General features: G+C 56.1%; 456 protein-coding genes, 4 tRNA genes, 5 pseudogenes, 4 riboswitches and 1 other annotated feature (2 of these 470 only partly in view). Of the genes and pseudogenes, 232 read left to right on the forward strand and 233 right to left on the reverse strand.

Translation table 11 applies throughout. The features are described 5' to 3' along the window. The 4 genes in view from ACZ5FM_RS06850 to ACZ5FM_RS06865 are tightly spaced (at most 5 nt apart) and all read right to left on the reverse strand, a layout consistent with a single transcriptional unit that may run on beyond the window. A protein-coding gene (locus ACZ5FM_RS06850; protein ID WP_464040109.1) for a hypothetical protein crosses the window boundary here: on the reverse strand, positions 1-231 show its 5' portion. 123 nt of this gene lie to the left of the window's left edge; only the first 231 of its 354 coding nucleotides appear in the window; its start codon is at positions 229-231; its stop codon lies off the left edge, out of view. Then, a complete protein-coding gene (locus ACZ5FM_RS06855) occupies positions 231-1,916 on the reverse strand; it encodes a portal protein (protein ID WP_464040110.1) in 1,686 nt (561 codons plus the stop codon). The genes ACZ5FM_RS06850 and ACZ5FM_RS06855 overlap by 1 nt, the downstream gene beginning before the upstream one ends. A 3-nt stretch (positions 1,917-1,919) precedes the next feature. Then, positions 1,920-2,156, reverse strand: coding sequence for a hypothetical protein (locus ACZ5FM_RS06860; protein WP_464040111.1), 237 nt, complete (start codon positions 2,154-2,156; stop codon positions 1,920-1,922). A 5-nt stretch (positions 2,157-2,161) separates the two neighbouring features. Next, the gene (locus ACZ5FM_RS06865; RefSeq protein ID WP_464040112.1) at positions 2,162-2,581 is read right to left on the reverse strand and encodes a hypothetical protein; all 420 of its coding nucleotides are present in this window, start codon (positions 2,579-2,581) and stop codon (positions 2,162-2,164) included. A 360-nt stretch (positions 2,582-2,941) separates the two neighbouring features. Here ACZ5FM_RS06865 and ACZ5FM_RS06870 point away from each other — a divergent pair, with 360 nt between their 5' ends. The 6 genes from ACZ5FM_RS06870 to arsH all read left to right on the forward strand — a co-directional run bounded on the left by ACZ5FM_RS06870 (position 2,942) and on the right by arsH (position 9,533). Beyond that, positions 2,942-4,105, forward strand: coding sequence for a hypothetical protein (locus tag ACZ5FM_RS06870; protein ID WP_464040113.1), 1,164 nt, complete (start codon positions 2,942-2,944; stop codon positions 4,103-4,105). A 71-nt stretch (positions 4,106-4,176) separates the two neighbouring features. After that, positions 4,177-6,141 (forward strand): DKNYY domain-containing protein, encoded by a 1,965-nt coding sequence (locus ACZ5FM_RS06875; RefSeq protein ID WP_464040114.1) that lies wholly within the window; start codon positions 4,177-4,179, stop codon positions 6,139-6,141. 661 nt (positions 6,142-6,802) lie between these two features. Next, positions 6,803-7,156, forward strand: coding sequence for an ArsR/SmtB family transcription factor (locus tag ACZ5FM_RS06880; RefSeq protein ID WP_464040115.1), 354 nt, complete (start codon positions 6,803-6,805; stop codon positions 7,154-7,156). A gap of 189 nt (positions 7,157-7,345) precedes the next feature. Beyond that, positions 7,346-8,392, forward strand: a complete 1,047-nt coding sequence (gene arsB, locus ACZ5FM_RS06885; RefSeq protein ID WP_464040116.1) for an ACR3 family arsenite efflux transporter — start codon at positions 7,346-7,348, stop codon at positions 8,390-8,392. Positions 8,393-8,407: 15 nt separating this feature from the next. After that, complete coding sequence (gene arsC, locus ACZ5FM_RS06890) at positions 8,408-8,830, forward strand: arsenate reductase (glutaredoxin) (RefSeq protein ID WP_464040117.1); 423 nt, start codon at positions 8,408-8,410, stop codon at positions 8,828-8,830. After that, positions 8,805-9,533 carry an arsenical resistance protein ArsH gene (arsH, locus tag ACZ5FM_RS06895; protein ID WP_464040434.1) on the forward strand — a complete coding sequence of 243 codons (729 nt, stop codon included), beginning with the start codon at positions 8,805-8,807 and terminating at the stop codon, positions 9,531-9,533. Before arsC ends, arsH begins: the two co-directional genes overlap by 26 nt. Before the next feature lie 80 nt (positions 9,534-9,613). Here arsH and arsK read toward each other — a convergent pair whose 3' ends face one another. From arsK to ACZ5FM_RS06920, 5 genes are all read right to left on the reverse strand, one after another. Further along, positions 9,614-10,813 (reverse strand): arsenite efflux MFS transporter ArsK, encoded by a 1,200-nt coding sequence (gene arsK / locus ACZ5FM_RS06900; protein ID WP_464040118.1) that lies wholly within the window; start codon positions 10,811-10,813, stop codon positions 9,614-9,616. Positions 10,814-10,833: 20 nt separating this feature from the next. Beyond that, entirely contained in the window at positions 10,834-11,175 is a 342-nt protein-coding gene (locus tag ACZ5FM_RS06905) for an ArsR/SmtB family transcription factor (protein ID WP_259146461.1), read from the reverse strand. Between the two features lie 149 nt (positions 11,176-11,324). Further along, positions 11,325-12,812 (reverse strand): SulP family inorganic anion transporter, encoded by a 1,488-nt coding sequence (locus ACZ5FM_RS06910; protein WP_464040119.1) that lies wholly within the window; start codon positions 12,810-12,812, stop codon positions 11,325-11,327. Positions 12,813-12,889: 77 nt separating this feature from the next. Continuing rightward, positions 12,890-12,945, reverse strand: a sequence feature (sul1 is cis-regulatory element that is thought to sense ions involved in sulfur or methionine metabolism; They are found in Alphaproteobacteria). A 61-nt stretch (positions 12,946-13,006) separates the two neighbouring features. After that, positions 13,007-13,564 (reverse strand): DUF2569 family protein, encoded by a 558-nt coding sequence (locus tag ACZ5FM_RS06915; protein WP_464040120.1) that lies wholly within the window; start codon positions 13,562-13,564, stop codon positions 13,007-13,009. Between the two features lie 119 nt (positions 13,565-13,683). Further along, positions 13,684-14,550, reverse strand: coding sequence for a LysR substrate-binding domain-containing protein (locus ACZ5FM_RS06920; protein WP_464040121.1), 867 nt, complete (start codon positions 14,548-14,550; stop codon positions 13,684-13,686). A 104-nt stretch (positions 14,551-14,654) separates the two neighbouring features. Between ACZ5FM_RS06920 and ACZ5FM_RS06925 the strand changes: the two genes are divergently transcribed. The 8 genes from ACZ5FM_RS06925 (at position 14,655) to ACZ5FM_RS06960 (ending at position 22,742) form a co-directional block, all read left to right on the forward strand. Further along, complete coding sequence (locus tag ACZ5FM_RS06925; RefSeq protein ID WP_464040122.1) at positions 14,655-15,668, forward strand: YeiH family protein; 1,014 nt, start codon at positions 14,655-14,657, stop codon at positions 15,666-15,668. A 221-nt stretch (positions 15,669-15,889) separates the two neighbouring features. Continuing rightward, positions 15,890-17,290, forward strand: coding sequence for an MATE family efflux transporter (locus tag ACZ5FM_RS06930; protein WP_464040123.1), 1,401 nt, complete (start codon positions 15,890-15,892; stop codon positions 17,288-17,290). Positions 17,291-17,625: 335 nt separating this feature from the next. After that, a complete protein-coding gene (locus tag ACZ5FM_RS06935) occupies positions 17,626-19,473 on the forward strand; it encodes a PAS domain-containing sensor histidine kinase (protein WP_464040124.1) in 1,848 nt (615 codons plus the stop codon). Between the two features lie 33 nt (positions 19,474-19,506). Next, positions 19,507-19,995, forward strand: a complete 489-nt coding sequence (locus tag ACZ5FM_RS06940; RefSeq protein ID WP_250982523.1) for a pyridoxamine 5'-phosphate oxidase family protein — start codon at positions 19,507-19,509, stop codon at positions 19,993-19,995. Positions 19,996-20,035: 40 nt separating this feature from the next. Then, positions 20,036-20,569 carry a peroxiredoxin gene (locus ACZ5FM_RS06945; RefSeq protein ID WP_259146452.1) on the forward strand — a complete coding sequence of 178 codons (534 nt, stop codon included), beginning with the start codon at positions 20,036-20,038 and terminating at the stop codon, positions 20,567-20,569. A gap of 90 nt (positions 20,570-20,659) precedes the next feature. Beyond that, positions 20,660-20,929, forward strand: a complete 270-nt coding sequence (locus ACZ5FM_RS06950) for a hypothetical protein (protein WP_464040125.1) — start codon at positions 20,660-20,662, stop codon at positions 20,927-20,929. Between the two features lie 212 nt (positions 20,930-21,141). Then, the gene (locus ACZ5FM_RS06955) at positions 21,142-21,831 is read left to right on the forward strand and encodes a B3/B4 domain-containing protein (protein WP_464040126.1); all 690 of its coding nucleotides are present in this window, start codon (positions 21,142-21,144) and stop codon (positions 21,829-21,831) included. A gap of 167 nt (positions 21,832-21,998) precedes the next feature. Continuing rightward, positions 21,999-22,742, forward strand: coding sequence for a glutamine amidotransferase (locus tag ACZ5FM_RS06960; RefSeq protein WP_464040127.1), 744 nt, complete (start codon positions 21,999-22,001; stop codon positions 22,740-22,742). A 47-nt stretch (positions 22,743-22,789) separates the two neighbouring features. On the opposite strand, the gene ACZ5FM_RS06965 is transcribed toward ACZ5FM_RS06960, so the two are convergent. Continuing rightward, a complete protein-coding gene (locus tag ACZ5FM_RS06965) occupies positions 22,790-23,119 on the reverse strand; it encodes a winged helix-turn-helix transcriptional regulator (protein WP_259146448.1) in 330 nt (109 codons plus the stop codon). Between the two features lie 151 nt (positions 23,120-23,270). On the opposite strand from ACZ5FM_RS06965, the gene ACZ5FM_RS06970 reads away from it, so the two are divergent. Then, the gene (locus tag ACZ5FM_RS06970) at positions 23,271-23,906 is read left to right on the forward strand and encodes a glutathione S-transferase N-terminal domain-containing protein (protein WP_464040128.1); all 636 of its coding nucleotides are present in this window, start codon (positions 23,271-23,273) and stop codon (positions 23,904-23,906) included. Positions 23,907-23,942: 36 nt separating this feature from the next. On the opposite strand, the gene ACZ5FM_RS06975 is transcribed toward ACZ5FM_RS06970, so the two are convergent. After that, entirely contained in the window at positions 23,943-24,875 is a 933-nt protein-coding gene (locus ACZ5FM_RS06975; protein WP_464040435.1) for a LysR family transcriptional regulator, read from the reverse strand. 148 nt (positions 24,876-25,023) lie between these two features. On the opposite strand from ACZ5FM_RS06975, the gene ACZ5FM_RS06980 reads away from it, so the two are divergent. Together ACZ5FM_RS06980 and ACZ5FM_RS06985 are read left to right on the forward strand one after the other, a co-directional pair. Continuing rightward, on the forward strand, positions 25,024-25,803 hold the full coding sequence (locus ACZ5FM_RS06980; protein ID WP_464040129.1) for an SDR family oxidoreductase: 780 nt from the start codon (positions 25,024-25,026) through the stop codon (positions 25,801-25,803). A gap of 66 nt (positions 25,804-25,869) precedes the next feature. Beyond that, positions 25,870-26,199: a nuclear transport factor 2 family protein gene (locus tag ACZ5FM_RS06985; protein WP_192491335.1), complete on the forward strand. Its 330-nt coding sequence runs from the start codon at positions 25,870-25,872 to the stop codon at positions 26,197-26,199. Between the two features lie 28 nt (positions 26,200-26,227). Here the strand turns inward: ACZ5FM_RS06985 and ACZ5FM_RS06990 are convergent, their stop codons facing one another. Next, positions 26,228-26,653 (reverse strand): hypothetical protein, encoded by a 426-nt coding sequence (locus tag ACZ5FM_RS06990; protein WP_464040130.1) that lies wholly within the window; start codon positions 26,651-26,653, stop codon positions 26,228-26,230. Further along, positions 26,650-26,904, reverse strand: a complete 255-nt coding sequence (locus ACZ5FM_RS06995; protein WP_464040131.1) for a type II toxin-antitoxin system Phd/YefM family antitoxin — start codon at positions 26,902-26,904, stop codon at positions 26,650-26,652. The genes ACZ5FM_RS06990 and ACZ5FM_RS06995 overlap by 4 nt, the downstream gene beginning before the upstream one ends. Positions 26,905-27,039: 135 nt before the next feature. Between ACZ5FM_RS06995 and ACZ5FM_RS07000 the strand changes: the two genes are divergently transcribed. The 8 genes from ACZ5FM_RS07000 (at position 27,040) to ACZ5FM_RS07035 (ending at position 35,253) form a co-directional block, all read left to right on the forward strand. After that, the gene (locus ACZ5FM_RS07000; RefSeq protein ID WP_464040132.1) at positions 27,040-27,606 is read left to right on the forward strand and encodes an ankyrin repeat domain-containing protein; all 567 of its coding nucleotides are present in this window, start codon (positions 27,040-27,042) and stop codon (positions 27,604-27,606) included. 38 nt (positions 27,607-27,644) lie between these two features. Continuing rightward, a complete protein-coding gene (locus tag ACZ5FM_RS07005; protein ID WP_464040133.1) occupies positions 27,645-28,193 on the forward strand; it encodes an NUDIX domain-containing protein in 549 nt (182 codons plus the stop codon). A gap of 110 nt (positions 28,194-28,303) precedes the next feature. Further along, positions 28,304-28,510 carry a DUF4287 domain-containing protein gene (locus tag ACZ5FM_RS07010; protein ID WP_312944217.1) on the forward strand — a complete coding sequence of 69 codons (207 nt, stop codon included), beginning with the start codon at positions 28,304-28,306 and terminating at the stop codon, positions 28,508-28,510. Between the two features lie 263 nt (positions 28,511-28,773). Further along, positions 28,774-29,811, forward strand: coding sequence for a toprim domain-containing protein (locus tag ACZ5FM_RS07015; RefSeq protein ID WP_464040134.1), 1,038 nt, complete (start codon positions 28,774-28,776; stop codon positions 29,809-29,811). Then, on the forward strand, positions 29,798-33,046 hold the full coding sequence (locus ACZ5FM_RS07020) for an RNA-directed DNA polymerase (protein ID WP_464040135.1): 3,249 nt from the start codon (positions 29,798-29,800) through the stop codon (positions 33,044-33,046). Before ACZ5FM_RS07015 ends, ACZ5FM_RS07020 begins: the two co-directional genes overlap by 14 nt. After that, positions 33,036-33,935, forward strand: coding sequence for a carbon-nitrogen hydrolase family protein (locus tag ACZ5FM_RS07025; RefSeq protein WP_250982507.1), 900 nt, complete (start codon positions 33,036-33,038; stop codon positions 33,933-33,935). The genes ACZ5FM_RS07020 and ACZ5FM_RS07025 overlap by 11 nt, the downstream gene beginning before the upstream one ends. An 81-nt stretch (positions 33,936-34,016) precedes the next feature. Further along, on the forward strand, positions 34,017-34,451 hold the full coding sequence (locus tag ACZ5FM_RS07030) for a MarR family winged helix-turn-helix transcriptional regulator (protein ID WP_464040136.1): 435 nt from the start codon (positions 34,017-34,019) through the stop codon (positions 34,449-34,451). A 55-nt stretch (positions 34,452-34,506) separates the two neighbouring features. Continuing rightward, the gene (locus tag ACZ5FM_RS07035; protein ID WP_464040137.1) at positions 34,507-35,253 is read left to right on the forward strand and encodes an SDR family oxidoreductase; all 747 of its coding nucleotides are present in this window, start codon (positions 34,507-34,509) and stop codon (positions 35,251-35,253) included. Here the strand turns inward: ACZ5FM_RS07035 and ACZ5FM_RS07040 are convergent. Further along, positions 35,234-36,289: a GNAT family N-acetyltransferase gene (locus tag ACZ5FM_RS07040; protein ID WP_464040138.1), complete on the reverse strand. Its 1,056-nt coding sequence runs from the start codon at positions 36,287-36,289 to the stop codon at positions 35,234-35,236. The genes ACZ5FM_RS07035 and ACZ5FM_RS07040 overlap by 20 nt on opposite strands. 55 nt (positions 36,290-36,344) lie before the next feature. On the opposite strand from ACZ5FM_RS07040, the gene ACZ5FM_RS07045 reads away from it, so the two are divergent. Together ACZ5FM_RS07045 and ACZ5FM_RS07050 are read left to right on the forward strand one after the other, a co-directional pair. Then, positions 36,345-37,505, forward strand: a complete 1,161-nt coding sequence (locus ACZ5FM_RS07045) for a M20 aminoacylase family protein (RefSeq protein WP_464040139.1) — start codon at positions 36,345-36,347, stop codon at positions 37,503-37,505. Positions 37,506-37,814: 309 nt separating this feature from the next. After that, a complete protein-coding gene (locus ACZ5FM_RS07050) occupies positions 37,815-38,951 on the forward strand; it encodes a GGDEF domain-containing protein (protein ID WP_464040140.1) in 1,137 nt (378 codons plus the stop codon). A 125-nt stretch (positions 38,952-39,076) separates the two neighbouring features. On the opposite strand, the gene ACZ5FM_RS07055 is transcribed toward ACZ5FM_RS07050, so the two are convergent. Together ACZ5FM_RS07055 and aspT are read right to left on the reverse strand one after the other, a co-directional pair. Next, positions 39,077-40,672 (reverse strand): bifunctional aspartate transaminase/aspartate 4-decarboxylase, encoded by a 1,596-nt coding sequence (locus ACZ5FM_RS07055; RefSeq protein ID WP_464040141.1) that lies wholly within the window; start codon positions 40,670-40,672, stop codon positions 39,077-39,079. 17 nt (positions 40,673-40,689) lie between these two features. Next, positions 40,690-42,375 carry an aspartate-alanine antiporter gene (gene aspT, locus ACZ5FM_RS07060; protein ID WP_464040142.1) on the reverse strand — a complete coding sequence of 562 codons (1,686 nt, stop codon included), beginning with the start codon at positions 42,373-42,375 and terminating at the stop codon, positions 40,690-40,692. Positions 42,376-42,692: 317 nt separating this feature from the next. On the opposite strand from aspT, the gene ACZ5FM_RS07065 reads away from it, so the two are divergent. Further along, positions 42,693-45,404 (forward strand): autotransporter family protein, encoded by a 2,712-nt coding sequence (locus ACZ5FM_RS07065; protein ID WP_464040143.1) that lies wholly within the window; start codon positions 42,693-42,695, stop codon positions 45,402-45,404. A 49-nt stretch (positions 45,405-45,453) separates the two neighbouring features. Here ACZ5FM_RS07065 and ACZ5FM_RS07070 read toward each other — a convergent pair whose 3' ends face one another. Further along, complete coding sequence (locus ACZ5FM_RS07070) at positions 45,454-46,146, reverse strand: alpha/beta fold hydrolase (RefSeq protein ID WP_464040144.1); 693 nt, start codon at positions 46,144-46,146, stop codon at positions 45,454-45,456. Between the two features lie 216 nt (positions 46,147-46,362). Here ACZ5FM_RS07070 and ACZ5FM_RS07075 point away from each other — a divergent pair, with 216 nt between their 5' ends. Continuing rightward, positions 46,363-47,094 carry a class I SAM-dependent methyltransferase gene (locus ACZ5FM_RS07075; RefSeq protein ID WP_464040145.1) on the forward strand — a complete coding sequence of 244 codons (732 nt, stop codon included), beginning with the start codon at positions 46,363-46,365 and terminating at the stop codon, positions 47,092-47,094. Positions 47,095-47,113: 19 nt separating this feature from the next. Here ACZ5FM_RS07075 and ACZ5FM_RS07080 read toward each other — a convergent pair whose 3' ends face one another. Continuing rightward, positions 47,114-48,025 (reverse strand): NAD(P)/FAD-dependent oxidoreductase, encoded by a 912-nt coding sequence (locus ACZ5FM_RS07080; RefSeq protein ID WP_464040146.1) that lies wholly within the window; start codon positions 48,023-48,025, stop codon positions 47,114-47,116. Between the two features lie 214 nt (positions 48,026-48,239). On the opposite strand from ACZ5FM_RS07080, the gene ACZ5FM_RS07085 reads away from it, so the two are divergent. The 4 genes from ACZ5FM_RS07085 (at position 48,240) to ACZ5FM_RS07100 (ending at position 50,587) form a co-directional block, all read left to right on the forward strand. Next, positions 48,240-48,710 carry an NUDIX hydrolase gene (locus tag ACZ5FM_RS07085; protein ID WP_464040147.1) on the forward strand — a complete coding sequence of 157 codons (471 nt, stop codon included), beginning with the start codon at positions 48,240-48,242 and terminating at the stop codon, positions 48,708-48,710. Positions 48,711-48,748: 38 nt separating this feature from the next. Beyond that, positions 48,749-49,300, forward strand: a complete 552-nt coding sequence (locus ACZ5FM_RS07090; RefSeq protein WP_464040148.1) for a GNAT family N-acetyltransferase — start codon at positions 48,749-48,751, stop codon at positions 49,298-49,300. A 23-nt stretch (positions 49,301-49,323) separates the two neighbouring features. Beyond that, positions 49,324-50,079 (forward strand): alpha/beta hydrolase family protein, encoded by a 756-nt coding sequence (locus tag ACZ5FM_RS07095; protein WP_464040149.1) that lies wholly within the window; start codon positions 49,324-49,326, stop codon positions 50,077-50,079. A 145-nt stretch (positions 50,080-50,224) separates the two neighbouring features. Further along, complete coding sequence (locus tag ACZ5FM_RS07100; RefSeq protein ID WP_250982492.1) at positions 50,225-50,587, forward strand: hypothetical protein; 363 nt, start codon at positions 50,225-50,227, stop codon at positions 50,585-50,587. A 42-nt stretch (positions 50,588-50,629) separates the two neighbouring features. Here the strand turns inward: ACZ5FM_RS07100 and ACZ5FM_RS07105 are convergent, their stop codons facing one another. Further along, positions 50,630-50,959, reverse strand: coding sequence for a helix-turn-helix domain-containing protein (locus ACZ5FM_RS07105; RefSeq protein ID WP_275641142.1), 330 nt, complete (start codon positions 50,957-50,959; stop codon positions 50,630-50,632). Next, on the reverse strand, positions 50,949-51,308 hold the full coding sequence (locus ACZ5FM_RS07110; RefSeq protein WP_464040150.1) for a type II toxin-antitoxin system RelE/ParE family toxin: 360 nt from the start codon (positions 51,306-51,308) through the stop codon (positions 50,949-50,951). The genes ACZ5FM_RS07105 and ACZ5FM_RS07110 overlap by 11 nt, the downstream gene beginning before the upstream one ends. Positions 51,309-51,763: 455 nt before the next feature. On the opposite strand from ACZ5FM_RS07110, the gene ACZ5FM_RS07115 reads away from it, so the two are divergent. Next, positions 51,764-53,023, forward strand: coding sequence for a diguanylate cyclase domain-containing protein (locus ACZ5FM_RS07115; protein ID WP_285200479.1), 1,260 nt, complete (start codon positions 51,764-51,766; stop codon positions 53,021-53,023). A gap of 4 nt (positions 53,024-53,027) precedes the next feature. Here the strand turns inward: ACZ5FM_RS07115 and ACZ5FM_RS07120 are convergent, their stop codons facing one another. Further along, on the reverse strand, positions 53,028-53,372 hold the full coding sequence (locus ACZ5FM_RS07120) for a hypothetical protein (RefSeq protein WP_464040151.1): 345 nt from the start codon (positions 53,370-53,372) through the stop codon (positions 53,028-53,030). A 461-nt stretch (positions 53,373-53,833) separates the two neighbouring features. On the opposite strand from ACZ5FM_RS07120, the gene ACZ5FM_RS07125 reads away from it, so the two are divergent. After that, positions 53,834-54,217, forward strand: a complete 384-nt coding sequence (locus ACZ5FM_RS07125) for a VOC family protein (RefSeq protein ID WP_464040436.1) — start codon at positions 53,834-53,836, stop codon at positions 54,215-54,217. A 153-nt stretch (positions 54,218-54,370) separates the two neighbouring features. Here the strand turns inward: ACZ5FM_RS07125 and ACZ5FM_RS07130 are convergent, their stop codons facing one another. The 6 genes and pseudogenes from ACZ5FM_RS07130 to ACZ5FM_RS07155 all read right to left on the reverse strand — a co-directional run bounded on the left by ACZ5FM_RS07130 (position 54,371) and on the right by ACZ5FM_RS07155 (position 60,889). Then, positions 54,371-54,748 (reverse strand): response regulator, encoded by a 378-nt coding sequence (locus ACZ5FM_RS07130; RefSeq protein WP_250982490.1) that lies wholly within the window; start codon positions 54,746-54,748, stop codon positions 54,371-54,373. Further along, on the reverse strand, positions 54,748-56,754 hold the full coding sequence (locus ACZ5FM_RS07135; RefSeq protein WP_464040152.1) for a GAF domain-containing protein: 2,007 nt from the start codon (positions 56,752-56,754) through the stop codon (positions 54,748-54,750). The genes ACZ5FM_RS07130 and ACZ5FM_RS07135 overlap by 1 nt, the downstream gene beginning before the upstream one ends. 243 nt (positions 56,755-56,997) lie before the next feature. Continuing rightward, a pseudogene (locus tag ACZ5FM_RS07140) lies at positions 56,998-58,338 on the reverse strand (NAD(P)/FAD-dependent oxidoreductase). 134 nt (positions 58,339-58,472) lie between these two features. Further along, positions 58,473-59,054: a hypothetical protein gene (locus tag ACZ5FM_RS07145; RefSeq protein WP_464040153.1), complete on the reverse strand. Its 582-nt coding sequence runs from the start codon at positions 59,052-59,054 to the stop codon at positions 58,473-58,475. Between the two features lie 9 nt (positions 59,055-59,063). Further along, the gene (locus ACZ5FM_RS07150) at positions 59,064-59,435 is read right to left on the reverse strand and encodes a hypothetical protein (protein ID WP_464040154.1); all 372 of its coding nucleotides are present in this window, start codon (positions 59,433-59,435) and stop codon (positions 59,064-59,066) included. 2 nt (positions 59,436-59,437) lie between these two features. Beyond that, positions 59,438-60,889 carry a hypothetical protein gene (locus ACZ5FM_RS07155; RefSeq protein ID WP_464040155.1) on the reverse strand — a complete coding sequence of 484 codons (1,452 nt, stop codon included), beginning with the start codon at positions 60,887-60,889 and terminating at the stop codon, positions 59,438-59,440. Between the two features lie 230 nt (positions 60,890-61,119). On the opposite strand from ACZ5FM_RS07155, the gene ACZ5FM_RS07160 reads away from it, so the two are divergent. The 4 genes from ACZ5FM_RS07160 to ACZ5FM_RS07175 all read left to right on the forward strand — a co-directional run bounded on the left by ACZ5FM_RS07160 (position 61,120) and on the right by ACZ5FM_RS07175 (position 64,000). Then, positions 61,120-61,377, forward strand: a complete 258-nt coding sequence (locus tag ACZ5FM_RS07160) for a LysE family transporter (RefSeq protein ID WP_464040156.1) — start codon at positions 61,120-61,122, stop codon at positions 61,375-61,377. Positions 61,378-61,512: 135 nt separating this feature from the next. Next, entirely contained in the window at positions 61,513-61,668 is a 156-nt protein-coding gene (locus tag ACZ5FM_RS07165; protein ID WP_259146419.1) for a hypothetical protein, read from the forward strand. A 207-nt stretch (positions 61,669-61,875) separates the two neighbouring features. Then, positions 61,876-62,325, forward strand: a complete 450-nt coding sequence (locus ACZ5FM_RS07170) for an Rrf2 family transcriptional regulator (RefSeq protein ID WP_464040157.1) — start codon at positions 61,876-61,878, stop codon at positions 62,323-62,325. 208 nt (positions 62,326-62,533) lie between these two features. Beyond that, entirely contained in the window at positions 62,534-64,000 is a 1,467-nt protein-coding gene (locus tag ACZ5FM_RS07175; RefSeq protein ID WP_464040158.1) for a hypothetical protein, read from the forward strand. 12 nt (positions 64,001-64,012) lie between these two features. Here the strand turns inward: ACZ5FM_RS07175 and ACZ5FM_RS07180 are convergent, their stop codons facing one another. After that, positions 64,013-64,915 carry a LysR family transcriptional regulator gene (locus tag ACZ5FM_RS07180; protein ID WP_464040159.1) on the reverse strand — a complete coding sequence of 301 codons (903 nt, stop codon included), beginning with the start codon at positions 64,913-64,915 and terminating at the stop codon, positions 64,013-64,015. A 125-nt stretch (positions 64,916-65,040) separates the two neighbouring features. On the opposite strand from ACZ5FM_RS07180, the gene ACZ5FM_RS07185 reads away from it, so the two are divergent. From ACZ5FM_RS07185 to ACZ5FM_RS07195, 3 genes are all read left to right on the forward strand, one after another. Beyond that, a complete protein-coding gene (locus tag ACZ5FM_RS07185) occupies positions 65,041-66,252 on the forward strand; it encodes an MFS transporter (RefSeq protein ID WP_464040160.1) in 1,212 nt (403 codons plus the stop codon). Between the two features lie 8 nt (positions 66,253-66,260). Then, complete coding sequence (locus tag ACZ5FM_RS07190; protein WP_464040161.1) at positions 66,261-67,271, forward strand: alpha/beta fold hydrolase; 1,011 nt, start codon at positions 66,261-66,263, stop codon at positions 67,269-67,271. A 158-nt stretch (positions 67,272-67,429) separates the two neighbouring features. After that, positions 67,430-68,083 carry an oxidoreductase gene (locus tag ACZ5FM_RS07195; protein WP_464040162.1) on the forward strand — a complete coding sequence of 218 codons (654 nt, stop codon included), beginning with the start codon at positions 67,430-67,432 and terminating at the stop codon, positions 68,081-68,083. A 445-nt stretch (positions 68,084-68,528) separates the two neighbouring features. On the opposite strand, the gene ACZ5FM_RS07200 is transcribed toward ACZ5FM_RS07195, so the two are convergent. Continuing rightward, positions 68,529-69,299, reverse strand: coding sequence for a nucleotidyltransferase domain-containing protein (locus tag ACZ5FM_RS07200; protein WP_464040163.1), 771 nt, complete (start codon positions 69,297-69,299; stop codon positions 68,529-68,531). Beyond that, positions 69,299-69,718, reverse strand: a complete 420-nt coding sequence (locus tag ACZ5FM_RS07205; RefSeq protein ID WP_464040164.1) for an RrF2 family transcriptional regulator — start codon at positions 69,716-69,718, stop codon at positions 69,299-69,301. The genes ACZ5FM_RS07200 and ACZ5FM_RS07205 overlap by 1 nt, the downstream gene beginning before the upstream one ends. A gap of 194 nt (positions 69,719-69,912) precedes the next feature. On the opposite strand from ACZ5FM_RS07205, the gene ACZ5FM_RS07210 reads away from it, so the two are divergent. Continuing rightward, a complete protein-coding gene (locus ACZ5FM_RS07210; RefSeq protein ID WP_464040165.1) occupies positions 69,913-70,890 on the forward strand; it encodes an alpha/beta fold hydrolase in 978 nt (325 codons plus the stop codon). 33 nt (positions 70,891-70,923) lie between these two features. Here ACZ5FM_RS07210 and ACZ5FM_RS07215 read toward each other — a convergent pair whose 3' ends face one another. Further along, a complete protein-coding gene (locus ACZ5FM_RS07215) occupies positions 70,924-71,853 on the reverse strand; it encodes a DMT family transporter (RefSeq protein ID WP_464040166.1) in 930 nt (309 codons plus the stop codon). A 25-nt stretch (positions 71,854-71,878) separates the two neighbouring features. Here ACZ5FM_RS07215 and ACZ5FM_RS07220 point away from each other — a divergent pair, with 25 nt between their 5' ends. The 10 genes from ACZ5FM_RS07220 to ACZ5FM_RS07265 all read left to right on the forward strand — a co-directional run bounded on the left by ACZ5FM_RS07220 (position 71,879) and on the right by ACZ5FM_RS07265 (position 80,987). Then, positions 71,879-72,436: a helix-turn-helix domain-containing protein gene (locus ACZ5FM_RS07220; RefSeq protein ID WP_246788275.1), complete on the forward strand. Its 558-nt coding sequence runs from the start codon at positions 71,879-71,881 to the stop codon at positions 72,434-72,436. 52 nt (positions 72,437-72,488) lie between these two features. Continuing rightward, complete coding sequence (locus ACZ5FM_RS07225; RefSeq protein WP_464040167.1) at positions 72,489-73,118, forward strand: GNAT family N-acetyltransferase; 630 nt, start codon at positions 72,489-72,491, stop codon at positions 73,116-73,118. A 189-nt stretch (positions 73,119-73,307) separates the two neighbouring features. After that, positions 73,308-73,499, forward strand: a riboswitch (cobalamin riboswitch). A 94-nt stretch (positions 73,500-73,593) separates the two neighbouring features. Continuing rightward, entirely contained in the window at positions 73,594-74,418 is an 825-nt protein-coding gene (locus ACZ5FM_RS07230) for a (2Fe-2S) ferredoxin domain-containing protein (RefSeq protein ID WP_464040168.1), read from the forward strand. A 14-nt stretch (positions 74,419-74,432) separates the two neighbouring features. Beyond that, positions 74,433-75,929: an ABC transporter substrate-binding protein gene (locus tag ACZ5FM_RS07235; RefSeq protein WP_464040169.1), complete on the forward strand. Its 1,497-nt coding sequence runs from the start codon at positions 74,433-74,435 to the stop codon at positions 75,927-75,929. A 2-nt stretch (positions 75,930-75,931) separates the two neighbouring features. Continuing rightward, complete coding sequence (locus ACZ5FM_RS07240; RefSeq protein WP_275641159.1) at positions 75,932-76,849, forward strand: ABC transporter permease; 918 nt, start codon at positions 75,932-75,934, stop codon at positions 76,847-76,849. Continuing rightward, positions 76,846-77,634, forward strand: a complete 789-nt coding sequence (locus tag ACZ5FM_RS07245; protein ID WP_464040170.1) for an ABC transporter permease — start codon at positions 76,846-76,848, stop codon at positions 77,632-77,634. The genes ACZ5FM_RS07240 and ACZ5FM_RS07245 overlap by 4 nt, the downstream gene beginning before the upstream one ends. A gap of 115 nt (positions 77,635-77,749) precedes the next feature. After that, entirely contained in the window at positions 77,750-78,235 is a 486-nt protein-coding gene (locus tag ACZ5FM_RS07250) for a cytochrome b (protein ID WP_464040171.1), read from the forward strand. A gap of 201 nt (positions 78,236-78,436) precedes the next feature. After that, positions 78,437-79,018, forward strand: coding sequence for a TetR/AcrR family transcriptional regulator (locus ACZ5FM_RS07255; protein WP_464040172.1), 582 nt, complete (start codon positions 78,437-78,439; stop codon positions 79,016-79,018). A 72-nt stretch (positions 79,019-79,090) separates the two neighbouring features. Continuing rightward, the gene (locus ACZ5FM_RS07260) at positions 79,091-79,822 is read left to right on the forward strand and encodes an SDR family NAD(P)-dependent oxidoreductase (RefSeq protein ID WP_464040173.1); all 732 of its coding nucleotides are present in this window, start codon (positions 79,091-79,093) and stop codon (positions 79,820-79,822) included. 184 nt (positions 79,823-80,006) lie between these two features. Further along, positions 80,007-80,987, forward strand: coding sequence for a bifunctional helix-turn-helix transcriptional regulator/GNAT family N-acetyltransferase (locus ACZ5FM_RS07265; protein ID WP_464040174.1), 981 nt, complete (start codon positions 80,007-80,009; stop codon positions 80,985-80,987). Positions 80,988-81,072: 85 nt separating this feature from the next. On the opposite strand, the gene ACZ5FM_RS07270 is transcribed toward ACZ5FM_RS07265, so the two are convergent. The 8 genes from ACZ5FM_RS07270 to ACZ5FM_RS07305 form a co-directional block, all read right to left on the reverse strand. Beyond that, positions 81,073-81,312, reverse strand: coding sequence for a tautomerase family protein (locus ACZ5FM_RS07270; protein WP_250982471.1), 240 nt, complete (start codon positions 81,310-81,312; stop codon positions 81,073-81,075). Positions 81,313-81,463: 151 nt separating this feature from the next. Beyond that, positions 81,464-81,925 carry a (R)-mandelonitrile lyase gene (locus ACZ5FM_RS07275; protein ID WP_464040175.1) on the reverse strand — a complete coding sequence of 154 codons (462 nt, stop codon included), beginning with the start codon at positions 81,923-81,925 and terminating at the stop codon, positions 81,464-81,466. A gap of 83 nt (positions 81,926-82,008) precedes the next feature. Continuing rightward, complete coding sequence (locus ACZ5FM_RS07280) at positions 82,009-82,794, reverse strand: carboxymuconolactone decarboxylase family protein (RefSeq protein WP_464040176.1); 786 nt, start codon at positions 82,792-82,794, stop codon at positions 82,009-82,011. A 113-nt stretch (positions 82,795-82,907) separates the two neighbouring features. Further along, on the reverse strand, positions 82,908-83,555 hold the full coding sequence (locus tag ACZ5FM_RS07285) for an HAD family hydrolase (RefSeq protein WP_250982468.1): 648 nt from the start codon (positions 83,553-83,555) through the stop codon (positions 82,908-82,910). 112 nt (positions 83,556-83,667) lie between these two features. Beyond that, complete coding sequence (locus tag ACZ5FM_RS07290; protein WP_464040177.1) at positions 83,668-84,426, reverse strand: SDR family oxidoreductase; 759 nt, start codon at positions 84,424-84,426, stop codon at positions 83,668-83,670. 389 nt (positions 84,427-84,815) lie between these two features. Further along, positions 84,816-85,901 (reverse strand): alpha/beta hydrolase, encoded by a 1,086-nt coding sequence (locus ACZ5FM_RS07295; RefSeq protein WP_464040178.1) that lies wholly within the window; start codon positions 85,899-85,901, stop codon positions 84,816-84,818. Between the two features lie 43 nt (positions 85,902-85,944). Further along, positions 85,945-86,424 carry a cyclophilin-like fold protein gene (locus ACZ5FM_RS07300; protein ID WP_464040179.1) on the reverse strand — a complete coding sequence of 160 codons (480 nt, stop codon included), beginning with the start codon at positions 86,422-86,424 and terminating at the stop codon, positions 85,945-85,947. After that, positions 86,421-87,608 carry an MFS transporter gene (locus tag ACZ5FM_RS07305; RefSeq protein ID WP_259146395.1) on the reverse strand — a complete coding sequence of 396 codons (1,188 nt, stop codon included), beginning with the start codon at positions 87,606-87,608 and terminating at the stop codon, positions 86,421-86,423. The genes ACZ5FM_RS07300 and ACZ5FM_RS07305 overlap by 4 nt, the downstream gene beginning before the upstream one ends. 125 nt (positions 87,609-87,733) lie before the next feature. On the opposite strand from ACZ5FM_RS07305, the gene ACZ5FM_RS07310 reads away from it, so the two are divergent. Next, entirely contained in the window at positions 87,734-88,627 is an 894-nt protein-coding gene (locus tag ACZ5FM_RS07310) for a LysR family transcriptional regulator (RefSeq protein WP_464040180.1), read from the forward strand. A 1,203-nt stretch (positions 88,628-89,830) separates the two neighbouring features. Here the strand turns inward: ACZ5FM_RS07310 and ACZ5FM_RS07315 are convergent. From ACZ5FM_RS07315 to pdxR, 3 genes are all read right to left on the reverse strand, one after another. Further along, positions 89,831-90,724, reverse strand: coding sequence for a dihydrodipicolinate synthase family protein (locus ACZ5FM_RS07315; protein ID WP_464040181.1), 894 nt, complete (start codon positions 90,722-90,724; stop codon positions 89,831-89,833). 12 nt (positions 90,725-90,736) lie between these two features. Next, entirely contained in the window at positions 90,737-91,369 is a 633-nt protein-coding gene (locus ACZ5FM_RS07320; RefSeq protein WP_464040182.1) for a LysE family translocator, read from the reverse strand. Positions 91,370-91,492: 123 nt separating this feature from the next. Then, positions 91,493-92,935, reverse strand: coding sequence for a MocR-like pyridoxine biosynthesis transcription factor PdxR (gene pdxR / locus ACZ5FM_RS07325; RefSeq protein ID WP_464040183.1), 1,443 nt, complete (start codon positions 92,933-92,935; stop codon positions 91,493-91,495). Positions 92,936-93,460: 525 nt separating this feature from the next. On the opposite strand from pdxR, the gene ACZ5FM_RS07330 reads away from it, so the two are divergent. Next, complete coding sequence (locus ACZ5FM_RS07330) at positions 93,461-93,823, forward strand: endonuclease domain-containing protein (RefSeq protein ID WP_192491394.1); 363 nt, start codon at positions 93,461-93,463, stop codon at positions 93,821-93,823. 203 nt (positions 93,824-94,026) lie between these two features. On the opposite strand, the gene ACZ5FM_RS07335 is transcribed toward ACZ5FM_RS07330, so the two are convergent. From ACZ5FM_RS07335 to ACZ5FM_RS07350, 4 genes are all read right to left on the reverse strand, one after another. Next, a complete protein-coding gene (locus ACZ5FM_RS07335; RefSeq protein ID WP_464040184.1) occupies positions 94,027-94,212 on the reverse strand; it encodes a hypothetical protein in 186 nt (61 codons plus the stop codon). Positions 94,213-94,247: 35 nt separating this feature from the next. Beyond that, a complete protein-coding gene (locus ACZ5FM_RS07340) occupies positions 94,248-95,018 on the reverse strand; it encodes a hypothetical protein (protein ID WP_464040185.1) in 771 nt (256 codons plus the stop codon). Positions 95,019-95,323: 305 nt separating this feature from the next. Beyond that, positions 95,324-95,863, reverse strand: a complete 540-nt coding sequence (locus ACZ5FM_RS07345; protein ID WP_464040186.1) for a DUF4269 domain-containing protein — start codon at positions 95,861-95,863, stop codon at positions 95,324-95,326. A gap of 101 nt (positions 95,864-95,964) precedes the next feature. Continuing rightward, the gene (locus ACZ5FM_RS07350; protein WP_464040187.1) at positions 95,965-97,137 is read right to left on the reverse strand and encodes an MFS transporter; all 1,173 of its coding nucleotides are present in this window, start codon (positions 97,135-97,137) and stop codon (positions 95,965-95,967) included. Positions 97,138-97,287: 150 nt separating this feature from the next. Between ACZ5FM_RS07350 and ACZ5FM_RS07355 the strand changes: the two genes are divergently transcribed. After that, positions 97,288-98,208 carry a LysR family transcriptional regulator gene (locus tag ACZ5FM_RS07355; RefSeq protein ID WP_464040188.1) on the forward strand — a complete coding sequence of 307 codons (921 nt, stop codon included), beginning with the start codon at positions 97,288-97,290 and terminating at the stop codon, positions 98,206-98,208. Positions 98,209-98,263: 55 nt separating this feature from the next. Here the strand turns inward: ACZ5FM_RS07355 and ACZ5FM_RS07360 are convergent, their stop codons facing one another. Further along, a complete protein-coding gene (locus ACZ5FM_RS07360; RefSeq protein ID WP_464040437.1) occupies positions 98,264-99,379 on the reverse strand; it encodes a metallophosphoesterase in 1,116 nt (371 codons plus the stop codon). 160 nt (positions 99,380-99,539) lie between these two features. Then, complete coding sequence (locus ACZ5FM_RS07365; protein WP_464040189.1) at positions 99,540-99,932, reverse strand: glyoxalase superfamily protein; 393 nt, start codon at positions 99,930-99,932, stop codon at positions 99,540-99,542. Positions 99,933-100,236: 304 nt separating this feature from the next. Here ACZ5FM_RS07365 and ACZ5FM_RS07370 point away from each other — a divergent pair, with 304 nt between their 5' ends. Continuing rightward, on the forward strand, positions 100,237-100,620 hold the full coding sequence (locus ACZ5FM_RS07370) for a VOC family protein (RefSeq protein WP_259146379.1): 384 nt from the start codon (positions 100,237-100,239) through the stop codon (positions 100,618-100,620). Positions 100,621-100,825: 205 nt separating this feature from the next. On the opposite strand, the gene ACZ5FM_RS07375 is transcribed toward ACZ5FM_RS07370, so the two are convergent. Both ACZ5FM_RS07375 and ACZ5FM_RS07380 read right to left on the reverse strand, forming a co-directional pair. Then, a complete protein-coding gene (locus tag ACZ5FM_RS07375) occupies positions 100,826-101,203 on the reverse strand; it encodes a hypothetical protein (RefSeq protein WP_464040190.1) in 378 nt (125 codons plus the stop codon). Positions 101,204-101,281: 78 nt separating this feature from the next. Beyond that, positions 101,282-101,473 (reverse strand): hypothetical protein, encoded by a 192-nt coding sequence (locus ACZ5FM_RS07380; protein ID WP_464040191.1) that lies wholly within the window; start codon positions 101,471-101,473, stop codon positions 101,282-101,284. Between the two features lie 237 nt (positions 101,474-101,710). Here ACZ5FM_RS07380 and ACZ5FM_RS07385 point away from each other — a divergent pair, with 237 nt between their 5' ends. From ACZ5FM_RS07385 to ACZ5FM_RS07400, 4 genes are all read left to right on the forward strand, one after another. After that, complete coding sequence (locus ACZ5FM_RS07385) at positions 101,711-102,100, forward strand: hypothetical protein (protein ID WP_464040192.1); 390 nt, start codon at positions 101,711-101,713, stop codon at positions 102,098-102,100. A 275-nt stretch (positions 102,101-102,375) separates the two neighbouring features. Then, positions 102,376-103,041, forward strand: a complete 666-nt coding sequence (locus tag ACZ5FM_RS07390) for an outer membrane protein (protein WP_250982448.1) — start codon at positions 102,376-102,378, stop codon at positions 103,039-103,041. Positions 103,042-103,222: 181 nt separating this feature from the next. After that, on the forward strand, positions 103,223-103,600 hold the full coding sequence (locus ACZ5FM_RS07395; protein WP_464040193.1) for a hypothetical protein: 378 nt from the start codon (positions 103,223-103,225) through the stop codon (positions 103,598-103,600). 497 nt (positions 103,601-104,097) lie between these two features. Beyond that, positions 104,098-104,289 (forward strand): hypothetical protein, encoded by a 192-nt coding sequence (locus tag ACZ5FM_RS07400; protein ID WP_464040194.1) that lies wholly within the window; start codon positions 104,098-104,100, stop codon positions 104,287-104,289. A 77-nt stretch (positions 104,290-104,366) separates the two neighbouring features. On the opposite strand, the gene ACZ5FM_RS07405 is transcribed toward ACZ5FM_RS07400, so the two are convergent. After that, positions 104,367-104,747, reverse strand: a complete 381-nt coding sequence (locus tag ACZ5FM_RS07405; protein WP_250982443.1) for a PAS domain-containing protein — start codon at positions 104,745-104,747, stop codon at positions 104,367-104,369. 559 nt (positions 104,748-105,306) lie between these two features. Here ACZ5FM_RS07405 and ACZ5FM_RS07410 point away from each other — a divergent pair. Continuing rightward, complete coding sequence (locus tag ACZ5FM_RS07410) at positions 105,307-105,648, forward strand: hypothetical protein (protein WP_312944371.1); 342 nt, start codon at positions 105,307-105,309, stop codon at positions 105,646-105,648. A 41-nt stretch (positions 105,649-105,689) separates the two neighbouring features. Here the strand turns inward: ACZ5FM_RS07410 and ACZ5FM_RS07415 are convergent, their stop codons facing one another. From ACZ5FM_RS07415 to ACZ5FM_RS07430, 4 genes are all read right to left on the reverse strand, one after another. Next, the gene (locus tag ACZ5FM_RS07415) at positions 105,690-106,091 is read right to left on the reverse strand and encodes a hypothetical protein (protein WP_275641183.1); all 402 of its coding nucleotides are present in this window, start codon (positions 106,089-106,091) and stop codon (positions 105,690-105,692) included. Between the two features lie 286 nt (positions 106,092-106,377). Beyond that, positions 106,378-106,653 carry a hypothetical protein gene (locus tag ACZ5FM_RS07420; protein ID WP_464040195.1) on the reverse strand — a complete coding sequence of 92 codons (276 nt, stop codon included), beginning with the start codon at positions 106,651-106,653 and terminating at the stop codon, positions 106,378-106,380. Positions 106,654-106,694: 41 nt separating this feature from the next. Next, positions 106,695-107,282 carry a sugar O-acetyltransferase gene (locus tag ACZ5FM_RS07425; RefSeq protein ID WP_464040196.1) on the reverse strand — a complete coding sequence of 196 codons (588 nt, stop codon included), beginning with the start codon at positions 107,280-107,282 and terminating at the stop codon, positions 106,695-106,697. A 9-nt stretch (positions 107,283-107,291) separates the two neighbouring features. Next, complete coding sequence (locus ACZ5FM_RS07430; RefSeq protein ID WP_464040197.1) at positions 107,292-108,494, reverse strand: MFS transporter; 1,203 nt, start codon at positions 108,492-108,494, stop codon at positions 107,292-107,294. Between the two features lie 75 nt (positions 108,495-108,569). Here ACZ5FM_RS07430 and ACZ5FM_RS07435 point away from each other — a divergent pair, with 75 nt between their 5' ends. The 4 genes from ACZ5FM_RS07435 (at position 108,570) to ACZ5FM_RS07450 (ending at position 112,641) form a co-directional block, all read left to right on the forward strand. Continuing rightward, positions 108,570-109,136, forward strand: a complete 567-nt coding sequence (locus ACZ5FM_RS07435; RefSeq protein ID WP_464040198.1) for a TetR/AcrR family transcriptional regulator — start codon at positions 108,570-108,572, stop codon at positions 109,134-109,136. A 219-nt stretch (positions 109,137-109,355) separates the two neighbouring features. Then, positions 109,356-110,249, forward strand: coding sequence for a GGDEF domain-containing protein (locus tag ACZ5FM_RS07440; protein WP_259146360.1), 894 nt, complete (start codon positions 109,356-109,358; stop codon positions 110,247-110,249). Between the two features lie 812 nt (positions 110,250-111,061). Then, positions 111,062-111,604 (forward strand): isochorismatase family protein, encoded by a 543-nt coding sequence (locus tag ACZ5FM_RS07445; RefSeq protein ID WP_464040199.1) that lies wholly within the window; start codon positions 111,062-111,064, stop codon positions 111,602-111,604. Positions 111,605-111,852: 248 nt separating this feature from the next. Then, a complete protein-coding gene (locus ACZ5FM_RS07450) occupies positions 111,853-112,641 on the forward strand; it encodes a GIY-YIG nuclease family protein (protein WP_259146357.1) in 789 nt (262 codons plus the stop codon). A 191-nt stretch (positions 112,642-112,832) separates the two neighbouring features. Here ACZ5FM_RS07450 and ACZ5FM_RS07455 read toward each other — a convergent pair whose 3' ends face one another. The 4 genes from ACZ5FM_RS07455 to ACZ5FM_RS07470 all read right to left on the reverse strand — a co-directional run bounded on the left by ACZ5FM_RS07455 (position 112,833) and on the right by ACZ5FM_RS07470 (position 116,415). Further along, the gene (locus ACZ5FM_RS07455; RefSeq protein WP_464040200.1) at positions 112,833-113,210 is read right to left on the reverse strand and encodes a hypothetical protein; all 378 of its coding nucleotides are present in this window, start codon (positions 113,208-113,210) and stop codon (positions 112,833-112,835) included. 197 nt (positions 113,211-113,407) lie between these two features. Next, positions 113,408-114,817 (reverse strand): terminase, encoded by a 1,410-nt coding sequence (locus ACZ5FM_RS07460; RefSeq protein ID WP_464040201.1) that lies wholly within the window; start codon positions 114,815-114,817, stop codon positions 113,408-113,410. Between the two features lie 320 nt (positions 114,818-115,137). Next, positions 115,138-115,707: a terminase small subunit gene (locus ACZ5FM_RS07465; protein WP_464040202.1), complete on the reverse strand. Its 570-nt coding sequence runs from the start codon at positions 115,705-115,707 to the stop codon at positions 115,138-115,140. 342 nt (positions 115,708-116,049) lie between these two features. Beyond that, positions 116,050-116,415, reverse strand: a complete 366-nt coding sequence (locus ACZ5FM_RS07470; protein ID WP_464040203.1) for a hypothetical protein — start codon at positions 116,413-116,415, stop codon at positions 116,050-116,052. A 412-nt stretch (positions 116,416-116,827) separates the two neighbouring features. Here ACZ5FM_RS07470 and ACZ5FM_RS07475 point away from each other — a divergent pair, with 412 nt between their 5' ends. Further along, on the forward strand, positions 116,828-117,406 hold the full coding sequence (locus ACZ5FM_RS07475; protein ID WP_464040204.1) for a GNAT family N-acetyltransferase: 579 nt from the start codon (positions 116,828-116,830) through the stop codon (positions 117,404-117,406). A gap of 45 nt (positions 117,407-117,451) precedes the next feature. Here the strand turns inward: ACZ5FM_RS07475 and ACZ5FM_RS07480 are convergent, their stop codons facing one another. After that, complete coding sequence (locus ACZ5FM_RS07480) at positions 117,452-118,198, reverse strand: F0F1 ATP synthase subunit A (protein ID WP_464040205.1); 747 nt, start codon at positions 118,196-118,198, stop codon at positions 117,452-117,454. A 291-nt stretch (positions 118,199-118,489) separates the two neighbouring features. Next, entirely contained in the window at positions 118,490-119,656 is a 1,167-nt protein-coding gene (locus ACZ5FM_RS07485) for a calcium:cation antiporter (protein WP_464040206.1), read from the reverse strand. Positions 119,657-120,535: 879 nt separating this feature from the next. On the opposite strand from ACZ5FM_RS07485, the gene ACZ5FM_RS07490 reads away from it, so the two are divergent. Next, on the forward strand, positions 120,536-121,243 hold the full coding sequence (locus tag ACZ5FM_RS07490; RefSeq protein WP_464040207.1) for a hypothetical protein: 708 nt from the start codon (positions 120,536-120,538) through the stop codon (positions 121,241-121,243). A 68-nt stretch (positions 121,244-121,311) separates the two neighbouring features. Here ACZ5FM_RS07490 and ACZ5FM_RS07495 read toward each other — a convergent pair whose 3' ends face one another. Next, positions 121,312-122,145, reverse strand: coding sequence for an undecaprenyl-diphosphate phosphatase (locus ACZ5FM_RS07495; protein ID WP_464040208.1), 834 nt, complete (start codon positions 122,143-122,145; stop codon positions 121,312-121,314). A gap of 945 nt (positions 122,146-123,090) precedes the next feature. Between ACZ5FM_RS07495 and ACZ5FM_RS07500 the strand changes: the two genes are divergently transcribed. Beyond that, positions 123,091-123,372 (forward strand): hypothetical protein, encoded by a 282-nt coding sequence (locus ACZ5FM_RS07500; RefSeq protein ID WP_464040209.1) that lies wholly within the window; start codon positions 123,091-123,093, stop codon positions 123,370-123,372. Between the two features lie 528 nt (positions 123,373-123,900). On the opposite strand, the gene ACZ5FM_RS07505 is transcribed toward ACZ5FM_RS07500, so the two are convergent. The 3 genes from ACZ5FM_RS07505 to ACZ5FM_RS07515 all read right to left on the reverse strand — a co-directional run bounded on the left by ACZ5FM_RS07505 (position 123,901) and on the right by ACZ5FM_RS07515 (position 126,897). Further along, positions 123,901-124,041 carry a hypothetical protein gene (locus tag ACZ5FM_RS07505; protein WP_192491646.1) on the reverse strand — a complete coding sequence of 47 codons (141 nt, stop codon included), beginning with the start codon at positions 124,039-124,041 and terminating at the stop codon, positions 123,901-123,903. A 185-nt stretch (positions 124,042-124,226) separates the two neighbouring features. After that, on the reverse strand, positions 124,227-125,690 hold the full coding sequence (locus ACZ5FM_RS07510; RefSeq protein WP_464040210.1) for a M20/M25/M40 family metallo-hydrolase: 1,464 nt from the start codon (positions 125,688-125,690) through the stop codon (positions 124,227-124,229). After that, positions 125,683-126,897 (reverse strand): trans-sulfuration enzyme family protein, encoded by a 1,215-nt coding sequence (locus ACZ5FM_RS07515; RefSeq protein WP_464040211.1) that lies wholly within the window; start codon positions 126,895-126,897, stop codon positions 125,683-125,685. The genes ACZ5FM_RS07510 and ACZ5FM_RS07515 overlap by 8 nt, the downstream gene beginning before the upstream one ends. Before the next feature lie 110 nt (positions 126,898-127,007). Here ACZ5FM_RS07515 and ACZ5FM_RS07520 point away from each other — a divergent pair, with 110 nt between their 5' ends. After that, a complete protein-coding gene (locus ACZ5FM_RS07520; RefSeq protein ID WP_464040212.1) occupies positions 127,008-127,883 on the forward strand; it encodes a LysR substrate-binding domain-containing protein in 876 nt (291 codons plus the stop codon). A 31-nt stretch (positions 127,884-127,914) separates the two neighbouring features. Here the strand turns inward: ACZ5FM_RS07520 and ACZ5FM_RS07525 are convergent, their stop codons facing one another. The 3 genes from ACZ5FM_RS07525 to ACZ5FM_RS07535 are packed head-to-tail and all read right to left on the reverse strand — an operon-like array spanning position 127,915 to position 130,507. Beyond that, a complete protein-coding gene (locus tag ACZ5FM_RS07525) occupies positions 127,915-128,691 on the reverse strand; it encodes an amino acid ABC transporter ATP-binding protein (protein WP_250985945.1) in 777 nt (258 codons plus the stop codon). Between the two features lie 3 nt (positions 128,692-128,694). Next, the gene (locus ACZ5FM_RS07530; RefSeq protein WP_464040213.1) at positions 128,695-129,606 is read right to left on the reverse strand and encodes an amino acid ABC transporter permease; all 912 of its coding nucleotides are present in this window, start codon (positions 129,604-129,606) and stop codon (positions 128,695-128,697) included. Positions 129,607-129,610: 4 nt separating this feature from the next. Continuing rightward, complete coding sequence (locus ACZ5FM_RS07535; RefSeq protein WP_250985947.1) at positions 129,611-130,507, reverse strand: ABC transporter substrate-binding protein; 897 nt, start codon at positions 130,505-130,507, stop codon at positions 129,611-129,613. An 823-nt stretch (positions 130,508-131,330) separates the two neighbouring features. Between ACZ5FM_RS07535 and ACZ5FM_RS07540 the strand changes: the two genes are divergently transcribed. The 4 genes from ACZ5FM_RS07540 (at position 131,331) to ACZ5FM_RS07555 (ending at position 132,887) form a co-directional block, all read left to right on the forward strand. Next, complete coding sequence (locus tag ACZ5FM_RS07540; RefSeq protein WP_464040214.1) at positions 131,331-131,480, forward strand: hypothetical protein; 150 nt, start codon at positions 131,331-131,333, stop codon at positions 131,478-131,480. Beyond that, positions 131,453-131,773, forward strand: coding sequence for a hypothetical protein (locus ACZ5FM_RS07545; protein WP_259146333.1), 321 nt, complete (start codon positions 131,453-131,455; stop codon positions 131,771-131,773). The genes ACZ5FM_RS07540 and ACZ5FM_RS07545 overlap by 28 nt, the downstream gene beginning before the upstream one ends. A gap of 317 nt (positions 131,774-132,090) precedes the next feature. Then, positions 132,091-132,450, forward strand: coding sequence for a hypothetical protein (locus ACZ5FM_RS07550; protein WP_464040215.1), 360 nt, complete (start codon positions 132,091-132,093; stop codon positions 132,448-132,450). A gap of 2 nt (positions 132,451-132,452) precedes the next feature. Next, positions 132,453-132,887, forward strand: a complete 435-nt coding sequence (locus ACZ5FM_RS07555; protein WP_464040216.1) for a hypothetical protein — start codon at positions 132,453-132,455, stop codon at positions 132,885-132,887. A gap of 99 nt (positions 132,888-132,986) precedes the next feature. Here the strand turns inward: ACZ5FM_RS07555 and ACZ5FM_RS07560 are convergent, their stop codons facing one another. Beyond that, positions 132,987-133,469 carry a hypothetical protein gene (locus ACZ5FM_RS07560; protein ID WP_464040217.1) on the reverse strand — a complete coding sequence of 161 codons (483 nt, stop codon included), beginning with the start codon at positions 133,467-133,469 and terminating at the stop codon, positions 132,987-132,989. A gap of 309 nt (positions 133,470-133,778) precedes the next feature. Between ACZ5FM_RS07560 and ACZ5FM_RS07565 the strand changes: the two genes are divergently transcribed. The 3 genes from ACZ5FM_RS07565 (at position 133,779) to ACZ5FM_RS07575 (ending at position 136,055) form a co-directional block, all read left to right on the forward strand. Then, the gene (locus ACZ5FM_RS07565) at positions 133,779-134,120 is read left to right on the forward strand and encodes a hypothetical protein (protein ID WP_464040218.1); all 342 of its coding nucleotides are present in this window, start codon (positions 133,779-133,781) and stop codon (positions 134,118-134,120) included. Positions 134,121-134,124: 4 nt separating this feature from the next. After that, positions 134,125-134,493: a hypothetical protein gene (locus ACZ5FM_RS07570; RefSeq protein ID WP_464040219.1), complete on the forward strand. Its 369-nt coding sequence runs from the start codon at positions 134,125-134,127 to the stop codon at positions 134,491-134,493. A gap of 455 nt (positions 134,494-134,948) precedes the next feature. Next, positions 134,949-136,055: a metallophosphoesterase gene (locus tag ACZ5FM_RS07575; protein ID WP_464040220.1), complete on the forward strand. Its 1,107-nt coding sequence runs from the start codon at positions 134,949-134,951 to the stop codon at positions 136,053-136,055. Positions 136,056-136,491: 436 nt separating this feature from the next. Here ACZ5FM_RS07575 and ACZ5FM_RS07580 read toward each other — a convergent pair whose 3' ends face one another. Together ACZ5FM_RS07580 and ACZ5FM_RS07585 are read right to left on the reverse strand one after the other, a co-directional pair. Continuing rightward, the gene (locus ACZ5FM_RS07580; protein WP_464040221.1) at positions 136,492-137,424 is read right to left on the reverse strand and encodes a cation diffusion facilitator family transporter; all 933 of its coding nucleotides are present in this window, start codon (positions 137,422-137,424) and stop codon (positions 136,492-136,494) included. A gap of 5 nt (positions 137,425-137,429) precedes the next feature. Beyond that, entirely contained in the window at positions 137,430-138,155 is a 726-nt protein-coding gene (locus tag ACZ5FM_RS07585) for a TetR/AcrR family transcriptional regulator (RefSeq protein WP_464040222.1), read from the reverse strand. Positions 138,156-138,307: 152 nt separating this feature from the next. Here ACZ5FM_RS07585 and ACZ5FM_RS07590 point away from each other — a divergent pair, with 152 nt between their 5' ends. Continuing rightward, complete coding sequence (locus tag ACZ5FM_RS07590) at positions 138,308-138,946, forward strand: hypothetical protein (RefSeq protein WP_464040223.1); 639 nt, start codon at positions 138,308-138,310, stop codon at positions 138,944-138,946. A 450-nt stretch (positions 138,947-139,396) separates the two neighbouring features. Here ACZ5FM_RS07590 and ACZ5FM_RS07595 read toward each other — a convergent pair whose 3' ends face one another. Together ACZ5FM_RS07595 and ACZ5FM_RS07600 are read right to left on the reverse strand one after the other, a co-directional pair. After that, the gene (locus ACZ5FM_RS07595) at positions 139,397-139,888 is read right to left on the reverse strand and encodes a hypothetical protein (protein WP_464040224.1); all 492 of its coding nucleotides are present in this window, start codon (positions 139,886-139,888) and stop codon (positions 139,397-139,399) included. Next, on the reverse strand, positions 139,885-140,811 hold the full coding sequence (locus tag ACZ5FM_RS07600; protein ID WP_464040225.1) for a trypsin-like serine peptidase: 927 nt from the start codon (positions 140,809-140,811) through the stop codon (positions 139,885-139,887). Before ACZ5FM_RS07600 ends, ACZ5FM_RS07595 begins: the two co-directional genes overlap by 4 nt. Positions 140,812-141,713: 902 nt before the next feature. Here ACZ5FM_RS07600 and ACZ5FM_RS07605 point away from each other — a divergent pair. After that, on the forward strand, positions 141,714-143,741 hold the full coding sequence (locus tag ACZ5FM_RS07605) for an autotransporter domain-containing protein (RefSeq protein ID WP_464040226.1): 2,028 nt from the start codon (positions 141,714-141,716) through the stop codon (positions 143,739-143,741). Here ACZ5FM_RS07605 and ACZ5FM_RS07610 read toward each other — a convergent pair. Continuing rightward, a complete protein-coding gene (locus tag ACZ5FM_RS07610) occupies positions 143,680-144,969 on the reverse strand; it encodes an MFS transporter (protein ID WP_464040227.1) in 1,290 nt (429 codons plus the stop codon). The genes ACZ5FM_RS07605 and ACZ5FM_RS07610 overlap by 62 nt on opposite strands. 210 nt (positions 144,970-145,179) lie before the next feature. On the opposite strand from ACZ5FM_RS07610, the gene ACZ5FM_RS07615 reads away from it, so the two are divergent. Continuing rightward, a complete protein-coding gene (locus tag ACZ5FM_RS07615; protein WP_464040228.1) occupies positions 145,180-146,184 on the forward strand; it encodes a ketopantoate reductase family protein in 1,005 nt (334 codons plus the stop codon). Between the two features lie 66 nt (positions 146,185-146,250). Here ACZ5FM_RS07615 and ACZ5FM_RS07620 read toward each other — a convergent pair whose 3' ends face one another. Next, positions 146,251-146,616 carry a winged helix-turn-helix transcriptional regulator gene (locus ACZ5FM_RS07620; protein ID WP_464040229.1) on the reverse strand — a complete coding sequence of 122 codons (366 nt, stop codon included), beginning with the start codon at positions 146,614-146,616 and terminating at the stop codon, positions 146,251-146,253. A 100-nt stretch (positions 146,617-146,716) separates the two neighbouring features. On the opposite strand from ACZ5FM_RS07620, the gene ACZ5FM_RS07625 reads away from it, so the two are divergent. Further along, a complete protein-coding gene (locus ACZ5FM_RS07625; RefSeq protein ID WP_464040230.1) occupies positions 146,717-147,700 on the forward strand; it encodes a zinc-dependent alcohol dehydrogenase family protein in 984 nt (327 codons plus the stop codon). 50 nt (positions 147,701-147,750) lie between these two features. Here the strand turns inward: ACZ5FM_RS07625 and ACZ5FM_RS07630 are convergent, their stop codons facing one another. Further along, on the reverse strand, positions 147,751-148,383 hold the full coding sequence (locus ACZ5FM_RS07630; protein WP_464040231.1) for a glutathione S-transferase family protein: 633 nt from the start codon (positions 148,381-148,383) through the stop codon (positions 147,751-147,753). A gap of 201 nt (positions 148,384-148,584) precedes the next feature. Here ACZ5FM_RS07630 and ACZ5FM_RS07635 point away from each other — a divergent pair, with 201 nt between their 5' ends. The 3 genes from ACZ5FM_RS07635 to ACZ5FM_RS07645 all read left to right on the forward strand — a co-directional run bounded on the left by ACZ5FM_RS07635 (position 148,585) and on the right by ACZ5FM_RS07645 (position 150,505). Beyond that, the gene (locus ACZ5FM_RS07635; protein ID WP_250985370.1) at positions 148,585-149,163 is read left to right on the forward strand and encodes a hypothetical protein; all 579 of its coding nucleotides are present in this window, start codon (positions 148,585-148,587) and stop codon (positions 149,161-149,163) included. Positions 149,164-149,302: 139 nt separating this feature from the next. Then, positions 149,303-149,701 carry a hypothetical protein gene (locus ACZ5FM_RS07640; protein ID WP_192491175.1) on the forward strand — a complete coding sequence of 133 codons (399 nt, stop codon included), beginning with the start codon at positions 149,303-149,305 and terminating at the stop codon, positions 149,699-149,701. Positions 149,702-149,809: 108 nt separating this feature from the next. Further along, positions 149,810-150,505 (forward strand): SDR family NAD(P)-dependent oxidoreductase, encoded by a 696-nt coding sequence (locus ACZ5FM_RS07645; RefSeq protein ID WP_464040232.1) that lies wholly within the window; start codon positions 149,810-149,812, stop codon positions 150,503-150,505. A gap of 8 nt (positions 150,506-150,513) precedes the next feature. Here ACZ5FM_RS07645 and ACZ5FM_RS07650 read toward each other — a convergent pair whose 3' ends face one another. The 3 genes from ACZ5FM_RS07650 to ACZ5FM_RS07660 form a co-directional block, all read right to left on the reverse strand. Then, on the reverse strand, positions 150,514-150,852 hold the full coding sequence (locus ACZ5FM_RS07650) for a hypothetical protein (RefSeq protein WP_464040233.1): 339 nt from the start codon (positions 150,850-150,852) through the stop codon (positions 150,514-150,516). Between the two features lie 110 nt (positions 150,853-150,962). Further along, positions 150,963-151,511 (reverse strand): hypothetical protein, encoded by a 549-nt coding sequence (locus ACZ5FM_RS07655; protein WP_464040234.1) that lies wholly within the window; start codon positions 151,509-151,511, stop codon positions 150,963-150,965. A gap of 127 nt (positions 151,512-151,638) precedes the next feature. Continuing rightward, on the reverse strand, positions 151,639-152,130 hold the full coding sequence (locus tag ACZ5FM_RS07660; RefSeq protein WP_464040235.1) for an N-acetyltransferase family protein: 492 nt from the start codon (positions 152,128-152,130) through the stop codon (positions 151,639-151,641). Positions 152,131-152,291: 161 nt separating this feature from the next. On the opposite strand from ACZ5FM_RS07660, the gene ACZ5FM_RS07665 reads away from it, so the two are divergent. The 4 genes from ACZ5FM_RS07665 (at position 152,292) to ACZ5FM_RS07680 (ending at position 155,723) form a co-directional block, all read left to right on the forward strand. Next, positions 152,292-152,552, forward strand: coding sequence for a hypothetical protein (locus tag ACZ5FM_RS07665; protein WP_464040236.1), 261 nt, complete (start codon positions 152,292-152,294; stop codon positions 152,550-152,552). Further along, complete coding sequence (locus ACZ5FM_RS07670) at positions 152,531-153,034, forward strand: bestrophin-like domain (protein ID WP_464040438.1); 504 nt, start codon at positions 152,531-152,533, stop codon at positions 153,032-153,034. Before ACZ5FM_RS07665 ends, ACZ5FM_RS07670 begins: the two co-directional genes overlap by 22 nt. A gap of 177 nt (positions 153,035-153,211) precedes the next feature. Beyond that, entirely contained in the window at positions 153,212-154,018 is an 807-nt protein-coding gene (locus ACZ5FM_RS07675) for a hypothetical protein (RefSeq protein WP_464040237.1), read from the forward strand. A gap of 352 nt (positions 154,019-154,370) precedes the next feature. Continuing rightward, complete coding sequence (locus ACZ5FM_RS07680) at positions 154,371-155,723, forward strand: enoyl ACP reductase FabMG family protein (RefSeq protein WP_464040238.1); 1,353 nt, start codon at positions 154,371-154,373, stop codon at positions 155,721-155,723. A 390-nt stretch (positions 155,724-156,113) separates the two neighbouring features. Here ACZ5FM_RS07680 and ACZ5FM_RS07685 read toward each other — a convergent pair whose 3' ends face one another. Then, positions 156,114-156,314, reverse strand: coding sequence for a hypothetical protein (locus tag ACZ5FM_RS07685; protein WP_464040439.1), 201 nt, complete (start codon positions 156,312-156,314; stop codon positions 156,114-156,116). A gap of 146 nt (positions 156,315-156,460) precedes the next feature. Here ACZ5FM_RS07685 and ACZ5FM_RS07690 point away from each other — a divergent pair, with 146 nt between their 5' ends. Then, positions 156,461-156,892: a hypothetical protein gene (locus ACZ5FM_RS07690; protein ID WP_464040239.1), complete on the forward strand. Its 432-nt coding sequence runs from the start codon at positions 156,461-156,463 to the stop codon at positions 156,890-156,892. 134 nt (positions 156,893-157,026) lie between these two features. Here the strand turns inward: ACZ5FM_RS07690 and ACZ5FM_RS07695 are convergent, their stop codons facing one another. Next, positions 157,027-158,439 (reverse strand): argonaute/piwi family protein, encoded by a 1,413-nt coding sequence (locus ACZ5FM_RS07695; RefSeq protein WP_464040240.1) that lies wholly within the window; start codon positions 158,437-158,439, stop codon positions 157,027-157,029. Beyond that, positions 158,420-159,859 (reverse strand): SMEK domain-containing protein, encoded by a 1,440-nt coding sequence (locus ACZ5FM_RS07700; protein ID WP_464040241.1) that lies wholly within the window; start codon positions 159,857-159,859, stop codon positions 158,420-158,422. Before ACZ5FM_RS07700 ends, ACZ5FM_RS07695 begins: the two co-directional genes overlap by 20 nt. Positions 159,860-160,043: 184 nt before the next feature. On the opposite strand from ACZ5FM_RS07700, the gene ACZ5FM_RS07705 reads away from it, so the two are divergent. Beyond that, on the forward strand, positions 160,044-160,694 hold the full coding sequence (locus ACZ5FM_RS07705) for a hypothetical protein (protein WP_464040242.1): 651 nt from the start codon (positions 160,044-160,046) through the stop codon (positions 160,692-160,694). Positions 160,695-161,016: 322 nt separating this feature from the next. Here the strand turns inward: ACZ5FM_RS07705 and ACZ5FM_RS07710 are convergent, their stop codons facing one another. Next, positions 161,017-161,421, reverse strand: a complete 405-nt coding sequence (locus ACZ5FM_RS07710) for a hypothetical protein (protein WP_259146294.1) — start codon at positions 161,419-161,421, stop codon at positions 161,017-161,019. A gap of 250 nt (positions 161,422-161,671) precedes the next feature. Continuing rightward, complete coding sequence (locus tag ACZ5FM_RS07715) at positions 161,672-162,997, reverse strand: CoA transferase (protein ID WP_464040243.1); 1,326 nt, start codon at positions 162,995-162,997, stop codon at positions 161,672-161,674. Between the two features lie 89 nt (positions 162,998-163,086). Between ACZ5FM_RS07715 and ACZ5FM_RS07720 the strand changes: the two genes are divergently transcribed. Then, positions 163,087-164,244, forward strand: coding sequence for a citrate synthase family protein (locus ACZ5FM_RS07720; RefSeq protein WP_464040244.1), 1,158 nt, complete (start codon positions 163,087-163,089; stop codon positions 164,242-164,244). 30 nt (positions 164,245-164,274) lie between these two features. Here ACZ5FM_RS07720 and ACZ5FM_RS07725 read toward each other — a convergent pair whose 3' ends face one another. Continuing rightward, entirely contained in the window at positions 164,275-164,667 is a 393-nt protein-coding gene (locus ACZ5FM_RS07725) for a YkvA family protein (RefSeq protein ID WP_464040245.1), read from the reverse strand. A gap of 144 nt (positions 164,668-164,811) precedes the next feature. Between ACZ5FM_RS07725 and ACZ5FM_RS07730 the strand changes: the two genes are divergently transcribed. After that, positions 164,812-165,309, forward strand: a complete 498-nt coding sequence (locus tag ACZ5FM_RS07730) for a GNAT family N-acetyltransferase (protein WP_464040246.1) — start codon at positions 164,812-164,814, stop codon at positions 165,307-165,309. 63 nt (positions 165,310-165,372) lie between these two features. Here ACZ5FM_RS07730 and ACZ5FM_RS07735 read toward each other — a convergent pair whose 3' ends face one another. Next, a complete protein-coding gene (locus ACZ5FM_RS07735) occupies positions 165,373-165,921 on the reverse strand; it encodes a TetR/AcrR family transcriptional regulator (protein WP_464040247.1) in 549 nt (182 codons plus the stop codon). A 111-nt stretch (positions 165,922-166,032) separates the two neighbouring features. Here ACZ5FM_RS07735 and ACZ5FM_RS07740 point away from each other — a divergent pair, with 111 nt between their 5' ends. The 3 genes from ACZ5FM_RS07740 (at position 166,033) to ACZ5FM_RS07750 (ending at position 170,061) form a co-directional block, all read left to right on the forward strand. After that, complete coding sequence (locus ACZ5FM_RS07740; protein ID WP_464040248.1) at positions 166,033-166,821, forward strand: SDR family NAD(P)-dependent oxidoreductase; 789 nt, start codon at positions 166,033-166,035, stop codon at positions 166,819-166,821. Positions 166,822-167,129: 308 nt separating this feature from the next. Further along, positions 167,130-167,762 carry a pyridoxamine 5'-phosphate oxidase family protein gene (locus tag ACZ5FM_RS07745; RefSeq protein WP_464040249.1) on the forward strand — a complete coding sequence of 211 codons (633 nt, stop codon included), beginning with the start codon at positions 167,130-167,132 and terminating at the stop codon, positions 167,760-167,762. A 235-nt stretch (positions 167,763-167,997) separates the two neighbouring features. Further along, on the forward strand, positions 167,998-170,061 hold the full coding sequence (locus ACZ5FM_RS07750) for an autotransporter domain-containing protein (RefSeq protein ID WP_464040250.1): 2,064 nt from the start codon (positions 167,998-168,000) through the stop codon (positions 170,059-170,061). Between the two features lie 51 nt (positions 170,062-170,112). On the opposite strand, the pseudogene ACZ5FM_RS07755 reads toward ACZ5FM_RS07750, so the two are convergent. Then, a pseudogene (locus ACZ5FM_RS07755) lies at positions 170,113-170,855 on the reverse strand (SDR family NAD(P)-dependent oxidoreductase). 86 nt (positions 170,856-170,941) lie between these two features. Between ACZ5FM_RS07755 and ACZ5FM_RS07760 the strand changes: the two are divergent. Continuing rightward, positions 170,942-171,514 (forward strand): TetR/AcrR family transcriptional regulator, encoded by a 573-nt coding sequence (locus ACZ5FM_RS07760; RefSeq protein WP_464040251.1) that lies wholly within the window; start codon positions 170,942-170,944, stop codon positions 171,512-171,514. 37 nt (positions 171,515-171,551) lie between these two features. Here ACZ5FM_RS07760 and ACZ5FM_RS07765 read toward each other — a convergent pair whose 3' ends face one another. Continuing rightward, positions 171,552-172,187 (reverse strand): hypothetical protein, encoded by a 636-nt coding sequence (locus ACZ5FM_RS07765; RefSeq protein ID WP_464040252.1) that lies wholly within the window; start codon positions 172,185-172,187, stop codon positions 171,552-171,554. Positions 172,188-172,248: 61 nt separating this feature from the next. Here ACZ5FM_RS07765 and ACZ5FM_RS07770 point away from each other — a divergent pair, with 61 nt between their 5' ends. The 4 genes from ACZ5FM_RS07770 to dusA all read left to right on the forward strand — a co-directional run bounded on the left by ACZ5FM_RS07770 (position 172,249) and on the right by dusA (position 176,050). After that, positions 172,249-173,172: an agmatinase gene (locus ACZ5FM_RS07770; protein WP_464040253.1), complete on the forward strand. Its 924-nt coding sequence runs from the start codon at positions 172,249-172,251 to the stop codon at positions 173,170-173,172. A gap of 892 nt (positions 173,173-174,064) precedes the next feature. After that, entirely contained in the window at positions 174,065-174,340 is a 276-nt protein-coding gene (locus ACZ5FM_RS07775) for a BON domain-containing protein (RefSeq protein WP_192491157.1), read from the forward strand. Between the two features lie 182 nt (positions 174,341-174,522). Then, positions 174,523-174,690, forward strand: a complete 168-nt coding sequence (locus ACZ5FM_RS07780; RefSeq protein ID WP_192491156.1) for a hypothetical protein — start codon at positions 174,523-174,525, stop codon at positions 174,688-174,690. Positions 174,691-175,039: 349 nt separating this feature from the next. Continuing rightward, the gene (gene dusA / locus ACZ5FM_RS07785; protein WP_464040254.1) at positions 175,040-176,050 is read left to right on the forward strand and encodes a tRNA dihydrouridine(20/20a) synthase DusA; all 1,011 of its coding nucleotides are present in this window, start codon (positions 175,040-175,042) and stop codon (positions 176,048-176,050) included. 566 nt (positions 176,051-176,616) lie between these two features. On the opposite strand, the gene ACZ5FM_RS07790 is transcribed toward dusA, so the two are convergent. Together ACZ5FM_RS07790 and uvrA are read right to left on the reverse strand one after the other, a co-directional pair. Next, complete coding sequence (locus ACZ5FM_RS07790) at positions 176,617-177,420, reverse strand: DUF72 domain-containing protein (RefSeq protein ID WP_464040255.1); 804 nt, start codon at positions 177,418-177,420, stop codon at positions 176,617-176,619. Positions 177,421-177,431: 11 nt separating this feature from the next. Next, positions 177,432-180,353, reverse strand: coding sequence for an excinuclease ABC subunit UvrA (uvrA, locus tag ACZ5FM_RS07795; protein WP_464040256.1), 2,922 nt, complete (start codon positions 180,351-180,353; stop codon positions 177,432-177,434). A gap of 305 nt (positions 180,354-180,658) precedes the next feature. On the opposite strand from uvrA, the gene ACZ5FM_RS07800 reads away from it, so the two are divergent. Further along, the gene (locus ACZ5FM_RS07800) at positions 180,659-181,204 is read left to right on the forward strand and encodes a single-stranded DNA-binding protein (protein WP_464040257.1); all 546 of its coding nucleotides are present in this window, start codon (positions 180,659-180,661) and stop codon (positions 181,202-181,204) included. 99 nt (positions 181,205-181,303) lie between these two features. Here the strand turns inward: ACZ5FM_RS07800 and ACZ5FM_RS07805 are convergent. Further along, positions 181,304-181,655: pseudogene (locus ACZ5FM_RS07805) on the reverse strand (chloride channel protein); the annotation flags it as partial. A gap of 82 nt (positions 181,656-181,737) precedes the next feature. After that, a riboswitch (Fluoride riboswitch) is annotated at positions 181,738-181,814 on the reverse strand. A gap of 284 nt (positions 181,815-182,098) precedes the next feature. On the opposite strand from ACZ5FM_RS07805, the gene ACZ5FM_RS07810 reads away from it, so the two are divergent. Continuing rightward, positions 182,099-182,668: an SLATT domain-containing protein gene (locus ACZ5FM_RS07810; RefSeq protein ID WP_464040258.1), complete on the forward strand. Its 570-nt coding sequence runs from the start codon at positions 182,099-182,101 to the stop codon at positions 182,666-182,668. Continuing rightward, positions 182,665-183,987: a reverse transcriptase domain-containing protein gene (locus ACZ5FM_RS07815; protein ID WP_464040259.1), complete on the forward strand. Its 1,323-nt coding sequence runs from the start codon at positions 182,665-182,667 to the stop codon at positions 183,985-183,987. The genes ACZ5FM_RS07810 and ACZ5FM_RS07815 overlap by 4 nt, the downstream gene beginning before the upstream one ends. A gap of 156 nt (positions 183,988-184,143) precedes the next feature. Here the strand turns inward: ACZ5FM_RS07815 and ACZ5FM_RS07820 are convergent, their stop codons facing one another. Beyond that, positions 184,144-184,623: an OsmC family protein gene (locus tag ACZ5FM_RS07820; protein ID WP_464040260.1), complete on the reverse strand. Its 480-nt coding sequence runs from the start codon at positions 184,621-184,623 to the stop codon at positions 184,144-184,146. 150 nt (positions 184,624-184,773) lie between these two features. Continuing rightward, a complete protein-coding gene (locus tag ACZ5FM_RS07825) occupies positions 184,774-185,562 on the reverse strand; it encodes a DUF429 domain-containing protein (RefSeq protein WP_464040261.1) in 789 nt (262 codons plus the stop codon). 189 nt (positions 185,563-185,751) lie between these two features. On the opposite strand from ACZ5FM_RS07825, the gene ACZ5FM_RS07830 reads away from it, so the two are divergent. Further along, positions 185,752-186,915, forward strand: coding sequence for an SH3 domain-containing protein (locus ACZ5FM_RS07830; RefSeq protein WP_464040262.1), 1,164 nt, complete (start codon positions 185,752-185,754; stop codon positions 186,913-186,915). A gap of 37 nt (positions 186,916-186,952) precedes the next feature. Here the strand turns inward: ACZ5FM_RS07830 and ACZ5FM_RS07835 are convergent, their stop codons facing one another. The 3 genes from ACZ5FM_RS07835 to ACZ5FM_RS07845 form a co-directional block, all read right to left on the reverse strand. Then, a complete protein-coding gene (locus ACZ5FM_RS07835; RefSeq protein ID WP_464040263.1) occupies positions 186,953-188,563 on the reverse strand; it encodes a DUF6892 domain-containing protein in 1,611 nt (536 codons plus the stop codon). Positions 188,564-188,763: 200 nt separating this feature from the next. Continuing rightward, positions 188,764-189,135 (reverse strand): DUF1330 domain-containing protein, encoded by a 372-nt coding sequence (locus tag ACZ5FM_RS07840; RefSeq protein WP_464040264.1) that lies wholly within the window; start codon positions 189,133-189,135, stop codon positions 188,764-188,766. Between the two features lie 45 nt (positions 189,136-189,180). Beyond that, positions 189,181-189,900, reverse strand: a complete 720-nt coding sequence (locus ACZ5FM_RS07845) for a helix-turn-helix transcriptional regulator (protein ID WP_464040265.1) — start codon at positions 189,898-189,900, stop codon at positions 189,181-189,183. A 164-nt stretch (positions 189,901-190,064) separates the two neighbouring features. On the opposite strand from ACZ5FM_RS07845, the gene ACZ5FM_RS07850 reads away from it, so the two are divergent. Next, positions 190,065-190,703: a GntR family transcriptional regulator gene (locus tag ACZ5FM_RS07850; protein ID WP_464040266.1), complete on the forward strand. Its 639-nt coding sequence runs from the start codon at positions 190,065-190,067 to the stop codon at positions 190,701-190,703. Positions 190,704-190,887: 184 nt separating this feature from the next. Here ACZ5FM_RS07850 and ACZ5FM_RS07855 read toward each other — a convergent pair whose 3' ends face one another. Continuing rightward, positions 190,888-191,274, reverse strand: coding sequence for a limonene-1,2-epoxide hydrolase family protein (locus ACZ5FM_RS07855; RefSeq protein ID WP_250985405.1), 387 nt, complete (start codon positions 191,272-191,274; stop codon positions 190,888-190,890). A 132-nt stretch (positions 191,275-191,406) separates the two neighbouring features. Between ACZ5FM_RS07855 and ACZ5FM_RS07860 the strand changes: the two genes are divergently transcribed. Further along, positions 191,407-192,297, forward strand: coding sequence for an AraC family transcriptional regulator (locus ACZ5FM_RS07860; protein ID WP_464040267.1), 891 nt, complete (start codon positions 191,407-191,409; stop codon positions 192,295-192,297). Positions 192,298-192,360: 63 nt separating this feature from the next. Here ACZ5FM_RS07860 and ACZ5FM_RS07865 read toward each other — a convergent pair whose 3' ends face one another. Then, positions 192,361-192,993 carry a MarC family protein gene (locus ACZ5FM_RS07865; RefSeq protein WP_464040268.1) on the reverse strand — a complete coding sequence of 211 codons (633 nt, stop codon included), beginning with the start codon at positions 192,991-192,993 and terminating at the stop codon, positions 192,361-192,363. 217 nt (positions 192,994-193,210) lie between these two features. On the opposite strand from ACZ5FM_RS07865, the gene gyrA reads away from it, so the two are divergent. The 4 genes from gyrA to ACZ5FM_RS07885 all read left to right on the forward strand — a co-directional run bounded on the left by gyrA (position 193,211) and on the right by ACZ5FM_RS07885 (position 198,875). Continuing rightward, positions 193,211-196,024, forward strand: coding sequence for a DNA gyrase subunit A (gyrA, locus tag ACZ5FM_RS07870; RefSeq protein ID WP_259146262.1), 2,814 nt, complete (start codon positions 193,211-193,213; stop codon positions 196,022-196,024). A 213-nt stretch (positions 196,025-196,237) separates the two neighbouring features. Beyond that, positions 196,238-196,963, forward strand: coding sequence for a hypothetical protein (locus ACZ5FM_RS07875; RefSeq protein ID WP_464040269.1), 726 nt, complete (start codon positions 196,238-196,240; stop codon positions 196,961-196,963). A 194-nt stretch (positions 196,964-197,157) separates the two neighbouring features. Then, positions 197,158-198,534 carry a D-alanyl-D-alanine carboxypeptidase gene (locus tag ACZ5FM_RS07880; RefSeq protein ID WP_409515531.1) on the forward strand — a complete coding sequence of 459 codons (1,377 nt, stop codon included), beginning with the start codon at positions 197,158-197,160 and terminating at the stop codon, positions 198,532-198,534. Positions 198,535-198,611: 77 nt separating this feature from the next. Beyond that, a complete protein-coding gene (locus ACZ5FM_RS07885; RefSeq protein ID WP_192491073.1) occupies positions 198,612-198,875 on the forward strand; it encodes a hypothetical protein in 264 nt (87 codons plus the stop codon). Positions 198,876-198,981: 106 nt separating this feature from the next. Here ACZ5FM_RS07885 and ACZ5FM_RS07890 read toward each other — a convergent pair whose 3' ends face one another. Further along, positions 198,982-199,191: a KTSC domain-containing protein gene (locus ACZ5FM_RS07890; protein WP_192491072.1), complete on the reverse strand. Its 210-nt coding sequence runs from the start codon at positions 199,189-199,191 to the stop codon at positions 198,982-198,984. A 275-nt stretch (positions 199,192-199,466) separates the two neighbouring features. Between ACZ5FM_RS07890 and ACZ5FM_RS07895 the strand changes: the two genes are divergently transcribed. Both ACZ5FM_RS07895 and ACZ5FM_RS07900 read left to right on the forward strand, forming a co-directional pair. Further along, positions 199,467-199,937 (forward strand): YciE/YciF ferroxidase family protein, encoded by a 471-nt coding sequence (locus ACZ5FM_RS07895; RefSeq protein WP_464040270.1) that lies wholly within the window; start codon positions 199,467-199,469, stop codon positions 199,935-199,937. Beyond that, the gene (locus ACZ5FM_RS07900) at positions 199,912-200,283 is read left to right on the forward strand and encodes a hypothetical protein (RefSeq protein ID WP_464040271.1); all 372 of its coding nucleotides are present in this window, start codon (positions 199,912-199,914) and stop codon (positions 200,281-200,283) included. Before ACZ5FM_RS07895 ends, ACZ5FM_RS07900 begins: the two co-directional genes overlap by 26 nt. Positions 200,284-200,320: 37 nt before the next feature. Here ACZ5FM_RS07900 and ACZ5FM_RS07905 read toward each other — a convergent pair whose 3' ends face one another. The 3 genes from ACZ5FM_RS07905 to ACZ5FM_RS07915 form a co-directional block, all read right to left on the reverse strand. Next, positions 200,321-202,096, reverse strand: coding sequence for a COG3904 family protein (locus tag ACZ5FM_RS07905; protein WP_464040272.1), 1,776 nt, complete (start codon positions 202,094-202,096; stop codon positions 200,321-200,323). A gap of 77 nt (positions 202,097-202,173) precedes the next feature. Next, entirely contained in the window at positions 202,174-204,024 is a 1,851-nt protein-coding gene (locus ACZ5FM_RS07910; RefSeq protein ID WP_464040273.1) for a COG3904 family protein, read from the reverse strand. 118 nt (positions 204,025-204,142) lie between these two features. Next, complete coding sequence (locus ACZ5FM_RS07915) at positions 204,143-205,075, reverse strand: hypothetical protein (RefSeq protein ID WP_464040274.1); 933 nt, start codon at positions 205,073-205,075, stop codon at positions 204,143-204,145. Positions 205,076-205,432: 357 nt separating this feature from the next. Between ACZ5FM_RS07915 and ACZ5FM_RS07920 the strand changes: the two genes are divergently transcribed. Continuing rightward, positions 205,433-205,609 carry a hypothetical protein gene (locus ACZ5FM_RS07920; protein WP_464040275.1) on the forward strand — a complete coding sequence of 59 codons (177 nt, stop codon included), beginning with the start codon at positions 205,433-205,435 and terminating at the stop codon, positions 205,607-205,609. Between the two features lie 470 nt (positions 205,610-206,079). On the opposite strand, the gene ACZ5FM_RS07925 is transcribed toward ACZ5FM_RS07920, so the two are convergent. Next, complete coding sequence (locus tag ACZ5FM_RS07925; protein ID WP_464040276.1) at positions 206,080-206,277, reverse strand: hypothetical protein; 198 nt, start codon at positions 206,275-206,277, stop codon at positions 206,080-206,082. A gap of 373 nt (positions 206,278-206,650) precedes the next feature. Between ACZ5FM_RS07925 and ACZ5FM_RS07930 the strand changes: the two genes are divergently transcribed. The 13 genes from ACZ5FM_RS07930 to ACZ5FM_RS07990 all read left to right on the forward strand — a co-directional run bounded on the left by ACZ5FM_RS07930 (position 206,651) and on the right by ACZ5FM_RS07990 (position 219,300). Then, the gene (locus ACZ5FM_RS07930; RefSeq protein WP_250985414.1) at positions 206,651-207,478 is read left to right on the forward strand and encodes a DUF3100 domain-containing protein; all 828 of its coding nucleotides are present in this window, start codon (positions 206,651-206,653) and stop codon (positions 207,476-207,478) included. Further along, positions 207,475-207,987: a hypothetical protein gene (locus ACZ5FM_RS07935; protein WP_192491066.1), complete on the forward strand. Its 513-nt coding sequence runs from the start codon at positions 207,475-207,477 to the stop codon at positions 207,985-207,987. The genes ACZ5FM_RS07930 and ACZ5FM_RS07935 overlap by 4 nt, the downstream gene beginning before the upstream one ends. Positions 207,988-208,052: 65 nt before the next feature. After that, positions 208,053-209,210, forward strand: a complete 1,158-nt coding sequence (locus tag ACZ5FM_RS07940; RefSeq protein WP_464040440.1) for a M20 aminoacylase family protein — start codon at positions 208,053-208,055, stop codon at positions 209,208-209,210. Between the two features lie 86 nt (positions 209,211-209,296). After that, a complete protein-coding gene (locus ACZ5FM_RS07945) occupies positions 209,297-210,208 on the forward strand; it encodes a LysR family transcriptional regulator (RefSeq protein ID WP_192491065.1) in 912 nt (303 codons plus the stop codon). Positions 210,209-210,298: 90 nt separating this feature from the next. Next, a complete protein-coding gene (locus ACZ5FM_RS07950; RefSeq protein ID WP_464040277.1) occupies positions 210,299-211,249 on the forward strand; it encodes an NAD(P)-dependent oxidoreductase in 951 nt (316 codons plus the stop codon). A gap of 12 nt (positions 211,250-211,261) precedes the next feature. Then, positions 211,262-212,803: an aldehyde dehydrogenase family protein gene (locus ACZ5FM_RS07955; protein ID WP_464040278.1), complete on the forward strand. Its 1,542-nt coding sequence runs from the start codon at positions 211,262-211,264 to the stop codon at positions 212,801-212,803. 125 nt (positions 212,804-212,928) lie between these two features. Beyond that, the gene (locus ACZ5FM_RS07960; protein WP_464040279.1) at positions 212,929-213,360 is read left to right on the forward strand and encodes a VOC family protein; all 432 of its coding nucleotides are present in this window, start codon (positions 212,929-212,931) and stop codon (positions 213,358-213,360) included. Positions 213,361-213,626: 266 nt separating this feature from the next. Beyond that, positions 213,627-214,742 (forward strand): hypothetical protein, encoded by a 1,116-nt coding sequence (locus ACZ5FM_RS07965; protein WP_250985419.1) that lies wholly within the window; start codon positions 213,627-213,629, stop codon positions 214,740-214,742. A gap of 207 nt (positions 214,743-214,949) precedes the next feature. Then, positions 214,950-215,264, forward strand: a complete 315-nt coding sequence (locus ACZ5FM_RS07970) for a hypothetical protein (protein WP_250985420.1) — start codon at positions 214,950-214,952, stop codon at positions 215,262-215,264. 90 nt (positions 215,265-215,354) lie between these two features. After that, positions 215,355-215,582, forward strand: coding sequence for a hypothetical protein (locus tag ACZ5FM_RS07975; RefSeq protein ID WP_192491059.1), 228 nt, complete (start codon positions 215,355-215,357; stop codon positions 215,580-215,582). 253 nt (positions 215,583-215,835) lie between these two features. Beyond that, the gene (locus tag ACZ5FM_RS07980; protein ID WP_464040441.1) at positions 215,836-216,552 is read left to right on the forward strand and encodes a response regulator transcription factor; all 717 of its coding nucleotides are present in this window, start codon (positions 215,836-215,838) and stop codon (positions 216,550-216,552) included. Beyond that, positions 216,549-218,117 carry a histidine kinase dimerization/phospho-acceptor domain-containing protein gene (locus ACZ5FM_RS07985; RefSeq protein WP_464040280.1) on the forward strand — a complete coding sequence of 523 codons (1,569 nt, stop codon included), beginning with the start codon at positions 216,549-216,551 and terminating at the stop codon, positions 218,115-218,117. The genes ACZ5FM_RS07980 and ACZ5FM_RS07985 overlap by 4 nt, the downstream gene beginning before the upstream one ends. Before the next feature lie 115 nt (positions 218,118-218,232). Continuing rightward, positions 218,233-219,300, forward strand: coding sequence for a hypothetical protein (locus ACZ5FM_RS07990; protein WP_464040281.1), 1,068 nt, complete (start codon positions 218,233-218,235; stop codon positions 219,298-219,300). 40 nt (positions 219,301-219,340) lie between these two features. On the opposite strand, the gene ACZ5FM_RS07995 is transcribed toward ACZ5FM_RS07990, so the two are convergent. Then, a complete protein-coding gene (locus ACZ5FM_RS07995) occupies positions 219,341-220,153 on the reverse strand; it encodes a hypothetical protein (RefSeq protein ID WP_464040282.1) in 813 nt (270 codons plus the stop codon). An 88-nt stretch (positions 220,154-220,241) separates the two neighbouring features. Further along, complete coding sequence (locus ACZ5FM_RS08000; RefSeq protein WP_464040283.1) at positions 220,242-221,051, reverse strand: AraC family transcriptional regulator; 810 nt, start codon at positions 221,049-221,051, stop codon at positions 220,242-220,244. A gap of 67 nt (positions 221,052-221,118) precedes the next feature. Here ACZ5FM_RS08000 and ACZ5FM_RS08005 point away from each other — a divergent pair, with 67 nt between their 5' ends. Next, a complete protein-coding gene (locus ACZ5FM_RS08005) occupies positions 221,119-222,042 on the forward strand; it encodes an NADP-dependent oxidoreductase (protein ID WP_464040284.1) in 924 nt (307 codons plus the stop codon). Positions 222,043-222,088: 46 nt separating this feature from the next. Here ACZ5FM_RS08005 and ACZ5FM_RS08010 read toward each other — a convergent pair whose 3' ends face one another. Together ACZ5FM_RS08010 and ACZ5FM_RS08015 are read right to left on the reverse strand one after the other, a co-directional pair. Next, a complete protein-coding gene (locus ACZ5FM_RS08010) occupies positions 222,089-222,853 on the reverse strand; it encodes a LysR substrate-binding domain-containing protein (RefSeq protein ID WP_464040442.1) in 765 nt (254 codons plus the stop codon). After that, entirely contained in the window at positions 222,741-222,971 is a 231-nt protein-coding gene (locus ACZ5FM_RS08015) for a helix-turn-helix domain-containing protein (protein WP_464040285.1), read from the reverse strand. The genes ACZ5FM_RS08010 and ACZ5FM_RS08015 overlap by 113 nt, the downstream gene beginning before the upstream one ends. A 165-nt stretch (positions 222,972-223,136) precedes the next feature. On the opposite strand from ACZ5FM_RS08015, the gene ACZ5FM_RS08020 reads away from it, so the two are divergent. The 4 genes from ACZ5FM_RS08020 (at position 223,137) to ACZ5FM_RS08035 (ending at position 226,081) form a co-directional block, all read left to right on the forward strand. Next, positions 223,137-224,333 carry an MFS transporter gene (locus ACZ5FM_RS08020; RefSeq protein WP_464040286.1) on the forward strand — a complete coding sequence of 399 codons (1,197 nt, stop codon included), beginning with the start codon at positions 223,137-223,139 and terminating at the stop codon, positions 224,331-224,333. Positions 224,334-224,548: 215 nt separating this feature from the next. Further along, positions 224,549-224,923, forward strand: coding sequence for a VOC family protein (locus ACZ5FM_RS08025; protein ID WP_464040287.1), 375 nt, complete (start codon positions 224,549-224,551; stop codon positions 224,921-224,923). Between the two features lie 15 nt (positions 224,924-224,938). Beyond that, positions 224,939-225,559 carry a hypothetical protein gene (locus tag ACZ5FM_RS08030; RefSeq protein WP_464040288.1) on the forward strand — a complete coding sequence of 207 codons (621 nt, stop codon included), beginning with the start codon at positions 224,939-224,941 and terminating at the stop codon, positions 225,557-225,559. 261 nt (positions 225,560-225,820) lie between these two features. Then, a complete protein-coding gene (locus ACZ5FM_RS08035) occupies positions 225,821-226,081 on the forward strand; it encodes a DUF982 domain-containing protein (protein ID WP_192491047.1) in 261 nt (86 codons plus the stop codon). Between the two features lie 138 nt (positions 226,082-226,219). On the opposite strand, the gene ACZ5FM_RS08040 is transcribed toward ACZ5FM_RS08035, so the two are convergent. The 4 genes from ACZ5FM_RS08040 to dsbD form a co-directional block, all read right to left on the reverse strand. Then, positions 226,220-226,855 carry a DsbA family protein gene (locus tag ACZ5FM_RS08040; RefSeq protein WP_464040289.1) on the reverse strand — a complete coding sequence of 212 codons (636 nt, stop codon included), beginning with the start codon at positions 226,853-226,855 and terminating at the stop codon, positions 226,220-226,222. Positions 226,856-226,988: 133 nt separating this feature from the next. After that, on the reverse strand, positions 226,989-227,774 hold the full coding sequence (gene dsbG / locus ACZ5FM_RS08045) for a thiol:disulfide interchange protein DsbG (protein WP_464040290.1): 786 nt from the start codon (positions 227,772-227,774) through the stop codon (positions 226,989-226,991). A gap of 49 nt (positions 227,775-227,823) precedes the next feature. Then, positions 227,824-228,435 (reverse strand): DsbA family protein, encoded by a 612-nt coding sequence (locus tag ACZ5FM_RS08050; RefSeq protein WP_464040291.1) that lies wholly within the window; start codon positions 228,433-228,435, stop codon positions 227,824-227,826. A 51-nt stretch (positions 228,436-228,486) separates the two neighbouring features. Then, positions 228,487-230,364 carry a protein-disulfide reductase DsbD gene (gene dsbD, locus ACZ5FM_RS08055; RefSeq protein WP_464040292.1) on the reverse strand — a complete coding sequence of 626 codons (1,878 nt, stop codon included), beginning with the start codon at positions 230,362-230,364 and terminating at the stop codon, positions 228,487-228,489. A 129-nt stretch (positions 230,365-230,493) separates the two neighbouring features. Between dsbD and ACZ5FM_RS08060 the strand changes: the two genes are divergently transcribed. From ACZ5FM_RS08060 to ACZ5FM_RS08070, 3 genes are all read left to right on the forward strand, one after another. Further along, positions 230,494-231,153, forward strand: coding sequence for a response regulator (locus tag ACZ5FM_RS08060; protein WP_464040293.1), 660 nt, complete (start codon positions 230,494-230,496; stop codon positions 231,151-231,153). Then, complete coding sequence (locus ACZ5FM_RS08065; RefSeq protein ID WP_464040294.1) at positions 231,153-232,523, forward strand: ATP-binding protein; 1,371 nt, start codon at positions 231,153-231,155, stop codon at positions 232,521-232,523. Before ACZ5FM_RS08060 ends, ACZ5FM_RS08065 begins: the two co-directional genes overlap by 1 nt. A 102-nt stretch (positions 232,524-232,625) precedes the next feature. Continuing rightward, positions 232,626-233,327 (forward strand): L,D-transpeptidase, encoded by a 702-nt coding sequence (locus ACZ5FM_RS08070; RefSeq protein ID WP_464040295.1) that lies wholly within the window; start codon positions 232,626-232,628, stop codon positions 233,325-233,327. Positions 233,328-233,462: 135 nt separating this feature from the next. Here ACZ5FM_RS08070 and ACZ5FM_RS08075 read toward each other — a convergent pair whose 3' ends face one another. Both ACZ5FM_RS08075 and ACZ5FM_RS08080 read right to left on the reverse strand, forming a co-directional pair. Continuing rightward, entirely contained in the window at positions 233,463-236,588 is a 3,126-nt protein-coding gene (locus tag ACZ5FM_RS08075) for an efflux RND transporter permease subunit (protein ID WP_464040296.1), read from the reverse strand. 4 nt (positions 236,589-236,592) lie between these two features. Next, positions 236,593-237,708 (reverse strand): efflux RND transporter periplasmic adaptor subunit, encoded by a 1,116-nt coding sequence (locus tag ACZ5FM_RS08080; protein WP_464040297.1) that lies wholly within the window; start codon positions 237,706-237,708, stop codon positions 236,593-236,595. Between the two features lie 544 nt (positions 237,709-238,252). On the opposite strand from ACZ5FM_RS08080, the gene ACZ5FM_RS08085 reads away from it, so the two are divergent. Both ACZ5FM_RS08085 and ACZ5FM_RS08090 read left to right on the forward strand, forming a co-directional pair. After that, the gene (locus ACZ5FM_RS08085) at positions 238,253-238,897 is read left to right on the forward strand and encodes a dual specificity protein phosphatase family protein (RefSeq protein WP_464040298.1); all 645 of its coding nucleotides are present in this window, start codon (positions 238,253-238,255) and stop codon (positions 238,895-238,897) included. A 128-nt stretch (positions 238,898-239,025) separates the two neighbouring features. Further along, positions 239,026-239,520, forward strand: a pseudogene (locus tag ACZ5FM_RS08090) (LysE family translocator); the annotation flags it as partial. 76 nt (positions 239,521-239,596) lie between these two features. Here ACZ5FM_RS08090 and ACZ5FM_RS08095 read toward each other — a convergent pair. Further along, complete coding sequence (locus ACZ5FM_RS08095) at positions 239,597-240,238, reverse strand: hypothetical protein (protein ID WP_259146220.1); 642 nt, start codon at positions 240,236-240,238, stop codon at positions 239,597-239,599. A gap of 103 nt (positions 240,239-240,341) precedes the next feature. Further along, entirely contained in the window at positions 240,342-240,623 is a 282-nt protein-coding gene (locus tag ACZ5FM_RS08100) for a hypothetical protein (protein WP_312944576.1), read from the reverse strand. Between the two features lie 225 nt (positions 240,624-240,848). Between ACZ5FM_RS08100 and ACZ5FM_RS08105 the strand changes: the two genes are divergently transcribed. The 3 genes from ACZ5FM_RS08105 to ACZ5FM_RS08115 all read left to right on the forward strand — a co-directional run bounded on the left by ACZ5FM_RS08105 (position 240,849) and on the right by ACZ5FM_RS08115 (position 242,301). After that, positions 240,849-241,217: a hypothetical protein gene (locus ACZ5FM_RS08105; RefSeq protein WP_464040299.1), complete on the forward strand. Its 369-nt coding sequence runs from the start codon at positions 240,849-240,851 to the stop codon at positions 241,215-241,217. An 80-nt stretch (positions 241,218-241,297) separates the two neighbouring features. Continuing rightward, positions 241,298-241,795 (forward strand): HD domain-containing protein, encoded by a 498-nt coding sequence (locus ACZ5FM_RS08110; RefSeq protein WP_259146217.1) that lies wholly within the window; start codon positions 241,298-241,300, stop codon positions 241,793-241,795. Then, the gene (locus ACZ5FM_RS08115) at positions 241,792-242,301 is read left to right on the forward strand and encodes a toprim domain-containing protein (protein WP_312944582.1); all 510 of its coding nucleotides are present in this window, start codon (positions 241,792-241,794) and stop codon (positions 242,299-242,301) included. Before ACZ5FM_RS08110 ends, ACZ5FM_RS08115 begins: the two co-directional genes overlap by 4 nt. Positions 242,302-242,496: 195 nt before the next feature. Here ACZ5FM_RS08115 and ACZ5FM_RS08120 read toward each other — a convergent pair. From ACZ5FM_RS08120 to ACZ5FM_RS08140, 5 genes are all read right to left on the reverse strand, one after another. After that, a tRNA-Arg gene (locus ACZ5FM_RS08120) sits at positions 242,497-242,573 on the reverse strand. A gap of 27 nt (positions 242,574-242,600) precedes the next feature. Beyond that, complete coding sequence (locus ACZ5FM_RS08125; RefSeq protein ID WP_192491035.1) at positions 242,601-242,906, reverse strand: ETC complex I subunit; 306 nt, start codon at positions 242,904-242,906, stop codon at positions 242,601-242,603. 88 nt (positions 242,907-242,994) lie between these two features. Next, positions 242,995-243,071, reverse strand: a tRNA-Pro gene (locus ACZ5FM_RS08130). Positions 243,072-243,218: 147 nt separating this feature from the next. Beyond that, complete coding sequence (locus ACZ5FM_RS08135; RefSeq protein ID WP_464040300.1) at positions 243,219-243,710, reverse strand: DUF192 domain-containing protein; 492 nt, start codon at positions 243,708-243,710, stop codon at positions 243,219-243,221. 1 nt (position 243,711) lies between these two features. Then, on the reverse strand, positions 243,712-244,290 hold the full coding sequence (locus tag ACZ5FM_RS08140; protein ID WP_192491034.1) for a cold-shock protein: 579 nt from the start codon (positions 244,288-244,290) through the stop codon (positions 243,712-243,714). A gap of 191 nt (positions 244,291-244,481) precedes the next feature. On the opposite strand from ACZ5FM_RS08140, the gene gloA reads away from it, so the two are divergent. After that, entirely contained in the window at positions 244,482-244,922 is a 441-nt protein-coding gene (gene gloA, locus ACZ5FM_RS08145) for a lactoylglutathione lyase (RefSeq protein ID WP_192491033.1), read from the forward strand. Positions 244,923-245,163: 241 nt separating this feature from the next. Beyond that, complete coding sequence (locus ACZ5FM_RS08150; protein WP_464040301.1) at positions 245,164-246,465, forward strand: YcbK family protein; 1,302 nt, start codon at positions 245,164-245,166, stop codon at positions 246,463-246,465. A gap of 441 nt (positions 246,466-246,906) precedes the next feature. On the opposite strand, the gene ACZ5FM_RS08155 is transcribed toward ACZ5FM_RS08150, so the two are convergent. The 4 genes from ACZ5FM_RS08155 to ACZ5FM_RS08170 all read right to left on the reverse strand — a co-directional run bounded on the left by ACZ5FM_RS08155 (position 246,907) and on the right by ACZ5FM_RS08170 (position 249,047). After that, complete coding sequence (locus ACZ5FM_RS08155) at positions 246,907-247,146, reverse strand: hypothetical protein (protein WP_464040302.1); 240 nt, start codon at positions 247,144-247,146, stop codon at positions 246,907-246,909. Next, positions 247,124-247,552 carry a hypothetical protein gene (locus ACZ5FM_RS08160; protein WP_464040303.1) on the reverse strand — a complete coding sequence of 143 codons (429 nt, stop codon included), beginning with the start codon at positions 247,550-247,552 and terminating at the stop codon, positions 247,124-247,126. Before ACZ5FM_RS08160 ends, ACZ5FM_RS08155 begins: the two co-directional genes overlap by 23 nt. Positions 247,553-247,891: 339 nt before the next feature. Continuing rightward, a complete protein-coding gene (locus ACZ5FM_RS08165; protein WP_464040304.1) occupies positions 247,892-248,290 on the reverse strand; it encodes a DUF6180 family protein in 399 nt (132 codons plus the stop codon). Positions 248,291-248,438: 148 nt separating this feature from the next. After that, positions 248,439-249,047, reverse strand: coding sequence for a TetR/AcrR family transcriptional regulator (locus tag ACZ5FM_RS08170; RefSeq protein ID WP_464040305.1), 609 nt, complete (start codon positions 249,045-249,047; stop codon positions 248,439-248,441). 86 nt (positions 249,048-249,133) lie between these two features. Between ACZ5FM_RS08170 and ACZ5FM_RS08175 the strand changes: the two genes are divergently transcribed. Beyond that, a complete protein-coding gene (locus ACZ5FM_RS08175) occupies positions 249,134-249,760 on the forward strand; it encodes an NAD(P)H-dependent oxidoreductase (protein WP_464040306.1) in 627 nt (208 codons plus the stop codon). Positions 249,761-249,818: 58 nt separating this feature from the next. Here ACZ5FM_RS08175 and ACZ5FM_RS08180 read toward each other — a convergent pair whose 3' ends face one another. Continuing rightward, positions 249,819-250,190, reverse strand: a complete 372-nt coding sequence (locus ACZ5FM_RS08180) for a VOC family protein (protein ID WP_464040307.1) — start codon at positions 250,188-250,190, stop codon at positions 249,819-249,821. A 73-nt stretch (positions 250,191-250,263) separates the two neighbouring features. On the opposite strand from ACZ5FM_RS08180, the gene ACZ5FM_RS08185 reads away from it, so the two are divergent. Next, entirely contained in the window at positions 250,264-250,710 is a 447-nt protein-coding gene (locus tag ACZ5FM_RS08185; protein ID WP_259146210.1) for a MarR family winged helix-turn-helix transcriptional regulator, read from the forward strand. 271 nt (positions 250,711-250,981) lie between these two features. Here ACZ5FM_RS08185 and ACZ5FM_RS08190 read toward each other — a convergent pair whose 3' ends face one another. Continuing rightward, positions 250,982-251,434, reverse strand: a complete 453-nt coding sequence (locus ACZ5FM_RS08190; RefSeq protein ID WP_275641303.1) for an Lrp/AsnC family transcriptional regulator — start codon at positions 251,432-251,434, stop codon at positions 250,982-250,984. Between the two features lie 103 nt (positions 251,435-251,537). Between ACZ5FM_RS08190 and ACZ5FM_RS08195 the strand changes: the two genes are divergently transcribed. Together ACZ5FM_RS08195 and ACZ5FM_RS08200 are read left to right on the forward strand one after the other, a co-directional pair. Then, positions 251,538-252,161, forward strand: a complete 624-nt coding sequence (locus tag ACZ5FM_RS08195; RefSeq protein WP_312944603.1) for a LysE family translocator — start codon at positions 251,538-251,540, stop codon at positions 252,159-252,161. Positions 252,162-252,999: 838 nt separating this feature from the next. Further along, positions 253,000-253,099, forward strand: a riboswitch (yybP-ykoY riboswitch). A 75-nt stretch (positions 253,100-253,174) separates the two neighbouring features. Then, the gene (locus tag ACZ5FM_RS08200) at positions 253,175-253,741 is read left to right on the forward strand and encodes a manganese efflux pump MntP (protein WP_464040308.1); all 567 of its coding nucleotides are present in this window, start codon (positions 253,175-253,177) and stop codon (positions 253,739-253,741) included. Positions 253,742-253,780: 39 nt separating this feature from the next. On the opposite strand, the gene ACZ5FM_RS08205 is transcribed toward ACZ5FM_RS08200, so the two are convergent. Continuing rightward, entirely contained in the window at positions 253,781-254,179 is a 399-nt protein-coding gene (locus ACZ5FM_RS08205; RefSeq protein ID WP_464040309.1) for a hypothetical protein, read from the reverse strand. A gap of 169 nt (positions 254,180-254,348) precedes the next feature. On the opposite strand from ACZ5FM_RS08205, the gene ACZ5FM_RS08210 reads away from it, so the two are divergent. Further along, on the forward strand, positions 254,349-254,807 hold the full coding sequence (locus ACZ5FM_RS08210) for a DUF6678 family protein (protein WP_312944611.1): 459 nt from the start codon (positions 254,349-254,351) through the stop codon (positions 254,805-254,807). Positions 254,808-255,045: 238 nt separating this feature from the next. Then, positions 255,046-256,287 carry a glycosyltransferase family 4 protein gene (locus ACZ5FM_RS08215; protein ID WP_464040310.1) on the forward strand — a complete coding sequence of 414 codons (1,242 nt, stop codon included), beginning with the start codon at positions 255,046-255,048 and terminating at the stop codon, positions 256,285-256,287. 222 nt (positions 256,288-256,509) lie between these two features. Here the strand turns inward: ACZ5FM_RS08215 and ACZ5FM_RS08220 are convergent, their stop codons facing one another. Continuing rightward, positions 256,510-257,007 carry an SMI1/KNR4 family protein gene (locus ACZ5FM_RS08220; RefSeq protein WP_464040311.1) on the reverse strand — a complete coding sequence of 166 codons (498 nt, stop codon included), beginning with the start codon at positions 257,005-257,007 and terminating at the stop codon, positions 256,510-256,512. Between the two features lie 592 nt (positions 257,008-257,599). On the opposite strand from ACZ5FM_RS08220, the gene ACZ5FM_RS08225 reads away from it, so the two are divergent. Continuing rightward, positions 257,600-257,905, forward strand: coding sequence for a hypothetical protein (locus ACZ5FM_RS08225; RefSeq protein ID WP_464040312.1), 306 nt, complete (start codon positions 257,600-257,602; stop codon positions 257,903-257,905). A 294-nt stretch (positions 257,906-258,199) separates the two neighbouring features. After that, on the forward strand, positions 258,200-259,573 hold the full coding sequence (locus tag ACZ5FM_RS08230; protein WP_312951373.1) for an ISNCY family transposase: 1,374 nt from the start codon (positions 258,200-258,202) through the stop codon (positions 259,571-259,573). 283 nt (positions 259,574-259,856) lie between these two features. Here ACZ5FM_RS08230 and ACZ5FM_RS08235 read toward each other — a convergent pair. The 4 genes and pseudogenes from ACZ5FM_RS08235 to ACZ5FM_RS08250 form a co-directional block, all read right to left on the reverse strand. Continuing rightward, positions 259,857-260,198, reverse strand: a pseudogene (locus tag ACZ5FM_RS08235) (ribonuclease E inhibitor RraB). Positions 260,199-260,251: 53 nt separating this feature from the next. Continuing rightward, the gene (locus tag ACZ5FM_RS08240) at positions 260,252-260,536 is read right to left on the reverse strand and encodes a hypothetical protein (protein WP_464040313.1); all 285 of its coding nucleotides are present in this window, start codon (positions 260,534-260,536) and stop codon (positions 260,252-260,254) included. A 312-nt stretch (positions 260,537-260,848) separates the two neighbouring features. Further along, positions 260,849-261,349, reverse strand: coding sequence for a hypothetical protein (locus tag ACZ5FM_RS08245; RefSeq protein WP_250985460.1), 501 nt, complete (start codon positions 261,347-261,349; stop codon positions 260,849-260,851). A gap of 32 nt (positions 261,350-261,381) precedes the next feature. Next, positions 261,382-261,756: a hypothetical protein gene (locus ACZ5FM_RS08250; protein ID WP_464040314.1), complete on the reverse strand. Its 375-nt coding sequence runs from the start codon at positions 261,754-261,756 to the stop codon at positions 261,382-261,384. A gap of 455 nt (positions 261,757-262,211) precedes the next feature. Between ACZ5FM_RS08250 and ACZ5FM_RS08255 the strand changes: the two genes are divergently transcribed. The 3 genes from ACZ5FM_RS08255 to ACZ5FM_RS08265 all read left to right on the forward strand — a co-directional run bounded on the left by ACZ5FM_RS08255 (position 262,212) and on the right by ACZ5FM_RS08265 (position 263,622). Next, the gene (locus ACZ5FM_RS08255) at positions 262,212-262,622 is read left to right on the forward strand and encodes a hypothetical protein (RefSeq protein ID WP_464040315.1); all 411 of its coding nucleotides are present in this window, start codon (positions 262,212-262,214) and stop codon (positions 262,620-262,622) included. Positions 262,623-262,645: 23 nt separating this feature from the next. Next, positions 262,646-263,008: a hypothetical protein gene (locus tag ACZ5FM_RS08260; protein WP_275641315.1), complete on the forward strand. Its 363-nt coding sequence runs from the start codon at positions 262,646-262,648 to the stop codon at positions 263,006-263,008. A gap of 113 nt (positions 263,009-263,121) precedes the next feature. Continuing rightward, positions 263,122-263,622 (forward strand): hypothetical protein, encoded by a 501-nt coding sequence (locus tag ACZ5FM_RS08265; protein ID WP_464040316.1) that lies wholly within the window; start codon positions 263,122-263,124, stop codon positions 263,620-263,622. A gap of 72 nt (positions 263,623-263,694) precedes the next feature. Here the strand turns inward: ACZ5FM_RS08265 and ACZ5FM_RS08270 are convergent, their stop codons facing one another. Continuing rightward, positions 263,695-264,390 carry an RES family NAD+ phosphorylase gene (locus tag ACZ5FM_RS08270; protein WP_464040317.1) on the reverse strand — a complete coding sequence of 232 codons (696 nt, stop codon included), beginning with the start codon at positions 264,388-264,390 and terminating at the stop codon, positions 263,695-263,697. After that, the gene (locus tag ACZ5FM_RS08275; protein WP_464040318.1) at positions 264,384-264,797 is read right to left on the reverse strand and encodes an antitoxin Xre-like helix-turn-helix domain-containing protein; all 414 of its coding nucleotides are present in this window, start codon (positions 264,795-264,797) and stop codon (positions 264,384-264,386) included. The genes ACZ5FM_RS08270 and ACZ5FM_RS08275 overlap by 7 nt, the downstream gene beginning before the upstream one ends. 222 nt (positions 264,798-265,019) lie before the next feature. On the opposite strand from ACZ5FM_RS08275, the gene ACZ5FM_RS08280 reads away from it, so the two are divergent. After that, positions 265,020-266,117: an acyltransferase family protein gene (locus ACZ5FM_RS08280; RefSeq protein WP_464040319.1), complete on the forward strand. Its 1,098-nt coding sequence runs from the start codon at positions 265,020-265,022 to the stop codon at positions 266,115-266,117. Beyond that, positions 266,114-266,425, forward strand: a complete 312-nt coding sequence (locus tag ACZ5FM_RS08285) for a hypothetical protein (RefSeq protein ID WP_275641320.1) — start codon at positions 266,114-266,116, stop codon at positions 266,423-266,425. The genes ACZ5FM_RS08280 and ACZ5FM_RS08285 overlap by 4 nt, the downstream gene beginning before the upstream one ends. Before the next feature lie 27 nt (positions 266,426-266,452). Here ACZ5FM_RS08285 and ACZ5FM_RS08290 read toward each other — a convergent pair whose 3' ends face one another. The 3 genes from ACZ5FM_RS08290 to ACZ5FM_RS08300 all read right to left on the reverse strand — a co-directional run bounded on the left by ACZ5FM_RS08290 (position 266,453) and on the right by ACZ5FM_RS08300 (position 269,465). Continuing rightward, a complete protein-coding gene (locus tag ACZ5FM_RS08290; protein ID WP_464040320.1) occupies positions 266,453-267,379 on the reverse strand; it encodes an alpha/beta hydrolase in 927 nt (308 codons plus the stop codon). Between the two features lie 230 nt (positions 267,380-267,609). Continuing rightward, complete coding sequence (locus ACZ5FM_RS08295) at positions 267,610-268,776, reverse strand: ATP-binding protein (RefSeq protein WP_464040321.1); 1,167 nt, start codon at positions 268,774-268,776, stop codon at positions 267,610-267,612. Next, positions 268,773-269,465 (reverse strand): response regulator, encoded by a 693-nt coding sequence (locus tag ACZ5FM_RS08300; protein ID WP_464040322.1) that lies wholly within the window; start codon positions 269,463-269,465, stop codon positions 268,773-268,775. Before ACZ5FM_RS08300 ends, ACZ5FM_RS08295 begins: the two co-directional genes overlap by 4 nt. A gap of 303 nt (positions 269,466-269,768) precedes the next feature. On the opposite strand from ACZ5FM_RS08300, the gene ACZ5FM_RS08305 reads away from it, so the two are divergent. Together ACZ5FM_RS08305 and ACZ5FM_RS08310 are read left to right on the forward strand one after the other, a co-directional pair. After that, positions 269,769-270,545, forward strand: a complete 777-nt coding sequence (locus ACZ5FM_RS08305) for a phosphatase PAP2 family protein (RefSeq protein WP_464040323.1) — start codon at positions 269,769-269,771, stop codon at positions 270,543-270,545. A 50-nt stretch (positions 270,546-270,595) separates the two neighbouring features. Next, positions 270,596-270,835: a hypothetical protein gene (locus tag ACZ5FM_RS08310; protein WP_464040324.1), complete on the forward strand. Its 240-nt coding sequence runs from the start codon at positions 270,596-270,598 to the stop codon at positions 270,833-270,835. A gap of 12 nt (positions 270,836-270,847) precedes the next feature. Here ACZ5FM_RS08310 and ACZ5FM_RS08315 read toward each other — a convergent pair whose 3' ends face one another. Further along, the gene (locus ACZ5FM_RS08315; protein ID WP_464040325.1) at positions 270,848-271,570 is read right to left on the reverse strand and encodes a class I SAM-dependent methyltransferase; all 723 of its coding nucleotides are present in this window, start codon (positions 271,568-271,570) and stop codon (positions 270,848-270,850) included. Positions 271,571-271,646: 76 nt separating this feature from the next. On the opposite strand from ACZ5FM_RS08315, the gene ACZ5FM_RS08320 reads away from it, so the two are divergent. Beyond that, on the forward strand, positions 271,647-272,462 hold the full coding sequence (locus ACZ5FM_RS08320) for a helix-turn-helix transcriptional regulator (protein WP_464040326.1): 816 nt from the start codon (positions 271,647-271,649) through the stop codon (positions 272,460-272,462). Here the strand turns inward: ACZ5FM_RS08320 and ACZ5FM_RS08325 are convergent. From ACZ5FM_RS08325 to ACZ5FM_RS08375, 11 genes are all read right to left on the reverse strand, one after another. Next, positions 272,459-272,977, reverse strand: coding sequence for a GNAT family N-acetyltransferase (locus ACZ5FM_RS08325; protein WP_464040327.1), 519 nt, complete (start codon positions 272,975-272,977; stop codon positions 272,459-272,461). The genes ACZ5FM_RS08320 and ACZ5FM_RS08325 overlap by 4 nt on opposite strands. 109 nt (positions 272,978-273,086) lie before the next feature. Then, entirely contained in the window at positions 273,087-273,410 is a 324-nt protein-coding gene (locus ACZ5FM_RS08330; protein ID WP_464040443.1) for a low molecular weight protein tyrosine phosphatase family protein, read from the reverse strand. A gap of 98 nt (positions 273,411-273,508) precedes the next feature. Continuing rightward, positions 273,509-273,946, reverse strand: a complete 438-nt coding sequence (locus tag ACZ5FM_RS08335; protein ID WP_464040328.1) for a YqaA family protein — start codon at positions 273,944-273,946, stop codon at positions 273,509-273,511. Positions 273,947-274,069: 123 nt separating this feature from the next. After that, positions 274,070-275,851: a chloride channel protein gene (locus tag ACZ5FM_RS08340; RefSeq protein WP_464040329.1), complete on the reverse strand. Its 1,782-nt coding sequence runs from the start codon at positions 275,849-275,851 to the stop codon at positions 274,070-274,072. Between the two features lie 21 nt (positions 275,852-275,872). Beyond that, on the reverse strand, positions 275,873-276,697 hold the full coding sequence (locus ACZ5FM_RS08345) for an MBL fold metallo-hydrolase (protein WP_464040330.1): 825 nt from the start codon (positions 276,695-276,697) through the stop codon (positions 275,873-275,875). After that, a complete protein-coding gene (locus tag ACZ5FM_RS08350) occupies positions 276,694-277,479 on the reverse strand; it encodes a TatD family hydrolase (protein WP_464040331.1) in 786 nt (261 codons plus the stop codon). The genes ACZ5FM_RS08345 and ACZ5FM_RS08350 overlap by 4 nt, the downstream gene beginning before the upstream one ends. A 10-nt stretch (positions 277,480-277,489) precedes the next feature. Further along, on the reverse strand, positions 277,490-279,040 hold the full coding sequence (gene metG, locus ACZ5FM_RS08355) for a methionine--tRNA ligase (protein ID WP_464040332.1): 1,551 nt from the start codon (positions 279,038-279,040) through the stop codon (positions 277,490-277,492). Between the two features lie 130 nt (positions 279,041-279,170). Beyond that, positions 279,171-280,193 carry a DNA polymerase III subunit delta' gene (locus ACZ5FM_RS08360; protein ID WP_464040333.1) on the reverse strand — a complete coding sequence of 341 codons (1,023 nt, stop codon included), beginning with the start codon at positions 280,191-280,193 and terminating at the stop codon, positions 279,171-279,173. Further along, entirely contained in the window at positions 280,190-280,861 is a 672-nt protein-coding gene (gene tmk / locus ACZ5FM_RS08365; protein WP_371815388.1) for a dTMP kinase, read from the reverse strand. The genes ACZ5FM_RS08360 and tmk overlap by 4 nt, the downstream gene beginning before the upstream one ends. Before the next feature lie 91 nt (positions 280,862-280,952). Then, complete coding sequence (locus ACZ5FM_RS08370) at positions 280,953-282,125, reverse strand: D-alanyl-D-alanine carboxypeptidase family protein (RefSeq protein WP_464040334.1); 1,173 nt, start codon at positions 282,123-282,125, stop codon at positions 280,953-280,955. Positions 282,126-282,223: 98 nt separating this feature from the next. Then, positions 282,224-283,069: a septal ring lytic transglycosylase RlpA family protein gene (locus tag ACZ5FM_RS08375; protein WP_441296635.1), complete on the reverse strand. Its 846-nt coding sequence runs from the start codon at positions 283,067-283,069 to the stop codon at positions 282,224-282,226. Here ACZ5FM_RS08375 and ACZ5FM_RS08380 point away from each other — a divergent pair. After that, positions 283,068-283,358, forward strand: coding sequence for a hypothetical protein (locus tag ACZ5FM_RS08380; RefSeq protein WP_464040335.1), 291 nt, complete (start codon positions 283,068-283,070; stop codon positions 283,356-283,358). The two genes, ACZ5FM_RS08375 and ACZ5FM_RS08380, sit on opposite strands and share 2 nt — an antisense overlap. A 124-nt stretch (positions 283,359-283,482) precedes the next feature. Here the strand turns inward: ACZ5FM_RS08380 and tgt are convergent, their stop codons facing one another. From tgt to ACZ5FM_RS08410, 6 genes are all read right to left on the reverse strand, one after another. Next, the gene (gene tgt, locus ACZ5FM_RS08385) at positions 283,483-284,613 is read right to left on the reverse strand and encodes a tRNA guanosine(34) transglycosylase Tgt (RefSeq protein ID WP_192490999.1); all 1,131 of its coding nucleotides are present in this window, start codon (positions 284,611-284,613) and stop codon (positions 283,483-283,485) included. After that, on the reverse strand, positions 284,613-285,719 hold the full coding sequence (queA, locus tag ACZ5FM_RS08390) for a tRNA preQ1(34) S-adenosylmethionine ribosyltransferase-isomerase QueA (protein WP_464040336.1): 1,107 nt from the start codon (positions 285,717-285,719) through the stop codon (positions 284,613-284,615). Before queA ends, tgt begins: the two co-directional genes overlap by 1 nt. 75 nt (positions 285,720-285,794) lie before the next feature. Next, positions 285,795-286,304 carry a peptidylprolyl isomerase gene (locus ACZ5FM_RS08395; protein ID WP_192490997.1) on the reverse strand — a complete coding sequence of 170 codons (510 nt, stop codon included), beginning with the start codon at positions 286,302-286,304 and terminating at the stop codon, positions 285,795-285,797. 35 nt (positions 286,305-286,339) lie between these two features. Next, positions 286,340-286,909 (reverse strand): peptidylprolyl isomerase, encoded by a 570-nt coding sequence (locus ACZ5FM_RS08400; RefSeq protein WP_250985486.1) that lies wholly within the window; start codon positions 286,907-286,909, stop codon positions 286,340-286,342. A gap of 33 nt (positions 286,910-286,942) precedes the next feature. Continuing rightward, complete coding sequence (gene coaD, locus ACZ5FM_RS08405; RefSeq protein WP_464040337.1) at positions 286,943-287,443, reverse strand: pantetheine-phosphate adenylyltransferase; 501 nt, start codon at positions 287,441-287,443, stop codon at positions 286,943-286,945. Positions 287,444-287,699: 256 nt separating this feature from the next. Further along, positions 287,700-288,095, reverse strand: a complete 396-nt coding sequence (locus tag ACZ5FM_RS08410; RefSeq protein ID WP_464040338.1) for a hypothetical protein — start codon at positions 288,093-288,095, stop codon at positions 287,700-287,702. A 425-nt stretch (positions 288,096-288,520) separates the two neighbouring features. Here ACZ5FM_RS08410 and ACZ5FM_RS08415 point away from each other — a divergent pair, with 425 nt between their 5' ends. The 9 genes from ACZ5FM_RS08415 (at position 288,521) to ACZ5FM_RS08455 (ending at position 296,032) form a co-directional block, all read left to right on the forward strand. Next, a complete protein-coding gene (locus ACZ5FM_RS08415; protein WP_192490993.1) occupies positions 288,521-288,700 on the forward strand; it encodes a hypothetical protein in 180 nt (59 codons plus the stop codon). A gap of 43 nt (positions 288,701-288,743) precedes the next feature. After that, positions 288,744-288,878 carry a hypothetical protein gene (locus ACZ5FM_RS08420; protein ID WP_256435727.1) on the forward strand — a complete coding sequence of 45 codons (135 nt, stop codon included), beginning with the start codon at positions 288,744-288,746 and terminating at the stop codon, positions 288,876-288,878. 318 nt (positions 288,879-289,196) lie between these two features. Beyond that, positions 289,197-291,089, forward strand: coding sequence for a SurA N-terminal domain-containing protein (locus ACZ5FM_RS08425; RefSeq protein ID WP_250985489.1), 1,893 nt, complete (start codon positions 289,197-289,199; stop codon positions 291,087-291,089). Between the two features lie 21 nt (positions 291,090-291,110). Then, the gene (gene trpD, locus ACZ5FM_RS08430; RefSeq protein WP_464040339.1) at positions 291,111-292,124 is read left to right on the forward strand and encodes an anthranilate phosphoribosyltransferase; all 1,014 of its coding nucleotides are present in this window, start codon (positions 291,111-291,113) and stop codon (positions 292,122-292,124) included. A gap of 29 nt (positions 292,125-292,153) precedes the next feature. Further along, on the forward strand, positions 292,154-292,969 hold the full coding sequence (gene trpC, locus ACZ5FM_RS08435; RefSeq protein WP_464040340.1) for an indole-3-glycerol phosphate synthase TrpC: 816 nt from the start codon (positions 292,154-292,156) through the stop codon (positions 292,967-292,969). A gap of 12 nt (positions 292,970-292,981) precedes the next feature. After that, positions 292,982-293,473 (forward strand): cyclic pyranopterin monophosphate synthase MoaC, encoded by a 492-nt coding sequence (gene moaC, locus ACZ5FM_RS08440; RefSeq protein WP_259146150.1) that lies wholly within the window; start codon positions 292,982-292,984, stop codon positions 293,471-293,473. Between the two features lie 2 nt (positions 293,474-293,475). Further along, entirely contained in the window at positions 293,476-294,690 is a 1,215-nt protein-coding gene (locus tag ACZ5FM_RS08445; protein ID WP_464040341.1) for a molybdopterin molybdotransferase MoeA, read from the forward strand. Positions 294,691-294,745: 55 nt separating this feature from the next. Beyond that, on the forward strand, positions 294,746-295,435 hold the full coding sequence (locus tag ACZ5FM_RS08450) for a fumarylacetoacetate hydrolase family protein (protein ID WP_275641342.1): 690 nt from the start codon (positions 294,746-294,748) through the stop codon (positions 295,433-295,435). Between the two features lie 69 nt (positions 295,436-295,504). Continuing rightward, positions 295,505-296,032: a gamma carbonic anhydrase family protein gene (locus ACZ5FM_RS08455; RefSeq protein ID WP_464040342.1), complete on the forward strand. Its 528-nt coding sequence runs from the start codon at positions 295,505-295,507 to the stop codon at positions 296,030-296,032. A 23-nt stretch (positions 296,033-296,055) separates the two neighbouring features. Here ACZ5FM_RS08455 and ACZ5FM_RS08460 read toward each other — a convergent pair whose 3' ends face one another. From ACZ5FM_RS08460 to ACZ5FM_RS08475, 4 genes are read right to left on the reverse strand one after another with little or no spacing between them, the layout of a single operon-like run. Next, on the reverse strand, positions 296,056-296,562 hold the full coding sequence (locus ACZ5FM_RS08460; protein ID WP_464040343.1) for an N-acetyltransferase family protein: 507 nt from the start codon (positions 296,560-296,562) through the stop codon (positions 296,056-296,058). Positions 296,563-296,581: 19 nt separating this feature from the next. Continuing rightward, complete coding sequence (zur, locus tag ACZ5FM_RS08465; protein ID WP_192490985.1) at positions 296,582-296,986, reverse strand: zinc uptake transcriptional repressor Zur; 405 nt, start codon at positions 296,984-296,986, stop codon at positions 296,582-296,584. Continuing rightward, entirely contained in the window at positions 296,983-297,810 is an 828-nt protein-coding gene (znuB, locus tag ACZ5FM_RS08470) for a zinc ABC transporter permease subunit ZnuB (protein WP_192490984.1), read from the reverse strand. Before znuB ends, zur begins: the two co-directional genes overlap by 4 nt. Then, positions 297,803-298,783, reverse strand: coding sequence for an ATP-binding cassette domain-containing protein (locus ACZ5FM_RS08475; protein WP_464040344.1), 981 nt, complete (start codon positions 298,781-298,783; stop codon positions 297,803-297,805). Before ACZ5FM_RS08475 ends, znuB begins: the two co-directional genes overlap by 8 nt. 101 nt (positions 298,784-298,884) lie before the next feature. On the opposite strand from ACZ5FM_RS08475, the gene znuA reads away from it, so the two are divergent. Both znuA and ACZ5FM_RS08485 read left to right on the forward strand, forming a co-directional pair. Next, entirely contained in the window at positions 298,885-299,868 is a 984-nt protein-coding gene (gene znuA / locus ACZ5FM_RS08480) for a zinc ABC transporter substrate-binding protein ZnuA (RefSeq protein ID WP_464040345.1), read from the forward strand. A gap of 531 nt (positions 299,869-300,399) precedes the next feature. After that, positions 300,400-301,437 carry a GlxA family transcriptional regulator gene (locus tag ACZ5FM_RS08485; protein ID WP_275641413.1) on the forward strand — a complete coding sequence of 346 codons (1,038 nt, stop codon included), beginning with the start codon at positions 300,400-300,402 and terminating at the stop codon, positions 301,435-301,437. A 92-nt stretch (positions 301,438-301,529) separates the two neighbouring features. Here ACZ5FM_RS08485 and ACZ5FM_RS08490 read toward each other — a convergent pair whose 3' ends face one another. Then, positions 301,530-303,005: an NAD(P)H-hydrate dehydratase gene (locus ACZ5FM_RS08490; RefSeq protein ID WP_464040346.1), complete on the reverse strand. Its 1,476-nt coding sequence runs from the start codon at positions 303,003-303,005 to the stop codon at positions 301,530-301,532. 347 nt (positions 303,006-303,352) lie between these two features. Between ACZ5FM_RS08490 and ACZ5FM_RS08495 the strand changes: the two genes are divergently transcribed. The 4 genes from ACZ5FM_RS08495 (at position 303,353) to hspQ (ending at position 306,654) form a co-directional block, all read left to right on the forward strand. Then, positions 303,353-303,691: a P-II family nitrogen regulator gene (locus ACZ5FM_RS08495; RefSeq protein WP_007753933.1), complete on the forward strand. Its 339-nt coding sequence runs from the start codon at positions 303,353-303,355 to the stop codon at positions 303,689-303,691. A gap of 74 nt (positions 303,692-303,765) precedes the next feature. Beyond that, positions 303,766-305,175, forward strand: a complete 1,410-nt coding sequence (glnA, locus tag ACZ5FM_RS08500) for a type I glutamate--ammonia ligase (RefSeq protein ID WP_192490979.1) — start codon at positions 303,766-303,768, stop codon at positions 305,173-305,175. Positions 305,176-305,336: 161 nt separating this feature from the next. After that, positions 305,337-306,275: a DMT family transporter gene (locus ACZ5FM_RS08505; protein ID WP_464040347.1), complete on the forward strand. Its 939-nt coding sequence runs from the start codon at positions 305,337-305,339 to the stop codon at positions 306,273-306,275. A 49-nt stretch (positions 306,276-306,324) separates the two neighbouring features. Then, a complete protein-coding gene (gene hspQ / locus ACZ5FM_RS08510) occupies positions 306,325-306,654 on the forward strand; it encodes a heat shock protein HspQ (protein ID WP_192490977.1) in 330 nt (109 codons plus the stop codon). Positions 306,655-307,095: 441 nt separating this feature from the next. On the opposite strand, the gene ACZ5FM_RS08515 is transcribed toward hspQ, so the two are convergent. After that, on the reverse strand, positions 307,096-307,743 hold the full coding sequence (locus ACZ5FM_RS08515) for an invasion associated locus B family protein (protein WP_192490976.1): 648 nt from the start codon (positions 307,741-307,743) through the stop codon (positions 307,096-307,098). Between the two features lie 276 nt (positions 307,744-308,019). Between ACZ5FM_RS08515 and ACZ5FM_RS08520 the strand changes: the two genes are divergently transcribed. The 4 genes from ACZ5FM_RS08520 (at position 308,020) to ACZ5FM_RS08535 (ending at position 312,841) form a co-directional block, all read left to right on the forward strand. Further along, positions 308,020-309,849, forward strand: a complete 1,830-nt coding sequence (locus ACZ5FM_RS08520) for an extracellular solute-binding protein (RefSeq protein WP_464040348.1) — start codon at positions 308,020-308,022, stop codon at positions 309,847-309,849. A gap of 149 nt (positions 309,850-309,998) precedes the next feature. After that, positions 309,999-310,670: a DsbA family oxidoreductase gene (locus ACZ5FM_RS08525; RefSeq protein WP_250985501.1), complete on the forward strand. Its 672-nt coding sequence runs from the start codon at positions 309,999-310,001 to the stop codon at positions 310,668-310,670. A 56-nt stretch (positions 310,671-310,726) separates the two neighbouring features. Continuing rightward, positions 310,727-311,671 (forward strand): DMT family transporter, encoded by a 945-nt coding sequence (locus ACZ5FM_RS08530; protein ID WP_464040349.1) that lies wholly within the window; start codon positions 310,727-310,729, stop codon positions 311,669-311,671. 168 nt (positions 311,672-311,839) lie between these two features. After that, positions 311,840-312,841, forward strand: coding sequence for a hypothetical protein (locus ACZ5FM_RS08535; RefSeq protein ID WP_464040350.1), 1,002 nt, complete (start codon positions 311,840-311,842; stop codon positions 312,839-312,841). A 4-nt stretch (positions 312,842-312,845) separates the two neighbouring features. Here the strand turns inward: ACZ5FM_RS08535 and mfd are convergent, their stop codons facing one another. Together mfd and ACZ5FM_RS08545 are read right to left on the reverse strand one after the other, a co-directional pair. After that, positions 312,846-316,343: a transcription-repair coupling factor gene (mfd, locus tag ACZ5FM_RS08540; RefSeq protein WP_192490971.1), complete on the reverse strand. Its 3,498-nt coding sequence runs from the start codon at positions 316,341-316,343 to the stop codon at positions 312,846-312,848. A gap of 145 nt (positions 316,344-316,488) precedes the next feature. Next, on the reverse strand, positions 316,489-316,785 hold the full coding sequence (locus ACZ5FM_RS08545; RefSeq protein ID WP_192490970.1) for a succinate dehydrogenase assembly factor 2: 297 nt from the start codon (positions 316,783-316,785) through the stop codon (positions 316,489-316,491). A gap of 319 nt (positions 316,786-317,104) precedes the next feature. On the opposite strand from ACZ5FM_RS08545, the gene recG reads away from it, so the two are divergent. Then, positions 317,105-319,210, forward strand: coding sequence for an ATP-dependent DNA helicase RecG (gene recG / locus ACZ5FM_RS08550; RefSeq protein ID WP_464040444.1), 2,106 nt, complete (start codon positions 317,105-317,107; stop codon positions 319,208-319,210). A 15-nt stretch (positions 319,211-319,225) separates the two neighbouring features. Continuing rightward, positions 319,226-319,513 (forward strand): hypothetical protein, encoded by a 288-nt coding sequence (locus ACZ5FM_RS08555; RefSeq protein WP_275641419.1) that lies wholly within the window; start codon positions 319,226-319,228, stop codon positions 319,511-319,513. Between the two features lie 674 nt (positions 319,514-320,187). Here the strand turns inward: ACZ5FM_RS08555 and ACZ5FM_RS08560 are convergent. The 10 genes from ACZ5FM_RS08560 to pcsA all read right to left on the reverse strand — a co-directional run bounded on the left by ACZ5FM_RS08560 (position 320,188) and on the right by pcsA (position 331,530). Next, positions 320,188-320,841: a DUF502 domain-containing protein gene (locus ACZ5FM_RS08560; protein WP_250985899.1), complete on the reverse strand. Its 654-nt coding sequence runs from the start codon at positions 320,839-320,841 to the stop codon at positions 320,188-320,190. Between the two features lie 37 nt (positions 320,842-320,878). After that, on the reverse strand, positions 320,879-321,385 hold the full coding sequence (locus ACZ5FM_RS08565; RefSeq protein ID WP_464040351.1) for a GNAT family N-acetyltransferase: 507 nt from the start codon (positions 321,383-321,385) through the stop codon (positions 320,879-320,881). Continuing rightward, complete coding sequence (gene glmS / locus ACZ5FM_RS08570; protein ID WP_275641422.1) at positions 321,382-323,208, reverse strand: glutamine--fructose-6-phosphate transaminase (isomerizing); 1,827 nt, start codon at positions 323,206-323,208, stop codon at positions 321,382-321,384. The genes ACZ5FM_RS08565 and glmS overlap by 4 nt, the downstream gene beginning before the upstream one ends. 102 nt (positions 323,209-323,310) lie before the next feature. Beyond that, positions 323,311-324,672 carry a bifunctional UDP-N-acetylglucosamine diphosphorylase/glucosamine-1-phosphate N-acetyltransferase GlmU gene (gene glmU, locus ACZ5FM_RS08575; RefSeq protein WP_464040352.1) on the reverse strand — a complete coding sequence of 454 codons (1,362 nt, stop codon included), beginning with the start codon at positions 324,670-324,672 and terminating at the stop codon, positions 323,311-323,313. A 165-nt stretch (positions 324,673-324,837) separates the two neighbouring features. Then, the gene (locus ACZ5FM_RS08580; protein WP_464040445.1) at positions 324,838-325,560 is read right to left on the reverse strand and encodes a FadR/GntR family transcriptional regulator; all 723 of its coding nucleotides are present in this window, start codon (positions 325,558-325,560) and stop codon (positions 324,838-324,840) included. Positions 325,561-325,885: 325 nt separating this feature from the next. Then, positions 325,886-326,959: a BMP family ABC transporter substrate-binding protein gene (locus tag ACZ5FM_RS08585; RefSeq protein ID WP_464040353.1), complete on the reverse strand. Its 1,074-nt coding sequence runs from the start codon at positions 326,957-326,959 to the stop codon at positions 325,886-325,888. A 106-nt stretch (positions 326,960-327,065) separates the two neighbouring features. Further along, the gene (locus ACZ5FM_RS08590; RefSeq protein ID WP_250985895.1) at positions 327,066-327,986 is read right to left on the reverse strand and encodes an ABC transporter permease; all 921 of its coding nucleotides are present in this window, start codon (positions 327,984-327,986) and stop codon (positions 327,066-327,068) included. Next, positions 327,986-329,074, reverse strand: coding sequence for an ABC transporter permease (locus ACZ5FM_RS08595; protein WP_275641424.1), 1,089 nt, complete (start codon positions 329,072-329,074; stop codon positions 327,986-327,988). Before ACZ5FM_RS08595 ends, ACZ5FM_RS08590 begins: the two co-directional genes overlap by 1 nt. Continuing rightward, positions 329,064-330,638: an ABC transporter ATP-binding protein gene (locus tag ACZ5FM_RS08600; RefSeq protein ID WP_464040354.1), complete on the reverse strand. Its 1,575-nt coding sequence runs from the start codon at positions 330,636-330,638 to the stop codon at positions 329,064-329,066. Before ACZ5FM_RS08600 ends, ACZ5FM_RS08595 begins: the two co-directional genes overlap by 11 nt. Before the next feature lie 166 nt (positions 330,639-330,804). Next, on the reverse strand, positions 330,805-331,530 hold the full coding sequence (pcsA, locus tag ACZ5FM_RS08605) for a phosphatidylcholine synthase (protein WP_250985892.1): 726 nt from the start codon (positions 331,528-331,530) through the stop codon (positions 330,805-330,807). A gap of 204 nt (positions 331,531-331,734) precedes the next feature. Here pcsA and ACZ5FM_RS08610 point away from each other — a divergent pair, with 204 nt between their 5' ends. Next, on the forward strand, positions 331,735-332,937 hold the full coding sequence (locus ACZ5FM_RS08610; RefSeq protein ID WP_464040355.1) for a UbiH/UbiF family hydroxylase: 1,203 nt from the start codon (positions 331,735-331,737) through the stop codon (positions 332,935-332,937). 228 nt (positions 332,938-333,165) lie between these two features. Here the strand turns inward: ACZ5FM_RS08610 and ACZ5FM_RS08615 are convergent, their stop codons facing one another. Next, complete coding sequence (locus ACZ5FM_RS08615) at positions 333,166-334,110, reverse strand: AEC family transporter (protein WP_464040356.1); 945 nt, start codon at positions 334,108-334,110, stop codon at positions 333,166-333,168. 44 nt (positions 334,111-334,154) lie between these two features. Further along, a complete protein-coding gene (locus ACZ5FM_RS08620) occupies positions 334,155-334,901 on the reverse strand; it encodes a cytochrome c biogenesis CcdA family protein (RefSeq protein ID WP_192490955.1) in 747 nt (248 codons plus the stop codon). 178 nt (positions 334,902-335,079) lie between these two features. Here ACZ5FM_RS08620 and ACZ5FM_RS08625 point away from each other — a divergent pair. The 3 genes from ACZ5FM_RS08625 to ACZ5FM_RS08635 all read left to right on the forward strand — a co-directional run bounded on the left by ACZ5FM_RS08625 (position 335,080) and on the right by ACZ5FM_RS08635 (position 336,334). Then, a tRNA-Lys gene (locus ACZ5FM_RS08625) sits at positions 335,080-335,155 on the forward strand. Between the two features lie 498 nt (positions 335,156-335,653). Beyond that, positions 335,654-335,959 (forward strand): hypothetical protein, encoded by a 306-nt coding sequence (locus ACZ5FM_RS08630; protein ID WP_464040357.1) that lies wholly within the window; start codon positions 335,654-335,656, stop codon positions 335,957-335,959. 39 nt (positions 335,960-335,998) lie between these two features. Beyond that, a complete protein-coding gene (locus tag ACZ5FM_RS08635; RefSeq protein ID WP_464040358.1) occupies positions 335,999-336,334 on the forward strand; it encodes a hypothetical protein in 336 nt (111 codons plus the stop codon). A gap of 55 nt (positions 336,335-336,389) precedes the next feature. On the opposite strand, the gene ACZ5FM_RS08640 is transcribed toward ACZ5FM_RS08635, so the two are convergent. The 4 genes from ACZ5FM_RS08640 to ACZ5FM_RS08655 all read right to left on the reverse strand — a co-directional run bounded on the left by ACZ5FM_RS08640 (position 336,390) and on the right by ACZ5FM_RS08655 (position 339,297). Next, on the reverse strand, positions 336,390-336,668 hold the full coding sequence (locus tag ACZ5FM_RS08640; protein ID WP_464040359.1) for a hypothetical protein: 279 nt from the start codon (positions 336,666-336,668) through the stop codon (positions 336,390-336,392). Between the two features lie 94 nt (positions 336,669-336,762). Next, positions 336,763-336,888, reverse strand: a complete 126-nt coding sequence (locus tag ACZ5FM_RS08645; RefSeq protein WP_464040360.1) for a DUF2474 family protein — start codon at positions 336,886-336,888, stop codon at positions 336,763-336,765. After that, positions 336,888-337,892, reverse strand: a complete 1,005-nt coding sequence (gene cydB / locus ACZ5FM_RS08650) for a cytochrome d ubiquinol oxidase subunit II (RefSeq protein ID WP_464040361.1) — start codon at positions 337,890-337,892, stop codon at positions 336,888-336,890. Before cydB ends, ACZ5FM_RS08645 begins: the two co-directional genes overlap by 1 nt. Next, positions 337,882-339,297, reverse strand: a complete 1,416-nt coding sequence (locus ACZ5FM_RS08655) for a cytochrome ubiquinol oxidase subunit I (RefSeq protein WP_464040362.1) — start codon at positions 339,295-339,297, stop codon at positions 337,882-337,884. Before ACZ5FM_RS08655 ends, cydB begins: the two co-directional genes overlap by 11 nt. Before the next feature lie 447 nt (positions 339,298-339,744). Between ACZ5FM_RS08655 and ACZ5FM_RS08660 the strand changes: the two genes are divergently transcribed. Together ACZ5FM_RS08660 and ACZ5FM_RS08665 are read left to right on the forward strand one after the other, a co-directional pair. After that, positions 339,745-342,432 carry a TonB-dependent receptor gene (locus tag ACZ5FM_RS08660; protein WP_464040363.1) on the forward strand — a complete coding sequence of 896 codons (2,688 nt, stop codon included), beginning with the start codon at positions 339,745-339,747 and terminating at the stop codon, positions 342,430-342,432. After that, the gene (locus tag ACZ5FM_RS08665; protein ID WP_464040364.1) at positions 342,432-343,637 is read left to right on the forward strand and encodes a cytochrome-c peroxidase; all 1,206 of its coding nucleotides are present in this window, start codon (positions 342,432-342,434) and stop codon (positions 343,635-343,637) included. The genes ACZ5FM_RS08660 and ACZ5FM_RS08665 overlap by 1 nt, the downstream gene beginning before the upstream one ends. Before the next feature lie 42 nt (positions 343,638-343,679). Here ACZ5FM_RS08665 and ACZ5FM_RS08670 read toward each other — a convergent pair whose 3' ends face one another. The 5 genes from ACZ5FM_RS08670 to ACZ5FM_RS08690 all read right to left on the reverse strand — a co-directional run bounded on the left by ACZ5FM_RS08670 (position 343,680) and on the right by ACZ5FM_RS08690 (position 348,661). Next, positions 343,680-344,483, reverse strand: a complete 804-nt coding sequence (locus ACZ5FM_RS08670) for an ABC transporter permease (RefSeq protein WP_464040365.1) — start codon at positions 344,481-344,483, stop codon at positions 343,680-343,682. Then, a complete protein-coding gene (locus ACZ5FM_RS08675) occupies positions 344,480-345,418 on the reverse strand; it encodes an ABC transporter ATP-binding protein (protein WP_464040366.1) in 939 nt (312 codons plus the stop codon). Before ACZ5FM_RS08675 ends, ACZ5FM_RS08670 begins: the two co-directional genes overlap by 4 nt. After that, on the reverse strand, positions 345,415-346,539 hold the full coding sequence (locus tag ACZ5FM_RS08680) for an ABC transporter permease (protein ID WP_464040446.1): 1,125 nt from the start codon (positions 346,537-346,539) through the stop codon (positions 345,415-345,417). Before ACZ5FM_RS08680 ends, ACZ5FM_RS08675 begins: the two co-directional genes overlap by 4 nt. A gap of 91 nt (positions 346,540-346,630) precedes the next feature. Then, a complete protein-coding gene (gene osmF, locus ACZ5FM_RS08685) occupies positions 346,631-347,539 on the reverse strand; it encodes a glycine betaine ABC transporter substrate-binding protein OsmF (protein WP_409515560.1) in 909 nt (302 codons plus the stop codon). Positions 347,540-347,731: 192 nt separating this feature from the next. Beyond that, the gene (locus ACZ5FM_RS08690) at positions 347,732-348,661 is read right to left on the reverse strand and encodes a LysR family transcriptional regulator (RefSeq protein ID WP_464040367.1); all 930 of its coding nucleotides are present in this window, start codon (positions 348,659-348,661) and stop codon (positions 347,732-347,734) included. A gap of 150 nt (positions 348,662-348,811) precedes the next feature. Here ACZ5FM_RS08690 and ACZ5FM_RS08695 point away from each other — a divergent pair, with 150 nt between their 5' ends. After that, complete coding sequence (locus ACZ5FM_RS08695; protein ID WP_464040368.1) at positions 348,812-349,363, forward strand: hypothetical protein; 552 nt, start codon at positions 348,812-348,814, stop codon at positions 349,361-349,363. A gap of 8 nt (positions 349,364-349,371) precedes the next feature. Beyond that, positions 349,372-350,361: an NAD(P)H-quinone oxidoreductase gene (locus ACZ5FM_RS08700; RefSeq protein ID WP_464040369.1), complete on the forward strand. Its 990-nt coding sequence runs from the start codon at positions 349,372-349,374 to the stop codon at positions 350,359-350,361. 66 nt (positions 350,362-350,427) lie between these two features. Here ACZ5FM_RS08700 and ACZ5FM_RS08705 read toward each other — a convergent pair whose 3' ends face one another. After that, a complete protein-coding gene (locus ACZ5FM_RS08705; protein WP_464040370.1) occupies positions 350,428-352,245 on the reverse strand; it encodes a PAS domain S-box protein in 1,818 nt (605 codons plus the stop codon). A gap of 209 nt (positions 352,246-352,454) precedes the next feature. Continuing rightward, positions 352,455-352,667, reverse strand: a complete 213-nt coding sequence (locus ACZ5FM_RS08710; RefSeq protein ID WP_192490944.1) for a hypothetical protein — start codon at positions 352,665-352,667, stop codon at positions 352,455-352,457. Positions 352,668-353,064: 397 nt separating this feature from the next. Here ACZ5FM_RS08710 and ACZ5FM_RS08715 point away from each other — a divergent pair, with 397 nt between their 5' ends. After that, positions 353,065-354,009 carry a sensor domain-containing diguanylate cyclase gene (locus ACZ5FM_RS08715; RefSeq protein ID WP_464040371.1) on the forward strand — a complete coding sequence of 315 codons (945 nt, stop codon included), beginning with the start codon at positions 353,065-353,067 and terminating at the stop codon, positions 354,007-354,009. On the opposite strand, the gene ACZ5FM_RS08720 is transcribed toward ACZ5FM_RS08715, so the two are convergent. Continuing rightward, a complete protein-coding gene (locus ACZ5FM_RS08720) occupies positions 353,988-354,266 on the reverse strand; it encodes a hypothetical protein (protein WP_464040372.1) in 279 nt (92 codons plus the stop codon). The two genes, ACZ5FM_RS08715 and ACZ5FM_RS08720, sit on opposite strands and share 22 nt — an antisense overlap. 303 nt (positions 354,267-354,569) lie before the next feature. On the opposite strand from ACZ5FM_RS08720, the gene ACZ5FM_RS08725 reads away from it, so the two are divergent. The 4 genes from ACZ5FM_RS08725 (at position 354,570) to ACZ5FM_RS08740 (ending at position 358,542) form a co-directional block, all read left to right on the forward strand. Next, positions 354,570-355,874, forward strand: a complete 1,305-nt coding sequence (locus ACZ5FM_RS08725) for an efflux RND transporter periplasmic adaptor subunit (RefSeq protein WP_464040373.1) — start codon at positions 354,570-354,572, stop codon at positions 355,872-355,874. Positions 355,875-355,890: 16 nt separating this feature from the next. Then, positions 355,891-356,610 (forward strand): ABC transporter ATP-binding protein, encoded by a 720-nt coding sequence (locus tag ACZ5FM_RS08730; protein WP_464040374.1) that lies wholly within the window; start codon positions 355,891-355,893, stop codon positions 356,608-356,610. Further along, positions 356,600-357,805, forward strand: a complete 1,206-nt coding sequence (locus ACZ5FM_RS08735) for an ABC transporter permease (protein WP_464040375.1) — start codon at positions 356,600-356,602, stop codon at positions 357,803-357,805. Before ACZ5FM_RS08730 ends, ACZ5FM_RS08735 begins: the two co-directional genes overlap by 11 nt. Before the next feature lie 119 nt (positions 357,806-357,924). After that, entirely contained in the window at positions 357,925-358,542 is a 618-nt protein-coding gene (locus tag ACZ5FM_RS08740; RefSeq protein ID WP_275641446.1) for a GntR family transcriptional regulator, read from the forward strand. A 560-nt stretch (positions 358,543-359,102) separates the two neighbouring features. Here ACZ5FM_RS08740 and sufA read toward each other — a convergent pair. From sufA to ACZ5FM_RS08775, 7 genes are all read right to left on the reverse strand, one after another. After that, a complete protein-coding gene (gene sufA / locus ACZ5FM_RS08745; RefSeq protein ID WP_192488902.1) occupies positions 359,103-359,489 on the reverse strand; it encodes a Fe-S cluster assembly scaffold SufA in 387 nt (128 codons plus the stop codon). Positions 359,490-359,744: 255 nt separating this feature from the next. Next, positions 359,745-360,125: an SUF system Fe-S cluster assembly protein gene (locus ACZ5FM_RS08750; protein ID WP_192488817.1), complete on the reverse strand. Its 381-nt coding sequence runs from the start codon at positions 360,123-360,125 to the stop codon at positions 359,745-359,747. Between the two features lie 11 nt (positions 360,126-360,136). Next, positions 360,137-361,387 (reverse strand): cysteine desulfurase, encoded by a 1,251-nt coding sequence (locus tag ACZ5FM_RS08755; RefSeq protein WP_250985869.1) that lies wholly within the window; start codon positions 361,385-361,387, stop codon positions 360,137-360,139. Further along, positions 361,380-362,654: a Fe-S cluster assembly protein SufD gene (gene sufD / locus ACZ5FM_RS08760; protein ID WP_464040376.1), complete on the reverse strand. Its 1,275-nt coding sequence runs from the start codon at positions 362,652-362,654 to the stop codon at positions 361,380-361,382. Before sufD ends, ACZ5FM_RS08755 begins: the two co-directional genes overlap by 8 nt. A 23-nt stretch (positions 362,655-362,677) precedes the next feature. Then, positions 362,678-363,433, reverse strand: coding sequence for a Fe-S cluster assembly ATPase SufC (gene sufC / locus ACZ5FM_RS08765; RefSeq protein WP_464040377.1), 756 nt, complete (start codon positions 363,431-363,433; stop codon positions 362,678-362,680). Positions 363,434-363,505: 72 nt separating this feature from the next. Further along, complete coding sequence (sufB, locus tag ACZ5FM_RS08770) at positions 363,506-364,975, reverse strand: Fe-S cluster assembly protein SufB (RefSeq protein WP_250985867.1); 1,470 nt, start codon at positions 364,973-364,975, stop codon at positions 363,506-363,508. Positions 364,976-365,119: 144 nt separating this feature from the next. Then, positions 365,120-366,289, reverse strand: coding sequence for a cysteine desulfurase family protein (locus ACZ5FM_RS08775; protein WP_464040378.1), 1,170 nt, complete (start codon positions 366,287-366,289; stop codon positions 365,120-365,122). Between the two features lie 212 nt (positions 366,290-366,501). On the opposite strand from ACZ5FM_RS08775, the gene ACZ5FM_RS08780 reads away from it, so the two are divergent. Then, the gene (locus tag ACZ5FM_RS08780) at positions 366,502-367,179 is read left to right on the forward strand and encodes an alpha/beta hydrolase (protein WP_192488811.1); all 678 of its coding nucleotides are present in this window, start codon (positions 366,502-366,504) and stop codon (positions 367,177-367,179) included. Between the two features lie 222 nt (positions 367,180-367,401). Here the strand turns inward: ACZ5FM_RS08780 and ACZ5FM_RS08785 are convergent, their stop codons facing one another. From ACZ5FM_RS08785 to ACZ5FM_RS08795, 3 genes are all read right to left on the reverse strand, one after another. Then, a complete protein-coding gene (locus tag ACZ5FM_RS08785) occupies positions 367,402-367,590 on the reverse strand; it encodes a hypothetical protein (RefSeq protein WP_464040379.1) in 189 nt (62 codons plus the stop codon). Between the two features lie 65 nt (positions 367,591-367,655). Continuing rightward, positions 367,656-369,257, reverse strand: coding sequence for an EAL domain-containing protein (locus tag ACZ5FM_RS08790; protein ID WP_464040380.1), 1,602 nt, complete (start codon positions 369,255-369,257; stop codon positions 367,656-367,658). Positions 369,258-369,394: 137 nt separating this feature from the next. Continuing rightward, positions 369,395-370,021, reverse strand: a complete 627-nt coding sequence (locus ACZ5FM_RS08795) for a TetR/AcrR family transcriptional regulator (RefSeq protein WP_464040381.1) — start codon at positions 370,019-370,021, stop codon at positions 369,395-369,397. A gap of 70 nt (positions 370,022-370,091) precedes the next feature. On the opposite strand from ACZ5FM_RS08795, the gene ACZ5FM_RS08800 reads away from it, so the two are divergent. Further along, on the forward strand, positions 370,092-370,847 hold the full coding sequence (locus tag ACZ5FM_RS08800; protein WP_464040382.1) for an SDR family oxidoreductase: 756 nt from the start codon (positions 370,092-370,094) through the stop codon (positions 370,845-370,847). Positions 370,848-371,027: 180 nt separating this feature from the next. Here ACZ5FM_RS08800 and ACZ5FM_RS08805 read toward each other — a convergent pair whose 3' ends face one another. Continuing rightward, positions 371,028-371,249, reverse strand: coding sequence for a hypothetical protein (locus tag ACZ5FM_RS08805; protein ID WP_259146092.1), 222 nt, complete (start codon positions 371,247-371,249; stop codon positions 371,028-371,030). Positions 371,250-371,435: 186 nt separating this feature from the next. Between ACZ5FM_RS08805 and ACZ5FM_RS08810 the strand changes: the two genes are divergently transcribed. Continuing rightward, entirely contained in the window at positions 371,436-373,823 is a 2,388-nt protein-coding gene (locus tag ACZ5FM_RS08810) for a penicillin-binding protein 1A (protein ID WP_464040447.1), read from the forward strand. Positions 373,824-373,908: 85 nt separating this feature from the next. Here the strand turns inward: ACZ5FM_RS08810 and ACZ5FM_RS08815 are convergent, their stop codons facing one another. Beyond that, complete coding sequence (locus tag ACZ5FM_RS08815; RefSeq protein WP_464040383.1) at positions 373,909-374,994, reverse strand: MerR family transcriptional regulator; 1,086 nt, start codon at positions 374,992-374,994, stop codon at positions 373,909-373,911. A 116-nt stretch (positions 374,995-375,110) separates the two neighbouring features. Further along, positions 375,111-376,529, reverse strand: a complete 1,419-nt coding sequence (locus tag ACZ5FM_RS08820; protein WP_464040384.1) for an aminotransferase-like domain-containing protein — start codon at positions 376,527-376,529, stop codon at positions 375,111-375,113. A gap of 85 nt (positions 376,530-376,614) precedes the next feature. On the opposite strand from ACZ5FM_RS08820, the gene ACZ5FM_RS08825 reads away from it, so the two are divergent. Next, a complete protein-coding gene (locus ACZ5FM_RS08825) occupies positions 376,615-377,478 on the forward strand; it encodes a DMT family transporter (RefSeq protein WP_250985859.1) in 864 nt (287 codons plus the stop codon). Between the two features lie 57 nt (positions 377,479-377,535). Here the strand turns inward: ACZ5FM_RS08825 and ACZ5FM_RS08830 are convergent, their stop codons facing one another. After that, positions 377,536-378,438, reverse strand: coding sequence for a LysR family transcriptional regulator (locus ACZ5FM_RS08830; protein WP_275641457.1), 903 nt, complete (start codon positions 378,436-378,438; stop codon positions 377,536-377,538). A gap of 107 nt (positions 378,439-378,545) precedes the next feature. Between ACZ5FM_RS08830 and ACZ5FM_RS08835 the strand changes: the two genes are divergently transcribed. Then, complete coding sequence (locus tag ACZ5FM_RS08835) at positions 378,546-379,298, forward strand: SDR family NAD(P)-dependent oxidoreductase (protein WP_259146086.1); 753 nt, start codon at positions 378,546-378,548, stop codon at positions 379,296-379,298. 60 nt (positions 379,299-379,358) lie between these two features. Here the strand turns inward: ACZ5FM_RS08835 and ACZ5FM_RS08840 are convergent, their stop codons facing one another. Continuing rightward, positions 379,359-379,841 (reverse strand): hypothetical protein, encoded by a 483-nt coding sequence (locus tag ACZ5FM_RS08840; RefSeq protein WP_464040385.1) that lies wholly within the window; start codon positions 379,839-379,841, stop codon positions 379,359-379,361. A 35-nt stretch (positions 379,842-379,876) separates the two neighbouring features. Continuing rightward, positions 379,877-380,998 carry an anhydro-N-acetylmuramic acid kinase gene (locus ACZ5FM_RS08845; protein ID WP_464040386.1) on the reverse strand — a complete coding sequence of 374 codons (1,122 nt, stop codon included), beginning with the start codon at positions 380,996-380,998 and terminating at the stop codon, positions 379,877-379,879. 141 nt (positions 380,999-381,139) lie between these two features. Between ACZ5FM_RS08845 and tyrS the strand changes: the two genes are divergently transcribed. Further along, a complete protein-coding gene (gene tyrS / locus ACZ5FM_RS08850) occupies positions 381,140-382,393 on the forward strand; it encodes a tyrosine--tRNA ligase (protein ID WP_250985854.1) in 1,254 nt (417 codons plus the stop codon). 370 nt (positions 382,394-382,763) lie between these two features. On the opposite strand, the gene ACZ5FM_RS08855 is transcribed toward tyrS, so the two are convergent. Then, the gene (locus ACZ5FM_RS08855) at positions 382,764-386,159 is read right to left on the reverse strand and encodes a YhdP family protein (RefSeq protein ID WP_464040387.1); all 3,396 of its coding nucleotides are present in this window, start codon (positions 386,157-386,159) and stop codon (positions 382,764-382,766) included. A gap of 116 nt (positions 386,160-386,275) precedes the next feature. Here ACZ5FM_RS08855 and bcp point away from each other — a divergent pair, with 116 nt between their 5' ends. The 4 genes from bcp (at position 386,276) to ACZ5FM_RS08875 (ending at position 390,380) form a co-directional block, all read left to right on the forward strand. Next, positions 386,276-386,749: a thioredoxin-dependent thiol peroxidase gene (gene bcp, locus ACZ5FM_RS08860; RefSeq protein WP_250981647.1), complete on the forward strand. Its 474-nt coding sequence runs from the start codon at positions 386,276-386,278 to the stop codon at positions 386,747-386,749. A gap of 121 nt (positions 386,750-386,870) precedes the next feature. Next, positions 386,871-388,139, forward strand: a complete 1,269-nt coding sequence (locus tag ACZ5FM_RS08865) for a peptidoglycan DD-metalloendopeptidase family protein (RefSeq protein ID WP_464040388.1) — start codon at positions 386,871-386,873, stop codon at positions 388,137-388,139. A 271-nt stretch (positions 388,140-388,410) separates the two neighbouring features. Further along, entirely contained in the window at positions 388,411-389,910 is a 1,500-nt protein-coding gene (locus ACZ5FM_RS08870) for a DEAD/DEAH box helicase (RefSeq protein WP_250981649.1), read from the forward strand. 59 nt (positions 389,911-389,969) lie between these two features. After that, positions 389,970-390,380, forward strand: coding sequence for an NUDIX hydrolase (locus tag ACZ5FM_RS08875; RefSeq protein ID WP_464040389.1), 411 nt, complete (start codon positions 389,970-389,972; stop codon positions 390,378-390,380). A gap of 960 nt (positions 390,381-391,340) precedes the next feature. Here ACZ5FM_RS08875 and ACZ5FM_RS08880 read toward each other — a convergent pair. From ACZ5FM_RS08880 to ACZ5FM_RS08895, 4 genes are all read right to left on the reverse strand, one after another. After that, positions 391,341-392,978, reverse strand: coding sequence for a CTP synthase (locus ACZ5FM_RS08880; protein ID WP_464040390.1), 1,638 nt, complete (start codon positions 392,976-392,978; stop codon positions 391,341-391,343). Positions 392,979-393,122: 144 nt separating this feature from the next. After that, a complete protein-coding gene (gene secG / locus ACZ5FM_RS08885) occupies positions 393,123-393,554 on the reverse strand; it encodes a preprotein translocase subunit SecG (protein WP_192488795.1) in 432 nt (143 codons plus the stop codon). A gap of 103 nt (positions 393,555-393,657) precedes the next feature. Then, positions 393,658-394,428: a triose-phosphate isomerase gene (gene tpiA / locus ACZ5FM_RS08890; protein WP_192488794.1), complete on the reverse strand. Its 771-nt coding sequence runs from the start codon at positions 394,426-394,428 to the stop codon at positions 393,658-393,660. A gap of 237 nt (positions 394,429-394,665) precedes the next feature. Further along, entirely contained in the window at positions 394,666-395,547 is an 882-nt protein-coding gene (locus ACZ5FM_RS08895; RefSeq protein WP_464040391.1) for an alpha/beta hydrolase, read from the reverse strand. Positions 395,548-395,722: 175 nt separating this feature from the next. Here ACZ5FM_RS08895 and parE point away from each other — a divergent pair, with 175 nt between their 5' ends. Next, positions 395,723-397,804, forward strand: coding sequence for a DNA topoisomerase IV subunit B (gene parE, locus ACZ5FM_RS08900; RefSeq protein ID WP_259146077.1), 2,082 nt, complete (start codon positions 395,723-395,725; stop codon positions 397,802-397,804). Between the two features lie 379 nt (positions 397,805-398,183). Here the strand turns inward: parE and ACZ5FM_RS08905 are convergent, their stop codons facing one another. Further along, positions 398,184-399,908: an ABC transporter ATP-binding protein gene (locus ACZ5FM_RS08905; RefSeq protein ID WP_464040392.1), complete on the reverse strand. Its 1,725-nt coding sequence runs from the start codon at positions 399,906-399,908 to the stop codon at positions 398,184-398,186. A gap of 232 nt (positions 399,909-400,140) precedes the next feature. Between ACZ5FM_RS08905 and ACZ5FM_RS08910 the strand changes: the two genes are divergently transcribed. Beyond that, a complete protein-coding gene (locus tag ACZ5FM_RS08910) occupies positions 400,141-401,346 on the forward strand; it encodes an AI-2E family transporter (RefSeq protein WP_250981658.1) in 1,206 nt (401 codons plus the stop codon). Between the two features lie 48 nt (positions 401,347-401,394). On the opposite strand, the gene ACZ5FM_RS08915 is transcribed toward ACZ5FM_RS08910, so the two are convergent. After that, positions 401,395-401,850: a GNAT family N-acetyltransferase gene (locus ACZ5FM_RS08915; RefSeq protein WP_464040393.1), complete on the reverse strand. Its 456-nt coding sequence runs from the start codon at positions 401,848-401,850 to the stop codon at positions 401,395-401,397. Between the two features lie 119 nt (positions 401,851-401,969). On the opposite strand from ACZ5FM_RS08915, the gene ACZ5FM_RS08920 reads away from it, so the two are divergent. After that, on the forward strand, positions 401,970-402,407 hold the full coding sequence (locus tag ACZ5FM_RS08920; RefSeq protein ID WP_464040394.1) for a hypothetical protein: 438 nt from the start codon (positions 401,970-401,972) through the stop codon (positions 402,405-402,407). Positions 402,408-402,430: 23 nt separating this feature from the next. Here the strand turns inward: ACZ5FM_RS08920 and ACZ5FM_RS08925 are convergent, their stop codons facing one another. The 3 genes from ACZ5FM_RS08925 to ACZ5FM_RS08935 all read right to left on the reverse strand — a co-directional run bounded on the left by ACZ5FM_RS08925 (position 402,431) and on the right by ACZ5FM_RS08935 (position 405,022). Further along, on the reverse strand, positions 402,431-403,570 hold the full coding sequence (locus ACZ5FM_RS08925) for a DUF2336 domain-containing protein (RefSeq protein ID WP_464040395.1): 1,140 nt from the start codon (positions 403,568-403,570) through the stop codon (positions 402,431-402,433). A 272-nt stretch (positions 403,571-403,842) separates the two neighbouring features. After that, positions 403,843-404,442: a flavin reductase family protein gene (locus ACZ5FM_RS08930; protein WP_464040396.1), complete on the reverse strand. Its 600-nt coding sequence runs from the start codon at positions 404,440-404,442 to the stop codon at positions 403,843-403,845. 4 nt (positions 404,443-404,446) lie between these two features. Further along, a complete protein-coding gene (locus ACZ5FM_RS08935; RefSeq protein WP_464040397.1) occupies positions 404,447-405,022 on the reverse strand; it encodes a nitroreductase family protein in 576 nt (191 codons plus the stop codon). Between the two features lie 108 nt (positions 405,023-405,130). Here ACZ5FM_RS08935 and ACZ5FM_RS08940 point away from each other — a divergent pair, with 108 nt between their 5' ends. Next, the gene (locus ACZ5FM_RS08940) at positions 405,131-406,108 is read left to right on the forward strand and encodes a hypothetical protein (protein WP_192488786.1); all 978 of its coding nucleotides are present in this window, start codon (positions 405,131-405,133) and stop codon (positions 406,106-406,108) included. Positions 406,109-406,215: 107 nt separating this feature from the next. Here the strand turns inward: ACZ5FM_RS08940 and thrS are convergent, their stop codons facing one another. The 3 genes from thrS to ACZ5FM_RS08955 all read right to left on the reverse strand — a co-directional run bounded on the left by thrS (position 406,216) and on the right by ACZ5FM_RS08955 (position 409,181). Continuing rightward, positions 406,216-408,231, reverse strand: coding sequence for a threonine--tRNA ligase (gene thrS, locus ACZ5FM_RS08945; RefSeq protein ID WP_259146069.1), 2,016 nt, complete (start codon positions 408,229-408,231; stop codon positions 406,216-406,218). A gap of 122 nt (positions 408,232-408,353) precedes the next feature. Then, complete coding sequence (yidD, locus tag ACZ5FM_RS08950; RefSeq protein ID WP_250981665.1) at positions 408,354-408,716, reverse strand: membrane protein insertion efficiency factor YidD; 363 nt, start codon at positions 408,714-408,716, stop codon at positions 408,354-408,356. Between the two features lie 3 nt (positions 408,717-408,719). Next, positions 408,720-409,181, reverse strand: coding sequence for an iron-sulfur cluster assembly scaffold protein (locus tag ACZ5FM_RS08955; RefSeq protein ID WP_259146068.1), 462 nt, complete (start codon positions 409,179-409,181; stop codon positions 408,720-408,722). Positions 409,182-409,458: 277 nt separating this feature from the next. Between ACZ5FM_RS08955 and folE the strand changes: the two genes are divergently transcribed. The 3 genes from folE (at position 409,459) to ACZ5FM_RS08970 (ending at position 411,644) form a co-directional block, all read left to right on the forward strand. After that, positions 409,459-410,085 (forward strand): GTP cyclohydrolase I FolE, encoded by a 627-nt coding sequence (gene folE, locus ACZ5FM_RS08960; protein WP_259146067.1) that lies wholly within the window; start codon positions 409,459-409,461, stop codon positions 410,083-410,085. Positions 410,086-410,124: 39 nt separating this feature from the next. Continuing rightward, positions 410,125-410,580 (forward strand): phosphoribosyl-AMP cyclohydrolase, encoded by a 456-nt coding sequence (gene hisI, locus ACZ5FM_RS08965; RefSeq protein WP_250981668.1) that lies wholly within the window; start codon positions 410,125-410,127, stop codon positions 410,578-410,580. Positions 410,581-410,693: 113 nt separating this feature from the next. Beyond that, positions 410,694-411,644 carry a patatin-like phospholipase family protein gene (locus tag ACZ5FM_RS08970; RefSeq protein ID WP_250981669.1) on the forward strand — a complete coding sequence of 317 codons (951 nt, stop codon included), beginning with the start codon at positions 410,694-410,696 and terminating at the stop codon, positions 411,642-411,644. 143 nt (positions 411,645-411,787) lie between these two features. Here the strand turns inward: ACZ5FM_RS08970 and ACZ5FM_RS08975 are convergent, their stop codons facing one another. Together ACZ5FM_RS08975 and ACZ5FM_RS08980 are read right to left on the reverse strand one after the other, a co-directional pair. After that, positions 411,788-412,222, reverse strand: coding sequence for a CBS domain-containing protein (locus tag ACZ5FM_RS08975; protein ID WP_250981670.1), 435 nt, complete (start codon positions 412,220-412,222; stop codon positions 411,788-411,790). A 133-nt stretch (positions 412,223-412,355) separates the two neighbouring features. Next, positions 412,356-413,105 (reverse strand): rhomboid family intramembrane serine protease, encoded by a 750-nt coding sequence (locus ACZ5FM_RS08980; protein ID WP_464040398.1) that lies wholly within the window; start codon positions 413,103-413,105, stop codon positions 412,356-412,358. Positions 413,106-413,441: 336 nt separating this feature from the next. Here ACZ5FM_RS08980 and ACZ5FM_RS08985 point away from each other — a divergent pair, with 336 nt between their 5' ends. The 3 genes from ACZ5FM_RS08985 to ACZ5FM_RS08995 all read left to right on the forward strand — a co-directional run bounded on the left by ACZ5FM_RS08985 (position 413,442) and on the right by ACZ5FM_RS08995 (position 415,900). After that, positions 413,442-413,996 carry a PAS domain-containing protein gene (locus ACZ5FM_RS08985; RefSeq protein ID WP_464040399.1) on the forward strand — a complete coding sequence of 185 codons (555 nt, stop codon included), beginning with the start codon at positions 413,442-413,444 and terminating at the stop codon, positions 413,994-413,996. 113 nt (positions 413,997-414,109) lie between these two features. Further along, a complete protein-coding gene (locus ACZ5FM_RS08990) occupies positions 414,110-414,721 on the forward strand; it encodes a PilZ domain-containing protein (protein WP_192488776.1) in 612 nt (203 codons plus the stop codon). 573 nt (positions 414,722-415,294) lie between these two features. Next, the gene (locus ACZ5FM_RS08995; protein WP_464040400.1) at positions 415,295-415,900 is read left to right on the forward strand and encodes a transglutaminase-like cysteine peptidase; all 606 of its coding nucleotides are present in this window, start codon (positions 415,295-415,297) and stop codon (positions 415,898-415,900) included. 233 nt (positions 415,901-416,133) lie between these two features. On the opposite strand, the gene ACZ5FM_RS09000 is transcribed toward ACZ5FM_RS08995, so the two are convergent. Both ACZ5FM_RS09000 and ACZ5FM_RS09005 read right to left on the reverse strand, forming a co-directional pair. After that, a complete protein-coding gene (locus ACZ5FM_RS09000; protein ID WP_192488774.1) occupies positions 416,134-416,571 on the reverse strand; it encodes a DUF1489 family protein in 438 nt (145 codons plus the stop codon). Between the two features lie 122 nt (positions 416,572-416,693). After that, on the reverse strand, positions 416,694-418,097 hold the full coding sequence (locus tag ACZ5FM_RS09005) for an L-serine ammonia-lyase (RefSeq protein WP_259146063.1): 1,404 nt from the start codon (positions 418,095-418,097) through the stop codon (positions 416,694-416,696). 698 nt (positions 418,098-418,795) lie between these two features. Here ACZ5FM_RS09005 and ACZ5FM_RS09010 point away from each other — a divergent pair. Further along, the gene (locus tag ACZ5FM_RS09010) at positions 418,796-419,146 is read left to right on the forward strand and encodes a hypothetical protein (RefSeq protein ID WP_464040401.1); all 351 of its coding nucleotides are present in this window, start codon (positions 418,796-418,798) and stop codon (positions 419,144-419,146) included. Positions 419,147-419,155: 9 nt separating this feature from the next. Here ACZ5FM_RS09010 and ACZ5FM_RS09015 read toward each other — a convergent pair whose 3' ends face one another. Further along, positions 419,156-419,839, reverse strand: a complete 684-nt coding sequence (locus ACZ5FM_RS09015) for a phosphodiester glycosidase family protein (protein ID WP_259146062.1) — start codon at positions 419,837-419,839, stop codon at positions 419,156-419,158. 291 nt (positions 419,840-420,130) lie between these two features. Between ACZ5FM_RS09015 and ACZ5FM_RS09020 the strand changes: the two genes are divergently transcribed. Then, positions 420,131-420,844, forward strand: a complete 714-nt coding sequence (locus ACZ5FM_RS09020) for a ParA family protein (protein ID WP_192488770.1) — start codon at positions 420,131-420,133, stop codon at positions 420,842-420,844. A 96-nt stretch (positions 420,845-420,940) separates the two neighbouring features. On the opposite strand, the gene ACZ5FM_RS09025 is transcribed toward ACZ5FM_RS09020, so the two are convergent. Then, entirely contained in the window at positions 420,941-421,102 is a 162-nt protein-coding gene (locus ACZ5FM_RS09025; RefSeq protein ID WP_192488769.1) for an entericidin domain-containing protein, read from the reverse strand. A 171-nt stretch (positions 421,103-421,273) separates the two neighbouring features. Here ACZ5FM_RS09025 and ACZ5FM_RS09030 point away from each other — a divergent pair, with 171 nt between their 5' ends. Continuing rightward, on the forward strand, positions 421,274-422,086 hold the full coding sequence (locus ACZ5FM_RS09030) for a formyl transferase (protein ID WP_464040402.1): 813 nt from the start codon (positions 421,274-421,276) through the stop codon (positions 422,084-422,086). 84 nt (positions 422,087-422,170) lie between these two features. After that, the gene (locus ACZ5FM_RS09035) at positions 422,171-423,046 is read left to right on the forward strand and encodes a methylenetetrahydrofolate reductase (RefSeq protein WP_464040403.1); all 876 of its coding nucleotides are present in this window, start codon (positions 422,171-422,173) and stop codon (positions 423,044-423,046) included. Between the two features lie 39 nt (positions 423,047-423,085). Here the strand turns inward: ACZ5FM_RS09035 and ACZ5FM_RS09040 are convergent, their stop codons facing one another. Next, positions 423,086-423,982 (reverse strand): LysR family transcriptional regulator, encoded by an 897-nt coding sequence (locus ACZ5FM_RS09040; protein WP_192488767.1) that lies wholly within the window; start codon positions 423,980-423,982, stop codon positions 423,086-423,088. A gap of 192 nt (positions 423,983-424,174) precedes the next feature. On the opposite strand from ACZ5FM_RS09040, the gene ACZ5FM_RS09045 reads away from it, so the two are divergent. Further along, positions 424,175-424,582 (forward strand): c-type cytochrome, encoded by a 408-nt coding sequence (locus ACZ5FM_RS09045; RefSeq protein ID WP_464040404.1) that lies wholly within the window; start codon positions 424,175-424,177, stop codon positions 424,580-424,582. Between the two features lie 11 nt (positions 424,583-424,593). Here the strand turns inward: ACZ5FM_RS09045 and recX are convergent, their stop codons facing one another. From recX to ACZ5FM_RS09060, 3 genes are all read right to left on the reverse strand, one after another. Next, positions 424,594-425,163: a recombination regulator RecX gene (gene recX / locus ACZ5FM_RS09050; RefSeq protein ID WP_464040405.1), complete on the reverse strand. Its 570-nt coding sequence runs from the start codon at positions 425,161-425,163 to the stop codon at positions 424,594-424,596. 154 nt (positions 425,164-425,317) lie between these two features. Further along, complete coding sequence (locus ACZ5FM_RS09055) at positions 425,318-426,742, reverse strand: KAP family P-loop NTPase fold protein (RefSeq protein ID WP_464040406.1); 1,425 nt, start codon at positions 426,740-426,742, stop codon at positions 425,318-425,320. Positions 426,743-426,985: 243 nt separating this feature from the next. Beyond that, positions 426,986-427,070 (reverse strand) — tRNA-Leu (locus ACZ5FM_RS09060). Positions 427,071-427,261: 191 nt separating this feature from the next. Between ACZ5FM_RS09060 and lipB the strand changes: the two genes are divergently transcribed. From lipB to fghA, 10 genes are all read left to right on the forward strand, one after another. Beyond that, positions 427,262-427,984 (forward strand): lipoyl(octanoyl) transferase LipB, encoded by a 723-nt coding sequence (gene lipB, locus ACZ5FM_RS09065; protein WP_259146056.1) that lies wholly within the window; start codon positions 427,262-427,264, stop codon positions 427,982-427,984. 77 nt (positions 427,985-428,061) lie between these two features. Further along, the gene (locus ACZ5FM_RS09070; protein ID WP_192488763.1) at positions 428,062-429,126 is read left to right on the forward strand and encodes an NAD(P)-dependent alcohol dehydrogenase; all 1,065 of its coding nucleotides are present in this window, start codon (positions 428,062-428,064) and stop codon (positions 429,124-429,126) included. Positions 429,127-429,214: 88 nt separating this feature from the next. Beyond that, positions 429,215-430,126, forward strand: coding sequence for a DMT family transporter (locus ACZ5FM_RS09075; protein WP_275641484.1), 912 nt, complete (start codon positions 429,215-429,217; stop codon positions 430,124-430,126). Between the two features lie 60 nt (positions 430,127-430,186). Beyond that, positions 430,187-430,426: a hypothetical protein gene (locus ACZ5FM_RS09080; protein ID WP_464038500.1), complete on the forward strand. Its 240-nt coding sequence runs from the start codon at positions 430,187-430,189 to the stop codon at positions 430,424-430,426. A gap of 88 nt (positions 430,427-430,514) precedes the next feature. Next, positions 430,515-431,222: a hypothetical protein gene (locus tag ACZ5FM_RS09085; protein WP_464038501.1), complete on the forward strand. Its 708-nt coding sequence runs from the start codon at positions 430,515-430,517 to the stop codon at positions 431,220-431,222. A gap of 162 nt (positions 431,223-431,384) precedes the next feature. After that, positions 431,385-432,512: an S-(hydroxymethyl)glutathione dehydrogenase/class III alcohol dehydrogenase gene (locus ACZ5FM_RS09090; protein ID WP_250981682.1), complete on the forward strand. Its 1,128-nt coding sequence runs from the start codon at positions 431,385-431,387 to the stop codon at positions 432,510-432,512. Continuing rightward, entirely contained in the window at positions 432,512-432,970 is a 459-nt protein-coding gene (locus ACZ5FM_RS09095; protein ID WP_464040448.1) for a GNAT family N-acetyltransferase, read from the forward strand. Before ACZ5FM_RS09090 ends, ACZ5FM_RS09095 begins: the two co-directional genes overlap by 1 nt. Beyond that, complete coding sequence (locus tag ACZ5FM_RS09100) at positions 432,967-433,407, forward strand: YaiI/YqxD family protein (RefSeq protein ID WP_250981683.1); 441 nt, start codon at positions 432,967-432,969, stop codon at positions 433,405-433,407. The genes ACZ5FM_RS09095 and ACZ5FM_RS09100 overlap by 4 nt, the downstream gene beginning before the upstream one ends. A 21-nt stretch (positions 433,408-433,428) precedes the next feature. Further along, on the forward strand, positions 433,429-434,091 hold the full coding sequence (locus tag ACZ5FM_RS09105; protein WP_464038502.1) for a DUF1345 domain-containing protein: 663 nt from the start codon (positions 433,429-433,431) through the stop codon (positions 434,089-434,091). 24 nt (positions 434,092-434,115) lie between these two features. After that, positions 434,116-434,949 (forward strand): S-formylglutathione hydrolase, encoded by an 834-nt coding sequence (gene fghA / locus ACZ5FM_RS09110; RefSeq protein ID WP_464038503.1) that lies wholly within the window; start codon positions 434,116-434,118, stop codon positions 434,947-434,949. Between the two features lie 299 nt (positions 434,950-435,248). Here fghA and ACZ5FM_RS09115 read toward each other — a convergent pair whose 3' ends face one another. The 5 genes from ACZ5FM_RS09115 to crcB form a co-directional block, all read right to left on the reverse strand. Then, positions 435,249-435,839 (reverse strand): hypothetical protein, encoded by a 591-nt coding sequence (locus ACZ5FM_RS09115; RefSeq protein ID WP_464038504.1) that lies wholly within the window; start codon positions 435,837-435,839, stop codon positions 435,249-435,251. 63 nt (positions 435,840-435,902) lie between these two features. Then, entirely contained in the window at positions 435,903-436,697 is a 795-nt protein-coding gene (locus tag ACZ5FM_RS09120; protein WP_259146047.1) for an ATP12 family chaperone protein, read from the reverse strand. 12 nt (positions 436,698-436,709) lie between these two features. Next, entirely contained in the window at positions 436,710-437,369 is a 660-nt protein-coding gene (locus ACZ5FM_RS09125) for an HAD-IA family hydrolase (protein WP_250981687.1), read from the reverse strand. After that, on the reverse strand, positions 437,366-438,358 hold the full coding sequence (locus tag ACZ5FM_RS09130) for an RluA family pseudouridine synthase (RefSeq protein ID WP_192488755.1): 993 nt from the start codon (positions 438,356-438,358) through the stop codon (positions 437,366-437,368). The genes ACZ5FM_RS09125 and ACZ5FM_RS09130 overlap by 4 nt, the downstream gene beginning before the upstream one ends. Before the next feature lie 70 nt (positions 438,359-438,428). Further along, the gene (gene crcB / locus ACZ5FM_RS09135) at positions 438,429-438,806 is read right to left on the reverse strand and encodes a fluoride efflux transporter CrcB (protein ID WP_464038505.1); all 378 of its coding nucleotides are present in this window, start codon (positions 438,804-438,806) and stop codon (positions 438,429-438,431) included. Between the two features lie 152 nt (positions 438,807-438,958). Between crcB and ACZ5FM_RS09140 the strand changes: the two genes are divergently transcribed. Continuing rightward, positions 438,959-439,249, forward strand: coding sequence for a hypothetical protein (locus ACZ5FM_RS09140; protein WP_192488753.1), 291 nt, complete (start codon positions 438,959-438,961; stop codon positions 439,247-439,249). Between the two features lie 109 nt (positions 439,250-439,358). Here ACZ5FM_RS09140 and ACZ5FM_RS09145 read toward each other — a convergent pair whose 3' ends face one another. Both ACZ5FM_RS09145 and ACZ5FM_RS09150 read right to left on the reverse strand, forming a co-directional pair. Then, positions 439,359-440,360 carry a copper chaperone PCu(A)C domain-containing protein gene (locus tag ACZ5FM_RS09145; RefSeq protein WP_464038506.1) on the reverse strand — a complete coding sequence of 334 codons (1,002 nt, stop codon included), beginning with the start codon at positions 440,358-440,360 and terminating at the stop codon, positions 439,359-439,361. Between the two features lie 84 nt (positions 440,361-440,444). After that, positions 440,445-440,834, reverse strand: coding sequence for a hypothetical protein (locus ACZ5FM_RS09150; RefSeq protein WP_464038507.1), 390 nt, complete (start codon positions 440,832-440,834; stop codon positions 440,445-440,447). A gap of 175 nt (positions 440,835-441,009) precedes the next feature. Here ACZ5FM_RS09150 and ACZ5FM_RS09155 point away from each other — a divergent pair, with 175 nt between their 5' ends. The 4 genes from ACZ5FM_RS09155 to gcvP form a co-directional block, all read left to right on the forward strand. Next, positions 441,010-441,201, forward strand: coding sequence for a DUF3008 family protein (locus ACZ5FM_RS09155; protein ID WP_192488890.1), 192 nt, complete (start codon positions 441,010-441,012; stop codon positions 441,199-441,201). A gap of 121 nt (positions 441,202-441,322) precedes the next feature. Continuing rightward, a riboswitch (glycine riboswitch) is annotated at positions 441,323-441,410 on the forward strand. Between the two features lie 153 nt (positions 441,411-441,563). Beyond that, entirely contained in the window at positions 441,564-442,703 is a 1,140-nt protein-coding gene (gene gcvT / locus ACZ5FM_RS09160; protein ID WP_464038508.1) for a glycine cleavage system aminomethyltransferase GcvT, read from the forward strand. A 28-nt stretch (positions 442,704-442,731) separates the two neighbouring features. Then, a complete protein-coding gene (gene gcvH / locus ACZ5FM_RS09165; protein WP_464038509.1) occupies positions 442,732-443,094 on the forward strand; it encodes a glycine cleavage system protein GcvH in 363 nt (120 codons plus the stop codon). Beyond that, a protein-coding gene (gene gcvP / locus ACZ5FM_RS09170) for an aminomethyl-transferring glycine dehydrogenase (protein WP_464038510.1) crosses the window boundary here: on the forward strand, positions 443,094-445,580 show its 5' portion. It continues 378 nt past the right edge of the window; only the first 2,487 of its 2,865 coding nucleotides appear in the window; it begins with the start codon at positions 443,094-443,096; its stop codon lies beyond the right edge, outside the window. Before gcvH ends, gcvP begins: the two co-directional genes overlap by 1 nt.

Below are 445,580 nucleotides of genomic sequence, written 5' to 3' on the forward strand. Positions count from 1 at the left end.
GCTATCGAGCTTGGCGATCAGCGTTCGCCCGGCCCCCTGTCTGCCGAGGATGTAGTTCGTTGCGTTGGTCAGTTCCCCGGAATAGGCATCGCGGTAAACAGCGCATTGTTCCAGCATCCAGAACAGCACACGCTTGCCGGCATCGAGGGCAAAGACGTCACGAAACGCCGTCGTGATTTCATCACGCTCCGGGGTATGGTGGTGAGATGGTTGTTCGTTAAAATGGTCCATTAGCCTAGTCCAAGCTGGCGCAGCAGCGCGTTGCCATTGGGGTTTTCATTGGCGCTGGCCAAAAGTTCTGCGGCCTGTGCACCCTGGTTCAGCGCCGGTGCCATGGTCGCGGCCATTTCGGCGCTTTGCTGCGCCTGCGCCTGTTGCGCGCGCTGTTCACGCAGCGCCGCCACCTTGTCATCGGCAAGGATCATCGACGGCGGCGCACCGATTGCCTCGATGTAAAGATCAATGGCCTCGTCGGCATCCAGCTTGTCCAGCGCTTCCGGCCGTGCCCCGGCCAGCTGGCCAATAAAGGCCACGCCGCGCTCAATCGGTCCGGTCGAAACCGCCTGCTGCGCCTGCGCCAGGGTGGAGATATATTCCACCTTCAGCTCCAGCCCCTGCAACTCTTCCGGTGGCGGCGGCAGTTCGTCGCGTGCCACCAGAATGTCATAGGTGCGGTCAATGGTTGGGCCCAGCTGGTCGCCAAACACGTTTTCCAGCACCGGTCCCAGCTGCAGCAGCTGTTCTTCCTTGCGCTGCGTCAGTTCAAACTGGTTGCGCGGCTGCACGCCTTCCATGTTGGTAATGGCAAAAAACAGATCGGCAAAAAACGTCCGGTCAATGCGGATCTGCGTTTCCCGGATGTCTTCGCGCAGTTCGGAAAGGCTCAGGTTCACTTCCATCGCCGGGCGAAAACCCTTGCCAGCGGGGTCGTCAACATAGTTCACAGCACCCGGCAGCAGCGAGTTGGGGCTGTTCTGCATGGAGGTTGGCGCGTTCATCGGCGGGCGCACCTTTTTGTCGATGCCTTCCAGCTTGCGCATCTGCTCCAGCTGCAACATCTTGATGTCGGCCAGTGCCTTTTGCCCCGGTGAAAGGGAATAATGGTCGTCGTCGGAAAGCTCCCAGGCCGGCGCAATGATCGGGTTGCTGTCAAAGCCGCTTTCTTCCAAAAGCTCGGTGCCGATTTCATCCACCCAGTAATTGGAAAGGAACGGCTTGTTGCGCTTGTCACGCATCGTCTCGTCACGGTCGTAACGCGGCTCAATGGCGTGGTAGACGTCAAAACATTCGGAATATTTGGCCGTGTCATACAGGCCGCGAATGCGCTGCGGCACCTGCTCGTAACCGAAGCGCTCGACAATGCGCTGCACGTTCCAGCGAAACACCCGGTACAGCGTCGTCGCGCGGCCCTTGTGGTTGCGCGCCAGCCAGAACCGGCCATGCACCAGCTGCTGCACGCGAATAGCCGTTTCCTCGTCTTCCACCAGAATGGCAACCGACTGGCCAAACTGGCCAAGGTCGCCATACCCCACATGGAAGGCGCGGTAGAGGTTGGAGGCGGCAAACACCTCGCGCATCTTGTCCTGCACGGCGGCCAGATAGGCCTTCACCGCATCTACTTTTTTGAGGCCCGGATCAAAGGTCGTCAGCCGGAACCACGGCCGGGCAGGCGAGGTCAGGCCGGAATGCATGCCGGACTTCAGCGTGTCGCAGGCATGTGTGCCGGTGCTGTCAATAATCTTGGCGCGGGTGCGCGGCCCCTCGCGGTCGCCACCAAGGCGCAACCGGGTCGGCTCAATGTAATCGGCCAGCGACCGCCACTCCGCTTCCCAAGGCTGGCGAAGCTGCTTCAGCTCTTCCAGGCGGCGACGGTGGTAGGCAATCTGGCTTTCGTCGGTTCGGCGGGTGTCTGCCATGTCTCAGGCTCCAAGCAATGTCTTTTTGCCATCCATGCCGGAAAGCGTCGGTGACAGCGTGTTGGCAAAGGTGCCAACGCCTGTACCGGAGGTCAGAATGGTGCTGGCAGAACCACGAATGCGGTCGGAGGTGCGCCGCGCTGCAGAACTCTGTCCCACGGCGTAATCCGGCGTCTTCTGCTGCGCGTATTCCGGCGGCGCCTGAACAGCCGGGGTTTTCGGGGTCTTGAACATGCACATGAGCGTTATCCAATGTTGAGAAGAATAAGGATGAACACGGCAACCGGCACGCCGGTATTGATGCCGCAAAGGGCCGCATGCAGGGCGCCATGCGCCCGCTGCCCGGATGAAAATTTTGGGAGATTTGCTGGTGATTTTGCCGCCAGATTGTCAGCCACCGCAGCACCGGCAACGGGCAGGGTGGAAAACATGGCAAGCCACAGGAAGAAATTATCGGGGCTGAACAGCCACAAAAGTAGGCAGACGCAAAACAGCATCACGCAGAACAACCGGCCATTGGCGGCGGCACTCTGCTGGCGGGCAATACTCACCGCCAGCACGTCACGCACCGCAACCGGGCTTTTGAATTTTATATCAATGTTGCTGCTGTTGCCTGTCTGGCCGTTTTCAGTCTGACCATTTTCACTGACCTGCCCGTAATCCATAAATCCCGCTCCACCGGCCACTTCGGCCATCAGGTGGAGTGTTAGCGGTCAATGGTTGTGAGGTTGGAATGGGGGCGTTAATCTGGACTTCAGGAGTTGTCACTTATCGATCGTTTACAGCGATTGGTGGAGAGCATGCGATGGAGATTGTATTCGAGCGAAGCAGCGTGTGTATGGGCGATGATGTGTACGCATCCGATGACGGCCGCAGGATTTCGGTTGCCGCGCGTGGTAACGTCAGGGCTGGCCGCGACCTTTCCGTGTTCCGCCGCCGATTGATAAGGAGTAATTGGTGAGTCATCGGGAAGTTATCGACATCGTAAGAAATGGAGGCGGTAGCCCGCAGGAACAAGGAAGCAGATGAACAGAATAAAGCTGAGGCAGCCCCTTGCCAGGACGATCTTCGAGATTTTGATTCTAGCCATGATGGCGGCAGGAACCGCCATCGTTAAAGCTGACGATACATCGTCCAAGGACAGCGCGTTGGTGCCTAAAGAGTTCGATTTTTCATCGCCAGCACTGAATTTTAAAACCACGGTCCCGCACGATTCGAGGGTGGCGACCGTGCCAATGGAGCCAACTGAGCCGAACACCATCGGCAAGGCGAAGGTCATTGGAAAAGTCGCGTCTGGGAAAGGCGATTTGGAAGTCGAGACGACCATCGTTGGCTACAGCCTCCAGGCTCCCGCCACAGCATTACGTGTCTGCTCTTTCGACGTGGAGGCACTCGGGTATACGATACGCATTTTCAGAACCGAACCAGATCTGACTGAAGCGAAGCTTCTGGCCAAGAAGGCTGAGAATGGGAAGCCGCACAGCGCTGCCCTCGGCTATTGCTTCGCCCGCGCGCAGCAGGCACTGGGCATCTACTTCATCGTCGATGTGACTGGCGCAGAAGGCGAAGAAGCAGCAGATGATCTGGTGCGTCGAGCTGACGAATACGCAGCTTCGTTCATTGACAACCTTTCTTGGGAAAATGGTCAGCAATCAAGCTTCGGAGAGGACCTGCAGACGGCCCCGCTTCGTATTGGTGACAAGCAAATCCGGCTGTTCATCCCGAAAGGGTGGAACATTCCCATCAACGACTTCCGCGGCCCGCTACCTGCGGAACTGCATATGGTCAGGCGCAGGAATGGGAAAGATGTCGGGGCGGTCTGGCTCTTCGTCCAGAACATGAAGGAGAAACCCGATCTCGAAACGTCCGGAGCCGCGATCGTGAAGGATTATTTCGTCAAGCAGACCCCGGATGGGCGGGCACCGGTGCTGCTAGCGAGCGGAGAAGATAGCGCATTGGCAGAACAGGGGATCGCCTCGCGCACCTTCCGGTTTTCGGTTGAGAACAGAGAAGGCAAGGACGTCGGCGACATTGAAGCAACCGTCGTCTGGCACAACGGCCGGCTTTCCGTACTCACGCTGTGGTCGGCCTGGACATCTGAAGCCAATCGCAACGCCTTTTTCTCCCGCCTGCCGGGCCTCACGGTCTACGACATCGTGCGGCAGGAGGTACTGTTACCGCAGCCGTAGACATCGGGGCCCGACCTCCTCGCGACAGTCTCGAAGTTTATACGCTGCCATTTTTGAAGGAGCATTGCACATTGACTGCTCAATCCGAACATCCGGCCGGCCCCGATAAGCTTTTTCCACTCGCATATGCACATTGGTATGCGGCGAGCCTGTTTCTCGACGCCGGGCATCCGGCTACCGAAGTGCTTGGACGTCTTGGTATCGACGCCGAAGGCTGGAGGGCGTGTCACGAGCGTTATGCCCAGCTCCATTTCGCGAGCACAAGCTGGGTCGCTTCGGCGTATCGGCGGGACGGGCTCCAACCTCCCGAGCAGGATCGGGGTCTTTTCGAGCACCTGACGGCAAACAGCCCGAATCGTCAGCCCGTGGCCGAGCCTTTCAGCATGGGGGACGAACTGGCAAGGCTCCGGCTCAGAGTAGAAGCCAACCCGCACATCGGTCCCTTCGCGGATGCCACGTGGATCGCACGTTACCTGGGCGAGCGGCGCATGCCGACCATCCGCTACGTCCATGACGGCGTGCATGTCCGCGTCGACGGCGCGCCGATCTGTGATCGCAAGGGTATTCCGCTCTCTGACATCGATCCTCTCAGTTTCCGCCAACTGGGCGAGCGCTGGTTTCGTGACGACAAGCGGATCTACGGACAGGGAGAGACGCAGACCACACTGTTCTGGTTCGTGGCGCGCGACGCTGATCCCGACAGTTTTAGAGTGCTCAACGAACGCTACGCCGCAGACAAGGCCGCCGGTTATTACATCACCAATCTGCGACTGCCGACCGTAGATCCCGGCACGTTCGAGATCGTCGGTTATGATTTCGGGCGCGGGCCGACGTCCCGATTGCATATCGAGAGAAGTGACTACGCCAGAGATAGCCGCAACGTCTATGCTTTTGGCATGACGATCGAAGGTGCCGATCCGTCGACCTTCCAGGCTATTGGCGACGAGGGGCTATATTTCGCCGACAAGGATCGAGTCTACTTCAAAAACAAGCCAATCCCGGAGGCCGATCGGGCGAGCTTCACCTGCGCCCCGGAAGCCGGCCAATACCTAGCTTATGACAAGGATCGACCCTATTGGGCAGGAAAGGCGCAATCCGTCTCGGCCGCATTCGAGCAGTGGCGAATTTACTTTGACGCCCGTCCGGAGCTGGACGGGACGTGGTGGCACAGGGAGAAGGCGCGGCAGGATGCCGGGCAAACCGAGACGTTGGAGCCGCGGCCACTCGGCGGCGCGTTCTTCAGCGACGGCCAGCGGGTGCTGATCAGGCCGCGTCGGCCGGACGACGGCGAATGGGTTTCGCTCGACCATTTCGACCATACCAGCTTCCGGCCCATCGTCGATGTATTCGGTGGGGACCGGCACGGGCTTCGCTATTTTCTGCCGGGACTGGAGGCCTACGGGCAGGAGCCGGTGAAAGACAGCGATCCTGCTAGCTTCGTGACGATCGCCAGAGGCTGGTTCAAAGACAGCCGGCAAGCCTATTATCTCGACAGCGCAGCCCCGATGCCGGCGCTCGCGGTCGTCAAGGCCGACCTGAAGAGCTTCGAAGTGCTGGGTGGTGCCTATGCTCGGGACGCGAAGGGTCTTATCGTCGAAGGGAAACGGAAGCGAGACATCGCCGATCCCGGCTCCGTGACGGCGCTCGGCCATGCCTTCGCCCGCATGGGCCAAGTCCTGCTCTATCGCGGCAAGCCCGTCGTGCGGCCCGGCAAAGTGGACGGCGGTACAGCGCGCGGCGTGCACGACGAGGTACTGATCGACGCCAGCGGTCACATGCTGATCGGTAGTCGCTACCGCAAGCCCGTCCCCGGCCTCGATCCCACGGCATTCCGGTTCCTTAACAGGTGCTTCGCGATCGACAACGACCACGTGTATGCATTGACAGACGACGCTCTTCTCGTCTGCCATGAGGCTGATCGGGCCTCCATCTCGACCGATGGCGGCGATGCCGTCCAGGATAAACAGGCCCGGTTTCACGTGTCGGGCTCGTCCGTATACCGAACGCCTCTTGCGTTAGAGGATAGAAGCACTTGAACTTTGTAGCCGATCCTATGACGGACACTCACTCAGAGCGGCGCCATCGGGTTGTCTTGCATCCGTTCAAATCCGGCGCTGGCGACAGCTTGGGCCCAACCTTGATCTCGCAGAAATCTAAGTTCGGAATTATGTGATCGCATTTTAGGACCGAAGTTGTCTGTAAAGGCGATCCACCCACACTTTTACGCTTACATTAGTTCGGCCAAAGCCGACATCGACCATCCACGGAAGGTTGTTATTAGAGCATGTATTCATCGTGGCGCCAGTGTGTACATGACCGAGGGCCAATCAATTTGCGCAGGGACCAATCACCCAGCACGCTACGGTTGGGTCAGCTCAATCGCAGCCGACTACCCTCAAGAGCAGGAAGATGCTTGAGTTCATTAGTAAGAACGTTTTTTCGGATTTGGGAATAAGTAAGTTAACTCAATCATCTAAGCGGTTGTCGGCTCTCTTTGTAGACTTACGCCACCACGCACAAAAAAACCGGGACGACTTGCACCCGGTTTCATCTCTCAAAATGTGAAATGCCTTAGTGCAACGAGGCACTTGCCGCTTGGCGTTCTGCCTTGTTGTGCAGGGCGTAGCGGTCAATCATGTCGGCGCACCCAACAAATCACCCTTGACTCCACCCGAACATATCCAATAATCTGGATATATGGATAACACATTGGCAATTACGGCGCTTGGCGCCTTGGCCCAGCCCACCAGGCTGGACACATTTCGTCTTCTTGTCCGGCATGAGCCGGAAGGCGTTCCGGCCGGTGAGCTGGCGCGTCTTCTGGAGGTGCCGCAAAACACCATGTCCGCCCATCTGGCCACCCTGTCGCGGGCCGGGCTAGTGCGGGGCGAGCGGCACAGCCGCTCGATCATTTACCGGGCAGATCTGCAAGGTTTGAAAGAGTTGACCCTGTTTCTCCTGAAAGATTGTTGTGGCGGTTCTGCCGAGCTTTGCGCACCGCTGATTGCCGAGCTGACACCCTGTTGCGTGCCAGAGGCAAAACCATGCTGAGCAGGGGTTATACGGTTCGGGTTGCTGCGTTCGAACAATCTCACCGAAAATCACCTCACGCGTTTTGACGACGAGGACCCAACAAAAATCACCGCGCGCCGTCACCGCGGCGCTCATGGCCGTGTGTTCATTTTCACCGGGTCACGCTCTTTGCTGTGGCCCACATAACAACTCCGGAAACTCCGCCTGATGTCGACTTTTGAACGTTATCTCACCATCTGGGTTTTTCTCTGCATCATCGTTGGTGTCGCGCTTGGCCATCTGTTGCCCGGCGTGTTCCACTTCGTTGGCGCGCTGGAAGTCGCCAAGGTCAATTTGCCCGTCGCCATTCTGATATGGCTGATGATTATCCCGATGCTGATCAAGATCGACTTCCGCTCCTTGGCGCAGGTCGGCATCTATTGGCGCGGCATCGGCGTCACGCTGTTTATCAACTGGGCGGTTAAACCATTTTCCATGGCACTGTTGGCATGGCTGTTTATCGGCTGGCTGTTCCGGCCGTATCTGCCGGGTCATCAGATCGATTCCTATATTGCCGGGCTTATCATCCTTGCAGCCGCCCCCTGTACCGCGATGGTCTTTGTGTGGAGCAACCTCACACGCGGTGAACCGCTGTTCACGCTGTCTCAGGTCGCCGTTAATGACGCGATCATGATTGTGGCTTTCGCGCCCATTGTCGGCTTGCTGCTGGGCCTGTCGGCCATCACCGTGCCGTGGGACACGCTCATTCTGTCTGTTGGTCTTTACATTATTGTGCCTGTTATCATCGCGCAGGTTCTGCGTGCCCGCTTGACGCGGGATGGAACGACCAAGGCGCTGGATGCGACACTTGCTAGGCTGCAGCCGCTGTCGCTCATTGCCCTGCTGGTTACACTTGTCCTGCTGTTTGGTTTTCAGGGGCAGCAGATCATCGCGCAGCCCATGATCATCGCGCTGCTGGCCGTTCCCATTCTCATTCAGGTCTATTTCAATTCGGCGCTGGCATATCTTTTGAACCGTCTGGTGGGCGAGCGCCATTGCGTTGCCGGCCCATCGGCGCTGATCGGTGCCAGCAACTTCTTTGAGCTTGCGGTTGCCGCGGCCATCAGCCTGTTCGGGTTTCACTCCGGCGCGGCACTGGCAACCGTGGTCGGCGTGCTCATCGAGGTTCCGGTCATGCTGACCGTCGTCTGGGCCGTAAACCGCAGCAAACACTGGTACGAGGCTTCGCCCGCCGTCAGCAGAAACAACGCTTGAAAAAAGGACATAATCATGGACGCCAAAATTTATCACAACCCAGCCTGCGGCACGTCCCGCAACGTGCTGGCCTTGATCCGCGCTGCCGGCATTGAACCAGAGGTGATTGATTATCTCAGCAACCCGCCATCGCGCCAGCAGCTTGAAAAGCTCATCGCCGACGCTGGCCTGACCGTCCGTCAGTCGTTGAGAGAGAAGGGCACGCCTTACGCCGAATTGGGGCTGGATAATCCAGATGTGACCGACAGTGATTTGCTGGATGCCATGCTGCAGCATCCCATCCTCATCAACCGCCCCTTTGTCGTCACGCACTTGGGCACACGGCTCGCCCGACCGTCCGAACTGGTGCTGGACATCCTGCCGGACAGTTTCACCGGCGCCTTTTTTAAGGAGGACGGCGAACAGGTTCTCGATCAGGAAGGAAAGCGCCTTGTCTGATCTTTTCCCCGCTCTGCAGGCGCCGCATCTTCATCAGCCAGATCTTGATGCCCTGCGTCCGGCCTTTTCCACGCATAAGCCGCGCATTCTCATCCTTTACGGCTCGCTGCGCGAGGTGTCCTACAGCCGCCTTTTGGCGAAAGAGGCTGGCCGCCTGCTGGCGGAACTGGGCTGCGAGGTCAAAATCTTTGATCCCGCCGGCCTGCCATTGCCGGATGAAGCGCCGGTCAGCCACCCCAAGGTGCAGGAATTGCGGGATTTGACGCAGTGGTCCGAAGGCCAGGTTTGGGTCAGCCCGGAGCGGCACGGCGCCATGACCGGCATCATGAAGGCGCAGATAGACTGGATACCTTTGTCGCTTGGCTCCATTCGCCCCACACAGGGCAAAACCCTTGCCGTCATGGAAGTGTCCGGCGGTAGCCAGTCGTTTAATGCGGTCAACCAGATGCGCATTCTCGGCCGCTGGATGCGCATGATCACCATTCCCAACCAGTCATCGGTCGCCAAAGCCTATCAGGAATTTGACGCCGATGGCCGCATGAAACCATCGTCCTATTATGACCGGGTGGTGGATGTCTGCGAAGAACTGGTCAAGTTCACGCTTCTCACGCGGGATGCCTCGTCCTACCTGACTGACCGTTACAGCGAGCGCAAGGAACAGGCGCTGGAGCTGGAAAAGCGCGTGTCGCTGAAGTCAATATAGGCAAACAGTGTCAGCCGGCACCTGATCTGTTCAGATGCCGGCGCGCGGGGTGCGCGCCCAACCGTCGCTCCAGCCGCCTGTCAGATGGTGCTTTTGTCGCGCACAGATGCGGCAACTGCCATGAAGGCGATGATGCCAAGCACGCCAATCATTGATATCACAAACAGGGAGAGGGTGGTTCCAATTCGGTCCATGGCGGCGGCAAATAAAAATGGTGCCGCTGCTCCTGTTGCCAGCCGCGCACCGGCCATCTTGCCGGTTATTGCGCCGTAACCGGCAGATCCGAACAGATAAAGCGGCAAGCTGCCTTGCGCGATGCTGTTGATGCCGGAACCAAGCCCAACACAGATTGCAAAGGCTACAGCGCCGGGCAACCAGTCGCCAGACAGGCCAAGCACAATCACACCCAGCACGATAAAGCTGGCAGAGGTTATGGCGAGGGCCGGTGGTGATAAACGTTGTCCAAACACCATGTTGATCAGGCGGCTCAGCACCTGTGCGGGCCCAAACAGCGCGCCTATTGCCACCGCGGCGCCACCCAGGCCGATTGCGCCAAGCATCGGCACCATATGGGCAAGAATGGACGCAACGGTAAAACCGGTCAGCGAAAAGGCGAATGAAACCAGCACAATGCCACGCCTGCGGGCCTCCGGCGCAAGCGCGCCGGGCACTGCGGCTCCGTTTCCTATTCTGTTCTGCTGGTCGTCCTTCTTTCCGCTTCGTTTTATCCAGTAATGTAACGGCATACACACGGTGAGGTTCAGAACGGCAAAAACCACATAGATTTGCCGCCAGGATAGATAGGCCGTCAGCATGGCGGCAATCGGCCAGAATATGGTGGAGGCAAAGCCGGCAACAAGGGTCAGGTAGGTGATGCTGCGCGAGGCTGTGCGGGGCTGGCTTTCCACAAGCGTTGCAAAGGCGGCCTGGTATTGAACCATGCCTGAAAACACCTCCATCAGCACGATCGTCAGCGCAAAAATTGCAACGGACGGCGACCATGCGCAGGCTGCAAGGGTCAGCGCTGCAAGGGTAGAGCCCAGCGTCATCACGCTTGCCGCACCAATTTGGTCCATATGCCTGCCAATGAACGGGGCAGACAGGCCGCCAATGAACAGGGCAATGGAGAAGATCGCAAACACCTGTTCCAGGCTTATGCCCAAATCACTCGCCATTGCCGGCGCCAGAATGCTGAAGGAGTAGTAAAGGGTGCCATAACCGACGATCTGCGTGACACCAAGGGCAGAAACAACACCTGCCGGAACCTTGTTTGCGGCCAATGACCTGTTCCTTCGCCGGTTTATAAGTCGTTGGAATTAGAGACTGGGGCCTGCTCGAACGACCCGGCAATATCCGGATTTCCCGCGCAGCAATCCTCCAGAAGAAACCGCGCTAGCCCGCCCAGCGCATCAAAACGGGCGGTGTAGATAATGGAACGGGCCTCGCGTTGTTGCGCAATCAGCCCGGCGCGATCCAGCTCTTTGAGATGAAAGGACAGGTTGGAGGGCGATACGTCCAGCTGCTGGGAAATTGCTCCGGCTGCCATGCCCTCAGGCCCAGCCACCACCAGCATTCGCACAATCTTCAGCCGTGTTTCCTGAGACAAAGCCCCGAATGCGGCCAGCGCCTGCATTTCTTCCATTTTTCAATAATCCTTGAACTATTGAAATGAGGTTTAGCGAAGATGATGGTCTTCGGCAAGTGGCCGACGGCTTGGGCTCAAGCAATTTCAGGAAACAAAAAACCGGGGCGAAATCCGCCCCGGTTTCATCTCTCAAACCGCCACTTGGTTTAGTGCAGCGAAGCGCTGGCCGCTTCGCGCTCCGCCTTGTCGTGCAGGGCGTAGCGGTCAATCATGTCGGCGCTGGCGCGGTTAAAGCCGATAACTTCGACATCCGTGCCGTTGCGACGGAATTTGATCACCACCTTGTCCAGTGCGCCAACCGCGGTAATGTCCCACAGATGCGCCTGGCTCACATCGATTTTCACCTTGTCGGCCGGTGTCGCAAAGTCGAATGCGGATATGAAACTCTCCGCCGAGGCAAAGAAAATCTGCCCTTCAACCGTATAGGTTACGGTGCCATTTGCGTCTTTCGGTGACGCCTTGACGCTGAACAGTTTGGCGACCTTTCCGGCAAAGAAAATGCCGGACAACATCACGCCCACAATCACGCCCTTGGCCAGATCATGGGTCATGAGAACCGTGGCCACTGTCGCCAGCATCACGATGGAGGAGGAAAGCGGGTTTTTCCGCAGGTCCAGCACCGAGCGCCATTTGAAGGTGCCGATCGAAACCATGATCATAACCGCCACCAGTGCGGCCATCGGAATAATCCGCACCAGGTCATTCAGCGCCACGATCAGAAACAGCAGAAACGCACCGGCCACAAAAGTGGAAAGGCGGCCACGCCCGCCGGAAGACACGTTGATGACCGACTGGCCAATCATCGCGCAGCCCCCCATGCCGCCAATAAAGGCGGACGCTATGTTGCTGGCACCCTGGCCAAGGCATTCCTGGCTTTTGTTGCTCGGCGTGTCGGTCATGTCATCAACAATCTGCGCCGTCAGCAGGCTTTCCAGCAGGCCAACCGCCGCAAGCGTTATGGAGTATGGGAAAATGACCTGCAGCGTTTCCAGCGTAAACGGCACATCCGGTATCATGAAGTGAGGTAGGCTGTCGGGCAGCGCGCCAAGGTCACCCACCGTGCGCACATCCATGCCGGTAAACCACACGATGAGGGTAATGATGACGATGGAAACCAGCGGCGAGGGCACCGCCTTGGTGACGTAAGGAAACAGGTATATGATGGCCAGTCCCCCGGCAATCATCACATAGGTGGCAACAGGCACGCCAATCAGCTCCGGCAACTGCGCCATGAAGATCAGCACGGCCAGCGAATTGACAAAACCCGTGATCACGGAGCGGGAAACAAAGCGCATTACCCGGCCAATTTTGGCAAGCCCGGCAATGATCTGGATGATGCCCATCAGGATGGTGGCGGCAAACAGATATTGCAGGCCGTGTTCTTTCACCAGCGTCACCATAACCACGGCGGTTGCGGCGGTGGCGGCAGAAATCATGCCCGGGCGGCCGCCGGTAATGGCGCTCACACAGGCAATGGCAAACGAGGCATAAAGGCCAACGCGTGGGTCAACGCCGGCAATAACGGAAAAGCCGATAGCCTCTGGAATAAGCGCAAGCGCCACAACAATGCCGGAGAGAATATCGCCACGAATGTTCGAGAACCATTCCCGACGGTAGGCTGAAAAATTGATCATGATTTTGGTTTTCACAGTAAGGGGCAACGGGCCAAACCGAAGTCGGGTCCATAAACAATGATGAAGTTGCGTTGCTGTGTTGTCTGGCGGATCGGCGGCCAGAAGAGCCACCCGGAATTTCACCGGGTCCTTGTGGATGCGTTTTATTAGCGTGGATCACGGGCGGATGCAACAAAGCGTGTGCAGACCGGCCGTCAGTTCACCATGGTGTTTTTCACACGCACTGAGGCGCGTGTGTACCAGACCCAAAGACCGCCAAAGAAGACCTGCGGAAACAGCTCGCGGAGTTCGCCTACGGTCAACAGATCGGAAAAACCACCGCCCAGCAGGCTACCGGCAATGGCGAGGCCGAGGATGAACAGCACTGGCGTTAACAGCCATTGATAGAAAAACAGATCAACGAAGAACCGCTTTTTGTTGAGGCCCGCCCAAAGAACGGTCAACCCAAGCGCCAGCTGTACAATGTTCATGGCAACGTCGGTAAAAGTGACAAAGCTTATGTTGGGAACGTCCCACAGTCCGTCATAACCTTTGAAATTTAGATGCGCCGAAAGTACGATGTTCAAAATGCCCAACGTCTGCAGCACCAGCAAGACCACCAACCAGCCGCCAATACCCTCAAGCTCCGAGTTGCCTTTGGTGGGGGCCGTATTGTCCGTGGCTCGCGCGCTACGCGATTTTCTGACAATCACCGCTATGCCGCCAATGATGGCCAGCAGAATGATCCAGTGCCAGATAGAAAAAGCGCCCATGATTCCCCCGAAATTATCAGCGCAACCATCTATTGCAACCGTGAATAAAACACAAACATGGGGATGTGTTTGGCGCGGGTTCGTGCGTTATCGGACAGATCATTGGTTCAATTCTTGGCTCAGGCATGTACGTGGCAATAGGCCTCAAACTCCCGTGCCACGGCCGTTCTGTGCCTTTCCTTGTGGCGCAGCAGCGTAAAACGGCGCGGCGGCAGGTCAAAATCCAGCACCTGCAGCTGGCCGTTTTCCAGGAAAGGCGACACGATCATCTGCGACAGCGCGGTCACGCAGCCGCCTTGCAAAACGGCGGTTAATAGCGCCTCGTTGGAGGGCAGCACGAAACGAATGTCCAGCGCGTGCGGGTCGATGGCCTGCTCTTTCAATGCCTGTTCCAGCACGGACCGTGTGCCGGAACCCTGTTCGCGCATGATCCATTTCAGTGATGTCAGCGCATCATCTGGTTGGACAGCACCGGCTTTGGACACCACCACCAGCTTGTCGCTGGTGATCGTGGCGGTGGAAAGCAGCGGCTCATCCAGCGCACCTTCAATAAAGCCCAGTTCCGCATCGCCATTGATAACAGCTGCCGCAACCGTTGCCGTATTGCCAATCGTCATGTTCAGCTGAATGCCGGGATAGCTGGCGGAAAAACCAAGCAGCCGCGAAGGCAGCCAGTAATTGGCAATGGTCTGGCTGGCCTGAACATCCAGGCTGCCGGTATTCAGCTTGCCAAGCTCTGCCAGCACCGCCTCGGTTTCTTTCACCCGCGCCAGCGTTTCCTTGGCTTCTTTCAGCAACACTCTGCCTTCGCGGGTCAACTGGATGCCGCGGCCGACCCGATCAAATAATTTGACGGCATAAAACGTCTCCAACGCCTTGATGGAAGCACTGACGGCAGAGGGCGTCAGCCGCAGCGCATTGGCGGCTTGCGTCAGGTGTTGCCGTTCTGCGGTGGCGACAAAAATTATCAGCTGTTCAAAGGTCATGAGCAATCGTTCGTTTTTATCGAATGAAATGTCAAATATTATTCGATATACGCAAACGAAGTGGAAGAATATTCTCTCAGGTGTAAGTGATTTGGGAGTTTATTTTGTCAGTTCGGTCTGCATTGGAAATCGGTCCCGGTCTTGTTCTCGCTGTTGGCATAACATTTGCCGCGCAGGGGCTGGTTGCGGTTGAAAAGGCCGTGCTGGGTCATGAGCTGGTGGATGCCCTGGTCATTGCCATCATTCTTGGCACGCTGCTGCACACCTGTTTCGGCCTTGCGCCGTTCCTCAAGGCCGGGGTCGATTTCTCCGCCAAGTTCGTATTGGAAATTGCCATCGTGCTGCTGGGTGCGTCGGTCAGCCTTGCCACCATTGCCGATGCCGGCAGCCTGATGATCGGCGTGGTGGCCTGCACGGTCATCCTGTCGCTGATTGCCAGTTACAGCCTCTGTCGTTTGCTGGGCCTGCCGGACCATCTGGCAACGCTGGTTGCCTGCGGCACCTCCATCTGCGGCAATTCGGCCATTGTCGCCGCAGCCCCAGTCATCGGTGCAAAGTCGGATGATGTCGCAGCCTCCATTGCCTTTACCGCCGCGCTTGGTGTGGTGGTCGTGCTGCTTTTGCCGTCGCTGTTTCCGGTTTTTCCTGTCAGTGAATGGCAATATGGCGTTTTTACCGGCATGACGGTTTATGCCGTGCCGCAGGTGCTGGCCGCCACCGCACCGGTCGGTGCCGCCAGTGTGCAGATCGGTACGCTGGTCAAGCTGATGCGCGTGTTGATGCTGGGGCCGGTCGTGCTGCTGTTGCGCCTGTTCAAGGGCGGTGCCGCCATGCAGGGCGAACGGCTGTCACTTGCCCGTCTGGTGCCGTGGTTCATAACAGGCTTTTTCCTCACCATGTGCCTGCGCAGCCTTGCCATCATTCCTGATACTGCTGTGGATGTCGCCAAGGGTAGCTCGGCCATTCTCACCACAGTGTCGATGGCGGCGCTTGGCCTGTCGGTCAACATGCGCACGGTCTTTGCCTCCGGTGGCAGGGTGCTGGTGGCAGGCATCCTGTCGCTCGCCGCTTTGGGTGCACTGGGTGTCGCAGGCCTGATGATGTTTCATCCGCAATAAGCGCATCTGAACAAGGGCAGGGACGTTCTGCCGCCCAGGCGGAATTGACAAAGTCAGGGGAAAATGGTTTTCCGGTGGTCAAGGTTTCGCGCACCTGCCGCCTGCAGACGTAACGTCCCGGTGAAGCCCGATTTCAAACCCCTTCTCACCCTCGATGCATTTCGTTGGTGGCAACGCAGGCTCCCATCACATCTCGAAATGCCTCATCTGAGGAGTGAGTGATGTCGCAAAGACCATCACCGGATAATCATTTCCTGACCGAGCCCTTGGGCAAGGTCTTCGCCACAACAGCCATTTCCATGGCTGTGGTCATGACCATGAACGGCCTGCTCGGCATCATCGATGCCGCTTTTCTCGGCCATTTTGTCGGGCCAGAAGCCATTACCGCCATTGGCATATCCTTTCCCGTGCTCATGCTGGCCATTGCCCTGTCGACACTGGTCAGCAGCGGCATGTCCAGCATGTTTGCCCGCCAGCTGGGGCGTGGCGCCAGGGCAGACGCCGCGGCCACCTTTGCAAGCGCCCACGGTCTTGCGCTGGTTCTGGGTCTGGCACTTGCGCTGATGTTTCTGCTGGGTGGTCCGGCATTTGCCCGCCACATGGCCGGTGCAGATCCTGTCGTGGCAGACATGGTGTGGCAATTCCTCATGATATCGCTGGCTGGCAGCCCGGTGCAATTCGTGCTGGCCCTGCATGCCGATGCCTGGCGCAATGAAGGGCGGGCCGGCAGCATGGCATTGCTGTCGCTGGGTGTCACCGCGCTCAACATTCTGCTCAACTACGTGCTTATCGTGTTGTGCGGATTGGGCGTGGCGGGTTCTGCCGGCAGCACGGTTTTGGCGCAAATCATTGGCCTTGCCCTGTTGCTGGAAGGGCGCAGGCGCAGCCCCACCTTGCTGCCGCTTTCCAGCCTGTGGCAGCGCCGCTGGTTTGGCAACTGGCGGCAATTTGTGGCGCTTGGCGCACCGGTCAGTCTCAGCTTCATTGGCATGGCCTTTACCGCAACCTGTGTGCTGGCCGTCTTGTCGCAGCAAAGCGCGATACAACAAAGCGAGATACAACAGGGCCAGGCGCAATTGCACATCATTGCCGCCTATGGTGTCATCACCCGCATTCTCGGTTTTGCCTTCCTGCCCATGATGGCGCTTGGCCTGTCCATGCAAAGCATCGCCGGTAACAATGCCGGTGCCGGGTTTTATCATCGTGCCGGACGTGTGGCAGCCATTGCCGCCGCCACGGCCCTTGTTTACGGCGCGGTGGTGGAACTTGTGCTGCTGTCCCAATCCCATGTCGTGGCGTCAATCTTCATGACGGACATGCAGGTTATCGCTGAAGTCAGCCGCATAGTGCTGCCAATGATGGCGCTTTACCTGCTGTCGGGGCCGGTCTTTATGTTCGGGCTTTATTGTCAGGCCATTGGCCAACCCGCCCGGGCTGGCCTGCTCACCCTGACCAAATCCTTCATCCTGTTGCCGGGCCTCATCATTGCATTGGCCTTGTTGAACACGGCAAATTCCATCTGGTTTGCCTATCCGGCAGCAGAGGCCATCGTCACGGCAATTGCCATCTGGCTGCTTGTAAAAACATACCCTAAAGGCGCACGGCTTGGCGCTGTCAGCTAGCGGGGCGGCTGGATTTAACCTCCGGCGGCGGTTCGCTGCCGCCGGAACCTGAGCCAACCACTGCGGCCAATTGTCAACCGCCACCACCTGCCATTGCGGGCGGGAAAAATAGCTTATTTTGCAACGTCTTAAATCTGCATAATGAGTCGTTGAACAGTGGTTGCACAGTGCCTGACCAGTGTCGAAGCGGCTGATATCGGGTATGGTTTTCTGTCGGTACGCAGGATTACAAGGTGCAGGGGTGATCAAGGTCTGCGGTGACAGCACGCATTCCTCCTGCTAACAAACTTTATACAATCGGCCACACATGAGCGGCCACGGAGCGCCACTGCTAGATGAATACATCAGACGCGGAAAATAACGGGCAGGACGATGTCTTCGCATTCATGGGGGCAGGCGGGCTGGCAGGTCAACTCATCCGTTCCAATGATTGGCGGACAACATCGGTCGGAGATGTGTCCATATGGCCCGCGGCCTTGAAGGCGGCTTTGTCTATCTGCCTCGGCTCCAGCGCGCCTTGTGCGGTGTTATGGGGCGCAGACAACATACTCTTTTACAACGACGCATATGTGCCGGTGCTGGCCGAGCGCCATCCCGCCGCCATGGGAAAACCTGCTGCCGATGTGTGGCCGGAATTGTTTCCTGCCGTGGGCGAAAGGCTCAAGCGTGTCATGGCAGGTGAAGGACTGAGCGAACGCCGGCAGCCAATGACCTTCAGCCGGGCAGGCAAAAGCGTTGAAACCTTCTGGGACTACGCCTACACGCCGATCAGAACCGAAACCGGCAGCATCGGCGGTATCTTCATCAATGTCTCTGACGTCACGGATGTTGTGCTGAATGAACGTCGCCTAACGCAACGGGCGCAGCAACAGCAGACGATGTTCCAGAAAATGCCGGGTTTTGTCGCCGTTCTGCGCGGTGAAAACCACATCTATGAATATGCCAATGATGCCTATCGCGACATTACCGGTGGACGGCACCTCATCGGCCTTCCGGCAAAGGAGGCACTGCCTGAACTGGAAGGACAGGGCGTTTTTGAGGTCTTGGACCGAGTTTATGCAGAGGGCAATGCATTTTCCGCCACCGGAATGAAGGTCAGGCTTGCAGGCGAGACAAAGGATCGATTTATCGATTTCGTCTTCCAGGCGCTGCATGACGAAACCGGCCATGTCACCGGCATTTTTGTTGGTGGCCACGATGTGACCGCCCATCTTGAAGCCCAGCGCGCTTTGTCCGTTCGTGAAAGTGAACTGCAAACACTCACCGATGCGCTTCCGGTTCTGATCTCCTATGTCGACAAGAATGAGCGCTACCAGTTCGTCAACAAGTTCTATGAAACCTGGTTTCCAAGAACGCGGGAATCGCTCATCGGCAAGACCCTACTGGAAGTGGTCGGGCCAGATGCCTACGCCAAGGTCAAACACTGGATTGATGCAGCACTGGCTGGAGAGCGACTGCATTTTGAACAGCGCATGCCATATTCCACGACCTCGCACCGCGACATCAGCGTTGAGTATATTCCGCGTGTCAGCGGCAGTGGCAAGGTTGAAGGCTTTTACACGCTGGTGCAGGACATTTCGGAAACCAAGGCGGTGGAAGCGCGGCAACGGGAACTCACCAACGAACTTTCCCATCGCATCAAGAATTCTCTGGCCATGGTGCAGGCCATTGTCAGCCAGTCCCTACGCAATGCCGATGACACCAGCCTGGCACAGGAGGTCATCTCCGCACGGCTTTCTGCCATGTCCCGCGCGCAGGATATCCTGACCAATACCAACTGGGCATCGGCAGATATCCGCGAGGTGCTGGATATGGCGCTGAAACCCTATCTCGGCGGCGGTGACCGCTTTTCCTTTGTTGGCCCGTCCATCCGCCTTTCGGCACAGCAGGGGCTGGGATTATCGCTGGCCATTCATGAACTTGCCACCAATGCCACAAAATATGGCTCGCTGTCGGTCATTGAAGGAACCATAGAAATTCAGTGGTCGGTCAGCGAGGATGGCGATTTCGTCTTTGACTGGGTGGAAGTGGGCGGTCCCACCGTCGTTGCACCGAAGAAAAAGGGCTTTGGCTCGCGGCTGATAGAACGCAGCGTCGCCCCGTATTTTGAAGGTGCCTGCACCTTGTCCTACCTGCCGTCAGGTGTACGATTTAATCTGGTCGGCAAGATTCTTCACGAATGATCTTGGCTGACGGCCGATGTCGGAGAAACTGTCATGAACGAACCGCAGAGCGGCCACCGGTTAAACGATGCGGTGAAAACGGACATTGAAAACTCCGTTCTCTGCTGGCTTGCCACTGTCGACGCCGATGGCACGCCCAATGTAAGCCCCAAGGAAATCTTCGGCTCTTATGGGGACGACCATATTGTGGTGGCAGATATTGCCTCCACCAACACGGTGCGCAATCTCCACGCCCATGCAACCGCCTGCGTCAGCTTTGTTGATGTGTTTCGCCAGCGCGGTTTCAAGATTGTCGGCACAGCCAGAATAATTGCGCCTGATGACCCGGATTTTGCTGATCTCGGCGCAGACTTGCTGCGCATGGCGGGCGATGATTTTCCCATCCGTCATGTCATCGCCATCAAGATCAGCCGCATTTCCCGCATCTGGGCACCCAGCTACAAACTGTTTCCGCAACGCAGCGACCAGCAGCGCATGCAAAGCGCCTATGATACGTATGGTGTCGCGCCCATCCAGAAATAAGCACTGTCTTCTGGCAGGCCTAAAAGGAAGGATTACGGTAATGACAACACCAGCCCCACAGGATGATGGCGCAGCGTCCCATCTTAAGGGCATGGCCGTGCCTGAACTCACGCTGCCAGCCACCGATGGTACAAGCGTTTCCCTCAACCAACCCGGCTTGACGGTCATCTATGCCTATCCGCGCACCAGTCCGCCGGATGGCGCAGCGCTTGATGGCTGGGACACCATACCTGGCGCCCGGGGCTGCACACCGCAATCCTGCGCCTTCCGGGATCATTTTGCGGAGCTGAAACAACTCGGCGCATCAAGGGTGTTTGGCCTTTCAACCCAAACAACGGACTACCAGAAAGAGGCCGCCGAAAGGCTGCATTTGCCATTTCCCTTGTTGTCGGATAGCGGCCTGTCTCTGGCGGATGCCTTGCGCCTGCCAACCTTCGATGCGGCTGGCCTGACACTTTTCAAACGTCTGACCATGATCATCGAAAATGGCCGCATCGCCCATGTGTTTTACCCGGTCTTTCCACCGGAGAAAAACGCGCAAGACGTCATCGACTGGCTGCGCAGCCGTACGTAAGATACATCCCATGCCACCAAAGCCTGTCACCATCTCCTTGAAGGAGATCCTTCAAAATGAGCAGTTTTCCACTCCTGCCGTCCGAAGGTCATGAGAACAACGCTTGTTCTCGGCGATGAATATGACCAGCAATTGCGCGCCGTGCTCGTGCAGGTGCTGTTGCAGTTGGGTGCCGTGCTGGAAAACCGCAACTGGGTTGTCGCCGGGTCGCAGGAGGTTGAAACCTTTCTCTGGCAGCTGGCCGGTCAGGACATCACCGTTGAGGCAGAGACCTATATGGGGCTGTCCATATCGGGGGATGAAAACACCATCAACGATATCGCGCAGCGTGTTAGCCAGGCCGTGCAGGCTGCCAACTGACTATCCGGCGTTACGATGGCCATAGGGCGACGGCCGGTACAAACGATCAGCCAGGCTGATTGTCGCTGCCAAACTGGACCGGTATTTTTCTTGCCAACTGGCTCTCATATTCAGTCCAGTGCTGGTTCATAAGAACGGAGGCGCGGGCGTCGCATCTACGATTTCTCTCCTGCGGACCACGCCTGATCAGACCATGCTGGAGATGAATGTGAATGTTTGAACTGCCTGTTATCGATAGCCGCATTAGCACCATTGCCCCTGGTTTCAGGGCGGTCAGCATTCTGGTTGATGCCGTGTCCGCAGGGCGTGGCGCGCTTGATCCGGAAATCTTGCAGAGCGCTTGCGCTTCTGTGGTGGCGGGCGGCCCGGACTGGGCAGAGCCGCACCTAGCCAGTTGGGCGGATGCCTATCAGCGTTTTGGTGCAAAACCCAACCGCACACCGTGTTCGGCGCAGGCACTGCGCAAACGGGGGCTGAAAGATGGCGGCATGCCGTCCATCAATCCTGTCGTGGATCTCTATAATGCTGTTAGCCTGCGTTATGCCATTCCGGTGGGTGGCGAAAATGCGCAGGCCTATGTCGGTCATCCCTTTCTGACATTGGCGGATGGCACGGAGGTCTTTGATACTGTCATGAATGGCGAGGCCACAACCGAACATCCTGAACCGGGTGAGGTGATCTGGCGTGATGAGGTTGGTGTGACCTGCCGCCGCTGGAACTGGCGTCAGGGCGTGCGCACGCGGCTGGACAATACGCATGGGTGCATGTGGTTCGTGCTGGAAAGCCTCGATACCATGCCGCAACAGGCGCTGGATGATGCCGCGTCCATGCTGGTGGATGGCCTCAAGGTGCTGATGCCAGGCTGCAAGATTTCCCGTACACAAATCGGCATTGGCGCTTGAGCCACCATTCCTGCTTCATCTGCGATGCTCCGTTGCACGCAAAGCCACATCCAGAATTATTCATTTTTCAGGATGAGAGTGTCACGCTAAAGTCCGGCCATAACACCTGATATCTGGCCTTTTCGGCCAATCAGACTTCAACTCTTGCCATCAGGGAAATTCAAGCCTTGGCCTCTTATCCCTTGCTTCTCATTCAGGTCGGCACACCACCGGATGATATCAGAAAGCTGCTGGGCGATCTGCCGCAATGGTTTCAGCGTGCCGTTGGCCTTGACACGGAAACCCTTGCGGTCATCAGGGTGTTTGAGGGTGAAAGCCTGCCAGCGCCCGATAGCGTAAAAGGCGCCATCATCACCGGCTCCTGGGACATGGTAACGGACCGTCTGCCATGGAGCGAGGCAACGGCCGAGTGGATACGGCAGGCCATGGCCATCGACCTGCCGCTGTTTGGCGTCTGTTACGGCCATCAACTCATTGCCCATGCGCTGGGCGGCGAGGTGGATTATCACCCTGAGGGCCGCGAAATCGGCACGCAGGCCGTTCGCCTGTTGCCGGGAGCCGAACAGGATCCGCTGGTCAGCACCATGCCCGCGCAATTTCCCGCCCATCTCACCCATATGCAGACGGTCATCCGCCTGCCGGAGGGCGCGCAAGCGCTGGCCGCTTCCAGCCACGATCCGCATCAGATCGTGCGTTATGGCCGCAACGCCATTTCCACGCAGTTCCACCCGGAATTTACGCCGGAAATTTCTGCGGCCATCATTCGCGTGCGGGCAGATGTGCTGCGTACCGAGGGGCGTGATCCCGATGATCTGCTGGCTGGCGTTGAGCATGCGGGCGAGCCGCTGGCGCTGCTGCGTCGGTTCGTTGCCCATGCGCTGAACCACCAGCCAACCACTGAGACAGCCTGATCAGCGCATTCCAGCTGGCGTGAGTGCGATCTGCTTCACGACGGATTTCAGACCTCGTCGACGTTGCGCGCTTTCAGCCACAGGCCGAACTCCTTGACAACGCTGACCACGTTTTCCAGACGTTTGCCATCTTCGGTCAGGGCATATTCCACCTTTACCGGCACGGTGGGATACACCGTTCGCTGAACCATCGCGGCCTCTTCAAGCGTGCGCAAATCAAGGGTCAGCATGCGCTGCGAAATGCCCGGTATCAGTCTGCGCAATTCATTGAAGCGCTTCGGGCCATCCACGAGGTAGGAGACGATCAACAGGCGCCAACGCCCGCCAAGCAGATGCATCGCTTCTTCAACGGAACAGCCGGATACCGTGTCTTTCATGGGGCATTACCTCTTTGCCACACCAGGTATAATTTATGTACCTAGATGACAAACTTTTGCGTTCTTACGTTTATATACCACCTGAATTACATAGAGTCCGCACCGTCTGCAAGCGCAAGGATGGTGTTGAATTCTATGGAGAATACCAGCAATGAAACTTTATTATATGCCCGCAGCCTGCTCGCTTTCGCCCCACATTGTCGCAAACGAACTGGGTCTTGAGGTCGAGTTCATAAAGGTGGATCACAATGATCACACCACGCAGCAGGGTAAAAACTTTCACAAGGTCAACCCGCACGGTTACATTCCGGCCCTTGAACTGGCAGATGGCACTATTTTGCGGGAAGGCCCTGTTATCGTTCAGTACTTGGCAGACTTGAAGCCGCAGGCAGGTTTGGTGCCGCTAAATGGCAGTTTTGAACGCTACAGGTTGCAGGAAATGCTCAGCTTCCTGTCAACGGAAGTCCACAAGGGTTTCATCCCGCTGCTTTATGCGCAGCAGGCCGGTGACTACATCAACACCGCGCGGCCAAAGCTGGAAAAACGGTTTTCATGGCTCAACGACCATCTCGCAGAGCGACCATTCCTCATGGGGCAAAACTTCTCGGTCGCCGATGCTTACCTGTTTGCCCTGACCGGCTGGGGGCAGGCGCCCTGGCTGAAGTCCTATTACAATGCGCCAATCCATTTTGATGGTCTTCAGCACCTTCAAGGCTGGTACCTGCGCGTCAAGGCGCGCCACGCGGTTGTAAAGTCTCTCTTGGAAGAAGGTCTGGACCTGAACTGACCACGGTCCCGCCCGGCGTCCGGCAGAAAACAGCCGTTATTCTGACGGCGCGGTGCTTCGCGTCGCTTTCTGCGCCGCAGCGGCATGGACGCGGGCCAGCGCCAGAAAGGCCTTGAGGCCCGCTGACAGGTTTCGCCGGCCAGGGTAATAGAGGCAAAGGCCCGGAAAGGGCGGTGTCCAGTCGTCAAGCAACCGCGTCAACCGGCCAGCCTCGATATCTGCCAGCACGCTTTGCTCCAAAAAAAAGCCAATGGCGGTATGTTCCAGCACGGCGGTGCGTGACAGGCTGGTCTCATCGAGAATGATCGGCCCGCGCACATCGAGTTGCACGATCTCGCCATCTTTTTCCAGCCGCCACCGAAACAGCGATCCATCGGGCAACCGCACCCGAATGCAGGGGTGGTTGAGCAGGTCGGGCGGCACCAGCGGCACCCCGTGTTTGTCCAGGTATTGCGGTGTCGCCACAACGGCATAGCGTTGCGGGCGCCCAAGCGGCACGGCGATCATGTCGGTGGGAATAAGGCCGGCAACGCGCACGCCAAGATCGAACCCGTCGGCAACAATATCAACCAGTCTCCCTTCGGTGACAATGTCGACCACCATGTCGGGGTAACGGCGCATAAACTCCAGCACCAACGGGGAAATGATCTCGCGTGCTGCAAAGGGTGCGGCATTGATGCGTATGGTGCCGGAGGGCGTATCGCGCTCCGATCGCACCGCCTCCAGCCCGCTTTCAATGCCTTGCAGGGCGGGGCCAATCTGCTCAACGAACAATTTGCCTGCACTGGTTAAAGACAGGCTGCGGGTGGTGCGGTTAAACAGCCGCACGCCAAGGTTCGCCTCCAGCTTGTTGATCGCAAGGCTAAGCGCCGTCGTCGACATGTTCAGGTCAATGGCCGCCGCACGGAATGTGCCGCGTCGCGTTATCGCCATCACCGCATTGAGATCCGCAAGGCTGGTTTTTTCCATCATACCCAAAGTCAATTGTCCCGATATTCGCAATTCCTCATCCCGGTTTGTCCCACTTATCGGCATAAATGTCGAGTGTTACGTTAACTCCATCGGAAACACGCCGGGCAATTTGACCGCGTCGGTGCCGCTTACAGGAGATGAGAGCATGACCGAATTTCTAACCTTGCGCGGCAAACGCGCACTGATAACCGCTGGCACCAAAGGTGCCGGAAAAGCCACGGTTGATCTGTTTCGCCAATTGGGCGCACAGGTTCTCACCGCCGCACGCACCAAGTCGGATGACCTGCCGGAAGAGCTTTTTCTGGCCGCCGACCTGACGACGGCGGAAGGTGCGACCGCACTGGCGCAGGCCGTGCAGCAGCGTCTGGGTGGCGTCGATATCATCGTGCATATGCTCGGCGGGTCATCCGCACCTGGCGGCGGCTTTGCTGCCCTGGGTGATGATGAGTGGAGCCGCGAACTTGACCTCAACCTGTTTCCTGCCGTGCGCCTTGACCGGGCGCTGGTGCCATCCATGGTCGCTCAGGGCCACGGGGTGGTCGTGCATGTCTCATCCATTCAAAGGGTGCTGCCACTGCCGGAATCCACCACGGCTTACGCCGCTGCAAAAGCAGCACTTTCCACCTATAGCAAGGCGCTGTCGAAAGAAGTGTCGCCCAAGGGCGTGCGGGTGGTGCGCGTGTCGCCGGGCTGGATTGAAACCGAGGCATCGGTGCGTTTTGCGCATCGTATCGCAGAGCAGATCGGCGGAGATTACGAGGCCGGCAAACAGATGATCATGGATGGGTTGGGTGGCATACCGCTGGGGCGTCCGGCAAAACCGACAGAAGTCGCAGATCTCATAGCCTTTCTCGCCTCGGACCGCGCCGCATCCATCACAGGCACTGAACACATTATCGACGGCGGCACCGTGCCCACCGTCTAGTGGTCGCCACCAGGAACACACTTTACCAAACCGCAACACATCACGAATGCTTGAAAGGAGAACACCATGTCAATTCAGCTACCAAAGGCAATCGCCACCTATTTCGCAGCAGATAGAGAGGGTAATGCCGCGGATATTGCCAATTGTTTCCTCGATACCGCCTTTGTCCGGGACGAGGGCCACACCTATCTCGGCCGCGACGAAATCCGTCGATGGAAGGAGGAGGCGTCAACGAAATACCAATACACCGCCACGCCATTCAACGTCACAACGGATGGCGCCCGCACCGTGGTCACCAGCCACCTCAGCGGCAATTTTCCAGGCAGCCCTGTCGATCTGCGTTACGCCTTTGTGCTAAGTGGCGACCTGATCGAGCAACTGGAGATCACGCTGTAGTCGGTTCGTTGCAGCGTGTTGCAACAGATTATCGCTTTGTCAGACCAAGACGGTGCTGCGCTACCGCATCGGCGAGCCGTTTACGGATTTCGAGAAAAAACGCCTCGGGGACCATTCCGTAGTCCACTCGTGACGGATCTTCAGGACGCGGGCGTAATTCCGGACCGGGCCATTCGAATTCATTGACCTCTGAAACTCGCACCCAGTTCCTGTCGTTGTCCAAGCCGATCTCAGCACAAATTTCGGGTGGGATTTCGAGTGAATAGTCTTCTTGTCCAGGCTCGGGATATGAGTGCGAGATAGGCACAACCAATGTTTTGTTGGTGGCCTTTGTGTAAAGCACAATAGCACAAGGCCTCTCTTTATTGCTGGTAGAGAGGCCTTTTTGATGGTCAATGTCCCACAGATAATCGAAGCGGATCACCAAACCCGGTACAGGATCGGGATAATTCACTCTGATACTTTGCCGTATTCTGCGTTCATGATTGCGCCCAGCATATCGTCATCCATGTCTCTTGCATGAATGACACGGCGCTCCTTGCTTTTCAGGCGCTCATAATTTTCGAGCTCCTTCATGCTGATATAGGCGCCAATTGGACGACCGTGAGACGTAACCTCAACGCCGCCGGAAACCATCGCTTCGTCGCTATATTTGCCAAACTCTTTTGCGAAGGTTGTCGCGGCAACCCGAATTGCGTAAGCCATGGCCAAACTCCTTGTGTTCTCTATAAAATACGGAATTTCCGTAATTTGTCAAAGGTTGCAACAACCTCATGCCCGTGGCAGGTAATTGAAGCTCGGTGATAAACCCGGGCGCAATGCCTGCCGCATGGAGCAGATATGAAACGTTTACTCATCAGCCTGCTGACCATGGCAAGCATTCCCTTCGGTGTCGCCACCGCCAGTCCCGCGACACCCCAAGTGGACACGGTCCGGGCTTTCCACGATGCGGTTCACGAAGGCAATGTTGCCGAGGTGCGCGCCATGCTGAAAACCAATCCGGCATTGGCCACCTCTGAGGACGAATACAAGTTTCAGCCCATCCACCTGATGGACATGTATTTCGAGCCGGACATTCTCGATCTGCTGCTAACGGCCGGTGCCGATATCAACGCGGGAAATGATGAGGGCGTCACCATTTTGCATATCATAACCGATCCCGATGCCGTCAGTGCGCTGGTGGAAAAGGGCGCAGATGTTGAGGCGCGCGATGCCAATGGCTGGACACCGCTGATCATGCAGGCCAACAATCAGCAAAACGGGCCGGATGTGGTTGCAGCCCTGCTGGAAAACGGCGCAAACCCCAATGCTGAGGGTAATGGCGGCGAAACCGCCTTGTCCTTTGCGCTTGAAACCGGGGACGAGGATTTCATAAAGGTGTTGAAGGCTGGCGGCGCGACCAAATAGCGTCGCGGATTTTCAGCCAAGGGAGAGGGGCATTTACAGTGGTTTGGAATATCAGGTCGTCACGCATCACCTACAAGAACCGCTGGATGGAGGTCCGCGAGGATGAGTTCACCCGTGAGGACGGATCACCGGGCCTTTACGGTGTCGTCAGCAAGCCGGATTACGCACTGATTGTGCCGCTGGACAATGACCACATCTATCTGGTCGAGCAATACCGTTATCCGGTGTCGGGCCGTTATTGGGAGCTGCCACAGGGCAGCAGCGAGGCGGAACCGGATAAGGACCCGGCAGAGCTGGCAAAGGCCGAACTGGCGGAAGAAACCGGCCTGACGGCACAGAGCCTGCAGCATGTCGGCCATCTGTTTCAGGCCTATGGTTATTCCAGTCAGGGTTTCAACATCTTCCTTGCGACGGGTCTTACCCAAGGTAAACAAGATCTTGACCCGGAAGAACAGGGGCTGGTCTGCAAGGCCTTTTCATTGGCTGAGGTCAGGCAGATGATTGAGGCTGGCAAAATCAAGGATAATGCAACACTTGCCGCCCTCGGCCTGTTGCAGATGAAGGGCCTGTTGTCTTTCGCTCCTTGAATACACCACGCGCTGATTGGCGCTGCTGCCTGGCGTCTACGGGCGGTGACAATACCGCCTTTCATGCTATCAATGTGTCATAACAACCGCTTGGCGCTTGGGAGGCATCCATGGCAACCAGTCCTGTAAAAGGTCCCGCATCCTACTTTCCATCCATCGAGGCCAAATACGGCCGGCCGATTGCCGAGTGGAAAGAGCTGATCCGCAGCCAGGGGGCCAAGAAACATATGGAACTGGTCAACTGGCTGAAACAGGAACATGGCATGGGCCACGGCCACGCCAATGCGCTGGTGGCAGATACGCTGCGCGAACAGTGATTGCCGGCCGCTCAAGATCGGCCTCACGTCCCCTGTTTTGTTTGTTCGCGGGAACATTGCAAAGTGCGCATTTTTGGAAGCTTTAAGTCGGATTGGCTGCCATAGCACAATAGCTTGGTTAGTGAGCCCGTACGCGACTTGATTCCGCTGTTGCAGAGCGTGTCATAAAGCTACATTTAACACTTATGGTTGATTCGATATGTCTAATCCGTGCCAGTGGAATGCCGTTAGGTGTCGACAGGGAAATATAAGCTCAGAGAATCATGCACGTTAAAGAAGCAACAGCACGTCTAAATGAGATTCGTGTGCAAGTGGTAGCGCAATGGCTTGGAATCTCGAACCTTCCTGAATTCGGATCTGCTCGGTGTCCGTTCCCGGACCATCCTGATAAAAAACCTTTCTTTGCAATCCAACGAGGCGGTTTGCGATGGAAGTGTTACGCTTGTAATCGCCATGGCGGAACAATAGATTTTGTCGCTACATATCTAAACACTGATTTTAAACAGGCTCGAAAGTGGCTTGATGATCGAGTGGGGAATCCTCGCGTAGCTGCTCCATCTAATAGGATTGTTCAGCAGGTTGTTGCAAAAAGCCCTGCGACGAACACTTTGGACGACCTCGAACTTTATAATGCGTTACTTGAAAAATGCCCTTTGAGGAATTCGGGGCGCAGTTATCTCGAGTCTCGGGGATTTACCAATGAGACAATTTCTCATTTTCGAGTAGGCCAAATACCAGATGATAATCTTCTCTCGAATTTGCTTGAAGAGTTTGGTTTTGAGCGACTAGAAGCTGCTGGCCTTCTCACCAAAAAATCTACTCAACTAAACAGCCGGCTAACCATTCGTCCAGGTTATTTGATGTTTCCGATAATCAAGGGCGAGGATGTGGTTTCTGTACAGGGAAGACAAGTCGGCCCATCTGACGGGACTTCTAAGTACATCTACCTGACGGGCAGAAAGCCAAAAACGTACAATCTAGATGTTCTTGAAACTGATGCCCGCGACATTTGTATATGCGAAGGAATTCCCGACACAATGTCTGCCCACCAACTTGGCTTTAAGGCGATTGGTTTGCTTGGGATATCCAACAATTTGAGCTCGAACGAAATCGCCAAATTAAAAGGGCGACGCGTTAAGCTTCTGTTGGACTGGGATGAGAAAGGCGAGTCTAAAGCACGGAGTCTACGTTCTGAATTAGCATCGCACGGAATAGTTTGTGAGCGGAAATCAAGGCCTCATCCGCAAGTAAAAGATTTAAATGAATTCTTGATGCTACGGAGCAGCAATGACGCTTCTTGATGATTTATGCTCTCTGGATAACTTAAACTACGCATGGCGCAAAGCAAAGGTACTCTTCAATCGGGCAGATGGGTATGTCGATAATGGCGAGATAACAGCTTTTGAGCTCAACCTTGCCAATGAACTTTTGAACATCCAACATGGATTTCGCGCCCTATCGTATGCTCTGAGTCCGTTGCGTCCTCTTCCTAGGCCCAAAAAGCTGGAAAATGGAAAAGCTCTAGATCGCCAATATTTTCATGTTCCTGTACGAGATCAGGTCGCTTGGATTGCGATGACAAATATCCTCGGCCCCCGGCTTGATCCTTTGATGCCTGCCTGGAGTTATGGCAATCGCATTTATCGTACAGCTTGGTTTGGGACCGTAGAAGGTCGCCAGTCGAAGAAATTGGAAATTGGTCCTTATCGCCATGCGAGCGGCCATCTTTACCGCAGGTTCCAGCACAGTTGGCCGTTGTTCCGTCGCCATATAGTTAGGACTGCGCGTCTCATGGCTGGTATTCGCTCTGAAGGGCCGACGATAACGGAGGAAGATCAGGCTGAAGAGAAAGCCTTCTTTGTTGGCCAAGCTGATAACCTTGCATATTTTAAACCTAATTTTTGGCGAAAACCGAAAAGTCCCCGCAGGCAAGAATTACATCACGCCTCAATAGATCTGGAGAAGTTTTTTCCCAGTATTAGCCGAACTGCAATCGTTGCAGCGTTGACCTCGATTTTACCAGAAACTGACAGACATAATTTCCATATACTTCTGTCGAAAATGTTGGATTTCACTGTTAGCATTGAAGATATTCCACCCGATATCATTGCTCGCGTTGAGCCGCTGTTTTCTGATTTTTGTGGCGACAACGGTATCCCAACAGGTTTGTTCGTCGCTGGCTTTTTAGCAAACGCAGTGTTTTTGCCAATCGATCAGGAGGTTGAAAAACGCCTCGGTAAAAAACGGCGGATTGCACATTTCCGTTACGTCGATGACCACACGATAATTGCGTATGACTTCGATGACTTGTGTGACTGGATCCGCGAATATTGTGATCTGATACGTACGTCAGGGATTGGTGTTGACGTAAACAAAGAAAAGTTCGATCCAAAATCTCTTGGGGCGTATCTCAGTTTTTTGGAAAACAACACACCCGAGCAGCAACGTGAAATGCAAGATCTGCGTACAGAAGCGCTCAACGATACTCGTATAGACGGCACCAATCCTACGAAGTTGTTAACGAAAACTCTTGGTCAGGTTTCTGCCGTTGCTGCCGGCAACGTCCACATTATGGATGACGATGATCTCAAAGACAGATTGAAGCTTCTGGAATGGTTGCTGCTCGCGGACATTCCGGACAGAGAGATCCGACCGGATACGCGAGCCGCATTTGCCGCTGGGCAGATTGCAACGCTTGTTCCGTTAATTGCGCAAAGCGGTGATGGTATTGTTGATAAGGCTCGAGAAATAGCGGAGCTTGAACGAGAGTTACGTTCGCTGCGCAAGTTGGGGGTCCCTGACAATAAGCTCAAGATGACGACTGCTAAAATGAAGGCTGCGCAAAAAGAGCTCAAGAAAAAAGAAACCGACCAAGAGAAGCATGAAAAGGCACAATACAGCCATTGCTTTGATCTCCTGATGCGCGCCTTTAAGGAATTCCCCGGCAAGCCACGGCTGTTTTACAGGCTGTGTCATTACTGCTTGTTGACGGGGCATCCAGGTTTAAACGACATAGCTAGTTGGATTGTCGAACAGCGCCGAGAGCATGTCGTGTGGGCAGATTACTACGCGGGACTTGGCTTGCAAATTTTGGCGACAAATTTGTTCCGGGCTTCATCGATACTCGAAAATCCCAATGCACTTCGCTCTGATCAAGACGCAGCCAGAGCGCACATAGAAGATATCACCAGATTAGACGAGAAGGCGTTCGTTGTTCCTGGCGAGCGAGCTGCTTGGTTTCATAAAGTAGGAGAACGTGAGCTCTATGTGTCACTGATCTCAGTTGCGGCTCAATACGCCAAATCGGATGAAAGTACCCTTGTAAAAAAGCTTAACGACACTGCTACGCGATTGAATAGCCGATCTAATTGGGAAATCTCCACAGCGTCTTGGCGAGATAGGACGGAATGGTCCGCTGGCGTTTGGGCCGAATGGGCAGAAAAACAACTAAGTGTTGATGGAAAACCATCTGCTGCAAGAAGCGAGATGTTTGTATCACATCTGGTTGCTCATGAACCTTACGACGTGCTGGCCATGAGGCGTTATCCAGAATTGTTGCCGCATGACTGGTGGCAGGGATATCTGTCGATGCCTAGCGGCTCTATCCCATTTGATGACGCTGGCTGGTGGCGCGATGTCCTTTCAGGAAGAAGCAATTGGCGCGAGGATGCGAAAACTTCGCATCATGAAGCTATCAGGTCAGCCGCAAACTCTTTGAGTATCGCAGTCGATGAAGACCCTTCGAGGCAGGTGAATTCGTCCACTTTGCTGGATTGGTTGCAACATGTTAGCGGACTCTCAAAGTTTGATCCAAGAAGAAGCGAGTGGACCGCACTTCAAATCCTGAAAGGTGTTTTGGAGACAAGTAACGGAGACCTGTTCGCTAGTTCAGATTATCTCGACCGTCTTCATCCAGCAAATGTATTGATACCCAAAAGTTGGTTTGAAAATTTTCCTGTTACACCGAGTTGGGAAAGCTGGCGGGAGGTTGCTCGTGCGCAGAAAGCGAAAATTCGTGATCAAGAATCAAGTGTTGCCGACTATAGGTTCGCGCCATCGACTGCAGATACTAAAACCGATAGTTGGTTGGGGCAGCGTGTTGGTTTAGGGCGAATTTTATTAGGCCTCCTACAACTCGACTTCAACGGGCCTCGGATTTGGAACATACGCGGCAATGAACACGCTTATCCGTTAGCAAGGCGTTCTGCATATGAGAGGCTTTCGATATCTTCTCAGACATTGCTCATACTGGAGGGGTGTTTGTCAGCGCGTAGCAAAGAAAATTTTCAATTAACTGCGCAACCTGGACTGTTCGGTACGGATCATCCGCTTAAATTGTTCGATATTGATTTTGATGCACCACAACTGGACGGCCCCGATGCCGTTGTTGAAAGCATTATCAGGGCACAAACTGCACTTGTACTTAATCAAATTGCAGTTTCTGGAAATCAGCCACGACAGCTTATACCGTTTAGAATCGAAGATTTTGCTGTTGGAGAATTTAGTACTCATCAAGGAGACGGCGATGCTGAATGACAATCTCATTGTTGGTGTAATTCAGACATCTCTCGATGCAGACGTTGCTTGGGATAAAAATGAATCCTGGAAAAATGCCGTAAAAATTTCGAAGAACGAGGAAGCAAGGGCAAAGAAAGAGATACGTCACTATTTCTCGGCATTGCGGGGATTGGATAAAAAACCTGACGTAGTTCTTCTGCCGGAATTGGCAGTTCCAGCAGGGTATGAATCTAAGCTGGAGAAGATCGCCGAGGATTTGCAGTGTATCGTTATCGCAGGCCTTGATTACAATATAACCACAACAACACCGCCTACAGTGTCCAATGAAGCGATCGTCATTGTTCCTCGTATATTGAGAGGCACAAAAATTGCTGCCCAAACTGCGAAACGCCGTGTGGGTAAAACGTACGCGGCTCCTGGGGAGAGAAGTAAACTCAACAAAATTGCACAGCCAGTTGAGTTCCAACCTCTACCAACTGTTTGGTTGTTCGAGAGCGCTACCCTTGGTAATTTTGGAGTAGCAGTTTGCTACGATTTCCTTGATCTCGACAGAACCGTTTTATACAGAAAAAAAATCCAAACACTTTTTATACTTGCGTATAATCAAGACATTAACACATTCGATCATGTAGCTGAGTCAATCGCTAGAACGGTATTTTGCAATGTCGTCGTATGCAACTGTGGGCACTTCGGTGGCTCGATGGCGGTTGCGCCATTCAGAGAACCATTTAGAAGGACTGTATATCGTCACTCCGGAAACAAGTTGGCAAATGTACAAGTAGTAGAGCTGCCTCTTAAGGATCTCGCCGACCACCACAACAACCAAGGACCCGATGGGTTGTTCAAAAGTCTGCCTCCCGGTTTCGACGCTCTCGAACATTTGAACGAAAGAACTCAAGCTATATGAGCTTGAGTGTTTTTCTAGCGGATGGCGGCTGAAAACCTGCCACCACCTTACCTCCATCCCCTGAAAATGCTTTAAAGCCCCATGACCAAACCCACGCCTGGACAGACAGAACAACTCACCCACGCTCTTGAGCGGTTTACGCGTCGTTTCAAGGTGGCCGAGGCAACGGCTGCCATGGACAATGCGTTAAGCGCGCTTGATGTGCAGACCCTGCTGTTCGTGTCGGATCATAAAGGCTGCGGCCTGGGCGATGTTGCCCGTTACCTGCAGGTACCGCTGACCACCATGTCATCGGCCGTTGACAGGCTGGTGCGCAAGGACATGGTTTTGCGCGAGCGGCCGCAGGAAAACCGCCGCGCCGTCGCATTGTCCCTGACCGAGGAGGGCGAGGGCGCAGTTGCCGGTTATATCGCCGGTTACGGTGCCACCTGTCACGCCATGCTGGAGGCGCTGGACCCGACCGAACGGGACGAATTTGTGCGGCTGACGCAGAAAATATCAAAATCCGAATATTGAATAATACGAAATTCGTAGTATTTATCTGATCGATGAAACGATCAGGGATTTTACGATGAGCGATTTAAACCGCATCGCGCTGATAACCGGTGCCAACAAAGGCATTGGCCTTGCCATTGCCCGCCAGCTGGGCGCGCAGGGGCATTCCGTCTGGCTGGGCTGCCGCGATCTTGCGCGCGGAGAAGCTGCCGCCGATCAGCTGCGTGCTGAAGGCATCAAGGCGCAGGCCGTGCAGCTGGATGTGACAGATGATGTTAGTGTCGCCAGTGCCGTTGCCACGCTGTCCCACCACACGGACCGGCTGGATGTGCTGGTCAACAATGCCGGTGTGATGTTCGCTCCGCCGCCATCTTTGGCTGAAGAAAGTCTCGATGAGGTCAGGCAGATGTTCGACACCAACGTGTTTGGTGTGCTGCGGGTCACGCAGGCGTTTCTGCGTCTGTTGCGCAAATCCAACGCCGCGCGTGTGGTGATGATGAGCAGTGGTCTGGCCTCGATCAATGACGCCATGGACATGCGCAGCGAAACCTGGACAGTCGGTTTTGGCGGTTATTGCAGTTCCAAAACCGCGCTCAACATGCTGACCGTCAAACTGGCGAAAGAGCTGGATCGTGATGGCATCAAGGTCAATGCGGTTGATCCCGGCCTGACCTCGACAGACATGACCGGAAACGGCCCCGGCCATTCGGTTGATGTCGGCGCACGCCCCGCTGTCGCGCTGGCCACAATCCATGCCTATGGCCCAACCGGCGGCTTTTTTGCCTGCGGGCCATCAGGTGAGCTCATCCAAAAAAGCTGGTAGTCGGCTCGGGACAAGGGGAGGCGTCGACACTGCCGCCTTCCTCTAAAACTTTAGCTGGGTCAAACGTCAGCAGGTCGTAAGACGCTACATCCTCGAAGCCCAGTTTTTTGTAGATCGGGTATCCGCTGCTGCTGGCCTGCAGTGTTGCCACATCAAGGCCAAGTTCACGTCCTGCCATGCAGGCCGCATGGGTCAAAGCCGTGCCGATGCCACGGCAACGATGGCTCTTCTTCGTCGAGACAAGGTAGATGCCCGCAATCCCTTCATGCACGAAAAGCTCCGATGTTCCAACGATTTCCCCGTCAGAGAATGCGGCAAAGCGCGTCAACTGGCCCGGCGCGTCAGAGCGGTATTGCTCCACCCGCAGCATGGTGGCGATATCTTCTTTTCGAGCACCCACAGACTCGCTGTAACTTTGAACCCAGGGGAAAAGAGCAGCACCTTCCTGCAACCGCACGATCGTCCAGTGGGGTGAGGGTATTGGCATGGGGGCGAGTTTTTGTAGCTGAATTGCCATCACCGGCAATGTTGCGCTCAGTTTTGCACCGGCATTGATTACGTCTTCAGCGGCGGTTGGGTAGCTGTCCGGACCAACCCACCACACAGATGGCAGGTCGCTGAGTTGCGAGACGACCTCACGGATCTCTTCAGCGCTCGCCGCGCTCATGTGGATGACGCCGTTAAGCTGATGGTGCGGCACACCGGTGCGGTAAACGGCAATAGGTCCATCAGAGTGTGGAGCCTGCGAATAATTCAGCCAGTATTGCCGACAATTGGCCAGCATCGCTGCCACGTCATATTGGTTTTGATGTGTTTTTAAAGCATGTGTCATCTTAAAGCCCATCGCTGCGTGATGAGGCATCTGGCACCATCGTCGTTGCGGGGCGGTATCAAAACGCCGTCGTCGGGTTTCAAATGCAACCTCGCAGCACTTGCCCGCATTTGTCGGCGACGCGTGCTCGGGCGGGAGATACCAAACCGCCGCGACACCACCGTTTCCGCAAACCCCGTCAAGACAGGTTGTGTCCTCGGTCAAAATTCTTATCCTCGTGCCCAAGCCCCCAAGTTCGTGACCATGTCGAGGGTATCCGATGCAGGCAACAGATGCTGACTACGCCGATGTCGTGGAGTGGCGACGAGACCTTCACGCCCATCCGGAATTGCAGTTTGACGTTCACCGCACGGCGGCTTTTGTGGCACAAAAGCTCACCGAATTCGGCTGTGATGAGGTCGTCACGGGCATTGGCAAAACTGGCGTGGTTGGCGTCATCAAGGGGCAAAAACAGGTCAGTGGCCGGGTCATTGGCCTGCGGGCCGATATGGATGCCCTGCCGATAGAGGAAGAAACCGGCGCGCCATGGGCCTCCAAAACCAAAGGTGTCATGCATGCCTGCGGGCATGATGGCCACACCGCTATGTTGCTGGGCGCGGCGCGTGAACTGGCACGCAGCCGCGCTTTAGATGGTACCGCCGTGGTCATTTTCCAACCAGCGGAAGAGGGCGGTGGTGGTGGCAGGGCCATGGTGGAGGATGGCCTGATGGACCGCTTCGCCATTGATGAAATCTATGCCATGCACACCGAACCCGGCTTGCCCATTGGCCAGTTCATGACGGCAAGCGGACCCTTGGCCGCTTCCGCCGACGGGTTTCGCATTCGCATTGATGGCAAGGGCGCGCATGGCGCATCACCCCATGTCAGTGTGGATCCGCTGGTGGTTGGCGCCAACATTTTGCTGGCGTTGCAAACCATCGTGTCGCGCAATGTGCATCCGCGCCAGTGCGCGGTGGTCACGGTGGGCTGGATGGCCGGCGGTAAGGCGGGCAATGTCATTCCGCAAACCGCTGAAATGGGCGGCACGACAAGAACCTTTGACCCCGCCACCCGCGACCTCATGGAAAAGCGTATAACCGACATCGCCACCCATGTGGCAACTGCCTATGGCGCAACGGCAACCGTCACCTACAAACACATGTTTCCGCCGGTGGTAAACCATGGCAAAAAAACCGCTTTTGCCGTTGATGTCGCCAGGTCACTGGTCGGTGAAGCCAATGTCAATGGCACCATGGAGCCATTGATGGGCTCGGAAGATTTCGCCTTCATGCTGGAGGCTCGCCCCGGCAACATCATGCTGATTGGCAATGGCGACGGCCCGTCAGTCCATGAAGCGGGCTATGATTTCAACGATGCCGCCATTCCCTTTGGCATCGCTTACTTCAAGGCGCTGGTGGAGCGCGGACTGCCGCTGGTGTGAGCCCAATGCTCCAAAAGCGTACCGGATAGGCCGAGCGGCTCCGCCTGTCTGGACCAACCCACCACACAGATGGCAGGTCGCTGAGTTGCGAGACGACCTCACGGATAGCGCCAGCGCTCCCCGCGCTCATGTGGATGACGCCGTTGAGCTGATGGTGCGGCATGGCGGCAGGCTGCTAAGGGGCTGACTGCGAAATTGCCAGCATTCTTCCCGTTCGCACGAGTTTACTTGATATTTACAGGAACCGTGTTATCACAACTTTCACGAGTGGATACCCGTGCAGACCATTGGGCACCAGGGGCGGTCAGTATGAGCTATCAAGACGTCATAGGCCTGCTGAATACGAGCATGTCTGCACTATTTTGCGCATCTATGCTCGTGCTGTGGCGCCAACACCGACACCTTACCTATATTCGGATCTTCGTTCTTTCATACGGGATAAGAGCTCTCTGTTTCGGTATATTTTATTTTGCTTTTGCGCTGGAGGATCCGGTGCTGAGGCTGATGGCCAACGTGTTTTTGATGTTATCAATGATATTGTTGTCTATTGGACTGTCCAACCGAAGCGGGCAACGCCCTCACTATCTCATCCTGTTGTGTATCGCCGCAATTGCGTTGGGCGCGCTCTATTACCATCAGTTTGTAGAGCAAAGCCTGCTATTACGGGTTATTTACCTAAATAGCGGTCTCGCTGCGGTCGGTCTTGTGATGCTGCTTGATCTTGCGAAGATCCCGGATCGCACGCCGGTCGAGCACGTGCTGATTGGCTTGATAAGCATTTCGTGTGTCGGCTTCCTTCTTCGTCCATTGTTTTTGCTCGCTTCAGCGAGCGCGGAGGGCGGATTCGAAGGAGCGTATTGGCTGGTTGTCTCGATCTCGGATGCTCTGATCTCCGCGATGACAGCGGTAGGGATTTTCGCGGTGATCGCGAGTGACGTGATGGAAAGAATCAAGTCCGATGCACAGATCGATGCCTTGTCGGCATTATTGAATCGTCGCGGATTTGAAGAGCGAGCCATCAAGGCATTGAGGCGGCAGACCACTGATGCTCGCGTCACGATGATCATGAGCGACCTCGATCACTTCAAATCGATCAATGACCGCTTCGGACATAGCAGCGGTGACAGGGTCATTCGAGCGTTCTCCGACGTTCTCAAGGATAAGGCTCCTCGTGATGCGATCATCGCCCGCTTGGGCGGAGAAGAATTTGCTATAATGCTCGCGCCGGGACAGACCGCCGCTGCACCTATTTTTGCTGAGGCCGCCCGGCTCGCTTTCAAGGAATTGGCGCCCAGTATCCTTTCTAACGAATTGAGCCCAACGGCGAGCTTTGGCATCGCGGTTGCAAACAAAGGGGACAATCTGCCGACGTTAATGGATCGTGCAGATCGCGCGCTTTACCTGGCAAAAAACGAAGGGCGCGATTGTATCCGGCAAGTGGGCTAAAGCGGTTCCTAAACCTCTTCGATACCTCGCAGGAGTTCGCGCGGACTGCCGCTGGTGTCATGCCAATGCTCCAGAAGCGTGCAGGGCAGGCTGAGCAGCCCAGCCTGTCCGGTCAACTCCTGGCCTTAAACCTTCCCATGTTTTTTCACATATGCGTCGTGATATTCATCGGCCATCTTGCGCAATGACCGGCCAATTGCCGCATATTCAAACTCGTTGAGGTTGGCCAGCGAGGCGCGGCCGGATGGGTGTTGGGTGCCAAAACCTCGGCCGGGCAGAAGAACGATGCCGGTTTCATCGGCAATGCGGAACAGCAGTTCGTTGGCGGAAAACTCCTGTTTTACCCAGGCGGCAAACTCCTTGCCGTAAAGTTTGAGCGCAACCTTTTCCAGGTCGAGCAGCGTGTAATAATCAACCGCGTTTTCATCATTTGGCATCTCAATGCCCAGCTCCGCATAAAGTGCGGCCTGCCTGCGGCGTATCACACGTTTCAGCGTCGCCTTGTAACTTTCATGTTCATCCATAAGCGCAAACAGCGAAAACAGCACCATCTGCACCTGCTGCGGTGTGGAAAGCCCGGCGGTATGGTTCAGGGCCACGGTGCGGCTGTCTGCCACCAGACGATCGATGAATTTCAGCGCCGAGACATCGGTGATGATGGATGAGTAGCGTTTGTCGAGCGCGGATTTCACACCGTCGGGCAGGGCGGCAATTGCATCGTCCAGCACATTGTCATGGTGCATGGCAATGGTGCCAAGTCTCCAGCCAGTGGCACCAAAATATTTGGAGTAGGAATAGACCAGCACGGTGTTGTTGGGGCACAGCGCAAACAGCGATTGGAAGTTGTCGGCAAAGGTGCCGTAAACATCATCGGTCAGGATCATCAGATCAGGCCGGTCATGTCTGACAATGTCGGCAATCCGTTGCAGGCTGCGCGCATCCAGCTTTACCGATGGCGGGTTACTAGGATTGGAGCAGAAGAAAATCTTGATATCAGGGTCTTTCAGCTTGTCCAGCTCGGCATCGGAATATTGCCAGCCCGCATCCGGGTCGGCATTGATCGCCACTTCCTCAAGCCCGTAGGTCTCCAGTTCGGGAATTTCGATATAGGGCGTGAATACAGGCATGCCGATGGCCACCTTGTCGCCCTTCGTCAAAAGGTGGTTTTTCTTCAGCGTGTCAAAAACATAGGTCATGGCCGCCGTGCCGCCCTCGGTGGCAAACACGTCCACATCCTTGGCCGAGATAAGGCCTGCCGCCATTTCTTTCATCAGATATTGGCAGACGATCGTCTCACTGATGCGCAACATGCGCGGTGGCACCGGGTAATTGCAGCCCAGAATGCCCTCGACCATTTCATGCAGAAAATCAGAGGCTGAAAGCCCTAGCTGGTCGCGCACGTAGCTGATGGCGCGGCGCAGAAAATCCACGCCTTCCTGGTCGCGGTTGTCGGCAATGTAACGTTCAAACCGCGCCTCAATGCCCTCAATGCGCGGCAGGCCGCCCACACCCTGCTGCATGTAGGAGAATGACAGCTCGGATTCGGTTGCCGCAAACAGTCCCAACCGGAAAAACGCGCGGCGCGGCAGCGTGGCAAGAAAGTTCGGGTTGCCCCGTCCGGCATTCAGCATAACCATGCCGGCCTTGCCGGATGCCAGCTTGATAAGCTCGTCTTTCAGTTCAAACGGGCTGAGTTTGGTAAACTGCTTGTAATCGGTCATGACGTCTCTCCGAGGAATTATACGAACGCGACGATCAGCGGCCCCAGCAATGTCAGGAAAACATTGGCCAGGGCATAGGTAATGGCGAAGGGCGTGGTGGGAACAGAGTTTCCGGCCTTGTCGAGAATTTCACCAAAGGCGGGGTTTGCACTGCGCGAGCCGGACAGCGCACCGGCAAACATGGCAACATTGTCATAGCGCAGCACATATCGGCCAACCAGCATGGTAATGATCAGCGGCAGTATGGTCACAATCACCCCTGCCACAAAAATCGACAGGCCGCTTTGCAGGATTGTGCTGACGGCCTGCTGGCCGGATTGCAGGCCAACCACCGCCACGAAACCGGCAAGGCCAAGGTCACGCAGCAGCGTGGAGGCCGAGGTCGGCAGGTTGCCAAGCGTCATGTGCCGGCTTCGGTACCAGCCAAACACCAGGCCGGAAAGCAGCGCGCCACCGCCAGAGCCAAGTGTCAGCGGAATGGAGCCGATGCGCACCACGGCAAGGCCAATCAGCAGGCCAAGCGCCACACCAAGCCCGTGAAACACAAAGTCGGTCTTGTCGCTGGGTATGATTTCCGGGCCAACCCGTGTGGCCAGCCGTTGCAGATCTTCCTGCACACCGTGCACGGTCACAATGTCACCGGCCTTGATCACCGTGTCATTGGCAAGTTGCTGTTTGCTGCCGCCGCGTGTCACGGCCAGCACGTAAATGCCATGGCGCAACTCGCCGCTGGCGCTCAATATCTGCGCCACGGTGTGGTCGACAAATTCCTTGCCCTGCACAACGATGTCGCGGGTGGTCACCACCAGTTCCATGCCTTCGCCGCTGGCAACCTCGCTGCCCAGCCGGCCTTCAAGCCCAACAACGCCAGTGCGCCGCCCGACAATCAGCACCAGATCACCAGATTGAAGTGTGGTCGCGGCATCGATACCAATTATCTTGCCATCGCGCTTTATGCGCTCGATGGTCACGGTACCGCCGGCGCCAAGCGCTTCCGCTTCGGTCACCGTTTTGCCGGCTGCCGCCTCTATCTGGTACACGCGGCCAACAAGGTCGGGCAGGGCAGGCGCTTCGCCAACGTCGTAAACCCGCGCACCCCGCAGCATTTCCGCTTCGGCTTTCATGGCATCGTCGCGAATGCCGCGTTTCATGAACCAGGGCAGAAAGTTGACGCAGACAATGATCGCGCCGAACGAGCCAAAAATATAGGTCACCGCGTAACCAATGGCGACATTGGCTTGCAGGCGCTGCGACTCATCTGCAGCAAGGCCAAGTTTTTCAATAGCTGAACCAGCCGTGCCAATGACGGCAGATTGGGTAAGCCCACCCGCCGCAATGCCGGCCGCCAAACCCTTGTCCAGCCCCATGACTTTTGCCAGCACAACCACGGTCACCAGACCGCTGATTGCCAGCACTGCCGCCATGATGATTTCACGGATGGAGTGTCGCCCAAGCGAACGAAAGAACTGCGGTCCGCTTTCAAAACCAACCGCGTAAATGAACAGCGCAAACAGCACGGCCTTGATGCCATTGTCTATCTGCACGCCAAATTGGCTAATCAGCACCGCGGCCAGTAAAGAGCCGGCAACACCACCAAGCTGGAATTTTCCAAACTGGAATTTCCCCACCCAATATCCAAGGGCGAGAGACAGGAACAAGGCAATTTCAGGAGAATGGCGGAAGATATCTGCGATGAAGGACATGTGCTTTCCTTCTTGTGGCATGAGGTGGAGTAATGCTCGACAAACGCAATCAGGTCATAACTAGGCAAAGAATTTCAGTTTTGTCTAGGTGCGGCGTTCAAAAATTTCCCGACAAGGTTGCTGTAATCACCTTTCAAGACGGTGGAATGACATCAGGAGATCAGCGACATGCCGCTGCCGGTTCAAACTTGAATGCGCTTGATCGCGGTTGCGTGTCCTTCACTATTTTACTGCTTTGGCGCGAATATTAGGGGAGTGTTAAGCATGTTTCTTCATTGTTTGATAAATGTCATTTCCCTCGTGCCCCCTGGGTCACCATGCAAAAGCGCCACGCCTTCCGCACTCTTCGACCGTCCTGTCACCGTCTGCTTTTGTCCACTGCGCCGCTCGTTCTGGCCTTTGCGGCCAGTCCGGTCTCTGCGCAGGATGTCTATTGGAATGGCGGTGCTGGCAATAATGACTGGTTCGATGCCGGCAATTGGGATTTAGGTGCTGTGCCTGACACATCAACGGATGTGTATCTGCCTGTGGGCAATGTCAGCCTGTCGGGGGCTGCGCTCGCCAATAATGTCACCGTGGAAGCGGGAGCGACATTAACGGTCACGGGCGCCGGGGTGCTGGACAGTAACGGCCGCATCACCCTGAATGACGGTAGCCTGATCATCGAGAACGGCGGTCAGGTGTCGGATACGTCACCCATCATTGGCAGCTCTGATGCCGGTGCAGTGACTGTATCTGGTGCCACCTCCAGCTGGACCAGTTCAGGGCAATTCACTGTCGGCAGTTACGCCACTGGCACATTGAGAATTGAAGATGGTGCAACCGTATCAAGCCAGCAGGGCTATGTTGGCGCCGGTCCCGTTGGTGTCGGAAGTGTAACCGTCACAGGTGCCGGGTCCAGCTGGTCCATCGGCGACTATAATCTCAACCTGGGCAATTACGGTCTGGGTGACATGACCATTGAAGATGGCGCAAGCGTTTACGTGCGCGATGGTGTCTGGCTTGGCATTTCCTCGGCGACCGCGGTTGGCACCATGGATATCAACGGCACGGCGGGCGCGCGCGGCGTACTGGAAACCAATTTTATTCGTGGCGGCCTGGGAACAGCCAATGTCACAGTCGATGGCGGCATCATCAGGGCCATCGAAAACAAGACTGAGTTTTTTGTCGATTTTGACGCTCAGCAGGTGCTGCTGGGCAGCAATGGCGGTTTCTTTGATACCAATGGTTATAATATCGGCATTGATCCGGAAATAACCGGGGCTGGTACATTGATCAAACAGGGCGTAGGCACCCTGACACTCAGAGGCACGAACACCTATAGCGGCGACACCACCATTACTGGTGGCACGCTGAAGCTGGGTGCTGGCGGCACCACTGGCAGCATCGTGGGCGACGTTGCCAATGATGGCATTCTGGCTTTTGACCGTTCTGACGTGGTGACGTTCGGCGGCACCATCACCGGCTCCGGCGGTGTGCGGCAAGTCGGCTCCGGCCAGACCATTCTCACCGCCAACAATTCAGCCTTGCTTGGAACATCAGGCGTTTACGCCGGCATATTGTCGGTCAACAACACGCTGGGCGGCAGCATGGAAGTTCGCGGCGGGCGTTTACAGGGCATAGGGCAGGTGGGCACCACCACCAACTTTGCCGGCGGCACCATTGCGCCGGGCAACTCCATCGGCACCCTCACGATCGCGGGGGACTATATCGGCAGTGGCGGCACGCTGGAAATTGAAACCGTGCTGGGCGACGATGCCTCCGCCACCGACCAGTTGATTGTAACCGGCAACACGTCTGGCACCACCAATGTGCGGGTCATCAATTTTGGTGGCACCGGCGACCAGACGGTGGAAGGCATCAAGGTCATCGATGTCGGCGGCGTGTCCGCCGGTGATTTCTCACTGCTCGGCAGTTATGTCTTTGAGGGTGATCAGGCCGTGGTCGCGGGCGCTTATGCTTACCGGCTGTATCAGGGTGGCGCCAGCACCCCGCTAGATGGTGATTGGTATCTGCGCTCAGCCCTGTTGTCGTCAGGCACGCCGCTTTATCAGGCTGGCGCACCGGTTTACGAAGCCTATTCATCGGTGCTGCAACGGTTTAATACGCTGGACACGCTGCAACAGCGTGTGGGCAGCCGCGTCTGGGGCAGCCGTGATACAAATGCCGGGCAGGGTTCTGATGCTGGTGATTACGGCATCTGGGGCCGCATTGTCGGCCAGCATGACCGCCTGTCACCGCATTCCTCCACCACATCAACCGATTATACGGTTGATACCTGGCAATTGCAGGCCGGTACCGACATGGAACTCATGTCCTCAAGCGGTGGCAATCTGGTTGGCGGCTTGTCCCTGCGTTACGGCACCATTGATGGTGACATCACGTCGCCCTATGGCAACGGCGCCATCAGCAGCAGTGGCTACGGCCTTGGCAGCACGCTGACCTGGTACGGCAATGGCGGTTTTTACGTCGATGGTCAGGTCAACCTCACCTGGTTTGACAGTGACCTCAATTCCACCACTGCAGCCACCCGGCTTGCCTCAGGCAATAATGGTTTCGGCTACGCGCTGGGCGTTGAGGCAGGCCAGCAGATTGCCATCAGCCCCGGCTGGAGCCTGACCCCGCAGGCCCAGCTCAGCTTTTCCGGCCTGAGCTACCGCGACTTTACCGACGCCTTTGGCGCGAAGGTGTCTCTGGGCAGGGACAATGACCTGAAACTACGCCTTGGCCTGTCAACGGATTATGAAAACAGCTGGATGGGTGAGGCCGGCACCCGCAACCGCCTGCAGGTCTATGGCATTGCCAATCTCTATTATGACCTGTCGCCCGACGCCAGAACAGACGTGGCCGGCGTTGCATTGCGCAATTCGCAGGAACGTCTGTGGGGCGGCCTTGGCCTTGGCGGCACCTATGCCTGGGACAATGAAAAATATGCCGTTCACGGGCAGGCGGGCATCAACACCAGTCTGGCCGATCTCTCCGGCAATACCAGCCTCAGCGGCACGCTTGGGTTCACCGCGAGATTCTAGGAGCTAGACGTCAGGTCATCTACGGCAGCGCAAACCGGTTGCGCTGTCTTTACGCCTCGATGCCATCCAGCCACTGCCGCATCACTGTTACAAGTTCATCCGGCGCTTCCAGCGGTATCATGTGGCCGGTCTTTTCTATCACCTGAAAGCTGGAGCCGGTGATGCCGTCATGCAGTTCTTCCACCTCGGCACGGCTGCGCAGCTTGTCCTGCTCACCTGCTAAAATCAGGCAGGGACGGTTGATATCGGCCAGAAAATGGCGCTCATCCACCCGCTCCAACAGCGATTGCCGGCGAAACACATCGCTGCCCAGCCGCTCGCCCATGGCCTGAATGCGGGTGATCAGGTCTTGCCGTCCGGCATTGTCTGGGTGCAGGGAAGAGGCGACGGCCGCCGTGCTCAGGCCCTTGAAGGAAACACTGTCCGGCTTGTTTGCCACAGCTTCCTTCCGCTGGCGTTGCACCTCCGTGTCACCACGCGCAGACGTGGCAATCAGCACCAGCGCTTTAACCCGCTCAGGTGCTTGCCGCACAATTTCGCGGGCCACATAACCGCCCATCGAAAACCCGACGAGATGGAATGTCTCCGGCGCCTCAGCCAGCACGCGGCTGGCCATATCCTTGATCGTGCCGTCCTGAAAAAGATCGGCATGCACAAATGGCCCGAATTCATCAAGACCCGGCGTCACATCGCGCCACAGGTCTGCATCCAGCATGAAACCGGGAATCAGAAGCATCGACATATCTTGTCCATCGTCATTTTATGGTTGCTCCAGAGTTGGCGCAACGCAGATCAGTTAGCGCAACGCAGATGAGTTGGCTACTGATGCCCCGTAATAGGCGCAAATATTGCGATTGTCATCGATATGACTATCCTTGAGCGCTTCGAAGTTCAGCAAACACCGCCACTCCGCACGTGACAAGGGATAGGTGGCAATACAGACAGGATGAGGTTTCGCGTGGCGCAGAATATTTATGACAATCCGGCCTTTTTTGCCGGTTACAGCCAGCTTCCGCGTCAGGTGCATGGGCTGGATGGCGCGCCGGAATGGCCGGCCATCCGTGCCATGCTGCCGCCACTTGCCGGCAAACATGTGGTGGATCTCGGCTGCGGTTTTGGCTGGGCATCTCGCTGGATGGCCGGACAGGGTGCCGCCAGTGTTCTGGGGCTTGATCTCTCGGAAAACATGATCAACCGCGCCAGACAGGACACGTCCGAAAGCGCGATCACCTACGACATAACCGACCTTGAAACGCTGGAATTGCCGAAGGCGCAGTTCGATCTTGCCTATAGCGCACTGGCCTTTCATTACGTCAGGGATTTTGCCCGGCTTGTCCGCATGGTGCACGCAGCCCTTAAACCCGGTGGCGACTTCGTGTTCACGATAGAACATCCCATCTTTATGGCGGCCGCCCATCCACACTGGATTGAAGATGAGGACGGCCGCAAAACCTGGCCGGTTAATGGTTACTCGGTGGAGGGAGAGCGCCGCACAGACTGGTTCGCCAAGGGCGTGGTCAAATATCACCGCACCGTCGCCACCACGCTCAACAGCCTGATCACCGCAGGTTTCACCATCCGTGAGATCAAGGAATTTTACCCGACGGCTGAACAGATCGCGGAGGTTCCAGCCCTTGCGGAAGAGCTGGAACGGCCAATGATGCTGCTGGTATCAGCGTACCGCGCCTGAACGGGTGGCGGTGCGGCACTCAAACCGTGCCAAACATCAGCGAGCGATGCACACCGGCACCTGCCAGATTGCCATCACCCACTGCCAGCGCCACCGACGCCATGGGCCGTGCGGCATCACCGCAGGCAAACACGCCGGGCAGGGAGGTTTCTTTCATCACGTCGGTCTTGATGGTCGCACCCAGCGGACCTTGCTCCATCTCAAGCCCCAGATCATGGGCGATGGGGCTCGCCAGCTCAAACGGCGCCATGGCAAACAGACCGGCGAAGGAAAGCACCCGGCCATCGGCTAGGTTTATGTCGACATGGCCGGTAATGGCGGAAATCGGGCAGCGTTCCAGCGTTGTTCCACGCGCTGTCAGCGCCGCCAGCTGTTCGGCATTAGGGGTAAAGGCATCGTTCAGCAGCAGCGTTGTTGGCCCCCAATCCGGCAGCATCAGCGCGTGGTGCATGGACAGTTCGGACCCTGCAATGACGCCAATCGGCCCCTGGTTCAACTCATAACCGTGGCAATAGGGGCAGTGAAACACCGCTTTGCCCCAGCGCTCGGCAAGACCCTCTATGGCTGGCAGCAAATCCTTGACGCCGGTGGCCAGCAACAGGCGGCGAGACTGGTGGCGTGCACCCTTGGCCAACACTTCAAAACCCGCATCCGTGCTGCTTGTCTCCAATTTCTGCGCGCTGTCGGCACGGGCCGAAAGCCAGGTGATTGTCGGGTAGTTCAAAACCTGCTCGCGTGCCTTGGCGGCAATCACAGCCGGGTCGACGCCATCCTGCGTGATGAAACCATGTGAGTGGGCGGCAAAACGGTTGCGCCGGAGGCCTTCATCAATAATCAGCACCTTGCGCCGCGCGCGGCCCAACTGAATGGCGGCGGAAAGGCCGGCATAGCTGCCGCCAATGATGATAACGTCGTACATTGTGTCAGTCATGGAATACCTCATCAATCTTTCGTCGCAACATAAGTATCGTGATATTGAGAAGTCAATAGTCATGATACATTTGATGTGACGAATTGATGATGGGAAGTTGTCGTTGCAGCGGGTGGGGTCTGAAATTCCCGTCAGGGCTGTATTTATTGGCTTCCTAATATCATCGGGATTGTGCAAATAGACTTGAGGGACGCGAACCGGGAGCGATGTAATCATGGCAGAAATACCCATCCGCAGTTTTGGCGTGGCCGTTGTTGTGCTGCGTGAAGTCGGCGCGGAAACACAAGTGTTGCTACTGCGCCGTAACCACACCCTGGTTGGGGAGTGGTGCCAGATTGCCGGCGGCATCGAAGACGGTGAAAAGGCCTGGCAAACGGCACTGCGCGAGGTGAAGGAAGAAACCGGGCTTTCCTGCACACGGCTTTATTCCGCCGATATCTGCGAACAGTTTTATGAGGCGGACCGCGACGCCATCACGCTGGCACCGGTGTTCGTCGGCTATGTGGATGCGACGGCTGAAGTCGTGCTGAACGAAGAACACAGCGCGTTCTGCTGGACCACGTTTTCAAGCGCCGTCGATATGGTGCCCTTTGCCGGCCAGCGCCACGTGTTGCGCCATGTCGAAGCCGAATTTATGCAGCGCCAGCCCGTCAAACTCCTTCTGCTGTTTGAAATGTCGCATTGAGTGCTCTGACAGGCTCAACGAAACAAAAACATGAGGGTATGATGCCAGCAACATATCGCGTGCCAGAGACTTTCAACACCGAACGTTTCATTGTTCGCAAAGCGCTCGTATCGGACGCCGTGTCCGTGCATCAGGGCTGGGCGACCGACCGGGAGGTAACACGGTATCTGGCATGGAAACCGCATTCCAGCATGGAGCAAACGATAACCTTTTTGGAAGGTGCGGAGCGTGCGTGGCAGGTGGGCACAAGTTTCCCGTTGCTGATTGCCCGGCACACTGCACCAGATGAGATTATTGGAACGGTGGAACCGCGCAGCCATCAGGCGCGGGTGTCCTATGGCTGGATTACCAGGCGTGACCATTGGGGGCAGGGCGTTGCCAGCGAGGTTGTTCGCTGGCTGGTTGATCATGCGCTGGCACACCCGGCAATTTTCCGCACCGAGGCGATGTGCGATGTCGAAAACATTGCTTCGTCGCGGGTCATGGAAAAGGCTGGCATGACCCGTGAAGCGGTGTTGCGCCGTTACATTCTTCATCCCAATGTCTCGCCTGAGCCAAGAGACGCATTTCTGTATTGCAAAGTTCGATAGACGCGATTTGAGGAGATCATGGCGTGACGGCGGTAACGCAACACTTCATTGAAAGGCACGATGGCGCGCGTGTTGAGCTGTTCCTGTCTTCGCCGCCTGCCAAAACAAATGGTGCCATCCTCTTTGTGCATGGCAATCAGGGCGGGCTGTTGCTGGGCGGCAAGGAATTCGCCGATAACGGCTCGCTTATCCGTTTCTCCTCGCGTCTTGGCATTACGGCCGCTGCGGTCTCGCAGCCGGGGTTTGGCGCATCTGACGGGCCAGCGGATTTCTGCGGCCCAGCCACCCAGCACGCGATCATCGCGGCACTGGCGTTTCTGGAGCAGCAACCAATGGTCGATCCTGACCGCATCGTGCTTTATGGCAACAGCCGTGGTGCCGTCGCATCGGCCATGGTCGCCACGAAAATTCAAACCTTGAGGGCGCTTATCCTGTCGAGTGGCGTTTACGACCTGCGAGACGCCTATGAACGCAGCTCAAGAGGCTTGCAGCAGACCATCAAGACTGAGAGTGGCGCCACTGACCGCGCCTTTTCGGACCGCTCGGCGCTGCATCACGCGCAGCGGATCACGGCCGAGACCTTGCTGCTGCATGGTGTCGATGATGACCGTGCCCCCGTCGATCAAGCGGAACGATTTTCAGCGACCCTTGCAGAGGCCGGTGTGCCGGTCAGCCTGCATAGATTGGATGCGGGACATCGCTTGGCTGGCGAGCTAGTCATGCCGATCCTCAAGGGTTTCCTGACACGGATATTCAGGCCGGCTGTGACACTTCATTAACGCCTGGTCGCACATCTTTCGGGCCAAAATACCCATGCAACGAGGACGGCACTCTGGTTGCAAACAAGTGTTGTCTTGTGCTTCACGCTTGCGGGCGTTATCGTTGCGCTGCCAATGTTAAGTGAATGGAATCAAGAGAAAAAACGTGAATCGTATTTCAGTGTTATTGATAACCGGCCTCAGCCTGACCCTCACAAGTTGCGGTTTCACCCGTGCATCAGAGCGTGGCCATGCCCGTGAAGTCAGCAAGATCAATGCGGTTGGCGTCAGCCTCGATACTGCACGCGAAATGGCTGTCAAAAAGGGATTTCTGTGTGATCAGAGCGTTGACAGGGGCCGTACCGTGGTGAGTGATGGCGTGACCAGAAAAACCGACATTCTGTCCTGCCACAAAAAATCTCTCGAGCTTATCTGCCCGCAGCGCAGATATGTGATTTTTAACGCTTATCCAGCAACCGGCAAGGTCTACCGTGTCGGCAACCGCATAACCGAGCATTCCTGCTTTTAAGCAGCGTCTCCATGTGGTGATATTGGTTTGGGCCCCGCGTGATTATGCGTATTGCTTCACATAAATCTCGGGATCAAAATCAACCCGCTTTGCATTGCCATCCGGTGTTTTGAGGATAAGTTCAACACCACCGCCAATCGAATGCATGTAACGCACGATAGAGGAAATCAGCACATCGTCAGCACTCTCGATTTTCGAGATCGTGTTCTGTGTCATGGCGGCGCGTACGGCAACATCCTGCTGGGTTGCATTCATGGCTTTGCGCACTTCCGCCAGAGCCTTGCCCAGACGCCGTGTTTCGCGTTTTTCATCAAGACGTGCACGAACATCTTGCGGCAGTTCGGCGCGCAGTGTTTTCCAGTCAGTGCTCATCTTTTTTCTCCTTCAGCCACGAATTGAAACGCTGGTCTGCTTTGCCGATCAACTGTTTGTAAAACAGTTCCTGGCTCTTGCCTTGTTTAGCCGCCCCGCACAGAATAATGGCAGCCTGATCAGGATCGAAGGCAAAGGCAAAACGCCAGACCTGCTTGCCAAATCTTACGCGGATCTCTTTCATAATGGCATGACCGGACCCGGAAAGCGTATCCACCTCAGGACGACCAAGAAACGGGCCATCATCTTCAAGGTGGTCCAAAACCTCGCCAACCAGTTCTTTAAGTCCCATTTCTAAGGCCTTCCATTCTGGAACGAACTCACGATGGAACTTCACGTCATAGGACATTATCGACCTCAGAAATATATCTTCAAAGATATAAAGTCAAGATTTCGCAAAACATAACTCAACGCTATACGATCAGGTTGTCAGGATTGAATACGCTGAGCGCTGTTCGCGCGCATTCAGAATGTGCCTGGAAATATTGTGTCCTTGAATTGGTGTTTGGAAACAAGACGTTTGACACTTCAATTGCAACCGCCCGCACATCGTCTTCGCCGCTTTCCCTGCAAAACCAGCTTGCCAGTTATTCTTCTCCTTGTTCATTTGCAGATATCATTTCTAACAATGGTTGCAAGTGGTCGCTGAATTCATGCGCTGTCTGCGCGTCAAAACGCCCCAAACCAATGGCCCGTAAACCATTTGCACAATCTCCTTGGTGTCAGACGAAACCTTTCGCTGCTGAGGGGATTAAGCGTACAGATGATAGTGTGTTGAATGCACGCTTGTTTGCGGAGGAAAATATGGCGGAGCAAGCCTACACAACGGATGATCCTGCCACCCGTCTGGAGCTGTTCGATTTTGCGTTCGATCACGCACCGATAGGCATTGCGCTTGTCGATCTTGAGGGACGGATCCTGCGAGGCAACGCCGCATTTGCAAGGCTGGTCGGTCTGCCTATAACAAAAGTCATTGGCACCCACTTCAAGGACTTCACCCACCCGGATGATATCGACGCAGACATGCACCAGTTCCAGCAGGTTTTGCAGGGTCGTCGGGATGGTTACACCATCGAAAAACGCTATGTGCAGCCTCTCGGTGACGTGGTTGATGTGATGATCCATGTTGCCGCCATGCGCGATGCCGAAGGCCGTGTGGTGCGCTTCATTTCACAGATCGAGGATATTACCCGCCATAAGGAACATGAGCGGCAATTGGCCGAACGCGCCGCACAGCTGGAACTGGCCATGGAAGCGGTGAGGGGTGGGTTCTGGCATATGGACATCCCTAGCGGCAAGTTTGAAACCTCGGATCGCCTAGCACAGTTCATCGGCGGGCAGACCGCCGCCCGGCTTGATCTTGAGCGCTACGTCAGCCGTGTGAATGTCAATGACGGCGCGCAGGCAGATCTCACGCCGTTGATCTCAGGCGAACTGGACCAGAATGTTGCTGAATACCGGCTGGATACCATTCAGGGAGAACGCTGGATGCGCTGCGACCGGCGCTTGCTGCGCGATGGTGATGGCCGGCCGCTGAAGATTGTCGGCATGGCCATTGATTTTACCGATGAGCGCCGCCGCATTGAACAACTGGAGGAAACCGCCAGCACGGATGCCCTGACTGGCCTGTTGAACCGTCGCGGCCTGGTTGGTGAATTTACCGCCCTGCAATCTGCCGATGGTTTTGTGGTGCTGGCGCTGGATTTGGATGGTTTCAAGCAGGTCAATGACGTTCATGGCCACGGCGTTGGAGATGTGGTGTTGTGCGAAACCGCGCGGCGCATCAAGGGCGCGGTGCGCAGCCATGATCTCGTTGCCAGAACCGGCGGCGACGAATTCGTGGTCGTGGTGGCCGGAAGCCGTGCTGCTGGCATGGCGGCTGCAGAACGTATCCTTGAAAGAATGCGAGAACCGGTGCTGATTTCGGGTGGTTCTACCCATGTGCGCGCCAGTATTGGTGGCATTTGGAGCGCGGCCAAACGGGATATAACGGCCCTGATCAACGAGGCGGATGCGCTGCTTTATGATGCCAAGGCATCCGGCAAGGATGCGATGCAGTTTTAAAGCCTCAAACGGCGGGGTCGGTTTTGTCCTTTTTCGCCCAACCGTAATGCGCGACAACGTTCTGCTGGTTGCGGATCAGGTGTCCGGCCAGGTCTGCTTCGCCACCGGTCATCGTCTCGGCGTCGGCACCGCATAGGTGCAAGAACATGCGCTGGTGAACAACGGCTGCAAAATAGTCGTAAGGCGGCGGGGTTTCGTGCGTCTCTACGCTCTTCCACTCCGCAGCAACTTGGCTGCTTGCTGCATCCAGCGCCTCCAGCACCGTCTGCATCATCTGTGCACTGGCACGTTCGATAATGTCGTTGAGTCTGCGCTCCTCAGGCGTCAGCACGGGACAGGAATTGCTCATGTTGGGCTCTCTCATCAAACATAACTTTTGCGGTCATGGCATCTGCCATGTGGTCATCAAATCAATATTTAAACGGAAAAACAGGCAAAAAATTGCGCCTGCGACAATATTATAGGACCGCCCTCAGGCGGGATTTCGGTAATTCTCGACGCCGGGGCCGGATAAGTGTCGCCGCAGGAACCCCAGCATAGTGGCCGCGCAGCGGGGCGGCGGGACCGACTACGCCCGGATCATGGCGTCCCGCATAGATTAAACCACTTCATCTGCGAAACCCCATCATGGGAGGCCCAATCGCCGATCCCGCAGAGAAGCGCGGGCCGCGAATGTCGAACGCTATAGGTACCTTAACGCCGACTTTGTCGAGCACAGATTTCGGCTGCTTTGCGCCTATTGCGGTCATTGATATGAACGAAAAAATCCGTAAACTTTCCGCTGCTTCAAGGCTCGGAGAGGAAAGTGGAATGAATCTCAACCAAGTCACTGTGACTATGCCGGACCTTGATGAGGGTTGGACATTCTATTGCGCTCTTGGCCTAGTGCCAGTGGTGGATGCACGGCCGGACTATGTACGCTTTGTCTGCCCCGACGGAAACAGCACATTCTCTTTACACAAGGGCGGCGATGTAAGCGCCGGAACCACCGTCTACTTCGAATGCGACGATTTAGATGAAAAATATCATAGCCTAACCGCTGCAGGAATCGCGTTCTCGACGCCTCCGCAGGACCAGAGTTGGCTTTGGCGAGAAGCTGAACTTTTTGATCCTGGTGGAAATCGTATCCTACTGTACCTAGCTGGAAGTAACCGTATTAATCCACCGTGGCGGATCCAATGCGATCAGATTTAGAAGACATCAGACCTCGCTTTGGGCCAACTGTGGACGATACTCGACTCCCGACAGTTAGAAGATAGACGAAGAAGACTTCAGCCCACCAATTAGAGAAGGGCCGCTATGGCAGGAAAGTCCCGTGGGGGTGCTGCGCACAGGTGGCGGTGTTTGTTACGCCGCCATTGCGTGCAATTGCGCTGTCACGCGGTCAACGTCGTAGGGTTTTGAAAAGAACACGCTGCGTGCAGGAAGATCGTCATCGGCAACCTTGCGATGGCCGGAAACGATGATGATCTCCACCGGTGGCCAGCGATCGCGCACCATGGCCGCAAGCTTCATGCCATCCATGCTGCCCGGCATGTCGATATCCGTAAACACAATCCGGATGTCTTCGCGCGCGTTGAGTATCTCGATGGCCTCATCGGCATTGCGTGCCTCGACCGCTTCAAAACCTGCTTCTTCAACAAGGTCGACAGCAGCCATCAGCAGTAGCGGTTCATCCTCAACAACAAGGACGACATTTTTCTTGGGCGGATTGAATGTACCCATTAGTGTTCGGCCTGTTGGAGTTGGTGTAGCGTTGCTTCCATCCGGAGAATGAGTCCAGATGACTCATAACGAACGTCTACCTTGCCTGTTCCACCAAGGCCCATTTTAATCAGCTTCGATCCAAACCCCGCCTTGTCTACGTCGTGAACCGGTGGGCCGCCAATCTCCTGCCAGTCAAGGTGAAACGTTGTGTTCTCGCCTTCACCCGTCAGATACCAGCGCAGCACAACCTTGCCTGTCGTGTTCGACAACGCGCCATATTTGATGGCATTTGTCGTCAACTCATGCAGCAGCAGGGAAAGCGATAGCGTGCCCTTGGGGCCAAAGGTCAGGTCTTCGCCCTGCAGCACCACGCGGTCGCGCACGGACAGCCGGTCGAAGGTCCGTTCCATCACCTGCACGATTGCGGCGCTGCTCCAGTTGCGCTCAAACAAAACATCGTGGGCGGTACTCAGCGCGTGAACGCGGCGCTCAAAGGCTTCCACATATTGCCGTTCCTTGACCGGCCGCAGGGTCTGCGTGGCAATGGCCAGAACCATGGACAGCGTGTTTTTCAACCGGTGGCCCATTTCCCGGTGCAGCAACTGTTGCTCAGACTCTGCCCGCACACGCGCAATCGCCGCCTGTATGCGGTCGCCAAAGCTGCGCACAAAGGCAATTTCTTCATTCGACCACTGGTAGGGCATGTCATGGTGAACGAACACCACGAGGCTGAAATTGCCCTGGTCGATAACCGGCACATTGACCAGCACGCGAATGCCCAGATCAAGCAGTGCTTGCGCATTTGCAGCGGTGCGTGGGTCCTGCGTCACATCAGGAATGACGACAGGATTGCCCATTTTCAGATCGTTGATAAAGCTGCCATAAGCACGGAAATGGTGCAGGCCGGTCACGGGCGTAATGCCAGGTGCGGTCCATTGCGGCTGCATCAACACGGTCTCATTGACAGGGTCTACAATACCAAAACCGGCGCGGGTCGCATCGAGGGCTTTGGCCATCAGGTCTGCGGCGGCGGATGCCATGGACTCGATGTCGCTCAGCTGTGTCAGCCGGTCGCCCAGGTCCAGCAGCGCCTGTATGCGCGCTGCCGCACGCCGGGTCACTGTGACATCCTTCACCGCACCGATCATTTTCACCGGCAGGCCGTTTTCGCCGCGAATGAAGTTTGCAGTCCGAGAAATCCACCGCAAACCGGCTGGCGTATTGATGCGGTATTCCACATCAAGTGCTGCCGAGCCATCGGCGCGGTTGGCCTGTGTCGATTGCGTGCCCTTATCGTCAGAAAAAACCATCGTCTCAAAAACGGACGTTGGATATGACCGCGCCGGCGGCAGATGAAAGATCCGGTAAAACTCCGGCGATGCGCGCAATTCGTTGCGCGTCAGGTCAATCTCGAAAGTGCCAACACCACCAGCCTCCTGCGCGGCAAGCGTTTCTTTCGCCGCGTTGCGCAAACTGGCCGTAATGCCTTTCTGGCGGCGAAACAGGTCATCCTTGCGCTGGGATAATCGACGCGCTTCAAAAAGCGCAATGACCTGCGAGGCAAGCGCCTGCAGGCCGTCGGCCTGTTCCTCGTCCAGTCCTTCAGGCCGTATGACCGTATCGATCACGCACAGGCTGCCGATGATAATGCCGTCTGGGGTAATCAGCGGGGCGCCCGCATAAAATCGGATGAACGGTTCGTCCGTTACCAGCGGGTTGTCCTTGGTGCGCGGATCGGCCGTCAGGTCGGGTATTTCAAGCAAGTCGCGGCTCAGCAGCGCATATTGGCAGACAGACCCTGCCATTGGCGTCTCGCAGGGTTCAAAGCCGACACGGGCCTTGAACCATTGCCTGTTTTCTTCCACCAGGCTGATCAGCGCAACCGGGGTGCGGCAAATGACGCGGGCAATCTGCACAATGCCGTCAAACTCCGGTTCTGGCGGCGTATCCATGATATCATAGGCTTCAAGCGCCTCAATTCTCTCATGCAGATCAGTCTGGTCATCATAGTTAGTCTGTCGCAAGGCACTCTCGCAGTCACGTGGGTTAACCTATCTGTGCAGTTCCAGGACGGTTATTATCGCTATCCTTTGAGAGTGAACGCTGCCCATCGGGTTGATGAACGAGCAGTGGCAATTAAAGTTCCTTCGCCCCGCATAAAATTTTCGTAAAAACAATCCCATATGCCGACGTCCGGACAAGCTGGCGGGCAGGGAACTCATGCATCGTGTGCACTGCGCTAACAGTTGCTGATCAGGTCTGTAATCTTACAGTGCCGGCCCGGGGCGAATGGTATTTCCCGGTGCAAACCGCGACAGGCGGAAGCGGTGCAGGTTATGGCCGGTTTCATTGCCTTGAATAAGGTCTGCCATCACCCGGCCAATGCCCGGGCCAATGCCAAAACCATGGCCGCTCATGCCCGTTGCCACAAACAGGCCGTTGATCGCAGCAACCCGGTCAACCACCGGCACGACATCCGGCATCGCATCAATCATGCCCGCCCATGTGGTTTTCAGCCTGACGGGTTTGGCCTGCGCAAACAGCGTGTTGAAACCACGCTTTATCGCCTGTAGTTCACGCTTGCCGGGGGCAGGGTTCAGCACCCGCATCCGCTCAAACGGGCTTACCTCATCGGCCGCCCAGTCGCGCGGTGTACCCCAGGCATCGGGATATCCAGAGGGGGCCATCGGCGCATATCGCGTGCCAAACGGATGTGCCTTGAGTGCCGGCATATATTTGGTTGCATGGCGAAAAGCGTCCGGCCCAACATACAGCAAGTTGCTGCCGCCGGGCGCCAGCGTGTAACCGCCATCCTGTCGGCGGCGAAAGGCAATGTCATCCTCTGCAACCGCACCGGCATGCAGTTCCGGCATCGGTTCGGTGGCCGCAACCGTTGCCCGCACGCTTAGCTGCGGAATGGACACGCCGTGCTTGTGCAAAAACAGCGATGACCATGCGCCACCGGCCACCAGCACATTGGATGTCTCTATCTTTCCGTGCTCGGTCCACACCGATTGCACCGCACCAGCAGCCGTGTCCAAAGCGCGCACCGCGCAGTTTTCGATAATACGAACACCTCGGCGCACCGCCAGCCGCGCCAGCGCCGGCACCGCCAGCCATGGTTCTGCCCGCATGTCGGATGGCGTCACCATTGCACCGGCAAAATTGCGCGCCATGCCCGGTATCATCCGCCGCACGGCTTCACCGTCAATCAGTCGGGTGTCGAGAGCGTGGGCGGCGGCAATTTTCATGAAATCTTCAAAACCGGCCATGTCCTTAGGTGTGCGTGCCAGCTAGGTCACGCCGGTCTGCTGCAAGCCAATGTCTTCACCGCATTCCTGCGCCAACTCTTGCCACAGGCGGCAGGCCTCCATGACGATTGGTAACTCGTCTGCATCGCGGCCCTGCTTGCGGATCCAGCCCCAGTTGCGGGATGATTGTTCGGCCGCAATGCGCCCCTTTTCCAGCAACGTCACCTCAATGTTGTTGCGGGCCAGATAAAGCGCGGTCGATACGCCAATCACCCCGCCACCCACAATCACCACCTCGGATTTCTGGGGTAGAGGGCCGGAATGCTGAACCGCGTCAGCCTCGGAGAACGGGAACATCGCGCTTTTCCTGGATCAGAGTAATCACCAATCCTTAGCGGTGTGTATTTAGGTGTTCAAGGTGGGGTATGGCGCGTCGGCTTCTGGCAACCAATTGAGTCCTTTGCCTCGGTCATGTTTTGACGCGAGGGCACCTAGTCTTGATAGATACTAGCAAGAATACTAGCGTTTGCGTTTGTGCAAAGTAATTTCAATGAGGCTATAAAAGATCCAACGCTCTTTTCTACACCGTCTACTGCGTCAGCAAGCTTATTGGGCTCAACTTCATTCAGCAATGTATCGAACGATGTCGTAACACCATCGTAATAGTCACTGGAAAAACAGTTCAATTGATCTGTTGTATCGATTGCGTTGATCTGCCTTGCCGCTTGTTTGAGCGTTCTTATCTTAGTCCGAGCCGCGCGCCATTTTTCCTCAACAATTTTCTTATCGAAACTATCTAACTGAACTTGCTCGCCAATCAGAGCAGTCAGTGAATTCAGATCTCGAATAAGTTGTTGGCTGTCACTAAGAAAGGAAGATCTGAATTCTTCTAATTCAACTTGAATAGCAACATGCCTTTTTTGGAAGGTAGCCATTGCTTCGTTTGCTTGATCGGCCTTCTTTGAGGCGTCACGAGCCTGATCTAATGCCTTCTCTGCAGCACTTGCTTGCTGGGCTGCAAACACAGTAGTTGCTAACGCAACAACAAGCATCAGTCCTTCGGTCAGAGTCAATCTAAGATCTCAATGCTTTGTCGCGGTAAAAGAAGCGAGGCTTTTTTCCGAGTCGATGAAATCGTGTATCGCTTCATCAATGTCTTCGAGAACCTCTTTTGACGCGCTTACATCGTACAATTCAAAAAACTTAGATCGGATTTCATCGAAATCTGCGAGATCTCCGGAGAATTTTTTGAATGTTGCTGAAAACAAACCGAGAACAAATGATGGAGTTAGCTCTCGAAGGTCTCTTGGAACTAGAAAATTAATTCTTTCTCCACGATCTTCAATATCGTTCAGCTTGAGAATTGCTCTCGCGTAAGCGCCGTCAGCTCGACCCGAAAGCACCGAGTTGGCACGACCTTTTTTCAATATGTCCGCTAGACTGAGCTGTATCATACCTAATTCACCGTCGGCAACTTTGGATCGATCAAAAATCGTGTAGCAATTATAGTTCCAGGAAACTTTGACGGCAACTTGAAGACGTATTCACTATCTGGTGGCGACTGCCTACTATTTTCCCGATTGAAATACAATCCCAAAACCCCATCAGAGTTCCGACCATGCTTTGAATATAGCCCGGAAATCTTAACGCAACAATCGCCTGAAATAATGACCGTTTTAGGAGGGCTTTCAGTGGCTTTTTCATTTAAATGGAATACTGCATCAATAATTCTTCTGAAGCCAATACCACCGCTATTTGTATCTTCAATCTGATGGCGAGTGATACCAGGCTGCAGAGCTAAAACCGTCCGCAATAATGAATGATCCAAGCCGCGAGGTCTCAACAAGGATACTCCGTGGCTCGCAATATATACCTGTTGAGCGTTGACGGTTTGCGGATGATTTGAATTCTCGAGCCCTTCCGCGATACTCTGCCCAGTGTTTACAAATGCCAAATGACAAACAAAGTCGAATTGTCGATCTTTTGATGTGCTTGGCCTTTTAGCGAGAAAACCAGCGCACGCCCATGATCCAATCATGCCTTCACTTTGCTGTCCGTGGCGTTCGCAATTCTCCAATATCTCGCAAACCATTGTCTTCAAAAAATCCCGCCCGGTGTCAGAAAAACAAAAATAGCTTTCTTCGGTTGCCGTGGCGACCTCGAGCCATTCATTCAACTTGCTCGATAAATCGTGAGCGACTTTTTCTCGGGTATTGTTTCCCACCGATTCGATGTCGTCTTTTGCGCGCTCACTAGCCTCGCGCAAAGGAAACGCCCAGACATCAGCATGGTCACCATCATTTCGAAGTCCCATTTGTAAAAACTCGGGCAGTTGGACAGCGCGCAGTACTTTATCGACCGTAGCCGTTACACGTCCTCCTTTGAATACTTCGATCATGTCTCGCCGCATTAATCCCAGCACAACCATTGGGGCAATATCTAAGCAATAGGGCATACGGAAGTTCAACTCTGAATTCTCATACTCACATTCAGCGATGGCGATCTTTTTTAGCATGGCTAAAGTAGAAATGGGGTCGTCAATAAACGAGAATGAATTAACGTTTATTCGACCGAATTTTCGCCCTCTCGTTCGCCATTGCGCTGCTCTAGAGGGGAAAAGTGCATCAGCAATCAAATTCGATTTCGGAGATTTATGAGAACTGACGCGTGAGGCCTGAAATGTGCCGTCAGTTAACCGCTTGTGCTTGCGTTTCAATCCACGAGCGAGGTCATTTGAGAAAACCGCACGTTGTCTATTGCCTCCGCCGCTCACCTGTTTTTTTACACGCGACCTGATGCCTTGCATTGCCTTCCTGAGCTCTTCTTCAGTCAGTTGCGCTATAGTTTGGCTGGAAACGTTGCGGGCTGAGCGAGGCTGTTCAATGAAGTCATTTTTGCTGTCTGGCACGTGTACACCGAGAATTGTGAGCCTTTTGCCTTGAAACAGAACGAGAGGCACTTTGTGAACTTGATTGTAGACACGCTACTATACTTCAGGTTGACGCAAAATACGTTGTGTGATGCGCGTTACGCGCGTATAATGATTGTCCACACGTTAGTTTCAGTTTGTGGCTCTCTCCGCCAGATAATTATTGATTACGGCTAAAGTTTACGTTGCGCAGCGCTGATAGACGTTGATTGAATTCAAGGGTGGTCTCGGGTATTGCCCTGGCGCTTGGCATTTCGGCAGGGTCGCTGATATGGGCCACGATGACCGCACTTGGCCTGATTGCGCTAATCTCCACCTATGCCTCTATGCTGACCGCCATCAAGATAATCGGCGGGCTTTATCTTCTCTTGCTCGCCTTCAGGGCGTTTCGCTCTGCTGTGTCACGCCATGATGTGCAAGACTTGGCCGCTGTGCCATGGGGTGTTCAAGGAGGGGGTGAATTGTGAGAGCGAGTTGGCTGTGAATATTCAATGAGCCTCCAAACCTTGCCTTGGGCCGGGTCATTTCTCAAAGCGATCAAGGGGTGATTTGCGTTCAACGCAGAATTGTCTACCCTGTCATGGTGCAAATTGGAGGTGACGATGAGACAGTTTTTACCTGGTCTGGTTGGCGGTTTGTTTGCTGGCGCAATTGTTTGGATCGCTCAGAACATGGGCGCGACGTTTCTGGTTGCCGCCATTCTGGCAGCCATCGGAGGATTTCTTGGCACCGTTGCTGGGCAGAAGTTGCAGCGTTAAGTGCCACGGTCATCTACCAAGGTTAGTGCTTGATTTGGCGTCGCCGATTGGTGACAGCCGGCTTTGCTTCACCTGCGAGTGACAGTCTCGAAACCTGTCGCTCAAAAAGGGTGGACGGTTCCGACCCTTCACGACACATTTGCGGTAACGAAACGGCGCAGCCTGTGGTATGGCAAGATTCACAGGGCAGAAGATGAGGCAAACCAGATGAGACAGGACAGCCGGTTGTCGCGCATGTTGCATGTGTTGATCCACATGGGCAGGCACAAGGGCGTCATGACATCGGACATGATTGCCACCATGCTGGATGCCAATCCTGTTGTCATTCGCCGCACCATGGCAGGCCTGCGTGAGCAGGGGTATGTGCACTCGGAACGTGGCCATGGCGGCGGCTGGACATTGGCGCGGCCGCTGGAAGAACTGACGCTGCTGGATATTTACCGCGCTGTGGGTGAACCGTCGATTTTTGCGGTCGGCCCGGCCTATGACATGCCCGGCTGCCCCATTGAAAAGGCCGTTAACGCCACGCTGGAAGATGTGTTTTCCGATGCGGAAAAACGCCTGATGGACCGTTTTGCCGGCGTCACTCTGGCTGACATTGCCAAGACATTTGTTGCCCCCGAAGGCGCGCACCAGGTCCAGTCCTGCAGCGCGTGATCTGTTGAGCCTGATCAGGGCGCGGTAAGCAAGTTTTAGCCAAAAAATAAAGATCGCCACTGGAACGAATTTTTGCGATGTATGGTTGTGCCTGTCCGTGCGTCACATCTTGATGTGAAGTTCGGTAAAGCGCAGCTGGCTGGGAAATCATTAATTTCCGGGAACCGGCCTTTGATTGTCGACTGTTGTCAGAGAGTGATGCCCGCAGATGTTACGCAATATCTTTTCCCGACTGCTCAATAAAACCGAGCCAGAGGCATCGGAAGGCCCGTCGGCCCATGACTTTGACAGCTGGAACCGCATTGGCCGCGCCAAGGCGCTGAATGTCTGCGCCGCGCTGGAGGCCATCATCGATCTCGATGAAAGTCCCGACGAAGATCTGGTGGAAGACGAGCGCGATGAAGAATTTGCCGATGCGGTGCTGGATGAGGTGGTGGCACTGAATGCCGCCGGCCATTGGCAGCGGGCGCGGGAGCGTTTTGACCCCGCCCACACACCTTTCACCTCGCATATGGGCGATGTCGGCCTGCATGCTGTCGTCATCCTGGGGCCGGACGCCTTTCTGGTGCGGCTGGATGATCAGGTCCTGCACATTGATGGCGGCGAGATCACCGAAGTGGACGGTGCCACCATGGTGGCCATTTCGCGCAACCGGCGCTGGATTGTTTTGGCCACCGGGCAGGGTCTTGCCATTTCCGAGGGTTTCGACCCCGCCACACAAGAGATCACCCCGTGGCCTGAAGATATCGAGGTCGATGCCACAACGGTGCGTTGCCTTGAAATTTCAGATGATGGCAAAAGCGTTGTTCTGGCCAGTGATGAATTCGGCATCTGGCTGCTGCGCGGCAGCGACTGGACCCTGCTGGCGCCACGCCCCGGCCATGTCGATGAAGACGACGAAGACGAAGACGAAGATGATGATGCCGCCGACGACGACGCCGAAGAAACTGCCGATGATGCCGAAGACGGCGTGCGCAATGTCGGCTCAGATGATTGCCCGGTTTACATAGGCAGCTACAAGGACATCAAGGCCAAGTTCGGCGGCCCGCTCGGCATTGATGCCAGCCACGTCGCAATCTCACCGGATGGGCACTACGTTGCCTATGGCTGGCAGGATGCGTATGGCGGCCATTATGTCGAGCGCATCACCGAGACCACCATTGAACCGCATGGCCGCATCGAGGCTGAGAGCGATTACCCCTATAATCTGCGTTTTACCGATGACTCCAAAAGCCTGCTGTCAAACTCCCGTTACGGCTCCAGCGGCGTTACCGTCTGCCGCGATCTGGCGTCACTGAAGGGTGATCATGACGAGGGCGAAGAAGAACCGCAGACAACGGATGATTATCTGCGCGCCTATGGCATGACGCAGCTGCCCGGCGAAGTCTATGGTCTGGGTGAGCCGGTGGCGTGGATTGGTGGCGCAGGCTGGTCGCATGCCGCACCACTTAGCGGTGGCAAGCCGGTGTTCACCCAGTTCCTCGGTTCGGCCTTGCGCGGCTTTGATTTTGATCCGGTCAGCGGCCGTGTCGCCGTCGCCAGCGCATCGGGTGTGCTGCATGTGCTGGACCCATTTTCCGAGGCGCAGCCCGGCCGCGAACGCGGGTACCATCCGCGCCGCGAAGTGTTCCGCTGGATTTTCTGGGAAACGCTGGAAACCCCAATCCGCTGGTAACTTCGGAACGGTTCAGATCCAAGGCGCGCCATTGGCCCAATCGGCGCGCAACATCTCCACAAAGCGCCGCACCTTGGGCGATACGTGGCGGCGCGTCGGGTACACGGCGCAGATCGGCGTTTCCGCGCGCACATGGTCCGGCAGCAGCTCTATCAGCCGACCTTGCCTGATGTCGTCACCGACAAGAAATTCACCCAGCTGCGCCACGCCAAGCCCGGCCAGAACAGCATCGCGTATCGCTTCGGTATTGCTCAGGCGTAGCGCACCTTGAACGCTGATGTCGCGGGCCACGCCACCCATCTGGTAGCGCCATGGCACCAGCCCGTTGGCATAGGTAAACACGATCTTGTCGTGCTGGGCCAAGTCATCCAGCGTGCGCGGCAAACCACGTCGTTCCAGATACTCCGGCGTGGCACACGTCACCAGCCGGTGAGGGGCCAAAACCTTGCGGATAAGGCCGCTATCGCTTGGTCCGCCAATGCGAATGGCCACATCGATACCGTCTGACACAAGGTCGCAATAATCATCAGAAAATGAGACATCGGCCTCCAGTTGCGGCCAATCCTGCAAAAAACGCTGCAACACTGGCAGCACGTGCAGCCGGCCAAACGCGGTCGGCAGGTCAACGCGCAAACGTCCCTTCGGGGTCTGGTTGCGCTCGGCCAGCGTTGCCTCGGCATCGTCTACTTCGCATAAAATCCGCAGCGCATGCTCGTAAAACAGCTTGCCTTCATCGGTCAGGCTGGTGCTGCGTGTCGTGCGCTGTATCAGCCGTGTGGCAAGGTTTTCCTCCAGCCGCGTTATGCTTTTGCCAACCGCAGACCGTGTCATGCCCAGCCGATCGGCCGCACGGGTAAAGCTGCCACTGTCGGCCACCCGCACAAACGCCAGCACATCACCAAAATGATCAAGCATTGTATCCGTTTTGTCCCATGTCTTGCCCTGTGTGGCCACTTTATCGGTTTTTGGGAACCAGTAAACAGCGTGTCTTCAACGGCGCGCCATCTTGGCCGCGTAAAGCGCAAAGGACAGGCAGGCTCATGCAACCGCATATTTCAGCAACAGATCAGACAAAAGGCGGCGGCTGGCCCGCCGTGTTGACAGTGGGGCTGGCCACATTCTCCGTCGTCACCACGGAGATGCTGCCCGTGGGTCTAATGACCTCGATATCAACGGCGTTGGAAACCTCTGTCGGTACAGCCGGCCTGATAATTTCATTGCCCGCGCTGCTGGCGGCGTTGTTTGCGCCCTTTGTTCTGCTGGTGGCTGGCAGTGTGGACCGGCGGCATATTCTGGCCGGGTTGCTGGCACTGCTGGTCGCCGCCAATGTTGCCTCGGCCCTTGCGCCCTCCATGGGCTGGCTGTTGGCGGCACGGATCATTGTCGGCTTTTGCATGGGCGGCATCTGGGCAATTGCCGGTGGTCTGGCGCTGCGGCTGGTCGCAAACCATGCGGTTGGCACTGCCACTGCCATCATCTTTGGCGGGGTGGCCGCCGCCTCGGTGCTGGGCGTGCCCATGGGTGCGGTTATTGGTGATTTCGCCGGCTGGCGCGCCGCCTTTGCCGCCATGGCGGTGTTCAGCGCCGTTGTGCTGGTGCTTAACCTCTGGGCCTTGCCAGCGCTGCCCATTCGCCAGTCCGTCAGCCTTGGCCAGTTCAAAACCCAGCTGTCGCGCCCGGTTGTGGTGTTTGGCCTCACCATCACGCTGCTTCTGGTGACAGGGCATTTCATGGCCTACACCTTTGTCAGCCCCGTCTTGCAGATCGTCTCGGGCGTGAAGCTGGAATGGATCGGCGCGCTGCTGTTTTTATATGGGGCCGCTGGCATTGCCGGAAACTTTCTGGCCGGCATGGCCGCTATCAGCCACATCAGGCTCACGCTTCTGGCCATCTCGGCCGGACTGGTTGTCGCCATGTCAGGTTTCGTCTGGCTCGGCGCAACGCCGGCCAGCGGCGCCACCTTGCTGCTGCTCTGGGGCGTGGCCTATGGCGGCGTGTCCGTCACCCTGCAAACATGGATGATGAAGGCGGCACCATCAGCCATTGAAATTGCCTCGGCGCTGTTTGTCTCGGTGTTCAACATTGGCATTGCCGCCGGCGCCTTTATGGGCGGGCAGGTGGTCGATAAGGCCGACCTTGTTACCAATCTGGCGCTGGCAGCCATCTTGCCCGCGCTGGCGCTGCTGGCCACCCTTGTTTTTTCCACCCTTGTTTTTCCGACCCTCGTTTCTCAACGCAAAACCCATCTGTGAGCACTGACATGTCCCATGAGATCTTTGAACTGGGTGACATCACCCTGCAGTCGCGCCGTACCATCCGGCAGGCAAAACTGGCCTATAAAACCTTCGGCACGTTGAATGCCGCCAAGGACAACGCCATCATCTACCCGACATCCTTTGCCGCCAGCCATGATGACACGGCCTGGCTGGTTGGGTCGGGCAGGGCGCTGGACCCTGCGAAATATTTCATCATCGTGCCTGACATGTTCGGCAATGGCTTCTCCAGCTCACCCAGCAACACACCGTCACCAACAGGTGATGCCAGGTTTCCTCACGTCACCATCCATGACAATGTGCAGCAGCAGCACCGGCTGGTGTCGGAACATTTCGGCATCACCAAACTGCACATGGCCATTGGCTGGTCGTTGGGTGGTGCGCAGGCTTTTGAGTGGGCGGCGGCCTTTCCGGATATGGTCGAACGGCTGTTCACCTTCCAGAGTGCGGCGCGCACCTCGCGCCACTTCCATCTGTTTTTTGACAGTGTGCGTTCGGCGATCGAGCTGGATGCAGATTTTCATGGTGGCTTTTATGGTAAGCCACCGCATCGCGGCCTGCGGGTTGCCGCCCGCATCTATGCGGCATGGGGTTTTTCGCAAGGCTTTTTCCGGCATAAGCTGGATGAGACGGCGCTGGGTTACGCGTCGCTGGAAGACTTTCTGGTCGATTTCTGTGAAGGCTGGTTCCTGAAACGGGATGCCAACAACCTGCTTGCCCATATCTGGACTGGCCAGCATGCCGATATCAGCGCCAATGTCAGATATGGCGGCGATCTCGACAAGGCGCTGGCGGCCATCACGGCAGACACCATCATCATGCCGTGCTCCAGCGATCTTTATTTCCCGCCGGATGATGCCGCTTATGAGGCGGAAAGGATTGCCAGGGCCGAACTGCGCATTCTCAATTCAGCTTGGGGCCATGTGGCCGGCGAAGGCTTGAATGATGCCGACACCGCCTTCATCGAACAGGCAATCCGGGATCTGCTCGCTCGTTAAGGTGGACATGCCGCAAGGTAACATCCGCTAACGGCAGGTTGCCCGCACTTGCCGGATTACGCGCTGCAACCTACCTTCCACTCCATGCGTTTGGTGGTCTGCCTGTAAAACAAGCGGACCAAGACAAGCGGGCCTAAGATTGGCGAGGAGAAAACGGCATGGCAGAAACATCAGGCGATGGCCTAACGGTGCTCATTGTTGGTGCCACCGGGCTGGTCGGTAGCCATGTGCTGCAACTGGCGCTGGAAGACCCCGCCGTGGCCAAGGTCATTGCACCGACCCGCCGCCCTCTGCCGCCCCATGAAAAACTCCTGTCACCGCAGGTCGACTTCAACCAGCTGCCAACCGAGGCCGACTGGTGGCGGGCGGATGCGGTTATTTGCACGCTTGGCACCACCATCAAGGCGGCCGGTTCGCAACTGGCCTTCCGCAGGGTGGACCATGATTACCCGCTGGATGTGGCGCGCCTCGCCAAGGCTTACGGCACCTCCACCTATGTGCTGACCTCGGCCATTGGTGCAGACGCCAAATCGCGGTTCTTTTACAACCGCGTCAAGGGCCAGCTGGAAAAGGAACTGGAAGCGCAGCGCTTTACATCGCTCACCATCGTGCGCCCCGGCATTATCGGCGGCAAACGGCCTGAGTTTCGACTTGGTGAACGGGTGTTCCTGCATGCCATGCGGCTCATTGGCCCGCTTCTGCCGCGCCACTGGCGCGTCAGCCCGGCTGATAACATCGCCCGCGCACTTCTGACCGCCGCCATTTCTCAAAAACCCGGCGTGCATATCATCCCGGCCAGCGAACTGGCGTGAGGCTTGTATGTTTATGTAGGCACCTCATGCGTTGTGCTTGCTGTGGGCATCCAGTGCCGCGCGTCTGCGCGGCGAAAGGCTTCTTTTCATCCCAAAGACTTGGGCTGGCCTGGATCTCTGTGACAAGCACAGAGATGAGGGGGAGTATGTTGGTTGCACTGAACGACATAGGATAGCGTTCATGGGTTGGGATCGTGCCCTTACCTCTACCCTTGTGGGAGAGGAAGAAAAATCATCATCTTAGCTTGCTAAGTGATAGATTTTTCAGGTGAGGGGTCATGTTCTGCCGCATCTCGATCCGCCCACTCGACGTCATCCTCGCCCTTGTGGCGAGGATCCAAGCCGGTGCCAAATATGCAACCTGTTCAGATTGTCGGGACAAGCCCGAAAATGACGATGTTCGGGGTGAGGGCGGAAACGACCTGTGAAACATCGCTTCAGCGTTTTAGCCCAAATTCCTGTTCTGCGCGGCCATCCAGTCGACAAATGACTGCAACCGCACGGTAAAGGCTGCAGGTTCATCCTGTGGTGTCAAAGCCTGCGTCAGAAAATAATCGATATCGTCACGCCTGAACGGAAAACGGTCGCGCAAGCGGTTGGCATGGGCATCCAGCGTATCCGGCCAGTCGATATCCTCATGATGCCGCAAGACATTGGTGGAGCGGATCAGTTTGCGTGATGCCTCACGCATCAGTCGGTCAGCCGTACTGTGTGAGATGTTTCCGCTCAGTGATGTACGGTAGTGTCCGAGAACTCTCTCGAAGTCTCCATTCACCGCCAGCGCCAATTGCCGCGACGGGCGAAACAACCCGATACCAAGCGCCAGATCTTCCCCTAGGAGACAGCGGCAGTGGTGTCGCAGCCAATATTTCCAGGCTAGGCCGGCCTCTGGCGGCAAGACCTCACTTAGCAGGCCGATGTCGAAGTCGATCTTGCTCACCACCGGATAGGCGGTCTCTGCCTCACGGCGTATCTGTTCAAGGTCTGTCGCCTCATCGGAGGTGGGTGCGGCGTGCAGGATGATGGAGAGATCAAGATCAGAGCGCCCGGCAACGGCTTGGCCCGTGGCAACACTGCCATAGACATAGACGCTGTGAACGCAAGGAACGTTTGTCGGCGCAAGTTGCTGGCAAATATGGTCGAGCAGCGGGCGAAATGCCTCCTGAAAGGGTGGCGTGACAATGGTCTGGATAAACCCGTTCTGATCCACACCCATCACGTCACATCCAGCGCCGCGCTGCCAATCTGCGCAAGGGTGGTTGCGGCATAGGCCTCCACCAGCCGTGCCTCGGCGGCCGCATGCGCCGCCTCGATCACTCGGTTGGAGGCGCGCTCCACCGGGCAGGACGGGTGGTCTTCAGAGGTTGGTGCGGTCAAAATGCTGCCGGCGGTCAGCGCACGTTGCACGTCCAGCACGGTAATCTCGTCCAGCGGTCTGGTCAGTTTCCAGCCGCCGCCACGGCCACCTTCAGACTCCACAATGCCATGTTCGCGCAGCGCCCCCAGCGTGCGGCGCACCACCACCGGGTTGGTGTTCAGCATCTGGCCAATCCGCTCGGAGGTTTCCCGGCCACCCAGCAACCCCATGTGAACCAGCACGTGCAACATTCTGGCAAGCCGACCGTCGGTTCTCATGAATGGCCTTTTCTGAAACAATAAAAGTTACGGTATATTGACATCCGACCTAACGTGTAACATTTATTGTTACGCGATGAAAGGATGTGTGCATGTGCCGTCGCCACTTTCTGCTGAAGGCGATAGCGCTGTTCACCACCGTTTCCGCACCCCATGCCCAGCCGCTTTTGCGGCAAGCCGCCGAGGAGTAGCCGATGATCGAAAAAACCATAAACACCCGCACCATCAACATCAGCGTGCTTGAAGCAGGCGAAGGCCCGCTGGTTATTTTGTGCCATGGTTTTCCCGAGACAAAACGTGCCTGGCGGCATCAGGTTACGGCACTGGCGCAGGCCGGTTACCGCGTCGTGGCACCAGATCTGCGCGGTTATGGCAAAACCGATGCGCCAGCGCGTGACGACCAATATAGCGTGGTGCATGCGGTAGGTGATCTGGTGGCACTGCTGGATGCGCTGGGCGAACAGCAGGCTGTAATGGTCGGCCATGATTGGGGTGCAACCATCGCCTGGCAGGCCGCACTGATGCGGCCGGACCGTTTTCGCGCCGTGGCGGCACTCAGCGTTCCCTTCATGGGCCAACCGCCCGTGCCGCCATCACAGATTTTTCCGCAAAATGATCAGGCGCAGTTTTACACCCTGTATTTTCAGGAGCCGCAAGGCGCGGAGGTCGAGTTTAACCGTGACGTGGCGCTGACCCTGCGCAAGCTTCTGTTTGCCGCAAGCGGTGAGGCGGGGCCGCGCAAGGCAGGGGATGCGACACCCAACCCCTTTGGTATGGTGGACCGTAAAACCGGACTTCTGCCCAGCCTGCCAGACCCGAAGACTCTGCCGTCCTGGCTGCCGCAGGACGAGTTTGATCAGCTGGTTCACGCGTTTGAGAAAAGCGGCTTTACCGGTGGCCTCAATTATTACCGCAATCTCGACCGCAACTGGGAACTACAACAGGCAAACATCGGCCAGATGGTCAGCGTGCCGGCGATGTTCATGATTGGCGAACGGGATACCGGCCTCAGCATTCCCGGCATGGATCAGATCATTTCCGCCATGCCCTCTCAGGTGCCGGGTCTGCGCGGCAGCCATGTGCTTGGTGGTGCCGGTCACTGGCTGCAACAGGAAAGGCCCGAAGAGGTATCGGGCCTGTTATTGGACTTTCTCAACACACTGGAAAACTGAGGTTTTTCACGCTCCCGACGTCATCCACCTTGCTTATGGCGTCTGCCTGACGCCATCATCGTCAGGCAGCGGCCTGTCGTCCTGTTGTTTTTCAGCGGCCTTCAATTCGCTGACGATAACACCGGCGACGATAAACAATGCGCCCAGCAGCGCCAGCGGCGGCAGCCGGTCGCCAGCCATGCGGCCAATAATGCCGCCCCACACCGGTTCCCCGGCATAGATGATGGCGGCGCGAGAGGCCGACACGGTTTTCTGCGCCCAGTTCATGGTGAACTGGATCAGCGCGCTGGCCACCGCCAGTCCGAGGGCCGCCGTCAGCCATACCCATGAAAAGTCGGGAATGCCTTCGCCAAACAGCGGCATGGCAAGGAAGGAAAGGGCGCTTGCCACAAAACACTGCACCACGGAAATACGGCCGCTATCCACCACCATCGCAAAACGGCTCATCAGCAGTATCTCGACGGCAATGGCAAAGGCACTCAGCAAGGTGGCAATTTCACCAGCCCCAAGCCCGACATGCAGCGCATCCGGCCCGGCAATCATCACCAACCCGGCAAAGGCCAGCGCCACGCCAACAAGCGTGGTGGTTTTCGGCGGCCGTTTCAACACCAGCCATTGCAGCAGCGGCACCAGCGGCACGTAAAGCGCCGTCAAAAAGGCCGATGTGCTGCTGTTGACCGTCTGCAAACCAAAGGTCTGCAGGGAAAACACGATGAATATCGACGTGCCGATAACCGCACCGCCACGCAGTTCAGTCAGGGTCAGATGCCGCATGCGCTTGCGGAAAATGACCAGACAAATGGCAGCAGCCCCGAGAAACCGCAGTCCGACAAAAAACAACGGCCCGGTATGGCTCATGGCAGTGTGAATGATCAGGAAGGTCGCGCCCCAGACCACGGTAATGGCAATCAGCGCCAGTTCCTGGCGGGAAAAAACCAGCTTGTATTTCGAAAGTGTGTGCATAATAATACGCAATATGAGCAATATAATGCACAGTCAAGATGACCCATCCGATGTTCTCGCCCATGTGGCCGCCAATCTTCGCCGTTACCGTGCTGATGCGGGCATGAGCCAGGAAGCCTTGGCCCAGGCCTCCGGCCTCAGCCGTCGCATGATCAGCAATCTCGAAAGTGGCGATACCAATATCAGCCTCAGCAAGCTGGCCTCGCTGTCGCGTGCGCTGGGTGTCGGTTTTGCGGCCATGGTGGCAAATCCCGCCGCCAGCACCACCAAGGTCGAGGAAATTGCCTGGCGCGGCGCAACGCGCAAAAGTTTTGCCGTGCTGTTGGGCACGGCGCCAGCCCGCAGCCTTGCCGAATTGTGGTCGTGGTCGATCGATGTTGGCGATACCTATCAGGCAGAGCCGGACCCGGTTGGCTGGTATGAAATGATATCCGTGTCGGCCGGTCGCCTGCGCATCAACAAACAGGATGGTTCCGTGGTGGTCAAAGCCGGGGACTTCACCATTTTCGACAGCGCCCAGCCATATTCCTATGAAAATATCGGCGATGAGGTGCTGCATTTTACCCGCGTGGTGGTTTGCTAAACGCAAGCCCAAACACCCCAATTCCTGCCTTCCGCATATATCGAGCATGATCATGAGCACCACAAAGACCTTCACGCCATCAGGTTATTCGCACGTCCAGCCGGGACATGTTGCCAGTGTCGTCACCTGTCTGGAAATGACCGAAAATCCGCAAGCGGCAGAACCGTCCTTTGTCGGTGACATCCGCCTGGACCGTATGGAAAAGCCAGATCTGGAGGCGTATCGCACGCTTTACCGAAAGATCGGTGCAGAATGGCTGTGGTTTTCGCGCCTCATCATCAGCGATGAAAAACTGGCCTCGATCATTGGCCATGAGGATGTGGAGCTCTACGTGCTGCGCGATGGCCAGCAGGATATCGGCCTGATGGAACTTGATTTCCGTGAGCCGAATGAATGTGAGCTGGTGTTTCTGGGCCTGACCGAGGAAGTAACCGGCAAGGGGCTTGGCCGCGCGCTGATGAATGCGACGCTGAAACGTGCCTGGCAGAGAGACATCAAACGCCTGCACCTGCACACCTGCACGCTGGACCATCCCTCGGCACTCGGCTTTTACCTGCGCTCCGGTTTCCGGCCCTATGCTTTTCAGGTGGAAACGCAGGCCGATCCGCGCCTGACTGGCCACCTGCCACTGACGGCCGCACCGCATGTACCGCTGATCCAGCCGCAACAGAAAGAAGCCTAACACCAGTCACCCAACCTTGCCCTTGTCACACGCTTGCCAGGGGCAGGGGCTTGCTGTGCATTCACCACCCAATGCCCTTGCCATTATAATCGATCACGTTATGTAATAACGTAACTTATGTTATCTGTCGGTCCATCCACTGCCCGTACCAAAGCGCGGCTTGGTAACATTGACAGTGATATCTGAACGTGTAGCTTGTCTGGGTCATGGTTCTTCCACCTCTGGGTGGAAGCTAAGAGGGAATTCGGTGCAAAACCGAAGCTGTCCCGCAACTGTAAGCGGTTAGCCGTTTGTCCAACATGTCACTGGCAGAAATGCCGGGAAGACGGACAACGGCATTGACCCGCAAGCCAGGAGACCTGCCTGACGAGATACGATTCCGTGGTCGGGGTGTGCCACAGGAATGAGTGTGTGCGCGGCCTTCCTGCCAGACATGCCTTCATTTTTGCTGCCTCCTGTATTTGAGATTTTGGCAGTGAATGAAGACGTAAAACACCTGAAAACCCCACCCATGCGCCCGTCACGGCGCGCCATTCTTCTCATTGCAAAGTCTGCCTTTGCCGCATCTCCACATCTGGAAATGCAGCGCCTTGCCGAAAAACTGGCTGACCATATTGCGCTGTCACGCCCCGGAGACATCGTGCAATTTGCCTTTACGGAGCAGGGCACGCCCTCGCTGCGCGACGGGCTGTTTTCCCTGCTGGAACAGCAGCTTGACCATATCACCATTCTGCCGCTGGTTCTGCCGGTCGAGCCGAGTTTCCGCAACTGGTTGGTCAAGTCGCTGAAGCGCTGGCGTGCGTCAGCCACCCAGCCATGGCCGGAAATTTCCATCACCGGCGATATTGCCTCTGCGGGCCTGATGCTGCCGCTGATGAGCGAGCTTCTGGAACAGGCGCAGGCGCTGGAAACCACGTCCGGCAAGGCGGTCGCGCAGGAAGGGTCGCTGGTGCCAGCACAGAAATACCGCGTTCTCGTCTGTTCCGGCGGTGCCTGTAACAGCGCAGGCGCCGAGACAATCTGGAACCACCTTCGCAACCAGCAGGAACGTTTGAAACTGCGCGTCACCGGTGCTGGCACCATGACGGCCAAATCCAGCTGCCTTGGCCCGTGCAATCTGGCGCCGGTGCTGCAGGTGTTTCCCGATGGCACCTATTACGGCGGCGTTACCGAACAGGCGGTCGATGACATCATTGCAGGCCATCTGCTCGGCAGCCCTGAACTTGGCAACCATGTGGTCGAAACCCACGCCTACCATCCCACAGGCCGCAAGCAGCGGCTGCGTATTCCCCAAAACTGATCCGAGGAGATAAAATGTCACCCAAATTCCTGTCGCGTCTTGGCGCGACCTGGCTTGCCACCGCCGTCATGTCCACGGCGGCTGCCGGTTTTGCCGCAGAGCCGCTACGCGTTGGCGCAACCTACATCACCTCGGGCACCGATCCGGCCAAGGGTTCCAACGGTTGGGCCCTGACCAGCCACGGCGTTGGCGAAAACCTGTTTACCGTTGACCGTGATGGCAAGCTGGTGCCGGAACTGGCTGACAAGGCAGAGCGCAATGATGAGCTGACCTGGACAATCACCCTGCAGCCGGGCCGCGCCTTTTCAGACGGTTCGCCCGTCACCGCCAAGGCTCTGGCCGCCGGATTTGACAATACATTCGCCAACAACAAGGCGGCGCTTGCCACCGGTGGCAAGCTGAGTTTTGCCGCGGTCGATGACCTGACACTCAAGGTCACGACGGAAAAGCCGGTTCCCTACATTCAGGCACTGTTTGCCGAATGGCCACTGGTCGCCTACACACCGGCACCCAATGGCGAGGCGCTGTTTACCGGCCCTTACAGCATTGCCGATTTCAAGACAGATGCATCGATCACCCTTGCACCCAACGCCCATTTTGTCGGTGCAGACAACCGTTCTCCGGTTGAGTTCCGCAAGTTTGGTGACGCGCAAAGCATGACACTGGCGCTGGAATCCGGCGAACTTGATCTGGCCTTCGGCCTGCCGTCAGAAGTCGTCAGCCGCCTGAAAACCAACCCGGACCTCACCATCAAGTCTTTCCCGGTCGGGTATCAATATCTGGCATTCCTCAACACCACCCGTCCGCTGCTGGCAGATGTCAAACTGCGCCAGGCGCTTGATCTGGCCTTTGATCGCACGGAACTGGCAGCCGCCATCAATGGCGGTGAACCGGCAACCGCCGCTTACGCCGCCTATTTTCCCTTTGCCGGAAAAAATCCCCGCGTGACAGATCTGGTTAAGGCAGCGGCGCTGCTGGAGGAGGCGGGCTGGACCAAGGGTTCCAACGGCACCCGTGAAAAGGACGGCAAGCCGCTGCGCCTGCTGGCCATTACCTATCCGCAGCGTCCTGACCTCGTAACCATGCTGCCGGTCGTTAAGGCGCAGCTGGCAAGGGTCGGCGTGGAGCTTGATACGCAGGTGGTCGAAAGCATCCAGCAGGTTGCTTCGGCAGGCGATTTCGATATTGCGCTCTGGGCACAACACACTGCACCAAGCGGTGACCCGGCCTTCTTCCTCAACTCGATGCTGCGCACCGGCGCCTCGCTCAATTACGCCAAATATGCCTCGCCGGAATTTGACGCCATTCTCGACCGCTTCGCGTCGGAAGGTGAGCCGGATGCCCGCGTCAGCATTGCACTGGATGCGCAGGACAAGCTGTTCGAGGACGTTCCGGCCTCGTTCCTTGTCTCGCCGGTCTGGTATGTCGGTGTGTCCAAGCGGCTGGAAAACTATCAGCCCTGGGGTTCGGACTACCACGTCCTGCGCGCCGATATTGGCGAAGCGAAATAGACATGAACCTGATCTGGCCCTGCATCAGATCAGCCATCGGGCTGGCGGCGATTTCCTTCGCCGCCTTCGCGATTATTTCGACAATGCCGTCTGACCCCGTGGCCATTGCCGTGCATGTCTGGAACCTGCCGGCAACAGAGGCAACATTCGCTGCCTTGCGGGCGGAATGGGGGCTGGATCAGCCAATTCCGCTGCGTTACCTGCACTGGCTGCAAGGGTTCGTAGTCGGCGACTGGGGCCGGTCCTTCCGCACCGGCGAGGCGGTGTTTGCTGAGTTTGCCGCGCGCCTGCCGGTCTCGCTGTTCATGGGCCTGTCGGGACTTTTTCTCGCCATGCTGCTGGCCGTGCCGCTTGGCTTTTTTGCTGCGCTCAAACCCGGCGGCATCGTCGACAGGTTCAGCCGCAGCCTGTCTGTGTTCGTGCAGGCCGTTCCGGCCTTCTGGGCGGGGTTGGTGCTGTTATGGGTGCTGGGCGTGCAGTTGAAGTGGATCAGACCCTTCGCCAATGACACGGCATCGATCGTCCTGCCAATTGTGTTGATTGCGCTGCATTCGGTAGCCGTACTGGCGCGGGTCTACCGCCATGATCTCAGGCAAACCGCAACCCTGCCATTTTACGTCACCGCTTTGGCCAAGGGTCTGTCACCCCGCCAGGCGCTGTGGCGCCACGGCCACCACAGCGCGCTTTACGCGCTGCTGTCGGCCGCTCGCTCCGAGGCCGGTTGGGTCATTGGCTCCACCGCAACCATGGAAATCCTGTTCGGCCTGCCGGGCATCAGCCAGTTTCTCGTGCAAAGCATTGCCGCCCGTGACCAGATGGTGTTGCAGGCCTATGTCGTGGTCATTGCGCTGTGGATGCTGCTGATGAATGCGACCGCACGCCTTGCCATGGAATATCTCGATCCGCGAGCCCGCCTATGATCCGTTATCTGTTGCTGGCGCTGATCGCTTTGTTTTTCGTCACCGGCGGCCTCTGGCAACCGCATGATCCGGATGCCGTCAATATTCTGGCCCGCCATGCCGGTGCCAGCAGCCAGCATATTCTCGGCACCGACCATCTGGGGCGGGATCTGTTTTCGCGCATTCTGGCCGGTGGCTGGAGAACCGGCTGCGTCATCTTTGCCGTGGCCTCCATCGGTTTTGTTGTCGGCAGCATAATTGGCACCACCGCCGCCATTCTGGGCGGCTGGCGTGAAAGCATCCTGCTGCGCGCCTGCGAATTTTTCATCATGGTACCCACGCTCATCGTGGCGCTGACGGCCGCCGCGCTGTTTGGCCTGTCACCGCTCAGTGCCGGCGTGGCATTGGGGCTGGCAGGCATTGGCCCGCATTCGCTGCTGGCCCATTCGCTCAGCAAACGGGTGCTGGGCCAGCCCTTCATTCTGGCGGCACGAAGCCTGGGCGTGTCACCGGCCAGAATGATAACCCGCCACCTGCTGCCCAACACCTTGCCGCTGATGTTGACCTATGTCGGCAATCAGGCCGGCCTTGCCATCGTTGCCTATGCGGCGCTGGCCTTTATCGGCCTTGGCGCAGACCCATCAAAACCCGACTGGGGCTCCATGCTGTTTGAATATCGCGTCTTCATCTTCGACCATCCGATGTTGATGATCTGGCCGGGCATTGCCATTGCCATCACGGTCTCGGTGTTGAACTGGACCTTCGATAATTCCGAAATGGATCAGAAACGCCGCCGCCATATCTGATGCCAGCACAGGTTTTCGCGTGTAATTTTTTCCACAATGCAACTCGTTCAGTTTCGTGTCAGCCATCTGGGGCATCGCTGTTGTCACAAACAGGTCAGCCTCAGGGAACACGCCCATGCGCAGTTACTCAACCGTCCAGAAACTTCTCCACTGGAGTGTTGCAGCCCTCGTTGCCTTTAACCTGCTGTTGCCGGATGGCATGAATGCCTGGCACCGTTTGGTCAAACACGGACAGGTGCCACAGCCGTCAGATATATCAGCGGCCAATATCCATGCACTGGTTGGCATTGCCATTCTGTTTCTGGTTGCGGTGCGGCTTGCCATCCGCATCACATCAGGCGTGCCGCCACAGCCACGTGGCCAACCGCCCATCATTCACCGGCTGGCAGGGCTGGTGCATGGTCTGCTCTACGCGCTGTTATTTGCCATGCCGATTTCAGGCATGATGGCCTATTACATGGGCATTGATGTCGCCGGCACGCTGCATGCCGAGGTGCTGAAAACAGCGCTCTGGCTGCTGCTTGGTGCCCATGTCGCAGGCGCTCTTGCCCAGCATTTCTATTTCAAATCTGACGTCTTGCGCCGCATGACTGTGTCTTGAGTGCATCGGCGCAGGGTTGCGCTGCCGTGCTGCCCCCACTTAGGCACGGCAGCGCAACCTGAATCTCGTGAGCACCTGAAGACGTTTCAGCCCACCAGCCCATTCGGCCGGATCAGTGTCGCGCCATCATTGCCCGTGACAGAATTCAGTGTCCCAAAAATAATTATTGACTGATGTGTCAATAATGCTTAGTTTGATCCTATGGCAAGACCAAGAGAATTCGACCGCGACGCGGCGCTGGATAAGGCATTAAGGGTGTTCTGGGCAAAGGGATTTGCCGCGACATCGACCGATGATCTGCGCGAAGCCATGGGCATCGGTCGCCAAAGTCTTTATGGCGCGTTTGGTGACAAACGCACACTTTATCTGGAGGCGCTGGATACCTATCAGCGCCGCACCAATTCCGGCCATGTCAGACGGTTGACCCAGCCTGCGTCACCCATTGAAGGCATCGAAGCCTTACTGGCCGGCTTGGTCGCCGATGATGATGGCGAACGGGCGCTGGGCTGCATGGGCGTTGGCTCGGTGGGCGAATTCGGCGTGACGGATGAGGCGCTGAACGCCCGTCGGCAAAAGGTCGGCTCATTGCTGCACCAACGCATTAGAGAACGCGTGGAAGAGGGGCAGAAACTGGGCGAACTGGATCAAAGTCTCGATGTCGACCAAACGGCGACCTTCATCCAGATGACGATGACGGGTATGCAGTTGGCAGCGCGCGCTGGTTCATCTCTTGATGATCTCAAGGGCATGGCACGTTTTGCTGTTGCCCGTCTGAAAGCCTGAAAAAACCTCTCTAAGACGAGAGGTTTTATTGTGCATAATTATGGACTGATCAGTCAATAAAGGAGACACTGAATGACGATCAATGAACGTAAAACGGCTCTGGTCTTTGGTGGTGCGCGCGGCATTGGCCGCGCTGCTGTCGAACGGCTGGTAGCAGATGGTTTTGATACCGCCTTTACCTACGTCTCACGGCCAGACAGCGCCAATGAACTGGTGGCCCATGTTGAAGCGCTGGGCGGTCGCGCCTTCGCCATTCAGGCAGACAGTGCGGACCCGGCGGCCATACAGTCGGCGGTTGCCAAAACGGTTGACCTGTTAGGAAGTATAGACACGGTGGTGGTCAATGCCGGCATTTTGCGTCTCAATCCAGTGGAAGCCGTCAGCCTGGATGAGCTCAACATGATGCTCGACATCAATATTCGCGGCGTCTTCCTGTCCATTCAGGCCGCCGTGCCACATTTGAAGGATGGCGGCCGGGTCATCACCATCGGCTCCAATGTCGCCATCAGCACTGGTTTTCCCGGCAGCAGTGTCTACCAGCTGACCAAAGCTGCGGTCGCAGCCATGGTCAAGGGCCTGGCGCTTGATCTTGCGCCGCGCCGTATCACTGTCAACAATGTCCAGCCCGGCCCAACCGACACTGACATGAATGCCGGTATCATCGACATGCTGTCGGCCAGAAGCCCGCTGAAACGTGTGGCTGATCCCGCAGAAATTGCTGGCGTTGTGTCTTATCTCGCCGGTTCCGGTTCGTCCTACATGACCGGCGCAAGTTTGACTATTGATGGTGGACTTACCCTGTAGGCCTGCCGCCAACCCCGATCACCGCACGGTCCCGGCCATTTGCCGAACCGTGCGGCAAACCGCCGATCACCTAACGCCTGACTGAGGCTATCTTCGTCTTTCCGATTTTTCATGATCATCATTGACCAACGCCATCGAAATCCGCATATGGTTGCATGATGCAACTATATTGAAAGTTCGTGCCATGGCCGTTGAACCCGCAAGTCAGCTGATTGATCACATCCGCGCCACCTCGCGCCATCTGGTGCGGGAGCTCGGTTTCATGGGCGGTGATTTTGCCGGCACCGACCTGCCACCCTCGGCCGTGCATGCGTTGATTGAAATTGAAAAGGGCGGCATGACGGCGCGTGATCTGGCGCTGATCCTGCGTCTGGAAAAATCAAGTGTCAGCCGCATGTTGCGCAAGCTGGTGGAAGCGGGCGATGTGCGCGAAGCGGCCGGTGAAGAAGACACCCGCACCAAACGCCTGTCGCTGACACCAGCAGGACAACAGCGCGTCGCATCCATTCACGCCTTTGCCCGTGCGCAGGTCTCGTCGGCGCTTGGCCGTCTGCATCAGGGGCAGCATGAGACGGTGCTGGAAGGCATGCGGCTTTACGCCGAGGCGCTGTTGCCACCAGATCAGAAGCCGCCAGACCAAACACCGGAAGACCACAAGCCACAATCAAGCCCGGTCGAGATTGTCACCGGCTATAGACCCGGCATCATCGCTCGCATCACGGAGATGCACGCGCTCTATTATGCCCGCACCAGCGATTTCGGCCAGGCCTTTGAAAGCCGGGTCGCGGGCGGGCTGGCAGAGTTCTGCAGCCGTCTGGAAAACCCGCAAAACCGGATATGGGCCGCGATGCGTGACGGCCAGGTGCGGGGCTCGGTCGCGATCGACGGTGAAGATCTCGGGCAGGGCATTGCCCATCTGCGATGGTTCATCACCGATGATACGCTGCGCGGCGCCGGCGTTGGAAAGAAGCTGCTGGATGCCGCGATGGACTTCGTTGACGCCAATGGTTTTAACGAAACCCATCTGTGGACGTTTTCCGGCCTCAACGCCGCCCGTCACCTCTATGAGGTCAGAGGTTTTGCGCTGGTTGAGGAATATGCCGGTAGCCAGTGGGGCCGCGAGGTGCTGGAACAGCGTTTTGTGCGCAAAACCCCGCATGCCTGATCCAACCGTCATTACCTGACATGACAAAGGCCACCGTATCAGCGGTGGCCTTTTGAAATCAAATTTGTGGCTCAGGCGTTGGTATTTATGCCTTGGCCAGATCGCCGTAACCGGGGCGTTTGTAAAGTGCGGCCTCGTTGGCCGCTATATCTGGGCCGTAGACCGTGGTCTCCCACTCCGGTGGCTCTACCTCGGAAATGGCAACCGAAAGCGATGCATCGGTAGAGCCGAAAATAGCCTTGGCGGCTTCCACCACCTTGGCGGCAAATTCCTGCTTCTGCTCTTCGGTCTTTCCGGGAAACATCTTTACGGAAATATGGGGCATGGTCTTATCCAATCCTTGGCTTTCAGGTTTGCCACATCAATAGGACAGAAAACCCGGTGCTTCCACCGCTTTAAATGCCGCCTGAAAACAAGCCCGGCCAACCTTTGTCGATGGTTGGCCGGGCTGTTGTGCAGGGTCTCAATGTTTCAATTCAGTTGCGGAACTGTTCGTCTGTTACCTGATCGGACCACGCAACATTGGCGCCGTTTTCCATGTAGGACAGGGCAATATGGCGCATCAGTGTTGTGTCGGTTGCGCCATGCCAGTGGCGAATGCCGGGGGCAAACCACACCACGTCGCCCGCCTTGACGTTGCGTTTTTCCGCACCGTCTTCCTGCACCCAGCCGGCACCTTCGGTAATGATCAGAAGCTGCCCACGCGGGTGCGAATACCAAGCGGTGCGTGCACCCGGCGTAAAGGTCACCAGCCCGGTGCTATGGCCATTTTGGTCATTGGCATCAAACATCGGCTCCACAAACACCGTACCGGTAAATTGCTCTTTCGAGGCAAGCATGGATTTTCTGGTGCTGTTTTCGGAGATGATGATGCCTTCGGCCGCAACCGGGCTGCCAAGCGCACTCAATGTCGCAGCAATAGCGATGGTCTTTTTCACGGTTTTTCCTTTGAAATTGGGGTGTCGCCAAGTGGCGACAAAAACGCTGCGTGACGCAAATCAGGTCTTGCGGCTGGCAAAGCTCAGCTTGGCCGGTTTTCAATCACGTCCTTGGCAACGGGCACTGCGGAAAATACGTTTGGCCACCCCGCGTAGAAGGCAAGTGTCGTCAAAAGTTCCGAGGCCTCGGTGGCGGTCAGGCCATTGTCCATTGCCTTGTTCAAATGAAAACCGACCTGCGCCGACTGGCCGTTGGTAATCAGCGATGCCACCGTCACCAGACTGCGGTCACGCGGCGCAAGGCCGGGGCGCTGCCACACATCCTGAAACAGCATGGCGGTGTAATCGACAACGCCTTGCGAGATCGGGCCAACGCTTTCTGCAACACTTTTTGCGCGGTTGTCTTCCGCCGCCTGGTTTATGGGCAGCAGTTCCGGATTTTCCGGTGGCAATTGCTCGGCGGTAATGCCGCGCGCTGCAAACACATCTTTGGCAACCGCAACGGCAGCCGTGGCCTGCGGAAAACCGGCATAAAACGCCAGATGTGTGATGATTTCCGACAATTCGCCAGCCGTCACGCCATTATCAAGCGCCCGCTCGAAATAAAATGGCATCTCGATTGTCTGGCCGCGTGCAATCAGTGCGGCAATGGTCACCACGCTTCTGTCACGTGGCGACATGCCCGGCCGTTTCCAGATTTCATCAAGCACGATTGTCTGGGCATATTTGCCAAGGGCGGGAGAAACCGCACGAATATCGGCAATCGTCAGCGGTTGCGTCATGCTGGCGCGTTTGGTGTCTTCAGCAAATGTCGGGGCGGCTGCAGAAAGCGACATGGACAATGCCGTGGCGGCAAGTTTCTTGTTCATACAGGAATTCCTTCAAAGGTGATGACAACCCTTCAAAGTTAGGTGCGAATTCCCCTGACATTAGAGGCCCAATTTCGATTGGACTTATCGGTCTGCAGCATAAATGCCGGCGCTTAAAACCCCATGATGGCGCGTGCTTCCTGCAGCGATCCGGCCTGATGGTGGGCGTAAAGGTCACGGCTCATCACCATGTCAGGTATCTGGATAACCTTTCCCACACCGGCGTCGATTGCGGCGCGCACGCCAAGGTCGCTGTCGTCAAGCGCCACGCATTTCTCAGGTGTCAGCCCCAAGGTTTCCGCGGCCATGATATAGATGTCAGGCGCAGGCTTGCCACGTTTTACCATATCCACGCCAATAACCGCGTTCATGCGGTGCAACAGGCCGGCATGTTGCAATTTCCATTTGGCGCGGTCCGTCTCGCTGTTGGTGGCGATGGCGCGTGGCAGTTGCTGCTCATCCAGCATATCGAGAAAGTCATGCACGCCGGGGCGCAGCGGAATGGCGTCACGCATGCGTTCATCCATGGCTTCATTCCACGCCCGGTCAAGGGCTGCGCCATCAATGTCACCGCCCAGTTCCTTGCTGATCATGCGGGCGCCGGTGGCGCGGTCCACGCCGACCAGTGCCTGAAAAAAGCTTGGCGCCACGTCAAAACCCATGCCTTTGAGCACGGCAGGACCGACCTCGAATTGCAGTCTTTCCGTGTCGAGCAAAAGCCCGTCCAGATCAAGCAATACGCCGGAAAACTGCAAAGCCATGGTCAAATCCTGTTTTGGTTATATGCCGGGTTTCGAATGTGCCCGGTCTATCCGACATGGCACAGCTAGTCCAGCTTACATGAGACATCTGCAGCAATGGATGGGGAGAGACTTACGGCGCCAGCCCGCCAGCGACCGTCAATATGGTGCCGGACACGAATTTCGCCTCCGGTGAGGCCAGCCAAAGTGCTGCATTGGCAATGTCATCGGGCTGGGCAATGCGGCCAAGCGGCGTCATCCGCGCCACCATATCCGGCCGGTCGGGGTTGCCTTCACGCTGGTGCATGTCGGTTGCCGTAGTGCCAACCCGCACCGCATTGACGCGAATACCGACCGGACCAAGTTCTTTGCCAGCCCCGATCGTCAGGGTTTCCACCGCACCCTTGGAGGCGGCGTAATGCACATATTCACCGGGGCTGCCCAGACTTGCGGCAATCGATGACATATTGATGATGGCGCCGCCATCACCGCCCTGATCGGTGGCCATGCGTTTGACCGCTTCCTGAATGCAATAGACCATGCCGAACACATTGGTGCCGAAAGTGGCAATAAGGCTTTCCGGCTTCAGCTTGTTTATGGTGCTTGCACCACCAATGACACCGGCATTGTTGACGAGACAGGAGAGGGGCCCAAGCAGCTTGTCGCAACTCTCGAACATCTGCGCCACCGCATCACGGTCAGCGACATCGGCCTGCGCGGCAATGGCCCTTGCGCCCTCAGACTTGCAGCGTTCCACCGTCTCACTCGCGCCTTCAGCATCGCTGTTGTAATTGACGCAAACGTCATAGCCGGCCTTGGCAAAGGCAACCGCCGTTGCGGCACCAATTCCCTTGCTTGCGCCGGTAACGAGGACGATGGGGCGGGTGGTCATGTGGCGTAACGTCCCTTGCTGATTGATGGACCATGGTTAGCAGCACTGCACGGCAAACGGAAGCGTGGGGTGGAACTGTAAGGCTTGCGCCTTTACCTCTACCCTTGTGGGAGAGGACGAAAAATCATCATCTTAGCTTGCTAAGTGATAGATTTTTCACGTGAGGGGTTCTGTGTATTTGCGCGCAGTCAATTGATTGACACTGGCGATCCAACAAACTCTCATGCCTTGTGCTTGTCACAAGCATCCAGCCAACGCGCGTCTGCGCGGCGTGAAGAGCTTTTTCATCCCCAAGACTGGGGATGACTAGATTCCCGCAACAAGCGCGGGAATGAGGGTGGTTGGGGCGTCACTCGCTGTGCCGCTAACCCAACCATGTCACCGCATAGTCACGCCAGATGCTGGCCGAAGAAATCGGCAATGCGGTCAAACGGGATCTTGTCCATCCGGTCATAGAGATCCGTGTGGTTGGCATCCGGCACGATCACCAGTTCCTTCGGTTCGGCGGCGGCGGCAAACGCCGTTTCGCTGAAGTAACGCGAATGGGCGTTTTCGCCATGCACCAGCATCACCGGGCGCGGAGAAATCTCGGCAATATAGGTCAGGATCGGCATATTCATGAAGGACAGCGGCGTGGTGCGCGACCATGCGTTGCCAGAGTTGACCGCCCGGGCGTGATACCCACGCGGTGTGCTGTAATAATCATGGTAATCGATCATGAACTGAGGTGAATCCGCCGTTACCTCGGCATTATAGGCTGGCTGGTAGGCTGGGGTACCGTTTTGTGCATCCAGCCAGCGCTGCTGGCCCAGTTGCTCCAGTGTCTGGCTGCGCTGTTCCAGTGTCACGCTGTCATTGTAGCCCTTGGACATGACGCGGGTCATGTCATACATGGTGCTGGCCACCACGGCCTTGACGCGCTTGTCCGCAGCAACTGCATTCAGCGCCATGCCACCCCAGCCGCAAATGCCGATAACGCCAATGCGCTCGCGGTCGACAAAACTTTGCAGGCCGACGTAATCCACCGCCGCGCTGAAATCTTCAGTGTTGATATCGGGCGAGGCGATGTTGCGCGGCTCCCCGCCGCTTTCACCAGTGTAGGACGGGTCAAAGGCCAGCGCTGCAAAACCGCGTTCTGCCATGGTCTGGGCATAAAGGCCTGACGACTGTTCCTTGACCGCGCCAAACGGCCCGCTGATGACCAGAGCAGCCAAAGGTGCGCTTGTGCGGTTCTTTGGCAGGTACAAGTCACCGGCCAGTGTTATGCCGTAGCGGTTTTTGAACGACACCTTCTGATGGTCCACATTTTCGCTTTTGGGAAACACCTTGTCCCATGCATTGTCCTGCGCCAGCGCTGGTGTCACGCCCGCGGCCATCGGCAACAGGCTCATGGTTGCCGCCGTCAACGCGGTAACCTTCATCAGGTTTCGGCGGCTGGTATTGTGGCCATCGGTGGGTTGTTTGTGGTTGCTCATGGCAAGTCTCCTGTGTCGTGGAAGGGGGCAAAAGGGGTTGGATTTAACCGATGCGCTCAATGCGCAGCGCAAATTCACCGGGCACAAGAAGTGCCTCAAAACCATCATCAAAACGGCCAAGCCGGATCAGGCCCGGATGTTTGTAGGCACCGTGGAACATCGCCAGATTGCCCCACGGCATGTAATAACAAAGGTCAAACGGCTGTTCGTTGTCGAAGGGGCCATGACCTTCTGTGGTCAGCTTGCGCGGCAAATAGGCAATCTTTTCATTGCCGCCAAAATCACTGATCTTCAGGTCAAGCGGCAGCATGGATGCAAAGTCGCGCGCCGAGGCATTGTCGTACAGCGTTGCCGTCATGGTGCGGTTTGCAAAACTCAGCTCTATCCTCATGCCCATCTGCTCCTGCCTGTTGGTCTCTTTGCCGGGGCTGCGCTGGCTGAATGCGCGACAGGGGAAAGTGGAGGCGGCAAGAATGGTGGCCAGCAGCGCCCGTCTTTGGGTTTGAGAAATGCGTGCGGTCATGCTGGCCTCCGTGTCACCCGCCATGCGGCCAATGCCAACAGCGACGAGCCGCACAGCAGCAGGGCACTCATCGAAAATGTCGAGCGCCATCCAAGGGCATCGAACACCAATCCGCCAAGCGATGCCCCGGCGGTGATCGCCAACTGAATGACCGCGACCTGCAGGCCGCCGCCTGCCTCGGCATCATCGGCCAGTGTGCGGCTCAACCACGTACCCCAGCCGACAGGCGCTGCAGTGCTTAGAAAACCCCAGCCAACAAGGCAGGCAAAGACCGCAACCGGCCGTTCTCCAACGGCAATCATCAGCCCGGCAATGCAGGCCATCAGCAGCGGAATGGTGGCGAGAATGCTGAACAGGCGGCGTTGCAAAAGCCGGCCAATCATCCACGTTCCGGCCGCGCCCGACAGGCCCATGACCAGCAGGAACAGCGACAGCGTTTCAATTCTGACCTGCGTGACCTGCTCCAGAAATGGCCGCAGATAGGTAAACAGCGTAAACTGACCCATAAACAGCAGCAGTATGGCCGCCATGCCGGTGGCAACAGGCACGCGCAACAACAGCCTGAAAACATTGTGCGACTGGCGGTCAGTGCGGGGTGCAAGGGCAGGCAACCGCACCCACTGCCACAACAGGGCAAGCAGCCCAATCGGCACCACCAGAAAGAACGCGCCGCGCCAGCCGATATAGGCACCGAGAAGGCTGCCAAGAGGCGCGGAAATGGTGGCGGCAATGGCATTGCCCGCATTCAGCAGCGCCAGCGCCTTTGGCACCTCGCGGGCAGAGACCAGCCGCATGACAATGGCTGTCGACATGGCCCAGAAACCACCGATCGACACGCCGAGCAGCGCGCGCCCGACCATCAACAGGGTAAAGGATGGCGCAATGGTCACGATAATGCCTGATATAATCAGCAACCCCGTCAGGCCCAGCACCACGACCCGCCGGTCAAGCCTGCGGGTGAGGGAGGCTATGAACAGGCTGGTCAGAACGGCAAAGATGCCAGACACCGATATGGCCTGACCGGTCGTGCCTTCCGATACGCCAAGATCAACGGCAATGGGCGTCAGCAGACTGACCGGCATGAACTCTGATGCAATCAGCACGAACACGCATAGCGTCATGGAAAGCACGGCACTCCACGCGGCGCGTCTGCCTTCAATGTCTTCATGATAGGTCAGTGTCATCAGATGTTGTCCTCAGCCCAATCCGCTCTCTTGCAGTGAGACAAAGATATTGGCGCAGGACTTTTCGAACAATCCATGCTAATCCGCATGGACTTATCGAAATTCAATATGAATTGAGGCCAGCAATGTTGCGCGAAGACATGAAGGATCTGCTGTGGTTTGTTGAGGTTGCCAGAGAGCAGAGCTTCACCAAGGCCGCCGCCACGCTCGGCACGTCACAATCCACGCTCAGCCACACCATCAAGCAGCTTGAGACGCGGCTTGGGGTGCGCCTGCTGACCAGAACGACCCGCAGTGTGGCCACAACAGAAGCGGGCGAGCGTCTGTTGTTATCGATCGGGCCACGGTTTGAGGGTATCGAAGCCGATCTGGCGAACCTAGTGGCATTTCGGGAAAAACCGTCTGGTACCGTGCGTCTCACACTGTCGGATCATGCGCTGCAAACCACCGTCTGGCCAAAGCTTGGCAATGTCCTGTCGCGATATCCGGACGTCAAGGTCGAGCTTTATAGCGACAATGGCATGCGCAACATTGTCGAGGAACGTTTTGACGCTGGCGTAAGACTGGGCGAAAGTGTCGACAAGGACATGATCGCCGTTCGCATCGGCCCCGACTGGCGGCTGATTGCCGTGGCATCCCCGGATTATTTTGCCCGCCATGCCGCACCGGAAACACCCAAAGACCTTGTGGGCCACAGCTGCATCAATCACCGGCAGGCGACATGGGGTGGTCTTTACGCCTGGGAGTTTGAACAGGATGGCCGTGAACTTCGCGTGCGGGTGGACGGGCAGCTGACCTTCAATTCATCAGTGGCGATGATTGACGCCACGCTGCAAGGGTATGGCATCGCCTATGTCCCGGAAAATCTGGTGGCGGACCATATTGCCGCCGGGCGTCTGGTCAGCGTGCTCACGGACTGGAGCCCACCATTTACCGGTTACCATCTCTATTATCCCAGCCGTCGGCAGATGTCGCCGGCGCTGGCCGTTGTCGTGGATGCACTGCGCCAGCGTGGGTGAGGGCTGTTCGGCCCACCAAACCACCCACTCCACGTCATCCCAGGGCCTGTCCCTGGGATCTAACCACCTATCCGCAACATGTCTGAGCGGTGTGGTTAGATACTCACTACCGCGGCGAGGATGACGTTGGAGAAAGCGGTTGGCACATAGTTTGACACCGAGGGCCACCCCATCTGGCCCTCATGCCTCGTCCTCGGGCTTGACCCGAGGGATGTCACAGGCATCCAGTCGACGCGCGTCTGCGCGGCGAGAAGAGTCTTTACATCCCAAGGACTTGGGCTGGGCCTGGACCCCTGTGACGAGCACAGAGATGAGGGGGAGTATGTGGCTGCCACCGGCACTCCCTCCCTCTACCCTTGTGGGAGAGGAAGAAAAATCATCATCTTAGCTTGCTAAGTGATAGATTTTTCAGGTGAGGGGTTTTGGTTTGATCAGACCGCTCCGTCCATTCGACGTCATCCCAGGGCCTGTCCCTGGGATCTAACCACCTATCCGCAACCGCAATATGTCTGGTTAGCGTGGTTAGATCCTCGCCACCCCAACTGGCCCTCTTTCCTGTACCTGTCACAGGAAACCATGCCAGCTCAAGTCTTTGGCTGACGAGACTCTTTTGTCATGCTGGGCGTCAACTATGTCGCCTGGGTGGCCGATTGGAACGGCCTGCAACAATCCGCGTGGTAGCGGTCAATCACGCACGACAAGTCTTGTGAGAAATACACCGCACTACAACCTACCGTAAATTAAAGTTTGCTTAGGGACTAGACCAATTGCACGCTTTGCGTTAATTCTGAAATCTATCCTTGGTTGTGGGGGTATGTTACAATGTCACCTAAGGTCTATGCGGGTTTTGCCGCCTCTGTATTTATTGCGCTTTTCCTTATTTGTATAATTTTGATGGGCAACAACGCTCATCTGGAGCTTGTCCAGAACGGCTAATACGCTTTTTCGCTGCAACATGTCGGACGCTACAATTTTCGCAAATTGTAGACTGATGGCAGGTCTTGGCGTTAGGTTGAAAATCTATCTTCGGTTGAGTGAGATTGGTTTTTCAGATGCCGTCAGGGCTACGTCGCGTCCTCTATTATTGGGACTGACGTTGCTCCACCCAGCCTCATGCCTCGTCCTCGGGCCTGACCCGAGGACAGAGATGAGGTAGGTTGGGGTACTAGTTCCACCCCTGCCTCTAGCCTCGTGGGTCAGGACTCACTGTACCTGCAAACCATCCAACGCCGCCTTGATGCGAGTGCGCGCATCGTCGTCCAGCGGCAGGATCGGCAGTGGCGGGGCAAATGTGCCAAGGCCCAAAAGCTCGGCAATCACAAACATCACCCGAAAACTGCCAAACTCCTTGAACAGCACCCAGAGCGGTGCAAAGGCGGCATTGAGCTGACCGGCCTTCACGCTATCACCATCCAGTGACGCCTGCGCCAAGGCCAGTGTTTCCACCGGCAGCAACCCGGCAATGACGGAATACCAGGTGTCGCCTCCGGCCAAAAGCGCGGCGGCGCAGCCCCAGTCGCCGCTATACCCGACCTTGAAGGATGCGGGCGTGGCGGCCCTGATGGCCGCCAGTTCACCGGCAAAATCATCGCCATCGGGCAGGGGCATTTTTACCGCAACGACGTTGGGCAGTTGCGCCAGGCGCGCAATCAGCGCCCGCGGAAAGGTGAAACGCGTTGCGCCGGGATTGTTGTAGATCGCCATGGGCAACTGGCCGGCCCCAGCCACTGCTACAAAATGCGTGTAGACTTCCTCATCGCGCAGCGGCGTGTAGGACACCGGCGCCAGCAACAAGCCGTTTGCACCGGCCGCCTTGGCATCGCGCGCCAAGGCCTGTGCCTCATCGGTGCGCAGCGCGCCAACCCCAACAATCACGGGAATGTCGCCACCCACGGTGTTGATGGCGCAGTCCACCGCCCGGCGGCGTTCCTCGCGGTTTAAAAAGGCATAGCCGCCCGTGCTGCCAAGCAGGCCAATCGAGTGCACTTTAGCGTCACGAATGCGGGTCAGAATGCGCGCCAGCGCGTCTGTGTCCACCCGGCCAGCTGCATCGGTGGGCGTGATGGGAAATGCCGAAAGGCCGTCAAAAAGCGACATGGGAATTGGCTTTCAAATGCGTGACAGGAGAAGTTTCAAACCGGCAAGGCCGAAGGATAGCGCCAGCACCCCTTCAATCCAGCGGCGGGCGCGGCGGTAGAGCCGCACCATCGGCCCGGTGGAAAACACGATGGCGTAGCCGCAGAAAATCGTCACGCTGAGCACCGCGCAACCGGCCAGAATAATCACCACACCCGTGGTGGAGGCCTGCGACCCCAGACCAAGCGTCATCAGTGCAATCCACGCCAGAATGGATTTTGGGTTCATCAGGTGCATCAGCAGGCCGCGCCGGTAAAGCGCGCCCATGGAGGGCACCACCCGGTCACTGTCCAGAGACACCGGCCGGTCTGGCGCAGCCGCAGCACGCGCCGCCTTGAAGGCCAGAAACAGCAGGTAAAGCCCGCCAAAAATCTGCAGACCAACAATGGCGCCGGGATAGGTCTTTAAAATCGCCGAGACGCCTGATGCTGCCATCAGCCCCCAGAAAATCGAGCCGGTGACCACGCCGGATGCAATGGCCAGACCCGCTTTGCGGCCATCATTCATTGCCACGCCCATAATGCGCATATTGCTGGGGCCGGGGCTGCCGGCGGCAATGATATAGGCGGTAAAAACAATCAGAAGCTGGTTGATATCAACGGGCATGGATGCGTTCCGAAATCAGGGTGCAGGCTTTGTTTGAAGCAGCAATAAACAGATGGCTGGCAGACCAGAAGCGCCAGTTTTCGATAAAAATATCAGTCCAGTTGGCTGCCGGTTTTTAAAAGCCTAAGCGGCCAGCACCCGGCCCAGCAGCCGCACACCGTCCGGAATGTTCTGCACCGGCATGGTGGCATAACCGAACACAAACCCGGCCCGCCGCTCAGAGGCTTCGCTGTAAAGCCGCGACACCGGATAAATACCAATGCCGGCCAGCAAAGCGGCCTCTGCCAGCCTTGCCTCGTCACTGGATTTCAAGCCATTGAACCACACCACCACATGCAACCCGGCTGAGGTGCCGACAATCTCCACCCGCACGCCAAACACCTCGTGCATGACGTCGAGAAAGGCTTGGCGTCTTTCGCCGTTCAGCCGCCGCATCTTGCGCACATGCCGTTCATAGGCACCGCTTTCAATCAGCGCCGCCAGCGCATCCTGTTCAAAGGTCGGCGCTTGTCGATCGACCAGCTGTTTTATGCGGGTAAACGGTTCCGCAAGGCCCGGCGGCAGCACCATGTAACCAAGCCGCAGGGTGGGCGACAGGGTTTTGGACACGGTGCCAATATAGATCACCCGGCCACGGCCAGAAAGATACAGCGGCGCAATCGGCCGCACGTCATAACGGTACTCGCCGTCATAATCATCTTCGAGAATATAGGCGTTGCCGCTTTCCGCCCAGTCGACAAGTTCGCGCCGCCGCCCGGCAGACAACACGCCACCCAGCGGAAACTGGTGGCTGGGTGTCACAAAGGCCAGCCGGTGTTGGCCGGGTTGCGGCAGTTGTGTGGTGTCTATGCCATCGGCATCACAGGCCACCGGCAATGGCTCCGCACCGATGGTTGTGAACACATTGCGCGCCATGGCGTAACAGGGCTCTTCCACCACAACGCGGTCGCCGGGGTTCACCAGCGCCCGCGCGCACAGATCCAGCGCCTGTTGCGAGCCATTGACGACAACAATCTGCCTGTAATCGCAATTTATGCCGCGTGCCCGCCACAGATAGCCCTGCAAGGCCTGCCGCAACGCCTCGCTGCCGGCGGGGTCGCCGTAACCCAGCCGTTCGCGGCGGGTCAAAACGGCCGATGTCAGCGCCTTGCGCCATGCCAGTTTGGGAAAATCGTCAGGCGAAACATCGCCATAACGAAAGTCGTAGCGCAGGCCGGGCCGGGCGGGCAGGTGGCTTTGCGGCAGTGCTATGGTGCGCTCGGCATAGGCGGAAAGCCCTGGTGTCGCGGTGCTGACCTTGTGGGGTACCTCGCCATCATCGCCGGCCATGTTGTCGTTGACCACCGGCCGTGCGCCCTGGCGCACCAGCACATAGCCCTCTGATATCAGCTGCTCGAATGCCGTGGTCACGGTGGTGCGCGAAACACCCAGCTCTTCCGCCAGCGCCCGGCTGGATGGCAGGCTGCTGCCTGGCGCATAAACGCCGCTGGCAATCTGCTGGCGCAGGCCCAGATAAATGCCACGCGCCGTGCCCACCTTGTTGTTACCCTGCACCAACTGGCCCACCTTATATGTGAAAACGGAATTGAAATGAGAGCCAGTTTGGGGGTGGTGTCAAGGGGGCGGGTTTTCGCCCTTACCTCTACCCCTGTGGGAGAGGAAGAAAAATCATCGTCTTAGCTCGCTAAGTGATAGATTTTTCAGGTGAGGGGTAGGTTTTACGTGGCGCTCATAACGCTTAGGTACCGACTTGAACGTGACCCCCTCACTTGCGATTTCTAACACTTATGGCTGCACCTTAAGATGTTGAAATCGCTTTCTCTCCCACAAGGGGAGAGATGGGTGGGCCCGCCCCCTTGAGGCGCATCCTGAGCGTTCCTGATGAGGTAATGTCGTGCCGCTGGCGCCCTTACCTCTACCCTTGTGGGAGAGGACAGAAAATCACGGTCTTAGCTTCAGCTAAGTCGTAGATTTTCTTGGTGAGGGGTTGGTGCTTTCCAAGCCTGCCAAGTCATAAATTTCCAAGCTGAGCCTATGTTGATTTCCGCAACGAAAGATTTCATCCTGCGCCGATACAACTGAGACCGACGCATGGCACATCATCACCAGCCACCGCCCGTAAACCGCCTACGCGCCAGGACGATGCGCAAGGATTCGACGCTAGCGGAAAACATGTTGTGGCAGGTCATTCGTGGCGGCAAACTGGAGGGCTTGAAGTTCCGCCGGCAGGTGCCGATGCACAACTGTATTCTCGATTTCGTCTGCTTCGATGCCAGATTGATTGTCGAGGTGGATGGCTCTCAACACGCGCTAAGCGATGCAGACCGTCAGCGTGATGCGTTTTTCCGTGAGCAAGGTTTTACGACCCTGCGTTTCTGGAATGACGAGATAGAACGCAATCTCGACTTTGTTTGTCTTTCCATTCTGTCACATGCTTCAGGGCTTGTGAAATAGACCCCTCACTTGCGATTTCTAACACTTATGGCTTTGCCTTAAGATGTTGAAATCGCTTTCTCTCCCACAAGGGGAGAGATAAGGCGGGTGCCGTGCCACTGGCGCCCCTACCTCTCCCCTTGTGGGAGAGGAAGAAAAATCATGGTCTTAGCTTGCTAAGTCATAGATTTTTCGGGTGAGGGGTCCCGACCCTGACATCACCCTCAAATCGTCTCGCCCGGCAAGACACTCGCCTGTTTCACCCGCTCGGTAAACCGCGCCTCGTCAAACACGCCCGGCTCATCAATGTGGAGACAGCGCACGCCAGCCTGCTTGGAGGCGTGGTCAGGCACAGGCGTCAACTCTGTACCCTTAAAAAACGCCATAAAAAAAGAATGCGTGAGGGTCACTCACGCATTCTCCACTTCTTCAGTTCAGCCGGATATTACCTGAGAAGCTGTCTGATCGCGGTTAGGTTGTTGTTGGCCATGGAAAGGCTTGTCTTTTGCAACTCTTCCATTGCCAACCGGGCGCGCTCTCTCAGCGCGCTGGTGTCAGCCTGATCAAGGTTGGCAACGTTGAGACCGGCATCCTTTGCAGACTGTGTCAGGGCGTTTGTCTGGCTGGTCAGTTCCTGCGTCAGTGTTTCACCGTTTTGGTTGCGTGCAGCGGTAACGTCCTTCTGCATGCTGCCAAGAGCCGATATCATGTCGAAGAGTTCTTCGTTGGTTGTCGACGCTGAAACGCTGATTTCGCGCGAACCCTGTCCCGCGGCAGAATTCACCGCGTGGTAGGAGGTGCCGCTGGCAGTTTGGTAAGACGTGTTCAGTGCGCCACTGCTGGAGGTGCTGGCCAGACCCTGCAATTCGTTCTTGAGGCTGGAGAGTTCTCCGTTGATTGCATCACGATCAGCCCCTGTGGCGCCGATGGCAGAGCGAACCATCTCGGACATTTTGTTGATGATATCGCCGCTGTTTGCAAGGTTGGCTTCTTCAGTCTGTCCCTTGGTGATGGTGGCGTTGTGGGCGGCATTGGCCGCCTGGGCGGCATTGGCGCGTTCCTTCTGCGCCGCAAGTTCAGCAGCAATATTGTTGTTTGTGCCTAAGCCAAGCGCGCGGGAAGACAGGCTTGAGGCCACGGAAGCGAGTTTGGACTGTGTACGCGAAAGATTGGCCTGGGCGTTCAGGGATGGAATGTTGGCGGTAATGCTAGGCATGTCTGCTCTCTAAAAGTATTGATGAAGTATAGGGTTTAGAAAGTGGCTTCATGCCGGGTAGTCCACGCTCGTCATTCGCGTGCTGTTGAGGGCAATATGCCCACCATCAGTTGAAATGAGTTGTAGTAATTCACTACAATTTTAAGCGAAGACTTTTTTCTTAAGTTTTGAACGCAAAAAATGCGGGAGAACGAGTCTAAATGACACGTCTGTCCTGTTAGACCGTAGCAAAACGATACAAATCGCAACAAAAGGCGCAAAAATAGAGTTGCGCAGCGCGTGGCGTTTAAGAAAATATGCCGCGTTTAAACAAAGCCTGCTTGTTTAAGCCTATCGACAAGAGCTTCATCTGTGTCGTTACACAGTTCCAGCATGCCCGAATAGGCATTGCCATGGGTATGTGAAGCAAAGCCAAGTGCAGCCCAGAAGGCCGGTTCGGTTTTGTAGCCTTCACTGCGCAGTGACATGATCTTTGCTTTGAAAGCCTCGCCGCCCAAAGCAAGCAAGCGCTGTTCAATGGTAAAGTGTCGCCAGCCTGCCTGCTGTTTTACTGGCTGCGGGCTGGCATAGATTTCAAACTCCCAGCCCTCAGCATGAAAAGTGGCAATCAATGGCCGGTCACCGGACACCCACTGCCAACAGCTGAAGCCGGCGTGGTTGCTGTAGAGAGACACTATCGTGTCAAGAAACACGTCCGCGTCAGGCGCGCAGCACAATATATCAATGTCGCTGGTGTCTGTATGTACGCCAAGCGGCGGTGTGCCAGCCACATGCGGATCGTAAGCGCCAAGATCGTCCAGAATGCCCAACCGTTGAATGGCGTGGCTGTAGTGCGGCCGGTTCATGGTGAGTTCCAGTATTGTTGACCTGTTGACGTAAAAACACCGCGCCGGACTGTGCAAGACAGTGTCCGGCGCGGTGTCTTGTCTTCATTCAACCTGTCTTATCAGCAGGCCTGTGCCTGGGGAAGGCGGCGGCTGATCTGCACCAGTGCCAGTGCGGCAAGGGCCGCCACACCACCGGCCACCGGCACATAGGCGTAGTCAACACCGGCATTGATCACCATGCCGCCAATACCCGCACCAATGGCATTGCCAAGGTTGAAGGCACCGATATTGATGGAGGAGGCGAGCCCCGGCGCTTCAGACGCCGCCTGCATCACCCGCATCTGCAACGGTGGCACAATGGCAAAGGCCGCCATGCCCCAGATGACCAGCGTGATGGCCGCACCGATATGGGTGCCCAGCAGCAAGGGCGACAGGAACATCATCAGCGACAGCAGCGCCAGAAACATCGAGGCGGCACCGGTCAGCGACCAGTCGGCTGCACGACCGCCGACATAATTGCCAATGGTGAAACCAACGCCAATCAGCACCAGCGCAATGGTAATGAAACCTTCCGATGCGCCGGTCTGGTTTTGCAGGATTGGCGCGACATAGGTGTAAAGCACAAACATGGCGCTAGCACCGAGCACGGTGGTCAACAGCGGCAACAGCACGTCAGGCCGCATCATCACCTGCAGTTCACGGCGCACATCAGGCCGTTTGCCAGCAGCACTTTTCGGCAGCGCAAGCGCCAGACCACCCATGGTGATAATGCCCAGCAGCGCCGTTGCGCCAAAAGCCTCACGCCAGCCAATCTGCTGGCCGATCCAGGTGGCCACTGGCACACCGCCAATATTGGCAATGGTCAGGCCCATGAACATCGTGGCAACGGCGGTTGCCTGTTTTTCCGGCCGCACAAGACTTGCCGCCACCACGGCACCAAGCCCGAAAAATGCACCATGGTTGAGGCTGGTTACCACGCGGGCAATCAGCAATGTCCAGTAATCTGGCGCAAAGGCCGACAGCACATTGCCAAGGGTGAAAATGCTCATCAGCGCAATCAACGCCGTGCGTTTGCCAAAACGCGAAAACAGCAGCGTCATGAAGGGCGCACCCACCATAACCCCTACGGCATAGGCGCTGACCAGCAACCCGGCCGACGGGATGGACACATCAACACCATCAGCAATAACGGGCAACATGCCCATGGGCGCAAATTCGGTAACGCCAATGCCAAAGGCGCCCACGGCCAAGGCAAGCAACGGCCAGTTAGGTCCGGTCTTTTCCATCATCATTCCTCGATCAAGGTATTTATCGCCGCTTGGGAGAAGGCGAAGCGTTTTTGAAAGCCAAATATGACAGGAAAAATAGGGTGATACACCGCGCTTGACAACGCGGTTTCGCGGCATCACATCTATGAACCATATTCACAAATGGACATGACTATGGATAACCGCGCTGGCGAGATGGATGTGTTTGTGCGAGTGGTGGAAACCGGAAATTTTTCCGAGGCCGCCCGCCAGTTGAACATCACCCCCTCCAATGTCTCAAAACTGATCGGCCGTCTGGAAGAACGGCTGGGCGTGCGGCTGCTGGAACGGTCCACCCGCCGCCTGTCGCTGACGGCAGAGGGCAGGCGTTATTATGAGCGCAGCCAGGGCCTGCTGGCAGAGCTGGATGATATTGAACGTGACGTGTCGCGCGGCGCGGCCGCCAGTGGCGGGGTGGTGCGCGTGACCTCCTCGGTCGGGTTTGCCACCGTGGCGGTAGAGCCGCTGCTGCCGCAGTTCTGGGCGCTGCACCCCAACATCGTTGTCGACCTGTCCTTGTCGGACGAGATTGTCGATCTCTATCTCGACCGTACCGACGTGGCCTTTCGCATCGGCAATCTTGGGGACTCCTCGCTCACCTCTGCCAAGCTTGGCACCGCGCAGCGCCGGGTGGTGGCGTCACCGGCCTATCTGAGAGAGCACGGCGTGCCGCAAAACCTGCAGGACCTGAAAAACCACCGCTGCCTTGGTTTCAATTTTCGCCGCTCGAAACAGATTTCCGCACCGCGCACCAGCCGCCGTATCTGGGATTATTCACCCGGCGCCATTCTGCTCGGCAATAACGGAGAATCCGTGCGGCGCATGACTGTCATGGGCATGGGTATTGCGCAGCTCGGTGAATATCACATCAGGGATGATCTGCGCTCCGGCGCGCTGGTGGAAATTCTGCGCCATGAGGTGGCGGGCGATACGGAAGACCTGCATGCGCTGTTCATGGGCGGCGAACGCCTGCCACACCGCGTGCGGGCCTTTCTGGATTTCATGACCCCACGGCTTCGCGCCTTTCTGGATGATGCGACGCAGACATCGAGATAACAAAACGGCGCCTGAGGAGGCGCCGTTTTTTTGAGTTTAGGCCAACGAAATGGCGTCAGACGGATTTGAGCGTGATGACCGTCAGTTCCGATGGCACACCCAGCCGCACCGCAAAACCGATCCACAGCGCCGTGCCATTGTTGACGTAAAGCTGCATGTCACCCACCTGATAACGACCGGAGACAAAGCCGTTGTTGAACATGGCAACGATGCGGTCAAAACCCCAGATCATGCCGCCATGGGTGTGGCCAGACAGCTGCATGTCAACCCCTTTGGCTGCCGCATCCGGTGCAAAACGCGGCTGGTGGTCCAGCAGAATAACACTGTTGTCAGGCGGGGAGCCGGCCAATGCCTTATCAATATTTGGGCCTTCCTGGCCAAAGTCCGGTGCGCGGCGGTCAGTCACACCAGCCAAAGTAAAGCTGGCGCCATCACGGGTAATCAGCGTGTGCTGGTTTTCCAGCACCTGCATGCCCAGCGCCTTGAACTGCGCCATCCATTCCGGACGACCGAAATAATATTCGTGATTGCCGGGAATAACCCAGACACCGTCAGGCGCGCGCAGATTACCCAGCGGCGGCACATCGTTTTTGCGCGCCTCAATCGTGCCATCGATCAGATCGCCGGTGATCACGATAAGGTCGGCACCAATGGCATTGGTGGCGGTCACGGTCGCTTCGGCCCATTCCCGTTGAAACAGCCGGCTCAAATGCAGGTCGGTCAGCTGCACAAGGCGGTAACCGTCAAACTGCTGCGGCAGGCCCTTGATCTCCAGTGTGACTTCTTTCAGCGAAGGCACGCGCAGCGCCTGTGACACGCCGTAGCTGGAAAGCCCCAGCGACAGTGCAATGATAATGGCGCGTGCCGTCAGTGACACACGCACCTGCCGACGTTTCACCAAAGCGATCAGCACGGAGATGATGTCGCTAAGCAGCTGCAGCATTGCCGCCAGCACGATGAACACGAAGCCGATATTGACTGATATCATCACTGCACGCGGCACCTCGGGCGAAAACATGTTGCCGGTGGTGACACGGGTAATCAGGTGATGCTGCGAAATAACCACCAGCGCCACGGCGACGATGATCTTGACCAACCGTGAGGTCGGCAGCGGCACGATGGTTCTGACAATAACGTAAAGGCAAAGTGCCAGTTTAAACAGATCAAACACTTGGAACAAAAGGACATCATCCTGAAAAAACAACTTCCACGGGGAAGCAGGTTATGGATTCTCAAATTGGCTCGTTAGCCGGATAGGGCGTTTGGGCTTGCTGGTCACATCAAATTTTTATGACTGGCGTGTCGTGCTGCCGATCAGCAGGGGGGCTCGATCACTGTTGTTGCGTATAGGTGACAAAGCAAATGACGTTGCCATCGGGGTCTCTGACATGCAGATCCGTGCCGCCCCATTCCTGCCGGGTCGGCATTTGCGCCACGTCGACGGCTTGAGCCTGAAACTCTTCATACAGGCCATGCACATCGGTTACTTCAATCGTCGCCAGGATCAGGGATGGTTCTGTTGCCGCCAGCTCCGCAAAGTTTGGTGCACCAACATGGCGCAGGTGCAGGCAGGCCTGACCGCGTGAAACCGAACCGTAAAATGGTGGTGTGCCATAGAGAAAATCCACCACAAAACCCAACCTGTCGCGGTAGAAGCGGCTGCTTGCCGAGACATCACGCACAAACAGGATCGGCACAGCGGGTTTGAACAAGTTTTCAGGCATGACAATCTCCCCGTGTCATTCGCTTGCGGCCATCATAAGCTATCCGATAATGAATGCGAGATGACCTTCGCTGGAAACAAGATCGCTTGAAACAGTGAGGTTTTGCTGAGGCGCGGCATCCTTTTCGCGGCCTAGTTTCATCTGTCACCACACAAAGACACCTTCACATTCTTGCACGATTGGTAAAACATCGTGCATTGATGTGCATAATTTCGCATGTTATTTCACGTTTGTGAACGATTCATCGTGTCATCCCGCAGCAATGCGGGTGCAGTTCCTTGCTTTGAAAGGCTGAAGTCTCATCATGCGTATTGCCCATACCGCACTCTGGACCCGTGACCTCGATGCCGCCGCTGCCTTCTGGCAACGCTATTTTGGCGCAGAGGTGGGTGATGCCTATCACAGCAAGCGCCGCGAAGGGTTTGTGTCGCGTTTTCTGAAACTGCCTGACAGTGGCGACCAGATTGAGCTGATGACTGGCCCCTGGCTGCGTGGCCGTCTGGACCATGATCATCTTGGCTGGGACCACATTGCCATTTCGCTTGGCAACCGCACCGCCGTTGATGCACTGGCCCGCCGCTGCGTGGAAGATGGCTGCCTGATGTCCGGTCCGCGTTTGACCGGCGATGGATTTTACGAGGCCGTGATCATCACGCCGGATGGCACGCCGGTGGAAATCACCGAATAAGGGCCGCAACTTTTACCTTCGCCACCTCCGGAAACGTTGCAATTTCCTTGGCGAATGCTGGCGGCAGTCCCGGCTGCCGCCGGCACTTTTTTAAGACTGCAAATCCTGCTTACGGGTGCCGCTTTTCAAATCAGGCCTTGGCATGGCTCGCCTGTCTTGCCATCGCGCTTAATCGCAAAGGGCAGGGCGTAAAGAGCGGGGACGCTCACTGAACAGACAGGGTAAACTCGCATTGCTGTTTGCCGATCCAGGCGGATCGCGTCAGGAAAAACGATACCTTATAGGAATTGTTGATCATGGTGGCTAACGGCACTGTTATCGGAAACTGCCCATATTTGGCGTAGTCGTGCTGGCCGGTGGTCTGTACTTCAACGCCGCAAATACTGTTACTGGCAGCAAATTTCAGCGTCACGGCTCTGGCGGCATCCGACGTGATGAGAAAGGATTTGGCATCACTGCCAGTGACGGTGCTTTTGAAGATTTGGGCTGCGCCGCCGCTAACCACAATTTCCGTTGCAGCCTCTCGCGCGTCGGCAGTCAGAGCATGCAGGGAAAGGGCCGCAAACAGGATGATTCGACGCATGGAGTTCTCCAGAAAATCCACACTGCGCAGATATCACCGCCAATAGCCAGTAAATTCGCGCTTAAGCACCTCTCATCGTCACATGTCAGAGAAAAGCCGCTCCGCCCGCCGCTCTCCAGCCCGGAACCGAGACAGGATCGTGTGGCGTTTGCCCATAAGGTCATCCATTGATCGCCCGTGCTTCTGGCTCCATTGCAGCATCAGATCAGTCAGATAATCCACGTCGTCAAATTTGATCGGGGCGGACATCGCCATAAGGTCGGTATTCATAACATTTCCTGCCTGTTGCTGGTCATCTGTGCCGTGAACCTGTCGAGGCGGCTTATTGTTCCCGGTGTTTTCGGTAAATAAAACGCCCTGGTTAGCTCCCACGCAGTGGTGTGGGCCTCCAAACACACCGAAATTTTCTATTTTCTGGCCGCCAACCAGCGCCGGCTCACCCATAAGGGGGATTTGGCCGCGCCCACCATCTGTTAGCGTTGGCCTCGCATGAAAAGGGGGCTTCCTATGCGTACACTCATCACCACACTTGTTCTGTCAGTGGCATCGCTTGCACTGATGTCCACCACGCCGGCCTTTGCGCAAGCCAAGGCAACACAGGCCAAAACCGCCAAGGCCAACGCCTGGGATGGCACATGGAGCGGCACCAGCAGCGGCGGCGGCAGAAAAACCACCGTGAAGATCTCCAACGGCAAGGTCACATTCTGGACCAATAACGGTTTCCCACGTCCCAAGGTCACCGGTTCCGTATCTGGAAACACCGTCAAGCTCGATGACAACAATGGCTGGAAAGGCACCATGACGATGCAGGGCGAAGGCAAGGCCAAGATCAGCGCCGCCGGCATTGGCAATAACGGCAAACCGGCCCAAAACAGCGCGTTGCTGCGCAAGCACTAACCGCCCGCGACCTTCAACCCATTACCGACACCCGCCACCCCGGCATACAAACCGGGGTGGTGGTCTTGGCAATTTCTCGGTCCAAACCGACCCGCGACCGAGAGCCATTGGCATCGCATCCGGTACGCAGCGTATTTGGTGACACTTTTTTAAGCGTAATTTCCGCAGATGCCTCGTATTGAAGCAATGCGTGGCAGTGTGGTAATTTAGTTACATCTTATATTTCGGATCGGTGTAATATGACCCTCATGAAATTTTGGAGAGGGTTTAGTATCATGAAGAAACTAGCACTGAGCGCAGCATTCATTCTGGCAGCGTCCTCCGCCATGGCTGCAGACGCTGTTTACGAAGTACCTGCAGCACCGGTGGCCGTAGAGACACCTCTATTCAACTGGACCGGCTTCACCGCCGGTGTGCAGGGCGGTTACGCCTGGAACAACAACGACGTCGATTTCGGCGGCGGTTTTTCTGCTGATTTTGACGGCGGTATCCTCGGCGGTTTTGTCGGTTACAACCATCAGCTGGACAATAACTGGGTCATCGGTATCGAAGGTGATCTCGAAAAGAACTGGGGCGATGACTCCTTGGCCATTGGTGGCATCACTGCCTTCAATTACGGCCTTGACTGGCAGGGCTCTGTTCGTGGTCGTGTCGGTTACGCCTTTGACCGTGCGCTGCTCTACGGTACAGCTGGCTGGGCCGTCGGCCGTGGCTTCCTTGACGTACCAGTCGCTGGCGTCGGTCAGAAAGAGACCTTCAATGGCTTCACCGTCGGCGCGGGCATGGATTACGCCTTCACCGACATGGTCTTCGGCCGCATTGAATATCGCTATACCAACTTTGGCGACAAGAACTTCGATTTCACCGGCGTCGGTGGCCCGGTCATCAATTCCGACCTTGACCAGCACGCCATCCGCATCGGCCTTGGTGTCAAGTTCTGATAACGCCACACGGAATAACAAAATGCCCGGGCACGTCCCGGGCTTTTTTTGTTTGTGCGAATGATAGAGGTTTTGACGATAAGAGAGCGATGTTGCGGTCGTACGCGCTAAAGCAAACGTGAACCAAATTGGCTGGATATTGCACATCATCTATGTGCAGGTGGCTTTTTTGGAGAGTTCTATGCGCAAAAGCCTCATTCTGGCGATCGTCTATTTGCAATTTTCGCCCGCCATGGCGCGCGAAGCCAATAGGGAAATCAGCATTTCTGAAGGCGGTGTGGAGACGGTTTCGGGCGAAACCAGCAACGGGCAGTCAAGCACATTCATCATTACGCCGACAACCTCGAGAGCGCTCAAAATCAAGCTTGAAGCAGAAAACGGAACCTGCGCCGTTGAACTGCAAAACACCCGTCTGGTCAGCTACCGGAAGTTTGCAAGATTTCCCATCACTGTGCCGATTGCCGGAATTGCGGGCGAACCAGTCAAGCTGGCGTTCTACCCGACCCGGTCTGCTCTGAACGCCAAAGATGACTGCGCATACACGCTAACCGTCGAGTAGCGTGCAAAGTGTGAACGTTGGTGTTTCGCAAGGCCAGCCGCATCCATGCGCTCTGCATTTCATTGCCTCATTGTGTGGGCCGCGCAGCTGCTGCTGAAAATAAAGAAATCAGTGAGTGGACATACCCGTTGGTGGCGCTTACCCTGCCACATCGTCAGCAACCGAAAATGTAGGCGCTGACGACTGAGGGTTGTTACGTGCTCTTGCCTGCTGAACAGGAGCGCGCAACGTGAAAGCCTCGTGCACTTCCATTCTCGACATAGACAATAAAACAGCGGCCGCAGCGCAAAAGCGTGCGTGGCTGCTCGAGATCCTGTCTCGCCGCTTGATTGTCCTGCCACGATTTCGCTCTGGCGAAAGGCACCCACAAACGCTTTTCGGTGGCCACTAATGGCGGACAACCCGGCGTCGCCAGATCATCTCGATGACCGATGGTGGCATAGGCTTTTGTCCTTGGCGCATGCCTCTTTGGAATGGAAAGTCGTGGGAAAAACAGGATGTGTTATGACCAACGGTTGATGGACGCCATCCACAAGCACGCCGACAAGGCGGATGCAAACCGGCTGCACTTTGTGGATATACGGGCCGTGGCTGTGACCTTGCACGCGCGTTTCGGTCATCGCAGTGAGGCTGATATTCTCGGCCAGTTGACCGATGTTTTCGAGGCGAGGGGTCTGTTATGGCAATGACCGGCCACAGCGTTGCAGTTGACCAACCAGCCGTTTGCTGTTCTCGCCGTCAATGCTGTGGTGTTGTGTCTGCGCTTTTAGGTCCCGCCCAACAACCTTGGCCGCTTGAAGGTGACCTCATGTACGGCGCCCAGGCCCAGAAACGGCGCGTCGTCGGCATCGAAGATCGGCCGTGCGCGGGCGGCGATGATGCGGGTCGTTCCGTCGGGGCGGATGACCTTGTAACGCTGGTCAAACAGCGCCTTTTCGGTGATGCTGTCGATGATGGCACTGGCCACCCGGTCTCGCATTTCAATGTCGATGCGTTCGAGAATATCCTCGATTGTTACGCCCTGCGCACCCACTTCGGCTGAAAACCCATGATACCCAGATGTTACCTCATCCATGATGAGCCTGTTTTCGGTGATACTCCACATGAAGTAACCGACCCCACCTTCGACGCCTTCACTCTCTCCCACACAACCCCCGGAATATTTGTCATGGAATCAGGAATTTAACTCTTACATTGTTCTTCGCTTTATGAGTGTGGAATAATGTAATTCAAGGTGGGGTTTTAAACAGCTTTACCTCCGCGCCAAACAAAACCAGGCGCAGGGCGTTTGCCGTACGGCTTTGCCCATCTGGCGAAATTAAACCGCCCCCGTTACCCAATCTGGGTGATTACATCAGGCCCATGTCTCGTAAAGACTGGCTTGGTGACCGCTTGAGTTTCCTGGAAATGATGGAGAGATGATGTTCAGCCTGCTGGCCCGCCTGTGCGCAATCGCGTTTTTAACTGTTGTCACCACGCCCAACATATCAGTCGCGCAGATTTTTGCCTCGGAGAACATTAGCTTCGATCAGCTCAAGAATACGCTTCTCACTCACCCGTATGCGCAGGCACAGCCGGCATGCCAGAGGTATAAGGCTGAGAATGACAGGTTTTACAGTGAGTGCGCTGTTGGGCGGCCAAGAAATCATGACAAGGCTTATTGCCTGAGGTTGAGTGAGACTGGCTCTGCATTGATAAATCCATGCATGGATGTTGTTCTGGCTGAACATAAAAGACAGGTCGCTGCCAAAGCCAATGCGGGACAAGGTTCCTCACAGGGCACCGCGCAGGTTGGCCAATGTGTTGCTTTTTCAAAGGTGCAGGAACGTGACAGCTTTGGTAATCCGTCCTGCGGTATTCGCGCTGAAAACAATTGCAGCGTTGCCGCGCAGTGCCAGCTGGAAATGACCGGGGTTGATAGTCAGGGCAGGCGGCATCCGTCGCGCCAGGCCATCCATCTGCGTCCGGGCGAAACCGGTGCCAGAACCATCAACAATGTGCTGGCCTGCGAAAACCTGCAGGGGCAATGCAAACCGTGGACGCAATAAGGCGTGAGGTGGAATACGTCACACGGGGAAGATGGGCGCGGTTACCCGATCAGCATACGTAACAGACCGAACTTGCGGGGTTTCTCGGCCCTCGGTTGCTCATGCGCGCCCTTGGACCAGGCTGTAAAGTCCGTCACGAAAATGCCTTGCTCATTCCAGTCGTCGGGGAAAAGATCGTGGCGCACAAAGGGAAAGGCGGCTTGCTCTGGCCGTGCCACCTCAATCATCCGGTCATTGTGCTCTACAATGCAATGTTTGGTGTAATAACCCGCGCCCTTCGGCACCCATCCATGGATAACCGTGCCACCGTTCCGGCGCACATAATCTGCTGCGGCCTCATGGCAGTTGGCGCGCTTGCTGGCCGCTTCTGCAGGTTCATACTCACGGGGAATAGTCTTTCCCTGATTAAATGCTGCTGTTAAACGCTCAGCAAAGTCACACATACACCACTCACTACTATACCGAGTGTATGTCCCTAGAGATTTGCAATCACCTCGTCAAACTGGCTTTCAAATTTGGGTTAACGCGAAGGGGTAATAACGATGTATTGTATGAAAGTTCCATTTTGTTTAGAATTCGCGTTAATTATAACACGAAATAGCTATTGTCTTAGTCATAAAGTATCTGGTAAAGTTGTTTTATATATTGTGAGATGTTTTGAGGGAATGCATTTCAGCAGGCTTGAAACCTCGGCCATTCATCTGGTCGAGGTTTTTTTTGACCTCAACATCAGCAAATAGTTGAAAATATTTTCAGTATAGTTTTATTACTTGTGGTTGTTCTGAATATCGACCGCGTTGCTGTCATTTTCAGGATGGATACAGCAGCTTTTCTCAAGTTAAGCCAAGGTATACTGCGGTAAAGTGGCGCTGCGGCCAGCACATCAGGCAGAAAACAGCCATTGATCAGCACAGTCGTCGCAGCTGCTACCATAAGCGCCTCTCCGGCCAGCGCGCCGAACAGCCGGTAGCGGGAAAACATCAGCGCACTTGCCGTCAGTTCCAATGGTGGTTCCGGACTGTTTTATCGGTGTGGTTTCGCTCACATCACGCTTCGCGGTATTTGGCGACATCGGCCTCGGTGATGGTTCTGATAATGCGGGCCGGGTTGCCGCCAACCAGTGACATGGGCGGCACATCGCGGATAACGATGGCGCCAGCGGCAATCACGCTGCCACGACCAATGGTCACGCCAGGCAGAATTTGTGCGCCAGCGCCAATCCAAACATCGTCCTCGATCGTCACTGGGTAGGCATATTCCAGTCCCTTGTTGCGGCGCTCAATATCCAGCGGGTGGCCAGCGCAGCAAATATGCACATTGGGCGCCACAAACACGTTGTTGCCAATGGTCACCTTGGCGCAGTCGAGAATGCACAGATTGACATTGGCGTAGAAGTTTTCGCCAATCTCGATGTTGTAACCGTAATCGCAGTTGAACGGCGCTTCGATGTGAAATGCCCCTGCGGTTTTGCCCAGCAGCTTGCGCAGGATCTCACGGCGTTTTTCCAGCTGGCGCGGCGGCGTATTGTTAAATTCAAACAGTGCATCCTTGGCGGCGTGGCGCTGTTCAATCAGCCCGGCATCATTGTTGGCATCATACAGCAAACCGGCCAGTGCTTTTTGCATTTCGGTCATCGGCTGTTCCTATGCAGAATGAGATACGGCTTCATCTGTCGTGGCCAGCTTGCGCGGGCGCACCGCAGGTGCCGCCAAAATGGCGCACAGCAACAGCGCCAGCACCACCAGCATGGCATTGCGCAGGCCAAAGTTTTCGCCCAGCAGTCCCAGCAGCGGCGGGCCAACCAGAAATGCGACATAACCGCCAATGGTGACGATTTTCACCCGTTCTGCGGAATTGGCGCCGGAGTCACCGGCCGCAGAAATGGCCACCGGAAAACCAAGCGATGCGCCAAGGCCCCACAGCAGCACGGAAGCACCGGCCAGGATCGGATGGTCGGCAAAAATCACGCAGGCCAAACCCAGCGCACCAAACACCGCACTGGTGCGGATAACCGCAGAGCGGCCAAACCGGTGCAGAAAATAACCGCCGGCAAACCGGCCAAAGGTCATGGCCGATGCAAACACCAGAAACACCAGGGAACCTGCCGTTTTGGAAAAACCGTGCTCATCCACCATCAGGATTGGCAACCAGTCATTGGCCGCACCTTCCGCCATCGCCACCGCCAGCACGATCAGCGCAATGGCCAGCAGGCGCGGGTCACGCCAGTAGTCGTCCTTTGGCGCGCCTGTCGTCTCCACCGTCTGGTTTTTGTCGGTCTTGGCGGTGCCTGCGGGAATATGGCGTATGAAATAGACAATGGCTGGCACGATGAAAATGGCAATGGTCGCCAGATGAACCTCGACAGGCACGGCCAGCGCATTGGCGCCCAGACCCGCCAGTGCGCCCAGCACCGTGCCAAGGCTGAAACAGCCATGCAGCGTATGCATCACCGCCCGGCCGGATTCCCGCTCCACCATCGCGCCATCAATATTGACGGCAATTTCGGCCAGGCCCATGCCCAGCCCGAAACAGGCCAGCCCGACGGAAACGATCAGCGGCTGTGCGGCTATGGTGCCAAGCGCCATGAAGGCCACACTGCTGGCCACCAGCCATGTGCCGGCCAGCATGACGGCGCGGGTACCAAACCGGCCAACGGCAAAAGCAGACATCAAAATGCCGCTCATCGACCCGATAGACAGACCAAGCAGAACCAGACCCATTTCAGCAATCGAAACATCAATCCGGTCGCGAATGGCAGGGGTGCGCGTGACCCACGAAGCCATGGCAACGCCGGGAATGAAGAAAAAAACAAAAAGTGCGAAACGTCTTTGGTTAAGCGATGGCATGATAGCTCTTGGTCCGTGAACGAGACCATGCGTATATGTACGTGCGTACACAAAGTCAAGATTTCGAGATTGGACATGACCCGAGAAAAAGCCCCAGCCAAAAGCCGCCGGCCTGCCAATGACCCGGAAAGGCGGGAAAAAATCATAACAGCGGCGCTGGAAACAATCGGCCGTGTTGGCGTGGCCGATACCACCCACCGGCGCATTGCCGAAACGGCGGGTTTGCCGCTGGGTTCACTCACCTATTATTTCTCCGGACTGGACGACATTATTGCCGCAGCGTTTCGCCAGCTGTCCGTTCAGGTGTCGGACCATCTCATGCAGATCATGGTGGCTGCGCCAGACCAGGCCGCGGCGCGGACCGCGCTGGTAGAGTATCTGTGTGACGACGGGCCGGTGCGCACCATGGACCTTATTCTCAGCTTCGAGCTTTATGCCTATGCCTCGCGCCGCCCACTTTTGAAAACCGTCATGCTGGACTGGATGGCCGCCAGCCGCCGGGCGCTACAGCTGCATTTCACCGTGCAGCAAGCCAATGCGCTTGACGCGATGATTGAGGGAATCACTATTCACAACGCCATGAACCCTAAGATGTTGGATCAGCAGCATATACGGCTGATTGTCGAGCGTCTGTCGACCTAACCAGCGCGAGAATATTTGGCTGCCAGCGCGCCGAAAACAGGTTGTTTCAAGGTTATTTTGTTGGGTCGTAAACGGTTATTTAGAAAAACGAAATAGTGTTGTGTTAATTTCGATCAATCGGAAGGCTGGTTCGCAGTCCAATACACGCCGTGTGCAGATTAGCACATACGGGTGTTTCGGTGGCGGCCGTGTCGTCAGGTAACGTGGGAACGAAATTCTTTGTTTACGCAGCAGCAGTTGGCTTCCATCCTGTCTTCATTGCCAGACCCGGCGTTTATTCTGACGCGCAGTGGTCGTTACGCCGCAGTGTTCGGCGGCAAGGACGTGCGCCATTACCATGATGGCAGTGGTCTTGTCGGCATGAGCATGTTTGATGTGCTGAAACAGGAAAAGGCCCAGTGGTTTGCAGACGAAGTGGCAAAGGCACTGCGCAGTCGCGTGTTGCATATTGTCGAATATCAACTGTGCGGCAGCGACGTGAAGGGCAGCGGCGATGGCCCTGATTACGCCATCAGTTTTGAAGGCCGCGTTCAGGCCCTGGGTTTTCCGGTTGATGGTGAAGACGCCGTTGTCTGGGTTGCCAGCAACATTACCGAAAAAAACGAGGTGCAGTGCAAGCTGCGCCTGCTCAGCGAAACCGATGCACTGACAGGCCTTTATAACCGCCGCAAGCTCATTGAAACGCTGGACGACCGTCTGGCCATTTTCGAGAGGGAGCGCGACCAGACCTCGGTGCTGGTGTTCGACCTTGATAATTTCAAACGCCTCAATGACGAAATGGGCCACCATGCCGGAGATGCGGCGCTGGTGGAAATTGCCCGCCTGTGTCGCCAGAACCTGCGCCAAAGCGACATGATTGCCCGTTTCGGCGGCGACGAATTCGTCGTCGTCATGCCCGGCACCCGCAAGCCGGACGCACTGGAAATTGCCGAACAGCTGCGCAAGAACGTGCCGATTACCTTCCGCCAGAACCTGCGCTACGAATCCACCATCAGTGGCGGTGTCAGCGAATTCGGCCTGCCGGACCGGCTGTCCAGCGAAATCCTCAAACGGGCGGATGAGGGGCTGTACCTTTCCAAACGCGCCGGCCGCAACCGGGTGTCAGCGTTGTAGGCACGGTTTGCTTGGGTGTGGGCTGCCTTTCCAAACGCGCCAGCCACAATCGGGTGTCTGCGCTGTAAGCGATTGTTTTTTGGGCGGGCGTTTGGCTCACACCTCTCATTGTTTGACGTCGACGTCACCTCCAAACGCTCCTCATTCCTGTGCCTGTCACAGGAATCCAGGCCAGCCCAAGTCCTTGGGCTGAATAGACTCTTTCCGCCGCGCAGACGCGCGACGACTGGATCTCTGTGACAGGCACAGAGAAGAGGGAGGTCGTGGCACCCATTGGGACACATAGTAAACGTGTTTGATGAGGTGAGGCAGCGCAACTCGCGCCTTACTTCTACCCTTGTGGGAGAGGAAGAAAAATCATCATCTTAGCTTGCTAAGTGATAGATTTTTCAGGTGAGGGGTTTTTGCGCACTGCTCATTGTTTGCCACTGAGGGCCACCCCAACCACCCTTCATTCCTGTACTCGTTACAGGAATCCAGCCGTCACGCGTCTGCGTGACGAAAAGACTCTTCCATCCCCAAGGCTGGGGATGATTGGATCTCTGTGACAAGCACAGAGAAGAGGGAGGTCGTGGTACCCATTGGGACACATTGCAAACGTGTTTGATGAGGTGAGGCAGCGCCACTCGCGCCCTTACCTCTACCCCTGTGGGAGAGGAAGAAAAATAATCATCTTCGCTTGCTAAGTGATCAATTTTTAAGGTGAGGGGTTTTGCCATGCACCATCACTCACACAACAAAAACACTTGAGAATCTATCCGGTTTTTCTCAAAGCTACGCGCCAACATCACTTATGCGGCAAGTGCAGAGACATGGCAAAAACGGCGCTCATCATTATCGATATGCAGATGGACATGCAGCAGCGTATCGATGCCGGGCGGGACCATGTAAACGGTGAAGCGGCGAAAAAGATTGCCGCGCTGGCGACCGCATTTCGCGGCAAGAACCTGCCGGTCCTGCACATCCGCCACGCCGAGAGCAATCCGGCCTCGCCATTTCACCCAGATGCCCCGGGTTACCAGCCCATGCCGTGCGGGAAAGAGGTGGGCGACGAGCCTATCTTCGTCAAAAACACCTCTTCCGGTTTTGCCTCCACTGATCTCGCCGAGCACTTGCGCAGCAATGGCATCGAAGATCTGGTGGTAACAGGCGCAGTCGCCGGTTTTTGCGTCAACTCCACCGTGCGGGCGGGATCAGACCTTGGCTTTAACATGACCGTGGTGCGCGACGCTGTGCTGGGCTTCGACCTGCCATCGGCGAACCTCTCCGCCCAAACCATTTTCGACGTAACCATGGCCCATCTGGAAGCCGACTTCGCCCGTTTCGTGGATGCGGAAACCTTGCTGGCTGGGTGAGGGGAAACTCGACGCTAAATTTATGGTTTTGTTACGATAATTTTACAATCAGTGGGTTAAGTCTGCTGCCAATAATCGTTTCGACCATGGCAGAGCGTTAAATGTCCGAGAATTTTGGCAAATCCGTCCGCATACACCTCGTTGAAGGCAATCCTCAGGGTATTCTCACGGCGGAGATCATAAACTGGACTGGACACGTTATTACTGCGCCGCGCTCTAAACTAGCCTCACTGCTGGCACGGGACGAGATGGGTAAGGCTGGCGTGTATTTCCTGTTGGGTGTCGATCCTGACAATGACGGTCAAAACGTCGTCTACATCGGTCAAAGTGAGAATGTTGGCAGACGTCTGACGCAGCACAACAAGGATGAAAGAAAGTCGTTCTGGGAAAAGACCTGTCTGGTCACCAGTAAGGACCACAATCTGACCAGTGGCCACATAAAATATCTGGAAAGCCGGTTGATCTCGGTGGCCAAGGCGTCCGGTATGGTCAGTATCACCAATGATACTGCGCCCGAGCCATCAAACCTTCCGGAGGCCGACCGGGCAGATATGGAGTACTTTGTTGCGCAACTGCGCATTATTCTGCCGTTGCTCGATTTCGCTTTCCTGCGCGAAGTACCCACCATCAAACGGGACCTGCCCAAGCCAGCCACAACAGCAATTCAACCTCCATTGTCTCCAGTGTTCGAGCTTACCAGCGAACGCATCGGTTTGACCGCCTCCGCGCAAGAAATTGATGGGGAGTTTACGGTTCAGCAAGGCTCATCATGTCGCTCCGCATGGGAAGGTACTGAAAGTCATCACTATAGAAACTTGCGGGCAGCCATTGAGCATCAAGGTAAAATCGGTACCGATGAAGCGGGGCGCTGGGTATTCAAAGAAGATGTGACTTTCGCCAGCCCGAGCGCTGCTGCAGCAGTCATATATGGACGGGCTGCTAACGGCCGTACGGCATGGCGTGTCCGGGGGACCGGGGAAACATATGATCAGTGGCAAAACAGAACGTTGCCACCGGTGCCAGATGCGGCTGAGTAAAAGCGGCACAGATTTCATTGTCTGGCTCCAACATTAATCCCAACCGCTCCTCATTCCTGTGCCTGTCACAGGAAGACAGTCCAGCCAAGTCTTTGGGCTGAAAAAACTAACCGCCTAGCAAACGCGCTTCGACTGGATCCTGTGACACTTACAGTCATGACGTGCCGACTGTTGGACCACTCTAGCTTGCCTTATAGCGTTCGCAGGAGATATGGGATGATTGACGAAATGAGAGCTATTGCGCCAATAGCAGCAGCAATTCTCGCAGTTATAAGTGCTTTATGCGCAATTTGGGCTTGTTCGACCGCTGCAACTGCTTGCGCCTCCGCTGCTGTTGCTGCACGTTCTGCCGCGGTCGCCGCGCGTGAAGCTGTGGATGCCATTTCCGAATGGGACGTACTCTGAAAGGATGTGGCTTCGTCCTCTTTGGATTTCAACCAGTCCAAAGTAGCTGGCATGAAGTTATCGGGCCACTTGCCAGCAGCAATAAGGGTTTTCACTTGAGAAACGCCCTGTTTTTCAAGCTGGGCGATGATGGTCTTTCGGCTTTCGTTACTCTGGAAAAACATTAGTAAGCGCCTTTCACCGCAGAATTACCTTTAAGTCTCAAGCGAACAGAATGCGACACATGAATGAAACCTGCAAGCGGTAACTCGATACTACACGTCACCCACAGTTGAACACTGAGAAGAGTCAGGTATACACACAACGCTTGATGCGTCGGACGGCCAAAAAGCCATTCGCTCCCATTCGAAATCACACACTTTCACCCACTCAACGGATCGTAGTCCATCTGCGCGCGGGCAACGCCTTTGTCATAGACAACAGTGCCATCCGGCAGCATTACCGGTTTGGGGCCGCGTGTTTTCTTGACCACCGGCTGGGTAAAGGTCAGCGCCAGCGCGTCACCCTCATTGGGCGATGGAATGCCGCGCGCCTTCATGTCCTGCTTGCTTTCCAGCTGGATCTTGCCATCCATGCGCGCCACGGTTTCCGGGCCGACAAGGTCCTGGTAAAGCGTTTCATTGTGCGGATCGATTGCCCCGCCAGCCTTGATCCAGCGTTTCATCTGCCCCCAGATATAGGCGCGGATGTTGTAATAACCGGGGTCGATTGTCTTGGTGGAGCCGAACCACACCAGTTGCCATGTGCGGCCCATGGTGGTGCCAGCACTGACAATGCCGGTGCCATAACCGGCATCCACAAACACCGCATCGGCCTGATATTCATCCTCAAACCGCGCCACCAGCATGGCCACCTCCACATCATTGTCATTGCGCGGAATGGTGGCCAGCCGTTTGGAATAAAGCCCTTGCCGCAGCATGATGACGGTCGGGTCTTCACCGGTCCAGGAAGGGTCGACACCAATGATCACGGGCGCAAAGGCATATTGCGCCGGCCGCAGATGCGTAGCGCGTGCCTGGTCCAGATCATCGGCCGAAATGAACTGCATGGCAGATTGCGAGGGAAACTGCCCACGCACGCGCACCTTCACATAATCGCTGTCTTCGCCGTGGTCATCGACCATGCGCTGCAAAAACTGCTTGTTGGTGCCGGGCACCGTGCGGCTGTCAATCTGCCGTCCAATCCATCGATGCCGAAACCGGCGAAAACATTCGCGAAACCGGCCGCTGTTGCGCGTCGGGTTGCCAAATACCACCCAGATGATGATGGTGTTTTCGTCGGTCAGCGCGCCTTCGGCCACCTCCCACACCTTGTCGTGAATTTTTGAGGCCTCATCAAACAGCAGCAAAATGATCTTGCCCTTGTTATGCAGGCCGGCAAAGGCTTCCGTGTTGTTTTCGCTCCAGGAAATGAAATCCTGCCGCCAGCTTTCGCCACGCTCCGGGTCGCGGCTTTTAATCGCCATGGCCTGCACATCAAACCAGTGGGCGGTAATCGACATGCGAAACCACTTGCCAATTTCCGGTGCGGTCTTGGTGCGCAGCTGCCCCTCGGTATTGGCTGTCGTCACAATCTTGCAGTCTTCAAAACACGACATTGCCCAGTTGGACAACATGCCCATGGCGGCAGATTTGCCAATGCCGTGGCCCGACGCCACCGCTATTTGCAGCGGCTGATAACGGCTTTGCGGATCCTGCAAATGACGGGAAATAACCTCGTTGATATCATCCTGCCAGCCACGCGGCCCGTCATAACCCTGCAACTCTCCCACGCCTCAGTCCCAGGCCAAACGGCTCCAGCGTTTGGGGTTGAACTGGCAGGCGGCAGCCAGCGTGATGATCTCATCATCGGGGTCAATACTGGGGTCCATATCATCCGTCATGATAAGTGTCTCCTGCTGGGGATATGGGCGGGAAATGCACGGAAAATGCCAGCCAATAGCCGCATGGTTTCGGCAAGTTTTATGCTGATAAAATACTGTTTTAAAATGGTTTTTACAGCGGTGCGCAATTTATCTCCAACTGGTGATAAGCGGTAAAAAAGCGTTTCTTTTACGCGGCAAAAAACGGGATATGATGGCGCACAAACCGGTCATGGTTTCGCCTCGGCATCACGCTTGCGGGCCCGCTCCAGCCGGTCGGCCAGTGATTTCAGGCCACGATGTTTCACCACGTCCTGAAACGCATTGACCCGCACATGTTTGCCAATCATTTCCAGACGGCGGGTGCGGTCCACCAGCTTCAGTTTTTTCACATGGCCAACCAGCTTGCGCTCATCGCCACGGCCTTCATAAACCGCGGTAATTTCCACGTCGGACACCAGCCCGGTGCGCCACACCGCCGGCCAGTCCTTGACGGGCAAAAGATCGCCATTGTCATCATAGAGGTCGGCAATGTCGGCCTCAGCCTGTTCGGCCAGCCGCGCCAGCACCCAGTCGGCATCAACGGCTGGCTGGGAAGTGGCGGTTGTGCTTTCAGATGTGGCCTTGTCTGGGTCCTGTGTTGCCATGTCTGGCTCAGCCCGCAACGCGTCAGCGCCGAAAGCATCCGCACCGAAAATGTCGGGGCCATCATCATCGGAGAATATCGATGCCGACAGTGTCTCGCGGTCATCACCATCATGTTCGGCAAAACCGGCCTGATCAGCCGTCACATTTTCCATCGGGTCGCACGCCTCTTTTAGGCAGCAGCTTTAACGCGGCCATGGTTGCGGACGTGAATGGTGGTCCTGTGTTGTGCTGGTTGCAAAACCCCTCACTTGCGATTTCTAACACTTGGGTACGTTGCCCCAAGATGTTGAAATCGCTTTCTCTCCCACATGGGGAGAGATGGGTGGGCGTCGCGCCACTCGCGCCCTTACCTCTACCCTTGTGGGAGAGGAAGAAAAATCATCACCTTAGCTTGCTAAGTGATAGATTTTTCAGGTGAGGGGTTGGGCTTGCTTGGCGCTCATTGATTGACGCTGACGGTCTCACAAACATCAAGTCATGCGGTCACAAAAATGTCAGGCAATATCACCGCGCATTGTCTCTAACCTGTAGCGAGCGCGTGAAGGCTGAGGGCAGCTGTCGATTTCGGTTTCCACGTCTTCGAGGCTGCCGTGCAGCACAGTCTTTATAACGGCAAGCATTTTGGCTTCATCACGCTTGGGGCCGTCGCGTAACATCGTTGGTTGCAGCCATTCATGAAGAATAAAATCAAGCACATGTCGCCGGAAATCATCCTCTGCAAGCACTCGGTAATCTTCGTCAGAACAGGAAAATTCGAAGCTTATTGATATAAAACTGCTGTCTACGGGCAGGGCGATCTGGAGCTGATCACCATCCCGAAACACGCCAAAAGACCAACCTTCACCTACCAGTCTTTCCATCTATATCTCCGGTCCCTTTAATTCATCCTGCACGCGCATGCGGTGGCTCCGCAACTACACCGTTTATTGTCTGATGCCAACATTGCGCCAACCGACCCTCATTCCTGTGCCTGTCACAGGAATCCAGTCGTCACGCGTCTGCGTGACGGATAGACTCTTTCCAGCCCAAAGACTTGGGCTGGGCCTGGATTCCCGCAACAAGCGCGGGAATGAGGGTGGTCGGGGTGACGCTTGCGCCCCCTACCTCTACCCCTGTGGGAGAGGAAGAAAAATCATGGTCTTAGCGACGCTAAGTCATAGATTTTTCAGGTGAGGGGTTATGTGCTTCACCACCAGCGCTCGCCACCCCACCACAAATCCTTGCCCCACCTCACACCAAGCATTAAAGCAGGGCAAACCGCCGGAGCCTGCCATGCCAACCGATCTTTCCCGCCTGACACTAAAAACCCTTGATGGCAGCGAAGACCGCGCAGTTTACAAAGCGGCGCGAGAGTTTTGCCTTGAGATGATCCGCGACACCTACTGGATTGATTACAACCCCGTATGGCACGCCGATCTGGATTCCCTCGTAAAACCAGCGGAAGAAAACTGGTACAGCGGCGCAAATCGTGGCGCGTTCTGCGTAGTGTATGATGGGCAAAACCGGCTGATTGCCACCGGTGGCCTGCACGCATTTTCACTCAAACCCGGCACGGCCAATCGGCTGGGCGACCGCTACCAGAACCACGCCGAGGTCTGCCAGCTGGTGCGGGTCTATCTGCGGACGCAGCTGCGCGGGCAGGGGCTTGGCACCCGCATCGTGGCCCTGCTGGAACAGCGCGCCGCCCAGCTGGATTACGCCACCTCTTATCTGCATGCAGATGCGCTGGCGGACGCGACTTTGCGCTTCTGGCAGCGCTGCAATTACCGGGAATTTGGCCGGTTTTCTTACCCCGCCAATGGTCGCACCGACACATCGGTCGATTTTGACAAACCGCTTCTGCCAGCCTGAAAACCCGGCGTCGTTTCCACGCGCCGGGCATCAGCAAACCCCGCCTCAGTGGCCGGGGTGTAGCGCGTCGTTCAGATACATGCAGGTCAGCATGGTGAACACATAGGCCTGAATAACCGCCATCAAAAACTCCAGCGCGGTAATCGCCACCGTCATCATCAGCGGCATGATGGCGCCAACCACACCCAGCGCCCCAAAACTGCCCAGCGACACCACAAAACCTGCAAACACCTTCAGCGTAATGTGGCCAGCCAACATCACCGCAAACAGACGCACCGAGTGGCTGACCGGCCGTGACAGATAAGAAATCAGCTCGATGGGAATGATGATGGGCGCCAGCACCGCTGGCACGCCCTCCGGCTTGAACAGTTTCAAAAAGCCAAATCCGTGTTTGTAAAAGCCGTAAAGCGTCACGGTCAGAAACACCATAGCGGCCAGCCCAAAGGTGACGATGATCTGCGCCGTCACCGTAAAGGCATAGGGAAACATGCCGAGCAGATTGGCGGTCAAAATGAACATGAACAGCGTGAAAACAAAGGGAAAAAAGTGCATTCCATGTTTGCCAACATTGTCCTTTAAGGTGCGTGACACGAACTCGAACAGCATTTCCGCGCCGGATTGCCAGCGGCTGGGCACCAGCAACCTGCGGCCGGTGGCCAGCAGCAGAAAACCGGTGGCAAGGGCAACCGTCAGAAACATCGAGGCTGAGGCATTGGTGAAGCTGAGGTCTACGCCACCAAGGCTGATTTCGACGATTTTTTTGATTTCAAATTGTTCAACAGGTCCGGCCACGGGGCTTCCTCTGTGCTGCGGCCATGGCAGCGTGAACACGCAATTCGCCAGCGCTACAGCACTGCCGGGCGCGCACACACTGCGGACCAATGATTTGGATAAAAGGGGTGAAAATGCTCATGCGGGCGGCCTGTTTCCATGTTGGAAAAAGGGGCCGTCCCCGGAACGTTTCAGTGGCACGGGTCGTCCCGCGCGCTGGTGTCTTAACCGCAGAAGGGGCAGATTGCAACGGCCATTTGCCCCCTGATGCCCTTACGTAACCTGCGCTTACGTCAGGCAGCGATTATAGCCTCACGCGGTAAACAACATCAGCCCAAACACCGCAAACAGCAGCATGTGCAGCAGCCCTTGCGTGGCAGAGGTGCGGTGGCCAAGATAGGTCAGTGCCGTCAGGCCAATCGTCAGTGCAAACAGCACGGTTTCCACGGCGGAAATGCCCAGGATGACCACCTTGCCAGTCAACAGACCCACCGTCAGCACGGCCGGCACCGTCAGCCCGACGGTGGAAACAAAAGCACCGAGGCAGAGGTTAATGGCGCGCTGCGTTTCATTGTTCAGCGCTGCTTTTACGGCGGTGATCGATTCCGGCGTAAACACGATAATGGCAATCAGCACACCACCAACTGCCACCGGCGCGCCGGCTTTCACCACGCCGTAATCGATGATGATGGCGAGGTCATGCGCCAACAGAACGATGGGCAACATCAGCGCCACCAGCTTTACCGCATGACCAAGGTTTTTGGCGCTGCTGGCGGCGGAATTGGCGTCGTCACCACCCGTTGACCTGCGCGGCGCCTGCGCCAAAAGAATGGACATTTGCCCGGCCTCCGGCTGCATGTAATCGCTGCGATAACGGCCCATTTGTAGCGCCAGAAAACCGCCGTAACCGGCCACCGTCAGCAGGCTGATCATGATGGCCTGCGCATTGGTAAAGGTGCCGTCACGCGCGCCGATCACATTGGGCAGCAGCAGCGCAATGCCGGCCAAAACCAGGATCATGCTGATGAAGGTAATGGCGCCCGGCGCATTATATTCCTGCTCGCCATAGCGCATCGCGCCGGCCAGCAGGCAGATGCCGGTGACCAGGTTCATGATGATCATCATCACGGCAAAAATGGAATCGCGGCCAATGGTCGGGCTTTCGCCCGGTCCCATCATCACGGCGGCAATCAAGATCACCTCAATGGAGACGATCGACAGCGTCAGGATCAGCGTGCCATAGGGCTCGCCCAACTGGTGGGCCAGTTCATCGGCCTCATGCACCACGCCAAAAGCGGCCATCAAAATCGTGGCAAACAGCACGGCAAAACTGATGACCGCAACCGTGGTGGACATGTCAGGGCCAAGCAGCGCGTGGAACTGCAGCTGAAACGCTGCAACAACCGCCCATGCAATGATCAGCTTGGGGACAACGCCTTTGGTCAGGGTGAACCGGGAAAGGGAGGGGATACGTGGCATGTCATGCGACCTCTTTTGGGGCCGTCCCCGATCACACAATGCCGCATCCGGGCCGTCCCGGAGGGAGCAACAACGCTGTTGCTGGCGTTCACCTAGCACATTGGGGTGTTGAGGTCCAGCTTTGGGCGACGCGCCTTTACCTCTACCCTTGTGGGAGAGGAAGAAAAGTCATCACCTTGAGCTTGCTAAGTGATCAATTTTTCAGGTGAGGGGTTCTGTCTGCTCGCATGTTCTTCCTTTCGCGCAACGTCGTCCTCGGGCCTGACCCGAGGATCTAACCACATCTCCGCAGACGAAACGGATATGGCTGGCGTGATTGGATCCTCGCCTCAAGGGCGAGGATGACGTCGATACAGATTGTAAGATCAGCGTTTCTTGCCGAAACAGTCGCAACACCCAGCCCTCATTCCTGTGCCTGTCACAGGCATCCAGCCGACGCGCGTCTGCGCGGCGTGAAGAGTCTTTTCAGCCCAATGACTTGGGCTGGGCCTGGATCTCTGTGATCCCTCGGGCAAGCCCGAGCACAGAGATGAGGGGGAGTATGTGGCTGCCACTCGCGCCCCTACCTCTACCCTTGTGGGAGAGGAAGAAAAATCATCAACTTAGCGTGCTAAGTGATCAATTTTTCAGGTGAGGGGTTCATGACCCCGTGTCTTGTTTGGTGCCGCACTTACCCCAACAACCCCTTCATTTGTGGGCAATAAAGCCATTGTTTTTTAACGCTAAAAATCACTTTGGCACACTCAAACGCCGTAACAGGGGTTTTCCCCCTCCGCGATTTTCAAAACGCTAACCTTTGTGGCCGAGTAAGTGGCCTCGGCTGGACAGTTTCGTTTGCGAGCATCCGAAACTGTCAACATTAGAGGGGTAGCTAAATCAATGTCCGCAGTTCTCGCGCCTGAAATTCAAACTACACAACCAACGCCGACCTATCGTGATGGCATTGTCCTGCCACGCGACGAAGAAAAGCGTGTTTTCATCAATGGCGTGGAATTTAATGCGGAGCGTGTCTCCGGCCGGGTTGTCGGCTCCCGCGTCAAGCAGCACAGCCAAATCTATACAAAACACCATAACAACTACATGGCCAACGGCGACAACCATGTTTATTCCACGGTTCAGAGCGAACAATGGGAAACCAGCGAAGTGCGTTTGCGCTTTGAAGATGGCAAGGAAAAGCTGTTCAAGCTGCCATTTGCCGTCAGCGTTGGTGAAGATGATATGATGAGCGTCATCAGCCTCTACCGGCTGAAGGGCGATGGTTATACGGTCGCTGCCCAGAACCATAATATCAGCCAACATTTCACCTATGACCGCAATGGTTTGCAGCGCGTGTGTTCCATGCTTGGCATATTCAAACCGCAGGTGTTCCTGACCAACAAGTCGTATGTTATTGCGCTGGCGCTGGTTGCGCTTGGCCTTTACGGCGTGTCCAGCAGCATTCTGCTGGCCTTGATCGGCGGCTTTGTCCTGTCCGGTTTTCTGGTTCTGGCCTACCAATATGTGGTGGTGCTGCCCTATGTGCTGGCCGTCTGGCCCAGAGTAAACCGCCAGCTGCAGGCGTTTTTCGACGATTTTGATACGTGGTGACACGCCACGTAGGGTAAGGTTTTACGGAACCCGGATGGGCTCCGTAAAACGCTGAGATGTGTGCGGCGTTACAGAGGCATCAACCAGCCGGCCGTCAGGCCCAGAATGACGAGAGCGCCCACCACGATGCGGTAGATGACAAAGGGCATGTAGCTCTTGGTCGACACAAGTTTCAGAAACACCACGATGACGGCATAACCGAGCAGAAACGCCAGCAAGGTTGCAAGCGCCGTTGGTCCTGCTGCAACGGGTGTCTCTTCGCCCATCGTCTTGAACAGCTGGTAGAAACCGGAGCCGAACACCGCCGGAATTGCGAGAAGGAAGGAATATCGGGCCGCAGCTTCGCGCGTGTAGCCCATCAGCAGACCGGCGGTAATCGTGCCGCCAGAACGCGAAACACCCGGAATAAGCGCCATGGCCTGCGCAAAACCGAATATGATGCCGTCTCTCCATCCAAGCGAACGAAGGCTGCGGGTTTTGCGACCGATGCGGTCTGCCACGCCCAAGGCTATGCCGAATATGATCAGCATGGCAGCGGTAATATAGAGATTGCGCAAGCCATGCTCGATATTGTCCTTGAAAAGCAGGCCAAGGATGACGATCGGCAGGGAACCGACAATCACCAGCCAGCCCATCCGGGCATTGTCTTCATCATAAGCGCCCATGCGAAACACTTGGCGAAGCCAGGCAGTCGCAATGTTCATGATATCCTTCCAGAAATACACGATGACTGCTGCTTCGGTACCAATCTGGGTAATTGCCGTAAAGGCAGCGCCGGGATCTGCGCCTGATGGCAGAAACTCACCGGCAATTCTGAGATGCGCACTGGAGGAAACCGGAAGAAATTCCGTCAGTCCCTGCAGCAGACCAAGAATAGCAGCATCGGTCCAACTCACACTCATCAAATAACCTTTCAAAATTTGCTCAAGAAAAAAACGGTGCCATTTTCAATTTCGTAAAGCGAAGCATTGGAAACGGCGATCAGTCATATCGTTTGGATTGTTGAGAATATGTCCGCAGGCTTGCAATAAACCGCATCCGTGCAGTGTCTGTGCGAAGCACAGCCCGGACATGGAGATTGCATCTTATAAGACCTGAAGATCGACTGAGCCAGACACAGGAAGAGCAAAATTCAAGCCGTTATTGCATAGCCGGTGTTCTCTTCTGAGGGAGCTTTGATGATGTTCCGCTTACAGGGGGATGTCACAGGCATCCAGTCGTCATGCGTCCGCGTGACGGATAGACTCTTTTCAGCCCAAAGACTTGGGCTGGGCCTGGATTCCCGCAACAAGCGCGGGAATGAGGGTGGTCGGGGTGCCACTCGCGCCCTTACCTCTACCCTTGTGGGAGAGGAAGAAAAATCATCATCTTAGCTTGCTAAGTGATAGATTTTTCAGGTGAGGGGTAAGTCACCTATCGATGCTCGTCTTGCTCAAATATTGCGCCAACCGACCCTCATTCCTGTGCCTGTCACAGGAATCCAGTCGTCACGCGTCTGCGTGGCGGATAGACTCTTTCCAACCCAAAGACTTGGGCTGGGCCTGGATCTCTGTGACGAGCACAGAGATGAGGGGGAGTATGTGGTTGCCACTCGCGCCCTTACCTCCCTTGTGGGAGAGGAAGAAAAATCATCACCTTAGCTTGCTAAGTGATAGATTTTTCAGGTGAGGGGTTCTGCCCTGCCTCTCCATTTGATGATGGAGCGGCGGTTAGTAACCAGGCCGCAATGGTTATTAGACTCTACGCATAATAGGGCGTATCATCGCCCATCGTCAGCAACCGAACACGTAGGCGCTAACGACAGAGGGTTGCTCTGCGCTCTAGCCTACCGGACCGGAGAGAGGCACATGACCATCCCCTCCATTGAAAATCCAGTAGTCCAGTTTCACCTACGCCCCTTCCTCACCAAGAGGGTGGCGCTCTATACATCCTCCACGGAAATGCGTCAGCGCATAGTTGAAAAGACAATTTTCAAGGCGACGAGCGATCCCAGCATCTTGCAGGATGATCCCATCGACATAGCGCTCGCGCGGTTGCTGCACGAGACCGCCATTGTGGAGCTAAGAATAAGCAAAAGCATGTTCCAGCCCGGTCCGATTGGACATCAGCTTTGGCAACAGGGGGGATAGCAGTGCAAAATAACCCTGAACGCCACGCCGCGCAGGTGGAGGCCGGTGAACTTGAACTGCTAATCGACCTTTTTCTTGTGTGGTGCGAAAAAAACCACCGAGACGCGGAAGAATTGCTGCCACATTGCAGTTTGATTTTGCAGCGCTATCGTAACGGCGAAGATACGGCAGACAAGTTGTTCGCTGATTTGTGAGGAACGGATTGCGATAACAAAAAGCCGCCTTGGATCACGCCAGGCGGCTTTGTTCTGTCATGCGGGTTGCCCCGCCAATCTCTGTCCGCAGTTTGGGCTGGTAAAACACCCCAGCCGCCCATCATTGGTGGGCGGGTGATGGGCGTCGAGTTGGGGTCGATAGTCCTGCCGACAGGCTTACGGAAAAACTGTGTGGACCCGGTGCACGAGGCGAGGTTGTCCTCAGCACTCTGCTACGCACGTCGCCCCAACGTTTAGTCGTGGCGGCCTGGGAGCGGGCCCTTATCGCTTCTAACCTCATATGGGCTTGAAGCAAGCGGACGCCAGTTGAAACTCAGTGTCCCTTGGTCGCCTCATCCTTCTTGGCCTGATCGCGGTGCCACTTGATGGCATAAAACATGCCGATGCCGAGCACTATGATCTTGAACGGGAAGAAGATGTAAGGAAACAATTCTACCCAAGAACCGTCAGACATTTCGAGTACTTCCATTCTGTTGCTTGGAATTGTCTATCCGCAAGGATAGCGCCCACTCGAAATGCGCCTCAGAAGCCTTCGTTGCAAGATATAAGGAGCGGTCTTTTTGACGCACCCCCTCGCATGCCGCGCGCCAAACGCCGGTAATTCTGCACGATGATAGGGCGGACTGTGTCATGGACTGCCTAGGCGTGAGTTGTCGCTGCCTCAATCTCCTCGAAAATACGAATCCAGCTGCGTGCGCCCTGGCGCAGGCGCTCGCTGTCATAGTGTTCGTCAGGGGCGTGGATAGCATCGCTTGGCAAGATGAAACCAATGACCACGCATTCTGTCTGCAGTGCCTTGCCGAGTTGTTCAACCAGCGGGATGGCACCACCTGTTCCACGCAAAATGGCCGGGCTTTGCCATTCCTTTTCAAGGCCGCGGGCCGCCGCTTTCAGGTAGGGGCTGTCTTGCGACAGCACGACCGCCGAACTGCCACCGTCACCCTCAAACTCAACGCGGCAACCAGCAGGTATCAACCGTTCGACATGGCTGCGGAATTGTCGGCGGATTGCCTCTGGCGATTGTCCGGCCACCAGCCGAAACGACAGCCGCGCAGTTGCCGACCCCGGCACGACGGACCGTTCACCCGGCCCTTGATTACCGCCGGTAATACCGTTGATATCGACAGTTGGACGACCCCACATCGCTTCAATCGGCGCGTAGCCTTCCTCGGTAATGCCGCCGGTCAGATCGACATCGGCAAACAGTTCCGGTTGTCGGGAAAGGTCCTGCCACTGCTGGCGTATGGCGTCGGGAATATCGTGAACCCCATCATAAAAACCACGGATGGTGACACGGCCCTTGTCGTCATGCAGGCTTGCCAGAATGCTGCTGAGGATCCGTATCGGGTTGGCGGCAACCGCGCCGTAATGTCCCGAATGCAGGTCCGCATTGGGCGCACGGATCGTGACACGTTCATGCACCAGCCCTTTGAGCTGGGTGGTGATGGCCGGCTGGGTGGCGGTCCACATCTCGGCATCACAAATGAAGGCGACATCACAGGCCAGTTCATGCCTGTGTGCCTCAATAAAGGCCGGCAAGCTGGCAGATCCGCACTCTTCTTCGCCCTCCAGCAAAACGATAACCTCTGCTGGAAACTCGCCATGCACGTTTTTCCACGCCCGCAGCGCCTCGATGAATGTCCACAACTGGCTTTTGCTGTCCGATGTCCCGCGTCCGTAAAACCTGTGGACGCCATCTTCCTCAATGATTTCAGGCGCAAAGGGCGGGTGTTTCCACGCACCTTCATCACCCACCGGCTGAACGTCATAATGCCCGTAAAACAGCAGACGCGGTTTTTTGCCGGATGAAAGGGTTTCTGTTGAAGCCGTGAAGGAGCGGGCAAGAACCACCGGGTGCCCCTTGGTCGCGATAATATCGGCCGCAAGTCCCATCGACGACAGCTCATGTTTCAGCCATTCGGCTGCCCGTTCAATTCCGTGTTTGCCGGAAGGGTCGCTCGATATCGACGGGATCGAAACCAGTTCAAGCAATTTGCTGAGCGTGATGTCAAACCTGTCGTCGATATCGCGCAGCACGTCTTCTGTTTTTGGCACGTCTTGTCCTTCCAGCAGTGTTGAAATATCGCGTCCGAAATCACCCATGACGGGCCGTTTTCAGGGATGTCTCGCTGGCAGTCCCACTGCACTTTGCGTCAAGGAAAGCCAGCAGGCGGGTCACGTCCTCCCAGAGTTCGCCTTCATCTTCCAGGCCGATGCTGAGGCGCAATATGATGTCGGGACCGCTCCAGTCGGTCGCACTGCGAAAGCCGGTGATGGACATGGGCGCGGCAAGGCTGCGTGTGCCGCCCCAGGATGCGCCAATGGCAAACACCTGCAACGCGTCAAGCGACGCCGCGACATGGGCCGATGCCTCTGGCGTGAAAACGATGCTGAAAACACCGCTTGAGCCGAGAAAATCCCGCTTCCACACCGCGTGATCGGCGAAGGTTTCCAACGCAGGATGAAGAACCTGCGTCACCAGAGAATGGCCTTCAATCCTGCGGGCAAAATCAAGCGCAACCCGCTCTGAATGGCGCAGGCGCACGCCAAGCGTCTCAAAGCCACGCAGCACAAGCGAGGCATCATCAGGAGAGACACCGATGCCCATTCTGCCGATCAGCGAACGGATCGGTTTGATCAGGCTGTCATCGCGTACGGTGATGGAACCCATTAGCACATCGGAATGGCCGGATACGAACTTGGTCAGCGCCTCGGTAACGATATCGGCGCCATGCGCCAGCGGCTTGAAATTGAGCGGTGTCGCCCAGGTATTGTCGACACCGACCAATGCGCCATGTTCATGGGCGATGGCCGCGATGCGTGGCAGGTCCAGAATTTCCATCGTTGTCGAACCGGGGCTTTCGCACCAGACAATCCTGGTGGTTGGCCGCATTCTGGAGGCGACATCGTCAGGCGAACGGGGATCGAAGAATTCGACCTCGACACCGAGGCGACGCAAATCGGTTTCTGCCAGATCACGCATCGGCGGGTAGGCGGTATCGGCAATCAGAATGTGATCACCGGCCGCCAGAAACGGCAGAACCGCCAGTGCATTGGCCGCCTGGCCAGAAGGCGTCAGAAATGTCCAGGCACCTTCCTCAAGGCTCGTCAGCTTGGCTTCCAGTGTCCGGGTGGTTGGCGTGCCATAAAGGCCGTAGGAATAACCCTCATGGCCGCGTTCCCCGCGCGATGCATAGGCTGCGGCGTCCTTGAAGACGATCGTCGAGGCGCGATGAGTACCAATACCGAGCGGCGTAAAACCTTCCGTTGGTACTGCGGGCGTAAGGACGCATTGGGTGAGATCGTTCATGGCAAGGCCTTTCGGAACAAATGCTGTGCGTTTGCGGAAATCAATTCCGAAACGGGCAAATCTGCGCTACTGCTATTCGTAAAAGTTATTGATTGTCGGTGGAGCTGCTGGTGAACCTGAGACAGGTGGAAGTCTTTCGCGTGGTGATGACCAACGGCACGACGGCGCGCGCTGCCGAAGTGCTTCACGTTTCCCAGCCCGCCATCAGCAAGATGATCCAGGAACTGGAGCGTTCGCTTGGCTTTGATCTTTTCAAGCGGATCAAGGGGCGCTTGCAACCGACCCAGGAGGGACAGTTGTTTTTCCGCGAGGTCGAGCAGGCATTTCTCGGATTGACCCATCTTCGCGGCGCGGCCGCCCGCATCCGGGACTACGGTTCCGGAGAAATCCGCATCGCCTGCCTGTCGGCGCTGTCGACCAATGTCCTGCCGCGTGCGCTTCACGCCTTCATGTTGGCCAATCCGAATGTCGCCGTTACATTCCAGGCGCGCATGTCGTCCAACGTCCGCGATCTGGTGGCATCTGGCCAATTCGACCTTGGCATTGTTGCAGACGAGATTGACCGCACCGGTGTGGAGGTTGAGGAATTCGCCCAGTTCCGGGTGGCCGTCGCACTGCCCAGGGGACATGCGCTCGAAGCCCTTGAGATCATTCGCCCGGTCGATCTTGCCGGCCAGGCCTTTGTTGCACTGGCGCCCGAAGACACCACCCGGCGCGAAGCGGAAATCGCCTTCGCACAGGCGGGCATTACTGTCCGCACCGTAATGGAAACGCCGTATTCTACGACGATCTGCGCCATGGTGGCCGCTGGCATCGGCGTTGGCCTGGTCAACCCGCTGACGGCCGAACCTTACGAAGGCCACGGATTGACCTTGCGCCCCTTCGAACCGGCACTCCATTTCAGAACGCTGCTGATCACGCCGCCCAATCGTCTGCCGTCCACAATTCTGGAGGACTTCATCCGGGTGCTGCGCGACGCGATTTGAGTGTTTTGGCCTGGTCATGAACATCGCGGCCTCACAGCACCTTGGAGAGAAAGGCGGCTGTGCGCGGGTTTTGTGGACTGGTGAGCATGGTGCGCGGATGTCCTTCCTCGACGATTTGCCCTTGGTCCATGAAGACGAGGTGGTTTCCCACTTCCCGGGCAAAACCGATTTCATGCGTGACGACCACCATGGTGATGCCGCTGCGTGCCAGATCCTTGATGACATCGAGAACTTCACCGACCAGTTCCGGATCGAGCGCCGAGGTCGGCTCATCAAACAGCATCACCTCCGGCTCCATCGCCAGTGCGCGCGCAATTGCCACCCGCTGCTGCTGTCCACCGGAAAGCTGCGTGGGATAACGGCTGCCAAAGCCATCCAGCCCGACACGTCTCAGCAGATCATCAGCCTTTTTCCCGGCCTGCTCGCGTGACCAGCCTTTGACGTGGCGCGGACCCTCCATGACGTTTTCGCGGGCAGTCATGTGCGGAAACAGGTGAAAACGCTGGAAAACCATGCCCGTCAGGCGGCGTTGTGCGGCGATCTGCGCCGGTGCGAGTGGGTGAAAACGCTCGTTGCGTTCGGTAAAACCCTGCAGCTCACCTTTGACAAACACCCGGCCGGCCGAAATGCTCTCCAGCTGGTTGATGCATCGCAGCAGCGTTGATTTTCCCGAACCGGACGGACCTATCGCAACGCAAACTTCGCCACGCCGCACGCGCATGTCCACACCCTTCAGCGCATGGACGGGACCATAGAATTTGTGGATGTTCTGCATTTCAACGCAGAACTCTGAAACATGTGCGTTCATGGTCTACTCCGCCCGTGTCGGGTGAACGGAAACGCCTTTACCGAAATGGCGTTCGAGGAAATACTGGCCAACCATCAGCAGGCTGGTGATGGCGAGATACCAGGTGCCGGCAACCAGCAGCAGCGGGATTGGCAGGTAAAGCCGGTTCGAGATGGCATTGGTCGCAAAGGTCAGGTCGAGCGTAAACGGCACGGCAAGCACCAGCGATGTCATTTTCAGCATGCCAATGGTCTCGTTGCCCGTCGGCGGTATAATCACCCGCATCGCTTGCGGCATCAGAATACGCCACCAGATTTTCGCAGGTTTCATGCCCAGTGCCTGCGCCGCTTCAGCCTGCCCACGATCAAGCGAGTTGAAACCGGCCCGGAAGATTTCCGTAAGATAGGCGGACTCGTTGAAGCCAAGGCCCAGGATGGCCGCCATGGCCGGCGTGACAATATATTTGGTTTCGACGCTGATGACCTCCGGGCCAAAAGGTATCGCAAGGCTGAGATTGGGAAACAGAACCGCAAACAGACCCCAGAACAGCAGCTGCGTATAGATTGGCGTTCCCCGGAAAAACCACACCCAACCATAGGCAATGCCGCGCAAAACGGGATTGTCACTATCGCGCATGATTACCAAAAGCGCAGCCATAACGATCGCAACGGTCATTGCGACCACGGTCAAAATCAGCGTCCAGCCGACCCCCCGTATGACCTGAGGGGAAAACAGGTGGGTGGCGTAGACATCCCAGTGGAAATTGGGATTGACCGAAACGGCCTGCGCGATTTGCAGCGAAACAACAGCCAGGATTGCAATGGCAAGCCAGCGGCCGGGATGGCGACGCGGCACGACGATGTTGCGCGTGACGGTCGCCTTTGCGAGGGGAACCGGCGTAAAGCCGGTTCCGATATTGTCGACATCAGTGGCCATCGGTTCAGATCTTCACTTCGGGATTGACGCGCGCCTGGTCGACGATCACGGAACCCACACCCCAGGTGTCGAGCAGTGCCTTGTAGGTGCCATCGGCGATCAGAGAGTTGATGGTGTCGGCGATCAACTGCGTCAACGCCATATCGGATTTGGCAACGGCAATGCCGTTTGGACCATGCTTGCTTAACGCGCCGCCAGCCGGCTTCATGGTTTCAAACGCACCGTTAGACTGCTTTGCCGCATAACCGATACCTGCCTCGCCGGACACGGTGGCATCTGCACCGCCAGCCGCAACGCGGGTCAGTGCTTCCGGCTGTTTGGAAAACGGCAGAATGTCGATTTCGGCCTTCCCCGCGGATTTGCACAGTTCGTTTTCAGCAATCACTGCCTTTTCATGGTAGCTGCCCGACTGGATGGCGATCTTGCGGCCGCACAGGTCAGCGGGATCAAACTTGGCCGGGTTGCCGGCCTTCACCGCCCACATGCTGCCCGTATCCGCATAGCTGACGAAATTGACGGCTTTCATGCGTTCATTGGTGACGGAAAACGCCGAAACACCAATGTCGAACTTGCTGCCGAGAGCCGGCAGAATGGCTTCAAAAGCCGATGTCTGGAAATCGATCTTGACGCCGAGCTTCCTGCCAATGGCATTGGCAATATCGACATCAATACCCTCAGGGGTTTGGCCATCCTTTTCGCTCAGAAACTCCCAGGGCGCATAGGCCGTATCGGAGCCGATCGTCAGGACGCCGCTCGCCTTGATTTTTTCCGGCAATCGGGCGGCCAAACTGTCCTCAACCTTGATGGAGGATGTGTCGAAACTCTGCGCAAGGCTCTGGCCGCTGAGTGACAGAACAGCGAGTGCGGCAAACACCGGCAGATGAGTAAGTGTCTTGTTCATTTTGTTCCCCATGTTGTTTTGCGACGGATTGAGTGACGCTTGGGAGGATCACCATCATCATCCGACAATGACACTATGGGACCGGCAAAACAGTCCGTCCAATAATAAGATCGGGCCACTCTATTCGCTGAGGTTATTGCTTGCGCGACCGCGCGCCGCATTGACCGACGGCAGTATCATGCCCACAGCAAGCGCAGAGGAGATAGAGGTTGGGGCGGCACTCGGCACCTTTCCTCTACCCCTGTGGGAGAGGAAGAAAAATCATCACCTTAGCTTGCTAAGTGATAGATTTTTCAGGTGAGGGGTTCTTTTGACCCCAAACCGTCAGCGCTTGACACCCAAAACCCCACCCAAACCCATGATAATGTTGAAGTGGCGCAGCCTGCTGCCCATAAACCTTGCACTCAACACCTGCTAACGCAGCACCGCCGCTTGCTGTTTTCTGTCTCTCTTTGGTCTTTGAAGGAAAGAGTGCAGCACTTATTCATTTTCAATCCTCTAGCAGAAAAACAGCAGCATTGCTGCGCCACCAAACCACCCGCAATCTGCTGCCCAAAAGTGTTGTGATTAATGTTGCGATTTGTGTTGCTGTAATGTTGACGGTGATGTTGCGGTGTGTGTAAATGCCGCATCAGAGCTGGGGCCATCACCTATGTGAAAGGCCTCTAAAGGCCCCAGTATTTCATCGTAACAACCTTGTTTGCGCCTAATGTCAGGGAATGAAACAAACAGCATCTAACCGGTCGTAACAGCCGGTGGTTTTGCGCGTCCGTAGTGTTGCTGTTGTGTTGTTTTTGTGTTGCGTTCAATGGAGGGCGGTCACATGTCAGGCGTTTTGCAGAACCTTTCCGGCCTTGCGCTTGCAGCCGGGCTGATGGCCTTCGCCGCCGTACAATTTAACGCGCAGGTCATGCGTGAAGACAGGATAAATCAGGAGATTGGCCCGTGGCATCGCTCAACATCGCACCGATAACCGCGCTTCTCGACTTTGATGAACTGAACATTGCCATCCATGGCCGTATGGACAGCGGCATTCTGATTTCTGGCCGCGCCGAGCTGGAAGGCGACGCGGATGATTTTTACGTCACGGCGGTGTTTCTGGAGGATGGCAGCTGCTTAAGCCACGATGCCAGTGACGAAACGCCCTTCGAGACGGAGCTGTTCAAGCGCATCGTCAATGTCATCCATAACGACAAGACGGTGATTGGCCGTTACGCGGCCATCGAATGGGCCGATGCGGTGGAGCAGCACAAACAGCTGGTTTAACCCGTCACTGGCAGGGCATGGACGAAGGCCCAAGCAATTCCAGAGAAAGTGGGAACCGGTTTCTCGTCCGGACATTGCGCTAAAAAGAGGGCTTAGAGCATTTCGGCCCAAATCCTTTTGCCGAACGCTCCACATTATTTCTCGTCATGCGGGTAAATTTCACCGACGCCTGAAACCTTAGATCACCCTCAAACCGCTGAAAACCATCATCAATTGCAAAACGGCGATGGAGAATAGGAATTAATTCACATTTCTTTATCCCCGGCGCAGTGCGAAGCCCTATCATGCCTACCATGAGTTACAGAAGGAAGTTGTAGATGTATTGCGCAAATCAACGGCCAGCCGCAGCAGACTTCACCCGCCAGCCAAAACCTGAGCGTAAGGCGCCAGTGCAGGCTGGTGCGGGGGCGGCTGGCCGTTCTGCGGGCCTCAGCCTTGGCGGGTGTGCTGAAACCATCGCCCCCAACCGGCCATTCCGGCTGACCGACCCCTTTGCCAAAATGCTGTTTACGACCCGGCCGCATATCGGCGCGGAATACACACGTTACATGCTGGCGGTGGAAGACTGGTGCCACGCTGAAACCAGCGAAAATCACCAGGCAAACGCAGATAGTGAGCCGGCTTACCAAATGCGCCGTGCTGCATTGCTGGCGAGCCGCATCGAGCAGGTGGGCTGATCATGACGCAGCACACCAACCACCCTGACAACACCGAAAACCAGCCTCAAATCCCTGATATGGTGCATGACACCACCTGGAGACGTCTAGCACATATGACAGAGCAAACCGTTGAAACCGCTGATATCAAGCCCGCGCAACAGCCCGGCACTACGCCGGCGGTGATGCCTGCGGATGATCAGGCGCTGCTCGCCTTGCAAGCAGAGCTGCATGAGGCTGCAAAGGTTGCTGACCTGCGTTTCCGCGATATGCCCGAGGATATGGCGCTCGAAGATGAGCTGGCGGAAATCGATGCCATCATGCAACCGGGTGATGCGCTGGCAGAACGCATGTTTGCGCTGACCCCCACCACATCATCCGGCATCGATGCGCGGGTCCGGGCCGAGGCGTGGCACAGCGGCGATTACATCACCACCTATCTGCGCCCATACCAATAAGCCTGTCTTTCGGCAGGGTCGGCAAGATGTGTGCAACAATTTGGACAATGCGCAGTGAGAACGTGGATTTCAGTTCTTACCGCCCAACAAATCACAACGTCACTGTTGCCAGGGCTTGCAACTGACTTCAGGTTCGTCACATCCGATAACCTGTGTTATTCCGCGTTCACCAGAGCTTCCCGCTGGTAAATGCAGCGCATAACGTTGGCGATGGCGGGTGCCGGTTGCATCAGTACCGCTAATGTCGGCGGAACATTCTACTGCGACTTTGCAGCTGTTACGAACCGCCACTTTGCAAACTGGCCTGTTGTATTCATCAAGTCCTTGTTGCTTTTTGTGAGAAACACATGAAGCAATTTTCGTACTGTTACCAACCGCCGGGGCGTTAGATTTGGCCGTGGCACTGCCAGCGGAACCGCTTGCCTTCCGCTGCATCAGCGCGCGCCATTCTTCGTGCAAGGTGCTGTTTATAACCATTTGCCGCGCGAATTCAGCTTGGTTCCACGGGGGATTCGAAGCCGCATCAAGCGCTCGATCTGCAGATATCATTTTTTGATGTAAAGCGTGTATCTCTGGGTCCATCGACCAGTCTTCTTTGTACCATGAAGGCTCAAACGCGAAGGTGACTCCGGCAGATAGCGTTGCAGAACAAATGAATCCGAATACGACACACGACAAAAGATAAGTGCTCCAGCGTGCCTTCGTGGCTGCGCTTGTTTGGGCGGTGTAATCTGCGCTTCTCTTGCCAGTGGATCGCAAAGAAATATCTCCAGTTTAGCGACATACATGCAGCCTATATGACTATAACAGGCGGGAAATCCCCCGTTTGGGTGATGCTGACAGCAGCGGATTTTATTAGCGTGCTGCACAGGGTTTTCGGGGGCCAACGCGTTGCGCAAAATATCGATATCATTGCTGTGTTTTGTGCTGTCGCAATGCCTCAGCCTGTTGCTGTTTCCGGCCAGTGCCCACGCCGATGTGCGCTGCATGACCATGCAGGGCGACAGCTGGGTCAATGGTTGCAATAACGACATTCACTTTACCCACACGGATTGTGAAGGCGGTGTCGCCCGACTGAAGATCAAAGTGGGCGAAAAGCCACGCTACAGCCCATATCTCGCCCGTCAGAACCATCAGAAAAACTGCACCGTCACCATTCTCAGCGAATGTGTGCCTGACGATATCGAGCGCGGCATCTGCAAACTCGAACTGACCAACCCTTATCTGGAGTGAGCCCATGCCTTTGATGCCTGCGTCATCTATGTCGTCCGTGTTGTGCCGCGCAGTTCTCAGTGCCGGCCTGTTGTTGTCGCCGGTTACTGCGGCGCTGGCGCAGCAATCCCGCATCATCTCGGGCGATTGGGTGGCCGGTTGCGTTGAAAAATTCCGCGATGGCGCGCCGATGGTCTATTGCGACCGGTTTGGTGGTTTTGTCACCAACACCTATCCGCCGGGCTGTGATGGCAACGCCGCATTCTACTGCTCGGGAATGGACCTGTGCACGCTGGCAACCTATGTCGCCGTCATTGACACGGATGATTATTATCGCCTGCAAAGCGAGATAGAGGATTGTGACGGGCCGGTCATGCAGCCGCTGCAGGGATGAGGGCGGTTGGGGCACCCATTGCGACACATCTCTAACGTTTTGATGACGTGAAACAGCGCGGCTGGCGCCTTACCTCTACCCTTGTGGGAGAGGACAGAAAATCACGGTCTTAGCGTCAGCTAAGTCGTAGATTTTCTTGGTGAGGGGTTATGTGCTTGCTCATCGTCAGTTGTTTTACACCAACAGCCTCAACAAACTCTCCTCATGCCTCGTGCTTGTCACAGGCATCCAGCCGTCACGCGTCTGCGTGACGAAAAGAATCTTTCCATTCCCAAGACTGGGAATGACTAGATTCCCGCAACAAGCGCGGGAATGAGGGAGGTCGAGGCTACCCACCCCAAAGACAGGGTGTGCCGCATGTCCAACGCACCACCTACACCGTTGAAACCCCGTTAAGATTTGCCTTTTAGTCTGTGCTGCATCCATCACGCACGGATCAAAAACGGGGGGCAACAATGCTGACAAGACGATCGCTGCTCAGACAGGGTTTGGCCTCCAGCATGGCCTCAGGGATGGTATTGTCACTGCCGTCCATCTCCCGCGCCGCCTTTCCGGACACTGACGTCACGTTCCTTGTCGTCAATGACATCCATGCCTGCCAGATTGGCGATAGCCTCAGCCCCGGTTGCGCGGCGCAAGGCAAGACCGATGAAAATCTTCTGCGCCATATCCGGGGCCTCAACGGCATAGACCAACACAACTGGCCGCAGGACATTCTGGGCAAACCAAGCGGTTTTATCTCCGCGGGCCAGCCCATCGCCCCACCGCGCGGCGTCATTGTCTGCGGCGATGCCACCGATGATGGCGGCGGACAGATGCCGGACCTTGGCGAGGGCACGCAACTGCTGCAATTTTCCAAACGTTACCGTCATGGCGAAGGGCCGGATCGCATTCGTTACCCGGTGTATGTTGGGCTCGGCAATCACGACCTTGATCAGGACGACCGCCCGCCGCAAATTAACTGGTACCGCGATGAGTTGCGCGACTATGTGCGCATGAACCACAAGCCGAGCATCTTTGCGACACCTGAAGTTCCCGCCGATAATTACGATTCCGCCTCCAACAATTATTCCTGGAACTGGGGTGGTCTGCATCTGGTGCAGGCCCAGCGTTACGGTGGAGATACCGACAAGGGCACGGCCAGCAGCCTGGCATGGTTGAAACATGACCTCGCCACCTATGCCGCAGATGGCCGGCCGGTGGTGCTGTTCCAGCATTATGGCTGGGACCCGTTTTCGCTTGAGCATTGGGACCCGATAAAGAGCACCTTCACGCCTGAAGGTTCCGGCCCGCCGCACTGGTGGGGTGAAGAACAGCGTCAGGCGCTGATGGATACGCTGTCCGGTTACAATGTCATCGGCATCTTCCACGGCCATGAGCATGATACGTCGATGGCCTACAAGGTTGGCGCTTACGATGTGTTCAAGGCCAAGGCCGCCTTTATGGGCGGTTTTTGCCTGGTGCGCGTCACCAATAACCGTATGGACGTCGCCATCGGGCAGGTTGCCGGCAATGGTGATACCTTGTCGTTTGACGTCGGGTTTTCAAAGGCGTTGGGTTAGGGGACATGCGATTTCACCCCTCACTTGCGATTTCTAACACTTAAGGGCTTTACGCGCCTTAAGATGTTGAAATCGCTTTCTCTCCCACAAGGGTAGAGATGGGTGGATGCCGAGCCACTTGGCACCCCTACCTCTACCCTTGTGGGAGAGGAAGAAAAATCATGGTCTTAGCTTGCTAAGTCATAGATTTTTCAGGTGAGGGGTTGTTACCCATGCAACGCTTATTGCGTTACACCAGCAGCCCCAACACCCACCCCTCATACCTCGTGCTTGTCACAGGTATCCAGCCGTCACGCGTCTGCGTGACGAAAAGAGTCTCTTCATTCCAAGGACTTGGGATGACTGGACTCCTGTAACGAGTACAGGAGTGAGGGAGGTCGGGGTTATCCACCGAACTACATCGATGGCGTCACGGTTGGAGCATCACACCCCCCACTCAATCCGCCCATTCCTGATCGGCGGTGAACACGATTGTCAGCCAGCGGTCAGGGCCTTCGTCGCCAATGCGGGCGCCGATTTCATCGCGTATCGCGTCCCATTCGCTCAAACTTTTGGCCGCCAGGGTCTTTGGGGCAATGAAAAACAGCTCGATCTGCTTGGCGCGGCCCACCTTGGCAACGTAGGCGCGGTGCGCGGTAAAGCCGTATTTCGCCACGATGTCCCTGGCAATCACATCCACACCGTCACGCAGTTCCGTAGGCGCAACCAGCAGAATATCGGCCACCGCCTGGCGCACATTGGCAATCGGCGTCGGCAAAATGAAGACGCAGGCCAGCGCCAGCACCGCCGGGTCGACGTAAGGGGAAAGCCAGGCAAACTGCGTGCCTTCAATGGCGTAACCGATCAAAAAGGCCACCAAAAGCGCTGCGGTCAAGCCCGCCGTCATGAACCACGCCTTGGCGTCCAGATCCACAAAACCGGATTTGACCTCGCCATTGGCCCGCCGCAGAAAGAAACCGGCACTCACCGCCACCACGGTTGCCACGAAGGCAAATATCATCGCCGGGCCGAAATCCACCACGCGGCCACCGTCGAGAATGCTTGAAATCGCGCCCACCAGCGCCACACCGGCCGCACCCATCAACAGGCTGCCATTCAGGCCCAGAACCATCGGTTCCAGATGCCAGAAACCGACCGAAAACCGGTCCATGAACTTGCTCTTTTTGCCGCTTGCGGGCAATGGGGCGGCGGACGCCGTAATCAACCGCGCCACCAGCAGCGCAATGACAGTCATGAAGGCATCGGTCAGCGCGTAAACGCCATCAAACATGATGGCGGCCGACCCGGAGGTGAAACCGATGATAATGCCGAAGGCGGCCATCATCACCGTCAGGCCAATGGAGAGTTTAAGCAGGGATTGTTCGTTCATGATATTTATTCCGTAAGGGCCAGATCGGCACTGTCAGCCCCAAGCGACACGTCACCATGACGGGACATGCGGGATATGCCGGCAACCAGCACATTAACCGTGGTGCTAAACGCTGCCTTTGGCGGTATTTCTGATAAAAAGGGCGCAATGCGCCGTGTGGCAGGGTAGTCTTGTTCATCCAGCTGCAAAAAGGCCTGCGCGTCCTCACCGGCCACTCGGCCCATGAAGCCGGATATTTCGGCGGTAATCAGCCCGATGATCGAGGCATACCAGCCAAGCCCGATAGGCAGCGCCATTTCAGGCGCCAAGCCGGCATCCTGCAACGCGCTCTGCACCGTTTCAATGTGGCGGTATTCGGCAGAACCGGATGACAGAAAGCGAGACATGGACTGGAATGTCTGCGGGTGAGCCAGCGCGACACGGCGATATTCAAAGGCAATGTGGCGCAGACGGTCTTGCCAGGGCAAATCAGGCTGGGGTGGTTCAAGCCGCGCCACCAGCTGGTCGGAAAGCGCGCGCAACAACCCGTCCTTGGACTTGCAGTGGTAGAGAATTGTCATGGGGTCGCAACCCAGCGCATCTGCCAGTTTGCGCAGGCTGAACTGGCGTTCGCCAACGCTTTCCATAAGCACTGCCGCCGTCTCTATGATCTGCGCCCGCGTCAACATCTGGCACCTCTGTCCGTTGTCCTGATTTTCTTCTACGGTGTAGAGTTCTACAGCGTAGAACAAGAAAAATCAATGCCTTGGGCTTGCTGTGCGGCGTAACAGGGCGTGCATACGCCACATAAAACGCGGTCGTTTCAAATTGTAACGGTTTGTTTTTGCAACGTTTAAAGGCTGGTTTGTTATTTCCCCATCAAGGCAACAAAGGGGGTTTTGGTATGTCGAGAGAAGCAAGCAATGCAGTGGGTGCTGGCGCGGTTATGAGTGCGGGCATTGCCACAGGTGTGGTCGGTGGCGCGTCCGCCGCAGGCGGCATCATGAACATCGTCCGCAAGGTCGTTATCGCCGGCGATCAGGGCTGGGACCGCGACGGCATTTTTATCTGCTCCAAGTTTGCGTTCAACTTCCGCACCCAGCAGGTGTTTGACGGCAAGGAAATGCACGCCTTTGAAGACATCACCAGCTATAGCTGGGACGAGCACATCATCAAGATCAGCATTCGCGGCCGTATCGAACCAAAGGCCATCAATGTCGGCATGCCGGAACGCTGCCAGATGATTGGCAAGATATTGGAAGATATCTGGGCTGGCGTGTCTTACGAGCCGGAAAAGAAGCGCCTGTTGCCAACCTTCCGCAAGCGCGTACACCGGGTCAAAATCCGCACGGCTTTCCGTTATGCCATCCGCAGTTTCTTCCTTGGCATCTTTTTCGGCATTCCCATCACCGGTGAAATGGGCCTCCATGGCGATCCACGCTTCTTCGGGGTGCTGTGGTTCATGGCCGGCGTTTTTGCGCTGTCTGTCGCATGGCGCAAGTTCAAGCCGGTGAAAGAACCGGTCTGGCAACCCGCCGCCTGATAAATTCAGGACACTATTGGGGCAGGGATAACGTGGAGTGGTTGTTTGCCGCAACCGACCCTCATTCCTGTGCCTGTCACAGGAATCCAGCCGACGCGCGTCTGCACGGCGAAAGAGCTTTCTCATCCCCAAGACTGGGGCTGGGCCTGGATCTCTGTGACATCCCTCGGGCAAGCCCGGGGACAGAGATGAGGGAGGCCGTGGTCTACGCTCGGCGCCTTTCCTCTACCCTTGTGGGAGAGGAAGACAAATCATGGTCTTGGCTTGCCAAGTCATAGATTTTTCAGGTGAGGGGTTCTTTTTGTCCCCATGCTCGTCACTCGCTCGACGCCATATCTGGGCCTGTCCCAAGTATCTAACCACGTATCCGCAATCGCCGCATATCTAGCTGGCGTGATTAGATACTCACTACCGCGGCGAAGATGACGAAGCACCGCAACTTGTCATGCCTCAAGGCCATGAAACAATGAAGCGCAGCCAGTGTTCGCCATCATCAGAGCAACCTTCATACAACACGTCGGCCAAGCCATTTTTCTGTCTGTGGGTCCCCTTCGCCGATAGGCAATACCGACTTTGCGATGGTGAACGCTCTTCCACAGGCCCGAATTCCAACCCGCAGTTCGAAGCAAATTCGGTGTATATGCCAAACAGCTCAATCAGGCTTTGTTTGGTTTCTTCCGGCCCCATGACCATCGTTGAATCCGTCTTGCATAACACTTTGATGTCGTCAGGATCAGCCGTCCGAACCGCGCACTCTTCAAAATTCTCCGCAATGAACGCCAGATTCACATCGTTCTTTGTGTTAAGCGAGAGATTGCGCATCCCGTCACGAAATCGGTCTGATGTTACCTCGTTGAAGGACTTGCAAAATTGATCAATATCTTCTTGGGCAGATGCAGCGCCACAAAACAGAAAAAATACAAGCGCAACGCGTAATCTCATTTTATCAAACCTTTACAAAAAGAACTCGCAGCCGTTGCTCCGCCCATACACTGGCGGCACATGGTGGGGCTAATATGGAAAGAACACTCGTCGCGCGATACGCTGCCACTTGAAGCATTCGGCTGCTCTTCACCCTGTATCTTCAACCACTGCGGATTGTCAGGGTTCATCTTGCGCAGCTGCTCGTTTATCCACTCGCGGTGATACGACACGTGAAAGAAAGAGAGCGCATTGGAACACAGCGGAATATTGCTTTCCTTTTTCCAAAATTTCAGGGCCTCTTTCATGTCGTCTGGAAGCTTTCCGTAGCCATCTGCGGATGACTGAATTCCCAGCAAATAATGGACTTCAAGACCGGCAATGTCTTGATCGGTGCCTGATATGGTAACCGGGCTTCCCGAGTCTCCCATGCATATCAGGGCCGTTTTCGGGGCCAGGCTGCTCATCATGAAATGGTCCAATCCATCCGCCTTTTTAGGTCTGGCCATCTCGGCAAACCACATTTCGGAAACTGGTTTGTAAATGGCATCCCGACCATGGCCGAAAATGTAATATTTCGGCCCATCCGCACGTTCCAAGGTTGCGTCCCACTCCGGCGGAACGATCGTGACCGGCTTGGCATAATCGGAAGGTCTTTCAAGCTGGATTAGCGCCAGGTCGTGATACTGGCTGGCCTCGCTTCTTGTGAAGCTGGAATACATCGGCTCGGGATAACCGCCATTATAGAGCGGATGAACCACCCATTTTTTTGCCTCTATCGTATCAACCTTAACCGGGGCCGCGCTTTTGAGAAACTTGACCAACACATGCCGCGCCTTCGATACGCAGTGCCCGGCCGTGATGATGATGTCAGGGGCAATGGCGGCCCCAAGACATTGGCTGAACTGCGGGTCACCCTTGTTTTTATAGGCCTGGATCGACACGACAAAACCGGATGCATTGCCAAGCGGATCTTGCGACACATTGATGCCGTCAACCATGGCACGGGCCTGCTGTGGCACAAACAGCAGTGAAACTGCCATCAGCATTGCGCTCAAAAACGTTTGGGCATTCCATGCCCGCAAGCCGGTACTCTGCGTGTTGTCCATCGTTCCCCAAAAACCCCGGCGTCTATTTCATTGTGGATGCCCGCTCACCCAACGCCGCTGCCGTAGCGTAAACCGGGACGGCAACACCAACCTCCCCAATTTGGGTGAGAGGTTTTGGGTTTTTTTGGTGAAAATGACGGCGGGTCGGGGCGGCAATATTGCTCCACCTTCACCTCATTCCTTTGCCCGTCACAGGAATCCAGGCCAGCCCAAGTCCTTGGGCTGAAAGACCTTCTTCCGTCGCGCAGACGCGTGGCAACCGGGCAGGGCGGGGCATGCCAAACAGCAAATAAAACCCCGGCCAATCGACAAGGCCGGGGTTACACCTGCTCAAACATCACACCTAAAAAACCCTCACAATATAAAGCGCGTCACTACCATTTGTTATGGATGATAAACAACTACAGTTTTGCAAAGTGGTTAAACAACAAGGTTAAGTCGCCGAACACAAAATTACTGTGGTCAGATGCATTCCGTCATTCCAAATTTAGAGCGCAACACAACGTAATGTTGCATGAATGATACTTACAGGATTTTTTAAAAAACGTATTTTGTATAATGAATATTCGTCAGATATCTATGTGGTGCTACCAATTCAGCGCGACGGAAGTAAACATCTCCGTTTCTACTGATTGGTCGCGTGAAGAATATTGAATTTCTACATGCGAAAGCAGGAAAATTCGAGCTTTGTTGCAGGTTGAACTGACGTAACCATCCTTGGCATTGGGAACTTTGAAATGGTGAAGCATCTCGTTACGGCATTTCTCTTCACAGGCACTGCTCTTTTCTCAATTGATATCGCGTACGCTGCAGACGGAAATGGTTACGACATCCTCCCCACGCTGGGAGGCAACGGTTCCGGCGCATTCTCGATCAGTTCCGACGGATCAGTTGTGGTTGGAAATTCAAATATCTCGGGCGGAGGTTACTTTGCCACGCGCTGGGATGTGGACACCGGTACGGTGGAAAACTTGGGGCGACTGAATGGTGGAAGCTCATCCACTGCATACGGGGTAAGCGGCGACGGCCAAGTGGTCGTCGGCTCCGCTAGCAACGGGAGTGCAGGGGATATTTCGCAGGCCTTTCGATGGACAAAAGCCACCAACACAATGGTCAGCCTTGGCGCGCTGCCCGGCAGCACCTTTTCAGCTGCATACGGGACAAATACCGACGGATCAGTTGTGGTTGGCTTTTCAGTTGTTGCGAGTTTGGGCGAGCTACATGCGTTCCGTTGGACTGAAGATACTAACACGATGTCCGATCTCGGAGTATTAAACGGCGGAACGCGGTCCGTCGCTTATGCGGTGAGCGCCGACGGCGCAGTCGTCGTGGGTGACGCAGAGGACGGTAACGCAGGCGCCAATGAGCTTGCTTTTCGGTGGGATTCAACGTCACAAGTGATGACGAGCCTTGGCACGCTATCGGGTGATCTGACTTCAGCAGCAAGGGGCTTAAACGCCGATGGTTCTGTTGTTGTAGGTTGGTCGGTTGGCATCGACGCGCTAGAACGTGCCTACCGTTGGACACAGGCATCAAACATGATGGTCGATCTCGATCCTCTGAACCCAAGTCGGGCGTCAAGAGCTTTTGCTGTTAACGCGGACGGATCGGTGGTCGTTGGTGAATCGCAGCGCACAGGTGGTGGATACCAAGCTTTCCGTTGGACCGAAGACACTGGACTGATCTCTGTCGAGGATTGGTTGCGAGCCGCGGGCGTAACGGTTGCTTCTGATTTCACGGACACTGCGAGGGGGGTAAGCGCCGATGGCACCGTTGTGGTTGGCTCAACCAATCAATCTGGAGCCTTCATCGCCCGCGTCAGCTCTGTCGGCTCCGGCATCATCGACGTCAACGAGTTTTACGCATCGCTTGCCAATAAACCCTCCGCCAATGTCGGCCTCAACTATGCCGGTACCATTCTAAATGGCGCGCATGGCGAACCGATGCGCAACCTGCTGCAGGCCGGCCAGCAGTCCCTCTGGGTCACCTCTGACATTGGTTATGACAATGGCTCCGCCAGTGATGGTGCATTTGGCGTGGCTGATTTCGGTTACGGCCTTGGTCTGGAAGGCGGCGGCACGGCACGTTTTGCCTTTGGCGGTCTTTACACCGATCAGGATATCGATGCCGGTGGCAACTTCATCAACAAGGGTTTTTATCTCGCGCCGGAGGTCACGCTGCCGGTTGCTGGCAATCTCTACGCCACCATTGGCGGCTATTACGCGCCGGGCAAATTGACCGTCACCCGCGGTTATCTCAATGGCGGCGTCATGGATTTTTCCATGGGCGAAGCCGACCTTGATACATGGGCTGCCAAACTGCGCCTGGACTGGTTGAATGCTGTGACCATCAACGACTGGAACCTGACGCCCTATGCCAGCCTGACTTACGCCCATTCAAAGCTCGATGCCTACAGTGAGACCGGCGGTGGCTTCCCGGCCAGTTTTGATGCGGTGAAAGACCATAGCACCGTTATTCGTGCCGGTGTGGATGGCGTGCACAGGCTGGACAACAACATTCGCTTGCTGGCGCGGGCCGAAGCAGCCTACCGGTTTGAAGATGAAACCGCTGCCACCAGCGGCATCATCACCGGCCTGTCCGGCTTCAATTTCGCTGGCCAGAACACCAACCAGTTCTGGCTGCGTGGTGGTCTGGGCGCTGAAATGGATGTGGCCGGTGGCACGGCCTCTCTCAACGTCAATGTCACCACGCAGGGCGATGACCCAACCGTGTGGATACGCTCCGGCTGGAAAGTGACGTTCTGAACTTCGGGTCCTGCAGCAGAGCGGGTGATGTCGGCGCCAGCCCCTTGGAGCGAATAGCCGGCGGCGGCATTTTTGTGCCGATTGTAAACAGAATGGCGCTTGCAACGGCCATGCCGGCAAACAGCAGGAACATGGCCGGGCCACCCAGCATGCCAAGAAGCGCACCGCCCAGTGTTGGCCCGACAAAATTGCCAACAGTGGAAAAAGAATGCGCGCCGAAATAGCTGCCTCTGTTGCGGTCGTTGGAAATGCCGTCCACCAGCATGTATTCCGATGGCACCACCAGAATTTCGCCAATCGTGAAGATGACGATCGAAATGGCAAAGGCCCAGAATTCACCCGATAGCAGATAACCGATTTCACCGGCGCAAAAGAACATGCAGCCGATGACCAGAGCACGAAGCGCGCCGGTGCGTTCAATGAACCGGCGGGCAAAGGGATTACCAACAAGCACCACCAGACCGTTTATCGACAGCATATAGGCAAAGATCTCGACCCCGCCTTCAAAATTCGCGGCAAGATAGGGCGCAAGCGTTGCCGAAAACTGCCCGTAAACAGCAATCAGCAACGTGCCGCCACCAATAAAAAATGCCAGTCGTGGATCGCGCGCCGCGGTTTTTACCGTCTCAAACAGCGAGATCGATGCGGTCTGCTGATCGGTCCTTGACGTCGTCATGACAGGTGTCTTGTAGAGGTGCAGCGCCAGCGCAAACAGCGCATACATTGCCCCGGCAATCACGAACAGAAATGTCGAGGCTGCACCGGCGGCAATGCCGATCAGCGGGCCAACCGCCCAGCCGACATTGGCGGCCGTGTACCGCCAGGAGAAATATTTCAGCCGTTGTGGCTCGGGGCAGGCATCGCTCATCATGGCGCGGGAAATCGGCTCATAAACCGCAACCGCAACAGCGCCGCCAATCTGCGCCACACAAAAGGCCAGCACCGTTTCTGCCGTGCCCATGCCCACCAGGGCCAGCGCCATTGAAATGAGGGTAATGGTCATGATGGTCTTGCGCCCGACCTTGTCGGACATTGCCCCGGCAAAGGGTGCCGTCAATGCGCCAACCAGCGGGCCGGCACCGAGAATGGCACCGATGACGGCCGGGCCAAGCCCAAAGGATTGTTGCAGCTTGATGGCGAGAAACGACAGCGTCATGGCGCGCGCCACCGCCACCAGACCGGAACCGGCAATCAGAAACAGAATATAGTTGCGTTGGTGGTTGCTCATCTGAAGCCCGGTCTTGCCCTGTATGTCCTGGATATCAGCAGGCGGAGTCGACAGTCATTGCCCCATTGCTGTTGGCGTCATGAATACAGGGTTTTAGCAAAGCCGCAATCGGTGCTTTTCGCCGCTCTGTCTGACATGAAAAACAACACGGACATGGGGTGAGATTGCTGCTACCTATGCCCCGCATGTTTCCCCAAAATGAGGCCCGTGATGACAATTCGAAACATCTGCGTTTACGGTGCAGGCGCGCTGGGTGGCGCGTTTGCCGCAACCATTGCCAACACAATCGGTGATCGGGTCAAGGTTACGGTCATTGCCCGTGGGGCGCAGCTTGCTGCCATAAAAAACAGCGGCCTGACGATTGAAAAGGCCGGCGTCGAGACAGTCACGGCACGGGTTGATGCCACGGATAATCCCTTTGAACTGCCACCACAGGACCTTGTCATCACCGGCCTCAAGGGGCATCAACTGGCGGATGCCGCCAAGGGCATTGCAGCGCTGCTGCATGAGAAGACCCGCGTCATCAACATTCTGAACGGCATTCCATGGTGGTATTTCCATGGCGATGAGCACAGCCGTTTTGCAGAACGGCAACTGCCGGAACTGGACCCGCACGGGCAGTTGTGGAGCCTTGTTGGCCCGCAGCGTGTCATCGGTTGCGTGGCCTATCAGGGGGCGGAAGTCATTGAGCCAGGCACGACGCGGCTGTCGGGCAATGGCCGGTTTTTCCTCGGTGAACCATCCGGTGACATGTCTGCTGATCTGAATGATATCTCGGCCTTGCTGACATCGGCCGGTCTGAACATTTTGCCAACGGCAAGAATTCGCGATGAGATCTGGCTGAAGCTGACCAACAACGCCGCCTTTAACCCGATCAGCGCTTTGACCCGCTCGCGTATGGACGCCATCATGGCCAATCCACACACCGCAGCGCAGGTACGCAATGTCATGGGCGAAACCAAAAATGTGGGCGAAGCATTTGGCGCGACGTTTGCAAAAAGCCTTGATGAATTGGTCGACCGACCCGGCGGTTATGACCCGGTGCGCACATCGATGTTGCAGGATTGTCTGGCCGGAAAACAGCTGGAAATCATGCCGCTGACCGGCATGGTGGTGACGCTGGGCAAGCTCGCAGGTGTGCCGACGCCGACCTGCGAAACCATTCTGGCGCTGACCTTGCAGCTAGATCAGGCAAACCGCGACGGGCAGGGCTGATCGCCCCTCGTTAGAACAAGACAAGAGCGGCCATCAGCGTGACGGATGCCGCTCCTGTGCCCTGTTTCAGACACATGCAGGCGTGTTGGTCCGCTCGTCACCTTCACTGTCCTGAAGCTTTTTGCCCCAGTCCCGCATGGTGATGAGAATGGGCGCAAGCGATACGCCAAGCGGCGTCAGCTCATATTCCACCATTGGCGGCACTTCGGGAAAGACCGTGCGCTTGATCACGCCATCGGCTTCCAGCTCGCGCAATTGCAGCGTCAACATGCGCGGTGTGGCCGCTGACACAAGTCGGCATAGCGCGTTGAAGCGCAGCTTGCCCTCCAGCAGGTGAAACAGGATCACCGGTTTCCAGATGCCGCCGATAACGGACAGCGTGGCCTCGACAGCGCAGCCGGTGCGTTCCGCCCGGCGACGTGTTCTTTTCATGGGGGTACTATCATTCATGATACTACATGCTCAATTTGTACGTACTTCATGGATAGGATCTATATGCCTATGTTGAGGTCCTGAAAAGGAGATACCTCACATGCAACACTACATATTGACCGGAAACGAAACCCCACGCCTCAAGCTGACCTCGGGCGCACAACGCCAGCCTGTCAGAGGCGAGGTCGCCGTTGATCTGCGCGCTGCGTCGCTCAACTACCGTGACCTGATCGTTGCCAAAAACGCCAAGGACAATGTGCCACTGTCGGATGGCGCTGGCGTTATTTCCGCCGTGGGTGAGGGCGTTGAGGGCTGGAAGGTCGGTGACCGTGCGGTGATTGGTTTCATGACCGGTTGGGTAGATGGCCCGATCACCCCGGCCAAACAGGCAACCAGCCTTGGCGGCCAAAGCATGAATGGCGTGCTGACAGAACAGATCGTGGTGCCGGCCGACAGCATTGTGCGCATTCCCGACACCATGACGTTTGAGGAAGCATCGACGCTGCCCTGCGCTGGCGTCACCGCATTTGCCGCGCTGTTTGAACGCCGGCCAATCCAGCCGGGTGAAACGGTGCTGTTGCTTGGCACCGGTGGCGTTTCGATCTTTGCGCTGCAACTGGCCAAACAGGCCGGTGCCCGCGTCATCATCACCTCCAGCTCCGATGAAAAGCTGGCGCGTGCCCGTGCGCTGGGTGCCGACGCGGTCATCAATTACAACACCACACCGGAGTGGCAGAACGAGGTCTTGAAACTGACCGATGGCATCGGCGCAGATCTGGCGGTGGACGTGGGTGGCCCGGCGACACTGAACAAAACCCTTGCCGCCACCCGGTTTGACGGTCGCATTTCACTCATGGGTGTGCTGACTGGCTTTAACGGCCACATTGATACGGCCGTCATCCTGTCAAAACGCATCACCTTGCAGGGCATTTATGTCGGCTCGGTTGCAATGCTTTCCGCGCTGGTCAAAACCGGCATCAAGCCGCAGGTTGATCAGGTCTTCCCTTTCAGCGAGGCTGAAGCCGCCTATGACGCGCTGCGTGACGCAGGCCACTTCGGCAAGCTGGTCATCAAGATCGGCTGAATTTTTCAGGGTGCGGGGAGCAAACTCTCCGCACCTTATTCCGATGACTGTCAGGTCAGCGGCGTCATCACGGCCTTCTGGTAGGCTGGCCGTGCGCAAAGGCGCTCATACCATGCCGCCAGATTTTTAAGGTCCGGCCGCTCGATGGGCAGCGAGAACCAGGCATAGGCCATGCAGCCCAAGGGAATATCGCCAATGCCAAGATGTTCACCGGAGAGATAAGGTGTCTCGCCAAGCGCCTTGTCGGCCACCGCCAGCAGCTTTGCGCATTGCTCCTGGGCGCGTTTCAGCTCCTCCTCGTTGCGCTGTTCCGGCGTGTAGCGCACCAGGTTCCAGAACAGGTCACGAAACGGCGCGGCAAGGCTGAATGATGTCCAGTCCATCCACTTGTCAGCGGCAGCCCAGCTGGCGGCATCGCCGGCTGCAAAAGGCTCGCGGCCATATTGCCGGGCAAGATAGCGCACAATGGCGTTGGATTCCCACAGCACCAGATCTCCGTCTTCCAGGCACGGCACACGACCATTGGGGTTCATGGCCAGATACGCGGCATCGTTGACCACGCCATAGGCGCCACCGGCATTGATTTGCTCATAGGTTACGCCAATTTCCTCGGCGGCCCAAAGCACCTTGCGGACATTGGTTGAATTGATACGGCCCCAAATTTTCACGTCATCTACCTTCATTTCCAGCTGCAAAATCCCGGAGGGGATCGCACTGTTATTAGTCTGATTTGCGCGACATTCCACCATGGAAACGGCGACAAAACGCCAGATGTGTGTCGCACGACCGCGTGACAAGCAATTCTTATCCGCTTATTTTCAAGGCCACGCGGAACGTATTGGCAATAACGGAATTCAAATGTCGTTTCATCAATGGGAGCGCCCGTGAACAACGCAATTATCTATCTGATTGGCCATTATGGCGTCGGCAAATATACCATTGGCAAGGAAATCACCGCCGCAACCGGCGCAAAGCTGTTTGACAATCATCTCGCCAACAATGTGGTGTTTTCGCTGGTTGGCGTGGAGGGCGCCAAGACCATACCGGAGCGTATCTGGAACCTGATTGGCGTCATCCGTGAACAGGCTTTTCTGGCGATTGAGGAATTTACCGCACCCGATGCCAGCTTTGTGCTGACCAATTGTCTGATTGAGGGCAACCCGCGCGACAGGGCATATTTCGACCGGGCGCTGGCGTTGTCGCAAAAACGCGGCAGTGTGTTTGTGCCGGTGATACTGGCGGCCTCTGATGAGGTTCACGCAACCCGTGTTCCCTCACCAGACCGCGCCGAACGGTTTAAAATGACCGATGTCGCAGCCGCCAACAAAAAGCGCATGGAATATCGCCTGCTGGATATCGATCATCCCAACCGCATTGATCTCGATACATCCTCCATCCCGTCGCGCGAGGCGGCACAGATCATTATCGATCACACGATAAGGCGCGCAGAAAGCGGCCGTTGAAGACATCGGGCAAACATGCATTGAAAGCTTGTTTTTCCTGCCCAGACGCACTACTCGCGCAGGTTCTTGATGCATGCAATATCAGCCCCCCTTTAGAGAGCGCCTATCGGCATGCATGAAAACGGACAAAGGAATGTTGATGTCTTTCACGGTTGAAAAAACAATTCCCGCTGCGCGCATGCGCCAGTTCCATCAGATGGTTGAGCGCTGGCTTGCCGAAGGTCCGATCAAACTTGCGACAAATGCCACCATTTCAGCCATGGACAATGCCGGCCTGCCCAAGGAAGAACAGGCTGCGATCATCGAAGACCGCGACATCATCATGAAGCACAATATGCGCCTTGGTGTTATCAGCGAAGTCTTCGCGCCCGCCATCGAGAAGGTGGTGACGATGACGCGCTCCGGCACGCAAGCGCAGGATGAGATTGCGCGTTTGATTGTAACTGCCATTGGCATCCGTCAGGCCGATGACAGTGAACTGATCACCTTCACCTTTGCCACGCAAGATGAGGCGGATGCCTTCGACAAATCCGTCTGAGACATCGCAACCGCCGCACCTGTTTTAAGGCCGTTGCAGCCTTGTCTTGTCCGGTTATAGTGCCCCCGGTTGTGTGATTGCCAAGTGAGCAATGACCGGGGGGACGTGATGAAAAAGAATATCCTTATTGTCGGCGGCAGTTCAGGCGTCGGGCTGGAACTGGCCCGGCATTATGTCAGCGAAGGGCATAATGTCTGCGTCACCGGCCGCACCGAACCTGACCTGCCGGAGGCGCGCTTTTTTCCGCTGCCGATCACCGCATCAGCGCCTGATCTGGCCGATGGCATCGACCGTCTGGTTACGTCCTTCACTGGTATCAACACACTTGTTTACGCTGCCGGTTTTCTGCAGCGCGGTGCCATCGACACGCTGGATGATGACGCGCTGCTGACCATGACCAATGTCGGCCTTGTTGCGCCGATGATGCTGGCCGCACGGCTGAAACCTCTGGCACCAACGCCGCTGAAATTGATGTTGATCACCTCAAGTTCCGGCTACACACCCCGGCCACAGGAACCGGCTTACGCCGCAACCAAGGCCGGTTTGACCATGCTTGGCGCATCGCTGGTGCGCGATCCCGGCATTGGCAAGGTGCTGGTGGTCGCTCCATCAGGCATCCAGACACCGTTCTGGAAGCACACCGGCGAAGACACCAGCACCATGCTGGAACCGCGCTGGACGGCAGATCAGATCGTTGATCTCTCCGGCGGCGCCTTTAAATACAAATATGCAAAAATCCTGCGCAACCCGGCACGGGTTGAGGTGGTGGAAAAGCTCGACAATGATTTTAAATCAATGGATTGAGATAACCATCACGTGACGATTGGCATGATCTCAACCGCATCACCGGGAAAGACGGTGAGATGCGGATTGTCATGGAACAGCTGCGCCGCAGCCTCCGCGGTGTCTGCCTCCACAACAAGATAACCGCAGATGCTGTTGCTGGCCGGGGCAATACCATCACGGTCAATGCGCGTGGTTTTTCCGACCATGCCACCGGCGTCGACAATGGCGGCGGAGATTTTATCCTCCCACGGCCCCCATTGTTTAAGGCCTTCGGCATTGATCGCATCCTGCTCGGCCTGCGGCAGGTTTCGGAACGCCGCAAAGTCTTCGTGCTTCATGGTGTAGAGTGCAAGAAACCGGGGCATCATCGCCTCCCTGATGTCAGACGTCGCCAACCTACATCCGGTGCGCGCAAAAGTATCTGGCAAATTGCATGGAGGCCGGGGCAGGGAGTTTAACTCCGCGCCAGAACCGCTCAGATCTTGCCGCCCATCCACAGGATGGTCATCACAAAACCGCCAATTGCCATGGTCGATGAAACAATCGTCGCCACGACAAGAAAGACGAGCCTGAGCGGCGGAATGTGGCGCGAGACTTCCAACTGGTAATTGCTGCGGATCGTCTCGGGATTGTCGCAGGAAACGGTGATGTCACCGGGCGCGGCACACTCGAAGGAACCGAGCGGCATGGCCTGTTTGCCGCTCATATCAGTGCGTTTGACCTGAAAAAGCCCCCGTCGATAGGACCGGTAGTTGATCGCCTTTCCTTCAGGCGAGCTCGCCAGAGTAAACTTGGCCGAGAAATGCGACGTGCCGGCAAAAAAGGTCAAAGGCGGTATCAAGACATTGATCACGTAACGCCCTTGTTTCGGTATGGTCAATTTGAATGGCTCGGCACGGGCCGCAAACCGAACCCGGAAGCGTGGAAAGATAATCCGGCCGAGCATGATGATGCACCGCACCAGCAGATAGATGCCAAGAAGCATGGCCGCAGGGGCAAAAAGATAAGCAGACACGGCTGGCAAGGTGATGTTCAATCTCAGACGACAACAATGCCCCATCGTAGAGGATTGCCAATATCAAATGCAATCTCCGCTGCCCGTTCTGCGCAACAACTAGTGCGGAACGGTATGGTCACCGGGCGGTGATACATCATGGCTTTCGCCATTCAAACAGAATATCGGGCATTCGTTCTTCATTGCCGGAGCCATCTGTTTGTTTAATCTGCATAAAGCCGTGCTGCCGATAAAAGCTGATCGCCCGCGTATTTTTCTGAAACGTCCATAATTGCAGATGTGGATGGGCTTCCTTTGCTATGGTCAGAAGCGTGGAGCCCAGCTTTTTGCCGACATGCGCGGGCAGGCAATAGAGGTGTTCTACCCATCCGTCTTTAAAGGCGCAAAATCCGACGATTTCATTCTCAACCTCAGCAAGCCAGACATCATTGTGCTTGAGAACAACAGCCCGGAAAAACGCCTTGTCCTCCTCTAGGGTATGCAGGTCTGGTAGATAAGGTAAAAAGTGTTTTCGTGAACGCCGAGCAACCTCTGCAACGGCGTCTGCATCGGCAAGACGTGCCTTGCGCAGGTGGAAATCTTCATTCTCTATTGTCAGCATCCCGCTCTGTCTGTGTTGGATTGCCACTGTGAACGTGTCACCGCACGGCGTGAATTTGCCATTCAGGACATCTGCCGGACAATCGTAGCCTTGTCTGCGGTTCGATTGCAACGAGCGCTATTGGCGGTTGGCAAAAATCTGCTCATAATTGCATGGCACCGGTTGCGACATTGTCTGAGGGGGCGTTGATGAACCATGTCTGGATTGCCGCGATCATTTTCGGGTGTTTGTCGACAGCATCCATTGGCGCGATGTTGCTGTCTCCAAAAATGCACCTGCGGCATCGCGATGATGAAACCAGCGCGGTGGTGCGGCTCATCGCCAACATCTTCGTGGTTATGTCATCGCTCGTGTTCGGCCTGATGATCAACTCGGCCAAAAACACCAGAGCATTGACGATAACCTGCATGCCTTTTCCACCAACGTCATTCTTCTCGATAGATCACTAAGAACCTACGGGCTGGCGGGCAAGGAAACGCGAGACAGGATCCGCGACTATCTACAACACGCGATCAACAACCCAGCCAGGGCCGACATGGCCATGCCTGATAATGCCGGCCGTGCGCTTGACGCGGTTGGAGACGCGCTGCTTTCCATTGAACCCAAGGATCAATTCCATCAAACCCTGCTGCTGGACATCCGCCAGCAATATCGCCGGGTGGTTGAACAGCGTTGGGGCATCGTTGAAAATGCCGAGGGCGCCATTCCACGCCCGCTGATTGCGCTGGTCGCGGCATGGCTCACCCTTATCTTTGCCAGTTTCGGGTACCGGGCACCCGCCAATACGGTGGTAGTCACGTCATTCATCGTGGGCGCCGGCCTCATCGCCACCGCATTTCATCTGGTGCTGGATATGGATATTCCATTCCAGGGCGTCATCCAGATTTCGGATACACCGCTGCGCCGCGCCCTTGCGGAAGTGGGCAGTTGAGGCAAGGCAATTGTTGCGCAATTTCTGAATCCGAAACTGTTGTCTTACTTCATGTTTTCGGGTCGTGCGAGTGACAGAAGGTGGTACAAATTTCGCATGTCGGATTCTCCAGTTACAACATTGAGAACATCGCGCCTCGGGGCCGCCTCTACATGCGAGGCTTGTGGTGCAAATTCGTTGCTGTCGTTCAACTGGCACCATGCCATTGCGCGGGGGACAGCAGATGGGCTGAACCAGGTCGCGACGTTCAGGGAATGGCAGACATTACGGCGTGGACAACTCTTTCGCTGTGGCGTGTGCGACGAGGTCTGGTACCTGGATGCAGGTCCAGGCAATCTGACGCATGTGCAGGCCGAGCGGCTGCCACTTGTGCTGGCATGGAATGAGAATGCCATCACGCTGTCGGCTGCAAAAGTGGCGATAGTGGACAGCATCGGGCCCACTCCACCAGATGTGTATGGCAACGGCCGCGAAAGACGCGTCACACCCTGTCAGGTCACAACGCATTCCGGCGAGCGTTTTGACAAAGCCTTCATCTGTGTTCAGGCCGATGCGCCTGTGGCCAGCCACATTAATTTTCGTCTTGGCAGCGAGATTGCCGACGTGAAAGAAAGTTCTTTTGCGCTGCCGCGCGCGGTTCGCGAGGCCAGTAGCCGTGCGTGCGAAATACGCATGGGCTATTCACCAACACTTATCGAAATGCCCGACGGTGCCAAATTCATCATGAACGGCATAACCAGCTTCATGGCAGTAACTGGATACGAAGCCTCGCAAGCGCGCCTTGCAAGCGGCGGTGATATGTCGCTCGAAGCTGCGCCTCGGTTCGTGGAAACCCCTGATGATGTCGTCTATTTCATCATGGATGGCGATCCGAACTGGAGCACAGACATGTATTCTGACGGGCCAGTCACATCACAGCCACCCAAAACGGTCCCATCAGTCAGAAAGACGTGGTGGCAAAGGATAACAGGCTGCTTTGTGTGATACACCGCTGCGCCGCGCCCTTGCGGAAGTGGGCAGTTGAGGCAGAGCAGTTGCCAGGCATTGTTGACAAATGACCCGCCTTCAACAGACATTTTGGGTGAACGAGGATTGAGGCAAGCGGCCGGATGTTGCATTCCGTCTGACCAAACCAGCACGCAACGTTAATTGTTGTGGACATATAAGGTGACAGGAATGCCGGTTTTCTGGGGAAAATTGCGTCGCAGAGGCATCTCACTCACGCATTGAAATGTTTTGTAACCCAATATGAGTTTCCAATTCGCGCGAATTTGGGCATCACGTCACCAAGAAATGCAATCTGACGCCAAGACTCGAATCAAGAATGTTAGAAAAAATGAAAAATTCGTCCTCTCCCAGCCAGCTTCCTCACAACAAGCTCTTTAAAAGCGGCGACGTCTTCGTTCTTTTCGGAGAACTTTTTGGACGTGGTTACGCCACGGGATTGATTGATGAAGCCCGCAAGGCCGGCATGAAAATCGTTGGCATCACCGTTGGACGCCGCAACGAAGACAATTCGCTGCGCCCGCTGGATGCCGAAGAACTGGCCGCTGCCGAAGAAAGACTGGGCGGCAAGATTATCAACATTCCGCTGATGGCAGGTTTTGATCTCGATGCGCCCGAAGGTGGCAAGACCCCGACAGACCTTCTGTCCGGCATGACCATTGGCAGCTGGGAACAGGACAAGCTGGACTGGGATTATGTCAAGCAGTGTCATGAGGTTGGTACCAAGCGCTTCACCGATGCGCTGGAAAAGGTCATGGCCGAGCTGGATGGCATGATCGGGCAGGGGCAGAACGTGTTTTTTGCCCACACCATGGCCGGTGGCATTCCCAAGGCCAAGGTGTTCCTGGTTCTTGCCAACCGTATCTACAAGGGCACCGGTGCCCGCCACATGTCGTCGCAGGCGCTGCTTGAAAGCGATCTCGGCAAGCTGATCCTGAAGAACTTCGATGCCGTGTCGGCCGATACATTTGGCCACCTGATCGAGTTCAGCGCCGCCATTCGCCAGCGCGTTGAAGCTGCAGGCAACCAGGTTCGTTACACGGCCTATGGTTACCACGGCGCTGAAATCCTGATCGATGGTCAGTACCGCTGGCAGACCTACACCAACTATACGCAGGGCTACGCCAAGATGCGGCTTGAAGGCATTGCCGAAAAGGCATGGGACAATGGCATCAAGGCCACTGTCTATAACTGCCCGGAAATCCGCACCAATTCCTCTGACGTGTTCACCGGTATCGAACTGCCGTTGATCCCGCTGCTGTCTGCCTTGAAAAAAGAAGGCGGCGCAGAATGGGCAGACGAACAGTGGAACACCTGCCAGGCGCTATTGGTGGACAATGTCACGCTGGATGACGTGATGGACAAGATCCACACCATGCAGGCCAGCGATGTGATGACGCCGTTCTACAATTTCTCGGCTTGGCCAATGCCAAACAGCCAGGCGCAGGCGGATCTGACCATCAGCACCTCGCATGACATTTCGCAGATGCACCGCGATGGCAAGGCGCTGATCAGCGACCATCTCAGCACGCTGGTGGTGGAAGCAACCGGACAGTTGATTTTCCGCTCGTCCACCGCACCAACCGGTCCGGTGCAGTGGCTGAACCACGATATCGTGGCCAAGCAGCTGAACGCGACACATGCGCGCGCTGAAAGCACGGCTGCACTGCGCCAGTCTGCTTGATAGAGCCTTCGGCTTGATCAGCCTTTATTGTCAGTAGATTTGCTGGCAGTTTTCTAAAACCCCTGATGACCGCCGTAAACTGGCCGTCACAGGGGTTTTCTTTTGCGTGCTCACGCCACCCTAAACGGTGGTGGGCATATCAGGACCGCCGACCGCTGCATCCGGCGCGCCAAGCGGCTCAGCCGCCGCTAGCTAGACGGCGCGGGCGTCGTTTTTCTTCTTCTGGTTTTGGTCATCGTGCCAGTTGATGGGGTGGTACAGGCCAATGCCGACCATTCATCTCAATATTTCCAGGCTGTCACTTGCTGCATGACGGGGTGTCGGCGACAAAAAACACGTCGCAGACAACAAACCCGTCGCAGATGATCACACGCGGCAAAGACCGAGGTCTCAGCTCTCGCGCGCCTTCAGGCGGCGCCGGTCACGCTCAACGGTTTCCGCACCCATTTCGGTCAGGCGGAATTGTCGTTTCTGAAATTCCCCGCGAATTTCCACATAACCCTGCTCTTGCGCCTCATAAAGCGTCTTGAGGCTCGAAACTTTTGGGGGTGCCTGCCAACCCGTGCCAACTGCACTGTGCAGCAATACCATGATCTTCATCATGTCAGCTCTCCATTGTCGCGGCAGATCAGTCACCCGATCATCCGTTTTCTTGCATTTAAAGCTGCTGGTATCTGCTAGGCATCCGACTGGTCAAGCTTTATGAATACACGCAAGGTAAACGCTTGCGAGGTTCAATGGCTGTTCTGACAGATATCCTGATTGCCCCAACACAAGATGCGCCGGCAATTATTGCCAACTGGCCCGGCGCCAAAAACTGGCCGGGCTTGCAAACCACAGGGCTAGACGCGCTGGTGCTGTCAGACCTTGCCGAAGCGCTCGGCCAATCGGCGCTGGCAATTGCCATTGAAGAGCTTGATCCGCATTCCTTTAAGGACGAAGCAAACGGCCCATGGCTTTACGTGCTGCCCAACGACCTGCGCGACCACCTCGCCAACCTCAAAGCAGATGACCTCGGCCCCATCGCCAGAACCTGGTCTCAGCAGGAAGAGGCAATCGCCCGCGGCATGACGGAAGATGACGCAGCACGCCTGCTGTTGCAAATCCAGTCCCTTGCCACCACCGCCCGCGACCACCAGAAGCCAATGCTGCTTTGGGTTTCGTTGTAGGAACGTTGCGTCTTCCTAAGGCACGTATAAATATCGGTAATCGGTCCAGTAGGATGAGCCGTTAGAGGCAAGTTCGGATCAGTGCGACTATGCGAGTACAGGAATATTTATTCGCCAACTTTCGGTGTCGTGGGCTACATGTAGAAACTATAATTAACCTGTGGCTTCTCTGTAGGGCCAACATATTTCATTATATCGCCAATCTTTTTAGCGCATTCAAGGGTGATGGGAAGCCGACCATCCATCTGAGTATTATTCCAGTTCATCTTCGTCAGACCAAGGATTTCCTCGCAAAGTTTTTCCAATGATGAGTCTTGCTCATACGCAGTTATCCTGAGTGGGGCAGGGACGTACATCCCGGGATACGTTTTGTAGAAATCGACCATCCCTCGCGTGTATAGAATACCCTCGTCTTCCGAAAGTTCGAGAAGCGTGCCCCGTTTTGGCGGGTAATCGTTGTCACCAAATAGGCGTATATCGGTGTCGGTTATCGAGACGAAGTCTTTGCTTCGGATACCCTTCTCCTCAAGCGCGCGCAGGAATCCCTCCCTCTCGCTCTCCCGGAAATGACTGGATTTATGGATCACGATGCGGGCAGGCATGTGCGCAAGCGCCTTGTCGTATTCTTCCAGTGCGTCGTTTAGAAGGCTATAGGCCTGTTCCGCTGTAAGGTAAGGATGACGGTTTTGCTTGTCGATGGATACCGGAGTACCGCGGAGAATGATTCCGTGACCAAATTCATCGAAGACTTGGGCAAGACTGGATGAAACGGTTTCGCCATCCCTACTTTTATAGAACCCAATACCGATGTAGCAGGAACGAAGCTTCGCCGTGTCTTCAACAAGGCGCCAAGGGATGGTCCGGTTGCCTTTGTAATATAAAGCGGTACAGAAATTCCAAGCCTTGGTGGCGGCATCCTGCTGGTCTCCCACCTGCTTGATGACTAGCATGGTTTTTTCACGGATCAACTGCAGAGGCGTGCCAAGGTGCATGCACTTCGCTTTCAGGATCCGTCTGAAGTTATGTTCTAGATGGTTTGATTCTTCGTCGTCATCGTTATCCCCGCTGGTCGTGATAGAGTCGAACATTTCGTTCGGCATGACGCATACAATCACGTCAACGGACCTGTTTTCAGCTAGGAACCGAATCTGCTCATAGTAGAGTTCAACGGCTTTTTCGACCCGGTCGTTGCGGGCTGGCAGGTTTATCACCTTGGTAATGTCGGACTTTTTGAGAGTGCGAGTATACTGGGGCGAGTTGATGAAACGCGTTAAAAATCCGTAGTCCTGAGTAACCCCGCCGAAGCCGCGGAAAAGGTTCAGAAGATTGGAACCTTGCTTTCGGTCAACTCCATCGCGGCAGTGTTCCAACCACACGTCGAGGAGGTCTACACCCTCACCGCGGCCCACAACGCCAATGCGAAGTTCCGTTCGGCGGAGTTCGTCTCGCTGATCGTAAACCCCCATGTGTTCGATGCCGGTCCGAGGGCAGACATGCGTCCCCGTTCCAAACTCCAGTAATGGCTCGTTAAGAGTGGTAAGTTTCACGCTGTAGCTCCTCTTCGGATAACGCCGCCTCTTCCTGATCGTCTACAGGCTCGCCTTGAAGTGGGTCGTCAATTCCGAATTCCAGAAGAGATTCGAAGCGCAACGCGACATCGTCCTCCGCTTCCATTTCAGCAAGGAAATATGCCAAGAAGCGCACTTGATTGCGGACGCTGGCGTTGTGCTCCAACCGCTTCTGCTTTGAAAGCAAATCGTCATGCCAGTTTGAGCGCTTGACGCCGTTGTAGGAATAAAACCAACTCGGTACGATCTGGGCAAACCAATCATCGCTGATGTTTGAAAAAGACAACTCAAAAGACTGGTGCTTATGAAACGCAACTTTCGTTGGGTCCTTGGTCTGATATTTGAGTTCGTAAACACGACGAACCGCGGTTTTTTTGCCCACCCACGTTTCTTTACGTTCCACCTGCCCCTCCTCGGAGGGGACGAAATAGAAGAAGTTATCTTTGTGCATTCGGACGCTCGAGGACTTCAATCTCTCTCGAGTTTCGGCGGATAACATTTGCTTGAGAACGTTTATGTTATCGATTTCACTCGAGTTGGCAAAATCAGCAATGTCAAGCTTGTCGATTGTGCCACGGTCGATCACCGACGCGACACCGCTTTGCTCCATGTCGTGGAAAGCGAACAGACGATTATTGTGATATGCCCACGCATCTGTTTGGACACCCTGCAGGAGAAGTGCCATCTTTATGATGGACCTGCGACCTTTCGCTTTGCCTTGATAGGATAACTCCACCTTGGCGCGCTCTATCACCGCTCTGTCGTCGATAGAAAGTTCGCCTACCCATACGGACGCAGGGAGTCGGATCTTTTGTAGGTTGCTGGTGATCGCCAGCGGGGCAGCCACACTGGATGCGCTGTAGCTTACAAAGGCATCAACTTCGCCAAGTATGTGTCTGAATTCCTGGAGGACTCGCTCTTGTGCGGCGAGCCGTAGAGTCGATACGGCTCCGACGAGATCGGTGAGGTCGATGATGTGTTTTTTGCAGTCGAAAAAAAACTTGTCGGCGAGAAGCGTGTTCACAGACGCCTGGCTGTAAGACGACTGCTTTCTGGTCAACATCAAGATGTACAATTCGTCGAAGGTATTGAAGTAGGATCTCTCCATAAACTGACCGACAGTGAATTTCACCTTATCCAAGCTCGTCGTGGAGGTCACCTGAAACGATACGCGGTCATGGTCGTCACCCAAATCGATGCCCGGATAGTTTTTCTGTTTGCGATTGAGGTTTATAAGACGGGGAAGGTTGTAGACTGACCTAAGAATGGGGATAAATGCATCTTCTAATGCTAGATTGATGTCCGTTCGGCCTTGCGAAGTGGCAAGCTCCACCTGCAATATGATGCGGCTGACCACATCTCGGAGCTCGTTCTCGACCTCCAGTTGAAGCATTCCCATCGTTCTCTCCAATGCCAATCTTGTCAAAGGTAAGAACACATCAGGAACATTGCAAGTGTGTCTACTCGTGATGCTTGTGGATTTCCCCGAAATTTGTGTATGGAAAGTAAGTTTTCGAATCCTTTCGCGAGACGAAGGTGGAAATAGTGAAAGCATCGAAACATGCAGGAAGGAAACGGCTACCATGACCGAACGTACACTGCGACGTTACACGAACATGGCTTCCACACTACACATCCTTCACAACCGCTGCCTGACACTGCTTAGTCCTGAAACCTGGGATGATCGCAACGACATTTTCTTTATGTCCGAATACAAACGTCTTAAATGCGTCAAGACTGTCCTCGCCATCTGTCTTGCTGATAGGGAGGAGACATATCACCATTGGCAGGTGTTCTCGCGAGGATCGGACGGGATATGCATTGAGTTCTACCGGGAAAAATTGTTGGCTGCATTCGATGCCGCTGACGGTGTCAAGCATCGTCACGTGAATTACGAGCCACTAAGTGGTGTAAACAAGATGCACGATGCTGACCTTCTGGAAAAGCTACCGTTTACGAAGCGCTGGCCTTATGGCGACGAAACGGAATATCGGGCAGTTCACGTAGATGACCACATCGAAAAGCTTACTTTCTCAGTGCCGATCAAAATTGCCGCAATCAAACGAATAACACTTAGCCCTTGGCTCGCGCCGACATTGGTCGACGCAGTTAAAATGACCCTAAAGTCTATTCCCGGATGCGAAAATCTGAAAATCTACCGATCGACGCTGACAGATAATAAACGATGGCAGGAGTTGACGAAGCGTGCCACACCTCCGCCTGCAACCCTGTAAAACCGACTGAGAGCATTGAACGCATGCTCTGATAGTGACAACTCCCGTAGTGTGCTGTTTGTCTTTTCGTCCAGCAACATCGCAGGAAAGTGAGTTTGAGCAGAGATCGACGAAGCATACCCCTAGGTTCGCACGTCCGGTCCGAGCCACCCTCCAACTGAACGAACGGCGCGCGGTTTAACCGCCTCTAATGCCATCACCACCGCCCATCATCAACCCGCAGCAATTCGGCAGGCCGTGGCCATTTTGGCGGTTTGCCATCAACCAATTGGACCACAGTTCACGCGGCTAAATCAGGCGCATCGCAACCGGCAGACCAACCTTATTCCGACGCGCACCACCGGTACTGCTCGTTGAAATCAAGACTTTCATTTTCGCGTTTCAACAGGAATTCCTGTCTGTTTCGAATATCCATTGTGGTCTTGTATTCCGTAACGGTCGTCGGAAGGATGCTCCACGCGCGGTGGTAATAGGAGCAGCTTTCGTTGAACTGATAGATATTTCCGGAACTGGTCACGTTGCTGAAGGTGCACGTGGTCTTGTTGCTCTTGGCGCTCGCCCCATCATAGATGAACAGCATGGTGCCTTTCGGGTCGTCGCAGGCATGGCTTGACTGCACATACCGTCCCTTGTCGATTGGCAGAAGGTCTTGCGCAAAAAGCGGGGTGGAAAAGGCGCCGACGAATAAGGGCAGGGCGAGGGGCGATACCAGGTTCTTGAAATGCATTCTTTCAGTCTTTTATGGGAATTGGGATCAACTGTTGCGTCGATGTGTGACCTTGTGCAGGTCGGTGGCTGAACCCTGTTGATTTCCGGCTCCTTGTTGCCCTTTCACGAGGGCGAGTGAAATCAAAGGCTTGAGCTAGCCCGATTACGAAAATTTGCCAGATATATCAATGTTTGAATCCACAATCACACCAGCTTGTGAGCAGTCTGGTGGGCTTGCCGCCTCCAAAGGCTGACCACATCAAAGCCCATCACCACCGCGCATCATCAACCCGCAGCAACCCGGCCGGCCGTGGCCATTCAGGCGGTTTGCCATCAACACTGGCAGGGAATTTCAAGCGTTTTGCTGGCCCCCAGGACGTTGTCTCCATGTCGTGACATAGGTCATCTGCCGTGTCGTTGATGGGGCTGCCGTGAAAGTCATGCACCCCGCCGTCCACCAACAGGCCCGCCGTCCGGGCAAGGGAAAGCCGGGCAGACAGTCTGTCGCCCGTTAACTGGCAATGGCGCAATGCGCGTAGAACGGCTGCCGCCATCAGGTATCCTGTTGCGTGGTCCAGCGCCTGCACGGGCAGGGGCACGGGCTTTGTGTCCTCAGCGCGCCGCATGCCCTCATCAGCGATGCCGCAGCTCATCTGCACCAGACTGTCGAAGCCGCGCCGCTCTCTCCACGCGCCACCCCAGCCATAGGCATTCAGACTGACCTCAATCAGGCCGGGAGACAGGCGTTGCCGTGTCTCGGCGTCGTAACCAAGCCTGTCGAGCGCGCCGGGGCGATAGCCGTGAACAAGCACATCGGCCTGCGCAATCAGCCTTTCAAAAATCTGGCGGTCGTGCGCCAGATGCAGGTCCAGACCGGCGCGGCGTTTGCCAAGCGTCACCTCGGGTTCCAGCGCCGGCTCATGCCAGTTGGGCGGATCAAGCCTCAAAACATCCGCGCCAAAACCCGCCAGAAAGCGCGTTGCGACAGGTCCCGCCAGGATGCGGGTAAGGTCCAGCACGCGGCGGCCGCGCAGACCCGTCAGCTTGGGTCCGTGACCAGACTGATGCCAGGCAATCAGCGGTTCGCTGCGCACCTGCTGCCCCTGCGGGTGGTTTGCCCATTCGGCAAGACTGTGCATGGCGGCGGCTGCACCGCCTTCATTGACAACCGCGTCTTCCAGATCGTTCTTTTTCCAACCGGCTATCACCTCTGTCAGCCGTGCCTTGTCAGGATCGCAGTTCAACACCCGCAACGCCGCCTCGCGGTGGTGGTTGGCATTGGTGTGCAGGCGTATCCAGCCGTCTGCGGCCTGGTAATCTCCCGCCAACGGGTCCCAGGCCGATGGCAGGCTCCAGCCTGAAGGGCGAAGCGTCATGCCAAACCACAACAGGCATAAGCGGCGGTCAATTGAAATGTCCCGCGCGCCCAGCAAAGCGGCCAGTTCACGCGTCGCTGCCGTCACCGCCGCCTCGGCCATGTCAGACACCCGGAAGCAGGCGTAAAGCTCGCCGCTGCCACGCTGCACGACCTTGATATCGTCGGCCAAATCCAGACCCAGCGCTTCGTTGATCTGCCGGTCGAAATCATCAGCCATTGTACATCTCCTTCACATGGTCAGCCGATATGGTCAGCAGATGGTGCCGCGCAATTGACACGCCGTAAATCTTGATCAACATAATCAATATGAAAAAATCAGACTGGATCGACGCCGCAACCGCTTGCGACATGTTGGGGGTCAAACCGCAAACCCTCTATGCCTATGTCAGCCGTGGTCTTTTGCGCGCCGAGGCCGATGCGCAGGATGCCCGCCACAGTCTCTACAAACAGTCTGATGTCGAGGATCTGGCCCGGCTGCGCCGCAGGCCACGGGCAAGGGCCGAGATTGCTGAACATGCAATCCGCTGGGGAGAGCCGGTTCTCACCACCTCGCTGACGGAAGTGCGCGATGGCATGTTGTGGCTGCGGGGCAAATCGATTGCCGAGTGTGCCGAACACCTGACACTTGAAGGTGTCGCCGCCCATCTTTGGGCTGTTGAACCAACCGACTTCGTCAGCTGTGATGCGCCTGATCCGTCCGCTGGACTTGATGCTGCGCTGGGCCCACTGGGCAGGGCGTTACAAGCACTCGCTCATGAGGTGCCGCAAGCCGCTGATCTTGACGACAGTGCGGCCAGCACCATTGCGCGTCAGGGCGGCCGGTTGGTCTCCATCGTCACCAATGCGCTTTTGGGTGTTCAGGCCGCCGGGCCGATCCATCACCGGCTGGGGCAGGCATGGGGTGTCGATGCAGAAGGGTTGGACAATCTGCGCTGCGCGCTGGTGTTGTTGAGCGATCATGAGCTGAATCCATCCACGTTCGCGGTGCGGGTTGCAGCCTCAACGGGGGCAAGTCTGCCAGCCGCTCTGCTTTGCGGCCTTGCAACATTCAGTGGCCCGCGCCATGGCGGCGTCGCATCGCTGGTACGGCGTGCCTTACAGGCCACCCTGTGTGGCAAAACCCAGGACTTTTTGGTGCAACATGCCAACCAGCCACCCTACAGCTACGGCTTTGGGCATCCGCTTTATCCAGATGGTGATCCGCGGGCGCGGATCATTCTCAATCGCCTGGCGGACAAGGGCGCGGTGGTCAGCGCCATAACATCACTGTCGGATCAGCTGGGCCTGCCACCCAATATCGATGCAGCACTGGCGGCCTTAAGCGAGGCGCAGAACCTGCCCGACACGGCCGCCTTTACGATTTTTGCCACCGGCCGGTTGGTTGGCTGGATTGCCCACGCCATGGAGCAACAGGAAAGCGGCGAAATCATCCGCCCGCGTGCCCGCTACCGCGAAAAGCCCTGACAATGATGAGTGTGCCGCTTGGTCGTTGTCTTAAGCCGGATAAACATACCGATAGGCCGCCCAACCGGCCAAGGCCGACAGGGCAAGCCAGATCAGCACGACGGCGACAAGCCCCGCACGGCTGCTGGGCCTGTTTTGCTGTAACGCGGCGCGTTGCCTGAAGTCCGTCATCAAATCGGGCGGTATCATGCGAATGGCCAACAGAATGCCAAGTGGCACGATCAACAGATCATCCAGATAACCGAGCACCGGAATAAAGTCTGGAATGAGATCGATGGGCGACAGCGCGTAAGCGGCAACCGCACCAGCAACCAGTTTCGCGGCCATTGGCGTATTCGGGTCACGCGCTGCGATCCAAAGCGCCATGACGTCACGCTTGATGGCGCGTGCCCATTGTTTCACAGAACCGATCCACCCGGCCATGGCCACGTCTCCAACCTCAGCATTCGTCCGCGCATCGATAGGGTATAGATTGCTCTAGGCTTTTCAACGGGTGAGAAAATCAGTTGACGGATGCGGCGCACTGACGATGTTTGTCTTGTTATAGCCCAAAGACATGTCGGAGCCATGGTGGAAACTGAACGTTTGATCTTACGCCCATCCCGCAGGGCAGACATTGCAGAACTGTTCGAATTTCTGGGAGACCCGGTGGCCATGCAACATACCCACAGCGATAAAACGCTGCGGGAGTGCCAGCGGCGCGTGATGGTTCACGAGTGGCGAAGACGCCGGGATGGGTGTGCGCCCTGGGTGGTGGTGCGCCGCGAAGATGGGCGCATCATCGGCTGGGGTGGCCTGTACGAAGATCCGTTCGACCCCGGCTGGAATTTTGAAGTGGGATATTACTTTCGCCCTGATGTTTGGGGCAAGGGTTACGCGTCCGAACTTGTCGGCGCAGCACTCGCCGTTGCCGATCAGCAGCTTCAACTTGCCGAGGTCTGGGCGATGGCCCATCCGGACAACGGCGGCTCACAAAGAGTGTTGCAGAAGGCGGGTTTTGTGTTTGCGCGCCACCTTCCAGATCGCAACCGCCTTTTGTTCCGAAGACAGCGCCCAGCCTCCTGACGGTGACAATGAACGGGTGAGAGCAGGGCGCCGCTCCATCCATGGTTTTATCGCCACTGCTGTTTATTCGCGACGCTCATCAATCCAGGCGCGGGTCTGCGCAAGAACCTCATCCGACAGTTCCGGATCATTGACTGCTCTGGCCAGAATAACGGCACCCACCATTGCTGCCCAACTGCCAATCGCGGCGCGGCGGGTCTCGGTTGAACCAGCGGTTTTAAGCGCCTGCTCAATGCGGGTGATCTGGGCGCGCAAGCCCTCGGTCATCGCGGTCTGTGCCTCCGGTGTCTGGTGACGAATGGCGGCGGCCAAACCGGCTGTCGGGCATCCCTGGCCGGGGTTGTCGCGGTGACGTGGCGACAGATAAGAGCCAACGAAATCATTAAAGCCGCCGCCGGCAACACTGTCTGCACCCAGGGCGTGACTGATCGTTTGGGCCACCAGATCATCCTTTGAACTGAAATGGCCATAAAAACCGCCATGGGTCAGGCCGGCTGCCTTCATCACCTCGGCAACGCTGACCGCATCAAAGCCCTTGTCCTTAAACAGCTGGTTGGCGACCTCAAGAATACGGCCTCTGTTTTGCGCCATCTGTTCCCGGCTGACCTTCATTTTCAAAATTCTCCGCAACGACAGTTGACTTTTACATGATGGTTATCATATTTAAATTCAATCATGACAACCATCATGAATATAAGATCGATGTGAGAAAAGAGCAATCCAATGAGCGAAATTCCTGCAGTTCTGATAACGGGTGCCTCTACCGGCATTGGTGCAACCTATGCCGAGCGCTTCGCACGGCGCGGACATGATCTGGTGCTGGTGGCCAGAGACGTGGCCCGTATGGAGGCGCTATCAAGCCGTCTGCGCCAGGAAACCGGCGTCAAGATTGATATCATCAAGGCCGATTTGACCCAGACGTCGGATCTGGCACAGGTCGAGACCAGACTGCGGGACGATGCGCGCATCGGCATTCTCGTCAACAATGCCGGCATGGCGGTCGGCGGTGCCTTTATCGAACAAAGCGCCGATGACCTGACCAGGCTGATGGCACTCAACACCACTGCACTGGTGCGGCTTGCCAACGCCATTGCGCCGCGTCTTGTGCAGGCAGGTGAGGGGTCCATTATCAATATCGGCTCGGTGGTCGGCCTCGCACCAGAATTTAACATGACGGTTTATGGCGCGACCAAGGCTTTCGTGCTGTTCCTGTCGCAGGGGCTGCAGCAGGAACTTGGGCCCAAGGGTGTTTACGTTCAGGCCGTGCTTCCCGCCGCAACCCGTACGGAAATCTGGGGCCATGCTGGCGCTGACGTCAACAGCATGAGCAATGTCATGGAAGTGGGCGATCTGGTGGATGCGGCTCTGGTTGGTTTTGACCGTCGCGAACCGGTAACGATCCCGCCGCTGCATGATGTTGGCCTGTGGGAGGCCCTTGATGGCGCACGCAAGGCGATGGTCCCCAGCCTCGGAAACGCCGTTCCAGCCGAGCGATATCGGCCAGTTGCCTAAATATCTCCAGTAAGTGACACCGCCCTCTCTCTGCAAAGCGAAGAGGGCGGTTTTGTCATTTATTGCCAGGACATTGAGACGGGTTTGCCATCTTTAAGGCTGACGACAACCGTGTCAGCTTGCCGTTGCCGTCAGTGGTTTTAAAGCTGACCACCCGGCCGTTGGAGGAAATACAGAGATCCGTCGACTGGCCGGAATTGCCGATGCAGGTTGCGCCAAAACCTCTGCATCCTCTCGCTGCAGGAAGCTCTTGACAAATCTGAGGTACGTACCTCATTCTGCATCAAGTCTCTGGGAGGAGGGAAGTAATGCAACACGGTTCTGACATCACAAGTGAAGAGCAATTGCGGGCGCTTTATCCGCCAACACATGCGCTTGCGGTTCAAAAACTTCAGCCAACGCTAGGGGTCCACGCGCAGGACTTCATCCGCCGGTCACCCTTTGTTTGTCTGGGCACGCAGAATTTGGATGGCCGGGCCGATGTCAGCCCCCGTGGCGACCCGGCTGGCTTCGTGAAAATCCTCGACAATCAAACATTGGCAATACCCGATCGTCCGGGAAACAATCGGCTGGACAGCCTGTCAAACATCATCGCCAACCCGGCCGTGGGGCTGCTGTTTATGATACCCGGCTTTGATGACACGCTGCGTGTCAACGGATTTGCCAGACTGGTCACGCAGCCCGAACTTCTCGAAACCATGTCGGTCAACAACCGCGTTCCCACACTTGCAATCGTGGTGCGGGTCAACGAAGTGTTTCTGCATTGCGCAAAGGCGCTCAGGCGTTCGCGCATCTGGGAACCAGAACACCGGCAGGACCGCCGTCAAATGCCGTCCTTGATCAAGATGATACTGGATGAAACCACGGGTGCACCCGGCGAGGATGAGATGCGCAAGATCGATGCCGGGTTGGAAGAAGATTACCAGAAGACCATGTATTAGAAACGCTGCGCGCCAGGCGGTGCGAAGTCAAAATCAGACTCCAAGTAATCGCAGCAGTTGCAACGCAAGCCTGGAGCAGGGCAGGTGTGCCATCGTCAATCACTACTTTAAGTGGCTGAAATCCAGTTGACTTGAAGGCAGTGATCATCAACATCGCAAGTACTGATTTATTTAAAATCGATTCTACTTGAGGGTTTTCGGTCTTGGCGGACCGGAATGGGGAACCTGTTACTTTATGAATACTATATATAATTTGAGCCACATCGGCACTCATCTGCGTGCAAACGTGTTGAAGACATCAACGGCACTTGCGCTGCTTGCCAGCGGCTGCGGGCTTTTTGTTGCAGGCATTGCCCATGGAGCTGAGGGGCAAGCAGGCTATCTGGATTTCAAAACACTGCTGAACGGCCGTTATTCCATCGCCAATGGCATCAGCGCCGATGGCAAGGTCATCGTCGGTTCGGCATCGCTGTACAGCGGCCAGGATGACCGCGCCTTTCGCTGGTCCAGCAGCAAAACCGGCATGGTCGATCTTGGCATCCTTCAAGGTGGCTCTTTCGCCAGCGCACAGGCTGTCAATGATGATGGCAGAGTTGTGGTCGGCAATGCGGATGCTGACAACGGATATACCCACGCCGTTGTCTGGAGAAATGGCGTTATCAGCAACCTTGGCACCCTGAATGATGGGCGAGAGTCGCGTGCGACCGGCGTCAGTGCCGATGGCGCTGTTATTGTCGGTTATGGTGACGATGGCGCATATAACGGCCCCAGCAAGATCCGCGCTCTGCGCTGGACGGGAAATGACCAGATAGAAAGCCTTGGTAGCCTCGTTGACGGTGGTTTTTCCCGTGCCAACGGTATCAGCGGCGATGGCAAGGTCATCATCGGCCAGGCATGGAATGAGAACATGAGCGACCGTGCCTTCCGCTGGACTGAGGAAGACCAGATGGTCAGCCTCGGCACAATAGCGTCTGCGGCCAGAGGCGTGAATTATGATGGGTCTGTCATTGTTGGTTATGTGATAGATAACGAGGTGGAACATGCCTTTCGCTGGACGGCAGAGTCCGGTTTGATGGACAGGATCGGCGAACTGAACAACGGCACTTATTCCTCCGCACAGGCGGTGAATGCCGATGGCTCCGTGGTCGTTGGTTCTGCCGAAAATGGCATTGGAAACATTCAACGCGCCTTCCGCTGGACAAATGAAACAGGCATGATTTCGGTGGAGGACTGGTTGCGCAGCAATGGCGCGACCGTGGCCCAGGATTTCACCGATGTGGCGCGCGGCGTCAGCGCTGATGGCACCATCATTGTGGGGTCTACAACGCAGGAAACCGCCTTTATTGCCCGCCTGTCGTCAGAAGGCACCGGCATTATCGAGGTGGAAGAATTTGCGAGCTCCTTGGCCGCCAAACCATCTGCCAGCGTTGCTCTCAGTTTTGCCGGCACCATTCTCAACGGCGCACATGGTGAGCCGATGCGCAACCTGCTCGATGCCAGCCAGCAATCTGTCTGGGTCACCTCGGATATCGGTTATGACAATGGCGCGGCCAGCGATGGCGGCTTTGGCCTTGGCGATTTCGGTTACGGCATTGGTCTGGAAGGCGGCGCCACGGCGCGCATGACCTTTGGTGGTGTTTATTCCGATCAGGACATCGAAACCGGCGGCAATTACATCAGCAAGGGCCTGTACATTTCGCCGGAAGTCACGCTTCCGGTGGCCGGCAATGTCTATGCCACCATTGGCGCATTTTACGCGCCGGGCAAACTGACCATCAACCGCGGTTACAACAATGGCGGCGTGATGGATTATTCCAGGGGTGAAACGGATGTGGAAAGCTGGGCGGCAAAACTGCGCCTGGACTGGCTGAATGCCGCCACCGTCAATGACTGGAACCTCACACCCTATGCCAGCCTGACACATGCCCGCTCCAAGCTGGATGCCTACACCGAAACCGGCGGTGGTTTCCCGGCCATGTTTGATGAAATGCGCGACCACAGCACGGTGCTGCGCGCCGGTGTGGATGGCGTACACACGCTGGAAAACAACATCCGCCTTCTGGCCCGCGCCGAAGCCGCTTACCGGTTTGAAAATGAAACCGCCGCCACCAGTGGCACCATCATTGGCCTGTCAGACTTCAGTTTCGACGGACAGAAAACCCACCAGTTCTGGCTGCGTGGTGGCCTCGGGGCGGAAGTCGATGTCGCCGGCGGCACAGCCTCAATGAGCGTCAACGTCACGACCCAGGGTGACGACCCAACCGTGTGGCTGCGCTCCGGCTGGAAGGTCAAGTTCTGATTGGTAGGTAAGGCAGGTGAGGCGACGTGTCAGTCGCCTCACATCACGCGTTTAAACTGCTACGAAACCACCATCCACCAGCAGCTCTTCACCGCCGATAAAGCTGCTTTCGCTCGACGCCAGAAACAGCACGGCCTTGGCAACCTCTTCGGTTTCAGCCAACCTGCCGAAGGGAATGGCCTGTTTCATCCAGTCCTCGGCACCCTCATTGTTGTGCAAATAGGTCTGCATGGCGGGCGTCAGCACCATGCCAGGTGAAACGATGTTGACGCGGATGCCTCTGCTTTTCAGGTCCACCGTCCATGTCCGCGCGAAGGAGCGCAGCGCCGCCTTAGTCGCGCTGTAGATTGAAAGATTGGCAAAACCTTTGCTGCCCGCGCCAGAGCCGGTCAACACGACAGCGCCCCCTCCGAGAGCAGCGGCAATGCCTTTTGTACTGTATAGACCGTGCCCTTGACGTTGATGGCAAACAGCCGATCAAAATGGTCATCGGTTATGTCTTCAATCGTGGCCGACTCAGAGATGCCCGCATTGGCAAACACAACATCCACCCGGCCATGGTCCTGCCTGATCCTGGCATAAAGCCGCTCAACGGCGCTGGCATCGCTCACATCGCCTTGCACGCCAACTGCACCATGGCCAATCTCCCGGAGCGCTTCATCCAGACGCTCCTGTCGCCGGCCGGTGATGTAAACATGCGCACCTTCTGCCGCAAAAGACTTGGCCGTTGCCAGGCCGATGCCATCTGTTCCGCCGGTAATTACCACAACCTTGTCCTGAAAACGTTTCGTCATATCTCATGGCCCTTCTAAAAGTGGAGGATTGCTCCACTTAACATATGGAGATATCCTCCACTTAGCAACACATAGCGAGGTCGTTTTTGTCTGAACAGATTTCATTGAGAGCGGACGCGCAACGCAATCGCGAGCGCATCCTGGCTGCAGCCGAAGACGTCTTTCTGGAAAAGGGCGCAAATGTCTCGCTGGATGATGTTGCAAAACGCGCCGGCGTTGGTATTGGCACGCTCTACAGACGATTTCCGACGCGGGAAGAACTTCTGGCCGCAACCTATAGCGAACGGTTCGTAACCTTTGCCGCAGCCAGCTGTGCGCGGGATGGCGAGCTTGACCCCTTGAGCGCGTTGCGCGCCTTTCTTGAGGAACTTGTTCAGCACACCAATGTCTATCGCGGCCTTGCGGCATCGCTCGGAACGGTGCTGGCGGTTGGAACGCCGGGCTGTGCGGCAACCAGCCAGGAGGGCAACCGGCTTCTGGACCGTGTGCAGAAGGCAGGGGTGGTGCGCGCCGATATCAGCTTTGACGATATTGTCTGCGTTGTAACGGCAATCTCATTGGCCACCGAAAGCCATGCCTCTCCCAAAGCCCGCATCGCACACCTTGTCGATGTGTTCATCAACGGAATCGCCTCGCGCCAGCGCCTATCCCGGCAGTGAAGACACTGGCCATGCACGGGCCGCTGCCTGAGATTCATTAGCGCTCGAAGTCCTCAGCCGAAATTCTCTGTGGTGTCACGTTTCCGGAAGCCACAGCGTACAGGGTGTAGGACAGAACCTGAGTAGTGATCTGGGTCGCCGTTCGTTCTGTCTGGAGAGTTTCAGCCCTTGGAAATTGACCTGCGCCATTCAATTGCACGAAACGTTTGCAACTGGCATCGAGTGCATCACCGAAAGCATATTGCACGGAGTAACGACCGTCAGGAATGCCACTGATCTGGCCAGTTTGATTGCTCTGTACAAAGAATGTGGCGATGACAGCTCCAGAGAGTTCGGCGCGTACTTTGATGATGGCGTTGCCACTGGAACCATTGCGGATTTCCAACGAGTGACCGTCCGACGAGGACAACTGGCTTGGCCCCAATAGCTGGCCGCTATACGGAACGTTGGCGCATGTCGGCACGTTCGGTTTAGAAACGGCCTGCTGTACGCTTGGCTGAGACTGAGTTGTTGACGGAGGGGAGGCATACAAACGACTTCCGCCATAGCTGCTGCCCGATTCCCTTTGTTGCACGTGATCAAAGAGGTTTAGTGCGACTACACCTGGCAGCGCCAACGACCATCCGAAAAAACATCCTCTTTCTTCACCATCACCTTTCAGCTTAACCTGCACCCACACCCCTAAACATCAAACCATCGGGCAGGGGCATCGCAGTGCAGTCTGGAGCATCGACATGAGCGTTTCACCCACATTTCTCGGGCTTCCGAACAGTGCTGATGATGATGCGCTCGGTGGTGTCGTGCCGCGCATCGTACTGTTTGGGGCAGGGTTTGGCAGCGCCTATCCGGGCAGCGAAGATACCGGCCATGCATTGGCGGCTGATATGATCCGGGCTGCGTCCCAGGAAGACGCGCCGCTGATCGATCACTTCGATTTTGATCTCGGGGGGCCGTTGTTTGATAGCAAGCCGGTGTCCTGCATCGACATCGGCAACATCAACACCATCCATCACGACAATGCCGCCAACCGCGCGAGCATCGAAGCGCAGACGCGCCAGGTACTGGACCAGAAGGCCGTGCCAATCCTTTTGGGTGGAGATTGTTCCGTCACCATTCCGTTTCTGTCGGCCTTTGCCGGACGTGGCCCGATCTGGGTGCTGCAGATCGACGCGCATATTGACTGGCGCGACGAGGTGAGGGGCGAGCGTTACGGCTATTCCAGCCCGATGCGCCGCGCCAGCGAAATGTCTGACGTGGCCGGCATGGTGCAGGTTGGCCTGCGCAGTGTCGGCAGTGCGAGTGTGAGCGATGTCAACGACGCGCTTGCCTATGGCAGCCGTTTTGTCACTGCGCGGGACATGCAGAGCCAAGGCGTTGAAGCGGCGCTGAACCATATCCCTGATGGGGTAAACGTGGTCATTTCGCTGGATTGCGACAGCATCGATCCCGCCATCATGCCCGGTGTCGCGGCCCGCACGCCGGGCGGGTTGACCTATACGCACATCATCGACCTGATTTCAGGGGTCGGCAAAAAGGCGCGGATCGCGGGCTTTGACCTTGTCGAGTTTTACCCGCCAGCCGATGTGGATGGCATCTCGGCGCTGACGGCGGCGCGCATTCTCGTCAACACCATCGGCACGATTGTTCGGCAGGACTGATGCGCGGCAATCCTTGGCTTGCGCACCTATTGCAAATGGCGCCCAAGACTGAAGCTGGCTGCATTCCCGCAACAAGTGCGGGAATGAAGGAAATTGGGGTGCCACGTGGCGCCTTACCTCTACCCTTGTGGGAGAGGAAGAAAAATCATCATCTTAGCTTGCTAAGTGATAGATTTTTCAGGTGAGGGGTTCCGTCCTGCCTCACCCATACCCGCCGTCATCCTTGTCCCAAGTATCTAACCCCATTTCGCCAAACGAAACGAATGCGGTTGGCATGATTGGATCCTCGCCTAAAGGGCGAGGATGACGTTGAGGATATGGTTGACTCGATTCCAGCGGTCCGAACACCAACATCCACCCAACCAATCCTCATTGCTGTGCCTGACACAGATATCCAGTCGACGCACGTCTAAGCAACCAAAAAGCTCTTTCCGCTAAGAAATGGCCGTCACGAGGTCCTGCGACAGGCGGGGAAATTGGGTGTCGTCACAGTTTTCGAATCACTCCAACATGAACAGATTCGTTAACGCGAAATCTGAATATGAACGGGCAACATGCCAAATGTGGCAGCAAAAACGGCTTGAAACAGCCTCCGGAATATCGCAAATGCGAAATACTACGTGATGACAGAGCCGCGGCATGACCCTGGTGACGCTCGATGGGGGTCGACGCACAGACGTCGAAAAAACCAACGAAAACAGCTAGTCAGCCCCTAAATAACACTGCCCCGCTGCAACGCGAAATCAAGTTCCGCGTTATTACCGCGCTGCGGCTTTGTAACATACCGTTCACTTTTGCGTAAAAACCGTAAATTTTTAAGATTCTGAACGGAACATGAATGTAAGATAACAGTTCATTCATCTGACGTTCATCTTTGAATTGGAGCCACGCGATGTTTTTGAGCACTCTTCACGATACCAATGCCTTCAGCTTTGGCGCTGGCGGAAATCTCACGGCCCGTTGCGCCGCAATCGAGGAAGAACTGCACTATCTGCCAAACTTCTCCGGTACAAATATCGTTGTCACGGTTGAAGGCGGTTGCGTTGTATTGAGCGGAACGGTTGAAACCCGGCAGGACCTTTACCGCGCAATTAACGTTGCAAGCGATATCGCCGGTGCCGGCAATGTCATCTTCCGCGTTCAGCACGAGCCAGTGCTGGTCTCGTAATTCTCGGCACGCGGCCGCTAATAACGGCCAACATCACGATACCCCCGCCCGTCACATCACGGGGGCGGGGTAAAAACTCCGGTCAGCAAACACATCATTTGCAACCGCGCAGAATTATCGGAACCTTTTTACAGCCTGCGGGTTGTTCCGCCAGATCCCAAATTTCTCAGGGTATGGCAACCATGAAGTCGCTTATCGATGCAGCCCGTTCTAAGTCCAGATCATGGACCGCAACGGTTCTGCGCGACTGGGGCCCGGCACTTGCCGCCTTTGCCATCATCCTGTCATCAGGCTTTTACGCCAACACCCTGATCAGCACTGCGCTGTCGCAGTCGCTACGCAGCTTCTGACAGGTCGTTATCCGGATGTTCTTTGTTAGCAAACGCCCTTAAAAGCAAAAACCCCAGCCAAAAGGCCGGGGTGGACGCTGCTAAAAAAGCAATACCTAAAAACATGATGCAATATACGACAGGTTTCTAGCAAAGGTTATTTGGAAAAATCAATATCCAATTTTAGGTAGAGTGGAATAATTCCACCACTCAACTGAAAATGTTGCGACCACACCTATAACCGCATGGTGTTTACCGTGGAAACCATGCCGTCTATGCTTTCATTGGATTCAAAGCCTGAGCTGTGTTAGACAGTGGCCAAACATCGTAGCGCGGCCTGTCCAGCGCTTTGGCACGACTTTGGAAAATAATGAAAAATCAGTACCTTAACCGCGAAAGAACCTTCGCCGTTGCACCTATGATCGATTGGACTGACAAATTTTGCAGATATCTGCACCGTCAGATGTCGCATCATGCCCTGCTGTATACGGAGATGATTGTTGCCGACGCCATCATCCACGGCCGGCAGGAAAAGCTGCTAAGCCATCATGACGCGGAAAATCCGGTTGCCTTGCAACTGGGCGGTTCTGCGCCGGAAAAACTGGCCGCAGCCACCAAAATTGCGCTCGAATACAACTACAACGAGATCAACCTCAACGTTGGCTGCCCATCGGACCGCGTCCAGTCCGGCACATTTGGCGCCTGCCTGATGCGTGAGCCGGAAACCGTGCAGCGCTGTGTGGCGGCCATGAAAGCGGTGACGGACCTGCCTGTTACCGTAAAGTGCCGCATTGGCGTGGATGACCAGATCCCCGAGGATGTTTTGCCGGATTTTATAAGCCGCATGATCGAGGCCGGTGCCGATGCCATCTGGATTCACGCCCGCAAAGCCTGGCTGCAGGGCCTGTCGCCGAAGGAAAATCGCGAAATTCCGCCGCTGGACTATGACCTGGTCTATGCCATGAAAGCGGCCAATCCGAACACCTTCATCGGCATCAATGGCGGCATTTCCGATCTCGCTCAGGCCAGCAAACATCTTGAGCACGTCGATGGCGTTATGCTGGGCCGCGCGGCCTACCACAACACCAATATTCTTGGCGATGTAGACCACGTCATCTACGGCAAACCGGCTGTAGCACCGGACTGGCAGCAGATTTGCCAGACCATGATGACGTTTGCGGACGACTATATCGCCACTGGCGGCCGCCTCAACCACGTCACCCGCCACATGGTTGGCCTGTTCCAGGGTTTTGCCGGCGCACGCCGCTTCCGCCAGATCCTGTCATCAGACGCCACCAAACCGGGGGCAGGGCCAGAGGTTATCGAAGCCGCCTTCGCTGCAATCGATTTTGAAGCGACATCGCTGAAAGCTGCGGGTTGAGGTTGTGGGTAGTGGCGCCTTTGTAACCCGCCATCCGTGATCACCGATCGGTGGCTATTTGGCTCAGTCACTCGGCACCTTTCCTCTACCCTTGTGGGAGAGGAAGAAAAATCATCACCTTAGCTTGCTAAGTGATAGATTTTTCAGGTGAGGGGTTGGTGCAAGGGCCGACGCGGCCCCTAAGCGCGACACCCAAACTCGACGTCATTCTCGGGCTTGTCCCGAGAATCCAATCACATCTCGTCAAACGAAACGAATGCGGTTGACGTGGTTAGATCCTCGCCTCAAGGGCGAGGATGACGGAGAGCGGATGCAGGCCCGCAAATCCAGTATCCGACATCAACGCGACACATCGCCACTGGCAAGGACGGCGTCGAAAAAAATGGTAGGCTCAAAGCCGCTGTGCACGCATCAAACCTGCTTGGCCAGATATTGCGCATCACTCGGCGCGTTACCTCTACCCTTGTGGGAGAGGAAGAAAAATCATCATCTTAGCTTCAGCCAAGTCATAGATTTTTCAGGTGAGGGGTTCATGCCGCCGATGAGGCATCACCCACTATCAACCATCAAACCTGCTTGGCCAGATATTGCGCACCATTCGGTGCGTTGACCTTGCCGCCGGTGATAAAGAAGGCAAAGACGTCGCGCTTTTTCTGTTCCGGTTTGCGGTCTGGTGCCACCAGCGGCAGATCATCGGGCACACCGCCCGCCGCATAGGTTTTCAACCGGCCGGCCCAGTCCTTGATGTCCTTTTCCGGGTAACAGGTCTTGATGTCGTCCTCGCCCTTTTGCAGGCGGCAATAGACAAAATCAGCCGTCACATCTGGCAGCAGCGGATAATCGTGATGGTCGGCGCAAACAACCGCCACCTTGTGTTTGGCCAGGAGCTCAATGAACTCGGGCACCATGAAGGTTTCGTTGCGCACTTCCACCACGTGCTGCAAAGACAGTCCGTCCTGCTTTTCCGGCAGCAGTGCCAGAAACGCCGCAAAATCATCCGGCTCGAATTTCTTGGTTGGCGCAAACTGCCACAGGATGGGACCAAGATGGTCACCAAGCTCCGTCAGACCCTGCGTCAGGAACTTTTCCATGGAGTCACCGGCTTCCGCCAGCACCTTGCGGTTGGTGACATAACGGCTGGCTTTCAGCGAAAACACAAAACCGTCAGGCACTTCCGAGGCCCATTTGGCAAAGGTTGCCGGCTTCTGGCTGCCATAATAGGTGCCATTGACCTCAATGGCGCTCAACTGGCGGCTGGCATGTTCCAGCTGCCGTTTCTTGGCCAGTTTTTCCGGATAAAAAGTGCCTTCCCACGGATCGAAGGTCCAGCCACCAATGCCGGTTCTGATCGTGCCAGATGAAGCCGTCATGACAATTCCCCTTACTCTGCCGCCACCCGGGTTTTGCCCGGTCTGCGTTCCAGAAGCTCCTTCAGGAAGTGGCCGGTATAGGAGCGCTCTTCCTTGACAATGGTTTCCGGCGTGCCGGTTGCAACCACTTCACCGCCGCCGGTACCGCCCTCAGGGCCGATGTCGATCACCCAGTCAGCGGTCTTGATGACCTCGAGATTGTGCTCGATAACCACCACGGAGTTGCCCTGGTTGACCAGCTCATGCAGCATTTCCAAGAGCTTGGCGACATCGTGGAAGTGCAGGCCGGTGGTCGGCTCGTCGAGAATATAAAGCGTGCGGCCGGTAGAGCGTTTCGACAGTTCCTTGGCCAGTTTTACGCGCTGCGCTTCACCGCCAGACAGCGTGTTGGCCTGCTGGCCGACCTTGATGTAACCAAGGCCCACATCAAACAGCGACTGCAGCTTGTCCCGCACCGCCGGAACCGCCGAGAAGAACTCGACACCTTCCTCAACCGTCATATCCAGCACGTCGGCAATCGACTTGCCTTTAAAGGTCACGTCGAGCGTTTCGCGGTTATAACGTTTGCCGTGGCAGACATCGCAGGTCACATACACGTCCGGCAGGAAGTGCATTTCAATCTTGATGACGCCGTCGCCCTGGCAGGCCTCGCAGCGACCGCCCTTGACGTTGAACGAAAAACGGCCCGGCTGGTAACCGCGGGCCTTGGCCTCCGGCAGACCGGCAAACCAGTCACGGATCGGCGTGAACGCACCGGTATAGGTGGCCGGGTTGGAGCGTGGTGTGCGGCCAATCGGTGACTGGTCGATATCGATCACCTTGTCGATGAATTCCAGGCCATCGATACGGTCATGTTCGGCCGGAATTTCACGTGCACCCATCACGCGGCGTGCCGCAGACTTGTACAAAGTCTCGATCAGGAAGGTGGACTTGCCACCACCGGACACACCGGTGACCGCGGTAAACACGCCAAGCGGCACGGAGGCCGTGACATTTTTCAGGTTGTTGCCGCGTGCGCCAACCACCTTGATTTCCTTACCCTTTTTCGGCTTGCGGCGTTCCGTCGGCACAGGCACGCCCATTTCACCCGACAGGTATTTGCCGGTCAGCGAATTGGGGTTGTTCATCACGGCTTCAGGGCTGCCCTGGGCAATGACCTCACCACCATGAATACCGGCGGCCGGGCCAATATCGACCACATAATCGGCGGTCATGATGGCATCTTCGTCATGCTCCACCACAATCACCGTATTGCCGATGTCGCGCAGGTGCTGCAGCGTGTCCAGCAGGCGGGCATTGTCGCGCTGGTGCAGGCCAATCGATGGCTCGTCCAGCACGTAAAGAACACCCGTCAGGCCCGAGCCGATCTGCGAGGCCAGGCGAATACGCTGGCTTTCACCACCCGATAGCGTGCCGGAATTGCGCGACAGGCTGAGGTAATCCAGCCCCACATCATTGAGGAAGCGCAGACGTTCGCGGATTTCCTTGAGAATGCGCACGGCAATTTCATTCTGCTTGGCGCTCAGCGTCTCAGGCAGAACCTCAAACCAATCGCGCGCGGTGCGGATCGACATCTGCGTGACTTCGCCAATATGCAGCTTGTTGATTTTCACCGCCAGCGCTTCCGGCTTCAGGCGATAACCGGCGCAGGCCGGGCAGGGCGCTGCCGACATGTAACGCTCGATATCCTCACGCGCCCATGCGCTGTCGGTTTCCTTCCAGCGGCGCTCAAGGTTCGGCACGATGCCTTCGAAATTCTTCACGGTCTTGTAGGAGCGTGCGCCATCTTCATACTGGAATTCGATCTTGTCTTCGGTGCCCTGCAAAATGGCGCCCTTGGCCGCCGACGACAGGTCCGACCAGCGGCTGGACAGCTTGAAACCGAAGGCTTTGCCCAGCGCTTCCAGCGTCTGGTTATAATAAGGTGAGGTCGATTTTGCCCAAGGGGCAATCGCGCCGTCTTTGAGCGTGCGGTTTGGTTCCGGCACGATCAGGTTTTCATCCACCTTCTGCTGCGAACCAAGGCCGTCACAGGTTGGGCAGGCACCAAACGGGTTGTTGAAGGAAAACAGCCGCGGCTCGATTTCCGGAATGGTAAAACCGGAGACAGGGCAGGCAAACTTTTCCGAAAACAGCACCCGCTCATGGGTCTCGTTCAGGGATTTGTTGGCAGAACCACCGGCCGATGTTTCCTCGGCTGGCAGCGGCTTGTCGGCAAATTCGGCAATCGCCAACCCATCGGCCAGCCGCAGACATGTCTCAAGGCTGTCTGCCAGACGGCTTGCCATGTCGGCGCGCACCACCGCACGGTCCACCACCACGTCAATGTCGTGTTTGTATTTCTTGTCCAGCGCCGGCACATCGGCAATTTCATAGAACTGGCCATCGACCTTGACGCGCTGAAAGCCCTTTTTCTGCAGCTCGGCCATTTCCTTTTTATATTCGCCTTTGCGGCCGCGCACGATTGGCGCCAGAATATAAAGACGGGTGCCTTCCTCAAACGCCAGAATACGGTCCACCATCTGGCTCACCGTCTGGCTTTCAATCGGCAGGCCGGTGGCTGGCGAATAGGGCACGCCCACACGCGCAAACAACAGGCGCATATAGTCGTAGATTTCAGTCACGGTGCCCACCGTCGAGCGCGGGTTGCGCGAGGTGGTTTTCTGCTCGATGGAAATGGCCGGCGACAGACCCTCGATCTGGTCGACGTCAGGTTTCTGCATCATTTCCAGAAACTGGCGCGCATAGGCCGACAGGCTTTCCACGTAGCGGCGCTGCCCCTCGGCATAGATGGTGTCAAATGCCAGCGATGATTTTCCGGAGCCGGACAGTCCCGTCATCACGATCAGCTTGTTGCGCGGCAGGTCGAGATCAATCCCTTTCAGGTTATGTTCTCGTGCACCACGGATGGAAATCGTTTTCAATTCGCTCATGACAAGGCTCGGAATATATGTTGGCGGGCAGGGTCGGGCACTTATGTAGTGCGGCCAAGCCCAGTGTCGAGTTTAATCGTATGGAATAGCTGCTTTTCGATTCTGTTCCGCTGGATAATAGAGATTTATTGGAACAAAGAAAGAACAAACTTGACGTGAAAGCAATCCCGGTGAATTGTATGCAAACATTCCTTGTGGATTGTGTGGCGGTAAAGGTGCCCATTGGCCACCTCTATGGTCTATGATCTCACCAGTTTTAGAAAAGAAAGTTTTCCGGGCAAAATGCACGGAGCAAGGATAACGAGATGGCAGGCAGTGTAAACAAGGTAATTTTGATCGGCAATGTTGGGGCGGACCCGGAAATTCGCCGCACCCAGGACGGACGCCCAATTGCCAATCTTCGTATTGCCACCTCCGAAACCTGGCGTGACCGCAACAGCGGCGAACGCAAAGAAAAGACCGAATGGCACACGGTTGTCGTGTTCAACGAAGGTCTTTGCAAGGTTATTGAACAATACGTCAAGAAGGGCGCCAAGCTCTACATCGAAGGCGCGCTGCAGACCCGCAAATGGCAGGACCAGACGGGCAATGACCGTTACTCCACCGAAGTTGTTCTGCAGGGCTTCGGCTCCACGCTGACCATGCTGGATGGTCGCGGTGAAGGCGGTGGCGGCGGCAGCCGTGGCGGCGACTTTGGCGGCGGCGGAAATGATTACGGCGGCGGCTCCTCCGGTGGCGGTTATGGCGGTGGTTACGACCAGCAGCCAGCGCGTAGCGGCGGTGGTGGTGCACGCGGCGGCCAGCCTGCGGGCGGCTTCTCCAACGACATGGACGACGATATCCCGTTCTGATCGACAAAACGCTCATCAACAAAGCCCGGCAAGCAAACGCTTCCGGGCTTTTTGCTATCCGCCGTGTGGTTACGGTTTGCCCTTTGCCCGCCGCTGCTGTTTGGCCTTCACGCCCCGCCGAACCACCGACAAGATGGGTCAACACCGTACTGACCAGAATAAACGGCGCCATGCGCAGCGGCACGCCGCCATCCGGCTGGTGGATCTGTTCAACAATCAGGTTGTTGCCACCCTCGGCCGATTTGCCAAAGGCACCATATGCCCACACCATGGCAAACCCGGCGATGGGCATCAGGTAGATCAGCCAAGGGTGGTCAAACCGCAGCACGGTCGTCCGCTCAAGGCTCCACAGGAAAAACGCCACCAGCGACCAGACAGTCACCGCCATCGGCACTACAATGGCCACCCATTTGCCAAGGCTGCGCACCTGCCGCAAACGGAGGCCGATAATCGAATGAAGGCCGAAATCGGCATGAAAACGGGAAAGGCGGCGAAACGGAATTCCAGAAATGACTCTACTCCTGCGCAGTGTGCGTTGAGTAGGAGTCATCAGCTTCATCGGGGAAGCGGTTCGGCATAATGCCCGGCAGAATCCATTACCGTTGGCCCGAGAAATAGGCCATCCGCCGCCGCCTTGTCAGCGGCCGCGGCAAACGCCCAGCGACGGCTAATAGGCAAAAAAATGAGCGGTGAAAACAATTCAAAACACAAGATAAAGTTGAAAACACATCAAGCATTCGCTACAAATGAATCGGTCCGAGCGGAGTGGCGTAAGCCACTGATCCATTTGTGGGTCACTGTTACCAAGACGGGCATGCCTGAGCTAAATGCTGCATTCTTCTGAGTGCTTAATCCTTATGAAATCTTTGCGTTCGGACCAACTTTCCCCACAGGATGCGTTTTAAAGTGTCAAATACAGACGACAAAATATGGATTACATCCAGAGTGAGGATGATCGCAGAAAGAAAATCAAAGAGAAATCAGAATATAAGTTACCTTGCTGTAACGTATTACTCGCTTTTTACAGTGGTTTTATCGATTTTTTCCGACTATTATAAGTCGACATATAGTCTGGTGGAAGAAATAAACCTCGCCGCCTCGGTTATAGTTCTTGTTTCATCACTCGTGGCTGGTGGGTTCCGATTTGAAACTCGCGCCACTGTGTACCGGGAGTGCTATCTCAAGCTACAAAAGTTGCTTGATGATGATGTTGATCCAAAAGAAAAAAAAGAAAGATATAACGAGGTTCTATGGGATTACCCCAACCACTCGGACAATGACTATTACGATTTGATAATAAACCACGTCTATTGGGAAGGAAAAAAGCTAACCAATGGCGAACATCCATTGAACCCAACTTGTTTTATGTGGGCTTCATATCTCTTTAGACACTCATTTTATTACACCGTCGTATTGTTGTTATTCGCATGCCCAGCACTGTTCCTTGCACGGCCCCTACTATGACGGCTTTAGAAGACTTCAATGCAGAGTTTGCGGCTGAGCGTCTAATCGAGATATTCAACGGGAGGTTTGCTCACAGCAGGACTGTTGGAAAAGATGGCATTCATGCCGGTCAGTTTCAGCAGAACCTGCTTTCAGAGGTCCAACTGATAACCACGAAAGTGCGAAGCGGGTCATACAATTTCACGACGTTCAAGCAGAAATTGATATTAAAAGGCGCAGGCAAAGCACCGCGTGAAATTTCAATTGCAACAGTACGAGATCGACTTACGCTACGAGCGTTGACTAACGTACTCATGACCGTCTTTCAGGACGCACGACTACATGCCGCTCACCATATTGTAGACGAGGTTGCCCGGTTCATTAAACCGCTAGATGACAACTATGCCTTCATACAAATTGACATTAAAGACTTTTATCCGTCAGTTCAGCATGCTGAGCTTCTCCGACGACTAAGAACGCGAATCCGCTATCAACCTTTACTCAATCTCATTTCCAACGCCGTAAGAACGCCAACTAGTGACGATAAGGAAACCAAGCCGAATACAAGGGGAATTCCTCAAGGCCTCAGTATATCGAACGTCCTCTCCTCAATTTATATGATGAAATTTGACCAGGTAGCCCGCAATCGTTTTACCTATTTTCGATATGTTGACGACATTCTAATTATTTGCCGTGCGGCGGACGCAAAGAGACATTTTTGCTTCATAGAGTCGCAACTAATGCGAATTGGCCTCGAATGCCATCCACTTAAAGACAACTCCAAGACCAAAATTGTTCCTCTCTCGCACGGCGTGGATTATCTTGGCTATCGTCTCACGCCGTCCTTGGTGTCTGTACGAAAAAGCTCTTATAGAAAGATGATTAAAACGCTCATGACGGTGATTACCGGTGTGAAGTACAACGCCAACGACAAAAGAGTTCTGACCCGGCTGAATTTAAAGATTACAGGATGTGTATTCGACGCAAAGCGCATGGGATGGATGTTCTTTTTCTCCAAAACCGATGACATTAAACAACTGAAGCGACTAGACTCATTTGTTGAAAAACATTGGCGTCGATTGGGGATGGAGAAGTACGGTCATCCGAAGAAATTCGTGAAGGCGTACCATGAAATCAACTTCAATTTTGAAAATTCAAAATACATTCCTCGCTTTGATGAATATACCAAAGATCAGAAAATTGATTTGATCGTAATGATGCAGGCTCGCGAGCGAGACGTGGTAGAAAGATGGAGTATTGAGAGAATAAATCGCGAATTCTTTAAGATTGTAAAAAAAGAAGCATCTGAACTCGAGAAGGATATGACGCCAACAAGCTAATCGCTAGAATTTGGCGTGCAACAATGCGCGCGACAGCCTTTCATTCCAAAAAAAATCGGAGTAGGCCTGATCATATCTGGTATCAATTTGTGTTGCGAAGCGTTGTTCGTTTGAGAAACAGAAAAGTTTGACACTGTTGAAATCAGCCTGATGGCCTCAGCTTTTAGGCTTCACCTCAAACACAAATGTTGGCTCGTAGGCCACCGGGAAATTCACCGATCGGGCGATGAAACACACCTCGTGAATGCGGTGGTGAATGGCAGTCGCGACCTCGATGTCCGTACCCTCAACCACGGTAATGCGCGGCCGCAAAATGGCCGAGGTAAAACGCCCAGCACCGCTTTTTTCCACTTCGCCGATGCCAACGGGGCTGTCCTCATAGGCCGTCACCACCACCTTCGCCTCAGAGGCATAATGCAGGTACCACAACATATGGCAGGCCGATAAAGCCGAAAGCAGCAGGTCTTCCGGGTTCATCTTGGTCGGGTCGCCACCCAGCAACGGATCATTGGAACAATGAATGACCGCCTTGCCAGGCACAGCCACATCCCAGGTGCGGTCATAGGCCCGGTAACTGCTGGTGCCACTGCCGCGATTGCCGGTCCAGATAACAGCGGAGGTATATTCATGTGCCATGAGGCGATCCTTTTTCTACAAATTCGTATACGTGTATACACATTGAAAAAGGCCATGCAAATGCTGCTGACACGTAGTGTGCCTAGCGTGGTCGGTGACTTATGGGATGGTAACAACGCTGTCAGCAGAATAAACCGCCGTGACTACGTCTCAGGACATGGCCGTTGGCACCCATATGGCCGAAGTGTCGTCGCCGTATGGTTTAGCTGTTCCATCAAGAACACAAGTACCAATCCAGGCACAGACAACCGCATCCAGGGAGTCCTCGAAAGCTTTCAATTCAAAGCCTCGGCATGCTGGGTCGGGTAAGGGCAATGCCAATGCCACATCATTGATGCGACTATCCAGCAAACTGACTATTTCTGCCCAGACCTTAATCAGATTGTGTCGGCGATCTAAAAGGCTTTTATCAGGCCAATATTTGCGAGACTTCGCATACTTGTAAGGCAGCCTTCGATCCGCTTTCGCCAGTTCGATCAATGCCGGATGCGGATAAACTTCGATCAGAGCCGGAAAAGACTCTCCCGACGTCAGCAAAGGGTAGCCGCCTTGTGCAAACCCCAAGGTAAAGTCGTCGCTCAGCTTGCCTGGGCGCAATTCACTTGGTGAGTGCGTGCCCGCGTGCTTCGCTCCATAAAGCGTTGAAATCGCGTTATCGGAAATCCGACGCCCAATGATTGGATTAGTCGATAGCGGCATATCAATTGCAACGACGCTCACCGGCCTCCCGATTTCATTGGCTGACTTCGATAGGAGAGCAAGCGGATCAGGCTTCGAACCGCGATGTCGTGTATTCGTTATGTGATCATCGGACAGGAACGCCTGATAAGAGGCCGCGACCTTAACAAGTCGCCAACTATCACCGCTATGTTCAACCAGAGCAACGCCGCTTGGTTCGGTGTAGGTCCATGCTGCATCAATGCCGAGAACTGCCTTCATGGATTGATGCTATCGCACATTTATACCTCTCTCGCCATTGCAGGTGTGGCACAGCTTCCATTGAAAATAGATGGTGCACCTAGAATGAGCTGGCTCATGTTTTAAACAATCCTGCAAGCACTAGACCTCTAGCATGTAATAGCTCTTCGATATAACTTTGACGCGTAATTGTGGTGAGGATCGCATCGGATGTTTGTCAGGCATTTTTTGGTCGGCGCAGTTGTTGCTGGTTTGTTATTTCCTGGCACGGCCAGTGCGCTGACATTTTCTACCGAGCCAGTTGATGCAACTACGTCTGCTATCGTCGTTGCCGGTGTATTTGAGCCAAACGAGAGTCTATCGCCATTCGTATCGCTAGCTAAAGGGTTAGGAACACGGTCAGGAATCGTAGTTTTCAATTCAGTTGGAGGCAACCCCTCAAAGGCCATAGAGCTGGGTCGACTTATTCGTGCTCTCGGCTTACCGACATTTCAAATGCGTGGAATGGAATGTTCTTCAGCCTGCGCTCTTGCGTTCATGGGAGGAACGGTTCGCGTTGCTGAAACTGGCTCCATTGGCGTTCATAAGACTTCTTTCGCCGACACTTCCGCGATCTCCGTGGATGACGCCGTATCCTACATCCAGCATCAGACCGCTGAGACTATCAGTTACATGACAGAAATGGGCGTTGACCCATCTCTGCTACAACTATCTCTGCGATATGAAAAAGATGACATGCGCTACCTCTCGAAAAGCGAAATGGTGCAATATCGAGTAACAAATATGGGAGACGCACCAACTCCTTCGAGAACTGAAGTCTCCGCGAATACCCAACCTTCAGCTTCTGAGAGCTCAGCGATGCCATCGTACCGGATTGCTGAGGACGATCCCCGTTTTCAAATACCGATCGCGAAAACGGGAAAAATTCGAGTTCCAAAGGGAAAAGAGTTTTTAAGGGCTGGTGAAGACCAAAAATCAGAGAAGCTGATCTCTTTACGTAACGGCGACATAGTAGACATATTGGCTGTCGGAGATCGGTGGTATCAAGTCCGAACGAAGGGAAAAGAGGGCTACGTGCACCACAACTGGGTCAGAGTAGACCAATTCTACAGCCAGCCTTTCGACAACAGGTTCATCCAAATCAAAAGCTTCGACAATTTCGCAGAAGCGGCCTCGTATGTTCGTGGCTCTGCGCTACCCGTGACGGCGTATCTCGCGACCAACAAGTGGTTTGCCGTCGTGCTGAATCGCTCGCTTCCCGCAGGTGAGGCCGCCGAACTTCTCAAGGCTTTGAAAGACCAGGGCTCGGTGCCAGACGACGCGTTCATGACTGTCGGCAACACTTATGTGAAGAGCGTTTGCTGCTCCAACTGATGCAAAGAGGTCATTGTAACTTTACGCAGAACGGCTGCTACTCTTCGCTGGAAACCTCGATGTCGCGCGCAGCAAGCGCCTTCAGCAGCTTCGGACCAGGCTTGCTGTTTTCCAGTCCGCTGATCGATTTCAGGTTTGGCAGAAGCTCAAGATCGGTAATCGCCTTGTTGCTCACGAGAATGGCTTCATCACCACTGCCGGGGTCCCAGAAGGGGTAGAGGTGATAGATAAACGCGGAACCACCGTTCAATCCGCTGGACTGATGCAGCGTTTCGACCTTGGCCAGCAGCTCGTCCGATATGGGCAGATTTTTGAAGTAGGTCTCGACCTCCGGGATGATCTCGTATCCGTCGATCTCGACGGAAATTTCCCGCTTCTCATATTCCTTGGCAAACTGGTGGATATCGAATTGCGGCGTGAGCACCTTCTGCCGGTACATCAGCTCTTCGATGACCAGCAGCTTCAAGCCAAAGTCCTTGAAACGATTTTCCGATGGCTTGTGCGGAGGGTAGAGTTTCGGCCGGCTTGAATAGTCCGCGGCCTCTTTGAGAAGCGCGCCAATGTGTGCGGCATAAGGGGCAGGGAGCTTCGTTTCGATAACCTTGAATGCCTTGCGGGTTGTTGCGGAAACGGCAAGCCGTTGAACTGCCTTGTCGCGACGTTTTCTGTTCCAGGCGTCGAAATCACTCTGGATCAAAGTCAGGGTTGCACGATGCGCCTGAAGGGTTTTTTCGTCGCGTTCGCGGTAGGTTTGGGCTGACGTGCCGAGATGGCTTTCATATTTGTTTTCCCGCAGCAGACGTTCGTAATTGGCGATGGTCGATTGCTGGAGAGCTTCAGCCTCTTGGCGAGAATATGTCTGGATATCCAGAGGCGTGAGAACAACCTCCTCCAGGAACTGGTTGAGCTGTTGCGCCGTCCAGGACGATGCATCGCTGAGAGCGTGCTGCAGGATTGCGGCCGATTGCGCGTGCGCCGGCTTGCGTTTGTCGCTGTGGAACCCGAACATATCGTAAGCAAGGTCCACCAGCAGAGGCGCTTCCAGCTGACTTTTTCCCAGAATGTAGAACCGGATCAGGTCACCAGCCTCGCGGACTGCATCGGGATGCAGCATCAGATGGTCGGGCAGCAGAAAACTTTTATGGTCCGGGTAGGCCCGGTAGATCGCGGGCACCAGCACGGCAGCTTCGCTTCGCAACGTTTCGTCGTGGTTGCTATAAGGCTTGTGCCAATAATAAAGGTCAAGCATCGACGTGACGATATCCGCCCAGGTTCCCGTTCGTGTCCTGCTGAATTTGTCGCTGACAACACTATTGGGTCGTTCGATTGCGCGTTTGAGAAGGTCAAGATGTTGGGCGTGCCGCGCGCTCAGAATGCGCCACGCTTCTTCCTTGCCGCCATGGCTGGCGACAGTTGTCGTGCCGGAAAATGCAAGAATGAAATTATAGGCTTTCACACCGCCAAGGGCCAAAGCGTCCTTTTCACTGAGGAAACCTTTGATCGTCGCAAAGTAGATATCGTACAGTCGTTCAACGTTGCCACGATCTTCACTGATCAATGATTTCCAGTTTTCCTGGGCGGTCTTTAGCGATCGGAAATCGTCTGGCTCATAGGTTTCTAGAAAATCGAGGCTTTCTTCAAACGTCATATCTACTCACAATCGATTTCGAACGGATTTGAAAGACGTGCCACTGCGTCAGGCAGTTCCCCACACAATAAGCGGTCCTATTGGACGTAAACCTATCCCGAAGCGCTTTGAGCCATCAAGGGTAAAAAAACGTGCGATATCAATGGTGAGGCAGGCGCAGATCTGTTGTCACGATCTGCGCGGCAACCTTCGAACTGCTTTCAACCGGGAATCTCGGTCTGTTTGAGCGGCTGCAGCACGATGTCAACAAGGGCTGATTTGCCAACCTGAAAGGCCACCTGATAGTCCGGGTCTTCCACCATCGCCATGAAGGCGGCACGGCTTGGATATTGCACCAGCAACACCGCATCCCACATTTTCACCGCACCATCGGTCAGCACCGGCAGGCCATCGCCACGAAACAGTATCTTGGCGCCGAAGCGCGCCAGAATGGGCGCTGCCATCTCAAGATATTCGAAATGCCGCTGCCGTCCGCCATCGGGGTCAAAGCGCAGAAGGTTCAACATGACGATGGTCGTATCGTCCTTGGCGGACAGGAAGTCGGTGAGGGCGGTTTGATTGATCGTAACCATGGCTAGTCCTTTGATGTGACACCGTGCGTGGGTTCAACATCAGGTTTACCGTGGCTGTTTGTCAGAAACTGTCAGCAGCGAGCGCCAATCGCGATCCTGCTCGCGCCAGCGTTTTATCAGCACTGGTCGGCGCTCCGGGTATCGCTCACTCAACACAGACGCTGCGCTCACCCGGTCCACACGAAAGTGGCGGAAGCCGGCGCGATGTTCGCACCATGCCGCCAGAATGCGCACATCGTCGAAATAAACCAGCGCAATTGGCCAGATGGTCCGCTGCGTGACGCTGCCCTCAGCATCCCGGTAATCAATGGACATCTTCATCTGCCTGCGGATCGCGTCACGCATTGCCGCAACATGGGCGGGGTCCGTGCGCTCGGACGCGGTCGCCGGTATCATCAACGGCACTGCTGTGGCGCTTGATGCCCCCTTGTCACTGCGCGCCGACAAGATCTTGGCCATGGCGCTTTCTCCACTTTGCACAAGGGCAGGGTCGGCGCGTTGCTGCACCCATTCCAGCCCCAGCCGTATGGCGTCCAGCTCGTCGGCTGAAAACGCAAAATGCGGAAGAAAGAAACCGTCCTTCAGCAGAAAACCAACGCCAGCCTGCCCATCCAAGGGCGCACCCAGCAGCCGCAAGGTTTCAATGTCGCGGTAAACACTGCGCTGCGAAACACCAAGCTCGTCTGCCAGGTCCTGCGCAGTCACCGGCGTGCGTTTGGCGCGCAGCACACTCAACATTTCAAACAGGCGGCTGGTTCTCGACATGATCAACTCATTCCACAAAAGCTTGGCCTTGCGCAACGGCGATGATGATGATGATGAGCAGAGCAATATCCAGCTATCATTGCTTGATCCATTTTTTGCACATTTGTATACATGTGTACGCATGGTAACACGCCACGCTTACGCCGCTGGCAAAGGACCCTTTAATGAACCTGACAGACCGCATCCGCGCCGATATCCTCAGCGGAAAATTTGAGGCCGGCGCTGTGCTGTCGCAGGTTGAATTGGCGGCACTTTATGGTGTCAGCCGCATTCCGGTGCGCGATGCGCTGCAAATGCTGGCAGGCGAAAAGATCGTTGAAGTCCTGCCCGGCAAAAGTGCACGCGTCGTCAGCCTGTCACGCCACAGCCTGGATGAAATCTTTGATCTGCGGGTGATGCTGGAATGTGATCTTCTGGTGCGCGCCATCAAACAGGCCACGGCGGCAGACCTTGTCGAGATCGACTACGCGCTGAAAAAATCGTCGCTGGAGGCCGGGCGTCCCGGCTGGCAGGCCGGTGACTGGCTGTTTCACCAGACATTATATGCCCCGGCCGGGCGCCATCGCCAGCTGGCCATCATAGAGGAGCTGCGCACCAGCTGCATTCTCCACGCCACAGGTTATCAGCAACTGGCAACCGAGACCGCCAGCTGGCTAAATGACCATGAGCGGCTGGTGGCCGCCTATCGTGCCGGTGACAGCGATACCGCCTGCGCCATTTTGCGCGACCATATTCTGGCTGCGCAGGCGGAGGTGCAACGCAAGGTGCCGGCAGATCAGGCTGAGAGCGAAATGACACCCTAACGAGCAACGTCCGCTATCGGCCGAAAGCGGTCATCTAGATTAACCTGACTTTTGCACCAGCCAAGCTATTGAGATGGCACGGTGCAAAAGCTGTGCAGAAATCGATGCACCACGCATATAGATACATGACTGGCTGTGCCCGCGAACGCGTTCCGAGGGTGAGGGTGCGGCGAACAGTCAGCCCCTAGCTGGCAGCCGTCATCGTCATTGAATTCGGGTGCGCATAATCGCGCCAAGCGGCAATGCGATCACCTTCGATTTCAAAGATGCCCATGAGGGTCACCCTGCCGATCTCGCTGCCGTCAGCGCGTTCGAAAATGTCCAGCCGCTCGGTAAGCACGCGGTCGCCGTCTGCCGCAATCGCGAGCATTTCAATGTGAACCGTAGCGATGCCCATGGACGTCTCGAGTTCTTCGATGAACGCAATCGCGTCATCCATACCCGTGGTGGACGCAATGCCTACGTTATTCCAAACAGTGTTTGGGGTGAACCAGCGCTTGATTGCGGTTCTGCCGTGATCCGTCGTGAAGACATTGCAAAATTCAGAGACAAGTTCGATGGGAGTGGTCATGTCGATTTCCTTTTTTGTCGTGATAAGAAACTGGGCCATTCGCAGGACGTTCGCCATGCCTGATGATCTCGAATAATTGCCTGATCCCGTCGGGGTATTGATCTTTTCAGGCAAAGGCGCCCATGATGAAACATGGACAAACTCGATGAAATCCGCGCTCTGGCGCTACGCTATGCTGGCGTGAAATACTCCGGCATGCCACGGCTAAGCATCCTCAGTGTCAACCAACCAACTGAGTTGAGCGCATTGGTTTATGACCCGATGGCGTCCATTGTGCTGCAAGGTACCAAGAGAACAATCATTGGTGATCAGGTGTTCGATTACGGCCCCGGACAGACAATGGTCGTAGCCGCCGAAATCACCGCCATGGGCCAAATCATAGAGGCATCACCGGAAAAGCCGTTTCTGGCGATCAATCTCAATCTTGATCCCGCCGTGATCATGAATGTGGTGCTCTACCTTTCGGTGACACCCGAGCTGCAAATGCAGCCTGGCTTCGCATTCAGCATGGCCAATGCCGAACTGATCGGCGCTTGGCAAGGGCTGCTAGAAGTTTGCGAGCGCCCAAAGGAAATCCCTGTAATGGCCCTGCATTTAGAGCATGAATTGATGTTTCGGCTGATGCTAAGCCCGCATGCGGAGATGTTGCGCCAGATAGCCGGTGTCGACTCCCGTTTGTCCCATATTCGGCGAGCGATGGGTTGGATTCGCCAGCATTACACTGAGCAACTCAGCATTGAGGATATGGCGGCGGTTGCTGGCATGAGCGAGTCCGTTTTCCACCGGCGCTTCAAAGCCGTTACCGCTCTTAGCCCGCTTCAATATCAAAAGCATATCCGATTACAGGAAGCCCGCCGCCAGATGGTTTCGAAAGAGGCCGACGCAGCATCTGTCTCGTTCGCTGTGGGCTACAAGAGTACGTCGCAATTTAGCAGAGAATATAAACGCCTTTTCGGGGAGCCGCCGCGCCGTGATGCCGACATGGTGCAAACGATGGTCGAAAATGGCTTGCAACGAGCATAACCAAATAATAGCCCCATAATGGCCGCTACCCACGTATGTCCGCTTCTGCCGCAAAACGGCCGTTCACGCCAGATTGAAGGCTGACTTGATGCCATCCACCACGAACTGCACGGAGAGGGCGGCGAGAATAACACCGAGCAGGCGTGTCAGAATGGCGCGGCCGGTATTGCCAAGAAAACGGTCCATGCGGTCGGCAATGGCCAGCGCCAGATAGACCACCAGCAGCGTAAAGGCGAGCACGGACAGGAGAATGGCCTTGTCGAGATAGGTCTGCATGGAACCGGCAATCAGCACGGTGGCAGAAATGGCACCGGGCCCGGCAATCAGCGGGATGGCCAGCGGAAACACCGCCAGATTATGAATGTGGTCCTTGGTGATGGCGATGGTCGAGGTCTTTTCCTTACGCTCCTGGCGTTTTTCGAAAATCATCTCAAACGCGATCCAGAACAGCAGCAGGCCACCGGCAATGCGGAAGGCACCAAGCGAGATGCCAAGCAGCTGCAACACGGCAGCACCAAACAGTGCAAACACCGCCAGAATGGCAAAGGCAATCAGCGTGCCCCGCAGCGCCACCTGAGAGCGCTGGGCGCGCGTCATGCCAGCCGTCAAACCAAGGAAAACCGGGGCCAGACCTGGCGGGTCCAGCGTAACGAGCAGGGTGGTCAAGGCATTGAGCAATGTTTCTCCGCTAACCATTTTGTGTCCCTTTCGTTACGTCATGCCATGAATTTCGCCCCGAAAACTGCCTGACTCTCGCCTTCTTGTCGCGCATTTTCTCAACCAGAGGCCACAAAAGCGTTTTCACCTTGCAAATGCCGCAAAAGGTTGTTCAAAACTCTCCGTGAAATTGGCGCTATGCGGCTCTTTCCGCTATAAAAATCCATCCGATTCTTAAAATAGAATGTGATCTGATTTGACTGAGCATAGCCCTACTGGCGGAGGAAAACTTCCTCCCGGAATCGAACCGATTTCGATTATGGAAGAAATGCAGCGGTCGTATCTCGATTACGCGATGAGCGTTATCGTTAGCCGTGCTCTTCCTGATGTGCGTGACGGCCTCAAACCCGTGCATCGCCGCATCCTTTTCGGCATGTCGGAACTCGGCATCGACTGGAACAAGAAATACGTGAAATGCGCCCGTGTAACCGGTGACGTGATGGGTAAATTCCATCCGCACGGCAACTCGGCCATTTACGATGCGCTGGCCCGTATGGCGCAGGACTGGTCCTTGCGCCTGCCACTGATCGACGGTCAGGGTAACTTCGGCTCGATCGACGGTGACCCGCCGGCGGCTGAACGTTACACCGAGTGCCGCCTGGAGAAGTCGGCGCATGCGCTGCTGGATGACCTCGATAAGGAAACGGTTGATTTTCGCGAGAACTATGACGGCACGCTGAAAGAGCCTGTTGTCGTTCCCGCCAAGTTCCCGAACCTTCTGGTCAACGGCGCCGGTGGTATCGCGGTGGGTATGGCCACCAACATTCCGCCGCACAACCTGTCGGAAGTGATCGACGGCTGTATTGCCCTGATGGACAATCCGGCCATTGACCTGTTGGACCTGATGCAGATCATCCCTGGTCCGGACTTCCCGACTGGTGCGCTCATTCTCGGCCGTGCCGGCATTCGCTCCGCTTATGAAACCGGCCGTGGCTCGGTTATCATGCGTGGCCGTGCCACCATCGAGCCGATGCGCGGCGACCGCGAGCAGATCATCATCACCGAAGTTCCCTACCAGGTGAACAAGGCAACGATGATTGAAAAGATGGCCGAACTGGTCAAGGACAAGCGCATTGAAGGCATTTCCGACCTTCGTGACGAGTCCGACCGTCAGGGCTACCGCGTGGTTGTCGAGCTGAAGCGCGACGCCAATGCCGAGGTTATCCTCAACCAGCTTTACCGCTACACGCCGCTGCAGACCTCGTTTGGCTGCAACATGGTGGCGCTGAATGGCGGCAAGCCGGAGCAGCTGACACTTCTTGATATGCTGCGTGCCTTCGTGGCCTTCCGCGAAGACGTCGTCAGCCGCCGCACCAAGTACCTGCTGCGCAAGGCCCGTGACCGCGCCCACGTCCTGGTTGGTATGGCCATTGCCGTTGCCAATATTGACGAGGTGATCCGCGTTATCCGCAGTGCGCCAGATCCGGCATCTGCCCGTGAAGAGCTGATGACCCGCCGCTGGCCGGCCGCAGATGTGGAAAGCCTGATCCGTCTGATCGACGATCCGCGCCACCGCATCAATGACGACAAGACCTATAACCTGTCGGAAGAACAGGCCCGCGCCATTCTCGAATTGCGCCTGGCCCGTTTGACGGCTCTTGGTCGTGACGAAATCGGCGACGAGCTGAACAAGATCGGCGACGAAATCCGCGATTATCTGGAAATCCTGTCATCGCGGGTTCGCATCCAGCAGATCGTCAAGGACGAGATGATCGCCATCCGTGACGAATTCGGCACCCCACGTCGCAGTGAGATTGTCGAAGGCGGTCCTGACATGGACGATGAAGACCTCATCGCCCGTGAAGAAATGGTCGTGACCGTATCGCACCTTGGCTACATCAAGCGTGTGCCGCTCACCACCTACCGTGCGCAGCGTCGCGGCGGCAAGGGTCGTTCCGGCATGGCAACACGCGATGCAGACTTCGTCAACCGTCTGTTTGTGGCCAACACCCATACCCCGGTTCTGTTCTTCTCCTCGCGTGGCATCGTCTACAAGGAAAAGGTCTGGCGCCTGCCAGTTGGCACGCCACAGTCCAAGGGCAAGGCACTCATTAATATGTTGCCGCTGCAGCCGGGTGAACGCATCACCACCATCATGCCGCTTCCAGAGGATGAAACCACCTGGGAAACGCTGGATGTGATGTTCTCCACCACACGCGGAACGGTACGCCGTAACAAGCTTTCCGACTTCGTGCAGGTGAACCGCAACGGCAAGATCGCCATGAAGCTGGAAGAGGACGGTGATGAAATCCTGTCCGTTGAAACCTGCCGTGGCTCCGATCCGGTCGTCAACCAGCCGGGCGATGACGTTCTGTTGACCACAGCGCTTGGCCAGTGCATTCGCTTCCCGGTCGATGACGTCCGCGTGTTTGCCGGCCGTAACTCGGTTGGTGTGCGTGGCATTTCGCTGGGTGCAGAAGACCGCATCATCTCCATGACCATTGTTGGCCATGTGGATGCCGAGCCTTGGGAACGTGCCGCTTACCTCAAGCGCTCCGCGACTGAGCGCCGTGCAGCCGGTGTCGATGAAGACGATATTGCGCTGGTGGGTGAAGAAGTCACCGAAGAAGGTCAGCTCAGCGATGAGCGTTACGAATACCTGAAGAACCACGAACAGTTCGTGCTGACGGTATCTGTAAAGGGCTTCGGCAAGCGTTCTTCTTCCTACGACTTCCGCACATCCGGTCGTGGCGGCAAGGGTATCCGTGCAACGGACACCTCCAAGACCACGGAAATCGGTGAGCTGGTTGCAGCCTTCCCGGTTGAAGACGGCGACCAGATCATGCTCGTCTCCGATGGTGGCCAGCTGATCCGCGTGCCGGTCAACGGCATCCGCATCGCCAGCCGCGCCACCAAGGGTGTCACGATCTTCTCAACCGCCAAGGATGAAAAGGTTGTGTCCGTGGAACGCATCAGCGAGCCGGAAGGTGAAGATGACGTCGAATCGGAACTTGATGCCGATGCAGTTGTCGACGGTACCGACACCCAGACGGAAGCATCGGACGAATAAGGTCTGAACCCATGTTTTGCTAAACAAACACCCCGTTTATCCCCCAGGATAGACGGGGTGTTTTTGTATCAGGCATAGCCGCGAGATATCGTCGCGAGACATCGCCGCCTGTTTTGGGGAAAATCTAACTGCAGCAGATTTTAAGTCTGGCGCCCCTCAAAATGGCCACAGACATCACGGTAAGACAGGCAGCGAAGGGCGAGGGGAGATTGGATGCCGGAAAAACAGAAGCTGGTTTCAGGACTGTTTCTTGTGAAGTCCGTCATCTTTCTTGCCGTGCTGGCCGGTGCCGCCACTGTCGCCAATCTGGCGGTTGGCTGGTACGGGCAAAGCGCCAAGGCGGTGGGCCACACCACATCAACAGACAATTTTGATATTTCCATCGGTCAGGACCGCTTGAAACTGGCCGCCAATACGATTCGATTCGACACCCAACGTAAATCTGGCAAGACCGAGCGGGTCGATATGTACCTGACCTGGCCGCAATTGGCCGGTTACAGCGAAGAATACAAGGACTTGTTTGATGCGAAAGCCGACAGCACCGCGGTTATTTTCCTGCAACTGTCGCAAAGCACCATGTCGCGCGACATGTCCGGCCGGTTTGACGCCATCTATTCACATCTGGTGCAGGGTGAGCCGCAGGACATCAAATTTGGGCTGAAACTTTACCGCTTCAAACCGGACGCCGGTTATGGCGACGAGGTGCTTTTGACCGCAAAACGTGACGGTTTGCCGGATTATGTGGTGCGTTGCCTGATACCAACGCCGCAGCGCCCGTCCACCAGTGGTGACTGCCAGCGCGACGTGCGGTTAGGCCAGGACCTCACCGTACTCTACCGTTTCCCGGTCAGCCTTCTTAACCAATGGCAGGCATTGGACGACGGCATCGTTAACTATCTGCAGCAGCGCATTCAAAGCGAAAAACCTGAATCGAATTAACGGTTTCGGCGAATTTTAGCTTCATTTTACCGGTCAAAGATACGTTTCATAAACCAGTTGGTAACGCAGTGGCACTAAAGTCACAAAAATTGAACGGTCGGGCGGGGGATGTGTCCGGGCGGAACATCAAGATGCAAATAGTGAGTTTAGCTGTGCCAAAAACGGTTAGAGTATTGTCCGAAAAAGGCTCCTCGATGTCTTTCCTTAAGGTTTTCATGTTTGTGCTGGCCTCGGTCTTTGCGACCTCGTGCTCTGTGCAACAGGCGTCTGCAAATCCCAAATATGCTGGCATCGTCATTGATGCGAAAACCGGCAAGGTTTTATACAGCGATGATCCGGATGGCCTGCGTTATCCCGCATCGCTGACCAAGATGATGACGTTGTACCTGACGTTTGAAGCGTTGAGTGCAGGTCGCATCTCTCTCGATAGCAAAGTGCCGGTTTCGGCCAATGCATCCAAGGAACCCCCATCCAAACTAGGCGTTCGTGCCGGTGGCACCGTCACCGTCGAACAGGCCATCAAGGCACTGGTAACACGGTCTGCAAACGACATGGCAACGGCTCTCGGTGAGTTCATTGGCGGTTCGGAAGATCGTTTTGCCCGCATGATGACCAACAAGGCACGCGCCCTTGGCATGACCCGCACGACATACCGCAACGCCCACGGTCTGCCAAACACCGCACAGATGACGACAGCCCGTGACCAGGCCCGCCTTGGCATTGCGCTTCGTCAGCATTACCCACAATATTACCATTACTTTTCAACGCGTTCGTTCCAGTTCGGCAAGCAGACCATCGGTAACCACAACCGCCTGCTTGGCAACGTTGCTGGCGTTGATGGCATCAAGACCGGTTACATCCGTGCAGCTGGCTTCAACCTCGTAACCTCGGTACAGATTGATGGTCGTTCGATCGTTGGTGTTGTTATCGGCGGTACATCGGGTGCAAGCCGTGATGCACAGATGCGAAAGCTGGTTGCGACGTACCTGCCAAAGGCATCGCGTGGCGCCAACAGCAACCTCATTGCCAACACACCATCTGCTGATGTTGGTAACACCGCTGTAGCTTCCGCTTCGGCTGCATCCGCCGCATCGCGTATGGATCTGCCAAATGCCGGCCCGCTGCCACAGGCCCGTTACGAAAACGAAGTTGCCAGTGCCTTTGCACCAACATCGTCCCGTGCCGCCGTACAGGCCATGGAAGCTGCAACCCGTCCTCAGGCACCAGTACCGGCACCAATGGTTCCACCGGCTGCTATTGCCCAGAGCCGTCAGGCTGCTGCTGTTGATATTGATGAAGTCACCACGTCTTCCACCCGCCAGGCTTCCGGTTGGGTTATCCAGATCGGTGCTTCTCCGGACAAGAACTCCGCCATGGCCCTGTTGCAGAACGCACAGGACAAGGGTGGCAACGTTCTCAACTCCGCAACCCCCTTCACCGTCGCTTTCAGCAAGGATGGTGCTCAGGTCTACCGTGCACGCTTCGGCGGGTTCACTGACCAGAACAAAGCAGTCAATGCCTGCAATGCATTGAAAAAGAAGGGCATCAGCTGCTGGGCTTCCCTTCAATGATTATCAACTGCTGGCATGACGTTGTTCTCGACATGCCAGTGCCTTCCTCGACTTGTTCTGCGTAACGAGGTTCAAAAATGGCGAGCAACGAAAACTACTCTGAAGCAATGACAACCGCACCCGTACAAAGAGGTAACTCGGTTTTGCACCCTCTGCATGAGGTGGCAATGCGTATTGCTGACGTTGGCCTGAATAGATCAAAAGCCAAGACCAAGGATCTGGTCAATCTGCTTCTGTGCCACGGTGCACGTGCATGGCGCAACAACCAGCCAGAAGCCAATATACACCTGCATATCTCGGCACGTTATGGTCGCGCGCCCATCAATATCCGCATCCGCTAATACCAGGCGGTGAGGAGAGGCGGTCTCCGCCAAATGACTTCAAAAGGCACGCTTACTGGTTCAAACCTGAGCGTGCCTTTTGCGTTTCAGCGATTGCCTGAAATGATCAGGCCGCGATGCGCGGATAGTGTGTTCTGATTTTGCTGATGTAATGCTGGCCGGGAGACGGTGCTGCGCACATGGCAGTGGCTTCAGCTTCCGGTACATCACGGAAATTGCGCTCTTCTCCGTTCTTGAAGCAGATACGGAGCTGCCCGTCTTCAGGGCTGAAATAGACTGACTTGATGATTTTCGATGTGACAGCAAGTTGTTTCATTTTTTTATTTTCCCTGTTTTGACGTCACCTTACACAGCGGACCCAAATATTCCGTCAAACAGGGTGGTGAACGCTTGTTTAAGTCAAAACGCCGCTTTCTAGGTATTTCACACCGCCTCCTTGCGTTACGTAACCTTACGTTACGGCGCGGTGTAACCCAGCGTACACAACCAAATCACGTCATCCGGTTCTGGAACGAATAGGGCGCCGACACGTTTTCCATCCTCCAAATCGGCACATTCAGACCGATACCCCATCACCCAACGGAGGAAGTCATGCAAACACTGGCAGAACTGTTCGAGCACACCCTGAAAGACGTCTACTACGCGGAAAACGCGATCGCAAAAGCACTGCCCAAAGTGTCGAAGGCGGTCAAAAGCGCCGAGTTCAAAAAGGCGGTTGACCACCACCTGGAAGAAACCAAGGGCCAGATCAAGACCCTCGACAAGGTGTTCAAGACCATCAACGTAAAGCCAGAAGGCGTCAAATGCGATGCGACCGATGGCCTGATCAAGGAAGCCGAAGGCATCATGGACGAAGCCAAAGGCGTGGCGCTGGATGCCGGTCTGCTCGCGGCCTGTCAGGCGGTCGAACATTACGAGATCGCCCGTTACGGTTCATTGCGTGAATGGGCAAAGGTGCTGGGCAATGAAGAAGCACATGTGCTGCTCAGCGAAATTCTCGACCAGGAAAAAGCGGCCAACAGCAAGATGACCAATCTTGCAGTCACTGCCATCAACAAGTGACAGCCAACTCCTGAAAACCAAAGCCGCCCCGAAACTGTCGAGGCGGCTTTGTTTTACGATATGCAGGCGAGGGCGGATCATACCCCACCCCGGTTATTCCTCAGAGTACCGTTCCGAACTCCATGCTAACGGGTTCGATCAGCGCCAGAAAGGCGTCACACTCGGCCTGTCCCAACCAGCCGGCACAAATGCCTTCCGCCCGGCTACGACTATCGGCAAAAGCCAGATCGGCAAACACATCACCATCGAGCGCGTCGACCGTATCGACACCGCGACACGCGCCGGAGACCGCTTCCGTCAGGAAAAGGGAAAACGTTTTGAGGACTACCTGAAAACCTTGCCATGACCGCCAATCACTACATCACGACGAACATCAATGACGCTCAGTTGGGCAGATTTTCTTCAATTTCCCGGTAACACGCGTCATCACCCCCAACGGTAGTTTTGCTAATGGGTGTCCATTTATCACGATCGAAATCAAAAAATTCAATGACACAAACGTCGCTCTCGGAATCCAGCCATTGCGCTGCAAGCAGTCGGCTGTCACGGCGGTAGTCCAACGTGAGGTACATGTTGTCCTCTCCACCGCGTGGGAAGGAGGCAGGGCGACCCGTATTATTGTCGGCAATCACAACGAACGTACAGCCGGTACCGCAACCTATCTGGATCAGCGAGTAGTGTCCGGCAAAATTTGGCCCGTCGCGCATACCATTGCGAATCCGAGTTCTGAAATTATTGAAGTCTCGATCACGCCCCTTAAAGTCAGGCAGCACGGTTTTTCCTGTAAACCGCGCTCTGGCCGGAAAGTCGGACGACACAGGCTTTTTGAAAGAGGCGACAGTTGATGACGCGACACTGACGCCTTCACTGCGATAGGATGTCTTTTCGCAAGCGTGCCACTGCATCTGATAACCATAGTCGCTCTCGCGGCCGAAACACCAGCCAACGGTTTCGAGCTTGCGTCCGATCAATTCGCGGCGGTCACATGCAGCAAGCGTCTTAGCCTCATCCCCAGAACCGCCGCGACACAATGAATTTTCTTCTTCCCACTGCCATATAATACGCGTTGGTTTGGACGCCGCTTTATCCGTCTGGATGACCTTGCCGACTTCTGAAATGATCTTTTCGGTTTTCGGATTCCAATCCAAGGAAAACTCTGCCGTACCGGCTGATACACGGTTGCCAACATCTTGTTTTGCGTACCAGTCAAGAGTACCGGTTACGTTGCAAACATCACGACATATTACCTTAGTTGTCTCTGCTTTTACGCTGTAGGCACGAACCGGCCATCTTGAGGCAAAATTCCGCTTTTCCGCCAACACCACGGATTTCGAGGTTGGCTTTCCATAGAAATCAACGGTTTCGGCATATGCATTTTCCATGAACGATAGCGCATCGGAGTTTCTACGCGACCATGCTTCATGATACGCCGCCACAAATGTCAGAGCCTTTTGCTCGTCAGAGGTCACCTTGCTATCTGCATTTTCGGTTGCGGGCGGTGCGGCAGGCGGAGCCGCCTTCGACGTGTTGTCATTAGCTTCCACGGCTGGGAGTTGTCCCCAAGTGACTTTGAAATTTTGCATCTCGCTTGCGGTGAGATAGCGCATATCATCGCTTGGTACCGACAAACTAAGCTGTAACAACTTCGGATCAACCTCCATCTCAATCAGATAGGACATGATTTCAGCGGTGAGGGTCTGGACAGCAGCCACGGCCATGTGGCCTTCAATATTGCTTTCAGGGGAAAACGACGATTGATGTACCCCAATTGAGCCGGGCTCAGCATAACGGTTCACACCTCCGACGAAGGCCAAAGCACAGGCAGAAGCGCATAGCGCGGCGCGAAGTTGAAGGGTTGATACGCCCAGGGACCGGATCATTCGTCCATACGCCATCGCCGTAACAACGTTGCCACCGTCACTATCAAATGTGACGACCTTCGCACCGCTTGAAAGGATTTCACGGGACAGCGTCTCAGGATTGTCTGATCCCTCAAACTCGCCTTTCAGCAATATCACCGGCCACGAGTCACCCATCGAAAGGCGTTCAAAAGTGATGTCAGCCTTCGCGGCACTGGACCAGCACAGACAGGCGACAACCGCCCACAGCATTAAACGCGAAAACACCAGACCAAGCCCCCCAAGACCTTGTATTGACATGTTACCCCATCAATCGCTGCGCTTAAAATTGGCCACAGTGATTGGTACTTAGACGATCCAGAAAGATGACATACAAATCAAGGTTGTGCGTACAGGTTTTTCTCGATGGAGCGTTTGCACAGCTCCGGTTGGCCGATTGTGATGTCCTTGACCGAAGTCCATTTGGACTTGCCGTTAGCGTCTTCATCAATTGTGAAATATTGCAAAACGCAGTTTTTGGACTGGTGATCGACGGACTGCACAGTGAGAAGTCGGCTGTCGCGGCGGTAATCGACCTTCACATCACCCTGTTTGTTGCTGCCCGGCAGGTCGATCAAAACACCTGATTTGTGATCGGCGACGATAAATGGTGAGCAGTTTTTCGAACACTTGATGTCAACGAGCGAATATTGACCAGCAAAATTCGGGCGCCTTAACATGGCCGTGCGGACTGCGGTCTGGGCGGCCTTATCATCGGCGAGACGATCGCGAAAATCCGGCTTCAGGGTTTGCCCGGTATAGCGCGTGGCGGGAAAGTCCTCCCGGTCTGGAACGTCAAATTTGCTGTCGTGTACTGCAACCTTGGTTCCGGTCACCTCGAGAAAATCCTGGGGTGGGGCAAGCGGCCTGGGTTTGGGCACCGATAACACCTCCTGTTGGTGAGGCTCCGGCTTTTCCTTGTGCCAGGCTTTGTAGGTGACAGATTTTTTCTCAATGGACGGCATCTCGCATGCGTACCACTGCGACTGTGAAATTGACTGCCCCTTTTCCCTGTAACACCAGCCATTGGACTTCAGCGTCTTCTCCAGCGCGACGTGATGGTCACAGTCGTACTTCGTCTCCCGCGTCTGTCTGTCGCCCTTACGGCAATCCAGAGCCATTCTTTCCCAACGGCTCAGCATCGAAACCGGTCTGCTCCTGTCCGGCTCGGCAAACAGGGGCGCGTCCATTTCGCCGGTGATTTTTTCTGTTCTTGGGTTCCAGGACACGCTGTACATCGTCACCCCGGAAAGGAAGCTGGTACCGGCAGCATTTTTCTGGAACCAATCCGCAGAAAACTCCAGAACGCAGATGTCCTCGCAGATTATGTGATATATGCCTTCATTCAGCGCGTAGGCCCGCACTGGCCACTCCGCAGACAGTTGCCGTCTCTTTTTCAGCACATCCGCCTTGAGTGTCTTTCCGTCAGCCTCGATATCGCCCTTGTCCACAACACCGGCATAGGCCCTGTTCCAGAACGCCATGCCTGGTCTGTCGTTGCGTCCCAGATTTTCGATGTAACTCATCATAAAACGACGGGCTTTTTCCTCTTGCGCCTTCAAAAACGGCGTGGATGCCACCGGCGGCCGATCGATAACCTCGCGCACGGACAGGAGAGGGGTTGTTATCCGATATTTTTCCATTTCGCTGGTCGTTAGATAGCGGACGTCATCATGTGAGACGGATAACGAAATCCGCAACAATGCAGGATTGGCACCCATATCATCGAGGTAGCCGATCAGTTCACCCGTTGTTTCCTGCATATATTCAATTGCAGTATCGACATCTGCATCGTCTTCATCTGTCGAATAAATCCCCCGGTGCACACCAAGCGAACCCTCGGCGGCATCTCGCTCAATGCCGCCCATGAAGGCGTAAACACAGGCAGAAGCGCAGCTATTGTCGACGCCCTGAATGGTGTTGAGGCCAAGATCGCGGATGGCTCTGCCAAATTTCATCGCCTCCATGATATCCCCGCCATCGCTGTTGAAGGAGACAATTTTTACGCCGTATCCGGCGAAATCAAGCTTCAATTGCTCGACATCATATTCTTCGTCAAATTCGCCACTGATCACCAGGTAGGGTGAAAAGCCGTCTGTCGTCACCAGTTCATAGGTAATCTCGGCCCGGGCGCTATTCGACCAGCAAAAACAGGCGACAAATGCCCACAGCATGAAACGCACAAACACCAGACCAAGCCCCCAATTACCCGGTAATTTCTCTCATTCAACATGGCGTCGATCACGTCGCTACCACGACCAAAATTTACGAGAACCGCAACCTAAAGCGAGAGGTCGCGGGTCCATGTCATTGCGTCAGATTTTTCATGATTGGACGATCGCAGGCCTTGGCATCACCAATATCAAGCCTATCAATGAGCCTCCAGTTCGAACTGGCATCCTGTCTCTCAGCGATTTCAACAGCATCAATCATGCAGCCAGCACTATCCGGAGATATGTATTGCATGAACATAAGTCTGCTGTCAGGGCGGTAACCGACACGCACTCCCTCCCGATCACTGTGTCTCGGCAGGGCAATCGGTTTGCCTGTCTTGTGATTGACAACAAAGTACATAGGGCAGCCTTCGTTGTTGCAATCAATTTTTATAAGCCTGTAATGCCCGGCAAAATTTGGCCCTTCACGCATCTCGTCACGAATGATGGTGGCGGCATTACGAAACTTGACGTCTCGCCCTTTGAAATCAGGCGACACGGACTTTCCCTTGTACTGGCTTGCAGGATAATCCGAAAGCTGCGGCACCTTGATCTGCCCGTTTGCGCCACCAACGGCACATTCATGCCAGCGCTCGTTACGTGCTTTGCCTGCGATGCCGTAACACCAGCCAATATCCGCTAAAAACGCTTCAATTTCCTGCTGAACCTGGCATGCGATCTTGAGTTCTGCAGGGTCACCGGACTGCAGACGGCAGTCTCCTTCAACAACACCCCAGGAAGCGATCATATGGGTTGGCCCGAATTTTTCCTCTCGCTCACCACTGAGTTGGGCAACATCTCCGATTATTTTGTTTGTCTTGGGATCAAAGTTCAAAACAGTCGCTAACATTCCGGAGCGGGCCTCTCCAGTCGCAGCGTTTTTCCAATACCACATGACGAAGGCGCTAACCGCACAGGTTGCCTTACACTCAGTTTTCGTCAAACCAAGGTCTGAACTGTAAAACCGTACTGGCCACTGTTTGAAAAATGCCTGTTTCTTTTTCAGCAAGCCCGCTTTTGATGTCATGCCATCATCGGTCTTGACCTTGTCTGCGTAGGACCTTTGCAGAAAATCCAGCGCCTCATCGTCTCCACGGCGCAGTGCATGCAGATAGGCCAACATCATGTCCTGAGCCCTTTGTTCTGGCGTTGCAGAACGAGCTGGTGTTTCTGGCAAAGGAGCATTGCCGGGTCGCTGCGTTTGTGCTGTTTTGGGTGCGGTTTCTGGAGGGGCCTGAGACGGATCCCGGCTGTCGTCAAAAGGTGTTGTTAACAGATATCGCGTCATCTCGCTTTTGGTCAGACGACGCGGCGCACCTGTAATGGACGCCATCAATGGCAAGAACGCTGGATCAACGCCCATGTCAGTGACATAGGATACGACTTGCTCAAGCTGCAAATTATCTCCTTTGTTCTGACTGTTCGTTTCGGCCAACAACTCGCCGCCATGTATGGCAAAAGAGCCACCGTACGCATTACGTTCGACACCCCCCATGAAAGCGAAAACGCAGGCAGCTCCGCATTCCTTTCTGTCGATATGATACGTGACAAGACCAAGTGACCGAATTGTCCTTCCAAACTCGATCCCCTTGTTGATACTGCCAGTCTTACTATCGAAAATGACGGCCTTTGCACCGCTGGCGACGACCTCAAGCGCAAGCTGGTCGGCATTATCAGATGGCTCGAACGTGCCCGAGACAAGCAAATAAGGCGCATAGTCTTCGATTATTCTGACCTTGTAGGTAAGATCGGCCCGGGCGCTACTCGACCAGCAAAGACAGGCGACAACCGCCCACAGCATTAAACGCACAAACACCCGATCCAGCCCCCAATTGTCAGGCAGGTGCCATGTGCACCGCCCCTATGCGATTCCTTCGCCTAATATGTAGCACTGCGAACAAGCCTACACGTTAAACGATTATGTAAAACGCTATACAAATCGCGCTATTGGCGAAAAATGTCGATCATCCGTGGCTGCAATCGCAACCAATCCCTTCCTCCAGCAGCATTACAAACGGCCGGGCAGGGCCCTTAAACCTGCTCCGGCCCGCGTGATGCCTCCGGTTTCCAGCCGCGTGTGTAGCCATGGCCCATGGCCGCCACGGCAATGTTCAACTGGTGCTGCAGATGTTCGATCTCCTCTATCATCGCTTCGATGGCTGCCTTGGGATCACCGTCGTGGCAGGACAGGATATAGTCGGCAACGTCGATATTTTTTTCAGGGCGCACGGTCCCGTTCTCCTGCTTAAGAGCCAAATTTCACCTGATATGTTGACCGTATGATCGATGCCCCAGCACCTATTTGTTCTATTTATGTTCTCATTTACAGGAGAGTCAAGGCAAACCTGAACCTGTGGAAAAATCGCCTGATGATATTGGAATTTTCAGGGGCACCGCTGGATCGTCCAACCGCGCGGCAGATGACGCAAAAAGCCTTTTGCAGCAGGCATCTCACGTCGGCACAGGGGCTTTGGCGTTGCTGTCTTAACAACGCATCGTTGCTCTGACGCCGACTACCAATCAAATAACCCCCGCCCATAATCCTCGACTATCCGCCTCCAAAAAACTAGAAGATCGGCGTGATCGACGAGAGGAACAAGACATGAGTAAAGCAGCCGGGAATGGCTGGTGGCTACATTGCGTGGTCATCGGCATTGTCATCATCGCGGAACTAATTGGCATACAACGCCTGCCGATCGGCATTGGCACGGTGGTGTTTCTGCCAATTCTGTATGCCTTTGCGATGGGCATCATCCTTAACCCCCATATTCTCAAAAAGACCGCAGCCCTTATTCCGCCTAGCGCGGTCAAGCTGTCGGGCACCATGATCACCATTGCGATCATGCCCTTCATCGCCAAGTTCGGCACCACCGTTGGCCCGCAGATCGATGCCATTATCGAGGCTGGTCCGGCACTGGTCATTCAGGAACTCGGTAACCTCGGCACCATCGCCGTTGCTTTCCCGGTTGCGGTGTTTCTGCTGCGCATGGGCCGCGAATCCATCGGTGCGACCTATTCGATCGACCGTGAGCCGAACATTGCGCTGATTGCTGACCGTTACGGCCTCAACAGCCCGGAAGGCGCTGGCGCCATGGGCGTTTACGCCACCGGCACGCTGATCGGCACCTTTGTTTTTGCCATCATGCCGCCGTTGATCCACTCGCTTGGCTGGTTTGATTTCCGTGCGCTTGCCATGTCCTGCGGCGTGGGTTCCGGCAGCATGCTTGCCGCCTGCACCGGCGGCCTCGTCACCATCATGCCTGACAACAAGGATGTCATTCTGGCCCTTGCTGCCGCCAGCAACATCCTGACCTACGCCACCGGCCTTTATGTTGGCCTGTTCGTGGCCCTGCCGCTGACCGACTGGCTGTACCGCAAGGCACGCCCAAATGACCCGGCGAACTACAAGACCAAGGAGATCGCAGCATGAGCACCGCGCACACAACATCCATGGAAGACGTCATTCCCCAGCACGGTGAAGATGAACGCAAGGTCAATGTGGCACGTTACGCCGTCCTGCTTCTGGTTGCCTGTGTCATCGGTCTCATCTCCAACTGGGTCGGAACCGGCACAAGCCCGCTGACGGCGCTGCCCGGCATGGTCGTTCTGTACCTGCTGTCGGTCGCCGGCATCGTGATGGCGCGTTTCATCCCGCTCAGCCTGCCAGGCGTTGCCTGGACGTCGCTTCTGGCCATTTTGGTCACGGTGCCAGCCATTCCCGGTTCCGCCTGGGTGCTGGCACAGGTTGAGGCGCTGAACTTCCTGGCACTGGCCACCCCGGCACTGGCTTACGGTGGTCTGGCGCTGACCAAGGGTGAGTTTGACATTGCCCGCCGGTCCGGCTGGAAAATCGTCATCGTCGCCATTTGCGTGATGTTCGGCACCTATATCGGCTCTGTTATCATTGCGGATATTTCGCTGCGCCTCACCGGCATGTAAGCTCACCCTTTGAATCACATCTGGCCGCCCCGCAACGGGCGGCCTTTTTGAATGAAACACGTGTACTGGAGCCGATCATGCAGGGCGAACACATCGAGGAAGCCATCAAGTGGCGCCACCACCTCCACCAAAACCCCGAACTCGGCTTTGAGGAACACAATACCGCGGCCTTCATCGCCTCACACCTGTCCGACTGGGGTTTCAAGGTCACCACAGGTTACGGCAAGACCGGCGTTGTCGGCACGCTGTCCAAGGGCAGCTCAGCAAAGGCCATCGGCATCCGTGCCGATATCGATGCCTTGCCCATTCTTGAACAGAGCGGCGTTGCTTACGCCTCCAAAGTGGCGGGCAAGATGCATGCCTGCGGGCATGATGGCCACGTCGCCATGGCATTGGCGGCAGCACGTATTGCCAGCAAGACGGATTTTGACGGCACGGTGCATTTCGTGTTCCAGCCAGCAGAAGAAAATGAAGGCGGCGGCCGCGCCATGGTGGAGCAGGGGCTGTTTAAAGATTTCCCGATGGACCGCATTTTCGGCCTGCACAACTGGCCGGCACTGGAGCTGGGCAAATGCGTGGCGCGCGATGACCGCATGATGGCGGCCTTCGGCACCTTTGAAATCAAGGTGGTCGGTCGCGGTGCCCACGGCGCCATGCCGCATGAAGGTGCAGACCCGATTGTTGCGGCCTCGCAGATTGTCTCATCGCTGCAGTCCATTGCCGCCCGCAATGTTTCACCACTGGAATCGGCCGTTGTCTCGGCCACCCAGATCCATGGCGGCGACGCCTGGAACGTTATTCCGGAAGAGGTGGTCATTCGCGGCACCACCCGCTGGTTTGAAGAAACGGTTGGCGACAAGATTGAAAACCGTATCAGAACATTGGCCACTGCGGTTGCCGCAGGTTTCGAGTGCGAAGCAACGCTCAATTACGAATATCGTTACCCCGCCACCATCAATGACCCGGAAAGCGCCCGGATCGTGCGTGCCACGGCCAAGTCTGCGCTGGGACTGGATGTGGTGGAGGTTCCACCGAGCATGGCGGCGGAAGATTTCGCCTTCATGCTGCGCGAAAAGCCCGGTTGTTATTTCTGGCTGGGTGCCAAGCGCGAGGGACGTAACCCCGGCCTGCATTCTGCCTATTTCGATTTCAACGATGCGCTTTTGCCCACCGGTGTGGCCATGTGGGGTGCACTGATTGAAGGGCAACTGGCAAAGGCCTGAGCCAGCAGCGCCTCGTGCCTACGCGTGCGGGGCGCAATTGCCAGATCCTACGTTGACTGGCCTAACGTTTTGACGAAAATACACTTATGGAAACGCTAGACGCAAAAGCCTTGCGCATGTTCATCGCTGTCGTCCGCTGCGGATCGATCAGAAGTGCCGCCGATCATCTCGGCGTGGCAGCCTCTATCGTCAGCCGGCAGATAGCCGATACCGAAAAGAACGTCGGCCTGCCGCTGTTTGACCGCACCAGCCGTGGTGTGGGGCTGACCGATGCCGGCGGGCTGGTCTATGAACATGCCCAGCGTGTGCTGGAAGACAGCGGCGTGCTGGCCGAACAGCTGGACCAGCTGCGCGGCATCCAGCAGGCGCGGGTGCGCATTTGCTGCGGCGAGGGGTTTCTGGGCGACCTTATCGAACACGCATTGTCGAAATTCGTGAAAGTCTATCCCGGCATCAGCTATTACTTGAAACTTGGCAGCACCGATCAGGTGCAGGACGAGGTCGCCAATGGTGATGTCGATATCGGCATTGCCTATAATCCCGTCATCGACACCCGCATCCGCTCGCTGGCCATTTCCCGCCAGCCGCTGTGCCTCGTTGCGCCGCTCGACCATCCGCTGCTGAAAGAACAGTCGGTGTCGCTGGCGCAGTGCATGACACAGTCTCCCTATTCGCTGCTGATCAAGGGTCATGGCGTCACCCAGCTGGTGTCACGCGTCGCCGTCGACCACGGCATTGCGGTCGCGCCACTCATCGACACGCCGTCGATTGACGTGCTGCGCCGTTTTGTCATGGCGGGCCTTGGCGTGACCTTCCTGCCGCGCTTTGCCGTCTCGACGGAACTCAACCGCGGCGCACTTGGCATTGTGGAACTGAATGACCCGCTGCTGGTGCAGGCCAGTGCCCATCTCATGGTCAAGGCACGCCGCCGCCTGCCAAATTCGGTGGAACGTCTCAGCAGTTTTCTGGCCGCCGAAATGGCCGCTTTTCAGCAATAACACCGTCCTCTTAGCCTGATTTCCATCCCCGTGTTGCTTCACCGGCAACACTTTGTTCCCGGTTGCCCAACTACCGTAACGCCCTGTTTGATGACAGCCTCTTTGCCGACGGATCGACCGCACAAGCGGCGAAAAACGGATAAACGAGGTGGAATAATGTCAGAAGAAAACAGGCAAACGGTCGGGGTTGTCGGCCTTGGCAGCATGGGGCTGGGCATGGCGCAAACCCTGGTGGCGCGGTTTGCCACGCTGGGTTTTGACCTGTCGGCGGAGCGCCGCGCATTGGCGGAAAAATCCGGCATCGTGCCGGTTACCGCCATCCGCGAACTGTTTGAAAAATGTGATTTTCTGGTGTTTTCGCTGCCAACCGCCAAGGATGTGGCCGGTGTGGTCAATGACCATGTCGATGCGCTGGAAGCACGCGAGGGCAGCAAGGTTGTCATTATCGACACCTCCACGTCAGAGCCGGATGTCAGCCGTGAGCTTGCCAAGCGCCTGAGCGCCCTTGGTCATGGCTTTCTCGATGCCCCGGTCAGCGGCGGCCCGGCCGGTGCAGCGTCCGGCAAACTGACAATGATGATTGGTGGCACGGCCGAAGACGTGGCGCTGGCCAGCCCTGCCATTGAAATCATGGCCTCCAAGGCACTGCATGTTGGCGCAAGCGGCGCTGGCAACGTGGCAAAGCTGGTCAACAACATGCTGGCCGCAGCTCACATGGTCACCACCCGTGAGGGCCTGAAACTGGCGCTGGCCGCCGGTATTGATCCCGAAGCTGCCTTGCGCGTCGTAAATGCTGCGTCTGGCCGTTCGATGATCTCCGAAGTGCATTTCCCCACCTGGGTGATGTCCGGCCGCTTCGACAGCGGTTTTTCCATGGGTCTGATGCGCAAGGACGTGCGCCTTGCCAGTGAGCTGGCCGCCAGCACCGGCGCCGATCTGCCTGTCGCACAAACCGTTGCCAACCTGTGGGCCGGTACCACCGAGTTTACGGATGGCGATGATTTCACACGTATGGGCGCCTTCAAGGCAGCAGGCAATTAAGGAGCGATATCAATGGATAATCTGAACATGACAAATGAGCCCGGCGCCCGCATCCGCGAAATCTACAAAACCATCACTGGCACGGAAGACATTGCCAGCTTCGTCGGCGGCGAATTCATCACCGGCTCCGGCACCGAACTGGCGCTGACAGACCCGGCGACGGGCAAGGTTTTTGCGCAGTACAAGGATGCCGACAAGGCGGTCATCAACGCCGCCATGGATGCAGCAGCCACCGCCCAGAAGGAATGGATGAAGCTGACGGCGTCTGGCCGTGGCCGGGTGATGTTTGAAATCGCCCGCCAGATCCGCGCCAATGCCGCCGTGATTGCCGAGGTGGAAAGCCGCTCTGCCGGTCGCCCGATCCGCGACATCAGGGGCGAGGTGACCAAGGTCGCCGAAATGTTCGAATATTATGCCGGCTGGTGCGACAAGCTGCATGGCGATGTCATTCCCGTGCCGACAACCCACCTCAATTACACCCGCAATGAGCCGATTGGCACGGTGGTGCAGATCACCCCGTGGAATGCGCCGCTCAACACCGGCGGCTGGCAGATTGCGCCGGCCATCTGCGCTGGCAATGCCGTGGTCATCAAGCCATCGGAACTGACACCACTCAGCACCATTCTGCTGGGTGTGTTGTGTGAAAAGGGCGGCGCACCGCGCGGCCTGGTCAATGTTATCGCAGGGCAGGGCACAACGGCCGGTCAGGCCGCCATTGCCCACCCGCAGACCGGCCTTGTTGTGTTTGTCGGTTCGGCCTTTGCCGGTTCGATCATCGCGGCAGAAGCCGCCAAGAATGTCGTGCCATGCATTCTGGAACTCGGTGGCAAATCTGCCAACATCGTGTTTGACGATGCCGATATCGACCGCGCCATTCTCGGTGCGCAGTCTGCCATTTTCGGTGGCGCTGGCCAAAGCTGCGTGGCCGGTTCGCGCCTTCTGGTACACCGCTCCATCCACCAGAAATTTGTCGAGAAATATACCGAGGCCACCCAGCGCATTCCGGTTGGCGACCCCTTCCTCGACACCACCCAGATCGGCCCGATCAACAACCTGCGCCAGTGGAACAAGATCACGGAATTGGTTGAAACCGGCCTCAAGGAAGGCGCAACGCTTGCCACCGGTGGCCGCAAACCATCAGAACTTGAGGCCACAGGCGGTTATTATTTCGCTCCGACCATTCTCGATAATGTTGCGCCACAGGCAACACTGTCAAAGGAAGAGGTGTTTGGCCCGGTGGTTGGCGTCACACCATTCGACAGCGAGGAAGAAGCAATCGCGCTGGCCAATGACAATCCATACGGATTGGCCGGTGCCGTGTGGACCCAGAATGTGGCCCGCGCCCACCGCGTTGCCTCCCAGGTACGTGCCGGTACCTTCTGGATCAACGGTTACAAGACGATCAGCGTCATGTCGCCATTCGGTGGCTTCGGCAAAAGCGGTTACGGCCGCTCCAGCGGTCGCGACGCGCTTCTGGCCTATACCCAGACCAAGAGCATCTGGGTGGAAACCGCAGCAGACCCGGTGATTACCTTCGGTTATTTCGCCGGATAAAATTAAGACAGTGCGGGCCGGTCATTCCGGCCCGTTTCTGTTTCAGGCCCAACTCTTTCACCTTGCCGGATACGCCCTGATGCCGCATTCTCTATGGCCAGGATAACAAACAGGTGGGAATGAGCATGGAAACCAACCAACTGCATCGCGGTCGGCTCATCGACCATATCCAGCTTGTCGTGCGTGACCTGAAGGTCAGTCAGCATTTTTACACCGCCGTTCTTGCTGTACTCGACATTCCGGTTGTCGAAACGGCAGAGGATTTTTTCTGGGCCGACGAACTGGTCGTATCCTCCGCCAAAAGTCCGGCGGCACTGGGCGTGTTGACCGGGCGTCACCATCTGGCCTTTCAGGCCAAGGACCGCGCCACGGTGGATGCGTTTTACAAAACAGGACTTGAGCATGGCGGGCAGGACAATGGCGCGCCCGGCGAGCGCGAGAATTATCATCCCGGTTATTACGCCGCTTTCGTGCTTGATCCTGACGGCAATAATATTGAAGCCGTCTTCCACGGTGAGGCAAAACGCAGTGCACCATCCGTTGTCATCGACTTCTAGGATGTCAGCACGTTTTGTCTGATAGCGGACAATGACGGTCCGTCATCACGCACAGTCACGCATTTTTGAACAATGCTGAAACCTTTTCACCATCTGGGAGTTTAGGCAGGGAGCGAATTGCTCGCACTTCAATTGTTCGCGATCCGCCTTCCAAGCGGAGGGTCAGGCTCGTTCAGGAGAGGAGATAACCCTATGAACTCCATTATCTATCTAGTCGGCCTCGTTGTTATCGTCATGTTCATTCTCTCGTTCCTGGGACTACGCTGATGACCGATCACACCATTGTTGAAACTCCCGCAGTGGGAACTCCCCCGGTGGAAACGCCAAACCGTAGCTATGTCGATTGGCCGGCCATTTTTGCTGGCGCCGTCATCGCGTCCGGCTCCATGGCCGTTCTGACGACGTTTGCTGGCGCTTTGGGACTTAGCTCCATCACGGCTGATGATGGCGGCGATATCAGCACAGTATGGCTGGTACTGACGGCATTGTTCGTCATTATCTCCATGGTTGGCTCTTACATGCTGGGCGGTTACGTAACCGGGCGCATGCGTCACCCATCTGTAGAGACATCGCGCGATGAACTGACCTTCCGTGATGGCATCAATGGTCTGGTAGTCTGGGGCATCGGCACCATCATTTCAACGCTTCTGGCGGTTGGTCTGGTGTCTGGCGGCGTCAAGGCAGCAGGAAATGTTGCAGCCACCGCAATCGAAGCAACCGGCTCAGCAGTCGGCGGCGCAGCACAGGGTGCTGGACAGCTTGCCGGTGGCGTCATTTCCGGTGCAGGCAGTGCCGTTGGCGGTGTTGCACAGGGCGTTGGTCAGGCTGCAGCCCCTACGGTCAATGACATGTTGCCAGGCGGCTTCAAGGCCAACCCGGTTGACTACTTCACCGACGTTCTGTTGCGCACAGACCCGCAGATTTCACAGATGGATGATACCCAGAACATGGCCTACACCCAGCGTCAGGTCAGCGGTATCCTCGGCACTTTGCTGTCGACAGGTGAAATCAGTGATGGTGACCGCATCTGGCTGACAAACCAGATCGTTGCCCGCACAGGTCTTAGCCCAACCGATGCAGAAGTTCGCGTTGCCGAAACCGTAGAGCGTGTAAAGACGGTGCGTACCGAAGCGCAGGCCAAGATCGACGAAGCCCAGAAACAGTTGACTGAAGTCCGGGCACAGGCAGAAAAAGCCGTTGAAGATGCCAAGACTGCAGCAGCCGATGCTGCCGAGAAGGCCCGTATCACCGGCATTCTCACAGCCTTCCTGCTGGGTGCATCTGCCCTTGTTGCAGCGGTTGCCGCCTATATCGGTGCCGTCCACGGTGGTCGTCACCGCGACGAAGGTCGCATCTGGGGTGGTCTCGCCTACAGAAAGTAACCAAGCTCCCCCTGAAGAAGGCAGCCCCTGTCTCACATGTGAGGCGGGGGCTGTCGCTCGCTGATCCCGTGGCCAGATCGAACACCTGGCCACGCAGACGGCAATAACAAGCGGACCAGTAGCGTCAAGCCAACATATACCGCAGCGTGTGGAACTTCTTGCCGCTTTCGCTGTTTCGCTTACGTACTCAAGGTAAAGGAATTAGGGATGAAAACCACGACAACAACCCGCGCCAAATCACTCACCCCTACGCAGTTGAAGAGCGAAATTGCCCAGCTGCAAAAGCAGGTAGCAGACCTCAGCAAGCAGCTTGCCACGCTGAAATCCCGCAAAGAGCCGGAATCCTTTCTTGCCATCGGCCAGGATCGCCCATGGATGCGCATTGCCGCAACCGTTGCGGCAACCTTCGTGCTTGGTCGCATCGTAGACCGTTTCCGGCTGGGTGCCGCCGGTGCGACAGCCGTACCGATGATTGCCGCCCAGCTTGGCCACCGCTTTTCGCTTACCCACCGCCGTCGGTAATTTGAATGCCACCACGGATTAAGCAACAACATATCATTGGCAGTGCGACACAGCGGCTTTTGACCCGCGCGTCGTGGAGATAGCAGTAAAATGTCGTCCTTCCTGGAAACCACATTTGGACCCAAGGATTTTAAAATCATCGAGACTGCATTGCAGGCATGGCGCAGTCATTATGCACTGGCAAAGGACGATCCTGATGTCAGCATAGCCGCCGAGATCTGCCTCAATCTCTACCGTGAGGGCAACAGAAACCTCCAGGACCTGCAAAACGCCATGGCGCGTCACAAGGGCCTGAACGAGATCGCCTCGCATCACTAGAGCAGCTCCAGCGAAGCTCGAAACCGGTTTCGCTGGAAACGCATCAGACTATTTTAGCAAAAACATTTTGAGACGAGGGGCGGGGCATTTCATGCGCCGCCCTTTGGTTTTGACGGGTAATTGCATAGCGCAGTCCTGCTAACCTTCTGAAACAACAAAGCGACAACCTTCAAACTCGCCAGCGGCAAGGTGGCCTGTTATATCAGGCGCACTGGCAGCGATGCCTCTATAAACACGCGTTCCGGGAGGCATGATGAAGCCGGACATTTTGATTGTCGATGACGATCCTGCCATCCGCTCGGTGGTACGGGTGGCGCTGGAAAAGGCGGGCATGACTGTGGCAGAAGCCCGCGATGGGCGCGGCGCGCTGCAGGCAATCGCTGAAAATCATTGTGATCTGGTTGTGCTCGATGTCGGCATGCCCGACATGGATGGTTTTGCCTGTTGCCGCGCCATCCGCGCAAATTCCAACGTGCCGGTGCTGTTTTTGACCGCCCAGGATGACGAAATAGACCGCGTGCTGGGTTTCGAACTGGGTGCCGACGATTACGTCACCAAACCTTTTTCGCCGCGCGAACTGGTGCTGCGTATCAAGGCCATATTGGCACGGGTCCGGCCCGTGCAGGACAGCGTCGTCAGCCCCCGGGTCATCAGGCATGGCGATCTGGTGGTTGATCTCAACCGCCATGCCTGCACATTGCGCCACCAGGCACTTGACCTGACAGCGACCGAATTTTCAGTCCTCAGCATATTGCTGGCTCGGCCGGGTTTCGTTCTGGATCGCAACATGCTGATCAACGAGGCCTATGGCAACAATTCCAGCCTGTCGGGCCGCACGCTTGATAGCCATGTCAGAAACATCAGGGCAAAAGCCGCCGCACTGGGTTACGCAGACATCATCGAGACGGTACGCGGTGTCGGCCTGCGGCTTGGTCCCTGCACAATTGGCCCGAATGGGCAAAACACATGACAAGACCGCTGATCCGCCGTGTGCCGCACAGGTGGCGTCCGCGCATGGCACTGGTCGTGACATTGGTCTGCGCCAGCCTGCTGGCCGTGCCGTCCGTGGCAATTTTTGCCCTGCAACTTGGCACCAACTGGTTCATGCGCGAGACAGAATCCGCCTTGCTCAAGCAGGCCGCCATCTATGCCGGTGCCTATGCGCAGGCTTTTGAGGCGACAAAAACCGAAGCCGACACCGCCACGCCGGGTTATTACCTGCCGCCGCCGATGCGCGTTTTCTGGAATGCCGAAGTACGCACCTTCAATTCACTGCTGGATCTGCGCGTCAACACCATTGAACCGACCCGGCCGGATGCGGTGGAAAGCGACAAGACGCTCGGTCCACGCTACCAGCAGATAGCAGACGGACTGAAGACTTTGGCGGAACTGGCCAGTCGCACCACGCTTTCCAGCGTGGTGTTTATTGATTTTCAGGGGCTTGATCTGCAAGCGGCCACACCGATGAGCTTTGCCAGTGTGCCAGAGGTCGAAAAGGCACTGCGTGGTGAGGTGGGTGCAGCACTTCGCTGGCGCAGCGATGCCGATGCCCGCTGGCCGTTTTTATCCGTCAGCCGCGGCACGGGCTTTCGTGTGTTGATCACATACCCCGTCATCAGCGCCAACCGGGTGATTGGCGCGGTCTATATTTCGCGCACGCCGCGCCCGCTTGAAAACTATTCCTCGCAGGAGGCAACCGCCTTCCTCACGCTGGCCGCAGTGACGGTGCTCGGTGCGCTGATCATCGGGTCGTTTCTGGTGTGGGCTGTGCTGCGGCCGCTGCTGGCTCTGCGCGATCAGGCGCGGCGGGTTGCAAATGGCGATGATACCGATCTTGCGCCGCTTGGCCATTACGGCATTGCCGAAATAGCGCAACTGGGTGACGCATTGCTGACCATGGCTGGCAGCCTGTCACAACGCTCCAAAGAAATTACCATCTACACCAATCATGTCACGCATGAGCTTAAATCACCGGTCACCTCCATCGTCGGGGCTGCCGAACTGCTTGAAGACGGCGACCTGCCAGCGGAAACCCAGCGTGCGCTGGCAGCCACAATCCGCGAGCAGGGCGACCGTATGACCAGACTGCTGGACCAGTTGCGGGAGATAACACGGGCACGGCAGCAGGTTTCAGGTCAATCCAGCCGTGCGGCAACCAAGTTATCCCAGCTGTTACCGGCGGAAGATGGCCTGGAAATCTCTGTCAATGGCAGTCAGGCGACACTGCCGCTTTCGCTGCTGCATGGCCGCACCATCCTGTCCCACATGGCGCAAAATGCCCGCCACCACGGTGCCGGCAGGCTGTTGTTGCATTGGAATGGCCGACAATTGATCATCACCGACAATGGTCGCGGTTTTACCGATGTTGATCTGACCCGGCTTGGCCAACCGTTTTTCACAACGCGCCGGGAAGAAGGCGGCACAGGCTTAGGGCTTGCCATCGTCATTGCCATTCTGGATCTATACGGCGCAACGCTGCGTCCGGTGCGCCACGAAGAGGGCGCACGCTTCGAGATAGACTTTCCAGGCGACTGATCTCTGCACACAATCTGCACCAAAGCTGCACGACACCAAGGGCGAACCAGCGGGTGCTTCGCGCTAGATAGGCCAGGCAGGCACCACAAAGCCTGCTCATTCGATAGGAAAACCAATGAACGTAAAGCTCCTGTTTGGCCTTGCCATTGCGCTTGCCTCGCCAATATCTGCCCTTATCGCCACGCCTGCCAGCGCCGCTGACAACATCGCCAATCGTTATCTGAAAGCCTCTGAGCCATATTCAAAGGCGACATGCCCGGTGAAACCGGATGGCATCAGCAATTTCGTCTATTTCAGCCGCGACCGTGAAGCAATCCGGGGCCATCCGCTGCTGACCAACGCACGTTTTTCAGGCGCACAGATCATGTATTCCTGGCGCAACCTTGAACCGAGCGAAGGGCAATATGACTTTTCCGACATCAAGGCCGATGTCGATTACCTTGCCCAACATGGCAAGAAGCTGTTCATCCAGCTGCAGGATGCGTCGTTCTCCCCCGAATACAAGCCGGTGCCAAACGACCTGCTGACAGACAAATTCGACGGAGGCGTTACCGGCCAATATACCGATGACGGCAAGCTTGAGGGCTGGGTGGCCAAACGCTGGAACGACGCTGTTCATGCGCGCTTCGAGAGCCTGTTGTTGGCACTCGGCAAGGAATTCGATGGCCGCATTGAAGGCATAAACCTGCAGGAAACCGCAATTGGCGTCACCGCCAAGTCCGATCATTCCTTCTCGGCCGCGCGTTACATTGAGGGCATTAAAGCCAACATGCAGGCGTTGAAGACCGCATTCCCGAAATCGACGACCATGATCTATGCCAACTTCATGCCGGATGAATGGTTGCCGTGGGACGACAAGGGATATCTGCGCGGCATCTACGACTTTGGCAACCAGATCGGCGTTGGCCTTGGTGCACCCGACCTGATGGTAACCCGCAAGAACCAGCTGAACCACGCGCTTGCCATGATGCATGAAAACAGCTTCGCTGTACCGCTTGGCATTGCGGTGCAAGATGGCAATTACATTGGCGAAACCGGCACTGAAAAGGTCGTCAAGAAGCGCAAAAATCTGGTGCCGATGCTACACGCCTTCGCAGCAGATTTTCTCAAAGTGAACTACATGTTCTGGGTCAACCAGCAGCCCTATTTCGAAGAGGACGTGCTGCCCTGTTTCGCAGAATAAACGGGTATCCAGTTGTCAATGACCGCACGAAAACCGGAGCTCACTGACTGATGATATCGAGCGCCGCCAGATCATTGTCGATCGGGCGGCGAGGCTTGAAATGTGCATGCAGGCCTTGGACCTGCAATCGATAGTTCGCCACCAATCCACTAAGTGCAGTCAAAATCTTATCGGCCTCAAGCGCGCAGTAGGAGTTGCCAAGCACCTGCAACACATCTGCACTGCCACGCTGGTCAAACTTGGCGAGCACAGTCGTTTCTGCCGTGCGCTCATAAAGCCAGTCATCGGCCAGCATCATATGGTGGCGCAGTTCATCCAGCAGGGTCTGGGCGTAAAACAGCTCGCCACGTTTTGCCCGCCGGAATGTCTCATGCGCGGCCGCAATGCCCTTACTGATGGAGATATCTACCTCGTCGGCAGTGACGGTAAACGGCAATTCCCGCGATGCCTCAACTAGCCCAGCCACGATCATTTCCGGATCGTGGAGAACGATCACCGGAAGCCGATACCATGGCGATGGCATCAGTTTCGCCGCATCGAGATAAAAGATATCGATCTTGTTGAACGGTGCGAAATGCGAAACACAGTGGCGGGTGCCGGGCATCCATTCATTGAACAGGAAACCCGGCCATTCCATAGGAATATTACGCCTGTTTTGCACGAACCAGCCGTGGCGTTCAGACTGCACCACAACCCGCAGGTCTATGTCGGAATAGGCGTCAAAACTGCCCGCCGCCAGCGACCCGGACACAAACAGGCCAAGTACATCCGCATCGGCGCGAAAATGATCCGTGGCTACATCAAGCAGACGGTCTCTGGCGTCGGACAAATCTTTCGGATCGAGGTTGGCCATAAGTCGATCCTAGCAAAAGCCGCGACATCGGCAATGGGTGAGATATGGCTGCCGTTACGTGAGTTTGCCTTACGCCAGGTGGCCGAGTTCAACCGGGATAATCGAGAAACATCGTCGGTGTCATGGCCGTGACCTGCCGGAAGGCGCAGGAGAATGACGCTGTGCTGGAAAAGCCAAACTCACTGGCAACGCGGGCAATGGCATAACCTCGGCCCAGCTGGTCCATGGCCTGCACGATGCGGGCACGCTGCCGCCAGGATTTCAGCGTCATGCCGGTTTCCTCCGGAAAAAGCCGGCTGACCGTGCGCACCGAGGTTGCGGCCCGTGCCGCCAGTTCGTCGATGTTCATCGCGTTCCGGCGGTCCTCGAAGGCGAGATCCGCCACCCGTTTGCCAATCTGGCTGACGGGCAGGGGCAGAAAGGTCGGGGCGTGCGCCGTCTCGGTCAGTTCATGCAGCATCAGCCTTGCGACCAGCTCAACCTTGTCCGGCCCGGTCGTGTCGGAAAAGGCAGCGTCAAGCAGCGCCTGCATCAGCGGCGTCACCCGCAGCGTAAACGGCCGGTCCAGCTGGGTTGGCGGCGCCCATGCCTCGGCCACCGATGGTTCCCAGTTGACCATCCATAGTTCCGCATCGGTCAGCACCTCGACCCGATGTGAAACGCCGGCCGGTATCCACACGGCAAGCTGCGGCGGCACCAGCCAGCGACCGGCCTCGGTCAACACCTGCACCATGCCGGATGCGGCAAAGGTCAGCTGCGCTTCTTCATGGGTGTGGGTCGGCATGCCCATGCCACGCTGTTTGAAACCACGGTGCAGGGTAAAGGGCGGTTTGTGCATCCGGTTTGGCCTTTGCGCGATGCGGATTGGCGTCACATCGCCAAGCCGTTGGTCTATCATGGCCAGTATCAAAGGTCGAGCGCGTGCAAAACCCAGCGGCACAAGCACCCGAAATGAGGAATGAGAGATGAAAGCGGTCGTCATCAGACAATACGGTAATAATGACGTGGTAGACTATACCGATGTTGATCGCCCGGTGCCGGGGCCAAGTGAGGTTCTGGTCAGGGTCCACGCCGCAGGCGTCAATCCAGTCGACTGGAAAATCCGTGGCGGCCTTGGCCAGCGCATGGGCCTGTCGCTGCCCATTCATCTTGGTGGCGAAATTGCCGGCACTGTCGAAGAATGCGGCGATGCCGTCAGCAAATTCAAACCGGGCGATGCGGTCTATGGCATTATCCCGACCGGCGGTTTTGCAGATTATGCCATTGCCAGGGCGGACGACATTGCCCACAAACCCGCCAACCTCGATTTCATGGAAAGTGCCGCCATACCGCTCGGCGCGCTGACCGCATGGCAGGCGATGTTTGATCTCGCCAAACTTCAGAGCGGCCAGAAGCTATTGATAACAAACAGTTCTGGCGGTGTCGGTTCGCTTGCCGTGCAACTTGCCAAGGCCAAGGGCGCGCATGTCACCGCCATGGGATCAGCCCGCAATGAAGACTATATCCGCAGCCTCGGCGCAGATCAGTTCATTGATTACAAAAGCCAGCCGTTTGACATCATGGCCAAGGATATCGATGTGGTGTTCGACACGGTCGGCGGCGACACCTTCGACAAGGCGTTCCTGCCTCTGAAGAAGGGCGGTTTTCTGGTCACTGCCGTGGCGTTACCCGCCGATGAGGCAGACAGATATGGTGTTGGCGCTGCCCGCGTTTTCTGCAAAGCCAATGCACAACAACTGGTGTCGATCCGCGAACTGGTTGAGGCAGGGAAACTGAAACCCACCGTCGCAACGGTGCTGCCGCTTGCAGAGATCAACCAGGCCTTCGACCTCTCCGAGGCCGGGCGCACCCGTGGCAAGATCGTGCTTGATGTCATCGGTCAGCTCTAGACGGCATACCTGATCGGGCGCGGCGAGGGATTGCCGCCGCCCATCATCACGGCAGATGTTCAGCGGCAAAATCCACGAAGGCGCGTAGTTTGGGCGACAGATGTTTGCTTGTAGGCCACATGACGCTGATCTGTGTTTTCGTCGGCAGATAGTCATCGAGGACGCTGACCAAACGGCCGCTTTGCAATTGGTTGCGCACGGCAAGATCCGGAACGCAGGCAAGGCCAAGACCATTTTCGGCAAAACAGATTTGCGGGTCGAGCGTGTTCATGACGGCGCTGTTCAAAAGCTCGACATGAACCGGTTTCCCGCCATCGGACAGCGGCCATTTGTCCAGCTTGCCAGTGGTGGCGAAGCGGTAGATCAGGCAGGGATGGGTGGCGAGGTCCTGTGGTTGTTTGGGAATACCGGCATCGCGAAAATAGTCCGGTGAACCGATGATCACCCGGCAGTAATAACCAAGCGTGCGTTTCATCAGGCGGCTGTCGGCGTGGTCTCCGGTGCGGATCACCGCGTCAAAACCCTCATCGATCACATCAACGATACGATCGGTGAAATCGAGTTCCAGTTCGATCTGCGGATAGAGCCGTTTGAACCCGGCAATCTTCTGCAAAAACAAGCTGCCCATCGAGGGTAGGCTGAGGCGTAATTTACCCTGCGGCGCCTGTCGCGTCTGCGACAGTTCGGTTTCGGCTGCCTCAAACTCTCTGAGGATATGACGACAGCGTTTGAGAAACATCGCCCCTTCCTCCGTCAGGGTGATGCTGCGGGTCGAGCGATGAAACAGCCGCACGCCAAGCCGCTCTTCCAGACGTTGCACGGCCTTTGCTGACCGCCGATGCCGTGACACCGAGCTTGCGACCCGCCTCGGTAAAACCGCCGGTATCGGCGGCCTGAACAAAGGCGTGGAGCGCCCCGAAACTGTCCAAAACTCATTCCCCCATGCACGACAAAAATTCCAAGGTGTTTTGAATTGTAGAGAATTTTTCTTTGTCTGACGAGCCTTTACAGCTGGCCGCACCCATCGCTCGTGCCGCTCACACCATCTGCGGCATGGTTATGAACTGACACCCAATTTCGAAAGGCTGCAACGCATGACGACACAAACCAACTCCGCATCGCCGGCTGCACCGCCGCACAGTCTGCCGCTTGGCAGGTTGCTGGTGCTTGCCTGCGCAGGTTTTGTCACGTTGATGACAGAGGTCATGCCCGCAGGCCTGCTGCCGCAGATCAGCAGCGGGCTTGGCGTAACCGACAGCCTGTCCGGGCAACTTGTCACCGCCTATGCGGCAGGCTCTTTGCTGACGGCCATTCCTCTGATGACACTGACCCAGGCTTTGCCGCGACGCGGGCTGTTACTCACCGCATTGGTCGGGTTTATCATCGTCAACGCCGTTACGGCGGTGTCAGATCTCTACTGGCTGACACTGGTCGCGCGGTTTTTCGCGGGCATGTTCGGCGGCATGGTATGGGCGCTGCTGGTCGGTTACGCCGCACGCATCGCGCCGCCGCATCTCATCGGCCGGGCCATAGCCATTACCGGGATTGGCGGCCCGTTGGCCTTTTCCCTTGGCGTACCCGTTGGCACATTCCTGGGCACGATATTCGGTTGGCGGCTGGCCTTTGGCGGCATGAGTGTGCTGGCCTTGGCACTTGTACTGTCAGCCTATGTCTTGCTGCCAGATTTCCCCGGCCAGCAGCGAGGCAAACATGTGTCCATTTGCCATGTGTTGCTGCTTCCAGGCCTGGTTGCCATTCTGTCGACGATGTTGATATTCGTCGTCGCGCACAACATCCTCTACACCTATATCGCACCCTTCCTGCAGCCTTCGGGCCTGACATCGCGTGTTGACCTCGTGCTTTTGCTGTTCGGTGTCGCTGGTATAATCGGGCTGTGGTTGGCCGGCACATTCATCGACCGTCACCTGCGCGTGATGGTGCTAGGCAGCCTGCTGATATTTGCAACCATTGCCCTCGTGCTCGCCTTTGCGACAACGTCACCATCCGTCATTCTGGTCGCCGTGGTGATCTGGGGCGGTGTCGTCGGCGCTGCGCCAACCCTGTTCCAGACCGCGCAGGCCAAGGCGGCAGGTGAGGCGACCGATATGGCGCAGGCCATGTTCGTGACGGCCTGGAACTGCGGCATTGCTGGCGGTGGTCTGGTGGGCGGTCTGCTGCTCGATCATATCGGCCCAGCCTCATTTCCCTGGGTAATCTTTGCGCTACTGCTTTCGGCCTTGGCGCTAGCAACGGCTGCAAAGTACCACGGTTTTGTCGCGGCAAAACCATAGCAAACCACAACGGCTTGAGCGCTGTTCGCCAACGCTCAAGCCTTGCATGTATGGGTATCAGCCGTTGTTCCAGCGGTCATGCGGCTCGTTGGATGCGGCATCCGCACTGCCCGAAACGGATGCCGGCACAGCTAGCGGATTTTTCGCCGTGAATTCTTGGTTGATTGCGGTTAGCTTCACACCACGCCCGCCGGGCCGTTAACAGGAGATAACACATGTTCACCCACATCATGATTGGCAGCAATGACCTGGAACAGGCCAGACGTTTCTACGACGCGACTTTCACAGCACTGGGCGGCAAACCGGGCGAGATGGATGCCAGAGGTCGCCTGATATATCTGCATGACGGTAGCCGGTTGATGATCACCACACCGATTGACGGCAAACCGGCAACACCGGCCAATGGCGGCACGATCGGTATCGCGGCCGCTACAGCCGCCAATGTCCAGGCATGGCATGATGCAGGTGTTGCCAATGGCGGCACCTCCATTGAAACCCCACCCACAGAACGCCCCAACGGCGCTTTCGTCGCTTACCTGCGCGACCCCGACGGCAACAAGCTGACCGCCCGCACACCGGCAAAGAAGTGAGCTCGACCGACCTCTATGAAAGATGATTTGAATTCCGCTGTGCGTACAGCGGCAAAAGGTTCTGGATGGTCGGTAAAACACGACACCCTCGTGAAGCGTCTTGATGGTTCAGTGCTTGCGGTGCATCCGCGCCGCGGCTCAAAAGGCTTTATCGAGTTCCGAGCTAAACCTGTCGCCTGGGATCAGCTGCTCTGGTCGATCCTCCAAATATCAGGCAATGACAAAATGCCCGCCAGCTTCCATTTTACTGGTGCATTTACTTGCGACACACCGGCATTGATGCACTTAACGATCGCAGACACAGATGGGCATGACACGGTCGCCATCAAAATGCTCGAACTTGCGGCACGTTGCCAAGGCCAGACAGGCCTGTGGAGTGATTATAGTCTGAACGACGCGATAGCAGCCGAGGCACCAAACCAACCCTATCGCTATCATATGACGCAAGTGATTGAGCGGATCGCCGCCGGAGATCGGCAATCTGCAAATTTTATCTGTCAGCAAGCGTCTTCCGGTGCGCTGGACATTAGAAAGTCGTTGAGTTCGACGGACAATGAAACGCCGCCAGATGCCACAGGTGGTCGACCATCCAAGACCTTCTTTGAACTTGCACAGCTGTGGATGAACCGACATTGATGAGCGGATAACCACCATGACAAATGGCGTAGTGGGCACCGCGTTCGCGGGAAGAGGCGATCATCGCAACCGCTGAAACCTGATCCGCCGTGGCCTGATCAGCGCCCAAAAACACCGCGAAAATCCGACCGGAAACCATAAAAACAAAGCCCTATTAGAAGGGGCTTAACGAAATCGTTTCTCGAGGCTAGAATAGTCTCGCTAAAGGACGGAACCTTTTTCGGTCCGCCCCGTTTTAGGCTTGTTCTGGAGGAGGAACAGATGCCGACATTATCTTGGGGCAACCCAATCGAAGTGAAAACACCGCATAGTGGCACACAGACTGTCCATGGCCCATATTCCGCTCTTGCCATTCTGACCAATGAATGGCCGGATGCACGCGGACCGGCCTATGTCGAGGCCCGGCGTTTTTGCCGCGCCGCACTGGATGGCAGAAAATCAGCTGAAGAAGCGCGTGAGCGGTTCATGCTTGCCGCGGGCGAAGCAAACCTGACGCCACCATCACGGCGAAACCACGCATAGTTGCCGGTGGGCCGACCCTGTTGGCCGCTTGCAACATGACTGGATATAAACCGGCCGCCATAAGGGCGGCTGGATATTTGTCGTTTTGGCAATTCATTCCGCGATGATGGGCTCTTTGATCACGCTGAGAGCGCGAGATCAGGGCTTCGGCAAAGCCGCTTCCACGGCAGTTCCCACTTCCTCAAAGCTGCTGGCAATCTCCAGCGGTTTGCCGTCAAGGAAAAAGGTCGGCGTACCCGCCACCTTGAACTCTTCCTGCGCCTGTTTGGTGGCTGCATTCAGCTGGTCGAAATAGGGCTGGTCGGCCACGGCCTTGTCAAAACCGGCCTTGTCGATGCCCATTCCCTCGGCAATCGACCTTACCGCCTGTTCGGTGTCCTGTGCGGCGGCCAGTTCGTCAAACTTGTCCATATAGGTCGAGACGGTCTCATCGAACTTGTCTGCACCCCGCGAATGCGCCAGCATGAAAATGACCGCATCCAGCGAATTGCGCATGAAGGGGCGGTAGGCGATTTTCAGCTTGCCCGTGCTGACAAACTTTTCCTGCAGCTTCGGCAGTTCATTGGCGTGGAAATCAACACAGTGGCTGCAGGTTGGCGAGGAATAGACAATCAGCGACACCGGTGCACTGTCAGCCCCGATATAGCTGTCGGGCAGCAGGCCTTTCAAAACGGCATCGTCAGTGCCTTGCGCCAGCACTGGGGCTGCCAGACCAAGGGCAAGGCAGGCACCCAACACCAACCGACGCGAAATATGACCCGCTGCTATATTCATGTTCATCTGTCCTGACCTGCTCAAATATGATGTTTCCAAAGCTATCTATGACCTGAAGTTGTGCGATGAATAAAGCCACTTGATGGCCTTATCCAACGGACTTCAGTCATCACGTCAGTTTCGTCCTATAAATTCATTTGGGCCCCAGAACCATCTTTAACGCGCCATCTTCGGGCAGGCCGGAAACGGTGCCGATGCTGCCATCATCCTTCTTGAACACAATGGCCGGCGTGCCGTTAAAACCAAGGCTGGTCATTAACTCGGCATTGCTGTTGAGGCTCGCGGTACTCTTGTCACTGATCTTGGACAGGGCTTTGATGCCGCCGCTTTTGTGCTTCAGCTCATTTTCCGTCAGCGCCTCAGATGGCGACTTGGCCTCGAGAATGGCGGCTGCCTTGGCCGGAGAATCCTGCCTGATCACCCCCACCATGATGTGACGCAGCTGCACCTTACCGCTGTCGATCCATGGTCGTGCGGCCTGCCAGAACTTGTTGCAATAGGGGCAGTTGGGGTCGGTGAAGGTATAAACGATGCGCGGTGCATCGGCCTTGCCATCCGCCACCCAGGCGGATTGTTCCAGCTGTTTCCAGCCATCTTCCATGATCGGCTTTTCAACCATTTCCTTCAGCTGGGTTTCGGCCATGTCCAGGCCGGAACCGTCAACCAGCGTGCCAACCACCACATGTTCATTGTCAGGCGTCAGATAGATGGCAAGAGGCTGTGAACCCGCCTTGGCAGCAAAGGCCCGCAGGCCGCCCGGCACCTTCATTTCACCGAGGATGGTGATGCCCTGCCCCTCAATGGTACGCAGGATTGGCGGTAGATCCGCCTTGTCTTCGGCACGGGCGGGCAGGGCTGACAAGAGGCCAAGCGCGCAGGTGACAGCAATGAGATGGCGGGTAAGGGAGAAACGGGACATGGAGGTTACTTTCAAGATTTGGAGTATGGGGCGTGCGGCCAGTCATGGCTCAGGCACGCGCCAGTTTGATGGCGTCTTTCAGTGCCTTTTCACTGAGAACACCGGGATAGACATCCTTGCCAATGACAAAGGATGGCGTGCCGACAAAATTGAACGACAGGGCCTGGCTGTAATTACGATCCAGCAATGCGGAGATCTTGCTGTTGTTTTCATTGACGGCGGCAGACAGCATTTCCATCGTCAGACCCACACCGGCCAGTGCTTTTTCAACCTGACTTTGCGACAGGCGTCCTCTGGTTTTCATCAGCGCTTCCATGGCCGGTTCATAGTGGCCAATCTGTGCTGCACCCAGCACCGCCTGCGCGGCAAACACTGAGGCATCACCGAGGATCGGCCAGTCTTTCAGCACCAGCCGCACATCGCCATCCGCCGCCACCACCTTTTTCAAGGCGGCATGGGAGCTTTTGCAATAGGGGCACTGATAGTCGAAATATTCGACCACCGTCACCGAACCCTTGGGGTTGCCAAGCACCGGTGCATCCTTGTCAAAGAATATCTCCTTCGTGCTCATTTGCGCAGCGGCGCTATCCTTTGCGCCAAGCAAAGTCAGACCTGCGACAGTCGCAAGCCCGCCTGCCAAGACATCACGACGTGACAACATCGGAATTCTCCTTCCGCGTTAAGCGCTGATTTACGTGCTGATGACGTCTGTTCAAAGACTGTCCTCCCGTGCCTTGCGGGCAGAGGCCGCCAGATCACTGGTGGAAAATTCGCCGACCAGCCGGGTTGCCGCTGGTTCGCGGCGTTTGGCGTCGAGAAAGACCATGGTCGGTGGACCGATAACCCCAAGCGCCGACAGCATGGCCTGTTTGTCGTCGTTTAGCTGCGTCAGGTCGAGACTGACAAGGTTGACCTTGCCAAGCGCGTCGACAACGTCTGGACTGGTCAGCAGCGAACGTTCAATGGTGCGGCAGGTCACGCACCAGTCGGCGGTGACATAAACGAGTGTCGGCTCATTGCCCGGCGAAGACGCGATACGGTTTTGAAGATCCGCCAGCGAACCGACCTTGGCAAAGTCCGACTTCTCTATTCTGGCCACGTCCTGCGGACCATTACCTGATAGCAGCGGCTTAAGCGGCGCCAGCGGATCATTCGCACCAAGGCCGAGACCGACAAATAGCAGGCCCGCCCAGATGATCGATGCCAGACCGGCACTGCGGGAAATCACGCTGACACCAGAGCCCCTCGCGCCGCTTGCTGCGGTAAAGGCAAACACCCCGAAGCACAGTGCCAGCACGGCCCAGCCCAGCAACACGAGAGATTGCGGCATAAGCGGTGTCGCCAGCCACAGCGCGGTTGCCAGAAACAGGAAACCGAAGATCTGGCGCACCTTTTCCATCCACATGCCGGCCTTTGGCAACGCCTTGCCGCTGGCTGTCGCCATGATCACAAGTGGAATGCCCTTGCCAAGCCCCAGCGCAAACAGCGCAGCCGCTCCAATGGCAATGTCACCGGTGCGGGCAATGTAAAGCAGCGCGCCGGCCAAAGGTGCCGTCACACAGGGACCAATCAACAGTGCGGAGGAAAAACCAAGCGCCATGGCGCCCGGCACGGTGCCGGCCCGTGTATGGTTCTTGCTGAACCGCGCCGAGATAAAGGTGGGCAATTGTAAATGGAACAGACCGAAATTCGACAGCGCCAGCACCACAAACAAGATGGCAATGGACGCAACCGTGGTCGTGCTCTGCAACGCCACCTGCAGATTTTGTCCCGACCATGCCGCGACCATACCAAGCAGCCCGAAGGCGCAGGCCAGTGCCAGCACATAGGCTGATGACAGGGTAAAACCACGCCGTGCCGTCAGGTTTTCCCCCTCGCGGGCCAACATGGCCGCAACGATCGGATACATCGGAAAAACGCAGGGCGTGAAGGCCAGCAGCACGCCAAACCCCAGAAACCCGGCCAGCAACAGAGCCAAGCCGCCATCACTGAGCATACGGTCGATGGCGGTTTCCGCATGTTCATCCGCCAGCGTAAAGCTGCCATTGTCATCTGGGCGATCAATGGCATTGCCGGTACTGGCCGCACTGGAAAAGGCGTTCGATGCCTTGCCTGCCGCTGCAAATCCACCTTGTGAAAACAGGCCTTTACCAGCGTGATCACCAGCCAGTGACAATGTTGCCATATCCACGACCTTGGTCGTTGGCGGGTAACACAGGCCGTCTTCTTGGCAGCCCTGATAGGTCAGGCGAAATGTCTGTGGTGCGTTGAGCACCGAGGCCGTTGCAGTGGAATAATAGATCTCGGTCGAACCGAAGTTTGGATCGTCCTTGACCTTGCCCGGCAAGGTCTGCAGCTCAAGCTTGTTTCCGGCGCTGTCTTCGGCACTGAGATAGTCCCGGTACAGATAATAACCGTCATTTATGGTCCAGCGGATCACGGCGCGATTATCCGCTGCCTGTTCTACCGACACCTTGAAGGCCTGATCCATTTCAAGCGGTGTTTGCACTGCCACGGCTGGCGTTGCAAGGCCAGCCAGTGTCATGCCGACCAGCGTCAGCATCGCAAACGTGAACGCCAATATGCGCATCCGCCATGTCCTTTCGTCTACATTTTGTTATCAGGACTGATCCGACCGGCAGCTTAAGGCAGCCTTAAGGTGAAAATCGGACTAAAAATCCGGTCGAAATGTTGAATAGACCGCTTGCGGAGACGTGACTTGCGAATACTTGTTGTCGAAGATGACCCGATCCTGCTGGATGGCCTGCGCGAAGGCCTCAAACTCAGCGGTTTTGTGGCCGATGGCGTGACCACGGTTGCCGACGCCACAGAGGCGCTGCAAACCGGGCGTTTTGACGCCGTCGTCCTCGACAGAATGTTGCCGGATGGGTCGGGGCTGGATGTGCTGCGCGGCATTCGCCAGGCCGGAAACCGCATTCCCGTGCTGCTATTGACCGCCAAGGATGAGGTGGGCGACCGCATTGACGGGCTGGATGCCGGTGCCGATGACTATATTGGCAAACCCTTTGATCTGGATGAGGTGGCTGCACGCCTGCGCGCCATTACCCGCCGCTCTAGCGGCCGCGCCAGTGCCGAGATCAGCCTGCGTGGCCTGACGCTTGATCCGGCCTCGATGCTGGTGCGCCGCGCCGACGTGGAGATTGGCCTGTCGCGGCGGGAATTTTCCATTCTGCATGCCCTGATGGAAAGCCCGCAGGCCATCCATTCCAAACAGGCGCTGGAAGAGCGGCTTTATGGCTGGCAGGAAGATGTCGAGAGCAACACCATCGAGGTGCATGTGCACAAGCTGCGCGCCAAGCTCGGCACGTCGGTCATAGAGACGGTGCGTGGCGTCGGTTACCGGCTGGGGATGGGTTGATGCGCTCGATACGTCTTCGGCTGTTTTCCATTCTGCTGGCCACCACCGGTGCCGTGTGGCTGTTTGCGGTGCTGTGGACCTATTTCAGCGTGCAGCATCAGGTGGAACGGGTGCTGGATGCACGGTTGATGGAAGCCGCCCGCATGGTCAGTTCACTGATCACCGATCACCATATCGATGTGGCCGCCGCCATTGACGACACCAAGGCAAGCGATGCTTTAGGCTCTCCCGACGCGCCATTTGATGTGCAAGGCGATTACCGCCGACAGCTGTCCTGCCAGATATGGTCGTTGCAGGGCAAGCTGGTCAGCCGTTCGGCCAGTGCGCCGGATGATGCGCTGACCGACAACACCAGCGGTTTCAGTGAAACGACAGTGGATGGCGTGCGCTGGCGGGTGTTTGCCGTGGTCAATACCAGCCTCAATGTGCGGGTGCTGATTGGTGACAGTCTTGAAATCCGCGACCGGCTGGTGGCCGATGTGGTCAAGGGCCAGCTGGTGCCAGCCGTTGCCATGTTGCCAATCCTGGCGCTGTTGATCTGGTTCAGTGTCGGCAAGGGGCTGGGGCCGCTCAACCGCATCGCCGCCTTGCTGGGCATGCGCACCGCCGACGAGTTGCACGCCATTGAGCAGAAGGATGCGCCAAGCGAAATCAAGCCGCTGCTCAAGTCGCTGAACTCGCTGTTCCTGCGGGTCGAAGAAGCGCGTGAGCGCGAAAAATCCTTCATTGCCTACGCCGCCCATGAGCTGAAAACACCGCTGGCGGGTCTGAAAACCCAGGCGCAGGTGGCGCTAAAAAGCCATGAGGAGGACGTCAGAAACAAGGCACTGGCGCATATCTCGACCAGCGTCGACAGAACCGGCCGCCTTGTGCGCCAGTTGATTGACCTTGCCTCTGTCGATTCCGCCGACCGGGGCGACGAGGTTGAGGTAGCACGCCTTGACCGGGTGCTGGAGGACATACGCTGCGACCTCGAAGGATTAAGCAGCAAACGTTCGGTGTCACTGGAATTTGACCTTCCGCAGCAACAGGACGTGGTGGTCCGGAACATCAACCTGCTGCGTCTGGCGCTGCGCAATGTCATTGAAAATGCCATTCAATATGCGCCGCAGGACAGCAGTGTCACCATCCGCCTTCAAACCACTGATGCCGCTATGCAGATCGAGGTCATCGATCGTGGGCAGGGCATTGCCTTGGAAGATCAGGCCAGTGTGCGTGAACGGTTCAAGCGCGGCCACGCCCCAACGGCTGATGGCAGCGGCCTTGGCCTGGCCATTGTCGACATGGCCATGAAAAAGCTGGGCGGCAGGCTGGATTTCCGCGCAGTGGCGACTGGCTTCGTTGTCGTTTTGACACTACCGGGCGAATGAAGCTGTTCACAGCTGCGTTAGTTTTACCAATCTTAAGGCAGTGTTAAGGTGGGGGCGTCAGCCAAGCGTGGAAAGTTCCAATCCGCATTAGGCAGGCCCCCCATGATTCGTGTTCTCTTCTCTCCTCGCAAGGCGTTGGCGATTGCGCTGCCTCTGCTGCTGTCGGCATGTGCCAGCACAGGCGACGGCAGTTCCGCGCCAACGCCACAGCTGGTCAAGCAACGCGCCGAAGACGACGCATTGAAATCTGTCGGCAGTGATCCGGTGCAAATGTATGCGGCCAGAACCGATGGCGGTTTTGAAATTCCCGCCATCGATGTGCAGAAGCTGAACCCGCAATATGTGCGTCAGGTCGTCAGCTATCCATCGGAAGAAAAGCCCGGCACGATCATCGTCGATCAGAACAGCCGTTTCCTTTATCTGATCCAGCCCGGCAACAAGGCCATCCGTTACGCCGTTGGTGTTGGCCCGGTGGCGCGCTCCTTTGACGGCGGCGAGGCCATCATTGCCAGAAAGGCCGCATGGCCGCGCTGGATCCCAACCCCTGACATGGTCAAGAGAAACCCCGCCCATTACGGCCCGCACAAGGACGGCGTGGATGGCGGCCCGAAAAACCCCATGGGTGCACGCGCGCTTTACATGCACAAGGACAACAAGGACACCTATTACCGTGTCCACGGCACCAATGATCCAAGCTCGATCGGCAAGGGCGTATCGGCCGGCTGCATTCGCATGATGAACCAGGACGTGATGGACCTCTATGAGCGCGTCACGCCGGGCGCCAAGATCATCGTAAAGGGCTGATGGACCTGATTTTACCGGCGCTACGTTTTTACGCGGCGCCGGTGTACAGACGGATCAGACCAGTCAGAGATTACGCCATGTCCGCCAGAGTATCGCGGCCTGAGGCCCAACCCACCGACACAGCTTTGTCAGGCTTTACAGGGATTTTTCTGCCGCCTGGTGGTCCGGCCCCTTCGGAAACAGCGCCGCCAGACGACGGCTGAATGCATCAAGGTAGGTCAGCACAACAGGCACGAAAACCAGCGTCAGCAGCGTTGACGAAATCAAACCGCCAATCACCGCATGGGCCATTGGCGCGCGGGATTCTCCGCCTTCACCAATGCCGATTGCCATGGGCAACATGCCGAAAATCATCGCCAGCGTTGTCATGACAATCGGGCGCAGACGCACGGCTCCGGCATTGGCCAGACTTTCCTGCAACGACTTTCCGTCCCGCCGCTCATGGTTTGAATAATCGACCAGCAGAATAGCGTTCTTGGTCACAAGACCCATCAGCATGATGAAACCGATGATCGAAAACATGTTGAGGGTCGATCCGGTGGCCAGAAGGCCAATCAGCACCCCGATCAGCGACAGGGGCAGGGTCATCATGATGGCAATCGGCTGGATGAACGAGCCAAACTGCGACGCCAGAATGATGTAGATGAAGATCACCGCCAGCACCAAGGCCTGCACGGCATACCCCATGCTTTCATTCAGGCTCTGCACGTCACCGCCAAACGACACGCGGTAACCGGCGGGAATATCCATCTTGGCAATGGCTGCATCCAGATCCTGCCGTACATCACCCAGCGGACGACCCTCGACATTGCTGGAAATGCGGATTTCACGCGACAGGTCCTTGCGGGTAATCACATCAGGCGCGGTGCTTTCAACGACATCGGCGACCTGGTCGAGCAGCACGGTAATCGGCTTGCCGTCCTCATCGGTGCGGTTGGTGGAAATCGTCAGGTTGCGAAGCTGGGCAGCGTCCTGTCGTCCCTTGGCCGGCAGGCGCACCATCACATCATAGGTTTCACCATCAGGCGCATTCCATACCGATACCGCATCACCCGCCACCAGTGGCCGCAGCGTGTCACCAATCATCGATATCGACACACCTAGGTCGCTGGCCGCTTCACGGCGCACCTTGACGGCAAGGGTAGGGCGTTCGTTCTCAATCGAGGATTCCACTTCCGTCGCACCAGGAATGGCCGATAGGGCCGTGGTGATCTGGCTGGAAATCTTGCGCAACTGCGCGTCACCATCCCCCAGCACGGAAAGCTGCAACGGTTTGGCGGTCGCACCACCTTCCGACTGGCTGACTGAAACTTTCAAGCCGGCAATTAGGGCAAGACGCTGGCGAACCGGCTCCAGCGATTCCGACGTCCTGATTTCGCGCTGGTCATTTGGCACCAGCTGCACGGCGACATTGGCCTGGTTGAAACCACGCGCACTGCTGGCATTGATGGTGGAATAGATCGTGTCGACATAATCGAATTCACGCAGCGCATTTTCAACCTGCCCGACCTTGGCGGCCATATATTCCAGCGATGCACCCTGATTGGCCTCAAGTGAAACAGACACTTCACCCTGATCAGTGACCGGCAGGAACTCGGCACCGATTTTCGGCACCAGCATCAGGCTGGCGACAAACATGCCAACCACAATGCCAATGGTTGTCTTGCGGTGGCCGAAGGTCCAGTGGATAAGCTTGCGATAGCGATCTGCCAGCTTTTCAAACCAGACATCGAACCGATGGATCAAGCGGCCAAGCGGCCCGCGCTTGGCATTCTTTTCCGAATCCGGATCATACCAGACGCTGGAAAGCATCGGGTCGAGCGTGAAAGACACGAACAGCGAAATCAGCACCGCCACGGCAACGGTTACGCCAAATTGCAGGAAGAACCGGCCAATCAACCCGCCCATGAAGGCAACCGGCAAAAACACCGCAACAATACACAGAGTGGTAGCCAGCACGGCAAGACCAATCTCATTGGTGCCATCAAGCGCGGCACGCACATGGTCCTTGCCCATTTGCAAATGGCGGGTGATGTTTTCACGCACCACAATCGCATCATCGATCAAAATACCGATCGACAGCGACAGCGCCATCAGCGTCATGGTGTTGAGCGTAAAGCCCAGCGCATAAATCACCGCAAAGGTACCGATGACGGAGATCGGCAGCGTCAGCCCGGTGATGACGGTGGAGCGCCAGGAATTGAGAAACAGGAACACGATGACCACGGTCAGAACGCCGCCTTCAATCAGCGTTCTCTGCACTTCAGACACCTGCGCGGCAATGGCGCGGGAATTGTCGCGGGTAATGGTCAGCTCCACACCTTCGGCCTTCAGCTCGGTGTTCAGCGTGTCAATTTCCCTGCGCAGATCACCGGCCACCGCCACCGTATTGGCGCCCTGAACCTTGACGATATCCATGCCAAGCGATGGCACGCCCTGATAGGTGGCACGGCTGGTGACTTCGGCACCGGTATCCAGCACGGTTGCCACGTCAGACAGATAGACCGGGTAACCGCCGCTTTGCGCAACAATGATGCTGTTGAACCCGGCTGTGTCTTCAATACGTCCCTCAACGGTGACAATGCGCTGGTTGATACCGGAAATCAGCGTACCGGCGGCACGGTCCTGATTTTCCCGGCGGATGGCGTCCATCACAGCGGCAACGCCGACACCATAGGCTTCCAGCCGGTCAGGATCGACCACGACAAGCATCTGCCGCTCACTGCCGCCAACAAGGGTAATCTGGCCAACACCGGCAATGATGTTGAGGCGGCTGGTAATGACCCGGTCGGCAAGCGTGGTGATTTCCGACAGCGTGCGTGTGGAGGAGGAGACCGCCAAAGACAGGATTGGCGCATCCTCCGGGTTGAAGCGGGTGACCTGCGGTGTATCAACCGCGTCAGGGAAACCGGCCTGCAGGCGGGCAACACGGTCGCGCACCTCCTGCGCTGCGGCCTGCGAATCCACATCCAGCTGGAACTGCACCACCACCACGGCGCGGCCCTCATAGGATTCCGAGGTAATCGTATCGATACCGCCAATGGTGTTCAGCGCGGATTCAATGGGGCGGGCAATTTCGCTTTCCACCGTTTCCGGCGACGCGCCGGTATAAGCGGCGGTTACCACAACGATGGGAAGATCGGTTTCCGGAAACTGGTCGACACCAAGGCGGCTGTAGGAAAACAGCCCGATGACGAGCACCGTCACCATCATCATGGTGGCAAAAACCGGATGTTTGACGCTGACGCGGGTAAGGAACATCGGCTTATTTCCCCACCACGGTCACGGGTGTATCGGCCACCAGCTGCGGCAGCGGCGCAGACACCACCACTTCGCCCGAGCTTAGCCCATTGATCTCGACCAGGTTCTGATCATTCCATGTGGTACCAAGTTTCACATCCTGGCGGCGCAGATAACCGTCCTCAACCTTCAGCACAAAAGTGCCGGTGGCATCGTGGCGCACGGCAGCAATCGGCACGGCAATGACATTGTCCTGCTGGTCGATGCTGAGAACACCCGTGGTGAACATGCCGCCCTTCAGCAGCATGTCGTCATTGTCTATGGCAATGAACACACGCACGGCCCGGGAGCCTGCGACTGCCGTTGGCGCAATGCGGGTGACTTCACCGGTAAATTTGCGTTCCGAGAAACCTTCAACCGTCAGCTCTACCGGCTGACCAATACGCACACGCGGAATACGGCTGGTCGGCACACCGGCATCCACCTCCATGCGGCGCAGATCGACAATGGTCAAAAGCTCACCATTCACAGGCACCGTCTGGCCCTGTTCCACTGGCCGCGCCGATACCACGCCATCGAACGCGGCATGTACCTGCGCGTCACTCAAGGCTCTCTCGGCATCGGCAACAGCGGCCTGTTTGGCACGCAACTGCGCCTTCAGGTTCAGCACATTGGCATTGGCCTCCAGACGCACCGCCTCTGATGTCGCGCCGGTGTCGCGCAGGCTGACATTGCGGGCGAGCACATTTTCAGCAAGCTCCAGCTGCGCCTCAACCGCTTCCACCTCGGCATTGCGGGCCGTCAGCGCCGACGCCAAACCTTCGGTGTCGATGCGCACCAGAAGGTCACCCTTTTTCACCACATCGCCAATCTGCACCGGCAATTCGGTAATGGTGCCGGCAACCCGCGCCGTCAGGCTGGTGCGCCGGATGGGAGTAAGTGAACCGGACACGCGCACTTCACTGCCGAGGTTACGGGCGGCAACGGTTGTCACGTCAACACCGGCCAGTTCCACCTTGCCAGCGGCAGCACCCGACGCCGTGCCTGCTGGCGCCTCTGGCGTTTGTGACGATGCTGGACCGGCCACGGCCAGCGAAGGGATCAGCAATACCGCGAGAAGGGCTGTTCGGGTGGGTTTCATGCAAAGGCTCCATTACGGGCAGAAGGGTGGCGGTCGCTTCGACATTTGCCGTTGCGCCCATGAACGACGCCTGAACGACATCAAGACAGCAACGAAACGACAACGGAATGGCACATGCACCGTCCACCGGCATGGAGACTGGAGGACCCCCGCATGCCGGTGGACGGTGCACAGTCATAAACCGAACCACCACATTGATTGCTGCACATTGCAACAACATTGCAGGTGGCGATTATTACCGCTCATTTTTGCGTCCACGCCTTAACGCGTCGAAATTTCTTTTCGTTCCTGACGCTTAGACTGTTGTCCTTGTCAGTGCAGTCCTGCTCCTACCAACACCGTCAACTGGCAACAGCAGACCATCTGTCCATCGAACCTGAACTGCATGGCGGCAATGTGTTGGCCCTGCCATCGCGTACAGGCGCGTTGTTTCAGCTGACCTTAGCCGGCAAAATGTAAGAAACAACGTCATCTGCTGACGTTCAGCTACTTGTCAGGAATGGCGGGCATTTGGGCTCTACGATAGTTGATCGGAGACCCAAAGATGAAACGTTCAAAGACCCGTGTTGCGGCAACAGCGATTGCTTTGGTGCTTGGCAGTTTGGCAGCCTATGCGGGTGCCTTGCAGATTTCGGGTAACTTCCACACCGTCATCGCGGGTCAACTTTATCGCTCGGCACAACCGACCTCGGCGCAGCTGGAACGCTATGTCCGCGACCACGGCATTGAAACAGTCATCAACCTGCGCGGTGAAAACACCGCAGACTGGTACAGACAAGAAATCGCGACTTCGGAAAAACTGGGCATCAAACACATTGATTTCCGCATGAGTGCATCGCAGGAACTGGACCCTGAACGCGCAGCCGAACTGGTTGCCGTGATGAAATCCGCGCCCAAACCCATTCTCATCCATTGCCAGGCCGGTGCCGACCGTTCCGGCTTGGCCTCTGCGCTTTATAGCCACTGGGTGGCGCAGAAGAGCGAACATTTTGCCGAGGGCCAACTGTCCTTCTATTACGGTCATGTTGGTCTGCCCTATGTCTCCACCGCCTGGCCAATGGATGAAAGCTGGGAAAAGCTGGAGCATCTGTCGCTCGACAAAACAGCCGTCACGCAGGACATCGTTGGCATTGCAGGTGAAGACAACACCGACGTGCTGACGCAGACAATCGATACGCCCAGTAGCTGATATTTCCGGCTGAACCAAACCGGGATCTGAACCAGTCTCTGCAGCACCAGTCTCGGCGGCAATTGACAGGGCCCGGTTGCGTTGCTATCCGGGCGACATGATTACCGCTGCAACCATTTCCTGTCTGTATTGCCCTTGGCACTTACTGCCACGCACTTGCCGCCGCATTCGGTCTCTCGCAACTGTTTATTGCCGTTCCCATGGCCTATGACGCCATTCGCTGGGCCGGCTGCGCCTATCTTGTTTATCTCGCCGTCAAAACCATCCGTTCGGATGCGACACCCTTTTCACCCACCACGGGGCTGAAGCGCTTTTCCATGCAGCGCATTCTGGGCGAGGGGCTGTTGACCAATCTGCTCAACCCCAAAATGGCCCTGTTCGTGCTGGCGCTGTTCCCGCAATTCGTGGCCCCGCAAACCGGCTCACTGCCGCTGCAAATGCTGGTTCTCGCCACGGTGCTGAATGTAACAGGCCTTGTCGTCAACGGCACTGTCATCCTGCTCAGCGGCCATATCCGCAGCCGTTTTGCAGGCCGCAACCGTTTCAATAAACTGCCGCAATATCTGCTGGCCACGGTGTTTGCCGGTCTCGCCTGCCGTCTGGCACTGGGTTCCAGAAACTGACAGGAGTTGGGGCGACTGCGGCTTGAAATCGTGGACGCCCCGCAAAGCGAATCCTCTGAGATCCGGAAACTGCAAATCATTCCTCAGTCAGAGTATCCAACAACCGTTGAGTACAGAGGGCAAAATCACGGATCGTTTCGTCGGATTCCGTTCTCTTACCCGTGTGGTCTGTATCCACAACCCTGAGATTGATCGGCACTTTGATATCCATTGCGCCGTCCGCCTTGTTAAACGCGAGCGTAATTTCCCCCGTTTTCATTGCCTCCATCAACATGCCGAATGTGGGTGAAATTTCAAATATGGAAACAAACCCACCTGTGTCTGAGGAAAACGACGTGACAAGCGACTTTTGATTGGTCTCGAGTTGCCGATTCATCAGATACACACGATCCGACGCTGACGGGACAAATTCGACCTTGAGCGCATCAGAAATCTGCATCTCATAGACCGCGACCTTCACGACCGCGTTAATTTCTCCAGAGATTGAAATAATCCCGATCGAACCGGTGGCTTTGATCGGATCGCCGTTCCTGTAAATCCAATCTCTAGCAATCGCATTAAACACAAACTCACAGCCGGCCAGGTTACCTTTAACCATGCTGGGTTCCGCAGATACGCTAATCGTTCCCACAATAGTGTCGCCAGAAGAACCTGTGGTTTCGGCTTGAGAAACAGTTGGTATTAACAATGAGATAGCTAACGCAATTAGACGCTTCATTACTTTCCCCCACAAGTTGCAGCACCATAAAAGACGGCTTTGATTTTGGGAAGTCATGCGATGCGAGATACAACCACGCACCGCAATGGACCCATGCTGCCCTTTACCTGCTCTTTGGTTCTGAAATGATGAGGCTGTCGCCATCCCTGATAACAAGGGAATCAGCGCCGTAGGTCTTCAAGTGCGACAGGGCTTGTTTTCTGCATTGCGCCTCTTGGTTGATCCTGACGTTGCAAAGTCTTCGCCAGCCATCATGCGAAAGCGCAATCCTCTGCGCAGGCTCTATACCGACCCCCGCCGCAGCCCTAATTGCCTTGATCAACTCCGGCCACGATGCTCTCTCTTGAAAAAGCCTTTCGACCAGAGCCTCCACGTCATCCTGCATGTTTACCCCCAGGATATAGCAATGTCATTTCACGCGTCGTCATGCGTTAGTTTTCGCATGGAAATGCGTTCTGCAAGCCCAGGCAGAGGCGCATTCATTTTATTTTGCATCAAACTCCGCCCAACGAATAAACCATGATAAGCCAAACACTTGGTAGTGATCGGCCAACCGCTCGACAAACCAGGTGCAGTTTGCTTTGTGCCTCCTCAACTAAAAGGAGATTTTATGAAGATTCTGCTACTGTCCGTATCGGCATTATCGCTGGCGACACTTACGGTGCCTGCACATGCTGGTTGCGAGCTTTCATCATCCACACGTTGCTCCACCGGTTCTGGCGGCACGTATCGCACTGAGAAAAATCTTGGTGGTGGCTATAACACCGAGCGCAACGGAAACCCTTACGGATCAACGTCCCAGAACTTGAACGGCTCGTGGACGGAAAGAAACGCAAACAACGAAACCGGCACCTACAACAGCAATCAGTATGGCGGAAGTTCGAATAACAATTCGACGTACAATAACAACAGCAACAATAATGGATACAACAACTCGTATGGTGGTTCGTCCAACGGCGGCTACAAACCACGCTGGTAATAACAACCTTGCAAGGTTTGAGCTGTGTCGTCACGCCAATCCCTTGACAAGGCGCAGTCCGGTAAGGTGGATATCGCGGCATGAATGATCTGGAAAAACATGCACTAAGGTTCGCAACGAAAGCGCACGAGGGTCAACTGCGCAAATATACTGGCGAACCCTACATCAACCATCCGATTGCTGTGGCGGCTATTGTCGCCACCGTCGATCATACGCCCGAAATGATAGCCGCTGCCTATCTGCACGACACCGTCGAGGATTGCGGCATAACCCTGGCTGAAATCAATGAACGTTTTGGACGCAAGGTTGCAACATTGGTAGCGTATCTCAGTGACATCTCGACGCCTTATCATGGCAACAGAGTTGCACGAAAGGCTCTGGACCTGCAGCACACAGCACTTGCGCCGTCAGAAGCCAAAACCATCAAGCTCGCAGACCTCATCGACAACACGAAAACAATATCGACCCTCGATCCCGGTTTTTGGCAGGTCTACAAGGTTGAAAAGAAAAACCTGCTTGCGGTGCTAAAGGACGGCGATCCTGTCCTGTGGGAGCAAGCTGCGGCGCAGTGCGAATGACCATCGCGCAGCATCTTCTGGATCGCCACACCGATGTGAGCCGATACAGCGTCATGATTGACGAAAACGAAGGTGTGGCGACATTCCTTCTTTTTGATCTCAGCGGCGCAGTGTCCGGGTATCAACAGTATCGGCCGGCTGCCGATAAGGTCAGAAAGAATGATCAGAATGATGGCCGATACTTCACATACAAATCGACCGGTCGCCATGCGGTTTTCGGTCTGGAGACCTGGAACTGGTCTGATCCATTGTATCTCGTTGAAGGCATCTTTGATTGTGTCAGGCTGCATAATATTGGATGCGCGGCAATCGCAACATTATCCAACGACCCTAAACAGCTCGCGGAATGGCTGTGGACCATCAACCGCCCAATCTACGCGATTTGCGACAGCGGGGAAGGCGGCGCAAAATTGGCCAACTTTGCCCACCGCTATGTCACCTGTAGTGACGGAGATCTTGGATCAATGAGCAATAACGAGGTCGCAAAGATACTCACCGCATTCTAAAACGCTAAACCCCGTCTTTCACTACAGACGCCCGTTAGTCTTCTTCAAAACTCCCAGCCGCTAAGCCGCGCACAGGTTCTGACGGAACACAGCGGCAACGGATTTGGCAAACTGGCACACAATCCGGCAAACTGCGCGATGTTCAGCACAGTATAAAATTCGGCATTTTATATAGGGAAATCAGAGCTATAGAAGTGGCGACCCCTGCAGGACTCGAACCTGCGACCTACTGCTTAGAAGGCAGTTGCTCTATCCAGTTGAGCTAAGGGGCCAAAATGGCAAAATAAAATGCGCTTAGATCAGTGGGTCCAAGGCTGGGTGCGCGAGAACCGGAAGTTGTCGGTATAGGAGACAGTCTTGCGTGTGGCTTCCTGTGGCTGAATAACGCGGTATTCGATGCCGTTTCTCTGCGCATAACCTTCGGCTTGCTCAAGAGTATCAAACGTCAGCTTGACCTGCTGGTTCATATCAGTCGTGGAAGTGTAGCCCATGATAGGGTCGATCTTGCGCGGTGCTTCAGCGTCAAACTCGAGAACCCAGAGGTGAGTTTTAGCTTTCCCGGACTGCATTGCTGTTTTTGCGGGGCGATAAATCTTGGCAGACATTTGAAAACTGCTCCATGCAAAAGGCAAGAACGGGATGGTAAAAAGTTATCCGCGTCGACACAACAACATTCTTTCTCTTTAGAGAAAGTGGTCGGAGTGGAGAGATTCGAACTCCCGACCCTCTGGTCCCAAACCAGATGCGCTACCAGACTGCGCTACACTCCGTCGCTGTGTTGATGCGGAGATACATCGTTCATTCTGTTTCCGCAACACCCAAAATGACATTTTTCGCAAGAATTCTGATTATTTTTCAAAAAACCTGTGCGCAATTTCACAAACGCAGCAAAATGGCAGGAAAAACGCCTTACCGCTTCATTTTGTTGAAGAAATTCTCCGGCTGGTGACACGATCACCTGGGTTGATTCCGAGTTTTGCCGCCGTTCCCGCGTTCAATTCCAGCACAAAACGGATGGGCCCCCGCGAACTGATGATGGATTCGGAGTAGGGCACGGCATCATGGTGAATATGGTGGATGCTGCCATCGGCATTGATGAACAGCATGTCGAGCGGCAGCACGGTGTTGCGCATCCACATGGTCACATCACGGTCCGTGCCGAAGTCGAACAACATGCCGGCATCGGCAGCCATCGTCTTGCGATACATCAACCCTTGCTGGCGCTGGCCGTTATCAAGGGCAAGCTCAACCGTAAAACGGTGCTGGCTGCCCTTGGAGTTCATGATGATCAGCGGCTCCTGATCAAATGTCTCAGAGCCTTGCGCGCTGGCCAAAGAGGCCAGGCCTGAAAACAAAAAAAGAAGCGCCACAAAGACGCTTCTCATCATAAGACCAAATCTCATCATCATCTCAGTGCGCCATGTTGATGGGGCTTGGATTGTCCGGGTGGATTTCAGCGGCCATCAGGCCCTTGTCACCGTCACCAAAGCGAACCAGCACCACCTGACCGGGGCGAAGTTCTGCCAGGCCGTAACGGCGCAGCGTTTCCATATGAACGAAAATGTCTTCAGTGCCTTCACCGCGCGTCAGAAAGCCAAAGCCCTTGGTGCGGTTGAACCACTTGACGATAGCGCGTTCCAGACCACTCGATGCCGTCACCTGAACATGGGTGCGCACGGGCGGCAGCTGCGAAGGGTGAACGGCGGTCGACTGATCCATGGACAGAATGCGGAATGCCTGGAAGCCACGGCCGCCGCGCTGGATCAGCGCAACAATGCGGGTGCCTTCAAGAATAGTCTGGTAACCGTCGCGGCGCAGGCAGGACACATGAAGCAACACGTCCTGCATGCCGTTGTCTGGCACAATAAAACCAAACCCCTTGGCAACATCAAACCATTTCACAACGCCGGTGATCTCGGTCAGTTCAACCGGATCGCCCGAAAGGTCTTCGAAATCTAGTACGTTATTCGATGAAACCCTGTTCGTCATATCCTGCCAACCCCTCGATTACGCGCCATACTACGGTTAACTGATTCCTGCGGGCTAGATTAACATCTTGGTAACGGTTTAACGCAAGCCCAGTTTGGAAATTACCCATAGGTTTCTACAGGCCCGGGCTTGCCCAAAGCTGACTTTCGACGCATGTCTTGCAAGGTACCCCAACAAAGGAGGAAAACAAAATGCGATATTTGCACACCATGGTGCGTGTACGAGATTTGGATCAGTCTCTGAATTTCTACAGCAATATCTTTGGTCTTGAGGAGATACGCAGAATTGAAAACGAAAAGGGCCGTTTTACCTTGGTGTTTCTTGCAGCGCGCGATGACGTGACTGTGGCCAAGGACGCAAAAGCGCCGTGCCTTGAGTTGACCTATAACTGGGATACGGAAGATTACCAGGGCGGCCGCAATTTCGGTCATCTGGCCTATGAAGTCGACAATATCTATGAGACCTGCCAGAAATTGCATGACGCTGGCGTCACGATCAACCGCCCGCCGCGTGATGGCCACATGGCCTTTGTGCGTTCGCCAGACGGCATTTCCATTGAGATATTGCAAAAAGGCGCAAGCCTGGCACCAGCCGAGCCATGGATATCTATGCAGAACACCGGCGCCTGGTAACACCAGCTAAGGCAGGTCTCCCAGGAAATCCTAGACGTCAAATGCTACTGCGATGTCGGGGATAAAAATGGTAAACAAAGCCTGTATTGCGTTCCATGCGCGTCATGGGGCATAGTGCCGCCGAATCGAAAAGGCCTTTTCAGGCAGATAGTTAGATATGCCGGATACACCTTTAAAGTGTTATCCGGCAGAAAAAACGAACTGAGCGGGGGTCTCAATATCCATGATTGAAGCAAGGAACTTGACGACTGTCTGGCGGCATAAATTGCTGGTCGCCGTCTCGCTTCTGGCGTTGTCTGGCTGCGTTTCTGCGGTCACCGAAGACGGCGATACGGCGTCACTTTCTCCCTCCGTCAATGCCGCAACGGCACTGAACAAGGGCGACACCAATACAACTGCCAATAATAATGCTGCCACGGGCAAGGCTGTTGCCGCCAATGGCGGTTATGTTGACCCGGCGCTGGTTGCGTCTGGTGGCGCACAGCAGGCAGGTGCACCACAAGTGGCAGAAGGTCAACAGATGAACGAAGCGCGGCCGGATCTGGCCAGCGCCGTTCACCAGTCCACATCCATTTCCGCCGGCAATACCAGCATTTTCGCCAACAATGCGGCGCCTGTGCAGGACATGCCCGTGGCAGGCGAGACAGGCGTCAGCGTGCCTGATGCCGCTTATGTGCCAGTACCGGGCGTAAACCCGTCACTTTCAAGCGTTTATTCGGCACCGGCACCGGTCAAACCACCGATCGCCGAGGTGCAGCCACAGACGCTGGAGGCGCAGGCCGCCGCGATGAATGCCGCAGCAGCTGCCAATGCAGCCCCTGCGCAGGCCGCAGCACCACAGGCCACATTGACCGCGCCAACGCCGCCGGTCGCGGCCAGCACAACGGCAAAAAGTGATGAAACACCAACAGGCAAATCCGGCATGACGCTTGCGGCCTTTTTTGCCGGCGCTGCCAAAAAGCGCACTGGCAAAGCCGCAGACGGCGAACAATCCGGCGCGAAGGCAGCCGGTGTGGAAGTGGCGCAACTGCCAACCAACACCGCCACTGATATATCCCAGATGGGCATTGCCCTGCAGGGCCGCGCCACCATGGGTGACGAATTTGACGACGAACATCTGGAAGAAGATGACGCACCGGCCGGCCTGATGAAGCTGGCTTCGCTGTCTGGCCTGACGCGCGTCGCCCCCAATGGACTGGTTCTGCAGACCGAAAAGGTCAATGTCGGCTGCTTCAAGCCGGAACTGGTGCAGATGATCAACGCGGTGGAAAACCACTATAAAGAAAAGGCCATCGTCACCTCAGGTTACCGCCCGCCCAAGGGTGGCGTGCGCCAGGGTTCCAAACACCACACCTGTGAAGCCGCCGATATCCAGATCAAAGGCGTGTCCAAGTGGGAACTGGCCAACTACCTGCGTTCGCTGCCAAACCGCGGCGGCGTTGGCACCTACTGCCACACCGAATCCGTGCACATGGACATTGGCGAAGCACGTGACTGGAACTGGCGCTGCCGCAGAACGACCGCCACAGCCAAAAAGGGCTGATCGACTGGTAAGACGCACCCGCAACCTTCCTCATCCTCGTGCTTGTCACGGGGATCCAGGCCAGCCCCAGTCTTGGGGCTGAAAAGACTCTTCCATCGCGCGGACGCGCTCAACTGGATTCCTGTGACAAGCACAGGAAAGAGGGGTGGGTGGGGCTGATGGCCGCGCACACTTTCCAATGCCTCATTCACTGTTACGTTAAGGCAGCCGCAGTCACTACAAATCAATTTGGGCAAGGCGCATCCCACGAACTCCGATCGCGGTTGGAAAAACAACCTCTCCACGTCATCCTCGCCCCTGAGGCGAGGATCCAAGCCGTCCACCAAAATCGAGACGTGAATGGGTTCTCGGGACAAGCCCGAGAATGACGACGGAGCGGGAACACTGAAAACTTCACTAGGAACGACAGGCGCGTCCCCCAAACCATTGGCAGCCACCTGCTTACAGCCAGCCCATCATAATCGTTACAAGCATGAAGACAAAAAGGCCGCCGGCAATAATATAGGCGGAGCTCCAGGACATGTCATACCGGTCCGGATAGAGTAAGCGGTCCAGCAGAAAACTGCCGGGCAACAAGCTCGCAATAAAACAAACGACGGCGACACCACCCCAATCGATCAGCGATGGACGGCTGCTCAACAGAAAGTCGGAAATGCGCTCAAGCCACTGTTGAGACGACACAATCGACCACTCCAGCCTTATGCAGGTCTTTGAGATAAGCAAGCAACTTGCCTTGCGCCGGTTTGTTCAGACGCTGAATCAGTGTCGTCAGGACACGCGTCGTTTCGGCATCAAGCCGTGCAACGGTGGCGTCACGGCTATCGGGCGTCGTTGATATCGTCTCCAGAATGTTTTTTGCCAACTGCGCGCGAAGTTCAGTGGCGCCTTGAATGCCGTGCAACGGGCTGTCAGAGCACTGCTTTACGGCATGGGACATGTCGAGCATGGTTTGCTGCGGATTGGCCTTGTATCTTTCAACCAACACGGCCTGCACGGAGGCTTCATCTGGTGTGAAATAGTCTTTGATCATCGTGGTGGCGTAACCGCCAATAACCGATGCAACGATCAGAATAGTGATAGTGCGCATTCAAGCTCCCAAACTGAAGTTGACACACGCAATAGATGCAAACGTCAGAAGAAGCACTTAATCAGATGGGTTGTATTTTAGTTTTCAACTTTTGGGTCATTGAGTGGGAGGCGAAACGTCAACCTCGCCGCAGTCGTGAGGATCCAAGCACTGAAACCTTCACGAGGAACGAGAAAGGCGCGTCCACCAAACTCCCTCATCCTCGTCCTCGGGCTTGACCCGAGGACAGGGTAAGGGGCGGGTGGGGCTGATAACAATGTCCACTTCCTGGCACCTCAATCATTTTCACGGCCGCAGCATCGCTTCATGAGCAGGGCGCAGGTCCGAACCACCACCACCCTAGTTGGCGGCCGCCTTCAATTCCTCATGCACATTGTCTGCGAAGTTGCCGAGTGCGCCTTTCTGTTGGCTGTAATCAATACCCTGCACCACGCTGACGGTGATATCCTCTACCGAAATGCACTGCGCGACAAAGGCACCTTTGCCTTTAAGACCACCGCTGACCAAAACCAGCTGGCCGGGGAAGTTTTGCGACCCCGCGCTTAACCCAACCTTCTGTGCCGCAGCCGCTACCACAGACCCGCAAGTCTCAATGCTGAGTTTTTCAGAGGGCGTGCGTTCGACATGATAGGCCAGATGAAAATCATCATTCTGCGCATGGGCAGGAGCCGTCATGAAAAACAGGCTGGCGGCTGAGGACAACACAGCTGCCGAAAATAACGTGGACGATGGACGCACAGGATAGTCTCCATGAACATTACAGACATTATGAACATTAAACTTCACCGCGCCTTTGACGGGCACGGCAAGATGGCAATTCATTTGCTCAGGGAATGGTTGCAACCACGCGGAAAAAATCGGCGTGTCGCACAGCAGTCAGTTGTCGTTAATATCCTTGTGGCGCAGGCTCACGCCGGATCATGCTCATGATCGTGTGACGCAACTCATCAAGCGCCTGCTGTTTGGAAATTTCGCCATAGGCCGTTGCCGTCGACAGGGCGTCAGCCGCCCCCATCATGCCCCACAGGGCGGCAAGGGGAATGGAACCGTCTTCGCTGAAGGGTGCCAATGCCTCCCGGCACTTGGTTATGAAACGGGTTTGATAGTTGCGTATCACCGCCTCCATTTCCGGCGAACCGACAAGTGCGGCGGCAACGCCTGGAATCTCCTGACCCTGCGTCAACACACAGTCTACATAGGCATTGGCAATGACACTGGCGCGGTCGACCAGGGTGGCCGGGCAGGCGGACAGGCCACTGTCCATCAACTCCGATTGGCGAATATCATAATCCCTGTACAGCGCAGCAAGCAGCGCATTGCGCGTCTCGAAGTGATCATAGACCACAGGCTTCGACACGCCGGCTTCTTCCGCCAGACGGCCAAGTGTCAGACTGTCGGTTCCGGACAGCAACACCAGATGCCGCGCCGTTTCAATAAGCTGCGTGTGCCGCTCATCGCGTGACAATCTTCGCCGGGGTGACGCTGTTTCCTGCATACTTGACAATCAACCTACTAATAGTAACCTACTATGAGTATATAGCGAGCTCCCACTCGATTCAACTCATGCAACAAGGTTATCTCATGCACTCCCTCATTGTCACGGCTCAACCGGAACCGAATGCCTATACCCACGCTGTCGCCCGCGAAGTAATATCCGGGATCAAGGCCACACCTGATCACACATATGAACTGCTTGATCTCGCAACCAGCGGCTTCGACGCAACGTTCAACACCGCCGACTATGCCGTGTTTCGCGAAAATGCCACGCCGCCGGATGATGTCCTGGCAGAACAGGTAAGGATCGATCGCGCCGATGCGCTGATCCTGATCTATCCGGTATTCTGGTGGACCATGCCAGCCGTGATGAAAGGCTGGATCGACCGGGTGTTTACACAAGGCTGGGCCTATTTCGACGAAAGCGGCAAGGACACCATCCGTCTGCTCAACCGCTTGTCCGTGCAGACCATTGCGATTGGCGGCGCAACAGAGCGCACCTATCAGCACCGCGGATATTCGCAGGCCATGAAAACCCAGATCGATCAGGGTATTTTCGGCTACATCGGTGCCCGGGTAATCGGCACGGAACTGATACTGCCGCTGGACACAGCCTCGTCGCAAGCGGGCCTTGTCAGGGCATTGCAGATTGGCAGCAGCATTGCCAGCGCCCACCAGCAATCCATTGCGACAAAAGACAAAGTCGAGGCATAAGCAGGCGAGGAAATCGCCGCGCCCATCGTCACAGATGGGCGCTTCGTTACCGTTCAGTTCAAATCGGCAAAACCGTATGCGCGGTGATCGTGTAACCGAACGGGTCGACAAAGGCGAAGTAGCGCCCGAACGGCCCGTCCTTCGGTGCAAAGGCAATCTCCACACCCTTGGCCTGCAAATGCGCATGCAGTGCATCGGCATCATCGCAACCGAACCAGATCGCGATGCCAACACCGAGTTTTTGGCCATCATCAAATGGCTCAATGGGCGTGCGCACTGCAAAGGCAATGGCTTTCGTGTCAAACACCACAGCGCCCGGCGGCGCCTTGGGCGAAGGCGTCAGGCCAACCACATCACGATAAAAGGTGAGGGCGCCGTCCAGATCTTTCGTCTGGATGCCAATGAAGTCGGGGCCAATCAGTTTCGGCATCTCAATCTTTCCTTTTTCAATATCACCCGATAGTATCAGGGTGCTGATATCTAGATAATATAAGGGCCCTGATATGTCCAGCCTGATAAACCCACCTGTCGACGATACCTATCGTTCACTTGGTTATGCCTTGAAGCGCGCCCAGCAGGCGTTGCGCGGCCGACTTGATACGGCGCTGCGCGACATTGGGCTGACGACACCGCAATATTCTGTTCTGGCCGGACTGGAAAAAAGCAGCGGCCTGTCCAATGCCGACCTGGCGCGCCGCGCCTTTGTGACACCGCAAACCATGCAGGCCATCATCGTGACGCTGGAAAAGGCCGGCCTCATCAAACGGGTGGCACATCCGGACAATGGCAGGATCCTCACCACCGAATTGACAGACGACGGCCGACAGGCCGTGCGGGCAGCCCATGAAATTGCCGCCAATGCCGAAACGGATGTGCGCAACGCCGTGGCACCTGACGACCCTGATGTTATCTATGCCGCACTGCTGCGCATTGCCGATGCTATGCGCTGATTGTTTTCGTTGATTAGACGGGGAAGGACGGGAATTCGGAGTGGATGGCAGTGCGCACTCTCTGCCTCATGCATTTTCTAAGGTTGAAGCGTCACTATCCGAAAGCCGGTAGCGACTGGAAAACCAACCTATCCACGTCATCCTCGCCCCTGTGGCGAGGATCTAAGCCAGCGCCAAATACGCGACGTGACTAGATTCTAGGGAACGCCGAGAATGACGACAGAGAAATGCTTTAGCGACGGTGCCAAGCATGCAACTAAACGCCTTCGCTCTAAATGGGGAATGGCCGGCTGGGGATGACATTTTTCATCACCAGCGTGGAGTTGAGCCGCATGACATGCGGCAGGCCGAGCAGGCTTTTATCGTAAAGCCGCTGGAACGCAGCGAGATCCTTGGCGACCACATGCAGCATATAGTCAGGCTCGCCAAACAACCGCTGTGCCTGCACGATCTCAGGCACCTTCAGCAGCGCCGCCTCAAAGGCCGATACGCTGTCTTTGCTCGCCTCGCGCAGCGTTGCATAAACAATAGCTGAAAATCCGATGCCGAGTTTCAACGGATCCACCGTTGCCCGGTAGTCAGTTATGACGCCCGTTTCTTCCAGCGCCCGTAGCCGTCGGTGGCAGGGAGACAGGCTAAGGCCAACGCGATCTGCCAGTTCCGTAGCAGAAATGCGTCCCTCTTTTTGCAATATTGCGATTATCTTGCGGTCCGTAGCATCCATGAGGGATATTCTGCCTCAACAGGGCTGTGTTTGGCAAGAAATAGGGAGCACCTTCTCAACCAAATCTCATACATCTCGCTCGCCGCAACGGAGAAGAGATGAAATGGAAATTGGTCTGCTTGGTGCTTTCTGGGCCTTGTCATTGTCGCTGGTTCTGACACCGGGTGCAGACTGGGCCTATGCGATTTCGGCTGGCATGCGCAACCGCGCCATTGCACCTGCCGTCAGTGGCATGGTGCTGGGTTATGTCGCCATCACCGCCGTGGTGGCAGCCGGTGTTGGCACCATTGTCGCCAGTGTGCCGTTGATGCTGACAGCCCTGACGCTGTTAGGCTCCGCCTATCTGCTTTATCTCGGCGTGGGTGTTTTTCTCAACCCGCCAGTGCCGCAAGCCACAGAGTCTGACATTGCCTCATGGTCCAACTGGCTCATTCGCGGTTTTGGCGTCAGCGGCGTGAACCCCAAGGCACTGCTGCTGTTTCTGGCCATCCTGCCGCAATTCACCAGCCAGACCGCCACATGGCCCATCTCCGGCCAGATCGCAGCGCTTGGCCTCGCCCATATCGTCAATTGCGCTGTCATCTATACGGCAGTGTCGGCCAGTTCCCGCGTCGTTTTGCGCACCCGCCCGCGTGTTGCCCGCCTGGTCAGCAAAACATCGGGAGCGGCAATGATCACCATCGCGCTGCTGCTGATCATGGAACAGGTCATTCAGTTCACGGCGTGACGGTTTGGTGGCTAAGGCCCGGAAAACAGGCAGGTCAAGGCACGGAGGTCGTGCATAGTGCTGAGGTCTCGAATCCATCCCCCACTTGCGATTTCTAACACTTGGCACCTTCTTCCCAAGATGTTGAAATCGCTTTCTCCCCCACAAGGGTAGAGATGGGTGGGTGCCGCGCCCATCCAGCAAGTCAGCACTGCTGAGACGGATGAGGCGTCCAATCTAATGCAATTTTATTGAGATGGTACAAGACGGCGCTGCTTGGCACCCCGTACCTCTACCCTTGTGGGAGAGGACGAAAAATCATGGTCTTGGCTTCAGCCAAGTCATAGATTTTTCAGGTGAGGGGTCATGTGCTTACACGACGCTTACTGTTTAGCTCCAACAGTCCCAACAAACTCCCCTCATACCTCGACCTCGGGCCTGACCCGAGGATCAATCACAGGTATCCAGTCGGCGCGCGTCTGCGCGACCGCAAGACGCTTTCCATCCCCAAGACTGGGGATGGCTGGATCCCCGTGACAAGCACGGGGAAGAGGGCGGTTGGGGACTGCCTGTGCTTAACCTCTCACCCGATCTACATGCGAGGAACTCGTCTCAGTCCAGAACCTAAAATGACTGCCCCCCGACGAGTGAGAGAATGAGGGCGGTTGGGGTAACAGGCGCGCATAACGATAAGACATCGGGCCAACCGCCGCCCAACCCATGTTTCTCACCCACAATTGAGAATGCTTCCGAACTGCACAAAACACTTCTGATTGCAGTTGCAAGTCATTGTTATGTAGAGATATTCTGCATATTTTTTACAACCTCTATATTGACAGATCAAGGGCAGCTTTTTAAACAGCGGCGCATCGGGGAGTAGTCACCGCTGAGGTTCAGCGGGAGTGCGTCAACATACTCGTGCAGCGGCACGTGGCGTACTCAGTCGATTAATTCGGCTCAACGAGACCGTGGCTGAGATCTGCCATATCGGACGGGCAGATGACGCCCGGGGTCTATGTCCGCGAGGTCTTGTTATGTCTATCATGGCAATCATCCTGCTATCCATCAGCATGTCCATGGACGCCTTTGCCGTGTCTGTCGGGCGTGGCGCCGCACTCGGTCGCCCGCCATTCAGGGAAGCGTTGCGCACCGGCATCGTGTTTGGTGTGGTGGAAGCCATCACGCCGTTGATAGGCTGGGCAGCTGGCGTTGCCGCTGCCGCCTATATCTCCACCATCGACCACTGGGTGGCCTTCGTGCTGCTGGGTGCGGTTGGCCTCAACATGATCTATTCCGCACTGAAGGGGGACGAGCAGGACGAACAGTCCACCGTCAAGGCATCCTTCTTGGTGCTGGTGGCAACCGCCATCGGAACCAGCCTTGATGCCATGGCCGTTGGCGTGTCGCTTGCCTTCTTTGATGTGAACATTGCCGTCATCGCCCTCGGCATTGGCCTTGCGACCTTCGTGTTCGCCTCAGGCGGTATCATGATCGGTCGTCTGCTGGGTGAACGGTTTGGCCGTTATGCCGAAGGCATTGCCGGTATCGTGCTGATTGGCCTTGGTTCGTCTATCCTCTACGAGCATCTGATGGCGGCTTAAACCGCTATCCAGCACTGCTTTGAGGGTGGTTTTCAGCTATCAATCGACTGAATAAATGCTTGAAGAACTTTCCACAACATCTTGTTTTTCAAAATGAATTTTTCCATCGACAAACGCAATCAGCAGTGTCACGGCAATTACCCCACGCGACAGAACCGAGACACTGCGCGATGAGGGCAGGGTCGCCTTGAATGGCAAAAGTGACCTCTGTCGACCGTCCTTGGCGCAATGGCCGGCGGGACAGATGTCATCTGGTTGAGAGTATAAATCACGTTTCATAACCACACTCACACGCAACATGGCGTTGCGACATGCAGCTTGGCACTTCTGCGAATGAGTTGCAATAGCGAAATTTGAGATCAATCGGACTTCAAACAACCCGGCAGATAGCAGGGTCAGATGAGGCATATCGCTCGCAGCAGCACCGACTTCGACCACTTTGTTTTGCGCTCCTATGGCGCTGACACCAGGATAAAACCGAGGTTAGGGGGTAGGGGTGAGGGGGAAAAGCAGTTGCTATAAGGATCAAAAATCTCGCCGATTGCAACTCTCGCGCGTTTTCGTATGATGCGTCACAACAGTACAAACGAACGCCCGGATACAGACCATGTTTTACATCGGCGGCATCAATGACGATCTGCGCACAGAGATACACAACGCACTGACCGAGCGTGGTCTGACATCCCACATGAACGATACCAAGTGGTACAAGTTATGTACCGCTATCTATGAGGAGATGCCATTCCCACCCAGCTATTGGCACAAAGACGTCCTCGATGATGCAGAAGAACCGGAAGATCCACAATCTGTAGGCAGTTCCTACGGTGATTGGGCAAGGACACCTGAAGCGTCACTCGGACTGCACATTGAATGGCTGAAGGTAGATCCAAGATACGCACATCATAGAGGACAATTGATACCGCCAAGAATTGAAGACTGCTCAGCACAGTTCCGCGACATCCTCATTCGCCTGAACATTCCATTCACTGAAGAAGAGCACCTGTTCGTCATCCATGGCCATAGCGTCGGCGTGGAACTGCCCCGACACGTCAAAACGCCCGCTTAAGGCAAGCCAAGCCGGCAGCAAAGGAGGAGTGATCTTTAGCACCTGTAGACAGGTTCCCGACCGAGCCAAAGGCGTAGACGACTTCGACAGGAGATACCGGAAGTATTCGTAAAGCCAAAGCGCGCGATAACGGTATATTTATTTTCGTTTATTTTAAGCAGCTTATATACATGCCCGCGCGCCATCAGTATCGTTTTGTATTCTATCTTTATTGCTAAGCGTTTCGGGGGGAAGTGCGTTGAAAATAGCAATAGTCTGCGACAACGCATCTTTCACCAAGGGCGGAGAGGCGGCCATTCCGCTGCGGTTCTTCCGCGCGTTTCGCCAACTCGGCCTGAAGCCTCAGCTTTTGTCGCATGCCAGAGTGGAGCCGGATCTTCGTGCGTCGCTGACAGCGGATGAGCTAAACGATGTCACGCTTTTCTCCGACCTCAAGCTTCAAAAGATTGTCTACCGTCTTGGCCTTTACCTGCCGGGCCGCGTGCGCGAAGCCTATACGGATCAGATCATCCGCCTCGCCACAGAGGCGAGACAGCGCAAGGAGCTTCGGCAACGCGCGAAGGCTCGTGATATTGATTGCATATTCGTGCCGATACCTATCTCTCCCAAGGCGATCAGCTTGATCACGGATATCGGCGTTCCCGTCTTTTTCGGTCCGCTGAACGGCGTAATGGACTATCCGCCCGGCATGCGCGACAAGACCAGCGAAGCCGGAAAATATCTGATCGCAGCGGGGCGGTACATCGCAGAACCGTTGCACTACATCTTTCCAGCAAAACGCAACGCCGCAGGCCTGTTCTACGCAAACGACCGCACACTCGCCAACCTTCCCGTGGCCACGAAGAACGTGCCTCGATTTCGCTCTTTCGACGCCACGATCGACGCTGCCAATTGGCAGAACGTGGATCGTAGCGGTGCGATTGATCCGACCCATTTCGTTTATGTCGGCCGCCTGATTGACTGGAAGGCGGTAGACCTCGCCATCGAGGCAATCCATCGGCTGGAGGGGCGAGCACGCCTGACCATCGTCGGTGAGGGGCCGGAGAGACCACGCCTTGAAAAGCTTGCGGCAAGCGGCAAGGGGTCCATCTCCTTTGTTGGCTTCAAGGGCCACGAGGAAATTGTCGAAATTTATCAGGATGCAGCCGCACTTTTGTTGCCCTCCATGCGCGAGGCTGGCGGCAATGTCTGTCTGGAGGCCTTAGCGGCCGGTGTGCCTGTCATTGCAACGCGCTGGGGTGGGGCTGAGGATGTCGTGCAGGATGGCGTCGACGGCATTCTGGTAGACCCCATCGACCGGGCAAGTTTCATTGCCGGCTTCGCGGATGCCATACAGCAGCTCATGGACGATCCCGCTCGCATACGTGTTATGGGCGAGGCTGGACGAGCACGCGTGCTGGTGAGTTACGACTGGCAAACGAAAGCGCGCCAATGTCTGCAAATCTTCGAACAGGCACTTGCGGACAAGAGTAACGCGTGAGGAAGTGCGGAGCCTCACATCGAGGATTGCTTAGGCCTGTTCCACCATCCGTCTGAACATTCCAGCAGCGACGGAAAACGAGTTGTGGGCATTGCCTGCAAGTTCCGGCTGATACCCGTAGCACAAACTCTCGCAGCTAAAGGCGGACAAATCGGGCAGGGGAAACCCTGCCCGCAATTGTGGAACGGCTAGACGCGTCTGCGGCCTGCCGCAACAGCAACATCAGTTTAGCTGATCCTTTTCATGGAACGACGTATCCATCATCAGCCTGCGCAAGAAGTCGCAAAATGAAGAGGCAAATTTCCTATCCGAATGCGGAAAGAAAACCGCTTCTTGCCGAGGCCGCAGTACAAATACTGCATGTGCATAGGCCATAAAAATCGGCACTTCATCCTTGGCAATAAAATCAGGATAAACCACCCAATCGGACGTTTCTTCTCGCAAGATGGCAGCTATCTGGCCGAGATCTGGAAACTCATTGTAAGAAGCAATTGAAACATTCGAATTGACATCTCTGGACAAACATCCAGCCCCTATTTCCAACAGGAACTTCTCATATATCGGCGGAAGGATATCACCGAATTCATCCTTGAAGTCTGCGATGTCTTCTGGCTCCACACGTATGAAAAAATTGCCAGCCTCATGGTCGTAGGCTGTACCGGGCTTATGCGAAAACTGCTGATACCGTCCCCATATCTCGGCATATTCCTTCACATCCACAGCACCATACCCCTTATAAAGACAGCGATGAAAAATTCATAACTGGAAATGTCATTTAATAAGCAAAATCAATTGTGTATTTCTTTATATTAATCCACATTATGCGAAAACGGTCAAACTCGCCATCAACACCAGAAACCAACGAAATCAGAATACATTTTTCTACATTATTTCAATTAACTAGCCAACAATTCTAAACAGGAATGATAGAAAATTCATGTCTGACATCCACAGGTACGATAAGAGCCAAAGGGTAGGGGAGCGCCCTACTCCTGAAAACCTGGCATCTCAGTTATTCAGGTCTTTTCGACCACACCAATTTCAGGATGTGAAAAACCGACTGCTTCGTTTCTTCGAGAGCCATTTTGAAGTGAAATGCGCTGACAGTGTATCCAGACAAGTGACCATTTCATCGCGTCCTGCTAACGGACTGAACATGCATCGGCACGCAGAATTACCATGCTCATCGACTGAACTTGAACTTGCATACTGTACTGTGGCACACGCAGACAACACCATCTAAAGACCGTCCGTAGAGCGTCCAGACAGACAGCCGATATCGCCATGCGACGCCACAGAGAGCAATGATATCATGTTGAATGCGAGACGCTTGGTCGATGCGAAATACGCACCGCAATTGATTGTGCTGGTGCTGCTGGTTGGTTTGGTTCCGCGTGTGCTTTTTCTCAGCGTCGGTCACCAGAGCCTCATGACCGCATTTACATTCCTGACGCTCGTATTGCTGACTTGCCTGATCGGATTTCTGACACGTCGGTTTCGTGCGGTTTGGATCATCTGGACTTTGGCGTCGGTCAGCTCAATTGGTCTCGTTGGCATGGTAAGCCCATTGGCGGTGGTGCCACATATACACATCTTCATGCCGTACATTGTACCGTGACCAAAGGCGGCTCAACACAGCGCAGCGCGTCGTAGCGCGTTGCGGAGGATGACACAGCAGGAACGGCGACACTCAGCAAAGCATATGGCAGTCGGCAAACCCACAGTGTAACACAGGCAACATTCAAAGCGTCCAAGACCAGGTTTTCAGGCATTCTGCCAATACCCAACACAAATAAGTTCCATAATATATATTATGCGATTTATGTGTGTAGCCGCAAAGTTAAAGTGTCCTGTTTCTGCAAAGTTGGAATGTCACACTCCCCGGGTCTGATTGACACCTGGGAGATTGCAGATGGGACTGATTACGATGAGCGAGCGCGATTTGCGGCGGATCGAGGTTTTGTCGAAAGTCATCGCCGGTCGAATGACGATGGTATCAGCGGCACATGTACTTGCCCTGAGTGAGCGTCAGGTTCGCCGGCTGCTTGATCGGATCCGAACTGGTGGTGCGGCGTCGATCCGGCACAAGGCCATTGGTCGACCGTCGAACAACCGGATCAATGATGGTATTCGCGACTACGCTGTGGCGCTCGTTCGGGAGAGTTATGCGGATTTCGGACCGACCCTGGCGACCGAGAAGCTTGCCGAGCGTGATGGCCTGCAGGTTTCGCGTGAGACGGTTCGCCACTGGATGGTCGATGCTGGACTTTGGTTGTCGCGCAAGCAGCGGCGGAGGTTTCACCAGCCGCGACTTCGACGTGAGGCCTATGGCGAGCTGGTGCAGATTGATGGTTCTGAGCACCGTTGGTTTGAGGATCGCGGGCCAGCGTGTTCGTTGCTGGTGTTCGTCGACGACGCGACCGGCAGGTTGATGCAGCTGCGTTTTGTGCGTTCCGAGAGCGCCTTCACCTACTTCGAGGCGCTGGCGCTTTATCTCAAGCGTCACGGTGCGCCGATTGCTTTCTATTCCGACAAGCATTCGGTGTTCCGGGTGGCAAAGAAGGACGCCAAAGGTGGCCAGGGAATGACCCAGTTCGGGCGGGCGCTGTGTGAGTTAAATATCGAGATTCTCTGTGCAAATTCCAGCCAGGCGAAAGGCCGTGTGGAACGGATGAACCGGACATTGCAGGATCGGCTGGTCAAGGAGTTGCGATTGGCTGGCATCGACACGATGGACGCCGGTAATGCATTTTTGCCTGACTTCATGGACGATTATAACGCACGATTTGCGGTCGTCCCTGCCCGATCTGATGACCTGCACCGACCGGTTAATCTCGCACCGGATCGCTTATCCGATATCCTTTGCAAGCGTGAACAGCGTTATGTTGGATCACAGCTGACATTCTCCTATGAACGCAAACGCATCATGCTTGAGGAGACTGACGTCACGCGCGGCCTTGTTGGCAAATATGTTGAGACCTATGCCTATACGGATGGTCGACTGGACGTGCGCTGGAAAGGGTATTCCCTGCCCTACACGGTGTTCGACAAGGATCAACGCGTGACGCATGCGGCGATCACCGAGAACAAGCGGCTTGGAGATATTCTGGCCTATATCAAAGAACGCCAGGACGAGCGCCCCGCGCCTGAGGTCAAGAGCAGCAGCGATAAAAATGGCTACATCAAACGCGCTCGTGGACCCGGTCGTCGGAAAGACTTCACGAACGATCCGGCCGTCATTGCACGGCGACGGAAAGCGTTGTCGCAGCAGCAAGCGGCGGAGTGAAGAGTTCTAGAGCTCAGCCGAAAGGGTGTTTCATCACCCGCCCCCGCCCTCTCCTTGCAATCGGAGAGCTGGTTCGGTCGGGGGCTGATCTGCGGTGTCAGTGTGGCATGTCTGAACGGCTGAGACGCCTCAATTGGACATTTCTACTTTGCACAGCGGCGGACATTTCAACTCCTCTGCCACAATGTGTGGGCTTGGGCGGGCTCGACAATGAAGCGCCTCCCTCGCGAATAGTCACATGCACGGAAGCCACTAAGGAACGCGACGTCAAAGTGTCCAACGTTCAATCCTCAACTGCAAAACATCCCCAACCGTCATTCTCACCGCCGAACGGAGTTGCCGCGTCTTCCAGGAACATTTCCACTTCCGTGATTTCTTTATGGTCCGGAAGCATCATTTGACTGCCAGTTACATCCCAGGCAAGTCCAGGCTTGCCTTCCTAAAAAAGCTCTATTTTGACACTGTCAAATTTCGAACTGACGACCTCTGCAAATCGTGTCGCTGATTTTTCATCCGGAATTATGATCTGAAAATCAATTGTCCGTGGTACGGACAGATTGTCTCCGTCTGCCACCAATCTGCGCAGGACATCGCCGTTAACGTCGTCTGGAATGTCATGTTGCATGTTAAACTCTTGCCCTGAAAATCACCCCGAATTCGCGCGCCATGCTTTCAATATCACTGGTTCCGTTCAAAGCTTTTGGTCACGACGATTTCGCCGACAATCGCAGCATTGAATTTTTCGAGATCTTCCGCCGGTATCCAGTATTCTCTAAGTGCCTGGCCACCAGCCTCTTGCGGAGCATAGGCGGAAAGAAGCGCAGCTTGAACGTCAAAGCGCGTGACATAGCCCGCGCCATCTCGACCGACATTCCAATCCCGTGCAATACGAATGGCATAATCCTCTGTCAGCACAGGATAAAAAATTGGCTGATCAGGCAAGCGTGGCGGAAACGCCGTCATGCCGCTCTGCCTGATCAGATCCAGTTCAACGGGACCCACAGGCCTCCACAACGTTACAGTATCCACTCAACACCTCGGCGTAAAAAATATTCATTTTCAATGAATTGCGACCACATCCTACAGTGAATATGAGAATTTTTCTTGCCCGTTGGTGCCTACAGTGCATGAACGGGCAGCTACATGGTATCCGCCAAATCCCTGCCCCAAAAGTCACAGGACCTGTATTAAAGTCTGCGCCGCAAGGACCAATCTTTGCGGCGCAGAATGGTGAGTGGCCAACCGTTCTTGAACGGCGAGCGCATGAGACGACGGTTACAGCTTCTGTTCGAGCTTTGTCGTCAGCGCCTTTGTGCGCGGCTGGATGTCATCAACATTCGTGAACGGCTTCCAGTTCACGGTCAACACACCGTCATCGAATGAAACGCCATCCGCGTAGTTCGAAGCCGGCGCTGACGCCTCGTCATAGTGGATTACGATCGATTTCAGTTTTTCCTGCAGCGCGTCCTTGCCGATGTCGCTCGAAGCAATGTCCGTAAGAGACTGGATCAGAGGATCGATGATGGTTTTACGGAGATAGTCATCGCTTGCATATGATTCCGCCAAGCCTGGCAGCGCCAGGCTTTTCTGATCAAGAGTGACGGGCACCGCAAACCCTGCCGCAGTCTGGATTGCCTTCTCCAAAGACGGCCATGTCTCCTTGGCGTAGGCCGCAATGGCACGGCGCTCCGCCAAGCCCGCTTCCTGTGCATGAGATGCACCCGGCACAAGTAGGAGCAGCACGCCAGCCATCAGTGCAGAGCGAAAATTCGACATGATCTATCCTTTCGATGATATATTGCTTGTAGTTATTCGCAGTTTGCGAGGTCGCGCTTGACCGAGATTGCAGCGATGTGGACCCGTGATTCAGCGATTTTCCTCGCATCCGCATCACGCGCATCAAGCCCGCCGATATAGCCCTTCACCTCGCGTGCGATGCCCGTCGCGGCAAGTCGGCAGCTGATATCGAGGCGTTTGTCTTTCCCCATCGGGTCCAACAAGCCGGAAAGCTTGAGAAGCTGACGTTTGTCGCCTTTCTCGTAGTGAGATTTCGCCTCGGCACGCAACGCGGCCAATCCCTCACCTGTCGGCGTATAAGCCTCACCAGCCGCATGGCCCGGCGCCCAGCATGAACTCGCGGCGCAAAAACCAAAGACGTACAAAATCACCTGCATTCCAGGCATGACACCCATTCCCCGCTACGCATAAAACACGTTAAAGTAGATGTATACATTGCCACCCATACCGAACGCTCACAAAAAGCACAACTGTCACGGACGCCTCTTTCACTCGCCTTGATGTCAGAATTTCCGGCATGAAGACCCCGCCATCAAGACGTGCCTCTCAAGATTTCGCCTTGGCGGCCAGGCGTCAACAGCAATGGTTTCGGTCATATTTTCCGGTACATAAGCATGAAAATTGATACGCAACCCTGACGTTAATCAAAAACGAAACAACGTACCAAAAGTATTGCATTTGCCAAAAATTTAAGCCATAAGCCGCCAATAGTGCAAAAAAGCTGTTACAACTGATCTTTGGTTTGCAAAAACAGACGGCAACACGGTGAAAAGCACAGTGATGAATGTGGAAGAGGCAGCGTTGATCCCGCTTGACGAGGCGTAGACATAGGTGTCGACATATGACCAAAAACACTTTTCAAACGCCAGTTTTTGCCCTGTCTGTATTGCTGTCGCTTGTGGCTTCGTTATCCGGCGCTGACGCGCAAGGAACAGCGGATTCCGCCTATTTGGAACGACGCAACGATCACGGTATAGTTGTATATTGCAGCGGAAAAGGTTTGCTGGACCCAGATGCGGAGCAGTTTTTCAAGGTTGGCACGGATGAGATTTTTGGCGAAGTCGAAAACACGCCCGAAGCCGAGCTGCATGAGCAAAAGGGCCGCGAGGGAATTTCCTATCTTCAGGGCGAGGAACAGTCACTAACAGATCTGGCTGCGGCACATGGCGTTAGCGTCGATGAGGTCTGCGGCCAGTACCGGGGCCAAATCACCCTTGGACGCATGATGGCGAAAAACAAAGCTGGCAAATAATCGATACAGCAAGAGGATACTCGATGAAAAACCGTTACCTGGCACTTCTCTCGGCAGCAACTGTACCGCTCATGATGCTGGCATCGGCTGCATCTGCGGATGAAACGCAGCAATTGTACAACAGCTCGCGAAACCAACTCGGCCTGATCAAATATTGCGTTGAGCAAGGCCACCTGAGCGACGATACAGTGAAAGCCTACCAGAATATCGTAAGCGTTCTGCCTACCCCTGCCAGCACCACGGAAGGTGACGCGTATGAAGCGGAAGGCGCAAAGGGAAACAGCTTTGACGGCAGTTCCGGCGTGTCGATGGAAGATATTGCACAGGGAACCGGAATGACGGTTGCCGACCGTTGCGCTTCGTTTGAAGCATTGACGAAGCAATAATCTAGTCTGAGACGTAACTGGGTTAACCTCGAAGGTCTCGGCTCTCACCAGCCGGGACTTTCTTTTTGGAGGCGCGATCCCGTTTGGGACCTCACAATAGCCTTTGGTGAAAGATGCCTGTATTTTTCTACAGCTTAGTCGTGTTGGCCACCTCAGTGACGGCCCTGCCACCAGACGCTACAAATGAATGCATCGCTGAAAATGGCGATAACGCCTTGTCGCAACAATCCTTCGGCGCATGGACGCTGTTTCACGCAAAATGTTCCTGCATGCTGTCTCTGCCAGGTTCCGGTGACAGCAGTTTTGACATGCTTGTGGTCAAGGCGACCGGCGACCAGAAGGTACCGCGTTTGTCTGTCATGGTCTCTGTGACACAGGAATTTCCCGATGACGTCGAATACTTTCCAGTCATCATCAACGACAAACCGATTGCGGCAGGAGCCCAGCCAAAGGTTGGCGTTTTCCTTGTGGAACTGGAGGGACATGTCGACTGGTTCAATGAGGTCGCCCAGTCCGGCAACATCAGCATCGGCCCCTATATTTTTGGGTCCGATCAATCAGACAAAGCGGTTTCCGCGCTGCAGACCTGTTACGCCGCGCTCGAAGGAAAGTAGTAAACGTTCCAACGCATGGCATCTGTCAGCACGGGATACGAAACAGAGTTTGCCTCAACGCACCCGCCCTGCTCAATCCACCTTCAGCACCGCGCCGGTGTCATATTGGCGCACATAGTCCACACGTTTGCCGTTCCAGTGATAACAATAATGCCGTCCCTGATCGGGGATGCTGATCACGTCAGGCCAGAACACGCCGATGCAACGCCCGCCCGGCATGCGTACACTGTCCCATAACAGGCCGTCGCTGCCAGCGGAGCGCAGCCGTTTTCCCTCGACATGCGATGCACTGTAATCCGTGGGATGCAGCACACCAGGCACGGCGTTCACATCATCCAGTGTCCTGTCGATACGGCCCACCAGCACCCGGAAATCGGATGTCCAGCCGGGTGCCTGCTGTGTGGCGCGCATAAAATTCTGGTGGTGATGCACGGTTTCTGCCACCGCCACATCTTCCGTGCCGCCGGCATAATAAATGCCATAGCTGCCATCGCTGAACCGACCCGGCCGATCGGTGGAACAATGCACAAAGGGTGCCATGACAAGGCTGGAGCCGGGGCCCGATACCCGCCGGTCGGCTGGCACCTTGCCCAGATCACCCACCTCGTAACGCACCCGTGGATTGGTCTTTTCCTCCACGGCCACCAGCGCTTCCCAGTCACGCGGGTCAGCGATATCTTCAAACAGGTGGATGGGGGGAAAGATAGACCGAATGATGCGGTAGGTCTGCGAACGCACATGGGCGCGAACGGACAGGTGCCCTACCATGCGCTTCTCTCGGCATCGAGCCATTCACGCATCACGGCCAGATCCGACAACTCGCCTTGCAGCATGATGTCCAGTGCCGACTTGCCAGCAAAGGCAGCGTTGGGCGCCTTGATCCACTCGTAACCGCGCGCCACATCCTTGAACAGATAACGCACCCCCTTGTGGATGCCCATCAAATGCGCCATCCGCATTCGTAGATCACGGTCTATGCGGCCGGGGCTGCCCTCTTTCCAGCGCGCCCAGGTGCGGGCGGAAAGCCCGCCCAGTAACGTGCAGGCCTGCGCATCCGTCAGCTTCCAGGCATTAAACAGGTTTACCGTGGTGCGTGCCAAAGCTCCGGCTTCCGCATCGCTGATGTCTGCTGAACTGGTATCGGCCAGCGTGGACACAATTGGCTGTAACAACATGGCAACCTCACATTTTGGCGTATAAATAACATAGTTATGCCATTTGGCAAGGATGTTGACGATACACCATCGTTTCGCAGCAGCGTGAGCAGCCTTTTTACAAGCCGCATGTTCCTGCTAATTAACAATTGGCCTTTAATCTGGGCGTTGCAGAAAACGAAACAGCATGAGACACCCCTCTTCCGCCAAGCAGCGATGACGTGACCCTACGGTGAGCCGCAATTGATTTTCAGTAAAGACCCGAAGACAAATCGCCTCTTCGAGATTGAATGCTTGCGCGGCTTTGCAGCTCTTTATGTGGTTGTTTTCCATGTGTTGCGGCCAGAGGTCCAGGAATATTCCTACATCCTGTCCATTCCCTTCCGCTTCGGGCAGGAGGCGGTCATCCTGTTTTTCCTGCTATCAGGTTTTTCAATCAACTATTCCTGGTCGCAACGGCCACAAAAGACCTTCCGCATTTTTGCCCGCGACCGGCTGGTCCGCATCATGCCGATCTTTCTGGTCGCACTGCTTGCCACCTATCTCTTTACCGCACTGGCAGCCCGTGAATGGATCGACATCGACCTCGGCACCTTTATCGGCAATGCGCTGATGCTGCAGGACCGCCCTCGCCTCGGTACCATTGTTGAACCTTACATGGGCAATCAGGCGCTGTGGTCGCTGTCCTACGAAGTGGCCTTTTACCTGTTTTATTATGTGCTGGTGCGCTTTACGCCGCCGGCACACCGAACCGTCGTTGTCGGCATCACCTCGGTGGTGTTTTTCCTGGTCATGCTGGCCTACCCCAATCAACTCAGCCGTTTTCTGGCTTATTTTTGCATCTGGTGGCTGGGTGCAGTCATGAGTGAAATCTATCTTGGCCGCGCGCAGGCAAAGGAGTTTTTCCTGGCGCTGCTGCCGGTTGCTCTGGTCGCATTCTGCCTTGCTCTTTTGGCCTCCAACAGCGGTGTGGAGATTGATATTGGCACAAGTGTGCTGTTTCCGTTTCTGGAACTTCGCCACTTTGCGGGTGCCTTGGTCATTGCGCTTGCCATGTTTGTCTGGTCGCTCAACGGCTGGAAAGGCTTCCAGCCGCTGTTTGCACCCTTTGCCTTGCTGGCACCGGTCTCTTACGCCGTTTACGTGCTGCATTTCCCAATCATGGCGGACATGCGCGAAAGCCTTGAACTCTCGCCCTGGCTGACCATTCCAGTCACCGCCTTCGTCACGCTGGTTTTCGCCATGCTGCTGGAAGGCCCGTTCCAACGCGCCATCAACCGCGCATTCAAAGCCCGCAAACAGAAGATCAGCCTCACCAGCGAAAGCCACCAGACGCCTTGAAAAAACAAAGCACGGATTTGTTAGAGCTTCCTGCCGGTTGGTTGTCGCCGTCCCCGGAATCTGCCCGGCAATTTGAGCAGGAACTGCAACGGGAGTTGTGCCCGCAGCACGTGCTTTACAATGTTCCCGCACAGGCAGTTGGACGAAAAGACCGGCGCGATGATTTCCTCTTCAAAATTCCGGACAATTGTTTTGCGCAGGTGCATCTGACATGGCGACAGGAGACAGACCCGCTTTGGCCCGCAACAGATGTGTTCTCATCCTTTGAAGCGTGGAAAACTTCTCTTGATGATGAGGATTTTGATTAAGAACACCAAAGCCTTGTCAGTGCAGTTTCAACGCACGGACAGAAGGTATTTCAGACCTTGGGTGAAACCGCGTGGCGCAACGGTCAGGTGATCTTCGTCCTCAAGCACAACTGATTTCAATTGCAGGTTCGGATAGTGACGGCTTTTCAAAGCCGCTTCGAAAGCCTTGTTATCCGCCACCATATCCACCGACTGGTTGTAGCGTCTGTCGCCTTTGCGCAAGGCTTCGTAAGCGCCGACATAAAGATAGACCTTGGCGCTCAAGTCCTTGTTGCTTTTCGCGTAAATCTCTTCCAGCTTCAAAGCATGGCGTTTGTCATACCACAGCGACGGGCTACCAAGCACATAGCCGTTAAACAGGTCAGGCTGCGTCAACAAAATCTGCGCGCCGAGCAAAGACCCGTAGGAGTGTCCAAGGAAAAACGAACCCGCAGGATCGGTCCGGTAACGGGTGGCGATGAACGGTTTGACCTGATCGGCCAGATAACGCTGATAGGCTTTTCCTTCACCATGCACTGCGCCTGTTGATGCCGTGCTCGGACCTCTAGGGGTCGGGGTATAATCACGCTGACGACTGACTTTTCCATCCTCACCCTTGGCATAGGACAGGCCAACAAGGATAAATTCCTTGATCTGCGGCCCCTCGACGTTAAGCCGACGGCCGATCTGCCGAATAATCGGGAAAGCGTAGTCAGCATCCGTGACATAAAGCACGGGGTAACGCCGGTTTGGCTGGGTGGCATAGGACGGCGGCAAAGCAACAAAGACCTGGTAGCCGCGCCCGGAAACAGGATCTGGCACATCCCAGACCTCACTACCGACTATCTCATAGGCCCGCCCCTCACCCGCCTGCGCCTTTGGTGCCGACTGCGCGTAAGTTTGCGTTGCAGTACCGGTAACGCTGACGACAGCCATGAGTGCCGCCAGCAGGATATTTTGAATATTATGTCGCACGCGCAAATCTCCGCCCAAAGAATGTCGATACGGTCAGCCTCTACGGACGGATATGCGCGGCAATAAGACCAGAAGTCTGGCAAATGGATATGTGCTTAACAAAAACAAAACCTGGGGTTGATGACGGTAACATATATTAAGCCGCTGATAAGCCAAGCCAGCCGTGAAAACCACCGCCGCACCGGGCTAAAGATGCGCGAGGGCTGCAATGTGGTCAGCCTTGGCCTTCATCACTCCGGGCGCAGATGAATGGCCACAATCGCGCCGCCCTCCGGACGATTGCTGAATTCAAGATGGCCGCCATGCGCTGTGGCTATGGCCTGCACGACAGACAATCCAAGCCCGGTGCCGCCGGTTGCCCGTGAGCGTGATGGATCACCGCGCCAGAAGGGATTAACGGCCACCGCGTCCATATCTTCAGGAAAACCGGGGCCGCGATCGAGAACACGGATAACCACGCTGCCGTCGGGCAAACCTTCCGTCTCGCAGCGCAGCCAACGACCACTTTCGGCATAACGGCTGGCATTGTTGAGGAGGGCCAGCACCGCCTGGCGCACCCGTGAGGGGTCGGCTAAGATCGTTGCCGGTTTCAGGGCGGTTTCAATCTCGAACGCGCGTTCCTCCAGCATCGGCCGGGCCGCTGCAACAACCGCCTCCACCACCTGCGCCACATCAAGCGGCTGGCGTTGCATCACCAGCTTATGGCCAATCGCCAGCGACAGGGTGCGCAAATCTTCGACAATTCGCCCCAGCCCCTCCACCTGCAGCAGAAGGTCGGAGATAATCTTCCGCTCCATCGGAAACACGCCGTCAATCATACCTTGCAGCGCGCCCTGTAGAATGGTCAGCGGCGTGCGCAACTCATGGGCAATGGCCATATTGTTGAAACGCAATCGCTTTTCCATCGTATCAAGGCTGGTGGCCAGCGCATTGAACGTCTCGACAAGACTTGAAACTTCCTGCGTATTGCTGGTGGAAACCGCAACCCGTGCTGAGAAGTCACCCGATTTCAGAGCCTCTGCCGCCACGGTCAGATCTTCCAGCGGCCGGGCGATGCGCCGCGCCAGATAGATGCCGATAATGGCGCAAACCAGCGCGGACAGCAGGCCACACACAAGGGCGGCAAGCTGAATTTGCAAATCGGTCTGCGCATCCTGGGCGTTCAGATGTTCCACAAGGATTTTGACGCCAGCACCATCGGGCACATCGCCTTCGGTCAATGCCTTATAGGCCGCTGCGGCCTCTGGCGGCAGGTTGCTGTTGATGGTGTCATCCAGATAAGCCGAATACCGGTTTACCCCGACATAGGCCATGCCAACGCTGAGCAACAACATGGTTGCGATGACGATGGCTGTCAGCGTTGCAAGCGACAGGTTTTTAAATCTCGGCAACCTCATAGCGGATCAGAAAACCGGTAGCCAATGCCGCGCACGGCGGAAAAGAAACCGGTTTGCCCCAACTCTTCCAGCTTGCGGCGAAGGTTGGAAATATGCGTATCGACGGTGCGCACCAGCGCGTCACTTTCTGGCAGGCACGCGTCAAGAATATCGGCGCGGCCAAATGCCTGCGTCGGATGGCGGATCATATGCGCCAGAATGCGAAATTCACTCAGCGTCAGTGTCAGGGCAATACGCTGCCCATCCTTGTTGACGAAAACCGAATAACTGCCGAAATCCACTTCAATCGCCCGAAACCGTCGTATTGTGTCCTTTCGCTCCCCCAGTGTCCGGCGCAACACCGCCCTCACCCGCGCCACAACTTCCTGCGGGTTGAACGGCTTTACCACATAGTCATCGGCGCCCAGATGCAGGCCGCTCAACCGGTCCAGATCATCGGCCAGTGCAGTGACCATGATGACAGGTGTCGAACTGGTCTGGCGAAGGCGCGCCAGTACACCCAGACCATCCAGCTTGGGAATGCGCACATCCAGAAGCACGATGTCCGGCTTTAGAATGGCATGGTGCTGCAGGGCGGTTTCACCATCGGCGGCATGCACGGTGCGAAAGCCGTCGCGCTGCAGATATCCTTCAAGGATCATTGCAATTGCCGGCTCATCCTCAACGATGAGAACAAGATTATTGTCCACTTTTGTCCCTGGCTATCATTTAGGTCTTACATTTGGCCGTCAAAGCCGCCGCGACTATGGGAAATAAACGGCCCTCACGCAATTCCAAACAGTCTCTTGATCGTCGGAAAACTCAATCTGAACAGGCCCTTGATCGTGTCTTGGCCGTTTCTTGACAATTGAATTTCAAATTCCGGCCACACACGGGCACCTGGCGTCACTCAACGGCGCAAGGCTGCTCCATATCGTCGAACTTACGCATCAGGCCGGTGGAAAATCTTGCAGCATTTTCCGGTCTGTGCCGTGGCCTCAGGAATGACCGGCATGTCAAAAACCGCATCGGACTATCTGTCCCACGCGTCCCTTCAAAAACACCGACCGACAGCACAGACAGGCACGGAAAGGGCCATCAGCCTGCTTGGCACAGCCATTGTGTTGACCAGCTTTTTCTTCGTGGTCTTTCCCATGGTGGACCTTGCGGCATCACGCTGGTTTGCGCGCGGCTCGGTGTTTGTTCTGGCAGAGCAACCCTTCCTGAAAGGCGTGCGAAACGTCAGCCGTGGCAGCGTCTATTATATCATCGGGGCCATGCTGCTGCTCCTTGGCCTCAACCTGGCTTTGCCGCGCAAATACCGGTTCTGCCCGTTGCACAAGCCACTGTTCGTGCTGCTCAGCTTTGCCGCAGGGCCGGTCATCATTGTCGAGACATTAAAGGCCCTGATTGGTCGCGCCCGGCCCCGCCACCTCCTGGAATTTGGCGGCAGCGCAGATTTCACACCAGTCTGGCAGTTTGCCGCCACCTGCGCACGCAACTGCTCCTTCCCCTCAGGCGAGGCATCGGGCGCAGCAGCCGCTCTTTCACTTCTGGTGTTTATCCCTGAGAAATTGCGCAGCATCGCCGTCCTCTTTCTCACGCCTTTCCTTGCGGTGATTGCGCTTAATCGCGTGCTGTTTGGCGCCCATTTCCTGTCTGATGTCCTGCTTGGCTGGCTGCTGACTTTGTTTGCCATGGTGCTGATCTGGCGGTGGTTGTTGCCACAGCAACAACGCATCGATGCGTTTCTGACCCGGGCATGGGTCGCACCAGCCCCGCGCAGATAGCCCCGCAGCACCTCCCTTTCCAATCAACATCAATGACAAAGGACAAACCTGTGAGCACACTTCTTATCGAAAAATATGTCGATGGCATCTGCGTGGAAAAACTGCAGCTGCCTGTCACGCCGCTGCACTTGCTGGCAAAACTTCTGCCGTCAAAGGCGCGACGCGACATGCTGCGCCATGGTCTCGACATCGACGCCCTTCTGAACGACCCGCCAACCGCGTTCACCGAACAATGGCTTGATGTTGAGGAAAAGAATGTGGCAAAGCGCATCCGCATTTCCCGCCAGTAACCGCCTTGGCAATCATGGCATCAGGCGACGCCTTGAAATCCATGCACCCCAGAACAAGCTGGCAAAAAACTGCGTGGGGTGTTCAAACCCGTTTAGTGTAAACAGCGTATCGACCGCTTCTTGCGAAGCTGGCGGTTCGGCACCTTGCAATATCCTGTCCATCTTTGCCCTGATCTCGTCCGGCTGCGCGCCGGACATTTTCCACCGTCGCGCCCATGCCGCCATGAACAGCGGCTGAGACTGGTAGGCCCGGTAATTTCCCGCCACCACAAGCGGTGCACCGTCTTTCAGGTGGGCTGCCAGCTGGCGCATGATGTCACGCTTGGCGGCATCACCGGGCAGGTGGTGCAAAACCCCAATCATGATGGCGGCATCAAACACCGCATCGCCGGCAACAGACGACAGGTCACCCGCTATGCAGGTAACCCGCGCCGCCAGCCCGGCATTGGCAATGTTTTCCTGCGCCGCTTCCAGCATCGGTGCGGACGGATCGACAGCCACAAAGGACCAGTCGGGTTCCAGTCCTGCAAGGGCAATGATCTCGCCAGCCGTGCCGCCTGCCCCAACCACCAGAATGCGGGCCTGACGGACATCGGCGAGAGAGGCCGACACCATGCAGGCTGATAGTTCATGGCAGGCATCGTAACCGGCAAGCGCAATCCGGCTTTGGTGCGCATATTCCTCTGCGCGTGACTGATCAAATTTGGTGACGGAGTTTGCGGGTGTGTCTGACATGACGGCAGTCCATTTTATGGCATGAGTGCGTTGTCATCAGTTTACCTCAATACCGATCAAGCATATGGCTAATTGCATGATCGAACGTTCAAATCCGAACCAGAAGCATGACCGGCTGGCAGCCTTCCTGCGCACCTATGGTCTTCAAGCCCATCACGCCGAACAGCCAGACAGCGCCAATCTGCTCATTCTGGATGCGGATGGCGCAGGCGCGCCAACCCACCTGCTTTACCTGCCGCGCAGCGCCGGGGCGCCCCTGCCGGACACCACGCTGCTGACCGGCGCTGTCATTGATTTCAACGGCATCATCAATCCACTGGTCAACACCCTGCCCGACAGATTGTCGTTTGATCTTTCGCAGGAACCACACTTGCGCGGGCTGTCAGACCTCATCGTCACAGAAAGCCTTGAACGGCGCTGTGGCGGCGGCACGATCTTTGCCCGGCTGTGCGAAGTGGTCGTGGTTCTGGCCATCCGCAAGGCCATTGCGGCAGGCACCGTCAATGCCGGGCTGCTGGCCGGACTTGCGCATGCTGAGCTGCATGTCAGCCTGATTGCCATGCATGAAGACCCGGCACGTGACTGGCAAATCAGTGAACTGGCGCAACGTGCGGGGATGAAACGCAGCACCTTCATCGCAACCTTCAAACATGTGGTCGGCCAACCACCCGCCGCTTATCTCACGCAGTGGCGGCTGTCGCTGGCGCGCGCGCAATTGCGCTCGGGCCGCAGTGTCAAATCAGTCGCCGCTGCCGTCGGCTTCGGCAGTGCAGCTGCGTTTTCACGGGCATTTTCCCGCTCATACGGCTACGCGCCGCGGTTTGAAACAGACATCATAGAATGCGCAGATGGCCGGACAAGGCCAGCCACTCTGAACGCACACCTGCCTTAAATGGTCTCCCATTCGGCTCGCAACATGCCCATGATAGCGGTGTCCCAGCGCTCGTCGCCCACCTGAACAGACGAGCGCCGCACCCCCTCCGGCACAAAACCCACCTTGGCATAGGTGCGGATGGCCGGCGTATTCCAGGTATAGACGTTCAACTCGACCCGTTCGATTTCATTGTGTGAAAAAGCCCGTTCGAGAACTGCTTGCAGCAACGGCCCGGCCAGTCCCTTGCCGCGATGATCCGGGGCAATGATCACCCGTCCGATGCGGGCAACGCCATGCCGCCAATCCATGGCCAACTGAATATGCCCGGCCAGCGCCTGATTGGCATCAACCGCCATCCAGCACAGGCGTTTGGGCGGCGTGCTAGACGCCTCGGCCCGCATCTGCTCCAACTGCTCGTCACTGACAGGAAAACTCAGGTCGGGGCCGCCCCACTGCACAAGCTCTCGTTCGCTGGAAAGCCAGCTGCGCAAGACGGAAAAGTGCGCAGGCTCAAAATCAATCAGTGTCATCATGTCCGCATTCACAGGTCGTTCTTCCAGACGTCTTTAAGGTTGGTTTCACAGTACCGGGCCATTTTCCGTTTTGCCACGCCGCGCCCGCTGGTGCCGGGTCCACCAGTTGTCACGGCAGATAACGCGGAACTCGTGCTTGAAGTATCTTCACCAGTTCGGGGTCCATGAACTCGTAATCATCTGGGATATCAAGACAGATAAGCCGTTTGCCGAGCAGGAACTTTTTGTACTTTTGCTGAACTTTGTTCCGGTGCGCCTTTTCCATGACGAAGATGATATCCGCCCACTCGATCTGTTCACCATCGAGCGGATTAACAGCGTCATTATTGGTTCCGGCAGACGAAACCTCAAGATTGTCCCATCGTGCGAACACCTGTTCGGCAGTGGGGCTGCGCAGTTTGTTTTGACTGCAGATGAATAATACGCGTTTGATTTTCGGCCTCGATGATTCAGTCAGCACTGCTACTTTGTAGCAATGAATTTCTCACAATTGCAACGTGAGGTTTCGGCGTGACCGATCTCTTGAAACACTCACATCATGCTCAACGTCGCCCAGGCCAGCACCACGTAGCGACCAACCTTGGCGATGGTGACGAGCAGAAGAAACACCGGAAAAGCTTCGCGCATCACGCCAGCGACCACGGTTAAGGGGTCGCCGATAATCGGTGCCCAGCTGAGCAGCAGTGACCATTTGCCGTAACGCTGGTACCAGCCCTGCGCGCGCTCCAGCGATGTCTGCTTGACCGGAAACCATGGCCGGTTGCGGAAGCGTTCGATGCCGCGCCCCAGCAGCCAGTTGACGACGGAGCCGAGCACATTGCCGACGCTTGCAACTGCCACCAATATCCACACGGCATAATGGCCGGTATAGATCAACCCCACCAGCACCGCTTCCGACTGGGCGGGCAAAATGGTGGCGGCCACAAAGGCGGCCATAAACAAGCCCGAGAGGGCAGCAAGTTCAGTCATCAGTGGTGGGACCATTCCATGTGGTGGCTGTCGATGATGAAGGTATGGCGGTGGCGATAGACCCTGCCCGCCCCTGTGCGAAATGAAGGCGCGGGTAAATCGCGTCGGAAGCGTCAAACATGGTCAAAGCTCGCCCGATGCCTCGCGGCGGCGCTGTTCCAACTCTTCACTATAACGGCGCAGTGTGTGGCTTTCGGTCAACAGGCCAACCGGCCGGTTCTCGATCTTGTCATTGACGACAACCAGCGCTTCGCTTTCCGCTGCGTCAAAGGCTGCTGCCGCCTGCCGTGCATTCATGGTCGGCAGCAGAATGTCGTTCTTGTAATGCAGATAGGTTCCAAGATTTATGGTTTCCGGATCACGGTCCATCGGGTCTGCATAGATTTCCGGCAACAGAACCATGCCGGCATAACGGCCGTCATCATCGGTCATGATCACCCGCTGCGTGGAACCCAGCGGAAACTTTTCCTTGAAGTCGGAAAGCCCCATGCTGACATTGGCCTTGCGAATGTCGGCACGCATCATGCGGCCCACCGTCAGGTCACGGATCCAGCCAATATCGTGGGCGCTGCGAATGCTTTCACCGCGCAGGTGAAAACGCCATGTGGCGAAGGAGTAACCGAAGGTGGTTCGCACCACCAGCGATGTGGTGACAACGGCTGCCAGCACCAGCACGGAAATCTGGAAGTCCCCGGTCAGTTCCAGCGCCAAGAAGGTCATGGTCAGTGGCCCGCCAATGATGGCGGCCGCAAAGGCGCTCATGCCGATAACGGCGTAAACGATGGGCGCGGTCTGGCCGTAGCCGATGAAGGGCACGATAATGGCAAAAATCTTCCCCAGCAGCGCGCCCATGAACAGTGATGCGAAGAACAGGCCACCACGGAAGTTGGAGCCGATGGAAATCGCACTGGCGGCCGCTTTCAGCAGAAACAGACCGGCCAGCATATAGATCGGCAGGTCGGCATCGATGTTGAGATGCAGCGCCCCATGGCCGCTGGACAGAACCTGCGGTGAAATCAGCGCAAGTGCCCCCACCACAGCGCCGCCCAGCATCGGGCGCAACCATGTGGGAATAGCGCTCTTGCGCGCTGTTTCCTCAATGAAGGACACCGCCTGCATGAGCACGATGCCGATCGCCGCGCAGATAATGCCAAGAATGATGGCCGGCACATAATCCGGTGCCGTCACGCGGCTCGCGTCAAACAGGTCGATTGTCAGGCCATGGCCACCAATAAAACCTATGACGATGGTCGCAACCAGCGCAGAGACGATCAGCGGTGCCAGCGTGACAATCGTATAGGTGCCAATAATCAGTTCAATGGCATAAAACGCCCCGGTCAGCGGCGCATTGAAGGCGGCGGCAATGGCACCGGCGGCCCCGCAGCCAACCAGAATACGCATGTCGCCGCGCCGCAGTTTCAGCTTGGTGCCAAGCTTTGAGGCAACACCACTGGCAATCTGCGTGTAACCGGCCTCAAGGCCCACCGACGCGCCAAAACCGTTGGACACGATGTTTTGCAGGCACACCAGAATACTGTCGGTCAGGGAGATACGCCCGCCATGCAGCGCATTGGCCTCGATGGGGTCGATCATCGGTTTTTTGCGGGTTTTCGACAGAATGAAAATGATCAGGCCAAGCACCGCGCCACCGGCCATGGGCCCGACAAAAACAACCCAGCCCGAAAGAGTGCTGCTGCTTAACCGCTCAACCCCGAACACCAGCACATGCAACGCCGTGCTCATCGCGCCAATCAGCCAGACAAGAAGTCCGGCGGCAATGCCGATGATGACAGCCAAGGCCACCAGCCCAAGTTCGCCACGCCGGAACATGGCGCGCAAGCGGCTGGCCCGCACATTGTCGAAAAAGCTTGCCATATTGGGAGCACGGAAAGGCTTGGTCGACATGGTAGTCCTTCACAGGCAGTATCAGGGAGCGTTGACTTCAACCTCGAAACGCATCTGGTCATAGGCCGGTTCAACATGATCTGGCGTTTCGCGCATCACGGTATCGTAATCCAGCGGCGTATGCATGTGCGTCAGCACTGCACGTTTTGGCAACAGCGTATTGATGCATTCCAGCGCCTGCGACAAGGACAGGTGGCTGGGGTGCGGCTGGTATTGCAGCGCATCGATAATAAGCACATCAAGCCCCTGCAACTGCGCGAGACTTTGCGTGGGGAATCGGCTGACGTCAGTGCAATAGGCCACATCACCCATGCGGAAACCCAGCGAAAAAATATCGCCATGGTGTTGCAGATGCGGCGTAAAATCGATTGGCCCACCCTCGCCCGCAATCACGAATGTACCGGCCTTCGGGTCAATGATATTGGCCTCGATGATCGCGGGGTAATTGCTGCCCACTGGTGTCTTCAGGCAGTAAGCGAAACCGTCGCGAATGCGGTCCAGGGTCGCCTGGTCGGCATAGACGGGAATACGCTGTCGCTGCAGCGCCCAGTAGACCCGCAGGTCATCAATGCCGTGCAGATGGTCGGCATGGGCATGGGTGTAGATAACGGCGTCGATATGGTCAACACCGGCGCTGATCATCTGATGGCGAAAATCAGGCCCGGTATCGACAACGACTGTGGTCTTGCCGCCATCAGGCGCAAATTGCTCCACCATAAAGGCGGCCCGGCTGCGCCGGTTTTTCGGATTGTCAGGGTCGCAGGCGCCCCAGTCACCGTTGATGCGCGGCACACCGGGGGACGATGCGCAGCCTAGAACTGTAAAGCGTCTTTTATAGACGCTCATCCCAGCCTCGGCATTTTTGAAAAGCACCGAAATGCATTTTCTGTGGTGATGCGCGCCATCTCGGCGTAGCTCATGTCATGCACCTCGGCCAGAACCTCGGCGGTGTTGATGACATAGGACGGTTCGTTGCGTTTGCCGCGCCAGCGCTTTGGCGCCAGATAAGGCGCATCTGTCTCTACCAGCAGGCGGTCGAGCGGAACGGTTGCGGCAATGTCCCTGATGTCCTGCGACTTCGGGAAAGTCAAAATGCCGGAGAACGACACATAACCACCAAGCTCCGCACCGGTTTTTGCCAGTTCAGGTCCGGCCGAGAAACAATGCAGGATAAACGGAAAGGCACCCTTGGCACTTTCGTCTTTCAAAATGGCTGCCATGTCATCATCGGCACTGCGGCTGTGAATGACCAGCGGCAGGCCGGTAACCCGTGCTGCCTCGATATGGCGCAGCAGTCCGGTTTTCTGGTCTTCAGGCTTTTGCGTGTCGTAGAAATAGTCCAGACCCGCCTCGCCAATCGCCACGATCTTGTCATGGCTGTTGGCGATCTTGATGAGCTCCTCGGCAGTTATGTCGAGTTCTTCATCTGCATTGTTAGGATGAGTACCCACCGAGCAGAACACTGACGGGTACTTTTCCGTGATTTTCAACAGCTCTGGCAAACGCCGCACACGGGTTGAAATCGTCACCATCTGCTTGACGCCGGCCGCGTGCGCGCGCGCGATGATGTCATCGCGCTCCGCTTCGAAATCCGGAAAATCCAGATGGCAATGAGTATCGATCAGCATCTGTTATACCTTACGCTTCCGGCGCCACATAACGCGGGAAGACCGGTGTCGGCGCCTCAAGCGGTGTGCCGGGAACCAGACGTCCCGCCTCACCCAGCGCTGCAAAATCACGCTTGTCAGCTGGTGCTGCCACCAGATCCAGCAGCTTTGCGGTGCTGTCAGGCATGAATGGCTGCAGCAGAAGCGCAATCTGACGCACGACCTCAGCCGTCACGTAAAGCACAGTGCCCATACGCTCCGGGTCGGTCTTCTTCAGCGCCCATGGCTCCTGACCGGCAAAATAACGGTCGGTTTCAGACACAACGGCAATGATCGCTGCCAGCGCCTTGTGGATCATCTGCTTGCCCATTTCGTCGCGGCAGATTTCGAGCAGCGCATCGGCAGAGGCCAGCATCGCCTTGTCGTCATCGGTGTAAGCGCCCGGTGCCGGGATCTTGCCATCGCAGTTCTTGACGATCATCGACAGCGAACGGCTGGCAAGGTTGCCAACGCCATTGGCAAGGTCGGCATTGATACGGATGCCAATGCCTTCTTCGCTATAGCTGCCGTCCTGGCCGAAGGAGACTTCGCGCAGGAAGAAATACCGCACCTGATCAAGGCCGAAATGGTTCACCAGATTGACCGGATCGACCACGTTGCCGAGCGACTTCGACATCTTCTCGCCCTTGTTGAGCAAGAAGCCGTGGGCAAAGACGCGCTTTGGCAAAGGCAGACCGGCGCTCATCAGGAATGCAGGCCAGTAAACGGCGTGGAAACGAATGATGTCCTTGCCGATGATATGCACGTCGGCTGGCCAGTACTTGGCGCGTGGACCATCCTTGTCTTCAATGTAACCGGTGGCGGTAATGTAGTTGGTCAGTGCATCCACCCACACATACATGACGTGTGCGGGATCGTTCGGCACCTTGATACCCCAGTCAAAGGTGGTGCGCGACACCGAAAGGTCACGCAGGCCAGACTTGACGAAGGAGATCACTTCATTGCGACGCTCGGCCGGACCGATGAAGTCTGGGTTTTCTTCGTAAAGCTTCAGCAGCTTGTCCTGGTACTCGGACAGCTTGAAGAAGTAGCTTTCTTCCTGGACCCACTCCACCGGCGTGCCCTGCGGCCCGTAACGTACGCCATCGGCGCGCACTTCGGTTTCGTCTTCGCCATAATAGGCTTCGTCACGCACGGAATACCAGCCAGCATAGCTGTCCTTGTAGATGTCGCCGTTATCGGCCATCAGGTTCCAGATATTGCGCGATGTCTCGTGGTGACGCTCTTCGGTGGTGCGGATGAAATCGTCATTGGACGCGTTCAGCAGCTTGCCCATGTCACGGAACTGGTCGGAATTGCGCTGCGCCAGTGCTTCCGGCGTAATGCCCTCTGCCTTGGCGGTCTGCTGCATCTTCTGGCCATGCTCGTCGGTTCCGGTCAGAAAGAACACATCACGACCGTCCAGACGCTGGAAACGCGCCATGGCATCGGTTGCGATCAGCTCATAGGCGTGGCCGATATGCGGCTTGCCATTGGGGTAAGAAATCGCGGTGGTGATATAAAAAGGTGTCTTGTCTGTCATGACGGCTATCAGCTTTACACTATGTTTCCTAGGTAAACCGCTCATAGCCTATTGTTCGCACAAGCGAAACACCAACTTGGACGCGACGAGGCTTTTTATCTGACGTGAGATGACCCGAAGCAGCGCGCAGTCAGCGCTGCATTTCCTCGAGAATGGAAAGCACAGTCTGCTTGCGGTCAAGGTTATAGGCCTGCGCAATGGTGATGCGTTCACCGATCGAGGATGATAGCCGGGCGTGATAGTCGGCCGCATGCAGGTCACCAGCCAGCGCTGCTGCCTTGGCACGGGCAATCAGTTCCTCGCTGGCATAATCCATGAAGAAGCTCAAAACCGTATCGCTGTCCTTCTGCGACAGCACATAGGCCAGCTTGTGCATGGATTTTCTGGCCGCAGGGCCAGTATTGCTCATGATCGCGCCAAAGGCCTCGATAATGTCGGCGCCGCCGTAGTTCAGCAGCTTCAGCGCTTGCGCCACGCTGCCACGCGCCGCCGTCAGCAACTCGGCCTTCTTGTCGTCAGGCACACCAACGCCAAGATTGGCCAAGGAGCGTTCCAGATTACCGTCATCAAGCGGGTTGAGTTTCAATGGCAGGCAGCGCGAACGGATGGTTGGCAGCAACTTGCCCGGCGCATGCGACAGCACCAGAAACATCGCCCGTTTCGGCGGTTCTTCCAATATCTTCAAGATAGCATTGGCGGCGTTGCGGTTCAGGTCATCGGCGGGATCGATGATCACGATACGCCAGCTGCCGGTGCCCGAGGTCTGCGAAAAGAAATGCCCGGCACGGCGCACTTCATCGACGGTGATGGCAGACTTCACCCGGCCGGTCTTTTCATCGACCGGACGCGACAGGTGCAGCAGGTTATGGGACGCACCGGACATGATCTGACGGCTGACGGCACTGTCAGGCACGGGATCGGCAATCACTTCAGGTGCGCTGGCCGGATCGGGATAGGACAGAATGTGATTGGCAAACCGGAAGGCAAGCGTTGCCTTGCCAATGCCTTCAGGCCCCTCGACCAGAATGGCATGGTGGCCTTTGCCGGAACGGTAGGAGGTTGCCAGAAACTGTTCAGCCTCGGCATGGCCGAAAAGTTTCGTGTTCTGCGCCGGTGGAATGGCACCTTCGAGAACGCCCGGAATATCGCTCATTTCGATGCCTGCTTCTGCGCAGCTGGTGTGTTCAGCAATGGCTCAACCATCGCCCACACATCTTCCGCCACCTGTTCCAGCGGCTGGTCGGCATTGATCACCCGGCAACGACGCGGATCGGCAAGCGCAATATCCAGATAGGCTTCACGGCGCTTTTCATGCGTCTCGATCTCTTCCTTCTCGAAACGGTCAGGCACCGCACCGTCGTCGGCACGTTTACGTGCACGTGCAAGGCCTGCCGCAGCGGGAATATCGAAAATCAGTGTCACGTCGGGCATAAAGCCGTTGACAGCAATACGCTGTAATGTCTCGATAAAGTCCGGTTCAAGATTGCCTGTGGTGCCCTGATAGACGCGAGAGGAATCCAGAAAACGGTCGCACAGAACAACGGTGCCTTTTTCAAGCGCCGGGCGAATAACTTCTTCCACATGGTCGTTGCGCGCAGCAGCAAACAGGATTGCCTCCATGCGCACGCCGAAGGATTCTGCAGCACCGGACAGCAGCACATGGCGCACGGCTTCTGCACCGGTCGAGCCGCCCGGCTCGCGGGTGATGATAACGTCGAGGTCGCGCTCACGCAGTTGCTCTGCCAGCATGCGAATCTGCGTGGATTTTCCGGCGCCCTCGCCACCTTCAAAGGTTATGAACAATCCACGTTTATCGGACAATTTCAGCATTCCCGTTTGCTTGATCGGCAAATCATCAATTTTCAAGCATAGTTGAATATTCGGTGGGCGACCAGTCGCAACACCGGTGTTGTTATAACCAGAAGAACAGAAGCTCCATAAGCGCATCTCCGGCGTTTTGCGAAAGAGTACCCTTTTCCACAGACGCGGTTGTGACCAGCGGAACCTCGCGAAGCAAGCGGTCACCGGCAAAAATCTGCAAGGTACCGACCGTAAAGCCGGGCTCTACCGGCGCGTTGAGCGGCCAGTGGTAGACAATATTGCCGGTCAGGCGGTCCGGATTGTTGATCGGCACGACAATATTGACCGGCTCTGCCACCGCAACATCGATCGACGACTGCGTACCACCGTAAACACTGACGGCACCCACGGTCTCGCCCTTGGCGTAAAGCGTGCGTTTCTGAAAACTCGTCAGGCCCCATTCCACCACACGGCGGGTTTCTTCAAACCGCACCTTGTCATCGGGCAGACCGGCCATGCCAAGATAGATGCGGCGGCCGTCACGCTCGGCGGAGGCAACAACGGCAAAACCATTGGCCTGATCGAAACCAAGTCCCAACCCGTCAATGCCCGGTGCCGCACCCAGAACCGTGTTCTTGTTGCGCTGGTAGATCTTGTTCCACTCGAAATCCGGCTTGGTGAACAGGCTGTAAAATGCCGGATAGGTCTGGTGCAGGTGCTGCGCCAACACCACCATATCCTTGACGGTGGTTTTGTTGCCGGGGTCCGGCAGGCCGGTGGAGTTGGTGAACGCGCTATGTTCCAGCCCCAGCTCAACGCCGCGCTCGGTCATGCGTTTGGCAAAACTGGCGTCAGAGCCGGTCATGCCTTCGGCCAGAATGATGCAGGCATCATTGGCATTCTGAACGATGATACCGGTCAGCAGATCCTTGACGGGGATTTGGGATTTCAGCGCCGCAAACATGGTGGAGGTGCGCGATGGCGCGCCACCGGTGCGCCAGGCATATTCCGATACGGCATAGGTTTGCGTGGGGCTCAGTTCGCCCTTCACCACTGCATCCAGCACCAGATCAACGGTCATCAGTTTGGAAAGCGAGGCAGGCGGAAACACCTCCTCTTCATTTTGCGACAAAAGCACCGTGCCGGTTTCGGCATCGATGACATAGGCCTGTTTCGCCTTGACCGTAAAGGCGGCCGTCTGGGCATGCGCCACCACTGGCTCAACAACCGCACCTGTTACCAGAACGGCCAAAAGACTAAGGGAATGGAGTGTGGTCTTACGCATGAACGGCCCGAATCGTCGTCTCATTTTTGCGATGATACGCATTGAACCCTGTCTGGCGGTTAAAGCGTACCGCCAGATCAATGACCCGTGAACAGATATTACTGTCTGGCCTGCTTCTTTTTCACAAAGCTGAGAATGGACTGCTCTGTCAACTCGCCACGATCACCTGTCAAAACCTGCTGGAACACGGCTTCGGTCTTCGAGGTCGTGTCATTGTCGGCAGAATAGGCAGCGGCATATTTGGCAGATGGCAGTCTCAGATAGTTGCTATCCGGACGCTGCTGCACGAAGGGGCCAATTTCCGGCAGAACCATAAATTGCTCGTAGCCCTGCTGCGACTGCGCGGCAGGCGCTGCATTGGCAAACGGTGTCGGCGCCTGCAGCGTATGGCTTGGCGTGTTGCCAACCAGCGATGTCTGCGCAGAACCGGAATAGGTTGGATTGAAGGATGGCACCGGAATATTATCCCGTGAGGCGGACGCCACCATCACGCCGGTTGCAATCTGCCCTTCAGGGTTCACAGCCGGGCTGCGCGACCCCTTCGGAATATAGGATGCCATCAGATACGGCATGTCATGGCCGTCCATGCGGGCACGACCCACATATTGCACGCGCACATTGGCAGTGCCGGTGCGTTTCATGTCGAGAAGTTCAGCCGTCTTGCTGGAAACGTCGATGATGCGGCCTTCATGGAACGGTCCACGGTCATTGACGCGAACGATGACCGAGGAGCCGTTTTCAGTATTGGTAACGCGGGCATAGCTGGGTAGCGGAAATGTCGGGTGCGCACCCGAGAGATGATCAGAATCGTAAACTTCGCCATTCGCTGTCAGGCGACCGTGGAAGGCAGAGCCATACCACGAGGCCAGACCACTCTTGTCATAACCGGGATCTTCCTTCGGAAAATACCGGCGGCCTTTCACTGTATATGCATCACCGACCATGAAGCGCCCGCCCCCTTTGGGGACGTTTTTGCCTGTGGCCACGCGAGGACTTGCCTTCACGCCATACTCGGATTCGGAGAAGTATTCCTTGCTCCGTGTTTTCTTCTTAGGCTCGGATGTTGTTGAACAGGATGCCGTCGCCACACACAAAGCTGCGACCGCGAAAAATCTTGCGCTCAATCCGAATTTATTGCCGTCAAAAGTCAAAACTACGCCCCATCCTGCTGTCTGGCCAGCTTCCACACTGGCCGCGATGCTTGATGGTATTGACCTGCCACCAAGCGTCTAACAGATGCTTAATCTTGTGGACAACATGGCGAAAATGCGAGTCCTGATGCCTTTTTCGGTAAAATTGTATTGGTTATGGTTAGCAACAGGTTAATGCGGGCCGGTTTGAACGGCCTGCCGTTACGTCAGATTGGGTCAATATCACCCTTGGCCCACATCTCCTGCGTTTCCGCATAAAAGTCCTCAAAACGCCCCTCTTCGATGGACTTGCGGATGCCCTGCATCAGCTCCTGATAGTAGGCCAGGTTGTGCCAGGATAGCAGCATTCCGCCCAGTGCCTCGTTGGAGCGGGCAAGGTGATGCAGGTAAGCGCGCGAATAATCACGCGACGCCGGGCAGTTGGACTGTTCGTCCAGCGGGCGCATGTCTTCGGCATGGCGTGCGTTGCGAATATTGACGCGGCCACGGCGGGTAAAGGCCAGACCATGACGGCCCGAACGGGTCGGCATCACGCAATCGAACATGTCGATACCGCGTGCCACAGACTTGAGGATATCGTCAGGTGTACCAACGCCCATCAGGTAACGTGGCTTTTCGCTTGGCAGCACCGGCAATGTGGTGTCGAGCATGCGCAGCATTACTTCCTGCGGCTCACCCACGGCCAGACCGCCAACCGCATAACCCTTGAGGTCAAGCTGCTTCAGGCCTTCGGCCGAACGGATACGCAGTTCAGGAACATCACCACCCTGCACGATACCGAACATCGCCTTGCCGGGCTGTTCGCCAAAGGCCACACGGCAACGTTCTGCCCAGCGCAGCGACATTTCCATGGCGCGCTCGATTTCCCGCCGCTCGGCAGGCAGCGCCACGCATTCGTCCAGCTGCATCTGTATATCGGAACCCAGGAGACCCTGAATTTCAATCGACCGTTCCGGCGACATGTGGTGCAGGCTGCCATCGATATGGCTCTTGAAGGTCACGCCCTGCTCGTCCAGCTTGCGCAGGCCAGACAGCGACATCACCTGAAAACCGCCGCTGTCGGTCAGGATCGGGTGTTTCCAACGGATCAACTCATGCAGACCGCCAAGGCGCGCCACGCGCTCCGGGCCTGGACGCAGCATCAGGTGATAGGTGTTGCCAAGAATGATGTCGGCGCCGAGATCCCGTACCTGATCGAGATACATGGCCTTGACGGTGCCAACAGTACCAACCGGCATGAAGGCTGGCGTGCGAATGACACCACGTGGCATGGCCACTTCGCCAAGACGGGCGCCAGCGCTGGTGGCCTTGAGGGTGAACGTAAATTTGTCGTGCATCAGTTTTTCCGGAAAAGCAGGCTGGAATCGCCGTAGGAATAAAAACGGTAGCCGGAGGAAATGGCGTGCGTGTACGCACGGCTCATCGTTTCCAGGCCACTGAACGCTGAAACCAGCATGAACAGTGTGGACCGCGGCAAATGGAAGTTTGTCATCAGCACATCAACCACCTTGAAGCGGTAACCGGGCGTGATGAAAATGTCGGTGGAACCGGACCATGGCTGAATGGCGCCACTGTCGTCGGCTGCACTTTCAATCAGGCGAAGTGACGTCGTGCCAACGCAGATGATGCGCCCGCCCCGTGCCTTCACCGCATTGAGCTTGGCAGCCGTTTCCTCAGAGACATAACCAACCTCATGGTGCATGCGGTGGTCATTTGTATCGTCGGCTTTGACGGGCAGGAAGGTGCCAGCACCGACATGCAGCGTCACGAAGTGGCGCTCGATACCGGCCTTGTCCAGCGCCTCAAACAGCTCTGGCGTAAAATGCAGACCGGCGGTCGGCGCGGCAACCGCACCTTTTTCCCGCGCATAAATGGTCTGGTAATCGGTCTGGTCCTGTTCATCTTCAGGACGCTTGGCCGCAATATAGGGCGGCAATGGAATATGGCCAACTGACGCAATCGCCTCATCGAGAGCCGGACCGGAAAAATCGAACAGCAGGGTGATTTCACCCTCCTCGCCCTTTTCCTCGACGGTCGCATCCAGTGTGCCAATCAGGCAGGCCTCACCATGCCCACCACTGGCACCCGTACCGAAACGGATGCGGTCTCCGGCCTTGATTCGTTTGCCGGGTTTGGCAAAGGCTTTCCAGCGCGATGCACCAACCCGCATATGCAGCGTCGCAGAAACCGGCGTTTCCGGCGCACCTTCGCGCAGGCGTACACCTTCAAGCTGGGCTGGAATAACGCGCGTGTCGTTAAACACCAGCGCATCGCCCGGCTTCAGGAACGTTGGCAGGTCAATGACGCTGTGGTCAGACAATTCTGTCGCCAAGGCCCCAGTGTTCGGATCAACCACCAGCAGGCGTGCGCTATGGCGCGGATTGGCCGGGCGCAGCGCAATATTTTCATCTGGCAGGTCGAAATCGAACAGGTCTACACGCATTTTCAAGACTCTCAAAAAAACATCAAAACCCGCTCCGCATGTCTGCGAAGCGGGTTCTGCCGTTAAAATCGCAAATCAGGCTTCGGAAGCCAGACGGATCGAAACGATGGAATCAGGATCGCGAACAGGTTCGCCGCGCTTGATCTTGTCGACAACTTCCATGCCTTCAATAACCTGACCCCAGACCGTGTACTGCTTGTTCAGCCAAGGAGCGTCGGTGAAGCAGATGAAGAACTGCGAGTTGGCAGAGTTCGGGTTCTGCGAACGGGCCATCGAGCAGGTGCCGCGAATGTGCGAGGTTGCGGAAAACTCAGCCTTCAGGTCCGGCTTGTCGGAACCGCCCATGCCAGCGCGGGCCGGGTTGAAGTTTTCAGAACCCTGCTTGCCGAACTGCACGTCGCCGGTCTGCGCCATGAAGTCTTCGATAACGCGGTGGAAAACGACGCCGTCATATGCCTTTTCCGCAGTCAGTTCCTTGATGCGGGCAACGTGACCAGGGGCAACTTCGGGAAGAAGCTGGATAACAACCTTACCCTTGGTGGTTTCCATAATCAGGGTGTTCTGCGGATCTTTGATCTCGGCCATTTTTATCTCCTTCAATCGGGCTTTCTGGCCCTGTTTCAGTTTTTGCCGACAGTGACTTTAATCATTCTGTCCGGGTCGGAAACTTCGCCGTTGCCGCCTTCGCCGCGCTTGATCTTGTCAACCGCTTCCATGCCGGAAACGACCTTGCCAACCACGGTGTACTGGCCGTTCAGGAACGGACCCTGATCGAACATGATGAAGAACTGCGAATTGGCGGAATTCGGGTTTTGCGAACGGGCCATGCCAACCGTGCCACGCTCAAACGGTGTCTTTGAAAATTCTGCAGGAATATCCGGCAGCTTGGAACCGCCTGTGCCAGCGCGACGGGCGTTAAAGCCGTTTTCCATGTCGCCAAATTCCACGTCGCCAGTCTGCGCCATGAAACCGTCGATCACGCGGTGAAATGCAACATTGTCATATTCACCGGCCTTGGCCAGTTCCTTGATCTGCGCAACGTGCTTTGGTGCAACTTCCGGCATAAGCTGGATAACCACCGGACCATCCTTCAGCTGAATGGTCAGGAAGTCGTCATCGGCAGCCACCGCGTTGGTGATGGCCGCGCCAAGAAAGAGTGCGCCAGCAAGGGCAAGGTGAAGCAATTTCATATCAAGCTCCGGAATTCATTAATGTGAACCAGGTCAACTCTGGCGTTTGAATTTACCACTCAGCGCGGTCAGCACTGCGGTCGGTACAAAGGCAGAAACATTGCCTCCCATGGCAGCGATCTGGCGAACCAATGTGGCGGTAATGGGTCGTGATGCGCTTCCGGCCGGAATGAATACGGTCTGTATATCCGGAGCCATCTGCCTGTTCATGCCAGCCATCTGCATTTCATAATCCAGGTCGGTACCATCGCGCAGACCGCGCAGCAAAATGCTGGCGCCGTGCTTGCGGGCGGCATCCACCACCAAATTATCAAAGGAGACGACTGAAATACGGTGTGCGGCATCAGGCAGCGCCTGAACAAGCGAATCCTTGATCAGCCCCGCCCGTTCATCGAACGAAAAAAGCGGTGTTTTGCCGGGATGGATGCCTACGGCCACGATGACGCTGGATGCAATATTCAGCGACTGGACGAGCACATCCAGATGTCCATTGGTCATCGGGTCAAAAGACCCAGGGTAAAAAGCAACCGTCATTTCGCTCTCAAGCCAGTACGATGTCGCCGCCTTTTGTCATGGACAGCAGCGCATCGCAAGAGTTTTGCCGTTTCTTGCAACCATACACGCGGTTGCGACGCCATATTTGGGGCATCCCGCACAAAGCCGCAACCTGTGACGCCGCACTTACCCGACAAAGCAGACAAAATTTCCATACCCAACAGACATCTAAGGATAGCCCGTTGCCGTTTTCAGACACATGCTGAAGGCCGGGGAACATGGCTACAGACGCCCCCTACCCACCAACCTGCAACAATGCGCCGTCCATAAGCGCACGCACCTCGTCGAGGACATCGCCGCGCGTCACATCCACATGCGTGATCTGGGACGCTGCGTCAGAAAAGCGATAAAACTCATATTGGTTTTCATTCACCTCGATCTCGCAGGTAGATTCGCTCGAACTCCAGCAAAGACGAATGGTAGGCCAATACCCAAGACAGACCTTATCGGGCAAAGGATATCGATCCGAGGCAAAACGGATCAGCACACATGTATTTTCAAAGGTGTCTCGTTGAATGTCGGATTTGGCAGCCACGAGCTCATCAACCGCCGATTCAACATCAGCCCATGAGGCAAAGACTTTTGGCAACGTTTTGATGTCGTTTCCGCGGACTGCGTCAATCATTCCCAATCCTTAATGCAAAAGCTTTGGAACTAAAACCAGTTCTGTAACTTGTTGCAGTGACCACATGACAATTACGCGTTTCATCTGTCAGCACCCCATGCTGAACGGCACATGAATGCATCATTCAGGGCCGTTTCAGCGCTGCTCCTCTACACCTGTCTTCGGGCTAGACGTTGTCGAAAGACATCAGGGGTAAAGGGACTGCGTAACGTGATTATCGTGTTGGTTTTGGGTGCCATTGCCGTTTCGTTTGCCGTTGAATACGCGCTCTACGGGGAAAGATTTTAAGGCAGGCCTCCGAGAAAGATGAACGCCAGATGAACGGACCATTCAAGGAAGCTTCAGAGGCGGGATGCTAATCGATTTTTATGATGGCGCGAACAACGCGACAATGATGGGCACAACGACCCAATCGAGGAAGGAATAAACATATGTTTATCAAGGGAAAACAGTCAACTTCGACGAAGATTGGTGCGATCAGCACAGCCTGGATGGTTCTGGTGTTTACCATGTTGGCCACCACATTTACCCTTTATGAACAACAAATCGAAAAACAGGGTCCTGAATTCCCGCAGGTTTCCTCCCGTTATCAATATATGAACTACTACTGAGGTAGGCGAGGAACATCGCCAAGCCTTTGTGGAGTATCCGGCTATGTTCGTTATCCTTACAGCACTTGCAGCATTGATAAGTTTGATGTTCATGGCCTCGTTTATTACCGCCCTGACAGAATTGAAGCGTGAACATGAAGAGGTTCGCGCCGTTCTGGAGCGCAACAAGCCATTTTAAGTTTGATCGACGCGAATATGATCGCTTAGACGATAAAACATTGGCTGATGTCATTGGCCTTACGGCAAAGTTTTCGCCGCCCTCGCCCAACCGCGACGGGCGGCTTTTCATTGGCCGGTGAATAGCGCTTGCCAGCATGGCCAAAGCCGTTTTGACACATGCGAAATCACCGCTGAGCAGCAAGATAAGATCATTGTGAATTCATTCACATTATTCTGTCGCGCATTTAGCCTTCAAATTCCTCAAGGATTGTTCTAAGGAACCCGCAACAATCAACTCGTGGCTATGCCAGAGTGAAAAGACGAGGTTTGCCTGACGATGCTCGATTCCCTGCGAAATGCTTCCAAAACGATGGCCGCAAAACTGCTGCTTTTGCTTCTTGTGGTTTCCTTCGGTGTGTGGGGTGTTTCGGCCTCGCTGGTTACATCAGCCTCGAACTCGGTGGTGACGGTTGGCGATCAGACGGTTTCGCCGAATGATTTCCGCCTTGCCTACCAGCGCCAGATCTCGGATTTGAGCCGCCAATTCGGCACCCGGTTGACGACCGAACAGGCCAAGGCCTTCGGTATTGATCGGCAGGTGTTTAGCCAGCTTGCAGCCGGTGCAGCCCTCGACCAGCTTTCCGAAGACATGAACCTTGGTCTGTCTGAAGATCGTTTGGCCTCGCTGATCGCCGAAGACCCGGCATTCCGCTCGGTAAACGGCCAGTTTGACCGTAACCTGTTCAGTGAGCGTCTGCGCAACTCCGGTCTGCGCGAAGACGATTACATCCAGGAAAGAAGCAAGGTCGCTGTTCGCAGCCAGATCGTCGACGCCGTATCGGATGGCTTTACCGCACCGAAGGTGCTGGTCGATGCGCTCAAGCAGTACCGCAATGAACGTCGCTCTATCGACTACCTCATTCTGTCCAACGCCAATATCGACCCGGTCAAGGCACCGGCTGACGACGTCCTGGCTGCATGGTTTGAAGGTGTGAAGAACCGTTACCGCGCGCCGGAATACCGCAAGTTCTCCTACGTCAAGCTGGAACCGTCGGATATTGCCGATGCATCCGCTGTGACCGAAGCGCAGATCGATGAATACTATAACGGCCACAAGGACAGCTTCCGCACCGCTGGCCGCCGCACCATCGAACAGATCGTGTTCCCGAATCGCGAAATGGCAGATGCCGCTGCAACGCAGCTGCGTGAAGGCACCACGACCTTCGATCAGGTTGTGAAGGATCAGGGCAAGACACCCAACGACGTGATGCTCGGTGAGTTCACGAAGGACACCATGCCTGACCAGTCGATTGCTGCCGACGCTTTTGCTGTCCAGAAGGACGGCGGCGCAACCGGCGCACTCAGCGGCGCATTTGGCCCGGTTATCCTGCGCGTATCCGGCATCAAGCCTGAAACCGTCAAGACACTCGACGAATCCCGCGAGCAGATCAGAACCGAACTGGCAACGGCCGCAGCCGTAGACCAGATCAACAGTGTTCATGACCGTTATGAAGACCTGCGCGCTTCCGGCTCCTCGTTGGCCGACGCTGCAAACCAGCTGAACCTCAAGGCCGTTACCGTTGCTGCCGTCGACACGACAGGTCTCGACGACAAGGGTGATGCGGTCAAGGACCTGCCGGCACCTTCGCTGGTGACCGAAGTGTTCAAGACTGAGCCTGGCGCAGAATCACTGCCAATCAACCTTGGTCGTGAAGGTTATGTTTGGTTCGACGTTGAGCAGATCATCCCTGAGCGTGACCGCACACTGGCGGAAGTTCGCGAAGACGCACAGGCTGACTGGACTGCCGAACAGCAGAAGGCAGCACTGGCCACCAAGGCAGACGAGCTGAAAGCCCGCCTTGAAAAGGGTGAGACACTGGCAGCCATTGCCGACGATCTCGGTATTGTGGTTGAAAACAAGACTGGCCTGAAGCGGAACAGCGAAGACGCCGTTCTTGGTGCCCAGGCTGTGACTGCCGCCTTCTCGGGTCCGGTTGGCGCCACTGCCAGCACACCGGGTGCCGATGGCGAATCCCGCATCCTGTTGCAGGTTACAGCCGTTGATGCAGACGCCCTGCCCGACGCACTCAACAATGACGACCAGCAGCTGACTGCCATGGCGCAGGCCGCTGGCGACGATATCCTGGATCAGATGGTCAACCGTCTGCAGTCCGATTATGGTGTGACGATCAACCAGGCCGCAGCCGATCAGGCAATGGTTGGTTTTTGATCCCGGGGGGAGCATTTTGAAATGGCTGAGTTGAAACCGCTTATCGCAAAGGTGGCAAACGGCGAAAGCCTGACAAAGGAAGAGTCTCGAAGCGCATTCGATATTCTGATGTCCGGTGAAGCCACCCCTTCCCAGATAGGCGGTTTCCTGATGGCGCTTCGGGTGCGCGGCGAAACGGTTGATGAAATCGTCGGCGCCGTGTCATCGATGCGCTCCAGAATGCTCACCGTCAAAGCGCCTGAAACGGCCGTTGATATCGTTGGTACCGGTGGCGATGGCATCGGTACCTATAATATTTCCACCCTGGCAGCGCTGATTGTTGCCGGTGCAGGCGTGACCGTTGCCAAACATGGCAACCGCGCACTCAGCTCCAAGTCCGGCACAGCCGACGCATTGTCCAATCTCGGCGTCAAGCTGGATAACGGCCCGCACCAGATCGAAAACTGCATTGCCAATGCCAATATCGGTTTCATGTTTGCCCAGATGCACCACAGTTCGATGCGCCATGTTGGCCCATCACGCGTCGAGCTTGGCACACGTACGATTTTCAACCTGCTTGGCCCCCTGTCCAATCCGGCTGGCGTGAAAAAGCAGCTGCTTGGCGTGTTTGCCCACAAGTGGGTGGTGCCGCTGGCTGAAGTGCTGCGCGATCTCGGCTCCGAACATATCTGGGTCGTCTACGGCGATGGCATGGACGAAATCACCACCACGGGCACAACCCATGTTGCCGCCCTGGAAGATGGCAAGATCAGAACCTTCGAGCTGACACCGAAAGATTTTGGTGTGCCGGTTGCACAGATGGACGATTTGAAGGGCGGAGACGGCCTCGTCAACGCCGCAGCCCTGCGCGACGTGCTGTCTGGCAAGCGCAATGCCTACCGCGATATCGCGCTGTGCAATGCCGCTGCTGCACTGGTCATTTCTGGCAAGGCTGGCACCATTGCTGACGGCATGCGCCTTGCCTCTGCCTCCCTTGACGATGGTAATGCGACGCTGGCGCTTGAGCGGCTGGTCGCGGTATCGAACGAAGCGTAATATTTGCCACGAAGGCCAGAGACAAAGCCATGAGCGACATTCTGAAAAAGATCGAGCTGTACAAGCGTGAAGAAATCGCTGCGGCCAAGGCAAAAGTCTCTCTGGCCGATCTGAAGGCCATGGCCAAGGACCAGAGCGCACCACGCGGGTTCTACAAGGCATTGCAGCAGAAACAGGCCGACGGCAAATTTGGCCTGATTGCCGAGATCAAGAAGGCAAGCCCATCCAAGGGTCTGATCCGCCCGGATTTTGATCCACCGGCACTGGCCCGCGCCTATGAAGCCGGAGACGCTGCCTGTCTTTCCGTGCTGACCGACACGCCAAGTTTTGAGGGTGCACCGGAGTTTCTGACAGCAGCACGCGACGCCTGCAGCCTGCCGGCGCTGCGCAAGGATTTCATGTTTGAAACCTATCAGGTGCATGAAGCCCGCGCCTGGGGTGCCGATTGCATTTTGCTGATCATGGCATCGCTGTCCGATGACGAGGCAAAGCGCCTTGAAGACGAGGCCTTTGGCCTTGGCATGGATGTTCTTGTGGAAGTGCACGACGCTGAGGAAATGGAGCGCGCGCTGAAACTGGCCTCTCCGCTGGTTGGCATCAACAATCGCAACCTGCGCACCTTCGAAGTCACGTTGGAAACCAGTGAAAAGCTGGCCGGCATGGTGCCTGCTGATCGCCTGCTGGTCGGAGAAAGCGGCATCTTCACCCATGAGGATTGCCTGCGCCTACAGAAGGTCGGCATCAGCACCTTCCTGGTCGGCGAAAGCCTGATGCGCAAGGACGACGTGACCGCTGCAACCCACACATTGCTGACCGGACAGGCAAATATACAGGCCGCAGAATAAGGGGCATGCCTCGTGAACTCAGGTGACAAACTCTCCCATATCAGCGCTTCCGGCGAGGCGCATATGGTTGATGTCGGTGACAAGAACGAAACGGTTCGTGTTGCCAGCGCCGAGGGATACGTGCGCATGCAGGCTGAAACCCTGCGCATCATCCGCGAGGGTGATTCCAAGAAGGGCGATGTCATTGGCACCGCCCGCATTGCCGGCATCATGGCCGCCAAACAGACATCCAATCTCATTCCGCTGTGTCATCCGCTGATGCTGAGCAAGGTTTCCGTCGACATTACCGAAGACGATGACCTGCCGGGCCTTCGCGTGCGCGCCACCGTAAAACTGACCGGCAAGACCGGTGTTGAAATGGAAGCGTTGACCGCCGTTTCCGTGACTTGCCTTACCATTTACGACATGGCCAAAGCGGTTGATAAGGCCATGGAAATTGGCGGCATTGTCGTGTCTGAAAAGACCGGCGGAAAATCCGGGGACTATAAACGTCAGGAGAACTAGACGTGTCATTGCTGCCAGTAGAAGACGCTTTGGACCGATTGCTGTCGCGCGCAAAGCCTGTCCTTGAAACGGAAACGGTGCTGCTGGCCTCTGCTGATGGACGTATTCTCGGTGAAGATGTCACTGCCCGGCTGACCCAGCCTCCGTTCAATTCCTCCGCCATGGATGGTTATGCGCTGCGGGCCGAAGACGCACCTCAACTCGGCTCGGTCATGACCGTCATCGGCACGGCGTCGGCCGGTCACGCCTTTGACGGCACGGTAGGCAAGGGTGAGGCGGTGCGGATCTTCACCGGCGCACCGGTGCCTGAAGGCGCTGACACCATTCTCATTCAGGAAGATGCCGACCTGCTGGATAATCATCAGATCCGCAGCACATTCGAAGTGGTCAGGGACCGCCATATCCGCCCCAAGGGGCAGGACTTCATGGAAGGTGAAGTGGTTCTTCAAAAAGACCGGCTGCTGTCCTTTGCAGATGTGACGGTTGCCGCTGGCATGAACCATGCGGAACTGCGTGTTTATCGCAAGCCGCTGGTTGCCATTCTAGCCACCGGCGACGAATTGGTGCAGCCCGGCAGCGTGCCAAAAAGCGACCAGATCATTGCCTCCAACACCTTTGGTGTGGCGGCTATTGCCCGCAATGCCGGTGCAGAGGTGCTGGATCTCGGCATTATCAGCGACGACAAGGAACTGATCGGCAAAGCCATCGAGCGCGCCATAACCGCCAAGGCCGACGTGCTGGTAACACTGGGCGGTGCATCGGTCGGTGATCATGATCTGGTGCAGGCCAGCCTCAAGGCCAAGGGCATGGAGCTGGATTTCTGGCGCATTGCCATGCGACCCGGCAAACCGCTGATGGTCGGCGCCATCGACACCATGCAGGTGCTCGGCCTGCCCGGAAACCCGGTGGCGAGCCTTGTGTGCAGTCTGCTGTTTCTGGAGCCGCTGGTGCAGAAACTGGCGCGCACGCCTTTGCGCCGTCGCGAGGTTCAGGCCGTAACCGAAACCGACCTTAAGGCCAACGACCACAGGCAGGATTACATGCGTGCCACTCTGACCATCCGTGACGATGGTACGTTGGTGGCAAAAAATTTCGACAAGCAGGATTCATCGATGATGAAGACGCTGGCCAATTCCCACGCGCTGATTGTGCGCCCGCCCAACGCCCCGCCATTGAAGGCCGGAGACCCCTGCCCGATTATTCTGCTTCGCATTTAGACACCCCGCCCCTTTGCCCCACCCTTCGGGCAACTCCTTTCGGAAGGACATTTCCATGGCTGAGACTGTTATCCCCGCACCCAAGCCGGTTACCTTGCCTGTTGCTGGAACGGACAGCGTGTTTCCGGTACGCCGCGTTTATTGCGTTGGCCGCAACTATGCCGACCACGCCATTGAAATGGGCCATGATCCGTCACGCGAGCCGCCGTTCTTTTTCCAGAAGAACGCCGATAACCTGCTGCCCGCCGGTCAGAACTTTCCCTATCCGTCACTGTCATCAAACGTGCATTACGAAGTGGAATTTGTCGTTGCGCTGAAAAAGGGCGGCGAAAACATTGCCGTTGAGGACGCGCTGGACTGCGTGTGGGGTTACGCTGTCGGTATCGACATGACCCGCCGTGATGTGCAGGACGTTGCCAAGAAGATGTCGCGCCCATGGGAAGCAGCCAAGGCCTTTGAAGCCTCTGCACCGGTCTCGGCACTGGTTGCTGCAACTGACGCCGGCCACCTCGATCAGGGCGCGATCTGGCTTGATGTCAACGGCACACGCCGCCAGTCTGGCGATCTCAACCAGATGATCTGGAAAGTACCTGAAATCATTGCCGAACTGTCCAAGCTGTTTGTGCTTGCGCCCGGCGATGTCATCATGACCGGAACCCCGGCCGGGGTTGGCGCAGTCGTTGCCGGTGACGTGATGGAATGTGGTGTTGATGGCATCGGCACACTGACCGTCAAGGTCGCCTAATCCGTAGCAAGAGCAGCCGACTCCCGAAACCGTGTCATGTTTCGGGAGATTTGTGGGAGGAGAAACATCATGCCGATTTACCGCCTTGGCGACAACGCACCAACGCTGCCGGACGCTGACCGTTACTGGGTGGCGCCGGATGCCAATGTCATTGGCTTGGTAACGCTGGGCGACGATGTCGGCATCTGGTTTGGCGCCACGCTGCGCGGTGATAACGAACCGATCACAGTGGGTGCCGGCACCAACATCCAGGAAGGTGTAATGGTCCATAGCGACCCCGGTTTTCCTGCCACCATCGGTGAAGGCTGCACCATCGGCCACCACGCCATCGTGCATGGCTGTACCATTGGCGACAACTCGTTGGTCGGCATGGGCGCGACTATTCTCAACGGCGCAAAGATCGGCAAGAACTGCCTGGTCGGCGCCAACGCGCTGATCACCGAAGGCAAGGAATTTCCTGACAATTCGCTGATTGTCGGTTCACCCGCCCGCGTCATACGCACACTGGATGATGATGCCAGTGCCGGACTGAAACTGTCGGCGCAGAAATATATCGGCAACTGGAAGCGGTTTGCGAAAGACCTGCACGAGATCTGAACGTTATCAGGGCATCACCGCCATCAAAAGACGCGCTTAAACACGTCGTTCCTATAGGCCTGATCCTGAATACGGAAATCCGTGGTTCCGACCTTTTCAAACCCCTGTCTCAGGTAAAAGCCGATTGCCGGGGCATTTTCGGAGTTTGTCGTCAGCCATACAGAAGCGCTGCCGGACTGGTGCGCAAACGCCAGCCCCTGTTCCAGCAGCTGAAATCCGATACCCTTGCCGTGATGACGCGGCTGCACATAGAGGGTTGATATCTCGGTTGTTGAGCAGTCGGCGATCGGTGCCACCTGCCCTTCACTGACCCGGATAAATCCGTCCAGGCCGTCCTCGTTTTCCGACACCCAGATATGTTCTTTCGGATTTTCCAGCAGCGCAGAAAACCGCGCGGCAGTAAATTCACTCAGCGCGTAGTCGGCAAAAAACGCATTCACACCGCGCCTGAGGTAGGTACCCAGCCAAACTTCGATCGAAATGGCCGCAAGAATGGCAGCGTCAGACGGGCGCGCTATCCGTATGGTCAATGCACCGCTCCCGCCAGCCTCAGGCCGCACAGGCCTCACAAAGCCCGCGAATTTCGATTGTGGTCTTTTCCGCTTTGAACTTCTGGCCGTTGACCCAGGTCTGCAGGCGATGGTCGATCTCATGGTCATGGAATTCACTGACCTGACCACAGGAATTGCAAATGGCAAACGCCACGGTGCCGTGGTGCGATGAACAGCAATCGGTTTGTGTGTGTGCACAGGCAACGAAGGCATTGAGGCTTTCCAGCCGGTGTACCAGCCCGAATTCCACAAGCTTTTCAAGCGCGCGGTACACCTGCAACGGCGCACGGAAACCATGGTCACGCAGCTTGTCCAGAATGTTGTAGGCACTGAGTGGCCCTTGCGAACCGGACAGCGTTTCAAACACAAGCGTCTGGTTTTTGGTCAGCGCTGGAGTAATCATGATGAACCTCCTTCATTCAATGGACGGGCATCGCGGTTTCTGCCGGGCGCCGGCAGCAGACTTAGAACAAAAAGAACCACCGCTGCAACCACGATTGACGGTCCGGACGGCGTATCAAAGTGAAGTGATCCAAACAGGCCGCCAATCACCGCCACCATGCCGATCAGGGCTGAAAAAATCGCCATCATTTCCGGTGTGGACGAAAAGCGCCGTGCCGCCGCCGCCGGAATGATCAATAGAGACGTAATCAGCATGATACCGACAATCTTCATGGCAATGGCAATCACCAGCGCCATCAGCAGCATGAAAAACAGCTTGGTGCGCTCTGGCTTCAAACCTTCGGCTTCGGCCAGTTCTGCATTGACGGTAGAAGCAAGCAGCGGTTTCCACAGATAGATGATCGCGCAGATCACCAATATACCGCCGCCCCATATCATCTGGATATCGCTTGTCGTGACCGCCAGAATGTCACCGAACAGGAAGGCAATGAGGTCGATCCGCACCCATGTCATGAAGGCAACCAGCACCAGACCGAAGGCCAGCGCCGAATGCGAGAGAATGCCAAGCAGCGCGTCGGCGGACAGCGCCTGACGGCGCTGCAAGAACAGCAACAGCAGCGACACCAGAGTAGCGACGAAGAACACGCTGACAATCAGATTGAGTTCAAACATCAGTGAAAGTGCCACGCCCAGCAGTGCCGAATGCGCCATCGTATCGCCGAAATAGGCCATGCGCCGCCAAACGACAAAGCAGCCCAAAGGGCCGGTCATCAAGGCGATGCCGAGACCAGCCACGATTGCCCGGATAAAAAAGTCGTCAAACATGTTTGTGGCTCCCGTCAGTCTGCTGATGCTGATGGTCGTGGTTATGGGCATGACCTTCGCCATGACTATGGTCGTGATCGTGGTTTCCACAGCCGCAACCATCGCCATGGGCATGTGTGTGGGCATGGTCATGATGGGCATCGTCATGCTCACCATGGTGGCCGTCATGATGATGTCCGTCATCGGGATGGCAATGTTCGGTTATCGAACCGTCACTGTGCTGCACGCGGCCATCAGGCAGATGGGTATGGTCGTGATGGTGGCTGTAAACCGCAAGCGTCTTGGCCGCAGCCGTGCCGAACAACCGCATATATTCCGGGCTCTGGCTGACCGCCTGTGGCGTGCCGGTGCAGCACACATGGCCGTTGAGACAAATCACCGTATCGGTCTCGGCCATCACCACATGCAGATCATGCGAAATCAGCAGAATGCCGCAGTTGGTTGTTTTCTTTATGTTTTTAATCAGGTCATACAGCGCGATCTCGCCAGCGAAATCCACGCCCTGCACAGGCTCGTCCAGCACCAGCAGGTCCGGTTTGCGGGCAATGGCACGCGCCAGCAGCGCACGCTGAAACTCCCCGCCCGAGAGATGCTGCACCTCGGCCCGCGACAGATGCAGAATGCCGGTCGCATCCAGCGCCCGGTCAATCTCCTTGGCAGGCAGATTACCAGTCAGGGTAATCAGCCGTCGTACGGTCAGCGGCATTGTCCAGTCAACGGACAGCTTTTGCGGCACGTAACCGATCTTCAGATCGCCAGTGCGCTCCACCCGGCCTTCCGATGGTTTCAACACACCGATCGCCATTTTTGCCGTGGTGGATTTGCCAGACCCATTCGGGCCGATCAGCGTAACAATCTCCCCCCGCCCGACCGAGAAACCGACATTGCGGACAAGCCAGCGATTGCCGCGATAAATGCCGGCACCATGAAGGTGCACCAGCCTGTTGTCGTTTTTGCCGGGAGTATGGAGCATTCGTTTTTTTCCAAAGTCGTTGTTGCAGATGCTTATTGCATACGTTATAGCATCACATCAATATATGTAATAACATTACATCTGTCTGCAAGAGGTCCAACATGCGTTCAATCACTGCCCTGCTTTGCCTGTCTGCCAGCGTTTTCAGCTATTCCAGCGCCATGGCTGCCCCCAATGTCGTTGTGTCGATAAAGCCCATTCATTCGCTGGTCGAGGCGGTCATGGACGGTGTTGGCGAACCCAAACTCATCGTTGAAGGCGCAGCCTCCCCGCACACATATAGTCTGAAGCCATCCAACGCCAAGACGCTGCAAGACGCCGATGTGGTGTTCTGGGTTGGCCATGGTCTGGAAGCCTTCCTGGAAAAGCCCCTTGAGGCTTTGGCCACCAAGGCAACGGTCATTGAACTGGAAGATGCCAAGGGTCTGGAAAAGCTGAAATTCCGTGAAGGCGGCGCCTTTGAAGCCCATGACCATGGTGATGAAGGTCACGGTGAGCACGCCCACGAGGCCGAGGAAGGTCATGAGGGGCATGATCACGCCGGTCATGATCACGCTGGTCACGACCACGGCGAATATGACATGCATCTGTGGCTGGACCCGATGAATGCCAAGGCCATGGCCGGTGCCATTGAAACGACGCTTATTCAGGCAGACCCATCCAATGCCGCCAAATATCAGGAAAACGCCAAGAAGCTGATGGAGAACCTCGACAAGCTCGACACCGAGCTTGCCACGACGCTTGAACCGGTCAAGGACAAGCCATTCGTGGTGTTCCACGACGCCTACCAGTATTTCGAACACCGCTATAAGGTGCGCGTTGCCGGCTCCATCACCGTCAGCCCGGAAACCATGCCCGGTGCCGACCGCGTGCGCCAGATCCACGACAAGATCAGGAGCCTCAATGCGACCTGCGTGTTTGCAGAACCGCAGTTTGAACCGAAGCTGGTCAGGGTCGTGACCGAAGGCACCGACGCCAAGTCGGGAACGCTGGATCCGGAAGCAGCAACCTTCAAGGAAGGTCCATCGCTCTATTTCGACCTGATGCGCGGCATCGCCACCTCGATCAAGGATTGCCTGTCTTAACGACGGCAACATCATCGGCCGGAAACGGTTCAGCGGCTTTCGGCCGATGATTGCAGATGCTAGGGCGCATACAGCCTCAGCCGACCTTCGTCATCCTAGGGCTTTTCCCCTAGGATGACGCCGAGAGCTCCGAAGGCGCAACAATCGACGTCTGCTCACTTAACACCCCCAATCATCTCCTCGCGCACAACCCAATTGCCCATGTCGCATTTACGCAATCCGGCCCGTTGTGCCAAATTGAGAAGCATCAAGTTTCTCGCGTGAAAGATGCAGACAGCGGCAATCTGCCATTCATCAAATATCCTGAGTGTAAAATGCAGGAAATGCCTGGAAAATGAACTCTCAAGGCGCGATTTTAATCTCGCCGCTGCCTATTTTGGATGCGTTGCATTTTGCCTGTATAATTTGGCCGCATAAAAATTAAAAATTGTCGCTCATTGGCGTGGTTTGCTATTATAATGTCGCAAACTGGATATCCAGTTCAAGGTTTCCAAGCAAGGAATTGTGCTTTCGCAACGGAGCATGGACACTATGAGCAAAATCGGCCCGAAAAAACGCTCGATAGTCTTTTTTCTCGTTCCTCAATTTACGATGCTGCCCTTCATGGGCGCAGTTGAGACATTGCGAATAGCCAACAGAATGCTGGGCTATGATGCCTATGAATGGCGGCTGGCCTCCGCTGACGGACTGAAGGTCCAATCCTCCGCTGGCATCTCTCTTGACGTAGATACCTCGCTTGCCGACGAGCGTCGCAATCTGAGCGGTGACAAGCGCTCCAACATGGTCATCGTCTGTTCGGGCATCGATATAGAGCAGTATCACAACAAGTCCGTGAACGCCTGGCTGCGCGAGGCCTATAACCGCGGCATCTCGGTCGGCAGCCTCTGTACCGCCGCCCATATTCTGGCGCAGGCCGGCCTGCTGAATGGCAAGCGCTGCGCGATCCACTGGGAAAACCTGCCCGGCTTTTCGGAAAACTTCCCGCAGGTCGAGGTCTATGCCGACCTCTACGAGGTCGACAGCAACATCTACACCTGCGCCGGTGGCACAGCCTCGCTGGACATGATGCTGAACCTGATCGGACAGGATTTTGGAGACAACCTCGTCAACCGCGTCTGCGAACAGCAATTGACTGACCGGGTGCGCAACCCGCGTGACCGCCAGCGCCTGCCACTGCGAGCCCGGCTGGGCGTACAGAACAGCAAGGTGCTGTCGATCATCGAACTGATGGAAAGCAATCTGGCCGAACCGCTGTCGCTGCTTGACATTGCCGATGGTGCCGATCTGTCGCGCCGTCAGGTGGAGCGACTGTTCCGGCAGGAAATGGGCCGCTCACCGGCCCGTTATTACCTTGAAATCCGCCTCGACCGGGCGCGCCATCTGCTGGTGCAGTCGGCCATGCCGGTGGTGGAGGTGGCCGTTGCCTGCGGTTTTGTCTCCGCATCGCATTTTTCGAAGTGTTATCGCGAAATCTACAATCGTTCACCGCAGCAGGAGCGTGCGGAACGCAAGATTGTGGTGTCATCGCTGCGCAAGGAGCCGATTGCCTTCATGTCTGGCCCGCACTGAACCTGACATACTGACTTGGCCCAGATTGACATGGGCCACACCAACAGGGGCAGAGCGGCAAAAGCCGCAAATGAAAACAACGATAAGGCGCATTACAAATAGGGTTTGACGGCGGCCAGAATGTCTTCTGCCGTACTGCCGTGACCGGCCCTCTGCCCCGCCTCACCATGCAACCATACCGCCGCTGCCGCCGCCTCAAAGGCCGGCACGCCCTGCGCCAGCAGGCCGCCAACAATGCCCGATAGCACATCACCGGAACCGGCCGTCGCCAGATTGGGGGGCGCATTGGCATTGATCAGCGCCCGGCCATCCGGCGCGGCAATCACCGTATCGGCACCCTTGTAGACCACAACCGCATGCGAACGGGCGCTCGCTGCCCGCGCCTTCTCAACCTTGCTCAGTTGATCATCGCCAGCAATGTCGGGAAACAGCCGGGCAAATTCACCCCCATGTGGCGTCATCACCCGTGGTGCCTGCGCTTTGGCAAACATCTCAAACAGCAGATCCGTCTCATCACGAAAGGCAGTAATCGCATCTGCATCCAGCACCAGTGCCTTGTCGGCCAATTCGGGCACGAACTGGCGGATCTTCTGCAGATCAGAAAAACCGGGACCAATAACAAAGGTCGCATGACGGCTGTCTGTCAGCCAATCCCGCAGATGCTGCACAGTGTCGATTGCCGTCAGCATCACTGCGGTCAGCGTCGTAGCCAGAACCGGCAGGGCGTCGGACGGTGCTGCAACGGTCACAAGGCCAGCGCCGGTTTTCAAACCGGCACCCGCCGAAAGCCTTGCGGCACCAGTGGCATACTGCGGGCCGGAAAAAACCGTCAGATGACCGCGTGTGAACTTGTGCGAAGCAGAACCAGGATGCGCCAGATGGTCCTTCCAGAACAACGGGTCATTTTGCGCCAGCCGGTCGTTATGTCGCTCCAGAATGCGCTGGGGAATGCCGATATCAAACACCTCGATCTCCCCGGCCAGTTCCCGCCCCGGCATCAGCAGGTGCCCGGGTTTGAGCGCCATGAAGGTTACGGTGTGGCGGGCTTTCAGCGCAGCGCCCAAAATCGTGCCACGCCGGCCACAGACACCCGAAGGAAGGTCGGCAGCCACCACATCCAACTGCAAGCCGTTGATCGTTTCAAACAGCGCGGCCACGGTTTCCGGCACGTCACGCGACAATCCGGCCCCAAACAACGCATCAACAACCACATCGCCGATTTCAGGCCTATAGCGTTCCATCGGTTTGCTGTTGATGGGACACGCCAGCATGGCGCGCCGCGCATCACCGCAGAGCCGGTCCTGATTACCCAAATGAAAAACAAGCGGTGCAGCACCGCAGGCAGCAAGGGCGGCCGCCGCCACATAACCATCGCCACCATTATTGCCCGGCCCGCACAGCACGATGTAACGCCCAGCCTCTGGGTAATGGCACAGAACCAGGGCGGATATCGCCTGCCCTGCCCGCTCCATCAGCGCATAGGAGGAAAGCCCGCTATCGGCAGCATCCTTGTCGATGGCAGTCATGGCGGACGGGCTATAAAGGCAATGGCGAGCGGAAAACTTCATGCTGAATATTGATAGCAATTTGGCTGCCAAATCAATGTGCATAAAACAGGCAGGCCGCTTCGCCCAAATTATACGCAATTGACTATATTTTCATCAAATGACGATGCAATTAGCAAAATATAAACCGGCGAAAATTCATATCGAAAATACGAAATAATGACACATCAGCGCACCATTTTTGGCAAAACAGTACTGTCTTTTGATGCAAATCAGGTCAAACTACATTCGTTGGATGCTTTTTTGAGAAAAAATTCAAAATCTTCGTTTCAATTTGGCATGCTATGTGCATTCTGTTCGGGAGGCGGGCAGACCCTGCTTTAACGGGAGAAGCGGAGAGATATTTTCAAATGAAAAAGATCGAAGCGATCATTAAGCCTTTCAAGCTCGACGAAGTGAAGGAAGCCCTTCAGGAAGTCGGTCTTCAGGGAATAACTGTAACTGAAGCAAAAGGCTTCGGTCGCCAAAAGGGCCATACCGAACTTTATCGCGGTGCTGAATACGTCGTCGACTTTCTGCCCAAGGTGAAGGTCGAGGTTGTTTTGGCTGACGAAAATGCAGATGCAGTGATCGAAGCAATACGAAATGCGGCCCAGACAGGCCGTATCGGTGACGGCAAGATTTTCGTCTCGAATGTAGAAGAAGTCATCCGTATCCGGACAGGTGAAACGGGCGTTGACGCCATATAAAAAAACACCTGAGTCCGGAAACTGGCTCAGGTAAATCGCCACCTCGTCATCCCACACTCAAGGAAAACCTTAAAATGACGACTGCAAATGATATCTTGAAACAGATCAAGGACAACGACGTCAAGTTCGTCGATCTGCGCTTCACGGACCCGAAGGGCAAGCTGCAACACGTTACCATGGACGTTGTCTGTGTTGACGAAGACATGTTTGCCGATGGCGTAATGTTCGACGGCTCGTCTATTGCCGGCTGGAAGGCTATCAACGAATCCGACATGGTTCTGATGCCTGACCCTGCGACGGTTCACATGGACCCGTTCTTCGCACAGTCCACCATGGTCATCCTTTGCGACATTCTCGACCCTGTCTCGGGTGAATCCTACAACCGCGACCCACGCGGCACTGCCAAGAAGGCAGAAGCCTACCTCAAGGCATCCGGTATCGGCGACACGGTTTTTGTTGGCCCTGAGCCAGAATTTTTCGTCTTCGACGACGTCAAGTACAAGGCCGACCCATACAACACCGGCTTCAAGCTTGATTCTTCCGAGCTGCCGTCCAACGACGACACCGATTATGAGACAGGCAACCTCGGCCACCGTCCGCGCGTCAAGGGTGGTTACTTCCCTGTTCCGCCAATCGACAGCCTGCAGGACATGCGTTCCGAAATGCTCACGGTTCTCTCGGAAATGGGCGTTGTCGTTGAAAAGCATCACCACGAAGTGGCGTCTGCCCAGCACGAACTTGGTGTGAAGTTCGACACGCTGGTTCACAGCGCCGACAAGATGCAGATCTACAAGTATGTCGTGCACCAGGTAGCCAACGCTTATGGCAAGACCGCAACCTTCATGCCGAAGCCAATCTTCGGTGACAACGGTTCGGGCATGCACGTTCACCAGTCCATCTGGAAGGGCGGCAAGCCAACCTTCGCTGGCGACGAATATGCAGGTCTGTCTGAAAGCTGCCTTTACTACATCGGCGGCATCATCAAGCACGCCAAGGCCATCAACGCCTTCACCAACCCGACAACCAACTCCTACAAGCGTCTGGTTCCTGGTTATGAAGCGCCTGTTCTGTTGGCATACTCCGCTCGTAACCGTTCTGCTTCGTGCCGTATTCCATTCGGCTCCAACCCGAAGGCAAAGCGCGTTGAAGTCCGCTTCCCGGACCCGACACAGAACCCGTACCTCGGTTTTGCAGCAATGCTGATGGCTGGTCTCGACGGCATCAAGAACAAGATCCATCCTGGCAAGCCAATGGACAAGGATCTCTACGATCTTCCTGCAAAGGAATTGAAGAAGATCCCAACCGTTTGCGGCTCGTTGCGTGAAGCGCTCGAAAGCCTCGACAAGGACCGCAAGTTCCTGACGGCTGGCGGCGTGTTCGATGACGACCAGATCGACAGCTTCATCGAGTTGAAGATGCAGGAAGTCATGCGTTTCGAAATGACACCGCATCCAGTCGAATTCGACATGTACTACTCGGCTTGATAATGGATATGCGCTGGCTCTGCTGGCGCATTTCTTTTTTAAGCGGCGGCTCACGGGCCGCCGTTTTTTATGGCATCAATTCAATTCTTATTCGTGGGTCGCACAGACCGACATGCGAACTGGCCGTATGGCCAGACATTGCCTGAAGTGGAATACAAGACATGAGCGCAGAAACCTCGCAACCCCGGCTGTTAGACTGGGTCATCTTCCTTCTTGCGCCCTTGTGTTTCGCCACCAACATCATTTTCGGCCGCGGCGTGATTGGCGAGGTCGCCCCCTTCACCACCGCCTTCATTCGCTGGACCGCATCGGCTCTCATCATGGCGCCCTTCGTTTATGCCGACCGCAAGGCCTGCATCGACTTCGTGCGCAACAACAGCATGCTGTGGCTGGTCATCGGTTTTCTCGGCATGGGCATTTGCGGCGGCGTCGTCTACTGGTCGCTGAACTACACGTCCGCTGCCAACGGCACGCTGATCTACACGACATCGGCGCTGTTCATCATCATCTTCCAGCGCTTTTTCCAGAACCGGCCGATACGCCCGCTGGAAGTTGCCGGCATGATCATCGCCTTTGCCGGCGTGACCGTTATTGTGCTGAAGGGTAATATTAACGCGCTGCTGCACCTGAACTTCAACCTTGGCGATTTCGGCATCCTGACGGCCGCCATTGCATTTGCGGTTTATTCGCTGCTGCTGCGCAAACCTGCCGTCAACAAGCTGAAGTCCTTCAGCCTGTTTGGCCTGATTGCCGCATCAGGCGCCCTGGTGCTGTTGCCGATTACGGTGGTGGAATTTGCGCAAGGTGGCAGCCTACCGGTTACTGCCACCGCCTGGATGAAGATGGCCGGCATCATTCTCATCGCTTCACTGGCGGCATTCTTGTGTTTTACCCATACGGTGCGGGTGTTTGGACCCACCACGGCGGGTGTGACGCTCTACATCATGCCACCAATTTCGATCGTACTGGCCTGGCTTTTTCTTGCCGAAACTTTCGAAACCTATCACGCCATAGGGATCGTTCTTGTCATGAGCGGCGTTATTCTTGCAACAGCACCAATCGGGCGACGCATGAAAGGGCCAAAAACCATAAACACTTGATATCTGCAGCAAGACGTCCCAAATTATTCTTCGAAAGGATGTTTCAGCCATGAAGCAAAGAAATGCAAAATTCACGATCGGAGAAGTGGTTCGTCACAGGATATTTCCTTTCCGCGGCGTTATCTTTGATGTCGATGCGGAATTTTCCAATACGGAAGAATGGTGGAACTCGATACCGGCAGAAATCCGTCCCGAACGCGACCAGCCCTTTTATCACCTGCTGGCCGAAAACGATGACACGGAATATGTCGCCTATGTTTCGGAACAGAATCTGATCCATGACGATAGCGGAAAGCCTCTGCGCAATCCCAACATCACCAGGATCTTCGATACGGATTCCGGCGGCCACTTGAAACCCAAGCCGATCATGTCGCACTAAACACATCAGAACCGGCCTCCCAGGCCGGTTTTTTTGTGGGGCGCGCGGGCAGGAAGCATAACCCCTCACCTGAAAAATCTATGACTTAGCAAGCTAAGATCATGATTTTTCTTCCTCTCCCACAAGGGTAGAGGTAGGGGGCGCCAAACGGCGCGGCACCCACCCATCTCTACCCTTGTTGGAGAGAAAGCGATTTCAACATCTTAGGGCGAAGCCATAAGTGTTAGAAATCGCAAGTAAGGGGTCTCCAACACACCACTCAAACGTCATCCTCGCCCCTGTAGCGAGGATCTAAGCCGGCGCCCAATATGCAATGCGATTAGGTTCTCGGGACAAGCCCGAGAATAACGAAGAGCGTGGTGCCAAGCCCCCCCCCAAAAAACTGCCCATAAAAAAACCGGCCACGAAGGCCGGTTTTTCTCGCCATCCATACGGATGAAATTATTGTGCAGGTGCAGTCTTTGCAGCTTCCTGAGCGGCTTCGAGCTTCTTGCGAGCCTCTTCAGCCTTCTTCTGCATGCCTTCCTGCAGGGTGCGCTGGCTTTCAGCCAACTGCGACTGCGAGATCGCTTCGCCATCATAAGCACCGGTGAAGCCGTTCAGGGCAATCTTGATCGGGTTTGGTGCGCGGCGGAAGTTGATCGACGTGAAGACCACTTCGTTGCCCTTCTTCAGGCTGGCGATCATCGCATCTGTCAGTGGTACTTCAGCGGTGCACTTGTCTGGAAGGCAAACTGCGTAATCAAGCTGAACGCCCTTGGCGCCGTCGATCTGCATCATAACGCCAGGAGGAATAAGACGTGCGGACGGTACGGAAACCTGCAGGATCTTGCGGTTTACCTTGCCTGTAACGCTGATGAGGCCAACGGCAGTGATCATCTGGCCGTTCTGCGCCAGAACAACGTTCTGAACGACGCAAACGTCGTTGTCTTCCTGCTTGGAGCAAGTCTTGAACCAGCCGAGTGGCGGTGCGCCAGCCGGAGCCGCAGCCTGCTGAGCCTGGGAAACAGCCGGGGCGGAAACGGCGCCAATGGAAAGAACGAGAGCGGACAGTGCTGTCCGGGTGAACTTGTTTGCCTTGTACATCATAAGAGTTCCGTCTCCTGAAATTCGGTCGGGTCAGTTTTGAACCTATGCCCGTCGTTGGCGCGATCCGCTTACCTGTTCAACTGTCTTTCAATTGAGGCAAATGCGTGACCCACCAATTCTGGCACACCTGTTACATGTCGAATGCGTCGATATCCAGCATTTCTTTAAGAATTTTGACGACTGCCTTAAGATTTCCCGACCATTCATGTCTGTAGACCGACGCCTGTGGTAAATTCCGCAGGAATCAGACAACCGACTTCCGCATAGGAGAATGAAATGCGCAGATGCCTGATGGCTGTCATTCCGGCCTTGCTGCTCAGCAGCGCAGCGCTGGCCGAACCTGTCCATGGCATTTCCATGCACGGCACACCTGCCCTTCCGGCAGATTACAAGAGCTTCCCTTACGTGAACCCAAATGTTAAAAAGGGTGGCAAGATTGCCTATGGCGTGGTCGGTACCTTCGATAGCCTCAATCCCTTTGTCTTGAGGGGCATGCGCACCACCGCACGCGGCGTGTGGGACCCTGATTTCGGCAACCTGCTTTATGAACCGTTGATGCAACGGTCCAATGACGAACCCTTCTCGCTTTACGGCCTGTTGGCCGAAAGTGTCGAATGGGACGACGAGCGCACCTACACCCAGTTCAACCTCAATCCAAAGGCGCGCTGGCAGGACGGTAAACCCGTGACGCCTGAAGACGTGATGTTCACGCTTGAACTGTTGAAAGAGAAGGGCCGCCCGCCGTTCAACAACCGCCTGACCGCGGTGGAGAAAATGGAAAAAGTTGGCGAACACGGCGTTCGTTTTACCTTTAACGACAAGGCCAATCGCGAAACACCGCTGATTCTCGCCTCATCGACCCCTATCCTGCCCAAACACGCCATCGATGCGGAAACCTTTGAAAAGGCAGGCCTTGGCCCGGTTGTCGGTTCCGGCCCCTACAAGATAAAGTCGATGCGCCCGGGTGAAAAGATCATCTGGGAACGTGACCCCAATTATTGGGGTAAGGATGTGCCGTCCAAGGTCGGTTTCGATAATTACGACGAAATCAGCGTCACCTATTTCCTGCAGGTCAACTCGATGTTCGAAGCCTTCAAAAAGGGCGATATCGACATGTACCCGGAAGGTGATGCCATTAATGGCAATGCCGATTCGTCGCATTGGGGCAGCGCCTACAACTTCCCCGCCGCCAATCGTGGCGACATATTGAAAGAAGTGTTCGAACCGCGCCTGCCCTCTGGCATGTTCGGTTTCGTGTTCAACACCCGCAAGCCAATCTTTGCCGATGAAAAGGTGCGCGAAGGCCTGTCCTACGTGCTGGATTTTGAATGGCTGAACCGCAACATCCTCGGTGGCGCCTTCAGTCGCACCCAGAGTTATTGGCAAAACTCATCGCTGGGTGCCTATGGCAACCCGGCCAATGAAAAGGAACTGGCCCTGCTGGGCGATGCCGCCAAGCGCCTGTCACCAGAAATACTTGCCGGAACCTATATGATGCCCGTGAGCGATGGCTCGGGCGCCGACCGCAAGGTGCTGCGCAAGGCTGTCGATCTGCTGCAGGAGGCCGGTTACAAGATCACAGCTGGCCGCATGGTCGATGCCAATGGCAGACAACTGGCCTTTGAGGTGATGACCCAGAACCCGGCGCAGGAACGCATTGCACTGGCCTATCAGCGGTCGCTGAAGCTGATTGGCGTCAACATGGCCATTCGCTCTGTCGATGACGGTCAGTATCAGGCCCGGTCAAATAATTTTGATTACGATATGATCATCCGCTCGTTCCCGTCGTCGCTGTCGCCCGGCATCGAGCAATATAACCGCTGGGATTCAACCTCCAGAGATGCGCCGGGCAGCTTCAACTATGCCGGCGCGGCAGACCCCGATATCGACCGCATGATCGAGGCGCTGCTGCAGGCACGCTCCACCGAGGATTTTGAAGCCGCGGTGCGCGGCTATGATCGCCTGCTGGTGTCCGGCCACTACGTCATTCCGCTTTATTACATTGGCGCACAGTGGGTGGCCCACTGGAAGTATCTCGGCAAACCGGATGTCACGCCACTTTTCGGCTATCAAAAACCGGTATGGTGGGACAATAGAGCTCAATAACAGGCGCGCCCAATAATACCGGCAATAATGCCTCCCAGGACCAGGACCCATGAGGCAAAACCGGGTGGTTATCTCGAGGTAACCGGTTGAATGGCGGCGTTGAAATGCATAAATGCCTGCATATTTCAAAATTGACGTAAGGAAACACCATGCTGCGGCTTACTATTGATATCGTTTCGGATGTGGTTTGCCCATGGTGCTACCTCGGCAAGGCACGGCTGGATCTGGCCATTGCAGAAGTGCAGGACAAGATCGGTTTCGACATCAACTGGCGCCCTTACCGCCTGAATCCGGATTACCCGCCAGAAGGTGTGGACCAGAAGGCAGAGCTTGAAAAAAAGCTGGGCGGCAAGGAAAAGGTTGAAAAGGCCCACGGCATCCTGACCGATCTCGGCAAGGAAGTCGGCATTGCCTTCGACTTCGACGCCATCAAGATCGGCCCCAACACGCTGGACGCACACCGCCTCGCACTTTGGGCTCATTCCGAGAACCGCGAATTGCAGGACAAGGTCATTTCCCTGCTGTTCAAGGCCAACTTTGAAGAGGGTCGCAATGTCGGTGATCACGCTGTTCTTCTCGACATTGCCGAGCAGGCTGGCATGGACCGCAAGGTGGTTGAAAAGCTGCTGGCATCCGACGCCGACAAGGACACAATTGTCGCTGAAATTGATGCGGCGCAGCAAATGGGCGTCAATGGAGTGCCATTTTTCATTGTAGATCATCAGTACGCTATAAGCGGTGCACAAACTGCGGATGTTTTGGTCAATGCTTTTAAAGAGATTGCAAAACTCAAAGAGCAGGCTCATAGGGAATTGAACTGACCGTCAGACCTCCCGCTGTCGGCACTCCCCGTACTTAAAAACTTGAGTTTGATCCTGTGTTCGACAGCACACTGAAAGGCATTCTTATTGCCTTTGCGTCCTTCGCCGCATTCGCTTGGAGCGATGCCAGCGTAAAATTGATCGAGGGGCAAATCTCCCCGATCGAATCGGCATTTTTTGGTGCCGTGTTCGGTACGGTTGCCCTTCCATTCCTGCGCAAAAGAAAAGACCAGTGGCGCGATGTGCTGCGCACCACCAACCGCCCGCTGTGGCTGCTTCGTTTCGTGTCGTCGGGCATGGGTGCCATTGGCAGCGTAACCGCCTTTACCCACCTCTCAATGGCAGAAGCCTTTGCACTGATCTTCCTGTTACCATCCTTCGTCACCATCATGTCGGTGGTGTTTCTGAAAGAACAGGTCGGCATCAAGCGCTGGTCAGCCGTCATCATCGGTTTTCTCGGTGTGCTGATCATTCTGCGCCCCGGTTTCCGCGAACTGTCGATCGGTCATCTCGGCGCGATCATCGGCGGCTTGAGCGGCGCGCTCTCCATCGTCATCTTCCGCGCCATGGGCCCGTCGGAAAAGAACATTTCGCTTTATGGCGCCGGTGTTCTCGGCACGCTGTTCCTTTGTGGTCTTGCGATGATCCCGGATTTTCAGCCACCCAATGCCGAACAATGGCTGTGGCTGGCAGGATACGGCCTGTTTGCGGCACTTGCCAACGTGCTGTTGATGTATGCCGCGCAATATGCGCCAGCCACGGTGATTGGCCCAACCCAATATAGCCAGATGTTGTGGGCCATTCTGTTCGGTTATCTGATCTTCGGCGACCATGTCGACCAATGGATGCTGTGTGGCATCGTGCTGATCATCGGCTCCGGCATGTTGACGCTGATCCGTGAAAAGCAGCGCCACACGCCGCTGCCAAGCTCGGTTGCCGCCGATCAGAACGTCGCATTGGCGATCACACCGGAAAACCAAGACACAGATACCAAGGCCTGAAAGCTCGCTTTGAACACAGCGCCCCGAAACCCATGACGGTTTCGGGGTTCCAATCCCACCGTTGACATTGGCCCTATGATGGTCTGGCCATCAGACGCCGTGACGTTTAAACCAAGGTGCATCAGTACCCTCTGTTGAGGGTCAGCGCATAACTCACCTCGGCATGTCATGATACCCGTCGCACTTCCTTCCGTAGAATTTCTGGTCATTGTCGGTCTGCTGTTCCTCACCACTCTGGTGTGGTTTGTCTGGACCGTGTGGTTGCTGTTTTTCCGCAAAAGCCAGAAACCCTGGGCAAACCACTGGTTTGCACTCTATGGCCTGACGACAATTCCAGCGCTGTTCACCCTCTACCACGTTGTGACCTTCTCGCTGGAAATGCGCACACTGGACAGGGAGCACGAGAAAAACTTTGCGCCGACACTGACCAGCAGCGAGCGTATCGGCCAGATCGACATGCCCGAAGGCACCAAACTGCGCCTGGCGGCGGCCCAGAAACTGGAATCATTCGGCCGCGCCACCTTCCCGCATCCGGTCGAGATTGCCGGTATCAATGCGCTGGCTGTCGATCGTTACATCACCATAAAATATGACGACAGCTACAATGTCACCGGGTTTGCGCCGGATAATATGCGGGTCGTCGGCGAAGGCACGAGCGAACAGCAGGGCTGGACCTGCATGGCAACAACGCCAGTGGAATTTGACGTGAATGAAGATGGCAGCGTCAAAGCCTTCAAGCGCTGCGTGCTCGCGGCAGGCAATGTGGCAGATGGCATAAGCCTGCCATCGGGCACTGAAGTCTGGACCTCAACCGGCAATGTCTACACCGATGGTTTTAACGATACCGACCGCTGGGTTCTGGACATACCACGTGACAAGACCGTGCTGGTCGACGGGCTGGAGATTTCAAGCCCGCGCATCATGTTGGACGACCACAAAAAACTCTATGAAGTCAGCAGCGGCAGCTTGGCCAAAGACACGAGTTTTGGCGAAGATACCTATCCTGCCGGCACCCTCATCCGCTTTAATCCGCGCCATATCCGCGACAGTCACCCAAATGCCTGGCTGCTGACGCCGAAGGAAGGCGTCGAGGATGACGCCATTCTGCTGCCGCCTGATGGCACAGTGCTGGACCGGGCAGGCAAGGTGCTGGCCACCCTGCCCCAATAGTTTCTCAGCCCTTTGCCAGCTCCGCCAGCTGCGTCATGACCATGGCAGCACCGGCCAGACGTTTTTCCGGCGTTGGCAGGTCGCGGGTCAGGAACACGCTGTGATCCGGCCTGATCTTGGCCAGTGAGCCCTGCTTGGCAATGTACCCGACCAGACCGGCCGGATTGGGGAATTCGCGGTTGCGGAACTGCACGACAACGCCCTTCGGGCCAGCATCCAGCTTTTCGACATTGGCGGTGCGGCACAGCGACTTGATGTAAACCACCTTGAGCAGGTGCTGTACTTCCTTTGGCAACGGGCCAAAACGGTCGATCATCTCCGCACCGAAACCATCGATTTCCGAAAGCTCGGTCAGTTCGCCAAGGCGACGGTAAAGACCCATGCGCAGATGCAGATCCGGCACGTAATTTTCCGGGATCATCACCGATGTGCCAAGCGAGATCTGCGGCGACCAGCCGCTTTCCTGCACATCGTCATCGCCTTTCACTTCGGCAACCGCCTCTTCCAGCATCTGCTGGTAGAGTTCAAAACCGACTTCCTTGATATGGCCGGACTGTTCTTCGCCCAGCAGGTTGCCGGCACCACGAATATCAAGGTCATGGCTGGCCAGCTGGAAACCGGCACCCAGCGTGTCGAGTGACTGCAGCACCTTCAATCGGCGCTCGGCCATGGTTGTCAGCACCTTGTTGACCGGCAGGGTAAACAGCGCGAAAGCCCGAACCTTGGAACGACCGACACGACCCCGCAGCTGGTAAAGCTGCGCCAGACCAAACATGTCGGCACGGTGCACGATCAGCGTGTTGGCCGTCGGCACATCAAGCCCGGATTCAACGATGGTGGTGGACAACAGCACGTCATATTTGCCGTCATAGAAGGCATTCATGATGTCTTCCAGCTCACCGGCCGCCATCTGGCCGTGGGCGACGGCAACACGCAGCTCCGGCACATCCGATTGCAGGAAGGCATGAATGTCCGCAAGGTCGGCCAGACGCGGGCAGACATAGAAACTCTGGCCGCCACGGTAATGTTCACGCATCAGCGTTTCGCGAATGACCAGCGCGTCAAACGGCGAAATGAAGGTGCGCACCGCCATGCGGTCAACCGGCGGCGTGGTGATCAGCGACAATTCGCGAACCCCGGTCATCGCCAGCTGCAGGGTACGCGGAATAGGCGTGGCAGACAAAGTCAGAACGTGAATATCGCCTTTCAGCTCCTTCAAACGTTCCTTGTGTTTGACGCCGAAATGCTGCTCTTCATCGATAATCAGCAGGCCAAGATTGGCAAAGCTGATGCCCTGACCGAGCAGCGCATGGGTACCGACAACGATATCCGTCTTGCCCTCGGCCACTTCCTTTTTGGTCAGCGCCAGTTCCTTGGTGCCAACAAGACGCGAGGCCTGTTGCACGCGGATCGGCAGGCCACGGAAACGCTCCGAAAAGGTGCGGAAGTGCTGGCGGGCCAACAGCGTGGTTGGCACGACAACCGCTACCTGCACGCCATTCATGGCGGCGAGGAAGGCAGCACGCAGCGCAACTTCTGTCTTGCCAAAGCCCACGTCACCGCAAATCAGGCGGTCCATCGGCCGGCCAAGACCAAGATCGTCGCGGATGGAGTCGATGGCGTTCAGCTGGTCTTCGGTTTCATCATAGGGGAAACGCGCCGCAAACTCGTCGTAAAGACCATCCGGCGCCACCAGCACCGGTGCCTTGCGCACCATGCGTTCGGCCGCCACGCGAATAAGATCGCCGGCCATATCCAGCAGGCGTTTCTTGAGCTTGGCCTTGCGCATCTGCCAGGCGCCACCGCCCAGCTTGTCGAGTTGCGCTTCGGCAGCATCGGAACCGTAACGCGACAGAAGATCGATGTTTTCGACCGGCAGGAACAGCTTGGCATCATCGGCATAATGCAGTTCCAGGCAGTCACGTGGCGCACCCGCAGCCTCAATGGTGCGAAGCCCGACGAACTTGCCGATACCATGTTCAGCATGCACGACCAGCGAACCGACATCGAGACCGGCCACTTCCGAAATGAAGTCGGCGGCCCGCTTGCGACGCTTGGAGCGGCGTACCATACGGTCGCCGAGAATATCCTGTTCGCCAATGACAGCGAGATTGCCGGTTTCAAAGCCGGCTTCAAGGCTCAGCACCGCAGACGCCGCCTCGCCCTTGCCGAGCTTGTCTACCTCTTTCAGCGCCTGTATCGGCTTGATCTTTTCAAGGCCGTGTTCGTTCAACACCTGCAACAGGCGGTCGAGAGAACCTTCCGACCAGCCGGTAATCAGCACCTTCCAGCCCTTGGCGCGCTTGTCTGCAATGTGCTTGACGGCAAGATCAAACACATTGACCCGCTCTTCATCGGTATTTTCGGTGACGGGCCGTGCCCACCGTGGCCCGGTATGGGCATCCAGCGTCGCAACCGGCCGACCGGCAACATCATGTTCATTGAACGGTGTCAGGCGAATGGCGCTTACGGCCTCCAGCGTCGCCTCGAAGCCCTTTCCGTCAAGGTAGAGCTGGCCCGGTGACACCGGCTTGTAGGGTGCGCCCTGGGTTGCGCCCTTGGTCTCGCCGGAGGTGCGGCGCGCTTCAAAATAGTCCAGCACCAGCTTGGAGCGTTCGGCCGCAGCCTCGCGTGCCGTATGGTCGGTGACGATGCGGAAGCCCGCGAGATAATCGAAGGCCGTTTCGAGCTTTTCGTAAAACAGCGGCAGCCAGTGCTCCATGCCGGCATAACGGCGGCCTTCGGATACGGCCTGATAGAGCGCGTCGTCGCGGGTCGCGGCACCAAACAGCGACAGGTAATTCTTGCGGAAACGGGCAATCGTATCCGGTGTCAGCGTTACTTCGCTCATCGGGTTGAGATCCAGCGAACGCGCCTGTCCGATGGTGCGCTGGCTGGCCGGATCGAAGGTGCGAATGCTTTCCAGCGTATCGCCAAAAAAGTCCAGGCGCACAGGCTCTTCCGTGCCGGGAACGAACACGTCGAGAATGCCACCACGCACGGCAAATTCACCGACTTCACGCACCGTGGCTACACGGTCAAAACCGTTGCGCTCCAGCCGTGCAGCAATGTCATCCATCCGGATCTGGTTGCCAGGCTTTGCCGAAAACGCCAGACTTTCAATGATGTCGCGCGGTGCCATCTTCTGCAGCATGGCATTGACGGTGACGAGCACGATCGCCGGATGCGGTTTCTTGCCGTGACTGATCAGGCCGGACAGTGCCGCCAGCCGCCTTGCCGAGGTGTCGGCACTGGGTGACACGCGGTCATAGGGCAAGCAATCCCAGGCAGGCAGCGTCAGCACCGGAATGTCAGGCGCAACGAAACCCAGCATCTGCTCAAGATCGGCCATGCGCTGGCCATCCGACATCACATAGGCAATGGATTGCCCGGTGCGCGCCATCTCAGCAAGCAAGATCGCTTCCATGCCTGACGGCACATTGCCGATGGTCAGGGATGTATCGAAGGAAAGAACTGTCTTGGCGTCAAAACCGGGGATCATGGGCGTGTTACTTCACAAACTTGACGCATGCCGCAGAAAAACAGAACGGTTTTTGCGAAACGACATGCGTAAAAACAAACAGTTAAAGCGTGACGCATGAAGCCGTTTCATGCGGCGAGTCCTGATCAGTTGGTAACCGGCCTGATCAGTTGGTGACCGGATCGAAGTCTGGCCGGTAGGAGGCAATGCGTTCAAACAGCGGTGTCTGGAAACGTTCTGGCACAGGCAGAGCGCCCGTCACCATCTTTACGAGATCATTGTCTTCCTCGTCCATAATGACTTCCAGCTCGTCCAGTTCCACATCCGTAAGATCGGCAATGTTTTCCTCGGCAAACTGGCCCAGCACCAGATCCATTTCGCGGATACCACGATGCCAGCAACGGTAGAGGATCCGTCTGCGACGCTCATCGAGGTCCACGCTGCTTCTCACCAGTCCTGTCATCGTATTTTCCTTCCTGTACGGGTGCACGATACGCGATCCGGTCATGCCATCTGCCGCTTCATTCCCACCCCAGTTGTCAGTTGTTATAACAGACAACAGGAACAGCCGAACATTGCGGGAAAACAACCGGATCGAAACTGCCAGCGTGCCCTTCAATTCATGCCTCGTCTATTGCGATCTCCTATAGAACAGGACAGGAACGTTTGGGAACCTGTTTTGTGCATTTATTTGCGTCACATCCGCAAACTAGTGATGAAAAAACGCTGTTTATCTGCTGGCAGCTCTTGCATTGAACGACACCTTCCCCGATTTTGCCGCCATGCGCCCAACACTGCTTGACCCGTTATTTGCCTCCATCTCGACACTGCCGGGCGTCGGTCCGAAACTTGCCGACCTGTTGGCAAGGTTGCTGGGCCGCGAAAATGCCGATGACTGCCGCGTTATCGACCTGCTGTTTCACGCTCCATCTGGCGTCATCGACCGCAGAAACCAGCCCGGAATTGCGCTGGCACCAACCGGCTCCATTGTCACCATCAAGGGACGTGTGGACCGCCACCAGCCACCACCGCCCGGCAATCGCTCGGTTCCCTACCGCGTGTTCATTCATGATGATACCGGCGAGTTGGCGCTGACCTTTTTCCATGCCAAGGGCGACTGGCTGATGAAGGCGCTGCCGATTGACGAGGAAGTTCTGATCAGTGGCAAGGTCGACTGGTTTAACGGTCGCGCCTCAATGGTGCATCCCGATTTCATGGTCAAAGCGTCGGAGGCAGAAAACCTGCTGCTGATCGAGCCGGTTTATCCGCTGACCGCAGGTCTTTCCGCCAAGGTGCTGCGCAAGGCCATTGATAATGCCGTGACCAGATTGCCAGATCTGCCGGAATGGATTGATGAAACCTTGATGGTACGGCAGGGTTTTCATGACGCCCGAGAAAGTTTTCGCCTGCTGCACGACCCGCGCGATGGGCTGGATATCGATCCACAGTCGATCAGCCGCCGCAGGCTTGCCTATGACGAGTTTCTGGCCGGGCAGCTCTCGCTGACCCTGGTGCGCCAAAGGCTGCGTAAGGTTGCGGGCAATCCTGTGGTCGTGAAGGGTGACATGGCCGCCAGCATCCTGCACGCTTTGCCCTTTTCCATGACTAACAGCCAGCGGGCTGCCGTAGACGACATACTGAAAGACATGGCCGGTGACACCAGAATGTTGCGCCTGCTGCAGGGTGACGTCGGTGCCGGCAAAACCCTTGTGGCCCTGATGGCCATGGTAACGGTGGTTGAGGCCGGCGGACAGGCCGTGCTGATGGCCCCGACCGAAATTCTCGCCCGCCAGCACCACGCCACGATTTCGCGATTTGCTGCCGCGGCCAATATCACGGTTGAGGTTCTGACCGGCCGCACCAAGGGCAAGGAACGCCAAGCCATCGAGGAACGCATTGCCTCTGGCGACGCGCAGATCATCATCGGCACCCATGCGCTGTTTCAGGATAGCGTCAACTACAAGAACCTGCTTTTGGCCGTGGTCGATGAGCAGCATCGTTTTGGCGTGCACCAGCGCCTGCGGCTGACCGCCAAGGGCATCACGCCGCATATGCTGGTCATGACAGCCACACCCATTCCCCGCACACTGGTGCTGGCCGCCTTTGGCGACATGGATGTGTCAAAGCTCACGGAAAAACCGGCCGGCCGCAAACCCATCCAGACCGTGACCATCCCGACCAAACGTTTGGGCGACATTATAGACCGGTTGCGCAGCGCTATTTCAGAGGGCAAGAAGGCCTACTGGATCTGCCCGCTGGTCGAAGAGTCAGAAGAAGTCGACCTGATGTCGGCCGAGGAACGCCACGGCGTTCTATCAAAGGCCATCAATGCACCGATCGGTCTCATTCACGGCCGCTTGAGCGGTCCGGAAAAAGACGCCGCCATGCTGGCCTTCAAGAATGGTGAAACGCGGCTTCTGGTCGCAACCACCGTGGTTGAAGTGGGTGTTGACGTGCCCGACGCCACCATCATGGTCATTGAACATGCCGAACGCTTCGGCCTTGCCCAGCTTCACCAGCTTCGCGGCCGTGTCGGACGTGGTGATGAAGCCTCTACCTGTATTCTACTTTACAAGGGGCCGCTGGGAGAAACCGGAAAGGCGCGACTTTCCATCCTGCGCGACAGCGAAGACGGTTTCCTGATTGCCGAGGAGGATTTGAAACTGCGCGGTGAAGGCGAGGTTCTCGGCACCCGCCAGTCAGGGACGCCGGGTTTCAAGATCGCCAGCCTCGAAGCCCATTCCGACCTCCTGGAAATCGCCCGCAAGGACGCCGCCTATATGATTGACCGCGACCCGGAGCTTACCAGCCCGCGTGGCCAGAACTTGCGCGTTCTTCTTTATCTTCACCGCCGGGATGAGGCCATTCGCTTCCTGCATGCAGGGTAATGTCAGGAAAACACCATGACCACAGATATCAGACCGCCGTCGGCCTATACCAAGGGCTATGCCCTTTGTTCGCCGGATAACATCCTGCAACCGGACAGCTTCCGCCACACGGAAGCCAAGGCGATTGCCGCCAGGTTTCGCAAGAAAAAGAAGCGCAAGAAACAATGGAAAGAGGCGCAGGATGAAGGCTGGACGGTAAAATTCGTCTATATGCGCATGTTCGTGCCAGTGTTCTATTCCTCCAACAGCGAGCGCGCCGAACAGGACAATGACAACACCTATGACGAGGATGATTATTCGTGAGGTTGAATTGCCCCATGGCAAAACCCCTCACCTGAAAAATCTATCACTTAGCAAGCTAAGGTGATGATTTTTCTTCCTCTCCCACAAGGGTAGAGGTAAAGGCGCAAGCGGCTCAGCACCCGCCTTATCTCTCCCCTTGTGGGAGAGAATGCGATTTCAACATCTTAAGGCAAAGCCATAAGTGTTAGAAATCGCAAGTGAGGGGTTGTTTCGATAGCTCAACGTTATGATACCTCGGTCGCTGCCGTGGTCGCCGACGGTACCCCAACCCTCCCTCTTCCCTGTGCTTGTCACAGGGATCCAGCAGACGCGCGTCTGCGCGTCAAAAGACATCTTTCCAGCCCCAAGACTGGGGCTGACTGGATTTCTGTGACAAGCACAGAAATGAGGGGGTGGGTGAAATGGCTCTTGGAGCCAGACAGCGAGCGTTGTGCAATTCCAAAAACCCCTCACCTGAAAAATCTATGACTTAGCGTTGCTAAGACCATGATTTTTTTTCCTCTCCCACAGGGGGAGAGGTAAGGGCGCCAGACGGCACGGCACCCACCCATCTCTCCCCTTGAGAGAGAGAAAGCGATTTCAACATCTTGAAGCGCGCGAAGCCCTTAAGTGTCAGAAATTGCAAGTGAGGGGTCAGATCAGCGTGTGGTTTCCGTAGTCAAGCGCAGCCACCATCACCCCGGCAGCTTGAAGTCAGGTGCCACCAGACCGCCTGATATCAGCAACTTGGCGCCGTCTTCAGGGGTCATGTCCAACATGATGATCTTGTCCTTGGGCACGAACAGCAGGAAACCCGCTGTCGGTACCGGGGTTGGCGGCAGAAACACAGCCACCATTTCCTGCCCCATTTCGTTAAAACGATAGGCAAGTTCACCTTTGGCGTCGGACGACACGAATACCAGCGCCCAGGTGCCGGATGATGGAAACTCGATCATGCCGACCTTCTTGAACGAGCTGGAATGCTCCTTCAGCACGGATTCGAAAATCTGTTTCAGGCTCTTATAGACCGGGCGGACCAACGGCATGCGATTGACGAGAGATTCGCTGAAACCGACAACCCATTTGCCAATCAGGTTGTTGCCGAGAAAGCCAATGATGGTAATGCCAACCATCGCAATCAGCAGGCCAAAGCCGGGAATGGCGATATCGAAATATTGCTCCGGGTCGTAACGTGCAGGAATATAGGGTTTGACCCAGCTATCTGCCCACTGCAGGAAAGACCAGACAATCCAGATGGTTATCGCAACAGGCGCAAGTATGATGACGCCCGTCAGAAAATTGTTCCTGATACGTGAGGCAAGCGAAATTCTGAGGGGGTTATCGGCCATTACTCATTCATTTTGTGGCGGCAATCTGCGCCTGCAACTATGTGCCCGCATCGCCGTAAAAACCCGGGTGATAATGCACAATGCCGGATGGCTTGTTGCCATGCAAGCTGACGAACATGAAATATTCGTTAGGTATGCCGTCGGTGTTCAGCGCTTCTGAATTTACAAAACCAAAGCGGCCATAAAACTCCGGATCGCCAGCGACAACGCAGCCTGCGGCCTGCATGCGCTCCAGCATATCCAGCCCCGCCTTTACCAGACGGCTGCCAATGCCCTGCCCCTGCCGTTCCGGCGCAACTGACAGTGGACCAAGCCCGTACCAACTGCCTTCACCATGCTCCACGCTGACTTGCGAAAAGGCAATGTGTCCCACAATGCCTTCGCTGTCTTCCGCCACAAGAGAAATGGTCAGGGCGTCTGCCGCCCTTAACCGCTCCATAATCAGATGCTCGGTCTGATCGCTATGTTCCATGTCCCGAAACGCCGCTTCCGTTACTGCGGAGATTGCCTCAGCATCGGCAGGTTTTTCGGGACGGATGATCATTCCACGGTGACCGATTTTGCCAGGTTGCGCGGCTGGTCCACATCCGTGCCCATGAACACGGCGGTGTGGTAGGCGAGCAGCTGGATTGGCAGCGAAAACACCATTGGTGTGGTGATTTCATCGACATTCGGCAGAATGATCGTTGCCATGGTCGGCAGCTTGGAGGCTGCGGCACCCTTTTCATCGGTGATGAAAATGATCTTGCCGCCGCGGGCTGCCACTTCCTGCATGTTGGACACGGTCTTTTCAAAGAACCGGTCATACGGTGCAATGACGATGACAGGCATATTCTCGTCGATCAGCGCAATCGGACCATGTTTCAGCTCGCCAGCGGCATAACCTTCGGCGTGAATGTAGGAAATTTCCTTCAGCTTCAACGCACCTTCGAGCGCCAGCGGGAAGCTGGTTCCACGGCCGAGATAAAGCACGTCCTTGAAGCGTGACAGGTCACGCGACAGCGCTTCGATCTGTGGTTGGATGCTGTTGAGAATGGAACTCATCACACGCGGCATCTCGATGAGATGTTTGACGATTTCCTTTTCCTGCTCCGGCGTAATGGTGCCGCGTGCCTTGCCGGCCGCAACGGCAAGCGAAGCCAGCACCGCCAGCTGGCAGGTAAACGCCTTGGTCGAGGCAACACCGATTTCCGGACCGGCCAGGATCGGGAAGATCGCGTCAGATTCGCGCGCAATCGTCGATTCCTTGACGTTGACAACAGCGCCAATCTTCAGACCGGCGTCCTTGCAATAGCGCAGCGAGGCAAGCGTATCGGCGGTTTCACCGGACTGCGAAATGAACAGCGCCGCCTGTGTCGGCAACAACGGCATTTCGCGGTAACGGAACTCGGAGGCCACATCGATTTCCACCGGCAGACGCGCATAACGCTCAAACCAGTATTTGCCAACCAGACCGGACAAATACGCCGTGCCGCATGCGGAAATGGCTAGACCGGACACCTTGGAGAAATCAATCGCCGGGTCAATCGGCTTGATGGCGCCGGCGGCAAAGTCCACATAGTGGCTCAGCGCGTGCGAAATCACTTCCGGCTGTTCGTAGATTTCCTTTTCCATGAAGTGGCGGTGGTTGCCCTTGTCGACCACGTATGCGGTTGCCTGCGAAATCTGGCGGGCGCGAGTGACAGGCTTGCCGGTAAAATCGGTAATCTCGGCACCAGCATGGGTCACAACCGCACAGTCACCGTCAACCAGGTAGCTGATTTCATTGGTGAACGGCGACAGCGCAATGGCGTCGGAACCGAGGAACATTTCACCCTTGCCGTAACCAACCGCAAGCGGCGGTCCAAAACGGGCGGCCAGTAGCGTGTCAGGATCATCCTGGAACATCACCACCAGTGCGTAAGCGCCGGTGACACGGTTCAGCATGGCCAGCATGGCTTCGCGGTGGCCAAGGCCTTCGCGGGTAAACTTGGCCAGCAGCTGTGCCACAACTTCCGTATCTGTCTGAGTGGTAAACACAGCACCTTCGGCGGAAAGCTCGTCACGCAGTTCGGAGAAGTTTTCGATAATGCCGTTATGAACAACCGCCACGCCATCAATGAAATGCGGGTGGGCATTGGTTTCGTTCGGCACGCCGTGGGTTGCCCAGCGGGTATGGGCAATGCCTGTCTTGCCTGGCAGAGGCTCGTCGGCCAGTCTTTTTTCAAGGTTGAACAGTTTGCCCTCGGCGCGGCGACGGGCCATCACGCCATTATCAATGGTTGCGACACCGGCAGAATCATAACCACGATATTCGAGGCGTTTCAGCGCATCGACAAGACGCTCCGATACCGGCTGTGTTCCGACAATTCCGACAATTCCGCACATGCAATTCTCCATACGGCACTTCTATGGCCGCCAGTCCTAATCATTTCGCGGAAATCCGCAATTCCGTCGCCGGTCACTTTCGGTTTCGACCGGTAACGAAGGTCAGGCCTTCTTACTCTTTTCAGCCTTAAGTGCCTTTGCCCGCTCACGAATTACCGTTGCGCGACCTTCCTTTATCTCCTGGCGCGCACGGCCCAACGCCAGCGCATCGGCAGGCACATCTGCGGTGATCACGCTGCCGGAAGCCACATAGGCACCATCGCCAACGCTGACCGGTGCGACCAGCGAGGAGTTGGAGCCGATAAAGGCACCCTCGCCGATTCTGGTGATGTGTTTGTTGATGCCGTCATAGTTGCAGGTAATCGTACCGGCACCAATATTGCTGCCAGCGCCGACAAACGCGTCGCCAATGTAAGTCAGATGGTTGACCTTGGCGCCAGCGCCGATCTCGGCCTTCTTGACCTCACAGAAATTGCCGACCTTGGCATCCGCGGCCAGATTGGCACCGGGGCGAAGCCGCGCATAAGGGCCAACCGTGGCGCCGGCGCTGACATAGGCACCTTCCAGATGCGAAAAGGCGTGAATAACCGCGCCACTTTCAATGGTCACGCCGGGTCCAATCACCACATTCGGCTCAATCAGCGCGTCTTGGCCAATCGCAGTGTCCCAGGACAGGAATACGGTTTCCGGCGCAATCATCGACACGCCCGAAATCATCAGCTCATTGCGGCGACGCTCCTGCCACAGACGCTCGACATAGGCCAGCTCCGCGCGGTTGTTGCAGCCGGTCAGTTCAGTTTCCGGCGCATCGATGGCAACGGTCTTACCGCCCAGCGAGCGGGCAATTTCCACGATGTCGGTCAGGTAATATTCGCCCTTGGCATTGTTGTTGCCAATGCGGTTCAAAAGGTCCAGTGCCTTGGCACCCTTGATCGCCATCAGGCCGCTGTTGCACCAGGTAACCTTGCGCTCCTCTTCCGTGGCGTCCTTTTCCTCACGGATAGCAACCAGCTCACCATTTTCCACCAGCAGACGACCATAACCGGTCGGGTTGGCGGTGTGGAAACCGATGACCACAACATCAACATCCTGCGCCAGTTCTGCCCGCGCCGCATTCAGCGTCTCAGACGTCAACAGCGGTACATCGCCGTAAGCAATCAGAACGTCATCATATCCACGCTCGATTGCCGCCTTTGCTGCCAGCACGGCGTTGCCAGTGCCAAGGCGCTCTTTCTGGAAGTAGGATTCAACCTCGACATCCGGCCGCTCGGCAGCCCTACTGACGTTTTCGGCATCGCGGCCAACCACGAGTGCTGCGGTGCTGACGCCAGCACCTGCAATCGCCTGCATGACATGGGCAATCATCGGCCGGCCAGCAACGGGATGCAGAACCTTCGAGATGGAGGATTTCATGCGCGTGCTTTCGCCCGCAGCCAGAATAACAGAAAGACAACTACGTTCCATAAAACCTCCATGCTGCAGCGACGGGCACGCCGTCCGGCAGGCATTTATCCAAGTACCATTCAGTTCGCGTATTTATACGTTTGCGTGATGAGTTACAGCGCGCACCTTAAGAAATCCACGTTTGGCTTTTAAAAATGGCAGCAAAACGTGGATAATCCGCAAATATCAGGCGGTCGTGCGGGAATTCACAAAAGACATGATCTGGTTGCGACCATTCTCGATCAGCGTTTCCATCTGCTTGCGGGCACTCGCCGCATCATGGGCGCGCAGCGCCTCCACCAGCTGCAAATGGGTGCGAGAAACATCGGCAATCTCATTGCTGTCGGTTTCCGGATTGCTCATGCGGAAAATCCCGATCAGCGACGCCTTGATCAGCGTGCCGACCGTGCGCATAAACGGATTGCCCGATACCTCGGCCAGCAGAATATGAAACTCCATGTCGGCAATGGCGCGCTTTTCCTTGGAATAGGAAGGATCCCCCATCGTGGTTGCCAGCATTTCCAGTCTGACAAGATCGGCATCAGACGCATGTGTTGCGGCCAGCGACGCCGCAAAGGGCTCGAATGCCAGCCGCATGTCATAGAGATGCAGCAAAAATTCAGTTTTGATGCCGCTCTCGAAGTGCCAGTGTAGCACATCGCTGTCGAACATGTTCCACTTGTCGCGCGAAGTCACACGCGTGCCAATTCTTGCCTTCGGCGCCACCATGCCCTTGGCGGTCAAGGTTTTCATCGCCTCGCGCAGAATGGTGCGGGATACCTTGAACCGGCCAACAAGCTCAGCATCTCCGGGCAAAATCTCACCGGCTGAAAATTCGCCAGAAACAATGCCCTGCCCCAGCTTGTGAACGACCTGCGCATGGCTGGTGCGCGGACGCGCCACCTTCATGACATTATCGAGATTTTCTCGAACCAAAGACCAGACCCCATTATTATTATTGGACGTTTCGATTGCCGGATCGCCCGTGTGACACACTCAATCTGTAACGATTCAGTCGGTTATCAAACCAAAGTCGTGTCGTAACACTGGTAATCAGCAACGCCAAGAAAACGCCATTTCAACAAATAAGATGCAAAACTAACAAAAATCACCAGCCGGTTGCAATCGGCAACTTGGCCGCATCGGCAGTCCAAAATTCAAACAGCGGCTCTTTCCGCCAAAAAGCCGCGCGGGGTAATCACGCGCGGCTTTTCGTAGTCATGACTGCGGCAGATTATTGCGGCAGCTTGTCGTCAACGCCAGCAACGTAGAAGTTCAGGCCGAGAAGTACGCCGTCTTCAGCCTTTTCGCCGTCCTTCAGCCACTCGGAACCGTCCTGCTTCTTGATCGGACCGGTGAACGGATGCAATTCGCCGGACTTGATCTTGGCTTCGGTTTCTTCCGCCATTTTCTTCACGTCGTCAGGCATGTTTGTGTAAGGCGCCATGGTCAGGATGCCGTCTTTCAGGCCGTCCCAAACCGATTCCGACTTCCACTTGCCGTCGAGCAGGTCCTGCGTGCGCTTGATGTAATAAGCACCCCAGGTGTCGACAATCGCGGTCAGCTGGGTCTCAGGACCAGCCTTGATCATGTCGGAAGCCTGGCCGAAAGCCTTGATGCCACGCTCGGTCGCAACCTGCATTGGAGCAGTCGTGTCGGTGTGCTGTGTCAGAATATCAACGCCCTGGTCGATAAGGGCCTTGGCAGCGTCGGCTTCCTTGCCTGGGTCGAACCAGGTGTTGGCCCAAACAACCTTCACCTTGAATTCTGGGTTCACGGACTGTGCGCCAAGAACGAAGGCGTCAATGCCCATCACAACTTCCGGGATTGGGAAGGACGCGATGTAACCTGCAACACCCTTCTGCGACATTTTCGCAGCGATCTGGCCCTGAATGTAACGGCCTTCGTAGAAGCGCGAATTGTAGGTCGCCAGGTTTTCAGCTGTCTTGAAGCCAGTCGCGTGTTCGAACTTCACCTTCGGGAACTTTTCGGCAACCTTGACGGTGGCGTCCATGAAACCGAACGAGGTGGTGAAGATCATTGCGCAGCCAGAACGGGCCATGCGCTCGATTGCGCGCTCGGCATCTGGACCTTCCGGAACGCTTTCAAGGAAAGGCGTTTCGATCTTGTCGCCGAAATGCTTCTGCAGTTCGAGACGACCAATGTCGTGCGCCTGTGTCCAGCCACCATCGGTGCGGGAACCAACGTAGACGAAGCAGATCTTCTTTGGATCTTCGGCGCGAGCGGCCGAAGACAGGCCGCCGAGAACGGCTGCCGTTGCGGTGAGTGCGAGAATGAACTTCTTCATTTTTACCCCTGCTGTGGTTTGATTGCAGTTATTCCAAAACGCATTGTCTCTTCATCCAAGACATTGTTTTTCATCCAAGACAAGGCGTTTTAAGCTTCGAATGCTGTTACCGGTCCGGCACGAATGGCTTGCCAAGCGATGCCGGAGTATTGATGAGCGTCGTGCGGCGATTATAGGAAATAAGAACCAGCACGATGATTGTTGCCGCATAAGGCATGGCTGAAAGCAGCTGTGACGGAATGCCAAGGCCAAAGGCCTGCGCATGCAGCTGGCCAATGGTGACGGCACCAAACAGATAGCCACCGGCCAGCACCCGCCATGGCCGCCATGAGGCAAATACCACCAGCGCCAGTGCAATCCAGCCGCGACCGGCCGACATGTTTTCCACCCATTGCGGTGTGTAGACCAGCGACAGCTGTGCGCCTGCCAGACCCGCGCAGGCACCACCAAACATGATGGCCAGATAGCGGGTGGCAATCACATTGATACCAAGCGCATGCGCTGAGGCGTGGCTGTCGCCAATCGCCCGCAGCTTGAGGCCCGTGCGGCTTTTGAACAGGAACCAGCTGATACCGACCACCAACGCAATCGACATGTAGAAGATCAGGTCCTGGCGAAACAGCAGAGGCCCGATGAATGGAATGTCCGACAGAAGCGGAAAGACGATCGGCTGCAATTTGACGCCCGGCAGGCCGACGAAACTTTCACCTAGCATGCCGGAAAGGCCAAGGCCGAGAATGGTCAATGCCAGACCCGTTGCCACTTGGTTGGTAACTAGCGTCAGCGTCAGGAAACCGAACAACAGCGAAAACACCGTGCCGCCGGCAATACCGGCGATAATGCCGAGATAGGGAGAGCCAGACATGTGGGCGGCAGCAAAGGCGCAGACCGCACCCATGATCATCATGCCTTCCACGCCAAGGTTCAGCACACCCGAACGTTCCGTGACCAGTTCACCCAAGGATGCAATCACCAGCGGCGTCGCCGCGGTAATGACCGTGAGAAGTATAGCCTGCGCCATATCCATTAGACGGCCCCCTCACTGGATACACCGCGGTTAAATCTGATGCGGATCCTGTAGAGAATGAGTGTGTCGCAGGACAGCACGAAGAACAGCATAAGCCCCTGGAAAACACGGGTAACCTTGTCGGAAACACCGATAGAAAGCTGTGCCGCTTCACCCCCGAGATAGGTCAGCGCCAGAACCAGACCCGAAGCAATGATGCCAAGCGGGTTGAGGCGTCCAAGGAAGGCAACGATGATAGCGGTAAAACCGTAACCGGGCGAAATGGCCGGCTGTAAATGACCAATCGAACCGGACACTTCCGAAATACCGGCAAGACCCGCCAGTGCGCCAGACAGAAGCAGCGAGAACCACACCGTGCCGGACGTCGAGAAACCTGCAAAGCGGCCTGCCCGTGCCGACTGGCCAAGCACGCCAATCTGGAAGCCTTTCAGCATGTAGCGCATCATGAACCACAGCGCGACGGCGGCCACGATTGCGAAAACGAAACCCCAATGCGCACGGCCGGATGACAGCAGTTCCGGCAGAACGGCGTCACTCGAAAACGGCTGTGTTTGCGGGAAGTTATAACCCTTCGGATCGCGCCAGATACCGCGCACCAGCCAGTCCAGAAACAGCTGGGCAATATAGACCAGCATCAGGCTGGTCAGGATTTCATTGGTGTTGAAACGGGTTTTCAGCAGGGCCGGAATGGAGGCGTAAAGCGCGCCACCGATAAAGCCCATGATCATCATCAGCGGCAGCACCAGCGGCGAATGCCATTCAGGATAGAGCACCGGTATAATGGAGCCTGCAATCGCGCCGATGGTGAACTGACCTTCCGCACCGATATTCCAATTATTGGAGCGATAACAGATCGATAGTCCAACGGCGATCAGGATCAGCGGTCCGGCCTTGATAACCAGTTCATGCAGCGACCACACTTCAAGCAGCGGCTCTACAAAAAAGCTGTAGAGCGCATTGAACGGGTCCTTGCCCAGCATCGCAAACATGATGGCGCCGAAAACCAATGTCAGCACCAGCGCCAGCAAGGGCGAAAAAATCGCGAAAAATGCGGAAACGCCGCTGCGCCTTTCAAGCTCAATGCGCATGGGCGACAGCCTCCGGTTTGCTTTCGTGCAGACCACCCATCAGCAATCCGATCTTCTCACGCGTCATGTCTTCCCGTGCATAGGCATCCGACAGGCGGCCATCGGAGATAACCGCAATGTTGGTTGCGACTTCAAAGATTTCGTCGAGGTCTTGGCTGATGACAACAAGCGCAGAACCGCTTTTGGCGAGATCAACCAGCGCCTGACGAATACGGCTGGCTGCACCGGCATCCACACCCCAGGTCGGCTGGTTCACCACCAGCAGCGATGGCTGGCGGTCCAGTTCACGTCCCACGATGAATTTCTGCAGGTTGCCGCCAGACAGCGAACCGGCTGCCGGGTCTTCCGCACTTTTACGCACATCCATGGTGTCACAGATACGCTTGGTTGCCTGTTTGATGGCGGAATAACGGATGACGTTGAACAGGCCACCACCGAGGAAACTCTTGGCGTCCGAACGATGGCGGGCCAGCAGCAGGTTTTCAGACAGGCTGAGCGCCGTGACCGCCGCATGGCCGTGGCGTTCTTCCGGCACGAAACCAGCCCCCAAAAGGCGCCGCCCATTGATGCCGGTGCGGCCAACCGCCTTGCCCCTGATAAGGATCGCCTGATCATTTGCAACGGGATATTCACCCGAGAGCGCATCGAACAACTCGCCCTGCCCGTTGCCAGCAATACCGGCAATGGCCAAAATCTCGCCGGAGCGGACCTTCATGGTGACGGACTTCAGCGACACGGCAAAAGGAGTGCGGGCCGGTACCGAAAGCGCCGTGACTTCCAGCTGGTTGTCGCCCAGCGTGCAATAGGCATCACGCTCAATGCCCGCCACGTCATTGCCCACCATCATGCGGGCAAGCGAGGCAGGCGTTTCCTGCCTTGGATCACAGCTGCCGGTGACCTTGCCGTGCCGCAGCACCGTGGCGCGATCACAGATGCGCTGCACTTCTTCCAGACGGTGGCTGATGTAAAGAACGGAACGGCCTTCGGCCTTCAGTTTCGCAAGCGTTTCAAACAGCCGGTCGGCTTCCTGCGGGGTCAGAACCGAGGTTGGCTCGTCGAGAATGATCAGTTCTGGGTTTTGCAGCAATGCGCGGACGATTTCGATGCGCTGGCGTTCACCCACCGAAAGGTCGGCCACATGCGCATTGGGGTCGAGCGGCAGGCCGTAAGCGTTGGAAAGCTCTTCCGCCTTGCGGGCAATTTCCTTGATCGAGATACCCGGATCGAGAGACAGCGCAATGTTTTCAGCAACGGTCAGCGCTTCAAACAGCGAAAAATGCTGGAATACCATGCCGATGCCGGTCTTGCGCGCCACGCCGGGCGAACTGATGCGAACCGGTTTTCCGTGCCAGAGAATCTCGCCGCTTGTCGGTTCCAGCACCCCGAACAGCATTTTGACGAGCGTGGATTTTCCCGCGCCATTTTCACCCAGAAGGGCGTGAATTTCGCCCCGCTGAACAGTCAGGTCAATTTCGTTGCATGCTGCGAAATTGCCGAAATATTTGGAAAGCTGAGAAACAGCTAAGAGTGGCGCATTCTGCTGCGCGGTCGATTGCGTCACCATTCCCCTCTTTCGTCTGCCTTCTACGAGGCTTTGACAAAACAAACTCTATGCTTTTCTACGACGTTTCAGCACTTACTCAATATGTTTTTTGACTTATTGATAAAGACTTTGCTGCCATGCACAACAGAATTTCATTATTAAGCCTAATGTGCAGCGGCAGGCCGCCTTATTTGGTGCCAAGCGACGGGAAAAGCTGCAATATTCCACCGATGCAGTAGAGGTAGATGCCGGAGACGACAACGCCGGTGCTGACCCAGACAGGTGTGTCGAAGTGCAGAAGCAGTGCATAACCGCCAAGCGCGCACCACAGCAGGAAAATTGCCATATTGAGACCGCGCAGACGCTTGACGCGCACCGGGTGCAGGAAGTTGATCGGCAGGAAGGTCAAGACAACGGACACGGTCACAACAGCCATGGCGGCCATCGCACTGGCATCGATGACGAACAGCGTGAACACCACCATGTTCCACACCACGGGGAAACCGGAGAAGAAATATTCATCGGTCTTCATGCCCATGTCGGCATAATAAATGGCACTCGAGACAACAATCATGCCCGCAGCAACAAACGACCAGGGTTCGCCGATCATGCCGCTTTGATAGAGCGCAAAGGCCGGCAGCAGCACATAGGTCACGTAGTCGATGATATTGTCGAGCGTATCACCCGACCAATTGGGCAGAACTTCTTTCACCCGAACCTTGCGGGCAATAGGCCCATCTATACCGTCCACAAGCAACGCCAGACCGAGCCACCAGAACATATCGACAAAACGATGTTCTGCGGCGGCAACAACGCCTAGGAATGCCAGGAAAGAACCGGATGCCGTCAGTATATGCACGGAAAAAGCGCGGATTTCCGCATAGGGCACGCGCTTGTATTTGAATATTTTCATCACTGCGGGTGCGCCTCGTTTTTCAATCTTCAGTCCACGTCCGGTATGCGACCATTCAACACGCAATGCAACCGTCGAAAATGTATTATCCTAAGGCATCTTACAGCATGTTACAGGAACAGAAGCATAAGACAAACAGCGGTTGCAGTGGATTTCAAACGGCAATGTCTTTATGTTTGACGCGCAGATAAACGGATAATGACCATGACGGATTACGATATTTCAGTTGTTGGCGCTGGCCTTGCCGGACAGATCGCAGCCATTGCGCTGGCGCGTTCTGGCCGCCACGTCGCACTCATTGCGCCAAACACTGCCCGTAACGACCAGCGCACCACCGCACTGATGGATCAGTCCATCCGTTTTCTGGAGCGGTTGGGCCTGTGGAAAAATATCGAACCGTCCTCGGCCGCCCTGTCCATCATGCAGATTATCGATGGCACCGACAGGTTGCTGCGCGCGCCAACCGTGCAATTCCGTTCCTCCGAAATCAGCCTGCCAGCCTTTGGCTGGAACATTCCCAACAAACCGCTCAATGACGCGTTGGAACAGGCCATTGCGATTGAACCCAACATCACCGTCATTGAAGCCGTTGCCAACACGATAGAGCTGACACCGGAACAGGTTGAGATCACGCTGGACAACGGTGAAACCGTGATTTCCGCTTTCGTGATTGGCGCCGATGGCCGCAAATCCAAGGTGCGTGATGCCGCCAGCATTGGCGTGCGCAGCTGGGGTTACCCGCAGACCGCGTTGGTCATGAACTTCGCCCACACGTTGCCGCACGGCAATGTCTCGACCGAGTTTCACACCCCAACCGGCCCGTTTACGCAGGTACCGTTGCCGGGCAACCGATCCAGCCTCGTTTGGGTGGTCAAACCGGAACAGGCAGCCGAGATGCTGGCACTTTCGACAGAAGAATTGAGCGCTCGTGTCGAACAGCGTATGCAATCCATGCTCGGCAAGGTCACGGTGGAAGACGGCGTGCAGAGCTGGCCACTGTCCAGCATGACGGCCGACCGTTTTGGCAAGGGCCGCGTGGCATTGGTGGGCGAAGCCGGCCATGCCTTCCCGCCAATTGGCGCACAAGGCCTGAACCTCAGCCTGCGCGATATCATGACCTTGACGGATATTCTCGGCGCATCCACCAACAAACCGATTGCCGGCGATGCCGGTAACGCCTTTGAGCGCCGCCGCAAGGTGGATGTGATGAGCCGCACCTGGAGCGTTGACCTGCTCAACCGCTCGCTACTGTCGTCTTTCCTGCCGGTGCAGATGTTGCGCGCCGCCGGTCTTCACCTTCTTTCCGGCCTGTCGCCACTGCGCAGCACCATCATGCGCGAAGGTATCGAGCCTGGCCGTGGGTTGAAGGCCATTCCGTCGCTGCTGTGGGCCGGTCTCAAAAGATAATCCGGTTCACCGACGACCGGATCACCTTTGAATACCGAGACGACACTTTCGAATGTCGCTTATGTATTCAGGTGTCACCCCGGACCGCCCTCATTCCCGCGCTTGTTGCGGGAATCCAGCAGGCGCGCGTCGGCGCGACGAAAGAGCCTTTTCAGCCCAAAGACTGGGGCTGACTAGATTCTCGGGACAAGCCCGAGAATGACGACGAACGGGAAAGCCGCGCAAGGTTCACCCCGCAAGCTGCCGCACAAGATAAAGCACCGCGGTCAGCGTCACGACCGACAGCACCGTGCTGATCAGGATCGAGGCAGACGCCCTCTCCTGCCACACCTGATATTGCTGGCCAATAACAAACACATTGGTCGCCGTTGGCAAGGCCGCCAGCAGCACGGCAGAATAAACCCAGATCGGGTCGAATGTGCCGAACGATGTCAGGAACACATAGGCCACCAGCGGGTGCAAGATGAGCTTCGCCGGCACGATATAGGCCATTTCGACCGACAAACGTTTGATCGGCCGCAGCGCAAGCGTGACCCCCATGGCAAACAGCGCACAGGGTGCGGCCGTCTGCGCCAGATAATCGATCAATCGCTGGAAGGCCAAAGGTGGTTCCCATGAGGTTCCGGCGGCCAGAAACCCGGCAATGACAGCCAGAATGAACGGATGGGTCAGTACCTTTTTCAGGATGTCAGCGGCCAGCTTCAACGGTGAACGTTTGTCTCCTCCGGCAATCGCCATCATCGCCGGCGCCACAATAAAATGCGTGGCATTTTCCAGACAGACGATCAGCGCCACCGGCACGGCCGCCGTCTCGCCAAACACCAGCAGCGAAAGCCCCGGCCCCATGTAACCGATATTGCCGTAACTGCCGGCAAAACTCTGGATCGTGGTCTCGGCAATGCTGTTTTTGCGAATGAACACACCAATCACGAACAGCAACGCAAAAATCGAATAGGTGGCGAGCAGGCTGGTGCCGACAAAATCCATCCGCGCCAGCTGCTCCATTGGTGTTTTGGAAATCAGCTTGAAGAACAGTGCCGGCAGGGCCGCGTAAATGATGAACACATTCAGCCAGCCCATGGCCTCTGCCGGTTGGCGGATCAACTTCGCGGCGACATAGCCAATGAGAATCATGCCGAAAAACGGCAGCAACAGACTGATAATGTCAGACATAATACCCTACACGTCGATTGGGAGATGGATCGACGGGGCGACGCTTAGCCTATTTGCATCAGGATTGGGAAGGTTTCCTGGAACCAGATTGCCATGTTGGTGATAAAGCCGGTCATGAAAGCAATACCGGTGAGGATCAGGAACACACCCATGATCTTTTCGATCAGGCCCAGATGGCGGCGGAAACGCACCATGAAGCGCATGAAAGAGCCGGAGAAGCTTGCGGCAATCCAGAACGGTACGGCAAGACCCAGCGAATAGATCGCCAGCAGAATGGCGCCATCACCCACCGTATCACGCATGGAAGCAACACCGAGGATCGCACCAAGAACCGGGCCAATGCAGGGTGTCCAGCCAAAAGCAAAGGCAAGACCCATCACATAGGCACCGGACAAGGTGGCGGGCTTGCCGCCGCCCTGAAAACGCGCCTCGCGCGACAGAATACCGATGCGGAATACGCCGAGGAAGTTCAGGCCCATGATGATGATGATCAGGCCGCCGATTTTTGCCAGAATATCGAGGTTCTGGCGAAGCAACATGCCAATGCTGGAGGCTGCAGCACCAAGACCGATAAACACGGTGGAAAAACCAAGCGTGAAGAAAAGCGCCGACAGCAGCACCGCCCATTTGACACGCGGCTCCGCCTGAACATTCTCCGACTTGAACTGCTCAACCGACACGCCCGCCATGTAACAGAGGTACGGCGGAACCAGCGGCAATACACAGGGCGAGAGAAAAGACAGAGCACCGGCAAACAATGCACTGAACAGGGAAATTTCGGCGATGGACACGTGTAACTCCGTATTTTTCAAGGAGTTTTAATCTTTGCACCACCGCTTCGCCAATCACCTTTTAGGGGGTGAGACAAAAAAACGCGGAATAGTGAAATAAAGTTGTTTTTGAGGGTTGACCCGAACCGAGGCCGTAAATATGTTCCGCCCACTTCCGCAGGGCAGACGAACTGCAAGGGAGAGCATAGCTCAGCCGGTAGAGCAACTGACTTTTAATCAGTAGGTCCAGGGTTCGAATCCCTGTGCTCTCACCACTTCTCTCAACGAAGTGGTTGATATCAAATCAAGTCTATAAAACACGACAATCCCCACATACCGCGCAATAAGCCTTTTCGGATTTACAGGCGCTACCCGCCTTGGGTCACCATTTGCGATCTGACACGTTCCACCAAAACGCAATCATGACAAACGAATCGCCCGCGAAGCGCTGCTGTGATTCTGCTCGACGATTCTCATTTGCATCGGTGATTCCCATTCGGCGATTGGAAATGGATCATGTACGGAGCAGATGCCGTCCTCACGCTTTAAAATTATAGATGTAGACGACCGCTAACGGCTCGCTTCAACGAAGCCCCGAATAGCAACAAAGCGAGGTAAATTAGCAAACAACTCTAGGGTTGTCGTATTCGCTTGCTGATTGCAAATCCACAAACTACTAAACCTGAAAATCGCGATATGATTCGATAACAACCGCTTGCGTATTTTCAGAGGCATTTGAGATTAAGTTTGTTTTTCCAATATTGGTTGCTGCTTTGGCTCTTTCGCTGCAGGGATGTTCAGCGAAAGACAGTACGCTTACGGTGGTGATGTTGCACACGGATGCCAAGCGCAAACTTGCATCAACGACAGTCGCCAAATCTTCAGGTGACATGGACAAAGACGCCTATGCGGTCAATTTGGCAAAAAACTATTTCAAATCAAAGGTTCCGCAACCTCAAGCTTCGCACACATACAGACAGCCCGTCGAAATTAGTGAAGTAAGACCACTGATCACTACCAAAGAAAAGAGCGCGGCAGATACCAAGGAAAAAACCAAGAGTGCGTCCGGCACAAAATAATGCTTCCGCTGCATACATATTCTTCAGAAGGTCTTTGAGATGAAATTCCGTTTTCCACTCGTTGTTGGTGCATTGGCGCTTTTGCTTCAGGCCTGCACGACCGTCGATTCCGATACCGTTTATGTGACGATCAAGACGGACACGCGGGGTAATATTTCATCGACGCAACTCAGCAGTGTTACCGGGGACCGCAAGAAAGATGGTATGGCGCTTCATCTGGCGCTGCTGGCATTTTATCACAAGGTACCGAACCCGAGAGCCAATCAGACATACCGCCAGCCAGTCAAGTTTGATTACACCAAATCGAACGCAGCTAAGGCAGCTGCCGCCGCAGCGGCAGCCAAGACAACGAAGGCGACCCAGACCACGAGATAAGCTGGCCGCCGAAGGGTTCCCCTGCCGCAGAAATGGCGCAGCTTGCGACCGACTTCTATCCAGAAATCAGGTCGCCCTTCTGCCAGCCTTTGACACCCCAATTGCGGATGCGCATGCGGCGAGCGAAAAAGCCGACCAGAAAAGGTGTCAGCGCGAAACTGGCAACGACGACGGCGGGGATCAGGTATTTGGCGTGTTCCGCCAATGCCGGAACAGACAGCGTGGTGATAACACCGACACCAAAAAGCATAGCATTGACCATCAATCCGCACATGATCTTCAGCCACGTGTCGGTACTTATTCGGTCGGTGGAAATTGCGTGTGTAGAAAACATGTCTTCCTCCCTTGCTATTTCAGTAAAAGCAAATGGAGGTGTTTGGTTCCGAGAAATGGCGGATGGAGCGTACCGCCCACCCGCCATCTGATACCTATGGCATGATCATCAACCGGATGCCGTAGGCCACCACCGTGAGCGCCAGCACGCTGGCCAGCCATATGCCAGCAAACCACAGCAGGCGCTTGGGTAATCTTTCTTGAGGTGCTGGGTCAGCCATTAGTGATACCCCTCTTCCGGATCGATCTTGCCGCGAAATACCCAATAGGCATAACCGGTATAGGCAAGAATCGTGGGAATGAGCACCAGCGCGCCAACCAGCAGGAAGGCAAGCGAACTTTCAGGTGCCGCCGCTTCCCAGATCGTCAGCGAGCCCGGCACGATATAGGGATAAAAGCTGATGCCGATGCCGGCAAAACTGAGGACAAACAGTCCCAGTGCCGCCAGAAACGGTTGCAGATGTTTATCGTGCGTCAGGCCATGCCACAGCGCCAATGCGCAGATGGCAACCAGCAATGGCACCAATGCCGAGAAAAACGCCGTTGGCCAACCGAACCAGCGATCGAAATAGACCCGGTCGATAAACGGTGTCCACAGGCTGACAGTGCCGATCAAAAGCAGCGTACCGACACCCGCGACCATGGAGAGTTTGCGGCACCGGGCCTGCAAATCACCCGTGGTTTTCAGGTTGAGCCACGTGGCGCCCAACAATGCATAACCGACGACAACCGCCAGACCGGTAACGACGCTGAATGGTGTCAGCCAGTCCCACCAGCCACCGGCATAGGCGCGGTCCACAACCTTGATACCCTGCACAAGCGCGCCAAGCGCCACGCCCTGCATGAAGGCCGCAACAGTAGAGCCGACAAAGAAACCGCCATCCCACCAGATGCTGCCGCGTTTGGTGCGCCAGCGAAATTCAAACGCCACACCGCGAAAGATCATCCCGAGCAACATCAGAATGATCGGCATATAGAGGGCCGGCAGCACAGTGGCATAGGCCAGCGGAAACACCGCCATCAGGCCACCGCCACCCAGCACCAGCCAGGTTTCGTTACCGTCCCAAACAGGCGCAATGGAATTGGTCATCACGTCCCGGTCATGCCGGTTGGGAAACATCGGAAACAATATGCCGATGCCGAGGTCAAACCCATCGAGAATGACATAGGCCAACACGGCAAAGGCGATCAGCGCCGCCCAGATAAACGCAAGATCAAACATCATGGCGGCCTCCCGCATTGAGTTCATGAGCAATGGCCGGGGTAATTCCCGTTGCTCGTGATGGGGCATGGTCGAGCTCATGGTCCTCATCCAGAACAGGCGTGCGGTACATCAGCCGCAGCAGGTAAAAGACCCCTGCCCCGAACACGATGAAATACACCACGATAAAGGCCATCAGCGACGCACCGACAGCTGGCGCATCGACCGGCGACAGGCTCTCAGATGTGCGCAACAGCCCATAGACCGTATAGGGCTGACGGCCGACTTCGGTGGTAAACCAGCCTGCCAGCACCGCAATGAAACCCGACGGCCCCATGCAGATGGCAGCACGGTGCAACAATCCGTTTTCGTAAAGACAGCCTCGCCATCTGGCCCATAGCGACCAAAGGCCAACACCCAGCATCAACATGCCAAGCCCAACCATCACCCGGAAGGCCATGAAGGGAATAAGCGCCGGTGGCCGGTCCTCAGGAGCCCACTCTTTCAGGCCCTTGATTTCGCCATTGAGATCATGGGTCAGGATCAACGAGCCGAGCTTTGGAATTTCGACTGCATATCGAGTGACCTCGGCCTTATCATCGGGAATGCCGAACAGAATGAGCGGCGCGCCCTTATGGCTCTCATAATGGCCTTCCATGGCAGCAATCTTTGCCGGCTGATGCTCCAGTGTGTTGATGCCATGCAGGTCACCAACGAAAATCTGCACCGGCGTTACCAGTGCCGCCATCCACATGGCCATGGAGAACATCACCCGCGCCTGTTTATTCGTGCGGTCTCGCAACAGATGGAACGCCCCCACTGCGCCAACGCCGAAAGCCGTCGTCAGGAACGCGGCAAGCACGGTATGGGTGAGCCGATACGGGAAGGATGGGTTGAAAATGATCTTCCACCAGTCCTGTGGCAGAAACTGGCCGTTTTCACCAATGATGTGGCCCTGCGGCGTATGCATCCAGCTATTGGCCGACAGGATCCAGGTGGCGGAAATCAAGGTGCCCACGGCTACCATGGCGACGGCAAACATGTGCAGACGATCACCGACACGTTTGCGCCCGAACAGCGCAATGCCGAGAAAACCTGCCTCGAGGAAAAAGGCCGTCAGCACCTCATATCCCATCAACGGGCCAATCACCGGACCAGCCTTGTCGGAAAACACCGCCCAGTTGGTACCGAACTGGTAGCTCATGACGATGCCGGACACCACGCCCATGCCGAACGTAATGGCAAAGATCGGTTTCCAGTATTCGAACAGCTTGAGATAAACGGGATCGCGCTTCCACAGCCACAACGCATTGAGAACAGCAAGATAACTCGCCGTGCCAATGGAAAACGCCGGAAACAGAAAGTGGAACGACACAGTAAAGGCAAACTGTATTCGTGCCAGAATCTCGGCGCTGAAACCTTCAAACACTTTGATCTCCATCAATGAGTGAAATGGATCTCTGGTCTATTTGAAACAATAACCGAACGCGCTGTGATCAATTACCGCGCGGTAATCTGGCGCGCGTGGCATTGTGACGCTGTGCGCCGGAAAGTACAGCTTAAAGATTTTAAACGTGTGAAGGCGCCAGCCAGAACGTGATGGCATTCATTTCCGGTGCCGTGCGATTGCGTTACCACGCTCAAGACTCAGCGCAACCGCAAAGCCACGCCACACAACCTTAGAAAATAAAAATAGACAATAAACAACTAAAAGGCGTAACTTCACCTCGCCCGGCTGTTGCTCGCGCAACGCATCATGACAAAGTTGTGTCAAAATATCATATTTATTACGGCGAAATCTTGACTCATACAGTCACATTTTATTACCCCACCTCCAACGCGCCATAACGCAGAATTTTCTGGAGGTTTTTCAAACATGTATCCGATCTTGAAAACGTCACGACACGTGGCGAAGGCTTCCGTGTGCCTGCTTGTTACCGTTGGTGGTATCGTCTCCATTTCACCTGTCATGGCGCAGGACACAACTCTTGCACCAGCCAACGCGACGGTTCTTGATAACATCATCGTCAAGCTGCCCAACTGGCTGCGCTTCGGCGGCAAAGGCAAATCGGATACGGGCACGACGACCCTTGAAGGCGCATTGATCTCCAACAAGGTGACAGGATTGGGCGATGCAAACTCCATCCTGCGCAACCTGCCCAATGTCCAGTATCAGAACGATTCCGACAATGATGCCGGTGTCGATGGTCAGGACATGATCGACCTGCGTCCGCAGGAGTTGTCGATCTCTGGCGCCAAGGTCTATGAAAACAATTTCATTCTCAACGGCATTGGCATCAACACTGTTACGGGATCGCAAGAACCATTTGCTACCGATCTTGGTACCTATGAACAAGCGCCCAATGTCAACGCAATATTCGGCCTTCATTCCCAAACCGTGTTCGTCCCATCGGATTTCTTGGACGACGTCACAATAATGGACAGCAATGTCTCGGCTCGCTACGGCGAGTTCCAGGGCGGCGTGGTTGAATATACACTGGCAAAACCCAAAACAGACAAGGTCACGGGTTCGGTTAGCTATGGTTTTGAAAGCGACAAGACAACCAGCTACGTGTTGGGAACAAGCGACGGGCTCAATCCACAAAACAACCCGCCACCGGAATTTTATCGTTATAAAACATCGGCCACTGTCAATGTGCCGATAACAGACAATTGGGCGGTGATTGGCCAGTACAGCCGCTCTGCTGCCGATACCAGCAAAGTCAAGGATTACCGTCTGTATGGTTACACTGCAGATGACGTGTCTGAAAACAACTTCTACCGTCTTTCCAGCCGCCACGATACCGATCTTGGTGTGTTTACGCTAGATGGCTCCTACACAGACTACGAGCAGGAGTGGGACGCTTATTTTTATCGTGACGCGCAAATCTATGCGCAGACAAAAAGCTTTACCACGCAACTGCGTTGGGAAAACGATCTTGACGCCATCGTTTTCGAGCCACTGGGCATCGAGAACGTCAAAATTGACGCAAAGAGCTATTTCAACAGATCCCGCACCATAAATGATGGAGGTGACAACGAATATTATGTCCGAACCGTTTGGGCAAGAATTGGAGCGACAAACAACAATACCTCGACGTGGTTTAATTCAACTGACGCCAATCTGCTTTCTTGGTGCCGGACACCATTGGCCTCCACGCTATCAGGCCAATCTGAAATTTGCCGTGAAGGCGGCTTTGGCAACAAGGCGCAGGGACAGGAAGAAAAAGGGTTCAAGGCAGATATCGATGGTGATTTTCTAGCCGGCACATTCTCGACCGGCTTTGATTACCGCAGGATAGACGCTTATCGCCGAGCAGACGATTACACACAGTATTCGGCTAACAACACACTACTGAATACCCCGATAGTGTCCAAATTCATCTGCGCGGATGGCGACACTGCCTGCTCTTACGAACAATATGCAAAAACCAAAGTTACAGCACGCGCCTATAACAATGAGGCTTCAATTAACTCTCTCGGCATGTACGCAGAAGTCGACCAGACATGGGACTGGCTTAATGTTCGGGCCAGTGTGCACGCCAGCTATGAAGACTTTTTCGGCAATCTGAACTTCGCTCCGCGTCTGACGGCGACTATTTCACCGACTGGAGACTTCTCCATCATTGGCGGATTCAATCGTTATTACAACGCCAACGCCGTATATTACGCTATCCGTAACGGCATCCCTATGGCCCGTGCATCCAACAGAAGTCACGACGCGACAGGCTTAGTTAAAGATTGGGTGGAAGCAGGTACGCAACGTTACTATACGTTTTCAGGCACTGATCTCGATACGCCTTACAATGACGAATTCACTGCCGGGGTAAAATGGAATGATCCTTGGCTCGATGGTGATCTGCGTGTGCGTTACGTCTACCGTCAGGGCAAGGACCAGTATCTTAAGTCTGCGACATCCACTAGCACGGCGATGACCCTGACCAATGGGGGTGAATCCTCATACCACTCTGCGACTGTTGAATACGGTAAAACATGGGCTCTGCAGAACGCCAACATGGAAACCGTGCGCCTCTCCGGCAGTTTGACCTGGGCCAAGAGCAAAACAACGGCCAATGGTTATTTTGACGACCCAACCGACACACGCATCTGGTACAACAACCAGTCCTATTCGCTTGGCGAATTTGCGGTCGCGCAGGGCAATATGGACATTCCGATCAGAACGTCGCTTGATCTTGTCACCACCTGGTTCGATGACAGATTTACCTTCGGCGTTTCGGGCAACCTGAACCTGCCTTATGACGGTGTCCGTGGAACCGACAAGAATTGCACGCCATCCACCAGTGCTACAGCTACTTGCAAACTGCCTGCCGGTTCTGAAGGTTTGGGCATGTCACATGAAATCGTTGAAGACTTCCGCTTCAGAACGGCTGTGACGGTGGATCTGAATGCAAACTACCGGGCCTTCGAATCCAAGTACGGCTCGCTGGATCTGGAAATGAAGGTGCAGAACGCCTTTAACGAAACCGGCAATCGCGTCGCGAATACAACGCTGCCATGGATCCCCGGCCGCATGGTATGGCTCGGCGCGAAGGCAACCTTCTGATGTCGACGCATCTCAGACTGCTCTATGTCTTTTGTGCCGTTGCCGCATCCGTCATCCTGGCAATCTCGTGCTACGAGGTTGCCAAGGGACGCAGGCTGACAAATGAAGAACGGTTGGCGGCGCTGCAAGAACGGGCGATTGAACAGCGCCGGCAAAATCTGCTGGTCGAGTTTCCAGCAAATCCAACCGAACATGACCTTTCATTCCTCGCACAAGCCTACCGGCAACAGGCGGAAAACTTCCCGCCGCTGTCGCTTTTTTCAGGTATCAAAGCAGAAGATCTGGCACCGCTGCCAATACCGCCCCGCCCGCAAGGCCAGCAACTGGCCAAGGCTCAGCTTGGCTTCAAGCTGTTCCGCGATCCTCAGCTTTCGCGCTCTGGTCAGATTTCCTGCCAGAACTGTCATAACAGGGAGCTTGGCTGGGGCGATGGCCTGCAAAACTCCTTCGGCCATGACCGCGCCAAGGGAAAACGCAACGCGCCGCCTTTGTTCAATGTCGGTTTGCGCTCACCTTTGTTCTGGGATGGCCGCGCAGAGACGCTCGAGGACCAGGCGCTGATGCCCATGACAGACCAGCGCGAAATGGCAAACCACGACATTGCCTCAGCCGTTCAGCGGATTGCCGCCCGCCCGGATTATCAGGAGGCTTTTCAGGCGGTCTACAACGTCTCCACGCCAACAGCCGCAGAACTGACCGATGCCATCGCCACCTTCCAGCGCACGCTTGAGGAACCGACACGGCTCGACCGTTTCCTGTCGGGTCAGTACCGCGCATTCAATAATGAGCAAATCTGGGGCATGCATCTGTTCCGCACCAAGGGCGGCTGCGCCAACTGTCACAACGGTCCGCTGCTGACCGACAACAAGTTCCACAATCTTGGGCTTTCGTTGCTGGGCCGTCCACGTGAAGACGTTGGCCGATATGCCATTACCAACCAGTTGCTGGATGTCGGTCGGTTCAGAACCCCCAGCATTCGCCACGTCTCGCAAACAGCCCCTTACATGCACAATGGCATCATCAGGGATTTGCGGCGCGTCGTGCGTTTTTATGAAGTGGGTGGCGGCAGAACGCGACCACGCAACGAGCGGGAACGCGCCAATCCCTTCATGCCCTATGCCGGCATGACATCGCCGTTCCTCAAGCCATTTTCACTGACGGCAAGAGAACGCGAAGCGCTGATTGCATTTCTTGAGGCGATCTGAATCTGGTGTCACCAACCGGTGGGGCCTGACATTTGGCCCCACTTAGCTTGAGCGGGCAACATGCTGCCAACGCGTAACCATGCGTTCCAGCGCCATGAGGGCGTCATAGACAAATATCGCAAGCAAACCAACCACCAGCCCGCCTTGCAGGATAAAGGCCATGTTGCTGGATTGCAGGCCGGCAATAATCACCTCGCCGAGCGTTTTCGCAGCAACCGTCGAGCCGATCGTTGCCGTCGCCAGACTGATGACAACCGATATGCGCACGCCTGACAGGATGACCGGCAAGGCCAGTGGCAATTCCACGCGCGTGAGGCTTTGCCATGGGGTCATGCCGGTGCCACGTGCCGCTTCTTTCGTCACGTCAGGCACATTGGCAAGCCCGGTCAGCGTGCTCTCGAAAATCGGCAACAGCGCATAAAGAAACAACGCCACGAGCGTTGGTGTTTCACCGAAACCCAGAATCGGCACCGCAAGCGCCAGCACGGCAACCGGGGGGAATGTTTGCCCGGTATTCACCACCAGACGCGACAAGGGCAGAAACTCCCTGCAGGATGGCCGTGTCACGATGATTGCCAGCGTTATCGCCAACAGACTTGCCAACACCGTGGCAATCAGCACCGTCCGCAGATGTTGTCCGGTCAACACCAGCAAGACGGCCTGGGTATAGATGGCAGGCGCATTGGCTGGCGCCAGCGGCCGGAAAACCGGCTCGAACCAATGTGGCTGCACGAGAAATGAAACCAAAAGCACAAGACCGAAGGCCCGCAATGCGTGCGCCAGCCACTGCGTTGGTATTTTTGCAGCCTTGATCTCGGTGGTTACGGTCGTTGTTTGCACGGTCATGGGCTGCCCGCAGCTTGCTGGCAAAGTGCTGCCATGGTTACCTTGCCCAGCACCTGTCCCTCATCATTCGCAACAGGCGCTTCCTGCCGCCCCGTCCAGACGAGGTTTGACAGGGCTTCGCGCTGACTGAGCGCTGCAGGGATCGGCTCCCCCCCGGCAGCACCCTGCTCTATTGCCTCAGACACCGGCCGTAATGCCAGCAACCGGAAAGGCCGCTCCTCCGGTCCGATCATTGCCGCGACAAACTCTGTTGCCGGCTTGTGCACCAGCTCCGCCGGCGTGCCGTATTGGACGAGGACGCCCTTGTCCATGACGGCAATATGGTCGGCGATGGCAAAGGCCTCATCCATGTCATGGGTCACAAGAATGATGGTTGTGCCCAAAAGCGCCTTGATATCAAGAAGGTCGCGCCGGGCTCTGGTGCGGATAACCGGGTCCAAAGCGCCGAAGGGTTCGTCCATCAACAGCAGTTCAGGTTCGGCCGCCAGCGCCCGCGCCACGCCAATGCGCTGCTGCTGGCCGCCGGACAATTCATGCGGAAACCGTTTGGCAAACACATCAGGCTCAAGCTGGAAAAGCTCCAGCAATTCACGCACCCGCGCATCGATCCGTGCCTTGTCCCAGCCCAGCAACTGCGGCACCGTGGCAATGTTTTGCGCAACGCTACGGTGCGGAAACAGGCCGTAACCCTGAATGGCGTAACCGATGCTGCGGCGCAGTTCGTGCCCGGCAATGGATTTATTGTCGCGCCCATTGATCCGAACACTGCCGGAGGTTGGCTCGATCAGCCGGTTAATCATCCGCAGCAAGGTCGTCTTACCGGAGCCCGAGGAGCCCACGATAACCGTCACGCTATGCGCTTTGACGGTAAGGGACACATCATTGACGGCAACCGCACCTTCAAAACGTTTGGTCAGATGGTCGATCTCGATCATGCTGTGGCACTCCCGCCTTCTTTTCTGGCAGACAATTCAATCAGGGCGTCAAAAATAATGGCACCGGCAAAGGCCAGTGCCACGGTGGGTATCGCACCCAGCAGCACCAGATCCATGGCCATCTGTCCGACCCCTTGAAAAACAAACACTCCAAAACCGCCGCCGCCAATCAGTGCGGCAATGGTTGCCATGCCGATGTTCTGAACCAGCACGATACGGATACCGGTCAGGATGACCGGTGCGGCAAGCGGCATTTCAACACCCAGCAGACGTTGGCCTCTCGTCATGCCAACCCCCTTTGCTGCCTCGGTGATGGATTGCGGCACGCCCGCGAGGCCCGCGACCGTGTTGGCAACAACCGGCAGAAGGGAATAGAGAAACAGCGCCACAAAGGCCGGAGCTGCACCGATACCGGCAATACCAAGCGCAGACGCGCCGGGCACATTGACCGCAATCCAGCCAAGCGGCGCGATTAGAATGGCAAACAGTGCAATCGACGGAATGGTCTGGATCATGTTCAGCGTGTTGAGAACGGCACTGCGCAGCGCCGTTACCCTGTGCGCCACAATGCCAAGCGGCAGCCCAACCACAATTGCCGCCGCCAGTGATCCGACTGCCAGCGTGATGTGACGCGCACCTTCGCGCCAGAACACATCGGCACGATTGGCGTATTCCTTCATGATCGAAAGATTGTCCCACACGCCGGTCATCAGCACGGCTGCGGCACCGGCAAAACCGAGAACCAGCAGCACGATGCGAAACAGTGGATGCGGGCGAAGCCGTGTTACACAGTCGGCAGTGGCCAGCAGCAGTGCTGCCAGCAACACCCACACGCCAGACCCCGGCGAGACACGGGCATAGCTGTTGCCTTCCGGCATCACGAAACTGGCAGCCATGCCGGCAGCAACAACCAACAATGCCAGTGTCACGGCAACAAGCACAAGCCGCAGCGCAGCCGATATTCTGATGGACATGGCAAGCGCTGTCACCACAAAAAGACAGGCCAGTGCCGTCATCAAAGACACAGGGAGTGATTGAAAAATCGACAGCGCCTCACCGGCCACAATGCGGTTTGGCCGCAGGATGACGAATGGCAGGCCGAAGGCACCGGCAACCAGCATAAGCGCAATGACGATGCCGGGCTTGTCAGGTTTTACCCCGACAAACCCGGACTTCTCAGGAATAATGACGGCCAAGTCGCTTCGGCTCCGCTTATTTCAGGAACCCATTTTTGGTCAGGAAGTCCGTGGCAACCGCCTTGGCAGGTTCACCGCCCACCTGCACTCGTCCGTTCAGTTCCTGCAAGGTTGCGGCATCAAGCTTACCGAATACCGGCTTCAGCAGTTCGGCAATCTGCGGGTTCTTGTCGAGGATATCTTTGCGGATAACCGGCGCTGGCTGGTAAACCGGCTGAACGGATTTGTCGTCTTCCAACAGCACCAGACCAGAGGCCGCAATGCCGCCATCCGTGCCATAAACCATCGCCGCATTGGCATTGTTTGTCTGGTTGGCTGCAGCTGCAATGGTTGCCGCCGTATCACCACCCGACAGCGTAATCAGCTGGTCAGGCTTCAGCGTAAAACCATAGGCTGTCTGGAAGGCAGGCAGCGCCGCAGCGGAATTGACGAACTCGGAGGATGCCGCCAGCACGACCTGACCACCACCAGCAATGTATTTGCCAAAGTCGCTGAAGGTTATAATCTTTTCGCTGTTCGCCAAGTCCTTGCGGATGGCAACACCCCAGGTGTTGTTGGCACTGGATGGCGTCAGCCAGACCAGCTTGTTGGCCTCCAGATCAAGCTTGGCTGCCTCTTCATAGGCTTTGGCCGCATCTTTCCAGATCGGGTCCTCGGCGCGGTTGAAGAAATAGGCCGCATTGCCCGTGTATTCCGGGTAAATGTCGATCGCGCCAGTCACCAGCGCCTCACGAACAACTGGCGTCGCGCCAAGCTGCAATTTGTCGGTGACCTCAATGCCGTTATGGCTCAGGACCGACAGAATGATATTTCCCAACACGCCACCTTCGGTGTCGATCTTTGAGGATACGACGACTTGGGAAAACGCTGGCGCAACTGGCAGCGAAACGGCAAGAGCAATGGCTACGATAAGGCTTTTCACAATTTGACTCCCCGGAATTGTGATTTCAAAAACGGCTGCGAACGGAACACAACCGTTTTTCACCAGCGCGTAAACAGCAAACCTGCCGTTACGGTTCCCTCCCGTGCCACATTTTGTTTCGGCGAGACAACAACGCCCTTCCTCGCCCCACATCACCGGGCAGAGACACCTCTTCCGGGAGCTAGGCAGGTGGCATCAATCCCAACGGGGCGGCGTGCCGATAAACGACTTGAGAGCATCCGTGAAAGCCCGGATTTTTGCCGACGGCACCTGAAGTGCCCGCAACAAATATATGCCGGAAGGATTGTCGTTCCAGTGCTCTCCTGAAAATGCTTCTGCCGAAAGCGGAAGTCGTATGAGATCGCCCGATTTGACAGAAGGCCCTGCCACCCAACTGGGCAACAGCGCAATTCCCATTCCCGTCAACGCAGCGCCATTCAAGGCTTCAAAATCATCGCAGCGAAATACCACTTGGCCAGCAGCATCGCCTGCGGCACAGCCCAGCACACGAGACCATTCAAGCAGGTCGTTACCATGTAATTTGTCGAGCAGGCGGTGGGTGCGTAGGTCAGCAACTGTGCTCGGTACGCCGTGTTTTTCCAGATAGTCCGCACTTGCCACCAGAATTCGTTTCAGCGGCGCAAGCCGCATGGCGATCAGCGAACTGTCCTGCAACTCCCCCATTCTGATAACCAGATCCAGCCGCTCGGCAACGGGATCGGCAAGCCGTTCGGTAAGGTCGAGTTCCACATGCAGGTTTGGGTGTTGTTGCGCCAGCAACGCCATCACAGGGATGACATACCGTTTTCCGAATGTCGGAAAACAGGCAACACGCAGGGTGCCCGTCACTTCGCTATCGAAGGCGGCGACCTCGGCATGGGTATCGGCTAAATCCTCAAGCAGCCGTTGCGCCCGATCAAATAAATGCTGCCCGGCATCGGTCAGCCCCAGAGCCCGTGTGGATCGCACCAGAAGCGTCACCCCAAGATCCTGCTCCAGCGCATCGATCTGCCGTACCACCGCAGAGGGTGTGACAGCACGCCGGCGCGACGCTGCAGAAAAACTGCCTGCGCGCACCACATCGACATAGACGGCAAGATGTTCCGCGAACCTTGGATCTTTCATGTCTGCCCCGTTACCCGTTTGACCCCGTCATCTTTGCTTACAGCGCAAAACTGTTTCGAGCATTCAGTTCGTTATCATTTGCGGGCATCCGGAGCACGTTCCTTCTCGTCAACGGGCAATCAACGCTCACTTAACAGAAGGAATAACAACATGGTCAAGGTTCTCGATACCATTCTCTCACAATCGGCATATTCTGCAGAAATCGACGTCCCCTTTGAAAAGATCGACATTGCTGACTGGCTGTTCACGCTGCCGGAAGCGGAATATCTGCGCTGCTGCGCACCAGACCACATCGCCGCCGGCATCACATGGACAGACGACGGACGCCGCATGTCGATCAATGTCGAGCAGATCGGCACCGGCCTGGTTGTCCAGCACTATGTGGCAGAGGTCGCAGAGCCCGCCTACTGCCGCATGAATTCAATCTCGGATGTGTTCACCGCCAGCGGTCGCACCCAGGTCAACGTGGTCTGGGAATTGATTGCTGAGAAGGTCAGCGAAAACCGCACTCGCTACACAAATCGTGTCACCGCCCATCCGACCGACGCTTTCATGACATTCATTGAAAGCCATGGCGTCAGCTATGAAGACGCCGCCGCTGCACGCCAGGCTGCAGGTGGCGACCATAACAGCCGTGAGACACCCCTTTTCGCTGCCAGCATCGCCCGCCGGGCACTGGCAGCCGTAGCAGCGGCAAACTGAGGGGCAGAATGATGAAAGCCATCCTGTTTGACGACTTCGGCGGTGCGGATGTTCTGCACCTCGGCGATGCTCCACGGCCTGAAATCCGCCCAGACGATCTCTTGGTCAAAGTCATGGCAGCCGGCGTCAATCGCGCCGACATTCTCCAGCGCGAAGGCGTCTATGGCACCCGGTGTTATGGCGACAGCACCTTGTTGGGTTTGGAGATCGCTGGCGAGGTTTTGGCCACGGGCAGCGCCGTGCAAGGTTTCGCCGTCGGTGACCGTGTCATGGGCATTGTCGGCGGCGGTGCCTATGCGCAATATGCGCGCCTCGACAGCGGTATGGCTGCCAAGATCCCTGACGGACTGTCGTTTACGCAGGCGGCCGCTATTATGGAAAGCTTCGTGACCGGCTGGGAAGTTGTTGGCCACCTCGGTCGTGTCCACACAGCCGAAACCGTACTCATCCATGCCGCAGCCGGAGGCATCGGCTCCGCTACGGTTCAATTGGCAAAAGCGTCAGGGGCACATGTTCTTGCAACCACCGCCTCTACCAACATAGACAATGTTCTGTCTATCGGTGCCGACGCGGTGTTTGACTACCGACGCTCCGATTTCGAGGCGGATGTCATCGATGCAACCGCCTCGCATGGCGTTGATCTGATTGTCGATTTCGTGGGCGGTGCCTATCTTGCCCGCAACATCCGCAGTCTTGCGCCGGGCGGCCGCCTTGTTCAGGTTGGGCTGCTCGGCCGCGAAGACAATGCCATCATCCCGCTGGACGTCGTCTTGCACAACCACTTGCAGCTTATAGGCACGGTCATGAAGTCACGGTCCCGGACAGAAAAACGGCAGATGGTCGCTCGTTTCAGGGACAAGGTCCTGCCTTTGCTCGGCAAGTCCGTGCACCCGGTTATCGGCGCCGTATATCCTTTCACGCAGGTGGCAGATGCACACCGACACATGGAAAAGGGTGGCGTGTTCGGCAAGGTCGTGCTGGAAGGCTTCCACCCCTGACACATTCAACGTCCCAGTCTGCCACTGACGCAATAACCGACGCCGACAGAAACTGGCTGATTGCGATCAGATTTGTGAGAGGTCAGCTTCCACGACGCAGATAACACCACTTTCTTCGTAGGAGATCTGCGCGTAGCCCTTCAATTCGGCTGTCAACAACCGCTCCACCAGTGTCGAGCCAAACCCTTTGCGGGTTGGTGTTACCACCTCGGGGCCGCCCTCTTCCCGCCATTGTAGTCGCAGATGCGAGCTTGAACGGTCATAGTCCCAACTGACGGTAATATGACCTGTGGATACCGAAAGCGCACCATATTTGGCGGCATTGGTGGCAAGCTCATGCAGGGCCAGCGACAACGAGACGACGGCCTTGGGTGGCAATGGCACGGCGGGCCCGCTGACGGTAAATGTCTCCACCGCATAAGGCGCCATTGCCTGCATCACCACGGATTTGAGATCGGCATATTGCCAATCGCCGTGCAGCAGCAGGTCCTGCGCGCGGCTGAGCGATGACAGACGGTTGGTAAAGGCCTCCACATCCTCTCGGTTTGCCGTGTCGCGCCCCATGGTCTGGCGGGCAATTGCCGTGACGGTCGCCAGCACATTTTTCACGCGGTGGTGCAACTCTCCCACCAGAATGGCCTGCAGCCGCTCCGCCTCCTTGCGGGTCGAGATATCATGCGTGACCTTTGACGCGCCAATCACATGTCCCAAGGGGTCGAGAATGGGAGAAACACTCAACAACACGTCAACCAGCGTGCCATCCTTGCGAAGTCGCTTTGTCTCATAGGGTTCGACAATCCGCCCCGCCTTGATCTGCCGCAGGATCGACGGTTCTTCTTCCTTGCGATCGTCGGGCACCAGCATCAACACGGAATGGCCAACCGCTTCGTCCTCGTAATAGCCATACAGCCGCTGCGCCGCCGCGTTCCAGCTGGTGATTGTCATGTCGAGATCAATGCCAAGGATTGCGTCATTGGAAGAACCAATGATCGAGGCCAGATGTTTTTCAATCTCCTGAGCACGCTTGCGTTCAGTAATATCGACCACGATGGCCACCGTTTGCTCTATCTCGCCATTTTCATCCCGGATGGCAGAGACGGAATTGGCAACCCAGATCAGGCTGCCATCAGGACGCAGGTAACGTTTTTCAATATCGAAACTTTCACCGGTTTCGATCAGTCTTTGAAACAGTGCGACATTGGCTGGCAGGTCCCCGGCAAAGGTCACGTCCTGCATCTGCGTACCAATCAGCTCATCAGCCGTTCGACCGACAATCTCGCAGTAGCGCTGGTTGACGTCGGTCAGCTTTCCAGTGAGGTCGCTCAGCGCGATGCCGGCTGCTGATTGTGAAAATATCGCCCGGAAGCGCTCTTCACTTTCACGCATCGCAGCATCGGTCTTAACCCGCTCCGTGGTTTCGTTGACGATGCAGAAAACGCCAACAACATTTCTGTCCAGATCCCGCACCGGTGAATAGGAAATGTCGAAATACACGGTTTCGGGAAAGCCATGCCGTTCGATGTAAAACGGCCGATCCCTGGCAGCGACCGTTTCGCCATGCTCAAGCACACGCTTCAGCAACGGCTCAAGGTCGTCCCACAGCTCGCTCCAGTATTCACGACCCGGCCGTCCAAAGGCATGCGGATGTTTGTCGCCGATGGTCGGCGCATAAACGTCATTGTAAAGGGCAACGAATTCTGGCCCCCAGAACATCACGATCTGCGCCTGGGAGGGCACCATGATGTCTATGGCGGCATGCAGACAGGCTGGCCATTCGGACCTTGGACCAAGCGGTGTCGAACGCCAGTCTACAGTGTCCAGCAGGGTGGCAACAGGAACGGTATTCGTTGCCTCTCCTTGCCCAGCCAGACTTCCATCCCCCATTCGGTGCATCGTCGCAAGGCTCACGCAGCTACTGTTACAGTGTCATTAACATGACAGCACTTCCAGCCTTCGACAAGGTGGTGCTTGAGAGCGGATGAAATCGTTAAAATAAGGTCGCGACGTGACAGTCAGCACAACAAAAAACCAGGTCATCAACGGACAACCTGGCCTGGTAACAACAAAACATGGACAGGGAAAAACCTGTTCCCTCACAAGGTTGGCTTAGACGCGTCAGAACCGGCGATCTGGTCCATCAGATGGAACAGCGCTTCCTCGATATTGGCATCGACACCAAGATCGATATGCGAAACCGCACGTACCGTACGATCTATGAGATCGAGACGAATCCGTTCGTTGCCGCTGTACAAGGTAGCGCGGTCGTAAAGCACGTCCTTCAACGTGTCGCTGTACGAAAATGTCATGCGGCTGCCCTCCTTTTGCAGACGGGAGCACATAGTAACTCTCGGTCGTCACCGCCTACGAAATCGGTTGGAAACGATGGCGCGGAGTTTACGCTTATTGTGTCCTGTGTCTATGTGATATTAGAGGTAAGGCGAACTGCGGCCTATTGTATTGCCCGCAACCATTTGTTTTATAGATCAATTATTCCAACAGCACGATGAAATTTCTTCGATCACAATTACGTATTGTGCCGAGTAATGGTGCTGACACCGTTTTTCTGAAAATTATGTATCAGTCATATAACAATCATTAATGTCTTGCGCGCAGATTGCATGCTTATACGTGCGCAACCGAATCGACCTGCCGTAAACTGCGGGACGATCACTCAGTCATTTTCAGCGGATACAGGTGTGGCAGATGATTTCAGAAAGCGTTCTGGACGCAGCCTTGAAAGAGCTTTTTGATCTTTCGCCAGTACCATTTTCCATTTCAACAATTGATCACGATTCCCGTTACATCAAGGTGAACCCGGCCTATCTGCGGCTGGTTGGCCGCAGTTGGGAAGAGTTGAACGGCCAGTCACTGGGCAACGACCTGCCCTACCCGCTCGACGATCCTGCCCGTATGAAAAGACTGCATCTGCTCGACACGCAAGGGTTTTACGAGCTTGCCGAAGTGGACATGCTGCATTCCAGCGGCCGTGTCATTCCCGGATTGATCAGTGCACAGCGCCGCCGCATTGATGGCGAGAGTTTCGACATTGAAATCATTCTCGACAATTCCGAGCGCAAGGCTTATGAGCGCGCCATCATGGAAGCAGCTTTTGTGGATTCAATGACGGGGCTGCAGAACCGCGCCTCGTTTGAAAGTTACCTGCGTCAGGCGTTGGCAACGCTTGAACCGGGCTGCCGGATCACGCTTGCCTACATCGATCTCAATCGCTTCAAGCAGGTCAATGACCAGCACGGCCACTCGATTGGTGACAAGCTGTTGCGTGTTATTGCCGATCGCCTGCGTGGCTGGACCAGCAAGGGCGACTTTATCGCCCGTCTCGGCGGTGACGAATTTGCAATCGTTTCAGTTATCCCGGCCGCTTTCGAGTTTTCCGCCTTGCGCTTTTTTGATCTCGGCACCCAGATCGCCCAGCACGTCACCATTGATGACAAGATGGTGCAGGTGGGTGCAGCCATCGGCATTGCCGAGGCCCAGGCCGGCATGACCTTCGACGTCCTTCTCGATCAGGCCGACAAGCTGATGTATGACGCCAAGTCCAGCGGTAAGATCGTGGACATCAGGTCCTCCCTCAACCCGATTGCAGCAGGCGAATTTGGTGCTTTGAATTACGCGGCACGTACGGGCTGAAAAAACCCCATGGCAAAGTCCGGTGCCTGCCTGCCATTGTCAGGGATCACGCCGCTTTGGCGCAACATCCATTCGATGATATCCCAGAACTCCGGCGGTACTTCGTGGCGTATCGTCTCGATGATGTGGGTGACCTGCGTGTAGGTGTATATGGCGCACAGTGTTAGCACCAGCAAGACCATCCACGGCCACAGCGGCTTGCGGCGGCGTACCGGCGGTGTCTCATTGCGTTGCATGTGGCTGCTGTCTTCCGTCACTCATATCTCCATGCGCTACTGACATCTCGTCTGTCGGTGCGTGTCCGCATCGATAAAACACCCTGATATCTAGATAGCGGCAATTTTCCCGTCTTCAATTGGCAGAAAGCGACGAAATCCATTCAGTAACAGCGTCACAACGGCTCTGCTACAACTGCAAATGTAACATTACCAAGATTTCACTTTTACAACCCCGTGACCTGTGTAACTGCCATCCCTACATCAATGTAAGATAGAGCGAGCAAATTCCGGTCAATCTTCAAGAGCATTGATGTCAGGAATTCTTTTTTACAGGCGGACGCGATGAACAAGCGGGAAAATATCGACGACAAGACCAAGAGCGCCTCTACGCAGCCCAGCCTGCAGGAGATACTTGCGTCTACCGGCTCGAAACGTCGTAAAAGCCGCAAATACACCTACCTGTTTGGTGCTGCCATCATCATTGCGGCCGCAGGTGGTTATTATTATTTCTCCGCCTCCAGCGGCTCCACCTACGCCTACACCACCACGGCGGCCAAGAAGGATGACCTGTCAGTCATCGTCACCTCCACCGGCTCGGTACAACCGACCGATCAGGTCGATATCTCAAGCGAATTGTCTGGAACTGTGCGCAAGGTCAACGTGACCTATAACAGCGAGGTCAAGGCCGGCGACGTACTGCTGGAACTCGACACCAACAAATTGGAAGCCGACGTGCAAAGCGCCAGAGCCAAGCTGGCATCCGCCAAGGCCAGTGTGCTGAAAGCCAAGGCAGAACTGGGCTCGGCCGAGACATCGCTGAACCGTCTGAAAAACCTGGTGCAGAACCGCGTCTCTACCCAACAGGATCTGGATGCAGCCCAGTATAACTACAATTCTGCTGCAGCGACGCTCGAGGTCAACGAGGCCTCCGTGCTGTCTGCCGAAGCCGATCTGCGTCTGGCCGAGCTGAACCTGGGCAAAGGCAAGATCGTCGCGCCAATCAACGGCGTCATCCTGACGCGTGACGTTGACCCCGGTGCCACCGTTGCCTCGTCACTGAATGCCCCTGTTCTGTTCACCATGGCCGGCGACCTCCGGGAAATGGAATTGCAGGTGGCCGTCGACGAGGCAGATGTCGGCAAGGTCAGCAATGGTCAGCAGGCAACATTCAGCGTTGATGCCTACCCCGAAGAAAGTTTTCCGGCCGAAATCCAGACCGTGCGCTACGCCTCTGAAACCGTGGCCAATGTCGTGACCTATAAGGCCATCCTGACCGTCGATAACAGCAATCTGAAACTGCGCCCCGGCATGACAGCGACGGCCAATATTGTGGTGGAATCGATCAAGGACGCGCTGCTCATTCCAAACGCCGCGCTGCGTTACAGCCCGCCGCGACAGAACGCATCTTCCGCTGGCGGTCTGATGAGCCTGTTTCGTCCGCCACGCATGGGGCGTGGCGGTGGCCGCGGTGGTGACAGCGCCAGTACCGCGGCTGGCCAGCGTACCGTGTGGGTGCTGAAAAACGGCACGCCGGTCTCCGAGCGTGTGGAAACCGGATCGACAGACGGGCAGTTCACCGTGGTAAAATCCGGCAACATCCAACCGGATGATGAACTGATTACCGACGCCATTGCCCGCAGGAACTGAACGGAAGGTGCCAGACATGCAGACGGCTCCCCTCATAGAGTTTCGTAACGTGGTCAAGGAATACGGCATGGGCGAAGCGACCATCCGTGCTCTGGCCGGTGTCGACCTTGCCATTCACGAACATGAATTCGTGACCATCATGGGTCCGTCCGGTTCCGGAAAATCCACCGCCATGAACATTATCGGCTGTCTCGACGTGGCGACATCGGGCGATTACCTGTTTCAGGGCATATCGACGTCAGGTTTTTCCGGTGGTCAGTTAACGCTGCTGCGCCGTCACATGCTGGGCTTCGTGTTTCAGGGTTTCAATCTTCTGCCGCGCACCTCTGCGGTGGAAAATGTCGAACTGCCGCTGGTTTATCGTGGCACACCGGCCCATGAGCGCCGCCAGATGGCCATGCGCGCCCTGGAGCGGGTTGGCCTGAAGGGACGCGAAGGTCACACCACGCAGGAGCTGTCCGGTGGCCAGCAACAGCGCGTTGCCATTGCCCGCGCCATTGTCACCAATCCCGCCGTTCTGCTGGCCGATGAGCCGACCGGTAATCTCGACACCAAGACCAGCGTTGAAATCATGGAACTGATCACGGAACTGAACCGTGAACAGGGCATCACCGTCATCATGGTCACCCATGAAGACGATATTGCCGCTTACGCCAAGCGTCTGCTGCGCTTCGTTGATGGCCATTTGGCGTCCGACAGCATCAACACCCATGGAGAGCCCGCCCATGTTTCCTGAAACGATCAAACTGGCAATGCGCGCCATCAGCCGCAACCTGCTGCGCTCGTTCCTCACGGTTCTTGGCGTGGTAATCGGCGTTGCCGCAGTTATCGCCATGGTCACGGTTGGCAATGGCACGACGGCGCAGGTCAAATCCGAACTCTCACGGCTGGGCACCAATATGCTGTTCGTGCGCCCGGGTCAGTTTGGTCCTGGCCGCGCCAGTACAGAGGCGAAACGCTTTAACGACAATGACGTGCAAGCCATGCGTGACCAGATCAGCGGCCTGCGTGCCGTGGCACCGGTCAACCGCAGCACGGCAACCGCAATTTTTGGCGGCAAGAACCATTCCAGCAGTGCACTTGGCACCACCAATGACTACCTGATTGCGCAGGATTGGCCACTGTCACTGGGCCGTGACTTCAGCCCAGCCGAGGAACGTGGCGGCCAGATTGCCTGTATTCTTGGCGAGACGGTGCGCAAGGAACTGTTTGGCGACAGCAACCCGATTGGCCAGAGCGTGCGCGTCAGCAACATCTCCTGTCCGGTGGTGGGCGTTCTCGCCACCAAGGGCCAGTCCGGCATGGGCGATGATCAGGACGATACCATCCTGATGCCGCTGAAAATTCATCAGCGCCGCATCGGCGGCACCAGCACCATATCCAGCATCATGGTATCGGCTCAGGATGGTGTGCAAACCTCGAAAGTTCAGTCCGATCTTGAATCGCTGCTGCGGGAGAAACGCCGCATAGTCATTGGTCGCGAAGACGATTTTTCCGTCAATGACATGACGCAGATTGCCTCGGCCATGACTGGCACAACAACACTGCTGACCGGTCTTCTTGGCTCGGTCGCCGCCGTCAGCCTGTTGGTCGGCGGTATCGGCATCATGAATATCATGCTGGTATCGGTCACCGAACGCACCCGTGAAATCGGCATTCGTCTGGCGATCGGCGCTCTGGAAACACAGGTGCTGCGACAATTTCTGGTGGAAGCCGTCATGCTGTCGGCCTTTGGCGGCATTGTTGGTATTCTGACAGGCCTCGGCCTCGCTTATGCGGTTGTCAGCTTCCTCAATGTGCCCTTTGTCGCAAGCCCGTCGATCATCTTCCTGGCCTTTGCGTTTTCAGCCGCTATCGGCGTGGTTTTCGGTTATTTCCCGGCCCGCCGCGCCGCAAGTCTTAGTCCGATCGAGGCACTGCGACACGAATAACGGAGCAAGTCGGCTTAATCCTGACTGTGTGACACAAGCTTATATGCGCAGTTCGGAATATTGCATGTCGCAGGCCTTCGTGCCACTACTGGAGCGAGTGCAATAAAGAATCGACTTTCATGACGCAGGCTTCGCAGAGCCACCTTGCCTATCTGGCCCTTGAAAAGCTCATTGTTACACTGGGTGTAGAACCCGGTGCTATCGTAAACGAAAGACAGCTTATCGAACTGACCGGTCACGGCAGAACGCCGGTGCGGGAGGCCATCCAGAGGCTGGCCTGGGAAAATCTCATTCGCGTGCGGCCGCGTGTTGGCCTGCAGATTACCCATATCAACCCCATGGACCGCAACAACATCCTTCAAGCGCGCTGTCAGCTTGAACCAATGGCGGTTGCCCTTGCTGCACAGAACATCTGTGAGCCGCTGCGCCGCGCACTGGAAGACTGTTCTGGCAAAATGGTGCAGTCCTCTGATAATGACGACATCCTCGCCTTTTACGAGGCCGACAAACATCTCGATGAAATTGTTGCCGAGGCCTGCCCCAACAATTTTATAGCCTCGTCGCTGTGGCCGCTGCAAACGCATTTCCGACGTATATGGTTTTCATCCGCCGATACCGCGGCACTTAAAACCGCAGTGCAAATGCATCTGGATATCATCAACGCCTTGTTGGATGGCAATCCAGAACGGGCCGAACAGGCAGATACAAAGCTGCTGTCTCACCACGCAACAACGTGATTGAGTGGTTGAGGTGGTTGACGTCTGCTAGCGTCGTGTCGATGCCAAGCAGTGTACAGTGTGCAAGTACATAACCCCTCACCTGAAAAATCTATGACTTAGCAAGCTAAGACCATGATTTTTCTTCCTCTCCCACAAGGGTAGAGGTAGGGGCGCAAGGTGCCTTCACCCCCCCCTCATCTCTGTGCTCGTCAAAGAGATCCAGTGGAGCGCGTCCGCGCGACAAGAGACTTTTCAGCCCCAGGACTTGGCCTGGCCTGGATTCCCGTGACAAGCACGGGAATGCGGGAAGTTTTGGTGACACGCGAGCATTCAAAATCGCAGGAATTGAAATGTCTACCCTATCCACCGTCATCCTCGGACGTGACCCAAGGAGAGGTATGAGGGGAGTTTTTTTTAGACCCCTGCGCCAACCATTGTCTCGGCGTCATCCTCGGGCCTGACCCGAGGATCCAATCACGCAAACCCAATTAGCGACGCTTGAGGAAGTGCGGGCGATATCAGGGACGGGCCCTGGTATGAAAATCGATACCCGTTTTAATCCCGGGGCAACAATAAAATCAGGCGGTGGCCGCTTCGCGCTGCTTTGCGAGCTCGGCTAGGTCTGCTGCCTGCAGCTCAACCGATTCACCGCAACCACATGCTGATGTCTGGTTGGGATTGCTGAAAATGAAGCCAGAGCGCATTTTTGTGACTTCGAAGTCCATTTGCGTGCCCAAAAGATAAAGTACGGCAGATGGCTGGATCCAGACCTTGGCACCTGCGGACTCGATCAGGTCATCCTTGGCGTCAGGCTCCTTGACCAGATCGATGGTGTATTCCATGCCGGCACAGCCGCCTTTTTTGATACCGACGCGCACACCCAGCGCATCTGGTCCGGAATTGGCGACAATAGCCTTCACGCGGTTGGCGGCGGCCTCGGTCATAGTCATCACGGCAAAGCCCATTGGCTCATTCTCCTGTCGCATCGAACCATCAAAAAACACCAAAGCGTTTTGTCTGGAAGCGGCGCTATTAAAATACCACCGGGGTAAAGGCCCGATGTTTTCATAGACTGAATTTAGCCCTAGCCCCCCTTGATATCAAGAGATGGCATTCGTCAAAAATGGGTGAGACTGTGTCGCTACTCGCAATTCCCGCGAAACCAGCAACCTGATTTCGCAAGACTGACATCAATCTAATCTGCCAGAACCCAGCGTGGCTTAGTACCAGCCAACGGCAACCTGGGCTTCTTCGGACATGCGGTCGGGTGTCCATGGCGGATCAAACGTCATCGACACTTCAACGCCGGACACGCCTTCAACGGCGCCAACGGCATTTTCCACCCAGCCCGGCATTTCGCCAGCCACCGGGCAACCGGGCGCGGTCAGCGTCATGACGATCTTGACCATGCGGTCGTCTTCGATATCGATCTTGTAGACAAGGCCAAGCTCGAAAATATCTGCCGGAATTTCAGGGTCGTAAACCGTTTTCAGCGCAGCAATCACGTCATCGCTCAGACGCGCCAACTCAGCCGGCGAGATGGACGAAGCGGATGAAGTTTCTACGATATCGACAGTCTTTTCGCTTGTTTCGGCGCTCATAATCCTGATCCTCAGGCAAAGAAATTGCGCGCATATTCCAGCGCATCGGCCAGTGCATCAACCTCGGCCCGTGTATTGTAAAGACCGAAGGATGCCCTGCATGTGGACGTCACGCCGAACCTTTTCAAGAGCGGCATGGCGCAATGTGTTCCGGCCCGCACGGCAACGCCGCGCCGGTCAATGACCATGGAAACGTCATGGGCGTGAATACCGGCAAGCTCGAACGAGAATATACCACCTTTGCCGGGGGCATCGCCAATAATCCGCAAGGAATTGATCGCCTGCAGGCGTTCCTTGGCGTAAGCGGCCAGATCTGCCTCATGCGCGGCAATGGCAGCACGGCCGAGATTATCCATATAATCCAGCGCGTAACCAAGGCCGATTGCCTGCACGATAGGTGGTGTACCAGCCTCGAAGCGGTGCGGTGGATCATTGTAGGTGACCATGTCTTCCGACACATCAAGGATCATTTCACCGCCACCCATGAATGGGCGCATTTCTTTCAAACGGTCAGCCTTGCCGTAGAGAACGCCAATCCCCGACGGCCCATACAGCTTGTGACCGGTCATCACATACCAGTCGCAATCAATGTCACGCACATCGACGGGCATATGGACAGCGCCCTGAGAGCCATCGACCAGTACCGGAATGCCACGCTCATGCGCAATTCGGCAAATTTCCTTCACCGGCACCACGGTACCCAGCGCATTGGACATATGCGTGATGGCAACCAGCTTGGTGCGCTCGGTCAGGCTTTTTTCAAATGCCTCGATATGGAAGGCACCCTCGTCATCAACGGGCACCCAGACCAGCTTGGCGCCCTGGCGTTCACGAATGAAGTGCCAAGGAACGATGTTGGAGTGGTGCTCCATGATCGAAATGACGATCTCGTCACCCTCGCCGATCTTGGGCATGCCATAACCGTAGGCAACCGTGTTGATCGCTTCGGTCGAGGACTTGGTGAAGATGATTTCATCCACCGAACCGGCATTCAGAAAGCGGCGCACCTTTTCGCGCGACGCCTCATACGCATCGGTTGCGGCATTGGACAGGAAATGAAGGCCGCGATGCACATTGGCATATTCATTCGAATAGGCATGCGAGACCGCGTCGATCACGACCTGTGGTTTTTGTGCGGACGCGCCGTTGTCGAGATAGACAAGCGGTTTGCCATAGACTTCGCGCGACAGGATCGGAAAATCCCGGCGCACGGCTTCAACGTCATAAGGGGCCACCACTGCGGCGCGTTCGCTATCAGGCATGATTTTCCAGCCAATTGGAAATGATGGTTTCCAACGCCTCTACCAGGTGTTCATCTTCCAGTTCTTCAACGATTTCAGCAACGAAAGCGTTGACGAGCATGGCACGTGCCTTTGCCCGAGGAATACCCCGCGCCATCAGGTAATAGAGATGGGTGTCGCTGATATCGGCAACCGTCGCACCGTGACCGCACTGAACGTCGTCAGCAAAGATTTCAAGTTCCGGCTTTGCCGAAAACTCGCCATCGTCAGACATAAGCAGCGTGTTGCACGCCATCTTGGCGTCGGTCTTCTGGGCATCGGGAGCAACCCGGATCATGCCCTGGAAGATGCCCTTGGCACGGTCGAAAACGACGTTGCGGAAGATTTCCGTCGAGGTCGTGTTCGGCACGTTATGGCCAAGAACCATGGTCACGTCGGTATGCGTTTCGCCGCCGAGTAGATTGACGCCGCGAACGATCAGATCGCTGCCTTCACCTTCAACATCGATGCGCAGTTCTTGGCGAACCAGCTTGCCACCGGCATTGATGAAGAACAGGCGCAGCTTGACATCCGCACCCATGCGGATGCGCAACTGGCCAAGATGGGTATCAGCCGCGCCCTGCTGTTGCAGCAGAACCCAGGTGACTTCCGCGCCGTCATCGAGCGTGATGTCACTGATCGAGGATACGAACGCACCATCTTCCGTCGCCGCAAGGTGACGTTCAATGATGGTTGCCTTGGCGCCAGCGCCAAAACGGACCGGGAAACGGTTGTGAACCTGACCACCGCCGTGGATCGCCTGGATCTCGATCGGGTTTTCAATCTCGGCACCGGCTGGAATGTCGACCACAAAACCGTCGCGCACGAAGCTGCCGTTGATACGGCCAATGACATCGTCCTTGTCCAGTTCGCTGAGACCGGCTGCGGCAGAACCGTCAAGCAGGGCTTCGCCAAAGCTGGAAACGGAAAAACCTTCGGCTGTCACACCCTTTGCCGCCACGCCCTGCAAGGACGCGATGACAGGCGAACCGCTAACGATTGGGGCAGCAGCAGACAGAACCGGAACCGGCACGGTGTCCGGCAAGGCGCGCAGCAGCGTCTTGAGGTCCGTATAGTGCCATGCCTCGATACGGCGGGTCGGCAGACCAAGCGTCTTAAGGTTTTCCAGCAGGTTGTCGCGCGCTGCAATCACAGCACCGTTGCCCGGCAGATCGCCCAGTTGCGCGGTATAGGCTTCAACAAGCGCAGTCTCTGCGGCTGTTTGCCTGTTTGTGTTTTGAATATTCATAACATCATCCCTTTCGCGCCCGATCAGGCTGCTTCACCGATGATGTCGGCGTAACCGTTGGCTTCCAGTTCGTGCGCCAGCGTCTTGTCGCCGCTGCGGATGATCTGGCCCTTGTAGAGAACGTGTACGGTGTCCGGTACGATGTAGTCCAGCAGGCGCTGGTAGTGGGTGATGACAACAGTCGCACGGTCAGGAGACCGCAGCGCATTGACGCCGTCAGCCACGATCTTCAGCGCATCGATGTCGAGACCGCTGTCGGTTTCGTCGAGAACGCACAGCTTTGGCTCAAGCAGTGCCATCTGCAGGATTTCCGCACGCTTCTTTTCACCGCCGGAGAAACCGACGTTGAGCGGACGCTTCAGCATGTCCATGTCGATCTTCAGATCGCCAGCAGCTTCCTTGACGCGCTTGATGAAGTCAGGCGTTGTCAGTTCGGATTCACCACGTGCCTTGCGCTGCTCGTTCATAGCAACCTTGAGGAACTGCATGGTGGCAACACCTGGAATTTCTACCGGGTACTGGAAAGCCAGGAAAACGCCCTTGGCCGCACGCTCTGCAGCGTCCAGTTCCAGAATGCTTTCGCCGTTATAAAGAATGTCACCAGAGGTCACTTCGTAATCTTCGCGGCCCGACAGGATGTAGGACAGCGTGGACTTGCCGGAACCGTTCGGGCCCATGATGGCAGCCACTTCGCCGGCCGCAACCTTCAGGTTCAGGCCACGGATGATTTCGGTTTCGCTGTCTGCGATCTTTGCGTGCAGGTCGATGATTTCAAGCATGATGTTTTCCTAAGAATAGTGTGATCGATGGTGCGCGAAAGCCGCGCACTCAGGGTCGTATTCGTAAAAGGCTCAGCCCACGGAACCTTCGAGCGAGATGCCGATCAGCTTTTGTGCTTCAACGGCAAATTCCATCGGCAGCTCCTGAATGACTTCCTTGACGAAGCCGTTGACGATCAACGCAATCGCCGCTTCCTCAGGAATACCGCGCTGCAGGCAGTAGAAGAGCTGGTCTTCGGAAATCTTCGAGGTTGTCGCTTCGTGCTCGAAGTGAGCGGACGAGTTCTTTGCCTCGATGTAAGGCACGGTATGCGCGCCGCACTTGTCGCCAATCAGCAAGCTGTCACACTGGGTGAAGTTGCGGGTGTTGGTTGCCTTGCGGTGGGCAGACACCTGACCACGATAGACGTTTTCCGAAAAACCGGCCGCAATACCCTTGGCAATGATACGGCTCGACGTGTTCTTGCCGAGGTGGATCATCTTGGTGCCGCTGTCGATCTGCTGGTGACCGTTGGACACCGCAATCGAGTAGAACTCGCCGCGGCTGTCATCGCCACGCAGAATGCAAGACGGGTACTTCCAGGTAATCGCCGAACCGGTTTCAACCTGCGTCCAGGAAATCTTCGAACGGTTGCCACGGCAGTCGCCACGCTTGGTCACGAAGTTGTAGATACCGCCCTTGCCGTCCTTGTCGCCCGGATACCAGTTCTGGACGGTAGAATATTTGATTTCGGCATCATCAAGCGCCACAAGCTCGACCACGGCAGCATGAAGCTGGTTTTCGTCGCGCTGTGGAGCTGTACAGCCTTCGAGGTAGGACACGTAAGCGCCGTCCTCGGCAATGATCAGCGTGCGTTCGAACTGGCCCGTGTTCTTTTCATTGATACGGAAATAGGTCGAAAGCTCCATCGGGCAGCGAACGCCCTTTGGCACGAACACGAAGGAACCGTCGGTAAACACGGCCGCATTCAGCGTTGCATAGAAGTTGTCGGTGGTTGGAACAACAGAACCGAGATACTTCTTGATCAAGTCAGGATGTTCGCGGATGGCTTCAGAAATCGACATGAAGATCACGCCGGCCTTTTTCAGCTCTTCCTTGAAAGTGGTCACAACGGACACACTGTCGAACACCGCATCAACGGCAACTCTCGAGGTCTGCACGCCAGCCAGAATTTCCTGCTCACGAAGCGGAATACCAAGCTTTTCGTATGTCTTGATCAGTTCCGGGTCGACATCGTCAATCGACATCGGGCCGGTCATGTTCTTTGGTGCAGCATAATAATAGAGATCGTTGAAGTCGATCTTTGGATAGCTCACACGTGCCCAGGTAGGCTCTTCCATCGTCAACCAGCGACGATAGGCGTCAAGACGCCACTCGAGCATCCATTCCGGTTCCTGCTTTTTGGCAGAAATGAAACGGATCACCTCTTCAGACAGTCCCTTCGGGGCCTTGTCTACTTCGATATGGGTTTCAAACCCGTATTTGTACTGGTCGACATCGATCTGGCGTACCTGATCGATTGTTTCCTGCACCGCAGCCATTGCGTTCTCCAATCTCGCCGGATCCAAGGTCCGGTGGCTTGTCAACGTTAAGACGGATTAGTCCGCCTTGATGTAGTTGTCCGGATGGCGTTTTTCACCAGTTCCGGCAAGCGAAAATTTGACTTTCCGCAAATTCAATTCACTTTAGGCCGCCTGCCCGGCAGGTTTCCTGCGGCTGGCGATCTTTTCAAATGCGGCAAGCGCCTGGTCAATCTCGGCCTCAGATGTCGAAACACCGAGAGAGATGCGCAAGCCACCCAGCTTCGGGTCTTTACCCATCGCCGTCAGCACATGGCTTTCGCCCACCTTGCCAGACGAACACGCCGACCCTGCAGACAGCGCGATGCCTTCAATATCAAAGGCAATCTGCCCTGTCTCCGCCTTGAGACTTGGCAGGGTGAAGAAAGTCGTATTCGCCACCCGTTCAACCTCGGCCCCATGGATGATGACATCCACCGCGGCCTTGCGCATGCCGGTTTCAAGACGCTCACGCAAGGTCGCAATTGCGGCGTTGCGTTCGACAAGTTCTTCAAGCACAAAAGCGGCAGCGGCACCAAAGCCAATGATCGCAGTTGTGTTTTCCGTTCCCGAGCGATGCCCCTTTTCCTGTCCGCCACCATGAATAAGTGCCTTCGGCATCATGGCTTCACCGCGCGTAAGAAGGGCGCCAACCCCTTTGGGGCCACCAATCTTGTGCGAGGAGACAAACAGGAAATCGGCATCCAGCGCCTGAATATCAATAGGCAGACGTCCCGCAGCCTGTACGGCGTCGACCACCATGAGGCCACCGGCGGCATGCACCAGTCCTGCGGCTTCTGCCACCGGCTGCACGATACCGGTCTCATTATTGACCAGCATCACCGCAACCATGGGCAGGCCGGTTGTCTTGTCATGGTCCTCCAGCAGCTTTTTCAGCGCATCGAGGTCCAGAACACCATCTGACGTAACAGCAATTTCCGTTACGTTATCCTTGTTAAACCGGCCACCCTCGCGCACAGCGGGGTGTTCAATGGCCGAAACATAAAGCTTTCCGATGCGAAGCGCTGAGCGACCCATCTTGTAATCCGGCGTCAGCACCAGATTGGCAGCCTCGGTGGCACCGCTGGTAAACACCACATGCGATGCCTGCGCACCGACCAGATTTGCCACATTGCGGCGTGCCGATTCGACCGCCATACGGGCTGCACGCCCTTCCTTGTGGACCGACGACGGATTTCCCGAGAGATCGAAAGCATGCAGCAAGGCATCGCGAACGCACGGCAAAAGCGGTGCCGTTGCATTCCAATCCAGATATATGCGCGATGTATTTGCCATATCTGAGGAACCTGCTTCTCTACTTCCCGTTTACGCCGCAGCGCATTTTCCTTGAAATTTCAGCCACCATTGCCTTATGACACGTTCAAGTGTTCAAAACACGCAATAGTTTCGAATTGTTCTAAACTGGGTTCTAGAAAACCTGACACACCACGTCAAGTCTTGTTGCGCCCTGAAAATCATTTGGAACAGAAAACACGACCGGAGTATCAATGCCCGAAGTCATCTTCAACGGCCCAGCCGGCCGCCTCGAAGGCCGTTACCAGCCATCGAAAGAAAAAAGCGCCCCAATCGCCATTATCCTGCACCCACATCCGCAGTTTGGCGGAACCATGAACAACCAGATTGTCTATCAGTTGTTCTACATGTTCCAGAAGCGCGGCTTTACCACGCTCCGGTTCAACTTCCGTTCCATCGGCCGCAGCCAGGGCGAATTCGACCACGGCGCGGGCGAATTGTCGGATGCCGCATCGGCACTGGACTGGGTACAGAGCCTGCATCCAGATTCCAAGAGCTGTTGGGTCGCCGGTTATTCCTTCGGCGCGTGGATTGGCATGCAGCTTCTGATGCGCCGTCCGGAAATCGAAGGTTTCATGTCGATTGCCCCGCAGCCGAACACCTATGACTTCTCGTTCCTGGCGCCCTGCCCGTCTTCGGGTCTGATCATCAATGGCGATTCGGACAAGGTTGCGCCTGAAAAGGACGTCAACAATCTGGTTGAGAAGTTGAAGACCCAGAAGGGTATTCTCATCACCCACCGCACGGTACCGGGTGCCAACCACTTCTTCAACGCCAAGGTCGATACGCTGATGGCCGAGTGCGAGGACTACCTCGACCGCCGCCTGAACGGCGAACTGGTGCCGGAACCGGCAGCCAAGCGTATTCGCTAAGCGAAGCCGAAAGCTGATAAATGCAAAAAGGCCGTAACATCGTTGCGGCCTTTTTGTTTGGGTGATTGTTTGGCCTATGACGTAGCCCCGACCTCCCTCATCCCTGTACCTGTGACAGGGATCCAGGCCAGCCCGAGTCTTCGGGCTGAAAAGACATCCTCTCGCCGCGCCGACGCGCGTCGACTAGATTCCCGTGACAAGCACGGGAATTGTCTGTCCGATTTATGCTTTAATGCTTGAGAAGTTGGATGCTCCAAGCGGAATGTCATCCTCGTCGCTTTCACTCGTGCTCAACAGAATGGCGGCACGCGCCTGCGCAACCAGATGCGAAATGACATCAGGTTGAAGACCGGTTTCCTCAAGGGAACGCCGCAAGTCATCAGAATTATCAGGAAAAGCTTCTGTCTGCATGATCACCTTCCTTGAGAGCGTTGCGGTGAACGCTGGATCACCCCAACCGCTGCCGCTCTCAGTTTTTACACATTTCCGGACGCGGCACCGACCGGCACAGCAGCGCCGCCCTCCTCAAGGCCGGCATTGCGCTTTTTGTAAAAGGCCATGAATTCATCGAAGGGCAGCGCCTTGGAGTATAGCCAGCCCTGCCCGTATTGAACGCCCGACTGCACAAGGATGGCCTCCTGCTCCACGGTCTCAATGCCTTCCGCCACCATCTTCAGTTTCAGGCTGTGGGCCATTTCGATGATATGTGGGGTCACCAGACTGGTGGCGGCATTCTGGCCAATCGCATCGACGAAGGACTTGTCTATTTTCAGCACCGAGACTGGCAGGCTTTCCAGCAAAGAAAGGCTGGAATATCCGGTACCGAAATCATCAATCGCAATCACATGACCGGCGACGCGCGCCTTGGTCAGTGTCGCGCGGGCAATATCGGCGTGAATGAAACCACGTTCCGTTACCTCCAGCCAGATTTGCGAGGTCTCTACGCCGGTCTGTTTCAATGCGTCGGATACCACCGTCAGGAAATGACCGCTTTCCACGTCTTCAGGGGAAAGATTGATGGCAATATGCATGTCGCGATGCTCAACCAGCGCCGTCTTCATACTGGCAATGACATTGCCGATCACAAGTTCCGTGATCTGGCCAATCATCCCATGATCTTCAGCAAATGGAATGAAATGGTCTGGCCTGACTGTCGTTCCATCGGGTCGTGGCCAGCGAATAAGCGCTTCGGCACCGACGCAACGTCCAGTCGATAATTCGATGATGGGCTGATAATGCGCGACAAACTCCTTGCGGCGAATGCCTGTCATCAACTCACCGGCCAGTGACAGGCGTTGCCGCGATATCCAGACCACCAGCGCAATCAGCGCCAAAGACACGCCAACGCCGATTGGAATCATCTTCCAGAGTTGTCCGTCCGTTCGCCAATCAACCACGCTGCGGCTGGAGATAGCAAAGGCGGCAAAGTCCTTGCCACGGCGCGATGAAAACACTTCACTTTCGTTGAAGCCGCTGACCTGCTGGCTGACCAACCGCGAGACAAGCGCGGGGTCAGCGTCACCGGACACCATGATGGGCTGGCCAGACAGTGAGGCAATGCCAAGCAGCATCGGTGTGTCATGCAACACATCCACCAACCGTTCACGTTTTAACAGCGCATGAAACTCCCCATGGCTGACCACCAGCATGCCCTGCGAGGGATCCGAAAGACCACCACCGTTCAGACGCAACATATAACCGTCTGAAAGTGGCATCGGCTCACCGCTAACATGCTCCTCATCACCCACCGGTCCCCAACTATTGCAAATCACGCGACCACCATTGGTGATGGCAATTTCCTCAACTGACAGGGTTGCTGTGGTGATCTCCTGAAGACGGGTAATATCGGCGGCCGAACAGGTCTCGCGATGTTCTGACATCACAGTCTCTAGCGCAGTTCTGGCTCTGGAAATATTCAGATCGGCGCGCTGCAACGTCCATTCGGCATAATCGGCAAGGTGGCGACGTTCCAGCACGAATGCCCGTTCACGCGAAATGTAATAGGCGGCGAGAAGCGGCAAAACGCCAGCGCAGATCGCCAGACCGAATGCAATTGCCAGAACACTGTTTCGCCGCATGTCTGTTTCCTTGAAAACACCGGGATCAACGCAACCTTGCTCTATTTATCCATTTCCGGTTGTCATAATCTTACCTTAGCTTCCCAGAATTGAATTTTGTTATTTTTACTGCGGGTCAGCGTCCGTTCCGGAACAGATTATCGCACTGCCGTCACATAGGCGCGGCAGGCCAAGGGCAGTTCGCGTCGCAGGCGCATCAGGTTTTCTTCCGACGCCGCCGCATCCATCACCGTGCGCACCGAACCGCCAATCATTGATGCCAGCATGAAGGCAACAGCATCGCAATCTTCAAAATTGGCATCCGGTGCGGCTGCCAGCAATTGAGACATCACCTCAGCCATATGTTTGAGTGCCCGCCCCATGCCTTCCGCCAGATCAAACTCGGCAGCGATGCTGTAGATAGCCCGGAAGGCCTGGCTGTCGGAGGTCTTGACGTCAAGCCAGGCGGTGGCCAGACCTTCAGCAACGTCCCCGACATGCCTGCCACGCAGCCGGTCGGCCGCCGCCAGCATGAAGGCTGTCACCGTTTCCAGCTGCTGTTCAACAATTGCAAACAACAGCGCCTGTTTGTGCGGGTAATATTGATACATTGTGCCGATTGAGACACCGGCGCGTTCCGCCACCCGTGTCGTGGTCAGACGCGCCACCCCCTCGGCCAATAAAACCTGAATAGTGGCGGTGTGAATGGCCTCTATCGTGGCGGCAGAGCGCGTCTGTTTCGGCGCTTTTCTGGGCTTTAGCAGCGTTGGACCGAGCCTGTTCATGATGCGAATACCAAACCTGAGGAAACATTCATATATTGAAATGGTCCTTCCAAAGCAAAGGTATTATTTCATGAACACCGTTCTCATAACCGGTTGCTCGACCGGGTTTGGCCGCGAAACAGCACTACACTTCCTCGACAAGGGCTGGCAGGTTTTTGCCACCATGCGCAATCCTGAGGCCAGCACGCTTCCAGCCTCCGATGCGCTGCATGTCTTGCCACTCGACGTCACCGATCCGAACAGCATTACTGACGCCGTCGCAAAGGCAGGTGAAGTCGACGTCCTCGTCAACAATGCCGGCATCGGCTGGCTGAACGCCATTGAAGGCACTCCGCTCGATACGGCACGCGAGATTTTCGAAGCCAATCTGTTTGGCGCCATGGCCATGATGCAGGCAGTATTGCCAGGCATGCGTGAGCGCCGCTCCGGCGTCATCGTCAATGTCAGTTCAAGCACCATCTACAAACCGGTGCCGCTTCTGTCCGTCTACCGCGCAAGCAAGGCGGCACTGACCGCCATGACGGAGGCTGCAGTGCCAGAGCTTGCCCAATTCGGCATTCAGGCTCGCGTTGTTGTTCCCGGTCTCGCGCCATCGACCAGCTTTGCCTCGAATGCGCAGGAAATGATCGCAAAACGCGGCTGGTTTCCCCCTGCCTATCAGGACTTTGCGCAGCAGACGCTGGCGCAGATGCAAGCACATGACCCCAGTGCCGTGACCACGGCGCAGGACGTAGCAGAAGCGGTTTTCCGTGCTGTAACTGACCCGGCCTGCCCAACTGTCCTGCCAGCTGGCGTGGACGCCATTGCCTGGTCGAAGGGCGAGTAAGGCACGGTTCTCCTGCAAACCGGAAGCAACAAAACAAAGGCCGCAACAGCATTGCGGCTTTATCGTTTCGTTGGAAAAACCCTTGTGACGGGAACTGACTGCGCCCGGATCCACCGTCAAGCATGGCGCGTTTTGCCTCACCTGATCCAGCTCAGATTATCCTGTGGATTCAGCATAAAGTCACACCCTATTGATCTCGGTTGCCCAGATTTCGCCATGACGATCCGCCATCTCGGGCGCGACGCGGCAATCGTGTCGGCCCCACCCAACCGGTGACATCAGCATTGCAAGACCTTGACCGATCTGGCCTCCACCGATGACACCATCAATGCCGAGAAAGAACAGTGACAATATGACGATGCGTTTTCGGGCTTCGTTCGTCCGTGATTTCTGCGCCCCCACCAGCGCTGCTGCGAAAGTTCACTTCGTGAACTCGACGTGAAACCTGCTGTGCGGCCGCAACGCCTCAAATCGTTCAGCCCCGCCGCAATGATGATCGCAATGACACATCACCGGTTTCCCCGGTGACCTCGCCCGCGGCTGAATGGCCGCCGGCAAGCCCGCAAATTCCCGCAAGTGAGAATGCAGTTGTTCAGACTTCTCGGTTACTTCTTTTCCATCGCCTGCATGGGCCTGCTGCTTTGCGCCGCTGGTGTTGCCGTGCTGGTTGCCACCGTTCAGCAGGACCTGCCCGATTACACCAGCTTGCAGGATTATACCCCGCCGCTGAAGTCGCGGCTTTATGCCTCGAATGGTGATGTGGTCGCCGAGTTTGCCTCTGAGCCACGGCTGTTCCTGCCCATCCAGTCGGTGCCGGACCGCGTCAAGGCGGCCTTCATTTCCGCAGAAGACAAGAACTTTTACCAGCATAACGGTCTGGACTTCATTGGTTTGGCGCGCGCCATCACCGTCAATCTGACCAATATGGGCAGCGACAAACGTATGGTGGGTGCGTCCACCATTACCCAACAGGTGGCCAAGAACCTGCTGCTGACATCCGACCAGACCATGACCCGCAAGATCAAGGAAGCCCTGTTATCGATCCGGATGGAAGGCACCTTTTCCAAGGATCGTATTCTCGAGCTTTACCTGAACCAGATTTTCTTTGGCCAGCGCTCCTATGGCATCGCCCAGGCGGCTTTGACCTATTTCGGCAAACCGGTCAGCGAAATCTCCATTGCCGAGGCAGCCTACCTCGCCGCCCTGCCCAAAGGTCCGTCCAACTACAACCCCTTCCTTTACGAGAAGGCGGCGGTGGAACGGCGCAACTGGGTGATCGACCGCATGGTGGAAAACGGTTACGTCGCCGCCGATCTTGCCTTGGCAGAAAAACAGAAACCGCTTGGCGTGGTCCGCCAACCGGCACCGACCAGATTTGCCGAGGCTGGTTATTTCATCGATGACGTCAGAAAGACCATGGTCGACGAACTGGGCGAACAGGCGCTTTATCAGGGTGGATATTCCATCCGCACCACGCTTGACCCGAAATTGCAGCGTGAGGCCCGCTCGGCATTGCAAACCGCCTTGCTCGCCTATGATGAACAGCGCGGTTATCGTGGCCCGCTCGACCATATCGATCTCGTCAACAATTGGCAGGAGGCATTTGCCAAGATCAAGGCCGATACTGATGTACCGGACTGGTCCGTAGCAATCGTCAATGCCATTGGCCCTGACGATGCTGAACTGACCCTGAAGGACGCCGATAACAGACGCGTTCGCCTTGCTGCGGCCGGCATGAAATGGGCGCTGGGCAAAAAGAAACCCCGCGACTTGCTGAAAGCCGGTGACGTGGTGCTCGTGGAAAAACAGTCCTCCGGTGATTATCGTTTGCGGCAATTCCCGAAGGTCCAGGGAGCCCTCGTTTCCATGCAGCCGCAGACGGGCCGCGTTGTGGCAATGGTCGGTGGCTTTTCTTACACCCAGTCGCAATTTAACCGTGCCACACAGGCACTGCGCCAGCCCGGATCGGTGTTCAAGCCAATCGTTTATGCAGCCGCCCTCGACAATGGTTTTTCTCCCGCCACCGTTATCCGTGACGAACCGGTGGAGTTCCGCCTCGGTGATCAGGTATGGGCACCGAAAAATGACGGCGACAGCTATGCCGGTCCGCAGACGCTACGTTTCGGCATCGAACATTCCCGCAATGTCATGGCCGCAAAACTTGCCAATGCCGTCGGCATGGACACCGTGATGGAATACGCGGATCGTCTGGGCATCTATGACCACCGCACGCCGGTTCTGTCGATGTCGCTCGGCTCAGGTGAAACCACGCTGATGAAAATGGTCGCCGCCTATTCGGTGATTGCCAATGGCGGTTTGCAGGTTACGCCAAGCCTGATTGACCGCACGCAGGATCGCACCGGCAAGACAGTGTTCCGTCAGGACCAGCGCCAGTGTGACAACTGCAACGTCGAAAAATGGGATGGACAGTCGGAACCGGAACTGACCGATACGCGCGAGCGGGTGCTTGACCCGATGACCGCTTACCAGACCATATCAATGATGCAGGGCGTGGTTGAACGTGGCACAGCCTCGCGCCACGTCAAGCTTGGTCGCCCGGTCGCTGGCAAGACCGGCACGACAAATGCCAACCATGATGCATGGTTCGTCGGCTTTACGCCGGAACTCGTGACCGGCATCTATATCGGTTTTGACGAACCGAGCAGTCTTGGCCGTGCCGGCAGCGGCGGCGGACTGGCAGCACCTGTGTTCAATGACTTCATGTCTGCGGCACTGGACAAGGTTCCCGTGTCGAACTTCCACGTTCCCGCTGGCATGACCGCATATCTGATCAGCCGCACCACCGGCATGGCCACCACGCCGGATGATCCAGACGGCGTGCAGGAAATGTTCAATCCGGGCACCACACCGGCCACATATTTCACCACGCTGGAGGATGATGGTGCATCGTCACCACTGGTTGCCAGCCCGCAGACGGAGAAGATCCTGCGCGAAGGTGCCGTCGGCTTGTTCTAGAAAAGAGATTGCGACAGGCGCGCAATCTCAACCCCAACAGCGACCAGCGTCGAAACAAACATCGAAACCACACTCATAACGGCACTCACAGTGGCGGACGGATCAGGATACCGGCAAATTTGCCATCCACCGCCAGTGTGAACCGCCATTCCAACTCACCCTCTTCAAACCTGACATCGTAGACATCCCAGCCTTCCGCCGAGACACCCTTGAAGCTGATGTCACGAAGAGGCCTCAGCCGTGCCAGATCAGCCTTTATGACATCGATCTGCTCGCTGGCTGCCTGGGCCAGCAGCGGGCTCATCTGCTCGTAATCTGGCTCACCACGCTGGTGTTGTTCAATCAGCTGGCGCAACAGCGCTTCGCTGTTTTCAAATGGCTGGCGGTTTTTCACCCGCTCGGACAGGCCTTTTTCCAGCTCACTGACCACGACCTCCTGCACCCGTGGCGCTGCCTGCTCATAACCGTTCTGGTGCAGCACCAGCCCGGTAACGGCACCGGTGTGATCGCGGGTAAAGGTCAATTGCGCCTGAACCGCCTTGTAGAAGAACCGGTCGACATCTTCGGCAAAAATTTCCAGCTCCGGCTGCCCTGTCATGCGGGTAAAAAGCCTGCCGTCTTTCTGCGTGATGACGTAACCCAGCCCGTCCAGCACGTAATTTCCGGCATATTGGCCATAGAGCGACGGATCGATCTTTTTTTCACTGCGCGGCCGCGCCTGTTCATAACGGCGCCATGCCACGGCATCGGGCGATATGTCAGCCATATTTGCCTCCTTGGTCAGTTTCAACAGATCTTCAATCGACAGATCGCCACCAGCCGCGATCTTGCCGCGCAGCGTATTGATGGTGGCCAGACTGTTTTGTGCGCGCTCCAGCTGCGCCTGCAGCGTCTCGCTTTGCATGCCAAGCAAGCTAGCGAGATCGGTGGTCCTGCCAACCAGAATGCCACGAATTTCCTGCAGGCTGAGGCCAAGATGTTTCAGCGTCAGAATTTCATAGAGACGCGCAACTTCGCTCGCGCCATAGAGACGCCAGTTCTTATCGGTCCGGCGGGGTTTGATAATTCCGGCCTGTTCATAGTGTCGCAAGGCGCGCACCGAAATGCCGACACGCCGCGCACATTGCGCCGCCGTCAGTTCGAAATTTTCATCGCTTGCTGCCATATGCATGCACTCGTTCCCGCTCAATCATGTCCCTGATGTAAGGTATGACGTTGGGTACGGCGCAAGAGGTTTTTTACGGTTTTTTGCGTGCTGGCGCCTGGCACCGCGCCCATGCGTTTCCGTTACACCCGCCGCCCGAGAATATCGCCCAGTACCTCAAACACCCGTGGGTCGAGACTTTGCGACACATTAAAACGCATGAAACTGGTGGCAGACTGGCTAAGGCTGAAGGCGTTGCCGGGCGCCATTACCACCTTGCGCTCAAGTGCTGCCCGGGCAACATCTGTTGCATCCGCCCCGTCAGGCAGTTGGCACCACAGAAACATGCCAGCCGTCGGCCTGATCCACGGCGTCACGCCAAGTTTTTCCAGCCGGGACGACACATCATTCATCGCCTGGCCCAATCTCAGCCGCGTCGCATCCAGATGTTTGCGGTAGCTGCCGTCGCTCAGCGCATTCAAAACCAGTTCCGCCGTCATGCGGCCACCGCCAAAGGATGTGGCGATCTTCAGATCGGTCAGCCCTTCGATCCATTCCGGTTTTGCCGCAACAAATCCGCAGCGCGCCGAGGCCGAAAGCGTCTTGGAAAAACTGCCGATGTGGATGACCCGGTCCAGACCGTCAAAGGCCGCAAGTCGTGGTGCCGGCACCTGCTCCAGATCTGAGAAGATGTCATCCTCTATGATCGTCAGATCGAACTCATTGGCGATCTTCAGCACCCGGTGCGCGGTGACAGGCGAAAGTGCCGCACCGGTGGGATTATGTATGCCGGAATTGGTGATGTAGAGGCGCGGACGGTGCTCGCTGACCGTAGTGGCGAAGGCGTCGATAGATGGCCCGTTCGGCGTATAGGGCACACTAACAATCTTGGCACGGTGGGCGCGCAGCAGCGCATGGAAATTGAAATAACAGGGATCATCCACCAGCACCGTATCCCCCGGCTCCAGCAGGAAACGGCACAAGAGATCAATGGCCTGCGTACCTGACTCCGTCAGCATGATCTGGTCGGGAGATGCCTCCATGCCCTTTTCGGCCATGCGCCGGGCCACCAGTTGACGAAGCCCAGGAAGCCCAAGCGGTGAACCATAATCGGCAAGTGTTGCGCCGTCAGCCCGCGACAGTGTGCGCAACGCCCGCCGGATACTGTCTTCGGGAAGCCAGGATGGCGGCAGCCAACCGCAACCGGGCTTGAGATTATCATCATTGGCTTCCAGCGACTGGCGCGACACCCAGAACGGGTCAACCGCCCGGTCAACCTTTGGGCCGGCCTGCGTCAGCGTGAACGGCGCCACCTGACTGGCGACATAAAAGCCGGACCCAGGACGCGACAGGATGGCACCTTCCGCCACCAGCCGGTCATAGGCTTCCACCACGGTTGACGTTGAAACATCGAGGCTTGAGGCAAGCCGCCGCACTGAAGGCAGCTTTGCACCCGGCGTGAGTGATCGCCCGGCAATCCGCTGACGGATCGTCGACATGACGTTGGCTACCCGTGTCTGGCCCTTGGTATTTTCCGCCATCTGTACTGCCTTTGTGTCCATAACAGTTTCGGCAGACTGTACCAGACTGTAACTGGTGTCGCCAAGGCTTTGCTGGATAACAGGGAGACAATGAATGGAGTGAATTATGGAACGGACAAGTGCGGGCTGGATCAACGGCTTTATCGGCGTGGTCATTTTCAGCGGGTCGCTTCCGGCCACCCGTGTGGCCGTCATGCAGTTTGACCCGGTGTTTCTGACGGTGGCGCGTGGCGCAATTGCCGGGCTGCTGGCGCTCGCCTTTTTGCTGGCGCTGAAACAGAAACGTCCGTCACCCCGCGAACTGGTGTCACTGGCCGTGGTGGCCGGTGGTGTGGTGGTCGGCTTTCCGCTTCTGACGGCGCTGGCGCTGCAACACGTGACTTCGGCACATTCCATCGTGTTCATTGGGCTGCTGCCGCTGGCAACCGCGGTCTTTGGCGCAATCCGGGGCGGCGAGCGACCCAAGCCAGCCTTCTGGGCCTTTTCCATTCTTGGCAGCGCATTGGTTGCCGGTTTTGCACTGTTTCAGGGCCTCAGCGTGTCGCCATTTGGTGACCTGATGATGGTGGCTGCCGTCATCGTATGCGGTCTGGGTTATGCCGAAGGCGGCAGACTGTCACGCACGCTGGGCGGTTGGCAGGTGATCTGCTGGGCGCTGGTTTTGTCCCTGCCCTTGATGCTGCCTGCTGCCTTTCTTTACATGCCCACGACATTTTCAGACATTCACATGCCCGCCTTCATCGGACTTGCCTATGTCTCATTGTTCAGCATGTTGATCGGTTTTGTATTCTGGTATCGCGGCCTGTCGCAGGGTGGCATCGCCGCCGTTGGCCAGTTGCAACTGCTGCAGCCGTTCCTTGGTCTTGCACTGGCCGCAGCCCTGCTCAACGAACCGGTAACCTGGGGCATGCTTGCCGTAACGGTTGCCGTCATTGCCTGCGTGGCCGGCGCCAAACACTTCGCACGGTAAGTCATCCAGCCAGCCTCCACTCTCTTCTTCTGAGGGGGGGCTGGCTGGATTTTCCCGTCAGCGCGCCAAGGCGTCCTTGGGAAATTCCGCCGCCAGACTGTCAATGAATTTGCGCACCGCCGGTGGTAGGCCACGCCGTGTCGTGAAAACCAGATGCACCAGCCCCTTCACGCCGCGCCATGCTGGCAGCACGCGCACCAGCCTGCCCTCGTCCAGCGCCTGACGGCAGGTATGGTCCGGCAACAAAGCCACGCCCAACCCGGCAATGGCCGCTGCTCTCACAGCGGTAAAATCAGCGCAACCCATCCTTGGTTCATGCCGCAGCGTATGGCTGCGCCCATCATCGGTTTCCAGAAACCAGTTGACCTCGCCATGATCGTCGGTGGTCGACAGTGTTGCCTGCGCTGCGAGCTGATCAATCTCGCCAATGCGTCCGGCCAGTTGCGGGCTCGCCACCAGAATACGCACGGAATTGCCGAGCGAGCGCATGGTCAGCGACGCATCACCATCCAGTGACGTACGGACACGCAGCGCAATATCAATACGTTCCTCGATAAGATCGACCGGGCGGTCAATCGCCACCAGTTGCAGCCTGACCTTGGGATATTGCCCGAGAAACCGGGTTATCAGCGCCGAGATCGGTTCCACCAGACCGGTCGGGCAACTCATGCGGATTAGCCCATGGGGTTCGGACTGCGCTTCCGCGACCAGCGCCTCGGCGCGTTCCGCCTCCTCGAGCATCGCCTTGCACCGTTCATAGAAAGTTTGCCCGACATCAGTCACCCGAAAGCGTCGGCTGGATCTTTCGATCAGCCGCACACCGAGACGCGCCTCCAGCCCGGCAACCCGGCGGCTGAGCTTTGACTTCGGTTCCCGCAATGCCCGGCCCGCCGCTGCAAAACCGCCATGGGTGACCACCTCGGCAAAATAAACGAGATCATTCAGATCAGATCGCATCATCGTTCTCCATATGGAACGATGAGTAACAGTTTTGCTAACTATTTGCATCATCGTTCTGCTGTCATGTTCATTCCAACGACAACGGGTCGTCAACAAGGAGCAAACACATGAGCAAGACATTTGAAAACAAGGTTGTAATCGTCACCGGCGGCACCAGCGGCATTGGCCTTGCCACGGCAAAAGCCTTCTCGCAGCAGGGCGCATTCGTGTTCATCACCGGACGCCGCAAGGATGCACTGGATGCCGCGATCAAGGAAATTGGTGGTCGTGTTACTGGCGTGCAGGCCGACATGAGCAAGCTGGTCGATATCGACCGCCTCTATGATGCCGTGCAGCAGAAACATGCCCAGATCGACGTGGTGTTTGCGAATGCGGGCGGCGGTGAAATGGCAGCCCTCGGTGCCATTACCGAAGAGCATTACCAGAAAACCTTCGATACCAACGTGAAGGGCACGCTGTTTACGGTACAAAAGGCTCTGCCTTTGCTGCGTGACGGTGCCTCGATCATCCTGACATCATCGACAACGAGCATATCAGGCACACCGGCCTTCAGCGTCTACTCTGCCACCAAGGCTGCAGTGCGCAACTTTGCCCGCAACTGGATCCTGGACCTGAAGGACCGCCACATCCGCGTCAACGCCGTCAGCCCCGGCCTGACCGACACCGCCGGCCTCAATGAACTGTTCGGCAATGGCGAAAGTGCCGAAAACACCAAGAACTACCTGTCCAGCCTCATTCCCGCCGGTCGCATCGGCCAGCCGGAAGAAATCGCCAAGGCGGTGCTGTTCCTGGCCTCCGACGAAGCCTCCTTCGTCAACGGCATCGAATTGTTCGTTGATGGTGGTCAGGCGCAGATTTGACCACATCAGGAATTTGAGCAACAGGTTACGAGGAGAGTGGCAACGCCCTCCTCGACCGCATTATTCGACAGGCAATGGGTAGCGGGAATTGCGTTTCTCATACGCCTCAAGCGGAGCGAGCTTCAGCACTTGGCCGTAATAATCCTCAGCCCATACGCCAAACTCCGGTGAAATTTTAGCCATGATCTCGATTGCTGGTGCCATCCAGTTCCAGCGGGAATAACCGTGATCCTTCAGCCCAGATGCCAGCAAAGGCGCATCGTCAGGTACGTGGCGGTTTTCCAGTTCTTCTTTCTGGCAGTGGCCAACCGCCATGACGAACACAAACCAGCGCGCTGCATCGTTGAGTGTAAGACCGGCAATACGCTTATTTTCCGATCCACGTTCGGTAATAACGATATCATAGAGGTCACCACGCATTTCCACATGCGGGCTGCCATCATCCTGAGGGCGTCGCATAATCGGCACAGCCGCAGTCATACCGATACTGGCCCAAAGGGTCTCAATGTGCAGCTGCAAATCATCGATACGGTCTTTGGGCATCGGGACTTTCTCACGTCTTTGGAACGGCCAGAACCTCATGCCTTTGCCAGAACCCCGCCGCTCACCGGTTCCTTGACACCGGTTGTGCCAGGGTATGTCAGCGGCAGACCGCGCAGCGAGCGCACGGCAAGATAGGCCCAGGCCTCAGCCTCCATAGCGCCGCCATCAAAACCGGCCGCCTCTGCCGACACCACCTTGGCACCTTTTTCAGCAGCAAGGGTGGCAAACTCCGCCATGATCACCGGGTTCAGGCGTCCGCCGCCGCAGACAATATAGGTCTTGGCGTGGTCCGGCAGATAGGTCGCGGATTTGAGAATGGCGGCTGCCGTAACATGAGACAACGTGCGCGCGCCATCTTCCAGCGAGATTTCACCCTTTTGGGGCGGCAGAAAATCACCGCGGTCGAGCGACCGCCGCTGGTTGGCCGAAAAGAACGGGCTTGCCATATAACGCTCACTCAGCGCCGCATTGACACTGCCCTTGGCCGCAACCTGCCCGCCCTTGTCAAAGGTCTGGCCGGTATGCGCCTCCATCCACTGGTCGATCAGCATATTGCCGGGACCGCTGTCAAAAGCCGCAAGTGCGCCGCCATTGCCGATAAAGGTCAGGTTGGAAATGCCACCAATATTGACGAATACCGCAGGTGTTTGAAGAGCCTCCGGCAGATTGGCCGACAGGGCAGCGTGATAGGCCGGGATAAGCGGAGCGCCCTGCCCGCCATGCACCATGTCATTGGCGCGCATGTCATAGACCACATCGATACCGGTTTCACGCGCCAGAAGCGGACCGTCGCCAATTTGCACCGTCAGCGCGTCGTTAGGCCGGTGCAAAACCGTCTGCCCGTGAAAACCGATGACATCGACATCCGAGGGCACCAGACCATTCTGCTTGAGAAAGGATTGCACGACGGCGGCATGGCACAGCGTCAGTGCCGTCTCGGCCTCGGCCAGATCATCCGGCCGTTCGCGACGTTCATTGATCTTTTTCGCAGTGACCAGCGCCTGCTGCCATTTGGCCCGCAAGGTGGCGTCATAGGGGAAATAACCGCTTGGTCCTCGCTCGACAAATGAGTCGCCATCGGTGCGCAGCATGGCAATGTCGATGCCGTCCATCGACGTGCCGCTCATCAGGCCAATTGCCGTTTTTATAGTGCCCACACCGCTACTCCTGCCTGATCAAGGATTCGTTTTTAACATTCATGGCTGAAACTGGTGCACAATTCAAAAAACAATGCTAAAGCCCCGGCGTTTGCTGCTTGCCAGCACTTGAAAACATGACACCAGAGAGAACAAAAGGTTATGTCCAGGTTTAAGTCCGATTTCCTCCGCACGCTCGATGAGCGCGGCTTCATTCACCAGATCTCCGACGAGGCAGGTCTTGACGAATTGTTCGCCAAGGAAACCGTGACCGCCTATATAGGCTTCGACCCGACAGCACCCAGCCTGCACGCCGGCGGCCTGATCCAGATCATGATGCTGCACTGGATGCAGCAGACCGGCCACCAGCCGATCTCGCTGATGGGTGGCGGCACCGGCATGGTTGGCGATCCGTCCTTCAAGGATGATGCCCGCCAGTTGATGACCATCGACACCATCGAGAGCAACATCGCCTCCATCAAGCGCGTGTTTGCCAACTATCTCGATTACGATAAGTCCGGCAAGCCTGCGCTGATGATCAACAACGGCGACTGGCTGCGTGACATCAACTACCTGGAATTCCTGCGCGATGTCGGCCGTCACTTCTCGGTCAACCGCATGTTGTCCTTCGACAGTGTCAAGACACGCCTTGACCGCGAGCAGTCGCTGTCCTTCCTCGAATTCAACTACATGATCCTGCAGGCTTACGACTTCGTGGAGCTGAACAAGCGTTACGGTTGCCGCTTGCAGATGGGCGGTTCCGACCAGTGGGGCAATATCATCAACGGTATCGACCTTGGTCACCGCATGGGTACACCGCAGCTTTACGCGCTGACCTCGCCGCTTCTGACCACCGCCTCCGGTGCCAAGATGGGCAAGTCGCTGAACGGCGCTGTCTGGCTGAACCCGGACATGCTGTCGGCCTATGATTTCTGGCAGTACTGGCGCAATACCGAGGATGCGGATGTTTCCCGCTTCCTCAAGCTCTACACCACCCTGCCGATGGATGAGATTGCTCGCCTCTCGGCGCTGGCTGGTTCCGAGATCAACGAGGTCAAGAAAATCCTCGCAACCGAAATCACTGCCATGCTGCATGGCCGCACGGCAGCCGAAGAAGCGGCAGAAACCGCGCGCAAGACTTTCGAAGAAGGCGCGCTGGCCGATAACCTGCCATCGATCGAGGTTCCTGCTTCCGAGCTGGAAGCCGGTCTTGGCCTGCTGTCGCTGATCGTTCGCGCTGGCCTTGCCACATCGAATGGCGAAGCCCGCCGCCACATTCAGGGTGGTGCGGTGCGCATCAACGACAACGCCGTGTCCGACGAACGTCAGATCATCGGCACGGGCGACGTGACGGCAGACAATGTCATCAAGCTGTCGCTGGGCAAGAAAAAGCACATTCTGGTTCGCCCGGCCTGATGGTCAGCACCCATGAATGATGGATGGAAAGGCCGCGCAAGCGGCCTTTTTGTTTGGGAAGCACTGTTTGAAAACCGACGCTCACCCCAGCCTCCCTCATTCCCGCACTTGTTGCGGGAATCCAGGCCCATCCCAAGTCCTTGGGATGAAAAGCCCCTTTCCGCCGCGCAGACGCGCGTCGACTGGATTCCTGTAACGAGTACAGGAATGAGGAGTGGGGGGCTGGGCCGCCGAGGCCAGACAGAGAGCGTAACGGGATAATAAAACGGCGCAGCACCGCCCATCATCCCTTCGTGGGAGAGGAAGCGATTTCAACATCTTGAAGCAAAGCCCAACTGCTGGAAATGCGGGTGAGGCCTGAAACTCTCGTTTACTGAAACTCGAAAATCTGCCGGAAAACGCCAGGTGCAATCAGCGACAGCGGATTGACCGTCAGCCGTGGCGTGTCGGAACGGCCAGACAATTTGAAGGTGATGCCCAACAGACCACGGTCGCGGCCATTGCCCAGAATGACACCTATGAAGGGCAGTTCACCGAACAGCCGGTTGAGGCCATAGGCAGGCATGAACGTGCCGGTCATGTCCATATTGCCATTGGCGTCCTTCAACGTGCCCTGGAAGGTCGCGCCCACCTGCTCGCCACGCACAACGCCATTTTCGACATTCAGCGCGCCACCGCCATAAATGACGCGCGCAAAACCACGCTGGAACTTTTCCGAGCTGACATCGATGTCCCGCCGCACCGCCTTGTTGAGGCTGCGTCCGTCCTGACCAACCGGTGTGGCAACAATGTCCTGCAGCTTCTGCTCGTTCGACACAGAGAAGTTGCGCATATCGACAGAGCCGAACCAGTCATCACCATTGACGGTGTTGAACACGATGTTCAGCAGGCCGCCATTGATGCGGGTATAGATATTGGCGAAACGGATAATCGCACCGGCATCGCTGCTGGTCAGGTTGATGGTCTGGCGTCCGCCACCGGCACTAGTCTGCGCGACAATTGCCTGACGGCTGTCGGTAACACCGTCCATTTGCAGGGAGTTGAGTTTACCGTTGCGCAGGAAGACGTTGGATGTGACGTTGGACAGGGCTTCATTGTTGAACCCGATCACCCGGTCGAACCGCGCATTGATCTTTATGTCGCCAGCACCGTCGTCAGAACCGGATTTTTCTGAACTGCGAATACGCGCAATCAGCGGCCGGATATCAACCGACTTGCCCGAGGCCGTCACCACATAATCACGTTTGGCGGCCTTGATCTGCACGGCATAGTCATCAGACGCCGACAGTTTCATATGCGAGAAGTCAGCGGAAACCAGCCCGCCCTGCGCCAGATCGAGATTGCCCTTGGCACCAAAACCATCGCCCTTCAACTCAAAGTCGCGGATCGACACCCGCCCCTGATCCGACTGCATATGGAAGGTCGCGTCCGCCTTGACGCCCGGACCCTTGCTCCAGCCAATACCGGGAACGGTCAGCGACGACTTGGTCAGATCAAGCCGGATGGTCTGGTCGGTTTCACCCTTGCCATCCAATTGCATCGTTATCGGTCCGCTGACGACGCTGCCAAGCCCCGGCGCAAATTTGGCAATCTGGTCATTGCCAATCACCGCCTTCAACGAAAATTCACGGGCAATCTTGCTGCTGTCCCTCAGGGGTTCGATCAGGTTGATGTCCATCGCCACATCATCGACCTTGCCGTTGCCCTGCAGGCGCAGAACATTGTTGTCGATGTTCAGCGCACCGTTCAGATCGGCCACCTGACGGTTGGCAAAGGGTTTTGCCAACGACACATTGTCCAGCGTCAGGCTGGCCGCCCATGCCGGATGCGGCGGATTCTGGCTGCTAAGCAGACCGAAGGTTGCGTTGACCTGCGCCTTCACATTGCCCCTGAAATCCTCGGGTTTAAAGGTCGTATCCTTCAAGGCATTGATCGGTTTGAAATTGGCCATTTCCGCGATCGTATCGGCACTGCCGGACACGAACAGGTCAAGATCAGCCATAAGCGGTTTGGCATAGGTCGACGGTATGGTGAAACGGCCGCTTTCCACCGCCAGCGAACGGTTGGACGGGAAGTAGGACGTTGCCTTGGCAACCGTGACATCAACCTTCTCGCCCTTGAGATTGAAATGCGCCACCGCATCACGCAGCGGCGGAATATCACCTGTTATGTTGAGCCGGGTATTTTCGATATCGAACTGGATCTGGATTTCGTCGTCATGCAGTTCCAGCGGGCAACCGATGCCGCACATTCTGCCCTGCGGGATAAACACCGCAATCGAACCATTGGTAACGGTGCCACCAAAAATATTGCCAACCACCCACGGGCGCACCTTGCGCGCCATCCAGAACGGCCACAGCTGCTTGACTGCGGTTGCCTCCATCTTGGGAATCTGTCCGCCAAAGCTGATTTCCGGCGACCCCTGCTCGGCAAAGCGGATTTTCAGCGATCCGGCCATATCACCCAGTGGCCCCGCCACATAAAGCGACGGCACATTCAGCTCTTTCGTCGCCTTGAGATATTGGCCATTTGCAGTCAGCCCGAAGGGCACAGGCGCTTCGCCAGACATAGCGGCCGCCGCAATACCGTCGGTAACAGAAAGCGCCAGATCAAAACCCTGCTGCGCCTGATCGTCTGGCGTATCCTTGATACTGCCTTCAAACGGAACGACGGTACGCTCCAGCTCCAGCCGCGACTTTGCAATTTCGATTTCGCGTTTCTCAAAATCATACTGTGCGGTCATGCGGCCGGTGGAAACCAGCTGTTCTTCACCGCCAATATAAAGGCTGCCATTACCGACACCCAACATCACGCTCAAAAGCGGTGCCACCTCGGGGCTCTGGCGTTTTGCGATAATGCGAACACCGGCCTTGAGGTCGGCCCCCTCATGCATGAAACCTTCCGGATCGCGCCGGATGGTCAGCGGATTGAGATCAAGCCCGTCCAGATTGGCTTCAAACGCCGTTATCATGCCGCCCGCACTCTCAATCGACAAAGAGAAGGCGGCAAGTTCACCATTGAAGGCCAATTCACCGTCCAGATTATAGCCGCCCTGTGGATTGCGGGTCATCGCCATCTGTCGAACGTCAAACAACAGCGGTTTTCCCCCGTCCTTTTTCGGAATGGTGATCGAGATACCGTCAATGCTGATGCGGTCGGTGCCTGCCCGCTCAAAATTGGACAACATGCCATCCAGCGAACCAAATGCCGTTTCCAGCACCTCAGGAATGGCATCCACCCGCCAGGTCGAGATATCAATCGGTTTGCCGGCTGGTAGCGACGCGACGTCCAGCGACAGCGACGAGGCATCGATGCTCTCAAGCGAAATCTGGCCGGTCAGCAACGCCATCGGGTTTAACGCCATACGAATGACGGCGGCGCGGCTGAGGTGTTTCTGGCCTTGCGTATCGACAATATCGACGTCACGCGCCTCAAGCGCCAACCGGAACCCTTTGACAAAACGAATGGCGGTAGAACCGATGCGCGCCTCGTAACGCGGGTCAATCGCCCGCTTCAGCGCCATTTCAGCCTGCGAGGACAAGATGCCGTCGACCGAGCCGGTTTCAATGGCGGCGACAACGCCGCCCAAGAACAGAAACACCACAACAAAAATGCCGGTGACAAATTTCAGGCAGACGCGACTGACGGACCGTGGCGGCGGGCAATGCACGATAAGGGGCTCTTCCGCTTTCGCAGAAGGCAGATCGTGCAGCGGAATAATATCCTGCTTGCGAAATTTTACTTTTTCGCCGCGAATCTCAGCCATTCGTCCGCGCTCGTCTCCTGAAACATCGTGTCCAGGCACTGGACGGTTTTCGTTGCAGTCTATAACGGTTGATAGGAATAATCCTCAACACCAAGGCGAAACATAAGGTTAAGCTCATGGCAGATTTGCTCGTCGGCGACAAGGCACCCGATTTCACGCTTTCTAAAAACGGGGCCGGAACCGTTACTTTATCGGCTCTTTCGGGAAAAAATGTGGCCCTGTACTTTTATCCCAAAGACGACACATCCGGCTGCACGGTCGAAGCGATCGATTTCAGCGCCCTTGCGGCGCAGTTTGAGGCCGCCAATACCGTGGTTATCGGCATCTCGCCTGATTCGGTCAAAAGCCACGACAAATTTGCCGCCAAACACGCGCTGACCGTGATGCTGGCCTCCGATGAGGACAAAGCCACGCTTGAAGCCTATGGCGTGTGGAAGGAAAAAAGCATGTACGGCAAAAAGTACATGGGCGTGGAAAGAACCACATTCCTGATCGGGCCTGACGGCAAGATTACCCACGTCTGGAACAAGGTGAAAGTGGCTGGCCACGCCCAGCAAGTGCTTGAAGCAGCACAGGGCCTGAACGCCTAAAAGGTCCTTCAAATAAGCATTTCTGCCGGTGTTTACCCCATAAATACCGGCAGCATCAAAACTTCATTAACCATAACAAAATACCATCCTTCAGCATAACGAAACCGCTGAGGACGTGAATTTGGCTCATCCCGCAGAGCACCGTACATTCGGCAAGCAAAAAAAGCAGCACGTGCTGATCCTTGCCAGTGGCGACCATGTGCGCCACCTGACCATCCGCCCGTGGATGGCAGCAATGACGCTGTGTTTCGTCTGCGTTCTCGGCATCGGTTATCTCGCTGCCACCGCCTATCTGATTTTCCGCGATGACCTGATTGGCGCAACCATTGCCCATCAGGCCCGTATGCAACACGACTATGAAGACCGCATCTCTGCACTGCGCGCCCAGATCGACCGCGTCACATCACGCCAGTTGCTGGACCAGCAAGTTGTTGAACAGAAAGTAGAAAAGCTTTTCGAGCAGCAGGCCGCCCTCACCTCGCGCCACGGCCGCCTTGGCGGATTGCTGGAGCGCGCCGAAGAATCCGGCCTCAGCACGGAAGAACCATCTACAACACCAGGCAAACAGGCCAGCCTGTCTGGCGGCGTAAACGCCATTGAAAACCTTCTCGGCACATCGAAAAAGGCAGCAACGCCTGCAGCAGTGGCAGCCCTTGGTTATGCCCCTGTTGGCGAAAACTCGTCGGACCGAGCCGACCGGGTATTTTCCAAGGTCACGCTGTCGCTCAAGACAATCGAACAGGACCAGCTGCACCGAATCACCCAACTGACCCGTGGCGCCGACAAGAAGACCGAAGAAATGGCGGCGATCATGACGCGCACCGGCATAAAGATCGATGACCTCAAGCCATCCGGCATCGGTGGTCCCTTCGTCGAACCGCAGGACGCTAATGGCAGCATCTTCGAAAACTCGATGAATGATCTTGATGTGGCACTCAATCGGCTTGAGATCATGCGCAGTACTGCAGGTGAGCTGCCGTTTGGCAACCCTGCCCCGGGCCGCAACATCACCAGCCGCTTTGGCAACCGCATGGACCCGTTTCTTGGTCGCCCGGCCCTGCATGCAGGCATTGATTTTCAGGCAGAGACCGGTGCAAACGTGCGGTCGACCGGCGCTGGCACCGTGACGGTTGCCGCCAATTCCGGCGGTTACGGCAACATGGTCGAGGTCGACCACGGACAGGGCATCACCACACGCTACGGACATATGTCAGCCATCCTCGTCAAGGTTGGCGACACTATTGAAGCTGGCGACATTGTTGGCCGCGCAGGCAGCACTGGTCGCTCCACCGGCCCGCACGTACATTACGAAGTCCGTCGCAACGACAGCCCGGTCGACCCGATGCGTTTCCTGAGCGCGGGCGTGAAGTTGCAATCCTACCTGAACTAACTATTGCGCTGGCTATGCTGGCGGTTTCCCGGCAAAATCTCTCCGCATGGTGACAGGCTGAAAAACGCCGTCAACGCGCCAAAAGCGGTGCTTGCAAATTGTTTTTCACAAATACAGTTGCGAAGCGTTAACATATGTGACCTTCAGTCCCGCCAATTGTGGCGAATTCCTTGACTTTCAGCCAATTTCGGCCTATGCCGCGCCCAATCGCCGTTAACGTTCCGGCGATGTGACGCAGCGTTCTGCCAATTCGAATGGAAACAATTTTCCTTTGACAACATTTTCTGATCTGGGCCTGAGCCCAAAAGTCCTCTCCGCCGTTACGGATGCCGGTTATACAATACCGACGCCGATTCAGGCTGGCGCAATTCCTCCGGCGCTTGAGCGCCGCGATATCTGTGGCATTGCGCAGACAGGAACAGGAAAGACAGCGTCTTTCGTGCTACCTATGTTGACACTGCTTGAAAAGGGCCGCGCCCGTGCAAGAATGCCGCGCACGCTCATTCTTGAGCCGACACGCGAACTGGCAGCACAGGTTGCCGAAAACTTTGAAAAATACGGCAAGAATCACAAGCTCAACATTGCGCTTCTGATTGGTGGCGTTTCCTTTGAAGAGCAGGACCGCAAGCTGGAGCGCGGCGCAGACGTATTGATCTGCACCCCCGGCCGTCTGCTCGACCACTGTGAACGCGGCAAGCTGCTGATGACCGGCGTTGAAATTCTGGTTATCGACGAAGCCGACCGCATGCTGGACATGGGCTTTATCCCTGATATCGAACGCATCGCCAAGATGATCCCGTTCACACGCCAGACACTGTTCTTCTCGGCCACCATGCCGGCAGAAATCCAGAAGCTGGCCGACCGCTTCCTGCAGAACCCGGTTCGCATCGAAGTGGCAAAGCCCTCTTCGACCGCCACGACGGTGACGCAGCGTATCGTTGCGGCCAACGCCAAGGATTACGAGAAGCGCGCTGTGCTGCGCGATCTGATCAAGAGCGAAGAAGACGACCTGAAGAACGCGATCATTTTCTGCAACCGCAAAAAAGACGTTGCAGATCTGTTCCGTTCGCTGGATCGTCATGGTTTTTCCGTTGGTGCCCTGCACGGCGACATGGACCAGCGTTCGCGCACCAATATGCTGGCCAGCTTCAAGGAAGGCAATCTCAAGCTGCTCGTCGCATCCGACGTTGCTGCGCGTGGTCTCGACATTCCTGATGTGAGCCACGTTTTCAATTTCGACCTGCCGATCCATTCTGAAGATTACGTACACCGTATCGGCAGAACCGGCCGCGCCGGTCGTTCCGGCAAGGCATTCAGCCTTGTGACAGCAAAAGACACCAAGTTCCTCGATGCCATCGAGAAGATGACCGGTCAAAAACTCGAATGGATGAGCGGTGACCTGACTGCTTTGCCCGAGCCGATGGAAAGCTACGACAATGACCGCCAGAAGCGCGGCCGTGGTGGCAAGGACCGTGATCGCAGCAAGAGCCGCGAGAAACCCCGCCGTCCGAGCGAAGCAGCACCAGCCGAACAACCGGCAGCAGTCGTTGTTACAACACCAGAACCTACGGGAGAGACAAGGGTGAAATCCGAACAGAGAACTGACAGGGCACCCCGTCATTTTGACCGTCAGAATAATGGCGACAACGCCAATAATGACAACCGCGACCGCCGCCGCCACTATCGTGACAATGATGATGGCCCGACACCTGTCGGTTTCGGCGACGACATTCCCGCCTTCATGCTGATTGTGGCCAACGCCAAGGCCTGATTGGTCGCAATATCCCTTCGGCCTCAGGGCTGATTGGAAAACATGTAAGTGAGAATGGCATGAACGGTCTTCCCGGCATTAATTTTCCCGGCGTCGGCTGTGGGCTTGTTATAAGACGTGACGGCAAGGTTTTACTTTGCCGTCGCATGAAAGCACCGGAATCCGGCCACTGGAGCATTCCCGGTGGCAAGGTGGATCACCTCGAACCGGCCTTTGAAGCGGCACGGCGAGAAGCCAACGAAGAAACCGGCCTGCAAATCGGCGAAGTTTCCTTCCTCTGCGTGACCGAACAGATCATTCCCGACGAAAAACAGCACTGGGTCGCGTTTATCTACGTGACCGATGACGCCTCTGGTGATGCCATACTGACGGAACCGGACAAGCTGTCTGAAATCGGCTGGTTTGATCTTGACAACCTGCCGCAACCCATGTCGGTCTTTGCCGCCCAGGCCTTCGCGCATCTGCGTTGAGGTTTACTGCCTTGCAGGCCGTCGTACATCTGCATTGACGTTTATCGCCTGGCAGGGTCATTTGCCGCGAAAGTCACCTCAACCACCCTCTTCCCTGTGCCCGTCACAGGGATCCAGCATACGCGCGTCTGCGCGTCAAAAGACATCTTCCAGCCCCAAGACTGGGGCTGACTGGATGCCTGTGACGAGCATGAGGGATGAGGGATGAGGGATGAGGGATGAGAGTGCTGCACGCCACAACAACATCTCCAACGTCATCCTCGCCCTTGTGGCGAGGATCTAACCACGCCAACCGCATTCATTAGATACTTGGGACAAGTCCAAGTATGACGGCGGGTTAGGGTGAGGCACAACAGAACCCCTCACCTGAAAAATCTATGACTTAGCGTTGCTAAGACCATGATTTTTCTTCCTCTCCCACGAGGGTAGAGGTAAGGCGCAAGTTACGCTCTTCCATTTCACCAGCAGTGCTCGAGGTGTGTTGCAATTGGCGCTGACTTGCTGAAAGGGCGTGGCCCCACCGATCTCTTCCCTTGTGGGAGAGAAAGCGATTTCAACATCTCAAGGCGTAAAGCCCTTAAGTGTTAGAAATCGCAAGTGAGGGGTTGTTTCACCGGTTATTGTTTGACTTCGACACCAACTACGACCTCCCTCTTCCCTGTGCCTGTCACAGGGATCCAGTCATCCCCAGTCTTGGGGATGGAAAAGACCCTTCCCGCCGCGCGGACGCGCGTCGACTGGATGCCTGTGACAAGCACAAGGCATGAGGAAAACATGTTGGGCCTGCTGGAGCCAAATGATCGGCGTCCATAGCCAGACTGTGAGCGTTGGTAAATAGCGGGTGGGCGCAGCGTAAGCTCAGCAATCCCAAACCGACGCCTCCAAAAAATCAGAAAAACAAAAAACGCCGCCCGGCATATCTGTCGGGCGGCGTTTAAATGTCATATCTGTCTGTGAAAATCAGACCAGACGGCTACGCTCCAGCGCCGCTTCAACGAAGCTGGCAAACAGCGGATGTGGATCGAGCGGGCGGCTCTTCAGTTCCGGATGGTACTGAACGCCGATGAACCAAGGATGGTCAGGATATTCAACCGTTTCCGGCAGAACACCGTCAGGCGACATGCCCGAGAATACCAGACCGCATTTCTCCAGACGTTCCTTGTAGTCCACGTTCACTTCGTAACGGTGGCGGTGACGCTCGGAGATATCGGTAGAACCGTAGATATCGGCAATCTTGGTGTCTTTTTTCAGCGCGGCCTTGTATGCGCCAAGACGCATCGTGCCACCAAGGTCACCCTTGGATGAACGCTTCTCAAGTTCGTTGCCCTTGACCCATTCGGTCATCAGGCCAACAACCGGCTCCTTGGTCGGGCCAAACTCGGTTGAGGATGCGTTTTCGATGCCAGCCAGGTGACGTGCAGCTTCCACAACCGCCATCTGCATACCAAAGCAGATGCCGAAGTAAGGAACGTTACGCTCACGCGCAAACTGTGCCGCCCGGATCTTGCCTTCCGAACCACGCTCGCCAAAACCGCCTGGAACCAGGATAGCATTGACCTTTTCCAGGTACGGCGCCGGGTCTTCCTTTTCGAAGACTTCGGATTCGATCCATTCCAGCTTGACCTTGACCCGGTTGGCAATGCCACCGTGATGCAGCGCTTCGATCAGGGACTTATAGGCATCCTTGAGGCCAGTATACTTGCCGACGATTGCAATCGTAACCTCGCCTTCTGGCGTCTTGATACGGTTGCAAACCTCTTCCCACTGCTCAAGGCGTGGCTTTGGTGCAGGCTCGATGCCAAAGGCAGCCAGCACTTCATTGTCGAGACCTTCCTTGTGGTAGGCCATCGGCACGTCATAGATGTTTGCCACATCCAGCGCCTGAATAACGGCAGATTCGCGCACGTTGCAGAACAGGGAAAGCTTGCGACGTTCCGCTTCCGGAATTTCGCGGTCTGCACGCACCAGCAGAATGTCAGGATGAATACCGAGCGCCTGCAACTCCTTGACGGAGTGCTGGGTTGGCTTGGTCTTCAACTCGCCTGCTGCCGGAATATACGGCATCAATGTCAGGTGAACGTAAATGGCAGTGCCACGTGGCAAGTCGTTACCAAGCTGACGAATGGCTTCCATGAACGGCATGGCTTCGATGTCGCCCACCGTGCCGCCAATCTCACAGATGACGAAATCATATTCGTCATTGCCTTCGATCACGAAGTTCTTGATTTCATTGGTAACGTGCGGAATGACCTGCACTGTCGCGCCGAGGTAGTCACCACGACGTTCCTTATCGATGATATTTTTATAAATGCGACCCGTGGTGATGTTGTCGGTCTTGGTGGCAGAACGTCCGGTAAAACGTTCATAGTGACCAAGATCAAGATCGGTCTCTGCGCCGTCGTCCGTCACAAACACTTCACCGTGCTGTGTCGGGCTCATGGTGCCGGGATCGACATTGAGATAGGGGTCGAGTTTACGAAGCCGCACCCGATATCCACGGGATTGCAACAATGCTCCGAGTGCTGCGGCTGCAATGCCCTTACCAAGGGAAGAGACCACGCCGCCTGTGATGAATACATATCGCGCCATGGGATTCACCGGATACCTTCATTTTATTGATTCCGCCAGCCCAAATTTTTCGAACCCCGAAATCACACGTGGAAAACGAGGCAACCGGCCGGAATATGGACAAAAGAAAACCGGCAGGTTTTGGCCTGCCGGAGTGTTATGCGCTGACCGGGATTATTGACCGGTCGGAACTGCTGTCGGGTCGGCAGGTGCCGCAGGCGCTGGTGTTGATTGCGCTGGAGCTGCTGCCCCTTCAGAGCTGTTAGGAACGCCGTTACCAGCTGGTGCAGGTGCGGCAGGTGTGGTTGCCGGGCCGAGCGTATCGAGAATGCCGTTGCCCTGACCCTGCGTTGCAGGAATACGATCGAGAATGTCGGTCGGACGCGCTTCATAACGGGTCAACAGGCCAAGGCCCAGAGACGTCAGGAAGAACAACGCAGCAAGAATGCCGGTTGTGCGCGTCAAGGCATTGGCCGTACCGCGGGCCGACATAAAGCCGGAACCGCCGCCAATACCAAGGCCGCCGCCTTCTGAACGCTGAATCAGCACCACGCCAACAAGCGCCAGCACGATCATGAGATGGATGACAATCAAAACGGTCTGCATGGTAATCCAGTCTTGCCCTTAACGGACACAGTCAAAAACATGTTGGCCGCTCTTTACATGAGCTAGGCGCGTATTCCAAGCCCCCAACACACGTTAAAGAACATCAGGCGGTCAATTGCTCATAAGCAGCGTAGATGGAGAGGAAGTCATCGGCTTTCAAGCTTGCACCACCAATCAATGCGCCATCGACGTTTTCAACGCCCATCAGCTGCAATGCATTGGAGGGTTTTACCGAACCGCCATAGAGAATACGAACGCGTTTTCCTTCGTCACCAAAGCGCGCCACAAGCTCGTTACGCATGAAGGCATGGGCATCACGCACATCATCCACAGTTGGCGTCAGGCCGGTACCGATGGCCCAGACAGGCTCATAGGCAATAACCGTGTTTTGTGCATTGGCATCGTCAGGAACAGAGCCGGACAGCTGGCGCTTCAAGATATCGAGCGTCTGGCCGCCCTTGCGCTCATCTGCGGTTTCACCGATGCAGACAATGGCCACCAGCTCGGCTGCATAGGCGGCCTGCGCCTTGGCGCGGACCAGATGGTCGGTTTCCGCGTGGTCGATGCGACGCTCGGAATGGCCAACGATGACATGCGTGCCAAAGCAATCGGCAATCATCTCGGCAGAGATATCGCCGGTATGGGCACCCGATTCCTTTTCATGGCAATCCTGCGCGCCAATCAGCAGCGGGCTGTCGTCGCAAAGAGCTGTCGCAACGTAAAGTAACGTTGAGGGAGGGCAAATCAGTGTTTCCACTTTTTCAGAAAGCGGACCTTTAACGCCCTGCGCCATCGCTTTGATCTGATCCAGCGAAGAACGAGTTCCATTCATTTTCCAGTTTCCCGCAACAAGCGGGCGAACATCAGGGGTCATAAGATTTCCATTCCTGCTCTTGTACGCCCTCAAGCAAAAATAGAGGGCAACCAAACGTCACATACGAACCAATTCAGGGGTGTAAAGCGCATGAAATCCAGTACCGCCTCCCCCTCATCTCTCCCATTAGCTGTATCGGGAAACAATTGGTACAGGAAATAAGAAATTTGGTTCAAAACATTGGTTAAAATTGCCTCTGGCGCGTTCAAATTAATGTCAAAAACGCCCTGCGGCGATTTATTGCACCAAAATCCAGTTTAGAATTGCCCGCCAGTCGCTCATGCGCACCGGTGTTCCATGCGAACCCGTCTGGAACATGGTGAAACGAACCGGTTGTCCGGCTTTCAGCAATTGCCGGTAGATCGACACCTGGTCGCCGGATTTATAGACACTGTCATTGGCGCCGTGCGTAAACCAGATCGGCAATTTTGCCTTGGCCGCAGCGCTGGTCGGCAGTTCTGGATCAGGCGCCCCACCCAACAGTGCCATGCCCTGCAGATTGGCCACCGCCTGCGCGTCACGGCTGATGCCATAACAAATGAAGCTGCCCATCGAGGCGCAGGAAAGAATAACCGGACGACCACCAGATTGCTGGCGCGCATGGGAAATCAGCGCCGCCACATCGGCCACGCCCTGCGCGTCAAAGCTTTTGACACTGGGGGCGTAATAGGTGCCGCCATTGTCCAGCGCCAGGTTCTTCAGCCGGTTGAAGTTGCCGCCAAAACTGTAATCATTCATGCCAAGCCTGCGATCACCGCCACGACCGTGAATGAAGATCACCGTAAAGGTCTGGCCGGATGCCTGTCCGGTGCGTCCCACCTCGATGGTGCGGCCGTCAGCCTGCACCGTTTCCAGCGCCTGCGCCTTTCTGGCAATCGGCGTGACATAGCTGCGCTTGACGCGTCGTTCGGGGATTTCATCGCGCTCGTTGATGTCGCGTAATTCCTGGTAATCGATCGTTTCGTAACGACCGCCATCGGCCTGTTCCAGCACGCTTTGGCGCGAAAACAGGTTGTCCTTATAGGGTTTCAGCGGACCATCAGAGCCTTGCGCCGAGGAGGTTGAAGCCCCAAATACCGTGACAAGAAACACGAAAAATGCGAAATGAACTGTGGACATGCAGCGAAAACCATTTTGATTGACAGCCACTCCCTTGCCATTGACGGTAAGGCAGCGCAATCCTCATCCGGAAAAACCCTGATAAATTGCGCGGAATCGCGCTCGATTGGCATTTGTGGCAAAATCGCGCTGATTCGGATGGCCATAAGATGGCGCACGACAACGATTAGGCAACATGGATAACGGTAACGATCTATTCTCAAGTATCCCGGTGGTGACAGAGCCATCCGATACCGGCACTACAGTCAATGAAACGCCTGCACCTGCTGCTAACACCAACAGCAAGCCGTCAGCGGTGTCCGTTGCACCTCCGGCATCGTCATCCGGCGATGACTATGGTGCATCGTCGATCCGTGTTCTGGAAGGGCTTGAACCGGTCCGCATGCGTCCGGGCATGTATATTGGCGGCACCGACGAAAAGGCGCTGCACCACCTGTTTGCCGAAGTCATCGACAACTCGATGGACGAAGCGGTTGCAGGACATGCAAACTTCATTGAAGTGCATCTGGATACGCAGGGCAACCTGACTGTCAGCGACAACGGTCGTGGTATCCCGGTGGAAAACCACCCGCAGGTGCCGGGCAAGTCGACGCTTGAAGTCATCATGACCAAGCTGCACGCCGGTGGTAAATTTGACGGCAAGGCCTATGAGACATCGGGCGGTCTGCACGGCGTGGGTGTTTCCGTTGTCAACGCACTGTCCGACCTGCTTGAGGTCGAGGTTGCCCGTAACCGTAAACTGTACCGCCAGCGTTTTTCTCGCGGTGTGCCACAGGGCCCGCTGGAAGAGCTGGGCGATGTGCACAACCGTCGCGGCACGCGCGTCAAGTTCCACCCCGACCCGCAGATCTTTGGTGATCACGCCAGGTTTGATCCGGCTCGCATTTTCCGCATGGCCCGCTCGAAAGCCTATCTGTTTGGCGGCGTGGAAATTCGCTGGAGCTGCGATCCCGGCGTGGTACAGGCCGGTGGCGAGATCCCGGAAAAGGCTGTTTTCCACTTCCCCGGCGGTCTGAAGGATTATCTGTCCGCAACGCTTGGCAAGGACTTCACCGTTACGCGCGAAATCTTCTCCGGCAAGACGGAAAAGACCGGCGGCCACGGCGCCATGGAATGGGCAGTCACCTGGTATGGTGGCGATACACAGATCCATTCCTATTGTAACACCATTCCGACGCCTGAGGGCGGCACGCACGAAGCCGGTCTTCGTATTGCGCTGACCAAGGGTCTGAAAGCCTATGCCGAACTGACGCAGAACAAGCGTGCAGCGCAGATCACCACCGATGACGTGATGATCTCGGCCGTCGGCATGTTGTCGGTGTTCATTCGCGAACCGGAATTTGTCGGCCAGACCAAGGACAAGCTGGCAACCGTCGAAGCGCAGCGTATCGTTGAAAACGCTCTGCGTGACCCGTTTGACCATTATCTCGCTGGCAACCCCAACGAAGCAGCAAAACTGCTCGACTGGGTGATCGAGCGTGCGGAAGAACGCCTGCGTCGCCGTAAGGAAAAGGAAGTCAACCGCAAGACGGCCGTGCGCAAGCTGCGCCTGCCGGGCAAGCTGGCAGACTGCTCGCAAAACACAGCCGAAGGCGCTGAACTGTTTATCGTGGAAGGTGATTCGGCTGGCGGTTCCGCCAAGCAAGCCCGTAACCGCGCCAATCAGGCCATTCTGCCGCTGCGTGGTAAAATCCTCAACGTCGGTAGCGCCAGCCGTGAAAAGCTGTCTGCCAACCAGCAGATTGCCGATCTCATTCAGGCGCTCGGCTGTGGCACACGCACCAAATATCGTGATGAAGACCTGCGTTACGAACGTATTGTCATCATGACCGATGCCGACGTCGACGGCGCGCATATCGCATCGCTGCTGATTACCTTCTTCTATCAGGAAATGCCGGAACTGATCCGTGGCAATCACCTGTATCTGGCTGTGCCACCGCTTTACAAAATCACGCAGGGTTCAAAATCGGCCTATGCGCGTGATGATGCCCACCGTACCGAACTGATGGAAACAGAGTTCAAGGGCCGTGGCAAAGTGGAAATCAGCCGCTTTAAAGGTCTTGGTGAAATGCTGCCCGCGCAGCTGAAGGAAACCACCATGGATCCGTCCAAGCGTACCCTGCTGCGCGTCGTCATCGATGACGTCGACTTCGAAGGCACCAGAGAGGCCGTTGATAACCTGATGGGAACCAAGGCTGACGCCCGCTTCCGCTTCATTCAGGAACGCGCCGCTTTCGCCGAAAACCTCGACATCTAAGTCATATGCCCCGAAGCGCCACCGCTTCGGGGTAACAGCCGCTGCGGCTTACTTCGTTTTTTCTGTAAAAAACCATCCGCCACACCTTTTTTTCGGGTGCGTATTGCTGCGCTTGCGCGAGTGCTATCTTCAAGGCTCCCTCTTTCCGGTGCTTGTCACAGGAATCCAGGCCAGCCCAAGTCTTTGGGCTGAAGAGACTCTTTCGTCGCGCAGACGAAGGAAACCTTAGACTGAAACACCGTGGTAAAAGCTCTTTTTAAAGCTCCTCACACTCCACGCGCCATGTTGGGGCAGAACCCCAAAACTGTAATAATCAGCAGAAAAAAGCCCGATAAAACTACCGGGCTTTTGTCATTAACGTCGTGTCATCGTCCCGACTTTACGCGCCAGCCAGACCGAACTGTGCCGCATGCAAACGGCTGTAAGGGCCTTTTGCCTCGATCAGCTGTTCGTGGTTACCGGTTTCGGCAATGCCGGTTTCATCCACCACCACGATGCGCGAGGCATCACGGATGGTTGCCAGGCGGTGGGCGATAACCAGTGTGGTGCGGCCCTTGGAAAGCTCGGCCAGCGATTGCTGGATGGCCCGTTCGGTTTCCGTATCCAGCGCCGATGTCGCTTCGTCCAGAATAAGGATGGACGGGTTTTTCAGGAACATGCGGGCAATCGCCAGACGCTGCTTCTGGCCACCGGACAGTTTCACACCGCGCTCACCAATCACCGTATCCAGTCCGTTCGGCATGGCGGCGATGACGGTGTCGAGTTTGGCACGCGCCGCCGCACTCTTGATCTCGGCCTGGGTCGCACCAAGGCGTCCGTAAGCGATGTTTTCACGCACCGTACCGCCAAACAGGAAGACATCCTGCTGCACGATACCGATCTGGCTGCGCAGCGACGAAAGTTTCATCTTTCTGATGTCGATGCCATCGATCGAGATCGAACCTGACGTTACGTCATAAAAACGCGGCAGCAGCGAGCAAAGCGTTGTTTTACCGGCACCGGAGGGACCAACAAAAGCAACGGTTTCCCCGGCCTTGATATCAAGATTGATGCCGCGAAGAATGTCACGCTTGTCGCTGTAGCTGAAACCGACATTGCTGTAGGAAATATTGCCACGCAGCGCCGGTGCATCAATGGCGTCAGGTGCATCTTCAATATCAGGCGCAGTTTCCATCAGTTCCAGGAAACGACGGAAACCGGCAATGCCCTTGGGATAGGTCTCAATCACCGAATTGATCTTTTCAACCGGACGGAAGAACACGCCAACCAGCAGCAGGAAGCCAACGAAACCACCATTGGTCAGGTCGCCCTTCAGCACGAACCAGGCGCCAGCAATCATGACGATCATCTGCGTCAGACGCATGCTCATGTAGCTGAGCGACGTGCTGGCCGCCATGATGCGATAAGCATTCAGCTTGGTGGTGCGGTAGTTCTGGTTATCGGTCTCGAACAGCTTGCGCTCGTGGTCCTCATTGGCAAAAGCCTGCACAACGCGCATGCCGCCGACATTTTCCTCGATGCGGGCATTGAAGTCGCCCACCCGGCCGTAAAGTGCGCGGAAGTTCTGCGTCATGCGGCCACCGTAACGGCTGGTCACCCAGGCGGTCACTGGCACCACAGCGGCAGTGATCAGCGCCAGATGCACGTTAACCGACATCATCAGCAACAAGGCACCGATAAATGTCATGATGGCAATGAACAGGTCTTCAGGGCCGTGATGGGCCACTTCACCAATCTCTTCCAGATCCTTGGTCAGGCGGCCAACAAGGTGGCCGGTCTTCTGATTGTCGAAAAAGCGGAAGGACAGTTTCTGCAAATGGTCAAAGGCCAGCCGGCGCATATCGGTTTCGATATTGATGCCAAGCATATGTCCCCAATAGGTGACGATTGCCATCAGGCCTGTATTGACCACGTAAACCGCCAGCAATCCGATCGACGCCAGCAAAATAACCGGCCAGTCACCCTGCGGCAAAAGAATGTCCACGAACGCTTTAACGGCCATGGGAAAGCCGAGTTCCAGCACGCCGGATAACACGGCGCAGGAAAAGTCGATTATGAACAAACCCCGGTAAGGGCGATAATAGGAAAAGAACCGCTTCAGCATCTCATCTACTTCCGGTAGTCGCCGCAATCACATCGCAGCATGCGAAAAGTGATGGGTAATTGTCATATTTATATATTTGAGCCAAGGGTGTTGCGTTATTTTTACCAAAATCCTTCACTATATTAAGTGAGGACAATAAAAACGATGGAATGACCCTTTAAGGTTTGCACAAAACAACGTCGCCGTGTGACACTGAAGGGAAACATTTCGAAATGCGAAAGAGACATTCGTTGTGAGCAGCGCAGACACCCATAGACCACAGAGCGAGCAGAAATGGCTCGGCCCTGTCACGCCGTCCCGTATGGCGCTCATACCTTCCATATCCGCTGCTCGCTGGCTTCTGATTCTGATTGTCGCTGCTGGTATCTACTTCTTTCACGGCTTTTTAGTGCCGGTGCTGGCCGCACTGGTCATCGGCTTTGCAAGCTGGCCGCTGTACAGAAAGCTGCTGAAGAATGTCGGCGGCAACACAACCGTTGGCGCTACCATCGCCATCATACTCATCATCACCTTCCTGATCGTGCCAATCGTCATTGCCGCGTCCTATACGGCCAGTGAAATTCGCGAATGGTTTGGCTGGGCGGTTGAGGCAAACCGGTATGGCGCACCGGTACCGGCATGGATTTCCGGCATGCCGGGTGTTGGCGTATGGCTGACAGAACAATGGACAAAATATATCGGCACGCCAGGTGCGATCGGTGAGGTTATTCAACTGGTCAGTGGCGCAAACATCGGCAACATCTACCGCGCCGTTCTGGCCGCCGGCAACGGCGCTTTCCACCTTATCCTTACGCTGCTGTTTCTGCTGATTGCGCTGTTCTTCGTCTATCGCAACGGCGCTTCCTTCTCCAAACAGGTGGACCTGCTCGGCGAGCGTATTCTGCCAACCCGCTGGGAGCGGATTTCGCGCGTTGTACCGGCCACCATCAGCTCGACTGTGACAGGCATGACGCTGATCGCTATCGGTGAAGGTATCATTCTCGGCATCGCCTACTGGATTGCCGGTGTACCGTCGCCTGTCACGCTCGGTGTGCTGACCGGCGTCATGGCGCTTATTCCTGGTGGCGCACCGCTGTCCTTTACGCTGGTGTCGATCTATCTGGTGGCCAGCGGTTCGGTCGCAGCCGGTGTTGGCCTGTTCGTCTGGGGTTCGGTGGAACTGTTCATTGTTGACAAGACCATTCGTCCGCGTCTCGTCGGTGGCCCGATCAAGCTGCCATTCCTGCCAACCTTCTTCGGCCTGGTTGGCGGCGTGAAAACCATGGGTTTCCTTGGCCTGTTCATCGGTCCGGTGCTGATGGCGCTTTTGGTTGCCATCTGGCGTGAATGGGTGCGTGAGGTGGAACTGTCATCCACTCCGGCAGAGACCGTGGACATATCCGCATCGACTGACGGCACCCAGGCACCACCGCCGCCACTTCGAAAAGCGGCCTCTTAAACGACCCAAAAGAAAACCCGCTAAACCTGGTTTAGCGGGTTTTGTCATTCAGAGGGTCTTTTGCATGAAAAGGCTGAGCGGGTCAGGCTGGTAAGGCGCAAAGGCCGGCACAACCTCAAAGCCCGCCTTGCGGTAAAGACCAATCGCTGCTGGCTGGCTGATACCGGTTTCCAGACGAATGGCCCGCAGGCCAAGGTCACGACCGAGCGTTTCAATAGCGTCCATCAGCTTCTGCCCGATTTTCAGGCCGCGAGCATTGGGGTCGACAAACATCCGTTTGATCTCTGCAAAACCGTCACACTGCGACACCAGCGCACAGCAGCCGACAATCTGCCCCTCCTTGCGCGCCACCAGAAACGAAACCTCCGGCTTCATCAGGGTGGTGACATCAAGCAGGTGATTGCTTTCCGCCGGATAAAGCGACGCCATATAGGCGTCCGACTTTTCCAGCAGCGTGATGATATCCGGTTGATCGGCCTGTTCCAGCTGAATTGAGATCGTCATAAAATTATGCCACGTCTGTTTTGTGAGAATTCATCTGCCCTATTGTAACTGCAATTGGCGTGCAATTCCCAAAATGCAGTTTCTACGGTGCGACTTCATCATTCAAGGCAGCCAGAGATATGAAAACAGCCTTTGTCCTCATGACCATTCTTGGCTGCGACGACAGCGCCGTCGATTGCCATCACGTGGCGACCTTGCAGCAGCAATGGACCAGTATCGAACTGTGTGATGCCGCTTCCGAAAAGGAACTGGGCAATTACGCCAATGCGCCCTACCCGGTTGTCGTTGCCGTGTGCCAGACACCGGATGCCCAGACAGCCAGCGCCCCTACAAGCGAGCCAAAGGCCACAGATCCCGCAATGACGGCAGAAGCGCATGTCGAGGCTGACGGACAGGCACCGATGACGGCTGAACACGAACAGTCCCTGACCGCGCAGGCCATTACCCGCGTCAGACGTATTCTTCCATCAACGGAAGGCGTCAAAAACCTGTTTGTCAAACCGGTGAGAATTGTCGAGGACAGTTATTCCTGGATGGCGAAACGCTTTACGAAGTAAGGCGTTTCACCAGAAGGCCTGGATCAGGCAGCGTCAATCATCAGGCCGCTGGCATAAGAGCGCGCTCTCTGGCGCTGCTCATTCATCTGCAGCTTTTCCAGCATATCGAGAAGTTCATCGACGACGGCCGGCAATCCGTGACGGGCACGGAACTTGGCAACCAGATTGCCGCAAATATCTTCCAGCGCCACGCCGGAAATCGATTGCGCCGCATCACGCCACAACAGCGTTGCATCCACAAACACGGCACAGATGTCTTTCGACAACCCGGCAGAATGGAACAGCACCTGCACCGCGGGCACGCGACCGGTTGCCAGAATGGAGCGTACGCGCTTTTCATCCAACTGTGACAGATTGGACATGGCTTCGCTGAAGAAGCTCAGGCGACCGGCACATAGCGCGTAAATCAGCAATGCCGGGTTCAACTCACCGCTTTTGCGCAGATGGTCGACAAAGGCAGGCATATCGGCCTGTGGCACCGAAGCCAGGATTTCAACGGTTGCGGTATCACCGGCATCACGAATGACGTAATCGATGCGCGAGCGATCGACAAATGCATTGACCAGATCAGAACAGGCAAGCGCACTGCCGACATGGTTCAACAGCGCATGGCGGGCGTCAGCCGGCAGGTCATCACGCTCCAGAAGCAGGTTGCGAATTTCGGCCTGCTCGCCAAAACGCTCGACAATACGGCGCAGTGAAATGCGCGAGATATCAATCAGTTCGTTTTCCAGCAGAATGAACAGTTCGCCGAGATCGGCGACTTCCGCCAGCGCGGCGCACACGCCACGGCTCAGATAAGGACGTGCTGCAATAAAGGAACGGGTTGCCACATCACCACGGCCGACCAGATCAACAAGATCCATGTCGCGCAGAACCGGCGAGCGCATGATGACAGTGCCGGAAATCTCCGGCTGGTCTTCGGCCAGCGCGACAACAATGGCGCGTGGCGCAACGGGAGAATCACAAATGGCTTCCGCAAGCGAAAGACGCACGCGTGGCGACGGATCATCCAGCAGATAGGTCAACGCCATATAGGCGGCCTCATGCTGTTCCTTGTTCATGCCTTCGACGAGATAGGCGCGACCAAGAGCATTGGCTGCACTAGCTCTATCTGCAACTTTTGCCGTCTCAGACCAGCGAAGGAATGCCTTAACGATCACAGCAGCCTCTTGAATACATCACCACATTTCAGGCCGAACAGGAGAAGCGTACGAAAAACGGTCCCGCCTCATCTCTGCCCGTTCATGTACCCTAGGAGCAAATGGTTTACGTTTGGTTCACCATGCTTGTTAACGGCTGCAAAACCATAAGATTCTGCGCAAGAAAACAAAAACGCCGGCAATGCGGTAAAGCATCCCGGCGTCCTGATTTCATGGAAGGCATCGAGCGCAACAGACTAAATCCCCAAGGGTTTCAGCGCATTGCGAACATCCTATGGTCTTTGCAGCTCGAAAACATCCGAACCGCCATCACAATAATCCATATAACCCATGCGGCCGATTGGCCGGGCAAGGCCCATGTCGAGACGACCATCCCGGATGATCGAATCGTCAATATGAATGGCAACCACCTGCCCAAACACCATCCAGCTATCCGCCGCCTCACCATCAAGACCAACCGGCTGCAGGATTTGCGTGACACGGCACTCCAGCGCCGCATGGGCTTCAGCAACAAAAGGCGCTTCCACCACACGACCCATTTCAGAAGTCAGGCCTGCAAGCTGGAACTCATCGACGCCGTAGTCGACCGCACGCGAGGAAAGATTGGTTTTTTCCACCAGATCTCGGCTGACGAGACTTGCGGTAAACACACCCGTTTCCTCGGCATTGCGCAGGCTGTGCTTGCGACCGCTGGACGAGAACATCACGATTTTGGGATTGTCAGAGACAACATTAAAAAAGGAATAGGGAGACAGGTTGAAAGACCCGTCATTACCCTTGGTACCAATCCAGCCAATCGGCCGTGGTGCGACAATTGCCTTGAACGGATCATGTCGCAGGCCGTGGGCATTCGCTGCTGTCTCGTAGAACATACCCTTAGCCCACCCAGGTCACTACATCTGATACGTTGGGGCGCGGACGTTCAACCGGCGGGAATGTCGTGGAGCCAATATGGATAAAGCCCGCGACCTTTTCGCTGGCATCAATGCCGAGTGCTGGCCATGCCTTGGCGTCAAATGCCATCCATTCGGTCAACCAGTTGGCCGCATAACCATGGGCATTGGCCGCCATGATCAGGTTAAGGCACACCGCACCAGCCGACATGATCTGCTCCCATTCCGGGATTTTCACATGCGGACCGGCGGTGCTGATAACAGCAACAACAACCGGGGCGCGGGTAAAGCGTGTCAGTTCCACCTGCTTCTGTTCGTCGCTCATCTCCGGCTTGTCAGCCAGCGCCAGCTCCAGCATCTCACGTCCCAGTTTCTCACGCTGCTCGCCGCGGTAAACGATAAAACGCCAAGGGGCCAGCTTGCCATGGTCGGGCACACGCACCGAAAGGCGCAAGATTTCTTCAATCTCAGCCTTTTCCGGGCCAGGTTCTGAAAGCTGGAAAGCGGGAACTGAGCGACGGACATTGAGATAATCCAGAAGCGTGATGTCACTTTTCATGATAACGGTCTTCCATTGCTGTGGCATGTAAGGGTATGGGTCTTGAAATAGCCATGACCTTCGGTTTCAAGTGGTCCCCGGAAATACAGAAGTCAATTGGTAACAATCATGAAAGCCATCAAATTTGCGGCAAGTCTGGCAATCGCGGTCGGCGCAATTGTTATGCCGTCTCATGCCGTTTTTGCCAATGATGCGTTCCAGGGTTTCAAGCAGCTTGGCGGCACCGCCAAAATGCCAAAGCTCAATGCCTTCACGCCGCCATCGGCCAGCGAACCGGCACAAACCGCGTCTGATGTCATTCTCGAGGCAAAGCTGACGGGTGATGGTGAGGCCATGCAACAGGGTCTTGCCTGGCGCGTGTTTAGCCCTATTCCCGGTGAAGATGGCAAGCTGCCGATGCTGGCCAGTTCTGAAGGCGGCACTGCCACCTTCCACCTGTTGCCCGGTGACTATTTCATCAATGTTACCTTTGGCCGCGCTGGCGTCACAAAGAAGCTGGTTGTCCCGATGTCCGGCAAGGTCGACAAGCAGGTTCTCATTCTGGATGCGGGCGGCTTCGTGCTCAATGCAACGGCTGGAACAGACCGCAAGATCCCCGGAAACCTGCTGAAATTTTCGGTCTACTCATCCGATGTCAGTGACGATGGCGAGCGCAAGCTGGTCATGAACGATGTCAAGCCAAACACCATCATCCGCCTAAATGCGGGCACCTATCATGTCGTGTCGGAATATGGCGGCATCAACGCCGTTGTCCGTGCCGATATTCAGGTTGAAGCCGGCAAACTGACCGAAGCCACCTTGCAGCACCACGCAGCACAGGCAACACTGAAACTGGTGTCTGAAAAAGGCGGCGAAGCCATTGCCGATACCGCATGGTCGGTTCTGACCAGCGGCGGTGATATCGTCAGCGAAAGCGTCAGCGCCTTTTCCACCATGGTGCTGGCTGAAGGCGAGTATACCGCCATCGCCCGCAACAAGGACAAGGTCTACCAGAGCAATTTCACCGTTGAGGCAAGCCACGATACCGACGTGGAAGTGCTGATGAAGGAGCCTGAAAACACCGACGACGGCAGCGGCGACTTCTGATCCTGACGTGACGTCAAGTCTCCCGTGGCATCACCGCGCAGAGACATCATCAAAATCAGACACTAACAGCAGATATGAAAACGGCGCCTTTCGGCGCCGTTTCTGTTTTATGCTGCGCTGGTTACGCGGGCAGCCTTGGCTGCGCGCTTGCGCTTGACGTCTGGCGGTGTTGCCTCGTCAACGAGGCTGGTGATTGCCTCTTCCAGCGACATGGATGTCTGCGCCTGGCTGCCAAGACGGCGGATGTTGACCGAGCGTTCCTCGGCTTCCTTCCGTCCGCAAACGATAATGACAGGAACCTTCGTGACAGAATGTTCGCGGACCTTGTAATTGATCTTCTCGTTGCGGAAGTCGGTTTCAACCGTCATGCCCGCATCGCGCAGCGCTTCGGCAACCTCGCGACCGTAATCGTCAGCCTCGGAGGTAATCGTCGCAACAACAACCTGCAAAGGTGCAAACCACAGCGGCATGTGACCAGCGAAGTTTTCGATCAGAATGCCAAGGAAGCGTTCCATCGAACCGCAGATCGCGCGGTGGATCATCACTGGCTGGGTCTTTTCCGAGTTCTGGTCGATGTAGAAGGCACCAAAACGTTCCGGCAGGTTGAAGTCCACCTGCGTCGTGCCGCACTGCCATTCACGGCCGATCGCATCGCGTAGGGTATATTCGAACTTCGGACCATAGAACGCGCCCTCGCCTGGCAGAATGCCAGTCTTGATGCGGCCTTCGGACTGTTCCTCGATGGTCTTCAACACATCCATCATCACGCTTTCAGCACGATCCCACAGGGCATCGTTACCAACGCGCTTTTCAGGGCGTGTGGACAGCTTCACCACCACTTCATCAAAGCCGAAGTCCTTGTAGACCGACAGGATGAGTTCGTTGATGCGCAGGCATTCCGCTGCCATCTGCTCTTCCGTGCAGAAAACGTGCGCGTCGTCCTGCGTAAAACCGCGTACACGCATCAGGCCGTGCAGAGCGCCAGAGGCCTCGTAACGGTGAACGGTACCAAACTCCGCCAGACGTACCGGCAGTTCGCGGTAGGACTTCAGGCCATGTTTGAAGATCTGCACGTGACCCGGGCAGTTCATCGGCTTCAGCGCAAAGACGCGGTTGTCCGCTTCCTTGTCTTCCGGGTGCGTGAAGGCATAGGCCGACTTCACCGCAAACATGTTTTCCTGGTACCAACCCCAGTGACCGGAGGTTTCCCACAGCGACGCGTCCAGCACCTGCGGTGCATTGACTTCCTGATAGGTGCCTTCAAGGTTACGGCGCATGTAGCTTGTCAGAGCCTGGAACATGCGCCAGCCCTTGCCGTGCCAGAACACCACGCCCGGACCTTCTTCCTGGAAATGGAACAGATCCATTTCGCGGCCAAGACGGCGGTGGTCGCGCTTTTCAGCTTCGGCCAGAATGTGCAGGTAACGGTCGAGCTCTTCCTGTGTTGCCCAGGCTGTGCCGTAGATACGTGTCAGCATTGGATTGTTGCTGTCACCACGCCAGTAAGCACCAGCAACCTTCATCAGCTTGAACGCCGTGCCGATCTGGCCGGTAGAGGCCATGTGCGGGCCGCGGCAAAGGTCAAACCAATCGCCCTGGTAATAGATCTTCAGATCCTGGTCTTCCGGGATCGCGTCGATCAGCTCAACCTTGTAGCTTTCACCCTTGGCAGCAAACACTTCCTTCGCCTTGTCGCGCGACCAGACCTGCTTGGTGAAGGCAGCATTGCGCGCAATGATTTCCTTCATCTTCGCTTCGATCTTCGGCAGATCTTCAGGCGTAAAAGGTTCGTTCTTGGCAAAGTCGTAATAGAAGCCGTTTTCGATAACCGGGCCAATCGTCACCTGCGTGCCGGGCCACAGCTGCTGCACAGCTTCAGCCATCACATGGGCTGCGTCGTGGCGGATAAGCTCCAGCGCACGCGGATCGGTGCGGGTCACAATCTCGATTTTGCCAGCAGTCACAACGTCAGACAGGTCGCGCAACTCACCGTCGATGGTGATGGCAACCGCTTTCTTGACCAGGGATTTGGAGATGGATTCTGCGACGTCACGGCCTGTGGTGCCAGGCGCAAACTCGCGGGCCGATCCATCGGGAAATGTAAGGGAAATAGCTGCTGACATGATATCAATGCTCCTTGATCCAGTCCCGCCAACCAATGCGGGTGGTTTTTACGTGTGATAAGTAAGTCCTTACTTATCTGGCAGGCCTTTTAGCGCCGTTCCTGCAAAGGGTAAAGATGCGATCAGTGGCGACGCGACCAATATCGCCAGGGCGCCCACCAGTGCTGGTTTGCCCCAAGCGTTTCGCGCACCGGATCAAGACCGCTGGTGCCACCCGGCCCGCAGCGCGCCACACGAAACAGCGTCAGCCATCCCCCGGCCCAAAAGCCGTGGCGGGCTATCGCCTCATAACCATATTCCGAACAGGTGGGGATATGGCGGCAGGAATTGCCGATAAAACCGGAAAAGGTCAGCTGGTAAAAGCGGATGAACGCCATGCCGAGCAGGCGTCCAGGCGTCTTGCGAAACGGTCCCTGCCAGTTGCGCGAGGCAGTCTTGCGTGGAGTTGGCTGCGGTTCGTGGTTGCAGCCGGGCGCGCCACACATGGCTCAGCCCGCAACAGTGGCGGCTGAAACAGCCTCGGGCTGATGAGCTGCGATCTGGTCAAGGCAATCCACCACCGCATCAAAAGTCAGCATGGTGGAGGCGTGGCGGGCCTTGTAATCCTTGACAGGCTTCAGCACCCGCATGTCTTCAAACCGACCGATAGGGCCATCACCGCCATTGGTCAGCATGGCTAGCATATCCAGCCGCGCCTGACGCAGTTCATCAACGCTGGCACCCACCACATGATGCGCCATGATGGAGGAAGACGCCTGCCCAAGCGCACAGGCTTTCACTTCGTGCGAAAAGGCACTGACGGCACCATCTTCCACTTTCAGATACACTTTTACCCGGGAGCCACACAGTTTCGAATGTTTCTGCGCACTGGCATCCGCATCGACCATCGGGCCGGTCAGCGGAATGTTTCCGGCAAAAGCCAGTATCTTGTTGTTGTAAATATCGTCCATCAACCAACCTGTATCAGCACGCCCAAAGGTCAAACCGGTTATCTTTTTCAAACACAGCGTCACCCTTGGCACGGCTTTTCTGCCCAACCCAATACATTATATGTTATTTTGCCCCGTCATCATCAAGCCGTCGTGAAATTCCGCTGAATTGATCGAAAAACAGGGTTAGCGCTTGCCAAAACGGTGCAAAACAACCAGATAGCAGACAGTGCGTGGGAAATGGCCACGCACGTTGCATAGTTCAGGTGCGGCCTTTAACCGCATCGGGAGATAGAAGATGGATGCCATTGTGAAGAATTTTCCTGCTGCCGGCGCAACGTCTGACGTTGAAATCATGCGTCCGACACAGGCAGAAGCCGAAGAAGCAGTGAAGGTTCTCCTGCGCTGGGCCGGTGACAACCCGGACCGCGAAGGCCTGCTGGACACCCCACGCCGTGTCGCCAAAGCCTATGGCGAGCTCTTTTCGGGCTACGCACAGGAACCGGAAGAGGTTCTCGGTACGACCTTCGAGGAAGTCGGCGGTTATGACGACATCGTGCTGGTGCGCGACATTCCATTCTTCTCCCACTGTGAGCATCACATGGTGCCAATCGTCGGCAAGGCCCATGTTGCCTATTTGCCTGACGGCCGTGTTCTTGGCCTGTCGAAGATTGCCCGCGTGGTCGAGATTTTTGGTCGCCGCCTGCAGACGCAGGAAAACATGACGGCACAGATCACCAGCGCGATTGATGGCATTCTGAAACCGCGCGGCGTGGCCGTGATGATTGATGCAGAGCATATGTGCATGTCCATGCGCGGTGTGCAGAAGCAGGGTTCTTCAACCCTGACCACCAGCTTCACCGGCACTTTCAAGACAGACCCTGCCGAGCAGGTTCGTTTCATGACAATGGTGCGCAGCCGCTAAACGCGGCTTTTCGCCACCTTCCTGAACAGTGGTATAAACATGACCGGCACACAATTTCCCCTGCCCGCAAGCGACAAAACCATTCTTGAAGGCGCAGGCAGCTTCACACCGAAGTTTGATGCCCATGGCCTGGTGACCGCCGTTGTCACCGACGCGACCGATGGCGAATTGCTGATGGTTGCCCACATGAATGCGCAAGCCGTTGCCCTGACATTGGAAACCGGTGTCGCCCACTATTTCAGCCGCTCACGTGGCAAGATCTGGAAAAAGGGTGAAACCTCCGGCAACCTGCAGACCGTGCGTGAAATCCGCACCGATTGCGATCAGGACGCCATCTGGCTCAAGGTTTCCGTGGCCGGTCATGACGCAACCTGCCATACTGGCCGCCGGTCGTGTTTTTATCGCACTGTCTCCCTTGAAAATGGCGAGGCTGTTACAAAAATTACCGATAATGAACGGCATTTCGATCCGGCAACCGTTTACAGCGACAAATAACACCCGACGTTATTTTTCCATTCTGCTGCCCGGTTTCGATGCGATAACCGTTTTGAAACCGCAGAAGCGTTTAATGACGCTTGTTCGCAATGTGCAGGAGGAGTGTCGTAGCGATGTTGGGGTGGGGTATCAATCGCGGCAACACCGGCACATTATCCACAATTGATGGTAATGAGCCGACATTTCCCGAAAACGAAGCCAAACTGCGGGGCGATACACGTATTGCACTGGCGCTGGGCGGCGGTGCTGCCCGCGGCTGGGCGCATATTGGCGTTCTGCGCGCCCTTGATGAGGCGGGCATCAAGATCGGCATGATTGCCGGCACGTCTATCGGCGCCCTGGTCGGCGGCTGTTATCTGGCTGGCAAACTGGATGAGCTGGAAAGTTTTGCCCGCTCCCTGACCATGCGCCGCATTGCCGGCCTATTGGACCTGACGATTGGCGGCGGCGGCCTGTTTGGCGGCATGCGCCTGACCAAACGTATGCAGGAACATCTTGAGGGACTGACGATTGAAGGCCTCGACCGTCCTTTCGTGGCGGTCGCCACCGAATTGACGACAGGCCATGAGGTATGGATCCATCAGGGCGACCTGATCACCGCATTGCGCTCATCCTACGCACTGCCCGGCATTTTCGAACCGGTCTATTGTAATGGTCGCACATTGATTGATGGCGCGTTGGTCAATCCGGTGCCAGTGTCAGTCTGCCGCGCCCACGAGCAACCGCTGGTCATTGCCGTCAACCTCAACTACGACATTTTCGGGCGTTCGGCCGTGGTCAAACATGGTGCGGGCGCACCCGGTGCGACGCCACTGCCGGTGCCGGCCTCCGCGCAGCGCCCCGGCCTGCCCGGCGTAATGGTGCAGGCCTTCAACATCATTCAGGACCGTATTTCCCGTTCTCGTCTGGCAGGCGATCCGCCGGACCTGACGTTGCATCCCCGTATCAATGATATCGGCCTGTCGGAATTCCACCGTGCCGGCGAAGCCATCACCCGTGGTTACGAGGAAACACGTGCCCGAATTCCAGAACTGCAACGCATGCAGCAGGTTTTGATGCGTTGATTGGGTTCAGGTGTTCCCCATCATCCTCGGGCTTGTTCCGAGGAACTAACCCAATCAGCCACAAACCTTACACTTGCGCAGGCGTGACTAGGTCCTCGGGACAAGCCCGAGGATGACCACGAGAGCATGTCTCGGCCCACTACTTACCCGGCTATATAAGCCTTGATCTGTTCAGCTTCAGCCTCGACTTCGCCAATGCGCGCCTTGACCACGTCACCAATCGAGATAATTCCGGCAATCTTGCCATTGTCTTCAACCGGCAGATGGCGGAAGCGGCCACCGGTCATGATTTCCATCAGCTGGTCGGTGGTCGATGTCTCCTGACAGCGAATCACGTTTTTGGTCATCGCGCCGGAAACCTTTTCTTCCAGTGACGCAGCACCTTTGCCGGCAATGGCGCGCACCATATCGCGCTCGGTGAAAATGCCTTTGATGCCACCTTTGGCATCCACAACCACGACAGCACCGATCTTGTGATGATTCAATGTTTTGGCTGCTTCAGCAATCGTCACATCAGGCGATACGGTTACAACGTCGCGACCTTTCGCATCCAGCAAATCCTTCACGAATATCGGCATATATTCCTCCTCAAAATCCACCGGTTCCGATATGGAATCTCCCCTATTCCATACCCACGGCACAGCAATGCTGCGCTTGCATGCGGTGGAATGCAAGACACAACTTCCAACAATGCGTATGCAGTCTGTGATCTCAGAGGCGGTGTTTTTGCCGTGGCAGCGGATCGAAAAGGTCAAACAGCAGGAAGCCGAACGCGAAACCGAAAATATGCGCGTCCCAGGCAATAGCGCCTGCAGCATCGCCGAAAATCGGCACGCCAACCGCCACCAGCACGTTACCCAGCAACCACATGACCGTGAAGATCACCACCGTGCGGTTCTTGAAGGCTGCGATGATGCTCTGGCGTGGATAGAGATGGCCAAGCGCCGGATTGAAACCGCCACCATGCGGTGGAAATGCAAACCGGCAGGCAGCGCCCATCAGCGCAGAAACCACACCCGATGCACCAATTAGTACGGTCATGTCATGCCAGTTGAGGGCCGCGTGGCCGAAAGCCGACGCCGCAGCACTGAGGCACCACAAAAGAATGAAACGAACAGCACCGATGCGGCGCATGACCGGGGTGCCGAAGGCGGCCAACCACAGACCGTTGAACACGATATGCAGGGTGCTGCCATGCATCAGCGAATAGGTGATCGGTGTCCACAGCCACTCCATGCCCTGCTGCGAAAACGGAACAACGTAGCGCATGGGTATAAAGCCGAAGGTGAACAGGTACCAAGCATAACCATCATCCGACAGCAGGTACTCACCAACCAGATAAACAACAGCCAGAAGCGCAAGGGTGGTGACCAGCAAGCCCGGCAGATTGAAGACAGGTTCTGACGGTCTTTCAGCGGGCACTTGGTCTGCGGAAGGAACATCGTCGCGATTATCTGTCATCACTTCACCCTTTTACCCGAACCGCCCAGTCAAAAACCGGTGCGTCGGCAACAAAACTGTCGGTTCATCAACGGCATACAGGACCATTGAACGAAAAAAAAGCCGCCCTGACTGGCAGGACGGCTTCGGAGCCCCCGGTTTTAACCCGCCCCGTAAATCTGTGCTGAAAGAGTTTCCCCTTAAATGACAGGATCTCAATGCCACGTCGGACAGCCGAACTCAATCTAAACCATTCATTAACCTTAATTTCCCCGTGGCACGAAACTGGCATCGCTATCCTTAAGACCACCAAAACCAGTGTCCCCTGTGCTGGAATGAGACATATGGAGGCGATCGATGAACATTGTAGCAAGCATGGAGCTATATTCGTACTGGAATGACCTGCGCGGTGACACACCCGCCCCGGCACGTCAAAACATTGAACCTGAAAAAATCCGCCATCTGTTGCCGGATCTTTTCATCCTGTCGGACAAGGCTGAGACATCACCCGTTTTCCGGCTTACCGGAACACGTCTGTATTCGATTTTCGGACGGGAACTGCACAAGACTGCCTTTTCCAAACTCTGGCTACCGCAAAATGCGCAAACCATGGTGACAATTGCCAAGACGGTGATGCACCGGGAAATACCTGCCATCCTCACGGTACGCGGCGTGGAACAGCAAGACCCAACCGAGCTATCCGAAAGCCAGTCACTAGATGATGATATCAGTTATGAAATGCTGCTGTTACCGCTCAGATCATCCCAGCCGTCCGAGCCACGATTGATCGGTGGCCTGTTTCCGCAAAATCGCAAGCATGTCTATATTAGGCCAGTGGCGACGCTAATCCCGGAAACTTGCCGTATTTTGGAAAGCGTTTCGACGGAAACTGCCCTGAAAAACCACGCTTGAGGCGAGAATTTTGGTTTTATTGCATAACAGTTGCATTCATGTCGAAAAGTAGAACGGTCTGTTAACTCGACAGCAGTAGAGATGCACTGTTCAATCACCATAGTGCGATATTGATGTTTTCAGTTAAATCCACCAGCTTTGCACATGCAGAACCCGCGCACCCGGTGCGCGAGGTACAGACTGTGTCCGTCAATCTGTCGGGCCGCATCATGCTGCCGGACTATGAGGAATATGACTGCACCATCACGGACATGACTTCGGAAATCGCGCACTTCACCTGCGCGGCGATGGGACATCAGGGCGATCGCGTTATCGCCTACCTGCAGCACATTGGTAGACTTGAAGGCAAGATTACTGCGATTTACGCGTCCGGTTTTACGATTTCGATTACCGCGACCGAACGCAAACGGGAAAAACTTTCTGCGCAGCTGGCATGGATTGCCAAGCGCCAGGAGCTCGGCCTGCCGGAAGATCGTCGCCACGATCGTCTGGCGCCGCGCAAATCACGCGCCGAACTGACTCTGGAAGATGGCAACGTCGTTTTATGCCGCATCATCGACCTTTCACTGTCCGGTGCCGCCATCGAGGTTGACGATCGCCCCGCCATGGGCACCATCGTCAGACTTGGCGCCATGAAGGGTCGCATCGTGCGCCACTTCATGGAAGGTGTCGCGATCGAATTCGATCGGGTACAGTCGCGCGATGCGCTGCTGGAGTTCCTTTAAGCGACCCGCTCTCACCAGATCTGACCACATCAAGGCCGCCGCAATGCGGCCTTTTCTTTTGCCGATTGCCTAACGCGCGATGCCGAACTGTGGCCGCCTGTACCAGTCTGATGCAGTTTTGGCAGAAAACAGACCGTTTTTACCCCACACATCCAATCAACGGCCTTTGATGTTTTTTTTCGAGAACATCAAAATATTTTTTGCGGTCAAAATTCACCTTGCCTGTGCCACAGGGTGTTTTTGCAAGTATATTTCCGCACAAAACAGAAAAACCAACGACCATGCTGACCCATTTTGGGGCGTTCTGGCCAAGCACAGCCGCCCGAACAACAAGGCGATAAAAAGGCAAATATCATTCATTTTCAGATAGATAAGCAGAAAATAACCGATAATGCGAACTCTGAAATTCGCTAAAATTTTAGTCAAATACGCATAAAATAAAGCTCAAATACGCTTAAATATAAAGTCAAATAAGTCGAAGAATTTCAGAAAAACAACATCAAATTTACGCGGCAATATTTGCGTGACCTAAAAATTTGCATGCGATTGTCTCCTCAACACGGGAGACAGGTAATGAACAACAAAAAACAACTTGGTTTCTTGGCCGCTACACTTTTTATGATGGCCTTCACATCTCAGGCATATGCTTCGCCAGCCGCCGCAATGCGTATTATCGGAAAAGCAAATCCGCCGATTGGCCACTACGAATTCTGCCAGACCTACAAAAGCGAATGCGTCGCCACATCGGCTGATCGCGGACCGCTCAAACTGAACAAAGACCTCTGGAAGATGGTTCTGGACGTCAACTACACCGTTAACACCACCATTACCCCAATGACCGATATGGAAGTCTATGGTGTGGAAGAACGTTGGGCCTACCCGACGACAGTGGGCGACTGCGAAGACTTTGTTCTTCTGAAGCGCAAGATGCTGATGAACAAGGGCATCGAAGCCTCCAACCTGCTGATCACAGTCGTTCTGCAGCCGAATGGCGAAGGCCATGCCGTGCTGACCGTCCGGACAGACCATGGTGACTTCATTCTCGACAACATGCGCAACCGCGTCATGGACTGGTCGGAAACCGAATACACCTATCTGAAGCGCCAGTCGGCCGGCAATCCGGCCCGTTGGGAAAAGATCCAGGATGGCCGCGCAACAGCCGTAGGCGGTATCAACTAAACAATATCATCCCTGACCGCAGGCCAGTTTGGGATGAAACCTATACTTGAGAGGAATTGGCCCGGTCCGTCCCCCTACCCCGTCCCCTGACCGAGCCATGAGCCGGTTCCGTTGCCCCGGAACCGGCTCACTCTTTTTTGGGGTCAGTCAACTGCCGAAATCACCGGACAATCTGGGCATGACGGTACGATCGCAGGCTGTTTCAGCCGCGTGTCGTCTTCTGGTGACAAGCTTTAAAGTAGGCCGAGTTCGGCCAGTTCGCGCTTCAGATCAGAGGGAAGATCATCCGCACCGCCATCCGAACCACCGAGATCACGCGGCGCATCTTCTGATGTCAGATAGCGCCAACCCTGAAACGGCCGCTTCGGTGCAGGCGATGTTTCGATGACCTCCGGTCCCAGCACCAGATCACATCTGGAAATGCCGTCATCGCCCTTGAAGGTCTTGATATCGAGAAAACGCTGGCGCGCCAGAACCTGCCCCTTGATCACCCAATAAAGAGAGCCGCCATCCAGCAGCTCTTCAACGCGCTTGGGGATCATGCGTGTGGTGTGAATGCTGTGCGGCTCAAGCCCGGCAGCAATGGCCAGCAGCGACCGCTGAGAAACCCAATCCCGCAAATCCTGAAGCGAATCTGCGCCAACGCATAATTTGAGAAGATGAAGTGCCATGGTCTTCATCAATGCCTATTTGGCGCAGTCGTCAAGACATGTCGGCATCTTATTAACAAAGCCTTTGGCCGCACGCCCCATGGCGTGCGACAGGAAAGGTCGGCAGTGCCGTCCCTTTAAACTCAGCACTCCACCACATTGACGGCAAGACCGCCGGTCGAGGTTTCCTTGTATTTCTCGCTCATGTCGTTGCCGGTCTGACGCATGGTTTCAATGCAGGCATCCAGTGGCACGAAATGTTCGCCATTGCCCTTGAGCGCAAGCGATGCGGCAGTAACCGCCTTCACCGCACCGAGTGCATTGCGCTCGATGCACGGTATCTGCACCAGACCGGCAATCGGGTCGCAGGTCATGCCCAGATGGTGCTCCAGCGCGATCTCAGCAGCATTTTCCACCTGTTCAGGCGAACCACCCAGCACGGCAGCAAAACCGGCAGCTGCCATTGCCGATGCCGAACCAACCTCACCCTGGCAACCAACCTCGGCACCGGAGATAGAGGCATTGTGCTTGATGATGCCGCCAATCGCCGCTGCCGTCAGCAGGAAGTCCCTGACGTCATCAATCGACGCATCCTCGTGGAAATGACGGAAATAACGCACGGTCGCCGGCACCACACCCGCGGCGCCATTGGTGGGGGCTGTCACCACCCGGCCACCGGAAGCGTTTTCTTCGTTCACGGCCATGGCATAAACGCTCAGCCAGTCATTGGCGAGCAGCGGATTGGGCCGGTTGCTGCGCCATTCGACATTCAGCTTTTCGTGAATGTCATGGGCACGGCGTTTTACCTTCAGGCCGCCAGGCATGATGCCTTCATTGCGCAAGCCACGGTCGATACAGCCATTCATTGCATCCCAGATCTGGTCGAGACGGGCATTCAGCTCATCACGCGACACAATGATCTCTTCATTGGCACGTTTCATCTGGGCAATGGTGCGGCCGGAACTGCGTGCCATCTCCAGCATTTCGCGCGCCGAAGAGAAAGGATACGGCACGCGCACGGTCTTAGTAGAATCACTGCCGCCGTTACGCAGCGCCTCAAGTTCGGTGTCGGTGACGACAAAACCGCCGCCGATCGAATAATAGATACGCTTCAACAGCACACGACCTTGCTTGTCGAGCGCCGAAAACGTCATGCCATTGGCATGGCCGGGCAATGGGTTCTTTTTGTCGAACACCAGATCTTCATCCGGCTTGAAGCCATAGGCCGGGTGACCGGGCGGACAGACCTGCGCGGTCTCCTCGACCTTGGCGATGATGCCGTCCATGGCGTCAGGATCAACCGTATCGGGCTTTTCACCCGCCAGTCCCAGAATGACGGCACGACCGGAGCCGTGGCCAATGCCGGTAAAGGCCAGTGAGCCGTGCAGGCTGACCTTGATGTGGCTGACAACTGCGGTGGCGGGTTTGGGCCAGTCATCCGTCAGCAGCAGCGCCAGAAAACGGTTTGCCGCCGACATCGGGCCCATGGTGTGAGAACTGGACGGACCGATACCGATCTTGAAGACGTCGAAGACCGAAAGAAACATTGCTACGCCTTATTCAATTGCATTGACGGCAATCATTTTAGCGCAAAGCGAAGACATTCGCCATCGATTAGCGTCAGACGCTGTGGTCGTGGCGACATATCAGCGCCAAAGCGGCGTGGCCGCAGACAACATGGCTCTGAAAACAAAAACAGCATGGCTTGGGGCCATGCTGTTTTTTTAAAAGAACTAAAATACGAGAGACTATTACGGGCTGCCAAAAATGTACGTCAATGCGAGAAAAGCGGCAAAACCTGCGAGTGCGCGAATAGTTACACCCCAGCAGGATTTCTGAGCGGTTTCTTCCATGATTACTCCAGCTTGTTTACTCTCCGGCCCGCATTCACTGCGGTCGCCGTTGGTGAAGCATTTATTAAAATCTCACGACAGATGCAATTGCAAAAGAAGGCGAAATGGAGGCAATTTTGAAAAGCAGCCATGCCCTTGGCGCATGGGTATAAGAAAAATCAAGCCGTTACAGGGGCTTTTGCGCTCGCGTTATGAGAGTGGAAATGTCTCATTTTGGTCCAAAGTGTAACCAACCGACCCACTTTTTGTGACAGGCGACCAGTTTTGCACAACCAGAGACTTTATAATGCATCGTTGTGATACACCTGTAGTCGTTGCCAATTCCCGCACTTGCCAGAGCGTCCGGTATTTTCTAATTCGGATTCGTTGGCTTAAACATCAGAGGCATTCCCATGCAGGCTTCCCCTTCTTTTCCAGACCGCGACACCGTTGCAGCGAAATTGACCAGCCTGTCGGGCGAGGATCAGGCATGGCTGAAACTGCTGATGGAGAATGCCCAGCAGGACGAAAACCTGCTTGGCGGTTTGCAGCTTTACCTTGAGCAGCAGTCGGCGGCCCGCTTCCTGAACTCGTTGAAACTAGAAACCGGTGGGGAGTGGCTTGGCACCAATGCACCCGCCCGTTTGCAGATCCGCCTGAACGAGGTTTCGCGCTCCAGCCAGCATCCGGCCTTTGCCGCCTTCAAGAAAGGTCTTGGCAAATCGGGCGGACTTGAAAAAGCCTACCCGAAATCGGCACTCTGATCCCAAACCTTAGGGCATCTTTTCGACCACCGCGATGATCGGCCCCAGCGGCGAATGATCATCGCGCCGGTTGCGCTCGGGTATTTCGACACTGGAAATAGAACCGTCCAGGTACAGCGCGTTTTTTACATTCAGCTTGTCACGGAACAGCGTTGCAAAATCATAGAACCGCACCAGCGCATCAACGATGACAAAATGCACCTTGCCGTCGTCTGACACACCCACACCGTTACGACGGTTCAGACTATCGCTTTCCGGCAGAAAGCGCGGATGCACATTACCGTCTATCAGCAGCATCGGTCCGGACTGGGTGGCAAAATCAGGCTTTATGCCACTCTTCACATAGGCATCTGTTTCCAGCACCCCTGCCTTGTCGCCTTGCAGGTAAAACACCCCGTTTGGTTTCAGGTGGAAATTGCCCCAGCCGAAACCGGTGCTGATGCGTTTCAGTTCCCGCCCATACTCCACATATAAACCGACCGGTGACAGGTTGCGGTGGTACATGCCGCCATTCATGGCAAATCTGGTGAACAGTCCACGCCCCCAAAGGGAGGACGACAGATTGGCAAAGGAGCCAAAAAACTGGCCTGTTATCGGGTCGCGGTCAAAAATGCGGATAGAATCAGTGTGCGGGTCAAAGGTGCAGACGGTGTAATTTGCGCCTGCATGTTCAATATCTTCACATGCGGCCACCGTACTCACCCCACCCGCCAGCAAAAAACACCCTGCAACAACTGCCAGTCTCGACCAAACCAACGCGCCAAACCTCCCATTTCATCTGTGTGATACCCGCCAAATCTGGCGGGTTGGCGGTAAGAATGCGTCAATAGTGGTTAACAAAAGCAAAATCTGCGGGTTTCGAGGCGTCAAAATTAACCAACCGTTAACCATGATTAATGCTTACTCCGCTTCAGCACCATGAATGACCAAGGTGCCTTTAACGGGCGATGAGAAGGCTCGAACACATCTAGGGGTTCAGATATTATGCCAATCATTACTATTGCAAATACAAAGGGTGGCGCTGGAAAAACAACAGTTGCCGTTATTGTGGCCAGTGAACTTGCACGGCTTGGCCACCGTGTGACCCTAATGGACGCGGACCCTCAGCAGTGGGTATCGCGCTGGCATGCCCTTGCAAAAGCACCCAAAAATCTTTCCGTGGTATCCGGTATCACCGACGACAATATTGAAGACTGCATCAAGAGCGCTAAGAAACGCGGCGGCTATATCCTGATCGACCTGCCCGGTGGCCGCTCACCACTGCTGGCCAAGGCAATCGGTTTTGCCAACCACGTGATGGTGCCGGTTCAGGGTTGCGCCATGGACGCCATTGGCGGCGCGCAAATTCTTGAACTGATGAAAGACCTGTCCGAAAAATGCGACATCCACATTCCGCATTCGGTTGTGTTGACGCGCATCAGCCCAATCATCACCACCCGTTCCATGCAGGCAGTCAAAGGCCTGCTGGCCGAGCGCCAGGTCCATGTTCTCGACACTCCGTTGATTGAACGTGCTGCCTACCGCGACATCTTTGTATCCGGCGGTTCGCTTGATAGCATGGACCCGGAGCGCGTCAGCAATCTGGACAAAGCCAAGGACAACGCATTTGCACTCGCCAGCGAAATCCTGGCACTTGTACCAAAAGCCACAGCAAAGTCCGTGCCTGCTGTTTCCAGAACAACGAAAAAAGCCGCCTGATTTCTCAGACGGCCTGACCATGACTTCAAAAACGCCGCCGACGTTCCCTCGAAAGACGTCGGGCGGTGCTTTTGTTTGCCGCATCTCCTGGAGATTTTAGCGCGATGCTGCGCGGTCTACACTGCGACCGGCATCCTGCGTTGCATCAACAGCATTTGCTGTGTCTCTGCCAACGCCGCGAATTGTATTGCCGCAGGCGCTCAGCATGGTGACGGCAGCGAGAACAGTAACGATGGCGGTAAGTTTACGTGATGTCATAAGATGTCTCCCCGTGTAGGACGTTCAAAAGGAACGTTGGAACTTGCGGAAGCGTAACGTCGCGATGTGCATTTGGTTCCCGCGGCGACAAGAAAAAATAAAACCTCTGCGCGCTTAATTCATTTTTGAAACAACATGCGCAATCTGCTGGCCAAACAGTGGAGCATTTGGATGCCGGATAATGAGACAGATGACGTGCAAAAGCTGCAACCCGCAGCCGTGCAGGGCCGGATCGTTATATTCACCGCAGGTGGCCTTAACCCGCAGGTGATGATCAACGCCTTGTCAGATCGTTTTACCGATATTCACATCATCCAGGAACAGCCGGAACCAAAAGGCGAGATTGTAAGACGTCGCGCCAGACGTCTTGGCTGGATCAATGCTTTTGGACAACTGGCAACGATGATTGCCTCGCGACTTTACAAGACCGTCGCTGCCAAACGCTCCGCACACATCATGGCGCAGCACGGCCTGAAAGCTGAGGAAAACCCTGATATTCCTGTCATCAACGTCCTGTCACTCAACAGTGACGAATGTCGCAGCGCTGTAGCGGACCTGAAACCCGACGTCGTCTTCACCATTTCCTGCCGTATTCTTTCGGAAAAAACCCTGGCCGCCATACCCTGCCCGGTCATCAACTTTCACGCCGGCATCAACCCGATGTATCGTGGCCAGATGGGTGGTTACTGGTCGTTGGTCGAAAATGACGCCGGCAATTTTGGCGCAACGGTGCATCTGGTCGACAAGGGCGTGGATACCGGCGGCACTTTGTACGAGCAGCGCACCACACCTGATAAGGCCGATACCATGGCCACTTACCCGCTGCTATTGACCGCAGCCTCCACCGGCATTGCCATCAAAGCCATTGAAGATGCGCTGTGGGGCACCCTGAAACCGTATCAGCTGGCAGGTAAGTCCATGCTGCGTTTCCCTCCACCGGTGTGGATTTGGCTGTGGCACGGCATAAAAAGGAATATCTGGTAGTCGCCAGTCGCATTTCTACAATAGAAGTGTCGTGTTAATTAAAGAAGCATCCAATAGAAACAGGCATGTTTCACAAAAAGGAATGTGCACACCTTGAAACAAATCGCAGCCTCCATCGAAGTTTCCCCCAAACAGGCAGTCGAATCGAAAGACTTGCCCGGCCTGTTTCCCGAGGGGACGTCGGTCTATCTGACGGATATCGGCACCGAGCCGCTGGACACCATGATCGGCGCGGCAAAGCGGCTGCGCGATCTGGGCTATGAACCGGTACCGCATTTTGCAGCGCGCCGCATGCCATCGCGCGAGTTGCTGGAAACACGTATCAAACGCTCAGCCAGCGAAGCCGGGGTCAAGGATGTGCTGATCATCGGGGGTGGTGTGCCAAAACCGCTGGGTGAATTCACCAGCGCCATGGATCTGATTAACAGCCGCCTGTTTGAAAAATACGGCATCAACCGCATTGCCGTTGCCGGCCACCCCGAGGGAAGCCCGGACTTTAATGACGCGGTTGCACAGGAGGCCCTGCAGCAGAAACAGCATTATGCTGACACCAGCGGCACTGAACTGCGACTGTTGACGCAGTTCGGCTTTGCGCCAGACAAGTTCATCAACTGGTCTGAAACGCTAAAACAACAGGGCATTACCCTGCCCGTCCACATTGGTGTGGCCGGTCCGGCCAAGGTGACCACACTCATTAAATATGCAGCCTTGTGCGGCGTCGGCAATTCCATTGCTTATCTGCGCAAGAACGCCCTGTCGCTGACCGCGCTTGCCACCCGCCATTCTCCTGAGGGCGTGGTGAAACCGATTGAGGATTTTTGGCTCAACAATCCTGACAGCGCCATCCGCCAGATGCATGTTTTCCCGTTTGGCGGTCTGGTCAATTCGGCCCAGTGGTTGCGGGAGCGCGGCACATGGCCACCTTCTCTCTCCCCCACCCAGGGCGCCGCTACTCTGTAAAGTGATGGCGTATTGCCATCACAAGTAAGGCCTGACTGCTCAGACCGATTTCACCAGTTCGGCAAAAGCGTTGCGAATGCTTTCCGCCACCGTCTCAATCGGCCGGGATGGCTTGTCGCAAACCAGCAGACGAATATCGAACCAGCCAAGTTCCGGCAGCCCTTCCTTATCGCCCAGAATGACCATGTCATTCTGCACGTAGGAACGCGGCAAAGGCGCAATGGCGAGATCCGCGGCAATCGCCGCATGCTGCGCCATGGTGTGGCCGCTGAGATATGCGACGCGGTAGGAACGATTGCGTTTATCGAGCGCGGTAATGGCGTCGGAACGCCAGATGCAGCCATCTTCCCAGATGGAAATCGGCAGCGGGTCACGCAGATGTGCCGTTCCACATTTCGCACCCGCCCAAACCAGTCTTTCGCGCATCATCACCTCACCGGTGTTGCGCAGCGGGTGTGAGGCACAGTTGACCAGCGCCAGATCCAGACGTTTTTCATCCATACGCTTGTAAAGGCTGGAGCTGGAATCAATCGTCACATCCACCATGATGCCCGGGAAAACCTCGGCAAAGCTCTTGAGGATACCCGGCAGCAGCCCGCGCTCGCCAATATCCTCGGGCGCGCCAAGCCGCACAACGCCTGACAGCTCCGGCATGATGAAACGCGACACCGCCTCGTTGGACAGCGCAATCATTCGCCGCGCATAGGTCAACAGCATTTCGCCATGCGCCGTCAGTGTTACGGACCGCGCGTCGCGCAGGAACAATGTGGTGCGCAACTGCTCCTCAAGTTTCTTGATCTGCATGGAGACCGCCGAGGGCGTGCGAAACACCACCTCAGCCGCCGTGGAGAAATTGCCCGTTTCGGCAATGGCCACAAACGTTCTCAGAATATCATTGTCCAGCAACGGCAAGGGCTGGCGAAACGGAACGGTCATGAAGCGCGCCTTCAAAATAATTTGAACGAAGCGACCTTACTATTATTTTTTCTGAACTTCAATATCGGCCACACCACGGCATCACGACTTTAAAAACCACTCGTGGTAAAACGTCGCACGACACCGCAGCGTCTTCACATGCCGGCCGGAATTTTCATATGACAAGGATGAAACGCAAATGGAGACCGTGACGTGACACGCCGTACCCTGCTGGTGACAACAGCCTGTCTGCTCTGTTTTTCTATACCGGCCCATGCCGAAGGTGATGCGGCCCGTGGCAAACAGGTGTTCAGCATCTGCGCGCCCTGCCATGCCATTGAACAGCCAAGCAACCGCATGGGACCGCATCTGGTCGGCATCATGGACAGGCCTGCCGGGTCAATCGAGGACTACAAAGCCTATTCGCAGCCGATGAAAGATGCAGGCGCCAATGGCCTAGTGTGGTCAGAGGATCAGCTGTCGCAATTCCTGGCCAGCCCGAAGAAATTCCTGCCCGGCACGTCGATGCGGTTTTTCGGCTTCTGGACCGAGGACAAGGTCGATGACCTCATCGCCTATCTGAAAGAACAGTCTGCCGAACAACAGGCACCGAAACCATAAAGAGAGGCTGATCACGGGCCGTTGGCCAGAACCTCTTCGGCATCCTCAAAGCTCATGGCAAATACCTTCTTGCCAATATCGAAGCTGAAGCCGCTGCGCGCAAAGGACGACATTTCCTTGCCATGGCGTTTTTCATCGAGATCGACACGCCGGAACGGCCCAAATGCCCGTTTGCGCGCAAACACCACAGCAGCGTAGAGATCATCCGCCTCATCCAGCGCCACGGCTGCCGTCTCTGATGCCACGCCCTTGATCGACAGTTTCTGGGCAATCATCCGCCGGGATTTGCCGTTTCTGACCGCATTGCGGGTGGTGATGCCGGCAAAGACCTCATCATCCAGCGCCTTCAGATCATAGCCGATCTTCACCGCCGCATCCGCCAAGGCCTGCACCTGCTCCGGCGTTATGCCCTCAAACTTCTTTTGCGCCTTGCGCTTGATGGCAGTGGCCAGCTGCTGCTCGGACATGATCTGCCGCTGCAAACGATAGAGCGTCGAGTTCTTGGCCCAAGACAACATGCGCTTGGTCGGCACGGTATCCGGCACATCATCAAAGATTGGCGGTGGTTCAGGATCAAACACGGGATTCGCACGGAGGTTTAGGGGATCGACGGGCGGTAGTTTTAGAGAACAGAGGAATGAAAGAAAATAGAAGCGAAGCCGAAATATAATGATATCACAGCACTGCTTTGAACCGACAACTCTTTAGCGCCTATTCGGAGCAGCACTGCTCACGTCAAACTGTCTTCGCAATTAATCGTCCGGCATTTGCAACCAGGGGAACGATATCAATTTGAACCGATGGGCTGTCAGGATCAACCGCAACCCCATTCCATTCCGGCAAAAATAAGTCCGCAACGTATTCGTGCGTTATTCCATCAGTCCGATGAGCTCTTATAGATTTGCTTAATTTATCTAACCGTTCTTGCGCTATTCTATAAATATCACCCATCTCAAACGACTTCTCGATTTCACGACGTTCAAAATCGAAACGTACGCGCTTCATTTTCCATGTACTAAGATTGTGACGTTCCCAATGTGGCCAACTCGCTTTACCTGTTAGGTAAAAGTCGACACAAACTGGAAAAAGCAGCGAAATATCGACCGGTGTCTTGTGAGGCCAAGACGTCGAGGTGTTCTCAATGATTTCCATAACTTGGATGATGGCCCTGAGATCAAGTCCTACAGCGCGACATCCGGTCCAGATTGCTTCATCGAGCTTATCTTCAGGCGCCCTTATTTTTCCAGAGGGTAGATTCGCGCATAAATTACTAACGAGTTGCTCAATCGAAGGCTCCGCAAATACGTAAGTGCGGTCGAAGAAACGTTTCAGATATTTAAAGCCATCGAATCCGCTGCCGTATGCGCCGGCTATGGAATATTGTAGTTGCTCGGAATTGGTGGCGAAGACGAATACGACACCGTCAACATCAAATAGATGCTTTACACGTTCCAACAATTGAACTGCGTAACTTGGTCTGCAACGATCCAATTCGTCGACGAGGATGAATATGGGTTTGTTTTGGCCGTCACTTAAAGTCGATACAACTGTTGATAGCTTCGAGCGGAAATCAGCTGTAGCTTTTTCTGTCGTTTGAAAGCCTTCAATCATGGCCTCCAGCGTGCCGTCGAACAGTTTTTCGAGTTGATCCCCAACCACTTTACCCGCTTCATCAAGCGCAGTTTTCGTGGCACTGCCATCTTCTGTGGCGATGATGTCTCCCAACTCATCAAGGGAGACACCAGTGTGTTTCTTTATCAACCCTTTTGTAACAGCACCCACCACACGCAGAGCAATTGCACCTCCACTGGACTTTGCTTTTTCCCAAGACGTTCTAAGGTGACCAGACTTTTTGATGTATGGCGCGAATGCGTTGTCGATTGCGGCCATGATGGCAACGTAAGGATCTTGCGCGTGGTCGTCTTTCCAAGCGTTGATCCGAACGACAATATGTCCCTTGTTGGCAGCATCTTCTGCAAAGCCATCTAAAAAGAAGCTCTTGCCACCGCCCCAAGCTGAATCAACATTCAAAACATAAGAGCCAGGGCGTCCTTGCCCTCGTCGCTTATCAACTTGACCGACAAGAAAATTGTAAAGGAACTCGGCATCCCGTCGGCGATCAAGTTTATCGTCGTCCCAATGGCTGCTTGCTTGCGTCATGATTCTCCGCCCTACGTTTTGGAGCATTGAAATCAATATTCACGCATAACGCGAGTCAAATTGGAGATGACGAATGCAGAAATCAGGGGACCATTGATAGCTCCAAAATCGGCGCTAAACACCCCACCCTTCGGCAGTGCACAATGATCATTTCTAGGAGAAAAGAGGCTCTAAAATTCAGGCAATAAAAAAGGCGGCAGAGCCGCCATTTTTATTTTTAAACCAACAAGTCGTTGATTTAATTGGTGCGGTCGAGAAGACTCGAACTTCCACGGGTTGCCCCACAGCGACCTCAACGCTGCGCGTCTACCAATTCCGCCACGACCGCATCGTGGTAGAGTGTCGTCCTTGCGGCGACGAACGAGCATGTAGCAAAAGCATTTCCGGTACACAAGTGTGTCGTGACAGTTTTTTGAAATTAAAAATCGGAAGGTGAATTCCTACATTCAAGAAGCCCGGAAACCGGGCCTTGCAGCCCTATAATCATTCTGCGAAAAGGCTGTGGAAAGGACGCATATTATGCTCACACGCACCGATTTTGAAAAAACAATGCTGCCAACGGTCGAGTCAGCGCCTGTTGAGTGGCGAATCTCAGACTGTCCCGTGCCCTATGAAGAGGCCATGGCCGAGATGGAAGCTCGTGTCGGCGCCATTTCAGAGGGCAAGGCAAACGAACTGGTCTGGCTTCTGGAGCATCCGCCTCTTTATACTGCCGGCACGAGCGCAACATCAGCAGATTTGCTGGAGCCAAGCCGCTTTCCCGTCTACCAGACCGGGCGTGGTGGCGAATATACCTATCATGGCCCCGGCCAGCGTGTTGCCTATGTGATGCTGGACCTGAAACGCCGCCGTCAGGATGTGCGCGCCTATGTGAGCTGTCTTGAGGAAGTGATTATCCGCACGCTGGACAAGATGAATGTGCGCGGCGAACGCCGGGAAGATCGTGTGGGCGTGTGGGTGCAGCGGCCAGAGCGCCCTCGCCTGCTGGATGGACGTATTGCCGAAGACAAGATTGCCGCCCTTGGCATTCGCTTGCGAAAGTGGGTAAGTTTCCACGGGCTTGCCATTAACGTCGATCCTGACCTGTCACATTTTTCCGGTATAGTGCCCTGTGGCATTTCGGAATTCGGCGTCACCAGCCTGGTGGATCTCGGTCTCCTGGTGATGGTGAGCGATGTCGACCCGCTGTTGCGCCAGTCCTTTGAGGAAGTGTTTGGCGAGACGATCAATGAGACGGCCTGAAAACTGATTGATAACGGGTGGAGGACCCGACCCGCTCCTTTCGATTTTACAACAACCCCATAAGGAAAGAGACAATCATGTTCACAACATCAGCCTATGCCTGTGACGACGGTTCTTCCCCTCTGAAACTCGCCTCGATCAAACGCCGCGATCCCGGTGAGAACGATGTTGAAATTGAAATCGAATTCTGCGGCGTCTGCCACTCCGATATCCACACGGCACGCGGCGAATGGGCGGGCAGCCTTTATCCTTGCGTGCCCGGCCATGAAATCATCGGTCGTGTTGGCCGCATCGGCGCAAAGGTCACCAACCTCAAACAGGGCGACCGCGTCGGCGTTGGCTGCATCGTTGACAGTTGCCGCGCCTGCGACAGCTGCCGTGAAGGTCTGGAGCAATATTGCGAAAACGGCATGACCGGCACCTACAATGCGCCCGACAAGGCGATGGGTGGCAACGCCCATACGCTTGGCGGTTATTCCGGCCATATCGTTGTCGACAGACGTTACGTGCTGCGCATTCCGGAAACGCTGGATGCAGCAGCTGCCGCACCGCTTTTGTGCGCCGGTATCACCACCTATTCGCCCCTGCGCCACTGGAAGGCTGGCCCCGGCAAGCGGGTTGGTGTTGTTGGTCTCGGCGGCCTTGGCCACATGGCTGTGAAACTGGCCAATGCCATGGGTGCAACGGTTGTCATGATCACCACCTCGCCCTCCAAGGCCGATGACGCCAAGAAGCTTGGCGCGCACGAGGTGATCGTGTCGCGTGATGCAGACCAGATGGCAAAGGCTGCTTCCAGCCTCGACCTGATTATCGATGCGGTAGCCGCCGACCACGACATCAATGCCTATCTGGCGCTTCTCAAGCGCGATGGCGCGCTGGTGCAGGTTGGCGCACCGGAAAAGCCGCTGTCGGTTCATGCCTTCAGCCTTATTCCCGGCCGCAAGACCTTTGCCGGTTCGATGATTGGCGGCATTCCTGAAACCCAGGAGATGCTGGATTTCTGCGCCCAGAAGGGCATTGCCGCCGAAATCGAGATGATCAACATCGATCAGATCAACGATGCTTATGAACGCATGATAAAAAGCGATGTGCGTTATCGCTTCGTCATTGATATGAAGAGTTTGCCCAAACAGGCTGCATAAGCAACAAGGGGCGCGACGAGCGCCCCTTTTTTCTGCCGCTGCTGTTCGGTGATGACAAACAGCAAATGTGGTGGCAGCAGATATGGCAATGACGCAGGATAATTCCAGCAGCAATTCCTTTCGTGGCATGATGATCATGGCCGGGTGCATGGTGGTCTTGCCAGCCATGGATGCCATTGCCAAATACATGGCGACCTATGGCGGCATGTCACCGGGTCAGGTCACTTTCTACCGTTTCTTTTTCCAGCTGGTTTGCACGCTGCCGCTGTTGCTGGCCGTGTCGCCCAAGGCGCTGTTGTCCACCCGCCGGCCGTTTCTCAACCTGTTACGCGGTGTGTTGCATGCCGCCGCCAGCCTGATGTTTTTCGTGGCGGTCAAATACATGCCACTGGCAGATGTCTTCGCCATCTACTTTGTTGAACCCTTTATGCTGACCATGATGTCGGCGCTGTTTCTGGGTGAAAAGGTTGGCTGGCGGCGATGGCTCGCCATCGTCATCGGTTTTGGCGGGGCGATGATCGTCATTCAGCCAAGTTTTGAAATCTTCGGTCTGAAGTCGCTGCTGCCGGTGGCATGCGCATTCCTCTTTACACTCTACCTGTTCCTCAACCGCGCCATGGGTGATGGCGACACACCCTTGACCATGCAGACCATGGCCGGCATTGGCGGCACATTGTTCATGGCGGTGGCGCTCGGCATTGGTCATTCGCTTGGTGATGTCGACTTTGAAATATCACTGCCCGGTAACAGCCAAGCATGGCTGCTGCTGATTCTGCTCGGCGCGATCTCCGGTTATATGCACCTGCTGGTCGTCAAAGCGTTTCGACTCGCCCCAATCTCGCTTCTGGCGCCCTTCCAGTATTTCGAAATCATCTCGGCAACGGCGCTGGGATTCGTTCTGTTCAGTGATTTCCCAAGCCCGTCCAAGTGGCTCGGCATCCTCATCATCGTTGCATCGGGCCTTTTCATCATCTGGCGGGAGCGTGTTCGCGCCACCTGAAGGATAAATCGGCATATGAATGGGAGGAAAATTCATTTCCCGACACCAGCAAGATAGCTGTTGCGCAAGATAACGGACAAGATTCGACAAGGAAAAAACAGGAAAAAATCATCCGGTTTGCTGGCGATCCGCACTATTAAGCAGAAAGGTGCGGTACTATTTCTCTCAAATATCTTTGTGCATTTCTGCCCTAGGTCTCTCAATGTCACAGGCATTGAAACAGTCTTTTACGGTCACAGAAGCCCGCGTCCCGGACTGGCACAAGAACAACAGATCATTCAAATTTTACCTGAAATGTGAAGGCTTCATTAGCCGTCTTTATTGGCATCTCGTAAACCGTTCGCATCTACGCTTTGCCCAGTTTCATGATGAAACGGAGAGACGAAAGATGAATAATATGGGTGCTGCTTTCCCGCTGCCCGGCGAGGAAACAGGGCAGCGTTACATTGATGATACGACCTTTTTACGAAAACGAGCATTTCCAGACGGCATCAAGACAACAGCAGACGTTACGGCACTTATTGCGTTGAACCGGACGATTTCTCCCGACTCGGACGGCTGGGCCAGATTTTTTGTCGATAGCCTGACTGACTTCATTGTCTTTCACAGCTATCCGCAAGGGTCTATGGACACCTACAATGCCGACTGGTTTGTTGCGACCTTTGCGCCGGAAGGCATTATTCACAACAAGCTGAAATTGGCACTGTTACAAAACATCATCCGCAAGGCCCGTTATACACCGGTGTCACTGCGGGTGCTGGCGCTCAACCAGTTGCGGCTGGCCATTATTGCCCGCAAGGGCGCCTATGCAGATTTCCGTTCTGATGATGCGGTCATTACCGCGCAGGACATGGACTATATTGCCAGCCTGATCGACCTGCCATTGCAGTCAACTGAAACATCCCTCCAGGCAGCCGAGCTTGCAGTGCTGCGCCACATCGATAACGCCGTCAAAGAAGATGGCAACCATCCCGACTGGATGGCACTGATGCAAACCGTCAAAACCCTGTCAGCCCGCAAATCCTCCCGCATGCAAAGCAATGGCTGGCTGCAACTCAATTCCGACATGCTGTTTGGCGACGCCGCCAAAGCCTGAAACCCACCCCCGTGCGACATCCATTGGTCCAGCTTCGCACGGGGCGCATGAAACCCCGCTATTGCCTTATAACGAATTAGTTTTTTGCATTTTTCGCCTTGTTTAGAATAACAAGCTCAGGCAAAAGTCTGACATATAACAATTCGCTCAAGGAGATACCCGATGGATGTACGCGCAGCAGTCGCCGTGCAGGCAGGCAAACCGCTCGAAGTCATGACCGTCCAGCTTGACGGCCCACGTGCCGGTGAAGTGCTCATCGAAGTCAAGGCAACAGGTATCTGCCACACTGATGATTTCACGCTGTCGGGCGCTGATCCGGAAGGTCTGTTTCCGGCCATTCTCGGCCACGAAGGTGCCGGTATCGTTGTCGACGTCGGCCCCGGCGTGACCTCGGTGAAAAAGGGCGACCACGTCATTCCGCTCTACACGCCGGAATGCCGCGAGTGCTACTCCTGCCTGTCGCGCAAGACCAACCTCTGCACCTCGATTCGCTCCACGCAGGGCCAGGGCGTGATGCCGGACGGCACCTCGCGTTTCTCGATCGGCAAGGACAAGATCCACCACTACATGGGCTGCTCGACCTTTGCGAACTACACGGTTCTGCCGGAAATCGCGCTGGCCAAGGTCAACCCCGACGCGCCGTTCGACAAGATCTGCTACATCGGTTGCGGCGTGACCACCGGCATCGGCGCGGTCATCAACACGGCCAAGGTCGAAATCGGCTCGACGGCCATCGTTTTCGGTCTCGGCGGCATCGGTCTTAACGTGCTGCAGGGCCTGCGCCTTGCCGGTGCGGACATGATCATCGGCGTTGACATCAACAATGACCGCAAGCAATGGGGCGAAAAGTTCGGCATGACGCACTTCGTCAACCCGAAGGAAGTCGGTGACGACATCGTTCCTTACCTCGTCAACATGACCAAGCGTAACGGCGACCTGATTGGCGGCGCGGACTACACATTCGACTGCACCGGCAACACCAAGGTCATGCGGCAGGCGCTGGAAGCATCGCACCGCGGCTGGGGCAAGTCGGTCATCATCGGCGTAGCTGGTGCGGGCCAGGAAATCAACACCCGTCCGTTCCAGCTGGTCACCGGCCGTAACTGGATGGGCACGGCCTTTGGTGGCGCCCGTGGCCGTACCGACGTTCCAAAGATCGTGGACTGGTACATGGAAGGCAAGATCCAGATCGATCCGATGATCACTCACACCATGCCACTGGAAGACATCAACAAGGGCTTCGAACTGATGCATTCCGGTGAAAGCATTCGCGGCGTGGTGGTTTATTGATTACCTCGCAACCCTATACGGTCGATGTGCGGAGGCTCAACGAGTTCTCCGCCATCGAACTTTACGCCATGCTGAAACTGCGCGTGGATGTGTTCGTTGTCGAGCAGGAATGCCCCTACCCGGAGCTGGATGGCAATGACATCGACTGCCTGCATTTGCGGTTGATGGATGGTAACGAGTTGCTGGCCTGCGCGCGGCTGTGGCGCCCCTCAAATGAGGTGCTGCCGCGCATTGGCCGCGTTGCCGTGTCGCCCGATCATCGCGGCAAGAAACTCGGCGAAGCACTGATGCGGGAAGCCATTATCGCCTGCGAACGCGAATATCCCGGCGAGGCCATTGAGATATCGGCGCAAAGCCATTTGCAGCGCTTTTACGGCTCGCTCGGGTTTACAGTCACGTCGGAAGAATATGTCGAAGACGGTATTCCGCATGTCGACATGATACGGGCTGCACCATGATCTATGTTGACGCCGATGCCTGCCCGGTCAAACCGGAAATCCTCAAAGTTGCCGAACGGCACGGTCTGGAAGTGACATTCGTCGCCAATTCCGGACTGCGCCCGTCGCGTGATCCGATGATCAAGAATGTCATTGTATCCAATGGCTTTGACGCCGCCGATGACTGGATTGCCGAACGCGCCAAGGACGGTGACATTGTCGTCACCGCCGATGTGCCGTTGGCCGGACGCTGCGTGTCCGCAGGCGCATTGGTGACAGGCCCGACCGGACGGATATTTGATGTTGCCAATATCGGCATGGCAACCGCCATGCGTGACCTTGGCCAGCACCTGCGCGAAACCGGCGAAAGCAAGGGTTACAACCCGGTTTTCAGCCCGCGTGACCGCTCAGCTTTTCTCGAGACACTTGACCGTCTTTGCCGCAGGGTCAAAAAATAAACCGGCAAACAGGGGAAAGCCATGCGTGAAGGCGGAAAACGGCACGGCATAGACAGGCGTCATCGCCCATTCCTGATCGCGCTTTTGCTGGCGGCGCTCTCCCTGCCCGCCTCCCTTTACCTGATCCCCGAACTGGCCATCGAAATTGCCGCGCTGATCTTTTTCTTAAGTTATCTGGCGCAGATCGCGCGACGCCTGCATCTGTTGACGGCAGCCCATTTTAAAGCCCATGCCGATAGTGATGATGCACCAGCCATTGCCATCATTACCGTGACGCTGGTTGCGGTTGCCGTGTCGGTTGTCTCGCTGTTTTTTGCCCTGAACCACGCAGAAGGTGAAACAGTGCCGGCACTTGCCATGGCGTTTGCTTCCGTGCTGCTTGGCTGGGTCACCATCCACACCATGGCCGCCATGCATTACGCCCATCTGTTCTGGCGGCCCAATGGTCGTGCCGACCATACGGAGCATAAGGGCGGCATGGATTTTCCAGACACGGAAGAACCCGGCGTTTATGAATTTCTCTATTTCGCCTTCGTCATTGGCATGACGGCGCAAACCTCCGACGTTGGTGTCACCACCACGGTAATGCGCAAGGCAACGCTCGCCCATTCCATCGTTTCGTTTTTCTTCAACACCGTGCTTGTCGCAGCCTTCGTCAACGCTGCGGTGTCACTGGCCGGTTGATCCCTATACCCCAAGGAAAATTGCATGAAAATCATCTCCCAGAACACATCTTTCGGCGGCATGCAGGGCGTATTTGCCCATGATTCCGAAAGCTGCAAATCCGAAATGACCTTTGCGGTCTATGTGCCACCGAAGGCGATCTCGGAGCCTTGCCCTGTTGTCTGGTATCTCTCCGGCCTCACCTGCACCCATGCCAACGTCATGGAAAAGGGCGAGTACCGCCGCATGGCATCGGAACTGGGCCTGATCGTTATCTGCCCGGATACCAGCCCGCGCGGCAATGACGTTCCGGACGAACTGACCAACTGGCAGATGGGTAAAGGCGCTGGCTTCTACCTTGACGCCACCGAAAAGCCCTGGGCCGAACATTTCCAGATGTACACCTACATCACAGAGGAACTGCCTGCCCTCGTTTCACAGCACTTCCGCATAGACATGAACCGCCAGGGCATTTTCGGCCACTCGATGGGTGGCCATGGCGCGATGACCATCGCCCTGAAAAACCCGGAACGTTTCAAGAGCTGCTCGGCCTTTGCACCAATCGTTGCACCAACAAGCGCTGACTGGTCGGCACCGGCACTGGAAAAGTATCTCGGTGAGGACAAGGCGGCATGGCGCAAATACGACGCCTGCGAACTGGTCAAGGACGGCGCCCGTTTCCCGGAATTCCTGATCGATCAGGGCAAGGCAGACAGCTTCCTGGAAACAGGCCTGCGCCCATGGCTGTTTGAAGAATCGATCCAGGGAACGGATATCGGCCTGACGCTGCGCATGCACGAGCGTTACGACCACTCCTATTACTTCATCTCGACTTTCATGGACGATCACCTGAAGTGGCACGCTGAACGTTTGGGCTGATTGGCGAATAGCTGATTGGTTCACCTCCGCCTGAATGACGTTGCGCCACCCAGGCCCCTCATTCCCGCACGTGTTGCGGGAATCTAGTCATCCCAAGGACTTGGGATGGAAAATATACTCTTTTCGTCGCGCGTCTGCGCGGCGAGTGTATCCCTGTGACATCCCTCGGGTCATACCCGAGGACAGGCAAGAGGAAGAGTGGCGCAAGCATGCGTCACATAGATATGCGCTCACAGGCAGCTAACCTTACGTTATGCAAAAACGTAAGCGCGATGAACACGATATAAGCAGCTATTATTTCACGGAAAAAGCGCGGTCGCCAGTGTTGCCGGAGCCGGCTTGGCCAGCTGGAATTCCTGAATGACCCGCGAGGCAACGCCATAGGCCAGATCACCCTCAAGACTGTCCTTGTCCAGACCATAAACCGTGGCCGTAAACTTCGCCTCGGCAATCACTTCCCCCGTCGTCACCGAAGCGGCCCGCACCACGACCCGTGCCGATGAGCGTGCGCCCAGCAGGAACGGTTCCTTTTTCACCGATGCCAGACGAATGGTCAGCACCACACGCGGCCGCACAGTGGCGCGGCTGGTGACATCGATCGATTCAGAAACGTAGGAATGCACCATCTGCATCAGGCGGTGCGAAATTTCCGGCTGGGCGGCAACAAAAGCGCCGCGCACATCATAGACCAGCCTGTTTTTGTCGGCATCATCAGGCATTAGCCGGAACGACATCAACGCCAGACAACACACCAGAAACGCGCCGGAACGCAGCACGGAAAAACCGAAAACGCCCGTTGAACCAGATGTATGCGCGCGTGAAATTCCCGACCGGTTTTCGAACGCGAAAACCGACCAGAACGCTGTGATGCGCTGCCACTGACGTCTCATAATAACGACAACCCCGTCCCTGGGAATATGCCGCTATGATTTCCCGTTAGGGTTACGGAAGCGTTAAGAACCGCTTCTCAGCGATGCAAAAACATCGGCTGCGGCCTGCATATCCACAAGGCGGTGAGCACGCCGCTGCGTAGCCTCTTCGTCTTCGCCCCAATGTTCGGCGGTCCAGTCTTCGTCCAGATGGGCAAAGGTCCAGATGTCTTCCAGGCTCCAGGCGCCCTCAGCAAAGGCCACTGCCAGAATAGCCGAACCGGTGATGGTGGTCATGGTGTGCAGTGCTGCCAACTCAAGCGCCGTATCGTATTTGCGCAGCGTCACCGCAAAGGCGGCAACGGCCTCGCGCGGCTGTTCCTGATGAATAATGCCTTCCACCAGAATGAAGCGTGCGCCGAGATTGTTCGCGGCCCAGTCGATGACCGGATCCCACAGATCGCCCTGACGCTCCACAAGCTCCTGCGGTTCACCGGCGCGGTAGCACAGGAGATCGCTGGAGGAGAAACGTAAGATATCTTCAAACACCGCCTGCGTATCAATGGCCACACCGTCAATCGCCGTGTTGACCGTGCGGGTGATTGGCATCACCGCCGGGTTGACGACCTCTTTCTGCGCATCCCATTCCAGACGCAGCAGGTCAGCAAGTGCCTGTGTCGGCACCACCAGCGGCTTCTTGGCCGGCGTACGAACTGGCTTGCCATCCAGCAACACCGAGAACTGGCCGTCCTCGGCCTCGCCAACCGTGACCTCCTTGTAGAAGCGCTTTGGCAGCGGTTTCTGCATCTGGATTTGCGCACGCAAAATAGGGTCCGGATGGCTCAAGCCTTCGGTCAGATCGTTCAACAGATCACGCATGATTAAGCCTCGTCAATTCGCCTTGATATAGCCGGGTATTTCTCTGGGGTGAGCAACAACGGCATCGGCACCGGCCGCCCAAAGCTCAGGCTCACTGGCATATCCCCACGCCACGCCAATTGCCGTGGCACCCGCAGCCTTCGCCATCTGCATATCATAGATGGCATCGCCAATCACGATTGTATCGGCTGGCACCATGCCGGTTTCGTCACAGCATTCAGTGACCATGCCCGGATGCGGTTTCGACGGGCAGTCGTCAGCAGTACGCGACACGATGAAATGTTTGCGAAAGCCATGCGTGTCCATGATCAGGTTCAGGCCACGGCGAGACTTGCCGGTCACCGCACCCATCAGGATTTCTTCACGTGTCGCAAGCGCGGCAATCATCTCGGAAATGCCGTCGAACAAAGGCTCTTGCAGCCCTTCTTCAGCACGCGTTTCCGCAAAGATCGCCTTGTAATGGGCGGTCATTGCTGTTGCTTCATCATCGACATGCGGTTTGCCCTGCATACGGGCAATCGCAATATCCAGCGTCAGGCCAATAATCGACTTGGTCTGCTCGATGGTCGGGCGATCATAACCAAAATGTACGAACGTGCGCGCCATGACCTCGTGAATGAGCTTCACACTGTCAACCAGTGTGCCGTCACAGTCGAAAAGTACCAGTTTCATTCGTCGTCCTTGTCGCCATCAGCCTGGTCGAACCCGAGAAGGTTCCAGGTTTGCACCATGTGTGGTGACAAAGGCGCAGAGACGCGCAGACGACCACCGGATGGATGCGGAATGTCGATATGGCGGGCGTGAAGATGCAGGCGCTTCTGAACACCACCGGGGAAATCCCAGTTGGGATCATCGATGTAATATTTCGGGTCGCCAATGATTGGATGGCCCATCTGCAAGGCGTGAACGCGAAGCTGGTGCGTACGGCCGGTATAAGGCTCCATCTCAAGCCACGCCATGGTCTGCGCGGCCGTATCGATCACACGGTAATAGGAAATGGCGTGGTCGGCGCCCTCTTCACCATGGGTAGCAACGCGCATGCGGTCGCCATCCGGCGTTTGCTCTTTCACCAGCCAGCTTGAAATCTTGTCCTGATGTTTGCGCGGCACGCCCCGCACCAAGGCCCAGTAGGTCTTCTTGGTGTCACGCTCACGAAACGCCGCCGTCAGCTTCTGCGCGGCACCGCGTGTACGGGCAACAACGAGGACGCCTGACGTATCACGGTCGAGACGGTGCACGAGGCGCGGTTTTTCCCCCTTCGGGCTGACCCAGGCTTCCAGCAGGCCATCGATATGGCGTGTGACACCCGAACCACCCTGCACGGCAATGCCGGCCGGCTTGTTGAACACGAACACCTTGTCGTCTTCATGCAGCAGCATGCGACGCAGCAGCTCACCGTCTTCAGCGTGCTTGAGGTCTTTGGAGCCAATCGGCCCGCCTTTGACCTTGGCATCAGAATCGATCGGCGGCACGCGTACCATCTGGCCTGGCTGCACGCGGGCATCAGTCTTAACACGTCCGCCATCAACGCGCACCTGTCCGGAGCGCATCAGCTTCTGCAATTGACCGAAACCTAGGCCGGGATAATGCACCTTGAACCAGCGGTCCAACCGCATACCAGCCTCATCGGCTTCAACCTTGATATGCTCGATACCTGCCATGGGAAATTCCAGTCTCGTTTGTTCTGCCTGCACCAATTATCCGGCAGGCTCTATTATTTAGAACGAGCCTTTAAAACAAAGCGCGGCCCAAGGCCAGCCCGACGCAAACCGCAAGAATTGAAATAACGACACTGGCAACAATATAAACCGCCGAAAGTGCCATTTCCCCGCGTTCAAACAGGCCGACAGCATCAAGAGAGAATGAAGAAAAGGTCGTGAAGCCTCCCAGCACGCCGGTCACCACCAGCAGCCGCATTTCCGTGGACGCGTTAAACTTGCGCGCAATCACTTCCGACAGAAAGCCGATTGCCAGGCCGCCACCAACATTCACGGCCAGCGTTCCCCACGGAAAATGTGCACCCCACAGGCGAAACGCCCAAAGGTTTACGAAATAACGGGCAACCGAACCGACTGCTCCGCCAATGGCAACAAGTAAAACATGAATCATGCTTCCAGCATAATTCAATGCGTTTCGTCCCGATACACCACGCCAAACAAAATCCAATTTTACTAAAATACAACCACGAGATTTAGCAGGAATGCAACTTGCAGGACATAGGATGAACTATGGTCAAGATTGTCAGATAGTGGAAAGAGATCATGACGCAGGTCTTAAGCATTTCGGCAAATACTGCCGCATACGCTATGGAGGCGTTAAAGCCGGCTCAACGCGAACCGAAAAAGACGGTCGTGGAAGAAGCGATCCATGCGCTTGCTCGCCGGGTGGAGCAAGGCAGCGACCAACAACTGCGCGCGCTCATCAACGTGGTCAAACCACCATCATTGGCGCTTTATTTCCTGACCAGCAGCCATCATCAGAATCCGCAGGCGACCTATGAACAGGTTCAAGAAGCCTATGAGGATAATGAAAGCAAACACGAGGCCGCATAGGCCACGTGAAGGACTGCCCGTTTAAATTCCCCCCCAAGAGAAAAGCGCCGGAGAGATTCCTACGGCGCTTTTTGTTTTTAACAACACTCTGACTTCTCAGAGTAATGCCTCAGTTGTGCTTGTGTTCGCTGGCCTCACCTGGCTTGGCGCTCTGCACCGACAGGGTAATGTCAACCTTGCCTGCCTTTTCAAAGGCCAGGGTAACAGGCACAGTGTCACCTTCGGCAAACGGCTTTTTGACTTCAAAGAACATGAAGTGCAGACCGCCTGGCTTCAGCTCAACTGTCTCGCCGGCCGGAACAGTAATGCCGTCATCCAGCTTGCGCATTTTCATCACTTCGCCTTGCATGGCCATTTCATGCAACTCAACACGGCCAGCGACATCTGATACCGCCGATACCAGCTTGTCATCGGCTTTGCCGGAATTGGTAATGGTCACAAAACCACCGCCAACCGGCTGGCCCGGCAACATGGCCTTGGAGAAACCGCCAGCAACTTCGAGATCACCAACCTTGACGGCTGCCGCGGCATGATCAGCACCATGTCCGGCAGGTGCCGCACCATGATCATGACCACCGCCATGCTCGGCCTTGGCGGCGATTTTCAAAACCGGCGCGGGATTGGCAAGCGAATGCGGGTCCGCACCCTTTTCAGCCACCTGATCCCAGACAACGGTGCCCTTGTCGCCGCACAGCTGTTTGACCTTGAACGGCAGGTCGGTGCCCGCCTCTACGCCGGATATCTTGCCCTGAAAAACGAAGGTATCGTAAAACTCGTCCGGCAGATTGCCGTTCTTCCAGCGAAACTCAACCGGGCCGCTTTTGATTTCCTTGCCGTGGTTGCTGTAGGCTTTCTGGTAATCGCCCTTGATGATTTCCAACTCCCAACCAGCCTTTGGCTGTGGCTTGGCGGAAATGAAACCCTCCGGCAGCTGTACCTGAACCTCAGTGGTGGCGAGACCGCCATCGCAGCCATGCGGCACCTGAAGGGCAGCGACAAATGTGCTTTCCGCCGTCGCATTTTCATTGACGAAGGTGGAATGGGCAAAGCCCTGTGTTGCAGCAACCGAAGTGAGCAATGTGGCATAGGCCAGAACGCTAATCTTTTTCATCTTGTTATCCCTGCGGCCGGCCCCCCGGACCATCTGCCGCCTTATGCCAAAAACAGGCGTTTTCATTCAATGCGTAACAACAGATCAGATGAAAAAGGGAGGTGCGCGGGCTCGGGATCTTTCCAGAACAGTGGTATCGGCAAGAAAACGCTGCGGGGCTGGTGTATTGTCCAGCCAGGTGAAGCTGGTGACAAGCCACGCTTCTTCGTCCGGCAGCGGCAGCAGAATGGATGAGGCAAGCAGGCAAGCCTCGCAGAACAGCTTGCCGCTGATATCGAGATGGCCAGTGGGGTCACCGGCGTGACCAACGGTTGCGCCTGGCGCATCCTCGCCGTCATGCCCAAAGCATATTTCGGCAAAGGTACCGTCTGGCAGACGATAGCTCTCATCCAGCACCGGCGCGGCGACCGCCGCATCAACGGGCTTGTGGGCAAATCCAAGCGACAGCATTAGCATGGCGCAGAAAATGCGCACAAACCTCTCTATCGATTTTGATCTCTTGTTCATGGCCCACCTGTTTACAGCAAAGCGCTCTGTGCTTTTTGCCGCAAATCAAACACGCACGATTTATAACGTGTCCTGCAAAAGGAACAATTGGTTTTCCCACGGCTTTTCATTTCATCAATGTGCAGTTTCAGGAGATGAAATCATGCCCGCAAAATCAAAGGCACAACAAAAAGCAGCAGGCGCTGCCCTCGCCGCCAAACGCGGTGAGATCAAGAAATCATCCTTACAAGGCGCTTCAAAAGAAATGGCCAAGTCCATGACCAAAAAGCAACTTGAGGAGTTCGCCTCCACCGACCATAAGGGGCTGCCGGAGCGTGTCGATAAAAAAGATTGAACGGAAAGCCCACCTTGTGACATGCCCGTAAAAATGCTTGGGTAACGTCACGACGACAATTATCTGTTCGCCTGCGGCATTTGGTCCTTGCCAAGCCACGGGGTTCGCAGATAATGAGCAAACTTCACCGCTGGGAGAAGCCGCTTAGGTGCGGTGCCGAAGGAGCAACCGCCCCGGAAACTCTCAGGCAAAAGGACCAGCGGGGAATGCATGACTCTGGAGAGAAGCCGCCTTTGCATGAAGGAATAGGCTCGCCGAAGGGATAACAATCTCAGGCGACAAGGACAGAGGGGGCTCTTGAACCGGCGCATTTGCGCCAAAACACGAGCCCGCGCGTTTTCGCGCAACCCTGGAGGCGTCTTTTGGACGATACCGCCGAGCTTAAAATCACCCCGCTTCATTCCCTGCATCTGTCGCTTGGCGCCCGCATGGTGCCATTTGCCGGTTATGACATGCCTGTGCAATATCCAGCCGGTGTCATGAAGGAGCATATCCAGACGCGCACCTCTGCTGGTCTGTTTGACGTGTCCCACATGGGTCAGGTCATCATCAAGGCAAAATCCGGCAAGGTTGAAGATGCAGCGCTTGCGCTGGAAACGCTGGTTCCTGTTGATATCCTGGCGCTGAAAGAAGGCCGCCAACGTTACGGTTTCTTCACCGATGACAATGGCTGTATCCTCGATGACCTGATGATCACCAACCGTGGCGACCATTTGTTTGTCGTCGTCAACGCCTCGTGCAAGGACGCCGATCTGGCGCATATGAAAGCGCATCTGTCCGACAGCTGCGACATTACTCTTCTTGATGACCGCGCGCTGATTGCCCTGCAAGGCCCGCGCGCGGAAGCAGTTCTGGCAGAACTGTGGGCCGGTGTTTCCGGCATGAAGTTCATGGATGTGCGTGAAGTGCCATTGCTTGACGTATCCTGCATAGTTTCCCGTTCCGGTTATTCCGGTGAAGACGGTTTTGAAATCTCCGTACCGGCCGACAAGGCGGAATTTATTGCCAAGGCACTGCTTGAGCATCCCGACTGTGAGCCGATTGGCCTTGGTGCACGCGACAGCCTGCGTCTGGAAGCCGGTCTTTGCCTTTACGGCAACGACATCGACACCACCACTTCGCCAATCGAGGCTGCACTGGAATGGGCCATTCAAAAGGCCAGACGTGCGGGTGGCGAACGCGAAGGCGGTTACCCCGGCGCATCGCGCATTCTGACGGAACAGGCAAATGGCACATCGCGCCGTCGCGTTGGCCTCAAACCCGAAGGCAAGGCTCCGGTTCGTGGCCACGCCAAGCTGTTTGCAGACGCTGAAGGCAACACCGAAATTGGTGAAGTGACCTCAGGTGGCTTTGGTCCTTCCGTGGAAGGTCCTGTTGCAATGGGCTACGTACCGAAAGAATACGCTGCTGCTGGCACCGCTATTTTCGCTGAAGTTCGTGGCAAGTATCTGCCCGTCTCGGTCGCTGCCCTGCCCTTCATCACACCGACTTACAAACGATAAACTCTTTCAAGACCTCCCGGAGAGAACCATGTTGAAATTTACCGCTGAACACGAATGGCTGAAACTTGAAGACGGCGTTGCCACTGTTGGCATCACCAGCCACGCTGCCGACCAGCTGGGCGACCTCGTGTTTGTCGAACTGCCGGAAGTTGGCGCGACATTCGCAAAAAATGGCGAAGCGTCAACCGTTGAATCCGTGAAGGCTGCATCCGACGTTTATTGTCCACTTGATGGCGAAATCACCGAGATCAACCAGGCAATCGTTGACGACCCTTCGCTCGTTAACTCCGACCCGCAGGGTGCCGGCTGGTTCTTCAAGCTGAAACTTGCCAACCCGTCAGATGCTGATGCGCTGCTCGACGAAGCAGCCTACAAGGAGCTGATTGCGTAATGACAACGCCCGCTGATTTCCAGTTCACCGACTACCAGCCCTATGACTTCGCAAACCGTCGTCATATCGGCCCGTCGCCGGCTGAAATGGAGGAAATGCTCAAAGTTATCGGTTATCGCAGCCTTGATGCGCTGATCGATGCCACCGTGCCCTCCTCCATTCGCCAGAAAACCCCGCTTACTTGGGGTGCGGCACTGTCCGAGCGTGAAGCGCTGGACCGCCTGCGCGAAACCGCCAACAAGAACCAGGTTCTGACCTCGCTGATCGGTCAGGGCTATTACGGCACCATCACGCCGCCGGTTATCCAGCGCAACATTCTGGAAAACCCGGCCTGGTACACGGCCTACACGCCTTACCAGCCGGAAATCTCGCAAGGTCGCCTTGAAGCGCTCCTGAACTTCCAAACGATGATCTGCGACCTGACCGGACTTGATGTTGCCAACGCTTCGCTTCTCGATGAAGCAACGGCAGCGGCAGAAGCCATGGCCATGTGCCAGCGCGTTGCAAAGTCCAAGGCGACATCATTCTTCGTTGACGCAAACTGCCATCCGCAGACCATTGCGCTGATCGAAACCCGTGCGGCTCCACTCGGCTGGAAAGTCATTGTCGGCAACCCGTTCTCCGATCTGGACCCGGTCGACGTGTTTGGCGCAATCTTCCAGTATCCCGGCACCCATGGTCACGTCACTGACTTCTCCGGCCTGATTGCCCGTCTGCACCAGACTGGCGCGATTGCGGCAGTTGCCACCGACTTGCTGGCGTTGACGCTGCTGAAATCTCCGGGTGAAATGGGCGCCGATATCGCTATCGGTTCCTCGCAGCGTTTCGGCGTACCTGTCGGTTACGGCGGCCCGCACGCCGCCTTCATGTCGGTCAAGGACGCCATCAAGCGCTCCATGCCGGGCCGTCTGGTCGGTGTCTCGGTCGATGCACGCGGCAACCGCGCCTACCGTCTGTCGCTGCAGACCCGCGAACAGCACATCCGCCGTGAAAAGGCGACGTCCAACATCTGCACCGCGCAGGTACTTCTGGCCGTCATGGCATCGATGTACGGCGTGTTCCACGGCCCACAGGGCATCAAGGCCATTGCCCAACAGACCCACAAGAAGGCCGTGCTGATGGCCAAGGGTCTGGAAAAGCTTGGTTACACCATCGAGCCGGAAACCTTCTTCGACACCATCACCGTCGATGTTGGCCACATGCAGGGCGTCATCATGCGCTCAGCCGTTGCCGAGGGTGTCAACCTGCGCAAGGTCGGTGCCACCAAGATCGGCATGAGCCTTGACGAGCGCACCCGCCCTGCAACGCTGGAAGCCGTCTGGCGCGCATTTGGTGGCAACTTTGTTGTTGCCGATTTCGAGGCTGATTACCGTCTACCGAAGGATCTGCTGCGCTCCAGCCAGTACATGACGCATCCGATCTTCCACATGAACCGCGCCGAAAGCGAGATGACCCGTTACATCCGCCGCCTTTCGGACCGCGATCTGGCGCTCGACCGCTCGATGATCCCGCTCGGCTCCTGCACCATGAAGCTGAACGCAACAGCCGAAATGCTGCCGATCACCTGGCCGGAATTCTCCGACATTCATCCTTTTGTCCCGGCCAACCAGGCGCTGGGCTACAAGGAAATGATCGATGATCTCTCCGAAAAGCTGTGCTCGGTCACCGGTTATGACGCCTTCTCCATGCAGCCGAACTCCGGCGCGCAGGGTGAATATGCAGGCCTTTTGACCATTCGCAACTATCACCTTGCCAATGGTGACATGCACCGCGACGTCTGCCTTATCCCAACCTCCGCGCACGGCACCAACCCGGCGTCGGCACAGATGGTTGGCATGAAGGTTGTACCAATCAAGGTTCGTGAAAACGGCGACATCGATATCGATGATTTCCGTGAAAAGGCTGAACAATATGCGGCAAACCTTTCCTGCTGCATGATTACCTATCCGTCCACCCACGGTGTGTTTGAGGAAACGGTTCGCGAAATTTGCGATATCACCCACAAGCATGGCGGCCAGGTCTATCTCGACGGCGCCAACATGAACGCCATGGTCGGCCTTGCCCGCCCAGGTGACATCGGCTCCGACGTCTCGCACCTCAACCTGCACAAGACCTTCTGCATTCCGCATGGTGGTGGTGGTCCCGGCATGGGTCCGATCGGCGTCAAGGCACATCTTGCGCCGTTCCTGCCCGGTCACGTGGCAAGCGATGGTCGTGAAGGCGCGGTCTCTGCTGCTCCGTTCGGTTCGCCATCGATCCTGCCGATCTCGTGGAGCTACTGCCTGATGATGGGCGGTGAAGGCCTGACGCAGGCAACCAAGGTTGCCATCCTCAACGCCAACTACATCGCGGCCCGCCTCAAGGGCGCCTACGACGTGCTCTACAAGTCCGAAACCGGCCGTGTAGCGCATGAGTGCATCATCGACACCCGCCCGCTGGTCGACAGCTGCGGCGTGACGGTGGATGACGTGGCAAAACGTCTGATC

Source organism: Agrobacterium sp. 5Ca50 (genome assembly GCF_055381905.1).

What these genes read in the sequence shown, in the direction of transcription:
- ACZ5FM_RS06855 (WP_464040110.1), bottom strand. Translation starts at nt 1,916, where the DNA reads ATGGCAGACACCCGCCGAACCGACGAAAGCCAGATTGCCTACCACCGT.
- ACZ5FM_RS06860 (WP_464040111.1), bottom strand. Translation starts at nt 2,156, where the DNA reads ATGTGCATGTTCAAGACCCCGAAAACCCCGGCTGTTCAGGCGCCGCCG.
- ACZ5FM_RS06865 (WP_464040112.1), bottom strand. Translation starts at nt 2,581, where the DNA reads ATGGATTACGGGCAGGTCAGTGAAAATGGTCAGACTGAAAACGGCCAG.
- ACZ5FM_RS06870 (WP_464040113.1), top strand. Translation starts at nt 2,942, where the DNA reads ATGAACAGAATAAAGCTGAGGCAGCCCCTTGCCAGGACGATCTTCGAG.
- ACZ5FM_RS06880 (WP_464040115.1), top strand. Translation starts at nt 6,803, where the DNA reads ATGGATAACACATTGGCAATTACGGCGCTTGGCGCCTTGGCCCAGCCC.
- arsB (WP_464040116.1), top strand. Translation starts at nt 7,346, where the DNA reads ATGTCGACTTTTGAACGTTATCTCACCATCTGGGTTTTTCTCTGCATC.
- arsC (WP_464040117.1), top strand. Translation starts at nt 8,408, where the DNA reads ATGGACGCCAAAATTTATCACAACCCAGCCTGCGGCACGTCCCGCAAC.
- ACZ5FM_RS06905 (WP_259146461.1), bottom strand. Translation starts at nt 11,175, where the DNA reads ATGGAAGAAATGCAGGCGCTGGCCGCATTCGGGGCTTTGTCTCAGGAA.
- ACZ5FM_RS06910 (WP_464040119.1), bottom strand. Translation starts at nt 12,812, where the DNA reads ATGATCAATTTTTCAGCCTACCGTCGGGAATGGTTCTCGAACATTCGT.
- ACZ5FM_RS06915 (WP_464040120.1), bottom strand. Translation starts at nt 13,564, where the DNA reads ATGGGCGCTTTTTCTATCTGGCACTGGATCATTCTGCTGGCCATCATT.
- ACZ5FM_RS06920 (WP_464040121.1), bottom strand. Translation starts at nt 14,550, where the DNA reads ATGACCTTTGAACAGCTGATAATTTTTGTCGCCACCGCAGAACGGCAA.
- ACZ5FM_RS06930 (WP_464040123.1), top strand. Translation starts at nt 15,890, where the DNA reads ATGTCGCAAAGACCATCACCGGATAATCATTTCCTGACCGAGCCCTTG.
- ACZ5FM_RS06935 (WP_464040124.1), top strand. Translation starts at nt 17,626, where the DNA reads ATGAATACATCAGACGCGGAAAATAACGGGCAGGACGATGTCTTCGCA.
- ACZ5FM_RS06940 (WP_250982523.1), top strand. Translation starts at nt 19,507, where the DNA reads ATGAACGAACCGCAGAGCGGCCACCGGTTAAACGATGCGGTGAAAACG.
- ACZ5FM_RS06945 (WP_259146452.1), top strand. Translation starts at nt 20,036, where the DNA reads ATGACAACACCAGCCCCACAGGATGATGGCGCAGCGTCCCATCTTAAG.
- ACZ5FM_RS06950 (WP_464040125.1), top strand. Translation starts at nt 20,660, where the DNA reads ATGAGAACAACGCTTGTTCTCGGCGATGAATATGACCAGCAATTGCGC.
- ACZ5FM_RS06955 (WP_464040126.1), top strand. Translation starts at nt 21,142, where the DNA reads ATGTTTGAACTGCCTGTTATCGATAGCCGCATTAGCACCATTGCCCCT.
- ACZ5FM_RS06965 (WP_259146448.1), bottom strand. Translation starts at nt 23,119, where the DNA reads ATGAAAGACACGGTATCCGGCTGTTCCGTTGAAGAAGCGATGCATCTG.
- ACZ5FM_RS06970 (WP_464040128.1), top strand. Translation starts at nt 23,271, where the DNA reads ATGAAACTTTATTATATGCCCGCAGCCTGCTCGCTTTCGCCCCACATT.
- ACZ5FM_RS06975 (WP_464040435.1), bottom strand. Translation starts at nt 24,875, where the DNA reads ATGGAAAAAACCAGCCTTGCGGATCTCAATGCGGTGATGGCGATAACG.
- ACZ5FM_RS06980 (WP_464040129.1), top strand. Translation starts at nt 25,024, where the DNA reads ATGACCGAATTTCTAACCTTGCGCGGCAAACGCGCACTGATAACCGCT.
- ACZ5FM_RS06985 (WP_192491335.1), top strand. Translation starts at nt 25,870, where the DNA reads ATGTCAATTCAGCTACCAAAGGCAATCGCCACCTATTTCGCAGCAGAT.
- ACZ5FM_RS06995 (WP_464040131.1), bottom strand. Translation starts at nt 26,904, where the DNA reads ATGGCTTACGCAATTCGGGTTGCCGCGACAACCTTCGCAAAAGAGTTT.
- ACZ5FM_RS07000 (WP_464040132.1), top strand. Translation starts at nt 27,040, where the DNA reads ATGAAACGTTTACTCATCAGCCTGCTGACCATGGCAAGCATTCCCTTC.
- ACZ5FM_RS07010 (WP_312944217.1), top strand. Translation starts at nt 28,304, where the DNA reads ATGGCAACCAGTCCTGTAAAAGGTCCCGCATCCTACTTTCCATCCATC.
- ACZ5FM_RS07015 (WP_464040134.1), top strand. Translation starts at nt 28,774, where the DNA reads ATGCACGTTAAAGAAGCAACAGCACGTCTAAATGAGATTCGTGTGCAA.
- ACZ5FM_RS07020 (WP_464040135.1), top strand. Translation starts at nt 29,798, where the DNA reads ATGACGCTTCTTGATGATTTATGCTCTCTGGATAACTTAAACTACGCA.
- ACZ5FM_RS07025 (WP_250982507.1), top strand. Translation starts at nt 33,036, where the DNA reads ATGCTGAATGACAATCTCATTGTTGGTGTAATTCAGACATCTCTCGAT.
- ACZ5FM_RS07030 (WP_464040136.1), top strand. Translation starts at nt 34,017, where the DNA reads ATGACCAAACCCACGCCTGGACAGACAGAACAACTCACCCACGCTCTT.
- ACZ5FM_RS07035 (WP_464040137.1), top strand. Translation starts at nt 34,507, where the DNA reads ATGAGCGATTTAAACCGCATCGCGCTGATAACCGGTGCCAACAAAGGC.
- ACZ5FM_RS07045 (WP_464040139.1), top strand. Translation starts at nt 36,345, where the DNA reads ATGCAGGCAACAGATGCTGACTACGCCGATGTCGTGGAGTGGCGACGA.
- ACZ5FM_RS07050 (WP_464040140.1), top strand. Translation starts at nt 37,815, where the DNA reads ATGAGCTATCAAGACGTCATAGGCCTGCTGAATACGAGCATGTCTGCA.
- ACZ5FM_RS07055 (WP_464040141.1), bottom strand. Translation starts at nt 40,672, where the DNA reads ATGACCGATTACAAGCAGTTTACCAAACTCAGCCCGTTTGAACTGAAA.
- aspT (WP_464040142.1), bottom strand. Translation starts at nt 42,375, where the DNA reads ATGTCCTTCATCGCAGATATCTTCCGCCATTCTCCTGAAATTGCCTTG.
- ACZ5FM_RS07065 (WP_464040143.1), top strand. Translation starts at nt 42,693, where the DNA reads ATGCAAAAGCGCCACGCCTTCCGCACTCTTCGACCGTCCTGTCACCGT.
- ACZ5FM_RS07070 (WP_464040144.1), bottom strand. Translation starts at nt 46,146, where the DNA reads ATGTCGATGCTTCTGATTCCCGGTTTCATGCTGGATGCAGACCTGTGG.
- ACZ5FM_RS07080 (WP_464040146.1), bottom strand. Translation starts at nt 48,025, where the DNA reads ATGACTGACACAATGTACGACGTTATCATCATTGGCGGCAGCTATGCC.
- ACZ5FM_RS07085 (WP_464040147.1), top strand. Translation starts at nt 48,240, where the DNA reads ATGGCAGAAATACCCATCCGCAGTTTTGGCGTGGCCGTTGTTGTGCTG.
- ACZ5FM_RS07090 (WP_464040148.1), top strand. Translation starts at nt 48,749, where the DNA reads ATGATGCCAGCAACATATCGCGTGCCAGAGACTTTCAACACCGAACGT.
- ACZ5FM_RS07105 (WP_275641142.1), bottom strand. Translation starts at nt 50,959, where the DNA reads ATGAGCACTGACTGGAAAACACTGCGCGCCGAACTGCCGCAAGATGTT.
- ACZ5FM_RS07110 (WP_464040150.1), bottom strand. Translation starts at nt 51,308, where the DNA reads ATGTCCTATGACGTGAAGTTCCATCGTGAGTTCGTTCCAGAATGGAAG.
- ACZ5FM_RS07115 (WP_285200479.1), top strand. Translation starts at nt 51,764, where the DNA reads ATGGCGGAGCAAGCCTACACAACGGATGATCCTGCCACCCGTCTGGAG.
- ACZ5FM_RS07120 (WP_464040151.1), bottom strand. Translation starts at nt 53,372, where the DNA reads ATGAGCAATTCCTGTCCCGTGCTGACGCCTGAGGAGCGCAGACTCAAC.
- ACZ5FM_RS07125 (WP_464040436.1), top strand. Translation starts at nt 53,834, where the DNA reads ATGAATCTCAACCAAGTCACTGTGACTATGCCGGACCTTGATGAGGGT.
- ACZ5FM_RS07130 (WP_250982490.1), bottom strand. Translation starts at nt 54,748, where the DNA reads ATGGGTACATTCAATCCGCCCAAGAAAAATGTCGTCCTTGTTGTTGAG.
- ACZ5FM_RS07150 (WP_464040154.1), bottom strand. Translation starts at nt 59,435, where the DNA reads ATGATACAGCTCAGTCTAGCGGACATATTGAAAAAAGGTCGTGCCAAC.
- ACZ5FM_RS07165 (WP_259146419.1), top strand. Translation starts at nt 61,513, where the DNA reads ATGAGACAGTTTTTACCTGGTCTGGTTGGCGGTTTGTTTGCTGGCGCA.
- ACZ5FM_RS07170 (WP_464040157.1), top strand. Translation starts at nt 61,876, where the DNA reads ATGAGACAGGACAGCCGGTTGTCGCGCATGTTGCATGTGTTGATCCAC.
- ACZ5FM_RS07175 (WP_464040158.1), top strand. Translation starts at nt 62,534, where the DNA reads ATGTTACGCAATATCTTTTCCCGACTGCTCAATAAAACCGAGCCAGAG.
- ACZ5FM_RS07180 (WP_464040159.1), bottom strand. Translation starts at nt 64,915, where the DNA reads ATGCTTGATCATTTTGGTGATGTGCTGGCGTTTGTGCGGGTGGCCGAC.
- ACZ5FM_RS07185 (WP_464040160.1), top strand. Translation starts at nt 65,041, where the DNA reads ATGCAACCGCATATTTCAGCAACAGATCAGACAAAAGGCGGCGGCTGG.
- ACZ5FM_RS07190 (WP_464040161.1), top strand. Translation starts at nt 66,261, where the DNA reads ATGTCCCATGAGATCTTTGAACTGGGTGACATCACCCTGCAGTCGCGC.
- ACZ5FM_RS07195 (WP_464040162.1), top strand. Translation starts at nt 67,430, where the DNA reads ATGGCAGAAACATCAGGCGATGGCCTAACGGTGCTCATTGTTGGTGCC.
- ACZ5FM_RS07200 (WP_464040163.1), bottom strand. Translation starts at nt 69,299, where the DNA reads ATGGGTGTGGATCAGAACGGGTTTATCCAGACCATTGTCACGCCACCC.
- ACZ5FM_RS07205 (WP_464040164.1), bottom strand. Translation starts at nt 69,718, where the DNA reads ATGAGAACCGACGGTCGGCTTGCCAGAATGTTGCACGTGCTGGTTCAC.
- ACZ5FM_RS07210 (WP_464040165.1), top strand. Translation starts at nt 69,913, where the DNA reads ATGATCGAAAAAACCATAAACACCCGCACCATCAACATCAGCGTGCTT.
- ACZ5FM_RS07215 (WP_464040166.1), bottom strand. Translation starts at nt 71,853, where the DNA reads ATGCACACACTTTCGAAATACAAGCTGGTTTTTTCCCGCCAGGAACTG.
- ACZ5FM_RS07220 (WP_246788275.1), top strand. Translation starts at nt 71,879, where the DNA reads ATGCACAGTCAAGATGACCCATCCGATGTTCTCGCCCATGTGGCCGCC.
- ACZ5FM_RS07225 (WP_464040167.1), top strand. Translation starts at nt 72,489, where the DNA reads ATGAGCACCACAAAGACCTTCACGCCATCAGGTTATTCGCACGTCCAG.
- ACZ5FM_RS07235 (WP_464040169.1), top strand. Translation starts at nt 74,433, where the DNA reads ATGTCACCCAAATTCCTGTCGCGTCTTGGCGCGACCTGGCTTGCCACC.
- ACZ5FM_RS07240 (WP_275641159.1), top strand. Translation starts at nt 75,932, where the DNA reads ATGAACCTGATCTGGCCCTGCATCAGATCAGCCATCGGGCTGGCGGCG.
- ACZ5FM_RS07245 (WP_464040170.1), top strand. Translation starts at nt 76,846, where the DNA reads ATGATCCGTTATCTGTTGCTGGCGCTGATCGCTTTGTTTTTCGTCACC.
- ACZ5FM_RS07250 (WP_464040171.1), top strand. Translation starts at nt 77,750, where the DNA reads ATGCGCAGTTACTCAACCGTCCAGAAACTTCTCCACTGGAGTGTTGCA.
- ACZ5FM_RS07255 (WP_464040172.1), top strand. Translation starts at nt 78,437, where the DNA reads ATGGCAAGACCAAGAGAATTCGACCGCGACGCGGCGCTGGATAAGGCA.
- ACZ5FM_RS07260 (WP_464040173.1), top strand. Translation starts at nt 79,091, where the DNA reads ATGACGATCAATGAACGTAAAACGGCTCTGGTCTTTGGTGGTGCGCGC.
- ACZ5FM_RS07265 (WP_464040174.1), top strand. Translation starts at nt 80,007, where the DNA reads ATGGCCGTTGAACCCGCAAGTCAGCTGATTGATCACATCCGCGCCACC.
- ACZ5FM_RS07270 (WP_250982471.1), bottom strand. Translation starts at nt 81,312, where the DNA reads ATGCCCCATATTTCCGTAAAGATGTTTCCCGGAAAGACCGAAGAGCAG.
- ACZ5FM_RS07280 (WP_464040176.1), bottom strand. Translation starts at nt 82,794, where the DNA reads ATGAACAAGAAACTTGCCGCCACGGCATTGTCCATGTCGCTTTCTGCA.
- ACZ5FM_RS07285 (WP_250982468.1), bottom strand. Translation starts at nt 83,555, where the DNA reads ATGGCTTTGCAGTTTTCCGGCGTATTGCTTGATCTGGACGGGCTTTTG.
- ACZ5FM_RS07290 (WP_464040177.1), bottom strand. Translation starts at nt 84,426, where the DNA reads ATGACCACCCGCCCCATCGTCCTCGTTACCGGCGCAAGCAAGGGAATT.
- ACZ5FM_RS07295 (WP_464040178.1), bottom strand. Translation starts at nt 85,901, where the DNA reads ATGAGCAACCACAAACAACCCACCGATGGCCACAATACCAGCCGCCGA.
- ACZ5FM_RS07300 (WP_464040179.1), bottom strand. Translation starts at nt 86,424, where the DNA reads ATGACCGCACGCATTTCTCAAACCCAAAGACGGGCGCTGCTGGCCACC.
- ACZ5FM_RS07305 (WP_259146395.1), bottom strand. Translation starts at nt 87,608, where the DNA reads ATGACACTGACCTATCATGAAGACATTGAAGGCAGACGCGCCGCGTGG.
- ACZ5FM_RS07310 (WP_464040180.1), top strand. Translation starts at nt 87,734, where the DNA reads ATGTTGCGCGAAGACATGAAGGATCTGCTGTGGTTTGTTGAGGTTGCC.
- ACZ5FM_RS07315 (WP_464040181.1), bottom strand. Translation starts at nt 90,724, where the DNA reads ATGTCGCTTTTTGACGGCCTTTCGGCATTTCCCATCACGCCCACCGAT.
- ACZ5FM_RS07320 (WP_464040182.1), bottom strand. Translation starts at nt 91,369, where the DNA reads ATGCCCGTTGATATCAACCAGCTTCTGATTGTTTTTACCGCCTATATC.
- ACZ5FM_RS07330 (WP_192491394.1), top strand. Translation starts at nt 93,461, where the DNA reads ATGGCACATCATCACCAGCCACCGCCCGTAAACCGCCTACGCGCCAGG.
- ACZ5FM_RS07340 (WP_464040185.1), bottom strand. Translation starts at nt 95,018, where the DNA reads ATGCCTAGCATTACCGCCAACATTCCATCCCTGAACGCCCAGGCCAAT.
- ACZ5FM_RS07345 (WP_464040186.1), bottom strand. Translation starts at nt 95,863, where the DNA reads ATGAACCGGCCGCACTACAGCCACGCCATTCAACGGTTGGGCATTCTG.
- ACZ5FM_RS07350 (WP_464040187.1), bottom strand. Translation starts at nt 97,137, where the DNA reads ATGATGATGGAAAAGACCGGACCTAACTGGCCGTTGCTTGCCTTGGCC.
- ACZ5FM_RS07355 (WP_464040188.1), top strand. Translation starts at nt 97,288, where the DNA reads ATGGATAACCGCGCTGGCGAGATGGATGTGTTTGTGCGAGTGGTGGAA.
- ACZ5FM_RS07365 (WP_464040189.1), bottom strand. Translation starts at nt 99,932, where the DNA reads ATGCCTGAAAACTTGTTCAAACCCGCTGTGCCGATCCTGTTTGTGCGT.
- ACZ5FM_RS07370 (WP_259146379.1), top strand. Translation starts at nt 100,237, where the DNA reads ATGCGTATTGCCCATACCGCACTCTGGACCCGTGACCTCGATGCCGCC.
- ACZ5FM_RS07375 (WP_464040190.1), bottom strand. Translation starts at nt 101,203, where the DNA reads ATGCGTCGAATCATCCTGTTTGCGGCCCTTTCCCTGCATGCTCTGACT.
- ACZ5FM_RS07380 (WP_464040191.1), bottom strand. Translation starts at nt 101,473, where the DNA reads ATGAATACCGACCTTATGGCGATGTCCGCCCCGATCAAATTTGACGAC.
- ACZ5FM_RS07385 (WP_464040192.1), top strand. Translation starts at nt 101,711, where the DNA reads ATGCGTACACTCATCACCACACTTGTTCTGTCAGTGGCATCGCTTGCA.
- ACZ5FM_RS07390 (WP_250982448.1), top strand. Translation starts at nt 102,376, where the DNA reads ATGAAGAAACTAGCACTGAGCGCAGCATTCATTCTGGCAGCGTCCTCC.
- ACZ5FM_RS07395 (WP_464040193.1), top strand. Translation starts at nt 103,223, where the DNA reads ATGCGCAAAAGCCTCATTCTGGCGATCGTCTATTTGCAATTTTCGCCC.
- ACZ5FM_RS07400 (WP_464040194.1), top strand. Translation starts at nt 104,098, where the DNA reads ATGTGTTATGACCAACGGTTGATGGACGCCATCCACAAGCACGCCGAC.
- ACZ5FM_RS07410 (WP_312944371.1), top strand. Translation starts at nt 105,307, where the DNA reads ATGGATGTTGTTCTGGCTGAACATAAAAGACAGGTCGCTGCCAAAGCC.
- ACZ5FM_RS07415 (WP_275641183.1), bottom strand. Translation starts at nt 106,091, where the DNA reads ATGTGTGACTTTGCTGAGCGTTTAACAGCAGCATTTAATCAGGGAAAG.
- ACZ5FM_RS07425 (WP_464040196.1), bottom strand. Translation starts at nt 107,282, where the DNA reads ATGACCGAAATGCAAAAAGCACTGGCCGGTTTGCTGTATGATGCCAAC.
- ACZ5FM_RS07430 (WP_464040197.1), bottom strand. Translation starts at nt 108,494, where the DNA reads ATGCCATCGCTTAACCAAAGACGTTTCGCACTTTTTGTTTTTTTCTTC.
- ACZ5FM_RS07435 (WP_464040198.1), top strand. Translation starts at nt 108,570, where the DNA reads ATGACCCGAGAAAAAGCCCCAGCCAAAAGCCGCCGGCCTGCCAATGAC.
- ACZ5FM_RS07445 (WP_464040199.1), top strand. Translation starts at nt 111,062, where the DNA reads ATGGCAAAAACGGCGCTCATCATTATCGATATGCAGATGGACATGCAG.
- ACZ5FM_RS07450 (WP_259146357.1), top strand. Translation starts at nt 111,853, where the DNA reads ATGGGTAAGGCTGGCGTGTATTTCCTGTTGGGTGTCGATCCTGACAAT.
- ACZ5FM_RS07455 (WP_464040200.1), bottom strand. Translation starts at nt 113,210, where the DNA reads ATGTTTTTCCAGAGTAACGAAAGCCGAAAGACCATCATCGCCCAGCTT.
- ACZ5FM_RS07465 (WP_464040202.1), bottom strand. Translation starts at nt 115,707, where the DNA reads ATGGAAAATGTGACGGCTGATCAGGCCGGTTTTGCCGAACATGATGGT.
- ACZ5FM_RS07470 (WP_464040203.1), bottom strand. Translation starts at nt 116,415, where the DNA reads ATGGAAAGACTGGTAGGTGAAGGTTGGTCTTTTGGCGTGTTTCGGGAT.
- ACZ5FM_RS07475 (WP_464040204.1), top strand. Translation starts at nt 116,828, where the DNA reads ATGCCAACCGATCTTTCCCGCCTGACACTAAAAACCCTTGATGGCAGC.
- ACZ5FM_RS07485 (WP_464040206.1), bottom strand. Translation starts at nt 119,656, where the DNA reads ATGCCACGTATCCCCTCCCTTTCCCGGTTCACCCTGACCAAAGGCGTT.
- ACZ5FM_RS07490 (WP_464040207.1), top strand. Translation starts at nt 120,536, where the DNA reads ATGTCCGCAGTTCTCGCGCCTGAAATTCAAACTACACAACCAACGCCG.
- ACZ5FM_RS07495 (WP_464040208.1), bottom strand. Translation starts at nt 122,145, where the DNA reads ATGAGTGTGAGTTGGACCGATGCTGCTATTCTTGGTCTGCTGCAGGGA.
- ACZ5FM_RS07500 (WP_464040209.1), top strand. Translation starts at nt 123,091, where the DNA reads ATGACCATCCCCTCCATTGAAAATCCAGTAGTCCAGTTTCACCTACGC.
- ACZ5FM_RS07505 (WP_192491646.1), bottom strand. Translation starts at nt 124,041, where the DNA reads ATGTCTGACGGTTCTTGGGTAGAATTGTTTCCTTACATCTTCTTCCCG.
- ACZ5FM_RS07510 (WP_464040210.1), bottom strand. Translation starts at nt 125,690, where the DNA reads ATGGGTGATTTCGGACGCGATATTTCAACACTGCTGGAAGGACAAGAC.
- ACZ5FM_RS07515 (WP_464040211.1), bottom strand. Translation starts at nt 126,897, where the DNA reads ATGAACGATCTCACCCAATGCGTCCTTACGCCCGCAGTACCAACGGAA.
- ACZ5FM_RS07525 (WP_250985945.1), bottom strand. Translation starts at nt 128,691, where the DNA reads ATGAACGCACATGTTTCAGAGTTCTGCGTTGAAATGCAGAACATCCAC.
- ACZ5FM_RS07530 (WP_464040213.1), bottom strand. Translation starts at nt 129,606, where the DNA reads ATGGCCACTGATGTCGACAATATCGGAACCGGCTTTACGCCGGTTCCC.
- ACZ5FM_RS07535 (WP_250985947.1), bottom strand. Translation starts at nt 130,507, where the DNA reads ATGAACAAGACACTTACTCATCTGCCGGTGTTTGCCGCACTCGCTGTT.
- ACZ5FM_RS07540 (WP_464040214.1), top strand. Translation starts at nt 131,331, where the DNA reads ATGTCAGGCGTTTTGCAGAACCTTTCCGGCCTTGCGCTTGCAGCCGGG.
- ACZ5FM_RS07550 (WP_464040215.1), top strand. Translation starts at nt 132,091, where the DNA reads ATGTATTGCGCAAATCAACGGCCAGCCGCAGCAGACTTCACCCGCCAG.
- ACZ5FM_RS07555 (WP_464040216.1), top strand. Translation starts at nt 132,453, where the DNA reads ATGACGCAGCACACCAACCACCCTGACAACACCGAAAACCAGCCTCAA.
- ACZ5FM_RS07560 (WP_464040217.1), bottom strand. Translation starts at nt 133,469, where the DNA reads ATGGACCCAGAGATACACGCTTTACATCAAAAAATGATATCTGCAGAT.
- ACZ5FM_RS07570 (WP_464040219.1), top strand. Translation starts at nt 134,125, where the DNA reads ATGCCTTTGATGCCTGCGTCATCTATGTCGTCCGTGTTGTGCCGCGCA.
- ACZ5FM_RS07575 (WP_464040220.1), top strand. Translation starts at nt 134,949, where the DNA reads ATGCTGACAAGACGATCGCTGCTCAGACAGGGTTTGGCCTCCAGCATG.
- ACZ5FM_RS07580 (WP_464040221.1), bottom strand. Translation starts at nt 137,424, where the DNA reads ATGAACGAACAATCCCTGCTTAAACTCTCCATTGGCCTGACGGTGATG.
- ACZ5FM_RS07590 (WP_464040223.1), top strand. Translation starts at nt 138,308, where the DNA reads ATGTCGAGAGAAGCAAGCAATGCAGTGGGTGCTGGCGCGGTTATGAGT.
- ACZ5FM_RS07595 (WP_464040224.1), bottom strand. Translation starts at nt 139,888, where the DNA reads ATGAGATTACGCGTTGCGCTTGTATTTTTTCTGTTTTGTGGCGCTGCA.
- ACZ5FM_RS07605 (WP_464040226.1), top strand. Translation starts at nt 141,714, where the DNA reads ATGGTGAAGCATCTCGTTACGGCATTTCTCTTCACAGGCACTGCTCTT.
- ACZ5FM_RS07610 (WP_464040227.1), bottom strand. Translation starts at nt 144,969, where the DNA reads ATGAGCAACCACCAACGCAACTATATTCTGTTTCTGATTGCCGGTTCC.
- ACZ5FM_RS07615 (WP_464040228.1), top strand. Translation starts at nt 145,180, where the DNA reads ATGACAATTCGAAACATCTGCGTTTACGGTGCAGGCGCGCTGGGTGGC.
- ACZ5FM_RS07620 (WP_464040229.1), bottom strand. Translation starts at nt 146,616, where the DNA reads ATGAAAAGAACACGTCGCCGGGCGGAACGCACCGGCTGCGCTGTCGAG.
- ACZ5FM_RS07625 (WP_464040230.1), top strand. Translation starts at nt 146,717, where the DNA reads ATGCAACACTACATATTGACCGGAAACGAAACCCCACGCCTCAAGCTG.
- ACZ5FM_RS07630 (WP_464040231.1), bottom strand. Translation starts at nt 148,383, where the DNA reads ATGAAGGTAGATGACGTGAAAATTTGGGGCCGTATCAATTCAACCAAT.
- ACZ5FM_RS07640 (WP_192491175.1), top strand. Translation starts at nt 149,303, where the DNA reads ATGTCTTTCACGGTTGAAAAAACAATTCCCGCTGCGCGCATGCGCCAG.
- ACZ5FM_RS07645 (WP_464040232.1), top strand. Translation starts at nt 149,810, where the DNA reads ATGAAAAAGAATATCCTTATTGTCGGCGGCAGTTCAGGCGTCGGGCTG.
- ACZ5FM_RS07650 (WP_464040233.1), bottom strand. Translation starts at nt 150,852, where the DNA reads ATGCCCCGGTTTCTTGCACTCTACACCATGAAGCACGAAGACTTTGCG.
- ACZ5FM_RS07665 (WP_464040236.1), top strand. Translation starts at nt 152,292, where the DNA reads ATGAACCATGTCTGGATTGCCGCGATCATTTTCGGGTGTTTGTCGACA.
- ACZ5FM_RS07680 (WP_464040238.1), top strand. Translation starts at nt 154,371, where the DNA reads ATGAAAAATTCGTCCTCTCCCAGCCAGCTTCCTCACAACAAGCTCTTT.
- ACZ5FM_RS07685 (WP_464040439.1), bottom strand. Translation starts at nt 156,314, where the DNA reads ATGGTATTGCTGCACAGTGCAGTTGGCACGGGTTGGCAGGCACCCCCA.
- ACZ5FM_RS07690 (WP_464040239.1), top strand. Translation starts at nt 156,461, where the DNA reads ATGGCTGTTCTGACAGATATCCTGATTGCCCCAACACAAGATGCGCCG.
- ACZ5FM_RS07700 (WP_464040241.1), bottom strand. Translation starts at nt 159,859, where the DNA reads ATGGGAATGCTTCAACTGGAGGTCGAGAACGAGCTCCGAGATGTGGTC.
- ACZ5FM_RS07705 (WP_464040242.1), top strand. Translation starts at nt 160,044, where the DNA reads ATGACCGAACGTACACTGCGACGTTACACGAACATGGCTTCCACACTA.
- ACZ5FM_RS07710 (WP_259146294.1), bottom strand. Translation starts at nt 161,421, where the DNA reads ATGCATTTCAAGAACCTGGTATCGCCCCTCGCCCTGCCCTTATTCGTC.
- ACZ5FM_RS07715 (WP_464040243.1), bottom strand. Translation starts at nt 162,997, where the DNA reads ATGGCTGATGATTTCGACCGGCAGATCAACGAAGCGCTGGGTCTGGAT.
- ACZ5FM_RS07720 (WP_464040244.1), top strand. Translation starts at nt 163,087, where the DNA reads ATGAAAAAATCAGACTGGATCGACGCCGCAACCGCTTGCGACATGTTG.
- ACZ5FM_RS07725 (WP_464040245.1), bottom strand. Translation starts at nt 164,667, where the DNA reads ATGGCCGGGTGGATCGGTTCTGTGAAACAATGGGCACGCGCCATCAAG.
- ACZ5FM_RS07730 (WP_464040246.1), top strand. Translation starts at nt 164,812, where the DNA reads ATGGTGGAAACTGAACGTTTGATCTTACGCCCATCCCGCAGGGCAGAC.
- ACZ5FM_RS07735 (WP_464040247.1), bottom strand. Translation starts at nt 165,921, where the DNA reads ATGAAGGTCAGCCGGGAACAGATGGCGCAAAACAGAGGCCGTATTCTT.
- ACZ5FM_RS07740 (WP_464040248.1), top strand. Translation starts at nt 166,033, where the DNA reads ATGAGCGAAATTCCTGCAGTTCTGATAACGGGTGCCTCTACCGGCATT.
- ACZ5FM_RS07745 (WP_464040249.1), top strand. Translation starts at nt 167,130, where the DNA reads ATGCAACACGGTTCTGACATCACAAGTGAAGAGCAATTGCGGGCGCTT.
- ACZ5FM_RS07750 (WP_464040250.1), top strand. Translation starts at nt 167,998, where the DNA reads ATGAATACTATATATAATTTGAGCCACATCGGCACTCATCTGCGTGCA.
- ACZ5FM_RS07770 (WP_464040253.1), top strand. Translation starts at nt 172,249, where the DNA reads ATGAGCGTTTCACCCACATTTCTCGGGCTTCCGAACAGTGCTGATGAT.
- ACZ5FM_RS07775 (WP_192491157.1), top strand. Translation starts at nt 174,065, where the DNA reads ATGTTTTTGAGCACTCTTCACGATACCAATGCCTTCAGCTTTGGCGCT.
- ACZ5FM_RS07780 (WP_192491156.1), top strand. Translation starts at nt 174,523, where the DNA reads ATGAAGTCGCTTATCGATGCAGCCCGTTCTAAGTCCAGATCATGGACC.
- dusA (WP_464040254.1), top strand. Translation starts at nt 175,040, where the DNA reads ATGAAAAATCAGTACCTTAACCGCGAAAGAACCTTCGCCGTTGCACCT.
- ACZ5FM_RS07790 (WP_464040255.1), bottom strand. Translation starts at nt 177,420, where the DNA reads ATGACGGCTTCATCTGGCACGATCAGAACCGGCATTGGTGGCTGGACC.
- uvrA (WP_464040256.1), bottom strand. Translation starts at nt 180,353, where the DNA reads ATGAGCGAATTGAAAACGATTTCCATCCGTGGTGCACGAGAACATAAC.
- ACZ5FM_RS07800 (WP_464040257.1), top strand. Translation starts at nt 180,659, where the DNA reads ATGGCAGGCAGTGTAAACAAGGTAATTTTGATCGGCAATGTTGGGGCG.
- ACZ5FM_RS07810 (WP_464040258.1), top strand. Translation starts at nt 182,099, where the DNA reads ATGCGTTTTAAAGTGTCAAATACAGACGACAAAATATGGATTACATCC.
- ACZ5FM_RS07815 (WP_464040259.1), top strand. Translation starts at nt 182,665, where the DNA reads ATGACGGCTTTAGAAGACTTCAATGCAGAGTTTGCGGCTGAGCGTCTA.
- ACZ5FM_RS07820 (WP_464040260.1), bottom strand. Translation starts at nt 184,623, where the DNA reads ATGGCACATGAATATACCTCCGCTGTTATCTGGACCGGCAATCGCGGC.
- ACZ5FM_RS07825 (WP_464040261.1), bottom strand. Translation starts at nt 185,562, where the DNA reads ATGAAGGCAGTTCTCGGCATTGATGCAGCATGGACCTACACCGAACCA.
- ACZ5FM_RS07830 (WP_464040262.1), top strand. Translation starts at nt 185,752, where the DNA reads ATGTTTGTCAGGCATTTTTTGGTCGGCGCAGTTGTTGCTGGTTTGTTA.
- ACZ5FM_RS07835 (WP_464040263.1), bottom strand. Translation starts at nt 188,563, where the DNA reads ATGACGTTTGAAGAAAGCCTCGATTTTCTAGAAACCTATGAGCCAGAC.
- ACZ5FM_RS07840 (WP_464040264.1), bottom strand. Translation starts at nt 189,135, where the DNA reads ATGGTTACGATCAATCAAACCGCCCTCACCGACTTCCTGTCCGCCAAG.
- ACZ5FM_RS07845 (WP_464040265.1), bottom strand. Translation starts at nt 189,900, where the DNA reads ATGTCGAGAACCAGCCGCCTGTTTGAAATGTTGAGTGTGCTGCGCGCC.
- ACZ5FM_RS07850 (WP_464040266.1), top strand. Translation starts at nt 190,065, where the DNA reads ATGAACCTGACAGACCGCATCCGCGCCGATATCCTCAGCGGAAAATTT.
- ACZ5FM_RS07855 (WP_250985405.1), bottom strand. Translation starts at nt 191,274, where the DNA reads ATGACCACTCCCATCGAACTTGTCTCTGAATTTTGCAATGTCTTCACG.
- ACZ5FM_RS07860 (WP_464040267.1), top strand. Translation starts at nt 191,407, where the DNA reads ATGGACAAACTCGATGAAATCCGCGCTCTGGCGCTACGCTATGCTGGC.
- ACZ5FM_RS07865 (WP_464040268.1), bottom strand. Translation starts at nt 192,993, where the DNA reads ATGGTTAGCGGAGAAACATTGCTCAATGCCTTGACCACCCTGCTCGTT.
- ACZ5FM_RS07875 (WP_464040269.1), top strand. Translation starts at nt 196,238, where the DNA reads ATGCCGGAAAAACAGAAGCTGGTTTCAGGACTGTTTCTTGTGAAGTCC.
- ACZ5FM_RS07880 (WP_409515531.1), top strand. Translation starts at nt 197,158, where the DNA reads ATGTCTTTCCTTAAGGTTTTCATGTTTGTGCTGGCCTCGGTCTTTGCG.
- ACZ5FM_RS07885 (WP_192491073.1), top strand. Translation starts at nt 198,612, where the DNA reads ATGGCGAGCAACGAAAACTACTCTGAAGCAATGACAACCGCACCCGTA.
- ACZ5FM_RS07890 (WP_192491072.1), bottom strand. Translation starts at nt 199,191, where the DNA reads ATGAAACAACTTGCTGTCACATCGAAAATCATCAAGTCAGTCTATTTC.
- ACZ5FM_RS07895 (WP_464040270.1), top strand. Translation starts at nt 199,467, where the DNA reads ATGCAAACACTGGCAGAACTGTTCGAGCACACCCTGAAAGACGTCTAC.
- ACZ5FM_RS07905 (WP_464040272.1), bottom strand. Translation starts at nt 202,096, where the DNA reads ATGTCAATACAAGGTCTTGGGGGGCTTGGTCTGGTGTTTTCGCGTTTA.
- ACZ5FM_RS07915 (WP_464040274.1), bottom strand. Translation starts at nt 205,075, where the DNA reads ATGACATCAAAAGCGGGCTTGCTGAAAAAGAAACAGGCATTTTTCAAA.
- ACZ5FM_RS07930 (WP_250985414.1), top strand. Translation starts at nt 206,651, where the DNA reads ATGAGTAAAGCAGCCGGGAATGGCTGGTGGCTACATTGCGTGGTCATC.
- ACZ5FM_RS07935 (WP_192491066.1), top strand. Translation starts at nt 207,475, where the DNA reads ATGAGCACCGCGCACACAACATCCATGGAAGACGTCATTCCCCAGCAC.
- ACZ5FM_RS07945 (WP_192491065.1), top strand. Translation starts at nt 209,297, where the DNA reads ATGGAAACGCTAGACGCAAAAGCCTTGCGCATGTTCATCGCTGTCGTC.
- ACZ5FM_RS07950 (WP_464040277.1), top strand. Translation starts at nt 210,299, where the DNA reads ATGACAGCCTCTTTGCCGACGGATCGACCGCACAAGCGGCGAAAAACG.
- ACZ5FM_RS07955 (WP_464040278.1), top strand. Translation starts at nt 211,262, where the DNA reads ATGGATAATCTGAACATGACAAATGAGCCCGGCGCCCGCATCCGCGAA.
- ACZ5FM_RS07960 (WP_464040279.1), top strand. Translation starts at nt 212,929, where the DNA reads ATGGAAACCAACCAACTGCATCGCGGTCGGCTCATCGACCATATCCAG.
- ACZ5FM_RS07965 (WP_250985419.1), top strand. Translation starts at nt 213,627, where the DNA reads ATGACCGATCACACCATTGTTGAAACTCCCGCAGTGGGAACTCCCCCG.
- ACZ5FM_RS07970 (WP_250985420.1), top strand. Translation starts at nt 214,950, where the DNA reads ATGAAAACCACGACAACAACCCGCGCCAAATCACTCACCCCTACGCAG.
- ACZ5FM_RS07975 (WP_192491059.1), top strand. Translation starts at nt 215,355, where the DNA reads ATGTCGTCCTTCCTGGAAACCACATTTGGACCCAAGGATTTTAAAATC.
- ACZ5FM_RS07980 (WP_464040441.1), top strand. Translation starts at nt 215,836, where the DNA reads ATGAAGCCGGACATTTTGATTGTCGATGACGATCCTGCCATCCGCTCG.
- ACZ5FM_RS07985 (WP_464040280.1), top strand. Translation starts at nt 216,549, where the DNA reads ATGACAAGACCGCTGATCCGCCGTGTGCCGCACAGGTGGCGTCCGCGC.
- ACZ5FM_RS07990 (WP_464040281.1), top strand. Translation starts at nt 218,233, where the DNA reads ATGAACGTAAAGCTCCTGTTTGGCCTTGCCATTGCGCTTGCCTCGCCA.
- ACZ5FM_RS07995 (WP_464040282.1), bottom strand. Translation starts at nt 220,153, where the DNA reads ATGGCCAACCTCGATCCGAAAGATTTGTCCGACGCCAGAGACCGTCTG.
- ACZ5FM_RS08000 (WP_464040283.1), bottom strand. Translation starts at nt 221,051, where the DNA reads ATGATAGACCAACGGCTTGGCGATGTGACGCCAATCCGCATCGCGCAA.
- ACZ5FM_RS08005 (WP_464040284.1), top strand. Translation starts at nt 221,119, where the DNA reads ATGAAAGCGGTCGTCATCAGACAATACGGTAATAATGACGTGGTAGAC.
- ACZ5FM_RS08020 (WP_464040286.1), top strand. Translation starts at nt 223,137, where the DNA reads ATGACGACACAAACCAACTCCGCATCGCCGGCTGCACCGCCGCACAGT.
- ACZ5FM_RS08025 (WP_464040287.1), top strand. Translation starts at nt 224,549, where the DNA reads ATGTTCACCCACATCATGATTGGCAGCAATGACCTGGAACAGGCCAGA.
- ACZ5FM_RS08030 (WP_464040288.1), top strand. Translation starts at nt 224,939, where the DNA reads ATGAAAGATGATTTGAATTCCGCTGTGCGTACAGCGGCAAAAGGTTCT.
- ACZ5FM_RS08035 (WP_192491047.1), top strand. Translation starts at nt 225,821, where the DNA reads ATGCCGACATTATCTTGGGGCAACCCAATCGAAGTGAAAACACCGCAT.
- ACZ5FM_RS08040 (WP_464040289.1), bottom strand. Translation starts at nt 226,855, where the DNA reads ATGAATATAGCAGCGGGTCATATTTCGCGTCGGTTGGTGTTGGGTGCC.
- dsbG (WP_464040290.1), bottom strand. Translation starts at nt 227,774, where the DNA reads ATGTCCCGTTTCTCCCTTACCCGCCATCTCATTGCTGTCACCTGCGCG.
- ACZ5FM_RS08050 (WP_464040291.1), bottom strand. Translation starts at nt 228,435, where the DNA reads ATGTTGTCACGTCGTGATGTCTTGGCAGGCGGGCTTGCGACTGTCGCA.
- dsbD (WP_464040292.1), bottom strand. Translation starts at nt 230,364, where the DNA reads ATGCGCATATTGGCGTTCACGTTTGCGATGCTGACGCTGGTCGGCATG.
- ACZ5FM_RS08065 (WP_464040294.1), top strand. Translation starts at nt 231,153, where the DNA reads ATGCGCTCGATACGTCTTCGGCTGTTTTCCATTCTGCTGGCCACCACC.
- ACZ5FM_RS08070 (WP_464040295.1), top strand. Translation starts at nt 232,626, where the DNA reads ATGATTCGTGTTCTCTTCTCTCCTCGCAAGGCGTTGGCGATTGCGCTG.
- ACZ5FM_RS08075 (WP_464040296.1), bottom strand. Translation starts at nt 236,588, where the DNA reads ATGTTCCTTACCCGCGTCAGCGTCAAACATCCGGTTTTTGCCACCATG.
- ACZ5FM_RS08080 (WP_464040297.1), bottom strand. Translation starts at nt 237,708, where the DNA reads ATGAAACCCACCCGAACAGCCCTTCTCGCGGTATTGCTGATCCCTTCG.
- ACZ5FM_RS08085 (WP_464040298.1), top strand. Translation starts at nt 238,253, where the DNA reads ATGAAACGTTCAAAGACCCGTGTTGCGGCAACAGCGATTGCTTTGGTG.
- ACZ5FM_RS08095 (WP_259146220.1), bottom strand. Translation starts at nt 240,238, where the DNA reads ATGAAGCGTCTAATTGCGTTAGCTATCTCATTGTTAATACCAACTGTT.
- ACZ5FM_RS08100 (WP_312944576.1), bottom strand. Translation starts at nt 240,623, where the DNA reads ATGCAGGATGACGTGGAGGCTCTGGTCGAAAGGCTTTTTCAAGAGAGA.
- ACZ5FM_RS08105 (WP_464040299.1), top strand. Translation starts at nt 240,849, where the DNA reads ATGAAGATTCTGCTACTGTCCGTATCGGCATTATCGCTGGCGACACTT.
- ACZ5FM_RS08110 (WP_259146217.1), top strand. Translation starts at nt 241,298, where the DNA reads ATGAATGATCTGGAAAAACATGCACTAAGGTTCGCAACGAAAGCGCAC.
- ACZ5FM_RS08115 (WP_312944582.1), top strand. Translation starts at nt 241,792, where the DNA reads ATGACCATCGCGCAGCATCTTCTGGATCGCCACACCGATGTGAGCCGA.
- ACZ5FM_RS08125 (WP_192491035.1), bottom strand. Translation starts at nt 242,906, where the DNA reads ATGTCTGCCAAGATTTATCGCCCCGCAAAAACAGCAATGCAGTCCGGG.
- ACZ5FM_RS08135 (WP_464040300.1), bottom strand. Translation starts at nt 243,710, where the DNA reads ATGATGATGAGATTTGGTCTTATGATGAGAAGCGTCTTTGTGGCGCTT.
- ACZ5FM_RS08140 (WP_192491034.1), bottom strand. Translation starts at nt 244,290, where the DNA reads ATGACGAACAGGGTTTCATCGAATAACGTACTAGATTTCGAAGACCTT.
- gloA (WP_192491033.1), top strand. Translation starts at nt 244,482, where the DNA reads ATGCGATATTTGCACACCATGGTGCGTGTACGAGATTTGGATCAGTCT.
- ACZ5FM_RS08160 (WP_464040303.1), bottom strand. Translation starts at nt 247,552, where the DNA reads ATGCGCACTATCACTATTCTGATCGTTGCATCGGTTATTGGCGGTTAC.
- ACZ5FM_RS08170 (WP_464040305.1), bottom strand. Translation starts at nt 249,047, where the DNA reads ATGCAGGAAACAGCGTCACCCCGGCGAAGATTGTCACGCGATGAGCGG.
- ACZ5FM_RS08175 (WP_464040306.1), top strand. Translation starts at nt 249,134, where the DNA reads ATGCACTCCCTCATTGTCACGGCTCAACCGGAACCGAATGCCTATACC.
- ACZ5FM_RS08180 (WP_464040307.1), bottom strand. Translation starts at nt 250,190, where the DNA reads ATGCCGAAACTGATTGGCCCCGACTTCATTGGCATCCAGACGAAAGAT.
- ACZ5FM_RS08185 (WP_259146210.1), top strand. Translation starts at nt 250,264, where the DNA reads ATGTCCAGCCTGATAAACCCACCTGTCGACGATACCTATCGTTCACTT.
- ACZ5FM_RS08190 (WP_275641303.1), bottom strand. Translation starts at nt 251,434, where the DNA reads ATGGATGCTACGGACCGCAAGATAATCGCAATATTGCAAAAAGAGGGA.
- ACZ5FM_RS08195 (WP_312944603.1), top strand. Translation starts at nt 251,538, where the DNA reads ATGGAAATTGGTCTGCTTGGTGCTTTCTGGGCCTTGTCATTGTCGCTG.
- ACZ5FM_RS08200 (WP_464040308.1), top strand. Translation starts at nt 253,175, where the DNA reads ATGTCTATCATGGCAATCATCCTGCTATCCATCAGCATGTCCATGGAC.
- ACZ5FM_RS08210 (WP_312944611.1), top strand. Translation starts at nt 254,349, where the DNA reads ATGTTTTACATCGGCGGCATCAATGACGATCTGCGCACAGAGATACAC.
- ACZ5FM_RS08225 (WP_464040312.1), top strand. Translation starts at nt 257,600, where the DNA reads ATGTTGAATGCGAGACGCTTGGTCGATGCGAAATACGCACCGCAATTG.
- ACZ5FM_RS08230 (WP_312951373.1), top strand. Translation starts at nt 258,200, where the DNA reads ATGGGACTGATTACGATGAGCGAGCGCGATTTGCGGCGGATCGAGGTT.
- ACZ5FM_RS08240 (WP_464040313.1), bottom strand. Translation starts at nt 260,536, where the DNA reads ATGACGGCGTTTCCGCCACGCTTGCCTGATCAGCCAATTTTTTATCCT.
- ACZ5FM_RS08245 (WP_250985460.1), bottom strand. Translation starts at nt 261,349, where the DNA reads ATGTCGAATTTTCGCTCTGCACTGATGGCTGGCGTGCTGCTCCTACTT.
- ACZ5FM_RS08250 (WP_464040314.1), bottom strand. Translation starts at nt 261,756, where the DNA reads ATGCCTGGAATGCAGGTGATTTTGTACGTCTTTGGTTTTTGCGCCGCG.
- ACZ5FM_RS08255 (WP_464040315.1), top strand. Translation starts at nt 262,212, where the DNA reads ATGACCAAAAACACTTTTCAAACGCCAGTTTTTGCCCTGTCTGTATTG.
- ACZ5FM_RS08260 (WP_275641315.1), top strand. Translation starts at nt 262,646, where the DNA reads ATGAAAAACCGTTACCTGGCACTTCTCTCGGCAGCAACTGTACCGCTC.
- ACZ5FM_RS08265 (WP_464040316.1), top strand. Translation starts at nt 263,122, where the DNA reads ATGCCTGTATTTTTCTACAGCTTAGTCGTGTTGGCCACCTCAGTGACG.
- ACZ5FM_RS08270 (WP_464040317.1), bottom strand. Translation starts at nt 264,390, where the DNA reads ATGGTAGGGCACCTGTCCGTTCGCGCCCATGTGCGTTCGCAGACCTAC.
- ACZ5FM_RS08275 (WP_464040318.1), bottom strand. Translation starts at nt 264,797, where the DNA reads ATGTTGTTACAGCCAATTGTGTCCACGCTGGCCGATACCAGTTCAGCA.
- ACZ5FM_RS08295 (WP_464040321.1), bottom strand. Translation starts at nt 268,776, where the DNA reads ATGAGGTTGCCGAGATTTAAAAACCTGTCGCTTGCAACGCTGACAGCC.
- ACZ5FM_RS08305 (WP_464040323.1), top strand. Translation starts at nt 269,769, where the DNA reads ATGTCAAAAACCGCATCGGACTATCTGTCCCACGCGTCCCTTCAAAAA.
- ACZ5FM_RS08315 (WP_464040325.1), bottom strand. Translation starts at nt 271,570, where the DNA reads ATGTCAGACACACCCGCAAACTCCGTCACCAAATTTGATCAGTCACGC.
- ACZ5FM_RS08320 (WP_464040326.1), top strand. Translation starts at nt 271,647, where the DNA reads ATGATCGAACGTTCAAATCCGAACCAGAAGCATGACCGGCTGGCAGCC.
- ACZ5FM_RS08325 (WP_464040327.1), bottom strand. Translation starts at nt 272,977, where the DNA reads ATGATGACACTGATTGATTTTGAGCCTGCGCACTTTTCCGTCTTGCGC.
- ACZ5FM_RS08335 (WP_464040328.1), bottom strand. Translation starts at nt 273,946, where the DNA reads ATGACTGAACTTGCTGCCCTCTCGGGCTTGTTTATGGCCGCCTTTGTG.
- ACZ5FM_RS08340 (WP_464040329.1), bottom strand. Translation starts at nt 275,851, where the DNA reads ATGTCGACCAAGCCTTTCCGTGCTCCCAATATGGCAAGCTTTTTCGAC.
- ACZ5FM_RS08345 (WP_464040330.1), bottom strand. Translation starts at nt 276,697, where the DNA reads ATGAGCGTCTATAAAAGACGCTTTACAGTTCTAGGCTGCGCATCGTCC.
- ACZ5FM_RS08350 (WP_464040331.1), bottom strand. Translation starts at nt 277,479, where the DNA reads ATGCTGATCGATACTCATTGCCATCTGGATTTTCCGGATTTCGAAGCG.
- metG (WP_464040332.1), bottom strand. Translation starts at nt 279,040, where the DNA reads ATGACAGACAAGACACCTTTTTATATCACCACCGCGATTTCTTACCCC.
- ACZ5FM_RS08360 (WP_464040333.1), bottom strand. Translation starts at nt 280,193, where the DNA reads ATGAGCGATATTCCGGGCGTTCTCGAAGGTGCCATTCCACCGGCGCAG.
- ACZ5FM_RS08370 (WP_464040334.1), bottom strand. Translation starts at nt 282,125, where the DNA reads ATGCGTAAGACCACACTCCATTCCCTTAGTCTTTTGGCCGTTCTGGTA.
- ACZ5FM_RS08380 (WP_464040335.1), top strand. Translation starts at nt 283,068, where the DNA reads ATGAAGCGCCCGCCCCCTTTGGGGACGTTTTTGCCTGTGGCCACGCGA.
- ACZ5FM_RS08375 (WP_441296635.1), bottom strand. Translation starts at nt 283,069, where the DNA reads ATGGTCGGTGATGCATATACAGTGAAAGGCCGCCGGTATTTTCCGAAG.
- tgt (WP_192490999.1), bottom strand. Translation starts at nt 284,613, where the DNA reads ATGCACGACAAATTTACGTTCACCCTCAAGGCCACCAGCGCTGGCGCC.
- queA (WP_464040336.1), bottom strand. Translation starts at nt 285,719, where the DNA reads ATGCGTGTAGACCTGTTCGATTTCGACCTGCCAGATGAAAATATTGCG.
- ACZ5FM_RS08395 (WP_192490997.1), bottom strand. Translation starts at nt 286,304, where the DNA reads ATGGCCGAGATCAAAGATCCGCAGAACACCCTGATTATGGAAACCACC.
- ACZ5FM_RS08400 (WP_250985486.1), bottom strand. Translation starts at nt 286,909, where the DNA reads ATGAAATTGCTTCACCTTGCCCTTGCTGGCGCACTCTTTCTTGGCGCG.
- coaD (WP_464040337.1), bottom strand. Translation starts at nt 287,443, where the DNA reads ATGACGGTTGCTTTTTACCCTGGGTCTTTTGACCCGATGACCAATGGA.
- ACZ5FM_RS08415 (WP_192490993.1), top strand. Translation starts at nt 288,521, where the DNA reads ATGTTTATCAAGGGAAAACAGTCAACTTCGACGAAGATTGGTGCGATC.
- ACZ5FM_RS08420 (WP_256435727.1), top strand. Translation starts at nt 288,744, where the DNA reads ATGTTCGTTATCCTTACAGCACTTGCAGCATTGATAAGTTTGATGTTC.
- ACZ5FM_RS08425 (WP_250985489.1), top strand. Translation starts at nt 289,197, where the DNA reads ATGCTCGATTCCCTGCGAAATGCTTCCAAAACGATGGCCGCAAAACTG.
- trpD (WP_464040339.1), top strand. Translation starts at nt 291,111, where the DNA reads ATGGCTGAGTTGAAACCGCTTATCGCAAAGGTGGCAAACGGCGAAAGC.
- trpC (WP_464040340.1), top strand. Translation starts at nt 292,154, where the DNA reads ATGAGCGACATTCTGAAAAAGATCGAGCTGTACAAGCGTGAAGAAATC.
- ACZ5FM_RS08450 (WP_275641342.1), top strand. Translation starts at nt 294,746, where the DNA reads ATGGCTGAGACTGTTATCCCCGCACCCAAGCCGGTTACCTTGCCTGTT.
- ACZ5FM_RS08455 (WP_464040342.1), top strand. Translation starts at nt 295,505, where the DNA reads ATGCCGATTTACCGCCTTGGCGACAACGCACCAACGCTGCCGGACGCT.
- zur (WP_192490985.1), bottom strand. Translation starts at nt 296,986, where the DNA reads ATGATTACTCCAGCGCTGACCAAAAACCAGACGCTTGTGTTTGAAACG.
- znuB (WP_192490984.1), bottom strand. Translation starts at nt 297,810, where the DNA reads ATGTTTGACGACTTTTTTATCCGGGCAATCGTGGCTGGTCTCGGCATC.
- ACZ5FM_RS08475 (WP_464040344.1), bottom strand. Translation starts at nt 298,783, where the DNA reads ATGCTCCATACTCCCGGCAAAAACGACAACAGGCTGGTGCACCTTCAT.
- znuA (WP_464040345.1), top strand. Translation starts at nt 298,885, where the DNA reads ATGCGTTCAATCACTGCCCTGCTTTGCCTGTCTGCCAGCGTTTTCAGC.
- ACZ5FM_RS08485 (WP_275641413.1), top strand. Translation starts at nt 300,400, where the DNA reads ATGAGCAAAATCGGCCCGAAAAAACGCTCGATAGTCTTTTTTCTCGTT.
- ACZ5FM_RS08490 (WP_464040346.1), bottom strand. Translation starts at nt 303,005, where the DNA reads ATGAAGTTTTCCGCTCGCCATTGCCTTTATAGCCCGTCCGCCATGACT.
- ACZ5FM_RS08495 (WP_007753933.1), top strand. Translation starts at nt 303,353, where the DNA reads ATGAAAAAGATCGAAGCGATCATTAAGCCTTTCAAGCTCGACGAAGTG.
- glnA (WP_192490979.1), top strand. Translation starts at nt 303,766, where the DNA reads ATGACGACTGCAAATGATATCTTGAAACAGATCAAGGACAACGACGTC.
- ACZ5FM_RS08505 (WP_464040347.1), top strand. Translation starts at nt 305,337, where the DNA reads ATGAGCGCAGAAACCTCGCAACCCCGGCTGTTAGACTGGGTCATCTTC.
- hspQ (WP_192490977.1), top strand. Translation starts at nt 306,325, where the DNA reads ATGAAGCAAAGAAATGCAAAATTCACGATCGGAGAAGTGGTTCGTCAC.
- ACZ5FM_RS08515 (WP_192490976.1), bottom strand. Translation starts at nt 307,743, where the DNA reads ATGATGTACAAGGCAAACAAGTTCACCCGGACAGCACTGTCCGCTCTC.
- ACZ5FM_RS08520 (WP_464040348.1), top strand. Translation starts at nt 308,020, where the DNA reads ATGCGCAGATGCCTGATGGCTGTCATTCCGGCCTTGCTGCTCAGCAGC.
- ACZ5FM_RS08525 (WP_250985501.1), top strand. Translation starts at nt 309,999, where the DNA reads ATGCTGCGGCTTACTATTGATATCGTTTCGGATGTGGTTTGCCCATGG.
- ACZ5FM_RS08535 (WP_464040350.1), top strand. Translation starts at nt 311,840, where the DNA reads ATGATACCCGTCGCACTTCCTTCCGTAGAATTTCTGGTCATTGTCGGT.
- mfd (WP_192490971.1), bottom strand. Translation starts at nt 316,343, where the DNA reads ATGATCCCCGGTTTTGACGCCAAGACAGTTCTTTCCTTCGATACATCC.
- ACZ5FM_RS08545 (WP_192490970.1), bottom strand. Translation starts at nt 316,785, where the DNA reads ATGACAGGACTGGTGAGAAGCAGCGTGGACCTCGATGAGCGTCGCAGA.
- recG (WP_464040444.1), top strand. Translation starts at nt 317,105, where the DNA reads ATGCGCCCAACACTGCTTGACCCGTTATTTGCCTCCATCTCGACACTG.
- ACZ5FM_RS08555 (WP_275641419.1), top strand. Translation starts at nt 319,226, where the DNA reads ATGACCACAGATATCAGACCGCCGTCGGCCTATACCAAGGGCTATGCC.
- ACZ5FM_RS08560 (WP_250985899.1), bottom strand. Translation starts at nt 320,841, where the DNA reads ATGGCCGATAACCCCCTCAGAATTTCGCTTGCCTCACGTATCAGGAAC.
- ACZ5FM_RS08565 (WP_464040351.1), bottom strand. Translation starts at nt 321,385, where the DNA reads ATGATCATCCGTCCCGAAAAACCTGCCGATGCTGAGGCAATCTCCGCA.
- glmS (WP_275641422.1), bottom strand. Translation starts at nt 323,208, where the DNA reads ATGTGCGGAATTGTCGGAATTGTCGGAACACAGCCGGTATCGGAGCGT.
- glmU (WP_464040352.1), bottom strand. Translation starts at nt 324,672, where the DNA reads ATGGAACGTAGTTGTCTTTCTGTTATTCTGGCTGCGGGCGAAAGCACG.
- ACZ5FM_RS08580 (WP_464040445.1), bottom strand. Translation starts at nt 325,560, where the DNA reads ATGAAGGTGGCGCGTCCGCGCACCAGCCATGCGCAGGTCGTTCACAAG.
- ACZ5FM_RS08585 (WP_464040353.1), bottom strand. Translation starts at nt 326,959, where the DNA reads ATGAAGAAGTTCATTCTCGCACTCACCGCAACGGCAGCCGTTCTCGGC.
- ACZ5FM_RS08590 (WP_250985895.1), bottom strand. Translation starts at nt 327,986, where the DNA reads ATGGATATGGCGCAGGCTATACTTCTCACGGTCATTACCGCGGCGACG.
- ACZ5FM_RS08595 (WP_275641424.1), bottom strand. Translation starts at nt 329,074, where the DNA reads ATGCGCATTGAGCTTGAAAGGCGCAGCGGCGTTTCCGCATTTTTCGCG.
- ACZ5FM_RS08600 (WP_464040354.1), bottom strand. Translation starts at nt 330,638, where the DNA reads ATGGTGACGCAATCGACCGCGCAGCAGAATGCGCCACTCTTAGCTGTT.
- pcsA (WP_250985892.1), bottom strand. Translation starts at nt 331,530, where the DNA reads ATGAAAATATTCAAATACAAGCGCGTGCCCTATGCGGAAATCCGCGCT.
- ACZ5FM_RS08610 (WP_464040355.1), top strand. Translation starts at nt 331,735, where the DNA reads ATGACGGATTACGATATTTCAGTTGTTGGCGCTGGCCTTGCCGGACAG.
- ACZ5FM_RS08615 (WP_464040356.1), bottom strand. Translation starts at nt 334,110, where the DNA reads ATGTCTGACATTATCAGTCTGTTGCTGCCGTTTTTCGGCATGATTCTC.
- ACZ5FM_RS08635 (WP_464040358.1), top strand. Translation starts at nt 335,999, where the DNA reads ATGAAATTCCGTTTTCCACTCGTTGTTGGTGCATTGGCGCTTTTGCTT.
- ACZ5FM_RS08640 (WP_464040359.1), bottom strand. Translation starts at nt 336,668, where the DNA reads ATGTTTTCTACACACGCAATTTCCACCGACCGAATAAGTACCGACACG.
- ACZ5FM_RS08645 (WP_464040360.1), bottom strand. Translation starts at nt 336,888, where the DNA reads ATGGCTGACCCAGCACCTCAAGAAAGATTACCCAAGCGCCTGCTGTGG.
- cydB (WP_464040361.1), bottom strand. Translation starts at nt 337,892, where the DNA reads ATGATGTTTGATCTTGCGTTTATCTGGGCGGCGCTGATCGCCTTTGCC.
- ACZ5FM_RS08660 (WP_464040363.1), top strand. Translation starts at nt 339,745, where the DNA reads ATGTATCCGATCTTGAAAACGTCACGACACGTGGCGAAGGCTTCCGTG.
- ACZ5FM_RS08665 (WP_464040364.1), top strand. Translation starts at nt 342,432, where the DNA reads ATGTCGACGCATCTCAGACTGCTCTATGTCTTTTGTGCCGTTGCCGCA.
- ACZ5FM_RS08670 (WP_464040365.1), bottom strand. Translation starts at nt 344,483, where the DNA reads ATGACCGTGCAAACAACGACCGTAACCACCGAGATCAAGGCTGCAAAA.
- ACZ5FM_RS08675 (WP_464040366.1), bottom strand. Translation starts at nt 345,418, where the DNA reads ATGATCGAGATCGACCATCTGACCAAACGTTTTGAAGGTGCGGTTGCC.
- ACZ5FM_RS08680 (WP_464040446.1), bottom strand. Translation starts at nt 346,539, where the DNA reads ATGCTGGTTGCCGGTGCCTTCGGCCTGCCATTCGTCATCCTGCGGCCA.
- ACZ5FM_RS08690 (WP_464040367.1), bottom strand. Translation starts at nt 348,661, where the DNA reads ATGAAAGATCCAAGGTTCGCGGAACATCTTGCCGTCTATGTCGATGTG.
- ACZ5FM_RS08695 (WP_464040368.1), top strand. Translation starts at nt 348,812, where the DNA reads ATGGTCAAGGTTCTCGATACCATTCTCTCACAATCGGCATATTCTGCA.
- ACZ5FM_RS08700 (WP_464040369.1), top strand. Translation starts at nt 349,372, where the DNA reads ATGATGAAAGCCATCCTGTTTGACGACTTCGGCGGTGCGGATGTTCTG.
- ACZ5FM_RS08705 (WP_464040370.1), bottom strand. Translation starts at nt 352,245, where the DNA reads ATGGGGGATGGAAGTCTGGCTGGGCAAGGAGAGGCAACGAATACCGTT.
- ACZ5FM_RS08710 (WP_192490944.1), bottom strand. Translation starts at nt 352,667, where the DNA reads ATGACATTTTCGTACAGCGACACGTTGAAGGACGTGCTTTACGACCGC.
- ACZ5FM_RS08715 (WP_464040371.1), top strand. Translation starts at nt 353,065, where the DNA reads ATGATTTCAGAAAGCGTTCTGGACGCAGCCTTGAAAGAGCTTTTTGAT.
- ACZ5FM_RS08725 (WP_464040373.1), top strand. Translation starts at nt 354,570, where the DNA reads ATGAACAAGCGGGAAAATATCGACGACAAGACCAAGAGCGCCTCTACG.
- ACZ5FM_RS08730 (WP_464040374.1), top strand. Translation starts at nt 355,891, where the DNA reads ATGCAGACGGCTCCCCTCATAGAGTTTCGTAACGTGGTCAAGGAATAC.
- ACZ5FM_RS08735 (WP_464040375.1), top strand. Translation starts at nt 356,600, where the DNA reads ATGTTTCCTGAAACGATCAAACTGGCAATGCGCGCCATCAGCCGCAAC.
- ACZ5FM_RS08740 (WP_275641446.1), top strand. Translation starts at nt 357,925, where the DNA reads ATGACGCAGGCTTCGCAGAGCCACCTTGCCTATCTGGCCCTTGAAAAG.
- sufA (WP_192488902.1), bottom strand. Translation starts at nt 359,489, where the DNA reads ATGGGCTTTGCCGTGATGACTATGACCGAGGCCGCCGCCAACCGCGTG.
- ACZ5FM_RS08750 (WP_192488817.1), bottom strand. Translation starts at nt 360,125, where the DNA reads ATGAGCGCCGAAACAAGCGAAAAGACTGTCGATATCGTAGAAACTTCA.
- ACZ5FM_RS08755 (WP_250985869.1), bottom strand. Translation starts at nt 361,387, where the DNA reads ATGCCTGATAGCGAACGCGCCGCAGTGGTGGCCCCTTATGACGTTGAA.
- sufD (WP_464040376.1), bottom strand. Translation starts at nt 362,654, where the DNA reads ATGAATATTCAAAACACAAACAGGCAAACAGCCGCAGAGACTGCGCTT.
- sufC (WP_464040377.1), bottom strand. Translation starts at nt 363,433, where the DNA reads ATGCTTGAAATCATCGACCTGCACGCAAAGATCGCAGACAGCGAAACC.
- sufB (WP_250985867.1), bottom strand. Translation starts at nt 364,975, where the DNA reads ATGGCTGCGGTGCAGGAAACAATCGATCAGGTACGCCAGATCGATGTC.
- ACZ5FM_RS08775 (WP_464040378.1), bottom strand. Translation starts at nt 366,289, where the DNA reads ATGGCAAATACATCGCGCATATATCTGGATTGGAATGCAACGGCACCG.
- ACZ5FM_RS08780 (WP_192488811.1), top strand. Translation starts at nt 366,502, where the DNA reads ATGCCCGAAGTCATCTTCAACGGCCCAGCCGGCCGCCTCGAAGGCCGT.
- ACZ5FM_RS08785 (WP_464040379.1), bottom strand. Translation starts at nt 367,590, where the DNA reads ATGCAGACAGAAGCTTTTCCTGATAATTCTGATGACTTGCGGCGTTCC.
- ACZ5FM_RS08790 (WP_464040380.1), bottom strand. Translation starts at nt 369,257, where the DNA reads ATGCGGCGAAACAGTGTTCTGGCAATTGCATTCGGTCTGGCGATCTGC.
- ACZ5FM_RS08795 (WP_464040381.1), bottom strand. Translation starts at nt 370,021, where the DNA reads ATGAACAGGCTCGGTCCAACGCTGCTAAAGCCCAGAAAAGCGCCGAAA.
- ACZ5FM_RS08800 (WP_464040382.1), top strand. Translation starts at nt 370,092, where the DNA reads ATGAACACCGTTCTCATAACCGGTTGCTCGACCGGGTTTGGCCGCGAA.
- ACZ5FM_RS08815 (WP_464040383.1), bottom strand. Translation starts at nt 374,994, where the DNA reads ATGCATATGGCAGCAAGCGATGAAAATTTCGAACTGACGGCGGCGCAA.
- ACZ5FM_RS08820 (WP_464040384.1), bottom strand. Translation starts at nt 376,529, where the DNA reads ATGGACACAAAGGCAGTACAGATGGCGGAAAATACCAAGGGCCAGACA.
- ACZ5FM_RS08825 (WP_250985859.1), top strand. Translation starts at nt 376,615, where the DNA reads ATGGAACGGACAAGTGCGGGCTGGATCAACGGCTTTATCGGCGTGGTC.
- ACZ5FM_RS08830 (WP_275641457.1), bottom strand. Translation starts at nt 378,438, where the DNA reads ATGATGCGATCTGATCTGAATGATCTCGTTTATTTTGCCGAGGTGGTC.
- ACZ5FM_RS08835 (WP_259146086.1), top strand. Translation starts at nt 378,546, where the DNA reads ATGAGCAAGACATTTGAAAACAAGGTTGTAATCGTCACCGGCGGCACC.
- ACZ5FM_RS08840 (WP_464040385.1), bottom strand. Translation starts at nt 379,841, where the DNA reads ATGCCCAAAGACCGTATCGATGATTTGCAGCTGCACATTGAGACCCTT.
- tyrS (WP_250985854.1), top strand. Translation starts at nt 381,140, where the DNA reads ATGTCCAGGTTTAAGTCCGATTTCCTCCGCACGCTCGATGAGCGCGGC.
- ACZ5FM_RS08855 (WP_464040387.1), bottom strand. Translation starts at nt 386,159, where the DNA reads ATGGCTGAGATTCGCGGCGAAAAAGTAAAATTTCGCAAGCAGGATATT.
- bcp (WP_250981647.1), top strand. Translation starts at nt 386,276, where the DNA reads ATGGCAGATTTGCTCGTCGGCGACAAGGCACCCGATTTCACGCTTTCT.
- ACZ5FM_RS08875 (WP_464040389.1), top strand. Translation starts at nt 389,970, where the DNA reads ATGAACGGTCTTCCCGGCATTAATTTTCCCGGCGTCGGCTGTGGGCTT.
- secG (WP_192488795.1), bottom strand. Translation starts at nt 393,554, where the DNA reads ATGCAGACCGTTTTGATTGTCATCCATCTCATGATCGTGCTGGCGCTT.
- tpiA (WP_192488794.1), bottom strand. Translation starts at nt 394,428, where the DNA reads ATGACCCCTGATGTTCGCCCGCTTGTTGCGGGAAACTGGAAAATGAAT.
- ACZ5FM_RS08895 (WP_464040391.1), bottom strand. Translation starts at nt 395,547, where the DNA reads ATGTCCACAGTTCATTTCGCATTTTTCGTGTTTCTTGTCACGGTATTT.
- parE (WP_259146077.1), top strand. Translation starts at nt 395,723, where the DNA reads ATGGATAACGGTAACGATCTATTCTCAAGTATCCCGGTGGTGACAGAG.
- ACZ5FM_RS08905 (WP_464040392.1), bottom strand. Translation starts at nt 399,908, where the DNA reads ATGCTGAAGCGGTTCTTTTCCTATTATCGCCCTTACCGGGGTTTGTTC.
- ACZ5FM_RS08915 (WP_464040393.1), bottom strand. Translation starts at nt 401,850, where the DNA reads ATGACGATCTCAATTCAGCTGGAACAGGCCGATCAACCGGATATCATC.
- ACZ5FM_RS08920 (WP_464040394.1), top strand. Translation starts at nt 401,970, where the DNA reads ATGAAAACAGCCTTTGTCCTCATGACCATTCTTGGCTGCGACGACAGC.
- ACZ5FM_RS08930 (WP_464040396.1), bottom strand. Translation starts at nt 404,442, where the DNA reads ATGTTCTACGAGACAGCAGCGAATGCCCACGGCCTGCGACATGATCCG.
- ACZ5FM_RS08935 (WP_464040397.1), bottom strand. Translation starts at nt 405,022, where the DNA reads ATGAAAAGTGACATCACGCTTCTGGATTATCTCAATGTCCGTCGCTCA.
- ACZ5FM_RS08940 (WP_192488786.1), top strand. Translation starts at nt 405,131, where the DNA reads ATGAAAGCCATCAAATTTGCGGCAAGTCTGGCAATCGCGGTCGGCGCA.
- thrS (WP_259146069.1), bottom strand. Translation starts at nt 408,231, where the DNA reads ATGTCAGCAGCTATTTCCCTTACATTTCCCGATGGATCGGCCCGCGAG.
- yidD (WP_250981665.1), bottom strand. Translation starts at nt 408,716, where the DNA reads ATGTGTGGCGCGCCCGGCTGCAACCACGAACCGCAGCCAACTCCACGC.
- ACZ5FM_RS08955 (WP_259146068.1), bottom strand. Translation starts at nt 409,181, where the DNA reads ATGGACGATATTTACAACAACAAGATACTGGCTTTTGCCGGAAACATT.
- folE (WP_259146067.1), top strand. Translation starts at nt 409,459, where the DNA reads ATGGATGCCATTGTGAAGAATTTTCCTGCTGCCGGCGCAACGTCTGAC.
- hisI (WP_250981668.1), top strand. Translation starts at nt 410,125, where the DNA reads ATGACCGGCACACAATTTCCCCTGCCCGCAAGCGACAAAACCATTCTT.
- ACZ5FM_RS08970 (WP_250981669.1), top strand. Translation starts at nt 410,694, where the DNA reads ATGTTGGGGTGGGGTATCAATCGCGGCAACACCGGCACATTATCCACA.
- ACZ5FM_RS08975 (WP_250981670.1), bottom strand. Translation starts at nt 412,222, where the DNA reads ATGCCGATATTCGTGAAGGATTTGCTGGATGCGAAAGGTCGCGACGTT.
- ACZ5FM_RS08980 (WP_464040398.1), bottom strand. Translation starts at nt 413,105, where the DNA reads ATGACAGATAATCGCGACGATGTTCCTTCCGCAGACCAAGTGCCCGCT.
- ACZ5FM_RS08985 (WP_464040399.1), top strand. Translation starts at nt 413,442, where the DNA reads ATGAACATTGTAGCAAGCATGGAGCTATATTCGTACTGGAATGACCTG.
- ACZ5FM_RS08990 (WP_192488776.1), top strand. Translation starts at nt 414,110, where the DNA reads ATGTTTTCAGTTAAATCCACCAGCTTTGCACATGCAGAACCCGCGCAC.
- ACZ5FM_RS08995 (WP_464040400.1), top strand. Translation starts at nt 415,295, where the DNA reads ATGAACAACAAAAAACAACTTGGTTTCTTGGCCGCTACACTTTTTATG.
- ACZ5FM_RS09000 (WP_192488774.1), bottom strand. Translation starts at nt 416,571, where the DNA reads ATGGCACTTCATCTTCTCAAATTATGCGTTGGCGCAGATTCGCTTCAG.
- ACZ5FM_RS09005 (WP_259146063.1), bottom strand. Translation starts at nt 418,097, where the DNA reads ATGTTTCTTTCGGTCTTCGACGTCTTCAAGATCGGTATCGGTCCGTCC.
- ACZ5FM_RS09010 (WP_464040401.1), top strand. Translation starts at nt 418,796, where the DNA reads ATGCAGGCTTCCCCTTCTTTTCCAGACCGCGACACCGTTGCAGCGAAA.
- ACZ5FM_RS09020 (WP_192488770.1), top strand. Translation starts at nt 420,131, where the DNA reads ATGCCAATCATTACTATTGCAAATACAAAGGGTGGCGCTGGAAAAACA.
- ACZ5FM_RS09025 (WP_192488769.1), bottom strand. Translation starts at nt 421,102, where the DNA reads ATGACATCACGTAAACTTACCGCCATCGTTACTGTTCTCGCTGCCGTC.
- ACZ5FM_RS09030 (WP_464040402.1), top strand. Translation starts at nt 421,274, where the DNA reads ATGCCGGATAATGAGACAGATGACGTGCAAAAGCTGCAACCCGCAGCC.
- ACZ5FM_RS09040 (WP_192488767.1), bottom strand. Translation starts at nt 423,982, where the DNA reads ATGACCGTTCCGTTTCGCCAGCCCTTGCCGTTGCTGGACAATGATATT.
- ACZ5FM_RS09055 (WP_464040406.1), bottom strand. Translation starts at nt 426,742, where the DNA reads ATGACGCAAGCAAGCAGCCATTGGGACGACGATAAACTTGATCGCCGA.
- lipB (WP_259146056.1), top strand. Translation starts at nt 427,262, where the DNA reads ATGCTCACACGCACCGATTTTGAAAAAACAATGCTGCCAACGGTCGAG.
- ACZ5FM_RS09070 (WP_192488763.1), top strand. Translation starts at nt 428,062, where the DNA reads ATGTTCACAACATCAGCCTATGCCTGTGACGACGGTTCTTCCCCTCTG.
- ACZ5FM_RS09075 (WP_275641484.1), top strand. Translation starts at nt 429,215, where the DNA reads ATGACGCAGGATAATTCCAGCAGCAATTCCTTTCGTGGCATGATGATC.
- ACZ5FM_RS09085 (WP_464038501.1), top strand. Translation starts at nt 430,515, where the DNA reads ATGAATAATATGGGTGCTGCTTTCCCGCTGCCCGGCGAGGAAACAGGG.
- ACZ5FM_RS09090 (WP_250981682.1), top strand. Translation starts at nt 431,385, where the DNA reads ATGGATGTACGCGCAGCAGTCGCCGTGCAGGCAGGCAAACCGCTCGAA.
- ACZ5FM_RS09100 (WP_250981683.1), top strand. Translation starts at nt 432,967, where the DNA reads ATGATCTATGTTGACGCCGATGCCTGCCCGGTCAAACCGGAAATCCTC.
- ACZ5FM_RS09105 (WP_464038502.1), top strand. Translation starts at nt 433,429, where the DNA reads ATGCGTGAAGGCGGAAAACGGCACGGCATAGACAGGCGTCATCGCCCA.
- fghA (WP_464038503.1), top strand. Translation starts at nt 434,116, where the DNA reads ATGAAAATCATCTCCCAGAACACATCTTTCGGCGGCATGCAGGGCGTA.
- ACZ5FM_RS09115 (WP_464038504.1), bottom strand. Translation starts at nt 435,839, where the DNA reads ATGAGACGTCAGTGGCAGCGCATCACAGCGTTCTGGTCGGTTTTCGCG.
- ACZ5FM_RS09120 (WP_259146047.1), bottom strand. Translation starts at nt 436,697, where the DNA reads ATGCGTGATCTGTTGAACGATCTGACCGAAGGCTTGAGCCATCCGGAC.
- ACZ5FM_RS09125 (WP_250981687.1), bottom strand. Translation starts at nt 437,369, where the DNA reads ATGAAACTGGTACTTTTCGACTGTGACGGCACACTGGTTGACAGTGTG.
- ACZ5FM_RS09130 (WP_192488755.1), bottom strand. Translation starts at nt 438,358, where the DNA reads ATGGCAGGTATCGAGCATATCAAGGTTGAAGCCGATGAGGCTGGTATG.
- crcB (WP_464038505.1), bottom strand. Translation starts at nt 438,806, where the DNA reads ATGATTCATGTTTTACTTGTTGCCATTGGCGGAGCAGTCGGTTCGGTT.
- ACZ5FM_RS09140 (WP_192488753.1), top strand. Translation starts at nt 438,959, where the DNA reads ATGACGCAGGTCTTAAGCATTTCGGCAAATACTGCCGCATACGCTATG.
- ACZ5FM_RS09145 (WP_464038506.1), bottom strand. Translation starts at nt 440,360, where the DNA reads ATGAAAAAGATTAGCGTTCTGGCCTATGCCACATTGCTCACTTCGGTT.
- ACZ5FM_RS09155 (WP_192488890.1), top strand. Translation starts at nt 441,010, where the DNA reads ATGCCCGCAAAATCAAAGGCACAACAAAAAGCAGCAGGCGCTGCCCTC.
- gcvH (WP_464038509.1), top strand. Translation starts at nt 442,732, where the DNA reads ATGTTGAAATTTACCGCTGAACACGAATGGCTGAAACTTGAAGACGGC.